Genomic DNA, 436,188 nt, shown 5'->3' with positions numbered 1-436,188 from the left:
TGCGGCGAGCGGCTGCGCAGCGCTTCCAGCTTGGCGCTGTCGTCCCAGTCGGGGCGACGCGGGCGCCCACCGGCCGGCGGCTGCGGAGCCCGGAAGTTGGGGCGACGTGGTGCGCTTGGAGGCGTTGCCACTGGACGGGCAGCGTCATCACCTCCGGCCGCTCCGGCACCGGCACCGGCTCCAGCAGGAGCACCAGGACGCCGCGGTGGTGGTGCGGCTGGCCGTGCACCTGGCTTCTGCAGTTGCATCAATTCGCCAGGAGCCACCGGCTTGCGCATGCCGGGCACGCCAGGCCTGGTTGGTGGCGCAGGGCGATTGCCGCCTGCGGCCGGGCTATTCAGATCGCGGCGGATCGGTTTGCCCACCAGTTCCACCTGGGGGCGTGCGGGGGGTGTGCCGGGCTTGGCACCACGCACCGGTGCCGGGGCACCCGGGCGGGTGGGCATGCCGGGGCGCTGGCTGAGGGATGGGCGACCCGACGGAGGGGCCGGGCGGCTGCCGCCCTGGCCGCTCTGGGGCCTGCCCACCAGTTGGGGCTTGTTGCCGCCGCCGGCACCAGGCCGAGTGGGTGCGGGGGCGCCGGGGCGTGCGGGCGCTGCAGCCGGTCGTTGCGGCGGGGCCACGGGGCGGGCCGGTGCGGCGGCGCTGGGGGGCGCGGGCTTGCGCGCTGGAGGAGCACAAGCAGGGGCCTTCGACACGATCGCCGGGGCAGGGCGGCCAGGGGCCGGTGCGCCGGGGCGTGGGGGAGCGCCGGCGGGCTTGGCCGCGGCAGGCCGTGCCGGCGGTGCCACGGGAGCTGCAGGGCGCGCGGGCGGGGCAACAGGCTTGGCGGCCTGCGGAGCCGGCGCTGCGGGTCGGGGCGCGGGAGCGGCGGGCTTGGCGGCGGCCGGAGCTGGCTTGGCTGGAGCCGGAGCAGGCTTGGCTGCAGCGGGAGCGGGCGCAGCGGGGCGTGCCGGCGCAGCCACCGGCGGCTTGGCGGCGGCAGGAGCGGCGGCCGGCTTCACCGGTGCGGCGGGAGCGCTGGCCGCTGGTTTAGGGGGCTGGGGAGCAGCAGGTGCCGGGGCCGACGGTGCTTTCTTCACCGAAAGAATGGCTTTCTGGGGCGGCGCAGCGGGAGCTGGCGCTGCAGCGGCTTTGGCTCCGTTGCCACCGCTCTTGATCAGGCTGCGGATGCGAGCTGCCTCGTCGTCGCTGATGGAGCTGCTGTGGCTCTTCGCGGCGATCGCGAGCTTCTCGGCGGCATCGAGCACGTCCTTGTTCTCAAGGCCCAAGTCCTTGGACAGCTCGTAAATCCTGACTTTGCCGCTGCTGGTCATTCAGTGCTCCAAAGGGTCGGTGCCACGGGTGCCACCGGGCCTCTACACACGGTGAGGCCAACATTCATCTTGCCTCAGAGCCTGCAGAAGAGGTGGCGTGCAGGCGCTGCTCCAGTGCCGCGTAGATGGAATCTGCAACCTGACAACGCAGGCCTTTCTGCAGCTTCTTGCGGCGTCTGGCTTCTTCCAGACAGTCGCGCTTAGGGCAGAGGTAGGCCGATCGGCCCATGCCCTGATCCAGCGCGAGTCCTCCATCCGCCAGGCGGATGACCCGCCAGAGCAGCCGGCGATCCAGCAGCTCTCGGCAGGTCACACAGCGCCTGAGGACGCTGCGTTCACTCACCGGGCTCCATCCTCGTCGTCGCTGGTTTCGGGCTCGCTCGCGGGCTCTTCTTCAGGAGCCGCTTCGCCGGCTTGCTCAGCGGCGGGCTCCTCGTAGGCCGCCTCGTCGTAGCTGGCCTCAGCGCCGTAGTCCTCTTCGTCTTCGGGCAGGGGATAGAGCTCCCGCAGGCGGGCGTCTTCCTCGGCACGCAGAGCCTGTTCGGCCTCCAGGCGGGCTTCAGCTTCGGCCTGCAGCGCTTCTTCCTCCTGGCGCATTGCGATCAGCTCCGACACCTTCTCGTCTTCAGCGGCTTGGTCGTACTCGGTGCTGTTCTTGATGTCGATCTTCCAGCCGGTGAGGCGGGCCGCCAGGCGCACGTTCTGACCTTCGCGGCCGATGGCCAGGCTGAGTTGATCGGGCGGCACGAGCACGTGGGCGTGCTGGCCCTCGGGATCCACGAGGCGCACGGCTTCCACGCGGGCCGGGCTGAGGGAGTTGGCGATGTATTGGCCAGGGTCCTGCGACCAGCGGATCACGTCGATTTTTTCGCCGCGCAGCTCGTTCACCACCTGCTGAATGCGGGAGCCGCGGGCGCCGATGCAAGCACCCACCGGATCCACTTCGCGTTCCACGGAATCCACCGCCACCTTGGTGCGGGGGCCCACCGAGCGGCTGGGGGGATTGGCCTCGCGGGCCACGGCCACGATCCGCACCGACCCTTCCTGGATTTCGGGCACCTCGTTTTCGAAGAGATACACCACCAGGCCGGCATTGGCGCGGCTCACGAACAGTTGCGGTCCGCGGCGGGGGATCTCGCTCACCTCCTTCAGGAACACCTTGAAGGTGGCGTTGGCGCGGTAGTTGTCGTTGGGGAGCTGGTCGCGGCGGGGCAGTTCGGCCTCTACCTCGGGACGGCCCAGGCCGCTGCTCACGGCCATGATCACGCTCTGGCGTTCGAAGCGGATCACACGCGCGGTGAGCACCGGATCTTCCAGATCCGCAAATTCCTCTTGGATCATGCGGCGCTGGTGATCGCGCAGCTTCTGAGCCAGCACCTGCTTGGTGGTGGCGGCGGCCATGCGGCCGAAATCCTCTTTCTCGGGGGTGACGTCGAGCACCACCGTGTCGCCGATCTGGGCGTCTTCCGCCACCTGCATCACCTCAGCCAGGGCGATCTGGTGGTCTTCGCTCTCCACCTCCTCCACGATGATCTTGGAGGCCAGAACCCGGTAGCCCTCTTCATCGAGGTCGAGCGCAACATCGAAGTTGGAGAAGTAGTCCTCCTCAAACGGGTCTTCGCTGATGCCGAGATACAGGGTGCGGCGATAGCGCTCGTAGCCCTTGAGCAGGGCCTCGCGCAGAGCCGACTCCACCACCTGAGCGGGCAGCTTTTTCTCTTCGCTGATGTCCTCGATCAGGTTCGACAGACCGGGGAGCAGTACCAGTGCCATGGGGGGAGGGAGAAACGGGTGGTCTTCGGGGTGAGGAAAGGGCGGCGGCGCTTCAGCCCTCAGTCGGCGTGGTGAGGCGCACCGCGATTACATCGGCGCGGGGCAGGCGGACCGTGCGGCCGCGCACATTGATCTGCACGCTGTCGTCGGTGCGCTCCAGCAGGAGGCCTTCCCGTTCAGCCTCGACGCCGGTTTTAGAGTCGCGATAGCGAACGCACACCGGAAATCCGCGGAAGCTGCGGAAGTCGCGATCGTCGTTCAGCGTCTCGGCGATGCCCGGGCTGCTGATCTCCAGAACGTAGGCGTCTTCGATCAGGGCGGCCGCCTCGAGGGCCTCGCCCAGAACGCCACTGAAGCTGGCGCAGTTGTCGAGGCTCACATCACCCCCATCGGCCAGACGCAGCTGAACCAGCAGCGTCATCGGGATGCGATGGGTGAGCAGCTGCACACCGCACACCTGAAATCCTGCGTCGGCTGCAACCTGGCTGGCCAGGCGCTCGAGATCGGGGATGAGGGGATGCGGCAAGCCGGATCGCTGGTCGGGGGACGGGCAACCCGTCCGGCACCTGCAGTGATCTGCATCCTGGCCATTCACGCGGGCCGAAACGAGGTCGTTTCGAACAGGCGCCAACAGCTAGGGGTGCCCGCCGGGCACATCCGAACCCTAAAGGATCAGGGTGAAAGCCTCTGGCGGTGCTTCAGCCGCCGAGGGGGCCGCCCAGAGCGTTGAGATCCACGGCGGGTGGCTCCATGTAGGCATCACCGGGCTTTTGTTCGCCCCGCAGGCTGGGGTCTTGATTGAGGCACTGGGCCTTCTGCTCATCCGTGCGCAGGTATTGGCACACCCGTGCCCACAGTTTGGAGCGCGTCGAAGGGCCGCCCTGGCTGAAGTGCACCAGGTCGCCGCCGCCGGCCATGCCCTGGATCTCCACCTGGCAGAGCGAGCAGCGTTGACGGGTGCCTGGAGGGATTGCAGCCATGCCAGCCATGCGCGGAACGGGCAACTTAGGTCCATTGCCGAGGGGCAGGGTGGTGCTGCGGGTGCTTCAGCTGAGTGATCCCCATTTGTTGGCGGACCCCCGCGGTCGCTGTCGCGGCCGGGTCGCCCTGGAAGCCCTGCAGCACGGATGGCAACAGGCGCTGCTGCAGCTGGGGCACCCGCCGGATCTGCTGCTGATCAGTGGCGATCTTTGTCAGGACGAGAGCCTGGGCGGCTACGTGCGCCTGCGGGAGCTGCTCGAGGCGTGGACGGTGCCGGCGGTGGCCCTGCTGCCTGGCAACCACGACCACCCCGGCCTGCTGCGGGCCGCCCTGGGGCGCCAGGCCTGGATCGCGCCGGCTGTGGTGTCGCTGCCCGGCTGGCAGCTGCTGCTCTTGAGCAGCCATCGGCCCGGCTCAGTGGCCGGTTGGCTCGATGCCCCCCAGCTCGCCTGGTTGCAGCGTCAGCTCCAGGCCGCCTCAGATCCTCTGCTGGTGGCGCTCCACCATCCACCGGTGCCGATTGGCAGCCCCGAGCTCGATCGCATTGCGCTGCAGCAGCCCGAGCTGCTGATGCAACCTCTGCTCGCGAGTTCGCCGGTGCGTGGGGTGGTGTTCGGCCATGTGCACCAGCACTGGCACCGGTTGGCTCCGCGCGAGGGCGGCCCGTCCTTGCCGCTCTGGGCTTGCCCCTCCACCCTGGCGGCCTTCACGGCCGTGCAGCCCTGCCCGCTTGGCCAGCCCGATTGGCCCGGTGGCCGTTTGCTGGAGCTCGGCCCTGATGGGGTGGTCACCACCCGGCTGCTGCGCTGGCCGCCCTCTCGGGCTGCCTAGCCTGCGCGGCAATCGTCTGAGCTGACGTGCGCCGCCTCCTTGCTCTACCGCTGCTGCTGCTGGTGAGCCTGTGGCTGGCGGCACCGGCCTGGGCCGATCGCTCGGGTGCCGGCCACAGTTTTGTGGCGAGCGCGGTGAAGCGGGTGGCTCCAGCGGTGGTGCGGATCGACACCGAGCGAAGCGTGCCTCGCATCGGCCTGGATCCCTCCTTTAACGACCCGCTGCTGCGGGAGTTGTTCGGCGACCAGATGCCCCACAGCCGGGAGCGGGGCCAGGGATCGGGGATCGTGATCGATGCCAAGGGCTTGGTGCTCACCAATGCCCACGTGGTGGATGGGGCTGATCGGGTGGAGGTGAGCCTCCCCGATGGTCGTGAGCTGGAGGGGCGGGTGCTCGGGGCCGATGCCATCACGGATCTGGCCGTGGTGAGCATTCCTGTGGGCGCGGGCGTGAAGGCCGCGCCCCTCGGTGATTCGGAGGCTCTGGAGGTGGGCGATTGGGCGATTGCCCTGGGCACCCCCTACGGCCTGGAGCGAACGGTGACCCTGGGCATCGTGAGCAGCCTGCACCGCAACATCACCAGCCTGGGCTTTTCGGATAAGCGCCTGGAGCTGATTCAGACCGATGCCGCCATCAACCCCGGTAACTCTGGCGGCCCCTTAATCAATGCCGATGGTGAGGTGGTGGGCATCAACACCCTGGTGCGCTCCGGCCCCGGCGCCGGTCTGGGTTTTGCCATCCCGATCAACCTGGCCAAAGGCGTCGCTGCCCAGCTGGGCAATGGTGGTTCGGTGGTGCACCCCTACCTGGGGCTGCAGCTGGTGCCCCTCAATGCCCGCCTCGCCCGTGACAACAACAGCGATCCCAATGCGCTGCTGCAGCTGCCGGAACGCGACGGCGCCCTGGTGCAGCGGGTGATTCCGGAGAGCCCCGCCGAGAAGGCCGGCCTGCGCCGCGGTGATCTGGTGGTGGCCGCTGCCGACCAATCCGTGCCTGATCCAGCCACCCTGCTGCGCTTGGTGGAGGGCTCCACGGTGGGTGAGGTGTTGCCGCTCACGGTGTTGCGGGGCGAGCAGGAGTTGCAGCTGTCGATTCGTCCGGAAGCGCTCCCCAGCGCCTGAGCTACGGTCACGCCTCAGAGAAAACGGCGTGATGGCGGATCTTCAAGATCAGATGAAACAGGCCGTGGCGGCAGCGGCCACTGAACAGATTCGCAGCGGCATGGTGGTGGGCCTCGGCTCCGGCTCCACGGCAGCCCTGATGATTCAGGCCCTGGGCGCCAAGCTCAAGAGCGGTGAACTCACCGACATCGTGGGGGTGACCACCTCCTTCCAGGGCGAAGTGCTGGCGGCTGAGCTGGGCATCCCCCTGCAGAGCCTCAACGCCGTGGATCGCATTGATCTGGCCATCGATGGCGCTGATGAGGTGGATCCCTCCTTTCAGCTGATCAAGGGCGGCGGTGCCTGCCACGTGCAGGAAAAGCTGGTGGCCGTCCGCGCTGAACGCTTTGTGGTGGTGGTTGATTCCACCAAGCTGGTCGACACCCTCAACCTGGGCTTCCTGCTGCCGGTGGAGGTGCTGCCCGGTGCCTGGCGTCAGGTGCAGGCCCAACTCAAGGGGATGGGCGGCGATGCCCAGCTGCGCATGGCGGTGAAGAAGGCCGGGCCGGTGGTGACCGATCAGGGCAATCTCGTGCTGGATGTGAAATTCGCCGGTGGCATCACCGATCCGGTGGGCCTCGAGCGCGACATCAACAACCTCCCAGGCGTGCTGGAGAACGGCCTGTTCGTGAACATCACCGACCAGGTGCTGGTAGGCGAAATCAACGACGGTGTCGCCGGTGTGCGCGACCTGGTGAAGCGCTAAGCCAGCCGGCGGCGCACCGACTCGCCATGGCTGTGCAGCCCCTCGCTGTCAGCGAGGGTGGACACGGCTGAGCCGGTGGCTTCCAGGGCCTGGCGGTTGAACTGAATCAAGCTGGTGTGGCGCAGGAAGGTTTCCACACAGAGGGCGCCGGCGAAGCGGGCGGTGCCTGAGGTGGGCAGGGTGTGGTTGGGGCCGGCCAGGTAGTCGCCCACCGCTTCCGGGGTCCAGGCCCCCATGAAGATGGCACCGGCGTGCTGGATCTGGTCGGCCAGGGGCTCGGGGCGCTCCACCTGCAATTCGAGGTGCTCGGGTGCGAAGCGATCGCTTAGGCGTGCTGCCTGATCCAGGCTGTCGCACACCACGATCAGGCCCCAGTCGTTGAGGGCCTGGCGCGTGATCGCGGCGCGTGGGTGGCCCGCTAGCTGCGCTTCGATTGCGGCGGGTACGGCGGCGGCCAGCTCAGCGCTGGTGGTGAGCAGGATGGCGGCGGCCAGGGGATCGTGCTCGGCCTGGGCCAGCAGATCGGCGGCCACGTGCTCGGCGTTGGCGGTGTGGTCGGCGATCACCAGCACTTCGCTGGGGCCCGCCAGCGAATCGATCGAGACGCGGCCGTATACCGCTTTTTTGGCCAGGGTCACGTAGAGGTTGCCCGGGCCGGTGATCACATCCACCCGGGGAATGGATTCGGTGCCGTAGGCGAGGGCTGCGATCGCTTGGGCGCCGCCCACGCGATAGATCTCCTCGATGCCGGCCAGATGGGCGGCGGCCAGCACGGTCTGATTCACACGACCATCCGGGCCCGGTGGGGTGACCATCACCAGCCGCTGCACGCCGGCCACCCGCGCCGGCACGGCATTCATCAACACCGTGCTCGGGTAGCTGGCACGGCCGCCGGGCACATAGAGGCCGGCCCGCTCCACCGGGCGCCAGCGGCGGCCCAGCCGCTCGCCATGCACCCCGGTCACGTTGAGGTCAGCGGGTTTCTGGCGCTGATGGAAATCCACGATGCGGCGGTGCGCCAACTGCAGGGCCTCCTGCAGCGCCGTGGGGGTGGCGGCCCAGGCCGCCGCCAGCTCCTCGGCCGGCACCCGCAACGGATCCGGCCGCACACCATCGAAGCGTTCGGTGAGCTCCATCAGGGCGGCGTCACCCTGCGTGCGCACCTGCTCAAGGATCGCGTCGACCCGTTCCGCGGCCTCTCGGCTTTGGCCGCCGCCGGTGCGCTCCGCGATGGCCTCGAGGCGGTCACCGGCGGCCTGGGCGTCATGCAGCAGCTCGATCTGCAGCGGTGCGAGGTCGCCAGGGGTGGTTGGGGCGGCGGCGCTGACAGCGGTGGCGCTCATGGCGTCGGGCGTTCTTGGATCAAGCTAGTGGCCCAGGCGGCGAGGGCTGGTCGGGCCTGGGGGTAGAGTCTTCGTTTGCCGTGCCAGTGCAGTTCAGCCTGTGGCCAATAACAAGTCGTCGAAGAAGCGCGTTCTGATCGCCGAGCGCAATCGCCTGCACAACCGCACCTACAAGTCTGCGGTGCGCACCCTGATGAAGCGCTGCTTCGCCGCCTGCGTGGCCTACAGCCAGGAGCCCGGTGATGCGGCCAAGCAGGCCGTGCAAACCACCATGAGCGCTGCGTTCAGCAAGATCGATAAGGCTGTAAAGGTGGGTGTGCTGCACCGCAACAACGGTGCCCACCAGAAGTCGCGTCTCAGCGCTGCCGTGAAGAAGGCCGTTGAGCCCGCTGCTCAGGCCTGAAGATCACCCCGGGGATTTGTCTAGGGTTCGGGTTCGCCTGATCCCTTCATCCCATGGCCGCGGCTGTCGCCCTTGAGAGCCTTGATGCTCCCCTAATCGACAGTCACTGCCACATTGTCTTCCGAAACTTCGATGAAGACCTGGAGGAGGTGGCCCAACGCTGGCGAGATGCCGGCGTGGGTCGCCTCCTTCACGCATGTGTGGAGCCTTCCGAGATCCCGGCGATCCGGGCCTTGGCGGATCGTTTTCCGGAGCTGCGCTACGCCGTGGGCGTGCATCCGCTCGATCCTGAGCACTGGCAGAGCGATACGCTGGCTGTCTTGAAAGCTGCTGCGCTCGATGACCCCCGAGTGGTGGCCATCGGTGAGCTGGGCCTGGATCTGTTCCGCGACAAAAACCTGGATCACCAGCTGACGATGCTGCGGCCCCAGCTCGATCTCGCCGTGGAGCTGGATCTGCCGGTGATCATTCATTGCCGTGATGCGGCAGAGCCAATGCTCACGGAGCTGCGGGAGCGCGCCGGCCGCGGTGCCTGCCCTCGCGGCGTGATGCATTGCTGGAGCGGCACGCCTGAGGAGATGGAGGGCTTCCTGGCGCTGGGGCTCTTCATCAGCTTCAGCGGCAACGTCACCTTTCCGAAGGCCACCGATACCCATGCCTGCGCTCAGCAAGTGCCGGCGGATCGCTATCTGGTGGAAACCGATTGCCCGTTCCTGGCGCCAGTACCGAGGCGCGGCAAGCGCAATGAGCCAGCCTTTGTGGCGGCGGTGGCTCAGCGGGTGGCTGAGCTGCGCGGTGAATCGCTGCAGGCGGTCGCGCGTCAGAGCACCAGCAATGCCTGCGCCCTCTTTGGGGCTGGCCTTCACAATGTATGATGTTTCATTGGCCTGGCAGCGGGTTGTGGTTTATCCGAGCCCTCTGCAGCCCGAAAGCGCTCACCAGAGTTCTGGTGGGCCTGCCCATTTCCGTGGTGCTGTCGTCTTTCCGGTGCGAGTTGTCGTTACCTCCTGGGTTGAAGCGAGCTGAATAGGTCTGCCGGCGGGCCAGCCACTCCCTCGCGGAGCGGCTGGCTCTGTCGTCTGCTGCGCCATTCATGGGTCGTCTGCTGCGCCTGCGCGCCGCACCGTCTCTCCCCCGCTTCAGCCCCTGAGGTCTTCTTGCCCCAGGCCCCGTCGTTCCGTCCAACCCGTTCCTGCAGGTTCCCCGCATGAGCAGCGCGATCCAGGTCGCCAAGACCGCCACTTACCTGCCCGATCTGGTGGAGGTACAGCGCGCGAGCTTCAAATGGTTTCTGGAGAAGGGCCTGATCGAGGAGCTGGAGAGCTTCTCGCCGATCACCGATTACACCGGCAAACTTGAGCTGCACTTCATCGGTAGCGAGTACCGCCTGAAGCGCCCCCGCCACGATGTGGAAGAGGCCAAGCGTCGTGACGCGACCTTCGCCTCCCAGATGTATGTGACTTGCCGCCTGGTCAACAAGGAGACCGGCGAGATCAAGGAGCAGGAAGTGTTCATCGGGGAACTGCCCCTGATGACCGAGCGCGGCACGTTCATCATCAACGGCGCTGAGCGCGTGATCGTGAACCAGATCGTGCGTTCACCCGGCGTTTATTTCAAAGACGAGCAGGACAAGAACGGCCGCAAGACCTTCAACGCCAGCCTGATCCCCAACCGCGGCGCCTGGCTGAAGTTCGAAACCGACAAGAACGATCTGCTGCACGTTCGCGTCGATAAGACCCGCAAGATCAACGCCCACGTGTTGATGCGGGCCATCGGCCTGTCGGACAACGACGTGCTCGACAAGCTGCGGCACCCCGAGTACTACCAGAAGTCGATCGAGGCCGCCAACGACGAAGGCATTGCCTCGGAAGACCAGGCCCTGCTGGAGCTCTACAAGAAGCTGCGTCCGGGTGAACCGCCCTCAGTGAGCGGTGGTCAGACCCTGCTGCACAGCCGTTTCTTCGATCCCAAGCGTTACGACCTGGGCCGCGTTGGTCGCTACAAGATCAACAAAAAGCTGCGTCTCACCATCCCCGACGCCACCCGCACCCTCACCCCTGAGGACGTGCTGAGCACGATCGATTACCTGATCAACCTCGAGCTCGATGTGGGCGGCGCCACCCTCGATGACATCGACCACCTCGGCAACCGCCGCGTTCGCTCCGTGGGCGAACTGCTGCAGAACCAGGTGCGCGTGGGCCTGAACCGCCTCGAGCGGATCATCAAGGAGCGCATGACCGTTGGTGAGACCGAGAGCCTCACCCCGGCCCAGCTGGTGAACCCCAAGCCCCTGGTGGCGGCGATCAAGGAGTTCTTCGGCTCCAGCCAGCTGAGCCAGTTCATGGATCAGACCAACCCCCTGGCTGAGCTCACCCACAAGCGCCGCATCAGCGCCCTGGGCCCAGGTGGTCTCACCCGTGAGCGCGCCGGCTTCGCCGTGCGCGACATCCACCCCTCTCACTACGGCCGCATCTGCCCGATCGAGACCCCGGAAGGTCCGAACGCCGGTCTGATCGGTTCGCTGGCGACCCACGCCCGCGTGAACGAGTACGGCTTCATCGAGACCCCCTTCTGGAAGGTGGAGAACGGCATCGTTCTTAAGCAAGGCGATCCCCTCTACCTCTCCGCCGATCTCGAAGACGAGTGCCGCGTCGCCCCCGGCGATGTGGCCACCGATGCCGATGGCCGCATCAAGGCCGATCTGGTGCCGGTGCGCTATCGCCAAGACTTCGAGACCGTGCCGCCTGAGCAGGTGGATTACGTGCAGCTCTCACCGGTGCAGGTGATCTCCGTGGCCACCTCGCTGATCCCCTTCCTCGAGCACGACGACGCCAACCGCGCCCTGATGGGCTCGAACATGCAGCGCCAGGCTGTGCCGCTGCTGCGCCCCGAGCGTCCGCTGGTGGGCACCGGCCTGGAAACCCAGGTGGCCCGCGACTCCGGCATGGTGCCGATCACCACCGTGAACGGCACGGTGGCTTACGTGGATGCCACCGCCATCGTGATCCGCGATGAAGAGGGCAACGACCACACCCACTACCTGCAGAAGTACCAGCGCTCCAACCAGGACACCTGCCTGAACCACCGCCCGATCGTGAAGCTCGGCGACCCGGTGATCGCTGGTCAGGTGCTGGCGAATGGTTCGGCCTGTGAGGGCGGCGAAATCGCCCTCGGTCAGAACGTGCTGATCGCCTACATGCCCTGGGAGGGCTACAACTACGAGGACGCGATCCTGGTGTCTGAGCGCCTGGTGCGCGACGACCTCTACACCTCGGTGCACATCGAGAAGTACGAGATCGAAGCCCGTCAGACCAAGCTCGGCCCTGAAGAGATCACCCGCGAGATTCCCAACGTTGCCGAGGAGAGCCTGGGCAACCTCGATGAGATGGGCATCATCCGCGTGGGCGCCTACGTGGAAAGCGGCGACATCCTGGTGGGCAAGGTGACTCCCAAGGGTGAATCCGACCAGCCCCCGGAGGAGAAGCTGCTGCGCGCGATCTTCGGTGAGAAGGCCCGCGATGTGCGCGACAACTCCCTGCGGGTGCCCAGCACCGAGCGCGGCCGCGTCGTTGACGTGCGCATCTACACCCGTGAACAGGGTGATGAGCTGCCGCCCGGCGCGAACATGGTGGTGCGGGTCTATGTGGCGCAGCGCCGCAAGATCCAGGTGGGCGACAAGATGGCCGGCCGCCACGGCAACAAGGGCATCATCAGCCGCATTCTTCCCCTGGAAGACATGCCCTACCTGCCCGACGGCAGCCCCATCGACATCGTGCTCAACCCCCTGGGTGTGCCGAGCCGCATGAACGTGGGTCAGGTGTTCGAGTGCCTGATGGGCTGGGCCGCTTCGCACCTGGATTGCCGGGTGAAGGTGGTGCCGTTCGATGAAATGCACGGCCCCGAAACCTCCAAGAACACCGTTCAGGCCTACCTGGAGGCGGCCAAGTCGCAGCCCGGGAAGGACTGGGTGTACGACCCGGAGAACCCCGGCAAGATCCAGCTGATCGATGGCCGCACCGGCGAAGCCTTCGACCAGCCGGTCACGGTGGGCTACGCCCACATCCTCAAGCTGGTGCACTTGGTGGACGACAAGATCCACGCCCGTTCCACCGGTCCTTACTCGCTGGTGACCCAGCAGCCCCTCGGTGGTAAGGCCCAGCAGGGCGGCCAGCGTTTGGGTGAGATGGAGGTGTGGGCTCTCGAGGCCTACGGCGCCGCTTACACCCTGCAGGAACTGCTCACCGTCAAGTCCGACGACATGCAGGGCCGCAACGAAGCGCTCAACGCGATCGTGAAGGGCAAGCCCATCCCCCGCCCCGGCACCCCCGAGTCGTTCAAGGTGCTGATGCGCGAGCTGCAGTCGCTGGGTCTCGACATCGCGGTCTACACCGACGCTGGCGAGGAAGTGGACCTGATGCAGGACATCAACCCCCGCCGCAGCACCCCCAACCGGCCCACCTACGAATCCCTCGGCGTCGCGGATTACGACGACGACTGATTGCTGATCGATCCGGACCACCCCAGCGGGTGACCGTCTGATCCCTTCCGTTTCCTCCGACCTCCGCGCGCTACACGGCCATGACCAACAGCAATCTCCGCACCGAGAACCACTTCGACTACGTCAAGATCACCCTTGCTTCGCCGGAGCGGGTGATGCAGTGGGGGCAGCGCACGCTGCCCAATGGTCAGGTGGTGGGCGAGGTGACCAAGCCCGAAACCATCAACTACCGCACGCTCAAGCCGGAAATGGACGGCTTGTTCTGCGAAAAGATCTTTGGCCCTTCCAAAGACTGGGAGTGCCATTGCGGTAAGTACAAGCGGGTGCGGCACCGCGGCATCGTGTGCGAGCGCTGCGGCGTGGAGGTCACGGAGAGCCGGGTGCGGCGTCACCGCATGGGCTTCATCAAGCTGGCGGCCCCCGTGTCGCACGTTTGGTACCTGAAGGGCATCCCCAGCTATGTGGCGATCCTGCTCGACATGCCCCTGCGGGATGTGGAGCAGATCGTTTACTTCAACTGCTATGTGGTGCTCGATGCGGGCGACCACAAAGACCTCACCTACAAGCAGCTGCTCACCGAAGACGAGTGGCTGGAGATTGAAGATGAGATCTACGCCGAAGACTCGGAGATCGAGAACGAGCCCACCGTGGGTATCGGTGCTGAAGCACTGAAGCAACTGCTGGAGGATCTCGATCTGCCCGTGGTGGCTGAGCAGCTGCGCGAGGAGATCGCCGGCTCCAAGGGCCAGAAGCGCGCCAAGTTGATCAAGCGCCTGCGCGTGATCGATAACTTCATCGCCACCAGCGCCCGTCCTGAGTGGATGGTGCTGGATGTGATCCCGGTGATCCCGCCCGATCTGCGCCCGATGGTGCAGCTCGATGGCGGCCGTTTCGCCACCTCCGACCTCAACGATCTCTATCGCCGTGTGATCAACCGGAACAACCGGTTGGCGCGTCTGCAGGAGATCCTGGCCCCCGAAATCATCGTCCGCAACGAGAAGCGGATGCTGCAGGAGGCCGTTGACGCCCTGATCGACAACGGTCGCCGCGGCCGCACCGTGGTGGGCGCCAACAACCGCCCGCTCAAGTCACTGAGCGACATCATTGAGGGCAAGCAGGGTCGCTTCCGTCAGAACCTGCTCGGTAAGCGCGTCGATTACTCCGGTCGTTCCGTGATCGTGGTGGGTCCGAAGCTGAAGATGCATCAGTGCGGTCTGCCCAAGGAGATGGCGATCGAGCTGTTCCAGCCGTTCGTGATCCATCGCCTGATCCGCCAGAACATCGTTAACAACATCAAGGCCGCCAAGAAGCTGATTCAGCGCGCCGATGATGAGGTGATGCAGGTGCTGCAGGAGGTGATCGAAGGTCACCCGATCCTGCTGAACCGTGCTCCGACGCTGCACCGCCTCGGCATTCAGGCGTTCGAGCCCAAGTTGGTGGATGGCCGCGCCATTCAGCTGCACCCGCTGGTCTGCCCCGCCTTCAACGCCGACTTCGACGGTGACCAGATGGCTGTGCACGTGCCCCTGGCGATTGAGGCCCAGACCGAGGCCCGCATGCTGATGCTCGCCAGCAACAACATCCTCTCGCCCGCCACGGGCGAACCGATCATCACCCCCTCCCAGGACATGGTGCTCGGTTCCTACTACCTCACCGCTGTCCAGCCCGACGGCGTGAAGCCTGAGTTCGGTGATCGCAGCCGCACCTTTGCTGGTCTGCGCGACGTGCTTGCGGCCTTCGATGAGAAGCACCTCACCATGCACGACTGGGTGTGGGTGCGCTTCAACGGTGAAGTGGATAGCGAAGACGAAGCCAAGGAGCCCATCAAGGAAGAAACCCTGAGCGATGGCACCCGCATCGAGCAGTGGAACTATCGCCGCGATCGTTTGGATGAAGACGGCGCTCTGATCAGCCGCTACCTACTCACCACCGTCGGCCGTGTGGTGATGAACAGCACGATCATCGACGCGGTGGCCGCCGCCTGAGATCCCGGACGTTTTCCCCCTTCCTTATTCCTCTTCGCGCGCAGCCATGACCGCCACTCCCTCCAAGAAAACCAAGAAGTCCAGCAAGAAGGCCGCAGCCGAAGCTCCGGCACCCGTGCTCGGAGCCTCCGCTCCCCTGAGCAAGGCCGTTCCGGTGTTCCGCAATCGCACCATCGATAAGAAGCAGCTGCGGAACCTGATGGCGTGGGCCTACAAGAACCACGGCACCGCTTCCACCGCCTCCCTGGCGGATGAACTGAAGGATCTGGGCTTCCATTACGCCACCCAGGCGGCCGTGTCGATCTCCGTGGATGACCTGCGGATCCCCGGTGAAAAGGCCCGTCTGCTCGAAGAGGCGGAGCAGCAGATCACCGACACCGAAGAGCGTTATCGCCTCGGTGAAATCACCGAGGTGGAACGTCACACCAAGGTGATCGACACCTGGACCGAGACCAACGAGCGTCTGGTTGAAGAAGTCAAGAAGAACTTCAACGAGAACGATCCGCTCAACTCGGTGTGGATGATGGCCAACTCCGGCGCCCGGGGCAACATGTCCCAGGTGCGTCAGCTGGTGGGCATGCGCGGCCTGATGGCCAACCCCCAGGGCGAAATCATCGACCTTCCGATCCGCACCAACTTCCGTGAGGGTCTGACGGTCACCGAATACGTGATCTCCTCCTACGGCGCCCGTAAGGGTCTGGTGGATACCGCCCTCCGCACCGCCGACTCGGGTTACCTCACCCGCCGTCTGGTGGACGTGGCCCAGGACGTGATCGTGCGCGAGGACGACTGCGGCACGACCCGCGGCATCCCCATCGACGCCGATGACAAGGGCCGTTACGCCGCCAAGCTCGTGGGCCGTCTGGCCGCTGAGCCCGTGCTCGATGGCGACGGCACCGTGATCGTGGATCGCGACGGCGAAATCGACGCCCCCACCACCGCCCGCATCGAAGCGGCTGGTGTGAAGACCGTGGTGGTGCGCTCGCCCCTCACCTGCGAAGCCGCCCGTTCGGTGTGCCGCAAGTGCTATGGCTGGGCCCTGGCCCACAACGAACTGGTCGACCTCGGCGAGGCCGTCGGCATCGTGGCCGCCCAGTCGATCGGTGAGCCCGGTACCCAGCTCACCATGCGGACGTTCCACACCGGTGGTGTGTCCACCGCCGAAACAGGTGTGGTGCGCTCCCTCGTGGCTGGCACGATCGAATTCGACAGCAAGGCCCGCGTGCGTCCTTACCGCACCCCCCACGGTGTGGAAGCCCAGATCGCCGAGACCGACTTCAACCTCACCGTGAAGCCCAGCGGCAGCGGCAAGGCCCAGAAGCTCGCCATCACCTCCGGCTCGATCCTGTTTGTGGAGGCCGGCGCCGAAACCCCTGCCGACGTGATGTTGGCCCAGATCTCTTCCGGCGCCGCCGTGAAGAAGAGCGTGGAGAAGGCCACCAAAGACGTGATCTGCGACCTGGCCGGTCAGGTGCGTTTCGAGGACGTGATTCAGCCCAAGGAGGTCACCGACCGCCAGGGCAACATCACCCTCAAGGCCCAGCGTTTGGGTCGGATGTGGGTGTACAGCGGCGACGTGTACAACCTGCCCCCCAACGCCCAGCCTGTGGTGAGCGGCAATAAAGCTGTCACCACCGGTGAAGTGCTGGCCGAGAGCCGCCTGGTGAGCGAGTACGGCGGTGCGGTGCGCCTGCGCGAAAGCGCCGGTGATTCCCGCGAGGTGCAGATCGTCACCACCAGCCTCACCCTCAAGGATTGCAAGCTCGTGGGTGAATCCACCCACTCCGGTGAGCTCTGGCACCTCGAGGGCAAGGACAGCATTCGCTACCGCCTCAACACCCACCCCGGCACCAAGATCGCCAACGGTGAGGTGATTGCTGAACTCGCCGACGATCGCTTCCGCACCCAGACCGGCGGTATCGTGAAGTTCGCGCCCGGCCTGGCCATCAAGAAGGCCCGCAGCGCCAAGAACGGCTACGAGGTGAGCAAGGGCGGCACCCTGCTCTGGATCCCGCAGGAAACCCACGAGATCAACAAGGACATCTCCCTGTTGATGATCGAGGACGGCCAGTGGATTGAGGCCGGCACCGAGGTGGTGAAGGACATCTTCAGCCAGACCGCCGGCATCGTCACGGTCACGCAGAAGAACGACATCCTGCGCGAGATCATCGTGCGCTCCGGTCAGCTGCACCACGTCTCCGACGCCAAGGCGATTAGCCGCTACAGCGACGGCAAGATGGTGAACCCCGGCGAAGAGATCGCCAAAGGTCTCAAGGCTGAGGCGATGGTGTTCGTCGAGGCTGTCGACACCGCTGAGGGTGGCGCGCTGTTGCTGCGCCCGGTGGAGGAATACCGCATTCCCGATGAGGCCCACCTGCCTGAGCAGGGCAGCGTTGTGCAGAAGAACGGCCCCAGCCTCGGCCTCAAGGCCACCCAGCGCCTCGCCTTCAAGGACGGCGAGCTGATCAAGAGCGTTGAAGGTGTTGAGCTGCTCAAGACGCAGCTGATCCTCGAGACCCACGACACCACCCCCCAGATGACGGTGGATGTGGAGTCGGTGCCCGACAAGCGCGCCAAGACGATCGATCGTCTGCAGCTGGTGATCCTTGAGAGCCTGCTGGTGCGCCGTGACACCCTCTCCGACGCCAGCCACGGTTCCACCCACACCGAGCTCTCCGTCAACGACGGCGACAGCGTGAAGGCTGGTGATGTGGTCGCCACCACTCAGATCCTCTGCAAGGAAGACGGTGTGCTGGCCCTGCCTGAGACCGTCGATGGCGAGCCCATCCGCCGCCTGATCGTCGAGCGCGCCAGCGACACCCGCAGCATCGACCTCGGCTCCGCCAAGCCTGAGGTGGAAGTGGGTCAGCGTCTGGTGGACGGCGATCTGCTGGCTAAGGGCGTGGAAGCTCCCTGCTGCGGTCAGGTGGAGTCGGTCTCCGGCAACAGCGTCACCATCCGCATGGGCCGCCCCTACATGGTGTCGCCCGATTCAGTGCTGCACGTGCGCGACGGCGAACTGGTGCAGCGCGGCGACTCCCTGGCTCTCCTGGTGTTTGAGCGCCAGAAGACCGGTGACATCGTGCAGGGTCTGCCCCGTATTGAGGAGCTGCTCGAAGCCCGTCGTCCGCGGGAATCCGCTGTGCTCTGCCGCAAGGCCGGCACCGTGGAAATCAAGCAGGGCGAAGACGACGATTCCGTGTCCGTCACCGTGATCGAAGGGGATGACGCCATCACCGAATACCCGATCCTGCTGGGCCGGAACGTGATGGTGAGCGATAGCCAGCAGGTGAGCGCCGGTGAACTGCTCACCGATGGTCCGATCAACCCCCACGAGCTGCTCGAGTGCTTCTTCGAAGACCTGCGCAGCCGCAAGCCCACCCTGGAGGCGGCGATGGAGGCCATCTCCAAGCTGCAATTCCGCTTGGTTCAGGAAGTGCAGAACGTCTACAAGTCGCAGGGCGTCACCATCGATGACAAGCACATCGAAGTGATCGTGCGCCAGATGACCAGCAAGGTGCGCATCGAGGACGCGGGTGACACCACCCTGCTGCCCGGTGAGCTGATTGAGCTGCGTCAGGTGGAGCAGGTGAACAGCGCCATGGCGATCACCGGCGGTGCTCCCGCTGAGTTCACCCCGGTGCTGCTGGGTATCACCAAGGCCTCGCTCAACACCGACAGCTTCATCTCCGCGGCCTCCTTCCAGGAGACCACCCGCGTGCTCACCGAAGCTGCCATCGAAGGCAAGAGCGACTGGCTGCGGGGTCTCAAGGAGAACGTGATCATCGGTCGCCTGATCCCGGCTGGTACGGGCTTCAGCGGCTTCGAGGAGGAACTGCGCGCCGAGGCAGGCCCCCACCCCGACATCCTCGATGAGGATGCGATGAACTACCGCCGCATGCAGAACCTGCGCCCGGATTACACCGTGGACATGCCGGCTGCCCCTGCACCCGGTAGTGCAGGTGCCCTGCTTGACGATCCCTCCGATGAGGATCTCGAAGCCACCCGCAGCCGCCATGGCATCGAGGCTTCGGCCAGCACCACCGCTGCCTTCACCCGCCCCACGGTGGAAGAAGGTCTCGAAGAGGAGCTGATCGCTGATCCTGAGGCGATGCAGGGTCTCCAGGAAGAGGGTCTGCTCACCGACGAGTGATCCCTCGATCACCCCACTGCCCATCCCACCTCCGGCCATGATTCAGCCCACGCTCGTGCCCCAGCGGCGCCTGCCCCGCTACGGCTTCCACACCCATACCGAGCGGCTGAATGGCCGGATGGCGATGCTGGGCTTCATCGCCCTGCTGGTGGTGGAAGCCCAGCTGGGCCATGGTTTGTTGATCTGGTGAGCCAGCCCCTGCTGGGCATGGGGCTTTCGGCCCTCGAGGACTGGGCGAAGCAGCACGGCCAGGCCGCCTTCCGCGGCCGCCAACTGCACGATTGGCTCTATGCCAAAGGAGCCCGTCAGCTGGCCGATGTGTCGGTGTTGCCGAAAGGTTTTCGTGAGCAGCTGGCGGCCCAGCCGCCGGACGGGGCCTTCGACTGGATGGGTCGCTCCCGCGAGTTGCATCGCAGCGTTGCCCGCGATGGCACCACCAAGCTGCTGCTCGGCACCCACGACGGGCTGAGCATTGAAACCGTGGGGATTCCCGCCGAAGGCCGGCTCACCGTCTGTGTGAGCAGCCAGGTGGGCTGCCCGATGGCCTGTCGGTTCTGTGCCACCGGCAAGGGGGGGCTGCAGCGCTCGCTGGCGGTGCACGAGATCGTGGATCAGGTGCTGAGCGTGCGCGAGGTGATGGAGCAGCGCCCCAGCCACGTGGTGTTCATGGGCATGGGGGAGCCGCTGCTCAACATCGAGGCGGTGCTCGATGCCATCCAGTGCCTCTGCACCGATCTGGGCATGGCGCAGCGCCAGATCACCGTGAGCACCGTGGGGGTGCCGCGCACCTTGCCGCGTTTGGCGGAGCTGGCCCTGGAGCGTCTCGGCAGGGCCCAGTTCACCCTGGCGGTGAGCCTGCATGCTCCCGATCAGCGACTGCGCGAAGAGCTCATCCCCACCGCCCATGCCTATCCGATTGAGGCCTTGCTGGAGGATTGCCGCCGCTATGTGGCGATCACCGGCCGGCGGGTGAGCTTCGAATACATCCTCCTCGGCGGGCTCAACGATCAACCCCGCCATGCAGCAGCCCTGGCGCAGCTGCTGCGGGGCTTCCAGAGCCACGTGAACCTGATTCCCTACAACCCGATTGAGGAAGAGGAATTTCAGCGCCCCACCCCGGCGGCCGTGGATGGATTCCGCCGGGCCCTGCAGGATCGGCACGTCGCCGTGAGTGTGCGCGCCAGTCGCGGGCTTGATGCCGATGCCGCCTGCGGTCAGCTGAGGCGCCGCCTTGAGGGAAGTCTAGAGCCCGCGTAGGCGTTGCCGGTGAACTGAGGGAGACTGCCCAGCAGTGAAGGGCGGCCATGACCAGCATCGATTGGGCGATCGTCATCGCCTATCTGGTGGCGAGTCTCTTCGTTGGACTCTGGCTGGCCCGCCGCAATCGCACCGAGGCCGACTACTTCGTTGCTGGTCGTCAGCTCAAGGGTTGGCTGGCCGGGGCATCGATGGCGGCCACCACCTTCTCGATCGACACCCCCCTCTATGTGGCTGGTCTGGTGGGTGTGCGCGGCCTCGCCGGTAACTGGGAGTGGTGGAGCTTCGGTGTGGCCCACGTCGCCATGGCTGTGGTGTTCGCTCCGCTCTGGAGACGTAGCGGCGTCCTCACGGATGCAGCCCTGACGGAATTGCGTTACGGAGGGCCTACCGCCGCATGGTTGCGGGGCGTTAAGGCCTTTTTGTTTGCCCTGCCGATCAACTGCATTGGCCTGGGTTATGCGTTTTTGGCCATGGCCAAGGTGAGTGAGGCCCTGGGTTTGGCGCCTACTCCTCAGGCCAAGGTCACTCTGCTGGCCATCGTTGCGCTGCTGGTTTTGATCTACACCGCAGCTGGGGGCCTTTGGGCCGTGGTCGTCACGGACATGCTTCAGCTGGTACTGGCTTTGCTGGGGGCGATCGCTGTCTCTGTGGCGGCGGTCCATGAGGCTGGCGGCATGGATTCCCTGCTGGAGAGCATCCGCAGCCTGTCCCGTCCGGAGCTTTTGTCTCTGGTGCCCTGGCATGTGGAGGGCGGGCGTCTGCAGTGGCTCGATGGCGCGGGGATTTCAATTGCCACTTTCAGCTCTTACTTGGCCTTGCAGTGGTGGAGCTTTCGCCGCAGCGATGGCGGTGGTGAATTCATTCAGCGTTTGCTTGCGACCCGCGATGAGCGCGAAGCTCGCACCGCCGGTTGGGTCTTCCTGGCCGTGAACTACCTCCTACGCAGCTGGCCCTGGATCATTGTGGCGCTGGCCGCAGTGGCCCTACTGCCGGATCAGACCGACTGGGAGCAGAGCTACCCCCTGTTGGCGGTCCAACTGCTTCCCCCCGTGGTCTTGGGGCTGGTCGTCGTCTCCCTCGTGGCGGCTTTCATGAGCACTGTCAGCACCTCGGTGAACTGGGGAGCCAGCTACCTAACCCATGACCTCTACCAGCGCTTTATTCGGCCTAAGGCCAGTGAGAAGGAGTTGCTCCTGGTCGGCCAGCTCGCTTCGGTGCTGCTGGTGGTCTTTGGGGTGATCACCGCCTTGATGAGCACCAGCATCGGCACGGTCTTCCGCTTGGTGATTGCCATGGGGACGGGGCCCGGGGTCGTTCTTGTCTTGCGCTGGTTCTGGTGGCGCGTCAATGCCGCCGCTGAGCTGGCGGCCCTACTGGGCGGCTTCTTGATTGGCTTCTCCACCTCTGTGGTGCCCCTCTTGAGGATCGACGACTACGGGGTACGTCTTTTGGTGACCACGCTGCTGACGGCGGCACTCTGGCTGCTCGCGATGTTTGCGACTCCGCCGGAGTCGCCGGAAGTGCTCGAGCGCTTTGTGCGCCAGGTCCGCCCCCCGGGGCCCGGCTGGACTCAATGGCGGCAGCGGACGGCAGTCCATGCAGACGAGACGCTCCCAGACCTCTTGCTGTTGTTAATCGCTGGCTGTGCCTTGCTCTTTGGCGCCCTGCTGGGAATCGGCGGCTTCCTGCTGAAGCTGCAGCTTTGGGGGTGGGGCGGTTTGGTGATGGCGGTGGTCGGAGCCTTGTTGTTGCGCCGCGGCACCGGTCGCGTGCCGGCGGAGGGATGATGGCTCGATCGCTTTTCTAATTCGTGCAGTTCCTGCGTTCCACCTTGTTGCCAGCCGCGATCGTGCTGCTGTTTGGCCTGGCTCTGTTTGCCGTGAGTGCACGCATCTGGTTGCCGGGTGACATGGTCGCTCCGGCCCCCATCAGCTGAGCAGACCACGACGGGCCCGGCCCTTACGATCCCCGGCATGACTGGTCCGTTCCCCGAGTTTTCGCAGAGTCCGGCCGATCTGGCGCTGGACCCGGAACTGCTCGCGCGTGAACTGGCTGAAGAGCTATTGGGCGATCCGCTCGATGAGCTCGACGACCCGGCTGTGGCCTTGGCGGATGTGGCGGCCGAGTGTGACCTGGGCCTGGAGCTGCTACGCGGCGGCCACGATGAACGGATGCAGGGGCTGCGCATCTTCTGCGAGCACCGCGATCCCCGGGCGCCGGCTTTGCTTGTGCCGTTGCTGGAGGCCAGCTGCCCGATCCTGCGGATGAGCGCGGTGTATGCCCTCGGCCGCAACCCGGATCTGCAGGCCGTGACCCCGCTGCTGGCGTTGCTGCAGAACGACAGCAATGGCTATGTGCGCAAGGCGGTGGCCTGGAGCTTGAGCAGTTATCCAGATGCGCCGGTGATGAACCCGCTGATCCGCGCGCTGCAGAGCGATATCGCGGCGGTGCGCCTCTGGGCTGCGAGTTCCCTGGCCGATGCCGGCTCCACGGGCCTGGCTAAGGCGGATCAGGCTGCGGGGCAGCTGCTTCAGGCGCTGCGCATTGATAGTGAAGCGGCGGTGCGCAGCAACAGCGCCTGGTCGCTCGGGCGCCTCTATGGCGATCTGGTGGAGCCGCGCCAGCTGGAGGTGGTGGAGTCGCTGCTGGGGGCGATGCTGCACGACGCCGATCTCGCGGTGCGGGATGAGGCCCGTCTGGCCCTCGAGCAACTGGAGGATCCCCTGGTGCTGGAGCGTTTGCAGACCCTGGTGAACGAAGGCCTGCTGAGCTGAGCTCCCGCCAGATTCTGAGCAACGCGGCTAGCATCCGCAGACCCACGCCCTTGCCCGGGAATGGCTCAGCAAACCATCCGCTTTCGGATCCGACCTGATGGTCGGGTTGAAGAGCTGGTGGAAGGCATTGCGGGCAGTGGCTGCGAGCAGCTCACTGAGGGCATTGAAGCCCGGCTTGGCAGCGTGCAACAGCGCCAAGCCACCTCGGAGGCCTTTCAGGCATCCCAGGCCGCGGTAACCCCCGAGCAGACCCAGACCCTTCCTTCATCGGTCTCCTGATGTCGCACTTCAGCACCGTTAAAACGGAACTGCGTGATCGCGCCGCCCTGATCGACGCGCTGCGCGATCTCGGTCACGACCCCCGTGAGGGCGATCGAGCCGTGCGTGGCTATCGCGGCCAGACTGTGCAGGCTGACCTGGCTCTTCTCGGTGAAGAGGGTGGTGATATCGGCTTCCGCTGGAACGAAGCCAACGGCAGCTATGAGCTCGTGACCGACCTCGACCTCTGGCGTCAGCCCATCCCCGTGGAGCGATTCCTCGCGAAGCTCACCCAGCGGTATGCCCTGCGCAGCATCCTGGCGGCCTCCAGCGCCGAAGGCTTCCAGGTGAGTGAACAGCATCAGACGGCTGATGGGTCGATCGAGCTGGTGGTGACCCGCTGGGTGTGAGCGTCGATCCTGCGGTTGCCTTTGCGGCCGCTTCGGCGCCAGCGGCTCTGGCCACGGGCCGTGAGCCTGTGCTCGGTGGGGCCTTGCGCCAGAAAGCCGTATGGGTGGATGAAGCGGTGTGCATCGGTTGCCGCTACTGCACCCATGTGGCGGCCAATACCTTTTTGGTGGAAGAAGACTGGGGCCGCTCCCGTGCCATTCGCCAGGACGGCGACAGCACGGAGCGCATCCAAGAGGCCATCGACACCTGTCCGGTGGATTGCATCCATTGGGTGAGCTACGAGGACTTGCCCGCCCTGGAAGAGCAAACCTTGAACCAAGAGCTCCAACCCCTGGGGCTGCCCACACCGGCCAGGCCCCGCCGGACCTTGCCCCGGGCCAACTCCTGATGCTGCCGGTTCGTCGCTTTGGCCGCACGGAGCTGCCGATGCCCGTGTTGTCGCTCGGGGGGATGCGCTTTCAGCAGAGCTGGAGCGATCTGCCGGCTGATCAGATCAGTCCAGAGAGCCAGGCCAACCTGCGCGCCACCCTCGAGGCGGCGGTAGCCGCCGGCTTCCGGCATGTGGAAACCGCGCGCCATTACGGCAGTTCCGAGCGGCAGTTGGGCTGGTTGTTGCCGCAGGTGCCGGATCCAGGCCGGATTCTGCAAACCAAGGTGCCGCCCCAGGCTGATCCGGAAGCCTTTGAAGCTGAGCTGCGTCTCAGTTTTGAGCGTCTGGCTGTGCAGCGCGTCGACCTGCTGGCCATTCATGGACTGAACCGTTCTGACCATTTGGAGCAAACCCTTCGGCCCGGGGGGTGCCTGGAGGTGGTGCGGCGCTGGCAGGCGGAGGGCCGCGTGGGGTCGGTGGGTTTTTCCACCCATGGCCCATTGCCGCTGATCCTGGAGGCGATCAACAGCGGCGCCTTCGATTACATCAATCTCCACTGGTATTTCATTCGCCAGGACAACCGGCCCGCGATTGAGGCCGCCATCGCCCAGGACATGGGCGTATTCGTGATCAGCCCGACCGATAAAGGCGGCCACCTGCACACCCCATCGCCGCAGCTGCTGGAGCTGTGTGCGCCCCTGCATCCGATCGTGTTCAACGATCTCTTCTGCCTGAGCGCGCCGGGGATTCACACCATCAGCGTGGGAGCAGCGCGCCCGGAAGACTTGGAGCTGCACCTGCAAGCCGTGGCGTTGCTGCCCCAGGCGGCCCAGCTGCTGCCCCCGATCGTGGCGCGGTTGGAGCAGGCCCGCCACGAAGCCCTGGGCGACGCGTGGCTGGAGAGTTGGCAGCAGGGCTTACCGGCTTGGCAGGACACACCTGGCGGGATCAACCTGCCCACCTTGCTCTGGTTGCACAACCTCGTGGAGGCCTGGGGCCTGGAGGGCTACGCCAGAGCCCGCTATGGGCTGCTGGGCGCCGGTAGCCATTGGTTTCCCGGTGCCAATGCCGATGCCCTCGATCACGGTGTGAGCGAGGCGGAGCTGCTGCAGGCCTTGGCGGCCAGCCCCTGGGCGGAGCAGATTCCGCCTGTGCTGCGGGCCTTGCGCCAACGGGTGGGCGGTCAGGCCACCCGCCGGCTGATGGACGATTAATCCCGGCTCAGTTGGCGCTGACGCTCTGGCCAAGGGGAAACTTGCTCGGCATCCCGACGGCGCGCGGGTAGCTCTTCGGGCAGGGGGCGCTGGCGGCTACGAACAGGGCGGTGCGTTGGCCCCGTTCAGCGGGGAGCTCCCGTTGCTCGCACTGCACGATCTCAGCCCGCAGCAACTGCAGGGCCTGCTCAAGCTCGCGTTGGTCGGCAGCGCCCCACTGGCCGCGATAGAGCAGGGCCTGGCCGGCCGGCTTCAGCAACGGCACCAGGTATTCCGCTACCACCGGTGCCGCTGCCACCGCCCGTGCCATGGCCAGGTCGAACTGGCCGCGGCATTGGCCGTGGCGCCCCGTGAGCTCCACCCGTTCGCAGCGCAGTTGCACCCGATCGCTCAAGCCCAGGGCTGCCGCCATGGCCTCAACGGCCTGGGTTTTGCGCCCTACCGAATCCACCAGGGTGAGCTGCGCCTGGGGGAAGGCAACGGCGATGGCCAGCCCCGGGAAACCGCCGCCGGTGCCCACATCGATGCAGCGCAGCGGGGCCTCGGCCTGCTCTTGAAGCCGTTGCTGCAGCGGCCAGAGGCTGTCGAACACCTGGGCAATCCAGAAATCGTCGCCCTCCACCAGGCGCGTGAGGTTCACACGACCGTTCCAGGTGCGCAGCTCCTCCTGAAGCTGCTGGAGCTGCTGCAGCTGCTCCGGGCTCGGCTGCCAGCCCAGCTCCTGCCAGAGGGCGGCATCGGGTGTGGCAGTTGGCATCCCCTGGGCGGCGTGGTCACTTGATCTCTAGGATCCCCCACACCCGGTGCCCCGCTGGTGGCAGCTGCCAATCACTACGAGCTGCTGCAGATTGCCCCCGATGCGTCGCAGCAGGAGCTGCGCCAGGCCTTCCGCCGGCTCAGCAAGCGCTACCACCCGGACACCACCGACTTGCCGGCGGAGCAGGCGGAAGAAGCCTTCCGCCACTTGCAGCAGGCTTACCTCACCCTGAGTGACCCGGAGCGGCGCCGGGTGTATGACGTGAGCCTGCGGCCTGTGGCTCAGCCGCTTCAGCCTCTGCGGGTGCCGGTGGTGAAGCCAGTCCCGGTGCGGCGAGCCCTCTCTGGCGGGGAGTGGTTTGCGTTGCTGCTGCTGGGGGTGGCCGTGGTGTTCAGCCTGGTGCTTGGGGTGGGGCTGGCCTGGGCCCGTGGCACCGAGTTGTTGCGGGAGCCAAGCTGGTGGCCCGGCAGCGAGCAGACTGCTCAGACCTTGCCCTCCACCGCTCCGGATGTCGTCTCTGCCGCCCCCCCAGGCGCCGCTGTACAACCATCCGCTGCCGGCGCTTGAGCAGTGGCTGCGGGATTTGGGTGCTGTGCAACACGGACCCCATTCCTGTGTCTGGGATCTGCAGCTGGGCGGCTGGAGCGCTCAGATCGAGCTGGAGGTGGAGGAGCTGAGCATCCGCTGGCAGTCGGGCGACACGCCGGTGGAGCGTCACTTCCCCTACGGCTTCAGCCGCGCTGATGTGGAAGCCGCCATCCTGGCCGGCCCCTGACAACGCCGGCAATCGCCGCCAGCATGGGTGCACGACTGAGGCGCCCCATGGACAGCACCTCCACCCGACAGCCGCAGGTCTCCAACCGCTTCCTGCAGCCGGAGCAGTTGGCGGCGCCCAAAGCTGGGCGCGCCTGGAGCCCCACGGAGGTGTTTGCCGAAGGGCAGTGGCAGAGCGTGCGCGTGCAGCTGGAAGCTCGCGGTTGGAACTCCCTACAGATCGAGCAGATTCACGATCAGCTGCGGCAGGGATGGCCCCTGGCGATGGCTGAAAACAATGTGGCGGTGATCAGCGGTCACTGTCCGATCAAGGCCCGCCGCATCCACTGATCCAGGGATCAGAGCTTGCGCTTGCACACTTCGCTTTGCTCTTCGCCCTGGGTGGAGAAGGGGCCACAGCTGAACCAGCGCACCATCGACACTTCAATGTCGGTGAACAGCACCAGGATCCCAGCGCAGAGGGCTGCAACGGCGGCACTGATCGCAACGTGGGAGCCTTTCATGCAGCGTGGTGTGTCATGCCTGGAGCTTATGGGAGAGCTCCAGCTCCTGCCATTGCTGGGCCAGGGTGGCGGCGTTGACAGCGGCCAGCGGCGGCAGGCAGCCGAGCATGGGCACACCGCCGAGCTGGGCCAGGGTGTTCAGATTGTTGGGGTGGGCTGGGCCATTCAGCAGCACACCCAGCACTGGAATCTGGCGATGTCGCAGCGCTTCGAGTGAGAGAAGCGTGTGGTTGAGGGTGCCCAGGCCGCTGCGGGCCACCAGCAGCACGGGCAGTTGCCAGCGCTGAAGTTGATCGATCTGCAACCAATCCAGGCGCAACGGCACCAACAGGCCGCCAGCGGTTTCCACCACCAGTGGGCCCGCCTGGTTGGGCAGCTCCAGGCGCTGCGGATCGAGCGGTGGGCCTGGCTGTGCGGGATCGCCGCTCTCCAGCTCCGTGGCCCAGTGGGGGGAGACGGGGGCCTGGAGCCGGTAGGCCTCCGGAATGATCCGTGCATCTGGGAGTGCCAGCCAGCGCTGCACCCGGTCGCGATCGCCTTCGCCGTCTTCCAGGCCGCATTGCACCGGCTTCCAGTAGTGGGCCCCCAGGCCCTGCACCAGCAGGGCGCTCACCACGGTTTTGCCCACCTCCGTGTCGGTGCCGCACACCACCAGGCGGTTGCTCATCGCTTTTGGCCCACCAGCACCAGCACGTGCCACACGATGGCGTGCTCGGGCCCCGGCCAGTGGCGGATCAGTTGGCGCAGTTGGCCCGGTTGCAGCCTTGCGGCCGGGCTTGCCTGGGCGCCGATGGTTTTGATCTGATGCAGGAACGCCCGGGCACCGCGGTTGGGCCGGCTGAAGCGCAGCAGCTGGTAGTGATGCAGAGCGAGGGGGGCGGCTGCGGTCTCGAGCAGCGTTGTTGGATCCGGTAGGGGAAGGGCGCTGCAGGGCACCCCTGCCCGCTCGGCGGTGTGATGCCAGATCTGAAAACTGCCGCTGCAGGGCACCGCCAGCACGAGGGCTCCACCTGGGCGGAGTGCCTTGCACCAGCCGCTCAGCTGCAGTGCGGGCTGCTCCAGCCATTGCAGCGCAAAGCTCGAGGCCAGCAGCGCGGCCCCCTCCAGCTCCTGCGGCAACCCCTGGTTCAGATCCCACAGACGCTGCAGGGCTCGCTGCGGCGGCTGCTCCTGTTCCAGCAGCGCCGCGCAGGCATCGAGCCGCAGCAGGGGCGCGTCGGTGAGCTGGGTTTCGAGGGCGCGGCTCAACAGGCCACTGCCGGCGCCCAGATCGGCTCGGGGGCCCGATGGCAGTGCTGTGTCCAGGGGCCGGGCCAGCCGGGCTAGTCGCATGGCCACGGCGGCCTGCAGGGTGGCGCTGCGCGGATAAGCGCTGGCGCCACGGCTGAAGCAGCGCTCCACCTGAGCGCTGAAGCGGCTCTCAGGGCTGCCCATCGGCAATCCACTCCAGCACCCGCTTCGGGAGATCTGGATCCAGGAGACAATGGCCGGCAGGCTCCAGGCTCCACACCTGCGCTTGGGGCAACAGCGCCCGCAGGGCGGCGCGGCTGCTGGGGTGCACGATGCGATCGTCCGCGGCTTCCACGATCAACACCCTTGCTGCAGCGGGGTATCCCATCGGCAGACCAGCGGTTTGCTGCAGCACGTGCAGATCCTCCAGCAGCCGTTGTTGGCCGAGCGGGTTGATCCCCTGTTCCAAGGGGCCCATCGGCAGGGCCGAGGGGGGGTGGGGTGCGGCCGCTTCCCGGAAGAAGTCGCGCAGGAGCGCGGTGGAGTCGCCGGCGGCGATGCGCTGGCCCATGGCCTGCAGGGCAGCCCGCGTGCTGCGTCCCGCCCGCCCCTCGGGCACAAAGGCCGCGAAGCTCGCCAGCCACACGGCGCAGGTGGCATGCTCCCACAGCTCGGGCGGCAGCAGATGGGGCCCCAGCGAATGGCCGATCACCACCCGTTGCTGGGCCTCCAGCTGCCAGCTGGGTTCATGGGGAGGGAGCTCGCCGTAGCCCCGCCCAGCGGCACTGAAGGCCCAGCCGCGCTCGGCTGCGAGCTCAGCCCAGGGCTGCCAGGCGCGGCTGTCGCCCGCCCAGCCGTGGGCGGCGATCAGCTGGGTGGTGGGGGTTGGCGTGCTCATGGCGTTCCCAGGGCCCTGAGCAGCAGCTCCAGGCTTCCGGCGGGCAGGTCATGCCGCAGCACTAGCCGCAGCCGCGCCTTGCCCGCCGGCACCGTGGGCGGGCGGATCGCCACGCTGAGCAGTCCCGCCTGCTCGAGTTGCTGTTGCAGGGCAAGGGCGCGGCTGTTGTCGCCCACCAGAAGCGGAAGGATCGGGCCGCAGCCAGGAGGCCTGGGCCAGCCGGCAGCCTCGAGGCGATCGCGCCAGCGCCCAGCGCGCTCCAGCAATTGGCTGGCCCGCTCAGGGTGCTGCTGGATCTGCGTGAGGGCTGCCAGTGCTGCCGCCGCCAGGGGCGGTGCCAGGGCTGTTGTGTAGCGGTAGGGCCCGGAGTGCTGCAGCAGCCACTCCCCCACCAACGCATCGCCCGCCAGAAAGGCACCGCCGCTGCCGAAGGCCTTGCCGAAGGTGCCGCTGATCAGGCTGATGCTGTTCAGCCCATGGCCCAGGCCGCTGCCACGAGGGCCCAGTACCCCGAGGGCGTGCGCTTCATCGAGGAGCAGGGCGGCGCCATAGCGCTCGCACAGTGCACTGAGCTCCACCAGCTCCGGCGAGGTGCCCTCCATCGAGAAGAGGCTTTCACTGATCACCAGCAGGCGCCGCTGGGGCTGTTCCGCCCGCGCCCGCTGCAGGCGGCGCTCCAGATCGGAGAGCTGGTTATGGGCAAAGCGCTGCAGCCGCGCGCCACTGGCGCGGATTCCCACCAGCAGCGAGTGATGGATGAGCCGATCGGCCAGCACCAGGGTGTGGCGATCGGCCAGGGCCTGCACCGCCGCCAGGTTGGCCTGAAAGCCGCTGGGAAACAGCAGCACCTGGTCGCGCCCCAACCAGTTCGCCAGGGCCTCCTCCAAACGTTCATGCACGCCGCGGCCGCCGCTCACCAGCCTTGAGGCGCCTGCGCCCACGCCTTCGTGTTGCAGTGCCTGGCCGGCGGCCTCCAGCAGGGCGGGGTGTGATGCCAGCCCGAGGTAATCGTTGCTGGCCAGATCCAGCAGCGGCCCGCTCCCAGGGGCTGTGCACTGCAGGCCAGCGGTTCCGGCGGGCTGCCAGCTGCGCGGTTGGCGGCGCCGGTCGGCGGGCAGCTGCTCGAGGGCTGCCTCCAGGGGCGCCCGCCAGGAAAGCTCTGAGCCAGTGGCGTGCGCCTGGACCAAGCCCGCTGCTGCGCTGTGGTGTGCGTTCAGTCTGCCCGCTGAGCGGGTGCCCATAGGATCTGCTAATGGCAAGCAGCACCCAGGCCTCCGACGCCGCGTCGACTTCCGGCGCCGCATCCGGTGTGGTGCCGCCGCTGGGCGAGCTCTTCCCCTTCCCGCTCGATGGCTTCCAGATGGAAGCCATCGATGCGCTGAATCAGGGGCATTCGGTGGTGGTGAGTGCCCCCACCGGCTCCGGCAAAACGTTGGTGGGTGAATACGCCATCCACCGCGCCCTGGCCCATGGGCGCAAGGTGTTTTACACAACGCCGCTCAAGGCTCTCTCCAACCAGAAACTGCGCGATTTCCGCGAGCAGTTCGGCGCCGAGCGGGTGGGCTTGATGACGGGCGATCTCACGGTGAACCGTGAGGCCTCGATCGTGGTGATGACCACCGAGATCTTCCGCAACATGCTCTATGCGGAAGCCGATCAGGGCGACGACCCCCTCGAAGACGTGGAAGCCGTGGTGCTCGATGAGTGCCACTACATGAACGATTCCCAGCGCGGCACCGTCTGGGAGGAATCGATCATTCACTGTCCGCCCGTGGTGCAGTTGGTGGCCCTCTCGGCCACGGTGGCCAATGCCGGACAGCTCACCGATTGGATTGAGCGGGTGCACGGCCCCACCACGCTGGTGATGAGCGATTACCGGCCGGTGCCGCTGCAGTTCAGCTTCTGCAGCGCGAAGGGTCTGCATCCGCTGCTGAACGACGAAGGCACCGGCCTGCATCCCAACTGCAAGGTGTGGCGCGCGCCAAAAGGCAATAAGCGCAAAGGCCCGAAAACCCCCAAGCCCCCCCAGCCGGAGGCGCCGCCCCTGGGGTTTGTGGTGGCTCAGATGGCCGAGCGGGAGATGTTGCCGGCCATCTATTTCATCTTCAGCCGCCGCGGCTGCGACAAGGCGGTGCGCGATCTGGGCAAGGTGTGCCTGGTGTCGCCTGAGGAGCAAGCCCGGATCCGGGCGCGGCTGGAGGCGTTTGTGGAGGCCACCCCCGAGGCCGTGCGCGATGGCGGCCACGACGACGCCCTGCTGCGGGGCATTGCGGCCCACCACGCTGGCGTGCTGCCGGCCTGGAAGGAGCTGATTGAGGAGCTGTTCCAGCAGGGGCTGGTGAAGGTGGTGTTTGCCACCGAAACCCTGGCGGCCGGCATCAACATGCCCGCCCGCAGCACGGTGATCTCAGCACTGTCGAAGCGCACCGAGCGGGGACACCGGCCCCTGATGGGCAGTGAATTTCTGCAGATGGCCGGTCGGGCCGGCCGCCGCGGCCTGGATAACCAGGGTTATGTGGTCACGGTGCAGAGCCGCTTCGAGGGGGTGCGCGAGGCCGGCCAGCTGGCCACCGCGCCTGCCGATCCGTTGGTGAGCCAATTCACCCCCAGCTACGGGATGGTGCTCAACCTGCTGCAGCGCTACGACCTCAATAAGGCCCGCGAGCTGGTGGAGCGGAGCTTCGGCCGCTACCTGGCCACCTTGGATCTCACCGAAGATGAGGCCCGCATCGCCGAGCTGCGCGAGCAACTCAGCCACCTGAGCGATCAGGCGGTGGAGGTGGCTTGGGACGATTTCGAGGACTACGAAAAGCAGCGCGGCCGCCTGCGCGAAGAGCGGCGCCTGCTGCGGATCCTGCAGCAACAAGCCGAGGAAACCCTGGCCCATGAGCTCACCCTGGCGCTGCGTTTTGCCAGCGAGGGTGCTCTGGTGAGCCTGAAGGCGCCGGTGCTGCGCGGCCGGGTGACGCCGGCCGTGATTGTCGAGAAGGTGGATGGCCCCGGTCAGTTCCCGCTGCTCTGCTGCCTCACCGATGAGAACGTGTGGCTGCTCGTGCCCTGCACCGCGGTGGTGAGCCTGCATGCCGAGCTGAGCTGCCTGCAGGTGAAAGAGATCGAGCCGCCGGAGCTGCATCGCGCCGGTGAACTGCGCCACGGCGATCAGGCCAGCGGTGGTCTGGCCCTGGCTGTGGCCCACATGGCCCGCCGCCACGACATGACCACCCCTCAGTATGACCTGGCGGGAGAAGTGCAGGCTCAGGCCCACCTGGTGCGGGAGCTGGAGTTGGCGCTCGAGCTCCATCCAGCTCATCGGGCGGGCGATCGCAAGAAGCTGCGCAAGCAGCGCTTCCGTATCGAGGAGCTGGAGGCGGAAATCGAAGAGCGGCAGCGGATTCTGCACTTCCGCGCCAACCGCCATTGGGAAACCTTCCTGGCACTGATCGAGATCCTGCGCCACTTCGGCTGCCTGGCCGGCGAGGAGGGGCTCGAACCCACGGAGATCGGCCGCACCGTGGCGGCACTGCGGGGTGACAACGAGCTTTGGCTGGGGCTTTCGCTGATGAGCGGCCACCTGGATGAGCTGGAGCCGGCTGATTTGGCGGCGGTGTTTGAAGCGATCTCCACAGAGGTGAACCGGCCGGATCTGTGGAGTGGGTTCCCGCCGCCGCCTGCCGCTGAGGAGGCCCTGCATGATCTGCGCGGCATCCGCCGCGAGTTGCAGCGTCAGCAGGAGCGCGCCTCGGTGGTGATGCCGCTCTGGTTTGAGCCGGAGCTGATGGGCCTGGTGCAGGCCTGGGCCAAGGGGGTGAGCTGGAACGATCTGATCGCCAACACCTCCCTCGATGAAGGCGATGTGGTGCGGATCATGCGCCGCACCGTGGATCTGCTCGCCCAGGTGCCCTACTGCGAGGCGATCAGCGAGCAGCTGCGCAGCAACGCCCGCGCCGCCCTCAAGGCGATCAATCGCTTCCCGGTGTGTGAGCCGATCGATCTGCTGGCGGGCGGCTCAGGCCCTAATCCGGCGACGGAGCGGGCGGCCTAACGGGGGCGCAGCACCAGCCACACCATCAAGAGCAGGCCGGCGGTGCTCACGGCCGTGTAGATCCAGTCGGCGTAGGGCGTCCAGAACAGAGCCAGCGGCTGGATCATGCGGCAAAGAAGGCTGTGCTTAGCGTGCCAGTAGGGGCGCTGCTGCTGTGATCAATCCCTCCCGCATTCGCATCCTGGCGGTGGGCAAGGTGCGCAAGGGCTGGGTGCTGGAGGGGATCGCCACCTACCTCAAGCGGCTGCCAGGCCTGCAGGTGGTGGAGCTGCGCGATGCCGGCAAAGAACGGGAGGCCGCGGCGATCCTGGAGGCCTTGCGGCCTGATGAGCAGCTAGTGGTGCTGGCGGAAGAGGGGCAGACCTTCGATTCGCCTGCCTTTGCCCAACGCCTGGAGGGTTCCGGCTCAGAGCGCCTAGCGCTCGTGATCGGCGGTGCCGAAGGCATCGATCCCGCCCTGAAGGCCAAGGCCCGTTGGAAGCTCAGCCTCTCTCCGATGACCTTCCCCCATGAGCTGGCGCGGCTGCTGCTGCTCGAGCAGCTTTACCGCGCCCTCACGATTCAGCAGGGCGGGCCGTATCACAAGTAAGCCTGTCGGCTCAGATGCTCAGGCGCTCCCAGATCACGCCCAGGTTGGCCTGGTGCAGATCAGTGGAGAAGCAGTCGGCCAGTTGCTCGGCGCTGAGGCGTGAGGTCACGTCGGCGTCGGCCTCGAGATTGGCGCGGAAGTCGCCACCGGCGGTGTTCCAGGCGGTGTGGGCGTTGCGCTGCACGATCCGGTAGGCGTCTTCGCGGCTGATGCCCGCTTCCACCAGGGCCAGCAGCACCCGCTGGCTGAACACCACGCCGCCGTAGACGTTCATGTTGCGGGCCATGTTGTCGGGGTAGACCCCCAGGCCCTGCACCACCGAGGTCATCTCCCGCAGCATGAAGTGCAGGGTGACGGAGCAGTCGGGCAGCATCATCCGCTCCACGGAGCTGTGGCTGATGTCGCGCTCATGCCAGAGGGCGCAGTTTTCTAGCGCCGCCACCACATAGCTGCGCAGCACGCGGGCCAGGCCGCTGATGCGTTCGCTGCGGATCGGGTTGCGCTTGTGGGGCATGGCCGAGCTGCCCTTCTGGCCCTTGGCGAAGTTCTCCTCCACCTCGAGCACATCGGTGCGCTGCATGTTGCGGATCTCGGTGGAGAAGCGCTCCAGCGCCGCACCCACCAGGGCCAGCGTTTGGATGTATTCCGCGTGGCGATCGCGGGAGATCACCTGGGTGCTGGCGGTGTCGGGCACCAGGCCGAGCTTGGCGCAGGCGATCTCCTCCACCCGGGGATCGGTGTTGGCATAGGTGCCCATGGCCCCCGAGATCTGCCCCACGCTCACGGCCGTTTCCAGGCGCTCGAGACGCTCCTGGTTGCGCACCACTTCCGCCAGCCAGCCGGCCACCTTGAAACCGAAGGTGATCGGTTCGCCGTGGATGGCGTGGGAGCGGCCGATCATCACGGTGCCCTTGTGCTCTCGGGCTAACACCCGCAGCGCCTCGGCCAGCTTGTCGAGCTCGGTGCGCAGCAGCTTCACCGAAGCCTTCATCTGCAGGGCGACACCCGTGTCCAGCACATCGGAGCTGGTCATGCCCACGTGGATGTAGCGGCCCGCATCGCCCACGTGCTCGTTCACGTTGGTGAGGAAGGCGATCACGTCGTGACGCACTTCGGCCTCGATTTCGAGGATGCGCTCCACGCTGAAGGCGGCCTTTTCTTTGATCGTGGCCACCGCTTCGGCAGGAACGCGGCCCAGCTCGCAGTTGGCTTCAGTAGCCGCGATTTCCACATCCAGCCAGCTCTGGAACTTCGCTTCCTCGCTCCAGATGGCGCCCATCTCGGGCAGGGTGTAACGCTCGATCAAGGCCGCCGCGGGCTCACATCAAGACCAATGTATGGGGCGCTGGGATCGGCCCCTGATCGGCGCAGCGGGAAGCCTCAGGCCACAGCTGTGAGCTTGCGGTGTTCCACTTCCCACTGCACGAGCTGGCCCCAGGCCTGCTGGCGCACCCAGCAGCGGCCGCCGCGGCACTGGATCAGCTGGAAGGGGGGAAGGTCGTCGGGCTGGTTGCGCAGTTTCACGAAGCTGCCCGGTTGGAGCAGTTCGACCACGTTGGATTGCTGGCGCGGCATGGGGGATCCCCTGTGCTGAGGGACATCCTCCGGAGTGTTCCCCGTTTTGCCGCTGCAGCCCCCGTTTTTGTTCGGTTTCCCCTGTGCTTTTGTGACAGCACACCAGCACGCTGCTGTTGATGGGCCGCAAGCAACGCCTGGATCTGCAGTTGGTGGAGCTGGGTCTGGCCACCAGCCGCCAGCAGGCGCAGCAGCTGATCCGGGCGGGCAAGGTGCGCAGCGGCGATCGGGTGCTCGATAAGCCTGGATTGGATGTGCTCCCGGATCTGCCCCTGCAGGTGGAGCAGCCGCCGCGGTTCGTGTCGCGTGGAGGAGAGAAGTTGCTGGGGGCGCTGGAGGTGTTCCCGATCGAGCTCAGCGAGCGGGTCTGCCTTGATGGCGGCATCTCCACCGGGGGCTTCACCGATTGCCTGCTGCAGCACGGTGCCAGCCGGGTGTATGGGGTGGATGTGGGCTATGGCCAGACGGCCTGGAGCCTGCGCACCGATCCGCGTTTGGTGCTGAAGGAGCGCACCAACCTGCGCCACCTCGAGCCGGCCGACCTCTATGCCGAGGCTGACCCTTGGCCGGATTTGGCGGTGGCGGATGTGTCGTTCATCCGCTTGGCCTTGGTGTTGCCGGCCATCGGCCGGCTGCTGCGGCCGGAACGGCGGGAAGCGCTGCTGCTGGTGAAACCGCAGTTTGAAGTGGGGAAAGAGCGCGTGGGCAAGGGCGGGGTGGTGCGTGATCCGGCGGCCCACGTGGATGCGATTGAAGGCGTGATCGCAGCCGCGGCGCTGGAGGGCTGGAGTGCCTGCGGGCTCACGGCTTCACCGATCACCGGGCCCGCGGGCAATCACGAATATCTGCTTTGGTTGCGCAGCGGCGCCTGGCCTGCAGCGGCGGATCCGATTGAGGCATCAATGCAGCAAAAAGCCGCCGGCGCCTCCCCCGATGGGGAGGCAATCCGGCGGCTGGTGGGGCAAACCCTGGGGGTGTGAAGGGGCCTGGTGGGCTTGAGGCGCCGATCAGATGGCGCTGCTGTCGCGATCGCCAGTGCGGATCCGGATGACGGAGTCCACGGGGCTGATGAAGATCTTGCCGTCGCCGATCTCGCCGGTGCGGGCGGCTTCCTGGATGGCTCCCACCACGGTGTCGACTTGGGCGTCGTCCACCACGATCTCGAGCTTCAGCTTCTGCAGGAATTCCACGGTGAACTCGGAACCGCGGTAGCGCTCCACCTGGCCCTTCTGGCGACCGAAGCCACGAACCTCGCTCACGGTCATGCCGACGATGCCGGCATTCACCAGGGCCAACTTCACATCTTCAAGCTTGAACGGGCGAATGATGGCCTCAACTTTTTTCATGGCTGCGGGAGTGGCTGGGGACGCACTGTCAACGACAGTCTCTCAGGAATTCTGGGAGGACAGGCGGGGGACTGGGCCCCGCGAAGCGCTTATTAGCCGCAGCTTTCGAAGCATGGGTGTGGCGGTTGCTACCACTGCGATGGCCCGGGGGCGGCTGCTTAGCATCCGGCCTTGAACCATCTCTGCCGATGAGCGCCGACCAGACCCGCACCCCTCTCTATGGCGAGCGGGCCATCGCCGAAGCGGAGCTGATCTGCTTCGACAATCCGCGCCCCGGTCGGGCCTACGAGGTGTCGATCACCCTGCCGGAATTCACCTGTAAGTGCCCCTTCTCGGGCTATCCGGATTTCGCCACCCTGCGTCTGCTGTATCAGCCCGGCCCTCGGGTGATGGAGCTCAAGGCGATCAAGCTGTACGTGAACAGCTACCGCGACCGCTCGATCTCCCACGAGGAGGTCACCAACCGCATCCTCGATGACTTCGTGGCGGCCTGCGAACCGGTGTGGATGCAGCTTGAGGCCGACTTCAACCCCCGCGGCAATGTGCACACGGTGATCCGTGCCAGCCACGGCACCCGTCAGGCCTGCTGAAGTTCGGTTAGCAGCGCTGGGAGTTCCCGCGAGAAGGCCGCCAGGTTGCGGTTGCATAGACCCGCCACATGCAGCTTTTGCTGCTCGGGTTCGGCGATGGCCCACAGCTGGCGGGTGGCGATCAGGCTCAAGGCCCCGCCCGCCAGCGCAATGGCGAAGCCGGCGTACACCAGTGGCACGCCTGGATCGCGCTTGAGCAACAGGCCGCTGGCCGGCACCACGCTGGCGATGCGCAGCGGGATCCCCGCGATCTCGGCGGGGCCGCCGCCCGGCACCAGGGTGCCCAGCACTTCGGCATCGGCGGAATACACCGTGACCGGGCCCTGTTCGCTGGAGAGGGCCAGCAGCACCGGGTTGCTGCCATCGGGCCGGGTGGGCAGCACGATGCCCCAAACCTGATCGCCCAGTTGCGGGAAGCTCTGCAGCGGCAGCTCCAGAATCGGGCTCTTGCCCAGTTGCACCTGGATCGCCGCCAGGGCCCAGTCGGCTTGATACACCGTCATCCCCTGGAAGCGCAGGGGGTGGTTCACGCTGATCTCCCGGTTGGTGGCCGGGAGCGGCGCGCTGGCGGCGGGATCGCCCGGCTGCAAGCGCAGTTGGGAGCGGAATTGTTCCGGCCGGCCGGCCGGATCGCGTTCGATGCCGAAGCCCTCAAGGGCCACGGTGAGTTGGGTTTCGCCGCGGCGGTTCAGCAGTTCCAGTTCATTGCCGGGGGCCAGATAGCGCTCCAACCGTTGGCCGGCCAGGGCGCCCCAGGCGGCCCCCACCATCAGCACCACCAGGCCGGCATGCACCAACAAGGGGCCCACCCTGCCGCTCACGCCCCGGCGTGCCGCCAGGCGATGGGGATGGGGCTGCACTTGCCAGCCGCGCTGCAGCAGCAACGCCTGCAGCTGCCCCAGTTGCGTGTCGGCCTGCGGGCTGCTCAGGGTTTCTGCGAGGGTGAGCTTGCTGAGCTGGCGCGGGCTGCTGTAGTCGATCCAGCGCAGGGCGGCTTGCAGGGCCGGCCATTGGCGCCGCCAGCTGCAGAGGATCAGTGAGAGCCCCAGCCAGGCCAGCAGGCCCAGAAACCAGTTGCTCGAATACACGTGATCGAGCTGCAGGCGCAGGATTGCATCGCCGTTGAGCAACCCCAGCCAGGGCTGGGCGTCGTAGACGCGGTGATAGAGCTCAGCGTTTTCCTGCTGCGGCACCAGCGTGCCCAGTCCACTGGCGATGGCGATCAGGATCAACAGCCCGATGGCCAGGCGAAGGTCGGAGATCCAGGCGATCAGGCGTTTCATCAACACGTGCGTGAAGGCTCAGCCCCAGCGGGCCAGAAGGGTGAGTGTGCCTGTGGCCAGCAGCACCACGCCGCTGATGGGGGGAACCCATTGGCCCAGGGCCCGGAGGGCCAGCAAGCGGGGCACCCAGGCGGCAGCTGTGCCCGCCAGCAGCAGCGGCATCACCTGCCCGCCGGCAAAGGCGGTGAGCAACACCACCCCGGCCAGGGGTTCACCGGCCTGGGCGATCCAGGCCAGCAACACCGCCAACACCGGCGTGGTGCAGGGTGATGCCGCCAGTCCGAAGGCCAGGCCGGCCGCCAGGGGAGCGAGGGCTTTGGGCACCCGTTGGCGCCATTGCTCCGGATCCGGCCCGTTCGGCAGTTGCAGGGGCAACAGGCCGAGCAGGTTGAGGCCCATCAGCACCGCCAGCACGGCCACCAGCGTGGGGATCAGGCCAGGCACTTGGCCATAGATGCGCCCCAGGGCGCCACTGGCCAGGCCGAGCAGCACCAGCGACGCCACGATGCCGCCGCAGAAGCTGAGGCTTCGCTGCCAGGGCTTCTCCTGCTGGTCGTCGAAGCCGGCCAGGTAGGCCAGGGTGACCGGCAGCAGCGAGAGCGAGCAGGGGCCCAGGCTGGTGATCAAGCCACCGGCAAACACCAACAGCACGGTGACAGCACTGGGATGGGCCAGGGAGCTGCTGAGCAGCTGCTCTCCGCTGCGGGCCCAGTCGGCCAGGGCCGGAGCCACCATCGCGGTTCTTGAGTCGGCAGTGGGGTCAGCCTATCGAGAGGCTTCCGCGGGCTGAGCCTTCCCGTTGGCGTTCTTCCCGCCGGCGCGGGCGCCCCGGCTCAAGGCCAGCACCCTCCAGGGCACAGCGCAGTAGCAGGCCCGCCGTGAGCAGGCTGGAGAGCAAGGAGTTGCCGCCATAGCTGATCATCGGCAAGGGCAGGCCGGTGGTGGGCATGGCACCGCTGGCCACGGCGATGTTGAGGATCGACTGGCCCACCAGCAAGGCGGTGCAACCGATCGCCACGAGGCGTTGCTGGTTGCTGCGGCAGCTCAGGGCCACCCGCAGCCCCACGAACCCAAACAGCAGCAAAAACAGCAGCAGCAACACCGAACCCACGTAGCCGAATTCTTCGGCAAACACGGCAAAGATGAAATCGGTGCTTTGGATCGGCAGGTATTGGAGCTTCTGGGTGGAGAGGCCGAAGCCCTCGCCCCAGAGGCCGCCGGAGCCGATGGCCAAGAGGCTCTGCACCAACTGATAGCCATCGCCTTGGGCGTCCTTCCAGGGGTTGAGGAAGGAGGTCACCCGGATGCGTTGGTATTCGTTGATCGAGATGCTGCCGACGGCCACGCTGAAGCCGAGGCCGGCGCTGCCGAGCATCGCCCAGAGCGGTAGTCCTGAAGCCAGGGCCATCAGCCACAGCAGGATTCCGCAGAGCGAGGCCGTGCTCAGGTTGGGCTGTTTGAGGATCAGGCCGAGGGTCACCGCAAAAACCCCCAGCCAGGTGAGTTTTTGATCGGGGGCGATGCGGCTCCAGTGGGAGAACAGCGCCGCACCCTGCAATACCAGGAAGGGTTTGATCAGCTCGGTGGGCTGGATCTGGATGGGGCCGATCACCAGCCAGCGGCTGGCGCCATTCACGGTGCTGCCGATCACCAGGGTGAGGGCTACGAGCACCATGCCCACCAGCAAAGCCGGGCCGGCCATGCGCAGCCAGCGGCGCAGGTTGATCTTGATGCCGAGGTAGAGCAAGCCCCAGCTGGCGACCATCCAGATCGCCTGGCGTTTCAGGTAGTAGGTGGGATCGCCCATTTCGCGAGCGGCCACCCACCAGCTGGCCGAGCCCAGCACCACCAGGCCCAACACGCTCCAGAGGGCCACCATCCCCAGCAGCAGGCGAGCTTCCGCTGGCCAATGGCTGAAGGGCACAGGCAAGAGGCCGGATGAGTTGGCGGAACGGGCCAATGCTGCGTGGAAATGAGGTTCCGACTATCCCGTATCTGCGGTGACCTTGCCAATCAAATGGCCATAAAAAAAGCCCGGCTTGGCCGGGCTTTTTCGAAGCGCGAGAGCGCTGAATTGGCTCTGAAGATCAGTTGCCCACGTTCACCTGACGGCGACCGGAGACCAGTTCAACCTTCAGGATCTTGCCGCCTTGCTTCATGATCCGCTGCTGTTCAGCGAACCAGCTTTCGTAAGGCACCCACTTGGTGAAAAAGGTGTTCTGCAGCTCGCGCTGGGAACGGGCCTTTTCAGGGCAGGGGATGCAGGCGGTGACTTTGAACAGGCGCATGGGTGGATCCTCGAGGTGTGCCGAAGGCAGGGATCAGTTACCCAGGCCGGAGCTGATGTAGTCGAAGTACACGCCCATTTCGCGGCCGGCATCGGGGCCCACCAGGGAGGCGGTCACTTCCTTCATGGCCTGGATCGACTGCACGGTGGCGCCGATGGGCACACCCAGGGAGTTGTAGGTCTCCTTGAGACCGTTCAGCACGCGCTCGTCGAGGATCGAGGTGTCACCAGCCAGCATGGCGTAGGTGGCGTAGCGCAGGTAGTAGTCGAGGTCGCGGATGCAGGCCGCGTAACGACGGCAGGTGTACATGTTGCCGCCGGGACGGGTGATGTCCGAGTACAGCAGCGACTTGGCCACAGCTTCCTTGATGATCGCGGAAGCATTAGCGCTGATGGTGGCAGCGGCACGCACGCGCAGCTCACCGCTGGCGAAGTACTGCTCCAGGCGACCCATGGAGGAGGTGTCCAGGTAGAGGCCCTGGACGTCGGCCTGGTTGATGACGTTGGTGATGGCGTCTTGCATGGAACCTGATGGAAGAGGCGGTGGTTAGAGAAGAAAGATCCTCAGGAGAGGGCGCCGACGACGTAGTCGAAGTAGAAGCCAGCCTCTTCGGCATCAGCGCCGGTGAGCAGGCTCATGGCGGCGTTCTTCATCTCGCGCACGGCTTCAGCCATGGCTTCGAGGGGGGTGCCCAGGGAGCGATACATCTCCTTGGCGCCGATGATGCCGATCTCTTCGATCGGGGTCACATCACCAGCGACGATGCCGTAGGTCACCAGGCGCAGGTAGTAGTCCATGTCGCGCAGGCAGGACGCGGTCATTTCCTCGCCGTAGGCGTTGCCGCCGGGGGAGATGACGTCGGGGCGCTTCTGGAACAGAGCACCGCCAGCGGTCTTAACGATGCGCTCGCGGCTCTCGGCCAGGACCTGGGCGACGCGAAGACGACGCTGACCGCCGCTCACGAAAGCCTTGATCTGGTCGAGTTCGCCAGGGCTGAGGTAGCGGGCTTCGGCGTCCGCGTTGATGATCGAGTTGGAGACGATGCTCATGCAGTTCTGCCTCGAAACAAGCGGTCGCCTGAACGGTGACCGATATCCGGTGGGTAAGGGGGGAGGTCTTCAGAGGTGTGCTCCTCCCGCAGCAGGCTGCGTCGGGGGCGGGCGACTGAAGGCGCGGCAGCAGTGCTGACCGCCGAGTCATTCTGTGGCAGAGCCCTGCGGCCTCCCGGCCCCCGGTAACAGTTCTTCACGGCGAGTCCTGTCCGTGAAAACGCTTGCAGCGACAGGGTTCTCTGGCTACTTGTTGGTGGCGATCCGTGCGCGAATTGTTCACAATTAATCGCGCTTCAAGATCGGTTTCGTTGCATTTCGTTGGCGTGAATTGCGCTTGGTTTTGTCACAAAAATCCGTTCCCATGAAAAACCCCCTGCCGTTGGGCAGGGGGTTGAAGCGTCATCGCCGGAGGTGGCGAATCAGGCGGTGGGGTTGAGGGCTGCGTTGCCGCCGTAGAGGGCGGCGGTCCGGTTCACCGTGCTCAGTGGAATGCCATCGCTCGTGGCCATCCCTTTGAGGTAGGGCACGGTGTCGCGACCGAAGCTGCTGGCGTACTCGCTGGAATTGAGCACGGCATCGATGGCGCTGCGCAGGCCGTCGTTGCAGCGGGTGGCGAGGAAGCGGCTGGTTTCTGCCGGTTGAGCGGCACGGCCCAGCAGCGCCAGGTGTGCAGCAGCGGCGGCTTTAAAGGGAGCCATGCGGTTGAGGCGGCTCACAAACAAATCGCTGCCGGCCACGCGAGCCACGAATTCAGCCACGCTGAGTTTCCCGTTGCGCAGCTGGGATTCAGCATCGCCCAGGGCCTCGGCGGCCAGGGGCTGGCGACCCAGCAGTTGGCGGTAGACCGCCTCGATCGCTTCGTTCACCTCAGCGCTGGTGGGACGCATCGAGAGCTTCACCGCTGTGCCGAGGCTGCGGCGCTTGCTGAAGCCCTGGAGCGCACTGGGCTTGAGCGCCTTGGCCATGGCGGCGCCAGGCTGTTCAGCCAGCGCACCCGCAGCTCCGCTGGAGACGGTGGAGCTCCAGCCGCCACCCACACCAATCGTGCGAGCTGGGGCTGCCGGAGCTGGAGCAAAGCTCGTGGTGCCGGAGCTCCAGGTGGGTGCTGCGCCACCGCCGGGTTGCCAGCGGGGGGCGCTCCAGCTGCGAGCCGGGGCAGGACGGGTTTGCACCGAACCAGGGCCGCTGCTGGCGCTGGGAGCGGGAGCCAGGGTTTCACCGCCGGTGAGCGTGGCGCTCCAACCGCCGCGGATCACACCGCTGCGGCCGGGCAGGTTGCGCTCGGTGAGGCTGCCGGTGCCGCGGAAATCGGCAGGAGGGGTGACCTCCGGGCGGATGCGCGGGGTGGTGTCGGCGTACGCCGCTGCATTGAAGGCCCGCTTGAGGGCCGGCACCCGGCGGGTGTTCAGGTCGGTGGGGGTGATGAAGCGCTCGTAGGGAACGGTGTCTTCACCAAACGCCTCGGAGTACTCGGGGCTGTTGAGCATGGCGTCGACCACGCCGTAGAAGCCCTTGCGAGCCGCCACGTCGAAGTAGGCGTCGATCTCCCAACGGCCGAAGGTGGGCCGACCCAGCAGGCGGCGGTGCATCACCTCGATCGCCTTACAGATGTAGAGGCCGCTCCAGTAACGACGCCGGAAGGCATCGCTGCGGGCCACCTGGCGCACGAATTCGCGCAGGCTGAGATCGCCGTTCTCGAGCTTGATCTCCTCCACCTTGTTCTGTTCACCGGCGTAACCGGTGTTGCCGAGCACCTGCACGTACACAGCCCGGATCACGGCCTGGGTGCTGGCTTCGGTGTTGCGGATGCTGGGCTGGCCGCCGCGGCGGGGAACGGAGTTGCCGCCGGTGGCGATCTGCTGCAGGCGCACCACCTTCGGCCCGAGCTTGCGGGGAGTGGAGGCGCGGAACTGCGGGCTGTTCATCTGGCCCGGCTGGCGCATGCCGTTGCCCACCAGGATCCGGCGGCTGTCGTAGCGGATCGGTGCCGGACGCGTGCCCACATTGGCGGTTCCCGAGGGGAAGATCGCGCCGTAGTTCAGGCCCAGAGGATCGTTGCCACCGCCATAGGGGTGCTGATCGGCGTAGGGCTGGCGATAGCTGGCGTAGAGGGTGACGTATTGAGGGGCACCCTCAAATGGAGCGCTGAAGCGGAACAGCTTGCGGTTGGAACCCCAGCCAGCGCTCTCCTGAGCTTCTTCGCCGATATCGCGCAGGTAGGGAACGGTTTCTTCCCCGAACACCTGGGCGTACTCCATGCTGTTGACCAGCGAATCCACCAGGCCCTTGAGGCCCTGGGCGGAGACGATGTCGAAGTAGCGCGTGAACTCTTCGCGGGAGCTGATGCCACGGCCAAGGAAGTGGCGGAAGGCCAGCTCCACCACACGGCTGTTTACAAACCGGCCGTAGAACTGCTGCTGGTATTCCTTGCTGTGGCCCAGGGAGCGGATGAACTCCCGCATCGAGATGTCGCCCTGGCGCACCTGGGTGGCTTCCACCGGGCAGGGCATCTGGCTGTAGGCCTTGGCGATGTCGCGCTCAAACACCTGGCGGTAGGCGGCGCGCACCACTTCGGCTTTTTGGGCGCCACTCATGCCCGGCTTCATGTTGAAGCGCTGAGCCTTGCCCTGGGCAGCCAGGGCATAGATCGCCGGCAGCTGCAGGCCCTGGTTTTCAGGGCTGCCCAGGCGCTGGCGTGGGGAGGGGGTGGGAACGGCCAGCTCCTCGATCAGCACGTTGAAGCTGTCGATCAAGAGCTGGCGCGCTTCAGGCAGATCCTTGAGCAGTTCGGCAGCGCCGGCGCGCATTTCCTGCAGGGCCACGTTGGTGGCCGCCAGGGAGCAGCCCTTCTCGAGCACATCGCGCAGGCCGCGGGTGTTCACCCGCAGGATGCTGGGATCACCCGCCACCACGGCGTAGCCCACGTAGCGCAGGAACCAGGCCAGGTCGCGGATCGACTTCTTCATCCGCTCGGTGCCGTAGCGGGCTACCGAGATCGGGCTGAAGCCAGTGGGCAGCACCACGCGCACATCGGCGTCGCCACCGGCACCTTCGAGCAGGCGGGTGAGCGCATTGCCGCGCTTGTTGGCGCCGCTGGCGCCGGCAAAGGTCTGAACGGAGCGCTGGAACGCAGCTTGGTCGGTGGCCAGGGGGTTGGCACCGGCATCAGCCGCTGGGCTCAGGGGTGCATCGAGATAGGAGAGCGGGGTGCCGCCGGCAAAGATCCGGCTGGCGGCACGGGCCACGATCGCCTCGGCGTTGGCCGAGAGGCGACGGGCGGCTTCCACACGCAGCTGACCGCTCTGGAAGAAGGTCACCAGGGTGTTCAGCTCACCGCCATCGAGGAAGCGGTCCTGCTGTTCCGCCTCGCGGACGCTGGAGAGCGGCAGGGTGTCGTAGCGCTGAGGAGCAACCCTGCTGCTGCCGCTGCTGGCGGTCACAGTCATGGAGGAGAGCGAACCAGGCCAAGGCACGTTACGGCTGGCCCTCTGGCCTCCCGGGGCCCCATGAACAAATGTTTGCAGCCGGGCCCAAACCCTGGTGCTTCAACCCCCTGAGCCATGAAAAGCTCGCTCGGTTGCGGAGCTGCCTCCTGCGCCATGACCCAGGCCCCGGCTGATGCCGCCACCCCAGTGGTGAGCGCCTTTTACGACACATTCCCCTACCCAGGTGATCCGCTCCAGGACGGCCCACCGCCTGGATACAACTGGCGCTGGTGCGTGGATGCGGCCTATGCCGCCTGCACCGGTGCGGTGGCACCCCGTTCGGCGGATGGAGCTCCCCTGCGCGTGCTGGATGCCGGCTGCGGCACCGGGGTGAGCACGGATTACCTGGCGCATCTCAACCCCGGCGCCGAGATCCTGGCGGTGGATATTTCGCCGGGCACTCTCGAGGTGGCCCGTGAGCGCGTGCGTCGTTCCGGCGGGCATCAGCAGGCCCAGGTGCGGATTGAAAACCGCAGCCTCCTGGAGCTGGAGGGTGAAGGACCGTTCGACTACATCAATTCGGTGGGGGTGCTGCATCACCTGCGCCAGCCCGAAGCCGGGCTGAAAGCCCTGGCAGCCCTACTGAAACCCGGCGCCTTGCTGCACTTGTTTTTGTACGCGGATGGCGGGCGCTGGGAGATTCACCGCACCCAGCGGGCCCTCACAGCGATGGGTGTGGGCACTGGAGAGCAGGGGCTGCGGCTCGGGCGCCAGCTGCTGGCCGAGCTGCCGGAGCACAACCGCCTGCGCCGGCATCACGAGCAGCGATGGGCGATCGACTGCGCCGCCGATGCCAACTTCGCCGACATGTATCTCCATCCCCAGGAGACCAGCTACAACCTCGAGCGCTTGATGGCCTTCGTGGCTGCTGCCGATCTGGAGTTCGCCGGCTTCTCCAATCCCCAGGTTTGGGATCCGGCTCGGCTCCTGCAAGGGGAGCTTTTGGATCGGGCCAGGGCTCTACCGCCACTGCAGCAGTGGCAGCTGGTGGAAGACCTCGATCCCGACATCAGCCATTTCGAATTTTTCTTGGCTAAACCGCCGCTGCAGCGCTGGAGCTGGGACGACGACGCAGCGCTCCTGGCGGCCGCTGGCCAGCGCAACCCCTGCCTGTGGGGTTGGCCCGGTGCGGCATTGCTCGATTCCGACATGGCGCCGCTCGATCTCAGTGCCGATGGCTTGGCGCTGATGCAGGCCCTGGAGCAGGCTCCGGCGGCCACACCGATCGGCCGCTTGCCGCTGGGCTGGCCTGAGGGCCAGATCGCTTCTGTGGCAAGGGAATTGCGGGATCAGCGCGTGTTGCTGCTTCAGCCCCTGGCCCGCAACGCTGCGTGATAGATTCCGCGCGCCTTTTCAGAGCGCAGGAGCCCTTGCTGGCAACCCCCCCGCTCCCTCACAACAACAGCGCTTCATCTGAGGTGTTGCACGGTGAGGGCGAGGATCTGCCGGCGGATCCGACGACGGCGGTTGAGGCGGCCTCCCAGGCTGCCGCTGCCCCCTCCGACGACTACCTGCGCCTCCAGCGGCGTCTGCTTCTGGCCACCTTGATCGTCTCCGCCATTGCGGTGCTGATCACGGCCCTGGCATTCGACCTTCACATCGCCGGCTCTCTGCTGGTGGGTGCGCTGGCCGGCCTGCTTTATCTGCGCCTTCTGGCACGCAGCGTGGGCAAGCTCGGCAATGGCGCCAAGAAGGTGGGCAAGACGCAGCTGCTTGTGCCCGTGGTGTTGGTGCTGGCCTCCGCCCGCCTACCCCAGTTGGAGCTGTTGCCGGCCCTGCTCGGCTTCCTGCTCTACAAACCGGCCCTGATTCTTCAGGTTCTGCTCGATTCCTGAGCTGGCCTCTCCCTGAACCGTCGCTCCCGCGACACCGAACGCACAACCCGATGGGTTTCTTGCCACTCGCTCTTCCCTTTGCCGAACTGGAGGTGGGTCAGCACCTCTATTGGCAGCTGGGCAATCTCAAGATCCACGGCCAGGTGTTTCTCAGCTCCTGGGTGGTGATCGGCGCTCTGCTGGCCTTTGTGCTGGTGGGCAGCCGCAAGATGGAGCGCGATCCGCGCGGCATGCAGAACCTGCTCGAGTTTCTGTGGGATTACATCCGTGATCTCGCCCGCGAGCAGATCGGCGAGAAGGCCTACCGCGATTGGCTGCCGTTCATCGGCACCCTGTTCCTGTTCATCTTTGTGTGCAACTGGGGTGGTGCCCTGGTGCCCTGGAAGCTGATCCATCTGCCCGAAGGTGAACTCGGCGCCCCGACCGCCGACATCAACACCACCGTGGCTTTGGCCCTGCTGGTGTCTCTGGCCTACTTCTATGCAGGCCTGAGCCGCAAAGGATTCCGGTACTTCGAGTACTACGTGGAGCCGACTCCGATCATGCTCCCGTTCAAGATCATCGAAGATTTCACCAAGCCCCTCTCCCTTTCGTTCCGTCTGTTCGGAAACATTCTGGCGGACGAATTGGTGGTGGCTGTGCTGGCCTTCCTGGTGCCTCTGCTGGTGCCCCTGCCGGCCATGTTCCTTGGCCTGTTCACCAGCGCCATCCAGGCTTTGATCTTCGCCACCCTCGCTGGTAATTACATCGGCGAAGCGGTGCACGAAGAGCATCACTAGAGGTTCAACCTCTCCCCGCCAGGGCGTGACACTCGCTCTGGCAAACTCCTTGCGCGCAGGTCCGGCACGATCCGGGCCCATCTCGAGTCAAACCGAGATGTCCCAGGCGCAGGGATAACGTCCCGGTTCCCGTCCGCGCTCTCCCAGCGCCCTACATCCTTCGTTCCACCATGGATTCCATCACCTCTGCAGCGTCCGTGATCGCCGCTGGTCTGGCTGTCGGCCTCGGCGCCATTGGCCCTGGTATCGGTCAGGGCACCGCAGCCGGTTCCGCTGTTGAAGGCATCGCTCGCCAGCCCGAGGCTGACGGCAAGATCCGCGGCACCCTGCTGCTGTCCCTGGCCTTCATGGAAGCTCTCACCATCTACGGCCTCGTGGTCGCACTGGTGCTGCTGTTCGCCAACCCCTTCGCCGGCTGATCGCGCCTGAGGTGAGAAGAGACCCGGCTTCGGCTGGGTTTCTTCACTCCATTCACCTCACTGCATCCGTACGCGACCGCTTTCAACCGCCCGCACCCCCGCCTCATGACCAGCTGGCTCCTGCTCGGTGCAACGGAGGGAGGTCTGTTCGACCTCGATGCCACCCTGCCGCTGATGGCGGTGCAGGTGGTTCTCCTCACCTTCATTCTCAATGCCCTGTTCTTCCGCCCCGTTGGCCGGGTTGTGGAAGAGCGCGAGGGGTACATCACCACCAGCCGTGCCGAGGCCAAGCAAAAGCTGGCTCAGGTGGAGCGCCTGGAGGCGGATCTGCGTGAGCAGCTGAAGGAGGCCCGCAAGGCCACCCAACAGCTCATTCAGGAAGCGGAGCAGGATTCCGACAAGCTCTACCGCGAAGCCCTGGCCACCGCCACGGCTGAAGCGAATGCCTCCCGTGAGCAGGCCCGTCGTGAGATCGACGCCCAGCGGGAGTCGGCCCTTGGCCAGCTCAAGGGTGACGCCGAGAAGCTCGGTGACCTGATCGTCGACCGTCTGCTGGCCGCCAAATGACTTTCCCTAGCCTCTTCGCCAATCACGGTGGCTTTGGTCTGAACCTCAATGTGTTCGAGACCAACATCATCAACCTGGCGATCGTCATCTTCGCCCTCTACAAGTTTCTGCCCAATTTCCTGGGCGGCATCCTGGAGCGGCGTCGGGCGATCATCCTGGCCGACCTGAAAGACGCTGAAGAGCGCCTGGCCAGTGCCACCACCCAGCTCGCTCAGGCTCAGAAGGATCTGGCCGAAGCCCAGCAGAAGGCCGAACAGATCCGTGCCGACGGCAAAGCCCGTGCCGAGGCCATTCGGTTCGAGAGCGAGAAGCGCACCATCGATGAGATGGCCCGCCTCAAGCAGGGCGCTGCTGCGGATATGGATGCCGAAGCCGCTCGCGTCAGCACCCAGCTGCGTCGCGAAGCTGCTCGCCTGGCCATCGAGAAAGCTCTGGCCACGCTCCCCGGCAAGCTCAGCCCTGAGGCCCAGGCCCAGCTGGTCAGCCAGTCCATCAAAACTCTGGGGAACGCCTGATGCCGCTGCTCAATTCGATCACCACCCCCTACGCCGAAGCTTTCCTTCAGGTGGCTGAGAGCCGCAAGGAAGTTGACCAGGTGGTGGATCAGGCCAAGGCCGTTCTCGCCCTGTGGCACGAATCACCCGAACTGCGCCAGGCCATGGCCTCGCCCGTTCTGGAAGTCGAGGCCAAGAAGGCCGCCCTGGAGAAGCTGTTCAACGATCAGCTCACTCCCTCGTTCCTCAATCTGCTGAAGCTGCTGGCCGATCGCCAGCGCATCGGCGTGCTCGACGCGGTGCTCGACCGCATGCTTGAGCTGTACCGCGAGCAGCGCAACATCGCTCTCGCCAACGTGACCTCTGCCACTGCCCTCAGCGATGAGCAGCAGGCAGAGCTCAGCAAGAAGGTTCAGGCCGTGGCCGGTACCGACAAGCTGGAGATCAAACTCTCTGTGGATCCTGATCTGATCGGCGGCTTCGTCGTGAAGGTTGGCTCCAAGGTGATTGACGCCAGCCTCGCGGGTCAGGTGCGTCGCCTCGGACTAGCGCTGGCCAAGGTGAGCTAGCCCCGCACCCGAATCCTTTCCTCACCCCTCGTCCTCATCTTTCTCGCCTCCCATGGTTTCCATCCGCCCCGACGAGATCAGCGCGATCCTCAAGCAACAGATCGCTGATTACGACAAGTCGGTTTCCGTCAGCAACGTCGGCACCGTTCTGCAGATCGGCGACGGTATCGCCCGCATCTATGGCCTCGATCAGGTCATGGCCGGTGAGCTGGTGCAGTTCGAAGACGGCACCGAGGGCATCGCTCTGAACCTCGAAGACGACAACGTCGGCGCGGTGCTGATGGGCGAGGGCCGGGGCATCCAGGAAGGCAGCACCGTGAAGGCCACCGGCAAGATCGCCTCGGTGCCCGTGGGCGACGCGATGCTCGGCCGTGTGGTGAACCCCCTGGGTCTGCCGATCGATGGCAAGGGCGACATCGCCACCAGCGAGACCCGTCTGATCGAGTCGATGGCGCCTGGCATCATCCAGCGCAAGTCGGTGCATGAGCCCATGCAGACCGGCATCACCGCCATCGACGCGATGATCCCCATCGGCCGCGGCCAGCGCGAGCTGATCATCGGCGACCGCCAGACCGGCAAGACCGCCATCGCGATCGACACGATCATCAACCAGAAGGGCGAAGACGTCGTCTGCGTCTATGTGGCCGTGGGCCAGAAGGCCGCTTCTGTGGCCAACGTGGTGGAAGTGCTGCGCGAAAAGGGAGCCCTCGACTACACCATCGTGGTCGCCGCCAACGCCTCTGAATCGGCTGCTCTGCAGTACCTGGCTCCCTACACCGGCGCGGCCATCGCTGAGTCCTTCATGTACAAGGGCAAGGCCACCCTCGTCATCTATGACGACCTCACCAAGCAGGCTCAGGCATACCGCCAGATGTCCCTCCTGCTCCGTCGTCCCCCCGGCCGTGAGGCTTACCCCGGCGACGTGTTCTATTGCCACAGCCGTCTGCTCGAGCGTGCCGCCAAGCTGAGCGATGCCATGGGCAAGGGCTCGATGACCGCCCTGCCGATCATCGAAACCCAGGCTGGTGACGTGTCTGCCTACATCCCCACCAACGTGATCTCGATCACCGATGGTCAGGTGTTCCTGAGCTCCGACCTGTTCAACTCCGGTCTGCGCCCCGCCATCAACGTGGGTATCTCGGTGAGCCGCGTGGGCGGTGCCGCCCAGACCAAGGCCATCAAGAAGATCGCTGGCACCCTGAAGCTGGAACTGGCGCAGTTCGACGAACTGGCCGCGTTCTCTCAGTTCGCCTCCGACCTCGACGCCGCTACCCAGCAGCAGCTGGCCCGCGGTAAGCGTCTGCGCGAGATCCTCAAGCAGCCCCAGTTCAGCCCCCTGATCCTGGCTGAGCAGGTTGCTGTGGTCTACGCCGGCGTAAAGGGCATGATCGACGAAGTGCCCGTGGAGTCGGTGGTTCAGTTCTGCCGAGAACTGCGCGAGTACCTCAAGACCAACAAGGCCGAGTTCATCAACAAGGTGCAGACCGAGAAGGTGCTCAGCGATGAGTCTGAGGCCATGCTCAAGGACGCCATCAATGAAGTGAAGTCGTCGATGCTGGCTGCGGCCTGATCCTGACGGTTAACCCGGAGAACCCCTTCCATGGCGAACCTTAAGGAGATCCGCGACAGGATCAGTTCCGTTAAGAACACCCGCAAGATCACCGAGGCCATGCGCCTGGTGGCCGCCGCCAAAGTGCGTCGGGCTCAGGAGCAGGTGCTGCGCAGCCGGCCGTTTGCCGATCGGCTGGCGCGGATCCTGGAGAACCTCCAGACCCGCATGCAGTTCGAATCGGTGGATGCTCCCCTGCTGGAGAGCCGTGAGGTGAGCACGATCACCCTGTTGGCTGTCACCGGTGATCGCGGTCTATGCGGTGGCTACAACGCCAACATCATCAAGCGCACGGAACAACGGCACGCTGAGCTCACCGCTCAGGGTTACACCGTGGATCTGGTGTTGATCGGCCGCAAGGTCGCCACCTACTTCCAGAACCGCGCTAGCCAGTACACCATCCGCGCCACCTTCATGGGGCTGGAGCAGGTGCCCAACGCTGCTGAAGCTGGCCAGATTGCTGAAGAAGTGCTCGCTGAGTTCCTCTCAGGCAGCACCGATCGCGTGGAGATCATCTTCACCAAGTTCATCAACCTGGTGAGCTCCAAGCCGGTGTCACAAACTCTGCTGCCCCTGGATCCCCAGGGCATTGCCAGCCCGGATGATGAGATCTTCCGTCTCACCACCCGTGATGGTCAGCTGGGTGTGGAAACAGGCAAGGTGGCGAACGATCAGCCTTCTCTGCCCTCCGATCTCGTGTTCGAGCAGACCCCGGAGCAGTTGCTGAATGCACTGCTGCCGCTCTATCTGCAGAACCAGCTGCTGCGTTCCCTCCAGGAAGCGGCTGCTTCCGAGCTCGCCAGCCGGATGACGGCCATGAACAACGCGAGCGATAACGCCAAGGCCCTCGCCAAGACGTTGACCCTCGACTACAACAAGGCCCGCCAGGCCGCCATTACCCAGGAGATCCTGGAAGTGGTGGGTGGCGCGGCTGCCATGGCCTGAGGCCCTTAGTCAACCGAAAACCCTCGCCCCGTTCGGCCGTTACCGCTTCGCGGATACGGCCTCTGCGGGGCGAGGGTTTTCCTTTGGCCGCCATCGGGGCGTCAGGTCCCTGCTGCCCCAGCCTCGCTCGGGGCGCAGGATGAACGGATGGCAGCACGGGTGAGTGGTTGATGGGGATGCAGTTGGAAGCGCTGTTTCCGTTGGCATTGGGGCGGGTGCAGTTGCGGCTGGACCCTTGGGATCTGGCGTTGTTGATGCAGGAGGTGTTGGCCTTGCGCGGCGATGCCGAGGGCAATCCCACGGCTGGTTGCGCCTGGACGGGTGACCTCAACGGCATCTGGCAGGTGCACCGGCTGGAGGCCTTTGCTGCGATCACGGCAGAGGTGGAGCGCCAGGCCTGGGGGTATCTGCAGGACCTCGGTTTTCGCGAGGGGAGTGTGGCGCTGCATGTGCAGCGGGCTTGGCCGGTGGTGAGTGAGCCGGGCCAGGTGGTGGGCCGCCATCACCATCCCAATGCGCACCTCAGTGCGGTGCTGTATCTCAACGGGGATGGCAGTGGCCGCAGCGGCTGCCTGCGCTTGTTCCCCAGACAGCAGAGCAATGAGTTGGTGCCGGGTTTGGCCGTCGGCCATGGCGGTCCTATTGATGCGGATACAGCGGGTGGCCAGCGTTGGAATGCTCCCTGGGTGGATGTGGCGCCGCAGGCTGGTCTGCTGGTGCTGTTCCCCGCCCACACCGATCACGCCGTGACGGCTAACGACGACGAGGAGGATGTGCGCCTCTCGCTGGCTTTTGATCTGGCGCTCACTGCTCCCTTGGCCGCTTCAGCTGATGCGGCCCCGCCGGAATACCTGGCTCCCCATCCGGCTCAATGGACTGAGCTGCAGCAGCGGGCCGGCGATCCGGGACAATGAACGGCCACGTGCCCCAGCTGCCGCTGCGCCCCATGAGCGACACCTACACCGTTGTTTGCGAGATCAACGGCACCAGCCACAGCTTCAGCTGCAGCGCTGAGCAGACCGTGTTGGCTGCAGCCGAGGCGGCCGGGGTTGAGCTGCCCAGCTCCTGCTGCTCTGGCGTGTGCACCACCTGTGCCGCCCGCATCCATGAGGGCAGCGTGCACCAACCCGATGCGATGGGCGTGAAGGCCGAGCTGCAGGAGCAGGGTTATGCCCTGCTGTGCGTGGCGTTCCCCCGCAGCGACCTCAAGCTCACCGCCGGCCAGGAAGACGCGCTCTACGAAGCCCAGTTCGGTCAGTACCAGAAGTGAGCAGGAGCCAGCTGCGGCCAGTGCTGTTGCAGCTGGAACGCCAGAGCGGCTCGCTGCGCAGCCAGATCGAAGCAGCGTTGGCTGCTCACGGCACCCCTCTGCGCTGGGCGATCACCGCTGTGCAGCAGCGCGCTGATCATCCAGCGCTGCTGCAGATCGAGGCGGTGGTGCTCAGCGCTGGCGATCGCCAGCAGGACGAAGCCTGATGAGCACGGCGCCACCGCTCCCCACCCTGCTGGTGATTCCCACCGGCATCGGTTGCGCCGTGGGCGGCTACGCCGGTGATGCCCTGCCGGCGGCTCGCTTGTTGGCGGCGGCCAGTGGCTGTCTGATCACCCATCCGAATGTGATGAATGGCGCGGCGCTCTATTGGAGTGATTCGCGGTTTCACTACGTGGAAGGCTCCAGCCTCGATCGCTTTGCGGCGGGTGAGCTCCTGTTGCAGCCGGTGCGGCAGCAACGGGTGGGGCTGCTCCTGGATGCAGGCATCGAGCCGGAGCTGCGTCACCGCCACCTGCAGGTGGCCGATGGCTGCCGCGCCACCCTCGGCTTGGATGTGGGGCCGGTGCTGACCACCGATCGCCCGCTGGAGGTGAGCCTCAGCCTGGGCGCCAGTGGGGTGAGCTGGGGGCAGCTCGGCCAACCGGAGGCGCTGCTGCGGGCCGGGCGTGAGCTCAAGGCCGCTGGTGCCACGGCGATTGCGGTGGTGGCCCGCTTTCCCGATGATCCTGAGAGCGAAGCCCTCGCCGCGTATCGCCAGGGCAGTGGTGTGGATGCCCTCGCCGGCGCGGAAGCGGTGATCAGCCATCTGCTCAGCCGTGAGCTGGGCTTGCCCTGCGCCCATGCTCCGGCCCTGAGTCCGCTGCCTTTGGATCCCGATCTCGATCCCCGAGCAGCGGGTGAGGAGCTGGGCTTCACGTTCCTGCCCTGCGTGCTGGTGGGCTTGGGCCGGGCTCCAAATCTGGTGCCGGCGGGAACGGGGTCTTCTGCGCTGGGGATTGACGCGGTGGGCGCGGTGATCGCACCAGCCGGTGCCCTGGGGGGGGCGGCCGTGTTGGCCTGCGCAGAACGCGGGATTCCGGTGATTGCCGTGGAGAACCCCTGCCTGCTGGAGGTGACAGCGGAGAGCTTGGGCTTGGAGGTGATCCCGGCTGCCAGCTACAGCGAGGCCGCCGGCCTGGTGCTGGCCCTGCGCGAGGGGATTGCCCCGGCGGCCCTGCGCCGGCCGCTGCCTGCTTTGCAGGATCAGCACTGATGGCTGGTTTCGGCGCCAAAACAGGCCTGGCACCTGATCAGCCGTGCCCCTGTGGCGGCGCCAGCTATGGCTGCTGCTGCCGTCCGCTGCACCGCCAGGAGCAGGCCGCCGCCACGGCTGAACAACTGATGCGGTCGCGTTACAGCGCCTTTGCGCTGGCTGAGATCGATCATCTGCTGCGCACCCAGCCCTCTGCGCAACCGACGCGGGAGCGCCGCCGCGCCCTGGAGGCCAGCTGCCGCCAGCTGCGCTGGCGCCGCCTCGAGATCCTGGCCATCGAAGCCGGTGGGCCGGATGATCTGCACGGCACCGTGACCTTCGCTGCGCACTACAGCGCCGGTGGTGAGGCCGGAGTGTTGCGGGAGTGCTCCCGCTTTGGCCGCGAGGCTGGCCGGCCCGATGGGGCCTGGCTGTATCTCGAGGCGCTGGAGCTCAGCGATTGAGGCTGGTGCAGATGCGATCGAGCACCGAGGCGCAGCGGGTGCTCGATCGGGCCATGCATTCCCCGCTCAGGGTTTCCAGCCAGAGCTCCCCGGTGCTGGCGATGTCGCTCCAGTCGGCCCACACGCGCACGTAGTCGTTCACGCGGCGGCCGGAGCAGGGCCGCTCAAACGCCATCAAGGTGCGGTGGTCGGGTTGCTCCACCTCCAAACCCAGCTGCTCAAGCAGGGGGCGAAGGAGCTCACCGGGTGAGTGGGAGCTGTGGAAGGGAACAAGGGCGCGGCAGTAGGCCATGGCGTGGGATGGGCCGTGCCTTCAACGTATGGACGGCGGGCCGCGGGGATCCCCGCCTGCTCACAATCTTTTCCACTCCGTGTGTCAGCTCAGGCAGGCCATCGGATGGCGTGTGGGCAGGCCAAGGGCTTTGGCGACGCCTGGATGACACACCGACCCGGCCACGGTGTTGAGCCCCGACACCAGCTCCGGCCGGTCGGTGACGGCCTCCACCAGCCCCCGCCCGGCCACCGCGGCGATGTAGGGAAGGGTGACGCTCACCAGTGCTTCGGTGGAGGTGAACGGCACGGCTCCGGGCATGTTTCCCACGGCGTAGTGCTGCACGCCGTGGATGGTCACGACGGGATCGGTGTGGGTGGTTTCGCGGCTGGTGGCGATGCAGCCCCCCTGATCGATCGCCACATCCACGATCACCGAGCCCGGTTGCATCTGCGCCACCAGGCCTTCCTCCACCAGCGTGGGAGCCCGATCGCCGGGCAGCAACACCGCTCCGATCAACAGATCGGCCGAGGGCACCAGCCGCTCCAGTAGCCCGCGGCTACTCACCAGGCTCACCAGGCGGCCCTGCCGTTGGCTCTCCAGTCGCCGCAGCCGTTCCGGGGAGAGATCCAGGAGGAATACCTCCGCATCCATGGCGGCGGCGAGGCGCGCGGCATTCCAGCCCACGCTGCCGGCGCCGAGCACCACCACCCGCGCTGGGCGCACGCCGGTGCAGCCCCCCATCAGCACCCCGCGCCCGCCGTGGGGTTGCTCCAGCAGGTGAGCCCCCACCTGGGCCGCCAGGCGGCCGGCGATCTCACTCATCGGCGCCAGCAGCGGCAGGCTGCCATCGGCTAGTTGCACCGTTTCGTAGGCGATGGCGGTGGTGCCGGCCTGCAGCAGGGCTCTTCCCACAGCTGGATAGGCCGCCAGGTGCAGGTAGGTGAACAGCACTAGATCCGGCCGCAGAAAGCTGAACTCCTCGGGCTGCGGCTCCTTCACCTTCACCACCAGATGGGCGGCCCAGGCTTCCGCCTGATCCACCACGGCCGCCCCGGCGGCTTCAAACGCCGCATCGCTAATGCCGGCGCCTTCGCCGGCGCCCTGCTCAATGCGCACCTGCAAGCCATGGCTCACCAGCTCCCGCACGGCATCGGGGGTGAGCGCCACCCGCCGTTCATCGGGCTTGATCTCCCGCGGCACGCCGATGCTGGCGATCGGGGCGATGGTGCCGGCCATGGGGCGGGTGCGGGAGCTGGTCAGTCCTCAGCTTGGCGCTGCTGATCCGGCTTGGCCACGATCAGGCCGCCGCGATCGGCATCCGCCAGCCGCTGCCGAAGGAGCGTTGGCCGAGCTTGAGCACCGGCGGTGCTTGGCGACGTTTGAATTCGGCGCGGCGCAGCAGCTGCATCACGCGATCGGCCAGGGCCCGATCCACGCCGGTAGCCACGAGCTCTTCCGGGCTTTGATGCTGCTCCAGAAGGGCCTGGAGCAGCGGGTCGAGCACGGCGTAATCGGGTAGCGAATCGCTGTCTTGTTGATCGGGCCGCAATTCAGCACTCGGTGGTTTGTCGCGGATTGCCCGACCCACCAGCTCTCCATGGGTGGGGAGGCCCATCTCCTGGCGGCAGGTCGCTGCTGCCTCTGAATCCAGCCAGGCGCAGAGGCGGAACACGCCGGTTTTGTAGAGGTCGCCGATCACGGCCAGGCCGCCGTTCATGTCGCCGTAGAGGGTGCAGTAGCCAACGGCCAGCTCTGATTTATTCCCCGTGGTGAGCAGCAACTGGCCCTGTTGGTTGGCAACGGCCATCAGCAGCGTTCCGCGAATGCGCGACTGCAGGTTTTCAGCGGTGAGGCCGGCGGGTGCGCCGCCCAGGGGGGGCGTCAGTGCGGCGTCGAAGCTCGTCATCAGGGCTTCAATCGCCACGGTGTGGGTCGCCATCCCGAGCCGATCGGCGAGCGCCAGGGAGTCGTTGATGGATCCCGCCGAGCTCCAGGGGGAAGGCATCAGCAGGGCCTGCACGTTGTCGGGGCCCAAGGCGGCGGCGGCGATCACCGCCACCAGGGCTGAATCGATGCCACCGCTGAGCCCCAGCAGTGCTTTCCGGAAGCCGCATTTGCGCGCGTAATCGCGCACTCCCAGCACCAGGGTGCGCAGCAGCAGCTCGTCGGGTTTCGGCAGGACGGCACCTGCTGCTCGGCCGGCGCTCGGGGAACCGCAGGTGCTGTCCCACACGCCCAGGTCGGTCTTGGCGAAGGCCAGCTGACAGGCCACTTCGCCATGGGCGGTTGTCACGAAGCTGCCGCCGTCGAACACCAGTTCGTCGTTACCGCCCACCTGGTTCACGTACACCACCGGGCAGTGCAGGCGCCGCGCCGCCGCCGCCGCCAGCTCGCGCCGCAGCTGCGCTTTGCCGTCACCAAAGGGTGAGGCCGAGAGGTTGATCAGCAGATCGGGCCCCAGTGCCTGCAACTCCGCCACGGGGTCGGCGCCCAGCAGCCGCTGCGGGTGCAGCTCCTCCTCCACCCAGAGGTCTTCGCAGATGGAGAGGCCAAGGCGCCAGTGACGGCCGCCGCGCTCGAGCTCCAGCAGGCAGGGCTCATCGGCGGGGCGGAAATAGCGCCGCTCGTCGAATACGTCGTAGCTGGGCAGTAGCCGTTTGCGCGCCACGATCCGCCAGCCACCGCGCACCACCAGCGCAGCGCTGTTGAACAGATCGGGCTGCTGGCCGTCGCCGGCGGGTTCGCTCACCCCCAGGAGCAGCGCCAGCCCTTCAGGAAGATCGGCAGCGAGGTGATCGAGCGTGTGCTGCTGCTGTTGGTGCAGGGCCGGTCGCAGCAGCAGGTCGCGGGGCGGATAGCCCCAGAGGGCCAGCTCCGGCGCCACCACCAGATCGGCGCCCTGGGCGGCTGCGGCTTGGCAGGCTTTCAGCAGCTGGGCGCCATTGCCGGCCAGATCGCCCACCAGCGGATTGATCTGGGCAAGGGCAAGGCGCATCGGTTAGCGGGGCGTGCGGGAGGGCTGCTGCCCCAGGCCATAGAGATTGTGACGAACCAGTTCCGCCCAAAGCGCAGCCGGCACCTGCTCCGGGCTGGGATGGCGGCGGATCACTGAGCTGGCCGTGGCGGGAACCGGCAGGTTCAGCAGCTCCGGCTGGCCGCCCAGGCTGCGGATCGCCTCCAGCGCCGCTGGATCCAGGGCAAACCCCTGCCGCGGCACCACCGCCAGCCTGCAGTGCTGCAGCAGCTCAGCGGCCTTCCACCAGCTCGGTACCTGCCCCGCCAGATCACCCCCCACCACAAACACCAGCTCCTGCTCCGGCCAGCGCTCGGATGCCCGCTCGAGGGTGATCAACGCCCGCGGGTTGCTGAGCTCTTGAACGTGCTGGATGCGGGGATCTCCGATGGCCTCCACCAAGGCGCCGAGCAGCTGCGCCCGTAGCTCCAGCGGTGCACCGTGTTGCTTGAACGGGTTGTCGCTGGCCCAGGTTGCAACCTGGCCGTAGTGCTCCGCTAAACCCTCCAGCAACGCCCGGTGGCCTTCGGTGGGGGGATCGGCGCTGGTGCCGAGCAGGGCCAGGGCGGGCTTTGCACTCATGGCAGCAGCGGCTTCAGGGCTGCCGGCCGGCTGCTTTGCTGCTGCCATTGCTGCAGCCAGGCCCGGGCCTGGGGGTCTTGGTGGGCCAGTCGCCGCAGCAGCGAGGCGGGGCGCAGCCGTCCCCGTTCGGCGCTGCGCAGCAGTTCGGCGGCGGCCAGGCGGCCGGTGAGCCGGGTGGTGTGCACCGCCAGTGCCGCTTGGGCTAAGGCCACCGGAGCCGCTGGCGCCAGGCTGAGGCCACCGCTGAGGGGAGCTGCCAGCAGCAGCACCTGCCGCAGGCCCCCCAGCAGGAGCTGGATGCCGAGCTGTGTGCCGCCCAGCAGCGCGTTCTGGGCTGACAGCCGCGTGAGCAGGGCGCGGGCGCCGCCGCCCCCCAGCTCCAGCCCGTAGAGCTCACAGAGTTGCACCACCAGGGCGGTGTCGAGGGCGATGCCGCCGGCGAGATCCAGCAGCAGCAGTGGATTGGCCGCCACACCGGTGGCTTTGAGGGCGGCGTAGCGGCCGATCAGCGCCTGGGCGCTTTCCTTGCCGCGGCGCAGCCGCCAGTGGTGCAAGCGCTGGGCGAAGCGATCCGCCGCCCTCAGGCCGTTGAGGCCCAGCAGCAGCGCACCGTGCTGGCTGAGCAGCTCGAGCAGAGCCCATCGCAGGGGTGCCACCTGGGGCGGCATCGGTTCGCTGCGCACACGGCCATCGGCCAACACCACCGCTTGCCGCGGCGCCGAGGCCACCGCCAACAACTCCAGATCACGGTGGCCCGGAGGCAAGCGGCGGCGGATGCTGCTGATCAAGGCCTCGCGCTCGCTCTCCGGCCAGCAATCGATGCGGTTGAGCACCAGCAGCACCGGTTTGCCGGCGCTGAGCAGCTGTTCCAGGGCTTGGGCTTCCGGGGTGGTGAGGTCGCTGTCGAGCACCAGCAGCACCAGGTCGGCCCCCACGGCCACCCGTGCCGCCAGCCGCTGCCGCGCTTTGGCGGCAATCTCATCGATGCCGGGGGTATCCACCAAGTCCACGCCGGTGAGCCCGGGGATGCGCACGCTCCAGGGGCGCCGCTGTTGGCTGCGGGTGCAGCCATGGGCCACATCGGTGGCGAAGGCCTCCTCCTCCAGCAGCGCATTGAGCAGGCTGGATTTACCCACCCCCACCCGGCCGAACACGGCGACCCGCAGGCGCCGCTGTTTCAAAGCCAGCAGTTGTTGATCCAGCGCCTGCAGTTCCGGTCCCAGGGCGCTGCGCTCCCGGTCGCTCAGCCGCAGCCCGCTGCGCCACTCGCCCAGGAGCAGCTCGCAGCGCTCGGCGGTGGAGGGAGAACGCAAGGGCGGCGGTGGTAACGCCATGCATTGAAGCGGTTGTGCCATCGTCGCGCTCAGCCCCGCTCGCTTCCATGCTGATCAGCCCAGCCGTGTACGCCGAGCGCCGCGCCCGTTTCTTCCAGGCCCTGGGCGGAGCCGCTGCAGTGATCCCTGCGGCCCCGTTGGTGACGCATCACGCGGATTGCGAGTGGCCGTTCCGCCAGAACAGCGATTTTTGGTATCTCACTGGCTTCGATGAGCCCGATGCGGTGGCGTTGTTCCTGCCGCACAGGCCGGAGGGGGAGCGCTATGTGCTGTTCGTGAACCCCAAAGAACCCAGCGCCGAGGTGTGGAACGGCTTCCGCTGGGGCTGTGAGGGAGCGGTGCAGCAGTTCGGTGCCGACCTGGCTCATCCCCGCAGCGAGCTGGCCCAGCGCCTACCGGAGTATTTGAGCGGAGCCGAGGGCATTGCGTTCCGCGTGGGCAAGCATGCGGCGGTGGAGCCGCTGGTGCTGCAGGCCTGGGCCGGGCAGCTGGATCGTGCCCCCCGCAGCGGTGCTGCCGCCCTCGGGCTCGTGGCCCCCTGCCCGCTGCTGCATGGGCTGCGGCTGCGCAAGAGCCCCGAGGAGCTAGCTCGCATGCGCGAGGCGGCTCGGATCTCGGCGGAGGCCCATGAGCTGGCCCGCCAGGTGGTGCGGCCGGGGCTGAACGAGCGCCAGGTGCAGGCGGTGATCGAGCAGCACTTCCTGGAGCAGGGCGCCCGCGGCGCGGCCTACAACTCGATCGTCGCCGGCGGCGATAACGCCTGCGTGCTGCACTACACCGCCAACAACGCCGAGCTGCGTGACGGCGATCTGCTCCTGATCGATGCCGGTTGCTCCCTGAACGACTACTACAACGGAGACATCACCCGCACCTTCCCGATCAACGGCCGGTTCAGTGGTGAACAGCGCGCCCTCTATGAGCTGGTGCTCGCGGCCCAGGAGGCGGCTGTGGTCGCTGTTGCACCTGGGCAAACCGCTGAAGCTGTGCACGACACGGCTGTGCGGGTGCTGGTTGAGGGCCTTGTCGATCTGGGCCTTCTGGCCGGTGAGATCGACGGAATCATTGAGCGGGGAGCCTTCCGCCACCTCTATATGCACCGCACCGGTCACTGGCTCGGTCTCGACGTGCACGACGTGGGCGCCTACCGCCTCGGCGAGCACCACGTGGCACTTGAGCCGGGGATGGTGCTCACCGTGGAGCCTGGCCTCTATGTGAGTGATCGCCTGCCGGTGCCGGAGGGGCAACCCGCGATCGAGGAGCGCTGGAAGGGCATCGGTATCCGCATCGAAGACGACGTGGCCGTGACCGATCACGGCCACGAGAACCTCACGGCTTCGGCGCTGAAGGCACCGGCAGCGATGGAGCGCTAGCTGAGCGCTTGCTCCAGGGCCGCCAGCACTGCTGTGGTGTTGGGAATCACGGCATCGGCGCCAGCCTCCCGCAGCTGGGCCTCGTAGCGGCCGCGGCGCTCGCCGGCTTCGGGGCTGTGCAGGTGGGGCGGTGCCACCGCCAGGCTCAAGAAGCGCTGCTCGGGTTGCACCTGGCGGGCGCGCTGCACGGTGAGGACGTCGGCCACGGTGTCGCCCAGATACGCCACGGGCGCCGCCGAGGCACCCAGGCTGCCGACCAGGTTGCTTGCCAGGTGCAGGAAGCCGGTGGGATCCGGTTTATCGGGCGCATCGCCCATGGCGATCAGCGGCGGGCGGCTTAAGCCCAGGCGCTGCTCCAGCACGAACCGGGCGGAGGGCGGTTCGGCGCCGCTCACAAAGCCCCAGGCCACGCCGGCTGCGCTTAGGTCGTCAAAGAAGTTGCGCTCCACCAGCAGGGGCTCACTGCCGATGAAGCCCTGCCAGGCGCCCGGATCCCCCTCGGGGTCGCCGCCGAAATAGAAGCCGTTGAACACCTCCACCAGCGCCTCAAACGCCGGTAGCTGCGCCAGACCACCCCGGCGCAGTAGCTCGAGGGAGGCTTCCCAGTCGTTGTTCCAACAGCCTTCGGCCTTCAGCGCATCGATGGCGGAAGGCTCGGGCCGCACACCGCTGTAGTGCTGCACCGTTTCCACAATCGCTCGCCGGTAACTGCCGCCCACATCCCGGATCACACCGTCGATGTCGAACAGCAGAACGGCGCGTGGACTCAGAGGTCTGGCAACAGCGGCTGGTAGGTTAGTTGTTTGTGATTAAGCCTTGAGCGCTGACACCATGAGCACAGAGAGCGCTGAAAGCGCCGTGGCGACAGCCGCCGCTGAGGTTCCCGCGAAGGACACCACCGAAGGCCGTCCCGTGCTGAGTGGTGCCAGTGCTGTTCTGGCCTCCGCCACCATTGATGAGAACGGCGTTCCCTCCGGCCGCACCCCGAAGGCGGATGAGGGTCGTTTCCTGGTGAAGATCCTGTGGCTGCCCGACAACGTGGCCCTGGCTGTTGACCAGATCGTGGGTGGCGGCCCCAGCCCCCTCACCTCTTACTTCTTCTGGCCCCGTGAGGACGCCTGGGAAACCCTCAAGACCGAGCTCGAGGGCAAGAGCTGGATCACCGATAACGAGCGCGTTGAAATCCTCAACAAGGCCACCGAGGTGATCAACTACTGGCAGGAAGAAGGCAAGGGCAAGAGCCTCGAGGAAGCCAAGCTCAAGTTCCCCGATGTCACCTTCTGCGGTACCGCCTGATCATCGCGGCATCGTTGCTGTTCACTTGCCCCCGCAAGGGGGCTTTTTTGTTGCTTGGCGATTGGGCACGGGGCCTTGGCGTTACTGCCGGCCGCGGGTCACCTGGCCGAAGCTGCTGCCGGTGATCAGGGCTGGCTCGGTGGCGGTTTCCACCGTGAACTGGCGCGATTCGCTCTGGCTGGTGCCGTCGGGGTACACGAAGGTCACCAGTCCTTCCAGGGTGATCAAGCTGCCGTCGCGTCTGAGCTCCCGCAGGTTGTCCACGCTCACCCGCTGAAACTGGCGGAAGAAGGCCGGGTCAAATTGATCGGCGGCTTCACCACTGAAGCGCTGGCGGGCGGCCTGGATGTTCCCCAGCGAGAGGTCGTTGTAGAGCTGCTCCACGCTGGCGATCGCCTGGGCGGTGGCGGCATCGCTCGTGTTGGCGCTCAGATCAGGGGCTGGCGGGGCCTCCGTGGGGGTGGCGTCCGGAGTGGGGCTCACCAGTTCGCCGGGCAGGCGCGGCCGCTCTGTGCTGAGTGGCCCACCGCTGGGCAGGCTGGTCTGGAGCAACAGCCAGGCCAAGCCACCGCCGACACCCACCACCAGCACGCCGGCCATGAAGCTCAACACGGCCACCAGTCCGCGGCTCCCGCTGCTGGTGGGGGCCGGCGCTAGCTCTTCTTCCTCCTCCTCATCGACATCGATCGCTTCGGGCGTGGATCGGAACTCGGGTTCGGGCGAGGCGCTGGTCGGCGCCGGAGTGGTGTTGGGCAGGCCCAATAGCCCGCGTAGCACTGCATCCATGCGGGCGCTGATCGCCGCGGCGAAGACCTCGTTTAGTTCCTGCTGGAGCCGCAGTTGCAGACGGGTATCAGCGGGCAGGGGTGGTTGCTGGCCGGCGGCGTTGCTGAAGCCGGGCGAGAGCACCAAATACTTAAGGGCCGGCAGCAGGGCTAGTTGGCTCTGGCCGCAGAAATCCCCCACCAGGGCCTGCAGCCGGCGTCCATCCAGGGGCAGGCCCCGCTCCAGATCGCTGAGGATCTGGCGGCGCAGCGTGGTTCCGAGCGCGTAATCGTTCACGGTTTCCCAGGCGCCGCGCCGGGCGCTGCAGCTGGGGGCATCTTGCCGTTTGCCGGTGCGGTTGGCGTGCGGGCCCGCTGCCACTGCCGGCTCAGTTCTGCGTTGAGGGCGGCGCAGCCGGCGATCGTTCCCTCTTGGCTGCTGGCGATCAACGCGCCCAGGGGATCGGTGCTGGCCTGCTGCTGCAGTTGCGTAGACAGCTGGGGGTTGTGCAGCAGTGCCTGGAATTGGCCACGGCGCTGGTTGAGGTTGGCGGGAATCTGCTCTGGGTTGTCGCAGAGCTCGCGGGCCTGCGCCTGCAGTGGCGTCTCTCGGTGCACCATCAGCCAGGCGCCCAGCCCCAGGCCAGCGGCCAGCAGCAGCACTCCCAAGCCGGCGCGTGGCTTGAGCCATGCCCGCCGCTTCGCGGGCCCATCAGCCTGCAGCGCCATGGCGATCGACACGTCATCCCCGCTGCCGCACTCGGTGATGTGGTTGAGCCCCTGTTCCAGTTCCTGGGGATCGCGCAGGTTCACCAGTTCGGCGCAGAGCTGCAGATAGTCGGCGTCGGTGGCGCAGGATTTGCGCACCCCATCGGTGCTGAGCAGCAGGGCCCGTAGCTCAGTGGGCTGCTCCAGACGCTGCAGCTGGGCGCGCATAGGCCAGCCCTGTTGTTCGGGCGGTTGGCACAGGCTGCCGGTGGCTTCGCTGCCGCTGTGCTCGCGTTCTTCGCTGAGCAGCACCGCCTGGCCCTCCACATCCACGCCGGCCAGATCCCAATCGCCCACGCCGGCGCAGCCCCACCACTGCGGCGCCAGCAGCACCAGCCCGAGGGTGGTGCCATAAGTGAGCGGAGAGAAGGCCTCCTGGCTGGCCTCCGGTTGGGTCTGCCAGTCGGCTGCGATGGCCTCGAGCCAGCGTTGCTGGATGCTGGCCGGCAGTTCCTGCGTCAGCAGGTCTCGCCAGCGCTCCGGCTGTGAAAGGGGGGTGCAGGCCAGCCAGGTTTGCACCGCTTCCTGCGTCACCTGGCAGGCCAGGGCGCTGCCCCGGTGGCTGAGGCGATAGCGCGCGCTCCCGTGGCCATCGGCCACCACCAGCAGCTGCAGGTTGCCGCCGGCGGCCGGCAGCGTTGCACTCAGGCTGGTGTCCTGGCAGGGCTTGTCTTGGCGCCGGTGGGCCGCACCGATCACGCTGCAGGCCCGCAGCTGCTGCCAGCGCGGGCTCACCACACCAGGGGCCCCACGTCGTCGCTGGGGTCGAGCAGGGTGGGGGGCAGATCCGGCAGGGGGATGTTGCCGGCATCCTGTGGTGCGGCGTCCACGCGGCTGGCTGGCATCGAGGCCGCGCCCACCACGGCGGTGGAGGCCCACTGGATGTATTGGGCCAGGGTGGTGGCATTGCTGGCTTGCAGCGGCCGCCGTGGTGATTTGCCCCGCCCTGTGGGTTCGGGGCCGATGAATTGCTGCAGCACCTCCAGGTCGGCGTCGTGCCCCATGGCGATGGCCAGGCGCACCGCTTTCTGGGCCCAGGGCCTGCGCATCAGGTTGTCAAGGCCGGCTTCGAAATCATCGGTGGGCTGGCCATCGGAGATCAGCACCAGCACCGGCGGGAGGGCCCGCTCCTCCATCGGCGGCGACTGCAGTGCCTCCGCCACCAGATGAAGGGCCTCGCCCATGGCCGTGATGCCGCCGGCCTCCAGGTCACGCCATTGCAGTTGCTGCACGGGCGTGGGTTCCGCCAGGTGCCACGCTGCCTGATCGGCAAAGCGCACGGCGCGCACGAGCACCCGTGCTTCAGGGTTCTCGCGCGCCACCTCCGCCATGCCGGGCAGTGATTGGCGGATGGCCTGGTTGAGGGCCTGCATCTTCCCCTGGGCCGCCATGGAGCCGGAGCAATCGCAGAGGTAGATGAAGTGCAGCGGCCGGTTGCTGAGCCGAACGTTGGGGAAGGGCATGGCTTAAGGGCGCAGCACCAGGATGGGTCCGGCGCTGCTGTCGAGCTGCTGCAGGGCCGCGAGATTACAGGTTTTGCCAGGGTCGAGCTCAAGGCTTTGACCGCCGGTGGTGCGGCCCTGCCAGCGGCTGCTGCTCAGGTTCTGCAGGCCGAGCAGGTTGGGGTCGCTTGGGTGGGCCACCAGCCGCGCTAGCGGGGCGTCGATCGCTTCTCCCACCAGGGGATCGAAGTGATGGGGCTGCAGTTCGTTGCCGGCGGTGGCGCTCACCACACCATGGGGCAGCTGCAGCCGCAGCGGCGCTGACAGGGGAGTGCCGCAGCTCCAGCAGGCACCCGTGGTTTCAGGAGCAGGGAAGGTTTCCTGGCCGCAATGGCTGCAGAGCTGGCGCTGATCGAGGCATTGGCTGATCGCCTGCTTCCACTGGCCCGTGAGGGTGCGTTGATCGCTCTGGCGCAGGCCCGCTCCGAAGCTCTGCACAAACAGGCGTTGCAGGCTGGCCGGATAAATCGGCCAGGTGATCAGGGCGGCGCTGTGCTCGATCGAGTCTGGCCGGTTGCTGCTGTCGTTGGGGTCAAAGATGAACAAGGCCTCCTCGCCGTAGAGGCGCCGTCGGGCGGGTTCATCCAGGCAGCGGATCGCCAGTTCCAGCTGGCCGCGGAAGGGGTCGTGGCGGGTGAGCAGGCGAAACAGCAGCACCGCCAGCGAAAACAGATCGCTGCGGGCGCTTGGTTTGGCCTGCCCGAGCAGCACCTCGGGTGCCATGAAGCCGGGGGTGCCGAGCACGCTGCTGCTGCTCTGGCCATCCACATCCACGTTGTCGTTGTCGCAGATCAGGATTCGGCCGCTGCTCGGCTCCAGGAACAGATTTCCCAGCGACACGTCCTTGTAACAGAGGCCTTTGAGATGCAGCTGGTGGAAGGCTTCCGCCAGGTGGAAGCAGGCCTTGAGCACGGTGTGGAGGCTGATCTCGAGGTCGCCCCCGGCGTGGCGATGGGCCCCCACAAAGTCCTCGGGCCGCAGACCCATCAGATACCCGAAGCCCCCGGCCGCGGCGGGAAAGGCGGCCAGGCTGCCGGCGCTGGGCTCCAGCAGCGCCAGGGGCCAGAGGAAATCGCCGTTGGGTGCCCCCAGCCGGATGCTCTGCTGCAGCCGCTGCCGCAGCTGTGGATCCCTGGCGATGCAGGCGGGGAAATACCACTTGAGCGCGAGCCGTTCACCCCCCAGCTGCACGGCAAACACCTGGCCTTGGCTGCCTCCTCCGAGCCCCCGCTCAATCAGCAGTGGCTGCTCCAAACCGGCAAAGGGCAGGCTGGTGCCCTCAGGCAATAACCAGCTCATGCGGGCGCCAGGTCCTGCCCGATCGCCTGGCGGATGCCATTGCGGTGGGCCAGCGCCGTGCGGCGATTGGCAAAGCCATGGCGCACCGCGCGGCCATCGCGGAGCACCAGCACCAGCTGATGCTGTTTGCGCGACCCCAGCAGGATCCACGCTGCTATGGCACTGATCTGGAGCGGCCAGAACAACAGCGGAAAGGGCAACAGCAGCAGCCCGCCCAAGCAGACCAGCAGCCACCAGCTGAAGATGTGCGGATGCAGCGGCAGGCTCTGCACCGCTGCGGAGCGGATCTCGGCTACGGCCAGCTGTTGCTCACCCACGCTGATGCTGCGTGGTGGTGTTGGAGCCGCTGCCCGCGCCTGGCTGCTCGGTGCGCTCGGAGCTGGTGTGGCCGGCTCCGCCTCAAACACCAGCACCGGCCCGCTGCGCCCCAGCCGGATTTCATCGCCGTTCTCGAGCCGCCGGCATTGATGCACCTGGCGCCCTTCTAGGAAGGTGCCGTCGCTGCTCTGCCAGTTGCACACCAGCCAGCCCTGGCTACGCGAGAAGCGCACCACCGCATGGTGATCGGATACGCCCTCTTGGTTGGCCAGGCAGAGGCGGTTGCTGGCCGCGCGGCCGATGGTGAGGGGCTCCGCAGGATCCAGTGGGGCCACCTTGCGGCGATCGGCCGCCAGCACCAGGCGCGGGGATGCGCTGCTCATGGCTCCCCCCGCCGGCGGCGCCACCACAGCTGCCAGTCATCGCGAAGGTCGTTCCACCAGCCGCCATCGCCAGCGCGATAGGGCACCACGCGCCCGGGGAACAGCAGCGCTTTGCTGGCCAGGGCCAAGGCGATCAGCACCAGCACCAACAGCACCCAGCCCGGGATGGCCCCCACCCAGGTGGCGGCGAAGAAGGCCCGGATCGCGTACAGCCCGATCGTGAACGCCAGCCACAGCCGGAAGGGTTCCCAGGGGTCCCGTTGACGCTGCAACGATCGGCTCGAAGGCTGGCCGTAGCCTATGGCCGGGCTGCAACACCCGCCTGGCCACCCCATCGCAACTGGCTTCGTTGAAGGAGCGTTTGGCGCCCACGCCGGTGCGTCGCGCCTGGGTGGCGTTGGCGCGGGCTGCCGTCCAAGGCCCCTGGCGTGAGCGTCCGGCGGCCATCGCCCAGGTGTGGCCGTTGTTGCGGGCCCATCAAGCCAGCGTGGAGCTCTGGGCCGGTGGCCGCAAGCTGAGCGAGCTGGTGCTCGAGAACCAGCGCTATCGCCTGGGGCGCGATCCCGCCTGCGAACTCCCATTGGCGGAGCCTGGCCTGAGCCGGGTGCACGCCATCCTCGAGAAGCAGAGCCCGAGCGATCGCGAGTTTGCTCTCGAGGATTTCAATTCCGCCAACGGCCTGTTCCACCGCGACCGCCGCATCCGTTGGATCCAGCTGCGCGATGGCGATGCTGTGCGGCTGGGTTCACCACTGAAGGGCGAAGCGCCCGAGCTGCGTTATCGCCATCCCCGCAGCCCACTGGAGCAGGCGGTGCTGCTGGTGGGGTTGGCGGCCTTGGCCGGTTCCAGCCTGCTGGTGAGCGGCATGCTCGTGGCCGCCAGCATCGGCGGCGGCTCGAAGATCCGCTCCATCTCCGGGCCGGTGAAGATCTTCTCGGCCGATGGCCGCCAGATCGATGCCAAGGAGGGCTCTTCCACTGCCTTGCCCTCGCTGCAGGCCTACCCCCTGCATCTGCGCCAGGCCTTGATGGCCTCTGAGGAAGCGCGCTTCGGGTGGAACAGCGGCATCGACCTGTTCGGCACCCTGCGCTCTGCCCTGCTGGGCACCGGGGGTGGCAGTGGTCTCACCCAGCAGGTGGCCCGGATGGTCTATCCGGAGGTGGGCCGCGATCTGAGCCTTACCCGCAAGCTGCGGGAGCTGTGGGTGGCGCTGCAGCTGGAGGTGGGTTTCAGCAAAAACCGCATCCTCAAGCTCTACCTCGATCGCGCCTATCTGGGCTTGGGCACGGAGGGATTTGAGCAGGCCTCACAGCTCTATTTCCGCAAGTCGGCCAGTGATCTCGACGTGGGCCAGGCGGCGTTTCTGGTGGGACTGTTGCCCAGCCCGAATGGCTACAGCCCCTGCAACACCGACGATCCCGGGGCGGGCCTGGAGCGGCGCAATCTGGTGCTCAAGCTGATGCACGAGCAGGGCTGGCTCACGGATCAGGCCCTGATCGATGCCCAGCGGCGACCGCTCAACATCGACCCCTCCGCCTGCCGCGAATCCACCTTCAGCAGCTACCCCTTTTTCAGCGATTACGTGCTGGGTGAGCTGGAGGGCACCCGCTTCGGCCTCGATCTCAGCAGTGAAAACGCCGCTGGCAATTACGCGGTGGTGAGCACGATTAATCCCAAGCTGCAGCAGCTCGCGCAGGATCAGCTCAAGCGCTTCCTGGAGGGGCCGGCGGCTGCCGTTGGGCTCAGCCAGGGGGCCTTGATCACGGTGAACACCGAAACCGGCGACATCCTGGCCTACGTGGGTGGCGGCGATTACAGCCGCTCCAGCTTTGATCGGGTGCAGGCCCTCCGCCAGCCCGGCTCCACCTTCAAACTCTTTCCCGTTCTTGCGGCCCTGGCGGCTGGGGTGAATCCCGCGGATTCCATCTCCTGTGCCCCCTTGGCCTATGTGGCCGGCTGCCGCAGTGGCGGTGGCCGCACCAGCGTGGCGGAAGGGTTTGCGCGCTCTGAAAACGTGGTGGCCCTGCGCCTGGCGGAGCGCGCCGGCCTGGGCAATGTGCTGAAGCTGGCCCGCCGCCTGGGCCTCTCCACCCCGCTGGATGCCGACTACAACACCATTCTCGGCGGCCGCGAAACCTACCTCTATGAGCTGGCCCGCGCCTATGCGGTGGTGGCCAATGGGGGGCGTTCCGTGCCGATGCACGGCGTGAGCCGCATCTACGACCTGGGCATCTGCGGTTCGATCAAGAGCCTTGAGCAATGTCCGGAGCGGGGTGTCACCGTGCCCATCGGGGAGCAGAGCCGCCAGCTGCTCTCGCCGGAGCTCGCCGCCGCCATGGATCAACTCCTGGCGGGAGTGGTGCAGGGCGGTACCGGGCGGGCCGCTGGCCTTGTGCCCGATGCCCGTGGCAAGACCGGCACCACCAACAACGGCGTGGATGTGCTGTTTGTGGGCTATTCACCGTCGAGCCAGTTGCTCACCGCCATCTGGATGGGCAACGACGACAACACCCCGGCCCAGGCGGCCAGTGGTGGTTTGGTGGCGGAGTTGTGGGGGCGCTACATGCAGCAGGCCGCTACAGCAGTTCGCGGATCCGGGTGACCACCGCCCAGCCCAGCCCCAGCAGCAAGCCCCAGCCCCAGGAGCTGCTCAAGATCCGCTCCAGCGCCGTGCTGCGCTCATCGGGGTTCTGACGGGGCAGCTGCCAGCCCAGTTGCAGTGCTCCGTAGACCAACAGCAGCACCCAGGCGGGGATCTCCAACCCTCCGCTGCTGAAGCGAAACACCCGCCAGTGTAACAGGCTCAGCCCCGCCGCCAGGGCGATCAAGGCGCTGATGGCACCGGAGGCACCGCTCCACAGGCGGGTGATGCGCCAGCGCGTCGCGCATAGCGCCGCCAGGGCCAGGCAGGCCAGGGTCGTGAGGCAGTAGCGCAAAACCACATCGCCTAAGGGCAGCGGCGAATCGCCCAACAGGATCAACAGCAGGATCAGGTTGAGGCCGGCCTCCAGACCATTGGCGTGAATCCAGGCCTGGCTCAGCCATTGCCAGGCCTGCCGCGGCTGTGAGGCCTCCTGGCTGGCCAGCGGCCAGTACCGTTTCAGCCTTTTCAGCGGGCCCAGGCTGAGGGCCTGCAGCAGGCCTAGCACCAGCACCAGCACCACCCCGCCGCTCCAGCCCCAGCCATCGAACAGGGCGCGATCCAGTTCAGCTGCGGCCCAGGCGAACACCAGGGCTCCGGCCGCCCCGAGGGCTAAGCCAGGCCCAAACCGTTCAAGCTCCAGCTTCAGGTTGAGCATGCGTTCACGCGAGGCCCGTGGCGCGGCCTCTTGAGGCGGCGGCTCAGGGGCAGGCGCAGCCGCTTCGTCAGTCGGCGGATTGTGGTCGGCGGGTGAAACCTGGCCGATCGCGGCGTGCAGCAGATCGAGCAGTTCCTCCAGCACCGCCGGCGCATAGGTGACCCGTAGCTGGGCGGTGAGACTGGCCAGCGCTGATTGCTGCTGGGCGCCCTGGCTATGGAGCAGCTGCAGCAGTAGGGGCTGGCTGGCGAGATCGCGTACGGGGCCCCGCAGGCCTTCATTGGCCCCCAGGGCATCCATTAGGCGGTTGCTGAGGGCCCGCGATTGGCGCAGGCCGTTGGGGTCGGCTGCCAGCCATTGGCGCAGCTGCTCTCCCAGGTCGTGGCCGACACCCATTGGCGTGAATCCGCAGGCAACAAACAAAAAAGCGCCCCGTTGGGGGCGCCGTCGATCATCGGATCGGACAGGAGATCAAGCCTTGGTGGCCTGCACGCGGGCGCGGGCACGGGCCAATTCCTGTTGGGCCTTGATCTTGTCTGTGCTGGTGGGCTGGCCTTCGAACTTGGCCACCGCAGCGGTCGCGGCATCCAGCTCTTTGCTGGCGGCCTCAGCGTTGATGGTGCTGCCGAGCTCGGCAGCGTTCACCAACACGGTGACTTCATCGGCATCCACTTCAGCGAAGCCGCCTTGGAGGGCAATGGCCTTCCAGCCATTGCCCTCTCGCACCCGCAGCACACCGAAATCAAGGGCGGTGAGCAGGGAGACGTGACCCGGAAGAATGCCGAGCTGACCAGTGGTACTGGGCAGGATCACTTCGTCGGCGTTGCCGTCGAAGACGCTCTGATCAGGTGCCAGAACGCGAAGGGTGAGAGACATGGTTTAGGTCTCCGGATCAGCCTTTGGCTTCGGCTTGGATCTTGGCGGCCTTGGCCTTCACTTCGTCGATGTTGCCCACCAGGTAGAAGGCAGCTTCGGGGAGTTGGTCGAGCTCACCAGCCAGGATCATGTTGAAGCCGGCAATGGTGTCTTCGAGCTTCACATACTTACCGGGCATGCCGGTGAAGATCTCAGCCACGAAGAAGGGCTGGGAGAGGAACTTCTCGATCTTGCGGGCGCGGTCTACGGTCCGGCGGTCGTCTTCAGACAGTTCGTCGAGACCCAGAATCGCGATGATGTCCTGGAGCTCTTTGTAGCGCTGCAGGGTGGACTGCACAGCACGGGCGGTGCGGTAGTGCTCGTCGCCCACAACGGCGGGCTGGAGCATGGTGCTGGTGGAATCCAGGGGATCCACAGCGGGGTAGATGCCCTTGGAAGCCAGGCCGCGGCTGAGCACGGTGGTGGCGTCCAGGTGGGCGAAGGTGGTGGCTGGTGCGGGGTCGGTCAGGTCGTCCGCAGGCACGTAGACGGCCTGGATCGAGGTGATCGAACCCTCGAGGGTGGAGGTGATGCGCTCCTGCAGAGCACCCACGTCGGTACCCAGGGTGGGCTGGTAGCCCACAGCCGAAGGCATGCGGCCCAGCAGAGCCGAAACCTCAGAACCGGCCTGCACGAAGCGGAAGATGTTGTCCACGAACAGCAGCACGTCCTGCTTGTTCACGTCGCGGAAGTGCTCAGCCATGGTGAGAGCCGAGAGACCCACGCGCATCCGGGCGCCGGGGGGCTCGTTCATCTGGCCGTAGCAGAGGGCCACCTTCGACTTGGAGAGGTCGTCGGGGTTGATCACGCCCGATTCCTTGAATTCCTCGTAGAGGTCGTTGCCTTCACGGGTGCGCTCACCCACGCCAGCGAACACAGACACACCGCCGTGCTCTTTGGCGATGTTGTTGATCAGTTCCTGGATCAGCACGGTCTTGCCCACGCCGGCACCACCGAACAGGCCCACCTTGCCGCCCTGGCGGTAGGGAGCCAGCAGGTCGATCACCTTGATGCCGGTCTCGAACACCTTGGGCTTGGTTTCGAGGTCGGTCAGCTTGGGAGCTTCGCGGTGGATAGGAGCGGTGGTAGTGGTGCTCACCGGACCCTGCTCATCCACGGGCTCGCCGAGCACGTTGAAGATGCGGCCGAGGGTGGCTTCGCCGACGGGCACGGAGATGGAAGCACCGGTGTCCATGGCTTCCATGCCGCGCACAAGGCCGTCGGTGCTGCTCATGGCCACGGCGCGCACGCGGTGGTCGCCCAGGAGCTGTTGCACCTCAGCGGTCAGGGCTACGTCCTGACCGGCTGAGTTTTTGCCCGTCACGCGGAGGGCGTTATAGATCTTGGGCAGCTTGCCGGCCGGGAATTCAACGTCGATCACCGGGCCGATCACCTGCCGGATGATGCCTTTGGTGCCGGTGGCAGTAGCAGCAGCCATTTATGGGAGAAGTCGCTGGGGACGCGCAGCGGGCTCAGACCCGCTCCGAAGCGGCGCAACCTTACCACTGCGGGCCATCCCCACCGCTTGGTTCGGTAGAGCGACAGGCGCTGTTCGGTCAACCGCCCCGGTGAGTGCTTGAACCGCGGCCTGCTGCCCCCATAGCTTGGCACTCACGGATGGCGAGTGCTAACTCGTCTCCAGAGGCGCTTCGGCGCCGCGACCCTGGCAGCGTCTTTGGCGCCATGCCAATGGTTTCGCCATTTTCATTGCATTCCATCCATGGCTGCTGTTTCTCTCAGCGTTTCCACCGTCAAGCCCCTCGGCGATCGCATTTTCATCAAGGTCTCCGAGTCCGAGGAAAAGACCGCCGGCGGCATCCTTCTGCCTGACACCGCCAAGGAAAAGCCCCAGGTGGGCGAAGTGGTGCAGGTCGGCCCCGGCAAGCGCAACGACGACGGCTCCCGTCAGACCCCTGAGGTGAGCGTTGGCGACAAGGTGCTTTACAGCAAGTACGCCGGTACCGACATCAAGCTCGGCAGCGACGAGTACGTGCTGCTCTCCGAGAAGGACATCCTGGCTGTCGTCAACTGAGATCTGTCTCAGTCGCTTCGTTTTTCCCCTAACCGTTTTCTCAGCGAGAACCGCCTTCCATGGCTAAGCGCATCATTTACAACGAGCAGGCCCGCCGCGCCCTCGAAAAAGGCATCGACATCCTGGCCGAATCCGTTGCGGTGACCCTGGGTCCCAAGGGCCGCAACGTGGTGCTGGAGAAGAAGTTCGGCGCTCCTCAGATCATCAATGACGGCGTCACCATCGCCAAAGAGATCGAACTCGAAGACCACATCGAGAACACCGGTGTTGCCCTGATCCGTCAGGCCGCCTCCAAGACCAATGACGCCGCCGGCGACGGCACCACCACCGCCACCGTGCTGGCTCACGCCATGGTGAAGGCCGGTCTGCGCAACGTGGCCGCTGGCGCCAACGCCATCACCCTGAAGAAGGGCATCGACAAGGCTGCTGAGTTCCTGGTCGAGAAGATCAAGGAGCACGCCAAGCCGATCAGCGACTCCAACGCCATCGCCCAGGTGGGCACCATCTCCGCCGGTAACGACGAAGAGGTGGGCCGCATGATCGCCGACGCCATGGACAAGGTCGGCAAAGAGGGTGTGATCTCCCTCGAGGAAGGCAAGTCGATGACCACCGAGCTGGAGGTCACCGAGGGCATGCGCTTCGACAAGGGCTACATCTCGCCCTACTTCGCCACCGACACCGAGCGCATGGAAGCGGTGCTCGAGGATCCCTACATCCTCCTCACCGACAAGAAGATCGGCCTGGTGCAGGATCTGGTGCCCGTGCTCGAGCAGATCGCTCGCACCGGCAAGCCTCTGCTGATCATTGCCGAGGACATCGAGAAGGAAGCCCTCGCCACCCTGGTGGTGAACCGCCTGCGCGGTGTGCTGAATGTGGCCGCTGTGAAGGCCCCTGGCTTCGGCGATCGCCGTAAGGCCATGCTCGAGGACATCGCCGTTCTCACCAACGGACAGCTGATCACCGAGGACGCCGGCCTCAAGCTCGAGAACGCCAAGCTGGAGATGCTGGGCACCGCCCGTCGCATCACCATCAACAAGGACACCACCACCATCGTGGCCGAAGGCAACGAGGTGGCTGTGAAGGCCCGCTGCGAGCAGATCCGCAAGCAGATGGACGAAACCGACTCCTCCTATGACAAGGAGAAGCTGCAGGAGCGTCTGGCCAAGCTGAGCGGCGGTGTGGCCGTGGTCAAGGTGGGTGCCGCCACCGAGACCGAGATGAAGGACAAGAAGCTGCGCCTGGAAGACGCCATCAACGCCACCAAGGCGGCCGTTGAAGAAGGCATCGTTCCTGGTGGTGGCACCACCCTGGCCCACCTGGCTCCTGCCCTCGAGCAGTGGGCGGCCTCCAACCTCTCCGGCGAAGAGCTGATCGGCGCCACCATCGTGGCGTCCGCCCTCACCGCTCCCCTCAAGCGCATCGCTGAGAACGCTGGTGTGAACGGCTCCGTGGTGGCCGAGCACGTGAAGAACAAGCCCTTCAGCGAGGGCTACAACGCCGCCACCGGCGAGTACGTCGACATGCTGGCTGCCGGCATCGTGGACCCCGCCAAGGTGACCCGCTCCGGTCTGCAAAATGCCGCCTCCATCGCCGGCATGGTGCTGACCACCGAGTGCATCGTGGCTGACATGCCCGAGAAGAAGGAAGCAGCTCCTGCCGGCGGCGGCATGGGCGGCGACTTCGACTACTGATCGCTTTTCGTCGATCGATCTTTAGCCCCCGCTCCGGCGGGGGCTTTTTTCATGCCTCGGTTCGAGCGCTGTTGGAGTCGGTACCCAGTTCCAGCGCATCGTCGACGCCTTCATCAAAGACTGGACGAGGTGGAGGCCTAAGGACGATGAACGTCTAGCCGCGGTTCGCTAGAAAATGTTCAGAGCGAACAGTCCGTCGTCTGGGTTGTCTGGAACGGTATCTGTCATCACCGAATGAGTTCGCGTGCCGTTTCTTTCGCGACAGCGCAGATTGCTGATTGCTGCTGTGACTGTGCCGGCGGTCCAGTTGCTGGCGGGTGCTTTCCTCCCCGCCCAAGCCGCTGAAGCAGCGCTCTCCAGCTCCGACAACACCTTGCTGCTGATCTCAGCGGCGATGGTTCTGTTGATGACCCCTGGCCTGGCCTTCTTCTACGGCGGCTTTGTTCAGGGGCGCAACGTGCTCAACACGATGGTGATGAGCTTCGTGATGATGGGCATCGCCACCTTGGTCTGGGCCAGCTTTGGCTTCAGCCTGGCCTTCGCCGATGGCGGTGCGGCCCAGGCGGTGGTGGGTAACCCCTTCACCTTTGCCTTGCTCGAGCGTCTGCCTGAGGTTTGGGATGGTCTGGCGGTTCCCGGCCTGACCTTTGCTCTGTTCCAGGGCATGTTCGCGATCATCACGCCGGCCCTCATTTCCGGCGCCCTGGTCGAGCGAATCAGCTTCCGCTTCTGGTGCCTGTTCACGCCGATCTGGCTGCTGCTGGTCTATTCCCCGCTGGCCCACATGGTCTGGGGTGGTGGTGTCCTGGGCAAAGACCTCGATTTTGCGGGTGGCACGGTGGTGCACATCAGCTCAGGCGTGACCGCATTGGTCTTGGCGGGCCTGATCGGTGCGCGTCGCCAGTGGCCCAAAGCGGTCCGTCCTCCCCATGACGTGACCCAGATCCTGCTGGGTACCGGGTTGCTCTGGTTTGGTTGGTTCGGCTTCAACGGCGGCAGCCAGCTGGCTGTTGGTGGCGCGGAGATTCCCTTCACCACAACCCACGTGGCTGCCGCGGCTGGTCTGGTGGCCTGGTCGTTGATGGAAACCTGGCGTGACGGCAAGCCCACCGCCGTGGGCATGGCCACGGGTGCGGTGGCCGGTTTAGTGGGTGTGACCCCTGCCGCTGGTTTTGTGACCATTGGCTCGGCCATGGCGATTGGCGCCATCACCGCAGTGCTCTGCTACGGGTCAGTGCAGCTCAAGGTGAAGCTGCGCTTCGATGATTCCCTCGATACCTACGCGGTGCATGGTGTGGGCGGCACCGCCGGGGCTCTGCTTACGGGTTTGTTCGCCAACGCTGAATTGATCTCCTCCCACCCTGCGGGTCAGGTCTTAGCCGAACAGGGCCGCGGCGCCCTGGTGCTGGGTCAGCTGCAGGCGGTGCTGGTGGCTTACGGCCTGGCGGCGATCGGAACCTTCTTGATTGCGGGAGTTCTGCGTGCTCTCGGCGTTCAGTTCCGGGTCAGCGAAGATGCCGAAAACCTGGGTGTTGATGTGGCAGAACACGGCGAAGAGGCCTACGCCGAGCGCGTTGGCTCCCCGCAGCTGTTCTGATCCACCCACCAACAACGAATCCTCAGGTGTTGGGTTTAAAGGTCAACGCCACGCCGTTGTTGCAGTAGCGCTTGCCAGTGGGTTTGGGGCCGTCGCCGAACACGTGTCCTTGGTGCCCTCCGCAGCGGCTGCAGTGGTATTCAGTGCGCGGCACGATCAGCTTGAAATCCACCTTGGTGCCGATCGCCTTGGGCAGGGGCTGCCAGAAGCTGGGCCAGCCGGTGCCGCTGTCGTATTTGGCTTTGGAGCTGAACAGAGCAAGATCGCAGCCGGCGCAATGAAAGGTGCCGGCGCGTTTTTCGCTGTTGAGCGGGCTGCTGAAGGGGCGTTCGGTGCCTTCTTGGCGTAGCACCTGGTAGGCCGCGGGGCTGAGGCGGCTCTTCCATTCGGCGTCGCTGAGGTTCCACTGCGGGTCTGCCGCAGCAGAGGCCGCGTCAGCGGTTTTGCCGCCAAGCAGCGGACTGAGCAGAGCTGTGAGGCTCGCCAGGAAAGTGCGGCGGGGCATCGTCAAGGTGGAGATCGGAAAAGCCGGGCTGCGATCAGAGCTTGAACCAACCGGCGCTCAGGGCGGTGGCCAGACCCAGGAACACGGCCAGCAGGGTCCAGGTGATGCGGTTGAGGGTGGCTTCAGCACTACGGGCGCTGCTGAACATGGAGCTGCCGCTGGAGGCAAGCCCGCCCATACCATCGCCCTTGGGGCTGTGCAGCAACACGCTGATCATCAGCAGCACGCCGCTGGCCAGCCAGATCCAGGTGAAAACGGTTTGGAGCATGGCGGAAGCCTAGTGGGCCGGATCAGACCCCCAGGGTCTGAGGGATGCGGCTGGGCACGGCGGTGCTACCGACTGGCACAACCAGGGAGCTGCCCGTCATGCGCGAGGGCTGCGGCAGGCCGAGGATCTCCAGCAGGGTGGGAGCGATATCGGCCAGGCCGCCGCCGCTGCGCAGTTCCACCGCGTTGCCGTGGCCTGGCAGCTTGCGCTGCTCTCCTTCCACCAGGATGACGGGCACGGGATTGGTGGTGTGCGCGGTCCAGGGCCGGCCATCAGGCCCTTCCATCAGTTCGGCATTGCCGTGATCGGCGGTCACCAGCAAGGTGCCGCCCATGCGGTTGGTGGCTTCCAGCAGGCGCCCCACGCTCTGATCCACCGTGCGAATCGCATCGATCGTGGCGTTCATTTCGCCGGTGTGCCCCACCATGTCGGGGTTGGCGTAGTTGATCACCACGAGGGCATAGATGCCCTTGTTGATGGCGGCGATGCAGTGGTCGGTGAGTTGCTCAGCCGACATGGCCGGGGCCTGGTCGTAGGTGGCGACCCGGGGAGAGGGCACGAGATGGCGGTCTTCACCGGGGTAGGGCTGCTCGATGCCACCGTTCATGAAATAGGTGACGTGGGGATATTTCTCGGTTTCGGCCGTGCGGAACTGGCGGAGGCCGGACTCTGAAACCACTTGGCCCAATAGGCCATCGAGAGATTCCGGCGGGAAGGCCACCGCCACAGGCAAGCCCGCTTCGTATTGGGTGAACGTGACGACTTCGAGATCGTTGATTTGCTCGCGCTCAAAGTCGTTGAACTCCGGCAGCACCAGGGCGCGGATGATCTGTCGCACCCGATCCGGGCGGAAGTTGAAACACACCACACCATCGCCCGGGGCGATGCAGCCAGGGCCGAGTCGGGTGGGTTCGATGAATTCGTCGGTGGTGCCGCTGGCGTAGGCGCTCTCGAGGGCTTCCTGGGCGGAGGCAGCATCGGCCGGGCTGTCGTTGCAGAGCAGGCGGTAGGCCTTTTCGGTGCGATCCCAACGGTTGTCGCGGTCCATGGCCCAGTAGCGACCACAGATCGTGCTGATGCTGCCCACGCCTGCCTTCTCGATCTGTGCCTCGATCGTGCGCAGGTAGCCGGGTGCACTTTGTGTGGGTGTATCGCGGCCGTCGGTGATCACGTGCACGCACACCTTTTGGAGCCCGCGGCCCGCAGCCCACAGCAACAAACCGCCGAGATGGTCGATGTGGCTGTGAACGCCGCCATCGGAGCAGAGCCCGATCAAGTGAAGCGTGTTGCCGTTGGCCACCAGCCGGTCGGCCAGGGCATTGAGTTCAGGGTTGTCGTTGATGCTGCCGTCGCGCACGGCTTGGCTGATCCGCACCAGCTCCTGGCGGATCACACGGCCGGCGCCGATGGTGAGGTGCCCCACTTCGGAGTTGCCCATCTGATCGTCAGGCAGGCCCACATCAGCGCCGCTGGCCTCGATCAGGGTGTGGGGATAGGCATGCCAGAGGGCATCCATCACCGGTGTTTCTGCGGCACGGATGGCGTTATGGGCGTCGTCGTGGCGGTAGCCCCAGCCATCGAGGATGCACAACACCACAGGGGAGACCCCTCCGCGTTTGGATTCGGCTCCGGGCCCGGATCCGTAACCGTTCGCCGGTGGTTCCTGTTCCTGCCCTGGCTCGGTCGACGCAGAAGCTGTCACCCGTTCGATCCTGCCTCGCCGCAACGCCTTCTCATGCCAACCTACCCCGCGCCTTGATCGGGTCCCACTGTGATCCCGGCTGCGTCAGCTTTTGGCCACACCTGCTGATCCCGGTACCATCGGCGCCCTGCAGCGCACGCATGTCAGCCGATCGCATGGAGATCCTCTCGGCCGACGAGCTGGGGCGGACCCTCAATCGCCTTGCTTCTCAGGTGCTGGAGAGCGCTGCTGACAGCCATCAGTTGGTGCTGCTGGGGATTCCCACCCGCGGTGTGGCCCTGGCCGAGGTGCTGGCCCAACGTTTGGAGGCGCTTTGCGGGCATCCAATCGCCTGCGGCAGCCTCGATCCCACGTTTCACCGGGATGATCTCGATCGCATCGGCACCCGTCTGGCTACCCCAACCCAGTTGCCCGCCGATCTGGAGGGGCGCGATCTGGTGTTGGTCGACGATGTGATCTTCACCGGGCGCACCGTGCGCGCCGCCCTTGAGGCTCTGCAGGCGTGGGGTCGGCCCCGGCGGGTGCGGTTGTTGGTGATGGTGGACCGCGGCCATCGGGAGCTGCCGATCCAACCGGATTTCTGCGGCCGGGTGGTTCCCACCAGCAGGCAGGAGTTGATTGCGCTCTGCCTCCAATCGATCGATCAGGAGGAAGGGGTGTTTCTGATCAAAGAGGCTGGCTAAGCAGGGCCTCAGGCCACTGGCTCCAGCTCATCGCTGCGGAAATGAGCGCGGAAGCGCCCGAAGGCCACGATCACCGGCATGGTGGGGCTGATGGTGCGGCCCTTGTAATCGGTGAGCACCTGGAACACCTCTCCTTGTTGGCCCTTGAGATCGAAGGCCTGGCCGCGATGCTCGGGATGGTGGAAGACCACCACGCTCTGGCTGACCTTGACCTGATCTCCTGCCTGCATCGGGTGGTGGGGATGGGGGGATCCATCCTGTCACGCGTGATCAGCGGCGACAGGCGGTTTCGGGGCCGGCTTCCACCACCCGGCCGCCGAGCTCGCGGCAGGCTGCGCTGAAGGCCTGCCAGTCATCCATGCCCTGAGCCAGCTTTTGGGTGATCAGGTCGTTGAGCCGTTCGGCAGGCACGTTGGAGTCGAGCTGGCCGCCGTGGGCGTCGTGCTCCTCCTCGTGGCCGTTGCGCAGGCCTTCGATTCCTTTCTCCACTTGGCCGCGTAGGGCCAGTGATTGTTGCTTCCACCAGGGATGTTCGATCCGGTTGAGGGCATCGAGGGCTTCCCACCAGCGCTGCTGCGGAATCAGCTGCTCCGCCCGCTGCTTGAGGAATTTCTGCCGGTTCCACTCTTCGCTGAGCTGATCGCCGAGGGCGGTGCCACTGGCGTTGTGGGCGGCGTTGAGGGTGTTGAGCAGCTTGAGGGCTTCCTCCAGGCGGCCTTCGCGGTAGAGGTTCAAAGCCCTGCTTTCAAGCTGTTGCTGCCACCGGAGCAGCTGCTGCTGATCAGCGGGGGTGCTGGTGCCGGAATTCACCAGTTGCAGCTGCAGCTTCAAGGCCTCAGCCCAGGCCCCTTGGCGCCATAGCTCCTCGGCCTTCAGGCGGCGGCAGCGGCCCTGCTCCAGGGGCGCCTTGCCTCCCAGCCAGCGCAGGGCCGCCAGCTGCTCGCCATAGCGCAAGCAATCGTCGAGCCGGCCTTGCTCCGCAGCCCGCTCCAGGCGCCCCGGCAGTTGCTTTTCCCACCAGTAGGCCGTGCCCACGCCGGCCGCCACCAATCCCAGGGTGAGCACCAGCCAGAAGCGCGGGAGCCGGTGGCGGCGGATGGCCAAGGGGGTGCCCGATCAATCCATCCGTTCTATGGATCGATGCCCCCTGGATCACCCATTCGGGTGCAGCCCTGCAGCCGTCACCTCAGCGCACGCGGCCCAAGCAGCGCTGCGGCAGGGGCTGATCGGTGGCTAGATCCCGACCATCCACCACCAATTCCCCGCGGGCGTTGATGGCAAACCGCAGCTCCAGCCGGTCGCTGCCGGGCTCTCCGGCTGGTGTGAGCGGAATCGCCGCGGGCTGTTGGCTCCAGTCCTGCACTGCCGCCGCACCGGCGCTCTGGCGCCGCAGCACGGGCAGCCCGTTCACGAACACCACTTCGCTGCGTTCTTCGGCCAGGGGTTCCCCGAGCACCAGTTCCAGATTGGTCTGGCCGCTGCGGCTGCAGGCCAGACGCAGCGTTAGCGGTTGTTCGCTCGGCCAGGGCTGCCCCGGCAGAAAGAGCGGGTGCCAGCGGTGCTCGCTGCTGCGCTGGTCCCAGCAGCGCAGCGACACCCCGCGGTCCAGCACGTCTCTTACGACGACCCCCGGCGTGAGCCGTAGCGCTCCGAGGGCGACGGCCTCCACCGGGCGCTCCCCCCGCAGCGGCACCTGGGGCAGCCGCTCCTGCAGCCAGCTGCGGATCAGCGGCAGGCTGCTGCTGCCTCCCACCGGCAGCACGGCATCAATGTCGTCAGCTTGCACCCCGCAGCCCCGCGCCGCAGCCAGCACCTGCTCCAGCAGCTCATCGAGCAGGGTGAGTAGCTGCCGCTGCCGCAGCAGCAGATCGAGCTCGCGGCGGCTCAGGCGCAGTTCGATCGGTGCCGCGCCCGGGCCAGGGCTCCAGAGGGTCAGGGCCTCCTCGGCATCAGTGAGCTGGCACTTCAAACGCTCGCACCCCTCTAGCAGCGAGGGGCTGGAGGGATCCAGTGAGGCCAGCTCGGGGCGCCGCTTGACCTGGTCGGCGGCAATCCAACGATCGAGATCACGCCCCCCCAGGGCCAGGCCGGCTTTGCCGAGCACGCGAGCGGTGCGCAGGCTCTGGCGGCTGGCGGTGAGGTCGCGGCCGCCGAAGCGCAGCAGCTGGGCGATCGGGGCCGCTTTGCCCTCGCCTCCCTCCAGCGCCACCAGCGAGAGATCGGTGGTGCCGCCGCCCATATCCACCACCAACACCCGACTGCCTGGCGGCAGCCCCGCACCGATTGCCGCCGCTGTGGGTTCATCCACCAGGGCGATTTCCGGCACCGCCAGCTGGCTGGTGGCTTCAAGCAGCCATTGGCGATAACCCCGGTAGCTGTCGATCGGTGCCGTGAGCACGAGGCGTTCGGGCTGCACGGTCTGCGGTAGCCGCTGCCAGATCTGCTCGAGCAGCAGTTGGCCGCTCTGCTCCGGGCTGAGCCAGCCGCTGCGAGGCTCTGGGTTGCCGCCGCCGATGCGGCGTTTGAAGTCGCGATGCAGCTCGGTGCCCCCCTGCTCGAGCAGGCCGGCTTCGATCACCTGGCGGCCGATCAACGCCTGGCTGGATGACGCCTCCTTGAGCCAGATCAAGCTGGGCACAACGGCCGGATCGCGGGTGCTGATCGGTGTGAGCTCCAGCAGCTCGGGAGGCGCCTCTCCACTGCCTTGGAAGGCCACCACGGTGGTGGTGCTGCCCAGGTCGATGGCGAGGGTGCCGGCCACGGTTGAAAGCTGAAGGGAAGACAACGCCCCTGAGCGTGGCGCAACCATCGCCTGCATGGTGAGACCAGTGGGTCTCTGAGAGGCGGTGCTGGCGATGGAGCGGGTGTTGCAGGCCGTGTTGTCGTTTTACCGGGAGGATCCGGAGTTGTTGCGCCGTCTCGACCCGCTCTGGGCCTGCCGGGTCACGCGCGGCTGGAATGGGTTGCGCATCGAATGCCGGGACGGCGCCCATCGGGCGGTGGTGTGCCGCGTGATCGATCTGCTGCGGCCGCCCCTGGAAGCCCTGGCCCTGGTTCGGGAGATTCGGCTGCTGGCCCCAGGCAGCGAGCCGCTGGTGTTTCCGGTGCGGGTGCCCTTGCCCAGCAGCTTGCTGACCTACGATGAATCGATTGGTGATTAGTTCATGTATCTCGGCGTCAACGTCAGCCCCAAAGAGCTCGCGCAGCGCGCCGAGAGCCTGGTTCGCTTCTCCAGCAACCGCTACCTCACCACCGTTCGCATCGCTTTCCGCGCCAAGCAGCGCCGCTTCGATGACTTCGACGGCCTGCTGGAAGATTCGATGGTGAAGCCTGTGCAGCGCGCCATCATCGAGCTCAGCGACGAACAGGACCAGCCCGACCTGCTGCCTGGCTGAGGCTCGCAGCGGTGATCCAGCGCGAAGGAGAGGGTTGGCGGTTGGCCTGGGATGGCAGCCGTCAGCCCTTTTCTGTGTTGATGGCTGGTGAAGGCTGGGCCGCAGAACTCACCGAGCTCGAGGCATCGGCCCTGCGGGATGCGGTGTCGGATCTTGTGGCCCAGCATCAGGGGCTGGTGGATCAGCTGATGGAGGAGGAATCGATCGAGCTGGAACTCGAGCGCGATCCGTGGTGGTTGGCCATTGAGGGCGATCGCAGCAGTTGGTTGCTGCGGGTGGTGCTCACGCCCGAGGCAGGGCAGCGGGCAGTGGAGGGGAGTTGGTCGGTCGCTGCGGCCCGGCCGTTCAGTCAGGCGTTGCAGCAGCTGTTTGGCCAGCCGTGAGCTGGTGCAGTGCGCAGTAGTCGAGCTCGTCGAGGCCGGCGGCGCTGGATCGCTGCAGCAGAGCCGCAAGCCCGCTTAGCCCTTCGCTGTTGAGCCCGGCTTGCTGCGCGGCGGCCATGAACAGATCGAGGTCTTTGCGCAGGTGGGCCGTGGGGAAATTGGGGTTGCTGTAGTCGCCGCTGAGTTCGCGCTGCAGCTTTTTGTCGAAGGTGGGGGCGTAGAGGGCACTGCTGCGCAGCAGGTCCATGAAGGGCTCCACCGCCACGCCGCCTTGCTGCACCAGGTGCAGCGAAAGGCTGAAGGCGTGGGTGAGGCTGGCGATCAGCTGGTTGAGGGCCAGCTTGGTGGTCATCGCCGCGCCCACCGGGCCGAGATGCACGGGCTTCTGGCTGAGCTGGCGGAGCAGCGGCAGAGCTTCCTCCATGAGCTCATCCGGGCCACCGGCCATGAGCTGCAGGTTGCCCTCCAGGGCTTCAGGTCGGCTTCCCAGCACTGGTGCCTCCAGATAGGAGCCGCCGAGTGCATGCACCGCATCAGCTAGTTGCTGGCTTTCAGCCGGCCCGATGGTGCCGATCTGCAGCACACGGCGGCCTCGCAGCGCATCTCCCACCTGATCGATCAACACGCTCTGGGTGGTGGGTCCGTCGCTGAGCACGGTGATCAGCCAGTCGGCCTGGGCAGCGGCCAGCGCCGGACTGTTGGCCTGTTGGGCCCCGAGGTCCACTAGGGGCTGGCAGCGTTCGGGTTTGCGGTTCCACACCGTGAGCGTGTGGCCGCAGCCGAGCAGCCGCGTGGCGATGGCACTGCCGAGCAGGCCTGTTCCGAGCAGGGCAATGGTCATGGGGATCAGCTTGCCTGAGCTGTCGCGATGAGATTGGCCACGAGATTCAGCCGCTGATCAGCACTGCTGATCAGCGGCGTTCTCCCAGCGTTCCACCCACACTCCCCAAGGTTTTGCACGGTTTTTCCACAGGCGCTTGCGGCGCGTGACCCGGCTGCACTGGCGGCTGGGGAGAACGGTGCGGTTCTGCGCTTTCCCGTTGACAGCGCCCGCTGGGCCAGGCAGCGGGCTGAGCTGCCCCTGCACGCATGGCCCCAGAGGCCTGCTGCGAGCGCCGATCTTGCCCTGAGAGCGGTTGGGAATCGTCCGGTTGGGAGCCTGTTGACCGGCGCCCGGCGCTGTGGAGAACTGGTGGGCGTTACGGGGAGATCTGGATGGACAGTGCCGCCACGGTGAGCATGCGCGCTGAGGTGCCTGAGCCCCTGCTGCAGTCGATGCAGGGCTTCATTGAGGCCCATCCCAACTGGGATCAGTACCGCCTGTTCCAAGCGGCCCTGGCCGGTTTCCTGGTGCAGAACGGCGTTCAGACCCGCGAGATCACCCGCTGCTATCTCGCCAACCTCTTCCCCCAGCAGCGCCGCTTCAGCGATCCGATTGCTTGAGGCTGGCCGTAACCTCGCCGGGGTTGTTTTGAAGTTCCGGCCGCAGCTGCACGTAGGCCCCCGTCACCGTTGTGGTGAGCAGGGGCAGCACCCCCACCAACGCCACCAGCGTGGCCAGAAGCCCCAACCCTGAGACCAGCGCTTCCGCCACTAGCCCGATCAGCAGTGGAATCAACAGCAGCCCCACCAGGCCGCTGCACAGGAGTAACAGTCCCGGGCCGTGATGCTCTAGCAGCCACACGCCCTGGCGAAACAGCGCGGTGCCCCTCAGGCGGGTGTCGAGCACCAGGCACGGCCCAAATAATTGGCTGATCACCACGGCCAAGGCGGCGATCAGGCCCAGCAGCGCCGGCGCCGCACTCAGGCCGGGCAGCAGCAACAGCACCAGCGACCAGATCAGGCCGGTGATCAGCGCCACCGCCAGCAGGGCGCCGGCCAGGTAGGCCAGGTAGAGGCTCAGTCGTCCGCTGTGGCGGCACTCGCTGGGGCTGAGCTCCTGCCAGTGGATGGTCTGCTCCCGCGCGATCGCCAGGCCTGCGAGGGTGAAGCCCTCGATCATCCAGATCAGGCTGCCGCCATAAAGGGCAATGCCGCCGAGGCGCAGGAGCGCGGCCAACACGCCGCTATCGACCCTCTCGCCGCCCGCAAACAGGGCCCAGCCGGACAGGTGTGTGCCCAGAGCCACCAGGCTGAAAGCCAGTAGCAAGGGCTGGTGAGCGATGCCTCTCCAGCTCTGCTGGAAGGCGACCCAGCTGTTCAGCCGGATCGGCTTCACAGAGGCCCCAGCAGCTCAAACAAGCGTTCGGCGCTGGCCTCCGGCACCGGCAGGATCGAGAGGCGATTGCCATTGCGCACCACCGGCAGTTCCTCCACGCTGAACTGCTCACGCAGGGCATCGAGGCTCAGCAGCTCGCCGAAGCTGCCCACGTAGCGCAGCCGCACGCAATCCCAACGGGGCTTCTCTGGGCTGGATTTGGGATCGAAGTATTTGTTGGTGGGATCAAACTGACTGGGGTCGACCAATCCGGTCTCAATCACCTCCATCAGCCCAACAATGCCGGGCGGTTTGGCATTGGAGTGATAGAAGAAAGCGCGGTCGCCGATCTGCATCGCACGCATGAAATTGCGCGCCTGATAGTTGCGAATGCCATCCCAGAGCGTTGTGCCTTCCTGCTTTAGATGCTCAATCCCGTACACATCGGGCTCGCTTTTCATCAGCCAGAAGGCCATTGCTGCTGGGTGCGTTGCGGCGAGGCTAGCGGTGCTCCATCACGGAGACCGATCTGGGTCAGAGGCTCTGCACCAGTTGGCGGAAATGGTCGCCGCGGGCTTCGAAATCCCGGTACTGATCAAAGCTGGCGCAAGCCGGTGAGAGCAGCACCGCTCGGCAGTTCTGCTCAGCCGCCAGTCGCTGGGCGAGGGGAACCGCCTCGCTCAGTCCAGCCACCCGATGCACCGCCCCGCTGTAATGGCTGGCCTCCAGCAGCTGTTGAAAGGTGTCCCGCGCGGCGCCGAACAGCACCACAGCCCGGGCCTCTCGCTCCAGCCCGGCAAGCCATCCAGCCGCTTCGCCTTGTTTGGCTTCACCGCCGGCCAGCACCACCAAGGGCCCTTGCAGTGCGCGCAGCGCCACCTCAGCGGCGTCGTAGTTGGTGGCCTTGCTGTCGTTGAACCAGCGCACGCCATCGCGCTCTCGGATCAGCTCGAGGCGATGGGGCACGCCGGGAAAGCAGCGCAAGGCTGCAGCCATCTGTTCGGCGCTCAGGCCCACCTCCAGACCAACCGCCACCGCCATCAGCATGTTCTGGCGATTGTGGGCACCGGGCATCGCCAGGGCATCGGCTGGCAGCAGTGGTCCACTCGCCTGGCAGACCTGATTCGCCTCGATCCAAAGATGGGGTTCGATGCCGGCGGCACGGGCTTGCTCCCGGCTCTCGGCCGTCACCCAACGGGCCTGATCCCAGCTGGCGGCGCGGCTGCGCAGGTCGGGATCATCGGCGTTGAGCACGCGCACCGTTGAGTGCTCCAGCAGGCTGCGTTTGATGGCCCGGTAGTTGTCGAGGGTGCCGTGGCGCTCCAGGTGATCGGGGGTGAGGGTGGTCCACACGCCGATGCGCGGGGCCAGGGCCGGTGCCGATTCGATCTGGTAGCTGCTCAGCTCCACCACCAGCCACGTAGGAGCATTGGCCCCGCTGCGCGCCAGGGCCAGCTCTGCTGCAGAGAAGCCCACGTTGCCGCACATCGGGGCGTCAAGCCCGGCTTGCTCCAGCAGGTGGGCGATCAGATGGGTGACGGTGGTTTTGCCGTTGGTGCCGGTGATGCCAATCCAGGGGACTCCGGCACTGGCTTCCCAGGCGGTGGTGATTTCGCCATCGGTACGAATGCCCTGCTGACGCAGGGCTTTGAGAGTGGGGTGATCCCAGCGGATGCCTGGGCTCACAATCACCCGCGCTGGCTGAACCTCGAGCGCCGTGAAGCTGGCCGGCTCCAGGGGGACGCCTAAATGAACGGCAATGCCTTCGCGGCGTAAGGCATCAGCGCGTTCCTGGAGGGCCGGGCCGTCGCCGCTTTCCAGTACCAGCACCGATGCGCCTCGCTGATGAAGCAACCGGGCCGCGCCCACGCCTGAACGCCCGAGCCCCAGCACCACCTGCAGCGACATCACCTGCGTGGGCAAGAAAACAAGTGGGCGATACTGGAATCGAACCAGTGACTCCTACCGTGTCAAGGTAGTGCTCTACCTCTGAGCTAATCGCCCTCAGAGCCTTGCGGCCCCAGGAACCTAGCAGCCGGGTTCCTCAGCGCCGCTGCATCACCAGGCGCCAGCGATCCCGCTTGGTGGGCTGAATCTCCAGGATTTCGAGCTCGCCGCGTCCATCGAGTCGCACCCGATCACCGCAGCGCAGCTCCTTGCTGGGGCTGGTGATCACCTGCCAGTTCACCCGCACCGATCCCTGGCGGATCAAGTCGGCCATGCGGCTACGGGAGAGACCGAGTCCGGCTGATGCCACAGCATCGAGCCGCAGGGAGGCCTCCACGCTGCTCAGCTGCTTGGGTGCGCGGCTGGCCGGCCACTGCAGCTGCTCCAACGGCACCACCTGCAGCTGCACCGGCACGCTGCGCACCTGCGCCTCACGCTGGTCGGCCAGTACTTCTGCTTCCTTGCGGATCAGGGCCTGGGCGCCCCGATCGCCTCGCATCCACACATCCCCCAGATCGCTGTCTTGGAGCCCGGCTTGCCGTAGCCCTTCGCGCACATCGGCTGGCTCGGCGGGGTCAAACAGAAAGTTGCCGCTCACCACCAGTCCGCAGATTTCGGCCAGGGGGGCCGGTGCATCCACCAGATCGGCCTGATCCGCTCGGCGCACCAGCAGCCGGCAGCGCTCCGCCTGGGGCCAGCCTCCATCGGCCCATAGGTCCACTTCGCTCAAGGCGCCGAGACGGGCCTCCGCTTCTTCCTTGAGTTCCGCATCCACGAAGTCGCTCCAGCAGGGCTCCCAGGTGCGCAGCGCCTGCTCCGCCAGATCGATCAGGCCCGCCAGCTCCTGCGGGCGGCGGCTCCCCTTGAGCAAGGTGTCGCGCGGCAGCATCGCGGGTCCTCAGTTGTCGTTGAGGCGCACCACCGCTTTGGGCCGCCCTTCCTGCAGACGGGTCCAGGGGATCTCAACACCGCTCGGCATTTCCACCAGCAGCAGCCAGTTGCCCTCCTCAAGCCGGTTGCGCAGGGCCCGCACCCGGTCGTCCACATCGGAGCTAACGCTGGCGGCGGCGGCGAAGCTGCCCATCCAGCCCGATCCCAGTCCCAGCAGGCCACCGATTAGGTGGGAGCCGATCGAGCCAGCGAAGGCGAAGGTGTCGAGGTCGGTGATGAAGGTGAAGGTGAGGCCCGCGAAGAATCCAAAGGGGATCAACCACGTGGCCATGCGCCGCTGACGCAGCCGGCGCGCGAGGGCGGGATTGAGATCAGCGATCTCGGCGATGTCGGTTTCCCCTTGGCCGATGGCCACCAGCCGCTGCGGGGGCGGGGTGAGCTGGCTCAATTCCGTGTTGAGCTGCCGCAGCCGTTTGCGCTCCGCTACCACCACCACCACGCTGCTGCCCACGAACCCGGCCCTGAGAAGGGTTGATTCTCTCCTGCGAGATGGGGGTGAGACCCCCCTCTCTACACTTCACCTCCGGCCGCCCCCACCCCGCCGGGTCATGACGAAGGTTCTGGTTTCCGATCCCATTGATCAGACAGGGATCGACATCCTGTCGCAGGTGGCTCAGGTGGATGTGCGCACGGGCTTACCGCCCGAGCAGCTCAAGGAGATCATCGGCGACTACGACGCGCTGATGATTCGCTCCGGCACCACCGTGACGGCCGACATCATCGAAGCCGCCGGCAAGCTGCGGATCATTGGCCGCGCTGGTGTGGGCGTGGACAACGTGGATGTACCCGCCGCCACCAAGCGTGGCGTGATCGTGGTGAATTCACCCGAAGGCAACACCATCGCCGCCGCAGAGCATGCGCTGGCGCTGATGCTGTCGCTGTCGCGCCATGTGCCCCATGCGCACGTGAGCACCATGGCCGGCGGCTGGGACCGCAAAAAATATGTGGGCAACGAGCTTTACAAGAAGAAGCTCGGTGTGGTGGGTCTGGGAAAGATCGGCTCCCATGTAGCTCGGGTGGCCAAGGCCATGGGCATGGAGTTGCTGGCCTATGACCCGTTCGTGTCGCCCGAGCGCGCCCAGCAGATGCAGGTGAAGCTGCTGCCGTTGGCGGAGCTGTTCGCCGAGGCCGATTACGTGAGCCTGCACCTTCCTCGCACCCCCGACACCGAAAACCTGGTGAATGCGGAGCTGCTGCGCACGATGAAGCCCACGGCGCGCATCGTGAACTGTGCCCGCGGCGGCATCATCGATGAGTCGGCCATCGCCGAAGCGGTGGAGAAGGGTGTGATCGCCGGCGCTGCCCTCGATGTGTACGCCAAAGAGCCCTTGGAGGCTGATTCAGCGCTGCGCAGCGTGAGCGAGCGGCTGATCCTCACCCCGCACCTCGGCGCTTCCACCGAGGAGGCCCAGGAAAACGTGGCCATCGATGTGGCCGAGCAGATTCGCGACGTGCTGCTGGGCCTGCCGGCCCGCAGCGCCGTGAACATTCCCGGCCTCAACGCCGAGGTGATGGAGCAGCTCAAGCCCCATCTGCAGCTGGCGGAAACCCTGGGTCAGCTGCTCAGCCAGCTCGCCGGCGGTCAGATCAGCGAGCTGGAAGTGCGGCTGCAGGGCGAATTCGCCAGCCATCCGGCCCAGCCCCTGGTGATTGCGGCCCTGAAGGGCCTGCTGTCCACCGCCCTCGGCGATTCGATCAACTACGTGAACGCCGGCCTAGAGGCCAAAGACCGCGGCATCCACGTGCTCGAGGTGAAGGACGATGCCGCCCGCGACTTCGCCGGCGGTTCGCTGCAGCTGAGCTCCAAGGGCGCCAATGGCAATCACACCGTGACCGGAGCGGTGTTCGCCGATGGCGAGCTGCGCATCACCACCATCGATGAGTTCCCGGTGAACGTGGCCCCCAGCCGCCACATGCTGTTCACCCGTCACCGCGACATGCCCGGCATCATCGGCAACCTGGGCTCGGTGCTGGGCGAGCACAACGTGAATATCGCCTCGATGCAGGTGGGGCGCCGCATCGTGCGTGGCGACGCCGTGATGGTGCTCAGCCTCGACGATCCCTTGCCCGCCAGCCTGCTGGCCACCATCCACGGCATCGAGGGGATCCAGGAAGCCCATCCGGTCACCCTCTGACGGCGGAGGCACCCGCTGATGACGCTCTCCTGGTGGCGGCTTGAGCTTCCCGCGCTTCCCGAGCTCGAAGAATCGCTGATCTGGAAGCTCAACGCCCTCGGAATCCCGAGGGTGGCGGTGCGCCATCGCCCAGAGGCTCCGGATCAGCGGCAGCTGGTGGCGTGGCTTCCCGAAGCCGATTGGCCGGAGCCGGAACGGCAGCAGCTGGAGCAGGCCCTGGCGCCCCTTGCCGACACCTTCGGCCTCAGCCTGCCGCCGATCGCCTGGGAGCAGCAGGACGACGAGGATTGGAGCCTTAGCTGGAAGCAGCACTGGCAGGCCGATCCCGTCGGGGAGCGGCTGTTGATCCTGCCGGCTTGGCTCGACTTGCCGCCGGAACACGCCGATCGCCTGGTGATCCGCATGGATCCCGGTAGCGCCTTCGGCACCGGCAGCCATCCCACCACCCGCCTCTGCCTCGAGGCGATCGAGCAGTTGGCTCAGCAACGCGGTACGGAGCAGCGTCCCGACCTGGGGCCGATCCGTGTGGCGGATCTGGGTTGCGGCAGCGGCATCCTCGGCATTGCAGCCCTGCTTCAGGGCGCCAGCAGCGTGGCTGCGGCCGATACCGACTCCCTCGCCGTGCGAGCCACCCGCGACAACGGGGTGGTGAGTGGCTTTGCCGATCGCCTCACCGTGGAGCTGGGCTCGGTGGAGCGCCTGGCGGAGCTGCTGGGCGGCCAGCCGGCCGATCTCCTGCTCTGCAACATCCTGGCCCCGGTGATTGAGGCGCTGTGTCCGGAGTTCCACACGGTGCTTGCGGCCGATGGTCTCGGCTTGCTTAGCGGCCTGTTGGTGGACCAGGCGCCCCGGCTGGAGCAGGCTCTGGCGGAGCAGGGCTGGCAGGCGGAACTCACCGCTCAGCAGAGCCAGTGGGGCTTGATGACGATCCGGCGCGCCTGAAGAGCAGCGCCCCGGATCTGCTGATGTTGCATAAGGCACGCTGATCTGTGCCCTGTGTTCTGATTGGGCTTCGCGGCCAGACGCCCTCAGAACCCCAGAACGACACCTTGGCGGATGTAGGAAGGGTCCGTCCTACGGGCCCGGGAACTTTCCCAGGAGCCTGTGAGCCCCAATCCCTTCCATGGCTTCCTACAAGGTCACCCTCATCAGCGAGGCAGAGGGCCTCAACAAGACCATCGAGGTTCCCGACGACCAGTACATCCTCGACGCCGCTGAAGAGCAGGGCATCGACCTCCCCTACTCCTGCCGTGCTGGTGCCTGCAGCACCTGCGCCGGCAAGATCACCGCTGGCACCGTGGACCAGTCGGACCAGAGCTTCCTCGACGACGACCAGATCGAAGCTGGTTTCGTGCTCACCTGCGTGGCCTACCCCACCAGCGACTGCACCATCAAGACCCACGCCGAAGAAGAGCTGTACTGAGCTCCAGCTGGGCGTGACCCTTCACGCCCTGTCTGTTTCGCTTCACGCCACCACCCTTCGGGGTGGTTTTTTTGTCTTTAAGCGCTTTGCTCGCCGTGACCGCTGCTTCCACCTCGGCATCCACGCCACCTCAGGTGCAGGCGCTCTATGCCCACGGCACGGAGCACACCAGCCCCGGCGGGCAGTACAGCTTTCGGGTGCTCGGGCCCTGCTGTCGTCTGTTTGATCGCGAGGAGCTCCCCTGGCCCTGCTGCCGCATCGCCTGGCGTAGCAAGGAGCCCAGTTGGCGGCGGGTGGGGCGCCGCTTCGTGGCCGATCTGGCCGCCCGCCGCTGCCCCTCCTATGCGGTGGAGCTGCTGCAGCCGGGTTCCAGGCCCACCGTCACCGTGCTCACGTTGTTTTCGCTGCGGCTCAGCGGGCCCCTGCAGGAGTGGTGGTACAGCAAGCAACCCACCTCCTTCGAGCCTGAGAACGTCAGCCCGCCGCCGCTCGATCCGTGAGGATCAAAAAAAAGACCCCTCCGGCTGGAGGGGTCTGAAGAGAGTCAACGAGCAACTAGATCAGAAATAGATCTTGCCGCCGCCCCACTGGGCGCCCTGCACTTTGGGGGCGACCAGGATGAAGCCGGCCATCAGGCGCAGGTCTTCGTCGCTGAGATCGCGCATCTTCACGAAAACATCGCTACTGCGGATGCTGGGGTGCACGTCGGCAATGCTGTACTCGCCGTCGTAGCTGGTGGGGTCTTTCATGTAGTCCACCAGGGCGTCCACGTTGTCGCGGGCGGGTGTGGCAAGGGCCAGGGTCTCGGGATCGAGGCCCACGTTTTGGTTGGTCTTGGTGATGCCACCGGCGTGGCACTCACCGCAGCTGCTGTTGAAGATCTTGCGGCCCGCTTTGACTTCCTGTTCGCTGAAGGTCACCGAAGCACCGTCGGCGTTGACGGGAACGGTGAGCTGGTCAGCGGTCCACTGGGCAGCCTGCGCGGGGCCGGCCAGACCCACCAGCAGCGCCAGGGGCAGAACCAGCATCCGGGCCAGGGTCCGGAGGGCAGAAGAGAAGGAAGAGGCCATCGAAAAAGCCGGCAAGGTGGCGGTAGAGACCGCGCCAGAGCCCTTGTATCACGGCCGATGGGCCTGCTGGTTGGCGCAGCGCCAGGCACTCACGAACTGTTGCAGCCTCAGCTGTCTTCCGGGGCGATTTCAACGCTGAGGAAGTCTTTGGCCAGCTCGGTGTTGGGGAAGATCGCCCGGGCTTCGTTGAGCAGGTCGTCGGGGGTGACGGGATTACCCGGCACGTAGCGCGGGCTCAGGTGAGTGAGCATCAGCTGCTTCACCCCTGCAGCCAAGGCGGTTTGCGCGGCCATGGTGCTGGTGGAGTGCTGGCGGGCGAAGGCCATCTCCGCTTCGGCGTGGGCGAAGGTGCTCTCGTGGATCAGCAGGTCGGCCCCCTGGGCCAGCTCCACCGCCGCTTCGCTGAACACGGTGTCGGTGCAGTAGACAACGCTGCAGCCGGGGCGTTCCGGGCCGCAGAGGCTGGCGCCGTTGATGATCCGGCCGTCATCGAGCACGACCTCGCGGCCGGCCTTGAGCTCGGCGTAGACCGGTCCAGGCGCGATCCCAAGCGCACGGGCCTGCTCCACGTCAAAGCGGCCGGCGCGTGGTTTCTGGTCCACCCGATAGGCGTAGGCCGGAACCCGGTGGATCAGCTTCGTGCAACGCACGGTGATGTCATCGTCATCGAGCAGCAGGGCACCGCTGCTGGCGGCGTCTTTGACGCGATGGCTCCGCAGCGGGTAACCGATGCGGGTGGAGGAGGTGCGCAGAACACCCTCGAGGTAGTCCCGCAGAGGATCGGGGCCGTAGAGGTCGATCCCATTGCAGGTGCCCGCCAGCCCCAGGCTGGCTAGCAGCCCCGGCAGGCCGAACACGTGATCCCCATGCATGTGGGTCACGAAGATCCGCCGGAGCTGGCTCACCCGCAGCTCGCTGCGCAGGAACTGGTGCTGCGTGCCTTCCCCGCAGTCGAACAGCCAGAGCTCGGCCCGTTGCGGCAGGCGCAGGGCCACGGCCGATACGTTGCGGCCGCGGGTGGGGACGCCGGAACTGGTGCCGAGGAAGGTGACCTGCACGGCCGGCCGGAGGCTCCCCGGTGTGACTGATCCGATGGTGCCACGGCGTCGACGGCTGGCACTGGCGAGATGCCCATCCACTCGTAACAATGGCCTGCCTTGCCTGTTTGGCCCGCGATGGCTCGCTTGAGACGCCTGCCGCTGGGAGCGCTCCTCGTGCTGGCTCCGCTGTTGGCGCCCCAGGGGGTGATGGCCCGTTCGGCTCAGCCCCAGGCGAGCCGATCAGCTGCCGCCAGCCAGGCCGGCGAACCCGTGCTGCGGGTGTTGGTGGTGCAAGGGCAGGAGGCACGGCTTCGACCTGCGCTCTCGGCCGCAGGTTTGCGGTTGCGCGATGCCCAGGGACGGGTCCTGGAGGAGTTCAGCGGCCAGGTGGTGCTCCAGGCCTCCGTCGATGGCACTTGGCTGCGGCTGGTGCATGCAGATGGATCCGACAGCGAGCAATGGCAGCTGCGGCAGGTGTGGCTGGAGGCGCTGGCTGGTGCCGAAGAGCCTGACCCAGGTGTATGGGTTGGCCAGCGTCGCTACCGCGGCCGCCTGCAGCTCATTCCGCAGGGCGGGCAGCTCCAGGCGGTGAACCACGTGCCTTTGGAGACCTATCTGCCCAGCGTGGTGGGCAGCGAAATGCCAGCCAGTTGGCCCCAGGAAGCGCTTCAGGCCCAGGCTGTGGCTGCCCGCACCTATGCCCTCAAGGCCAGAAAGCGCTCGGCGGTCTTCGATGTGCAGGCCACTACCGCCAGCCAGGTGTACAAGGGCGTGGAAGCGGAGACCCCCTCGACCCACGCGGCGGTGCAGGCCACCCAGGGCTTGGTGCTCACTTACAACAACGCCCTGATCGACGCGGTCTTTCACAGCAGCAGCGGCGGCAGCACCGAGAGCAGCGGCGATCTGTGGCCGCGGCAGTTGCCGTACCTGGTGAGCGTGCCGGATTTTGATCAGGCTTCACCAGTGCGCGATTGGCGTTTGCCCCTCGATCGCTCCCGCTTGCAGCGAGCGTTTCCGGAGCTCGGTGGAGCCCTGGGTATCGATGTGGTGTCCACCACGCCCACCGGCCGTGTGCGGCAAGCCCGGGTGGTGGGGCCTAGCGGCCAGCTGTCGCTGACTGGTGCTCAGTTGCGCTCCCGCTTGGGTCTGAAAAGCACTTGGGTGCGTTTTGAGTTGGTGCCCACCGCTGACGCAACGGCGCCCGTTCCTGCCGCTGGCGCGGTGCCGCTCCTGACTGGCTCGCAGTCGGATGCCGCTACGGCTGTTGTGCCCGTTTTGCCGCCACCGCCTCTGCCGGCCTTCTCCCTGCCGGTGCCCTCCACCAAGACCCCGGAGGTGGTGCAGCTGGTGGCTGTGGGCCGTGGCTTCGGCCATGGCGTGGGGATGAGCCAGTGGGGGGCGCTGGCGATGGCCCAGCGCGGTGAGTCGTTCAGTTCGATCCTCAAGCACTACTACCGAGGCACGGCCCTGCAGCCCTACAGCGAGCTGGCGCGCACCACCGCTGCTGGGCGAGGCTGGACGAACGACAGCCCGCGCTCTCTGGCCGTTTCGCCTTGATCGCATCCCCCACATTCCTCGCCTCCCCCTCCTGGCAGCGTCAGTTGTGGGTGGAGGCTGATCCGGAAGCGGTGGCGGTTTGTGTGGCGGAGCGTCTGCATCAAGCCCTAGAGCAGGCGGTTGTGCTGGGTCTGGCCACGGGCCGCACGATGGAACCGGTGTATGCCGTTCTGCGGCAACGGTTGTTGGGCCTGGCGATGCCGCAACGGCAGGCGCTGTTGCGCCGTTGGTGCAGTTTCAACCTCGATGAATACGTGGGACTGGGGCCGGATCACCCCCAGTCGTTCGCGGCATTCATGCAGCGGCAGCTAGCCGGGCCGTTGCAGCTCGAGCCTGGATGCCTGGCGATTCCTGATGGTCTGGCGCTCGATCCAGATGCCGAGGCTCATCGCTACAGCGCCGCCGTGGCGGCGGCCGGCGGCATTGATTTGCAACTGCTGGGGCTCGGTAGCAACGGCCATGTGGGCTTCAACGAACCGCCGTGCTCGGAGGCTGAGCCCTGCCGCTGTCTCAGTCTCAGCCTCGCCACGCGCCAGCAGAACGCTGGGGCCTTTGGGGGCGATCCAGCTGCTGTGCCTGCCCGGGCGATCACCCTGGGCACGGCGGAGATCCTTGCGGCCCGCCGGCTGCTGCTGGTGGTGACCGGCGCCGCCAAGGCCGAGATCCTGCGGCGGACGCTGCTGGAGCCCCCCTGCCCGGAGGTGCCGGCCAGCTGGCTGCAGCGGCATCCATGCCTGGAGGTGGTGGTGGACCGGGCTGCCGCAGCGCAGCTGGAGCTCAGCTGAGGGCCGCCTCCATCAGAGCTTCATCGGCTTCGAGATTGCTCGTCACGCTGCGCACGTCATCGAGTTCTTCGAGGGCATCCAGCAGCTTCAGGCAGCCGGCCAAGGCCTGGGGATCTTCCAATTTGCAGGGGGTGCTGGCGATCCAGCGGTGCTCCCAGCTGCTCACTGGCAAACCTTGGTTGCGCAGGCCGTCCTGGAGGGCTTCCAGCTGCTCAAAAGCGCCCAGCACTTCGGCGCCATCGGGGTCGAGCTCGTAGCTGATCACGGCCGGGCCACCCTGCTCTTCCAGCTCCAGCAGCTGCTCCAGGAGTGTGTCCTCCGCCAGGCCAGGCTGCACCAGCCGCACCACGCTGCGGTGCTCAAACAGGTAGCCCACACAGCCGGTTTCCCCGAGGTTGCCCCCGTTTTTGCTGAAGGCCAGGCGCAGCTCGGCGGCGGTGCGGTTGCGGTTGTCGGTGAGGGCTTCGATCAGCACAGCAACACCACCGGGGCCGTAGCCCTCGTAGCGCACTTCTTCGAAGGCATCGGCGCCGCCGCCCCCCTGACCGGAGCCCTTGGCGATCGCCCGTTCGATGTTGGCGTTGGGCACCCGCGCGGCTTTGGCCTTTTCGATCGCCGTGCGCAGCTGAAAGTTGCCGTTGGGATCTGCGCCCGCCCGGGCCGCCACCATGATTTCGCGCCCCAGCCGGGTGAACACGGCGCCGCGCTTGGCATCCACCACCGCTTTGGTGCGCTTGATCTGGGCCCATCGGCTGTGGCCGGCCATGGTTGCTGCGGAAGAAAACGAAGGGTTGGGGCGACTCTGGCCGACTGCGGCGCTGGTGTTCAGCCGGCGGCATCGAGCACCAGTCGAGGCTGCAGCTGGCCGCCAGCCTGCACGCGGGCCATGCCCGCCAGGTTGCCATCCGGGCCCACCACCACCACTGGTGCGTCGATCGGCCAGGCGGGATCACAGCTCTGGAGCCGGCCGCAACGCCAGCCCGGCAGCTGATCAGCCTCCAGCCGGTGTTGAAGGAGGTGGCTGAGGGCAAGGAGCGGATCCACCAGAGCCGGTGGGGGATCGCTGTCGAGCTGATCCAGCGCCACGCTCTGCTCGAGCTGGAACCCCAGCGCTTCGGTGCGCCTGAGCCGCGCCAGGCTGCCGCCACAGCCCAGGGTCTCCCCCAGATCTCGAGCCAGCGAGCGGATGTAGGTGCCGGCGGAGCAGCTCACCTCCAGCTCCACTTGCCCGAGCTCCTGGTTCCAGCTCAGCAGTTCCAGGCGGTGGATGCTCACCGGCCGCGGCTGGAGCTCCACCGCCTGCCCGGCACGGGCCAGTTTGTAGGCCCGCTCCCCATTCACATGCACGGCGGACACCGCCGGCGGTCGCTGCTCGATCGCGCCGCGGAAGGGCGCCAGGGCCGCCTCGAGCTCGGCGGTGCTCAGGGGCGGGATCGCCTGCTGCTCCAGCACCTGCCCCTCGAGGTCGTCGCTGTCGGTGCGCAAACCCAGTTGCACCACGCCGCGGTAGGTCTTATCGCCGCTCAGATAGGGCAGTAGCCGCGTGGCGGGCCCCAGGGCGATCGGCAGCACGCCGGTCACGGCCGGATCCAAGGTGCCGCCATGGCCCACGCGCTTCAGGCCATAGGCCCGCCGCACCCGCGACACGCAGCCGTGGGAGCTCAGGCCGGCGGGCTTGTCGAGCACCAGGAAGCCGCAGATCAAAGCAGGGGGGTGTGCAGAACTTTGATGCTCCCATTGCGCCGCGCCTTGATCTCGCCAGGCTTGGGAGGCTGCCGGCGCCGTTGCGATGCCACGTGGGATCACGCCGAATGCCAATGCAGTGTTGCCAGCGGTGCCAGCAGGGGTGTTGCAGCGGCGGCGGGAGTTGGCCTTCCTGGTGTTGGCCGGGCTGTTTCTCGGCACGATGGGGATGCTCAACATCCTTGGGCTCACGCGCTTTCTGCAGCTGGGGAGCATCGGCTCCTGGCCGGTGGTGGTGGCTGTGGGAGCACTGCCTTATCCGGTCACCTTCCTCTGCACGGATCTGATCAGCGAGATCTGGGGGGAGGAGCGCGCCAGCCAGTTGGTGTGGGTGGGGTTGCTGCTCAATGGCTGGATCGTGTTGATCCTGTGGCTGGGGGGTGTGTTGCCCGGTTTGCCCGGCGCGCCGGAAGCCACCTTCTTTGCGGTGCAGGATCTGGCCTTCGGGGCGGTGGGTGCCTCGATGGTGGCCTACATGGCCGCCCAATTCACCGACGTGCGGCTGTTCCATTTTTGGAAGCGGGTGAGCGGCGGCCGGGCCCTGTGGTTGCGCAACAACGGTTCCACCCTGGTGAGCCAGTTGGTGGATACCAGTGCGGTGGTGTTGATCAGCCACTACGCCGCCCACGTGTTGCCGGTGAAGCCCGAGCTGCCGGTGCTGCCGCAGCTGGCCAGCTTCATTGCCAGCGGTTATCTGTTCAAGGTGCTGGCGGCCCTGGCGGACACCCTGCCCTTTTATTGGCTCACGGCCTGGTTGCGGCGTTGGCTGGTGGTGCCAGGTGCGGGCAGTGAATTAGGTCCTGCTCTGGGCTCAGCACTACGGTGAGCAGCCATGAGCCCTACCGCCACCCTCTCCCTCGATCACTTTCTCGAGGGAGGCTTTGATCTGCGCCGCCAGCTGGCCGATCACCTCTCGATGGAGCTGCAGGAGCTGGAGCGGCGCCTGCCCTTGGCCGTCGACGACCTGGCCGCTGCCCATCCCGGCGCTTTTGATCCGGAACGGGCGGAGGCCTTCTACGAAACCGCCGTGGGCACCGGGCACCTGCTGGAGCTGGCGGCCTGGCACCTGAGCAGCGCCGATTACATCGCCGACACGCTGCGGCTGCAGGCCCAGTTCGCCTGCGGCCATGTGCTCGACTTCGGCGGCGGCATCGGCACCCATGCCTTGGCGGCTGCCGCGTTGCCTCAGGTGGAGGCGGTGTGGTTTGTGGATCTCAATCCTGAGAACCGTCGCTTTGTGGAGGCCCGCGCTGAGCGCTTCGGGCTGCAGCAGAAGCTGCGTTGTTTCCGCGATCTCGAGGCGCCTGAGCTGCCGGCGCAGTTCGACACAATCGTGTGCCTCGATGTGCTGGAGCACCTCAATGATCCGAGCGCTCAGCTGGAGCAGTTCGCCTCACGGATGAGCGCGGAGGCCACGGCGTTGCTGAATTGGTACTTCTTCAAGGGCTTCGCCGGGGAGTACCCCTTCCACTTCGATGATCCTCAGCTGGTGGAGCGGTTCTTCCGCACGCTGCAGAGCCGTTTCCTCGAGGTGTTTCACCCCTTCTTGATCACCACCCGGGCTTACCGATTGCTCTGAGCCTTCGTGCCCGGGCGGCAGACACAACAAAGCCGGCGCCTGGGGGCGCCGGCTTGAAGGTTCAGGAGACCTGAGCAGCTGAGCTCAGCCGACAGCCACGTTGATGCGCTTGCGGGTGCGCAGGCCGCGCTTGATGGTGTCGAAGCTCACTACGCCATCCACCAGGGCGAACAGGGTGTCGTCGGCACCACGGCCCACGTTCACGCCGGGAAGCACGGAGGTGCCGCGCTGACGGATCAGGATCGAGCCGGCGTTGACGGCTTCGCCGCCGTAGCGCTTCACGCCCAGGCGCTTGGAGTTGGAATCGCGGCCGTTGCGGGTGGAGCCGGTGCCTTTCTTATGGGCCATGGTTCAGAGGAGTGTTGGGTTGAGGAACGCTGCGGCTGATCAGGCCAGGGCTTTGCCGCCCACGCTGATGGACTTGACCATCACGCGGGTCAGCTCCTGACGGTGACCATTCTTGCGGCGGGTCTTTTTCTTGGGACGCATTTTGTACACGATCACCTTGGGGCCGCGGCGATGCTCCATCACCTGCAGCTCAACGGTGGCGCCCTTCACATAAGGCTGGCCCACGTTGGCGGCCTTGCCGTCGTTCACCAAGAGCACGTTCTCCAGGGTGAGGGTGCTCTCCACCTCAGCGTTGATGCGGTTGAGGTCGTAGTAGCGGTTGGGCTGAACCCACACCTGGGTGCCGGAGGTCTCAACGATGGCGTAGGGACCGGTGCTGGGAGTCGTGCTCATGGCGGTAAGGGCGTGGACAGGCTGACGTGAGCGACCCGGGGGAGGCTCTGTCATTTCGGCCTGCCGCACGGCAATCGAAAGACAAACAATGATCTTCCCCTTTTGCCCTCCTAGACGTCAACACTGGGTGCGTTGCCAGGCCCCGATCGCGGCGGATGTCACAGCCGGCCCTCACGATTGCCTCGCTGTTGCCGGACCCGCGGGTGGAGCGCGCTTGTCGCAGCTGGCTCAAAGGTGGTCGTTATCAACTGGAGGATCTCGGCTCCCTGGCCGATCCGATCCTGGAGTTGCAGCAGCAGCGTGACCGGTTTGATGTGGTGCTGCTCCAGCAGGGGGTGCATCCGCCGGAGGTGTACGAGGAGCTACAGCAGCAGGGTTTGCTCTTGCCTGCGGTGGTGATCGGTGAGGTGAGCGGCCGGGTCGAGTACCACGAAGCGGAGGTTCACCTCCCTCAAGATCAGCTCGAGCAGATCGCCTACAGCGTCGACGCTGCGGTGTCGCGCTTTCTGCGGCGGGGCATGCAGGCCACTCCTACTGGGGTGGGTGAAGGAACCGGGGGCGACACGCCCGAGCGTTGGCGTCTGCCCAATCGCCTCAAGGGGCGGCTGGGCTATCTGGGGGTGTTCTACAAGCGGGATCCCTCGCTGTTCCTGCGCAACCTGCCCCAAGACGAGCGCGAGGAGCTGCTGCGCTCACTCAAGCGCAGCTACCGCGATGTGTTGATCGGGTACTTCCGCGATCCGGCTGCTGCGAACCAGGCCATCGAGAGCTTCGTGCACTCCGCCTTCTTCTCAGACCTTCCGATCAACAAGGTCGTGGAAATTCACGTCGATCTGATTGACGCGTTCTGGAAGCAACTCAAGCTGGAGGGGCACAAGAACGACTTTCTTCAGGACTATCGCCTCGCTTTGCTCGATGTCATGGCCCATCTCTGTGAGATGTACCGCCGCTCGGTGCCTCCCGACTTGCCCCTCGGAGCACCTCAAGACCCCGAAGAAGCCAGCCAGTCCCCATCTCAGGAGGTGATCTAGATGAGCCCGCGCAAGACCTACATCCTCAAGCTGTATGTGGCAGGTAATACGCCCAACTCGATGCGGGCGCTCAAGACCCTGCGCAACATTCTCGATACCGAGTTTCAGGGGGTGTATGCCCTGAAGGTGATCGACGTGCTGAAGAATCCCCAGCTGGCGGAGGAGGACAAGATCCTCGCGACGCCGACGCTGGCCAAGATTCTGCCGCCGCCGGTGCGCCGCATCATCGGTGATCTTTCGGATCGGGAGCGGGTGCTGATCGGCCTTGATCTCCTCTATGAGGAGCTCAGTGATGAAGCCTTGAGTGAACCCTATAGCGAGGAGGAGGACTCAGGCGGATTGCTTTAACAGCTGCACTCCAGTTCGTCATGCCACCTGTGCTTTCAGTCAGACCCCTCTAGATTTCCCCCAGGCCCACCCGTTCCATGCAGGACCCTTCCGCCACCAACCATGCTCTCTCCTCGGTGCAGAAGCTGCCCACGGGGATCGAGGGTTTCGATGACATCTGTCAGGGCGGTCTGCCGATCGGACGCTCCACCCTGATCAGCGGTACCTCAGGTACCGGTAAGACGGTCTTCTCCCTGAATTTTCTGTACAACGGGATCCGGCAGTTTGATGAGCCGGGGATCTTCGTCACCTTTGAAGAGTCGCCGCTCGATATTCTCCGGAACGCCGCCAGCTTTGGCTGGAACCTGCAGGAAATGGTGGAGCAAGACAAGCTCTTCCTGTTGGATGCATCGCCTGATCCAGAAGGTCAGGATGTGGCGGGCAGCTTCGATCTCTCCGGCCTGATCGAGCGGATCAACTACGCCATCCGCAAATACAAGGCGCGCCGTGTGGCGATCGATTCGATCACGGCCGTGTTTCAGCAATACGACGCCGTTTCGGTGGTGCGGCGTGAGATTTTCCGCCTGATCGCCCGGCTCAAGGAGATCGGTGTGACTACGGTGATGACCACCGAGCGCATCGACGAATACGGCCCGATCGCCCGCTACGGCGTGGAGGAGTTCGTGAGCGACAACGTGGTGATCCTGCGCAATGTGCTCGAGGGTGAGCGGCGCCGGCGCACGGTGGAGATTCTCAAGCTGCGGGGCACCACCCATATGAAGGGGGAGTTCCCCTTCACGATGGGCTCCCACGGCATCAGCATCTTCCCGCTGGGGGCGATGCGCCTCACCCAGCGCAGCTCGAATGTGCGCGTGAGCTCCGGTGTGCCGCGCCTCGATGAGATGTGCGGCGGCGGCTTCTTCAAGGATTCGATCATCCTGGCCACCGGCGCCACCGGTACTGGCAAGACGCTCCTCGTGAGCAAGTTTGTGGAGAACGCCTGCGCCAACAAGGAGCGGGCGATCCTGTTTGCCTACGAGGAATCACGGGCGCAACTGCTGCGCAATGCCACCAGCTGGGGCATTGATTTTGAGCAGATGGAGCGCGATGGCCTGCTCAAGATCATCTGCGCCTATCCCGAATCCACTGGACTTGAGGATCACCTTCAGATCATCAAAACCGAGATCGGCCAGTTCAAGCCCTCGCGCATGGCGATCGATTCGCTCTCGGCCCTGGCCCGTGGCGTCAGCCACAACGCCTTCCGCCAGTTTGTGATTGGCGTAACCGGTTATGCCAAGCAGGAGGAGATCGCTGGCTTCTTCACGAACACCTCCGAGGAGTTCATGGGCAGCCATTCGATCACCGACTCCCACATCTCCACGATCACCGACACGATTTTGTTGCTGCAATACGTGGAGATCCGCGGCGAGATGGCCCGCGCCCTCAACGTGTTCAAGATGCGCGGTTCCTGGCACGACAAGGGCATCCGCGAATTCATGATCACGAGCAACGGCCCCGAGATCAAGGATTCCTTCTCCAACTTCGAGCGGATCATTAGCGGTGTCCCCCACCGCATCAACACCGACGAACGCAGCGAGCTCTCGCGGATCGTGCAAGGGGTCACCAGCGACGACCGGCTGTAACGCCCAGGCGCTAGATCAGCTCCAGGCTGCGGCTGGCCCGCTCTGCCTCGATGCGCAGTTCGCCGTCGTCGGCTTGCTCCAGGGGTAGATCGAACCAGAAGGTGGTGCCGACCCCCAGCTCGCTCACCATGCGCACCTGGGTGCCGTGTTTCTCGAGGATGCCGCGCACGATCGAGAGGCCCAGCCCGGTACCCACTTCGGTGTGCACCGCGTTTTCCACCCGGTAGAAGCGCTCGAAGATCCGCTCCTGGTCTTCGCGGGAAATGCCGGAGCCGGTATCTGCAATTTCCACCCGCAGGCGCGGCAACGGTGCTGTGAGGGCGCAGGTGGGGCTGTCGCCTGTGGCTTCGGTGCTGGGGTCGATCAGGCAGGTGTCGGGCCAGGGGTAAGCCCGCAGCATCAATCTCCCGCCGCTGGCGGTGAACTTGAGTCCATTGCCCACCAGGTTGTCGAACACCTGCAGCAAAAGATCCCAGTTGCCCCGCACCCGCGGGAGCTGTTCATCCACTTCCAACGACAGCTCCACCCCTTTGTCCTGGGCATTGAGGCGGTAGTTGCGCAGGGTTTGCTCCATGGCGGGCCGCAGCTCCACCGGCTCCATGCTCCAGGTGCGATCGCTCTCCAGCCGAGAGAGATCCAGCACATCGTTCACCAGGCGGGTGAGGCGATCCGTTTCGTCATTGGCAATCGCCAGAAACTCCTTGCGGTCTTCCTCGCTCAGTTGATCGCCCAGGTCGTGGAGGGTTTCCACGTAGCTCTTGATGTTGAACAGCGGCGTGCGTAGTTCGTGGGAGACGTTGCTGATGAAACGGCTCTGGGCCGCATTCAGCTCCACCTCGCGGGTGAGGTCTTGCACCGTGACGGCGATGCCCTTGAGGCTTTCACCGCTGGCATCCCGCACCGACTGCAGAACAATGCGCAGGGTGCGGGGCGGCTCGCCAAAGTTGCAGCGCACATCGCTGCTGTCGCGTTCACCGCTGAGCAGGGTCTCCAGGGGTGTTTGCAGTTCGAGTGCCAGCACATCCGGCAGCTCCTCGCCCACCAGTGCTCCCTCGAGCTTGCGGCCTTCCCATCGGAACAGGCGGCGTGCCGTGGGGTTCACCAACACCACTCGGCCCTCGGCATCAAGCAACAGAGCGCCATCGGCCATGGTGGCGATTAGCGACTGCTGCTTCACCTGCGCGGCGGTGAGCTCTTCGATGTTGGCTTCGTTGTAGGCCTCGAGCTGGGAGGCCATGTCGTTGAACCCCTCCAGCAGTTCTCCGAGTTCGCCGCCCACCGGCAGAGCGATGCGGGCTTCGAAATCGCCGCTGGCGATCGAGCGCACGCCTCTCAGGAGCTCTTTCACCGGTTGGGTGATCGTGAGGGCGTTAAACACCGCCCCAAGGATCACCAGCACCCAAATCGAAATGAACACCGCCACCGTTACCTCACGGCTCAGGGCGGCGCTGGCCAGGGCGGCTTCGTTGGGGTTGATGCCCAGGGCCAGCACGCCTAGGTAGCGATCGCCTGACACCAGCGGCACGAACACATCGGTCACCTGCCCATCCGGACTGAGGTGCTGGCGGATCAGCGGGTTCTGGGGGCGGCGGGCCAGGTCGGCCGGGAGCTCCAGGCGGCGGCTGAGCAGCAGTTCACTGCCGCCGCTGCTGCCGCTGATCGGAATCCCGAGGTAGATCACCCCATCGGGATCGGCAAAAAAGATGTAACGCAGGCTGCGGCTGGATTTCCAGAAGCGTTCGGCAACGGCCGCCAGCTCGCGGTCGTTGCCTTCGGCCACCAGGGGCGTCACGTTGGCCGAGAGCAACAGGCCCAGATCGCGGGCGAAGCGGGTGTCGCTCATGCGCACATCCGCCTGAATGCCGTTCAGGGCAAAGAAGCAGATGCCCGCCATCACCAGGCTCACCACCAAGGTGGCCGCGGCGAGCAGCTTGGTTTGCAGGCTGAATTCAGCCCACCAGCGGGCTAGCCGCTGCTGCCAGTTCAAGGGGGCAGTGCCCGCGCTCATCGGCTGCGCACCTGGTGTCCGATGTCGCGGCGGAAGGTCATCCCTTCGAACTGCACCTGAGCCAGGCCGGTGTAAGCCCGCTCGAAGGCGTTGTCAAAGGAGTCGGCCTGAGCTACCACCGCCAGCACGCGTCCGCCGCTGGTGAGACAGCGGCCATCGGCTTGGCGCTGGGTGCCGGCATGGAAGAGCTGCAGATCGCTGCTGGGTTGGAGGCTGCTCTCAATCGCATCCCCTTTGCGGATCTCACCTGGGTAGCCCTGGGCCGCGGCAATCACGCAGGCACTGCAGAAGGGCGCGATGCTCAGGGCCGGAGCTTGATCCAGCGTGCCATTGGCGCAGGCCAGCAGCACGGCGGCCAATTCAGGTCCCAGCAGGGGCATCAGCGTTTCGCATTCCGGGTCGCCGAAGCGGCAGTTGAACTCGATCACGCTGGGCCCCTGCTCGGTGAGCATCAAGCCGGCGTAAATCACGCCGCGATAGCGGATGCCGCGGGCGTTCAACGCGGCGAGGGTTGGCTCCAGCACCAGTTGGCGCACCTGCTCCAGTCCAGCCGCATTCAGCAGCGGTGCCGGGGCATAGGCACCCATCCCACCGGTGTTGGGGCCGGTGTCGCCTTCGCCAATGCGTTTGTGGTCCTGGGCGGGAGGCAGCAGCACCATGCGCTCGCCGTCGGTGAGGGCAAACACCGACACCTCCGGCCCGTGGGTGCGCTCCTCCAGCACCAGTGAGGCCTCGCTGCCGAAACGGCCCGCAAAGATCTCTTCGATGGCGCTACGGGCTTCTTCGATCGTTTCGGCCACCGTGACCCCCTTGCCGGCGGCCAGGCCATCGGCCTTCACCACCAGTGGTTGGCCCTGGGTCTCCAGCGCTGCCAGGGCTTCCTCGCGGCTGTTGGCTTTCCAGTAGCCCGCCGTGGGAACGCCCGCCTCCACCATCAGCGCCTTGGCCCATTGCTTGCTGGCCTCGAGCTGAGCGCCATCGGCGCCGGGGCCAAACACCGGGATGCCGGCTGCGCGCAGCTTGTCGGCCAGCCCAGCAGCGAGGGGGGCCTCCGGACCCACCACCACCAGTTCGATGCCGTGCTCTCGGCACGCTGCCAGGAGGCCGTCGTGGTCGCTTTCGGCAATGGACAGCTGCCGGCAGCCCTCCAGGTCTTGGGTGCCGCCATTGCCGGGGCTCACCCACACTTGCCGCACGCCTGTGCTGCGGTTCAAGGCCCAGGCCAGGGCGTTTTCACGGCCACCGCCACCCACCACGAGCACGTGGGCAGGGCTCACTCCGGGGGCAGCGGTGCTCATGGGGCAGCTTGAAACGGTGTTGACTCCAGCTGACTCCCCTAGGTTGAGACCAAGAGGACTGCCACTGGTGCCATCCCTTCTTTACACGCCGGTGGTGATCCGCCCAGGGCTGCGTCGGGCCCTGCTCGCGCTCCTGGCTCTGATGGCCTGGTTCAGCGCCAACCCCGCCACGGCCCAAGAGCTGTTCATCTTGCGGGTGGTTGGCGGCTTTTTTGAGCCCAAAGCACCGGTGCCCGAGCCTGGGCCCTCGGCACCTCCTGTGCCCGGCAGCATGCCGGAGGCGCAGTTCCAGGAGCTGCTGGTGAAGGGCGATTTGACGGTCCTGAACCAGGCTTGCCTGGAAGCGGATGGCTTTGGTTTCACCAAACGGCAGCAGCTGCTGCAGGCCCGCCTGTTGGCGATGGCCCCAGCCCCCCAGCCCTTTCAAACGGTGCTGGTGAATGCCAATGCGCTCCTCAGTTGCCGTGCACCGGATGCGGCCCTGAGCGTGCTGAATCGCTACAGCCCCGAGCCTGGACTGGAACGGGATCAATGGCTGGTGCAGCGCTGGCGGGCGGCCCAGGCCGGGCTGCACCACGGCCTGGCGGTGGAAACCTTGGAGGAGTTGGCCAAGGGCAATCCAGCCACCCTGGAAACCCTCGCGCTGCCGCTCAAGCTTCGCGACGACGGTTCGATCGCCACCCGCCCGGGCCTGGATGCGTATGTGGACCATCTGCTGGTGCTGGGCCGTCGCAGCGATGCGGCCGCGGCGTTGCTGGCTGGTCAGATGCCCGGCAAGCCCATGGCGGAGCGGCTGAAACAGGCCGTGGCACTCCTGAACCAGATGCCCCTGCAGGAACGTGATCAGCTGCTGGAGCGGGCGCTGGATCAGGCGGCTGCCGTAGAAGCCTGGGGCTTGGCGATCGAACTTCTTGAGCAGCAGCGGGCCTTGCTGGTGGCGGAGGGCGTGGAGGCCAGCCGGCCGCGCGAACGGCTGGAGCGCCTCAGCCAACGGGTTGATGATGCCTACAGCGCCTGGCAGCTGGCACGGCAGGATCCTGAACAGAACGAGCGCGCCGCGGAGCTGAAGCAACAGCTGCGCAGCCCCCGTGCCCCCGGCGGGCATGCCGCCGTGCTGCTTGCCACTCCCTCCACCGCTTCACCCCTTCCGCCGCAGCCATGACCAGCTACAGCCTTGGATCGCTGCTCTATGAGGGCAAGGCCAAGCGGGTCTTCGCCACCGATCAGGCCGATCTGGTGGCGGTGGAATACAAAGACGATGCCACGGCCTTCAACGCCCTGAAAAAAGCCCAATTGGCGGGCAAGGGCGAGCTCAACTGTCAGATCTCGGCGCGGTTGTTTGAGCTTCTGGAGCGCGAGGGCATTCCCACCCATTACCTGTCGCTCCAGGAGCCCAACTGGATGTTGGTGCGTCCGGTGCAGATCGTGCCGGTGGAGGTGGTGGTGCGGAACACCGCTTTTGGCTCCCTGTGCAAGCAGATGCCGATTGAGCCCGGCACGCCGCTCGACCCGCCCTTGCTCGATCTCTATTACAAGGACGACGCCTTCGGGGATCCCCTGCTCACCGATGCCCGCCTGGAGCGTCTGGCCCTGCTCAGCGCAGCTCAGCGCCAGGAGCTGGAGCGTCTGGCCATGGCTGTGAACACCTGCTTGCGCCAGTTCTTCGCTGGGATTGCGCTGCAGCTGGTGGATTTCAAGATCGAGCTGGGCCTCACCGCCGATGGTGTTCTGGTGGTGGCCGATGAAATCAGCCCCGACACCTGCCGTCTCTGGGATCTGCAGGTGAGTGATGCCAGCGATCGCATCCTTGATAAAGACCGCTTCCGCCAGGACCTCGGCGGTGTGGTGGAGGCCTACGGGGAGGTTCTCAAACGGGTCCAAGGCGCCTGTCCTTCACCCCGTCTAGGCAAGTAAGTTCGGCGGAATTTGCGGCTCGTCCGCACTCTCGCTGGATTCATGGCCGCCACCCCTCACGGTTTGAGCCGCGCACTGCGCCTCCGCGGCTCCCTCGGGCTGGCCGCCCTCCTGCTGACGGGTGCACCGGCCCTGGCTCAGGACCAGGAATCCCCTCCAGCTGCGACGCCTGAGGCGAGCCCGCCGGCGGAGACCCTCGCTCCGCCGGCCAAGCCTGAGCCGAAGGTGCTGATCAGCGAGGTGGTGGTCAAGGGTATCGAGGGCCACCCTGAGCAGGAGCGCCTCGAGATCGCCGTCTACGACGCGATGGCGACGCGCCCTGGTACCCAGGTCACCCGCAGCGAGCTGCAGAACGATCTCTCGGCGATCTACGCCAGCGGTTGGTTCTCCGATGTGCGCATCCAGCCCGTGGATGGCCCGTTGGGGGTGCAGTTGGTGGTGACGGTGGTGCCCAACCCGGTGCTCACCGAGGTGGAGCTCGAGGGCATCGGGCCGAAAACCAAGATGCCCCCCTACCTGATCCCGGATATTTTTGCGGCCGATTACGGCAAAACCCTCAACCTCAACACCCTGCAGGCCCGCATCGGTGAGCTGCAGAAGTGGTATGCGGATCAGGGCTATTCCCTGGCGCGGGTGAGCGGCCCCACCCGGGTCAGCCCGGAAGGCGTGGTGCTGCTGCAGGTGCGTGAGGGCACCGTGGCCGGTGTGGAGGTGCAGTTCCTCAACAAGGAAGGGGAAGCCACCAGCGACAAGGGTCAGCCCATCCGCGGCAAAACCAAACCCTGGGTGGTGACCCGTGAGGTGTCGATCAAGCCGGGCGATACCTTCAACCGCCGCCAGCTGGAAGACGACATCAAGCGCCTCTATGGCACCGGCCTGTTCGGTGATGTGAAGGTGACCCTGCGGCCGGTGGCGGGGAATCCCGGCGAAGTAACCATCGTGCTCGGCATTGTCGAGCAGTCGAGCGGTTCGCTTTCGGGTGGTCTCGGTTACAGCCAGGCCCAGGGTGTGTTCGGTCAGGTGCAGCTGCAGGACAGCAACCTGTTGGGTCGGGCCTGGGATCTCGCCTTGAACTTCACCTATGGCCAGTTCGGCGGCCTGGGTGACATCTCCTTCACCGATCCCTGGATCAAGGGGGATAAGTTCCGCACCGCCTTCCGCGCTCGGGTGTTCTTCAGCCGGGAAGTGCCCCAGATCTTCCAGAGTCAGAACAACGGCACGATCAACACCGTGTCGGATGTGTCGAACGACTTCTTCAAGGCACCTTCCAGTGCCACGGCCTACAACATCCAGAGCAAGAACAACCCCACCGGCACCTCCTTCGGCTCGATCTCCAAGGCTGTCAAGGCCGATCCCAGCCTCAACTGGTTCAACCTCGACAACAACTCGATTGCGCTGCAGCGCATCGGCGGCAACGTTCAGTTTGTGCGTCCGCTGAACGGTGGCGACCCCTACAAGCGGGCCCCGTGGAACGTGGTGGTGGGCGTTAGCGGCCAGGAAGTGACACCGATGAACTTCGGTGGCACGGTGATGCCCTATGGCATGAACACCAATAATTACAGCAAAGGAAAAACGCAGGTCAAAGATGTGATCTGCATCGCCTACAACTGCGCTGAAAATAACCAGCTCGTTGGCGTGCGTGTTGCCGCCACGATGAACAATCTCAACGACCCGCGCAATCCGACATCCGGCAACTTCCTGAGCCTCGGCACGGAACAGTTCTTCTCGGTGGGGCCTGATTCACCCACGTTCAACCGTCTGCGCGCCAGCTACACCCACTACATCCCTGTGAATTGGCTGAAGATCTTCAAGGGATGCCGTCCGAAGCCTGGCCAGAAGGAGGATTGCAAGCAGGCCCTCGCCTTCCAGGTCGTTGCTGGTACCAACGTGGGCAACCTTCCGCCGTATGAGGCGTTCTGCTTGGGCGGCTCCAACTCCGTGCGCGGTTACTACGACTGCGATCTGGGTGTGGGTAAGAGTTTTGGTGAGGCCACGATCGAATACCGCTTCCCGATCTTCAGCATCATCAGCGGTGAGGTGTTTGTGGATGGCGGCACCAGCTTTGGCAGCCAGCCGAATGTTCCCGGTAATCCCGGTGGTCTACTGCTCAAGCCCGGTGATGGCTTCTCGGTGGGAACCGGTCTGATTGTCACCACGCCGGTAGGTCCGCTGCGTTTGGAAGTGGCCAGCCAAGACTTCACCGGTCAGTGGCGCTTCAACCTCGGTGTGGGTTGGAAGTTCTGAGCAGCAGCGTGAGCATCTGGCCCGAGGACTACAGCCAGGCGTGGACCCTGGCGGCAGCGGTGGAGCGTTCCGGTGTGGGTCTCCACAGCGGAGCAACGGCGCGGCTGCGGCTCGAGCCGTTTGACCAGCCGGGCTATTGGGTGGCCTGGCTCGATGCCCCCCGTGTTCCCCCCCAGCGCCTGCATCCCGACCAGGTGTGCGAAACCCAGCTCTGCACCGCGCTGCAGCTTGATCAGCGGCGCCTCGCCACCGTGGAGCACCTGCTGGCGGCGTTGGCCGGCGTTGGCATCAGCTCTGCGCTGTTGCTGGTGGATGGCCCTGAAATCCCGCTGATGGATGGATCCGCTCAGCCCTGGGTGGAGGCCATCGCTGAAGTGGGCCTCCAGCCTTTGGGTGCTCGACCCAACGCACCCGCGCTGCTGGCTCCCATCACCCTGCAACAGGGCCAGAGCTTCGCCACAGCTCTTCCATCGGATCGCCTGCGCGTAGCCGCGGCGATTGAGTTTCCCCAGGCCGCCATCGGACGCCAGCTCTACAGCCTGGAACTCACGCCCCAGGCCTTTGTGGAGCAGATCGCTCCAGCTCGCACGTTCGGCTTCAAGCACCAGGTGGAGCAGCTGCTGGCTGCCGGCCTGATCAAGGGCGGTGCCCTCGACAATGCCCTGGTGTGTGATGGCGATGGCTGGGTGAATCCGCCGCTGCGCTTTGCCGATGAGCCGGTGCGCCATAAGCTCCTGGACCTGTTGGGGGATCTCGCTTTGGCGGGGCTGCCCCAGGCCCAGGTGTTCGCCTTCCGCGGCTCCCACGGGTTGCATACGGCCCTGGCTGCCGCCTTGGTTTCTTCGAACTGACCCTCTTGACTGCCACCCCCTCAGCGACTGCACCGGTGCTCACCAGCGAGCAGATCCAGGGTTTGCTGCCCCACCGCTATCCCTTTGCGCTGGTGGATCGGGTGATTGAGCACGAGCCGGGGAAGCGGGCCGTGGCGATCAAAAACGTCACCTTCAATGAGCCGCAATTTCAGGGGCATTTCCCCGGGCGGCCGTTGATGCCCGGTGTGCTGATCGTGGAGGCCATGGCCCAGGTGGGTGGCCTGATCGTCACCCAGATGCCCGATCTCCCCAAGGGATTGTTTGTGTTTGCAGGGATCGATGGTGTGCGTTTTCGCCGGCCTGTGGTGCCCGGCGATCAGCTGGTGATCAGCTGTGAATTGCTCAGCCTCAAGCGCCAGCGCTTCGGCAAGGTGAAGGCTGAAGCGAAGGTGGATGGGGAGCTGGTCTGCGGCGGAGAGCTGATGTTCTCCTTGGTGGACTGAGCCGGGCCGTGATGTCGTCTCTCGCCATGGAAACCAACACCGGCGAAACCAGGATTCACCCCACGGCGGTGGTGGATTCCCGTGCTCAGATCGATCTGGGCGTGGAGATCGGCCCCTACGCCGTTGTGGGGCCTGAGGTGTGCATCGGTGCCGGCAGTCGCATCGGCCCCCATGTGGTGCTCGATGGCCGTGTGCGCATGGGCCGCGGCAATCGCATCTTCCCGGGGGCCTGCATCGGTGCTGAACCCCAAGACCTCAAATACAACGGGGCGTCTACCGAGGTGGTGATTGGCGATGACAACGCCATTCGCGAGTGCGTGACCATCAACCGGGCCACCCATGACGGGGAACAGACCCGGATCGGCAGCGGCAATCTGTTGATGGCCTACAGCCACCTCGGCCACAACTGCCTGTTGGGTGACCGCATCGTGATTGCCAATGGCGTGGCGGTGGCCGGCCATGTGGTGATTGGAGATCGCGCCATCATTGGTGGCGTGCTCGGCATCCACCAGTTCGTGCATATCGGCACGATGGCGATGGTGGGTGGCATGAGCCGCATCGATCGGGATGTGCCGCCTTACGCCATCGTGGAAGGCCACCCAGGCCGCTTGCGGGGGCTGAACCGCATTGGCATCAAGCGCAGCGGGCTCGCCGAGCTCGATGGCGGTGCGCAGGCCAAACAGCTGCAGCAGGTGTGGGCGGAGCTCTATCGCAGCGATGCGGTGCTGGCCGACGCCCTGCAGCAGGTGCGTCAGCAGACCCTCCTTCCCCCCGCTGAAATCTTGGTGAGCTTCCTGGAAGCCTCCATTGGTCCCGGTCGCCGTGGTCCGCTGCCAGCTGGCCGTTCATGAGGCGGCTGCTGATCAGCACCGGTGAAGTTTCCGGTGATCTGCAGGGGGGGCTGCTCGTGGCTGCCCTGCGCGAGGAGGCCCAGCGGCGCCAACTTCCCTTGGAGATTGCCGCTCTCGGGGGGGCGCGCATGGCCCAGGCCGGCGCCACCCTGCTGGCCGACACCACGCCGATGGGCTCGATTGGCCTGTGGGAAGCCTTGCCCTTGGTGTTGCCCACCCTGCGGGTGCAGCGGCGGGTGAGCCGTTGGCTGAAACGCCATCCACCCGATGCGCTGGTGCTGATCGATTACATGGGCGCCAATGTGCGCCTTGGCCTGAAGGTGAAGCAACGCTTCCCGCGTGTGCCGATCTTGTATTACATCGCTCCTCAGGAATGGGCCTTCCGTGTGGGCGAAGGGGGATCCACCCGGTTGATCGGCTTCACCGATCGCATCCTGGCGATCTTTCCCGAAGAAGCCCGCTTCTATGCCGCCCGCGGCGCCCAGGTCACCTGGGTGGGGCATCCCTTGCTCGATACCCTCAAGGATCTGCCCAGCCGCGAAGCTGCGCGTGCCCAGTTGGGGCTGCAGGCCCATGAGCGCCTGCTCTTGCTCCTGCCGGCCTCGCGCAAGCAGGAGCTGCGCTATCTGCTGCCGCCCCTGGCGGCTGCCGCCGCTGAGCTGCAACGCCGCTGCCCCGGGCTGCGGGTGATTGTCCCGGCTGGGCAAGCAGCCTTTGAGCCGGTGCTCAAGGCGATGCTGGCCGCGGCTGGGGTTCAGGCCGAGGTGGTGCCCGCCGCTCAGGCTGATCAGTTGCGCCCCACCCTCTGCGCTGCGGCGGATCTGGCCCTGAATAAATCGGGCACCGTGAACCTGGAACTGGCCCTCCGGGGAGTGCCCCAGGTGGTGGCTTATCGCGTCAGTCGCCCCACCGCCTGGGTGGCGAAGCATCTGCTCCACTTCCAGGTGGACCACATCTCGCCGGTGAACCTCGTGCTGCAGGAGCGCCTGGTGCCTGAGCTGCTGCAGGATCAATTCAGCGCGGAGGCTGTGGTGCGCGAAGCGCTGCCGCTCTTGGATGACCCGCAGGCCCGGCAGCGGGTGGCTGATGGCTACCAGCGTCTGCGCCAGGCCCTTGGGGAGCCGGGCGTCACCCGCCGTGCCGCCGCTGCCATCCTGGACGCGCTTCCCTCGGCTACTCCCGCTTGATCAAGCGCGTTTTCCCTGTTCTGGCGGCCTTGCTGCTGCTGCTCTGGCCGTTGGCGCCGGCACAAGCGGCTGTGGAGGAGGCGGTGTTGGCCGGCGGTTGTTTTTGGTGCCTGGAGCACGATCTTGAAAAGCTGCCCGGGGTGCTCAGCGTGGAGAGCGGCTACAGCGGCGGCAGCCTGCGCAACCCCACCTACCGCCAGGTGAGTGGTGGGGGCACAGGTCACCAGGAGGTGGTGCAGGTGCGCTTCGACAACGCCAAGATCAGCTACCCCACCCTGCTGCGGGCCTATTGGCGCAATGTGGATGCGCTGGATGGCGGCGGGCAGTTCTGCGATCGCGGCAGCTCCTATCGGCCGGTGATCTTCACCCAAGGGCCGACGCAGAAGCAGCAGGCCGAGGCGAGTCTCCAGGCCGCAGCGAAGGAGCTGGGTAAGCCGGTCTCGGCCATTCGGGTGCAGATCAAGCCCCTCAGCCGGTTCTGGCCCGCTGAGGGCTATCACCAGGATTATGCGGAGCGCAACAGCGTCAAATACGGCTACTACCGCTGGGCCTGCGGCCGCGATCGACGCCTCGATCAGCTCTGGGGATCCAAAGCGCGCAGCCGCTCTCCCTGGGTGTCAGCCCCCTGACATGCCGGCTTGTCGCGACGGCGGCTCAATTCGAAGGAAATGCTGAAGGCGCTTGTCGCCTGTTTTGCTGGTTTTTGAGTGGTGGAGCGGGTTTCCGCCCTTTTTTCTCTCGGTAGAGTCACTTAGCGTTGCGCTGATGCGAGCGGAGGTGTGTGTATGTATCTGCTGACGATTCGCGATGGTCTCGTCACCCGTCACATCGGTCCCTACGAGAGTCCCAAACAGGCCTCGGATGATCTGGATCGGCTGCTTGAGCAGTTCGGTGAGCGTGCCCGCTGGCAGATTCACGCCCTCGAATCGCCCCGTGAGGTGCTCCGCGGGTCCAATCCCAAACCCAATCGCTTCGCGACTGCGGCTTAAGGCTTCTGCTGCCCGGGGTAGCCGCGCAGCAGGCCGCTTTCCACCATCAGACCCACCCCCGCCACGATGGCCACCAGGCTGAGGGTGCCGTACCAGAACCAGGGGCCATGGGGTTGACCCATGGTTTGCAGTGTGCGGCGCTGGACGGCTTCGCCGAATAGGCACAAACCGGCGGGCAGCAGCAGCACGCCGATCTGTGCTTTGACGAACCAGCGGATCTTGCGAACGGCCATGGAGTCGTGCTTGGTCGATCGGTTAGCGCCAGCCTAGGCGGGGCCCCCGGCTTGCACCCAATTCACCAGGGTGCGCACGCCGTAGCCAGTGGCGCCGGCGGGATCAAGGCCCCGGCCTTTGTCGCTCCACACTGTGCCGGCGATATCGAGGTGAGCCCAGGCCACCTCCGGGGCGACAAAGTCTTGGAGGAACAGGGCGGCGGTGATCGAACCACCGGGCCGAGGGCCCGTGTTCTTCATGTCGGCCAGGCCGCTCTTGAGGCCGGCGCGATAAGAGGCGCGCAGGGGCATCCGCCAGAGGGTTTCGCCGCCTTGGGCTCCGGCGTCGATCAGCCCGTGGGCCAGGGGATCGCTTGGAGACCAGAGGCCTGCAATCTCCTCACCCAAGGCGATCACGCAGGCGCCGGTCAGGGTGGCCAGATCCACCACGGCATCGGGCTCCAGCCTGCAGGCGTATACCAGGGCATCGGCCAAGGTGAGACGCCCTTCGGCATCGGTGTTGTTGATCTCGATCGTTTTGCCGTTGGAGGCGGTCACGATCGCGCCGGGATGAATCGCCCCGCCACTGATCATGTTTTCGCAGGCGGCCACGATCATGTGCACCTCAACGCCGGCGGGTTTCAATTCGGCGATGGCACGCATGGCACCCAGCACCGCAGCGCTGCCGCCCATGTCGTACTTCATCATGTCGATCTGGGAGCCGGCGGTTTTGAGGTTGTAGCCGCCGGAATCGAAGGTGAGGCCCTTGCCCACCAGCACCAGGCGACGCTCAGCGGTGCCCTGGGGCTTGTAGGTGAGATGGATGAACTTGGGGGGAAGGTCTGAGCCCTGGGCCACGGCCAGGTAGGAACCCATCCCGAGCGCTTCGCAGTCGCTGCGCTCGAGCACCTTCAGTTCAAGCCCGAACTCGCGGGCGATGTCGGCAGCGGTGTCGGCCAGGGCGGCTGGGGTCACCACATTGGGGGGGGGCCGCCACCAGCTCACGGGCCAGTTCCACACCGCTGCAAACGGCGCCGCTGCTGCTCACGGCTCCCTGGGCTGATTCCGCCAGCCCCAGCAGCTCCACCTGGGTCAGGCTTGGCGAGGGATCGGCGTCGCTCTTGAAGCGTTGATCGGCGTAGAGGCTCAGCCGGACTGCTTCAGCCATGGCGGTGGCAGCGGCAGCCGGAGCCAGGCCTTCCACGGGCATCGCCAGAGCCAGATGGTTGGCCCCGGCGTTCGCCGCAGCTTTGCTGGCGGCAGCGCTGGCACTGCGCAACTGCTCGGGACCGAAGTCGGCAGGGGCTCCCAGGCCCACCAACACCAGCAGGCTCGGGGTCTGACCGAGCAGGTCAATGCTCAGGCATTCGCCGGGTTTGGCCTTGAACCGACGTTGTTCGAGGCGATCGGCCACGGCAGCACCAAAGCGCTCCAGCAGGGGGCCGCGGCTGCTCTCCCCGGCGTCGCCGCTGAACAGACCCACCGCCAGCGCCTCACCGCTCCAGCTGGCAAGGGTGGCGGTGCTGCAACGGATGTCGGCGACCATCTCGGCGATTCAGATGGCGGCGATGGTAGGGCGATCAGCCCGGGTCGGCGGTGAAGGGTGTGGCCCAGCGGCCCCGCGTTTCTTTGTTGAACGGAGGCAGCCAGTGGCGAATCAGGGCCTGCTCCAGGGCCCGCCGCGGACGTACGTCTGTCGGGGCATCGCTCCAGAAGCGAATGCTCAGCTGACCGCCCAGGCCCACCTGCTGCAGGGCATCGCCGTAGGCGGCGAGGTAGCTCTTGCAGTCGTGCTCGCCCTTCCAGCGGCGATCAGCCTGGGCTGTTTCCCCCACATAGAGCAGCAGGCTGCCGTTGAGATGGGGGGGGCGATCGATCACGAAATAGAGGGCAGCGCCGCTGTTCCTCGCCTCCGGCCACCGCCAGAACTGCAAATGCTGGGGTGCCAGCGCCAGCGGATCCAGCCGCTCCACCGTGGCGGCCGGGCCCACCACGCCACCATCGAGCAGGTTGATCTGGCCGGGCGCCACGCTGTGGCCTTCCGCTACCGCGGCGAAACGTGGCTGCTGGAAGGCCAGCAACCGTTGCTGCCATTCACGCAGCTGATGCTCTTGCAGGGGGAGGTCCTCGGCGGCACTGCCAGCGCCGCCGAGGGGTTGGGCAAAGAGATCGCCCTGTCTGGGTGATGACCCGCTCGCCATGGGCTCAGGCTGATCGCGGCAGTTGCGGCCCAGCGGGTCCCTGGCCGAAGCGCACCTTGCCGATCAGCTCCTCCACCAGAGCCGGAGGCCACTGCAGGCGCTGCTGCAGGTCGGCCAGATCACGGAAGGGGGTGCGTTGGCGTTCGCGCAGCAGCCGCGCGCGCCGCACGGCATCCAGTTGAGGCAGTTCCTGTTCCAGGGCTGCCGCAGTGGCGTGGTTGAGGTCTACGGCTCTCGGGTTGGCGCTGTGCGGGGCTCCGTCGCCGTACCACCGGAACAGCAGCAGGGGTTCCCAGGTCAGCACCTGGCTGCGAGGCAGCTCCAGCAACCGTTCCAGATCGTCGATACCGCTCAGCTGCACGCCGCCTCGCTGCAGGCGAACCAACAGGTCGACCTGGGTTGCGGTGATCCCCGGGAGCCGCAGCCAGTCGTCGGCGCTGGCACGGTTCACATCCAGGCGCCAGCCCAGGGCGGCGGCGCGCTGGGCCTCACTGGGATCCTGCAGGCGCCGCTGCGGATCCTGGCGGAGCTTCAGCTCCAGTAGGTCGCGCTCCACGACCTCTTCCGTTTGGATGGCTTCAATCGGCGTCTGTGCGGGTTCGGGCCTACGGGCCGGATTCGGCCTGCGCGGCAGTTGCCCAGTGGCCTCCAGCAGGCTGCGGGCAAACGGATCCAACCAGTGGCCACGGGCCATGGCGGCGGCGGCAGAAGCACAGTGGCCCGACCTTAACGATCTTCAGGCCACTCCACCAAGCCGAGGCGGATGCCTTTGATGGCGGCCTGAAGACGGCTGCGGGCATCGAGTTTGTGTAAGACCTGCGCCACATGGCTCTTCACCGTTTCGATGCTGAGGAAGAGGTCGGCCGCAATCTCTGGGTTGGTTGCATTGGCGGCGATCCTCTGCAGCACCTCCAGCTCGCGTTCAGTGAGTGGGGCTAGCGGTGCATCTCCGATGCCGCAGAAGCCTTGGAGGTACTGCTGTTGCAACCCTTTTTCGATGTAAGCCGCTCCGGCGCTGATGGTTTCGAGAGCCTGCGCCACCGTGCCTTGGCCGATTTGAGATTCCAGGCAGATGCCATCGCAGCCGGCATCCACCGCGCGGCGGATCGTGATGAGCCGTCGGGGTTGGGTCACAACAAGCAAGGTGGAGGGGGCTGGCTGAAGTTGCTTGGCTGCCTCCACCAACGATCCACCGTTGCCTTGCTCGAGGCGGTCTGTACAGAGCAAGAGATCGGCCTGGGTGGATCGCAGTCGATCCAGTGCGTCTGATTCAGAGGTTGTGGCGCCCGCTAGCTGTTGGGCTGGGCCAAGGGCACTAACAAATAGGGTCAAGGTCATCGGGCTCCCAAAGCACACCACCAAGCGATGGCGCTCCAGCAGCGTGTTGCCACTGGTCACATGGCCGCGCATCTGCTCGATCAGCGGGGTGAAGTCCACGGGAATTGGCCTGGGGCACACGTTCACTGTGTGTCGCCTCACTGGCAGCGTCAGCTAAGGGCTGAACCCCAGCCCCAGATACGTGGATCCGCACTCGTCAGCCCTGGCGGTGCTCAGCAGAATTCCCCAACCCGTTTGGGCCCGGACGCCATGGCTTTCTTCGACTCCGAGATCGTGCAGGAGGAAGCCAAGCGCCTGTTCGGCGACTACCAGCAGCTGATGCAGCTCGGGGGCGAATACGGGAAGTTCGATCGTGAGGGCAAGAAACTCTTTATCGAGCGGATGGAGGAGCTGATGGACCGCTACCGCGTGTTCATGAAGCGCTTCGAGCTCTCGGAAGATTTCCAGGCCAAGCTCACCGTGGAGCAGCTCCGCACCCAGCTCGGCCAGTTCGGCATGACACCGGAGCAAATGTTTGAGCAGATGCAGCGCACGCTCGAGCGCATGAAAGGTGAGCTCGACAAAGAAGCCTGAAAGCTCGCTCCTACGATCCGCCCCTGAACAGCAGCGGCAGTGATGGCCAAGGGTGCGTGGGGTTTGCCGCAGTGGCTAGAGCGTGGTGTCGCCGATCTGTTCCCGGCTGGTGAGGCCGCGAGCGACCCCGATCAACAGCTGGCGGCCCGCCTGGCCCAGGCCGAACGGGAAGGGCGGCCGTTACGCGTCAAGCTCGGCATTGACCCCACCGGCTCCGACATTCATCTCGGCCACTCGATCCTGTTCCGCAAGCTGCGGGCCTTTCAGGACGCCGGTCATACAGCGGTGTTGATCATTGGCGACTTCACCGCTCGGATCGGTGATCCCACCGGCAAGAGCGCCACGCGGGTGCAGCTCACCGCTGAGCAGGTGGAGGCCAATGCCGCCACCTATCTGGCCCAGCTCGGTCAGGGGCAGGACCCCGCCCGAGCCCTGCTGGACTTTGAGACCCCAGGTCGCCTGGAGGTGCGCCGCAACAGCGAGTGGTTGGCAAGCCTCGATCTGCCGAAGGTGATCGAGCTGCTGGGGATCTCCACCGTGGGCCAGATGCTGGCCAAAGAAGATTTCGCCAACCGCTACGGCTCCGGCACCCCCATTTCCCTGCACGAATTTCTCTATCCACTGCTGCAGGGCTACGACTCGGTGGCGATCCAGGCGGATCTCGAGCTGGGGGGCACCGATCAGAAGTTCAACGTGGCCATGGGCCGCGATCTGCAGCGCCATTTCGGCCAGCGCACCCAGTTCGGGATGCTCCTGCCGATCCTGCCGGGCCTTGATGGGGTGCAGAAGATGAGCAAGAGCCTGGGCAACACGGTGGGCCTCAGCGAAGACCCACTCTCGATGTATTCCAAGCTCGAGAAGGTGCCCGATGCGGCGGTGGAGGAGTACCTCACCCTGCTCACCGATCTGGATCTTGAGGCCCTGCCGGCCAACCCTCGTGAGCGGCAGAAGGCGATGGCCGTGGAGGTCACACGGCAGCGCCATGGCGAATCAGCGGCCCAGCAGGCCCAGGCCGATGCCGGCAAGCTGGTGGGCGGTGCCAGCGGCAGCGGTGCTGCCGACGCCGATGTGCCGGAGGCTTCTTTGGCGGCGGTGAATTTCCCCGCTAAGGCTTTCTATCTGCTCAGTGCTGTGGGGGTGTGTGCCAGCAGCAGCGAGGCGCGCCGCCAGATCCAGGGAGGTGGCGTGAAGCTCGATGGCGAGAAGCTCAGCGATCCCAACCAGGAATTTGCAGGGCCCGATCAGTTGGCCGGCAAGGTGCTGCAACTGGGCAAGAAAACCTTCCGGCGCCTGGTGGCGGGCTAGAGGCTGCGCAGCACCGCCAGATCCTCCGCATCCAGCGGTGTTGGCACACCGTGCTCGAGCAGCTCGGCAAAGCCACCGTCTTGGCTGAGCACGGTGAGCAGATACAGCCGCCCTGGGCCGGGATTCTCCAGATCGTGGATGGCCTCCTCCGGCACGATCACCACATCGCCGCCCGTAGCGGTGATTGAGCGATCTTCCACGTGGAAGATCACTGTCCCTCTGAGCACGAAGTACAACTCAGCAGCATGGTGATGGCGGTGGGGCGGCACGCGATTGCAGGGGTCGTGCACCTCCAGGAACACGGTGCAGCCGCTGCCTCCAGCCTCCGGTCGGTTCAGCAGTGCCAAGCGGCAGTGGTCATGGTTGCTGAGTCGGAAGCCCTGGAGCTCCTCGGGATGCAGGATCCTCGGCAGCATCGAACAGGGATCGCGTTCGGCCGCTCCATCGTGGAGGCGGGTCCGTTGTGGTGCATCCAGGCTTCGTAGCCTGAGATCTCTTGCAAGGGCCCCACGCCGCGTGACTAGCTCAGCCGCCGATCGGATCATCGTGGCCCTGGATGGCATGGCCCCGGAACAGGCCCTGGCCTTTGCCGCGTCAGTGCCCGAGCTGCGTTGGGTGAAGGTGGGGCTCGAGCTGTTTGTGGCCGGCGGCCCGGCTGTGGTGCGCCAGCTGCGCGATCAGGGCAAGCGGGTGTTTCTCGACCTGAAGTTCCACGACATCCCCGCCACCATGGCGGGTGCCTGCCGCAGCGCTGCACGCCTTGGGGCTGAACTGATCACCGTGCACGCCTGTGCCGGCAGTGAGGCCCTGCGCGTGGCTCAGGCCGCCGCTGCCGAGTCCGCCGCTGCTGCTGGATTGGCGCAGCCCACCCTGCTGGCGGTGACGGTGCTCACCAGCTGGGACCCCCAGCGCTTTGCCGCGGAGCTGGTGATCGACGAAACGGTGGCCGACTACGTGCCCCGTTTGGCGCAGCTGGCGGCCGCGGCGGGGATCGGTGGTTGCGTGTGCTCCCCTCTGGAAGTGGCGGCGCTACGGGCCGCCCACCGCGAGCCTTTCGCCTTGGTCACCCCAGGGATTCGCCCGGCCGGGGCTGCCCTGGGCGATCAGCAACGGGTGATGACTCCGGCCCAAGCCGTGACAGCCGGGGCCAGTCATCTGGTGATTGGCCGGCCGATCACGGCTGCGGCCGATCCGGCAGGTGCCTTTGCGGCCTGCTGCGCAGAGCTTGCTGCTTGATCGGCTGGGCTCAGGCCGCCACGCGCGTCTGCGGCACGAGGTCGGCGTAGAGCTGCTCGAGCTGATTGATGTTGCTCGCGAGCGTGTAGCGCTCCAGGGCGCGCTCGCGGGCGCGGCGGCCCAGCTCGGCGGTGAGCACGGGTTGATCGCGGAGCACTGGGAGCAAGGTGCGCAGCTGGGTGGTCACGCCCTGGGTGCTGATCACGATGCCAGCGCCACCCTCGAGCACTTCGCCATCAGCTCCCGCATCGGTGGCCACGCAGGCGGTGCCGCTGGCCATCGCCTCGAGCAGCGCCAGGCTCAGCCCCTCCACCAGCGACGGCAGCAGGAACACCTCCGCCAGCTGCAGCAGGGCCAGGCGTTTGGCCTGATCCGGTTCATGCCCCCACCAGTGAACGTTGGATTCAGGGCCGTAGGTCTGCATCAGCGACTGCCGCACGGGCCCATCGCCCACCACGACGAGGGTGCAGCCTTCGGGTTGTACGAGTCGCCAGGCCCGCAGCAGCGCCTCCACGTTTTTCTCGGTGGCGATGCGGCCCATGTAGAGGAACACCCGCCGGCCGGCAAAGCGCTGGAGCAGGTCTTGTAATTGCGGTGATGCAGCCGTCGCGCTGGGGGCCCACTGCTCGGGGTCGACGCCGTTGGGGATCACCGCCAGGCGGTTGGCTGGCACACCCAGCCGCATCAGCACATCGGCCTGCAGATCCGAGAACACGACCACCCGGTCGTAGCGAGCCAGGGAGGGGGCGTAGAGCTGATAGGTGAGTTGTTGGGTGCCGGAGCTGAGATTGCGCAGCGCCGCATCAAAGGGCGGATGGAAGGTGGCCACCAGCGGGAGCCCCAGCTGCTGGCAGAGATCCGGCAGCCGGAAATCCAGGGGCGACAGGGTGAGGCTGGCGTGGACCAGATCGGGGCGCAGCCGCTCGAGGGATTCGCGCAGCTCGCGCTGAGCTCCCGGTGAGGGGATCGTGTACACCTGCGATTTCACCAGGTAAGGAAGCGCTACCTCAGGGCTGGGTTCGCTGGCTTCGGGTGCTCGGCCCAGGCCTGCTGCCGGGGTGTCGAAGTGAATGAAGCTGATCTCGTGGCCGCGTTGCTTCAGGGCTGCCGTGGTGCTGAGCCCGTAGGTGACATTGCCGCAGAACGGTGATTTCTTGCCCAGCCAGGCAATGTGGGCCACACGCGGGCAGGGTTACCGACTCCTGACGCTAGCAGCGCTCCCAGGGGCGCTCGAGCAGTGCCGCCAGCAGCGCCAGCCCCGCCAGCGCCCAGAGCACAGGCAATAGGCCATAGCGGCTGACTACAGCGCCGGCCAGCACCAGTGGCAGGCTCAAGGCAATGTTGATCAGGTTGTTCTGCAGGCCAAACACCTTGCCGCGCATCGCTTCCGGGGTGTCTTCCTGGATGGTGGTTTGGGCGGGGATCGCCAGCAGTGCCGAGCCCACCCCCAACACAGCGCAGAGGGTGAGGGTGGCAGTGAGGTTGCCGCGCAACTGGCCGAGCAGCACCAGGCTCCAGGCGATGGTGCCCAGGCCGGCGGAGGCCAGCCGGCGTCGATTGAAGCGATGGCCCACCTGCGCCACCGCCACGGCACCCACCGCCAGACCGATGCCGCTCATCGCCAGCAAGGTGCCGAACTGAGTGGGGCCCAGCTGTTGAATCGCCGAAGCCAGGCTGATGGCCAGCACGTAGAGCGCCGCCAGCAGGCTGTAGAGGAGCACCAGCTGCAGCAGCGCGCTGCGCACGCTGGGGCGCTCTCGCAACACCTGAATACCGTCGCGCATTTCCTGCCAGACGGTTTGCTCGCGGTCTTGCTGGGGTGTTTCGTCCACCCGGATCCAGGCAATCGAGAGGGCTGCCAGGCCGTAACAGAGCGGCAACAGGGCGAACTCACCGTTGGCGATGCCGATCGTTCCCAGGCCGTACTTGAGCAGCCGCAGGATCGGATCGCCGAGGGCGAAGCCCACAATCGTGGCCCCCATGCTCGTGGCCTGATACAGCGAGTTGGCGGCCAGCAGCTGGCGGGTGGGCACCAGCATCGGGATCGCCGCCTGTTCGGCCGGAGCGAAGAACTGGGTGAGCACCGATTCCAGAAAGGTGATCACCAGCAGGGCCCAGTAGCCCCAGCTCAGCCCCAGCCACTCAGGACCCGGCAGCAGGCTCAGGGGAGCGAGCAGCGCCAGGCCGGCGCGGATGGCGTTGCTGGCCACCATCACCTCGCGCTTGCGCCAGCGATCGGCCCACACACCCGCCACCAGGCCCAACACCATCGCCGGGATGGTGTTGGCCACGTAAATGCCGGTGGCCAGCAGGGTGATCAGCTGGGCGCGGCTGTCGATGCTGAAACGGAAGGCGCCGGCGGCTTCGGCGATGGCGCCGTCGGCGGGGAGCGTTTCTGTCACCCAGTACTGGGCGATCAGGAACACCATCAACACGATGTAGAACTTGTCGGCCAGCTGGCTGAAGATCTGGCCAAGCCAGAGCTTGCGGAATTCAGGCAGCGCCAGAACCCCCTGCAGGCCGGTCGATCGTGGCGCTTCGCTCACGGGGTGATTCGGCTCACGGGAAGGGGGGACCGGCTCACGATGATGCCCCATCGGCAAAGCACTGGCGCAGCAATTTCCAGGAGCGTGGGCTGCGGCCCAGATGTTCACGACTCCACAGGTCCACCAGCTGGAGCAGCCGCAGCCATACCGGCAGGGGGCCCATCAGCTCCCCGTCGCGCCGGCGGGGCAGGGCCGGCCGCAGCAGCCGCTGCAGCAGAGCCAGCTCGGACGCATTCAGCACGAGCTGGGCGCCGGCGATCCCTCCGATCACAAACCCCTCGCCGGGCATGAAGCTGCAGCGCCATTCCCAGTTGCCCAAGGGCGGATCGAGAGGTGTACCGCTGCGGGCGCAGCAGGCCAAGGGCAGGGCATAGCCCCCCAGGGCCAGCAGGTGCACCACCCCCTGCACGGCGATCGCCAGTGCTTCCACGTTGGCTTGGCGTTCCTTCACCACCAGCTCCAGCCGCGCCAGCTGCAGCAGCAGGTCTTCAAGCACGCCCTCCACGGCATCGCCGCTTGGCACCAGCAGCAGGGTCTGCTCCGCCAGGCCCTGCGCCGCCGCCAGGCTCTCGAGCCGCTCCGCCAGGGCGGCGAAGTTGCGCTGCACGCTCAGCTGCCGCACCCGCTTGAGATCACCGCGCCCGCCCACCTGCAGGTTGAGCAGGGCTAGGGGCACGGCCGCGGCCATGGAGCTTTTCGGTTTGCGGGCTCCTGGGGCAGCCAGCCGCACCAGGCCCTGGCCGGCGCTGAGCACCGTGATCAAGCGATCGCTTTCGCCCAGGGGAGTGCTGCGCAGCACCAGCCCCTCCAGGCGTTGTTCAGCGCTCACCGGTGCTGGGTGCCCGTAGGGCCTGCATCAGCGCCACCCCGCGGCTGGTGCCAAGGCGGCTGGCGCCCGCTTCCACCAGGGCGATGGCCTGCTCGAGGCTCGTGATGCCACCAGATGCCTTCACAGCCGCGCGGCCTCGAGCCAGTTGCCGCAGCTGCTTCACCTGCTCTTCGGTGGCGGCGGGCCCGAAACCGCTGCCCGTTTTGAGCATGGTGGCGCCCACATCGATGCTGGCCTCTACAGCCAGCTCCAGGGCCTCCGGGCTGAGCCGGCCCACGTTCAGAATTACCTTCACGGGGATACCCAGCTCCACGATCGGGGCCAGGTCGTTGCAGAAGGCGCGGCTGTCGCCATCGGCCAGGGCTCCGAAATCCGGCACCACATCCAGCTCATCGGCGCCGGCACCGGCGGCCCATTCCGCCTCCGCCCGCTTGATCTCCGCCGGTACAGCGCCGAAGGGGAATCCCACCACGCTCACGAGCTTTGGCCCGCGGCCGCCTGTGGGCCCCAGTCGTTCCCGGGCCGCCGGCAGCCAGCGCGAGGCCAGGCACACCCCGGCGAAGCCGAAGTGGCGCGCTTCATCGCAGCAGCGCAGTACGGCTTCGGCGCCCTGGTGGGGATCCAGCAGGGCGTGATCGATCAGGGGAGCGAGATCGGGGAGGTCGCGCAAAGGGGTTGGGCTGGGGCCCCAGCAATCGGGCCCCAGTTTGGAGGGGCGTTCAGCCCTTGGCCTGAATCACACCGAAGCCGCCGTGGTTCCGGCGATACACCACCTGCAGCTCGCCGCTGGACGCGTCGCGGAATAGATAAAAGTCGTGGTCGATCAGCTCCAGCTGATGCAGGGCATCGTCGATGCTCATCGGCGGCATCGCGAAATATTTTCGGCGCACGCCGGGGCTGGGCAGGGTGGCTTCTTTGCCCTCCAGCAGCGATTCGCTCACGGCGTCCTGGCCGGGCAGCTCCGCCAGGCTGGGCGTGGTGGTGGCGTGATGGCCGGGGCTGTGGTGGTGATCGTCGTGGCGGTCCTTGTAGCGGCGCAGCTGGCGGGTGAGCTTGCCGGCCACCAGATCGATGCTGGCGTAAAGGTTTTCGCTGCGTTCCTGGGCGCGGATCACCGTGCCGTTGGCAAACACGGTCACCTCGGCGGTTTGCTGGGGCACGCGTGGATTACGGGCTACCGAGAGATGCACGTCCGCTTCTTTCACCATCCCGTCGAAATGACCGATGGCTCGCTTGAGCTTGTCTTCGGTGTAGTCGCGGATGGCTGGAGTGACCTCCAGATTGCGGCCGTGGATCAACAGCTTCATCCCTTGCCTCCCGGGCGATGGGCTCAGTTGAACGCTAGGAACGGTGCGTGATTTCCACCACAGCCGACGCAATCTGTTTCGAGCCGGCGGGGTTGATTGCCTTCCCGCGGGCTTGGAGCTGGCAGCAGCAGCTGCAGCAGCGGTTGCTGGCGGATCCAGATGGTCCGGATGCCCTGCTGCTCCTGGAGCACGAGCCCTGTTACACCCTTGGCCGCGGGGCGGATTCGGCTTTTCTGGGGTTCGATCCGGCTGATCCTCCGGCCCCGCTCTTTCGGATTGATCGTGGCGGGGAGGTGACCCACCACTGCCCTGGCCAGCTGGTGCTCTATCCGGTGCTCAACCTGCAGCGCCACGGCGCCGACCTTCACCTCTATCTCCGGGAGCTGGAGGGGGTGGTGATCGATCTGTTGGCGGAGCTGGGGCTTCAGGGTGAACGCGTGGAGGGGCTCACCGGCGTGTGGCTGGAGGGGCAGAAGGTGGCGGCGATTGGTGTGGGTGCCCGGCGCTGGATCAGCCAGCACGGCCTGGCCCTGAATGTGGAGGCGGATCTGGCAGGTTTTGCCCAGGTGGTGCCCTGTGGGATTGCTGATCGGCCCGTTGGGCGCCTGCTGGACTGGCGGCCTGAGCTCTCCGCCGCTGCGTTGCGGCCGCTGCTGCTCCAGTGCTTCGGCCGTCGCTTTGGCGTGAGGTTGCGGCCCCCCACCCCCCAGGAAGCCCTTCAGGGGTGGTAAGACCGGGGCCACTCATGTGCTCCCGATGTCCACCGCTGAGATCCGCTGGAGCGGCAGCCGCCGCGATCAGCAGGCCCTGGCTCAACGGCCCGACTGGCGCGATCTCACGGGCCTGGAGCAGCTCTGGCCGCGGCTGGCGGAACGCCATAGCGACGCCACGGCCCTGGACGCGCCCCATGCCAAGCCGCCCGAGCAGCTGAGCTTCAGCGATCTCAACGCCCGCATTGAGCAGGCCGCCGCCGGCTTTGCCGCTCTGGGTGTGAAGCCCGGTGATGTGGTGGCGCTGTTTTCCGAAAACAGCCCCCGCTGGCTGGTGGCCGATCAGGGCCTGATGCGGTTGGGGGCCGCCGATGCGGTGCGCGGTAGCGGGGCGCCGGTGGAGGAGCTGCGCTACATCGCCGCTGATTCAGGCGCTGTGGCGCTGGTGCTCGAATCGGCGGAGCTGCTCACTCGGCTCAAGCTCAGCAGTGAATTGCTGGGGCAGCTGCGCTTTGTGGTGCTGCTTCAGGGCGATCGCGGCTCGGTGGTGCCGGTGTTGCCCTGCTTCACCTGGGAGGAGCTCATGGCCCAGGGCGCCAAGGCGCCAGCCCCGGCCTGGCCCGAGGGCGGTGAGCAGCGGCTGGCCACGGTGCTTTACACCTCCGGCACCACCGGCCAACCCAAGGGCGTGCCCCTCAGTCACGCCAACCTGTTGCATCAGCTGCGCCATCTCGGGGTGGCGGTGGCGCCGCAGCCTGGGGATCGGGTGCTCAGCGTGTTGCCGATCTGGCATGCCTACGAGCGCAGCGCCGAATACTTCCTGCTGGCCTGCGGCTGCGCGCAGACCTACACCAACCTCAAGCAGCTCCGCCCTGATCTGCAGCGGGTGCGGCCCCACTATCTGATCAGCGTGCCGCGGCTTTGGGAGGCACTGCTGGGGGGCTTTGAAGATGCCTTGGCCGCCATGCCCAGCGCCCGGCAAAAGCTGCTGCGCTCGGCCCTTGGCCTGAGCCGCTACCACTGCCTGTCGCGGCGGGTGGCGGCGGATCGCACCCTGGCTCCTGAGCCTGCAGGCCGTCGCCTGCTGGCGGCCGGCGGGGCCCTGCTCAGCTGGCCGTTGCATGGCTTGGCCAGCCGGGTGCTCTGGCCCAAGGTGCGCCAACAGCTCATCGGCGGCCGCCTGCGCACCGCCATCAGCGGCGGTGGTGCCCTGGCGATTCATGTGGATGGTTTCTTTGAGGCGGTGGGGATTGAGCTGCTGGTGGGCTATGGCCTCACCGAAACCAGCCCGGTGCTCACCTGCCGCCGCCGCTGGAACAACCGCCGCGGCAGCTCCGGCCAGCCGCTGCCGGGCACGGCGATCCGGATCGTGGATCCCGAAAGCGGGGCGCTGCTCCAGATCGGCCAGCGGGGGCGGGTGCTGGCCCAGGGGCCCCAAGTGATGCAGGGCTATTTGGGCAAACCCGAGGCCACCGCCAAGGTGCTCGATCAGGAGGGTTGGTTCGATACCGGTGATCTGGGTCAGCTGCTGGCCGATGGAACCCTGGTGCTCACCGGCCGCGCCAAAGACACGATCGTGCTCAGCAGCGGCGAGAACATCGAGCCCGGCCCGCTGGAGGAGTGCTTGGTGGCCTGCACCCTGGTGGAGCAGGTGATGGTGGTGGGGCAAGACCGCAAGGCCCTCGGTGCCCTGGTGGTGCCGAAGCTGGAGGCACTGGCCGGCTGGGCCCGGGAGGAGGGGCTCCCTTCACCGCAGCCCGGCGCTGCTGCAGACCCTGCTCTGCTGAAAGCGTTCGCCAGCCGCCTCAACCGCCGCCTGCAGGCCCGCCCAGGCGCGCGGCCCGACGAACGGCTGGCTGGGGTGGCCCTGGTGGAGCCCTTCAGCCTCGACAACGGCCTGCTCACCCAGACCCTCAAACAGAAACGCGATCGCATCGCCGAGCGCGACGCCGCCGCGATTGAGGCGATCTACGGCCGCTGAGGTAGCGCGGAAGGGGGTGTGGGGCGGTTCCGGCCGGAAACCCGCCCTGCCGCTGCGTTGCCGCCGCCGCAGCTGGCTGACAACCTGAGCGCTGCATTTCCAAGTCCATGGCCGACGGCAGCCTTTCGATCAAGCGTTCGATCACCGTGCGTGCCGTGGTCACCCCCCGCTGGAAGGAAGACGCTGAGCGCGAGATCAGCAACGCCATCGCCGGCAGCGATGGCCAGCTCGCACAGCTGGAGCAGGAAGGGCAGCAGCTCGTGGATGCGATCCGCAGCCAGAGCATCAACCCCCTCGATCCCCGCGTGCAGGAGCAGGTGGCGTCGGTGCAGGAGCAGGTGGCTGCGAAGCGGGCCGAGCTCGAGGAGCAAAAGCGCCAGCTGATCGAGCAGCAGCGTCAGGTGCGTGATCTGGAGATGGAGCAGATCGTGGATCAGGGCCAGCTCGAGAGCTTCTGCGACGTGCGCGTGGGCGACAACCTTGTTGAGAAGTTGTCTGTGGCCGTGGTGGTGCGCGATGGCGTGATCGAAGCGATCGAAGGCAGCCTCTGAGCCAGAAGGGGGCCACGTAAAATCCGCCCCAATTGCGCGGCAGACCTCCGTTGGCCACCCACGAAATCTTTATGCCCGCCCTCTCCTCCACCATGACGGAGGGGAAGATCGTGGAGTGGCTCAAAAAGCCTGGCGACAAGGTGGAGCGGGGTGAGTCGGTGCTCGTGGTCGAGTCCGACAAGGCCGATATGGATGTGGAGTCGTTCAACGAGGGCTATCTCGCCGCCGTGTTGATGCCGGCCGGTGGCACGGCCCCGGTGGGCGAAACCATCGGCCTGATCGTGGAAACCCAGGCGGAGATCGCTGAGGTTCAGGCCAAGGCCCCCAGTGGTGGTGCGGCGGCGGCTCCCGCTGCGGCCGCGGCTCCTGCGCCTGCTCCGGCCGCTGCCCCCGCGCCAGTGGCCGCAGCTCCAGCACCCGTTGTCGCTGCCGCCCCTGTTCCCGTGGCCAGCGGCCGGGTGGTGGCCAGCCCCCGCGCCAAGAAGCTCGCCAGCCAGCACGGCGTGGCGCTCGAAACCATGCGTGGCAGCGGCCCCCACGGCCGCATTCAGGCTGAAGACGTGGAACGGGCCCTCGGTCTCACCGTGGCTGTGCCCCGCGTGGCGGAGGGATCAGCCCCTGCGGCTGCCGCCTCAGGCAATGGCGCCGCTGCGCCGGCTCCCGCACCCGCCGGTGACGCGTTTGGACGCCCCGGCGAGAGCGTGAGCTTCAACACGCTGCAGAACGCGGTCAACCGCAACATGATCGCCAGCCTGGAGGTGCCTTGCTTCCGGGTGGGCTACACGATCACCACCACCAAGCTCGACGCCTTATACAAGCAGGTGAAGAGCAAGGGCGTGACCATGACGGCCCTGTTGGCCAAGGCCGTGGGTGTGGTCCTGGCCCGTCACCCCCAGGTGAATGCCGCCACCAGCGCCGATGGCAGCGCCATGAGCTTCCCCGCTGCTGTGAATGTGGCTGTGGCTGTGGCTATGGAAGACGGCGGTCTGATCACCCCTGTGCTCGCCAACGCCGACAAGACCGATATCTATTCGTTGGCGCGCAACTGGGCTGATCTGGTGAGCCGCGCCCGCAGCAAGCAGCTTCAGCCCGAGGAATACAGCACCGGCACCTTCACCCTCTCCAACCTGGGGATGTTCGGTGTGGATCGCTTCGACGCGATCCTGCCCCCTGGCACCGGCGCCATCCTGGCTGTCGCCGCCTCCCGCCCCACCGTTGTGGCAGGTAAGGATGGCTCGATGCGCGTGGCCAACCAGATGCAGGTGAACCTCACCTGTGATCACCGCGTGATCTATGGCGCCCACGCGGCAGCCTTCCTCAAGGATCTGGCCCAGCTGATCGAAACCAACCCCGAAAGCCTGGCGATCTGACCACCACACCGCGCGCGCTCAAGTCCTCGATTGATGGCGATCGATCCGGCTGATCAACGGTTATCGAGCTACGTGTTCGATCTGCCGGAGACGTTCATCGCCCAGAGCCCGGTGGAGCCGCGCCATGCCGCTCGATTGTTGGTGGTGGACCCCGGGCAACCCAGCGGTTGCCGGCACCGCACGGCCTGGGATCTACAGGATGAGCTGAAGCCTGGAGATCTCCTCGTGGTGAACAACACCCGGGTGCTCAAGGCGCGGCTGCAGGCTCGACGGCCCAGTGGCGGCAGCGTGGAGCTGCTGGTGCTGGAGCCGGCCGGGGAGAGTGATTGGCTTTGCCTGGCTCGTCCAGCCAAACGGCTCAAACCCGGAGAGTTGCTGCAGCTGGAACATCACGGTCAGCCCGCCATCGGCCTTGAGATCGTGGCCATCGATGAAGAGACGGGGGGGCGTGTGGTGCGTTTCCCTGAGGAGTGCACCAGTCCGGAAGCGATCGAAACGCTGCTAGCCCGCTACGGCTCCATGCCGTTGCCTCCTTACATCCAGCAGCAAAACGACGACGACGACACCCGCTATCAGACCCGCTACGCCTCACGGCCCGGAGCCGTGGCGGCACCAACGGCGGGCCTACACCTCAGTGATGAGCTGATTGCCGCCATCCGGGCTCGCGGTGTGGAGATGGCCGAAGTCACGCTGCACGTGGGTCTGGGGACCTTCCGACCCGTGGAAACGGAAGATCTCAATCAGCTGGAACTGCACAGCGAGTGGGTGGAGGTGTCACCCGTCTTGGTGGAGGCCGTGGCAGCCTGCCGGGCTCGCGGAGGCCGTGTGATCGCTGTGGGAACCACCAGTGTGCGCAGCCTGGAGGCGGTGGCTCAGTTGCATGGTGGAACCCTCCAGTCCCATGCCGGACCGGTGAATTTGGTGATTCAACCGGGCTATCGCTTCGCGGTGGTGCAGGGGCTTCTCACGAACTTCCATTTGCCCAAGAGTTCTTTGCTGTTGTTGGTGAGCGCTCTGATCGGGCGCACGCGGTTGCTGGATCTCTACGAACAGGCCAAAGCGGAGGGTTATCGCTTCTTCTCCTACGGCGATGCGATGTGGATCGCACCGGAGGCTGTGCTCCAGCAGGCGCAGCCTCAGCTGGGGGTGTAGCGGGCAGAGGCGCGCCCCGCTTGGAATCAACGCCATAAAAAAGCCGCCAACGATTCCGTTGGCGGCTCAGTTCAGTCATGGCGTGGCATCACGCCGCTGGGAAGGCTCAGCTTTGGCCCCAGCAGAGCTTGGGGTTGCTGGTGGTGAGCAGCATGCCGGTCATCGGCACGTTGGTGGTTTGCAGCGTGTAGCTGAACTCGCTGGGACGCACACCGGTGGGCTTGGCGCACAGGAAGGTGGCACCGTTGGTGTTGGTGGTGGTCTTGGTGCTCACGCCGTAGAGCTGAAGCAGGTTCACCATGGAGGCGTCGTAATCCACCTCGGCGTCGCTGCTACCCAGGAACAGCTGGGAGCGGCTGCTGCCACAACGTGCCTTGGAGGTGGTGACGTTGGGATACAGAGCCTGGGAGGTGTAGGTCACATCACACAGCACGCCCTGAGGAGTGTTGGTTGTGCCCTGGATCGACAGGATGGCGACGGAGGTGGGGTTCGCCTGCTTGACGAATACCTGCTTGGGGATGAAGTTCTTGAGGTCAATCGCCTCGGCGCTGTTGGCGAGCAGGGCAGGAGCCGCAACAGAAGTGGCGATGGCTGCCGAGATGGCACCAGCGCGGGACAGGAGACGCATGACAATGGCGCATTAGCAGATAAATATTGCCACGCAAGGGGTGCATTTTGGCTGAATTAATTTATTTGCTTTTGGGGCCTATGTGTAAATCTGCTTGCTTTGCTGTTGTGGTCTTGCCGGCGCTGTGCAGGGGTTTCGCGTGGTGAGGAGCACGGCTGATTGTTTGGGTGTTGGCATGAAAAAGCCCCGCGTGCCAACGAAGGGCCCACGGGGCTAATTCTCAAGTTGATCGACAGCTGATCGATCGACGGCGGTGAATCAGGCAGCGGCCAGGTTGGCGGCCACGAAATCCCAGTTCACCAGCTTGTCGAGGTAGGTGGTGATGTAATCGGGGCGGCGGTTCTGGTAGTCGAGGTAGTAAGCGTGCTCCCACACATCCATGGTGAGCAGAGCTTTCTGACCGTGGGCCAGGGGCAGATCGGCGTTGCCGGTCTTGGTCACTTTCAGGGTGCCGTTGTCGAGCACCAGCCAGGCCCAGCCGCTGCCGAACTGAGTTGCACCGGCGGCCTTGAACTCCTCAACGAACTTCTCGAAGCTGCCGAAGTCAGCGTTGATTTTGTCGAGCAGAGCGCCGCTGGGGGTGCCGCCACCGCCCGGCTTGATGCACTGCCAGTAGAAGCTGTGGTTCCACACCTGGGCGGCGTTGTTGAACACGCCGGCCTTGCTGGCGTCGCCGGCTACGGCGGTGATGGTGTCTTCCAGGCTCTTGCCGTCCAGATCGGTACCGGCCACCAGGTTGTTGAGGTTGGTCACGTAAGCGTTGTGGTGCTTGCCGTGGTGGAACTCAAGGGTCTGGCGGGAGATGTGGGGCTCGAGCGCATCGAGGCCGTAGGGCAGCGCAGGCAGCGTGTGAGCCATGAGACGGGGAAGCGTGCTGGATGTGGCCCGGCCAAGTGCCGGACGGCCGCGGCATCCTAACGATCGCTTCAGGTTTCGAATCTGTGGGCTTGGGTGGTGAGAACCGTCCTGGCCGCGGCGAGCGGGGCATGCCCTTCAGCAGAAAGTCCCCCTCTGGGCATCCAGAGGGGGACCGTGATGAGGGTTTGAATTCAAGAGACAGCCAGGTGCTGTCAGGGCTGCGTTCAGCCCTTGATCTGCAGCAGCTCCACTTCAAAAATCAAGGTGGCGTTCGGGGGGATTACGCCACCGGCGCCGCGCTCGCCGTAGGCCAGATCCGGGGGAATCACGAGCTTGCGCTTGCCGCCCACCTGCATGCCGGCCACGCCCTCATCCCAACCCTTGATCACGCGGCCGGCGCCGAGGGGGAAGGAGAAGGGACCGCGGCCGTAGCTGCTATCGAACTCTTTGCCGTTCTCCAGGGTGCCGCGGTAGTTGACCACCACGGTTTGGCCTGAGCTGGCCTCCGGGCCATCGCCAATCACCAGGTCGGTGATGCGAAGACCGCTGGGGGTCACGCGCTCTTTGGCGACCACCATTTCCCCGCCGAGGGCGGAGGCGCCGGAATCGGCGATCAGGTCGTTGTTGCCGGCGTCGCTGGCCATGGTGAAAAGCGCAGGGTTGGGGTCTTCAGGGTCCAGTTCGAACTGGCCGCTCAGGCTGGCCGGGGCTGCAGCAGGTGCGGCAGCAGCAACAGCCACCTGCGCCACAGGTTGGGCTTGCACCGTTGAGGGCGCCACCAGTTGGCTCACAAAAGCCAGGAGCAGGCAGGCCACGCACACAGCCGAGCTGATCAGGATGTCGCGCATGGCTCGTTGATGGGCTGAGACGGCGAGATTCTGCCCCAGCTTCAGTCCGGCAGGTCGCTGAAGCCACTGCCGTCGGCTTGGCCGGCGTCGCTGCGCAGGCGCCGGAGCTGCTGCTCCAGGCGATCGATGCGGCCCCGCAGTTCATCCACTTCCCGTTGCCGCGCCAGGCCTAGGTCTTGCAGGAGGTGATCGAGGTTGCGCTCCACCTGGCGCTCGGTTTGCTTCTCCAGCTCTGGGTTCTCGCCGCGCAGGCTGGCCAGCACGTCGTCCACTAGCGCTGAGGCCTGGGAGGGGTCGAGGCGGCCGCTGCTCACCCAGGCCTGAGTGACGCTGCGCAGTCGTTCGGACACCAACGAGGTGGTGCCGAGTCCTCGCACCAGCAGCTGTTGAAGGGGATTGCTCGCGTCCATGGTGCTGCCCGGTCTTGCCTGACCCAAACCATGGCGCTTCCTAGGGTCGATCGCCATGGCAGGCAACCGGCCTTTGTGGAGATGGATCGCCGCAGCCTTCGGTGGCGTGTTGGCGGGCTTGGCCTTACCCCCCTGGGGTTGTCCTCCGTTGTTGTGGTGCGCGTTGCTGCCGCTCTGGGCCCTGGGTCCGCGGCATGCAGCTCTATGGGCCGCCTTGGCGGTGCTGCTGAGTCACCGCTGGTTGCTCTGGTTGCACCCATTGGATTGGGTGGGGGTGCCGCTGGGCCTCAGCCTGCCGCTGTGTGTGTTCTTGTGGCTCGCCCTGGGCGCTGTGGGGGCCGCGCTGGTGAGCGCTTGGCGCCTGGTGGTGCAGCAATGGGGGGCAGATCGATGGAGCACCGCTGTTTTGGCGGCTGCGATTTGGGGGGTGGCAGAGGTGTGGCTGGCTCAAGGGCCGTTGTTCTGGATTGGTCTGGGTAGTGCGGCCTTGCCGGGCGATCCGGCGCTGGCCGGCTTGGCGCAGTGGATTGGAGCGGGCGGCTTGGCGGCGTTGCAGCTGCTTTTGGCCTGGTGGCTGTGGCGTCTTTGCAGTGGGGGGTTGGCGGGCCGTGGCCGGTTTGCTCGTGCTGCTGCGGCCTGGCTGCTGGTGGTGCTGCTGCTGCACGCCTGGGGCTGGGCCCTGCTGCAGGCGGTGCCGCTCGCTGATCGCGCATCGCCCCCCACCCGGCTGCTGGTGCTCCAACCCGCCATCCCCACCCGCGAGAAATTCAGCTGGACCCAGCAGCAGGCCTTGTTGCGTCGCTTGGCGGGTGCTCAGCTGCAGGCGGAGCAACTCGGGGCGGATGCGCTGCTGTTGCCTGAGGGGGCCTTGGCTCTGGGGCAGCAGCTGCTCAGTCCGGCTCCGGTGGAGGTGCTGAGCGGTGGGTTCCGCGAGAGCGGCGCTGCGTTGCGCAGCGCGCTGCTGCGGTTTGCTCCGGGTGATGTGGACCCCGTTCAGGCCATCGATAAGCACCGTTTGGTGCCGCTTGGTGAGTGGATTCCTGGCAGTGCCTGGCTGAGCTGGTCGGGCTTATCGGCCGTGGGCGGGGTGAGTGCTGGCGAGGCCTCGCGCCTGTTGGATCGCCCCGGCGGGCCCATTGGTGTGGCCATTTGCTACGAGATTGCTGATGGGGCGGCATTGGCCGCATCCGTCCGCGATGGGGCTGGGTGGTTATTGGCCAGTGCCAATCTCGATCCCTATCCCGTTCAGCTGCAGCGGCAATTTGCGGCTCTGGCGCAGCTGCGGGCCATCGAAACGGGGAGGTGGTTGGTGAGTGCCGCCAACACAGGCCCGAGCTTGGTGGTGGATTCCCGGGGGCAGGTGCGCCAACGCCTGGAGCGCCAAGCCCCAGGAACCTTGCTGGTTGAGATCCAACCCCTTGCCGTTGTCACGGGCTACAGCCGCGTGGGCGAATGGCCCCTGCTGGCCCTGGCCGCGATTGCCGGCATCGCGCGAGTCAAGTCTCGAGTGCGACAATCTTGAGACTTTCTTGAGACTGCCTGTGCCCGGTTTGGCCTGGTGTTGGCGTGTGGTCCTCGGGCTGGCGGTGGCATGGGCCGGAGTTCAGGCGGGTGGGGCGAGCGCTGAGCCCCAGGCGTTGCAGGCAGAGGCAGACCTCCTGGAAGGTCTGCGGGATCTCGGAATAACGGTGCAGCTCGGCGGGGTGTGTGGTGCTCCCGGTCAGTTGGCCACATACAACATGGGCGCCAATCTTCTTTGCTTGGGTGATGCCCTGATGGCGCGGCCGCAAGAGCGCAACAAGGTGCTTCACCACGAGTTGGTGCACGTCGTGCAGGACTGCCTGGATGGTCTTGAAAGTCCAACGTCCGTTTCGCTCAAGCAGGGGTTGCGCCGGGTTGGCACCCTCAGTGAGCGGCAGCTGAATGGATTTTTTCTGCAGCACCTGCGCAATCAGGGCAATCTCGATCACGTGGTCGCCACCACGGCTTCCCTGCCTCAGGACAGCCGTCAGCGCGAGATCGAGGCCTATGCCTTGCAAGCCGATCCTGCTCTGGTTCAGCACTTGTTGCAGCAGTGCTCCAGATCACATTGAAGGTGTTGCTTCGGCTGCATCATGTGGCCCATTGATCTGAACGTGTTGCGTTCATGGCGGCACAGGAATCAGTGCTGGTGCGCCTGAGCGCAAGTGCCCGTTCACTTTTGCGTCTCCGCAACTTTCGGCGCTTCTGGATCGCCAATCTTGTGTCGAATCTCGGCACCAGCGCCTTCGTGATGGCGCTCTCCTGGCTCACGGTGAAGAGCTATGGCTCCGCGGGGATTGCTGCGCTTGCCTTGGGTTACGGAGTGCCTCAGTTCCTGCTGGAGGTGGTGGGTGGTGCTGCAGCGGATCGCATCAGCCGTCGCCGCCTGTTTCTGCTCACTGAATCTGGATTTCTGCTGGTAGCCCTGGCGTTGTGGGGCGCCTCCCTGCTTGGCATGGTGCCCTTGTGGATGCTGGTGGGTTTAACGGTCTGCAATGGTGCGATCTCAGCCTTTGATTCACCGGCTCGTACCGCTCTCATCAGCGAGATGGTGCCCGAAACTGAATTGGTGGAGGCTGAGCAGCTTTACAGCACCTCCTCCAATATCACCAATATTTTTGGTCCAGCCCTTGGTGGTGTGTTGATGAGTCTTGGCCACAGCGACCGGAGTCATGAAGAGGTTGCTTTCTTCTTTAATGTGCTCAGTTTCCTGCCGTTACTGGCGCTGATTCCGTTCATGCCTGCTGTGCGGGCATCGGCTCAGGTGAGCAAGGTGAAGGGCCTGTCTTTTCTGCGCAGCGTGGCGGAAGGTGTGCAGTTCGTGCGGGGGAAATGGGCTCTGCGTGCCTTGCTGCAGTTGTTGGCGGTGGTGATGTTGCTGGGGATGCCTTTCCAAACGCTGTTGCCGATCTTTGTGCATGGTCACCACACCATGGGTGGCAGCCACAGCCATGGCATTTATGCCGCGCTGCTCTCGGCGGTGGGCTTGGGGGGCTTCGTGGGCTCGCTGTTTGGGATGGCATCCGGGGAGGGCAGTCGGCCAGGGCTTCCGCTGCTCAGTGCTGCTGCAGGTTTGGGTGTGTCGATCCTGCTGTTGGTTTCAAGCGATGTGATCCACTGGGCCTCGCTGGCGGCGTTCTTTGCGGGGGGCTGCGCGGTATTGGCGGTCAATTTGGATATGGCTCTTGTCGAGGGCCTCACGCCGGTGGAGTTGCAGGGGCGTGTGTCCGCCATCGCCAGCCTCGGTAAAGGTCTGCAGTCCTTCAGTGCGGCCGCGGCAAGTGGTCTGATGCACGGGGTCAGCATTCGCAACAGCGCCATCTCCTCGGGCTATGCCCCGGTTCAGATTGCAATGGCCCTCGCTCTCATCGTGGCGGTGATCGTGCTGCGTAAACCGCTGATGCGGCTGTCTTTCAGTCCCGCCAATGGCGCCGATCTGGCCTAAGGCTGCGCGCAAAAAAAGGCGCCCATTGGGCGCCTGGTCGATGAACGTGAATCGCGTCGATCAGAAGATCTGAGCACGCGGGTTGCTCACGGTGGCGAGCTGAGCCTGGTGAAGGCGCTTGGCCTTCAGGATCTGCGCGCGAATCAGAGCGAGGGTGTTCATGGCGGTTGCCTCAAGCTGGCAGCCCCGTTCCCTGCTGCCAAGGCGTGCGTCCCACAAGGGGATGAACGTTTTAAAAGTGTAGCAACGGCTACCGGTGCAAAAGTGTTCGTGGTGTACCGAGGTTCTGTTTCCTGGGTCACGTTTTGATGTCTTGGCCTTCCGGCGGTGAGCTCGGCCCGCGCTCCGTGCTCGTGCTTCGCGCGCTCACCCTCTTGCGCTGGCCTTTCGCCCTGGTGGCCTGCACAGGGATCTTGGCCTGGGTGATTGCCACCGACGACGAGATGATCTTGAAGGGGCCAGTGCGCGTGCAGCTCACGCTTGATCAGCCTCTGCCCGTGTCGGCGGCCGTGAGCGGTATCGAAGCTCCCATCCGTACCCAGTCGCTGCAGGCCACCGTGAAACTTCCGGACGGCGTGCAGTTGGCTGCGCCTGTGGCGGTACAAGTTCCCCAGTTGAACAAGCCTTTGAAGGCTGAAGTGTCTGGAGATGTGGCCGTAACGGGCGGTGTGACAGCTCAGGTGAGCGGCAGTGTGGACGCCAGCGTGGATGGCGAAGTGGGCGCTGAGATCACCAAGCCGATCAAGCACGAACGGATTCGTCTAGGCCTTTGATGGCTGGTGCTGGTGAGATACAAAAAAACCCGGGTAAACCCGGGTTCTCACAATGGAGCCAAGGAGACTCGAACTCCTGACCCCCTGCATGCCATGCAGCAGGCTGCATGGCTCAGAGCCCCTGCGCTGCATGGCTTTGAGGATTTTGTTTCATCTTGTTGTGCACCAAATCGGGCACCAAGAGATTTGAGCTCACTCCTCCTTGTCTTCGTCCTCGTCTTGGTGGCAGACCGCAGCTAGCCGGCGCCCAGGGAACAGCTCGTGCCCGATGCGCCAGACCTCAGCGGGATCGTCGACAAACAGCTCCAGCGTGGTCATCGACCCCTCTGGCCCTTCGATGATCAGGGTGTGGCGGGTCATGACGCAGGAGCCTCTGCACTGCTGGTAGCCACCCCACCGAAATCCGGCATCTGCTGCACCACGGGTGGCCACGGCGGCAACCAAGCGGCAACACAGGGTCGACAGGGCAGTAGCAATAACGACCAACAACGCACCAGGAGTAAACACCCGAGAGAAGATTTGGTTCTATGCACTAACTGCATAGGCATTGACTTATAGCCTTTGTACTAGTTGCATAGCAGCAGCCGGCTATACCCATGCCAATCAGACCAACTGCAGCAGCAGGCTTTACGGTCTACCAGCTTCTGGTAAGCCTGGTCGTGATTGTGATCCTGACGAGCCTGGGGCTGGCGTATAGGCAAGGCCAGCAGGCGAAGCCAGCGACTTCCGCTCTAACCGTGATGAGACATGGATGATGCTTCCCGCAGGCATTGGGAGCAGCTAGCGGATCAGTGCTTTGATCGCGCCTACAGGGCAGCGCAGCGTGCTGTGACGATCAAGCCCGCTAACGGGCAGGTGCCTGGTCCAAGGGCTGACCGGTAGTCACAGCGTTGGTGCTGCAGAACTGCAACGCATGCTGCAAAGGCGCCGCAGCATGCGGTCTAAGTTTGGAGGTGAGGCCGCGCTGCGCAAACAGCCGACCTCGTGACCAGTCCAACTCGTGATCGAACTGATGTCTTCATTCTCACAGCCCTATGGGGCTGTCGCTCCTGTGCGACCTGTTGATCTGCTGCGCCGGCGCCCCCAGCGGATCACCTTCACCGCCTGCTGGCAGCTTCACCACACGCTGCAGCAACGTGCAGACCAAGAAGGCCGGAGCCTTTCAAATCTGATCGCGCACTTGTTGGAGGTGTCAACGTCTAGCTAGGTAGGAGTGAAGAGCATGGCGCTGCCCCTGGTGGCGCCTACCCCTATGGCTAATCCTCACGGGCTATCCCGCCGCACAAGGCTTTTGCTGTGGCTGCTCAGCAAGCGCCCAGAGGTGGCCGGCGTGAACCTGCTGCCCACCCACCAGTACCTAGAGCGCTGCCTAGAGCAAGACAGCAAAAAGCCCCGGCGATAACCGGGGCCTGTCTTCACAGCAGATCGGGATTCTCTGCTGCCCATCTCGCTTCTGCTGCCTGTTCTTCAGCGATGAGCTGATGGCAGCGGGCGATGGTGGCAGCAACCTTTTGATCAGTGATCTCAGATTGACGTTGAAGGGCGGCTAAGCGAGCCGCAAGCGCGTCAGCAACGGATCCCATAGGACGGTGGCGAAGAACACCAGCAGCGACCTGCGCGGCTCCTGTGGCTCAGTAGAAAGACTGTGGCGGCAGGAGCAACTCAGGCTCAACTGCTGACAGCAGCACTATAGCCCGCCGCGTGCAATTCTGCGAGAATCACCACTGCAACACCCCTAGACTGGATCACAGCAATCCTGAGGGGGTTTGCAATGACAAGACGAGGCCGATTGAGCCTGCTGGGAACGCTAGCTTTGCAGGAATTGCAGGAGCAAGCGAGGCTTGAACGTGCAATGGCGCGGTTCAGCGCTGACGACGACACTCCGCACGCGCCAGATGGTGATCCGATGGCATCTGCTCAGTCCCGCCGTGTACTGCCCGTGGAGGTGCACTGATGAACCTCCCAATCGACCAGCAGATTGATGCTGCCCATAGCGCTGCAGAGCGTATTGAGCAGGAAGCACGGCAGATTGAAGCCCGCATTGTGAAGGCTGGTGGTGTGCCCCCAACACGCCCCTATGGCCGTCCTGTATCTGGCGGGGCTATTGCACAGAATCTGACGCTCAAAAGCCTGTTGCAGCGCCGTGATCCGGCACTGGCGGCGTATCTGGGTTGTGGTTCTGATCTGCAACGCCGCGAGGCTGAAGAACGCGCAGCACGTGAAATGCAAGCGCAGGCCCTAGCGATGCAAACCGACCGCCTGCGGCAGGTGAACACTGCATCAGCGCGTTACCGCGAACAGATGAACCTGCAGGGCCGTAATGCAATCACTGGCCGGAGGTATGGGCAATGAGTATCGCCAGGAAGCATCCAATCGCTAATTGGTTGCTGTTGCCGCCGCACGAGCAACGCAAGGCACTGGACAAAGTGCTGGCATTCAGAGATCAATCCGATGACCCAATGGCAAGCGGGCTGCCACCTGCTGCTGTTGCTTGGTTTTGGCAGGAAGAACTACCCCGCTTGATTCAACGTCCTGATGTGCGCCGCCAAGCTGAAGAACATCTAACCGAGCTGCAGTATCAAGGGGACGAGCTCCACCAACAGATCAACACCCGCGCTGGTGACCTATTGGAACGTCTGGATGCCATCGAAGCTCAAGTGCATCAGCTCCAGGAGGCGATGGGATGACAATCATTGATGACGCATTGGCAGACCTTGACCGCCAGAAAAAGCGCGAGGTTGGCATCTTGCGTGCATTGCTGCAGGTAGATCTCCAGCCCGTACAACGCCAGCGCCTGTTGGAAGCATTGCGCAGTGAAGGGCTGCTGAGCTGATGGCTAGCCCAGTTGCCGCCAAGGAACGTATTAACTGGGCACTGCAGCAGTTGATGGCTGGACGTGGCAGTTCCGCTGTGGTGTCTGAAATGGCGGAGAAGTGGGGGATCAGTAGGCGCCAGGCCCAGCGCATCACATCAAAGGCGCATCAGACCTTGGTGCAGGACCTGGACCATGTAGAGCGCACCCATCTGACAGCGCAGTTGATCCACATGCTGATGGCATCAGCTGAACAGGCCATGAAGGCCAAGAACTCCGGCGCTGTCGTTGGTATCAGCCGCGAACTGCGAGCACTGGTGGGTTTGGGTGCTGACCACGCGCCATCACGACCAGGAACGCAGATGGGCCGATTCGGGAGGAGCGGAACGTGGAGCTGAGCTATCAGTTGGCGGAGCAGCTCATCGCGTTGGAGCAGCAGGCAGCGCAGTGTGCGGCGCTGTTGGATGACGCGCCGCCTGAGGTTGTGTTGGAAGTGATCGAGGCATTTGCGCCGATGCCAACGTCAAAAGGCGTCACCCGCCGGCAACGTGAACGATGGTCAAGCTTCTGGATTGATTGGGTGATCAGCTGCGGTGATCGCTGGGAGCAGCGCCCAACTGGACCAGCAGCGGGTGACCTGGAAGAGCTGATCATGCGGTGGGCCCAGCACTGAACTGGTGCCTGCTTTGGTGCCTGCTGGCCTGTTGAGTTGTATGGCAGCCCAAGCAGGGCAATGCTCCTGGGCTGCTTGACCTGCTGCTGAGTAGGCAGAGGTTCTAACGGTCTAACGGCTGGCCCGGCAGCTGGGTTAGGGGAGATCGCTTGCTGCTACTGGCTTTCTAACCTTCTAACCCTTCTAACTGTAAAAGTAGTAAGTAGTAGAGAGGGTGCCCCTTAATAGGGGTGTGTTGGTGATCCGGGGTTAGACCGTTAGATCGATAGAAAGCCCGGCAGCGCTAGGTTTTCGCCTAACGCTGCCTGTTTCAACCGTTAGAACCCAGCAGCGGCCCATGGCACGGTGGTGGCCTTGTGGGTGCCCATCGCTTTGAAGTGATGCGGCCCAGCAGCATCAGCACCGGGCAGATCCCGCAGGCGCTCAACGTGGCCACCGCTGCGCCATTTGGTGTTGTTGTAGATGGCTGCCAGTAGCTGAGCGTTGTTGGCGATCACCAGAGCGTGATCCGTGGCTTTGATGCCACGGCGGCCCAAAGCAGTGCGGGCCTGCTCAGCCTCGTCGGCGCCACTGGGGCTCCGGGCCAGCTGCAGTAGCTCGCGGATAGTGATCCTGCCGGTGCCGTATTCGGGGTCTGCAGTGCGCCATTGCTCCTCATGGCTGAGCAGCTTGGCGAGGCATTGCGCACCTTCTGCCGCCGCTGATTGCTCAGGGGCTGCATCCACACCCAGGGCCGCTGCGGCATCCCAGCCGACGCGATCCATCCAGTCCAGGGCCTGAGCCTCATCCACCTGGGCCGTGCTTAGCAGGAGGTGGGCACCTGCCAGCAGGGCGCCGTAGGTGTCGCCAGCTCGGGCTGCTGCTCCAGCTGGCAGCTGGGCCTCCACCACCCTGCGGAAGGTGGCCACGTTGGCCTGCAGTGTGGGTAGGTGAGTGACGCACCGCCGCACAAGCATGGCGCCGGTCTTGACCGTCACCAGCTCGCGGAGTTTGCGATCCACTGGCCCCCACTGCTCCTGCGGCAGCTGCTGGCGGCCCACCACCACCGTGCGGCTGCGGCCTGCAGGGTCGGCGATCACCGCATTGATGCCCACCAGCGCCATGCTGCTGCGCACCGCATAGGTGAGGGCTTTGCCGTAGGTGGTGCCCCTGCTGGTGGCCCTGCCGTCAAAGCTCAGCCGGGCCAGCTTGAGGTGCCCCTCGCGTTTGTGCTGATCCTCGCCCTCTGATTCGTCGATCAGCGCCGGCAGGGTGTCGGTGTTGAGGGTCTGGCGGATCGCCGCCTCTGAGCTGTTGCTTTCGCAGATCGCCAGCCCAGCCAGCAGCGGCTGGATCACAACGGTGAGGGTGTAGGTCTTGCCTTGCCCGAATCCGCAGGTGATCTGCAGCACGGGCCGCTTGTCGAGGGCGCCGCCAACGTTTGCCAGCATCACCCAGCCCAATAGGTGAAGGTGATCGACTGGGGTGCTCCAGCCCATGGCCTTGACGGCCTGGAGGATCAGAGCGCCCTCGGCATCACTGAGAGGAGCCGTTGCGGGGTCAATGTCGAGCCTGGGTAGGCGTTGGTAGTGGTAACTGCTCTGATGGTCGATCAGGCCAACCTGCTTGCCATCCACCTCCAGCCGATCACCCAGATGCCAAACCACCTGGGTGCCATCCATCCACACTCCACGGCCCCGGACGCGATCCAGGGCAAACACCCCCCGTTTGTTGGCGCTTTCGATCACCTTGGAAGCAGCAGTTACCCAGTCGGTGCCAAGTCGGCCCGGATACTGCGACTCCCAAAAGCCAGCAGGCGCCAGCTTTAGGAGAGGTGTGGCCTGCGCTGACGGTGTGATGTAAGCGATCTGCCCGGTCTGACGGTGCTGGTAGTAGATGACCTTGCGATCAGTGCACCAGCCCAGCACTTTGAAGGGAGCCTCAGCCATTGCTGCACCCCCTGGGCCGGTGCAGCTTGAAGGTGAGCACATCGCCTTCACCGATAGGGGTGCGCTTCACCAGCGCCCAGCCATCCACCACCTGCCCGATGCTCAGCGGCCCATGGCGCTGCTCAGCGCTGAAGGTGGAGCCGGGCATGCACAGGATCAGCCCCTCCTGGGTCTGCTCACACCAGAGCGACCCGTGCCGCCCGCAGATCGGGCAGAGGTCCAGCCGCTTGGTGCCATGGCGCCGTGAGCTGGGTTTGCTGCCGGTAGTGAGCCGCTGCTGGCAGTCTGCAGCGATCCTCAGCGCATGCTCCCACCAATGAGCCGGTGGGGCTGCCAGCGCCTCAGGGCCCATGCCATCGGGCCAGAAGTAGTGGCCGCCGCTGCTGGGGTGCTCACCCAGCACGATCACCTGGCGCCCGCCATCAAAGAACACCTCCAGGGCCTCGCCCTTGCTGGTGTCGGTTTTGGGTGCCGTGATGGTCTTGCCCTGAAACTCAGCGCCATCGGGCAGCTGCTGGAGCTGCTCCATCGTGGGCCGGAACAACACCTTCAGCCGGTTGGCGTCGGTGTCGCGGTGGACTTGCCAGGTGCAGGCCCAGCCCGGATCAATTAAGTGATCCAGACCCAGCTCCAGGGAGGTGGCGCCGTCAAAGTCAAAGCACAGCAGCGGGCCGGTGAGCAGCCCGGTGCGGGCACCCACTGAGCGCATGCTGCGGTAAGCCTGCAGCTGTGCCACGGTGTAGCCGAGGTGATGCTGCCAGCCCTCCAGCATCGGCCCCTTGCGATCGGGGCCCCAGCCAACCGGCAACAGGGCCAGATCCTGCTCCAGATGGGCAAGCCGTGGCAGCTGGTGGCGCCATGGTGTCGAATCTGGTGCATGCTTGCCAGTGGGCTGGAGCTGCTGCTCAGCTGGGGCAATGGTTTTGCTGGTTCTGACCTTCTGCAGATGCAGTAGGGGGTCAGATAGCCTTAGAACATCGCCATGCCCAAGGCTCCCGCGATTTGTGGGGGCCATTTTTATGCTCCCACCGCTTGCTTGAGAGCTGCTTCACCGCGTTGGCGGAGCATGCCGTGATACGTGAAAGCGGTCCGCACCGCATCCACGTTCCAGACGATCGGGGCGCTGTGACTAGTGCCGTTGATGTAGTGCTCACCATGCACCAGGAACCCGCCGTGGCTATCTCGGCAGCGCTTGAGATGGTTCTGGCTGCAGCCCAAGGCCATGGCAGCCATAGGGGTGCGTAGCCACTGCTGAGGAGTGCTCATCACGCCACCTCCGCCAGCCAGTCGGCCAGGTGAATGTGGGTGGCCACCACCGCGTTGATCGCGGGCTCGGTGACGTAGTAGCGACCCAGCGTCGCTATGTCGCGAGAGTCTTGGCGGCAGCGGTGCAGCTGCTGGCCTTGAGGATTGAGCTTGCGCTGTAGGCGCTTGAACAGGGCCGGCTCAGATGCGCCTGCCGTAGGGGCCTGGTTGCCCATGGGGAACGTATGCGAGGGAACCGGCTTCGCAGATCACCAGAGCCTGAGGGGGCAGCCAGCTCCCTCGCGTTCATTGCGGCTTTGGTGTGGTTCCCACGGACAGTTCAGATCCGCAGTTCTTATGTTTTGACAGTAGCGGTGCACGGTCGCGAATGAGAACTCATGCCCCAACTGGGTGCACCCCAGCGTTGTATCGCTCCACTGCAGCTTCCAGCGAAGCCTCATCAGTCCAGCTGCCGTAGTGCTTGAGGTGGGTGGCAACGTTGTGCCCCATCAGGGCCGCTGTAATGCGTGGGTGCATGGCATTGGTGCTGCAGCAATGGGCCCTCCACGCATACCCATGCCGCAATGAGTAGGGGGTGAGCCCTGGGCAGCGGGCCACCAGCGCCCGCCATGGGGCATAGCGCTCCAGCTTTTGGGCGAAGTCGGCGCCTACATCTTGGAAGCGGCCTTTCTCCTCCACCTTGGCGATCTGATTGCGCAGCGATTTGGGCAGCTTCACCCGTCCGCTGGCATAGAGCTGAATGAGGCGTTCTCCTTCGCCATCACGGCCTGCGATGTCGATTGCCTTCACCAGCCGGGGTGGCTTGGCCTTGGCGCCCATGGAGGTGCTGTTGCGCTTGACGTGGCCCACATACGCTTTGCCCTCCTTCACGGTGAGCACCGCCAGCTCAGCAGGCCGCAGGCCATAGAGACCCACCAGCCCTACCGCCAGCCGCAGCTCGTGCTCACTATCGGCATCTAGCTGATCCAGCAGGGCTGCCAGATCCTCTGGCTTGATCGGTGGGGTGAGCTTTTCGGCTGCGGTGGTTTCCGCTGAGCCGATCAGCTCATTGATCTTGGTTTTGCTTGGTGGGTAGAACCGCGTGGGTGCACCGCACTCATCCACCGCATAGGCGAGGAACCGGGCCACGTCCAGCAGGTTGCGTTTGCGGCCCGTGCCACCTGCTGGGCAGCCCTCGAAGAACTTCTCTGCATAGCGCCGCATCAAGGTGCCGCCATCGCGTGGGCATGGCCTGCTGCGTAGCGCCTCCAGCGTGCGCTCCACCCTGGTGGTGATGTCACGCAGGGTGCTGCTGCGCCGACCCTCCTGCGCCTTGAGGAACCGGGCTGCTACCTCAGGCCAGCCGGCAAATTCCTCGCCTGCTTGCTCTTGGTTGCCACTAAGCAGTTCGGTGTTGAGCCTGAGCGCGTCCTGCAGGCTGAGGTGGCGCTCCTCCATCAGGTTGCGGACCTGGCCCACGGTGGTGAGGATCGCGGTGGCGTTGGTGGCCTTCCACTCCATGGGCAGCATCACGCTGCTGCGGGTCCGGTCCTCCCAAATGCGTATCAGTTGGCAGCGCCCGATCGGTTTGCGGCTGGTGGCCCCTTTCTCCCGCACGATCCAGCCCTTGCCGTGCTCTTGGGCGATGCTCACGCGGAGGGTTTCAAACCACTGCTGACGGGCTGCCATGACTAAACGGGCACCAAGCGGGCAAGGAAGCACCACCCACCCCAGTCGTGGAGCGGGTTTGCGCTGGTGAAAGCATGGCACCAAATCGGGCACCAAACAGGCATATCTGGGTGCCCCAGGGTGCATCTGACCCTCTGCGTAGGGTGCGCCAGATACCAAAAAACCCAGTCAGTGACTGGGTAATCTCAATGGAGCCAAGCGGATTCGAACCGCTGACCCCCTGCATGCCATGCAGGTGCTCTACCAGCTGAGCTATGGCCCCTTTTGGATCGATGGGCAGGCCGGGAGCTGGAGACCCCGGGTGGCTTTTCAGCCGCGCCGTTTCGATGCAGAGAGCTTACACCGCAGGGGGTGCGGGCGGGTTGGTCGCCTACACCTGGCGCCAGACGGCTACGAGTTTTCCCTGCACGGCCACCTGCTCAGCGTCGAGCACAATCGGCTCGTAGGCGGGGTTGGCGGCTTCCAGGCGCACCTGGCTTCCCTCGCGGTGAAAGTGCTTGAGCGTGGTTCCGCTGCCGGGCACCAGGGCGCTCACGATCGTGCCGTTGCGCAGGCGGCTTGGTTCTGGAACGGGCTCCATCAGCACCACGTCGCCGTCGGCGATGTGGGCGTCCACCATGGAATCGCCGTTCACGGTGAGGGCGAATAGGCCTCGCGTTTCGAGCACGGGAGCGAGGTCGATCCGTTCGCTCACGTCGTCGAAGGTTTCCACCAGGCCGCCGGCCGCCACCGCGCCGAGCACGGGGATGCCGGGAGTGAGTTCTCCCAGAAGCTGAAGGGTGCGCGCTTGCCCCTCCTGCCAGGTGATCCAGCCTTTCTGCTGCAGGTGGCGAAGGCGGCTCTGCACCGGTGCCGGTGAGCGCAGGCCCATCGCCTGCATCATCTGCCGAATCGAAGGGCTATGGCGGTGCTCACCGATGAAGCTCGCGAGCCAGTCGTAGAGCTCCTGTTGAGCGGGAGTCAGCGGTTCAGGGGATCCGGCGGGCACCAGGCAATGCGATTGGCGTCAATACATTTGTACCGCTCGGCCTGCTCTCTGGCAAGTGGTGTGTGTCATGGGGTGATGGGTTCGAGCGGTGGCGGTGGCAGCGGTGGCAAGGCTGGGCGGGCCGCTGGTTGTAGGGCGGGCATCGGTGTGTTTTGTGGCGGAAGCAGTTGCTGAAGCCCTCGGATGCGTTCGCTTGGTTGTTCGGGGCCAAGGCTCCAGAGGCTCTCCAGGTAGAAGAAGCCGGTGCCGAGTCCTTGCTGACGGTTGGCATCCACCTTCTCTTGGATCAGAGGCAGTGGGGTGGGGCGGTTGCGTTGGCCACTCAGCACCGCAATGGCCGTAGGGATTCGATCGCGGGCTTCCAGCACCTCTGGCTTGCTCAGTTGGGGCAGATAACTGGCTAGATCGGGTCGGTAGATCTGAATGAGCAGTTCATCAGCGAAGCCGGTTTGCACCCAACGGCGCCAATCCTGCAGTTGGAGCTTGTAGGCAAAGTCGTAGTAGTTCGGTGAGATGGAGACGATCGCGCCGGGCCTGGCTGCTCGGATTGCCTGGCTGAGGCGTTGCATGAAGCTGGTGAGGCGTTGAGCCCGCCACTGCACCCAAGCGGGATCATCCGCATTGGCTGGTGGTGCCTTTCCTGTTTCCTTTCGGTACAGCTCCACGGTGTAGGCGTCATATCCGAAGTCACGCGGCAGGCTCATGTGGTCATCGAATTGGATGCCCTCAGCCCCGTATTGGTTCACCACCTCGAGTACGAGATCGGTGATCAGTTGCTGCACTTCAGGCCGGAAGGGGTTCAGCCACACCACCTCGCCAGCGGCGCTGATCGAAGTGAGGCTGCCATCGCGTCTCTGGGTGAGCCAGCTTCGGTGTTGTTTGGCCACCTCTGAATCAGGAGGCGCCATGAAGCCGAATTCAAACCAGGGCAGAACCGTGAGCCCACGGTTACGACCTGCACTGATGAGTTCACCGATCACATCCTGGCCCTGGAGGCCGCGGTAGGTGAAGCTCTGAAAGCCGCGGCTCTCACTCAGTTGGCTGGGGTAGTAGGCCATGCCGCCGTTCCACACCACCACGTAGAGCCGGTTGAAGTGCAAATCGGCCAACTGATTCACCGTGGCCTGCATGCGCTCTCGATCGCGGAGCACAGGCATGTCATTGGCTGTCAGCCAGACACCGCGCAGTTCTTCTTGTCCGAACGCTGGCGGGTTCCATGGCGCCAGCCAGGCACACAGCACGGTGGCAACCAGGGGCTTCAGCTTGGGCCTTCGGAACACAAGCGGATGAGCCGTCCCCCCAACGCTAGGGAGAGGGTGCGGCTCCTTTGGTTGCTTTGGGCACCTGCTCAGGTGCCGCCCAGCAGTGCTGCCAGCAGAGCCTGCTGGGCATGCAGGCGGTTTTCGGCTTGGTCGAAGATGCGGCTGTTGCTGCCTTCCATGGCACCGGCGCTGATCTCCAGGCCCCGGTAAGCGGGCAGGCAGTGCAGCACGATCGCGCGCGGGTCGGCTTCAGCCACCAGGTCTTCGTTGAGGCACCAGCCGGCGAAGGCCTGCTCGCGTTCTGTTTTCTCCTCTTCTTGCCCCATCGATGCCCACACATCGGTGTAGAGCGCGTGGGCGTGCCGCACCGCTGCCACGGGCTCATGCAGCACCTCGATGGCGCAGCGGTCGCCAGCCAGCTGCTGCGCCTGCTCCAACACCGCTGCGTCGGGCTCGTAGCCCTTGGGGCAGCCGACCCGAACGTTCACACCCAGCAGGGCGCCACAGAGCATCAGGGAGTGGGCAACGTTGTTGCCATCGCCCACATACGAGAGGGTCAGCCCCTGCAGGTCGCCGAAGGCTTCCTGCAGGGTGAGGAAATCGGCCAGTGCCTGACAGGGATGCTCCAGATCGGTGAGGGCATTGATCACCGGAATGGAGGCCCAATGGGCGTACTCCGCCAGCTCCTCCTGGGCGAAGGTGCGAATCGCGAGGGCATCCACGTAACGGCTCAGCACCCTTGCGGTGTCAGCCACGGGTTCACCCCGCCCCACCTGACTCACCTGGGGGTTGAGATCAATGGTTTGTCCGCCCAGGCGGGCCATCGCCACCGTGAAGCTCACCCGGGTGCGGGTGGATGCCTTGCTGAAGATCAGGCCCAGGCTGCGGCCCGAGAGGTCGATCTGGGTGCGGCCGGCTTTGAGGTCAGCGGCGAGCTGCAGCAGTGCGGCCGTCTGCTCGGCGCTGGCGTCGGTGGAGGAGAGAAAGTCGCGCCCTTTCAGCTCCGCTAAGGCGGGGTAGCCGCTGTTGGCAGCCATCGGCCCTTCTTCAAAGAACCCTTATCCGGGATGAGGGGCCCCTTCGTCAAGGGCCTGACCCTGTGATGGCACATCAAAAAGCGCCCAGAACGGGATATCCGTGGATATCCGGCTCTGGACGCTGATGGCGTGATGGTGTTCGACCAGCCGTGAGTTAGGGCTGATCAGGCAATCGCCACGGCCTCCTCGGGCATCACGCTGCTGGCGAGGAGGTTCTTGAGGTCGTCGCCTTCGATCACTTCCTTCTCGAGGATCTGCTGGGAGATGCTCTCGAGCAGATCGCGGTTGTGGTGAAGGATCGAGAGGGCCCGGTCGTGGGCGCGATCCACCAGGGTGCGCACCTCCTTGTCGATCGCCTGGGCGGTGGCATCGCTCACCACGCGGCGGGGGTTGTTGCCGCCGCCGAGGAAGCGGCTGCCGCCCTGCTTGTCGTAGGCGAGGGGGCCGAGCACGTCGCTCATGCCATAGGTGCCCACCATCTGCTCGGCAATGTCGGTGGCGCGCTGCAGGTCGTTAGCGGCGCCGGTGGTGACGGCGCCGAACACGATTTCTTCTGCGCTGCGGCCGCCCAGCAGGGTGGCGATCTGGCCTTCCAGGTCTTCCTTGGAATTGAGGAAGCGCTCTTCGGTGGGGAGCTGAAGGGTGTATCCCAGGGCCGCCATGCCGCGGGGCACGATCGAGATCTTGGCCACCTTGCTGCCGCCTGGCATCAGGTGACCCACGATCGCGTGGCCCACCTCGTGATAGGCCACCACCTTCTTCTCATCCGGCTGGAGCACGCGGCTCTTCTTCTCAAGGCCAGCCACCACTCGTTCGATCGCTTCGTTGAGATCGCCCTGCTCCACCGAGGTGCGCTTGGCGCGGGCGGCCAGCAGTGCGGCCTCATTCACCAGGTTGGCCAGGTCGGCGCCGGAAAAACCGCTGGTGGCCTGAGCCAGCTTGTCGAGATCAACTCCTGGGGCGAGCTTCACCTTGCGGGCATAGATGTCGAGGATCGTTTTGCGGCCTGAGAGGTCAGGGCGATCCACCAACACCTGGCGGTCGAAACGACCCGGGCGCAGCAGGGCGGCGTCGAGGGTTTCGGGTTGGTTGGTGGCGGCCAGCACAATCACCGGCTTGTCTTTGGCGGCAAAGCCGTCCATTTCGGTGAGCAGCTGGTTGAGGGTCTGCTCCCGTTCGTCGTTGCCACCGACCACGCCCATCGAGCCGGCACGGCTCTTGCCGATGGCATCAAGTTCGTCGATGAAGATGATGCAAGGCGCTTTCTTTTTGGCCTCTTCAAACAGATCGCGTACGCGGGCAGCACCGGCGCCTACGAACAGTTCCACAAATTCAGAGCCGCTGATGATGAAGAAGGGAACGCCAGCTTCACCAGCCACGGCTTTGGACAGGAGGGTTTTACCCGTTCCAGGAGGACCGACGAGCAGAACACCCTTGGGAATGCGGGCGCCGATCGCAGTGTAGCGCTCGGGTGTTTTGAGGAAGTCAACGATCTCAGTGAGCTCTTGCTTGGCCTCATCCACACCCGCCACATCAGCGAAGGTGACCCGAGATTCCTCATCGGGCACATACACCTTGGCTTTGCTCTTGGTGAAGCTCAGTGCACCCTGGGCGCCGCCCATCGAGCGGCGAGCGAAGAACTGAAGCACCAGGATGAAGATCAGCGGCGGCACGATCCAGCTCAGGGCCGTCGTGATGAAGCTGGGCTTCTGGGGCGGTGCCGCGGCAAATTCCACGCCATGCTCCTCGAGCCGCTTCGGCAGATCCATGTCGAAGATCGGCGTCGTGGCCAGCACCGAGGGGGCTCCATCTTCTGGCGCCTCCTTCAGCTCGTAGCGGATCTGCTCTTGGGTGATGTAGGCGCGGCGAACATTGCCGTCATCCACCTGACTCACAAACAGTGAGTAGGGAACTCGAGGCACCTGTTGCATGCCCTGGTTGGGCAGGAAGCTGCTCACCAGCAGCAGCACTCCGAATCCGATCAGCACCAGGTTGACGATGCCGAACCGCCGATTCGGGGGCGTGTCGTCCTTGCGGATAGGCATGCGCAGCTTGCCGTAATGGCCACCAAACTAGGGGCCACCCACGGGCTTGATGGTGGGTGAGAACCGAACGGGAGCTGTTCGCGCTGTGTGTGGTCGTTATTCCCTCACCGCTCGCCTGGATCAGCTGCTGCCGCGTTTGCAGGGTCAGCTGCCGCTTGGGCTGCAGGACTACTACGCCCCGAGGCCGCTGATCGCCCCTGGCGAGCCGGTGTTGGCGCTGCGGCAGGAACATGGGCAGCTGCAGCCCGCCCTGATGCTGTGGGGGTTGCTGCCGGAGTGGAGCAAGGACCCCCTGGCGGGCCCTCGCCCCTTCAACGCCAGGGCCGAAACGGTGGCGGAGAAGGCCAGCTTCCGCGGCGCCTGGCGCCATCGACGCTGTCTGCTGCCGGCCGATGCCTTTTTCGAGAAGGGCCATCGCATCCAGCGCCGCGATGGCGATCTCTTCTGGCTGGCCGGAATCTGGGATCGCTGGATCGGCCCTGATGGCAGCGAAGTGGAGAGCTGTTGTGTGCTCACCACTGCTCCCAATGCGTTGGTGGCACCGCTGCACAACCGGATGCCGGTGATTCTTCCCAACGGCTTGGAGCAGGCCTGGTTGGAGGCCAGAGATGGTCCGGGCCTGCGGGTGCTCGAGCCTTTGCTGGGTGGTTGGGATCCGTCTGGCTGGGTGGCGGAGCCGCCGCGGCGCGCTGATCGGGAAGAGGGGCCGCAGCAGTTGCCGCTCTTCTTTTGATCCCCACAATGACGGCAGTACGAAGACACGCTGCGCGTGAAATGGCCGTCCTTGCGTCACCGTCAGAACGGCTATGTGAGTTTGCTGGTCACGTGCCTGGGGGTGATGGCCTGTTTGGTGCTCCCTCACGGGTTGCGTCAGTTGGCGGCCGTGGGCTACCTCGCTCTCCCTTTGGTCTTGCTGCGCACCCTGGGCGGGCGGATTGACGAAGGGCGTTGGCCCACGTTCCGGATGCACACCTACCGGATGTTGGCGTTCGTTACCTGGGTGACCTCGCTGGTTTGGTACCTCACGACGCTGTCGCATCGCAGCACGGGCTTGCCGTTGCTGATGCTCTGGGCTCTGCTGGTGATCTGGAGCTGTGAGCGACTGGTTCTCATGTTGGCCCAAGAGCGCCGCATCAACCGCGAGGTGCTGTTTGGTGCTCTGGCGGGTTATCTGCTGATTGGTTTGGCTGCAGGCTTGTTGTTCAGCGCCCTGGAAACCGTGGCTCCCGGCAGCTTTGCCTCCTCCCGCTCGATGGATGCACCGGTGTTGCGTTGGCAAGGCACCAACGCCAATCCCTCCAGTCCGGTGTGGGCTGTGGATTTCGTTGAGCTCAATTACTTCGCCTTCGTCACCCTCACCACCACCGGCTATGGCGATATTCATCCCGTGACGCCGCAGACCCAGATGCTCTGCGTGATGGTGGCGATCACTGGCACGGTGTATCTGGCGATGGTGATGGGCGTGCTGATCAGCCGCTACACCGCCCGCGATGTGGAAGACGAGCTCGAGAATTAAGGGCTGAGCTCCAGCAGGCAGTCGTTGCCGAGTTGCTGTAGCCGTGACCTGCTCCATGCCACTGCCTGGTTGACGTCGACCAGGCCCAGATCCCCCAGGGGGGTGCGGGCAGCAGTGCCGCCCAGCAGCTTGGGCGCCAGGACAGCCGCCACCTGCTGCACGCAGCCCTGGCGGAGCGCGGCGGCGGCCAGCTCTGGGCCGCATTCCCACAGCACTTGATTGCAGCCCCGTTGCCCCAGGGCTTCCAGGAGTTCCAGCGGTTCGCAGCGCTCGAGCACCAATCGCTCCACCCCCAGGCCATCGAGGCGATCAAGTTGTTCAGCCGGTGCGCTGGAGCTGTGCACCACCAGCGTGGCTGCCTCGCTTTGATTCCAGAGCTGGGCCTGCTTGGGGAGATCCAGGCTGCGGCTGATCACCACGCGCAACGGTTCGGGTGTTCGTTGGCCGCGGGAGGTGAGCAGGGGGTTGTCAGCCCGCACGGTGCCGCCACCCACGATCACGGCATCGCACTGGGCTCGCAAGTGGTGCACCCAAGCCCGGGCCGGTGGGCCGGAGATCCATTGGCTGGAGCCATTGGGCAGGGCCGTGCGGCCATCGAGGCTCATCGCCCACTTGAGCAGGCCCAGGGGCCGCCCCTGCTCCACCCGGTGCAGAAAGCCCCGGTTGAGGATTCGGGCTTCGGCTTCACACACGCCCTCCAGCACGTCCACGCCGGCGTCTCGCAGCTGGGCGAGGCCTTTGCCGGCCACGCGTGGATCGGGGTCGCGCATCGCCACCACAACCCGTGCCACGCCCGCCGCCAGCAAGGCTTCGCTGCAGGGTGGGGTGCGGCCGTGGTGGCAGCACGGTTCAAGCGTGACCACCGCCGTGCCGCCCCTAGCCCGCTCCCCCGCCTGGCGCAGGGCGTGCACTTCCGCATGGGGTGTGCCGGCCCGTTGATGGAAGCCCTCGCCCACCAGCTGGCCGGCGCGATCCAGCACCACGCAGCCCACGAGGGGATTGGGGCTGGTGCGGCCGTTGCCAAGGGCGGCGAGCTGCAGCGCCCGCTGCATCCAGGGCCGCCAGGGGCTGCTCATGCGCCGATGCGGTTGGTCTGATCCTCGCGCCAACTGGGCAGGCTGCGCCATTCACCCACCACAAACGGTGGCACCGGCAGCTCGACAAACACTCCAGGTAGCTCCAAGCGCAGCGGTCGGTTTTGGTGGAGATCTGCCAGCAGCGGGTTCAGATCGAATTCGGCCGCGGCATCGCGGCCATCGCTCGCCAGCTTGGGGTTGGCTGTGGTGATATCAGCGAGCTCCCAGGTTCCGCGGCCGGAGTGCACGATCAAGGAGGTGGGGTGATCCAGGCGCACGCGGCCGGGGTATCCCACGATCCGCAGGGTGACTGGCCCGCCGGGAGGACCGGTGCGATAGGCCACGGCCTGCCAGCTTTGGTAGTCGAGGTCGCGCAGGCTTTCGAGGCTGCGCACCACCTCCTGGCCGTTTTCATCCGGATGGGCGTGCACCTGGGCCCACGCGGGCTGGAGGGGCGTGAGCAGCAGGAGCGCCCCAGCCACCAGGGCCAACAACCAGCGAGCGGGTGAACCGGATCCCATGGGCCTGTGGAGCTGCCGCACAGCGTATGGGCCAGCGGTGCTCAGTCGTAGTGGCTCCAGAGCCTGAGCACCTTCACCACAGCGGCCTCACGATCGACTGCGTAGACCAGCCGGTGCTGAATGTTGATGCGCCGGGAGTAAGCGCCCTGCAAGTCGCCCACTAGGGCCTCGAATGGTGGTGGTTGCTGGAACGGATCGACGGCCAGGAGCTCCAACAATTGCTGGGCTTTGTTCTTCAGAGCGGGTGAGGAGCTAGCGAGCTTGCGCGCGTCTTTCTGCGCCTGGCGGGTGAACAGAACGCGCCAGCTCACCAGCCGGCGTCCTCGCTCAGTTCCTCCACAGGGGTAGCAAGACCCTCGAGGATCGACTCCCGCATGCCGGGAATCGCGCACAGATACAGGGTCTCTTGAATCGCGCGCCAGTCCTGCTCGGCGAGCAAGACGGCGCTGCCGCGCTTGCCGTGAATCTCAACGGGCTGGTGCGATTCGCGCACCTCGTCGATCAACGCAAATAAGCGCCGACGGGCTTCGCTGGCACTGATCGAGCCCATGATTTCGTGAATCCGTACCAGTAATGGTACGAGCGTTGCGCTGGTTTGCGGCTCAGTTCCGTTCCGCCCCCGGGATGGGCTGCCAATCGGTGTGGGTGGCCCACACCCCCCAGATCGCCATCGCGCGGAGGTAGTGGCAGGCGCGGAAGGTGTTGACGGCGGTGATCGCTTCGGGCGTTCGGAATTGCAGACCGCCGGCATACACCTGGTTCACCACGGCGGCGGTGATCGCCAGGGCGGTGTCGGTGTCGCCCATCAGGCGGTAGTAGCTGGCGATGCCGAAGTTGATGCCGGTCCACACCTCCAGGGGGTGGGTGCCGTTGGGGTCGAGGGGGGTGCCGTCGCGGCGCAGGCCATTGGCCACGCCGAGCTTGCCGCCTTCGAACTGTTCGAAGCAGGCTTCCTTCACGGCCTTCAGGGTGCTGCGGCTGTTGGCCTCGCTCACCACGGCCGGCAGGCCGAGCAGGCGGGCGTAGAAATCACCGCAGAGTTGATCGGCCATCACCACAGGAGTGCCGCTTTCGGCATCGATGTCGTAGTACTCGCCGTTCCAGAGCAAATGGTCGAAGTTGGCTCGGGATTGCTCCAGCCAGCTGCTGAAGGTGTGTTGCTCTGAGGCGGTGTCGAGCCCGGTGCTGAGTTGCAGCTGCTGGGCGATCGCCAGGGCCGCCTCCAGGGCGGCGATCCAAAGGGCGCCGCAGTAGGCGCTCACGCCTTTGAGCGGCCAGTCGTCGAAGGTTTGATCCGGGGCGCCGCCGTTATCAGGCAGACCATCGTTGTTGGCATCAAACCCCTTGAGGTAGTGCAGGGCCTCCACCGCCGCGGGCCAGCACTCCGCCAGGAAGTTGATGTCTTCGCCGTTGGGGGCGAGCTTGAAGGTGCGCCACACCTGCAGCACGTAGTCGCTGGCCAGGTCTTTCCAGAGATTGCAGTCCTGGTAGGCGGTGTAGTTGGTGGCATCCCAGGGGCGTTCGTTGGGGGCGCCGAGATCGTGGGGTGTGGCGCCCTTCACCTTGCGGGCGGCCTCCACCCTGCCTTTGCCCTGGGTGAAATACCAACCGATCGGCCGTGGGCTGGGATCAGCGGCGGGGATGGCGCGGGCGAAGCTGCGCAGTACCGCCTTGTCGAGCTCCGGCCAGAGCTGCAGCAGGGCCAGAGAGCCGTAGAGGCGCACGTCGAGGCTTTCGTACCAGGCGTAGTCGAGGCACTCGAGCACGCCGAAACGGCCCACGGGATCTTCACGGCTGGCCGCACTCCAGAGGCTGCCGCCGCTGCAAAGGTCGTAGAGCTCGTTGAACAGGGCCATGCGCAGCGGCTCCGGCAGATCGCTCCGCTCCAGCACCGGCTGCTGCCAGGCCTCGATCTGCTCACGCCAGCGGCGCCAATCGCGCAGGCCCTCGGCGGCGATCGCGGTGGCATTGCCGCCGCTGCTGCCGAAGAAATCCGTGTAGCGGCGCAGGGCGCTGGTGCCAGTGGCGAAGGCCGTCACCGGCAGATCCCAGCTGATCACCACAGGGATCTCGATGCTCTGGCCAGGTTCGAGCCGGCACTGCACCGCCAGGGCGGCGCTGGCGGGATCGCTCTGGCTGCTGCGGCGATCGTTGTTGCTGTCGGGGATGGAGCCATTGGCGCTGAAGCTGCTCCAGAGTTCGCTGCCATCGCCGTGAGGATTCCAGCGGCTGCAGCGCTGAATGCGCACGCCCGGCTGCTCACCGGTGGCAATACACCATTGGCCCTCTCCCTCGGCCACGGGGTTGGAGACGTCTCTCTCCAACACCACTCCCTTCAGCGGGCCGTCATCGACCCAGCGGTTGCGTTGGCCCTCGGTGGTGCCGATCGCGGGCGCATAGTTGTGCTCCGGGCTGCCGTCGTCGCGGAAGTGCACCTCCGCGGAGGAATCGGTGTTGGTGAACCAACCGCTGGTGTTGCGCCAACTCAGCAGCAGCGAGAGATCGAGGGGTTTGCGGGTGGGGTTGTGGAGCGTCCACACGAACACCGCCAGCGGGTAGCTGGTCTGCTGATAGTTGCCGGGGAGGATCGGGCTGAAGGCTTGGCAGCTCACCTCAGCGTCGAACACACCCTGGTAGTGGCTCCAGCTCAGGGGATAGCGGGCGGCATAGGTGCCAGTGGTGCGCTCGGCGGTGCTGGCGGGATACCAGCTCCAGCTCGGCAGGGGCGCGCCGGCATCGGGGCGGGAGGCATCGCGCTCCGGTTGAACCGCCAGCGCATGGGCGCGGCTCTGCTGACCGTTGCTCTCAAACAGGGCGAACTGGCAGTCGGGCAGCACGCCGAACCAGTGTTCGCCGCCATCGAGATGCCAGAGGTTGAACGAGCCATCCGGCGCACGGCCGATGCATCCTGCCCCGAAGCCTCCCAGCGGCATGCCGTGGTTGGGACCGTCGTCGAGGTTGCTGGCGTACCGAACGGTGTAAGGCGTCTGCCAGCCCAGGCCCATGGGGCGGCTCCAGCTGGCCCGAGGAGGCTGCCAGCTGGTGGTGCTCGAGCGGCCCAGCCCCTTGCGGCGCAGCAGAGATTTCAGGGCAGACAGGCCGAGGCGCGCCATGGGGCACAAGAAGGTGCCGCCAGCTTGTCAGAGCTTGCCGGTGGGCGCTGGCTCGCCCACTTCCTGATCCACCAGGGCATCGAGGGTGACGGCCGAGCGCACCAGTGCCTGGTAGCGCTGCACCACACGCCGGTTGCGCTCGAGCCAACCGGCTGGGTTGCCCTGGGCGGCTGCGAGGCTGCCGGTGTGGTCGCCATCGAGGAGGTCGAGTTCGCTCTGCTGGCTGATTAAGGCCAGCACCAGTTCGTGGATGCGTTGACGACGATCGGCGTGGGACATCGACTTCAAGAAGCGGGTTGGCTGTCGGTGCCCACCCACAGGCGCACAAAGTGATAGCCCAGTGACAACAGCACTGGCCCTAAAAACAGCCCAGCCAGACCGCCTTTGAGGGTGCCTCCGAGCACCCCCGCCAGGATCACAAGCATCGGCACTGGCAAGCCACGGGCCATCAGCAGGGGTTTGAGCAGGTGCTCCAGCAGGGTGGCCGCCACAAGCCAGAGGCTGAGCAGTAGGGCCAGCAGCGGCGGCAGATGATTCCAGGCCATCGCCAGCGCCACGATCACCACCGGTAGGGGGCCGATCTGCAGGAGGCAGAGGATCAGGGCCACCACCGTGAGCAGGCCCGACCAGGGCACATCCGCGGCCACCAGCCCCAGGCCGATCAGCAGGGATTGCAGGAAGGCCACCCCCACCACCCCGCGCGACACGTTGCGCACGGTGGTGGCCGTGATCAGTTGCACCGTTTCGCTGTGCTCCGGTACCAGGCGATCCAGCAGCCTCCGCAGCCTCAGTAGCAGCGCTTCGGAGTGCACCAGCATCAAGGCGGCCACCAGCAGGCTCACCACGAATTTGAGGAAGCCAAGCCCTTTGGCCAGGGTGGTTTCCAGAAGGCGGGTGCCCAGGCTCGTGAGGGTCTCCGAGTGGGTGCGCAGCAGGTCGTGCAGGTCGCCGATCACGCCGTGCCAGAGCGGCCGGATGGCTGGGCCCACCAGGGGAATCTCCACCAGCAGCGTTGGTGGTTGCGGGAGAGACTGTTGGCCATGGCGCACCAGATGCACTAGCTCGCTCACATTGCTGAGGAGGGCGGCTGCCAGGGCCCCCACCGGGCCGAGCAGCACCAGCAGCCCCACCACCACGATCAGGCCTGCTGCCCACCAGCGCCCCAGCCGTAAGCGACGCTGCAACCACACATGCAGCGGCTTCAAAATCACCGCCAGCAGGCTGGCCCACACCAGGATCTCGGCAAATGGCTGCAGGATCAGCACGCATGCAGCGCCTAAAGCGGCCAGCAGCAGCAGCCGGATCAGGGCATCGAGGGGAAGGGCCATGTCAGTGGCTGCTGGGTGGGCCGGCTTCGAAGCGATCCAGCAACACCTGAACCGGGATCTGGGTTCGGAAGCGGCAGGCGCTGGTTTCGCTGCAATCGAGAGTGCCGTGTTCCCAGAACTTGTTGCTGCCCATGCCGCCGCCGCAGAGTCCGTAGTAGTCGCATCCGCTCTGGCAGCGCGCCATCCCGGAGCTCACGTCTCCCCACAGCTGCTGGAAACGGGGGCTGTGGGCTGCCTCTAGGAGGCTGGTGTCGCGGATGTTGCCCAGGTTGAAGCTACCGTAGCGCTCACTGCTCACCGAGAGCAGCTCGGGATCAAAGGTGGAGAAATTGCCCTGCCAATCCACGCTGAGGATGGAGTAGGGCCGATTGAGTTCGTTCTGATTGAGGCGGCGGTTGCGCTGGATCAGATCGATCACCTGCTGAAACTCCCGCAGCATCAAGGGATGCCCATCGGCTTCACTCAGCTCCCAGAAGCGGGTCAGGAACTGCCGGTAGCGCTCCTCCTGCTCTTGGCCCTGCATGGAAGAGCTGGTGTGCACACCCTCCTGCTCCTCCACGTTGAACCCCACCGCCTCGATGTTGTTGTCGCGGAAAAAGCGATACATCGCCTCCGGTTGCTCCATGGCAGCGGCGGTGACCACCGCGATGACATGGCAGGGAATGCCATGGCGCTGCAAGGCCTCGATGCCCCGCATCGTGAGGTGATGGGAGGGGTTGCCGTTGCGAAAGCGGCGATGGGCGTCATGAATGGCGGCTGGGCCATCCACACTCACCCCCACCACGATGCGGTTGCGCTGGAAGCAGTCGCACCAGGCATCGTTGATCAGCGTGCCGTTGGTCTGCACATGCTGTTCAACGACGACCTGGCCATCGGCGAACTCCTGCACACAGCGCTCAATGATCGCCGTGGCTTCGTCGTAGTAACTGCAGGGCAGGGTGAGCGGCTCGCCGGCATGCCACACCAACGAAACCTGAGGTCCGCAGAAAGGACTCTCGAGGATGCGCTGCAGCAGTAGCGGCAGAAGCTCTAGGTCAAAGACCCGGCGCTTTTGGCGGTCGGGCAGGTAGCAGTAGTCGCAGTCGAGGTTGCAGAGGGAGGTGGATTGCACCACCACCAGGCCGATGGGGCCGAAGCGGCTCAGATCTAGCTCTGCTCCAGCGGCCTGGGGAGCTGCCACCAACTGGCTCACCTCTGAACTGGCGATCACCAGTTGATAAAGCTGCTAGGCAGCACGTTGCCCCAGCCACCATTGCCCCAGCCGCCATTGGGCCAGCCCAGGTTCACGTTCACGCCGCCGCCGTAGTAGCGGCCACCATTGCCCCAACCGCCACCACCACGGCCGCCGTTGCCCCAGTTGTGGCCACCACCGTTACCCCAGTAGCGGGCGATCAGTTGGTCGCCGGCAGCTGCGTTCAGGTGGGGTTGCCAAGCGCCATCGCGCAGGGCCTGGATGCGGCTCTCGAGGGGATTGCTCAGGTCAGGGGCCTGATACACAGCGGCCTGAGCCGTGTCCGTGAACACGGCCGCCGCGGCGGTGAGGGTGAGCAGCTGCAGAAGGGAACGAGGTGCCATGGCGAGGATGGATGTGGTGATCGATCAGAAGTGCTGGAAACTCAGGACAGATTCAGCAACGCGGCGGAGAGCAGCACGTTGGTGAAGTACGCCTTGATCACGTCTTGGCTGAGATTCACGCTGCTGCCAGGACCGACCCACTGGTTGATGCGCTGCAGAGCGGAGGGGTCGTCGTTGATGTAGGCCTGCATCAGCTTGGCGATGGCCAGGTTGCTGAGGTTGAGCAGGCCGGAGTTGTTCTCGGGCACCACGCAGCCCACGGCTGAGCGGTTGTAGGGAACCGTGGGGGCGACGTTGCCTTTGGGATCGACTGCGCCACGGTTGGCCAGCAGCCAGAGGCTGTCGCCGGCGAGGAACTGCACCTCACCGTTCTTGAGCGCCTCAAGAGCTGCGGCGGGATTTTCAAACAGTGCCAGCTCACCGCCGGTGACGGTCTTCTCGATGGCATGGGCCGCCAGGCTGTGCTTGACCGCACCGATGGTTTTTCCCTGTAGGGCAGCCGGCGTGCCGTCGTTGCCGGCAGGGGTGATCAATCGAGTGCCACTCAGGGCGAAAGGCAGCGTGTAATCCACAAACATCGCCCGTCCCCAGCTGAAGCCGGCTCCGCAGGAGAGGTCGACTGCGCCGCTGGCAATCGCTGCCAGGCCTTCGTTGATCGAATTCACAGGCTGCGGCACCAGCTGGATGGGCTTGCCCGTGTAGTCGCTCAGCTCCTTCTGGATCTCCTTGGCAAACTCCATGCCGAGGCCCACGTAGGCGTTGCCTTGCTGGGTGGAGTACGGCAAGTCGCCGTTGAGCACCACGGTGTTCACCCGGCCGGTGCGGCTCACCCGCTCCAACACGGTTTCGGCATGGGCCGGTTGCAGAACCCCCAGCGTGAAGCTGAGCAGGGCTCCGGTGAGCGCAGTAAGACGAACGGCCATCGCGTGGGTGCGCAGACTCAGACGGATTTGGGGAGGGTAGGCCAGTTCCTGCTGGTTTGCAGGCCGCCTCGACACTCAGAATGGCTGGATGATTGAGGTGATCGGCACCGACGCCGGCGCTCCGGCCAGCCTGCCGCCAGCTCAGCAGCAGCTGTTGCGTCAGGCCGCCCTGGTGGCTGCACCGCGGCGACTGCATCAGGCGCTGCAGAGCTGGGCCGGTGCGGCATGCCCGCCCTTGATCGCCAGCGATCAGCCTGAGCTGCTCTTGGAGCAATTGCGCCAGCACCACCCCGGGGAGCTCGCGGTGGTGCTGGCCAGTGGTGATCCGCTCTGGTTCGGCATCGGTCGGCTGTTGCTCGAGGGCCTGCCTGCTGAGCAGCTGCGCTTTCACCCGGCCCCCAGTTCGTTGCAGCTGGCCTTCGCGCGCATCGGCCGCCCCTGGCAAGACGCCAGCTGGCTCAGCCTGCACGGCCGAGATCCCGAACCCTTGGCTGCGCGGCTCCAGCAGCGCCCGGCTGCCTTAGCGGTGCTCACCGATCCCACGCGGGGTGGCGCCGACGCGGTGCGCCGCTGCCTTCGGGCCGCGGGCCTGGAGCAGGCCTATGCCCTGTGGTTGTGCGAGCGGCTGGGCCACAGCGCCGAGCGGGTGCAGCGCCTGGGGCCGGGCGATGCCCTCCCTGCCGATCTTGATCCGCTCCATTTGGTGGTGCTGGTGGCGGAGCCGCCGCCCCGCCCGGAACGCTTGCCGTTGTTTGGGCTGCCCGATGGGGTGTTTCTGCAGCACCCTGATCGGCCGGGCTTGATGACCAAGCGCGAGGTGCGCATCCAATTGCTGGCGGATCTCGATCTGCCGGAGGCGGGGGTGCTCTGGGATATCGGTGCTGGCGTGGGGTCGGTGGGGCTGGAGGCTCTGCGGCTGCGGCCGGGCCTGCAGCTCTGGGCTCTGGAGCAGCGCGGCGGCTCGGCTGCGTTGATTCACGCCAATGCCGAACGGTTGGCTGTGCGGCCCGCGGGTGTGGTGGAGGGCCGTGCCCCGGAGGCGCTGGTGGGTTTGCCCGATCCACAGCGGGTGTTGCTGGGCGGCGGTGGACGCGAACGCCAGGCGGTGCTGCAGGCGGCGCTCGAGCGGCTTCAGCCCGGCGGGGTGGTGGTGATCCCGTTGGCCACGTTGGAAGCTCTGGCGGAGCTGCGGCCGCTGCTCGAGCAGGCGGGGCTCACGGTGGCGGTGCAGCAGCTTCAGGCCTGGCGCGGGGCACCACTGGCGGATGGCACCCGCCTGGCACCGCTCAATCCCGTGCTGGTGTTGCGGGGCGAGCGGGCTGTTTCGGGTTGAGCGGCCGAATCAGAGCAGCACTGCCCACCGTGATGCCCAGCCGTTGGGCTTCACCAGCCGCGAGTTCCACAACACCGTCGCCAGGTTCATCGGGGCCATAGCTCCGGCAGGGCAGACGAGGGCATGGGGTGGTGTTGGCCTCGATGGCAATCACCCGGTTGTCGTTGATGAAGACCATGTCGAGCGGTTCGGGAGTGCGGTGCATCCAGAAGCGAAGCAGTGCATCCTCGAAGGGAAACCACATCCCCCGCAGCGGCGGGAGTGGGCCTCTTAATTGCAGCCCGATGGCTTGCTCGTGTTGTTCATCCGCCACCTCCAGCTGGATGCAGGCACCGCTCGGTAGGCACCACTCGGCTTCGATGGGCAGGTGTTGGGGTGCCTCTTTTGCCTGCAAGGCAGCAGGAGCCAACACAAGACTCAAACTCAGGAGGCAGCGCCTGAGGGTGGGCATCCACATGGCTGGGCGCATTGGGTGGTGAACAGCTCAGCGGGGCGGCGGGCCATCGCTGAGGCAATAGCCCTGGCCGCGCACGGTGTGGATCAGGCGCCGTTCACCCTGTTCTTCGAGTTTCTGGCGCAGGTAGCGCACATACACCTCGATCACATTGCTGGCGGCGCCCTGCTGGTCGTGCCACACCTGGCGCAGGATCTGGTCGCGGCTGAGCACCTGGCCGCTGTGCTCCATCAACAGCAGCAGCAGGGCGTACTCGCGGGCGGTGAGCTGCACCTGCCGCTGGCCGCGGCGCACTTCATGGCGGCTGGGAATCAGACTCAGGTCGCCCAGGCTGAGTCGATCCTCCGGGGGCCGCCCCTTGTCGAGCAATTTGCGGTGCAAGCGCAGGCGCATCAACAGGTCGCTGGCCCCGGCGGAGGACAACCAAAAGTCCGTGGCACCCGAGCGCAGCATGCGCGAGCGGGCCGCCACGCTGTCGGTGCCGATGTCGAGCAGCATGGGCACGGGGCCAAGCCGCTCCTGCAGGGCCGGCAGTTGATCGGCGAGCTCGGCCCCAAGCACCACCAGATCGCAGCCAGCTTCCATGCCCGCGTCGCCCATCTGGCAGCGGTAGCCCGAGGCTTCCAGCCGCGGTGCCAGGGCCTCAGCCTCCTGGCCCAACAGCAGCAAGGTGGCGCCGCTCATGCCGGGGCGCCGGGTTTGGCCACATGGGGCAGGCCCCAGCCCAGCTTGTTGCGCAGCACCTGGAAAAACTCGTGATCCGCCAGGCGCACGAAGCGCACGGGGTGTTCACTGCGGCGGATCAGCACCCGGTCTTCCGGCCACACGTAGCAACCGGCGCTGCCATCCACCACCATCATCAGCCGCTCGGGCGTGGCGGGAAACACCGTGACGGGCTCCTGATCGCTGAACACCAGCGCCCGTGAGGCGAGCGAGTGGGGGGCGATCGGGGTGAGTTGCAGCACCGGGCAATCGGGGGTGATCACCGGGCCGCCGGCGCTGAGGGCGTAGGCGGTGGAGCCCGTGGGGGTGGAGAGGATCACTCCATCGGCAGCGATATCCACAGGGGCATGGCGGCCCACGGCGATCTCGAAATGGCACATCGAGGTGAGCGGCTCGCGGTGCAGGGCCATTTCGTTGAGGCAGAGCACTTCCCAGCGGCGCTGCTCACCCCGCATCACGCTCACCACCAGGGTGGTGCGCTCCTCCACGGTCCATTCACCAGCGATCACCTGCTCGAGGGCCTGCTCGAGTTCAGGCAGATAGGTTTCGGCCAGAAAACCCAGATGGCCGGTGTTGATCGTGAGGATCGGCACGTCGATCGGTGCCGTCATCCGGGCTGCAGAGAGCACGGTGCCATCGCCACCGAGCACCATGGCCATCGCCATGGAAGGTTCAAAGCCCGCGGGTACACAGGCGGCATGCCCCTTGGCCCGCAGGTGCTGGTCGGGGTTGGCAAAGCCCACCATCCCGGAGGCACTGCTGGCCCGCAGCACGTCGTAACCCGCCCCGCGCAGGCGCGCCTCGATGCTGTCGGCGGTGGCCAGGGCCAGGTCCTTGCCGTCGTTAACGATGAGTCCGACGCAGGGCACTGACAGGGAACACGCGGGGCTGACGATCAGCCGATTTTATGGGCGACCTCCGGTTCTGCTCAGAACTGCTCGAGGAAACGCAGGTCGGAGGTGAAGAGGCGGCGGATGTCATCGATGCCGTGGCGCACCATGCAGAACCGCTCCACCCCCAGGCCGGCGGCGAAGCCGCTGTAGCGCTCGGGATCGATGCCCAGCCCTTCCAGCACCGCTGGATCCACCATTCCGCAGCCCATCACCTCGAGCCAGCGGCCGCGCCATTGCACGTCCACCTCGGCGGAGGGTTCGGTGAAGGGGAAGTAGCTGGCGCGGAAGCGCACCGGCAGATCGCCGAAGAAGCGCTGCAGAAAGGTGGTCACGGTGCCGCGCAAATGGCTGAAATCCAGCCCTTCATCAATGGCCAGCACCTCCACCTGGTGGAACACCGGTGAGTGGGTGGCATCCACGGCATCGCGGCGATACACACGGCCCGGAGCCACGATCCGCACCGGCGGTGGGTTCTTCTCCAGGTGGCGGATCTGCACCGGCGAGGTGTGGGTGCGCAGCAGCTCGTGCTCGCTCAGATAAAAGGTGTCCTGCATGTCCCGCGCCGGGTGGTGCGGCGGGATGTTGAGGGCGCTGAAGTTGTAGTGGTCGGTTTCGATCTCCGGGCCTTCTTCCACCCGGTAGCCGAGGCCGGCAAAGATGTCGGTGATCTCTTCGATCGTGCTGATCAGGGGATGGCGGTGCCCAGCCGGGATGTAGGTGGCGGGCATGGTCACATCAAGGGTTTCCCCCGCGATGCGCTCGGCCATGGCCGCGGCTTTCACGGCGCTGAGCCGCTCGCTCAGCAAACCCTGCACCTGCTCCTTGAGCACGTTGGCCCGCTGGCCCACCAGCGGGCGTTCGTCGCCGGGCAGCTTGCCCATGGCGCCCAGCACGGCCGAGAGCTTGCCCTTCTTGCCCAGCAGCCCCACCCGCAGCTCTTCCAGCTCGCTGGCCGAGCCCGCTGCGCCGATGGCCTTGGCTGCATCGGCCTCCAGCTGTTCGAGCTGATCGGTGAGCTGCTGCAGGCTGATCGTGGCGCTCACGGCTGTGTTCCGGTAGCCCGTGACTTTAAGAAGACGGCCTCTAGCCTCCCCGCAGACGGCGAAAGGCCTTGCGGATCCTGATCAGCAACGACGACGGCGTGTTCGCCGCCGGTATCCGCACCCTCGCGGCCGAGGCGGCGCGGCGCGGCCATCAGGTGACGGTGGTCTGCCCCGATCAGGAGCGCTCGGCCACCGGCCATGGCCTCACCCTGCAGACCCCCCTGCGGGCCGAGCGGGCGGATGAGCTGTTCGCCTCGGGGATCACCGCCTGGGCCTGCAGCGGTACTCCGAGCGACTGCGTGAAGCTGGCGCTGTTTGCGCTGCTGGAGGAGTGGCCTGATCTGGTGCTCTCCGGCATCAACCACGGCCCCAACCTCGGCACCGACACCCTCTATTCGGGCACGGTGAGCGCCGCCATGGAGGGCACGATCGAGGGCCTGCCCGCCCTGGCGGTGAGCAGTGCCGATTTCCAATGGCGCCAGTTCGACCCCGCTGCTCGCATAGCCCTGGACGTGGCGGAGCAGGTGCACGCGGAGGGCTGGCCCCAGGGGGTGCTCCTCAATCTGAATGTGCCGCCTTTGGCTGAAGAGGCGATCGGCCCGCTGCGTTGGTGCCGCAAGGCCGTGCGCCGCTACACCGATCAATTCGACAAGCGCGTCGATCCCCGCGGCCGCACCTATTACTGGCTGGCCGGCGAGGTGGCCAACGACCTGGAGGCTGAGGTGGCCGGGCCGAGCGATTGGCCGATTGATGTGGCGCACGTGGCCTCCGGTGGCGTGTCGCTCACGCCGCTGCAGCCGGAGTTGTTCTGGCGGGGCAACGCTGCCGAGCTGCCGGCCCTGCCTCAGCTGCCCATGGGGCGGTAGATCCGCTGCAACAACCAGATGCTGATCCACAGCCCGATCACGTGGGCAAACAGCACCTGGGTGTTGCTCAACACCGAGAGCATCTCCAGCGACGTGATCGGGTAGTTGGTGATCCGGCCGCCGGGGGTGCTCATCGCTCCACCGAAGGCAAAACCCGCCTGCATGGAGGCCTGCACAAACAGGCTCCCGGCCAGTGATTGATACCCCACGGTGCCAAGGGTGAGGCCCACGAGGTCGGCCAACACGCTGCGTTTGATCAAGCGAGCGGTTTCACCCTTGCTCGGGTGCACGGCTCCATTGAGAGCACGGCCGCAGCGCACAATCAGGCCGCTCTGCCAGATCGACCAGAGCAGCACCAGGAAGGCCAGGCTTGTGAGCGAGAGGCCAGGGCCCAGGCCAAGGGCTTTGTCGGCCCGGGCGGCGATCTGGCCGCCGATGTTGTTGAACAGCAGCACTCCCATCACCACCACCCCCAGAACCACCTGAGACCAGAGCCGGATCCAGCCCAGGCGCCGCAGGGCCGCGGAGATCAGTTGCAGGTCGAGGCGATCGGCCATGGGGAGGAGCGAGGGCGCCGGAGATGGCCCAAACCTGCCATGGGAGGATGCCGGCGGCGAGGGCCTGGAAGCGCTTGTTGGTGAACCGGCCTTGATTCCTCTGCGCAGCCCCGAGCAAGCCGCACGACCCACGGCGATCGCCCTGGGCAGTTTTGATGGGCTGCATCAGGGCCACCGGCGGGTGATTGCTTCGGTGGTGGAGCGGGCCGCGGCAGCGCAGCTGGTGCCCACGGTGGTGAGTTTCTGGCCCCATCCCCGCGAGGTGCTCTACGGCGAGGCGCGCCTGCGGCTCGATCTGCCCGCCGAAAAAATCCACCTGTTGGAGCCTCTGGGCATCGAGCAGTTGGTGCTGGTGCCCTTCACGCCGGAGCTGGCGGCGCTGAGCCCCGAGCAGTTTGTGGAGCAGGTGCTGGTGCAGCAGCTGAAGGCGCAGCTGGTGGCGGTGGGGGAAAACTTCCGCTTCGGTGCCGGCCGCAGCGGCGACATCCATACCCTGCGCGCGTTGTGCGCCGAGCGGGGTATTGAGCTGCTCGTGCAGCCGATCCTCAGCGACAGCGCCGGTCGCCTCAGCAGCAGCCGGATCCGCCAGGCGCTCGAGGGCGGACAGCTGCAGGAGGCAGCCCACCTGCTGGATCGCCCCTATCGCTTCGGCGGCCGGGTGGTGCGGGGGCGAGGCCTGGGCCGTGAACTGGGTTGGCCCACCGCCAACCTCCAGGTGGATGGCCGCAAGTTTTTGCCGCAGCAGGGGGTGTACGCCGCCTGGGTGTGGCTGCAAGGGGAACGACTACCCGGTGAGCGCTTGGCGGCTGTGATGAACCTGGGGCCCCAGCCCACGGTGGATCCCACCGCACCATCGGCGGTGGAGGTGCACCTGTTGGGCCGACGCCTTGAGTTGGAAGGAGCGGAGCTGCTGGTGGAGCCGGTGGCTCTGCTCAGGCAGCAGCAACGCTTCGAGAGCCTCGAAGCCTTGGTGGCTCAGATCGCCCGAGATGCCGCAACGGCAGAGGATTTGCTGGGTTCAGCCGGCGGGGTAGGCGTTGGCCAGGCCCCAGCTGATGAAGGCGGCGATGGCCCCCAGCAGCAGAATCCCTGAAACCAGCACCAGCATTGGGCTGTCGGATTCGCTCTGCGCCATAGCCGCTGTTGTGGCGTGTGTGCGCACACCCTAAGCAGCCCTCCCCGCTTCAGTCCCGTTCATGACTGCTCCCGCACAACCTCAGCCGGTGTTGCGTCTGCTCGACGCCAACCTTGATCGCGCCCGCGAAGGCCTGCGGGTGGTGGAGGACTGGTGCCGCTTCGGCCTCGATCGCGCTGATCTGGTGGCCCGGCTCAAGGATCTGCGCCAGCGCCTGGGGCTGCTCCATGCCGATCGCTACAAGCAGGCGCGCCATACCGCAGGTGATGTGGCGGCCGGTATGGCCCATCCCGCCCAGGCCACCCGTGAGCAGCCTGCGGCCGTGGTGGCCGCCAATTGCGGCCGGGTGCAGGAAGCATTGCGGGTGCTGGAGGAATTCGGCCGCACCGAGGATCCGGCCCTGGCGGCCGAGGCCGCGGCGATCCGCTACGCCCTCTACGACCTGGAGGTGGAGTTGCTGCGGGCGAACTCGGCCGGCGATCAACGCCGTGAGCTGCTCCAGCGTTGCCGGTTGTATCTGGTGACCAGCCCCTCGGTGCAGTTGGAGGCCGTGGTGCAGGCGGCTCTTGAGGGTGGTGTGCGGCTGGTGCAGTACCGGGCCAAGGACGGGAGCCTCGGCCCTGATGGTGAGCCGCTCACTGATGGTCAGCGCCTGGTGCAGGCCCAGGCCCTGAGGGATCTCTGCAGTCGCTACGGAGCGCTGTTCCTGGTGAACGACCGCATCGACATCGCCCTGGCGGTGGATGCTGATGGTGTGCACCTGGGCCAGGGGGATCTGCCGCCTGCGCTGGCCCGCCGGCTGCTGGGCCCCGAGAAGCTGATCGGCCGCAGCACCCATGCCTTGAGTCAGTTGCGCCAGGCGGTGGCTGATGGTTGCGACTACGTGGGCGTTGGCCCGGTGAATGCCACGCCCACTAAGCCCGGCCGCGAGCCGGTGGGGCTGGCGTATGTGGGCCAGGCCGCTGCTGAGAGCCCGATTCCTTGTTTTGCGATCGGCGGCATCGAGGCCTGCAACCTGGCGGCGGTGCAGGCGGCTGGATGCAACCGCGTGGCGGTGGTGCGGGCGATTACCGCGGCGGCGGATCCGGCGGCCGCCAGCCGCGAACTGCTGGAGATGCTCAACTGAGCTGATGAGCGATATCTCCGGTCCCAGCATCGAAGTGCGCCTGAACGGCGATCCGATTCGCTGCCCCGAGGGCTTCTCCCTCCTGCAGTTGTTGGAGTGGCGCGGTTACAAACCGCAGCTGGTGGTGGTGGAGTTCAACGGCGAGATCCTGCCCCGGGCCCGCTGGGCGGATCTGCCCGTTCGGGAAGCCGATGGGGTGGAGGTGGTCACCATCGTGGGGGGCGGTTCTTAGATTTCATTGCAATTCCTGGGGTCGGTTTTGCCTCAACAGCACTCCACGCCGCTGCTGCGCCGCCTGTTCAGCCGCCTGATGCTCGCTGCGCTGCTCAGTGCTGCTCTGGCGATGGTGCTGCTGCCCCAGCCGGCACAGGCCGCCAGTGGCGGCCGCATCGGCGGCGGCAGCTTCCGTTCGGCGCCGATGCCCCGCAGCTATGGCGGTGGTGGATACAGCGGGGGCGGCTACCAGCGCGGCTTTGGCGGTGGCATCGGCTTCCCGTTCATCGTGCCCTTCTTCTTCGGTGGCGGTGGCCTGTTCGGCTTCCTGGTGCTGATGGCGGTGGTGGGCCTGGTGTTGAACGCCTTCCGCGGTGGTGGTGGAGGCGGCCAGGCGTTGCCCGCTGGCATGCGCGGCGGCAATCTCGACAGCTACCGGCCTGATGGTCCGGTGTCGATTGCGCAGCTGCAGGTGGGCTTGCTCGCTTCAGCCCGTGATCTTCAGCGCGATCTGCGCGGCCTGGCCGCTAGCTCCGATACGAGCAGCAGCAGTGGGCTGCAGCGGGTGCTGCAAGACAGCACCCTGGCGCTGCTGCGCCATCCCGATCTGTGGGTGTACGCCAACGCCGAAGTGGGTCAGGTGCCTTTTCAGGCTGCTGAGTCCACCTTCAACCGCCTTTCGATGACCGAGCGCAGCAAGCTCACGGGTGAAATCACCACCAATGTGGGTGGCTCCCGCGGGGCGGCTACCGCCACAACGGCTGGTGATGCCGATGCCACCAGCGATTACATCGCTGTAACGCTGCTGGTGGCCAGCCGCAATCGCGTCGCCCTCAAGCCGGTGAACGGCAGCGAAGACTTGCGCGAAGCCCTGCGGGTGGTGGGTTCTGTTCCCTCTGATCAGCTGCTCGCTCTCGAGGTGATTTGGCAGCCGGAAGGCGCTGGTGAGGTGCTGAGCGCCGATGAACTGATCACGGCCTATCCGGATCTGAAGCATCTTTGAGGCGCTGATCTTCGCTTTTTCTGAAGATTTGGCGAATTACAGAAACTCTTCCGCTGGATTGGTGTTGTAACGCCGGATGAGGGTGTTTCCGATGTTTAGGTTGGTAGCCCTTCATTCCTCCTACGTGTCCGCCTTGGGTCGCCATTCCGAAACCCGTGCCATGAAGTGGCAGGCCAATGGCGAATTGGCTGGCAGCGATCTTCATGCGTTGCTCAGCCGCCTGCATCAGGTGGAAACAGAAGAGCGTTCCCGCGAGTTGCAGCAATGCCTGGGCCGCCGCGCCCAGGAAGGCTGAGGTCGGCTTTCGGCGGCCTCACCAACCCTGAAGCCGATCTGCAGGTTGGCCTTGGCGGGTTGCCAGCGGCTGAGCCGCTCCCCACAGTGCGGCTCAGCTGATCGGTTCAGATGGCTCCACGCTCGCTGCAGTGGGTGAACAGCCCTGTGCTGCTTGAAGCCCTGGAGCGATACGAGCAGCGTCGTCTGCCCCGCTCCATGCAGCTCTGGGTGGAGGCGATGCTGGAGCTCAAGGCTCCTGCCCATCAGCCATTGCGCGGCCATTGTTGAGGCCGCAGTTGAGGATGCGCAGAGCCGCCATGGCGGCTCCGTAGCCGTTGTCGATGTTCACCACGCTCAGCCCTGGTGCACAACTGGCGAGCATGCCGTGCAAGGCGGCCTGTCCGCCGGCGCTCACGCCGTAGCCCACGCTCACCGGCACGCCAATCACCGGCTGCGGCACCAGCCCGGCGAGCACCGTGGGCAGAGCTCCCTCCATTCCGGCGCAAGCGATCAACACCTGCGCTGGCTCCAGCTGCTCCAGCTGGCTGAGCAGCCGGTGCAGCCCGGCCACGCCCACATCAAGGATGCAGCTGCAGCGCACGCCATGCCAGCGCAGGGCCAACTGCGCTTCGCTGGCCACCGGTAGATCGCTGGTGCCGCCGCTGAGCACCACCACTTCGCCCAGGTCGTCGCGCCAGGGGGCCGGCTCCCCAAGGCTGAGGCAGCGGGCCTCGGCGTGGAATTGCAGCTGATTGACCAGAGCAGCGACCGTTGGCTCTGCGTGCAGTAGGTCTGCCACCACCTGCGCTTTGGCGGCATCCACGCGGGTGGCGAGGGCCAGTTCACCGGCGCTGTGCAGACGCAGCAGGATCGCGGCGATCTGCTCGGCCGTTTTGTGCTCGCCCCAGATCGCCTCCACCATGCCGATGCGCTGACGGCGCTGCAGATCGAGCCGGGCGCTGTCGGTCATGCCGCCGGTTGGAGTTCGCCTTCGAACACCAGGGGGAAGGGATTGCCTTGGCGGCTGCCCGTGGCCTGGCGGGCCAGCTCCTCAAAGCGCTCTTGCACCGCTTCCACCTCAGCTAGGGGGATGGCCTTCCATTGCTCGCGGCTGGCCCAGCGAATCAGCAGCGTGCCCTCTTCGCGCTCGGGATCCCACAGCAGATCGCGGCCGAGATAGCCCGGTTGTTGCTGCAGCCAGGGTTCCCAGCTGCCCCGTTCGGCCTTGAGCCACGCCTCTCGCCCCTCGGCCGGCACCTTCACCCGCAGGTGCTCCACCACCGCCACCTCAAAGCCGCCGCCGGGTTGAACGCTCTCGGCGATCGCCACATCCGGATGACCCGCCAGCAGCATTAACAGCACCAAGGCAGTGGCGACGACCCTAGCCAGCAGGCCAGGGCGATTCACGGCTTTTGCAGCAGGGCAACGGCCTGGCAGGAGATGCCTTCTTCGCGGCCTTCCGGCCCGAGCTTCTCGTTGGTGGTGGCCTTCACGCCCACTTGCTCAGGATCCAGCCCCATGCGGCTGGCGATGGCGCTGCGCATCGCTTCGATGTGGGGTTTGAGCTTGGGACGTTCGGCGATCACCACCGAATCCACGTTCACCACGGTCCAGCCCCGCTCGGCCACCAGGGCCACCACCTGCTCCAGCAGCACCAGGCTGTCGGCCCCTTTCCATTGGGGATCGTCGGGCGGGAAATACTTGCCGATGTCGCCCAGCGACAGGGCGCCCAGCAGGGCATCCATGATCGCGTGCACGAGCACGTCGGCATCGCTGTGGCCATCGAGGCCGAGGCCGGCGGGATGCTCCAACAGCTGGCCCCCGAGGATCAACGGCCGGCCGGGCACCAAACGGTGGATGTCGTAGCCGTTGCCGATGCGAAGCTGCATGGAGCGAGAGCGCAGTGCAGGAGCCGACCCTATCGCTCCTGCTCGCTGGGGCTCAGCCCGCCTCGGAGCACCTGCAGCTGGTTGCCGTCGCGCCCCATCACCAGTACCGCTTCACCCGGCGCCAGGGTGCGCTCGGGTTCCAGGTTGGTCGCGGCCCAGCTCTGGCCCTGCCAGCGCACGCGCCCCTCGGCGCTCGCTGCTGCAAAACCACTGATCACCGTGGCGTGCCCTCGGCTGCCGCTGGCGGGGATCGCCCGCTCCCGCCGGCGCGACCAACGCTGCAGCACCAGCAGCAGCCCGCCGGTGGCCAGTGCGAACAGCAGCACTTGGCCACCAGCCATCAGCCCTGGCAGCAGCGCCGTGAACACCGACACCCCCAGGGCCGCCAGGGCTGCAGCCAGCAGGCCATCGAACTCGGCGCCGAGCCATTCCACGGCCAGCAGCGCCAGCCCCACCAGGAACCAAATCAGTGGAGGCGGAACCATCGGCTGCGGGCGACGCATGGATCACTGCGCCCATGCTGCCTAGCTTGAGCCCAGTGCGCCCGAGAGCCTGTGGAAACGCTGTTTGGCCTGCCGGCCCTGGCCGTGATCGCCCTGTTGGGGATCAACGGGGTGAAGGTCACCAGCGGCGGCCAGTCGCGCCTGGTGGAGCGGCTCGGCAAATACGACCGCCAGCTGCAGCCGGGGCTCTCGTTTGTGCTGCCGGTGGTGGAGCGGGTGGTGAGCCATGAATCGCTGAAGGAGCGGGTGCTCGATATCCCGCCGCAGCAGTGCATCACCCGCGACAACGTGGCGATCGAGGTGGATGCCGTTGTGTATTGGCAGCTGTTGGAGCACTCCCGCGCCTACTACGGCGTGGACAACCTGCAGGCGGCGATGGTGAACCTGGTGCTCACCCAGATCCGCGCCGAGATGGGCAAGCTCGATCTCGACCAAACCTTCACCACCCGCCAGGAGGTGAATGAAGCGCTGCTGCGCGAGCTCGACCAGGCCACCGATCCCTGGGGCGTGAAGGTGACGCGGGTGGAATTGCGCGACATCCAGCCCTCCCGCGGCGTGCAGCAGGCGATGGAGCAGCAGATGACCGCCGAGCGTGAAAAGCGGGCCGCGATTTTGCGCTCGGAAGGGGAGCGCGAGTCGCAGCTCAATGCCGCCCGCGGCCGGGCCGAAGCGCTGGTGCTGGATGCCAAGGCCAAACAGGAGGCCCTGCTGCTGGAGGCGGAAGCCCAGGCCAAACAGCAAGCCCTGCTGGCCCAGGCCCGCGCCGATGCCGCCCTGCGCCTGGCGGAGGTGATGCAGGCCAATTCCCAAGCTTCTGAAGCGATCCGCTTGCTGCTCGCCGGCGACTGGATGGCCATGGGTGAATCGATGGCCAATGCCCCCGCGGGCAGCGTGTTGATGGTGGATCCCCAGAGCCCTGCCGCCCTGCTCACGGCGCTGCGGGATCTGCAGAAGCCGCAGGGGTGAGGCCTACTGCTGCTGTTGTTGCTCCTGCCAGCGGGCGTAGAGGTCGGGGCGGCGCTGTTGGGTGCGCTCCTGTTGCTGTTGGGCGCGCCAGCGGGCGATGGCGCCGTGGTCGCCGCTGCGCAGCACATCCGGAACGGTGAGACCGCGGAAGTCGGCCGGCCGGGTGTAGTGGGGGTGCTCCAGCAGCAGGGCGCTGTGGCTCTCGTCTTCCAGGCAGGCCTCGGTGCCAACCGTGCCGGGCAGCAAGCGCACCACGCCGTTGATGATCGTCATCGCCGGCAGTTCGCCGCCGGTGAGCACGAAATCCCCGATCGACACCTCTTCATCGGCCAGGGCGCGGATGCGCTCGTCGAAGCCTTCGTAGTGGCCGCAGAGAAACACCAGCTGGTCGTAGTCCGCGGCCCAGCGGCGCAGGTCCGCCTGCTCGAGCGGTTTGCCCTGGGGGCTCATTAGCAGTACCCGCCGCCGCGGCAGCACCGGAATCGCCTCCACGGCTGCATACACCGGCTCGGGCTTGAGCACCATGCCGGCGCCGCCGCCGTAGGGCTCATCGTCCACCTTGCGGTAGCGATCGGTGGCGTAATCACGCGGGTTGTGCACGTGCAGTGCGGCGCGGCCGGCGGCGAAGGCACGGCCAATCACCCCAAGGCCCTGCAGCGGCGCGAACGCCTCCGGGGCCAGGCTCACCACATCAAGGCGCATGGCGGTGGCTTGCGACGCGCTCAAGCAGCGGGGGCCGCCGGCTTGCTCACCCGGCGGATCTCGGAGCTGAAGCTCGCCCGGCCTGGCGTGCCATCGGCGGGCTGCTCAATCACCGAACGCAGGCGCAGGTTGGGCTTGTTGAACCAGATGCGCTCGCGCAGCTCGCATCCGCTCTGCTCCACCACCAGCTCGAGGCTGCCGTCAGGCCAGAGGGTCCAGCTGCCCTGCTGATCGCCGCTCTGGAAGCTGCCATCGGCGGCAAACAGCAGCTGCCGCGGCGTCTGATCCTTCGGTCCCACACTGATGCCGCCCGGTTGGCTGTTGGCCGAGGGCTCCACGTAGCGCACCACCAGCTCGCCCCGCTCGCTGCTGTGCCATTCGTCGCCCTCGCCCGCATCGGCCTCGCTGCCGAGCTGGAAGCGGGAACGCAGGCTCATCCACTCGCCTTCGCAGAAGCGCAGGAAGGCCTCGATCGTGGCGGGGGGAAAGGTGGCGGGATCGCTCATCGGGCGATTCTCTCAGCTATCCCCCCGGTAGCCGAGTTCCGCCAGGCGGGAGGCGCTGCGGCGCCAGTTGGGCACCACCTTCACGAACAGCTCCAGGTACACCGGGCCATTGATCAGCTTCTGCATCTGCTGGCGGGCGCCGCTACCGATCTCGCGGAGCATGCGGCCGCCTTTGCCGATCAGGATTCCCTTCTGGCTGTTGCGCTCCACGAACACTGTGGCCAGCACGGCCGTGCGCGGGCCGTCATCCACGATCCGCTCGATCTGCACGGCCACGGAGTGGGGCACTTCTTCGCGGGTGTGTTGCAGCACCTGCTCGCGGATCAGTTCCGCCAGCAGTAGTTGCTCCGGCTGATCGCTCACCGCATCGGGTGGATAGAGGTGAGGCCCTTCCGGCAGTGCGGCGGAGAGGGCGCTGACCAGCGCTTCGGTGCCGTCGCCGTTGAGGGCGCTCACCGGATGCAGGGGCCAGTCGGGCACCAGCTCGCGGTAGCTGGCTTCCAGTTCGATCGCCTGGGCGGGGTCTACCAGGTCGTGCTTGTTGAGGGCCACGTGCACGGGGGCGCGCGCGTGGCTCAGCAGTTCCACGATGAAGCCGTCGCCCCGGCCGGCTGGTTGGCTGCCATCCACCAGCAGCAGCACCAGATCCACCTCGCCGATGGCACCGCGGGCGGTCTGCACCAAGCGCTCACCCAGCAGGTGGTGGGGTTTGTGGATGCCTGGCGTGTCCACCAGCACCAGCTGGGCCTCGGGGGTGGTGAGGATGGCGCGCAGGCGATTGCGGGTGGTTTGGGCGATGGGGGAGGTGATCGCCACCTTCTCGCCCACCAATTGATTCAGCAGCGTGGATTTGCCCACGTTGGGGCGCCCCACCAGGGCGACAAAGCCCGATCGATAGCCTTCGGGGCTCTGGCCCAGCTCAAAGCCACCGGCCATCGCCTCGGCGGGCAGATCACTCGGATCCGGGAACGGCGGAAATGAGTCGTTGGGGTGGCTTGGCTCCATAACCTCACCTTGGCAGCCCGCCGCACAGCTTCATGACCGAATCCCCAACGCTTCAGCCCACCTTCCAGCAGGCCATGGAGATCACGGCCCAGTGGCTGGCCCTCTGGGACAACGGGGAGCTGAGTGATGAGGTGCTGGGCGACCGGGTGGCCGAAATCGTGGCGAGCCGGGATGGAGCGCGGGGTTTCTTTGTGGTGTCGCTGGCGGGCGACTCCCCGCTGATGGATCGGCTGCCCGATCCGGTGGTGTTGGCGCTGCGGCAGGCGGGCGATGGCGTGGTGGATCTCACGGCCCGCAACCTGGCGATGAGCACGGCGATGGCGCTCCACCACGGGCGCAGCGGTGACACCAGCCAGCAGGGCGGATCGGAACGGGTGCAGCTGCGTTGTACAGAACTGCTGCGCCTGCTGGAGCCAGGTGCGGTGAAGCAGCGGCTGGAAACCCTGCTGGAGGGCACCGCCGGCCGCGGCGACGATGTGGCCTTCCTGGATCGCTGGGGCTACGACGCTGAGCAGAAAGCCGCGATTGGCGAGGCGGTGTTGGCTGTGGCCGAGGACTGAGGCCAATAAAAAAGCACCCCCGCAGGGGTGCCAGCACGATCCGGTTGGGACCTGAGGATCAGTCGCGGCGGCCGCCGCCGTTGAGGGCGATCACCAGGCGCAGGATGAAGATGAACAGGTTGATGTAGGTGAGATACATGCCCAGAGCGCCGGCCAGGTACTGGTCGTCGCTGTAGGTGCGGGGCATCGTGTAGAAGTCGACGAAGGCAGCGCCCACGAAGATCACGGTGCCGAAGCCGGCGATCAGCAGCTCCATGCCGCCCATGCCGAAGCCGGGCACAAAGATGCCGCCCACGATCTGCACGAGCATGGCGATCACCAGGCCGATGATGCCGAGGCCCACCACGCCGCTCAGGGCCTGACCGACGCTGTCGCTCATGCGACGGCCCATCACCGAGGCCGCTACGAAGGTGATGCCGGTGGCGAGGGCCGCCGTGCCGATGGCACCGATGCCCGCGTTGCCGATGGCCATGGCCACCAGACCGCTGAGGGTGTAGCCGGTGATCAGGCTGTAGGCGGCCAGCAGGGGCAGGGCCGTGCCGTTGTTGCCCTTCATGGCCACGTTCTGGGCCGCGAAGAAGAGGATGAAGTTGCCGATCAACGCCACCCAGAACAGGGGCATGAACAGCGCCGGGTTGCTGGCCATCAGGGCCAGACCGCCCATCACGCCACCGGCGGTAAGCACCATGCCGCCGCCCACGTAGGGCAGGGCTTTGTTGACCACATTGGGCCCCACCAGTGCGCTGGATTGCGCCTCGCGGATGGCCTCCTGGAAATTGCTGCTGGCCGGCATGGCACAGGTGGAAGACTGGTTACATCCTGCCAGCGCTTTTTCGCTTGTGGGATGAATGCAGCGCCCCTATGGGTGCGGATCTCCCTATGAGGCCCGGCGTGATTGTGATCAGCGCCGGTCGCTGGTGCGGGCTGCATCCCGGTTGGCGTAGGCCGTGACCAGCCGCTGCACCAATGGATGGCGCACCACATCGGCGGCAGTGAGCCGGCAGATGGCTACCCCCTCCACGCCTTCGAGTACCTGGGCGGCTTCAATCAGGCCGCTGAGCTGGCCGTGGGGCAGATCGATCTGGGTGGGGTCACCGGTCACCACCATGCGGGAGCCTTCGCCGAGGCGGGTGAGCACCATGCGCATCTGGGCGGTGGTGGTGTTCTGGGCCTCGTCGAGGATCACGAAGGCATCGGCCAGGGTGCGGCCGCGCATGTAGGCCAGCGGCGCCACCTCGATCACGTTCTTTTCGATCAGGGCGGCCGTGCGCTCCTGGCCCAGCAGGGTGTGGAGCGCGTCGTAAAGGGGGCGCAGATAGGGATCCACCTTCTGCTGAAGATCGCCCGGCAGAAAGCCGAGCCGCTCGCCGGCTTCCACGGCGGGGCGGGTGAGGATCAGCCGCTCCACACGACGCTCCTGCAGGGCGCGCACGGCCTGCACAGCCGCCAGGAAGGTTTTGCCTGTGCCGGCGGGGCCGAGGGCCAGGGTGAGGTCGTGGCGCTCGATCGCCTCCACGTAGGCCTTCTGCTTCAGCGTGCGCGGACGCAGCAATTTGCCGCTCTGGCTGCGGGCCAGCACCTGCTTGCCCAGTTGCTGGTGCTCCTCTCCGCGGCCGGTATCCAGCGCGGTGAGGGCGGTTTGCACATCCACCTGGGTGATCGCCTGCCCTTCCTGCCAGAGGGGGCGCAGCAGTTCCACCAGGCCAGCGGCCCGCTCCAGCTGGGTGGGGCGACCCCGCAGTTGCAATGACAAACCCCGCAGCACCAGCGAAGCACCAGTCAGGGCTTCGAGGCGATGCAGGGTGGTTTCAGCCTCCCCGGCCAACGCCAAAGCGGCGTCCTGGTCGGGAAGGTCGATCGTGAAGGTGGTGAGGGTGTCAGCCCCGGACATGGGGGCTCAGCCTCAGGCTTCGGCGGCGTCTTCGGCGGGGGCCTCAGCAGCAGCGGCAGCAGCCTCAGCGGCGGCGGCAGCTTCAGCAGCCTTGGCTTCAGCGGCTTCCTTGGCGGCCTGCTTGGCAGCAGCCTCGCGGGCAGCGGCTTGCTTCTTCTGGCCGATGATCACGGAAGGACGCACCTTCTTCTCCACCAGGCCACCGCGCTCGAGCAGGGTGAGCACGCTCTCGGTGGGTTGAGCACCCTGTGCCAGACGGGCACGGATGGCTTCGGTGTCGAGACGGGTCTCTTTGGTGCGGGGGTTGTAGAAGCCCAGCTCCTCGAGGGGGCGACCGTCGCGGCGAGAGGTGCTGTTGCAGGCCACGAGGCGGAAGCTCGCTTCCCGCTTCTTACCGAACCGCTTCAGGCGGAGCTTGATCATCGTGGCCTTGCCTTTCTGACTGGATAAGGGGTGCGTGATCCGTTGAATCCGGAATCGCGCGCCAAACGACCACAATACTCTTTCGGGTGAACCCCCTCTAGAGCTCCCCAAAGCCTTTGCGCTTCTTGGCTGGCTTGGGAGCCTTGGGCATGCCGCCGCCACGGCCCGGGCCCCCCATGCCAGGCATGCCTCCCATTCCGGGCATCCCGGGGAAGCCGCCGCCCATGCCGGGCATTCCTGGCATCCCAGGCATGCCGCCGCCGCGAGTCATCTGCTGCATGAAGCCGCGCATCTGCTGGAAGTTCTGCAGCACCTTGTCCACATCGGCCGAGGTGTGACCGCTGCCGCTGGCGATGCGGCGCCGGCGGGAGGGATTGGCGGCTAGCAGATCGGGGTCGCGCCGCTCGGCCTCGGTCATCGAGCTGATCATCGCCTCGATCTTCTTGAGCTGCTCTTCGCCCTGCTTGAGCATGCCGTCGTCGATCTTGTTCATGCCGGGGATCAGCTTCATCAGGCCCCCCAGCGAACCCATGCGCTTGATCAGGCGCATCTGCTGCACGAAGTCCGAGAAGTCGAAAGTGGCTTCCTGGAGCTTCTGCTGCATCTTGGCCACATCGGCCAGCTCCACCTCCTTCTGGGCCTTCTCCACCAGGGTGAGCACATCCCCCATGCCGAGGATGCGGCTGGCCATCCGCTCGGGGTGGAAGGGCTGCAGTGCCTCCACCTTCTCGCCGGTGCCGATGAACTTGATTGGCGCGCCGCTCACCTTGCGGATCGAGAGGGCGGCGCCACCGCGGGAGTCGCCGTCGAGCTTGGTGAGCACGGCACCGGTGATGCCCACCTGATCGTGGAAGGCGCGGGTGAGTTCGGCGGCCTCCTGGCCGATCATCGAATCCACCACCAGCAGCACCTCATCGGGGCTGCAGGCCTCCCGGATCCGCACCATCTCCTCCATCATCGATTCATCGATTTGGAGGCGGCCCGCGGTGTCCACCAGCACCGTGTCGAAGCCTTCGGCCTTGGCCTTTTCGATGCCGGCGGCGGCGATGGCTTCCGGCTTGGCGTCGGTGCCGAGGCTGAACACCTCCACCCCGATCTGCCCGCCCAGGGTTTTCAGCTGATCGATGGCCGCGGGGCGGTACACATCGGCACCCACCAGCAGTGCCTTTCGGCCCTGTTCCTTGAGGTGCAGGCCGAGCTTGGCGGTTGCGGTGGTCTTACCGGCGCCCTGCAGGCCGGCCATCAGCACCACCGAGGGCTCGCCTGGTTTGCCGCCCGCAGCAAGCGGCGCGTTTTCGCCGCCCATGGTGTCCACGAGCTGCTCGTGCACCACCTGGATGAATTTCTGATCCGGGCTGATGCCGCGCACCACTTCGGCACCCAGGGCCTTTTTGCGGACTTCGTCCACAAAGTCCTTCACCACCGGCAGGCTCACATCGGCCTCCAGCAGCGCCCGGCGCACCTCCTTCAGGGCGCCATCCACATTGCTTTCGCTGATCGAGCCCTGGCCGCGGAGGTTCTTAACCGCGTCTTCAAACCGCTGGGAAAGCTCGTCGAACATCAGATACTCAGGCGGCTGGGGGCTGGCGGCAATTGCCGCAGATGGCGCGATCGTAAAAAGTCGCGGCGATCAGCTCGGCTTGTAGGCGGCCAGCAGCCAGCGCTTGCCATCGCGGGCAAACACATAGGTATTGGTCAGCTGCGTGCTCGGGGTTTGGTTGAGCACGGCACCAGTGCTGCTGCGGCGCTCATCGCTGTATTGGAGTTGCACCTGGGCGGCGATGCGGTTGGGGCCGCGCTCGTTCACGGTGAAGCTCTCCACCTTGGCTTTCACCAGCTCGGTGGCTCCGGCGTTGCGCAGTGTTTGTTCCTGACGCTGAAGCAGCTGCACCTGGCTGCTGCGGGCGAGATCGGTGAGCGGTAGCGGGGCTGTTTGGCCCGCCAGTACGGCTGCTTTCGCCGCGAGCCAGGCTTCCAGTAGCTCCTGCAGTTGGGTTTCGCTGGGTTCGGCAGCCGTGAGCGGGAAGTTCGGGGTTGGGGCCGGAGCCGGCTCCGCTGGTTTGGCCTGCTCCACCGGTTGCACCGGTAGGGGCTGCACCGGTTGGCTGCGGGGGCGCAGCAGCAACCATCCACCCAGGGCGACCAGGGCCACAGCGCCGCCTGCTGCCGGAAGGGCCCAGCGGGGCAGGGCGCTCAGGTCGGGCCAGTGCAGTTCAGGCCAATGCAGCTCCGGAAGGCGCCAGTTGGGGCCATCCCAGAGGTCGTCATCGTCGTCACTGGTGTCGTCGGTGGCGGAGGCCTCGGTGTCGAGGCTGGTGCTCAGGCTCTCAAAGTTCAGCTCCGGCCAGGCGGGAAGCTCGCCCGCGGCATCGCTTGCTGTGGGGGCCGCTTCGGCAGTGGGGCTGGGGTGGAGACGGGCGCGGATGCGGTCTTGTTGCTCCACATAGGCCTGCACGTCGCGGTCGGCAAACCAGGCCTCCAGGTCGGCTTCGGCGTCGATGTCGCGGAAGCCGGGCAGCACTTCACGGCTCAGCCAGTCGCGGCAATAGGCGCACAGACGTGCCAGGGGGTCGTCGCTTTGCTCCTGGGCCCACTGGCGCAGGGCCTCGTCCGCGCCAGCATCGAACAGGGTTTGCGCCTGCTCCACCTGGCCGAGCAGCAGCTGCTGACAGGCCAGAAACACCTCCATGCCCGCTTGGCCGCTGGCCTGCAGGCGCTGGAAGCCGGCCTGAATCCGCTCGGGCTTGCGCTGCACGAAGCCCGCGGCGGTGAGGGCGAAGCTGGCGAGGAAATCAGCGGTGGCGGAGCCGGCATCGGCCCAACGGCTGAACAGATCCACCTGTTCCTGCACGGTGAGGAACTGGCGGATCTGCTTGAAGAAGGGTTGGAATTCGTCTTGGGGGAAGTCCGGGTCGAGCTCACCTTCCAGACCGCCACGCCGCAGCACCAGCTGCTCCAGCAGGCGGATGCCCTCCTGGCGGGCGGTGAGCGAGGAGAGGTCGCGGCTGATCAGATCGAGCACCCGGTAGGGCAGCAGCAGCTTGAGTTCGTGCTCGAGCTGGCGACGCCGGTCGGCCAGCTGGCCCATGCGCTGCAGCAGTTGCAGGCCCTGCTGCAGGGTGCGGGCTGCGGCTTCGTAGCGGCGCTGGTTGCGGAAATCGGCCGAGGCGGCCTGGCAGGCCAACCCGGCCACCAGGGTGAGATCGGCTTCGCGGCTGCTGCCCAGGGCAGGCGCCTGCGGGGGCTGCAGGCCCCGGCTGGCGGCTTCAAACGCTTCCTGAGCCTGGCCGGCTTCCATCAACAACAGCAGGCCGCCCACTTCCCTCGAGGGCGGGATTTCGAGGGCGGCAATCGATCCTTCGCTGGTGTCGGCGATGGCAGTGAGCTCGCGTTCGTAGCTGTGGCGGCGCTCCTCATCGCTGAGCAACTCAGCGCTGGCCTGCAGCAGTTCAGCCCGCGCCTGCAACGTGTCGACCGTGAATCCCTGATCCGGTGCACGATCCAGCCGTTGCTGCAGGGTGCGCAACACGGTTTCGCTGTCGGTGGTGGGGGAGACACCGAGAAGGCGGAAGTGATCGATCGGCAGTTCCAATCCGCCCGTTTCGCTTGGGCGTGACTGTAGTCAGGGTCTGAGGTTTTGGCCTCAATCCACACACCCATTGGTGATGGACCCCGTACAGTCGCCTCAGCATCAGTAGTGGCCGGACAGCCGGAAACCGCGCATGACACAGGCAGATCTCGGCCAGAGCGTCGCCAGCAACGGGGCTCCCGCCTGCTCCGCCGATGTGAACGCGGTCGGCCTGCATGCCGAGCGGCTGATGAATCTTTACCCCTCCACCCCGGCTGTGGTGAGCCGCGATGAGGGCTTGATGCTCTATCGCGACATGACCCTGGGTCGGCGCTTTGAAGACAAGTGCGCCGAGATGTATTACCGGGGCAAGATGTTCGGCTTCGTGCACCTCTACAACGGCCAGGAGGCCGTGAGCACGGGCGTGATCAAGGCGATGAAGATGCAGCACGACTGGTTCTGCAGCACTTATCGCGATCACGTGCATGCCCTCAGCTGCGGCGTGCCGGCCCGCGAGGTGATGAGCGAGCTGTTTGGCAAAGAAACTGGTTGCAGCAAGGGCCGCGGCGGCTCGATGCACCTGTTCTCCAAGGAGCATCACCTGCTGGGTGGCTATGCGTTCATCGGTGAGGGCATCCCCGTGGCGCTCGGCGCCGCCTTCACCAGCCGCTACAAGCGCGACGCCCTGGGCGATGCCAGCAGCGATGCCGTGACGGCCGCCTTCTTCGGGGATGGCACTTGCAACATCGGTCAGTTCTATGAGTGCCTGAACATGGCGGCGCTCTGGAAGCTGCCGATCCTGTTCGTGGTGGAGAACAACAAGTGGGCCATCGGCATGGACCACAACCGCGCCACCAGCGATCCGGAGATCTGGCGCAAAGCCGCTGCCTTCGGCATGGCCGGTGAAGAGGTGGATGGCATGGATGTGCTGGCGGTGCGTGGTGCTGCCCAGCGCGCCATCGAGCGCGCCCGCGCCGGCGAAGGCCCCACCCTGCTTGAGTGCCTCACCTATCGCTTCCGCGGCCACTCCCTCGCCGACCCCGACGAGCTGCGCGCTGAGGCGGAGAAGGAGTTCTGGGCGCAGCGCGATCCGATCAAGCGCCTCGCCGCTCACCTGATCGAGCACAACCTGGCGACTGCCGATGAGCTCAAGGGGATCGAGAAGGAGATCGATGCCGAGGTGGCCGATTGCGTGGAATTTGCGTTGGCAGCCCCCGAGCCCAAGCCGGAAGAGCTCACCCGCTACATCTGGGCGGAAGACTGAAGCCGGCCTTCCCCGCGCTGCTCACAAGCCGTGTAACCGGGCCTGCTCTGTCGCGGCCCGGAACACCAACCCGTGGCGCTCCACCAGCGGATTGAGATCGTCGTAGCCGCCGCCGATCACAGTGGCCACAGGGATCGAGCGCCGCAGGCAGGCATCCAGCACCAGCCGGTCGCGGTTGAGCAGCCCTGTGCTGGTGAGGCAGAGCTTGCCGAGCCGGTCGTCGCGATGGGGATCCACGCCGGCGTTGTAGAGCACCAGATCTGGCCGCACCTGATCCAGCAGGTTGGGGATGAGGTCGCCGATGGCGCTGAGGTAGGCGTCGTCTTCGAGGCCATCGTCGAGCGGGAGGTCGACATCGCTGCATTGTTTGCGCAGCGGAAAGTTGCTCTGGCAGTGGACCGACACGGTGAACACCCGCGGCTCATCCGCGAAGATCGCGGCGGTGGCATCGCCTTGATGCACATCGAGATCGATCACCATCAGCTGCTGCACCCGGCTTTCCGCCAGCAGCACCCGGGCGGCCACGGCGCAATCGTTGAAGATGCAGAAACCGCTGCCGTGATCGGGGTAGGCGTGATGGGTGCCGCCCGCCAGATGGCAGGCCAAGCCGTGCTCCAACGCCAGTCGGGCAGTGAGCACGGTGCCGCCCACCGCCAGCCAGGTGCGTTGCACCAGCGGCGTGGTGGCTGGCAAGCCGATGCGGCGCTGCTCCTGATGGCTGAGCTCCCCGCGGGCAAAGGCTCGGTGGTAACGCGGCTCATGCACCAGCTCCAGCCAACGGCGCGGCGCCGGTAGCGGTTCCACGAATTGATCAACGTTGGCTAGCCCTTGGTCTTGCAGCAGCTGATGCAGCAAGCGGAACTTCGCCATCGGAAAGCGATGGCTACTGGGCAGCGGCGCGGAATAGGCCGGGTGGTAGACGAACGGCGGCCTCACTGGAATCTTGACCAACACTTGGGTTTTGTTAGGACTTGCGGCGAGGGCGGTTGTTGCATGTGGTTTATCAAACGGTTTATCATCTGGTTTATCAAGGCTGCTCTGCTCCTGTGCCTAGGGGACGCTTCAACAAGGCCAAGCCTCAGTCCGGGCTGCCGGGGTTGCTCTGGCGGCAAAGGGGAAATGGGGGGAGCTGGGTGGTCAGCTTGGCGGTTCCACGTCACCTGCAGCCACGCGTTGTGAACCGCTCAGGAAAGCCTCTGACAAGGCTGGAGCGCACGACGGGTACTGACTCCCTCAAGCTGGCCAAGGAGCTGTACCCAGGGCTCCTGAGCGAGCTGAAGCAGGAGCTGGCTGAGCGAGCGGGATCCCTTCTGGAAACCAAAGAGATGGCTTCAAGACGGCTTGTGGGGGAGCTGTACCAAAAGCTTGCCGCGCCTACTGCTGCGACACCCCACCAAGCCGCAGAACAGAAAACGGCTCAGATGCTTGCCTTGGCAGAGGGCTCCTCCATTGGTCAGCTACATGGATTGATGCAGGAGCTTCAGGAACTACTTGTTGGCCTGACGACCCGTGGATTCGCTGAGGCAGGATTGCCACTTGATGCAGCTGAGCTTCCTCAGGCAGTTGCATCAATAAAAACAGCAGTCCTGGAAGCTCGGGAATTCCAGTACCGGCGCCAGCAGTATGGTTTCGTTGCTGATGAGACTGAGCTCGGGAAAAAGCTCGCATCTTCAGCCTATCAACCAAAACCAATCTCCATTTTCGACGTTGCCAAAAGTAAGAGGTCGCGAATAGGTGATCGTACCTATGAAAACCTAGAACGAGCTTGCAACCGCTGGAAGGCGATCATTGGTGAAGAGTCTCTTGAGTCAATAACGTCCTCGCACCTAAACTTCTTTGTCCGGAAGCTGCATTTACCAAAGCCGGAGGGCGGTTATGGCTATTGCGTGGACAACGCAAATAACGAAGGCGTAAGAATTCGTTCGCTGATCAAGTTCCACAATGAACATCAGAAAGAAGATGCCAACAGAATTCAGGAGCCGAGCTGGGAGCGAATTAAGGAATCAAAAGCTCAGCAGAAAGAGCGGGTCAGGAAAGACAGGGATAAGGCCACGGACAAGGATGACGTGAAGCGGCTGCTTGATTACGCGTACCTAGAGCATGATGACAAGTTTGCCTGGTTGTTTGTTCTTCTTATTGACAACACGACTCTGCGGAACACTGAAGCCCTCACCTTGAAGTGGAAGGATGTTGTCTGCCAGGATGGAATCTGGTTTATCGATCTTCAAGACTCCAAAACGGCAGCTGGTATCCGAAGGCTTCCCTTGAACTCAAGACTCATGAAATACATGCTGCCATTAAAGGGAGCTGACGATGAGTTCATTATTAATAGCAGCTGGCCGCATTGGAAGAATCCAAAGGATGCCAGTGGCAACTTCTTGAGGCAGGCACGAAAAGCACTCGGAATTGAGGGTCGTATCAACGCCCATGCTTTCCGCCATGGAGCCGGTGGTGACCTCGGTTACTCACAAACTGAGCACATCAAGATCACGCTTATGGGCCACGCTGGAAAGCAGACAGATCAATACAGTCGACGGGAGTGGCTTGAGCTTCGTAAGGCGGTCGAAGCTATTGGCACAGACTGGACTCCTCCCTCGGTATTCCCACCGCCACCATTGGAGACTCGCTTTGACCCCGGTCTCTAAATAATTTCTCTCTCTTTCTCTTGCATGCGCATTAGAGCTATGTCTGCTTCCGTGAAGTATGAACTTAGATGTCCAGTGCGATCTGTGCAGATACAAGTGCTGAAGTCTGGGTGACTTAGAGCTTTGCCTGGCAAAAGCCTTCTGAGACATGCCTAGACGGCTCTCTAAGGGGCTTTAGTCTTGTTGATGTGGGGTAGGGGGGGACTGCCAGGAATACGATGTGGAGCCTTCTGGATGTCTCTGGGCAATGGCGGACTAGCAGGGGGGATCTCTCCACCTGCTGACCCGGTACGTCCTGGCTTCTAAGCAAGGGTGGATTATTAACGGGAGCATCTCCTCGATCCAACAAGCCCATGCTGGGATTGCCCGGTTACCGAGGTTGCACTTAAAAAGGGGTAGGCGGTCTTATGCCAGGCTGCATCAGCCAGTGATGCCTCGAAATGGCTTCTGCTGGAAAGGGGCTGGGCTATCCGACAGGTCTAAAGAGGAATGGGAGCGAGCGATCCGACATCTATACAGAGGGATGACGGCTCCTTCCTCAGGCATGGGTTCGGAGATAGGACATCTATGAGGGGGGGATGGAAGGGGCGATCCCACATGTATACAGAGGAAAAGGGAGGGACAACTAAGGAACGCTGCGTACATGTCTCGTCAGAACCCTGTTATTGCAATGGGTTTGGAGGTAGGACATGTATACGAGGGGAGGCCTCCAAGGTTATGAGTCTCGCAAGAGGACATGTATCAGGGGGAAACGCTGAGAGGGCATTCCAGCGCAACGGGTTTGGCAGATCCGACACGTATAAAGGGGGATGGAAGGGGCGATCCCACTTGTGAACAGGGGAAACCATCACAGCAAGGATGCTGCTCGTTTGGTATTGACAAGGAAAAGTCACTAAAACCCAAGGTCTGGAAGCCTTGTAAAAGAAAGGTCTGGCTGCGAATGCTCAGTAATGGGAGTAGCTCGTCAGACGGTTTGGTTGTACCCAAGCACTGAAGGCTTCAGGCACCTTCAGCAGCGGCTGAAACAACCCTTGCTCGCGACACCTGGAGAGGTGGCGATGAGACCCTCTCCAAGTTGAAATCCGTTCGTACGTACACGCGTTACGACGGGCATGTTCAAACCGACTTAGATGGTTCAAAGAGGATCTACCCGCTGAAGCCAGTTCATTTGAGACAGTCATCAGTGATGGTGACAGCAGCTCCTCGACGCATCCGTTGTCATCCAGGCACGATTGAAGTTGGAGTTTTGCGTTTCAAATGAGCTGAGCTACAGGCGGAGCCACGCTCGCGTGGAAGTATCTCTTTGACCATCCAGTTGAAATACATATACAGCCTTAGCTGTGTAGTAATTGATCGTCATTGCACTCCAAGACTGGAGCTTGCAAAAGATCTCCAAGTGGCAGGACCAAGCAAGGCATGGTCTCTGTTGATTACCTACCTATCACCCTTCACGAACTTTTTAGTCGACTAAAATCTATGAGTATTGACGTACTGTCCATTGAGGCGCTCAGTAGCGGGCTATCTGAGAAAGCTCTTGATTATCTGCAGCAAACGATCCCAGAACATCATCCTCGAGGTGTTGGTTCTTTCGTTCAAGCTCAACGCAGGTTATTCAATGACCACGCTGCTGACTTGGCTGCTGTATTAACTGCGATTGCATCTGCTCCCAAAGAATTCAATCTTGATCTCTTTGAGAAGAACTTTATCGAATGGCTTCGTTCCAATGGTGTCTCTAGCTCACGTATTACTCAGCTCAAAGGTGCTATCAGAATCAAGACTCGGACCTTCGCCAGTGATTCCTTCTACAGTCAAAGTGAAAGAGAGATGATTCGTGCTCTTGAGGTTGAGAAAGCATACTTGTTTGGCCGGCTTACTTTTGTTGGCCTGACGTGACCCCCTTCATTGGTCCAGGCGCAATGAGAGTGGGTGGTTATGCAGCAGCTGGTTGAGCTGCCTCCAGGGGCGTACGCCCCTGGAGGGCTGAATGCGGCCTCAAGGTGTTGTACTCCCAGCGCCAGCGATCAGCCAAGGTTTGGGCCTCGCTCACGGTGGTGAACAGCTCGGTGTTCAGTAACTCATCCCTGAACCGGCTGTTGAACGACTCGGCAAACCCGTTCTGCCACGGTGATCCTGGTTCGATGTAGGCCGTGGTGGTGCCGCTGTTCTCGCTCCAGCGCTTGAGGGCGTGGGCGATGAATTCGGGCCCGTTGTCGCTGCGGATGAACGCTGGGGCTGGGTAGAGGCTGGTGAGCTCCTCCAGCACCGCCACGACGTCTCTGGACTTGCAGCGCCTGCCCACCCGGATGGCCAGGCAGAGACGGCTGTGCTCGTCGATCACGTTGAGGAACTTGAGCCGCCGGCCATCGGCCGTGGCGTCGAATTGGAAGTCCATCGCCCAGACCTGGTGCGGGTGCTCAGCCTGGTGACGTCGCACCGAGCCGTCAGCCGGGCGTGCCCTCTTCTGCTTGCGGGGGTGGGCCGCTGCAGGTTCTCCTCGCGCCAGAGCCGGTGCACCCGCTTGTGGTTCACCGTCCAGCCTTCCCGCCGCAACAGGCGGTGGGCCATGCGCCGGCCCCAGCGGATGTGCTCAGCTGCGATTTCGCGGAGACGATGCCTCAGCTTGGCCTCCTCAAGATCGGCGACCTTGCCGACATGGCGCTGGCTGCTGCGGTGCTGGCCCACCAATCGGCAGACCCTCCGCTGGGATGCCCGGTAACGCTCCTGCAGGACTGTGACGGCCCGCCGGCGACGCTCCGGGCTCAGAAGTTTCCCTCAGCGAGGTCCTTGAGCTGTCAAGCGACATCCGCTTTTGGTCCTCCGGCGACACGAAATCTGGTCCAGCTGATGGTCTGCTGATGGGGGCCTTCCGTTGGCTTTTCGATCGTTGCCTCATCGGTGTGTGTCGTGACGTGGTTGTTGTGGGCTGCGGAACCTGTGCTGCCTGATTCGAGTTTTCCTTCAGGCCTCCTCACTGGGCGGCGGTGGCTGTAGGCCAGCGCTGTCCTGTGAGGAGGAACCGCCCGCCTGCGGGCGGATGAGACCGCTGCGACGTTTCCCTTTGAGCCGGTAGCTGTCGCCCCGGATCGTCAGCACGTGGCTGTGGTGCAGCAGCCGATCGAGGATTGCCGTGGCAACCACCTGATCACCAAACACCTCGCCCCACTCCATGACGGGGCGGTTGGAGGTGATCAACACGCTGCCGCGCTGGTAGCAGCGGGAGATCAGCTGGAAGAACAGATAGGCCGCGTTCGGCTCAAGCGGCAGGTAGCCGAGCTCATCGATGATCAGCAGCCGGGTTTTGGCGTACTGCGTCAGCCTTGCTTCCAGGGCGTGCTGCGCCTGGGCTTTGGCCAGGGCTGTGATCAGCTCCATCGCACCGACGTACTGGACGCTGTGACCGAGCCGCACCGCCTCCCGGCCCAGTGCCACGGCCAAGTGGGTCTTACCCACACCCGGCGGTCCGAGCAGTAGCAAGGTGTCGCCGTTGGCCACCCAACGGCAGGTGGCCAGCTCGCGGATTTGGGCCGGATCGATCGACGGCTGAGCCTCGAAATCAAATGCCTCCAGCGTCCGCACATACGGAAAGCGCGCCAGCCGCAGCGCCATTTCCATCCGCAGCTGGTCCTTGCGAGCCACCTCAGCTGTGCAGAGCCAGGTCAGCGCCTCACGCAGGTTCATCTCCCGCCTTGCCGCCTCCTCCAGGAGCGCATCGAGGCGATCGCGGATGGCCGGTAGCCGCAGGCGGGTAAGCATCGCCTCCAGCTCCTCGGTCGGCACCGGTGGCGTGATGGGTGTGGATCGGTTGCGCGGGTTGGTGCTCATGCCGCTACCTCACCGATCAGCTCGGCATAGACGGCCAGAGGCCGGGCCAGTTCAGAGCTGCGAACCATGCGCCGCTCCTGCTCTTGCTCCTGTTCTTGATCACAACGCTCGCTGGTGTCCCGCAGCGAACGCACCGCCTCGCGCCGCTGCCGTTGCGGCACCAGGCCATCCCAATGGCCGTCGATCACCTGGCGGCTACGGCTACCAGGCCGCTGACGCCTGTGCTCAGCCACGATCCTGCCGCCATGGCGGATCAGAACCTGTTGATCGCGCACCAGCACGCTCACCCGCTGGCGGATCAGCGCCTGCGGCGCCGAATACCAGTTCGCTTCCACTTCCACGCAGCAGTCGCTGTGCACAACGCGCACCAGCTCCCGCTCTGCCAAGAAGGACGGCTTGGCCTCCAGCGGCTGCAAGGCCTGGGCTTCTGCGCGCATAAACCGCTCCAGCGGCGCCTCACCCGTGGTGCCATGCACCCTCAGGTCAGCGACCTCACGGGTCCAGCGCACCAGATGGGCCTCCAGCTCCGCCCAGCTGCTGAACTCCCGCCCGGCCATGGCGTTGCGTTTGACGTACGCCACCCCACGTTCGTCTTTGCCTTTCGTCCTGGCCCGGTACGGCCGGCAGGCGCGGGGCTTGAACCCCCAGTAGCTGGCGAACTGCTCAAGCCGCTGGGCAAACACCAGGATCTGTCGTTCCGGATCGTGCTGACTCACCAGGGCGCGAGCGTTATCCACGAGCACCTCCTGAGGCACACCGCCCCAGTGCCGGAACCCCTCCTCCAGGGTTGAGAGCCAGTGGTCCTGCTTCTCGCTGCGGAACGCCCGCACCAACAGTCGCCTGGAGTATCCCAAGGTGAGCACCGCCAGGTGCACCCGCACCCGCTCGCCGCCAATACGCACCACGCACTGGCCAAAGTCCGCCTGCAGCTGCCGGCCCGGTGGCGTCTCAAACCGCACCGTCGCCACAGCTGCGTTGCGCAGCTCACGCCGCCATGGCTCAACCGCACGCTCCACCGTGCGCAGGCTCACCTTGATTCCCTTCTCACTGGCCAACTCCTGCCGCAGCACGTCGGCATTGCCGCGGTGGGCCAGAAATCGCTGCCGCAGCCACTCCCGTTGACCATCGAGAACCGAGGTGCGGCAGGGCTTGCCATAGGGCTGCCAGCCACCCTGCCGTAGGTACTTGCGCACCGTCTCCGGCGAACAGCCCAGTTCCCGGGCAATCCGTCTACGGCCCCAGCCTGCTGCCGAAAGCCGCTGCATCGCCTCCACATCCTGAGGGGTCTGCACCGGCATCTCCGCAGCCATCGGCTCCAGAGATGACGCCCCTGCGCTCACCGTGTCGTCAGGCCTGGCTCGCTCCACAGGGTGGACCAGTTTTCGTGTCGCCGCCGGACCAGTTTTTGCTGTCGCCTGACATGAGCATCGCCTTGTCGAGCTCTGCTTCCGCCAGAAGCCTTTTGAGCCGGGCGTTCTCTTTCTCCAGCTGGCTGAGCCGTTTGGCCTCTTCTGCCTTCATTCCGCCGTAGAGCTGCCGCCAGCGGTGGTAGGTGGGCTGGGAGACCTCGAGAACTCGGCAGGCGTCCGCAACTGTCTGGCCCTGGGCAAGCAACTGGTCAGCCGTTTTGAGCTTGCGGATGATCTGCTCGGGTGTGTGGCGGGTTCGTTTCATGGTGGAGTCCCCGGCCCAGTCTGGCCGGATGAGGACTCTCATTCACCCTGGACCGATTTTTAGGGGCCACGCCAAGGAGAGTAAGTAGTACTGGCACCCATCAACTAAACTTGCTTGTAACGAGTACTGCTTGGAACAAGCTGCCGTGCGACTCGACCTGCATTGGCTATTCAAAGAAGAGGATTGTCCAGTTTCTCATCTTGTATTATCGCTACTCTAGCGATCTCATCAATATTTAAACTCCGGCAAGTAGTTATTGGCGTTTGTCTATCATAGATCCTCTGGTCAGCCTACTCTATCGTCGAAGCTGTTCCATGGACGAACTGTCACAGGAGAAAAAGAAACCCCTTATACCTGACGACGCATTGGACTAAGAATCGGCTATAATCACCTAAAGGAGATCTATTGCTTCTTTCTCGTGCGGCCGTACTTACGTATACCATTTGGCTCTCTGGAGATTGGCGGTGAAGTCTTTAGGGTCATTGACGGCACAACTAATATCCGTATTAAGACAACAAGCAAAAGCGTCCTTCTTAGGAATCAACCCAGCAATGGCTTCCTTGCTCTGTCCAGGAAGAGATTTAACAAGCTACTTGGTGGACTAGACGAGAGCAAGAGGAATTCCGTCAGCATTAGGTTAATAGATGCTAACGGTCAGTCTTCCAATCTTAGCAGCGATACAACAGAGGTGTCGTTTCTAGGATCATTCAAAGGCAAGGCTCCAATCACTAGCAATACTGTTTCGCGGCAAGCTCTATTTACGGCATTCAAGGGTGCTGTTCGGAAGCTGCGTCAACAATCCACTTCTAAAATAGATGAACTCGTTTATATTAAATCCAGTACTGAGCCTACGAGTACTACTACGACTACTGCTACGCCTAAATCGACATCTTCATCTACATCGACTGACGCCAGTGGAAGCAGCCGTACATTCCTGCTCAGCATAGATGCGGATAATCTTGAGATCACATTTGGTGGCAATAGTACTGGGCCAATAACCGTCACAGGAACCACTGGAATACCTGCGACCACCTCTTCCTTCACTAGAGCCGGTCTGACGCGTACGACAGATTTGCAGCTTTATAACTATCTTATACAGCTTGATAGTACATGCACGCAGCTAGATGCATCAACATATGATGATACTAATCGTGGCACAGGCATCAAGGTAAGCGGTTCGTCAGAGGCTGATGAAATAACTGGGTCAACTCTGGTTGATTCAATTAATGGTGGAGCTGGTAATGACACAATTGCCGGTGGCAGTGGAGGCGATAGGATCAATGCAGGAGAAGGTGCTAACAACATTACCGATGCTGGTGATGGGGAAGATCAAATCACACACAACAGCGTTGCTTCAACTGTTGATATACGTCTTGTTGGTAGCAGTAATGTAACTCTTGCTGCTACTCAAGCTGGGGCTACCGTTAGCGCCGTTGATAACGGTGATGTCACATTAGATGCCTCTGGCTCTACTGCCTCTGTGGTCTTAACGGCAGCAGCACTTAGTGGTACAAACAAGGCCACATTTACAGGTGGATCGGATGCTGATCAAATCACCGGTGGTGCTGGAGATGACACCATTACTGGCGGTGATGGGGTCGACACGGTTAACGCCAAGGAAGGAACCAACACAATCTATGCGGGTAGAGGTGCCGACATCATTAACGTTGACAGTATATCCCAAAATACCATCAACTTGTTATTAGGTGGCTCAACAAACCGAACCACTGTCAACATTTCATCCGGTGTAGCTGACCGCTCAACAACGATTTCTGCAGGCACTGCTAATGCAGGAATGGAGGCCATTGTGAACGGAACCGTAGGTGCCATCATGACCGGTTCTGCATCAGGTCCTGGTGCCACAGTGAGTTTTACAGGCGGAGGTGGCGCTGATTCTTTGGTTGGTACCACCGGCAACGATACGCTTGTTGGTGGTTCTGGAAACGACACCCTTAATGGCGCTGATGGGTCTGATCGTCTAGATGGTGGTGATAACGATGACTCATTCGTGTTTACTACCAATGTCCAGTTGCGAAGTGATGCCACCGTTGCCGGTGGAAACGGGACCGATAGGATAGTCTTTACATCGGCGATTGATACACTTACACCGGGATCAGCCCAAGGAAACAATTTTCATGCCGACTTTAATAAGGTCAATAGTGTTGAGCAGGTGGAGCTATATGGTTCAAACCGTGTAAACCTTGGCGACGTCTTTCCTGCGGCTGGCATAAACACTATAATTACTGGCGCAGGCAATACAGAGCTTCGTTACGATAATATTGCTTTGGGTGCACTGACTATTGATACAGTCAATCTTGAAGATAACAATACACTTACTCTCAGTCAGTTTGGCTCTCCAGGGTCAGGAGTCTGGTTTGACGTTGATAATCTTAAGGGCAACATTGCAGCTAATAACCTTCAGGGATCGCTAAGTATTTCTGCGGCATCTGGCACTGGGTTCGATGTTGATGTAGTAGCAGGAAACTCAGATGACACGATTGTTGGTGGTGCCGGCAATGACACTATTCTTGCTGGCGCAGCCAATGATCTGCTGACAGGTGGTTCAGGTTCTGATCGCTTTGTTCAGGGATCTTCCTCTTCTACATCTTCAACAAGTTCTACTTCAGCCCCTGAAACGGTTTCCGTTACTTTTGGGAACGGCGTAGATCGGATTACAGATTTTAATTCGCTCCAGCTAGACACTTTAAATGCGCCAGCCCTTACCGATTCCAATATTCGTACGAGCGGAGACCTTGGAGCTGGTGACGGTGGTCCTATCGCAAATAATGACAAATTGCTGTTCCAGGGAGACTTCAATGTCGCTACGGGGGTATTTACCTTCTCTGCCAGTGGCGCCGATCTTTTGTATGGAAAAGTAACTGTCGGTACATCTATTTCCGCGTTTGGCGATACTTCAGTCGTTCTGCAAGGAGCTGCGGCCAACTTCAATGCTGCCAATAATTTTGCCACTCTTGTATAGCGTTGATCCTCTGCTCGATCTTTAAAGAAAGCACTAAGCGGAGTCTATGGTCAGCGCGAGAGTCGTCAATATAATCTTGAGAACCTCCGTGAGCTGTCCAAAGCAAAGGCCGTCGAGACCACCTTTACCAGTCAACTCGATGACCAAACAAGGGACTTCTAAATCACATCAGCTCAAGACCTTTTGACGGGCACGTCGCGATTGCAAAAGGAAGTGAGAACCTGATCAAACTCTTCTGGTGAGTATCTTGTCGGCCTGAGAAATAATGGTTAAATCAACTGGCTGGTGGCAGGTAAGCACGCTTGCCAATGAGTCATGGATGGTTGATCGCTTATATAGCAAGCCGCCTTTGCTGCAGGCACAGACCTGCGTGCTTTTCTCAAAACTGACCACGAACAAAATCTCTCTGCAACTGCCTAGCTTGATTAGCCATGTTGTGCCCTCCGGCTACGCCTTCGAGCTCCTTATCTGAAAGCTCTTGCTGAAGTCTTTTTTTCATCGCCTCAGAATAGAAATCGTCAAGACGATTAAGCGGTCCCCCACCAGCCACAATAGCCAACTCTTGATCTGAAACCTCAGCCTGCGCTTTTTTCAGCTCCTCAGCAGAGATCAAAAAGCCTGCACCCTTGGCGATCGCCACCACGGCATCAGCATCACTTGCCCCCTTCAACTTCTCCTGAAGCCCTGCATCAGCCGTGACGGCTTCCAGGAAGGCTTTGAGTTGCTCTTCTGACATAGTTGCGAGGGGGCGAGGTGTACCAACCTCCAGTATCGCCCATCCTCAGCCTGGTGTCAGCAGGATGGTGTGAGCACGAGCCATTACCTGAGCCGCGTGGGTTGTCCAGAGCCCCTGCTCGTGAAGGGGCTCCAATTGCAATAGGGTGACGACATCAAACCGCCGATTCAGACTGGGCAGAAGTCAACTGACACCTTTGCCAGAATTTCACCGGCAACGGGTGTCATGCACCAAGCGCCACCGACATTGGAGCCTGATGCTCCCGCAACATGCTCAAGGTCCTCGTCAGAAGCCTCTGCCTTAGATTTCTTCAACTCATCAGCAGAAATCACAAAGCCCGCACCTTTCGCAATCTCCACAACGGCATCCACATCCGCAGCCACCTTCAACTTGTCTTGAAGCTCCGCATCAGCCTTGGCGGCTTCCAGGAAGGCTTTGAGTTGCTCTTCGGAAATCGCTTGGAGTGGGTGAGGTTGTTTAGGCACGAATACCAAACAAGCCCAGTATAGGCTCAATGAAACCACCAGTCACACCTTCCAGCTCCTTGTCCGCAAGCTCTACTGGTCGATGAGGGAGGTCGGTAGTCTGAAGGTTGACATCACGGGCTGCTTTGTTAGTCATGATTGAAATCCTGAAGTGTGAGGTGAAGTCGGAGCTGTGTCCCTCTCGATGTATTCACCATCGCAGGGCTGATCGCCACACACCAGATGAAGAGCTGGGGAGGTTTCAGGGAGTTTCTGGTGAGTGCAAGCCATTCCATGAAACGAGCTGCTTGCCCAGCGCCTGCATGGGCGTGCAGGGATTCGCCAACGCCCTCAATGCGGACCAACTTGTCGCCATCAGGGGAGCGCAGCCAGCCGTTGCCACCACTGCCCTGTTGGCGTTTCTGCTCCTGTTTGTCCTGCAAAGGAGCCACGCAGTGCCCGGTTGTGACCAAGAAAATACCCCAAGCCCTTTGCAGGACCTGGGGCTGAGTGCCAAGGGCTAGAGCTTATCCACTGCTGTGGGTGTCCTGGTCAAGCCGATCACAGGGCATAAGACGGTCGGTTGATGGACGGTGGACGGACGGGTTGGCACTGCACGGAGCCCTCACCACTGCGGCGGCACCCGTCGCCACCCCTGCCGGATCAGGTTCTGCCAAAGCTGTTCAGCGTTGAAGCGCAGCATTCCGCGGCAATTGCGCACCAGGGACCTGCCTTGGCTGGTGATGTTGGCAGCTGTGACCTCCACCCACTCAGGGAGCCGCTAGTCAACCAGAAAAGGAATGCCCTCCTCGATGCACTGGCGCCAGGTATTGACGGCTGTAGGGGGAGTCTTGGTGGGATATCGAAGAAACAAAGTGCCCCTGCAACGATAGGGGCTCTGGGGGAGAACTAAACCACTTGATCCAGGATTTCTTTGGGTAGTCGGCTACACACAACGTGCCAGCCGGTATACCCAGTCACGCATGTAGAAGGAGGAGGTAACTCTAAGCCACCAGAAACGCCTCTTAACTCCTCGTCTGAAAGGCTCTTCAGATCATTGGGTCGATGAGTGAGGTTGTGGTTGAACTCATTGGACATGATTGAAATCCTGAAGTGTGAGGTGAAGTCGGAGGTGTGTTCCTCTCGATGTATTCACCATCGCAGGGCCGAGTCCCCGATACCAGATGAGAAGCGAGGGATGTTTCAGGGATTTTCTGGTGAGCGAGGAGCTGAAGCAGCAGCTGCCGCGAGCAAAGCAAAAGCCTCGGTGCCAGCCGGGGCTCTTAGTGGTTTGTTGCCGTGAGATCAACCGAACGCTGTGGGGAAGGACAGATTGGACCGTTGCTACCAGCGAGTGACCCTGCTACGACTTCCCCAGTCGATGATTAACTAGCAAGGACTACCTAAGCGCTGTTAAATAATCTCACTGACACCTTCGAGCCTTATGGGTGCGCCTGCTCAACGGATTTCAAGAAGCTCAATATCATAAAGTAAGGTTGCGTTGGGAGGGATTACGCCGCCGGCGCCCTTCTCGCCGTAGGCCAGATGTGGGGGAACTACTAGTTGGCGCTTCTCGCCGACCTGCATACCAACTAAACCTTCTTCCCAGCCTTTGATCACACGGTTGTCTAGGGGGAAGGAGATGGGGTCACGGCCGTAGCTGCTGTTGAACTCTTGGCCATTCTCCAATGTACCGCGCCAATGAACGATAAGTGTCTGGCCACGTTGCGCTCCAGATCCGCTACCTCCGACTGCGGTGATGAGTTCTTGATCGCTAAGTGCGAGAATTAGGGTGTTCATGGGACAGGAGTATGTATAAGGTTGTTCGCTTTTGTGGCGTAACGATCGGAGGTGTTTGCCTCTCGATGTATTCACCATCGCAGGGCAGATTGCCCATTACCAGATGAGGAGCCAGGGAGGTTTCAGGGAGTTTCTGGTGAGGCCATTCCCACTCACTGGGCCGAGCTGGTTGTCCAGAGCCTCCCTAGATAGCCTCAGGCAAAAACAGTTGAACTGCCCGCCGATCCGCGAAAGCGATCAGAACCGACCATGGTGGCTTTTTCGCGCTCGATTTCATCAGATAACAGCCTAACAACCCCTTGCCAGTATGCATCCTTGTCAAAACCACCGGCCACAACAGCCAACTCTTCATCCGAAGGCTCTACTGGTTGATGACGGAGGTCAGTAGCTTGAAGGTTGAGATCACGGTCTGCTTTGTTAGTCATGATTGAAACTCCTTGATGTGTGAGGTGAAGTCGGAGGTGTGTTCCTCTCGATGTATTCACGATCGCAGGGTTGAACGCTCAATACCAGATGAGGAGCCAGGGAGGTTTCAGTGAGTTTCTGGTGAGCGAGAGCGCAGCAAAAAAGCCCCAGCCGAAGCCGGGGCTCAATGAATGCATAGTTTTTCTATATTGCTAGGCAATTCATTTCCGCATGGGCGGCCCTAAAAGCAGAGCCCCCACAACAGATCAGTGACCATTAAGGTCTCGCCCCCAACTGCGCATCAATTCTTCGTACTCTTGCCGCGTCGGCGGGGGATAATCAATAAATCCTCCGGCAACAGCTTCCAACTGCTGGTCGTCCAGCTCCTGGGCTTGCTGAGTGAGATCGCGGTTGGGTTGGTTAGTCATGATTGAAGTACCTTGGGGTGTGAGGTGAATGTCTGAGGTGTGTTCCTCTCGATGTATTCATCATCGCAGGGTTACTCGCGCTACTCCAGAGGAGAGCCAGGGGATATTTCAGGGAGTTTCTGGTGAGGTCAAACCGTCTCCTGTGTCGAGCTGGTTGTCCAGGGCCTCTCTAGTTGCTTTGTGCACAACAAAACCCCCAGGCCATAGGCGCCTGAGGGTCGTTGGACGCGGACCTTGGCTTTCCGCTACCTATCGGTCATGGCTCTGGGTGCCTGCCGCTGTCAAGGCTCAGGCGCAGCCACCTCCAGCAGATGGGCGATGAGGTTGCTCAGGCTCCTCCCTTCCTGATCCGCTCGTTGCTGCAGGCGCCGGTGAAGCTGCCAGTGAGCTGTGAAGGTGATCCTCTGCGGTCTGCGACGAAGCAGATCCATTCGGGCAGCAGGGGATGACGTGCCCGCAGGCACTGGGTAGAAAGCAGTCATCAGTTCAATTCAGGTTGGACTGGTCACGAGGTCGGCAGTTCGCGCTGCGCGGCCTCACCTCCGAACCTACGCCGCGTGTTGCCCCTCAGGTGATGCCGTGGCTACTCGTGGTGCAGTTGCTCTGCAGAAGATGCCGGATTTCGGAGGGGTTGCTACCAGCAGGGCAGACTCTGCTGCGGCATGACCCGCCACACGCTTATCATCGAAGGGCCTGGAGGTTCGATGGCAACGATGGAGATCTTTGCCAAGGACCGTGATGAAGTCGTTCGCATTGGCCACGAGCTGTTCCCCGGGCGCCGGCTAGCTGCGGTCAATCACGAGGATGAAGACGAGCTCGACCCTGGTTCCTAGAGATCGCCGTCAGACATCCACGTCCTCGCCCCACTGCGGGGTGCACTGCCTCCAGCCGTCCGCCTGGAGCTTCTTCCAGAGGGTGCGGGCGTCATCCCTGCGGAGGTGGCTGCCGTTTTTGTAAGGCGTGTCTCTGTCGAATCCGGCTTTACGCGTCTCTTGGGCGGTTCCATGCCACAAATTTCTGAAGCCGTATCGCCTTGGACGCATTGCGTGGATTCCCCCGTGGCGGGTGGCATTCATGGGCTGTCCAGTTTGGTCGGGGCGTTGGTGCTTGAGGCAGGCGCGCAGCCTGATGGGTTTATCTCACGGTTTATGTACGGTTGATAAACCTTGCCTCAAAACCCAGTCCACGACTCAAAGAGTGTTCCATGAGCCGTAGGAAAGCGATGGCTACTGGGCAGCGGCGCTGAATAGGCCGGGTGGTAGACGAACGGCGGCCTCAGGGCTGAGGAATCACAGGCTGCTGGGCATTCTGCGGGTGAGGTGGCGCAGCTTGCGCAGGGCCTTCAGCTCCACCTGGCGCACGCGCTCGCGTGACACGTCGAGCATGCGGCCGATCTCGGCGAGGGTGTGGCGCTCTTCGCCTTCAAGGCCAAAGCGCAGCTCCAGCACTTGGCGCTCCTGCTCGGTGAGGTGGCTGAGCCAGCGGCCCAGCTGCTCGTGGTGCATGCCGCGTTCCACCTGATCGAGCGGTTCAACGTGGCTGTTGTCGGCGATCAGATCACCCAGGAAGCTGCGGCCTTCTTCGCCGTTCACCGGTGCATCGAGGCTTGAGGTGGTGAGGGCCTGGCGCAGCAGCGAATCGAGTTCATCGATAGGCATGTCCATCGCTTCGGCGATTTCCTTGCGGCTGGGCATGGCGCCGAGCTTGTGGGCCAGATCCAGGCTCACCTTGCGGATGGCGGTGAGGCGCTCGGAGAGGTGCACCGGCAGGCGAATCGTGCGCGACTGGCAGGCGATCGCGCGGGTCATGCTCTGGCGAATCCACCAGAAGGCATAGGTGGAGAACTTGTAGCCGCGGGTTGGGTCGAACTTCTCCACGGCTCGCTCCAGGCCGAGGGAGCCCTCTTGGATCAGATCGAGCAGTTCCAGCCCTTTGCCCTGATATTTCTTGGCAACACTCACCACCAGGCGCAGGTTGGCTTTCATCATCCGTTCCTTGGAACGGCGGCCCACGCGAATGGTTTTCTTTTGCTGATCGGTATAACCGTTTTCAGGCTCCTCTTCGGTCAAGCGCATCATCGCCTGCACCTGATTGCCCAGTTCAATTTCTTCTGCTGGGGTTAACAGCGGAACGCGGCCAATGGTGGAGAGATACCAACTAATCGGGTCACTACCTCGGCGGCGACTGGCGCCCCCCGGGGAAAGTCCGGATGCCGTCATGAACCCAGTCCTGGAAGTGAGCGCAAATCTCCTATGGGTTTTGTGAAAACCAATGTGATTTCAGATGCCCTTCAGCTTTCAGCAGCAAAACCACACACTTGTGCTGAGACTCACGTGTTGATCTGCTGTTGTTAATCGCTTTGCAAGGTCTGGATTGTGTTGGGTTCCTGGCTTTGCAGTTGTTGCGCGATAGCAATTGGGTTGGCGCCGCCGGGTCCTCTCAGGCGTTCGGCCTGTTGTCCGGCCTGGGCATGGGCCAGGGCGCTGGTGGCCAGCAGGGCGGCATCGCTACCGCCGCGGGCCCCGAGGCCGGCGGCATAGCCGGCCAACACATCCCCCAGGCCCGCGCGGGCTGCAGCGCTGCAGGCCTGGGCCAGTTGCCAGCGCCGGCCATCGGCGGCGGCGATCACGGTGCGAGCCCCTTTGAGCAGCACGCTGCATGGCTGCTGATCGCTGCAGAGCTGGGCGGCGGCTGAGGCCGCCAGCAGCGGCTGTTGGTCGGCCAGCTCCGGGAAGAGGCGTGCAAATTCGCCGGCGTGGGGGGTGAGCCAGGTGGGTCCTTGCCGGCCCTGCAGCCACTGCGCGGCCCCCAGGTGCGCCAGGCGATTCAGCCCATCGGCATCGAGCAGCAACAGGCCGGGGAAGCGTTGCAGCAGATTCCAGCTCGAGGCTTCCGCCGCTGCCTCTGTGGCCGTCGTGCCCCCCAGGCCGGGCCCCAGTACCACGGCATCCAGCCGCTCCAGCACGCTCTCGCTCAGCCCCGCCAGCTGCAGGCTGCCGCTGGGGTGAGCCTCCAGTGCTGCGCTCACCACCACATGGGGCTGCACGCTCCACAGTTGCTCGGCCACGGGCTGCGGCAGGGCTGCGCGCAGGCTTCCCACCCCACTGGCGCTGGCGCCTTGCAGGCAGAGCTGGCTGGCGCCGCGATAGGCCTCACTGCCGGCGATCACCAACAGCCTGCCGCGCTGGTATTTCGAAGCGGCTTCCGGTTGCTGCGGCCAGGGGGCAGCCGCCAGATCACGGTCCAACAAGGCCAGGGGCTGGTCGTGGCCAAGACCCTGCAGCAGCGGGGCCGGCAGCCCCAGCTCAAGGCGCTCCAGTTGGCCCACCCAGGCGAGCGCTTGATCCTGCAGAAATCCCTGCTTGAGCAGACCAATGCTCAGGCTCAGAGCGGCGCAGGCGGCCACGCGGCCCAGAAGCTGGCCGCTGTCGGCGCAGACGCCGGTGGGGCCATCGATGGCGATCAGCCGGCCTGGCTGCATCCGCTGCCGCTGCTCCAGCAGCGCTTCCAGCGCTTCGCCGGGGGGGCGGCTTTGGCCGATGCCGAACAGCGCATCGATCCACACCGCTGGATCGGCGGGATCGGGCGGGGCTGCGAGCTCCGCGATGCCTAGCCAGCGGGCATGGAGCAGGTGGGCTGCGGTGAGGGGTTTGTGGCGCTCAAAGGGGCTCCAGATCCGCACGGCGATGCCCGCCAGGTGCAGCTCGCGGGCCACCACCAGCCCGTCGCCGCCGTTGTGGCCGGGCCCCACCAGCACCAGAGCGCCGCGCCGCTGCAGCTGGGGCCACCAATCGGGTTGTTGCAGGCGCCGGGCCACCGCCAGCGCCGCTTTTTCCATCAAGGCCTCCACCGGCAGGCCGCTGGCAAACAACTGCTGTTCCAGCTCCGCCATCTGGCTGCCGAGCACCAGCAGGTGCTCGGCATCGCGCAGGGGCCAGGCGGGCTGAGACAAAACAGGCCGGGTGGTGACCGTTCCATGATGGAGAGATCCCGCTGATCGGGCTGTAGGGCCCGGTCGTTTTGTTGGTTTGGCGCGTTTTTCTGCGATTCCCGCTGCCGCGGAGCCCTCGGTGGCGGCCACGCCGGCCGGTGCCTTAGCTCTCGAGCGCCTGCAGGCTTGGCCGGGTGAGCACCGCGTTGCGGTGGGGTTGTCGGGCGGGGTGGATAGTTCCCTCACCGCAGCCCTGCTGGTGGAGGCGGGCTGGCAGGTGGAAGGGCTCACGCTCTGGTTGATGAGCGGCAAGGGCGCCTGCTGCGCCGAGGGCTTGGTGGATGCGGCGGGGATCTGCGAACAGCTCGGTGTGGAGCACCACGTGGTGGATTTCCGCGAGCACTTCAAAGAGCAGATCGTGGATTTCCTGGTGCAGGGCTATGGCGATGGCATCACGCCCTTGCCGTGCTCGCGCTGCAACCGAGAGGTGAAATTTGGCCCGATGCTGCACTGGGCTCAAGAGGAGCGCGGCATTTCGCGCATCGCCACAGGTCACTACGCCCGGGTGTGCCACGGCGAGCAGAGTGATAACGGCCGCCATCAGCTCTTGCGCGGCCTCGACCGGCAGAAGGATCAGAGCTATTTCCTCTACGACCTGCCGCAGGAGGCTTTAGGCCGCCTGGTGTTTCCTCTGGGGGAGCTCACCAAGGCCGACACCCGTGTTGAAGCGGCCCGCCATGGGTTGCGCACGGCCGAAAAGCCGGAAAGCCAAGACCTCTGCCTGGCCGACCACCACGGCTCGATGCGCGCGTTTCTGGATACCTATCTGCCCCCGCGCCAGGGCGAGATCGTGCTGGAAGACGGCCAAGTGGTGGGCCAGCACGACGGTATCCAGCACTTCACGATCGGTCAGCGCAAGGGGCTCGGTGTGGCCTGGAGCGAGCCTCTGCATGTGGTGCGCCTGGATGGCGTCATGAACCGCGTGGTGGTGGCCCCGCGCCGCGATGCTGCCCGCAGTGATGCGGTGGTGGGAGCCGTGAACTGGGTATCGATCGCGCCGCCTCAGGAGCCGATCGAGGTGGAGGTGCAGGTGCGCTACCGCAGTGGAGCCGTTGCCGCCCGGTTGTCTCCTCTGGATGCCACCGATGCCGATGCGGCGGCGGGCCGGCCCCATCGCTGCCGGCTGGAGTTTGCGGAGGAGCAGTTTTCGATCACACCCGGACAGGCCGCGGTCTTTTATGCGGGTGATCGGGTGCTGGGGGGTGGGTTGATTCAGCGCTGAAGTAGTGGGTTCGTAGCCGGGTCGGGCGGTGATGGCGGACGGTGATCAGCCCCCCGCCCCTTCCAGTGGGCTCACGTTGGCTCCACAATTGCTGGGCTGCTCGGCATGTCGCTGCCCGTGGTTCTCGCTGAGGAGCTGCTGTGAACGCTGCAGCAAGTCGCCTGAACGCAGGCCTTCTGCGCCAAAGCCTGCGCATCTCGGTGGTGATGTTTGTCACCGCGTCGATCGCACTGTGGTGCGATCGAACGGCTTATCTGTGGTACCCCTGAATGCCGCGTTGATTGTTGTCGATGACAACGATGAGCTCACTCTCCCAGCGGCGAGTGGCCGGATTATGGGAACAATCCTGGGGGCTTTGCTCACTTTCTTGGTGCACACCATTGCCTCCGGCTGGATGGCGGTGTTGCTTACCTGTTTGCTGTGCTTCCCGTTGCTGCGCCTGTTCGGTTGGCAGGGAGGATTGTCCACGGCGGTGAACATCGTGGTGATGTTCCTGATGATCCCCAAGCCCACGCAGCTCAACTGGGACTTTGTGTTTAACCGCAGCCTTGACAGCCTGATCGGCATTGTGGTGGCTGTGGTGGTGGCCTATCTGTTCTGGCCCCGCAATCGCTTGGCGGAACTCGATCAATTGGATTGGGCGCTCGATCAGCAGATCCGTTCCGGTCAGGCGGGATCTGCTGCAGATCTCACGGCGGGTTATTTGAGGCTGGCTCGCTTGGTTGAGGTGGCATTACGCAGTCAGCAGGCAGCGTTAGTGAGGCGCAAGCGTTGGCCGCAGCGATTGCTGATCTGGGAAACCTTGTTGCATCACGCGCTCGAGCTGGAAAGGCATCGATCACTGGAGCAATCGGGTTTGCGATCGCCGTTGTTGGCTGCAGCAATGGCAGACGAGCAGAAACGGGTGTTTCAGGCGCTGCGAAGCATGCAGTTGTGTCGAGAGGCTTGTCGATGATGGACCGCCAAGACCTGCGATTGGCCGTTTGCGTGGGCCTTGCAGCTGGCTTCGGCAGCATCAGCACGGTGCCGGATGGCTACTACCTGCCGCTCACCCTGGCAGCTGTGATGGTGGGCAGCTATGGCGGCTCCTATGCCCTGGGATTGCAGCGGGTGATTTGCACATTGCTGGGCGGTTTGCTGTTGTTGATTGCTCAGCCGGCTTTCACCGGTTTGCCTTTCCCGATTGGGCTGGCCCTGATGTTGGGGTTGATTCGCTTTCTCGGCGGATGCCTGGGCTTGGAGGCTGGTTACAAGATCACCGGGATGGTGGTGGTGATGGGTTGGTTGATGCAGTCCACTGCCGTGGATAGCTGGTTGGGGCTCAAGCTGAGTTGGACGGCACTTGGCGTGGTGCTGGCGTTATTGGCGTTGCATCTGCTCTGGCCGAGCACCGCCATCCGCGAACATCAACAGGCTTATGTGGCGTTGCTCGAGCTCCAGCGTGAAGCTCTGTTGGAACAACAGCGGCTGCTGGATCAGACTGCTGGTGTACGCCTCTCACCAGCGCGCCGCAAGCAACGCCATCGCGAGCTGATGCGTGCGCTGATTCAGGCCCGAGCAACGCGTCCGGCTGCGCAGCTTGAGCTTGGTGCTAATCCCTACGCGCAGCCGCAGTTGCATGTGTGGACGGAACTGGAGCGTTGTTGTGCCGCCCTCGCTGGATGCATCACTGCCTTACGAGCGTTGCGTGAACCGTTTGTGGGTCTTCCGGCTTTGCGTGAGTTGCATCAGGCTGAAGCCCAGCTTTTGGCTGATGCCTTTGCGCTGCTTGGTCTCTGGCAGGACGCTTTGACACGTCATCGTCCTGTGTTGGTCTCTGACAGCACGTCTGAGAATCTGTCGGCCTCGATTGAGCAGCTTCGGAGTGTGGAGCGCGATCTTCTGGCGTTGGTGGAGCTGCCAGAGGCCCTCGATCCGCTGGACCAGAAGCAGGTGGCGCGGCGCTTGTTGCTTTCTTATCAGATTGGGGCCTTGGTGCAGCGGATGCAGCTTCGCTGGCAGGAGTTGATGGTCACCAATAAGGATCCGTCGCCAACTCCACGGTGAGCTCGCCGCTTTTGCTCGCCGGCACGGTGGCGATGCAAGCTCGAACTGTGGTTCCGTTCACATCGAGTTCGCAGGCGCCGCAGCTGCCGCCTAGGCAGCCTGTGGGGATCGAAAAGCTGGCATCGCGCGCGGCTTGAAGCCAATCGATGCCTGGCGTGCAGCGGGTTGTTTGCCCCGAGGGCCAGTGGATCAACACCTCTTTCATGGCTGCTGCAGGAATGGCTCCAAGTTCACGTGCTGCTCGAAGGCATCGGCGAGGCGATCGAGCAGGGCGTCGCGCTGACGGCTGTGGTGCGGTTGCTGTTCGCTCAACATCGGCAACCCTTTCCGCGCGCGTAACTGATTGAGCCATCGCCTACGCCAAGGGCCGCTTTCGAACACACCGTGCAAGTAGGTGCCGGCCACTGAGCCGTGCACCCAGCCCAGCTCTGCATCGCTGCAAAGGGGCTGGCATGGCTCCAGGGTGCTCGTGCTGCCGCGGTGCAGCTCGAAGCCTTCGATCGGCAACTTGCTGCTGTCGCCAATCAGCGGCCAGAGGGCTGTGCTGCCGCGCTGGCGCAGGGCTTTGCTGCCGCCAAACACGGTGCGTAGGGGCAGCAGGTTGAGCCCTGGTGCCCGAAGCCGGCCGTTGCTGCCACCCTCCAGCCCCTCGGGATCGCAGAGCTCTCGCCCGAGCAGTTGCATCCCGCCGCAGATTCCGAAGACCGCTCCACCTGCTGCGGCGAACTGCTGCAGCCCACTGCACAGCGTTGCGTTCATCCGCAGGGCGTCCAAGTCGCGCAGCGTTTGCTTGCTGCCAGGCACCACCACGGCATCAGGGTTGCCCAGCTCCTCCCCGGGGGCCACCCAACGCAGCTGCACGCTGGGTTCGGCCTCGAGCGGATCGAGATCGGAGAAATTGCTGAGCGAGGGCAGCTTGAGCACCGCGATCTCCAGCTCGGCGCCCCGTTTGCGGCCCCGGCGCTCCAACAGGTCGAGGGAGTCTTCCGGCGGGAACAGCTCATCGAGCCAGGGCATCACCCCCAGCACCGGAATTCCCGTGTTGGCCTCCAGCCAGCGGCGGCCTTCGTCAAAGAGTTCGCGGCGTCCGCGGAAGCGGTTGATCAGCAGGCCCCTGATCAACGGACGCTCTACCGGTCGCAGCAGCGCCAACGTGCCCACCAGCTGCGCGAACACACCCCCGCGCTCAATGTCGGCCACCAGGATGCAGCGGGCGCGCAGGTATTGGGCCAGGCGCAGGTTGGTGAGATCGCGCGGCTGCAGGTTCACCTCAACGGGGCTGCCGGCGCCCTCCAACACGAGCCGCCCTTCGGGGTAAGCCCCTTGCAGCTCGTTTAGGCCGCTGCGGATCGCGGCCCAGCCGGGGCGAAACCAGTCGCGGTAGTAGTGCTCGGCGCGGCAACTGCCCACTGATTGGCCCAGGTGGATCACTTCGCTGGTGCTGTCGCCCTGGGGTTTGAGCAGCACCGGGTTCATGGCGCACTGGGGTTCGAGCCCTGCGGCCCAGGCCTGCAGGGCCTGGGAGTAGGCCATCTCGCCGCCGGCCTGATCCACCCAGGCGTTGTTGCTCATGTTCTGCCCCTTGAAGGGCAGTGGCGTTTCACCGCGGCGCCGCAACACCCTGCAAAGCGCGGCTGTCATCAACGACTTGCCGGCACCGCTGCTGGTGCCCAGAACCATGAGGGGGGTGTGGTTCTCGCTCATCAAAACCTCGGCCTGTGCTGCCGAAGCCAGTGCTTGAGGCGCATCAGCACTCCACCGGGAGGGATGGCGTCGCTCCACGGGGCAATGGTGTTCCGCCCCATCGGGGTGAGGCGCACCCGTTCGGTGAGGCCCTGGCCGTCCACTTCGCGGCGCAGCACGCCGAGCTGGATCAGCCAGATCAGGAGGTCTTCGGTGCGGTTGGCGTTCAGGCTGAGGCGGCTGAGTTGCTGCCGGTTGGGGTGGGCAGCGATTTGGGTGCTGCTTAGGGCCTGTGCATCGAGCAGTTGATAAAACGACAGCCGAAAGGGAAGGCAGCGCACCGCCTGGCGGGCCCGCCGCAGGGCGCGTTGCTCTTGTTGGCTGGCGGTGCTCACGCAACCCGGGTGGCTGCTGCCATTCTCATGGCCAGCCCATCCCGTCCGCTGTGCTGCTGCTGGCTTCTGCGTCTCCGGCCCGTAAGCGCCTGCTGGAGCAGGCCTCCATTCCCCACCGCGTGCAAGTGAGTGGGGTGGATGAAGACGCGATCCACCACGCCGATCCGGCCCAGTTGGTGCAGCTGCTGGCGCAGGCCAAGGCTCAGGCGGTGCAAGAGGCTTGTACGGACAGCTCGATTACGGCGGTGTTGGGCTGTGATTCAGTGCTGGCCTTTGAAGGGGAGGTATTCGGCAAGCCGCTCGACGCCGCTGAGGCCATCGCCCGTTGGCAGCGGATGGCTGGTGGCTGGGGGGAGCTGCACACCGGGCACTGTTTGTTGGCGCTTGGTGCTGCGCGGGAGTGTTCAGCTCCGGATATCCATGGATATCTGCCGGCGGAACGCCGCGCCACCATCACCACCCGCGTGCAGTTCGCGCCACTGAGCCCCGCCGAGATCGAGGCCTATGTGGCCACTGGAGAACCGCTGCAATGCGCTGGCGGCTTTGCACTGGAGGGGCGCGGCGGTGCGCTGGTGGAGCGGATTGAGGGTTGTTTTTCGAATGTGATCGGGCTGAGCTTGCCGTTGCTGCGGCGCTGGCTCCTGACGATGGGCGTCAGTTAAGGAGTGTGTTGGCGTGCTTCTGTGGTCAACACCGTTTTCTCGTTGCAAGGCAGAGCAAGGCTCTTCCTAACCCGCGACCGCGAAGCTCGAGCAGAATGGACTGCATGGGGTATTCAATTGGCGATTCCCCACAGCGTGATCCGCAACTGTTCACCGCGACTCGAACCCTCTTTGGTCGCTCTAGCGCCATGACCAGCTCAACTCCCACAACCATTCGCCAGCGGCTTGTGGCCCATAGGCCCGAGGTGCTCGCCCTCGCCCAGCGCCATGGTGCAACCAACCTGAGGGTCTACGGCTCGATCGCTAAAGGGCAGGAACACCAAGGTAGCGACCTGGATCTTCTTGTCGATCTAGCGGAGGATCAGTCTCTTCTCGGGTTGATCAGTTTCCGGCAAGAGCTTGAAGATCTCCTGGGATGCCTGGTGGATGTCACAGAAGCAGAAACACTGCACCCGTTGATCCGTCGTGAAATCCTCGATCAGGCTCAGTTGCTGTGAGCAAAGATCGCCTCTATCTCGAAAGTATTCGTGATTGTTTGGAGCGGATCGCAGAGTACACAGCTTCTGGAGAGAGCAGCTTCATGGCCTCTCGTCTGATTCAAGATGGCGTGATTCGTAATCTCGAGGTGATCGGTGAAGCCACCAAGAATCTCAGCCCGGAGCTCCGAGCGGCCAGTCCTGAGATTCCTTGGCGGCAGATTGCCGGCATGAGAGATGTTCTGATTCATGACTATCTCAAGGTCAATCTGGCCCGAGTTTGGCGGACCGTTGTCATTGACCTTCCTCCACTTCAGGAGGCAGTCCTGAGGCATCTACAGGCATAACGCTTGGTGCCTCCTCTGGCGGAACCGTGCAGGTGGTCAGGCCCGTGAGCCGGCAACGACCAGGTGCCAACCCGTTCCCCGTTCATCCAAACCGCCAGGGAGCGCGCTCTCGAGGGTCTACCCATCACCATTCAGCTGGATTGATGGCGTGTTGTCGCGGCCTCACCACCACTTCGAGGTTGAGGGCGGCCAGGAGCAACAGCAGACGCTCCACGGTGAGACGACCCGGTTGCAGTTCGAGTTGGTAGAGCCTGGCCTGGCTCATGCCACCTGCCTTGAGGGCCAGTTCTTGCTGGTTCATCCCCTGTTCTCGCCGTGCACAGCGAAGCAGCATTCCCAACTGCGCAGGGGCGCGGATCACCTGCTTACCTGCAGCCATGGCTTATGCGGATTCTCAATAAACGCACAACAGCAAGAATCTTGATAAACGACTTTTATTGAGAATTCGAGTGAACGGGGTGGGGCTGACGCTGTCGGGCTTGTCTCTGCGGGGGAGTGTCCAGCTCCGGATATCCATGGATATCCGCCGGCGGAACGCCGCGCCACCATCACCAACCGCATGCAGTTCACACCACTCACCGTCGCCGAGATCGAGGCCAACGTGGCCACCGGAGAACCGCTGCAATGCGCTGGCGGCTTTGCTTTGGAGGGGCGCGGCGGAGCGCTGGTGGAGCGGATTGAAGGTTGTTTTTCGAATGTGATCGGGCTGAGTCTGCCCTTGCTGCGGCGCTGGCTGGCTGAGGCTTAATGCATCAGATCGGCGAAGCACTGTTGCCATCGCCGTTGAACCATGGCTATGGGCTGGATAGGTGCTGATTCCCCCTGATGAAATCGATTGCGCTGTTGATGGCTGGAAGCCTCCTGGTGGGTAGTGGTTGGGGCTTGAACGCCTCCGCGATGGAGCCGATCGTGCTGGCAACGTCGACCCCGGCGATGGAGCAGCCTGTTGCCCAGGAGCAGAAGCACCTGCAGGCGGCGTCATCCCAGATGCGCCAAGGCGTGAGCCGCGATGGCGATCTCCCGCTGGAATTCAAGAAACCCAACGGACCCAAGGCCCATCACCTGCTCAATCTGAGCTTTTAGGCGCTTCGTTGCTCCATCCAAGCAGCAGCTGCAGGCTCTCCAGGATCCTGCGGCTGCTGCTGGCCACCGCTTCCAAATCCTGCAGGGTGCTGATCAGAAGCGGTTGGCTCAGGCGAAGGAGCTGTTGCGCATCCTGGGCGGTTTGTTCGGCGCTGCGGCCTGTGCTGCTCAGCTGCTGAAGCGCCTGGCGCAGGCCTGGGGTGGTGGCGGCTGTTTCCCGTTCCAGGGTGGTGGCCAGCTTGTTCATGGTGTTCAAGGTGGCAGGCAGCTCGCGCTCGGTGAGCCGTGTGGTGTTGCGCAAGGTGGCCTGCAGCTCGGTTTGGGTGTCGATCAGCCGGTGCATCAGGTTGGTGATCGCCAATGGCTGCTCGTAGGGCAGGGAGCGCACCACGGGGCGGTTGGTATCGCTGCTCTGTTGTGGATCTGAGCTGATCACCACAAAGTGATCCCCCACCAATCCCTCTTGCCCGAGGCTCGCCACACTCTTGGGGCCGATCAGATCGGCATGGCGCTCCTGCACCCGCAAGCTCACTTTCACCTGGCCGTTGGCTTGGAGTTCCAGCGTTTGCACAGTTCCCACCGGAATACCGGAGATGCGCACCTCCTGGCCCGGGCGTAGCCCGATGGCGTTGCTGCTGATCAGGTGCAAGGGCAGCCAGCGCGTGCCCCACTGTTGCTCGCGCGCCATGCCCACCACCAGTGCGACAGCCAGCACCAGGCCTGATCCCAGGAACAGGTAGCGCTCGCGCGGGCTCGTGCTCACAGGCTCGGACTTCATGAGGGGCTGGTGCTGAGGTGGAGAGGGTCGATCAGCGTGATCCACAGCAACTTCAACGAGAGCAGCAACACCAACCCTTCCGCCAGTTGATCACTCACCAGCTGGCCAGGGTCGCGCCCGAGGCGCCTGTTGCGCTGGCTGCGCCATTGGCTCCAGCCGCACACCGCGGCCAGAAACACACCGGCTCGCAGGCAGGCGCGGGCTACATCGATCAGCAACACACCACCGAGCAGGTCGCGCAGTTCGCCTATCAAATCGCTGCGCGGGGTGCCCAACACGCCGCCGCAGATCGCAGCGGCCAGAAACAACAACTCCAACAGGGCTCCCACGACGGCTGCGGCGGCGATGCCCTCCATCTCCACCCCAGAGCTGGGTTGGTTGTAGCGCTCGAGCCAGCGTGGCAACAGCAGCGCGAGGGAGAGCAGAGCCACCAGCATCGGCCCCACCAGCTGCAGCACCAGCAGCACCAACAATTGCAGGCTGAAGCGGCTGGTGAGCCCGAGCGGACCACTGGCCAACTGCACCACGCCGAGCCCCACCACCAGTCCCGCCAGGATCACCGGCCCACCGCAGCGTTCGCCATAGCGTTCGGCCCGGGTGGCGATGGTTTGTATCGAGCGAAGGCCAGCCTTCATGGTTTGGCCCCTTGGGGCAGCTCGCTGATCCGAGGGCACCACTCGCGTGCCACCGCCAGGGCCACGGGGTCGTTGAGCACCGGTTGCCAACCGCGTTGGTAGTGGCCGGGCAGGCGTACATCGCCGATGCGATCGAAGGTTTGATCGCGGCAGTCGAGCTGGTAGTTGAAGAAGTGGCGGAGGGATCCCGCTGGGGTGCCGCCACGGAGCGTGGGGGCGATGTAACCCTCACGCCAGCAGCGATCGCCGTTGCAGCGGATCGTGCCGGGATTGCCGGCATTGAGCTGGGCCGGAACGGCCGGCCACTCGATCACGCTGTGACCGGTGAAGCCGATGTAGCGGCCCCAGCTGCCCCGCAGGTTGAGCTGGCGCAAGGTGGCGTTGTCGTAGCTGTAAGGGCTGGGTACCGGCACGATCACCTCAGCGGCCTTGATGAGAGCCGGCCAGCTGGCAGTGGCGGACACCAGTAGTGCGGCACCGATCAGCCCGCGTTTATTGGAACAGGGCATTGAGCAGGTTGCCGAGCGCATTGCCCACGGCGGCATCGCGGTTGCCGTTGGTGTTGCGGTTGGAGTTTTCCTGGGTGGCCACCAGCTTGTAATCGCCGAAGCGGAAGATGCCGGTGTTGCCGTGGTCGATGAAAGTCACCGGCCAGGTGCCGCCGAATCTATCACGGATCTGGAACTGCCCGCCGATCTGCTGGAAGGCGTAGTTGTTGCCGTTCTGCAGTTGCACCTCGTAGCGGTTTTGGCCGCCTTGGCGCACTTGCTTCAGCAGACATGGCCCGTCATACACACGTTGGCCGCTGCGGCTCAGGCTGCAGAGCCCCGTGTCTCGGGCCACCTGGGCCTGGCCTGGCCGCAGGTTTGAGCCGAAGAGCTGCTTGGTTAGGCCGGGGGCTACCACCCGTTCGGCCCAGCCATCGTTCCAGCAGGTGCGCTTGGCCACACTGCAGGCCTGGCCAGTGCTGAGCCGGAAGTCGCGGTTGTTCGACGGGCTGAGATTTTTCGAGAGATGATTGGCAGCCTTCTTGCCGTAGACGTCTGAGGTGATGCCGATCGAGGGGCCGTAGCTGTCGTAGCAAACCTTGCCGACCGAATCGCACACCACACCAGCGCGCGGGTAGCTGAGGCCGGCGGGTTGGGCGATGCTTGCCCCGCCGATCACCAGGGGCAGAGCAGCGGCAAGGGTCAGCGTCTGTCGGCGCATGGCGAGCGGATGGTTGTCGTTGTAGGGAGACCATAGAAAGCAAGCAGTGGCTTGTCTTGTCTCTTGCTGAGTCTTGCGCTGACAATCCCAGCTGCTGACAGCACAATGAGGCCACGCAAGTGCATGGGCGATGGCAGTAGGCGGTCGGCGTGGTCAATGGTTGCGAACTGGCCTCACTTGCGTCGTTCTGGCGATGGGTGTGCAGATCGGTGCGAAGGCTGAGCCGCCGCAGGCCTTGGCGATCCTGTTGCGTGAACTCCAGGCCAAGCCACTCGGGATCTACGACGGGGTTCGTCTGTTTCGCATCAACCGCCGCGGCGGCAACACCCTCACTCTCACGGTGAGTTGTGAGCGGGAGGAATGGCGCGTGCAGAGCCGCGAAAACGCGTTCTTTGATGCACCGTTTCTCTCTGCGGCAGGCATTGCGCGCACCTGGGTGTGCATGGAGCCAGTGAGGGTGCTCGAGTGAAGCCTCGATGACGGTGGCTGTTGCACAGCACATGTCATCTTGATAGTTCTTTTCTTGGGTTCATATCAGCACAGCGTCTGCTGATCGTGAGGATGGCCAATAAACATCAGGAATCTCTGGATGGCCTGCAGATATCTCATCATCGCTCAGCTTCGTTCACGGCATATCGACTACTGAAACATCGTTTCGCTAACTGGCTTGAGCTGTAAGTCTGATCCAACGCTCACTAGTCTGTAGCTGATTTGCTTGGTGCCGCCTGTCGGTTTTGCGTTGCTATCGCCTGGGCGATACACAGGGAAGCGACGCACCAGTGTGGTCTCCACCACGGCGAACTGATCGTGACCCATGTAGCCCTGTGCAAACTTCCCACTCAGCTCCGGCATCGTGATCGGTTGGAGTGTGTGGCCTTTGCTTGCACTCCAGGGCAACACTGAGCCGTAGCTGCCGCTGCCTGGGCTCGTCACATAGACGAAGAGGTCGGGGCGTCCATCGCTGTTGAGGTCTTCCACTTCGCTGCCAGTGATCGAGCCCATCACGTCGCGCTTCACCACTGGGAAGCTGTGGCCAGCCTCGCTGGCCTTCACGACCACTTGCTTTTCGGTGCCCTCGCCTTTGACCTGCACTTTGAAGGTGACGCCTTGGAGCGTCAGCGTGGTTACCTGTTGTGCGGCAATGGCAGCGCTGCTCAGCACTCCAAGCATCAGAACAGGAAGCAGATGCTTTGCTGTGACCATCAGTTGTTCAGGCGATTTTTGCAGTCTCCTGCCGTCGCTCACCTCCATCCATCAGTAGGTGAGAAGCTTGTCACCAGTGTTGACATCTTGCTGAATCAGACCAAGCCCAACCCCTATACCTCACCAGCGCAGCTTGAGCCCCCCGCCATAGCTGAGCTCATTGCCGTTACTCCAGAAGGCACCACCCACGCCGGCATAGAGGGAAAGGGTTTCAGAGGTTTCGTACTCGAGTGAGAGGCCAACATCGAGTGCATTGGCACCACGGTTCTGACCGAGCACATCAATGGAGCCAAGAGCCGGCACTTCGGCGAAGGAAGCGGTGAGCTGGTGCTCCTCGTTGGAATCTCCGTTGAAGTCATACTCGTAGCCGAGGGAGAGGCGCGGGATCAGGCGTGAGCTTTTGCCGGTGATGATCGGCGTTTCGATCTGGAAACCGATGCCGTAGATGAGGGAGTCGGCGGTGTGTGAGTTGAGGGCGAGATTAAGGGAGTCAGCGCCTGTTTCCGAGAATGCTCCTTGGTTGTGGAGGGCGTAGGAGAAGAAGGTGTTGGGCTTGATGCGCACAGCCGAGCGGCTGGTTTTGTCGGAGGAGATCACCCAGTCGTATTCGGCTGCCAGAGCTGCAGTGAAACCATTGCCGCTCCAGTTGGCACTGGCGGTGCGGTTGAGCCCACCGAGGTTGATGTTACGGTCGGACTCGTACTGGAGGTTCATGTAGCCGGCCAGCGCCGTGAACTTCCAGCTCTCGGATGGGCGGTAGATGCCCCAAGCCGCACCGGAGTAGGTGGAGGAGTCGATGCGAACGTCGGCGTATTCGTAGTTGTAGAGGTTGGCGCGGCCATAGCCAAAGGCTGCCCCAGCACTCCAGTTGCGATTGAAGTCGTACTGGAGGCCGTAGGAGCTGGAGAAGATGTTGTAGTCGAGGGAAGCGAGATCGTTGGTGCCGTTGAGCGTGGCTTGGGTGTTGGTGCCATCGATCAGCAGCGACCAGGGCGTGAGCTTTTTGACGGTGCGCGGCTTGCAATCGGGCTGGGGCTGCTGGGCGCCATCAGCTCCCGGCTCGACGTTTCCAGCAGTAGTGCAGACCATTTCTTCTGCGATTATGGAAATGGCCTTGGTGCCAGAGGTGAGGGCGAGTGTGTTGGCACGGAACTGCTCCATGGCCTCCAGTGCCACCGATTGCATGGAGGCATAGGGTTCAGCCGAGATGGAGTGGAGAGCTTGGTTGAGCTGCTGCCGGGTGGAGATCGGGAAGATTTCCGAGGAAACCTCTACAAAGTCGGGTGTTACTTTCGCTTGTTTTATTTGGCTAGTTGTGTAGCCGGTCTGGACACCGCTCTGGCTGATAATCGGCTTGCCACCTGATATGCCTTGCACAACTGCTGCTTGTACAGATGATGATCCGGCGTCAATCTGCTTGGCGATCATGACGCTGTTGTTGTTGCTAGATGTGAGTCCGCTTCCTTCCTTGTTGATCTGTTTGCAACCAGCGTTGGAGCCAGTATTGGCAGCGCACGTCCTGTTATTGAGCTTAGAATTACCTGCGCTGGCCGTTGTGATCGCGCCCCCTGTCTGCTTAACCTTCGAAATTGTTTGCTTTCCTGTTTTTAAACTCGTGGGCAGAGCTTCAGGGGTTTTGGCTCCTTTGCTGGCTCCTGTATCTTTCTTTGGTGGAGCTAGCTGAATCCAGCCAAAACGTAGTTCGGTGCAACTGGCCGGATCGCCAGGATCACAAGGTTGTGCTTGGCCGCCATCTAGCTTACTGAACTCAGGATCTGTCTCTCTAACGAAGTTATAGCCGGATGAACCAATGACGCCAAAGGTTGTGTTAAGACTCGCCTCGCCACCCTGTGTGCCTGCAGGAACTCTAATGGCGGTGTAGCTTTTTCCGGAAGTAATGGTCGTGCCTGGTACATTGCTGATGTTTAGCTCGCCCCCAAGTGCGATCGCACGACTGGCGCCTTTGAGAAGCAGTAAATCGCTGTTCGAACCGTCAACTTCAATGTTCAGTCTTCCTTGTGAGAGTTGCCCAAAGTTGCCGTCTATCGTTAGTGTACCTACTGCGACGCCTGGTGAGATGGATAGGGTCCCCAGATTGATGAGGTCTCCAGTAATGACAGAGGCTGAACCTGTCTCTAACTCAGCGCCGGGGGAAACCGTCACTGAGCCCGCTCCTAGCGATCCTGTGAGTGCTACTTTTCCGCTTTCGATTGAAAAGTTTCCATGGCTAGAGCCTCGTAGGCTGTTTTGATTGCTTGTCAGTGTCCACGTGCTACCTCCTGTTTTGCGAATGTTGGCAATACCCTGAATTCTTCCATCAAAAGTGGAATCTTGTGTGATCGCTACCTCGATTGGAGTGTTGGGCTGAAGGTCGCCAAGTCCGCTTACGTTTTGCAGCCTAGTTTCTTTGTCGGCAAATGCGCTGTTTGCTCGATAGTCGATGTTTAGCCTGCCCCCTCTCTTGATCTCGATCGCTGAGGACTCGGAAATCGAGCCACCGTCGCGAAGGGCGAGCACGACACGCTCGCCAATCGTCGTTGGTCCCGTGAATGAGTTGATATTCGTAAGTGTAATTGTGTTGTTGGTTCCCAACGCTGAGTTGATCAATCCAATTCCACCTTGTAAGGCATTGGCTGCATTGCTGATCACGCCGTTGAATGCGCCATTGTTGCCATTGGCATCAATGGCATTTGTCGTCGAGTTGTCGAGTGTGAAGTCTTGTTGGAATGTGGCCCCCTGTTGGTCAATCGTTAGGGTGCCACCTTCAAATTGTGGCAGAAGTGTGCCGCCAAGATTTGACGATAGGTTGTTTCCGTTCCCGCTCGTTGTATTGCCACTCGGCGTAATCGAAGAGGCTGTCGGGAATGAGTTGACCAGTATCGCAAATTCAATCGTGGCGCCATAGACAGATGCCGATGATCTTGTTCTGCCTGTGAATGGATTGACGCTGTGCCCCTCTTGGACGGCTTGGTTGTATAAAGTCGACCACTCCCACCCTTTGGCATCGGCGAGGCTTGCATTGCCACTAGGAACGATTTCATAAATGAATGATGGCCCGTTGTTTGTTCCGCTGCTTGGAAACGCTTTGCGTCTTCCTGAGCCGGTCCCTAGTTGCGTTGTGAATGCTTTCGCAAGCGCTTCAGCCATTGCTTGGTCACCTAGCCAAGGCGCTTCCTGATTGTTTTTGGGATAGCTATCTTCTCTTGATGTCACCTGATAGGTGACTCCGTTATAAGTTGCGCTCGCTGTTTGGGCTAATGATTGTGGTGCATTAGCTGCTATGCCTGCCAATGCCGCAATGGGTATCCATGCCGTGATGGGTATATGCGGTTTCATGGTCCATTTTTTCGCACCCTAACCAGCCTTTCATCCTTCATCGTGCTTTGTTGCTCTTCTTTGGATGGACGACGTACGGCTGCAGCCTCTCTCCTCGCCTTTGGTTCGAGGCGACTCCGATTTGTTCTTTGCTTACGGCGGTTCGCCACCCAGTTCACAACAAAAAGCCCCCGCCTTTCGGCGAGGGCTGAGAGACGGTCGCTGATCTGAGATCAGTCGAGATCGGGCATGGCCAGAGCGGGCTCGGCCTTGCGGTCTATGCCTTTTTCGAAGCCAGCAGCAGCAGCGCGGGCGCGGCCGGCGTGCCAGAGGTGACCCACCAGGAAGAAGAAGGCGAGCACGAACTGAGTCGCAGCCAGCCACTGGCGGATGTTCACGAAGTTCACCGAGTTGGGCTCGGTGATGATGCCGCCGACCGAGTTCAGAGACGCGTTGGGAGCGTGGGTCATGTACTCAGCCGCACGGCGCACTTGCCAGGGCTGAATGTCGTTCTGGAGCTTGTCGAGGCTCAGGCCGTTGGGGCCGCGCAGGGGCTCCAGCCAGGGACCACGGAAGTCCCAGAAGCGCATGGTTTCACCACCGAAGATGATCTCGCCGGTGGGGGAGCGCATCAGGTACTTACCCAGACCGGTGGGGCCCATGGCCGAACCGATGTTGGCGCCGAGGCGCTGGTCACGCACCAGGAAGGTGAAGCTCTGGGCCTGGGAGGCTTCGGCGTTGGTGGGGCCGTAGAACTCCGAGGGATAAGCGGTGTTGTTGAACCAGATGTAAGCCGAGGCGATGAAGCTCATGAAGCTCAGAGCGCCCAGGCTGTAGCTCAGGTAGGCCTCACCGTTCCAGATGAAGGCGCGGCGCACCCAGCCGAAGGGCTTGGTCACCACGTGCCAGATGCCACCAAAGATCAGGGTCAGACCCAGCCAGATGTGGCCACCGATGATGTCCTCCATGGAGTTCACACCGATGATCCAGCCCTCGCCGCCGAAGGGAGCGCGAGTGAGGTAGCCGAAGATCACACCCGGATCGAGGGTGGGATTGCTGATCAGACGCACATCGCCGCCACCGGGAGCCCAGGTGTCGTAAACGCCGCCGAAGAACATCGCTTTGAACACCAGCAGCAGTGCACCCACACCCAGAAGGATCAGGTGGTAGCCAATGATGTTGGTCATCTGGTTCTTATCGCGCCAATCCTGCGAGAAGAAGGCGGAATAGTTCTCCAGAATTTCGGGTCCACGCAGGGCGTGGTACAGGCCGCCGAGGCCAAGCACGGCGGAGCTAATCAGGTGCAGCACACCCACCACGAAGAAGGGGTAGAGGTCGACGACCTCACCACCGGGGCCCACGCCATAGCCAAGCGTGGCCACGTGGGGGAACAGGATCAGGCCCTGCTCGTACATGGGCTTGTCGAAGGTGAAGTGGCTCACCTCGAACAGCATCATCGCGCCAGCCCAGAACACCATCAGACCGGCGTGGGCGACGTGGGCGCCCAGCAGGCGACCCGACAGGTTGATCAGACGGGCGTTCCCCGACCACCAGGCATAACCGGTGGAGTCGAGGTCTTTCCCGCCGATCCCAGACAGGGAGGGATTAGAGAGCGTTACCACGGGGCAGAACCTCTTCAGGGAAGACGAAGTTTTCGTGCGGCTGGTCAGCCGGTGCCATCCAGGCACGCAGACCTTCGTTCAGAAGAATGTTCTTCGTGTAGAAGGTCTCGAATTCAGGATCCTCAGCCGCGCGGATTTCCTGCGACACGAAGTCGTAGGCACGCAGGTTGAGGGCCAGGCCGATGATGCCGATGCTGCTGGTCCACAGACCCATCACCGGCACGAACAGCATGAAGAAGTGCAGCCAACGCTTGTTGGAGAACGCGATCCCGAAGATCTGGCTCCAGAAGCGGTTGGCGGTCACCATCGAATAGGTCTCTTCTTCCTGGGTGGGCTCGAACGCCTTGAAGGTGTTCGCCTGATCGGAGTCTTCGAACAGGGTGTTCTCCACGGTGGCGCCGTGGATGGCACACAGCAGTGCGCCGCCGAGGATGCCGGCCACGCCCATCATGTGGAAGGGGTTCAGGGTCCAGTTGTGGAAGCCCTGCAGGAAGAGGAGGAAGCGGAAGATCGCTGCCACGCCAAAGCTGGGTGCAAAGAACCAGCTGCTTTGGCCGAGGGGGTACATCAGGAAGACGCTGACGAACACCGCAATCGGGCCGGAGAAGGCGATGGCGTTGTAGGGGCGGATGCCCACCAGACGGGCGATCTCGAACTGACGCAGCATGAAGCCGATCAGGGAGAAGGCACCGTGCAGGGCCACGAAGGTCCACAGACCGCCGAGCTGGCACCAGCGCACGAAGTCGCCCTGGGCTTCAGGGCCCAGAGCAGAAGAAGGGAATGGCCCATGGCATCAGCCGGGCTGCTCACCGCAGCGGTGAGGAAGTTGCAGCCCTCCAGATAGGAGCTGGCAATGCCGTGGGTGTACCAGGAGGTGACAAAGGTGGTGCCGGTCAGCCAGCCACCCAGCGCCAGGTAGGCGGTGGGGAACAGGAGCAGACCCGACCACCCGACAAAAACGAAGCGGTCGCGCTTGAGCCAGTCATCGAGGACGTCAAACCATCCCCGCTGCGGCGCGCGCCCTACAGCGATCGTCATGGGTGGGAAAAACCGCGGGCTGTGGGTTACCGGGGGATCGTAACAACGTTGATCCGCACTGCGAGGCGGGTTTTGGTGGGCTGACACGGCCCGTCACCATTGCGTTTTGGGTATTTGTGCTCACGGCTTGCTCAGCCCGGTCGGCGGGCGCGCCAAGATGGCAGGCCACCGGTTGAACCGCCCGTATGGCCTCGGCTTCTGCAGCGAAGGCTGCCCCTTCCTCCGAGCTGCTCGAGCAAGACGTGCTGGGCTCCCGTCGACTCTCCAACGTGTTCGTGGCGGCCGTGGTGACCACCGGTGGATTGGGCTTCCTGCTCACCAGCGCCTCCAGCTACCTCGGCACCGATCTGCTGCCCATCGGCCACCCCGCCGCCCTCAGCTGGGTGCCCCAAGGTTTGGTGATGGGCCTCTATGGCATCGCTGCGGCGCTGCTCTCCACCTATCTATGGGCCGTGATTGCGATCGACGTGGGCTCCGGCGCTAATCGCTTCGATAAAGCTGCCGGCACCCTCACCGTCACCCGTCGCGGCTTCCGTCAGCTGATCAGCGTCACCACCCCCCTCAAAGACATCCAGGCCGTGAAGGTGGATGTGCGTGATGGTCTCAACCCCCGGCGTCGTCTGGCTCTGCGGGTGCAGGGCCGCCGCGATCTGCCCCTGACCCGTGTGGGTGAACCGATGCCCTTGGCGGATCTGGAGCGTGGCGGTGCTGAGCTGGCCCGCTTCCTCGGTGTTCCCCTCGAGGGCGTTTGAGCATGACCCTGCTTCGATCCGGCTCCTTGCGCGGGCTGCTGCTCGCCTTTCTGCTCTTGCTGAGTCCGCTCGGGCCTGTGGCCTGTGCGGCACCTGGACCTTCCACCAGCTTCGGCTGCGGAACCTCCGGCGTGCCCTGCCTTAAGGGCACAGCCCTGGTTGAGCTCAACACCAGCAAGGGCAAGGTGGAGCTAAGCCTCGATGGCAGCGCCGCACCGCTCACTGCCGGCAACTTCGTGGATTTGGTGCGCCGCGGTGCCTACAACGGCACCTTGTTTCACCGCGTGGTGAAGGAACCCATTCCGTTTGTGGTGCAGGGCGGTGACCCTCAAAGCGCCAACCCCAGCACCCCGGTGGATCTGCTCGGCACCGGCAGCTTCATTGATCCCGGCACCGGCCAGCCCCGTCTGATTCCGCTCGAGCTGTTCCTCGATGGCGAAAGCCGCCCGCGCTACGGCGAAATCACCGTTGGGCCTGGTCAGGCCAGCAAGCTGAAGCTGCAGCACCAGCGCGGATCCCTGGCGATGGCGCGCTCCAACGACCCCAACTCCGCCAGCGCACAGTTCTATATCGCCCTTCGCGCTCTCCCTGAGCTCGATGGTCGTTATGCCGTGTTCGGCCGCGTCACCAAAGGCATGGAGGTGGTCGACCAGATCACCCAGGGCGACAAGCTGATCAGCGCCAAAGTGCTGCAGGGCGGCACCTTGGTGCAGGACGCCAAGTAAGCGGTTGCCGGCTCAGGCCGGCACGCGCTTGTCGAGGCTGGTGACTTTCAGATACGGCGTGCTCACGCCCGAGGCTCGCTCCAGGGAGATGCGGCCGGTGCGGGCAATCTCGAGGATGCCGTAGGGCTCGAGCACGTTTTCCAGGGCCACGAGCTTGCCGGGGTCGCCCACCACTTCAACGGTGAGGGCATCGCTACCCAGATCCACCACCCGGGCCCGGAACACCTGCACCAGATCCAGAATCGCGGCGCGCTGGCTCTCCGGTGCTGACACCTTCACCAGCATCAGCTCCCGTTCCACGGCAGGGATGCGGGTGAGGTCGTTCACCTCGAGCACATTGATCAGCTTGTTGAGCTGCTTGCTCATCTGAGAGAGGGTGCGCTCATCGCCCTCCACCACCATCGTGAGCCGCGAGACGCCGCTGCGCTCTGCTGGCCCCACGGCCAGGCTTTCGATGTTGAAACCGCGGCGGGCGAACAGGCCGGAGATGCGGCTCAGCACGCCCGATTCGTCTTCCACCAGCACCGACAGGGTGTGCTTCATGCCCAGGGCTGTTCGTGTGGCTGACTTGTGCCCAAATTACGCGCCAGCCATCCCAACACGTGGCGGTTGAACAGTTCGGGCTGTTCATCGTGGGGGCAATGGCCGAGCTGCGGCAGGAGTTGCAGCTCCAGATCGCCTTTGTGGCGGCGCAAGCGTTCGCTGATCATCGGTGGCACCAAGCGGTCTTGGCTGCCCCAGAGCACGAGCAAAGGCTGCTGCATCCGCTCCAGTAGCACCGCTGCCGTGGCACCCTGCGGCCGCAAGGCCATGCCGATGCTCATCGCCCGCAGCGCCCGCGCCGCACGCGGCCGCAGCGCCGGCCGGGCCACCAGCCGCCGCAGCTCAATGTCGATGGCGCTGGGGTCGCTGTAGGCGCTGCGCAACCCCAGATCCAGCAACGGTGTGCGGGCGATCACGGGCACGAGCAGCTCCAGGGGCAGCAGCCGGCAGAGCACCACCACCACCTGGCGTTTCACCTGCCGCCGCCAGGGGCGCCGCCGCCGCTTGAGCGGCATCAGCAGGGTGGGGTCGGGCAGTGGCGCCGCCACCACACCGCTCACCCACACCGGAAAAAACACCGCACACGTGAGCGCCACCAAGCTGCCCAGGGAATTGCCCACCAGCACCGCTGGCCCTGCACCACCTGCTCAAGAAAGCCCTTCAGCTGCCTGGCCCAAAGCCGGTTGTCGAGCGGGCGGTGGCGGCGATGACCCGGTTGGCTCGACGCGCCGAAGCCCACCAGATCGATCGCATACACGCACCAGCCCGCTGCCGCCAGCTCGGCGGCGTTGTGGCGCCAATGGCCGCTGGCGGCGCCAAAGCCATGGATCAACACCAGCGCCGGGTCGCTGCGGTTGCCCAGCACACGCCAATGGCAGCTGTGCTCCTGCCACTGCCAGTGGCCGTGCTCGCCCAGTGCGCCCCCGCGGGAGCAGGCTGGGGATCCAACACTGAGGCGTGGGAAGCGGTGGTGGCCGGCACGGCGGATCTCTCGTCTGATCACTATTGCGAAGGAGCGGCGGCTCTGCAGCTCGGGGCCGGGTTCTTTCGGCCGGAATCCCGACCCTCACGCGATCTGGGGGTGCTGCTGGCGGCGTTGCTCGCCCGCGGCGAGTTGGGGCTGAGCCAGCCGCTCTCCGTGCTCGATCTGATGGCGGGCTGCGGCATTCGCGCCCTCCGCTATGGCCTCGAAGCCGGTGCTGCCGCCGTGTGGGCCAACGATGCCGACACCGATCGGCTGCCGGTGCTGCAGAACAACCTTGCGCCCCTCTCAGCGGCTGGTTCGGCCCCGGAGATCACAGCCCACACCGCCCAGAAGCTCCTGGCCGGTTGCCTGCTCGATGAGCGCCGCTTTGGGCTGCTCGATCTCGATGCCTTCGGCTGCCCCACACCCCTGGTGCCTGCGTCCTTGGAGGCGCTGCAGTTTGAAGGCGTGCTCTACCTGGCCAGCACCGATGGCCGCTCCCCCACCGGCCACGACCGTGCCGCCGCCGTGCGCTCCTTAGGCGCCGCCGCCCGCGCCCATCCCGCCAGCTGGGAGTTGGCTCTGCGCCTGCAGATCGCCGTGGTGGCCCGCGCCGCCTGGGCGATGGGCCGGGGCATCCGGCCCTTGTTCAGCTTCAGCGAGGGGCGCACGTTCCGCACGGCGATTCAGCTGCAGCGCCGCGCTGATCCGCGCCAGGAGCGGCAGCTCGGGTTGCTGGCCCATTGCCATGCCTGCGGTGAGCAGCTGGAGCAGAGCCTGCTGCAGCTGCGTCAGTGGCCCGCTTGCGCCTGCACGGTTGATCCCCCGCCCCTGGCCATCTCCGGGCCCTTGTGGCTCGGGCCGCTGCAGCACGCCCCCACCCTGGCGGCGATGCAACAGGAGGCGCAGCGTTTGCCCAGCGGTTCGGTGGGCGCCCACCGAGCGCTTGTTGGCGCGCTTGCTCGCGGATCCCGGCGTGCCCGCCCGCTGCTGGCCCAGTGCGGAGCTGGGGCGGCGCCTCGGTGGCGGCCCGCCGGCAACCCAGGCGTTGCTGGCGGCCCTGGACGCTGAGGGCTACACGGCCCTGCGCTCCGGGGTGATGGATGGGTTGTTTCGCTGCAATGCCCCCTGGCCCCGCGTGTTGGAGCTGGCGGCTGCGCTAAACAGGTAGCCGTTACGCCACCTGGCTATGGCCTCGGAGATCTTCGGCACTGCAGCGCTGTTCTGGGTTCTGATTCCCATTGGCCTGGCGGGTGGTGCGCTGCTGCTCAAGCTCCAGGGCGATAGCTGATCCCCGAGCGGCGGTTTCAAGCGCGGCCTAGCAGGCACACCTCTAGGCTCGTGCCTCGCTGAACAAGCCTCATGCAGGTGCTGGTGATCGGTGCGACGGGCACGCTGGGCAGGCAGATTGCCCGCCAAGCCCTTGATGCCGGTCATCAGGTTCGCTGTATGGTGCGCTCCCCGCGCAAAGCGTCGTTCCTGCAGGAATGGGGCTGTGAGCTCACCCGCGGTGATCTGCTCGAGCCCGACAGCCTCGATTACGCCCTCGAGGGCCAGGAGGCGGTGATCGATGCAGCTACGGCCCGGGCCAGTGATCCCGGCAGCAGCTACGACATCGACTGGACCGGCAAGCTCAACCTGCTCAATGCCTGCGAGCGCGCAGGCGTGAAGCGCTTCGTGTTCGTGTCGCTGCTCGGTGCCGAGCAGCACCGCGATGTGCCCTTGATGGACATCAAGCACTGCACCGAGCAGGCGCTGATCAACTCTGATTTCGACTACACGATCCTGCGCTGCGTGGCCTTCATGCAGGGCCTGATCAGCCAGATCGCCATTCCGGTGCTGGAAAACCAAACGGTGTGGGTGAGCGGAACCCCCACGCCGATCGCTTACATGAACACCCAAGACGTGGCCCGTTTTGCGGTGGCGGCCCTCGGCCGCAGCGAAACGATCCGCCAAGCGCTGCCAGTGGTGGGTCCCCGCGCCTGGAGCACCGGTGAGATCACCCAGCTCTGCGAGAAGTTCTGCAGCAAGAGTGCCCGGGTGTTCCGCGTGCGGCCGTTCCTTCTGCGTCTGATGCAGGGCGTGGCTTCATTCTTCGAGCCGGCGGTGAACGTGGCCGAGCGCCTCTCCTTCGACAAGGTGATCGGTGGCGGTACGCCCCTCGATGCACCGATGGAGGAGAGCTACGCCGCCTTTGGCCTCGATCCCGCCGACACCACTGGCCTCGAGAGCTACCTGCGCGAGTACTACGACACCATCCTCAAGCGCCTGCGGGAGATGGAGGCCGACCTCGACAAGGACGCCAAGAAGAAACTGCCCTTCTGATTGAGGGTTTTCACGGTTGGCGCTCCCTGTGGTGCGCCTGTACTATCCAGTGAGTGACAGCGCTTGCGGCGCCGTAGAGATCGATGGGTATTGCGCAGACCAAGAACCTGCAGCGTCGCCTCGGGGTGCTTGAGCAGGAAGCGGTGGAAGAAATCACTCGTGCCTGCGGCAACGAGCTCTGGCAGAGCGTGGGCTTCGATGCGCTCGACAGCCTGGCCGATCCGGATCGTCGCGCCCGCGCCAACTACTACTACGGGCAGTTGCAGGTGGTGCGTGAGCTCAAGGACACGCTCGGCTGACGCCAAGCCGCCCTACCCGCCGCCGCCCCCCTGGCCGGATTTCCCTCCGCCAGCCCGGCCGCCCCGGCCCGGTGAGCGCCGGCCGCTGCGGCGGGGGTGACGCAGCAAGGCCTGCAGGCGGCGCTCTTCCTCCGGGGTGACCGCCCGCCACTGACCGGGCTCTAAGCCGTCGAGGCTGAGTGGTGCGCCGCCATCCATCAGATCGATGGCCACCCGCAGCAGGCGCAGCGTGGGCAGGCCCACGGCTGCCGTCATGCGCCGCACCTGGCGGTTGCGCCCTTCCCGCAGCTCCACGGCCAGCCAGCTGGTGGGGATCTGCTGGCGGCTGCGGATGGGTGGATCGCGGGGCGGCAGGTCCGGGTCGGCGATGGCGTTGGCCCGGGCGGGCAGGGTGCGTTGCCCCTGAATCACCAGGCCCTGTTCGAGTTGCTGCAGTTGGGCGGCGTCGGGGATGCCCTCCACCTGCACCCAGTAGCGGCGCCAGTGGCCCCAGGCGGGATCGGTGAGCCGTTGTTGCAGCCGGCCGTTGGCGGTGAGCAGCAGCAGGCCTTCGCTATCGGCATCCAGCCGGCCGGCGGTGTACACATCCGGAACGGGGATGTGATCCGCCAGGCACCCCCAGCGGCTGCCCGGCTCTGGGGTGAACTGGCTCAACACCCCGTAGGGCTTGTAAAACAGCAGCGTGCTCAGGAGGCCTGGCGAGCTCGCCACAGGTTCACCACTCCGATCGAGATCAGCAGCAGGCCCAGATCCATCGTCACAGGAGGCAGGATCATCGAAACCTTGGCTGGGGGGCTTGGAGAGCGCCGACCCTAGCGGTTTGAGGGCGGGAACTAGACTCCACCAAGCAGTACGACTTTTCAGCGGCAGCAGCGCATGATCGAGACCTCCGGCGTGATCGAGAAGGAGCAGGGCAACGGGTTCTACCTGGTCACCCTCGAGCAGCCCGCAGGCCACCAATGCCTCTGCCGGGCGGCCGGCAAGCTCACCAAGTTCCGCATCAAATTGCTGGCCGGTGACAAGGTTTTGGTGGAAATCAGCCCCTACGACCTGAGCCGCGGCCGCATCACCTATCGCGAGCGCAACGCCAATGCTGGCCCGCGTCCAGGCGGCAACCGTCCCGGTGGCCCCCGTCGCCGCTGATTGCGGTCCTCGTCTCGATGGTTCAGCCCCCTGGCCTTGCCGGGGGGCTTTTTGCTGGGCTGTGCGGGCCCCGCCTGAGAGGGTTGGCCCAGGCCTCTGTCCGTCCGCCCTGCGTCAGGCCACCGCGGCGCCCAGGAGTTGTTCGATGGCAGCTTTGAATTCGCTGCGCTGTTTCACGCCGCGGAACTGCTGCTTGAGCTCCTTCTGGAAGAACAGTTGAACGGTGGGAGTGCCGCTCACGCCAGCCTGCTGGGCGATCTCCTGGTCGGCATCGATATCGATCTCAACGCCCTGGCCCCGGCCGCCCAGCTCTTCCAGCACGCGCTTGAGCTGAGGCTTGAGCACGTGGCAAGGCCCGCAGGTGGGTGAGGTGTACACCACCAGCAGGGGCTTGTCGCTGTCGTGATACAGCTTGCGCAGGGCATAGCTGCCTTTCTGCCAGAGGGCGTTGGCATCGAAGTTGCTCTCATTGCTCTCGGCCGTGCGCTTCACCTCGCCCACCTCGGCGGGCTCCACCGGCTCCTGGCTCACGGTCACAGCCAGGTTGTGGTGGGTGAGCCAGCGCTCGGCCGCCAGGGCGGCCTGGCAGCCGCTGCCCGCGGCAGTGATGCCCTGGCGCCATTCGGCATCGGCCACGTCGCCGGCGGCATACACCCCATCCACGCTGGTTTCGGGGCGGCCTGGCTTGGTCACCAGATAACCGTGGTGATCCACCTCGAGTTGGCCGCGCACCAGGCGCGTGTTGGGGGTGTGGCCGATGGCATAGAAGAGACCGCGCACGGGCACCTGCTCGCTGGCACCGCTGTCGTCGGTGGCCACCAGCTCGATCGCTTCGAGCCATTCGCCGCCGCTGCAATCGCGGATCTGGCGGTTCCAGTGCACGGTGATGTTGGGGTTGGCCAGCACCCGATCGGCCATCGCCTTGCTGGCCCGCAGTTGGCCGGAGCGCACGATCAGGTGCACCTGGCTGCCGTATTTGGTGAGATACACCGCCTCTTCGCAGGCGGAATCACCGCCGCCCACCACGGCCAGCTCCTCATTGCGGAATTGAGGGGTGGCGCCATCGCAAATGGCGCAGGCGCTGATGCCGGCGTTCCAGAAGCGGCCCTCGCTGGGGAGGCCCAGGCGATTGGCGCTGGCGCCTGTGGCCAGGATCACCGATTGGGCGGTGATGGTTTGGCCGTCGGCCTGAATGCGGAAGGGGCGCTGCAACAGATCGATGCTCTCGGCATCGGCCTCCACCAGTCGGGTGCCCCAGCGCACGGCCTGGGCCTTGAGCCGGTCCATCAGATCCGGGCCGAGGATGCCGTCGGGGAAGCCGGGGAAGTTTTCCACGTGGGTGGTGGTCATCAACTGACCACCGGGGATGCCGCCGTCTTGGAAGCCAGTGATCACCACGGGCCTCAGATTGGCGCGGGCGGCATAAATGGCGGCGGTATAGCCAGCGGGGCCGGAGCCCACGATCACCACGTTTTCAACAGAAGCGCCCGTCGCGGCGCTGGCAGCGGCATCAGTCACGGCTTATGCGGATCGACTTCGCTTTAGAGCCTAGCGCTCGCGTCTCGATGCTGCCGAAACCGCCTCGCCGCCTGCTGTTTGACGCGACAGGAAAATGCCTTTAGGTTTTCTTCAGATTTCCAGGAGTCCGTCGGTCTCGCTGTTGTCGCCTGATTGCTTCAGCTCGTTGAAGTCGGGAACCATCAGTACTTGTTCCGCCATCAGCTCGGGATGCTGATCAATGCAGAGGATCCATTCTCGGAATTCCTCGGTGAGCGCATAGCTGTCTTCGTAGCGCTCACGGTCGTCCAGGCTTGCGATCCGAGCCGCTGACCAGTTGATGGCAACGGTGAGACGACGCTGGATGGAGCCTTTCATGGGTGTCCCGCGATCGCACCACGCTGGCGGGCGGTAGGCCTGCATTGGGTGCGCTTTCGCAGAAGTTCGCACTTTTTGCCGCAATCGAATGTATTTACCGCTGCAGTCGGAAGTTCGGTAGCTGGGGCCCGCGCAGACGGATCACGGCCCCGGCGCCATCCTCCAGTGCTTGCAGCGGCAGTGCGCTCGAGCGGCCCGCACCACTGGCCTCGGCTTCGGCTTCCACGGTTTTGGGCCGCAGCACATAGGGCTCGCTCAGCGACCAGGTGCGTGCGTATTGCATCAGCAGTGGATCCGCCGGTGCGAACACGTAGGAGGGATGCCGCGGCACGGTTTCCAGGGCGGCGCGCTCCGCGTCCATTCGTACGGCACGGGTGATGCCCTGCACGAAGCGGGTGCGGGTCACCACGGTGGTGAGGTAGGCCACCACCCGTAGCCGCGGCGCATCGAAGCCTTCGGCGCACATGTCGATGCTCACGAGCCAGTCGGCCTCACCCGCCTTGAAGGCTTCCATGCGCTGCGGGGCTTCGGGATCCTGGGAGTGCACCAGATGCACCCGATCCCCCTCCTCCTCCAGCAAGCCGCAGATGCGGCGGGCGTGGGCGATGTCGCGGGCGATCACCAGGCCGCCGGCGCCGCTGTGCTCGCGCCGCACAACCTCCAGGCGCCGGCGCGCATTGAGCAAGAGCCGCAGGGCAATGCTGCTGCTGTCGCCCAGGCGGATCGCCCGCCGCAGGTTGCGGGCCCGCCAGCTCTCGCGCTGCTCCTGCGAGAGGGGGGAGCGTTCGCTGTCGCCCAGCTCCCCCTGGCGGCCGTGGTCCACCCAGCCGTCTTGAAAGCGGAATTCCAGCGGCCGCACATCGCCCGCGCTGATCAGTTCGCGCGGCTCCACACTCAGATCGGGTGCGATCTGCTCCACCCACTCCTGGCCGTCATGCACCTGGATGCGGCGGGCGGCGCAGAAGCCCAGGTTGTCGGCGCGGAAGGGCGTGCCGGTGAGCCCCAGGCGCAAGCGGGCCCTGGCGCTGATCCGGCTGAAGGCATGGCCCCAAGCGGTGGCCTCCGGTTCCTCCGGATCGATGCCCAGGTGGTGCACCTCATCGGCGATGGCAAGCCAGGGGCCCCAGCCGGCTTCGCCCAGCTGTTGCTCCAATAGCTCCAGGTTGCGGCCGGCGGCCTGATAGGTGATCAGCAGGCCATGGGGCCGAGGCTGGCCGGGGGGCGGCGCCACATCGAGCCCCGGCTGCCATTCCTGCAGCTCGAGCCCAAGGCGGCTGGCGGCCGCCAGCCATTGGCTGGCGATGGAGCTGCGGTGGCAGAACACCAGCAGGTGCTGCAGGCGGCCCTCGCGCTCGAGCCGCTCAAAGCTCAGCAGGGCGCCGAGGGTTTTGCCGGCGCCGGGGCCGGCATTGATCAGCACATCGTTGGTTCCTTCGCGCTCGAGCCGCCGGCGCAGCAGCGCGATCAGCTGCGATTGCCACTGGCGCGGTTGCACCCCCGGCTGCGGGCGCAGGCTGCTCGCGGCCGGCAACGGCGCGTCGCCCACCGCCTGAAGCGGGCGCCGAGGCAGGCGCAGATCGAACGACGGTGAACCCATCCCGCCATTTTGTTGGCAGGCAGCGAAAAAAGTTGAGGGTTTCTACCTATTCGCTTTGGCGCTGGAGTCCTTAACTTCCGGCCATCACCCCCGCTCCCGGGCCTCAACCCGCCAGCCCATGAACGAGCGTTCCCCCTTCTCCCTCAGTTCCGACGAACTCCGCCAGCGTTTCGAGCGCGCCCTCCACCTTGAGTGCGACCTCGATCCGATGATCCTGCGGGCTCGCCAGCTGCGGCAGCAGGGCTCCACCCCCCAGGCCCGCTGCCTGGAGCAAGAGCTGCTGCCGCTGTTCTGAAGCCAGCCCTACCGGGCGTGTGCGGATGTGAGCACACGCCTGGCAAAAGCGTTGCCGCCTGCTGCAAACCCGGCAAACACTGGGCCGTTGTGACGTAAGGCGGCGAGTTCTTGATTCGTGTGTTGGTGCCGCGGGAGTGCCGCCCCGGTGAAACGCGCGTGGCGGCCACCCCCGAAACCGTGCGGCGTTTGAGTGCCCGCGGCTGCACGCTCCAGGTGGAGCAGGGGGCCGGAGCCGCCAGCGGATTTGATGATGCCGCCTACAGCGAGGCCGGCGCCCAGCTGGTGGATCCGGCCGCTGAGCATTGGGGCCTGGCGGATGTGGTGCTGGCGGTGCAGGCCGCGGCGATCGCGCAGCAGCGTCATGAGCTCGAAGCCCTGCGCCCGGGTGCGCTGCTGTTGGGCCTGCTCGAGCCCCACGGCAACGACAGCCTCAAGCAACAGCTCGAACAGCGCCGTGTGTCAGCGATGGCTCTGGAGCTGTTGCCGCGCATCAGCCGCGCCCAAACGATGGACGTGCTCTCCTCGCAGGCCAACATCGCCGGTTACAAGGCGGTGTTGCTGGCCTCGGCAGCCCTGGATCGCTACGTGCCGATGCTGATGACGGCCGCCGGCACGATTCAGCCCGCCCGCGCCCTGATTCTCGGGGCCGGCGTGGCCGGCCTGCAGGCGCTGGCCACGGCTCGCCGCCTCGGTGCTGTTGTGTACGTGAGTGATGTGCGCGCTGCCGCCAAGGAGCAGGTGGAATCCCTGGGCGGCCGTTTCATCGCACCGCCAGAGCAGGAGCAGAAGCCCGGTGAATCCGGCGGCTACGCCCAGCAGGCCACCGAGGCTTTCCTGGCGGAGCAGCGCCGCCAGCTCACCGAGCAGCTGGCCCTCGCCGACATGGTGATCTGCACCGCCCAGGTGCCGGGCCGGCCGGCGCCGCGCCTGATCGACGACGCCATGCTCCAGCACATGCGCCCCGGCAGCGTGGTGGTGGACCTGGCGGTGGCCCAGGGGGGCAACTGCGAGGGCACGGTGCCCGGCGAGAGCGTGATGCGCCACGGCGTGCAGCTGATCGGCGCCGATGCCCTGCCCTGCACCGTGGCCAACCACGCCAGCGCTCTCTATGCCCGCAATGTGGCGGCGCTGCTGGAGCACCTGCTCGAAGCCTCTGGCGGCGAGCCCTCAGCCCTGCAACTCGACCTGGAGGATCCGATCGTGAGTGGTTGCCTGTTCACCCATCACGCTGCGGCGGGAGCTGCGGCATGACCACCCTCTCGCAAGCGCTCTGGGTGCTGCTACTCGGCAGCCTGTTGGGCCTGGAGCTGATCGGCAAGGTGCCGCCCACGCTGCACACCCCGTTGATGAGCGGCGCCAACGCCATCAGCGGCATCACCGTGCTCGCCTCGATCACCCTGATCGCCAATGCCCAGGGCAACCCGGCGCTGTTGATCCTCGGGTCGGTGTCGCTGGGCTTCGCCCTGTTCAACGTGATCGGCGGCTTCCTGGTCACCGACCGGATGCTCGCCATGTTCAGCCGGAAGAAGAGCGGAGGCGGCCGATGAACGTGCTCGATCTCTTCGGTTATTTGATTGATCTGCTGGCGGTGTTGCTGCTGGCGCTAGGCCTCAAGGGCCTCTCCACCGTGCGCTCGGCCCGCTCCGCCAATGGCCTCGCCGCCCTGGCCATGGGGCTGGCGGTGCTGGGCCTGTTGCTGCAGGTGCAACCCGATCCGATCGCCTGGCTGTGGATCGCCATCGGCACCGCCATCGGTGGCCTGCTGGGGCTGCTCACCGCCCGGCGCGTGCCGATGACGGCCATGCCCGAAACCGTGGCCCTGTTCAACGGCTGCGGCGGCATGGCCTCGCTGCTGGTGGCTGTGGCCGTAGCCCTCTACGACAGCCAGGGCGCCGATCTGGTGGAGTTGATCTCCATCGTGATCTCCGTGTTCGTGGGGGCGATCACCTTCAGCGGTTCCATCGCCGCCATGGGCAAGCTCCAGGGCTGGCTCGGCACCCCGGGCTGGACCCAGAGCAGCGTGCGCCACGGCGTGAACATTGCCCTGGCGATTGCGGCCCTGGTGGGGGCGTTTGCCTTGCCAGGCGATCCCACCGGTGCCCCCCTCTGGCTGCTGCTGGTGGCCTCGAGCCTGCTGGGGATCGGCGTGACCCTGCCCATCGGCGGCGCTGACATGCCGGTGGTCATCTCCCTGCTCAACTCCTATTCAGGCGTTGCGGCAGCGGCGGCCGGTTTTGTGGTGGGCAGCCAGCTGTTGATCGTGGCCGGCGCCATGGTGGGTGCTGCGGGCCTGATCCTCACCCAGGTGATGTGCACCGGCATGAACCGCTCGCTTGTGAGCGTGCTGTTCGGTGGCGCCCTCGGCGGCAGCGCACCGGTGGGCGGAGGCGGCGAGCAGGCCGGCTACAGCCGCATCGTGAGTTGCAGCGCCGAGGAGTGCGCCATGGCTCTCGAGAACGCCGAACGGGTGGTGTTTGTGCCGGGTTACGGCCTGGCCGTGGCCCAGGCCCAGCACGCCCTGCGGGAGCTTTCCAAACTGCTGGAAAGCAATGGCTCCGAGGTGAGCTACGCCATCCACCCAGTGGCGGGCCGCATGCCTGGCCACATGAACGTGCTGCTGGCAGAGGCCGATGTGCCCTACGAGCAGCTGCTGGAGATGGACACGATCAACCCCGAGTTCCCCCGCACCGATGTGGTGATCGTGCTGGGCGCCAACGACGTGGTGAATCCCGACGCCAAAAACGACGCCCAGAGCCCCCTCTACGGCATGCCCGTGTTGGAGGTGGATCAGGCGCGCCAGGTGTTTGTGGTGAAGCGCAGCCTCGGCGCCGGTTATGCCGGCATCAAGAACGCGCTGTTTGAGCTGCCGCAAACGGCGATGGTGTTTGGCGACGCCAAGGCGGTGCTGCAGCAGCTCTGCACCGAGCTGCGCAGCCAGGGTGTGGGCAAAGCGGGCGCCGCCTGACTTGCTTCCGGCGCGGCGGGCTGCAAGTCTCTTGCGGCCCCAGCCCATGCCCTCACCTGCGTTGTCTGTTGATCTCCCCACTGCACTGGGCCTGCCGCCCTTCCGGCCGCGCCTGCCCTGGCTGAACGGTGACCTGCAGACCCTGCGCGACACCCTGCGCCCCGTGCGCCTGCCTGCGGATCAGGGCCAGCCCATCCAGGTGGAGGTGGGCGGCGGTGATCAGCTCCTGGCGCTGTTGGATCAGCCGCTCAGCGGGGGCGAGGCCCAAGGTCTGGTGCTGTTGATGCATGGTCTGGCGGGCTCCAGTCAGCGGGGGGGCTTGCGCCGCATGGGCGACACCCTGCAGCGGTCTGGCTTTGCGGTGCTGCGCCTCAACATGCGGGGTGCCGGCGCCGGCCGCAGCCTCGCCCGCGGCACCTACGCCGCCAACTGCAACCGCGACCTACTGCCGGTGCTGCGCCGGGCCCGGGAGCTGGCGGCTGGCAAGCCGCTGCTCGGCATGGGCATCTCGCTTGGGGGCACGAAGCTGTTCAATGCGCTGCTCGCTTCGGCAGAGGAGCGCCAGGCGGCGGGCCTCGATCCAGCGCCTCCATTGCTCGATGGTCTGGTCACGATCAGCTCTCCGCTGGATTTGCACGCCTGCTCGCTGCAGATCGAGCGTCCCCGCAACCGCGTGTACGAGCGCTGGTTGCTGAAGCGCCTGATTGCCCAGACCCTCGCCGATCCCTTCGGGGTGAGCGCCGCCGAGCGCGAGGCCCTCGAGGGCCGTGCCGCCAACGGACCGCTGCGCAGCATCCGTGATTTCGATGCCGCCATCACGGCGCCGCGCTGGGGTCATGCCTCGGTGGAGGCCTACTACGCGCAGGCCAGCCCGCTAGCGGGGCTACTGGATGGCGAACGTCGCTACCCCTTGCCGCCTGCATTGGTGGTGCATGCCGAGGACGATCCCTGGGTGCCGGTGGCGTCCACGCGGCAGCTGGCGGCGGCGCAGCTGCCCGGTATGGAGGTGCTGCTCACCGCCCAGGGCGGCCACAACGGCTTCCACGCCCGCTGCGATGGCCCGGGGGGGCTGGGCGGCTGCTGGACCGATCGGCTCACGGCCCGCTGGTTTCAGCGCTTGCTGGCCTGAAAGGGCATTCGCTTCACGATCCAGGGCTCAATCGGCGTTCCGCCCACCACGTGGTCCCGCAGGATCCGCTCGATCCGCTCGGGCGTGACGCTGCCGTAGACGATTCCCTCCGGCCATATCAGAAGCACCGGCCCCTCGACGCAGATGCGCAGGCAGTCGGCCTTGGTGCGCAAGACGATGCCTTCAGGCCGGGCGGGATCCTCGAGGCCCCATTCGCGCACCAGGCGCTTGAGGGTGTCCCAGCTGGCGGGCCCCACGCTTGGATCGGGGCAGCAGAGCGCCTTGGCCGGGGTGGCGCAGAGCAGTAGGTGATGCGCGATCACGCCGGCAGCGCAGCCGGGGCCTTGGCCTGCAGCCGGGCTGCAGCTTCACGCACCGCCTGACGGCTCCAGGCATCCACAGCCAGCACGTCGTCGAGAGAGGGATTGGCCGTGAGGTCGGCCTTGTGGCGATCACACACCACGTCGATCAAGCGCGGGATATCGAGGAAGTGGATCTGTTCCTCGAGGAAGAGCGCCACCGCTTGCTCGTTGGCGGCGTTCATCACCGCCGGCATCGTGCCGCCGGCGCGGCCGGCCGCGTAGGCCAGCTCCATGCAGGGGTATTTGGCCGGGTCGGGTTTGCGGAAGGTGAGTTGGCCCACCTCGGTGAGATCCAGACGGCGCCAGGGGGTCTCCAGACGCTCGGGCCAGCTCAGGCAGTAGAGGATCGGCAGCTTCATGTCGGGCCAGCCCAGTTGGCCCAGCACCGAGGAATCCGCCAGCTCCACCATCGAGTGGATGATCGATTGCGGGTGGATCACGATCTCGATGTGGTCGTAATCCAGGCCGAACAGGTAGTGGGCCTCGATCACCTCCAGGCCCTTGTTCATCAGCGAGGCTGAATCCACCGTGATCTTGCGCCCCATGCTCCAGTTGGGGTGGCTGGTGGCATCGGCCACGGTGGCCTTGTGCAGGTCGGCGGCATCCCAGTCGCGGAAGGCGCCGCCGCTGGCGGTGAGCTGAATGCGGCGCAGGCCCGGGGTGGGCACGCCGGTGCTGAGGCGGGCGGTGTCAGCCCAGGGGGTGCCCTGCAGGCACTGGAAGATGGCGGAGTGCTCGGAATCGGCCGGCAGCAGGCGCGAGCCGGATTTCGCCAGCTCCGGCAGCACCACCGGGCCGGCGGCGATCAGGGTTTCTTTGTTGGCGAGGGCCAGATCCTTGCCAGCACGGATCGCCGCCAGGGTGGGCAGCAGGCCGGCGCAGCCCACGATGCCCGTCACCACCAGATCCGCTGTGGGCCAGGCCGCGGCGGTGCAGAGGCCGTCGGACCCGCCCACCAGTTCGGGCAGCTTCGCGGGCCGGACGCTGGGTTCGAGTTGGTTCAGCCGCTCGCGCAGTTCAGGCAGCTTCGCCTCGTCGGCCAGGGCCACCACTTCCGGGGCGTGGCGCTGGATCTGGTTGATGAGGAGGTCGAGGTTGTTGCCGGCCGTGAGGGCCACCACCCGGAAGCGATCGGGAAACTCCTCCACGATCTCGAGGGTCTGCGTGCCGATCGAGCCGGTGGAGCCGAGCACGGAGAGGGCTTTCACGGCGGGATCGGCGAACGGCCGCGCCAGTCTCCCATCGCTTGCGGCGGCCTTTGCTGCGGCATCTGGATGCTGAAGCTGTGGATTCCCTCAGCTAGGGCGGCATCGCGCAGGTTGGCGTTGTTGGTGATCAGCAAGTGGCAGCGCCAGATGCGGGCGGCCGCCAGCTCCAGCCGGTCGACCGCGCTGAGCTGGGGCAGCGGCCGGTGTGGAGCTGCCTGGGCGAGCGCGGCTAGGGGAATCGGGCGGAACACGATTCCGTGACTTAGCAGCCGCAGAAGCGCGATGGGGTCTGCTGCGGGGCCACCGCCGATCGCTGGTTCGCATTCGAGCACCTGCAGGCAGCGCACCAGGGCGATGGTGCTGCTCATCCAGGCATCCGTGCAGTGGGTAAAGCAGCGGCGGACGGTATCTCCATCTGGCCCCGCGCTCACTAGGGCCCCGAGGATCGTGCCGTCCACGTAAGTGAGATCGGCGCGGCTCATTGCGGCTGCACCAGTTCTTGCAGGGCGGCACTCAGGAGGAGACGGCTGCGCCGAAGTGTGGGGGTGAGCTGCAACTCGCCGCTGGCGAGCAGGCGCACCTCGAGCTCATCGCCGGCCTGCAGGTTCAAAAGCTTGCTGAGCCCCTGGGGGAGCCGCACGGCGAGTCCATGGCCCCAGCGGCCGATGCGTAGGCGGCGTGGGGGGGCGGTCGCCGGCCGCGCCGACCCCAGGCCTGGCAACCCTCCGGGTCGGGTTTCTTCGCTCCATAGCGCTCAGCTTGCGGTCTTGATCTGAGCTTTCCCCGATTTGCCGCAGGAGGCCCGCAGCCGGGAAACTGGGCCCACCTAGCCGGCGGTTCATGCAGGAGCACAGCGGAGCGGAGCGTGGACGGCCGCCGGAGCAGTGGGGTTCATCCCTGGGGTTTGTGCTGGCCGCGGCGGGCAGTGCCGTGGGGTTGGGCAACCTCTGGGGCTTTGCCTACCGGGCATCCCAGGGCGGCGGTGCGGCCTTTGTGGTGCTCTATGTGCTGATCGTGGCGGTGGTGTGCCTGCCGGTGCTGGTGGCGGAGATGGTGTTGGGCCGCAGCACCGGTCACGCGCCGTTGGTGGCGCCGATCACCGCGGGTGGGCGCCGCTGGGCGCCCCTCGGCTGGCTGTACATCGCTGCCTCGGTGGGAATCCTCAGCTACTACGCCGTGTTGATGGGTTGGACCGGCCGCAGCCTGCTCCATGCGATCACCGCTCCACTGCCAGCGGATATGGCGGCGGCTGAGAGCTTCTTCGGTGCCATCAGCAGCGGCGGGGATGCGGTGCTCGGGCACCTGTTCAGCCTCGCGCTCACGGGTTTGGTGGTGGTGGCCGGCATCCGCTCCGGCATTGAGCGCCTGTCGCGCTGGGGTATGCCGCTGCTCCTGGTGGTGCTGCTGGCGCTGCTGCTTTGGGCTGCTGCCCTTCCCGGCGCTCAGGAGGGCTACGCCAGCTTCCTGCTGCGTTGGGATGCCAGCAAACTCACCGACCTCACCACCATCCGCAACGCCTTCACCCAGGCCTTCTTCTCAATCGGGGCGGGCATTGGTTGCATCCTGGCTTACGCGGCCTATCTGGATCGCCGCAGCGGCATCCCCGGTGAAGCGGTGGCTGTGGTGGGGATGGACACCGCTGTGGGGCTGATGGCGGGCTGCGTCACCTTCCCGATCGTGGCCAGCTTTGGCCTGGCGGATGTGGTGAGCGGCAGCACCGTGGGCACCCTGTTTATCGCCCTGCCAACGGGCCTGGGTTCACTGGGGGTGGCGGGCCGTGTGGTGGCCGCGGCCTTTTTTGCGTTGGCCTATGTGGCCGCGATCACGTCGTCGGTGTCGCTGTTGGAGGTGCCGGTGAGCTCGCTGATGGATCGCCTCGGCTGGAGCCGCCGCCGGGCGGTGTGGCTGATGGTGGCCGTGATCGCCGTGATCGGCTTGCCCGCGGCCCTGGATGTGGCCGTTCTCGAAAAGATGGATGCCGTGTTTGGCGGTGTGTGCCTGATCGCTGGCGGTCTGCTGATGGCCCTGTTGATGGGCTGGCGTGCGCCGGATCGCTTCAGCGCCGATCTGCAGGGTTCCGGCACTTCGCCTCGTTTGCTGAAGCTGCTGCGGTGGGGGCTGCGCTGGGTGTCGGTGCCGGTGATCAGCCTGGGGCTCGTGGTGTCGGTGGTGGATCTGGTGAAGAGCTGGTCGGCCGGCTGAGGGCCAGCAGCGCTTAACTGGCCCCAGCAGACAGGCCTCCCCCATGGCGCTCGGACCACAGTGGTTGCAGCGTTTCAACTTCATCGAGCGCGCCAGGCTTGAGCGCGAGCTCTGGGATGCCTTCGAGCGCGGTGAAGTGATCGAGCAGCTGGTGGAGCAGTGCCAGCCTGGTTTCCGCAAGGAGGTGTGGAGCACCACCGCCCAGCGCATCCGCAAGATCGAGCAGATGATGAAGGATCAGCAGGCGCCCAAGGGCTGACTTAGCCGCGCAGCCACTCGGTGACGCCGCCGGGTTTGTCGATCAGCTCGATGCCTTGAGCTTTGAGCGCCTCGCGGATGGAATCGGCTGCTGCGAAATCACGGGCCGCTTTGGCTGCTTTGCGCGCTTCGATCTGGGATTCGATGTCAGCGTCGCTGAGGCCAGTGGCAGCAGCGTTCGCTCCGCTTGGCTGGGCGGCATCAGGTGCTTCATGACGCAGCCCCAGCACCCCGGCCAGCTCCTGCAGCAAGGCGGCTTGAGCGGCCAGTTCCGGTGTGGAGGCTTCGCTGCGGGCGCTGGCATCGCCGCGCTCCAGCCGGTTGGCCAGGGAGCGCAGCGGCTTCGCCAGTTCGAACAGCACCGCAAGGGCTGCGGAGGTGTTGAGGTCGTCGTTCATGGCCGCGGCGAAGCGCTCGCGGGCCGCAGCGAGGGCACTCGGCAACTCGGTTGCGCGGTTCGACGCAGCGCCAATCTCGCCGGCCAGGCCCAGGGCGGCGTTGAGGCCCTTCCAGCCGGTGGCCGCGGCGTCGAGGGCTTCGGCGGTGAAGTCGAGCGGTTTGCGGTAGTGGGCCTGCAGGGTGAACAGGCGCAGCGTCATCGGCGAGACGCCAGAATCCAGCAGGGCGCGGATGGTGGTGAAGTTGCCGAGCGATTTGCTCATCTTCTGGCCGCCCACATTCACCATGCCGTTGTGCAGCCAGTAATGGGCCAGCTCCTTGCCGGTGGCCGCTTCCGATTGGGCGATCTCATTCTCGTGGTGGGGAAACACCAGATCAGCCCCACCCAGGTGAATGTCGATCGTGTCGCCCAGCTCCTCGCGCACCATCGCTGAGCATTCGATGTGCCAGCCCGGCCGGCCGGCGCCCCAAGGGGAGGGGAAGCTGGGCTCGCCTGGCTTGGTGCCCTTCCAGAGGGCGAAATCAAAGGGGTGCTGCTTGCGGGCTTCTTCCTCGGAGGCCACGCGGCCGGCGGCGTTGTCTTTCTGTTGCTCCAGATCGCGGCCGCTGAGCTTGCCGTAGCCGGCGTGTTTCATCACGGCGAAATACACATCGCCATCGGCGGAGTAGGCGGCGCCTTTGGCCTCCAGCTCGCTGATCAGCGCCCGGATCGCATCAAGGCTGCGGGTGGCCCGCGGCATGCGGTCGGCGGGAAGGATGTTGAGCCGGGCCATATCCGCCACGAAGGCCTCGATGTTGCGCTCGCTCACTGCCTCCATCGAGCTGCCTTCTTCGGCGGCGCGGTTGAGGATCTTGTCGTCGATGTCGGTGTAGTTCTGCACGAACGTCACCGCGTAGCCGCTCCAGATCAGGTAGCGGCGCAGCACGTCCCAAGCGATGTAGCTGCGGGCATGGCCCAGGTGGCAGAGGTCGTAGACCGTGACGCCGCAGCAGTAGATGCTCACCTTGCCGGGCTCGATCGGCCGGAACTCCTCAACGCGGCGGGTGAGGGTGTTGGTGAGCTTGAGGGTCATCGAGTTGTCGCTTACTTGGCTTCCATCCAGTTGGGGCCGACGCCCGTTTCCACCAGCAGGGGAACGGACAGCTCAACCGCGCGCTCCATGGTTTCACGCGTGAGGGTGCGCACGGCTTCGAGGGCCTCCGGAGCGGCCTCGAGCACCAGTTCGTCGTGCACCTGCAGCAGCAGCCGTGCGGGCAGGCCGCTGGCCGCGAGCTGGTGGTGGAGCTGCACCATCGCCAGCTTGATGATGTCGGCACTGGAGCCCTGGATCGGGGCGTTGGCGGCGGCGCGCAGCTGCTGCGCTTCCATGCCGCCGCGGCGGGCGATGTCTAGATCGATCTCGAGTGGGTCTTTGCCCAGATGCCGGCCCAGGCCGCTCGGGTCAAACGCAAACGGGCGGCGGCGCCCCAGGATCGTTTCCACGTAGCCACGGCTCAGGGCCAGGCGCTCCTGCAGCTCAAGGAAGGCGAACACCTTCGGGTAGCGCTGCTTGTACTTGCTGAGGAATTCCTTGGCCTGGGTCTGGCTGACGCCGGTTTCGCGGGCGAAGCGCTGGGCGCCCATGCCGTAGATCACCCCGAAGTTGATCGTTTTGCCCAGACGGCGCTCATCGGCGCTCACCTCGTCTTTCTCCAGCAGCAGCCGGGCGGTGAGGGCGTGCACGTCGTCGCCCTGTTGGTAAGCCTGCACCAGCACCTCTTCGCCGGAGAGGTGGGCCAGGATCCGCAGCTCGATCTGGGAGTAGTCGGCGCTGATCAGCTGCCAGCCGGCTTCGGGCAGGAAGGCCTTGCGGATCCGGCGCGAGAACTCGGTGCGGATGGGGATGTTCTGCAGGTTGGGGTTGCTGCTGGAGAGGCGCCCCGTGGCCGTCACGGCTTGGTTGAAATCGGTATGCACCCGGCCGGTCTCGGGCTCCATCAGCGCCGGCAGCGCGTCCACATAGGTGCTCTTGAGCTTGCTGAGGGTGCGGTGCTCGAGCACCAGCGACACCACCGGGTGGGCGTCTTCCAGTTTTTCGAGCACGGCGGCATCGGTGCTCCAGCCGGTTTTGGTTTTGCGGGACTTCTTGCGATCGAGGCCGAGGGTGTCGAACAGCAGCTCGCCCAGTTGCTTGGGGGAGGCGAGGTTGAAATCGGTTCCGGCGGCGGCCTTGGCGTCGGCCTCAAGGCGCTGCAGGGTTTGCCCCAGTTCGCTGCTCAGTTCCGCCAGGTAAGCGGTGTCGATGCGGATGCCGGTGGCTTCCATGAGCGCCAGCACCGGCTCGAGCGGCAGCTCCACCCGATCGAGCAGCTGGGGCAGTTGCGGCCCGAGCTCCTCCAGCTGCGCGCGCAACAGCGGTGCAAGCCGCCGGGTCACGTGCACATCCATGCCGCAGTAGAGGGCGGCCTGCTCGATCGGCACCGCTGAGAAATCGGCGCCCTTGGGCACCAGTTCGCTGTAGCTGGTGGGCAGGAAGCCGAAGTTGCGCTGGGCCAGCAGCTCCAGGCCGTGCTTGGCGTTGGCATCGCGCAGGTAATCGGCCAGAAGCGTGTCCATCACCACGCCCTCCAGGGGCAGGCCATGGCGCAGCAGGATCAGCCGGTCGTATTTGGCGTTCTGCAGCGCCTTGGGGTGCTGGGCGCTGCCGAGCCAGGGGGCCAGGGCGGTGAGCACCTGATCGAGGGGAAGCTGCGCGGGCGGCGGACTGAGCAGATCGGGCGTCTCGCCGCTGCTGCCCACGCGGTGACCGATGGGGATGTAGGCGAGGTCAGCTGGCCCTTCTCCCCAGGCCACGCCCACCCCCACCAGTTCGGCGCGGAAGGGGTTGAGGCTGGTGGTTTCCGTGTCGAGCGCCACTGGGGCGGCAACGTCGGTGCAGGCCATCAGGCGCTGCATCAAGGCGGCCAGCGCTTCTGGGCTGGTGATCAGCTCGGGTTGCAGCTCGGGTGGCGCAGCATCCAGCGACGACGGTTGGGCTGATGCGCGGGCTGGGGAGGAGCTTGCTGCGCTCGGAGCCGCTGTGCCCGCAGCACTGTCCGGGTCTGGATATCCAGGGATATCCGCCTTTGGAGAGCGTCCCGAGGTTCCCTGCCCCCCGCTCTCTGCCTCCGCCAGGGATTCGGGCGGTTCCGCCGAGAACACCTGCGCGAACTGGTTCACCAGGCGGCGCAGGCTGAACAGCTCCAGCTCTTCCAGGCTTTCAGCCAGGGCTTCAGCGTTCACGGCCCCTAGGGGCAGGCGCGGGTCCTGAGGGAGGGGGATGTCCACCAGGATTTTGGCGAGCATCCGCGAGCGATAAGCGCTGTCGCGGTCGGCTTCGAGCTTGCCCAGCAGGGCTCCTTTCAGCACGCCCTTGGGGTCTTTGGCTTTCGGGCCGGCGGCCTGCAGTTCGGCCAAAGCCGTGTAGACGCCATCGAGGTCGGTGTGGGCCTGCAGCAGGTTGATGGCGGTCTTGGGGCCAACGCCCTTCACGCCGGGGATGTTGTCGCTGCTGTCGCCCGTGAGGGCCTTCAGGTCCACCACTTCTTCAGGGGTGACGCCGAGCTTGCTGATCACGCCCTCGCGGCGGATCTCAACCGGCCCGCTGCTTTTGGCGTAGGGACCTCCACCCATGTAGAGCACGGCGATGTCGCGCTGATCGTCCACAAGCTGGAAGAGATCGCGGTCGCCGGAGAGGATGCGCACCCGCCAGCCGTCATTGGCGGCGCGGTTGGCCAGGGTGCCGAGCACGTCGTCGGCTTCGTAGCCGGGGGCCATGCAGAGCGGAATATCCAGCGCCTGCTGGAGGATCTGCTGCAGGTTTCCCAGATCCTGGAAGAAGTGCTCGGGGGCCTCATCGCGGTGGGCCTTGTAGGCCTCATCCGCTTCATGGCGGAAGGTGGGTTCAGCGGTGTCGAAGGCGATCACCACCCCCTGCGGGACCAGGCCTTTGCAGTTGTCGAGCAGAGCCTTGAGGAAGCCGTAGGTCACCGAGGTGGGTACCCCTTCCTTGGTGCTCAGGCCGCCTTCCCCTCCTTTGCTGAAGGCGTAGAAGCTGCGGAAGGCCAGTGAGTGGCCATCCACCAGCAGCAGCAGGGGTTTGGTGCTGGTGGAGTTGGCCGCCGCCACACTGAGTCGCCCGAATCGGCTCAGCCTGCCAGATGTGCCGCGGCGATTTGCACAACAGCTTCTGCTGTGGTCAGTGCTTCCTTGCTGTCGTTCGCGTCAAACAAATCAATGGGGGCCTCGTCTCCGTGGGGATAACGGGTCTCGCTGCTCATCCTGCTCAAGGGTTTGAGACGCAGAGAACGGATGGCGGCGGTATCGAGGTCGTGTTGCTCCAGAACCTCAACCAAGCGCTCCAAGGCATGGCTGTGAGGCGGTGTAATCCCGATGGCCACAACCAAAGCCTTCAAGGCCTTTTCGGCCGCTTGCCCTGCGAAATAGCAGGCCTGCGCATGAAAACCCTCCGACTCCATGCAACGGCCAGCCTTGAGATCGCTCGTGGCTTGACGGATCCAAGCCTCTGATCGCGGTGTCATGGCCGGCAGAGTTGCAGGGCTTCTTGGCCGATCGCGCGCCAGTACGGATCGTCTCCGTTCTTCAGCTGCTGCCAGCGATCGGTGCTGAGAGCGAGGACATCGTCACCAATGCAGGCACCTTGCAGGGCATCTGCCAGTGCAGCGGCGGCTGCCTTCGAGGGAGCAACCGCGAGCAAATCGATGTCTGAATAGGCATCCCAGTCGCCCCGAGCTAAGGAGCCAAACAGCCAGACCTCTGATCCAGGGTGATAGGGAACAATCGCGCCAACTTGTTGGCGCAGCTGGTCGAGCCTGCTGCTCCGTAGGCGCTCGCGGATGGCGGCAAGGCTGGCCATGGCATCAGGCTAGATGGAATCTTTTCAACGCAGGTGGCTGCGATCGCTCTGCCACACACCCGCTTTGGGGCGCAGTTCAGCCCCTGCGGCCTCTACCGCTGGACGCTTCATCGCGCCTGGGATCCGGCCCGGCCGCGGCTGCTGTTCATCGGCTTGAACCCCTCGCGGGCGGATGCGGAGCGCAACGATCCCACTCTCCGCCGGCTCACTGGTTTTGCCCAGACCTGGGGCTTTGGCTGCCTGGAGGTGGTGAATCTGTTTGGTCGCTGTTCGGCCAGCCCCGCGGTGCTGCGCCGCTGCAGCGATCCGATTGGCCCTGACAACGATCATTGGCTCAGGCAGGGCCTGGCGCGGCTCCAGCCCCAGGCTGGCGATGCTCTGTGGCTGGGTTGGGGCAATGGTGGCGTCTGGAGGCAGCGGGATCAGCAGGTGCTGGCCCTCCTGGCGGCGAAGCTTCCGGCCGATCTGCCGCTGTGGGCGATCGGGCTCACCGCCAGCGGGCAGCCCCGTCATCCGCTTTATGCCCCAGCTGCTGCACAACCCTTGCTGCTGCAGCATCCTGGGGCTGTGCTTCGGCTCGCTACTCGCTGATGGCCCGGACCCCCAGTCGCTACGCCATTCATCTGATGCTGGCCGGTGGGCACACCCAGGTGGTGCACTTCCCCAGCCTCGATGCCTTTCAGCAGTGGTACGGCACCGTGCTGAACGCTGGCCCTGCCGACGCCTTCATCAACGTGCCGATCACTGAGCTGCCCGGGGAGTATCTGGTGGTGCGACCCAGCGCCGTGCAGGGCATCAGGGTGGAACCCATCTACGGCGCCCTGGATGACGACGAATACTGAGTTGATCTGGGGCGCCTCCTTCTTCTCCGGCTCCCTCGCTCAGCTGATCGCCCGCTTCAGCGGCCTGCCCTCGGTGGTGCTGCTGCTAGCCCTGGGACTGCTGGTGGGGGAAGCCGGCTTCGATCTGGTGCAGCCGGAGGCGCTGGGGCAGGGGTTGGAACCCTTGGTGGGTCTGCTGGTGAGCCTGGTGCTGTTCGATGGCGGCCTGAAGCTTCGCTTGGCGGGGCGGGAACTGCAGCGCACCGTGATTCAGCTGGTGCTCGTGCGCGGTGGCCTTGGCCTGGTGGGCGGTGCGGCCCTTGCCCATGCGTTCGCCGGTTTGAGCTGGCCGCTGGCCTGGGTGTTCGGGGCCATCGCTCTCGCCACGGGCCCCACCGTGATTTCGCCGATGGTGCGCCAGATGCGGTTGATTCCCAGCCTGGCCCATGTGCTCGAGGCGGAGGGGCTGATCCTGGAGCCGGTGGCGGCGGTGTTGGCGCTGCTGCTCCTGCAGCTGGCCCTCGGTGATCTGCCCGGTTGGCAGGAAGTGGCGGGATTGCTGTTGCTGCGCCTCGGCGGTGGAGCCCTGTTGGGGGCCCTGGCCGGTGGCCTGCTGGTGCTGCTGCTGGAGCGCTTGCCGGAGGATGCCGATGCGCTGCGGCTGCAGCTCTCCCTGGGGGTGCTGTTTTTGCTGGTGGCTGGCAGCCAGTTCTTGCTGCCGGAGGCGGGTTTTCCCGCCGCAGTGATCGCCGGTGTGGTGGTGGGCTTGCGGCTGGATCAACAGGCCAGCCAGCTCGATGACCTGATTTTTCAGCTGGCGCAGCTGGCGATCACCGTGTTGTTTCCGCTGCTGGCATCCGACGTTGCGTGGAACGAGCTGAGCCCACTGGGATGGGGCGGCGTGGGGTGTGTGGCTGCGCTGATGCTGTTCCGCTTTGGGGTGCTTCAGGTGGCTGGGCTGGGCATTCCCTCGCTGATCTGGCGCGACAAGCTGCTGCTCAGCTGGGTGGCACCGCGCGGGATCGTCACCGCGGCGGTGGCCAGCCTGTTTGCGCTCAAGCTCGATGCCGCTGGCATCAGCGGAGGTGGTGCGTTGAAGGGCCTCGTGTTCCTCACGATCCTGATGACCGTGACCCTCCCGGGTTTCACATCCCCATGGTTAGCCGAGCGGCTGGGCCTTGTGGCCTCAGAGACTCCGCTCGATCCGGCCGCGTGCCTCGCCGCTGGGCTGGAGCAGCAACCAGGTGGTGATCAGGTCGGGGCCCTGCAGGCTTCCGAGTAGGGCGGCGCGCAGGGTTTTCATCAACACCCCTTTCTTCACGCCAGCGGCGGCCACCGCTTCGCCCAGCAACGCCTGCGCAGCATCTGCGGTGAGCGGGCCTTGGGGCAGGCGCTCCAGCAGCGCTGCCAGGGCAGGGCGCGCCCCATCGCTGGCCAGCTGTTGTTGAGCCGCTTCGTTCAGCTCGGGCCGCTCGAAGAAGGGGCGGGCCTGCTCAATGCCGTCCTGCAGGGTCACCAGGGAGGGTCCGATCAGGGCGGAGAGCTCCTGCAGCCAGGCGGGATCAGCGTTGGTGTTGTCCCATCCCTGGGCGCTCCACAGGGGCAGCAGGTCGGCGAGCAGTTGCTCGGGGCCGCGTTCGTGCAGCACCTGGCTGTTGAGCCAGTTGAGCTTGTCCCAGTCGAAGCGGGCGCCGGCTTTGTTCACCCGATCTAAAGAGAACACGCCTGCGGCGTCGGCGAGGCTGAAGCGTTCGCCCATGCCATCCGGCGGCGACCAGCCCAGCAGGGTCATGTAGTTGGCCAGGGCATCGGCTGTGTAGCCCTGGTTGCGGAAGTCGCTCACGGAGGTGACGCCATCGCGCTTGGAGAGCTTTTTGCCCTCCTTGTTGAGGATCAGCGGCGTGTGGGCAAACACCGGTGCCGGGGCACCGAGGGCTTCGTAGAGCAGCAGCTGCTTGGCGGTGTTGGCGATGTGGTCTTCGCCGCGGATCACGTGGGTGATCGCCATGGCGGCGTCGTCCACCACCACCACCAGGTTGTAGAGGGGATCACCGATCTGGTCGGCGGGCGCCCGGCGGGCGATCACCATGTCGCCACCGAGATCGGCGCCGCTCCAGCGCATCTCGCCCCGCACCAGATCGGTCCAGGTGATCACGGCGTTGTCGTCGATCTGGAAGCGGATCGTGGCTTCGCGCCCTTCGGCGATGAAGGCCTGCTCCTGCTCGGGACTGAGATCGCGGTGGCGGTTGTCGTAGCGGGGAGCGCGGTTCTCGGCGGCCTGCTGCTCACGCATTTCGGTGAGTTCGGCTTCGCTGGCGTAGCAGCGGTAGGCGCGGCCGCTGTCGAGCAACTGCTGAATGGCGGCGCGATGTTCGGCGATGCGCTCGCTCTGCACCACCGGCTCGCTATCCCAGTTCAGACCCAGCCAATGCAGGCCTTCGAGGATGTTGGCGGTGTACTCCGGCTTGCTCCGTTCCTTGTCGGTGTCTTCGATGCGGAGCAGGAACTGGCCGCCTTGATGGCGGGCGAACAGCCAGTTGAATACCGCCGTGCGGGCCGTGCCGATGTGGAGCGTGCCGGTGGGGCTGGGGGCGAGACGCACACGCACCGCCGCTCCAGTTGCCACCACTGGCTTTGTCCTCAGATGAAATGGAACGGGACTGACGGGGCTCGAACCCGCAACTTCCGCCGTGACAGGGCGGTGCTCTAACCGATTGAACTACAGTCCCATGAGTGCTCTAAGAGCTCTCCCAGACTGGGATTTTGGCCCGCGTCTGTGTCGCGTCGGCGACCTCAAAAGTATCCGTTGCCGACCTGCCCTCCGTCAACTGGCTGACGTGAGTTGGGTTGCTGGATGCTGAACCGATGGCTGGCTGATGCATCCAGCCATCAAAAAAGCCCGCCAACTGGCGGGCTGAAGAGTGCAGAGCGATGGCTGCACGTCAGGGGCGGAAGCCTGCGGGCTCGATCAAACGCACTTGATTGCCGCGTGCCGTGAATTCACGACCTTGATCGCTTTGCACGACCACACGACCACCCGATTTCACGCGGATCACCCGGGCACGAACCCAGCCCAAAGCGGCTGATTCGAGAACCTTGACGACATCACCGGGCTGTAGATCCAACTCCATGTCCGGAACGTAGAAACTGCAGGGAGGGAACACCGAACGCGCCGTGGAGGACTTGAACCCCCGACATCAGGTTTTGGAGACCTGCGTTCTACCAACTGAACTAACGGCGCAGGGCCGATGTTCCCTCAGCCGGATGATCCTGGTTTGCACCGAATCATCCGGCGGGCCGATCAACAAAGGATGGCCAGGAGCTGAGGGCTGAAGCCGATCAGCGATCGAAGCGCTGCTTGACGCGGGTGGCTTTGCCCACTCGGTCGCGCAGGTAAAAGAGCTTCGCTCGACGCACCTTACCGCGGCGCTCCACCTTGATGGAAGCCACTTGAGGGCTGTGAATCAGAAAGACACGCTCAACGCCAACACCTTGGAAGATGCGGCGCACAGTGATGGTCTCGTTGAGGCCACCGTGACGCTTGGCGATCACCACCCCCTCGTAGGGCTGGATGCGCTCTTTGTTGCCCTCGGTGATGCGCACACCCACGCGCACGGTGTCACCCACGTAGATGTCGGGGTGATCCTTGGCCTGGGCGGCGATCTGCTCTTCTTCGAAGGCGCGGATCAACGCGCTGGCGCTCAGCTTGCCCACGCTCACCTTGGCGGCGGGCTTTTCGGCTACTGCAACGTTGCTCTCAGCAGCGGCGTTGGCCTCGGTGCTGGTGGTTTCGCTGGTGGTGTCTTTGATGTCGTCAGTCATGTCCTTGGATTCCGCTGCCATCCAGCTCCGAAAAACGCCTGGCCAAACAACCAGTGTACTGGCTCAGGGTGCAGGGGGTCCTGCCGGCCTCTGAGGGGCCCAGCGTCGCACCAGCATCCAGCCACCGCTGCCCAGCATCCACAGCAGCCCAAGGCCATTGAGCAGCACATAGATCGGTTCCGCCCAATGCCCGAGCCATTCGCCTTCGTGCAGCACCATCAGCCAGTGCACCTGGTCTCGGCCGAGGCCTGCCCAGTCTTTGAGCAGCCGATAGGCCATGCCGCTGAGCACGGTGAGCAGTAAGGGGGCCAGCACCACAGGGGCCAGCGCGGCATGCCAGCGGCGCAGTTGAACCAACGGCGGGCTCATGGCGGGGATCGGCCGAGCTGAGGTTCCAGGTTCTAACTTGAATGGAAGGGCCCGTAACGCCGAGATGAACCTGTTCGCCGAACTGCTCGCCGCTACGCAGAAGTCCGCTGATGGGGGCGCGGCGCCGGCACCGTCGGTGGTGACGCAAACCGGGCCGCGCATTCAGAAGAGTCGTCGCGGCGTGGAGGTGAAGAGCGCCCGCGAGATCGAAACCATGCGCCAGGCCAGCCGCATCGTGGCCACGGTGTTGCGCGAAGTCATCGAGATGGCGGCTCCGGGTATGACCACCGGCGATCTCGATGCGCATGCCGAAAAGCGCATCCGTGAGATGGGCGCTGTGCCCAGCTTCAAGGGGTATCACGGTTTCCCCGCCAGCATCTGCGCCTCGATCAACAACGAAGTGGTGCATGGCATTCCCAGCAACAAACGCCTGATCAAGGCCGGCGATCTGGTGAAGATCGATACCGGTGCCTATTTCGACGGCTATCACGGCGATAGCTGCGTGACCCTGTGCGTGGGTGAAGGGGTGCCCGAGCAAGCCCGCACCCTCTCGCGCGTCGCCCAGGAATCGTTGATGAAGGGTCTGGCCACCGTGAAGGCGGGCAGCACCTTGTTTGAGCTGGCCGGCGCCGTGCAAGACCACGTGGAGGCCCATGGTTTTGCCGTGGTGGAGGACTACACGGGCCACGGCGTGGGCCGCAACCTGCACGAGGAGCCTTCGGTGTTCAACTACCGCACCCGCGAGCTGCCCAACATGAAGTTGCGGGCTGGGATGACCCTGGCTGTGGAGCCGATCCTCAATGCCGGCAGCAAGGCCTGCCGCACCCTGAAAGACCGCTGGACGGTGGTGACCGTGGACGGCAGCTTGTCGGCTCAGTGGGAGCACACCATCGCTGTCACCAGCGACGGCTGCGAGATCCTGACCGATCGCGATTTCTGAGGCGACCGCCGGCGCGGTTCAAGCCTCTGAGCCCTTGCTGGTGGCTCGGAAGTAGAGCCAGCGGCCCATGGTGGCTACAGGCATCAGCACGTAGGTGAGGGGATTGGGGGTGACGATCACCAGCCCCCAGTTCCAGCCCACCTGCCGCAAAATCTCCCGCGCCACAAAGGCGGGGCTCATCAGCCCGATCGGGTTCAGCGCTGAGCGGAATGGGCCCAGCACCAGCCGGCGCAGGCGCAGCCGGGGGCTGGCCAGATCGAGGCTGCGCAGGCTGAGCAGCTGCCCCTGCAGGCGCTTGCTGATCTCGTAGAGAGGGCTTACGGCTGCCTGGATCTCAGCCTCCGAGGTGTTCATCCAGAGCTCTCGAGCCCGGGCCTCAGGCGGATCGCTGTTGGCGATGGCGGCAAACAACTCCAGCAGCCGCCAACTGCTCAGGGCATTCACCTCCAGCGAACGCCAGACGGCGTCAGCGCTGCGGTTGCCATGGCTGTTGAAGCCATGGTTGATCACGAGCACATCACAACGCTCCAGCACAGGCTTGAGGGCCTGCTCGTCTCCGCAGCGCCAGGGCACCTGTTCGAGCGGTAGCGCCTGGCCATCGGCGCTGGTGAGTGTCAGCGGTTGATCGCTGCTGGTGAGGGCCACCAGTGCAGCCCCCTGCTGGTGCAGTGCCAGCAGCAGGGCGCTGCCGAGGCTGCCGCTGGCACCGGTCACGGCCACGGTGCGTCCGGCAAAAGGCTGGGCTGACATCGGCAATGGGCGTTGGCGTCAGCTTGCGGCATCCTCAAAGCAGTTGGAGTGGAGCGGATGTCGGCGGCGCTGGTGGCCCTGTTCGCCCCCTATTGCCAGGGGGCAACGGAACCCTCCGCTCTCGAAGCCGGTCTGCAGCTGCTGGCGCGCGGCCATCTCCACGGTCAGCGCCCGCTGCGGCCGGAAGGCCAGCGGCCGTTTGAGCTGCAGTGGCAGCCGGGCGTGGCACCGCTGGAGGCCGCTCAGGTGCAGCTTTCGGTGCAGGGCCAGGGCCTTGAGCAGCCGGCGACCTACAGCTTTGAGCTGCCCACCCATCGCTTGCTGCAGTGGTTGATGGCCTGGCAGGCAGCGGGCGGGGCGTCGGGCCAGCCTGCGGATTTCCCGGAGCCGTTCTGGCAGTGGTTGATTCTTGGGCTCGATTCCCAGGCTTTGCAGGCCTAGATTCGCCGCACCAGCTTTCGCCTCATGGGTCACGACAGCGCGTCCTCCCACGCCCGTTCGTCGGCCCTGCTGATCGGTTCCTGTGAGCCGTTCAGTGGCAAATCAGCGGTGGTGCTGGGTTTGGCACGCCAGTGGCTGCAGCGAGGTCTTTCGGTGCGGATCGGTAAGCCGCTCGCCGACAGTGCTGAGCTCGGGGCCGGTGGCGATGGCCCGCTGATCGACGACGACGTGCGCTTTGTGGGCCAGATCCTGGGCCTGAGCGAAGCCGAACTGGTGCCTTCGGTGCATCTGCAAAGCGCTGATGCCGCGCGCGAGCGCTTGCTGGCCGGGAACCTGGATGCGGGTGCCGGATTCACGGCCCTGCAGGAGCAAGTCGGCGCTGGTGGGGAGGGAGTGACCCTGCTGGAGGGCGCCGGCGGCCTCAACGATGGATGGCTCTACGGCCTGGATCTGGTGCAGGTGGCCCGGGGGCTTCAGGCGCCGGTGGTGCTGGTGCACAGCTGGAGCGGTTGCCATAGCGCTGAGCCTTTGCTGGAAGCTCGCGATCAGTTGGGTGATCTCCTCTGCGGGGTGGTGCTGAATGGTCTGCCGCCGGAGCAGGTGGCTTCCGTGCGCGCGGAGGTGGCTCCGGCCCTAGAGCGGCTCGGCATTCCAGTGTTGGGGGTGATGCCGAGATCGCCGCTGCTGCGCAGCGTGACGGTGGAAGAGCTCAGCCGCCGCCTGGATGCGGACGTGCTCTGCTGCCGCGATCGCTTGGATCTGCTGGTGGAAACCCTCTCCATCGGCGCCATGAACGTGAACTCCGCCATGGAGTTCTTCCGCCGCCGGCGCAACATGGCGGTGGTGACCGGTGCTGATCGCACCGATATTCAACTGGCCGCTCTGGAGGCTTCCACCCAGTGCCTGATCCTCACGGGTGCAGGCGAACCGTTGCCCCAGTTGATCTCCCGGGCTGAAGAGCTGGAAGTGCCGCTGCTGAAGGTGGAGCACGACACCCTCACCACCGTGGAGGTGATCGAAAGCGCCTTCGGTCATGTGCGCCTGCACGAATCGGTGAAGGCCACCTACGCCTTCCGGTTGGTGGAAGAGCACTGTGATTTTGAGCCGCTGCTGAAGCGTCTGCGACTGCCGATTCCCGCGTGAACACTGCTAGTTTCGAGGCGTCAGCAGGTGTTATGCGTTGACCCGGTCTCTTGATCTACCGGCCCTCGACCGGATCGACACCCTGGCCCAGGAGCTGGCCATGCTCCAGGACCGCAGCAAGCGGCGGATTGCGATCCTGGGAAGCCGCCATGTTCCCGTGGTGTCAGTCCACTTGGTGGAGCTGGTGTCGCGCTCCCTGGCCCAGGAGGGCCACAGCCTGATCACCTCTGGTGCCCAGGGGGTGAATTCGGCCGTGATCCGCAGCGTGCTCGAGATCGATGCCTCGCGGCTCACGGTGTTGCTCCCCCAGAGCCTGGATCGCCAGCCCCGCGAATCTCGCGAGCAGCTGGAGCAGGTGCTGCATCTGGTGGAAAAGCCTGAAAACGATGAGCTGCCCCTGCCGATGGCCAGCAGCCTCTGCAACCAGGAGATCATTCGCCGCTGCGATCAATTGATCTGCTTCGCCTTCCACGACAGCGAAACGCTGTTGGCGAGCTGCCGCACGGCGGAGGATATGGGGAAGGTGGTGAGTTTGATGTTTTTTGATTGATCTGTCTCCTGGACAGATGATCAGTTCAGCGGGGTTGTGATCTGATCTTGACCCTGCATGCAAAAGCCCCACCTTGAGGGGCGGGGCGACTTTGGATTTGAGGGATCATGCTCGGCGAGTGTGAGTCGCTGATGTTGATCACACGAAGTTGAAATTACCGGCGAGGAGTTGATCGGCGTTGTTGATGAAGGCGATCTCCTGGTACTGACCGTTGCGGAAGTCGCCGATGCTGCTGTAGCGGATCACGTTGTTGGTGGTGTCGATGGCGATGGCCGGTGCGGACTGGAATTGGAAGCCATCAAGGTTGGCAGCGGTGTCCTTGAGGATCACGTTGCGAGCGCCGCGGTTGGCGAACACATCGTTCACGGTCTGCAGATTCGCAGCCGCACCTGCGTCGTAGTTGGAGTAGGTGGCTGCGTCGAGTTGAAGGATGTCGTAGTTGGCAGCGTTGTTGGCTTGACCTGCAAAGCCAGTGATGGTGTCTTGATCAAGCTCATTGGTGATGCCGATCAGCTTGACGGTGTCGCTGGCATTGTTGTTGTTCAGGGTGATGAAATCCCTGCCACTGCCGCCGTTCAGGGTGCTGGAGGCACCGAGCTCAGATCCGATCAATTCGTCGGCACCGCCATTGCCATTGATCACCGCATTGAACAGACCGCCTTTGAAGTGATCACCTTCAATGGCCTGGCTACCTTCGATGCGGAGGGTTTCCTGGTTGCTGCCGGTGGCGAAGTCATTCATCACGACGCCGCGGCTCTGGGCGGTGATGCCGGAAAAGTCAAAGCTGCGTGCACCGGCCTCAACGGCGCCACGAATCGTGTGACTGACCACTGAGGTGAAGCTGCCCGAGATGTCCAGGCTCTTCAGTCCGGAGACCTTGTCAAAGACAGACGAGGGACCGTTGTCCTGGTCAGCGGTAATGCTGATGGTTTCGATCCCGGTGATCTCTTGGACACCGCCAATGGCATCTCCCAGCTTGTTGGCACTGTTCGTGCTGAGGAGCAGGCGGTCGTTGTCCGTGCTCGAGGCGTCGTTCATACGATCGTTTTGCCCCAGCCGACCCGCCGCGGCGGTGATTTCATCGTCTTGAGCGGTGAGTCGTTGCCCGTCGTCGACGAAGCCATTGATGTCCTGTCCGCCCTGGGTGCTGGTGTAGATGTCGCGGTCAGCGGTGAGAGCGATGCGGCTGCCGTTGAAGTTGATAGGAGGTAGTTCGCCGACCGTTGTGGTTTCGAGATCGAGATTGACGGAAGCGGAGCCGCGTTTGGCCTTGATGGTGAACGCTTTGGTTTGGGTGTCGGGATTCAGATCGCCGCTGGCATCTTGAAAGATGAGGTTGCCGGCATCACCATTGAGGTCTGTGGAGACAAGGTTGATGCTGCCCTTTTTGGCTTTTTGAAGTGCTTTTTTGGTCTTGAAGGAGAGCTCGAAGGAGTTGCTGCCGTTCAGAACTTCGCTGTCGAGGGTTCGCCCTTTGCTATTGATAGCCGAGATCGACATCCCTTCTGCAGTGATGCCGTTGTTGATGCTGCCTTGCAGGATGAAGGTTTTGGTTGCTATGGCCATGGTGTTGTAGGAAGTGAGATGAGCAGTGCTCGCGAGGTCGTGGTTGACCTCCGACTGCTTCAGCTTCATCTGCCCCGTTCTGGCCAGCGTTGATCTGGATCCCGCCAGGCTGTGATGCTGCTCACAGGCTCTTCAAGACACAAAAAAACCCCTCTGGTGCGAGGGGTGAGGGAATGCCTTGGTTGGCTCGGCTCAGGCGGAATGGCCTAGGAAGTCGTAGACCGAGATCTGGCTTTCTGTGAGGCGGTAGCGGTTCTCCAGCTGGGCGAAGTCGCCGCCCAGGCCCCAGCCCTTGGAATCTCCATTCTCGTTGTAATAGAGGTCGCCAGTCTTTTTGTAGTAAACGAAGTCGTAATCTTGTTTGGATGCCTTCTTGAATTTTTTCTTGTTGTTGAAGGATTTGAAGTTCCAGTCAGTGTAGTGGTCGAAGTTGGTGAGCTCGCGGGCGTTGATTCGCAGGCCGGCGTCGTAGTTAGACGGCGTGTAATCAGTGATGATTTCTTTGCTGGAGCCGTAGCCGATGGTGTTGATGTCGCGGTAGTTGGGGTCGTAGCCGAAGACTGTTTCGGTTACGTAGTAGGAGGGAGTATCTGTTTTGGGGTACCACTCTTTGCCGGTGACTGTGTCGTACTGGAGGCCCATGGCCATGTACTTCTGGGCGGGGTCGGCCGCTGCGGCCCACTCCGCGTAGCCCAGTTGGTTCCAGTTGTTGTAGTTCGCGCCACCATCGTCAACGGTTGCACCGTTGTAGTAGTACTTCCAGTTGGCGCCGTCGTAATTGCCGCCCATCCAGACGTAGTTGTTTGGGTAGGCGCCCGGAGTGATGTATTCAGTGGTTTTGTTGTAAACCGCGTCGTTTTCGCCGGATGTTGCGGTGCTCACTAGGTAGCTCTTGGTGGCATCGCCAGTGAGGCTCGTGGCGTAGGTCTTGGCCTGTTCGTAGCCAAGCTTATCCTTGTAGACGCGGTAGGTGTTTTTGTCGGTGCCGGTGCCGTGTGTGAATTCGGCGTAGTACTTCGCTTGACCCATCGGGAGCAGGGGTGTGTAAGCGCACTTACTACCTTGATTGGGGCTCTTGATGTTGTGCCGGTTTCACCGGATTTATTTGGAATTCCGTTGGGGTGGGTTTACATGAGTTTTGTGGCGCCATCCAGATACAGAATCCCCGTGCACACCATCGCCCCAGCCCAGCACAGCGACCGCACGGGCGGCAGGTTCGCCACGTAGGCGGCGATATAGGCCAGGCGTAAACCGGGATAGATCCAGGCAGCGGCGATGGCAGCGGTGCTGTCGACGTTGCCGATCAGGCAGAGCAGGGCGGCCGGCGCAAAGAGCACAAACGCTTCGAAGCTGTTGAGGTGAGCCCAGTTGGCGCGTTTGCCCCACTCCGGCAAGCGATCAAACATCGCCCTTGGCGCGGCCAGGTCGCTGATCTGGAAATCGGCTTGGGAGCGGGCTGCGCCGAGAGGGATCAGGCTGGCCACCACCACGCCGGCGGCCAGGCAGAGCGACCAGGCAAACGCAGATTGCATCGAGGCTGAACGGCGCGGGGCCGGCGGTTGGAATCAGCCTCCTTTTCTAGGCTGGGCTCAGTTCCCGCTGTTGCCGCTGCTCTGCCCATGGCCGACACCTATTCCTTTGACGTGGTTTCCGACTTCGACCGTCAGGAGTTGGTGAACACCCTTGATCAGGTGCGCCGCGATGTGTCGACCCGCTATGACCTCAAGGATTCGAACACCGAGATCGACCTGGAGGAGACCAGCTTCACCATCACCACCGCCAGCGACATGACGCTCCAGGCCGTGGAAGATGTGCTGCGTCAGAAGGCCACCAAGCGCGACCTCTCCCTCAAGATCTTCGACTTCCAGACCCCTGAACCCGTGGGCGGTAACCGGGTGAAGCAGCTGGTGAAGCTACGCAAGGGCCTGACCCAAGACCTGGCCAAGAAGCTCAGCAAAACCGTGCGCGATGAGCTCAAAAAGGTGACCGTGGCGATTCAGGGCGACGCGCTGCGGGTGACCGGCAAGAGCAAGGACGACCTCCAAGCCGCTATCAATCTGCTCAAGGCTCAGGACGTGGAAGTGCCTCTGCAGTTCCAGAACTACCGCTGAACGGCAGCGGTCGCATGGTGATCTCCGGCAGACGCGCGGCCAGCTGGCTCAGCCGAGCATGCAGTGTTCGGGCCAACTGCTGAAACTGTGGGGTGACGGCATAGTCGCGGCGCACCACAAGCGCCTCGCCGGATTGGATCGGCAGCTGCAGGGGCAGTCGCTGCATCGATGCACCCGACAGTTCAAGGCTCAAGGCGGTGCCATAGCCAATGGTGAGCTCTTGCTCGGTTTTGCCTTCCCACAGCTGCCGCTGGTAGCGCTTCATGCGCACCGGAGAGCTCCATAGTCCAAGTTTTCGCAGGGCCTGCTCCACCTTGGGGTAGGCACCGGCTGGCAGCGCCAGGCTCGGGAAGGCGGTGAGATCGTTCCAGCTCAGGCTGGAACGATCCAGCAGTGGGTGGCCTTGCCCCACCAGGCAATGCACCGGCATCTCGCACAGGGTGAGGCTGGTGAGATCAGGATCGTGGGGCGCCGGTAGATCGGGCAGACCCGACAACCATCCATCCACGATCCGCTCCCGCAGCAGCGCCCAGTTGCGCTGCACCCCCACGATGTTGCAGAGCCCCAGGGTCCAGCCAGCGGGCACGGGGTTGCAGATCAATGGGCCCGACCAGTAGGTGGCCTCCAGCCGCAGGGGGCGATGCCCGCGCCAGCGGGCGGCCTGGTGCACCTGCCGTTCCGCCGCCAGCAGGGGCTCATCACCGATGAGATCCCACTCCCCATCCAGCTTCTTGCCCTGGATGTCAAACAGGCGCAAACAGCGGTTGGCGAGGCGCGACACGCTGGACTGACTGATGCCCAGGCGCTCGGCCACCGCATCCCCGGTGCGCAGCCACAGCAGCCCGTCGAGGGCGGCCAGCACGTCTTGCTCAACCAAGGGGCGGATGGGAGGTCTTCGTAGAGTTTCGGCCCTTGCCGGCAGCTGCAGGTGGCTTTGGGCAGCTGGCGTTTCTGGATTGATCGCGGCGGCACCTTCACCGATGTGGTGGCCCGCGACCCCCAGGGCCAGCTGCGGGTGGAGAAGGTGCTCTCGGTGCAGCCCGAGCTTCCGGGAGATCCAGCTGTCCGCACGATTCGGCGTTGGCTAGGCCTGGGTGGTTCGTCGGCACCCATCCCCGCCGGCTGCGTGGAAGAGGTGCGGCTGGGCACCACCGTGGCCACCAACGCTTTTCTGGAGCGCAAGGGTGCACCCACTTTGTTGCTGGTGACGCAAGGGTTCGCCGATCTGCTGCGCATCGGCGACCAGCACCGTCCCGATCTGTTCGCCCTGGCGATTGAACGGCCTGATCCCCTTTTTGAGCGGGTGATCGAGGTGCAGGGCCGTCTTGCTGCGAACGGCGAAGAACTGGAGCCATTGCAGCTGGATGGCACGCTGCGCCAAGCGTTGCAGCAAGCCTGGGCTGACGGGGTGCGCAGCGTTGCCGTTGCCCTGCTGCACAGCGTTAGTAACCCGAGCCATGAGCAGGCGCTGGGCGCCTGGTTGGAGGGGTTGGGGTTTGAGCAGATCGCGCTCTCGCACCAGGTGAGCCCTCTGCCGAGGCTGGTGCCCCGAGGGCACACCACCGTGCTGGAGGCGGCGGTGGCGCCTGTGTTGCAGGGGTATCTCCAACAGGTGCGCGCTGATCTGGGCCCGAACGTGCCCCTGCAGGTGATGCAATCCAGCGGGATGCTGGCGGCCCCGGCGGTTCTCCACGCCAAGGACACGATCCTGTCGGGCCCGGCCGGTGGTTTGGTCGGGGCGGCGCGCACGGCTGCTGCCGCGGGCTTCGGGCGGATCGTTGGGTTCGATATGGGGGGCACGTCCACCGATGTCTGCTACGTGGAGGGCAGCTGGCCGCGCCAACAGCACGTGGAGCTCGGCGGGGTGCCGATTCAGGCCCCGATGCTGGAGATCCACACCGTGGCGGCCGGTGGCGGCTCGTGCCTGCGCTTCGATGGCCTGCGCTTGGCGGTGGGCCCCGAGTCGGCCGGGGCTGCTCCAGGGCCTGCCTGTTACCGGCGCGGCGGCCCGCTCACGATCACCGACGCCAACCTGCTGCTGGGCCGGCTGCAGCCGCACTATTTCCCGGCGGTGTTTGGCCCCGGCGCGGATCAACCCTTGGATCACGCTGTGGTGGCGGAGCAGTTTGAGGCGTTGGCAGCCGCGATGGGCTGCAGCCCCGAGCAGGCGGCTGAGGGTGCGTTGTCGGTGGCCCTCGAGCGCATGGCCGAAGCGATCCGCCGCATCTCGATTCAGCAGGGCCACGATCTGCGGGAGGCGGTGCTGTGCAGCTTCGGCGGGGCCGGCGGCCAGCACGCCTGTGCCCTGGCGGAACTGCTGGGCATGCGCCAAGTGCTGTTGCATCCCCTTGCTGGTGTGCTGTCGGCCTATGGCATCGGCCTGGCGGATCAAGGGCAGGTGCTGGAGCAGAGCGTGGGCGAGCGGCTCAGCGATGCCCTGCTGCAGGATCTGGAGCGTCGGGCCGAGCAGCTGCTTCAGCAGGAGAGCGTGAGGGGCGCTGAACGGCGGCTCGAGCGCTGGCTGCACCTGCGCTGGCCCGGTGCCGATCAGTCATTGCCCGTGGTCTGGGCCGAGGCTGCCAGTGTCGCCGAGCTGGTGGAGGCCTTTGAACAGGCCTACCGGGGCCGTTATGGCTACCTCCCCTCCAGACCGGATGGGGTTGCTGGTTGGCCCGAGCTGGAGCGTTTGTCGCTGGAGCTCACCTGGCCGGGCGCCCCCTTACAGCTGGGAGTGCAGGCCGACGCATCGCTGGATGAAGCGCCTGTTGCGCAGGTGCCGCTGTACGTCCACGGCGCTTGGCAACGTGCAGCCTTGTGGCGGCGTGAGCGTCTCCGCAGGGAGCAGAAGATCCAGGGGCCGGCGCTGATTGCCGAGGACACGGGCACGATCCTGCTGCTGCCGGGGTGGTGCGCTCAGGTGCTGCCGGCGGGGGAGCTGCTGCTGGAGCAGAGCGGAGTGGAGGCGGCCACGCAGCTCATCGATCAGTTGCGTGCATCGACGCTGGATCCGATTCAGCTGGAGTTGTTCAGCCATCGCTTCATGGCGATCGCCGAGCAGATGGGCACACGGCTCCAGCAGACCAGCGCTTCGGTGAACATCCGCGAGCGGCTCGATTTCTCCTGCGCGCTGTTTGATGCCAAGGGGCGCCTGGTGGCGAATGCGCCCCACATCCCCGTGCATCTCGGTTCGATGGGGGAGAGCGTGGTGGCCTTGCTGCGGGATGTGGAGCGCGGTGCCCTGAAGCCCTTGGCCCCCGGCGATGCGGTGGTGTCAAACAACCCGTTCAACGGCGGCACCCACCTGCCCGACCTCACGGTGATCAGCCCGGTGTTTGCCGGCGAGCAGCTGGCGGCGTTTGTGGCCAGTCGGGGCCATCACGCCGATGTGGGCGGCATTACACCGGGATCGATGCCGCCCCACAGCACCACGATTGAGCAGGAGGGTCTGCTGTTCGACAACGTGCCCTTGGTGCGGCATGGCCTGTTGCTGGAGGCGACCTGGAAGGAACGCCTCCGTGCGGGAGCCTTTCCGGTGCGCAATCCCGACCAGTTGATTGCCGATCTGCAGGCTCAGGTTGCGGCCAACCACCTGGGGGTGGAGCGGCTGCAGGCCCTGATGGCGGCGCAAGGCCTGGCCGCCGTGGGCGGCGCCATGGAGCAGGTGCAGGCCCATGCCGCCGAGGCCGTGCGGCGGGTGATCGATCGCCTCAGCGATGGCGAGGCGCGGGTTCAGATGGACTGCGGTGCCGAGATTGTGGTGGCGGTGCGGGTGGACCGGAGCCGCCGCTGCGCCCAGATCGATTTCAGCGGCACCTCTCCCCAGCAGCCCAGCAATCTCAATGCGCCCCTGGCGATCACCAAAGCGGTGGTGCTCTACGTGTTCCGCTGCCTGGTGCAGGAAGCGATCCCCCTGAATGCCGGTTGCTTCGAGCCGCTGGAGTTGCTGGTGCCGCAGGGCTCAATGCTGCATCCGCTGCCGCCCGCGGCGGTGGTGGCCGGCAATGTGGAAACCTCTCAGGCGGTGGCCAACGCCCTATTCGCCGCATTGGGGGTGATGGCGGCGGCCCAGGGCACGATGAACAACCTCAGCTTCGGCAACGAGCGCTGTCAGTACTACGAAACGATCTGCGGCGGAACCGGCGCGGGCGACGGGTTCCCGGGGGCTGCGGCGGTGCAGTCGCACATGACCAATTCCCGCCTCACCGATCCGGAGATCCTTGAGCAGCGCCTGCCGGTGCGGCTGGAGCGTTTTGCGATCCGGCGTGGCAGTGGCGGCGCCGGCCGCTGGCGCGGGGGAGATGGGGTGGTGCGGGAGATTCAGGCCCTCGAGCCGATCAGGTTGTCGCTGCTGACCGGTAGCCGTGTGGTGGCTCCGTTTGGATTGGCGGGAGGCGAGGCGGGTCGCTGCGGTCAAAACAGCCTGCGCCGCGCCGATGGTGCCTGCGAGCTGTTGCCCGGCAGCGTGGCGGTGGAGCTGGGGGTTGGTGATCGGGTGAGGGTGGAAACGCCTGGGGGTGGTGGGTATGGACGCGTGTAGTTGGCTCTCCGCCGGCGGATCTCCATGGATATCCACACTTGGAACGTGCTTCTTCCCCTAGCCCCAGTGCTGCACCCCCGCCTTCTCCTCGGCATCGCTGCAGCCATCGCCTGCACTCCCGCCCACGCCAACCTGCTGCAGGAGCGGGCCCAGCGGTTCCACCCGGTGGAATCCAGTGGCGGGATGGTGGCCGCCCAGGAGGCCCAGGCGGCGGCGGTGGGTGCGCAGATCCTGCGCCGGGGGGGCAATGCGGTGGATGCGGCCGTGGCCACGTCGTTTGCGTTGGCGGTCACGCTGCCCCAGGCGGGCAATCTCGGTGGTGGTGGTTTTCTGGTGCTCTGGCTGCCGCGCCGCGGGCCGATCAGCACCTGCAGCGCGGTGGCTCGGGAGGCCTCCCCGCCCCAAGCGCTGGCCGTGGGTCGCGGCGAGGCTGTGGCCCTGAATTTCCGTGAAACAGCGCCCCAGGCGGCGGGCCCGGATCTCTTTCTCAACCCCGACGGCAGCGTGAACCGGCAGCGGGCCTTGCGCAGCCTGCTCAGCACAGGGGTGCCTGGCACGGTGGCAGGGCTCACCCGGGTGCAGGCGCGCTACGGCTGTTTGCCGCTGGCGGCGGTGATGCAGCCCGCCATTGATCTGGCTGAACAGGGTTTCCCGGTGGGGGCTGAATTGAGCGCTTCATTAGCGGCCGCCGCACCACTCCTGAAGGAGCAGCCCGCCAGTGCTCGACAGTTTTTCAAGCCAAGCGGCCAGCCCTATCAGCCCGGTGAGCGGCTGCGGCAGCCTGAGCTGGCGGCCAGCCTGCGCTGCATCGCCCAGCAAGGTGCCAGCTGTTTCTATCGAGGTCGGTTGGCGCAGCAGCTCACCGCCTTGATGCAGAGCGGTGGCGGCTTGATCAACCGTGCGGATCTGGCGGCCTATCAAGCCCCCTGGGCCACGCCCTTGCAGGCCACTTTCCAGGGCCATCGGGTGCTCACCATGCCGCCCCCCAGCGGTGGTGGCGCCACGCTGCTGCAGCTGCTCAAGGTGCTGGAGCCGCTCAATCTGGCCGCCACGGGCCTCAACAGCGCTGCCACGATTCACCCGATGGTGGAGGCGATGAACCTCGCTTACCGCGACCGCAATCGGTTGCTGGGTGATCCTGATCAGGTGGCGATGCCGCTGGATCGTCTCCTCAGTGATCGCTATGCCGCCCAGCAACGGCGACGCATCCGCGCCGATCGCCATCGTCCGGCCGCGGAGCTGGAGGCAGAACCCAGCCCCCTGGGGGAGGGCACCAACACCACACACCTGTCGGTGGTGGATCGCGATGGCGGCCTGGTGGCGACCACCACCACCTTGAACACGGCCTACGGCAACGGCATCACGGTGCCGGGAGCGGGATTTCTGCTCAACAACGAGATGGATGATTTCACCGCCAAGCCCGGCGCTCCGAATGCCTACGGCCTGCGCCAGGGCAGCCAGAACGCCATCGCCCCCGGCCGCCGCCCCCTCAGTTCGATGACCCCCACCCTGCTGTTCCGCCCGGATGGCTCACCGCTGCTGGCCACCGGCAGCCCCGGCGGCAGCCGCATCATCACCACGGTGTTGCAGGTGTTGCTCAACCGCCTGGTGCACGGGCTCAATCTGGCCTCGGCGGTGGCTTCGCCGCGGCTGCACAGCCAGCTCTGGCCAGATCAGATCAGCATCGAGCAGGGCTTCAGCCCTGACACCCTGCGGTTGCTTGAGCAGAAAGGCCACACCGTGAAGCTGGTGCCGGCCATGGGCTCGGCCAATTCGGTGGAGGTGCGCTACGGCCCCGGTACCGGTGGCGCAGCGGTTGTGGGGAGTGCGGGCGTGGCTGATCCGCGCCGGCTCGATGCTGCTGCGGTGGCGGAGCGGCCCTGAGCGATTAGCCGCATCCGGCTGCCTTAACTCCCGAGCAGCAAACTGCCGCTGGCCATGACGGCATAGAGGGTGAGCAGAAGGGATCCCTCGTACCAACTGAGCTGGCGGTTTTCGGTGATCCAATGCACCCCCAGCACGGTTGCGGCCAGGCAAAACAGAGCCGTGCCGGGAACGGCCATGTGTAAGTAACGCCCCATGGGCATGCCGCAGATCACCAAGAGCGGTAGCACGAACAGCAAGAGCTGCACGCTGGATTCCACCGTGCTGGTCATCGCGAGATCCATCCGCTTGCTCAGGGCTGCTTTCACCGCAATCAGCCCTTCCGAGAATGACCCGAACAGCGGCAGCAGAAACAGCCCCACGAACAGTGGATTGAGATGGGCTCCATCCACCAACAGCTGCAGGGATTCCACCAGGTGCTCTGACACGCCCACCAGCACCACGCTCACCAGGAGCAACAGGCCGATCAGCACCGCGAGGGGGCGCTCTTCGCCGGTGGGGGGAGCACCTGCTCCGCTTGCTGCCGCACAAACAGATTCCGCCCCGTGCCCATTTGATACACAAACGACAGCACGTAGAAGAGCAGCACCAGGCTCGCGACCACCACTGAATAGATGGCAAAGCCGTCCAAGCGATTGCTGCCGTCAGGCATGGCCTCCCTCAGCCGCACAAAGAAGATCGATGGCACCGCTAGAAAGATGGTGCTGATCAACAGCTGCTGGCTTTGCAGGCCGGTGCTGTGGGGATGAATATTGATCGTGGCGTTGTTTCGAGCCCCGAGGCAGGTGCTCACGCCCAGAATCAGCAGACAGTTGGTGATCACCGAGCCCGCCACGGAGATCACCACCAGTTCATACAAACCGCTGGCAAGCGCTGTGAATGAGACCACCAGCTCCACGAGATTCCCCAGCGCCACACTCACCAGCCCACCGATGCGATCCCCCAGTCGATCGGCCAGGGCTTCCACCATCTCCGCAATCATCCGGGCCAGCGGGATCAGGCCCAGGCCGCACACCACAAACCAACCGATCAGCTGGCCGATTGGCATGGCTGCATCGAGTTGAGCAAACAGTGCTGCCGTTGTGAAGATCAGCAGCAGACTCCAGCGGCTGCTCAGCAGCTCGCGGCCGAGACCGATCCATGCGCTTCTCATCGCTGCTGCTCAGCCCCCCAGATACGCCGCCTTCAACTGGGGATTCTTGAGCAGTTCTTCGGCTTTGTCTTGCAATTGGATTCGGCCGGCTTCCAGCACATAACCGCGATCGGCAATCTCCAGCGCCGCTTGCGCGTTTTGCTCCACCAGCAGGATGGTGAGTCCGCCTTGGTGCAACTCCGCCAGGATCGCCATCACCTCAGCCACCAGCTTGGGGGCCAGGCCGAGGCTGGGCTCATCCAGCATCAATAGCTCCGGCTGGCCCATCAAGGCCCGTGCGATCGCCAGCATCTGTTGCTCACCGCCGGAGAGGGCACCGGCCTGCTGCTGGCGTCGCTCCGCCAGGCGCGGGAACAGGCCATAGCAGCGTTCGAGATCAGCGGCGATGCCGTCACGATCGCGGCGGAGATAGGCCCCGAGCTCGAGATTGAAGGCCACGCTCTGGCGGTTGAGCAGCCGGCGCCCTTCTGGGCAGTGGCCGATGCCCAGCTTGAGGGTGCGATGGGCCGGCACGGCGGCCAGATCGGCGCCATGCCAGAGAATTCGGCCGCCGCTGGCGCTCACCAGCCGCGAGATCGCGCGTAGGGAGGTGCTTTTGCCCGCTCCGTTCGAGCCCAGCAGGGTCACCAGCTCGCCGCGCTGCACCGATAGGGAGATGCCAGCGAGCGCTTGCACACTGCCGTAGTGCACTTGCAGCTGCTCGATCTGCAGCAGGGGCGCAGACAGCGGCGTGAGGGTGTGTGCGCTGGTCATGAGCCCCCCCCGAGGTAGGCCTCGATCACCCGTGGATCCCGCTGGATCTGCTCCGGTGTTCCCAGGGCGATGAGCCGGCCGAAATCCAGCACCGCCAGTCGCTGACAGAGCTGCATCAACAGCGGCACGTGGTGCTCGATCACGATCAAGGTGAGCTGGTGCCGCTGCCGCAGCGCGGAGAGCAGGGCGCACAACTGCTCTTTTTCGCTGGGGTTCATGCCGGCGGCGGGTTCATCCAGCAGCAGCAAGGTGGGGTTGGTGGCCAGGGCCCTAGCGATCTCAAGCCGGCGTCGATCGCCGTAGGCCAGCCCCGCCGCCTCGCGGTGCGCTTGATCCGCCAGCCCTAACTCCTCCAGCAGGCCAAAAGCTCGCTCCTGCAGTTCCCGTTGGCCGCGGCGAAAGCGAGGTGTATTGAGCAGGGCATCGAGCCCGCTGCCCTGGGGTTGGCGGTGCAGCGCGGCAACCACGTTGTCGAGCACGCTGAGCCCGCTGAACAAGCGCAGGTTCTGAAAGGTGCGGGCGATACCCAGGCGGTTGTGGCGGTCGGGGCTGAGGCCCTGCATCGCCCGGCCGCGCCAATGGATCGCGCCACTGGAGGCGGGGGTCACGCCCGAGAGGAGGTTGAACAGGGTGGTTTTGCCGGCTCCGTTGGGGCCGATCAGCCCGAAGATCTCGCCCTCTTCAACGCTGAAGCTCACGTCGCTGAGGGCCTGAAGGCCGCCGAAGCGGCGGCTGATCTGCTGCAGCTCCAGCAGGGGTGTGGTGGTGTTCATGGTTTCCACCTCCCGATCCGCTCCAGCAGGGCTGGGGTGATCAGACCCTGGGGGAAGAGCACAGGCCCCAGCAGGATCACTAGGCCGAACAGCACCAGCCGCAGATCACCCACCGGGCGCAGCAGCTCCGGCAGTGCCGTGAGCAGGAGGCCGCTGACTACGGGGCCCAGCCAGCTGCGAGAGCCCCCCAGGATCACAAAGGCGAGAGTGGTGATCGCCACATCAAAGCTGCCCTGGCGGGCGTTCCAGGTGTTGAGGTAGTGGGCGGCGATCACCCCCGTCACCCCCGCCAACATCGCGCTGGCCACGAAGGCGCTGAGCTTCACGCGGGTGGTGTTGATCCCCATGCAGCGGCTGGCGAGTTCGTCGTCGCGCACGGCGGCCATGGACCGCCCGAGCCGGCTGGCCTCGAGGCGCTGGAACAGCCAGCCGCATAGCGCCAAGAGTCCGCCGCTCAGCCACACGTAGCCGAAGGGGTGCCGGAAGGGCTGGGGTATCCCAAAGATGCCGGTGGCGCCGCCGGTGAAGGGCAGGTTGAGGATCGCGACGCGCACGATCTCCACCAGGGCAATGGTGGCGATCGCCAGATAGATCCCCCTGAGCCGCAGCACCGGCAGCCCCACCAGCACAGCCAGGGCCGCGGTTAGAGCTGCCGCCAGCAGCATTTCGCCGAGCACTGCCCCCAGGCTGATGCCCGCCTGGGGCCCGCCTTGGGTAGCGAGCAGCGCCGCCAGGGTTCCGCCAACTGCGTAAAAGGCCGGCGTGGCCAGCGACAGCTGCCCCGCCGCCATGGGCAGATACACCGACAAGCCCAGCAGGGCCCCAAGGATCATCTGCACCAGCAGGCCGTTATCGATCACAGCTCAGCTCCCATCGCCTTACACCTTCTCCAGCTGCTGCCGGCCCAGCAGACCGCTCGGACGCAGCACCAACACGGCGAAGAGGATGGCGAACGCCAGGGCATCCCGCCAGCCGGAGGCCGCCGCTGGAATCAGGGCCTCCGCCAGCCCCATCACCAGGCCCCCCACGATCGCGCCAGGCACGCTGCCCAGACCGCCCAGTACCAGCACCGCCAAACCCTTGAGGCCGTAGCTGATGCCGAAATAAGGCCCCGCCAGGCTGACGCTCATGCCGATCAGGCCGCCCCCCAGGCCCGCCAGCATGCCGCTGAGCAGGAAGGCCAGGCGCACAATCGCCTCGCTATTGATCCCCAGCAATGTGGCGGTGGTGGCGTCTTCCGCCACGGCGCGCATCGCCTTGCCACTGCGGCTGCGCTCGAGCCAGAGGCTTAGGGCCACCACGGCCAGCGCCGAGATCAGCAGCAGCAGCACCTGAATCGTGCGGATGCGTGCCCCCCCGATCAGCAATGATTCCGGCAGTTGGGCCAGGGCTGCAGCTCCCTGGGGGAAGGCGTAGCCCTCGGCTCCCATCAGGAGTTGCAACAGGTTCACCAGCACCACGCCGGCGCCGAGGCTGGTGATCAACGACAGCAACGGCTCAGCCCCCCGGCGGCGCAGCGGGGCGAAGGCGATGCGCTCCACCAGCAGGCCCACCAGCCCAGACCCCAGGGCTGCTAGCACCAGGGCCAGCCAGAAGGGCAGGCTGATCGGCAGGCTCCAGCCGGGCAGCGCGCCGTTCACGCCGATCTTGCCGCCCATCAAGAGATAGGTGAGGTAGCCCCCCAGGCTGAACAGGGCTCCCTGGGCGAAGTTGATCACCCCCAGCACCGAGAAGATCAAGGTGTAGCCGAGGGCCACCAGCGCATACACCCCGCCGCTGGCGGCGCCGTTGAGCAGGGTCTGCAGCAACGCCTCGATCACGGCTGGGCCTCCTGCAGCTCTTGTTCCCGTACCAAGGTGAAGCGGCCGCTGCGGCCGGTGTCATCCATGCGCACTTCAGCCACGTAAAAACGCCCCTGCACCACCTCGCCGTCGGGGCGGAAGTGAATCGGACCCAGGGGCGTGTCGTACTCGCCGGCCAGCAGTTCCGCCATCAGCCGCTGGCGGGCTTCGCCGAGGCTCACGCCCTCGAAGCCGCCGCGGGCCTGCAGCCGCTGAATCGCTTCGAACACCACCTGGTAAGCGCTCCAGGCCTGGGCGGCAATCTGGCCGGGGATGCGCCCCTGGTTGGCCTCGGCGAACAGACGCCGGAAGGTGCGGTTGATCGGTGTGTTGCGTTCCGGGCTGTAGGCCTGGGCAATCAGCACGCCATCACACCAGCGCTGACAGATCGGATAAATGTTGGGGGTGTTGAGGCCATTGCCCACCACGATCTGGCCGCGGTAGCCCAGTTCGCGCAGCTGGCGAATCAGGTTGCCGCCATCCACGGCTTGGGCTGAGATCACGATCAGCTGCGGCCTTTGTTGCAGTGCCGCGGTAATCGGGTTTTGAAAATCGTTATCGGCCAGTTGGGTGCGTTGCACGCTCACCGGCTTTAAGCCCCGCGCCGCCAGGGCTTTCTGAAAAATCGAGGTTTCGGCGGTGCTGTAGGCGTCGTCCTGGGCGAAAAACACGGCCACCCGTTGCGTGCCCGGCTCGCGCCGCAGGGCTTCATCGAGCGAGAGCGGTGCGATCACCGAGCTCTGGGCTGACACGCGGCTGATGAACGATCCGATCTGGGGGATGCCGCTGGCGGTGTTGGAGGGAGCCACCACCGGAACGCCTTGCCGTTGGGCGATCGGATCAGCGGCGAACGCCTGCTGGGAGAGGGTGGGGCCGATCAGAGCCACCACGCCGCGGCGGATCAGCAGGTTGAAGGCGGCGATGGCGCTGGGCTCATCGGAGGCGCCATCTTCGAGTTGAAAATCCACCCGCCGCGGATGGGGCTTGGCTTCAAACCACTGCCGTGCCAGGCCGATGCCCATGCGCTGGTCTTGGCCGTAGAGGTTGGCGTTGCCCGTGAGCGCCAGGGCTGCCCCCAGGCTGAGCGGCCCATCCGACGACACAGCTTTGGAGGCTGGATCGCTGCTGCGCCCCAGCAGGGCCAGCAGTATCAGACCCCCAGCCAGAGCCGCCGCCAGACGTGCACTGCCGCGGCGTCTGGCGCTGAGGGGATCGGTGGGGCTCAGGCCACCGCTGCGAAGCATTCGCGGAAGGCGGTGATGGTGGCGTCGATGTCCTCGTCGGAGTGGGCCAGGGAGGTGAAGCCTGCTTCGAAGGCGCTGGGGGCCAGGTAGATGCCGCGCTCGAGCATGGCGCGGTGCAGCTTGCCGAAGCGCACGGTGTCAGCCGCCTTGGCTTCTTCGAAGTTGCGCACCGGGCCTTCGCAGAGGAAGAAGCCGAACATGGCGCTGATCGAGCCGCCGGTGATCGGCAGGCCGGCACTGCGGGCGCCCTCGATGATTCCATCGATCAGGCGCTTGGTGATTGCCTCGAGACGCTCGTAGCTGCCGGGTTGCTTCAGCAGTTCCAGGGTCTTGATGCCGGCGGTCATCGCCAGGGGATTGCCGCTGAGGGTGCCGGCCTGATACATCGGGCCAGCGGGGGCCACCATGCTCATGATGTCGGCCCGGCCGCCGTAGGCACCCACGGGCAGACCACCGCCGATCACCTTGCCCATGGTGGTGAGATCGGGGGTGATGCCGAACTTGGCCTGGGCACCGCCATAGCTGATGCGGAAGCCGGTCATCACTTCGTCGAACACCAGCAGGGCGCCGTTCTCCTTGGTGAGTTCGCGGATGCCTTCGAGGAAGCCAGGCTCAGGGGTGATGAAGCCGGCGTTGCCCACGACGGGCTCGAGGATCACGCCGGCAATTTCACCCGGGTTCTCGGCGAAGAGCTTCTTCACCGCCTCGAGGTCGTTGTAGGGGGCGGTGAGGGTGCTGGCGGCGGTGGTGCGCGGCACGCCGGGGGAATCGGGCAGGCCGAGGGTGGCCACGCCGGAGCCGGCCTTCACCAGGAACATGTCCGCGTGGCCGTGGTAGCAACCCTCGAACTTGATGATTTTTTCGCGGCCGGTGAAGGCGCGCATCAGGCGCAGCACCGACATGCAGGCCTCGGTGCCGCTGTTCACGAAGCGCACCATCTCCACTGAGGGCACCGCGTCGATCACCATCTCGGCGAGCTGGTTCTCGAGGGCGCAGGGGGCGCCGAAGCTGGTGCCCTTCTCGAGGGCGTCATGCAGGGCGCCGATCACCTCGGGGTGGGCATGGCCGCAGATGGCGGGGCCCCAGCTGCCGATGTAATCGATGTAGCGGTTGCCATCCACATCCCAGGCGTAGGCGCCCTTGACGCGGTCAAACACGATCGGCTGGCCGCCCACGGAGCGAAAGGCACGCACCGGAGAGCTCACGCCACCGGGCATCAGCGTTTGAGCGGCACTGAACAGTTCCTGGGACCGGGTGGTGTTGTGCACGGGAGCCGAAACAGGTGCCGAGGTCAAAACGGATTCCGCAGACGGGAGCTTGAGCGCACCATCCTTACGCAATTGCAGGCCCGCGAGTCCAGTGCTGGAACTCTCGTTAAGGTCTTGCCACCGTGGCCCATCCCTGTGACGCCTGACTGGGGCTTGCTTGAACGCCGCCTGCGGCCCCTGCTGCCCGCCCGCACGGTGGTGTCGAAGCGTCAGGAGTTGCTGGCCTACGACTGCGATGGCCTCACCCTGCATCGCCATCAGCCGCCGTTGGTGGTGCTGCCGGAAACCACCGAGCAGGTGGCGGCGGTGGTGAAGCTGTGCGCCGAGTTGGAGGTGCCGTTCATCGCCCGAGGCAGCGGTACCGGTCTCTCCGGCGGAGCGCTGGCCGAAGAACCCGCCCTGGTGATCGCCACCAGCCGCATGCGACGGGTGCTGGAGGTGGATCTCGCGAATGAGCGGATCACCGTGCAGCCCGGGGTGATCAACAGCTGGGTCACCCGGGCGGTGGCGGGCGATGGCTTCTATTACGCCCCGGATCCCTCGAGCCAGGTGGCCTGCAGCATCGGCGGCAACGTGGCCGAGAACTCCGGTGGCGTGCACTGCCTCAAATACGGCGTCACCAGCAACCACGTGCTGGCGATGGAGGTGGTGCTGCCCGATGGCTCGATCACCACCCTGGGCGGGGCGTTGCCGGAGATGCCGGGCCTCGATCTACGTGGTGTGTTCATCGGTAGTGAGGGCACCCTCGGCATCGCCACCGCGATCACCCTGCGGTTGCTGCGCACGCCGCAAACGGTGGCGGTGCTGCTGGCGGATTTCGCCTCCATGGAAGCGGCCGGAGAAGCGGTGCGCTTGATCACCGGCGCTGGGGTGCTGCCGGCGGGCATGGAAATGATGGACAACCCCTGCATCCAGGCCGTGGATGACTACTTCGGGGTGGATGAATATCCGCGGGAGGCCGCGGCGGTGCTGTTGATCGAGCTCGACGGCCATGAGCTCGAAGTAAAGGAATCGGTGGACATCGCTAGCCGCCTCTGCCTGGAGGCCGGTGCCGGCGCCGTGCGCGAGGCCTGGAGTGAGGAGGCGCGAGCGCGCTTGTGGAAGGGCCGAAAGAGCGCCATTTCAGCCCTGGGCCGCCAGTTCCCGAGTTACTACCTGCAGGACGGTGTGGTGCCGCGCACCGCTTTGCCGGGGGTGCTGGCGGCGATCGATCGCCTCAGCGCCGAGCACGGCCTGGCGGTGGCCAATGTGTTTCATGCCGGTGACGGCAATCTCCACCCGCTGATCCTCTACCGGGCTGGTGAGGAGGGCGTGAATGAGCGGGTGAAAGCCCTGGGCGGTGAAATCCTGCGTCTATGTATCGATGCCGGCGGCAGCATCAGCGGTGAGCACGGCGTGGGTAGCGATAAACGCTGCTACATGGATTGGATGTTCACGCCCGACGATCAAGCCACGATGCAGTTGGTGCGGCAGGCCTTCGATCCGGATGGCCTCGCCAATCCCGGCAAGCTGTTCCCCACCCCGAAGACCTGCGGCGAATCCCTGCGCCGCCAGGTGCAGTTGCGTGAGTCGGGGGTGGAGTTGCCGGCCGAAGCTGTGGTCTTCTGAGGCCATCGCCATTAAGGCCAGTCGTCGTCGCTGGCATCGGTCTCCTCATCCCAGGCCAGATTCACCACCACCGGCGCGTGGTCACTGGGTTGGGTGTTGCCACGCGGGGTTTTGTCGATCACGCAGCCCGTGGCGCAATCGAGCAGCTCTTCGGAGAGATAAATGTGGTCAATCCGCCAGCCCTGGTCGCGGTCCCAGGCGCCACTGCGGTAGTCCCACCAGCTCCAATGACCGCTGCCCGGCTCGAACACGCGGAACACATCGGTCAGCCGTCCAGCTAAGGCGTCGCTCAGGGCCTGGCGTTCAGCATCAGTGGCCATGATGCCGCCGCTGAGCCGATCTGGATCGTGCAGGTCGCGGGCTTCCGGGCCGATGTTGAAGTCGCCCACCATGCAGAGCGGATCGCCCTGGTCATGCTGCACAGCCAGATAGCGCTTCAGGCAGGCCAGCCACGCCAATTTGTAGGTGTATTTGTCGCTGCTCAAGGAACTGCCATTGGGCACATACAGGTTGAGCACGCGCACGCCATCCACCAGGGCGCTGATCACCCGTTTCTGTTCGCTGAGCTCAGGCGCGTCCGGGTCATCGGGCAGCAGAGCGCTGAATCCAATCTGCACGTCGTCCAGCGGCAGACGGCTGATCAACGCAACGCCGTTGTAGGCCTTCTGCCCGCTGATGGCGCAGTGGTACCCCATCTGCTCAAAGGCGGCGCTGGGAAACAGCTGATCAGCTACCTTGGTTTCCTGAAGGCACAGCACATCCGGTTGCTCCGTCTCCAGCCAGGCCAGCACCTGATCCAGGCGGGTGCGCACGGAGTTCACGTTCCAGCTGGCAATGCGCATGGGGGGAGGCCGGGGTGTGACAGAGGGATGCGCTCCAGGTTGGGATATCCATGGAGATCCGGGCTTGGACACCGGCTGTCACCCCACTGCCGCCGCCGCCCCCAGCGCCGGATGGCCCTCCTACGATTCCTACATTGCGATTGCACAGGACGGTGATGGGACGCCCCTCCTCGCTTCGGCACAGCGCAGTGGCCTGCGCCGGACTCATCGCCCTCACGCTGCTCGGCGTTAGCGGTCAGGCCGCACGAGCTGACTACAGCTCCTGGGGGATGTCCACCCAGGAGAAGCAGATCTACGACTACGGCCCGGGTGGCAGCAACGGCACGTCGAAACAGGGTTCGATCCTCGACACCACCAACCCCATCGAACTGATGAACAAGATCCGTCGCGGCTCGGCGATGGATGACGCCACGCCCCCAGGGGATGCAGTGGATGCCGCCCTCAAGGAGTTGAACGCGGCTCAGGGGTCGGGGCCGTCGTCGCAGGTGAAGGCTCCTTAGCCGGCTTGCCCTGGCGCAGATTGCTGATGCCCCAGCTGGCGGCCACCTGATCGAGGCGGGTGTCTTTGCTGCCCGGTTGGCGGTTGCGCGCCTGGGCTAGGGCCTCCTGGGCGCCTTTGCTGTCGCCTTGCTCCTGGCGCAGCAGGGCCAGGGCCAGCAGCGGCCGGGGGTCGCGGGGGAATTCAGCGGCGAGCTTGGTGTAGGTCGCAGCGGCGGCGGCCTTCTGCCCCATGCGCTGCTGCAGATCACCCAGCAGCAGGCCCAAGGGCAGCACCTGGGGTTCGATGGCGGGCTTGCTGGCGCGTTCGATCTGGGCCTTGAGCTGGGCCTGGGCCTCGCTGCCCCGCCCTTGTTCGAACTGCAGCAGGGCCATCAGCTGCAGGGCTTCGATGCGGTTGGGGCTCAGGTTGAGCAACTGGCGCAGCTCCCGCTCAGCGGCGCTGCGGTTGTTGTTGTTGCGATGCAGTTCCGCCAGCAGCAACCGCAGCTGCCAGCGCTGCGGTTGCTGGTCGGCCAGTTGTTCCAGCAGGGCGGTGGCCTCCTCCTGTTGGTTCAGGGCCAGCAGCAGTTGCACCAGCCGTTGCTGCTCGGCCTCGCTGGCGCTGCCTTCCGCGAGGCGCTGGCGGAGCTGATCGGCTTGGCGCTCGACGGCCACCTGCGCCAGATCGCCAGCTGAACGCTGGTTGCGTTGCCCCAGCCACCAGCCGCCCGCCATTGATCCGCCCACCAAAGCGATGGCGCCGAGGCTGAGCAGCAGCCCTCGGGCATTGGTGCTGGCGCGTGGCGGCATGGTGCAGCGCGTGGATGCGCCTCAGTCTGGGGCCATGGCAAGGGCTGGTTACATTGGCGGCCGGGCCATGGACAACACGAGCGCCCAGAGGGTTTCAGCCACGATGCGTCAGCACCCCATTTCGCCGGTCACCGAACCGATGCAGTACCGGGCCATCGGTGTGGTGCGGGGGACCTATGTGCCCGAAGACCCTGAGCAGCTCACCCGCGGCAGCCTGAAGGCCGAAGACGGCACCGAGATCGAAGCCGTGGTGCTCGGCCGAGTGCTCACCCTGATGCGTCGCCACCTCGATCTCAGCAAGCCCCACCTCTGGGTGGCTTATCCCCGCTTCCGCGACCCCGAGAAGCTGCACCTGCAGTTGGTGGGTGTCTGGGAACCCAGCACCCTGGCCGCCACCGAGATCGCCACCCAAAGCGCTGTTGATGCCGAAGCGGTGGCCGCCCCAACCGACGATCTGCCGGAGGGCGATGGCTACTTCTCCGTGCGCGGCGAACTGATCTACACCCGTCCGGAGGATGGCGATCTGGTGGTGAAGATCCGCCAACAGCCCCGTGCGGATGGCTCTCGCCCGACACCCTTCAAGTTGCAGCTGCGCGGCGAGATCGCGCCCGAGCACCTGCGCCATTTCGTTTCGCTTGACCTGCGCCGCCAGGGTCAGCAGCTGCAGCTCGAACAGCATGAGGTGATCGCTCCGGTGCCGCAGCGTGCCGGCAAGGGGCGCGGCCCCGGCCGGGGTGGCCGTCCTGGCGGTCGACGCTGAGCATGGCTGCGCCGGAGCGCTTCCCAGGCTCCGATCAGGGCTCCACTGGGGCTCTGTCTGCCGGGGCTGCCGTTGCGGCGATCACGGTGCTGGCCGTGGCCGGGCCTCCCCTGGGGCTGTCGCCCTGGCTGATTGCGCTGGCGGCCGGTGGTGGCATGGTGGCGCTCACGCTCGATGCAGCTCGCTTTGGAGGGCTCGGCGGCCATCTGCTGGCCGAAGCCCTGCCTGCCGGGATCGGTCGCGCGCGGTTACGGCGCATCGCCATTCATGAGGCTGGCCATGTGTTGGTGGCGGCCGATAACAAGCTGCCGGTGAAGCAGGTGCTGGTGGGGAGCCGTGCCTGCCTGCGCGAGGGCCTCAGTGCCAATGGCAGCACCCAGTTGGAGCCCCCCGCCCACGCCAAGCTGGCCCTAGAGGATTTGCGCCGTTGGAGCCGGGTGCTCCAGGCCGGGATGATCGCTGAGCAATTGGTGTACGGCGGCTCCCGCGGTGGCGCGGATGATCGAGCTCTGCTCGGCCGGCTCTGGGGGCTCTCGGGCTACGACGTGGCGACGGCCCAGCAGGAGCAGCGCCGCGCCCGCCGGGAGGTGGAGCAGTGGTTGCGGCAACGCCGCGCCGAGCTCGATCAGCAGGCCGAGACCCTGCTGGCGCTGGTCTGATGCAGCGCCAGGGCCGGCTCGCAGTGGTGGACTGCCCCACGGGCCTCGCGGGCAACATGCTGCTGGCTGCTCTGCTGGATCTGGGGCTGCCGGAAGCGGTGGTGCATGAGCCCTTGGCAGCCCTCGGCCTGGCAGATGCCTATCGCCTTGAGTTCCAGGAGGCCCGCAGCGCTGGGTTGCGGGGGCTCCAGCTGCAGGTGGCGCTCACCGAGCCTTCACCGCCCCATCGCCATTGGGGCGGGCTACGCAGCCAGTTGGCGGAAGCTCCTCTGGAGCCGCAGCTCCAGCAGCGGGTGTTGGCGGTGTTCGGCCTCTTGGCTGATGCCGAGGCGGCCGTGCACGGCTATGGGGCCGAGCAGGTGCATTTCCATGAGGTGGGCGCGGTGGATGCGTTGGTGGATGTGGTGGGGGTATGCGCGGGTTTGCAGCATTTCGGGATCACCGAGCTGATCTGCACGCCGCCGCCGGCAGGCCATGGCCGCGTGTCCACCGCCCATGGCTGGCTGCCCCTGCCAGCACCGGCGGTGTTGGAGCTGGCGCGGGCGCGGCATCTGCCCTTGGCTAGCAGCGAGAGCTTCCCGCCGGCGGAGCTCACCACCCCCACGGGCATGGCATTGATGGCGGCCCTGGCGGATCGCTTCGGCCAGGCACCTGCGCTGGTGCCGGAGGCGGTGGGTGTGGGGCTGGGCACGCGCCAGCTGGATCGGGCCAATCTGCTGCGGCTGGTGTTGGCTCACCCGCCAGGGGCGACGGGGGAACTGCAGGAAACCCTGCTGCAGCAGCAGGCCCAGATCGACGACGCCAGCGGTGAAGATCTCGCCCTCTTGATGGAAGCCCTGCGCAACAGCGGCGCCCTGGAGGTGTTTGCCCAGGCGCTGCAGATGAAAAAGGGGCGGCCGGCCAGCATGATCACGGTGCTGGCGCGGCCGGAGCAGGCCGAGGCATTGCGTGCGGTGTGGTGGCGGTATGGCACCAGCCTGGGAGTGCGAGAGGAGCTGCTGCAGCGCTGGTCGTTACCCCGCGAGCAGGCGCTGGTGGACACCCCCTGGGGGCCTGTGCGCATCAAACGCTCACGCCGTCCGGATGGCAGTTGGTTGTGCAAGCCGGAAGCCGATGATCTGGCGGCGTTGGCCCTCCGCCATCAGCTGCCAGTGGCGCGCCTGCGACGGGCCGTGCTGGCGCTGGTCGACGATGACCTTGTTGATCCCTCGCCGCCGCCCCATCCATGATCAACAGCCTCCGTTGGCGTGAGCTGTGGCGGCCCCTGCCAGGGGGAGCACGCCTTTGGGTGACCTTGGCCAGCGCCGGCTTTTTGTTGGCGGCCTTGGTGAGCCATGGGCGTCAGCTGCTGCAGCTGAGCTTTGATGCCCAGGGCTGGTGCTGGTTGTTGCTGGGTGTGGGCTTGAGCCTGCTCAGCCTGTTGGCGAATGCAGCGGCTTGGGGGGTGGTGCTCCGCTGGTTGGGGCATCAGCCCCGGTGGAGCGCTGCTGTTGTGTTGTTCCTCACCTCGAATCTGCGCAAATACCTGCCGGGTGGTGTGTGGCATCTGGTGGCGCGGGTGCGAGCTCTTCAGGCGCAGCCCGCACCCGAATCGCCGCTGGAGGGGCCGCCGCTGCGTACGCCGCAGGCGCTCGTTTCGGTGCTGCTGGATCCGTTGCTGGCGGCCGTGGCGGCCTTGGCCCTGGTGCCCTTCGGCGGCTGGCAGGCCGGTCTTTGGCTGCTCTGCCTGTTGCCCCTGCTGGTGCTGCTGCCCCGCTGGCTCAATCCACTGATGCAGCGGCTCGAGCAGCTACGGGCCCGCCAACTGGTGGAGCGCGGTTTGCTCGACAACTCCGCAACCGACGTGGCGCTGGAGTTGCCCCCGGCTTTGCCGGGGTATCCCTGGCCGCCTCTGCTGGCGGAGCTCGGGTTTGTGCTGTTGCGCTTTGCCGGTTTCGCCTGCTGCGTGCAGGCGTTCGATCTGTCGTTTGCGATCGGCTGGGGCGGTTGGTTGGCGGGCTTTGCTTTGGCCTGGACGGCTGGTCTTGTGGTGCCCGGTGCCCCCGGCGGTTTGGGGGTGTTTGAGGCGGTGCTGCTGATGCGACTGGCTGCGGTGGTGCCTGAGGCCCCCCTACTGGCGGTGGTGATCAGCTACCGATTGGTGAGCACGGTGGCGGATCTGTTGGGCGCGCTCACAGCTCGGGCAGACCTGGCGGCTATTCGCAACAGGCGTTACTGTTGAGAACAGCGCCGTCGTTTCGCTGATGCCCGCCGTTCCGGCGCCTGAGTTGCCTGCTGAGGCGCTGCGCAGCAGCTTGCATGGGCGAGGCCAGCGGCTCACCCCGCAGCGGCAGCGGGTGTTGGCGCTGTTTGAGCGCCTCGGCGAAGGAACCCACCTCAGCGCTGAAGAGGTGCATCAGCGTTTGTTGCGCGCTGAGGAGCGGGTGTCGCTTGCCACGGTGTATCGCACCCTGCGTTTGTTGAGCTCGATGGAGCTGCTGCGGGAGCTGGAGCTTCCGGAGGGTGGGCGGCGCTTCGAGCTGGCCAGCGATGACGACCACCGCAATCACCATCACTTGGTGTGCGTGCGCTGCGGCCACACCGAAGAATTTGAGAGCGAAGCCGTGCTCTCAGCCGGTGAGCAAGCGGCCGGTCTGCACGGCTTTCGCCTGCTGGAGTGCGTGCTCAACGTGCGGGCCCTCTGCCCCAGTTGTGCAGCAGCTGAGTCAGCCCCGGTAACGGTTTGAGCGCACGGGCACCAACACCGGCTGCATCAGACCGCCGCCACCGTTGTCGTCGTCAGAGCCAGCCGCCAGCCAGGCAATCACACCAGCCAGGGTGATCACGGCGGACAGCAGGAGTAGATCGGCCAAAGCGCTGGACGCGATTCCCCGCACGCTAGCGGGATCGTCCAGCGCTGGTGTTGCAACGAATGCCGTTACAGCGGTGCGAGTGCCAGAACACCACCGAGCACCACAAGGGCGCCTGCGGCGAGCAGGTTCTGGCGCTGGTTCAGCCGACGGCCCGCCACAAAGCTCACCCCAATGGTGAGCGCTGAGGCCAGCAGAGCACCCAGCCACCAGCTGGAGGTGCCTGCTGCTTCCTGGCCATGCAGCAGGGCATGCACCGCCACGGCGCTGCCCAGCACGGCGCTCACGAGGGGCAGTGGCCGCTGCAGCTTGTCGCTCATCAGCAGCACGGCACCCACGGCGCTCACGGCCAGGGCTGCCAGCAGTTCGGCACCTGGCAGCTGGCCGCCGAAGCTGCCGAACACGCTGCCCAGCAGCGCGCCGCCCAGGGCAAAACCGAGGAGCAGAGGTCCAAAACGCGCTGCCGTCAGGCCCACGCCCACCAGAAGCAGCAGGTGGTCGATACCCATCAGGGGATGCAGGGCACCGGCCATCACGCCGGCATCGGCGCTGCCATGGGCTCCAGCGGGCAGGGCCGAGAGCAGGCTCAGGCCGAAGCCGGCGGCACTGCTGAGCAGAAGGGAACGGGAAAGATTGGTGGGCATGAGCAGGGCCGGTCCGCGCCGGTGCTGAAGGGGATGAACGGGGGAGCGGCGAGCGTTCTGACTGAGAAGCGAGCCGGAGCTGGCTTCATCACAGCTGCGGGACAGTGCCGGACTGGGGTCGTAACCCACCACCGGACTTTCCTCGTTGCCTTCCCGGTCTGAATCCGGGAAACCGCTCTTTGCAGTATCGCTTCAGGCGAAGCCTTTGCCTGCATCCTTGGCCACGCAGGCCTGGAGCTGCTTGCGCAGTTGGGGGTGGTCAAGGTTTTTGCCGATCAGCACCAATTGGTTTTTGCGATCGCCGGCTGAGCCCCACTCACTGTCATCGATGGAGAAGCGCTTGCCGGCGAGGTGAAACACGTGGCGTTTGTCGCTCTCGTTGAACCAGAGGATGCCTTTGGCCCGGAACACGCCAGCGGGGAGCTGGTTATCCAGGAAATTCTGGAACTTGCGTAGGGCGAAGGGGCCATCGCTGCTGAAGGAGAGCGAGGTGAACCCTTCGATGGCCAGGTGATCAGCGTGGCCGTGATCGTGCGTGTGGCCATGGTCATGGCCGTGCTCGTGCTCGCAGTGCCCATGGTCGTGATCGCAGTTGCTGTGATCGTGATGGTCGTGGGCCTGATCGTGATCGTGGGAATGCCCGTGATCGTGGTCGTGCACGCAGTGGCCGTGATCGTGATCGCAGTCGTCGTGGTTCTGCTCGGCGGCCACCTTGTCGCTTTCGAACAGCCCCACACTCAGCAGCAGCGGCAGGCTGACGTCGCCTTTCACCGAGCGCAGGATGCGGGCGTCGGTTTTGATCTCCCGCAGCCTGCCTTCCACCTCAGCCAGGCGCTCCTCGCTCACCAGGTCGCATTTGTTGAGCAGCAGGATGTCGCCGTAGACCACCTGGGCCCGTGCGACTTCGCCATCGAGAATCTCGTCGCTGAAGTTCTCCGCGTCGATCAGGGTGATGATCGAATCGAGGCGGGTGGCATCGCGCAGATCGCTGCCTAGAAATGTCATCGCGACGGGCAACGGATCCGCAAGGCCGGTGGTCTCCACTACCAGGTAATCCACCGGATCCGGGCGATCGAGGATGCGATACACCGCGTCGAGCAGTTCTCCGTTGATGGAGCAGCAGATGCAGCCGTTGCTCAGCTCCACCATGTCTTCACCGGTGGCAATGATCAGATCGTTGTCGATCCCGATCTCGCCAAACTCGTTCACCAGCACGGCTGTTTTCACGCCCTGCTGGTTGCTGAGGATGTGATTCAGCAGTGTGGTTTTTCCTGCCCCGAGAAAACCGGTGAGGATGGTGACCGGCAGGGGGCTGGCCGTGGTGAGGGGTTCGCGGGCAGGGCTCGTCGCGCTGGCGGTCACGTGGGTGCGTGGGGCAAGGCTGCAGGCAGTCTGATCCTCTGGGCCACCCTTTGGTGCGAGGCCGCTACTGCCGGGCGAGGAATGTGCGTAGTCGCTCGCTTCTGGGCCTCAATGTGGCGGCTTACCTCGCTGAAACGTTGCGCAGTGGCATCGAATCGATTGATCGCGGCCAGTGGGAGGCTGCCGATGCCCTCGGCCTCAGCCCGATCGAGCGGATGCGTTTCGTGATTGCCCCTTAGGCATTGCGCCGGGTGCTGCCGCCGCTGGCCAATGAATTCATTACCTTGATCAAAGACACCAGCCTTGCGGCGGTGATCGGGTTCGATGAACTGTTTCGCCAGGGGCAGCTGATGGTGGCCACCACCTACAGAGCCTTTGAGATCTATATCGCTGTGGCTCTGGTGTACCTGCTGATGACCACCACGGCTTCCCTGCTGTTCAAACGCCTCGAAGCCCGTTGGCAACTGCCGGCCTGAGCAGAGCTGACACCTGTTGCCATGGCCCCTAGAACGGAATCATTCCCGGTCGCAGCCCACCCATGACCAGCGCTCCCCCCATCGATATCGGCATTCCGGCTGAGCAGCGTGCGCAGATCGCTGAGGGCCTGGGCCGGGTGCTGGCGGATAGCACCGTGCTGTACGCCAAGACCCATGGGTTCCACTGGAACGTGACAGGGCCGATGTTCAACACGCTCCACCTGATGTTCATGGAGCAATACACCGAGCTTTGGACGGCGCTCGATGAGATTGCCGAACGGATCCGGGCTCTGGGCCATCAAGCTCCCTTTGGGGGGTCGATCTATCGAGAGCTGTCATCGATCCCGGAAACCCAGGGGGTTCCCGCTGCGCTGGAGATGGTGCGTGAGCTGGTGCAAGGCCATGAGGCCGTGGCCCGCACGATTCGCAGCGTGTTTTCGATGGCGGATGACGCCAATGATCAACCCACTGCTGATCTGCTCACCCAGCGCCTTCAGATTCACGAGAAAACAGCTTGGATGTTGCGCAGCTTGTTGGAAAGCTGACGCGAGCCGGAATCATTGATCACCTCCAGATGTGCCGGACATCTGGAGGGGCTCCGGCATCCGCTAGAACCCATCCATCCCGCCAGATCTTGAGGATGAAAGAGCTCACTCGAGCCATCAATGACCACCTGGCATCGGAGTTTCAGGCCAGCCATACCTATCTGGCCATGTCGATCTGGCTACGCGAGAAGGATCTTGTGGGTTTTTCCGCGTACATGCTCACCAAGAGCAATGAAGAGCGCGGCCATGCTTCGCGGATGATCGCTTATCTCGTGGATAGTGATCAAGATGTGGAGCTGCCCACCATCGAGGCTCCCCAGCGGGATTGGGGCTCTGTTCAGGCCTTATTCGATCACGTGTATGAGCTTGAAAAGGGTGTGACCGCCTCGATCCATCATCTTTACACCCTGGCGGAGGGATTGGGAGAGCGCAGCGCCACGGCCATGCTGGATTGGTTTGTTTCTGAGCAGCTGCAGGAAGAAGCCGAAGCCCGCTTTGTCTGCAAGCGGTTGCGTTTGGCTGGAGATAACAGTGCCGCTCTACTGCTGCTGGATCAGCAGTTTCTGGAAGGAACCGCCCTGGCCCATGTGAAGGGGGGCATGGGTGGTGGTGGCGAAGCAGGGGAAGCCGCTTAACCCCGGCTCAGTCGCGGCCGCAGCGACATTGGCCACCCTTCCAGTGGGAGCACTTCTTCTGTTTGCAGCCTTTTTTCTTGGCGTGGGCTGTGGTGGTGCGCTGGATGGGTGTCACGTCATCGGAGGAGCCACCGATCTGCTGAGCCATGGTGCCGCTCGAAGCTGCTGTTGAGAATCAATCGCATCGTATGCGCTCGCGGCGGGTTTGTTCCTGCCCTGCCAGCCGGAGCACGGGCTGATGTGCCATTCGTTACATTCGTTGGCGCCGAGGCTCAGCGGATGGCGCTCCAAGCCCGCACCAGCTCCGCCCCGCTGGCTTGATTGCAGCGGCCCCCCAGCGCATCCACGATCACGCAGGTGTTGGTGGTGAGGGTGGCCATCAGGTTGTCGCCGCCTGAGTCGGCCAGCAGCGGTTGCGCTGCCAGGGGTACATCGCTGAGGCTGCTGATCCGTTGCAGTGCCTTGCTGGCTGGTTGTTGCTCGGCAAACAGGCTGCGCACGCCCTTCTGCTTCAGCGTGCTCACTGCGTTGGCCAGGGCTTGGGGCCGCAGCGCTTCGCTGGTGCTGCCCCCATCCACCACGGCCAATTCCTGCAGCTGGTAGGCCCTGGCCAGGCTGGCGAAAGCCCGATGGCCGCTGGCCAGAATCCGCGGGCCGCTGATCGTGGCGAATTGCTGGCGATTCCAGCGATCGAGGTCGTTCAGGCTGCGCTTCATCGCTTCAGCCCGCCGCTGGATTTGCGGCGCGGCTTGCGGCCGAAGCTGTTGGAGTTGTTGGCTGACCAGGCCGAGCATCGCCTGGGTTTGGCGGGGGTCGTGCCACACGTGGGGATCGCGGTCGCCGTGGGCGTGGCCGTGATGCGTTTCGCTGTGGTCTGCTGAGTGATTGAGCTCCGGGCTGTCTGGAACGGCCATCTCTGCCACCTTCACGGCGTTGCTGATCTCTTCAAGGGCCGGGGTGAGTCCGTAGCCATTGATCAACAGCAGCTGGGCTTGATTGATCTGGCGGGTCTGGGCTGGTGTGAGCTGCAGTTGATGAGGGTCGTCATTCGGGCTGAGCAAGCACGCCACGTTCAGCTGGTTTGCGGCCAGTCGCCGGGTGATGTCGCACAAGGCGCCATCGGCCGCGATCACATCCACGCTGGGGACCGGGCTGCAGGCCTGGCTCAAGGCCAGGGTGAGGGCCGCTGTGGAGGCCGCTGCGACGCGCCGCATCCCGGAACAGGTTCAATCCTGTAACGATAACGGTTCTCAGAAATGCAGGGTTGTTTTCAGGAGGGCCCCCAGCTGCCCAAAGCTTTCGCCGGCGGGGGTCTTGGCTCCCAGCGGGCGGCTGAGCAGAAACAGGGCAGGCGTCACAGCCAGGTTGTCGCTCACCTGCACCTTGTACCACCACTCCCAGGCGAAATTGCTGTCGCGCGGTGTGTCGCCGCCGTAGAGCGAGGTGGCAAAGATTGGCTGGCCCACCGCCATGCCGAGCACGTTGCCCGGTATCAAGGCATTGCTCCATTGCAGGCCAACGCTCCATGACTGGCTGTTGGCCACCAGCCCCTCACGGTTCACCTCGGCGGCGTAATCGGTGCGATTGAAGCCCCATCCCGCGCTGATGGAGGGCATCCAGCCGGACTGCAACGGCTGCCAATAGCCACTGAGGCCGAAGGCGATGGTATGCCCCGGATTCTTGAGGCTATCGAGGGTGAAATTGGTGGCGTAGTCGATCACTCCGCCGGCGTTCTGCACCGAGCTCACCACGGCAGCGGCGGCCCACTGCGGCCGTTTGTAGGCGATCTGCACGCTGCCGGTGCTGGCGGCGTTGGCTGTTCCGATGCCGCCTTGGCTGGGATCACCCTGATTGGCGTTGCCCGCCACATAGTTGGTGCTCACACTGAAGCCGCTGCGCGACTGCCACCACAGCCCTGCTCCCGCCCCCAGCTGGAAGTTGTAGGCCGCAGGTGCACCCTTCAAGGTGAACAGATCGAGGACACTTTCGGCGGGATACAGGCTGGGCCGCAGGGCGAACAGATCGAGCTGGCCCACCCGCGGGCCCAGGGTGGCGGTGAATCCCTGGCCGAGGGGTACTTGGTAGTAGAGCCGGTTCACCGAAAAGACGTCGGGCCCGGATTGCTCCTGGAAGGCGGTTTCCAGAATCGAGAGCTTGCTGGGGCCCGCCCCGTAGAAGCTGTTGCTGCTGCGATCGAAATTGCCGCTGCGCAGCCGAATGCGCAGCAGGTCTTCGCCCGTGAAGCTGGTGTCGAGATAGATCTTGAGGTCGTAGTTGAACGTGGTGGCCCCGAATTGGTCGCGGGTCTTGATCACCTCGGGGCGATCGCTTCCCTCGAAGCGATTGCTGCCCACCACCAAACTCGCCAGACCCTTGAGCTTCGTGGTGGGAGCAAATTGCGTGGCTTCCAGTTCCTCCACGCGGTGCTTCAGTTGTTCAAGGGCGTCCTGAAGGTCGCGGGCGTCTTGGAGCTGTTGTTCTGCGTCCCCCTGCTGTTGCCGCAGCGCTGGGTCGTCGGTGGGCTCTTGCGCTGAAGCGATTCCGGCTGCCAGCAGAGCCACGCTTGCCACCCAAGCTGCGATGGGGCGCAACATGCACGGTGCTCCGGCGGCCCGCTGATTCAAGCGCGTTGGCTCCCTAACGTGTGGAGCAGCATGGACCGGTGCAGTGCTCAGCGTTCAGCAGCTGTGTGTGCGCCGGGGTGCGGAGCTGGTGCTGGATCACGTGTCGTTTGCGCTGCAACCCGGCAGCCTCACGGCTCTGGTGGGTCCCAACGGCGCCGGTAAAAGCACGTTGCTGCAGGCGTTGGAGGGGCAGCTCAACCTGTCGGGGGGCTCGATCACCTGGGAGGGAACGCCCCTCACTCCGGCGCTGGCGCGGCAGCAGTTGGCCCTGATGCCCCAGCGCGGTGAGATCGCATGGAGTTTTCCGATCACCGTGCGGGAGCTGGTCGCACTCGGCCGGCTCGCGGCTCAGCGGCCGGGTTGTTGTGATGTGGAAGCGGCCCTGCAACGGGTGGGGCTGGTGGGTTTGGCGCGTCGTCGATTGGATCAACTTTCGGGCGGCCAGCAGCAGCGCGCTCTGCTGGCGCGCACGTTGGTGCAACCCGCGCGGGTGCTGTTGCTGGATGAACCCTGCGCCGCCATTGATCCGCCCTCGCGCACGGAATTGCTGCGGGTGATGCGGCAACTGAGCGATGCCGGCCTCACCCTGTTGGTGAGCAGTCACGACTGGGGTCGCGATCTCGACGCTTACGACCGGGTGCTTGTGCTGGATCGGCAGCTGCTGGCCGATGGCACGCCGCAGCAGGTTCGACAGGCCCTCGGGGATCTGCGGGTGGGCAACCACTGCTGTGGTTAGCCGCTCTGACGGGCCTGGCAGTTGTGGCACAACCCGAAGAACTCCAGGGTGTGGAACAGCAGCTGGAAGCCCTCGGCCTGATCGCCGTGCAGCTGCACGTTGTGCATCGGGCATTGCTCCAGCACCAGGGTGGTGCCGCAATCCACGCAGGTGAGGTGGTGCTCGTCGCGCTCCACCGGTGCAAACAACGCCTCGCCGCTGGGGAGGTGCCGGCAGCGCACCAGGCCCTGCTGTTGCAGTTGCCGGAGGTGGCGATACACCGTGGCCAGTCCCATTGCTTGAGGTCCCTGGCGCAACAGGGCATGCAGGTCCTGGCCTGAGAGTTCCCGGTCGGCCAGCTTCAGTTGCTCCAGCAGCTGCTGCTGGCGATCACCTGAAGCGGCAACCTGGGAGGGCATGGTCGAACCAGCGGGGCAGGGGCCCTGATCTTATGGAGCGTGTGTGGTGGCTGCTGCCGTTTGCGGTGGCGTTGGTGGTGGGGGGGCTTTGCCCGCTCGCCGGAACGCTGTTGCTGGTGCAGCGGCGCTTGTTCCTGGTCAACCTCGTGTCGCACGCGGTGCTGCCTGGTTTGGCCTTGGCGGTGGCCCTGCGCATCGATCCGGGGCTGGGGGGTGTGATCAGCGGCCTGGCAGGTGCGCTGCTGGCGGAGCGCTTCAGCGGTACGGCACGCCCCGGTCAGCCCGGCGATGAGGCGGTGCTGAACACCGTGTTGGCGGGCTTTCTCGGCCTGGGGGTGCTGCTCATCCCCCTGCTGGGCATTCGCGTGGATCTCGAAGCTGTGCTCTTTGGCGATCTGTTGGCTGCAGGGCCCGCCGATCTGGTCCGCAGCCTGCTGGCGTTGCTGGCCATGCTGCTGCTCCTGGCCTGGCGCTACCACCACTATGTGTACCTAGGGGTGGACCCTCTGGGGGCCACCAGCGCTGGCTTGCCTGTGCGGCGCCTGCGCTTCCTGCTCACCCTGGTCACGGCCTTCACCGTGGTGAGCGCGATGACGGCCGTTGGGGTGGTGCTGGTGATCGGTTTGATGGGGGCTCCGGCCCTGGTGGCGCTGCCGGGTGCCAGCAGCCTGCGCCAGGCCCTGTGGCGATCGGCTGTGCTGGGAACGCTGCTCAGCGGCGGCGGCATGGTGCTGGCAATTCAGCCTTGGGTGAATCTGCCGCCGGGGCCCCTGATCGGGGTGTTGTGCCTGCTGCTGTTGCCGTTGCAATTAGCCAGGCGGTAGCCACAGGCTCTGCCGCACGGTTTTCTGCACCGGTTGCAGCACCAGATCCCGCACCGGGATCTGCACCGGTTGGGCCTCTGGGCGACCCTGCGGCCGCAGGGTGAGCAGCAACTGCTGGCGGGTGGGGTCGTAGGCCATCGGCACGCCCGGCTCCACCTCCCAGCCGCTCAAGTCGCGTTCACGCACGATCTGCCCCTGGCGATTGAGCTCCAACAGCCGGTTGTGCTGGGCGTTGCGCCAGTGGCTCAGCAGCAGCCATACCCGTTCCCCACCGCGGTCGCAGGCGCTGCTGAGCACCGCGTCCTGGCCGAGCCACAGCTGCCTTGGCGCGAGGCCAGGCTCCACCAGCTCGAGCGAACGCCGGAAATCAGGCCAGTGCCGCACCAGCAGGGCACGGCCGCTCACGGGGCAGAAGCTGCTCAGGTCGCGGCTGCCGGGCAGCAGCTGCCGCCGCTCTGGCTTGCCGGGCAGATTGCGCAAACTCAGCCCCTCCAGCTCCGGCATCACCAGGGCTGCACCCTCCGGGAGCAGTTGCATCGGGCCCGATGCCTCCAGGGCCAGCTCCTGCGGGCGACGGGCTGGTTGTCCACCGGCCCAGAAGCTGGTGATCGAGCGACCCAGGGCACGGGCGCTCCGTTGCACCAACAGATCACCGCGGCGGTTGCTGCTCAAGTGCGCAAAGATCAGCGGCTCCGGCAGCAGGGCCTGCAGACGACCGGCTTGCACGCCCTTGGGATCAGGCGTGTGCTGGCGGTGCAAGGCGCTTTGGCGTAGAGGCAGCAGCCAGAGCCGTTCGCCCTCGCCTTCGCGGCTGGTGAAGGCGATCCCCGTGCCATTCCCCAGGGGCTGCACGGTGGTGATGCGCTCCATCACCGGGGTGAGTGACTGCCAGCGGCCATCGCGCTGCTGCAGCTGCAGTTGTTCCCCCTGGTCCGTGGGCACCACCGCCAGCAGCCGGGGTCTGGGATCCCAGCGCCAGTGCTCTGGGGGCAGGGGCAGGCCGCGACGATCCTGACCGCGGATCACCAGGGCGATGGCGCTGCTGATCGGTTGCTGGGAGTTGAGTAGCAGCCGCAGGGCATCTCCCGATCCCAGCCACTGATGGGGAGCGGCCGGCATCAAGCTGCTCAGCGCCGCCAGGCTGGCTCGATCCATCGGGCGGCTGAACCGCAGCGATAGCGCTGCCGGGCCGGAGCTGGCTGTGCTGGAGATCAGCTCCAGCAGCCGAGGTGGGCGGCGCAGTAGCAGCTGTTGCTGCAGTGCTGCCAGCAGCACCCCACCGGCCAAAAGCAAGGGGAGGGCCTTCATGGTTCCAGCGGCCGGGCTGGCCGAGGAATTGGGCGGATTCGCTTGGGGAGCACCACGCTGCGGGGTTGTCCGGCGATGGTCTCCACGCCCATCGTTCCCTCCACCGCCAACCATTGGTCAGCCGGGGGGATGGCTCCAGAGGGCCAGCGCACAGGAAGACCAATCGGTGTGGCATCCGCCAGGCAGCAGCGCACCAGGAGCCGCCCCAGCTGGGGTGGCCCATCCGGTTGTGTCAGCACAAATCCGCTGATCCGCACAGGATCCCCCGCGTAAAGGGCGGGGTCGGGTTGGCTGCGCAGCAGCCGCACCCAGTCGGTGAGGCTGCGTTGGCTGGGCGGCAGCAGGAAATCCAGCTCCACGGCATCGCCCAGATCGCTGTTGCGGTTGGCGGCCAGATCGCTGAAGGATGGATTGGGAGGCAGAGCCAAAACGGCGATCGCCAGCAGTGCACTCAGGGCCCAGCCGCGGTTCCAATGCCGTTCCTGACGGCCCCTCAGCAGTTGGTGCAGCGCCAGGGCGAGCAGGGCAACGCCGCTCAGGCCCACCAGCGGGTGAAATACACCGCGCAGCAGCAGATCCAGGCGCCCGGAGAGGGTGCTCCACAGCAGCACGGCACCCCATAGCGCTAAGGCCAGCGGACGGATCAGAGCAGCCAGAGATTCACCCATTGCCCGATCAACAACACAACAACGCAGGCGCCGGCTGCGGTCAGCGCGATGGCGCGGGGGCGTAGCACCACTCCGAACAGGCCCAGCAGTTTCAGGTCCACCACGGGCCCCAGCACCAGAAAGGCGAGCAGTGCGCCGGGTGTGATCTGGGCGGCGAATCCGAGGGCGAGGAAGGCATCCACGCTGGAACACACCGACACCACCACCGCCATCAGCATCAGGCTGAGCACCGAGAGGGTGGGTGCACCCCCAACCGCCAGCAGCCAGGTGCGCGGCAGCAGGGTCTGCACCACAGCGGCGATGGCGCAGCCGAGCACCAACAGCCCTGCCAGATCCAGAAACTCGCGGCTGCTGTGATCCAGCACGCTGGCCAGGTGGGGACGCTCCGCTGCGGGAGGCGGCATCGGTGCCACGCTTCCCACCAGGCCACTGCGGCGTTCCAGCAGTCCCACCTGCTCGAGGGGCTGGCTCAAGCGCCGCTCTTCCAGCAGCGCTGGTTCAAGCAGGGCTCCTTCCGGCAGTTGCTGCAAGAGCGCCGAGAGGGCCAGGGCTACAACCAGCGCCGCCAGGGGACGAGCCGCCAGCAGCCAGGGTTGATCCGGAAAGGCCGCCCAAGTGCTGGCCAGCACGATCGGGTTGAGGACCGGTGCGGCGAAGAGAAAGCCCAGGGCTGAGCCCAGGGGGGCACCCCCGGCCAGCAGGCGCCGCGCCACGGGCACATTGCCGCATTCACAGGCGGGCAAGGCAAAGCCCAGGGCTGCGCCGCTGAGCGGGGCCAGCAGGGGCTGGCGGGGGAGGCGCTGCAGCCAGCGGCCGCCCGGGGCGAGCCAGCGAGCCAGCCCAGCGATCAGCACGCCGATCAGCAGAAAGGGCAGGGCCTCTAGCAGCAACCCCTGGAAGATGGCCCAGATCGTGGCCAGCCTGTTCAACGAGATGGGCCACGGTGGTGGCTTGATTCAGCGGCCCATCATGGCCGCGGTTTGAGGACATCTGGCGAACCACCAGTCGCCACGGGGATGGCCAGCTCCCCAAGGTTGTTGGGAACGGGGGCCTCCTCGGTGCTGAGGGACCCCAGCAGCTGGGGGCGGTTGGTTTCGAAGTGGAGATGGGGGCCACTGCTCCAGATCCCCGTGTTGCCGCAGGTGCCGATCTGGTCGCCACGCTTGTAGGACCCGGCGGGCATGGCCGTGTGCAGATGGCTGTAGCTGGTTTCCAGCCCATCGGATCCACGCAGCTCAAAGGTGGTGCCGTGGGTTCGGCTGCGGCGCACCCTGCCTTCGCCATCGTGGGCAGCCCGAACAGGCGTGCCGGTGATGCAGGCGATATCGATGGCGGGATGCCCTTCGCGCACTCCCTGGGTGATCACCCCGGGCATGGGGTGGAGCAACTGCAGGGCGGGCAACAGAAGGGCGATGGGCAACAGGCTTCCGCGGGATGAACGTCCGCGACGCGATTCGGAAGCAAATCTTAAGTTGCGACGCGTTGGATCCGTCTGTTGTTAATGCGACAGTGCTCTGGTGGCTAGGCGTTGGTTCGGTCGGCCTTGAACCAGTCGGGTACGGCTTCAAAGCAGGCGGCGTTCTTCTCGTTCTCGCGGGCTTCCACCTTCCAGCAGCAGCTGCGACCGCTGTCGCGGCTCTGCAGCAGCCCGTTGGCCCAGCTCCACACCAGCTGAGCGCTCGCCTCCATGCCCACGTTCTCCATCACCCGCAGGTCGAGGGCGCCCTGTTCGTGCAGGGCCTGCCACTGATCCAGGAGTGGGTCGTCGGCATTCACCAGAAAGGTGTGGTCGAACTGATGCGCCAGCTGGCTTTGCAGGGCTCCCAGGCTGGAGAAATCCACCACAAATCCGTTCGCATCGAGCTCAGTGGCCCGGAACCAACAGGTGAAGCTGCGGCTGTAGCCATGCACGAAGCGGCAATGGCCGCTGTGGCGCCATTGGCGGTGGCAGCACGGGAAGCCGCTGAAGGTTTTCGTGCAGCTGAAGGCGGCGCTCATTCCCGGGCCTGATGGTGGGTGAATCGGTGTTGCGGGAGGATCGGGTGAGATGGATCGCCAGCCCTTGCAGGCATCATTTCAGCTCCCGGATCCGGCCCTGATCGGCTCCCTTCGTTTTAACGAGGCCGGCCTGATCCCCGCCGTAGCGCAGGACTGGCTCGATGGCGCCGTGCTGATGGTGGCCTGGATGAACCGCGATGCGATCGAGCGCAGCCTCGCCAGCGGTGAGGTGCACTACTGGAGCCGCTCCCGTCAGGAGCTGTGGCACAAGGGCGCCACGAGCGGCCACTTTCAGCGGCTGCGGGGGCTTCGCTACGACTGCGATGCCGACGTACTCCTGCTCACGATTGAGCAGCTGGGCGATGTGGCCTGTCACACCGGTGCCCGCAGCTGCTTCTATGACGAGGCTCCGGTTCCCAGCGCCGGTGGCGCTGCTGCCGCGCCGCCGCCGGCGGATGTCTGCACGGAGCTGATGCGGGTGATCGAAGGGCGCCGCGATCAGCCTGAGCCCGGCAGTTACACCAACAAGCTGCTGGAGGGGGGCGACAACCGCATCCTCAAGAAGATCGGCGAGGAAAGCGCCGAATTCGTGATGGCTTGCAAAGACAACAACCCCACGGAGATTGCTGGCGAAGCGGCCGACATCGTGTTTCACCTCCAGGTGGCTCTGGCCCATCACGGGGTGAGCTGGCGCGAGGTGCAGCAGGTGCTGGCTCAGCGCCGCGGTGCCCCCCGGCGCGAGTGAGTTAGCGGTTGAGCTGAACGGGGCTTCCGTGCCGGAGGCCGAGGCTGCCGCCGAGGATCACCCGGTCGTTGGCACTCAGCCCGGAGAGCACCGGATAGTGGTCGCCCTGCAGAGGGCCGAGCTGGACTGGCTTCTGCAACGCCAGCAGCGTTCCCTTCGGGAGACGGCGCAGCGCGGACAGATCGGCTTTGCCAGGGTCTCGCTCCAGGTCCTGCAGCGTGCCCACCACGAACACGAAGCTCTGGCCGAAGCTGCGGGTCACCGCGCTGAAGGGCACCGCCAGTTGGCGCTCGGCCCCCAGGATCACGCGCGTGCGCAGGCGCTGGCCATTGCGCAGCAGCCCTTGGGGGTTGGCGATCGAAGCTTTAGCCAGCAGGGTTTGGGAGGTGTTGTTCACACCTGGATCGATCAGGTTGATCCTGCCCTCGGCGAGTGGACGGGGGTTGATGCCATCGAGCAGTTGCACGCGCTGCCCCTTGGCCACGGCATTGGCCTGGTTGGCAGGGATGTCGATGCGGGCCTGCAAGCGGTCGTTGCGAATGATGCGGCTGAAGGGAGTGCCGGCCTGCAACACATCGCCGGGTTTGATGCTCACATCCCCCATCACCCCGCTGATCGGGGCGCGCACATCTTTGTAGGCGAGGTCGGCTTGCTTGGCTCGCAGCGCTTGCTGGGATCCGATGGCTTTGGAGCGTTTCTCATCGCGTTCCAGGGCCGTGGCCGCTCCCTTGCTCACCAGGCTGCTGAAGCGCTGGTAGCTGATCGCATCGGTTTCGGCTGCGGCTTTCAAGGCCGCCACGTCAGCTCTGAGCTGTGTTTGGTCCAGCACCACCAGCAGTTGGCCGGCGCTCACGCTTTGGCCGCCCTGCACCAACACGCTCTGCACCCGGCCTCCAGCTTGGGAGGCCAGTTCGATTTCGTCGGTGGCTTCCAGGGTGCTGACCGTGTCGAGGCTGCGCACAAACGCTTCCTGATGGGGCCGTTCGGCTTGCACCCGCAGCGGCGGTCGGGCGCTGGGGCGACCACTGCAGCCCACCACGAGCTGGGCCATCGCCGCAGCGCTGATCACAAGCTTCAGGCGGCTCGGCATCACCGGGCTCAGGGGTTTAGCCATGCTGCCCCCCATGCACCAGCCGCCGTGGCCGTGCCAGCTCCCAGCCTTTGATCACCCGGTAAACACCCGGAACCACAAACAAGCTCAAGCCTGTGGCCACCAGCAGGCCGGAGAAGACCACCGTGCCGATGCTGATGCGGCTGCTGGCGCTCGCACCGCTTGCCAATAGCAAGGGCAGAAAGCCCGCCAGCGACGAGATGGCGGTGAGCAGGATCGGCCGCAGACGGCTGATGGAGGCGTCGCGGATGGCGGCATCCAGGGGCAGGCCTTCCCGTAGGCGTTGATTGGCAAATTCCACGATCAAAATGCCGTTTTTGGCGGCAAGGGCCACCAGCACCAGGAGCCCCATCTGGCCATACACATCGAGGGGCAGGCCCCGCAGCATCAGCCCTACCAGCGCCCCCAGCAGGGCCAGGGGCACGGTGATCAGGATGATCAGCGGATCGAGCAGGTTCTCGTAGAGGGCGCCGAGCAGCAGACCCATCACGAGCACCGCCAGGGCAAAGGCCCGGATGCTGCCGTCACCGGCCTGCCGCTCCTCGCGGGCCAGGCCAGCCCACTCGAGCTCCAGATTGCTGTTGCCCTGCTGGCGCTGGATCTGCTCGAGGCTGGCCATGGCTTGGCCGGTGCTCACACCCGGCGCCGGTAGGGCCTGAATCGTGATCGAGCGCACCAGGCGGCTGTGGTTGATCACGCTCGGCCCGGTGGAGGGCACCACCTGCACCAGCTGGCCGATCGGGATCAGCTGGCCGCCGCGGTTGCGCACCTGCAAGGCGAGCACATCATTCACATCGCGGCGCCCCTGCCCCTCGAGCTGCACGATCACGCGGCGCACCTGATCGCCTTCGAAGCTGTCATTCACGTAGGAGCTACCGAAGCTGGCTTGCAAGGTGGTCACCAGCTCATCGAGATCCACGCCCAAGGAGGCCAGCTGCAGACGATCGGGCTCGAGGCGCAACACCGGTGAATCGGCATTGAAGCGGGTGGATACCCGGGTGAATTGGCCGCTGGCATTGGCGGCTTGGATGAAGCGCTGGGCCTGCTGGGCGAACTGCTGGATGTTCAGCTGTCCGTTGCTGGTGTCGAGCAACTCCAGTTCGAGGCCGCCTTCGCTGCTGAAACCCCGCACGGTGGGGGCCTCGCTGAGCATCACCACCGCCCCCTGCACGCGCTGCATCAGCTGGCGGTTGAGCCGTTGCACCACATCAGCGGTGGAAGGACGCCCCTCGCCGCGTTCGCCAATGGGATACAAGCGCCCAAAAAAGATGCCCTTGTTGGGACTGCTGTCGCCAAAGGAGCGGCCCGCATAGAAATTGGCGCTGCGCAGGGCGGGCTCCTGGCTCAGGGTGCTGCGCACTTGCTCCATCACCCCCTGGGTGCGCTGCAGCGATGACCCCTCTGGCAAGACGACCACGCCCCGTAGCTGGCCGTTGTCTTCCTGAGGAATGAAGGCACTCGGCCGCAGGGTCAGGCCCACGGCAGTGAGCACCAGGCCCAGGGCCAGGGCCGTGAGCATCCGGCCGCGGTGCTGAAGGCTCCGATCCAGCCAGCGCCCATAGGGTTTCTCCAGCGATTCCAACCACCGGCGTGGTGGATCGATCCAGCGCAGCAGCCAGGCCGGTTCGCGCTGCTCGGCATGCAAGATGCGGCTCGCCGCCACCGGCGTGAAGCTGATGGCGTTGAACGTCGACACCACGATGGTGGCCCCGATCGTGACGGCAATCGGCGCGTACAGCCGACCAACGCTGCCCTGCATGCCCAGCACCGGCAGAAACACCACCAGCAGCACCAGCGAGGTCGCCACCACGGCGCCGCCCAGCTCCGCCATGGCGGCTCGAGCGGCCGCCAGCGGTGAGGCGCCTTGCTCGAGGCGGCGGCCGATGTCTTCACTCACCACGATGGCGTCGTCGACCACGAGCCCCGAGGCCAGCACCATGCCGAACAGGCTCAGGGTGTTGATCGAGGTGCCGCTCAGATTGATCAGCGTGATCGAACCCAGCAGCGACACCGGCACCGCCAGGGCGCTGATCAGGGCCAGGCGGCTGTTGCCCAGACCCAGCAGCAGGGCCAGGAACACCAGCAACACGGCATCCCGCAGGCTGCCGGCGGCTTCACCGATGCTCTGCCGCACCGTGTCGGCCTCATTCACGATCAGCTGCAGGTCCACCCCCGGTGGGAAGCGCGGCTCCAGTTCCGCCAACGCGCCCTCCACCGCTTCGCTCACCTGCAGGGCATTGCTGCCATCGCGCTGAAACACACCCAGCGCAACGGTGGGGTCCCCCTTGAGGTTGGTGGCCACGTTGCCGTAGCTCTCGCTGCCCAGGCTCACCCGGCCGATGTCGCGCAGCAGCACGACGCCACCATCGGGTCCGCGCCCCACCACCAATTGCTCCAGGGCCTCAGGGCTGCGCAGCCGGCCTTCCATCCGCAGCGGCAGTGAAGTGGCCTGCCCCGGTGGCACCGGTTCATCCCCCACCTGGCCCAGGGCGGCCAGCACGTTCTGGGCTTCCAGCGCCTGGCGCACATCGTTAATGGTGAGCTGGCGCTCCAGCAGTGCCGCTGGGTTCAGCCAGAGGCGGAAAGCCAGGGGGCTGCCGCCGAAGAGCGTCACATTGCCCACGCCTTCCACCCGCTGCAGCCGCTCCTTCACCACCTGGTTCACCCAGCCGCTGAGGAACAGATCGCTGTAGCGCCCGCTTTCGGCGCTGAAGCTGAGCACCATCAGCAGGTCATCCGAGCTGCGACGCACCTGCACGCCCAGCCTGGCCACCTGGGCCGGCAGCTGGCGCAGCACCTGGCTCACCTCGTTTTGGGCGTTCACCTGATTGAGCTCCGGGGCGCCACCGCGGAAACTGAGGCTGATGCTGCTGCTGCCTGAGGTGCTGGTGGAGCGGATGGTGTCGAGCCGCTCGAGGCCGTTGAGCTGCTGCTCCAGCAGGGCGGTGACCCCCTGCTCCACCACCTCTGGGCTGCCGCCCGGGTAGCTACTGCTCACGCTCACGCGCCCCGGAGCGATGGCGGGCAGGTTTTCCACCTGCAGCTGCAGCAAGCTCAGGGCACCCATCAGCAGCAACAGGGCGCTGAGCACCAGGCTCAGCACCGGCCTGCGCAGGAACAGATCCGAGATCGTGCGCTTGGGCTGGCTCATGGGGCGGTGGGGGACTGCAGTTCTGGTTGCTGTTGCAGCCAGCGCAGGGTGCGCTGGTCCCGGGGGCTCAGCTCGAGGATCGGCGTGGCGCCTGGTTTGACGGCCATGGCATCGCCGGCTTGATCGCTGTGGCCCCAGAGGCCAAAGGCATGGCCTAGCTCGTGCAGGGCGGTGGCCTGAATCGCCGTTTGGGCCTGTCCTGGACTGATCAACACGGTCACCTTGGGCTCCAGTTGCCAGCGTTCCGATCGCTGCACCTCCAGCAGCTCCAGCACGGCGCGGCCGTGGCTAGCCCGGTTGTTGAGCCTGGGAGGCCTGCGCCGCTCCACCAACACCTGCGCGCGCTCGGGTTGGTCCACAACGGTGATCGGCAGGTGCTGCTGCCAGGTGACCAGGGCCTGGCTCACGGCCTGAAACCAGCGCTGCTCCCAGATGCCGGTTGGACCGCCGTCGCGCACCGGTTCCACCCAGACGCACCAGTGATCGCGCCTCGGCCAGCCCGCCGGGGTGGGCTTGAGCCGATGCCGGTAGTCCAATGATGGCTGCGCAGCCGGTGGGGCTGGCTCTGCGGCGGAACCCTTGGGCGCCAGCCAAGGCCGGGTTTCCACCGCGACTGGACAGGTCGCCAAAGGTGGGGCTGGCAGGTCCACCGTGGATCAGCCGCCGATCGTGCCGGGCAGTCCTACGCCGCGGGCCATCAGGGTGGCCAGTAAGGGAATCAAGGCAAAGCCCACCAGCTCGATGTTGAGAATCCAGGCCAGGCGATTGGCGAGGGCTTCACTCACCTGGGGCAATTCACCTTTGCGCAGCGGAATCGCCCAGAGGATGTAGGTGATGGTGGGGTAAAGCGACAGCCCACCCACGCTCAGATAAAGACCAACTTTCCACCAGAAGAGGGGATTTTCGGTGTAGAAGCTGCCGCCCTGGCCGAAGTACATCACCCGCAAGATGCCGCTCACCAACAGGGCTAGAGCAGCCATGCCGTACACCACATCGGTGATCACCATCAAGGTGGCGTCTTGCTTGCTGGGGTTGGGGCGGATCAGTCGCCGCTCAAGCACCAGGGCGCCGAAGCAGAGCATGAAGCTCAGGTAGTGGACATAGGCCACACCAGCTCTGGGCAGCACATCGCTGGGGAGCTCGGCAAGCAGGGCCGCAACGGCGGTCATGGGGCTGGGCTGACACGAAGGCACGACCGTAGCGGGCTTCTTCGCCGCCAGGGGGTGTTGCTGCCCTGTTCTCGTTGGCGCCCATGGTGATGGCTGTTGGTTGGCCTGGGGCTGTTTGCACCGGAAAGCTTCCACTTCTGATGTGGATCTGTGTCGCTCGTGGTGTGCAACTTGGGAAGCAAAGTTGAAACCTGGAAGCCTTTTGGTTGCTTTCCTCGTTGAGCGAAAAAGCTTCTAGGTTCAATTCAGTGGATCGAACCCTGCATGGCCAGCTCTCTGAGTGCTTTCCTCGGCGAAATCGGCCGCCATCAGTTATTGACTCCTGAGCAGGAGTTGATGCTGGGGCGCAAGGTGCAGGCCATGGTGGCGTTGCATGAGCGTTGCCACAGTGCTGGTGGTGTGGGGGAAGCCTGCTCCTACAACGACATCGAAAAGCGCACGATGCGGGTCGGTGAGCGTGCCAAAGATCAGATGATCGCATTGCATCAAGTACTTGTTACCGTCTTTAGTTGACGCTTGGTAACACTCCCTCTTCTGTCCAGGGTTTGGGTTCTGGTCTGTCTGCTGCACGCTCCAGGGCCTGCTGCACCCTGGCCACGCGCCAATCCCTGATTCGCCGCTGCAGCGTGCGTTTGTGTTGGGGGCCATAGCGCTCAGGGGCCAAGGCGATCAGCCTCTCCAGTAGCTCCTGGCTGCCCACATCCGGCTCTGCCTCCAACCACTGGGGGATGAGGGCTGCATGAACCTCAAAGGGATCCACACGGCTGCGGCGGCCTTGCCGCGGTTTGGGCTTTTTCTGCATTGGTCTGCTCTGGCGCCACAGCGCCTGTAAGCCCTGCAGAAAGCGCTCCAGCTCTCGTTTTTCTTCTTCTGGGGATTTCCAGGCAAGCGGATCACCCGCCATGGCGTTGGCGTGCTGGCCGCTGATCAACAGCGCTAACCGGCTCTGGCAGCTGCGCATCGTGGCTAGTAGCGCCACAGGGTCACACCGTTGTCTCAACTCCCTGAGGTCAGCGGCTTCCTGCTCGCCCAGCACACCGGTACGCAGTAGCTGCTGCAGCGGTGTCCGCGGCGGGTGGTGCAGCCGCTTGATCCGGCCTCCCTCCCGCACGCTGCTCTTGAGCTTGAACGACGGCTGAAACAGGTTCGTGAACAGCCGCAGTGCCGCGTACAGCTCAGCTAGCACCTGAGCGGCCTCCAGGCCCACCAAGCGCTCGTAGCCCACCACACGGCGGATCAGCACCCCGTTCTTCTGCTCCACCCAGGCCTGATCGTTGCTCTGGTAGGCGCGTGAGCGGGTGAGCTCGATCCCTTGCTCCGGTGCATCACACCACTGCTCCATCAGCGCATTCATGAACGCTGGATCGTTGTCGGCATCGATTCCACGCAACGGGAAGGGAAGTTGCTGCCGCAGTCGCTGGATAGCGGCCAACACCGAGGCCCCATCGCGCGTGATCACCGGCAGGCTCTCGCTCCAGCCCGTGGCGATATCGGTGGCTACCAGAGTCCAAATGAAGCGACCTTCCAGGCGCCCCCCGCAGTGGGCCACCAGATCGATCTCCAGCCAGCCGGGCTGCTTGTGGTCATCCCATCCCTTGAACGTGCGCACCTGCACGCGGCGGCGAACACCGCTGTGGGCCCGGGGAGGGCGTCTCCATCCATTGCCTCCACTGCTCTGGCGCACTGGGCCAGCAGACGGTCAATCGTGGCGCTGCTCATCATCAACACCCGTGCCCTCACCGACTGCTCCAGCTGCAGGTGACCGTGGTGCTCGAGTGATTCCACCAGCTGCGGAAGCAGCGCATGCAGGCGCTTGCCGCACAGCCGATCGCTGGCTTCCCACAGCGGTACCAGCGCCTCAACAACCTCCGGGCCGTACCGGCGGCGGTGTTGGCCGCGCCGGCTGCTCTGCTGCTGATCGGTTCGCTGGTTCAACCGGCGCAGCAGCGATTTGCGGTGATAGCCGCTCAGCGCCTCCAACTCATCCAACAGGCGCTGCTTCCAAGCGCGGCTCAGGCTCCGGTAACGCTCTGAGGCCGCACTGATCGCCAATGCAATCCGCTCACGTTCCCGCAAAGTCCCGGGCCGGCTTGGCTGATCGCCTTGCGTGTCAACCCGTGGAGGGTCCATGGGCAGTTGCTACGCGTGATGCAACAACCTTAATGGAGTAGCAGCTTTAAAGATGCAATGCGCCCGTCTGGTCATTCAGGCTTATCCGGTTCTAGTCCTCAGCAATGAATGGCTAGAAGAGATGTTTTGTGCAGAATGCGGCCAGAACCGGTGGTGCCATCTGACTCGAGATCATCAGGGCTCACTCGCGACTCGCTGGGCTCATCGTGACCTCTGGCAGCAGGTTGCCCATGTTGATCCATTGGTGCCGAATCCCAGCGTCGGGGAGTTCACACGACGTCAAGCGCGACGGCTGACGGATCGCCGCGCCGATGGGAAAAGGCTTTACGATTAAGGATGTACGCACAAACGCACTCTCTGCGCCTTGGGGCTCCCGGCGAGAATTGAGCGTGAGTCTCTTTGTTGATGGTCTCGTCGCAGTGGCTTTTGCTCGCATCGTCTTTATTTGAGCATCTGTTTTGATGGCCTTCCCAGGACTGCACCCCACAGGCTTGGCCTTTCCGTCTGATACGCAGAGGCTGACATGCGGATGCATTTCCCGGATACGAAAACGCAAGTCGACGCCCCCTCTTGCATTCTTGTATCCGCCATGATAGTATCGATCTCTATTGATACGCCATGGGCCCTGCCCACGCGCTCTTGTGCAGGCGGAACCATCTTTCGACCTTGAGATCCTTGATTATTTAGAGCTGTTTAACAGTACCGTGATCTCTGCTGAGTCTCTTGGCTTGTCCCAGAGCAGTTGTTCAAGGCGCTATCGCGCCTTCAGTGAAGCTTGGGAATTTGGATTTGACCGTATCGGTGACCGCTATCAGGCCAGTCGTAATCTCGATGTGCTACAGATCTTGAGGCAGGCGTCTCAGCGCAGTCGCGTTAGGCAGGGTCGAATTCGCTTCACGCGAGGCTGGCAGCTTGGACGTCAGCCTGTTCCATTGGTGAAAGGTTTAGGAGTGGAGCTCCAAATCAGGCCATGAACAGTATGCGGCTGCTCTCGCTTCTGGAGCGGCGACTACTGGATGTGGCCGTGATGGGGATCATGGAATTCCAGCATCTGCTGAATCATTCATTGTCCCGGCTCCGCTTGTCTAGGACGCCCATGGGGACGTCCATGATGTTCATCCCCATCTGTATGTGGGATTTGCAGTTAATTGCTCATAGAGACCATCCGCTTCAGGGGAGTCTTGAGCTTGATCTTGATGTGTTTGCTAATTACTCCTCTCCTGGTCTATCCCTTGGGACGGCTCCTGCGCTGATGTCTGCATTGCAAAGCCATGGCCTTGGATCAACCGCGTATCCGTCACCTCAGTATGAGGAGTCAGCTTGGGAAGGTTCTGCGTCTGACGGTCATTCATTGAGTTATGCAGCTCCTCATCTGTTGCCGAAACTTGAGCGTTACTATCAAGTGACGAGATTAAACTATGACCTTGATATTAGTGAATGCTTGGCCATTGTTGCCCATCGTGATGTCATTGCAGATCCTTCATTTAATGAAACCTTCAGGCATCTACACCAAAAGCTCGCCGAGGCTTTTTCGCCTTTCAAGAGCCAGATCGCTTGGCTGTCATGAGCGGCGTCAAATCCCGCAGGCTTCGCTGCCTGCATTTCCCTATGCCTGCCGCGACTCGACTCGGCTCAGTTTCTGTTTCGCCCCTAAAATTGGAATTAATATCCATGACCCGCCCAGTCCATGGCCGGTGAACGCTCCGTTCCTAGATCTTCCGTAGTGTTTCGGCGGGCCTTAATCGGTTGCGGTGCAATTGTGTGGGCTAGTTTCTCTAGTGGATCTGCTTTGGGTCTGCAAGTTGTGGCTCAGGGGGGCAAGCCAGGAGCATCTGAGAACTTTATTGTCACCCAAGATGCTTACATCCTGGGACCTGGTGATCAACTGCAGCTCACGATCCTTGATCCGGGGCGAAAGATTTAGGTGGAGTGTTTGAAATCCTTAATGACGGCAGCGCTAGTCTTGCACTGGTTGGAAATGTTGTGCTGGAAGGACTAACTGTTAATCAAGCTAATTTATGGCTCCAGACCCTCTATGGGCGCTATCTACTGCGGCCTGACCTGAACCTGAGGGTTGTACGTGCCAGGCCGATTCAGATTTCTGTCGTTGGAGAGGTCGAGAGCCCTGGTCTCTATTCACTTACAACAAGCGAAATTTCGCAGACCGAGGGTGGTCCAGCCAGTACCATCAGTGGCTTACCCACCGTGGTGACAGCCATTCAGAAGGCCGGAGGGCTGACCTTAAACGCCGACCTGACCAATGTGACCTTGGAACGTCGACTTCCTGGGGATAGACAGCAGCTGCGGCAGGCTCAGCTTGATCTCGCGGCGTTGTTGCAACGTGGAGACAAGCGCCAGAACCCCTTTGTCTTTGATGGTGACACGATTGTCATCGGCACTGCTTTGACGCCCAGTTCCGAGGTCATGGAACTGGCTGCAGCCAATCTCTCGCCTCAAAGCATTGAGGTGAATGTGGTGGGAGAAGTGGTCGAGCCTGGGCGGATTGAGGTGAAGGCTAATACCCCGGTTGTCCAGGCGATTCTGGCTGCTGGTGGTCCCAAAACATGGCGAGCCAAGCGCAGCGATGTTGAGTTGGTGCGCATCAATCGCAATGGCACAGCGACACGTGAGTTGTTTTCCATTGACTACTCACAAGGCGTCAGCAGTTCCCGAAATCCCCCTTTGCGTGATGGGGACACGGTCATTGTGAATCGCAGCAATTACGCACGCTTATCCGATGCGATCGGTGCGATCGCTACACCGGTGACCGGCCTCGTCAATATCTGGGCTTTGGTCAGGCTGATTCAGGACAACAACAACAACAACTGACCCATGAAACACTTCAGGCATCCCATTCTTTTGATTGCTCTTGCTAATGCAGGTCTTTGGAGCCTTCCTTGGCTTCTCGATCAATCACAATTGATCCTGGCTCGTTGGCGTGAGGTTCCCCAGTTTGTTGGCGGCACTGCAGAGCAGGATGTCGCGATGCGTCTGATGCAGCTGGGGGCACTTTCTGAGCGCTCCATCAATCCAGGTTCTGAACCCCTTTCCACACTGCCCCAATCTTCCCTGTCTAATCTTAATCCTATACGGCAAGATGAAGGCTCCCTTGGGATGCTGACTCTTGAGCTTGAACCTGTCAACAATCCACCGACTCCATCTGCTTCTCATCGATCTTCTCAAGCCCAGCCGGAACGTCCCGCATCTCATGAACTGCCCCGAACTTCCTTGACTGAGCCTGCATCGCTGATGCATCGCCTCAGGAATGCTGACGGGCTCGGAGGAGAAATCACCCTGGCTTCTCTCAAAGAGCCAGCGATGCCTGTCGCTGCACGTGCTGAACGGATGCAACAGCAGCGATCGGGCGACCCTCTTGCAGCGCTGCCGTTGCACTGGCGTACAGCGATGCGCGATCAATTGAAACCATCAAGGCCTGTCAGCCGTGTTGCGGTGGTTCGTGTTCCAGCTCCCGGTCTGCGCGAGCGGCAAGAGATTCCGATTGTCGTTGATGACCAAGGTCAAGGCGAGGCCTATGCCGCGCCCCGCAATCCCAAGGTCCAAGCTGTGTTGGAACAGTGGGCTGCCAAGCAGACACCTGCTGAGCCAGGAACAGTCCAAATTCTCCTCGTCGCTGCAGAGCCTCTGCCCTCCGAGGGTGAATGACAATTGCTGCATGCTCCTTTCGTTGACTCCCTTCGTGCATTGGTTCTGACGGCCCTGGCGATGGCGACCTATGAGGTCGATCTCATTGCTTGAGAAGGTTGTCCAGCAGCACCAGGTGTTGGGTCAACGGTTTGGTTCTTGGGTGCAGCCGTTTCACTTGAGCCAGTGCTTCAAACAGATCTAGGTTCTCCTTGCGGCATAAGGCGCCAATCGCCACCAGCGGTGAGCGCTCTTGGCCTGCATAGCAATGGAGATAGAGGGGTGGGGCCATGGTCCAAAGCTCAATGGCCATGTCGATCGCCTGTGCCAGATGATCAGGTTGAAGGGCGTCTGGATCGCGGTGGTCGCTCAGGCTGATGCGCCGCTGCTCCCATAGCGTGGGAGGTGACCAATCTGCTTCGTTGGCGGCACAACAGCTAAGAACGCTGCGGATGCCGTGGTTGCTGAGCGATTCCCACTGGTGACTGTTGATCGGTATCGGGCCAATTGCGAGTCTTCCTGATCGAATCCAAGTGATGCTTAGCGGCGCTCGTGTGCTCATGCTGCTCGCTCTGAGTGACTACTGATCTGGATCCGATCGGACAGCGTTCTTGTGACGGCCTTGGGACGCATAGCCCAACTAAACCTGTACCAGTTCAGAGAGGCGCTCACTCCTAAATGTTGCAGCTGCATAGTGTTATTCGCTCGGTGAACCCCTCTATCTATTTTCAGTCCGTCTCGTCCGTGCAGCGCATCTGAGGCGGCCATGATTGCTCTGTGAGAACGACAGCTTGAGCGACCGCTCGCGTCTTCTTGCCCTCCACGCCATAGCTGTATCTATCTGCGTTGTTCAGCCTTGATCCCTTGGGATGAATGGAGCTGACGTCCCGATTCTTTGAGCGCTTCTAGGCCTTCAGTCTTTTGATCTTGTCTTCTGATTGCTTCCTTTTTTCTTTCCTAATATCGATGTCTGCTTGTTTACTTTTGCTCACGGGTCCCCTGCTCCTGCTGCTCTGATGCCTGACCGGTTGTGTTGATGTCGTCCCCGCTCGTGCTGGTCACCGGGGGCGCTGGCTACTTGGGTAGCCACGTCGTCTCCGCCCTCACCTCAGCCGGCTACAACGCACTTGTCCTGGACAACCTCAGCGGCGGTAACGCGGACCTTGTTCTCCCCCATGCCTGGGCGCTGGTGGAAGGTGCTTACGGTGATCTCCCCCTTGTTCGCGCCTTGCTCGAGGGGAGCCATCCAGCGAACCCTGGACGCCCGGTGGCCGCTGTCGTGCATTGCGCCAGAGAGCGCTTTGCCGGTGCGGGAATGGCTGCAGCTGCCGTGCTTTGTCAGAGCAGCTTGGACGATATGGAGCAGCTGCTCGGTGCGTGCGTCCGTGCCGGTGAAACCCGAGCTGGGGCAGCCATTCCGGTCGTCTATGCCAGTGACGCTTCGGTGTATGGGGCGATGCGGGAGGGGCTGGCTCCTTTAGATGAGCAGGTCGAACTGCGCCCGTGCACCGCAGCCGGCTATTGCCACTGGATGAATGAGCAGCTGCTGCTCGACTACCGCGCGCACCATGACCTGCCCTGTTTCATCCTCCGGCGGTTTTGCCTTGCTGGAGCTGACCCGGCGGCTTCGCTTGGTGAGGATCACGTACCAGAGCAGCACCTGCTTCCCTCATTGTTTGAAGCGATGACGGGCCGGCGGGCGGTCTTCGAGCTCTACGGCAGCGACTACCCAACGCCTGATGGCACGTGTGTGCGTGACTTGGTTCATGTCCGTGATGTCGCCCGGGCCCACGTGCTTGCGGTCACCGGCCTGCTCCAGCCCAAAGGCGCCCCCTCCCTTCAGGAGGCTTACAACCTTGGCACTGGCCGAGCGGTCTCGGTGCTGGAGGTGATTGAACGGGCCAAGCAGCGCACGGGTCGCGGATTGCTGCTCCAGATGGGCGGGCGTCGCCATGGCGATGCGGCGTGCCTGGTGGCTAACGCTTCAGCGGCTCGTCGAGATCTGGGCTGGCGGCCGCGCTGGTCTGACCTCAACTCCATCGTGGATACGGCTTGGGAGTGGTATCAGCGCCGCTTTGCCGATGATCCAGAACTGTATGCATTAGCGCAGTCATCGGGTGGGCTCAAGCTGAAGCCCTCATCCCGTTGATCGGATTGCGTTCTGTCAATAGCCATCCCAACTCCAACACTCAGGCTAGCCGCTTGTTTGTGATGCATCCTTCATCCACCGAAGCGCAAATCTGGCGAGAACGCCATCAGATTCTCTACCAGTTGGTTCTCGATCTCGTGGAGGAGATGGAGCAGCTCAAGTTGCGCCTTGAGCAGCTCGAGCAGGCACGCCAGGAGCCCTGAGCGAGCCTCCTAGCTGCCTTGGCAACTTCTAGTCAATCAATTCATCCCTTCAGCATTCAGTCAGACCCGTCCGGCTTTTCATTCCCGATCGCTTGTTACCCATGACCAATCGGTCACGCCCCGTTGCGCTTATTACTGGTATCACCGGCCAGGATGGTTCCTATCTGGCTGAACTGCTCCTCGAGAAGGGGTATCAGGTGCATGGGATCAAGCGCCGAGCCAGCAGCTTCAACACCAGCCGGATTGACCATCTCTACCAAGACCCCCACGAGCAAGGCCGTGACGGGCAGCACCCGGAGCTGGTGTTGCATTACGGCGATCTCACCGATAGCACCAACCTGATTCGGATCATTCAACAGGTGCAGCCCGACGAGATCTACAACCTCGGGGCTCAGAGCCATGTGGCGGTGAGCTTTGAAGCACCGGAATACACCGCCAATTCCGACGCGCTTGGCACCTTGCGCATCCTGGAAGCGGTGCGGATGTTGGGGTTAACCCAGAGCACCAGGATCTACCAAGCCAGCACCAGCGAGCTCTACGGGCTGGTGCAGGAGGTGCCGCAGAAGGAGTCCACGCCGTTCTATCCGCGTAGCCCCTATGGCGTGGCCAAGCTCTACGCCTACTGGATCACGGTGAATTACCGGGAAGCCTACGGCATGTATGCCTGCAACGGCATCCTGTTCAATCACGAATCCCCGCGTCGCGGGGAGACCTTCGTCACCCGCAAGATCACGCGTGGGCTGGCGCGGATCGATGCCGGGCTCGAGGATTGTCTCTACATGGGCAATCTCGATTCGCTGCGCGACTGGGGCCATGCCCGCGATTACGTGGAGATGCAGTGGCGCATGCTCCAACAGGATCAGCCTCAGGACTACGTGATCGCCACGGGCAGGCAGGAAACGGTGCGCCGTTTCATTGAGCTCACGGCCGAGGCCTTGGGCTGGGGCGCGATCGAGTGGGAGGGTGAGGGCTTGGCTGAGGTGGGCAAGCGCCACACCGGTGAGGTGGTGGTGCGGATTGATCCGCGTTATTTCCGCCCGGCCGAGGTGGAAACCCTGCTCGGCGATCCCAGCAAGGCGCGAGAGCAGTTGGGGTGGACGCCCACCACCACGCTGGAGGAGCTTGTGGCGGAGATGGTGGCTGCCGATCAACAGGAAGCGCGCAAGGAAGCCTTGTTGCGCCTCAAGGGATTCCCAGTGGTGGGCTCGATGGAGAACCCACCCACCAATCCCGAGTCGGTGGCGGCGGCTCAGGCGGCGGCCCAACTGTCTGGGCCGGGGGTGCAGCGCTGATGGCGGTCCCAGCGGTATCGAGTACAAGCCCTGGCGGCTTGCTCACGCCCCGTGATCGCATCGTTGTGGCGGGCCATCGCGGCATGGCCGGCTCGGCCATCTGCCGTGCCCTGCGCCGCGCGGGGTATGGCGATGCAGCGGTTGGCGGTGCTCTGCTCACCGCTGCGCGCAGCGAGCTGGATCTATTGGATTCCCAGGCAGTGGAGCGCTGGTTTGAGCGGGAGCGGCCCTCAGTGGTGGTGTTGGCTGCCGCCAAGGTGGGTGGCATTCAGGCCAACAACACCTACCCGGCCGATTTTCTGCTCGAGAACCTCAAGATCGAAACCCATGTGATCGAAACCGCTTGGCGCTGTGGTGTGCGCCGGCTGTTGTTTCTGGGTAGTAGCTGCATCTATCCCAAATTGGCGCCCCAGCCCATCCGCGAAGAGGCTCTGCTCACGGGTGCCCTGGAGCCCACCAATGCCTGGTATGCGATCGCCAAGATCGCCGGGATCAAGTTGTGTGATGCCCTGAGGCGGCAGCACGGCTTTGATGCGATCAGCCTGATGCCCACCAATCTCTACGGACCTGGTGATAACTATCACCCCACCAACAGCCATGTGTTGCCGGCTCTGATCCGGCGCTTTCAAGAGGCTGCCGATAGCGGCGCGAGCGAGGTGCGTTGCTGGGGTAGTGGTTCCCCCTTGCGTGAATTTCTGCATGTGGATGATCTAGGCGAGGCCTGTGTGTTTGCACTCGAGCATTGGGATCCAACGGCCAGCGATGCACCTTGCGGCGACGATGGTGAGCCGCTCACCGTGTTGAACGTGGGCAGTGGCGCTGAAATCAGCATTCGCGATCTCGCCAACGCTGTGGCGCGTGAATGCGACTTTCGCGGCACGATCACCTGGGATCCCAGCAAGCCGGATGGCACGCCGCGCAAGTTGTTGGATAGCAGCCGGCTGGCCGGGCTGGGCTGGCGTGCGCGGATCTCGCTCGAACAGGGCCTAGCGAGCACGGTGACGGCTTACCGCCAGGAGTGTGAGGGCCAGTTGGCCCGTTTGGGATGACGATTCTGGTGCTCGGTGGGGCCGGTTACATCGGCTCCCACACGGTGATGGCTCTGAAGCAGCAGGGCTACCGCGTGGTGGTGCTCGACAACTTGGTGTATGGCCACGGCGATGTTCTCGAGCCCTTAGATGTGGCCTTGGTGCAAGGCCAGGTGGGTGATCGTGCCTTGCTGGAGCAACTGATCGGTGGCCACCACCCCGCCACTGAACAGGCCCCCGTGCAAGCGGTGTTGCATTTTGCGGCCTATGCCTATGTGGGCGAGAGCGTGGAGAGGCCGGCGCTCTATTACCGCAACAACCTGGCGGAATCGCTCACCTTGGTGGAGGTGTTGCTTGCGGAGGGAGAGCGGCGCGGCGAGATGATTCCGCTGGTGTTCTCGAGCACCTGCGCCACCTACGGCGTACCCGATCCGGATCAGATCCCGATTCAGGAGAGTTGCCCGCAGCGGCCGATCAATCCCTATGGCCGCAGCAAAGCCATGGTGGAGCAGCTGTTGGCGGATGTGGCCAAGGCCCACGGCCAACCATCGGTGGCTTTTCGCTATTTCAATGCAGCCGGCGCCCATCCTTCCGCTCTGGTGGGTGAGCACCACGAACCAGAAACCCATTTGATCCCGCTGGTACTGGATGTGATTAGCGGCCGGCGGCCGTACCTGCAGATCTATGGCGACGATTACCCCACCCCCGATGGCACCTGCATTCGCGATTACATCCACGTGTGTGATCTCGCGGATGCCCACGTGCTCGGCCTGAAGCAGATGCTCGAGCGGCTGGCACCCTCACCCACCTATCAGGTCTTCAACCTCGGCAATGGCACCGGGTATTCCGTGCAGGAGGTGATCGAAACCGCCAAGGAGGTGACGAAGCGCGGCTTGCTGGCCCATGTGGCGCCGCGGCGAGAGGGTGATCCACCGGTGCTGGTGGCTTCGGCTGCTTTGGCGATGCGTGAACTGGGTTGGATTCCCCGCTATCCAGAGCTGCGCACGATGATCGAGCACGCCTGGCAATGGCATCAACGGCGCTTTCGGGTTTGATGAGCCGTACTTCCCAGCCGGATCCCGAGCCCCGCTCCGCCCTGCGCGACTTTGAGCGCCGGCGGCAGAAGGTACAGGCGTTTGTGGATTGGGTGAGTGCCCATCTGCATCTGCAATTTCACCTGCGTCAGATCACCACGATGCAGGAGCTGGTGGCCTTCTCCAAGCGCCACCGCGTACCGCTTGATCATCTGGATGTGACGCTGTTTTATCGCGACTTCAACGAACCGTTTTGGCCGTGGTATGGCCGGCCCAAGCAAGTGCGGCGGCATTTTGCGCATTTAGGTCGGATGCCTTGATGGCCGCTGCCATGACGGGATTGCATCGCTTTATGCGTGATTTGCTCGACCGCCACGGCACCGCGCGGATCGATCAATGATGTGATCGCTGCTTTCTGCAGATCTCCCGCCTGGACCCTTGCCTTGATGGGTGATGCGCTTTGCATCGCCCCTTTTCTTTGACGTCACACCCTTTGGCTTTGTCCTCCCCCAGCTCCAACGGCAGTCGCCTGCAGCCGCCAGCGGGAGTTGCTCCGCCTGAAGGGCTGATGATGATGCCCGCCGTACCGGATGGCGAGATCAACCTCAAAGAGATCTGGATGGCGCTGCGGCGACGGCGGCGCTGGTTTTTGGCGGGCTTTGGCGTCACCCTGGCGATCACCGGGGTGCTCACGCTGGGGCAGCGCTTGTTTCGCCCCACCTATGAGGGCAGCTTCACCTTGCTGGTGAGTGATCCCCTCAGTGAAGATCGCCAATTGGGTGGCCCCAGCAATCAGCTCTCTGACCTGGCGTTGGTGAATCCAGGCACAGTGGACTTACCCAACCTGATTGAGGTGCTCACCAGCCCGATGCTGCTGCAGCCCTTAGCTAACGCCCAAGGGCTTGAGCCTGATGCATTGGTTGGCCGTGTCACGGCCCGCAGCGTGCAACGCGATGCGGATGGCGTGCTTAAAGTGAGCCTGCAATGGCGCAATCCTCAGCAGGGTGAGCAGCTCCTCAAGGCGCTGTCCCAGTCGTATCTCGCCTATTCGCTGCGCCAACGGCAGGAAAAGCTCTCGCAAGGATTGAAGTTCCTCGACGAGCAAGCACCCGGCCTGCAGGAGCGTGTGAGCCAGATCCAGCAAGAGCTGGCCAACTTCCGCCGCGCGAATGCTCTTCTGATTCCAGAGGATCGCGCCAAGCAAATCGAACTGGAACGGGCGGATCTCGAGGCGCGCGAGCGCCAATTGCAGCAGGGCCAAGCCCAGCTGGTGGGGTTGCAGGCTTCTGTAAGGCGCGGGCAACTGTTTTCGCCGCAATTCCAAGGAGCATCGGGTGTCAGCGGCGGCGGTGGGCTCAAACCCGCAACCGGAGCTGACCTCAGTGGTGCCCTAGCCAGTGGTGCCTTCAGCCAGCTGTTGGCTGATCTCACCGATGTGGAGAAGCAACTGGCGGAAGCCAGTGGCACCTTCCGCAGCAGCTCTCCTTTGGTGCGAAGCCTTACGGCTCAACGCAACAAGCTGCGGCCGCTGTTGCAGCGCCGGCAGCTCGACGCCGTGGCGTCTGCATTGCAGGAAAACGCGGCCCAACAGGCCGAGGTGCAACGTCAGCTGGCTCAGCTGGAGAAGGCGTTTCGGGTGGTGGGCCCTGAGCTGGTGAAGCAATACGACGCCTTGAATCAACGGCTGGAGATTGCCAGCGAAAACCTCAGCAGCTACCTCAAGGCACGTGAGAGCTTCCGCTTGGAGGTGGCGCAGAAAACACTGCCCTGGCAGGTGATCAGTCCACCGGAAGTTGATGAGACCCCTGTTAAACCCAACCTGTCGCGCAATTTGATGCTCGGCTTGCTGTTGGGTGCGATGGCGGGTGCCGGTGCAGCGTTGCTACGCGACCGTTTGGATCATGTGTTCCATAGTCCGCGGGATGTGGAGCAGGGGATTGATCAACCGCTCTTGGGCAGTATCCCCTTCCTGCCGCTGGAGCGTTTTCAGAGCGTTAATGGCTTGTGGGAGCAGCTCGATGATCAACAGCGCTTTGGCCTGAGGGAATCATTGCGCAACCTCTATCGCTCCCTGCAATTGGTGCGCGCCGGCGGCAACCTGCGCATGCTCGCGGTGACCTCAACCGCAAGCGGAGAAGGCAAAACCACCAGCGTGGCCTTGCTGGGCCAAGCCCTGGCCGATCTTGGCTTGAAGGTGTTGTTGGTGGATGGTGATTTGCGCCAGATGCAGCTGCATCAGCGTTTTGCCGCTGATGGGGCACGCGGCTGGAGTGAGCTGTTCACGGAGCATCCGCCAGAACTAGAGGCTTTGCTCCAGTGGCCTGAAGCCAATCTGGCGCTGTTGCCGGTGGGCCGGCGGCCTCCGGATGCAGCCAAATTGCTCAGCTCAGCGCGCTGCGGCGAGGTGATCCAGCAGTTGCGTGCGCTGCCTCAGTTTGATCTGGTGTTGTTCGACACCCCACCGGCTCTGGATCTGGTGGAGCCGCTGTTGCTCGGTGATCACCTGGATGGTTTGTTGTTTGTGGTGAGCCTGGGGCGGATTGATCGCAATCTGCCATCTCAATCGCTGAAACGGATTCAGGCCTCCAACGCTGATCTGTTGGGTGTGATCACCAACCAAACCCAACCCGCCGCCAAACTTTATGGCTATGGCTATGGCTATGGCTATGGCTATGGCTATGGCTATGGCTACGCACCTCAATCGTCGAAGCCCAATCCACTGAAGCAGTTTGAAGCGCAGTATCCCAAGCTCAAGCAGCTGCGCGAACGTGCTGAAGCGGGATTGCGCTGGTTGGATGAGCGCCGCTGACCCCTTTTCATCTCTGTTCATATTTATAGGGTCGATTGTTAAGTCGGCCCTCGATTCTTATCTTTGACTGCGAGTTTACGGCTCCTGCACCTTTGCCCGCCGAATTCAGTAGCCGGCTCTGCGTCTTGTCTGTCCACTGAATGTCAGTCCGCGTGATTGCAAGTATCACTGACGTCCAGCCAACTTCCACTTTAGACGTCTTTGACCCATCCCATGTGCGGAATCGTCGCCCTCGTGGGTTCCCAGGAAGCGGCCCCCCTGCTGCTGGAGGGTTTGCGGCAGCTGGAGTACCGCGGCTACGACTCGGCCGGTATCGCCACGGTCAATGGAGAGCGGCAGCTGAGCTGCCTGCGGGCCGAGGGGAAGTTGGTGAACCTCACCCAGCGGTTTGAGGCCCAGGGAGCGTTTGGCCAATGCGGCATCGGCCACACCCGCTGGGCGACGCACGGCAAACCAGAAGAGCGCAACGCCCACCCCCACCTCGATGGCCCAGGCCGTGTGGCGGTGGTGCAGAACGGAATCATTGAGAACCACCGCACGCTCCGGGAGGAGCTGCAGGGAGAAGGGGTGGTGTTCCGCTCCGAGACGGATACGGAGGTGATCCCCCACCTGCTGAGCCGTGAGCTGGGCCGGCTGGTGGCGGCCGGTGGCAAGCCGAGCGGAGCTTTGCTGCTGCAGGCCGTGCAGGCCGTGTTGCCGCGGTTGCATGGGGCCTATGTGCTGGCGGTGGTGTGGGCGGAGTTGCCTGGCACCCTGGTGGTGGCTCGTAAGTCAGCACCGCTGCTGATCGGCCTGGGAGAAGGCGAATTCCTCTGCGCCAGCGACACCCCAGCCCTGGCGGGATTCACGCGCACGATCCTGCCGCTGGAAGACGGCGAAGTGGCACTGCTCACCCCCCTGGGGATCGAGCTCTACGACGCAGCTGGTGATCGGGTGCAGCGCACACCGAGCCTGCTGAGCGGCACTGAGCACGTGGCGGACAAGCGCAGCTTCCGCCACTTCATGCTGAAGGAGATCCACGAGCAACCGGAAACGGCTGCGCTGTGGGTGGCGCGGCATTTGCCTGAGAGCGGTGGCCTGGTGGCGCTGCCCCTCGACGAGCGGGTTTACGAGGGTGTGGAGCGGATCCAGATCCTGGCCTGCGGCACCAGCCGCCACGCGGCTCAGGTGGGGGCCTATTTGCTGGAGCAGCTGGCGGGGATCCCAACGAGCGTGTTTTACGCCAGTGAATTCCGCTATGCGCCGCCACCGCTCGGCCCGAACACCCTCACGATCGGTGTGACCCAATCGGGCGAAACGGCCGACACGCTGGCGGCGCTGGCGATGGAGCAGGAGCGGCGCCGTGCGGTGGCTGATCCGGCCTATGCGCCGCGGCTGCTGGGGATCACGAACCGCCCGGAGAGCTCCCTGGGCCGACTGGTGGATCAGATCCTCGACATCGGCGCCGGGATCGAGGTGGGTGTGGCCGCCACCAAAACGTTCCTGGGGCAGCTGCTGGCGTTTTACGGATTGGCGCTGGCCTTTGCTGAACGCCGCGGCGGCGGTGCCACGGGCCACGGGCCCGAGCAGCTCCGCCAGCTGGCGGCTGGCCTGCGGGCCTTACCGGCGCAACTGCGGGCACTGGTGGATGACCACGACCGCCGCTGCGAGCAGATGGCGCATCTGTTCGCCGACACGCAGGATGTGATCTTCCTGGGGCGCGGCATCAACTACCCGATCGCGCTTGAGGGTGCCTTGAAGCTCAAGGAGATCAGCTACATCCACGCCGAGGGCTACCCGGCTGGTGAGATGAAGCACGGCCCGATTGCGCTGCTGGATGCGCGGGTTCCGGTGGTGTCGATCGCGGTACCGGGCACGGTGTTCGACAAGGTGCTCAGCAACGCCCAGGAGGCCAAGGCCCGCGACGCGCAATTGATTGGGGTGGCGCCTGATTGCGCCGATGCGGAGCTGTTCGACACGCTGCTGCCGGTGCCGACGGTGGATGAGCTGCTCAGCCCACTGCTAACGGTGATCCCGATGCAGCTGCTGAGCTATCACATCGCTGCCCACCGGGGGCTGGATGTGGATCAGCCGCGCAACCTGGCGAAGAGCGTCACCGTCGAGTGAGTGGAACCATGAGCAAAATTCTGATTACCGGCGGCGCAGGCTTCATCGGCATTCACACCTGCATGGTGCTGCTCGGGGCCCCCGCCAAAACTGCACTCATCACTGGAATCACCGGCCAGGACGGCAGTTACCTGGCGGAGCTGCTTCTGGAGAAGGGCTATGAAGTGCACGACATTAAACGCCGGTCCAGCAGTTTCAACACCGATCGGATCGACCACCTTTACCAGGATCCCCATGAGGTAAATCCCCGCCTGGTGCTGCATTACGGCGACCTCACCGACAGCACCAATCTGATTCGGATCATTCAGCCGCGTTATCAAGTATTAAGGAAACTCTGGACAAGCGGTGTTTGAGCGGCGGCAGCGAGCAGAAAGAGTGGTTTTGGCTGCAAATTGCCTCTGAGGCCATTTTTTGATGACCTTGGCTCACATATCCAGCCACTTTCGGCTGGTTTTGAGGCTAAATAGAGGTGTGCAGGCACACCAAGTCCCTGTTCACACTGTCGCGAGTAATTGTCGTCGGGCCTGGTACAGATTCGACAGTGCCGCAAGCACGTTGATTTTGCAGCGGTTCTTGGCCAAGCCTCGCAGCCGGGTCTTTTGAAAGCCGAACTGCTGCTTGATCACACGGAAGGGATGCTCAACCTTGGAGCGGATGTGAGCTTTGGCCGTCTCGATCAGATCCTGCACCCTCCCATCCGGGGTGTCAGGAAGAGCCCTGCGCGTGCCGGGCCGCATCGCCACTCTGAACTCCGCTGTCTTGCCAGCCATTTCTGGTCTCTTGGCGATGCCCTGGTAGCCAGCATCGCCGTACACCACCTCCTCATCTCCATGCAGTAGCTCAGCTGCCGGGGTGAGGTCGTGCACGTTGGCGGCGGTGACGACAACCGAATGGATCAGGCCTGAGTCCTTGTCAACGCCGGCGTGGACCTTCATGCCGAAGTACCACTGGTTGCCCTTTTTGGTCTGGTGCATCTCCGGATCCCGCTTCCCATCTTTGTTCTTGGTGGAGCTGGGCGCTGCGATCAAGGTGGCATCGACGATCGTGCCCTGACGCATGGTTACGCCCCGAGCGGCCAGGAGCGCTTTGACGGTGTCAAAAATCTGCTCACCCAGCCCATGCTTCTCAAGCAGATGGCGGAACGTGAGGATCGTGGTCTCGTCCGGGATCCGATCGCTGATCAGCTCGATGCCGGCAAAGCGGCGCATGGTGGGCACCTCGATCAAGGCCTCTTCCATGGCCGGATCGCTGAGGGAGTACCACTGCTGCAGCAGATGAATGCGCAGCATCGTTGCCAGCGGATAGGGAGGCCTGCCGCCTTTCTTGCTCGCCTTGGGGTAGTGCGGCTCGATCAGATCGATGAGTGCCTGCCAAGGCACCACAGCCTCCATCTCGGAGAGAAATTTCTCGCGCTTGGTGCGCTTCTTGGCCGTGGTCAGCTCATAGTCCGTGAAACCGAGCTGCTTGCCGCCCATCAACCCAGTCCTGGTCTGCGATTACAGGTTCATTTTCGCGCAGACGGGCTGGGTTTTCCAGAATTTCCTTAAAGGACCTAGTCCGTAGCTTTCCATTTTTATGTAATATTAGCATTCGACTGGATCATTAATTTTTAAATTACTCTTTACCTGAAAATGACTAAAAGCTTGCTGTTTTGGCTTCATATTAAAAAATCCGCAGGTATAACTATAAGAGATTTGTTGAAGCCCCACTATGCCGAAACCGATAGAGAAAATTTTCCGATAAGTTTTATTCAAGCCGATACAATTCATTATAATGATATAGTCAATAATTACAGGACTCCTTTTGGGAAATACTATAATAAAAGGGCACTTTTTGCCAAGAAATTTCTGTACAAAGATCATTGGGATCGTTTATATAAATTAGTATTTGCACGAGAGCCAATATCGAGAACAAAAAGTATGTTTTATTATCTATTTTGGAAATCATCAAGGTCGAGACACGATTTAAGTACCATTGGGACTATAAGTAACTATCTTAAAATTACTCTGAAAACGAAAAAGTTCTTATTCGATCAGCATTATGCCTTTGATGCATTCTTAGATCTCGTAGAAATGTCTCATGCTACCTCAACAGTGTACTCACCTTTAAATTTAGAGTTTGTAACTCATGTTACTCCAATGTACGATGATATTACTGATTCAAATGGCAATTTTTTAATCGACAATATCTATAAGCTAGAAAACTTACGTGATGGCATCTTAGACATGCACCAAAAGCTTTCTACAAACTATGATCCTAGACTTCTTGATGATTCTAAACGGTTAAATAGTCGAAAATTAAAATTAGATATAAACCTATATAAATCACAGATTCTCAAAATAAAAAATTATTTAATCAAGATTTTCAAATATATGAAAATGCAAAATAAATTAAATTAAATGTTTCTTTTTTAAAAATGTCTTCTCTTGCTTTTCAAAAATTAAAAAAAACGCTACGTCCAGCAATTCATGTTAACTATCCAAAGACAAATGTGCTTTTTATTCATATACCAAAGGCAGCTGGGTCAAACATAAGCACAAACATTCTTGGTTATCGAGTGGGTCACATACCACTTTGCGATTATTTTCTAACTGACAAAAATAAGTTTAATGAGGCATTTAAATTTTCATTTGCAAGACATCCTTTTCGGAGGTTCATATCAGCGTACAATTTTCTTCTTTCAGGAGGAATTAATTTAAAAGATAAATCTCAAGGAGATTTTATCAAGAAAAACTTTCAGTCATTGATAGATTTTGTTGATGCATGTGAAGATATAAAATTTAGAAATAAATTCATACATTTGAAATCTCAGTATAATTTTGTTTCTATACCATCTGATATACCCTATTGCGTTAAATGCGATTTTGTGGGCAAAACAGAGTTCTTCAATGAAGACATAAAATATATAGCTAATCAAATAAATGATATAACTATTCGAGAGAGATTGCTTGGTCTTAAAACTTCTACTAGATCAATTAATGCTCGAAAAAATCATGATCTAAATGTTTACGATGAATGCTTATATCAAAAAATAATTAATATATATCGTGATGATATGGAAATATTTGGATATGATGAATGGAACACTTTAGATAAATTAAAACTTATCTAGACTTTTCTTCACCCAACTTTCTAGAGAATAAAGTAGTCAAATACTCAAAGCCATGTTTATGTAAATCTTGTTGATTGTAAGAGTGGCACTTGTCAAGACCCCCCTCTGCCAGCAAAGTTGACGCCTCTCCATGTCGACCACTTTTTCCACCAGGGGGCTTGATGGAGCAGAGCAATGCGTCGCTACAGCGAGGCCGTCAAAGCTGATGTGAGGAGGCGGATGAGTCCGCCTCACCGGCAGAGCGTGGCCCAGATATCAGCAGAGCTGGGTATTCACGTGGTCACCCTCTACAGCTGGAGGAAGGCCTGGCGGTTGCAGGGGGAGGTAGTTCCTGCTTCTCAGAAGGATCCAGAGGGTTGGGGGCCTGCCGACAAGTTCACGGTGGTCCTGGAAACCGCCGGTCTGAACGCGACAGAACTGGGTGGCTATTGCCGTGAGCGGGGGCTGTTTCCTGAACAGGTGGACCGCTGGCGCCAAGCAGCCCAGGATGCCAATGCCCAGCCGCTGCTGACGATGGCCGATCAGAAGGACCTCCAAAAGCGGCACCAGGAGGACCAGCGGGAGATCAAGCGGCTGCAACAGGAGCTGCGCCGTAAGGACAAGGCCCTCGCGGAGGCGGCAGCGCTGCTGATCGCCTCAAAAAAGATTCAGGCCTTCTGGGGAGAGGACGGGGACGATTGACCTCGCCTGACGATCGCCGGAAGGCCCTGGAGATCTTTGAGGAGGGCATGGCCAATGGTGCCCGGGCTCGTGAACTGGCCCTGCTGCTTGGCGTGGGGCTCACCACGCTGCAGCGCTGGCGCCGTCAGTTTGCTGGTGACGGTGATGGTGTCGACCATCGCAAGGGCAGCTTCCGGCACGTGGCTCACCGCCTGAGCGAGGAGGAACGCCAACGGATCCTGCTGACTTGCAACGAACCTGAATTCGCGGCGCTTCCGCCAGGCCAGATCGTGCCGGTCCTGGCCGATCGCGGGCTTTATATCGGTTCGGAACGCAGCTTTTACCGGGTGCTGCACGCTCACGGTCAGGTTCACCGGCGGGGTCGTGCACGGCCACCACAGGATCCAAGACCCGTGCCACGGCTGAAGGCCGCTGGTCCAAATGAGGTGTGGAGTTGGGACATCTCCTATTTGCCCACCACCGTGCGCGGGATCTGGCTCTACCTCTACCTGGTGATCGATGTCTGGAGCCGCAAGGTCGTTGCCTGGGATGTCGCCGAGCGCGAGGATCCAGCCATTGCAGCGGATCTGGTCAGCAGAGCTTGCTTGAGAGAGAAGATCAGCAAGAGGCGCCGCCAACCGCTGATCCTCCACGCTGACAACGGCAACGCGATGCGCGCGGCCACGCTGGAAAGCCGGCTGGAAGAACTGGGTGTGCTCAGGTCGTTCTCACGGCCGCGCGTCAGCAATGACAACCCCTACTCCGAATCGCTGTTCCGCACAGTGAAGTACCGGCCTGATTACCCGAGACGGCCATTTGCCAGCAAGGACGAGGCCTGCCAGTGGGTGGCGTCATTTGCGGACTGGTACAACCACCGGCACCGCCATAGCGGCATCAAATTCGTGACGCCCCATCAACGCCACAGCGGTCAGGCCGTCGAGATCTGTCGTCACCGCGCTGTCGTCTACGAGCAGGCGCGCAAGCGAAACCCACGCCGGTGGTCACGATCAACACGCTGCTGGCGTCAACCAGAGGTGGTCTGGATCAATCCACCACTAACAGAACTTGACCCCAGTCCAGCTACGTTGTGGATGGCTGTTTGAACAGCAGCAGGGGCGTCATCTTTGCTGGCAGGCACCGGACCCACAGTTAATATCTAAAGCTTGAGATAATGATCTTGGGGTTCATAAATTACATATTTTTAAACCAGTCTCACTACTTATCAATTTAATTTTCTGCAAAGACATACTTTATTTATATTGTAAAAAATGCATCAAATTTTTCGATCTGATACGCCGACTACATAACATTTCTAATTAAATTTGCCTGAATTTGAATGTGTAAAGCAAACAGTTCTCTATACTATTTTAGTTACAAGCTTAATTAATATTAAAAACAAGTTAGCATGGCTATGTGATTTAATAATAATTTGAACAACCATTTGAATGCCATTAAATACTCATTAAAATATTATAAAAACTCTTTATGCAGCTTAACTGTATCGTTATTCAAAATTTCTATCCATGCGCATATTTAAATATGTGATTTTTATGATGTATTTATTAAGAAACTTATATAGAGTCTTTCTCGATTCAACTTCTTATTTATAACCACGTTTAATCCAATGACACTTAAAATCGCTTTTGTTCTTCCAACTATTCATGTGAAAGCTGGAGGTCCACCTAAAGTAGTATTTAACATATGCGAAGGACTCTCCAAGATCGGTTATGAGATTGATGTATATTGCCTATCTATGATAGGCAAATATGGACCTATCGACATTACTAATAATAATAAATCTATAAATTTTAAAATTTTCGACGCAAGTTCACTTTTTTGCGAAAAAATTGGATATTGTAAAAAATTAGTTAATAGTTTTCACGAAAACATCCACAATTATGATATTGTACATATACATTGCGTGTGGGAACATTTTCTACTTAAAATTGCCAGACTTTGTTTTAAGAATAATATCCCGTACGTGATATCGCCTCATGGTATGCTCGATAATTTTGAGTTGAGAAAATCAGCTTTTCAAAAAAAACTATGGTCCAATGTTTTTCAGTTGCAAAAAAATTCTTATTAAAGCAAGTTGTTTGATATACGGCACTCAAGAGGAAATCGATAATTCAATAAAAACTGGCCTTACTTTGCCAGAAACTAAAATTATTGCTAATCCAGTCTCCTATTCAGATTTTGAATTGCTATGTTCCGCTGAAAAATATGCAGATAGGCAAAATCTTGCAAAGTTATTTAATGAAGAATCACTTGAAGAGAATCTCGTGTTGACATTTTTTTCACGAATAAATTACAAAAAGGGACTTTGGGACCTTTGTCTTTCGTTTCTAGAATGCTTGAAAAAGCATAACAATATTAAATTGCTAATAATCGGTCTTCGCGATGATAATGATCTGGAATTAAAAATCAAAGACGAAATAATACCCATTTCTTCAAATAATGTGGTTATGCGTTCTGATATATCCGGCATTCAGGCTAAATATTTATTAGCAAGCAGCGATTTGTTCGTGTTGCCTTCATATCAAGAAGGTTTCAGTACAGCAGTTGTTGAAGCAATGTCATTGCAAGTACCAGTTCTATTATCTAGGAATTGCAATATGTCCTTTCTTGAAACTCTAAATGCTGGAATTATAACCGACGTTGATGCTAAAGCTATTTCCAATGGTATAGATAAGTTTGTTGGCTTATCTGCTGTCCAACGTAAAGGCCTTGCTGATGAGGCTTTTGATTGGATTACTAAGAACGCATCACCATCTACTGTTGCTTTTAAGCTCGATGAGTTATATAATCAGAAAGTAAAAAATTACAAGTTAACATGACAAAAGTACTGGTCACTGGTGCATCTGGTTTTATTGGATTAAACTTTTTGAAGCTTTTAAGATCTAACCAAATAAACTTTTTTGCACCGAGGTCCTCAGAAGTAAATCTTTGCGATTTTTCTCAAACTCATCGCTTAATTAGAGAATGTAATCCAGAAGTTATTATTCATCTAGCATCTCAGGGAGTTAAGCATTCAGATGCCCATAATAAAGAATGTAATACCAAAAATGTGGGGATGTTTGAAAATCTCCTAAAATCTATTACTCCTGATCACACTTTGTGTGTAACTGGATCAATGGCAGAGTATGGGTTTTCGGGTACGCACAAAGAGGTCGATAAATGTTTCCCTACAACACAATATGGTCTATCTAAGCTTCAAATAACGGATTTAGCACGCTCCTATCGGCATAGTTTAAACTTTGATATTCGTATTTTTAGACTGTATGGTGTATATGGTTATGGTGAGAGACCAGAGCGTTTATTTCCATCTGTAATTCAAGCTCTTCAGAATAATGTGCCTGTTAAATTAAGTGATTGCGAGCAAGAGAGAGATTTTGTGCATGTGGATGATGTATGTAGACTTTTGCTTGAATTATCGAAAAAAAATATAAGAATAGATTTGATATTGTAAATATTGGAACTGGTAAAGCCGTAAAGGTTAAGAATGTTTGCCTTGCTTTGGCTTCTGCAATGAATGCACCTCAAGATTTATTGAAATTTGGACAGACATGTAGATCCCCAGGTGATGCAGACTATCTATGTGCTGACACAAGCCTTCTACAATCACTTGTTTCAAATCTACCTGTTCAGTATCTCGCTAATCCCGACTCATCTGTTCTGAGATTATTCAATAAATAGACTTATGGAAAAGCAGGACACTTCATTATTTCAAGCCGGTTCTTTTGATAGAGGAGCAGGAAAACTAAAAGAAATTTCTTGGTATCTAGTCAAATCACTTTTCTTTCTTACATCAATACCATATCCTTCCTCCTTTAAGAAATTTCTTTTAATCTTATACGGTGCAAAAGTTGGGAAGTCTTTATATATTCGCCCTAGAGTAAATATTCACTTTCCATGGAAGCTTCGTATTGGCAATTATTGTTGGATTGGAGATCGCTGTGAGATATTAAATCTCGAACATGTTATATTTGAAGACTATGTGGCTTTGGCTCACGATGTATATCTCGCAGCTGCATCTCACGATATTAGTAGCAAATCCATGCAATATGCGAATAAACCCATTTATATTGAATCGAGCGTTTGGATTGCTACAAGAGCATTCATAGGTCCCGGGGTTAGGATTAAAAACAATGCTGTCATAGGAGCTTGTTGTGCGATCTTTAAGGACGTTCCAGAGAATACAGTTGTTACAGTAAATTCCAATTATAATTCATTTTTACGTAAAATTACTAAACCTTAAAAAGATTTATGTCTTCTCGTTTTTTAGTGACTGGTGGCTCAGGCTTTATTGGAACTAATATTGTTCAGAAACTCATAGAGCTTGATCATGAGGTTTTGAATTTATCTATTGATGATCCTAAAAACTTTGATCATAATCACCTCTTCAAACGTGTGGATATACTTGACAAGTCTAACTTAGAGAAGTCTTTTTATGAATTTCAGCCTGAATATGTTATCCATCTTGCAGCCAAAACCGATTTAGACGGCAAGACTCTTTCAGATTATTCCGCTAATATTGATGGTGTTCAAAATATTATCAACTGTGTCAATAATTGCGATTCTGTTGAAAAAGTTATTTATACATCGTCTAGATTAGTTTTTGATATTAGTCACAAGCCCGTTCATAATTTAGATTACAATGCCTCTACTATTTACGGACAAAGCAAAGTAAAGGGTGAATTAGCAGTTTTATCTCAAGACTCTTTTAATGCTAAACCATGGATGATTCTACGACCTACATCTATATGGGGTGAATGGTTTGGCATTCCTTATAAAAACTTTTTTGATTCCGTAATCTCCGGCAGATACGTGCACCCCAGCGGAACATCCATTCAAAAAAGTTTTGGATATGTAGGTAATATTGTTCACCAATATCTACATTACTTGTCTTTGGACGACCATCTCTTTAACAGAATGATATTATTTGCTACTGACTTTGAACCACTTGATTTGCTTGATTTCGCTAATGCTATTCGTAAACAATCTAATTCCTCGGATGTAAAGCAAATCAAGTCTTCTGCACTTAAAATGGGTGGATATTTAGGGGATCTTTTGAAAAAATTTGGATATAAAAATCCCCCACTTACAACTTTTCGCTATAATAATTTAATTACCAACATGATATACCCTACAGATCGTGAGAGGGCTTTATGTGGCAATCTTCCTTACGATCAAGAAGCCGGCATTGAAAACACATTGAATTGGATGAGAGAAAATAGTTAGAGGTCTTCTCCAGATACATTGGTAGTAATTCTTTTTTGCGATTGAGCGTTATCCATGCCATTAATTTCTGTTCTTTTTCCCGCATACAAAGAAGATTTAGCGGTTTTTGCTAAGGCTCTTTCGTCAATCATTGATCAAGACTTGATTGACTTTGAGGTTCTTGTAGGTTTCAACTATAGATCGCATGAATTAGTAGATTATGCCAATTCTTTGAATGATGAGAGGATAAAAGTTTATGTTAATTCTACAAACCTAGGTCTTTTTGGTAATTTAAATAATTTGTTCGACAAATCTAGAGGCTCTTATATTGCCAGAATGGATGCTGATGATATTGCTCATAGCAATAGACTATCTAGTCAATTACGATTCTGTGTATCTCATGGCTGTGATCTTGTCTCTTCCAATGTAAATTTTATAAATATCAATAATATTGACTTGGGCATATATAGGCCTCAAAAATCTTCTTCAAAGTCTATCATATGGCCGTTGTTGTTTTCTAGACCATTAATTCATCCCACGTGGTTTATGAAGAGAGAATTATTTTCTAGTCTCCAAGGTTACAATGATGTTTATGGAGCTGAAGATTATGATTTTTTGACTAGAGCGTTTCTAAGTGGAGCTCGCTTGAAGAATCAACAAGAAATTCTGTTAGACTATAGGATAAGTTCCTCTTCAATGTCTAGAACACGTCTCTTTGAGGGATTAAGTAATTATTACACGTTGAATACCGAGTTGTTTATCCGAACCATTGGCATTTCAAGTCCTTCTTTCGTCGCTGCTGTTGGTACATTCCGTGCACTATTGAACTTTCCAAGTACTTTTATCAGCATTAAAGTATCAAAAATAAATTCTCTTTTGGGTAAATCTCTCAAATTTTTACTGTATCCACCCAGTCTGATTCCTAAGATTATGTATCTTATTGGATTTTGATCATTTACATCTTCTTGCTACTCCTGTGACTGCCAGGAAAGATGACGCCCCTGCTGCTGTTCAAACAGCCATCCACAACGTAGCTGGACTGGGGTCAAGTTCTGTTAGTGGTGGATTGATCCAGACCACCTCTGGTTGACGCCAGCAGCGTGTTGATCGTGACCACCGGCGTGGGTTTCGCTTGCGCGCCTGCTCGTAGACGACAGCGCGGTGACGACAGATCTCGACGGCCTGACCGCTGTGGCGTTGATGGGGCGTCACGAATTTGATGCCGCTATGGCGGTGCCGGTGGTTGTACCAGTCCGCAAATGACGCCACCCACTGGCAGGCCTCGTCCTTGCTGGCAAATGGCCGTCTCGGGTAATCAGGCCGGTACTTCACTGTGCGGAACAGCGATTCGGAGTAGGGGTTGTCATTGCTGACGCGCGGCCGTGAGAACGACCTGAGCACACCCAGTTCTTCCAGCCGGCTTTCCAGCGTGGCCGCGCGCATCGCGTTGCCGTTGTCAGCGTGGAGGATCAGCGGTTGGCGGCGCCTCTTGCTGATCTTCTCTCTCAAGCAAGCTCTGCTGACCAGATCCGCTGCAATGGCTGGATCCTCGCGCTCGGCGACATCCCAGGCAACGACCTTGCGGCTCCAGACATCGATCACCAGGTAGAGGTAGAGCCAGATCCCGCGCACGGTGGTGGGCAAATAGGAGATGTCCCAACTCCACACCTCATTTGGACCAGCGGCCTTCAGCCGTGGCACGGGTCTTGGATCCTGTGGTGGCCGTGCACGACCCCGCCGGTGAACCTGACCGTGAGCGTGCAGCACCCGGTAAAAGCTGCGTTCCGAACCGATATAAAGCCCGCGATCGGCCAGGACCGGCACGATCTGGCCTGGCGGAAGCGCCGCGAATTCAGGTTCGTTGCAAGTCAGCAGGATCCGTTGGCGTTCCTCCTCGCTCAGGCGGTGAGCCACGTGCCGGAAGCTGCCCTTGCGATGGTCGACACCATCACCGTCACCAGCAAACTGACGGCGCCAGCGCTGCAGCGTGGTGAGCCCCACGCCAAGCAGCAGGGCCAGTTCACGAGCCCGGGCAGGGCTGACTGAAATTCATTTCATCCCGTTCCTGACAGGCTGGCGCCAACCCAGCCGAGCATCCTGTTGATGTCATGGGCCACGGCGATCAGGCCTGCGCGGATTGATCGGAAACCGTTGCAGCGCAGCAGGTTGAGGGCCAAGGTCCGCAGCAGGGCCAAGACCTGCACGCCATTGCGCTGGCTGTAGCGATGGGCATCCTCACCGAGCTGCGTGTCGCGTGGCCAGTGCCACTGGTTTTCGATCGCCCAGCGCTGACGCACCAGCCGGAGCAGTGCTTTGGGGCTGGTGCGCAGGCTGGTGATGAACAGGTGGATGTGGTGAAACGGCTTGCCGTCACGCCAGCCATCGCCGATCAGCTCGATGATCCAACTGGCGCCTGCCCAGCGTTGGCGGATGGCCTCGGTGGCATTGCGTGCCCTGAGCTGCCAGCGGACCCTGCGGCCATGGCCGGCCTCAAAATCGCTGATCTCAACTGGGAAGTGGCGGTGGCCGCGGAACTGGGAGACGATCTGCTGATACAGCCGGCGCTGGTTGTTTTTGACCGTCAGGAGCAGGTCGGCGCCCTGCTCGGCGGCGAGCTGAAAAACGCGGGGGAGGTGTGGAGGGCATCTGCCTGGATCAGCACACCGTCGAGCTCCAGGGTGCTGAGCAAGGTTTTGAGGGCAGCGCGCTCGTGGGATTCGCCGGTATCAAACGAAGTCTGGGCGATCGCAACGCCCAGCTCGCGTGCGTACAACGTGACCTGCGTGACAAACCGCGTGGCGCCGTCGGCACCATCGGGCTGGGAAGCTGAACCTCGCAAGGTTTTGCCGTCGCAGATCAGCTGATCGAAATCCTTATTCTGATCAGCGATCTGGGCCAGCATCCACTCTCTCAGCAGCCCAAAGAGCTGCTCCAGTTCAACCCGCTCAAACAGGTAGAGGAAGGTGGAGTCGCAGGGCGCATTGGGCAGCTCCAGGCCCAGCGCTGCCCCAAATGCCTGGTGGTGACGTTTGGCAAATCGTTTGAGATCCCTGGCGCTGCGGCAGCCACTCAGGATCCCCAGAATCGCCATCAACAGCAGCAACCACTGGGGATAGCGCACTCCTCGGCGCTTGCGGCTTTCCGGCAGGTCCTGCAAGAAGGCGATCAGATCAGCAGTGGCGGCGAGGTCGGCCAACGGACGGGAGCAGTCCCGACAAAACCGGCACCAGCATGGCTGCACCAGCTGCCTTGTGCCTGACTTTCAGTCGGCCCTGCGAGCCCGGGCACCATTGGCCATGCCCTCCTCAAAGATCTCCAGGGCCTTCCGGCGATCGTCAGGCGAGGTCAATCGTCCCCGTCCTCTCCCCAGAAGGCCTGAATCTTTTTTGAGGCGATCAGCAGCGCTGCCGCCTCCGCGAGGGCCTTGTCCTTACGGCGCAGCTCCTGTTGCAGCCGCTTGATCTCCCGCTGGTCCTCCTGGTGCCGCTTTTGGAGGTCCTTCTGATCGGCCATCGTCAGCAGCGGCTGGGCATTGGCATCCTGGGCTGCTTGGCGCCAGCGGTCCACCTGTTCAGGAAACAGCCCCCGCTCACGGCAATAGCCACCCAGTTCTGTCGCGTTCAGACCGGCGGTTTCCAGGACCACCGTGAACTTGTCGGCAGGCCCCCAACCCTCTGGATCCTTCTGAGAAGCAGGAACTACCTCCCCCTGCAACCGCCAGGCCTTCCTCCAGCTGTAGAGGGTGACCACGTGAATACCCAGCTCTGCTGATATCTGGGCCACGCTCTGCCGGTGAGGCGGACTCATCCGCCTCCTCACATCAGCTTTGACGGCCTCGCTGTAACGACGCATTGGTCGTGTCCTCAAGCCGCCGGGTTTTCAGATCAGAGGGGTGACAACTTTCCTGAAACCGGGGGCACTTTGATGGTGTAGAATTTGTAGGATTGGGAGGGTCGCAAGTCGTCTTTTCCAACATCTTCAATATCCGACAGAATAGCAGTCGTCATGAAAGTTGTTTTATTGGCTGGTGGTCTTGGAACTAGGATCAGCGAGGAATCAAATGTCAAGCCTAAGCCGATGGTTGAAATAGGAGGCAAACCCATACTTTGGCATATAATTAAATATTATAGTACTTTTGGTTTAAATGAATTCGTCATATGTCTTGGATATAAGGGTTATGTGATAAAAGAGTATTTTCAAAATTATTTTTTACATCAATCAGATATAACTTTTGATTTATCTTCTAATACTACAGAAGTACATTGTCAAAATTCGGAACCATGGAAGATTAGCTTGATTGATACAGGTGAGTATTCTATGACTGGCGGAAGAATTAAGCGGATTAAAGAATACGTTGGTGATGACACATTTATGATGACTTACGGCGATGGTGTATCAAGTGTTGATATTGCCGCTTTGTTAGAGCATCACAAATCTTCTCGCAAGTTTGCAACTGTAACAGCTGTTCAGCCTCCAGGAAGATTTGGCTCATTGGATCTGTCTCCCAACTCAGATGTAAAAGGCTTCGTTGAGAAGCCAAAAGGCGATGGTTCCTGGATTAATGGAGGTTATTTCGTTCTAGAGCCTTCGATCTTTGATTACATTGATGGTGATTCTTGTGTCTGGGAGCAAGGACCATTGGAGCAGCTAGCAAAAGATGGGCAGCTTTCTTCGTTCAAGCACTATGGGTTTTGGCAGCCTATCGATACACTAAGAGATAAAAATACTCTTGAAAGTCTTATTTCTCAAAATCAAGCTCCATGGATGGTTTGGAAATGAATTCTGTATCTCCTGATTTTTGGTACAAAAAGAAAGTCTTAGTTACTGGCCATACTGGTTTTAAAGGTTCGTGGCTTTCAATTTGGCTTGATTTATTGGGAGCCGATGTTTATGGCTTGTCATTGGATCCACTTACAAAACCTAATTTGTTTGATGAACTCTCTACACAGCCACTTTTCATTGATTCTTTTATCTGCGACATTTTAAATTATGATTCCATTCAGTCCATTGTTGAAAAAGTTAAGCCTGATATTGTATTTCATCTAGCAGCTCAGCCTTTAGTTCGTGAGAGCTTTATTGATCCAGTCGGTACCTGGAATGTTAATGTTATTGGAACTATGAATATAATTAAAGCTTGTTTGACTAATGATATCGGGAAGTGTTCCCTAGTGTTGATTACTACTGACAAAGTGTATAAAAATAACGAATGGTCTTTTGGTTATAGAGAAAACGACGCATTAGGTGGAATCGACCCATATAGTTCTAGCAAAGCAGCTGCCGAAATATGTATTGCAAGTATGCGAAAAAGTTTCTGCGGTAATTTGGATTATCAGTTTTCTAATAAGTTCCTGACTTCTGTTAGGTCAGGTAATGTAATAGGAGGTGGAGATTGGTCAACTGATAGAATTATACCAGATATTGTCAGAGCTCTACATGAGCAGAAAGAAGTAATAGTAAGAAACCCATTATCCACCAGACCTTGGTTACATGTTTTAGAGCCTTTAAGAGGTTATTTATTATTGGCTCAAAAGCAGCATTCTGAATCTGTCTCTTTAAATGCCATGAATTTTGGACCTAACGTTACTAGCAATAGATCAGTTAATGACCTTGTTATGGAAGCCTTGAAGAATTGGAACGGTTCGTATAAGTCTGTACATAACTCTGGCGCTTACCATGAGGCTTCTAATTTACATCTTCAGTCCGATTATGCTTTTCATTGCCTAGGCTGGACATCACTATTAACCTTTGAGGATACCATAAGATTGACTATTGATTGGTACAAAAAGTATTATTCTGGGCAAAGTGCGGCCGAATGTTGCATCTCGGACCTGGAATATTATACTTCGCTTTTTAACTAATGTTTTTTGCATTAATTTTATTAATTTTTCTTCTAGCCTTATCATATAAGGTAAACTATTTAGTCATTTTTCCTGTTTTGTATATTTTCTTATGCCTTATTTTCTCATTGTCTCTATGTAATACAGCTTATTTTTCTGACAAGATAATTCTCTTGATGAAAAATTTAACCTTTCATTCCTGCTTTGATAATGCTACTTTTTTCTTAGAGTTTTACAGACAAGGTCTTATTTTCTTTATTCTGCTTATTATATTGTGGTTTTTAGGATTCCTTTTTCCTCTACCCGCATCTCAAAAAAATACTTTTCAATTTAGCAACTTTGCCTATGATAGGATATTTACGAATTCAAAGGTTAATTCTTTTGTAATTAATAGATTTTCATTTTTTACTCAATTATTTATCACTTCTGCTAGTCTTTTCCATTTTATATCTGTCTCCGGTGCTCAAAATTGGTGGAGAAATAGTACCTATCTTCTTTTACAAAAACCCGAAAGTTTTTCATTGCTTCCTTCTCTAGCAGTTTTTTTGTCAAGACTTCTCCAGCATTACTCATAATTCTAGCTACTATAATTACTGCATCTGATTTTCGTAAAACCTCTAAATTCCTTTTATTTTGGTATTTTGTAAATTTTCTTTATATCTTATCCGTTAATATTGCAGGCAACTCTAGATATTCATCCCTTGGCATATTTGTTTTAGGCGTTGGTCTTCTTTTTAAAAGATATCCTACAAAAATTTTTGGTTTTTATTCTTAATTTTTGCTCCTATATCTTTTATTCGAACTTATTTTGGTAGGTTTAGAACGCAAGGTTTTTCTCAAATTTTCGAATACTTTTCTGTCATTCCTGCGGCTGCTGATTTTACTGAATTTCTAAATATTATTTTGTTTTCCCTCTTTAACTCAAACTATTTAGCTGCGGTGGCTACTAATCAAACCTATTCATTTTCTTTTTTCCAAAATATGCTTTCAATTTCGCCTCTTCCCGGGTTTTTAATTCCTTCCGATGTAATGAATTCTGCTTTACTAGATAACTTGATATCACCTGTCGTCCCTTATCCTGGTTTTAGCCAGATTGCTGGATCATCTTTCTTTACTTTAATGCTTACTCTTTTCATATATGCACTGTCCCTTTTTTATCCCTACAGGCGTTTAAAGTACTATAAATTTGATCTTATTTCACTAATTTCTGCATCACTTTCCGTTATTAGTATTCTTGTCTTGTTTCAATATCCTCTTAGATTAAGTACTCGTCTTACTTGGTTATCGCTGTTTATACTTGTCATTCCCCCTTTATTTAGGAACTTTAAAAAAATCTTTTCCTCAGTGTAACCTATGTCAAAAAGTCTATATGTAGTTCTGTTCCGAACGTTAGGTGTATCTTTTTTCCTTTTTATCTCTGCATTTTGGGTTAATATTTCCACTGCAAGGGCTCTTACCATAGAGAATAGAGGTATATATTCTTCGTTTGTTTTCTTTGTTTTATTATCTTCTCAGTTGAACCTATTTGGTTTGCCTAAATCCTTAAACCTTAAGTTTGCTGAAATTGATGATGATTTGAAAAGTGCCTTTTCTGTTGTAATTTCTATTGTTACCTTCTCATCAGCAATATCTTCGATTTTCATAGCTTTTTTCTCTCCATTCAGTTCCGAAATCTATTTAAAGCTTCTTTTTGTAATAACCGCGATTGCGGCGTCTATATACTCTTTAATATTGGCCTTTACTCAAAGATTTCCTAACCTATTGGCTTTTAATTTTCTGAGAGTTAGTTACTCTTCTTTTTTGCTGATTTTCGTTTGTTTGGTTCCTTTATTTTTCAATGTTTCCTTGGTCGGATACTTTATATTTTCAACTTCCCTTGCATATTTTTTGTCAATTATTTTTTTAGTATATAGATATTATTTGCCATCTTCAAATTTTTCTTTTTTTTCTCGAGCTGGAAAGAGTCATGGCTTAAGGGATTAGGCCTGATAAGCAATAAATCTTTTGCGTTCCTAAGTCTTTCTTTTTTTCGCTCTGAAATTATTGGAGTCATAATAAATAACTATGACAAGATTGTTGTTTTGCTTTTAGGCTCTCTAGATGGTTTCGCATTATATTCCGTATCGTACGTGGCGACTAGAAGCTTTCAAGTTTTTGCCTCCAGTCTCGCTTCCATCGTTTATGCTAGATCTCAGTCTAAGACTGTAAGAATTGTGAGACGTAATGTTTTGCTAACTATATTATTTTCAGGCTGTCTCATGCTCCCTATTGCGTTATTAGTTTCTATTGTTAGCAATCAGTTGGTTGTCTTATTGTTCGGACGTGATTATTTGCCTGCTGCACCTTTGATTTCCATTTTATCCTTCGAAGCTGCTTTTAACGGGTTGAGTTTCATCGCTTCTCAATTCTTTATAGTACTTTCTCTGCCAAAAATTTTATTTTACAGGCAGCTTTTTTCGCTTATCCCTTTGATTTCATCAATCTTTCTTATCTCATATTTTGAGCCAACTATTTTGATGGCTTTTGCGATGATGGTCGCAGCCATTATTCGCTTGCTTTGCGCGTTCTTCTATATAGTTATTAGGCTTGATCCGCCGAATCCCCCGGTTTCAGGAAAGTTGTCACCCCTCTGATCTGAACACCCGGGGGCTTGAGGACATGACCAATGCGTCGTTACAGCCAGGCCGTTAAAGCTGATGTGAGGAGGAGGATGAGCCCGCCTCACAGGCAGAGCGTGGCTCAGATTTCTGATGAGCTGGGCATTCACATCGCCCCCGCCATGGTCAAAAATCCAGGCGACAACTTTCCTGACGGCGGGGGCCTTCACGTAGCCCAGGCACATGGGCAGCAGCGGCTGAGTGCGGACCAGCGCCTGGATCTGCGTCTTCTCATCGACGCAGAGCACCATCCCCTTGTCGGGAGGATTCAGGTACAGCCCGGCGATGTCGCGGACCTTCTCCACAAAGAAAGGGATCTGTGGAGAGCTTGTAGCCGAAGGCTTACGCGAAGCGGTGATGCTTCTGCCGGTGGGGTTGGGCCGAGAAGGTCTGCAGCCAACGGTGCACCGTGGTTTTGGAGATCCCAGTCGCTGCCGCCAAGGTCCGGGCGCTAACGCTTGCGCCACTTACCGACGGTCATGCCCGTCAGCACTATTCGTGTGGCGATGGCAGGGTTGGTTTCGCCAGCACCGCAGGCCAACACGATCTGGGCGCGCTGAACGATGGAGTGAGGCAGTGAACGGGAGCTGGCAAGAGCCTGGAGCTGCTGATCCTCGTCGTTGCTGAGAACCAGCGGAAGCATCGGTCGACCAAGCGCCACTGGGCACCTCGGGTACACCCCTGAGTCTAGCTACTATTAACGGGTGGCCCCGAAGCTCCTCGCCGGTGAAGGCCTTACCAAGGAAGAGTTCATCCATGCCACCGCCGTTCACGCCGGGCGCGCCTGCCGAGCTGGGCGCCCGATGCGGCCATTTGGCCCGAAAGCTCGCGGAGGAGCACTTCGCCAGGATTCCGTGCTCTAGCGCTTTGAGCAGCAGCGATTGGCTTTGCACAGTTGAATGGTCTTGCCTCAATAAAGCTCCCAACCCTTGAAGCGCTCACCTTGGGGCGGTTTGTTTCGCCTGCATGGCCAGGACATTTCCCGCCTGCAACGTCTGCTCGATCCCCTCGTGCTCACCCTGCTGTTCCTGGGTTTCGACTCTGGCAGTCGTGGGCTGGGCAGTGAAGCCTGGTTGCCTTTCTGGATCCTCCTGCCTCTGACGGCGATCCTGATTCTTCCCCGTGCCGGGCTCTATTCCAGCTATCGGCACCGCAGTCTGCGAGTGCTGATCCGCCGGATCACAACCTCCTGGTTGTTTGTGCTGGGTCTTCTGCTAACGGCAGCTTTTATCAGCAAAAGTTCAGCATCGTTTTCGCGTCTCGACAGCAGCCTTTGGGCCTTCAGTGGTTGGTTGTGGTTGTTGTCCACCCATGTGTTGCTGCGCAAGTGGTTGCGATGGCATCGAAGTCAGGGAGGCAACAGCCGCACCATTGTCTATTGGGGTCTTCCTGATGCGGCTGAGGCTTTTGCTGAGCAGATCGCCAGCAACACATGGATGGGGTATCAGATCATTGCCTGGTTTTCGCCGGCACCAACACGGCCGGATCAACATTCGCAGAATTTGCCCAGCTGCTCCGGTGGCTTGCGAGAGCTGCGTGATTGGTTGAACAGTCATGATGTCGACCGCTTGGTGTTCAGTCACGTCACCCGTGATGGCCTGGGGATGGATCAGATGGTTCAATTATTTGGAGATTGCTCCATCCCGATTGTCTATGCACCGCACTGGGCGCATCCCACGATGCGCTTCACGGTCGACAGCATCGGCACACAGCCCTGTATCGATCTCTGGGGAAGTGAGGGAAGTCTGCTTGATCGCCAACTGAAACGTAGTTTTGATCTCGTTCTCACTGGCATCGGCGTGGTGTTGATTGCACCGTTGCTGCTGGTGATTGCGATTGCCGTGAAGCTTTCAAGTCCAGGCCCTGTCTTTTACATGCAGGATCGTTACGGCTTGGATGGAAAGCGGTTCAAATGTTTCAAGTTTCGCAGCATGCGTGTGCTCGATTCTGCTGATCAAGCAGTGGTGAAGCAGGCCACGGCTGATGATCCGCGCATCACGCCTGTAGGAGGTTTCCTACGCCGTTGGAGCCTGGACGAGCTGCCGCAGCTGTTCAATGTGCTCCGTGGTGACATGAGCCTGGTGGGGCCTCGCCCCCATGCGGTGCAGCACAACGAGCTCTACCGCAGAGTGATCCCCGGTTACATGCAGCGCCATGCCTGTAAACCTGGGATCACGGGTCTTGCCCAGGTGTCTGGTTGGCGCGGTGAAACGCGTGAGTTGTCAGACATGGAAAATCGCATTTATGCCGATCTCACCTATCAACGTGAATGGAGTCTGAAGCTTGACATCAAGATCCTGATCAAAACCTTCCTGCGGCTTCGCTCCGGAAATGCCTATTGAATGGCAGACCTGTCCGCCGGATCCTTTGCTGTGGATCCAATGGCGTGAGCCTCTGCTCCAGCTGCTGTTCACCCCCTGGCTGTTGCTGCCCTTGGTGGCGATCGGTTTTGGCCTAGTGCTGTGCTTGTTGCCATGGTCACTGCCTTGGCCATGGCGTGCGCTGCTGCTTACGACTCTTGTCTTGCTCAGCAGTGGGATCTATTCCCCAGCCGCCACCGATCTGATGAGCCGCTGGCTGACTGCTCGGCAGCCAGATTCCGCCGTGACGGCTTCTCACCGTCCTCTCCCCCTGGCTGTTTTGCTGGGGCGTGGTCCCCAGATCGCCCAGGCCACCACCGCTGAAGCTGCGCGTCAACTGAACAGCAATGCGGTGGCGGTTGTGTATGTGTCGGGTCATCAGCCCAGCACGGCCCAGCGCTTGCTGAGGCTCGGGGTGCCGCCAGAGCGGGTCGCCGGTGATTCCTGCGCCCGCACCACCTGGGAGAACGCCACCCACACTTCGCTGTGGTTACAGCGTCACTATCCAGGAGCAGCGGTGCTGTTGATCACCGACCCCTGGCAGCTGCCGAGGGCAGCGCGAGCCTTTGCCCATCAGGGTCTCACCGTGTGGCCCCTCGCGGTGGAGCCTCGTCTCAGTGCCCGTGAACGCAACCGGCTGGCGTTGCGCGAAACCGCAGGTACCTTGCTTTATGCCCTGCAAGGTCGGATGTAGGCAGGGACGGCCCTGAATACCTCCTACTCGTCTGCTTGCTCGCCTTCCGCAGCTAAAATAGATTAAGCCTGTCTACACACGTCGCCGCCGTGGCTCTCAACATCCGAAACCCGGAGGCAGATCGCCTGGCCGCACAGGTGGCCTGCCTCGCTGGCGAAACCAAATCGGATGCTGTGATCCTGGCCCTCAAGGAACGCCTCCAGCGTTCGCTGATCTATCGCCTCGATCAGATTGCCCTGCGCTGTGCGGCTCGACCGATCCTGGATCTCCGCAGCGCTGACGAGATCTGCGGCTACGACGCCAGCGGCCTTCCCTCCTGATGGTGATCGATCCCTCAGCCGTTCTGGCCATCCTTCAGAACGAACCGGAGCGTCAAGCCTTCAATGCAGCCATTGCCAGTGCCGATCACTGCGCCTTGTCGGCCGCATTACTTGTAGAACTCTCGATCGTGATCGAGGCCCGGTACGGGTCTGATGGCCAGGGAGATCTGGATCTGTTTCTCAACACGGCACAGATCAGCATCGTGAGCCTGGATCGCGGACAGGCCGAAATCGCACGCGCAGCCTTCGCTCGGTACGGCAAGGGTCGTCATCGCGCCAGCCTCAATCTTGGCGATTGCTTCTCTTATGCCCGTGCCCAGTGGCTCGAACAACCCCTGCTGTTCAAAGGTCATGATTTTTGCCACACCGATCTCCAGCCAGCCTGCCATGTGACATGAGGCGTCATTCAGCTTTTACAGAAGCAACAGCACCTAATGCACTTCGCCTGCCGGTACCAGCCTCCAGCTCCTGCAACAATCAGGGGCTAGTTCAATGCCATCATCCAAAATCCCTCAAATGCGCATCTCCCGCTTCCTCATAGCTCTCTCTGCTTTAGGAGGATTCGCGCTTGTCGGAGAACTTGCAGCTCGCTATGTCTTCGGTCTTGGCACTCCACCACTCTACGTGGCCGATCCGCTCACTGAATATCGCCTTAAGCCCTCCCAGCAGTTGCGACGCTTCGGTAATCACATCGAGGTGAATCGCTTCTCGATGCGTTCTAAGCCGCTTGCCAGCAATGCACGGGGCCAACGTCGTGTCCTTGTTTTTGGGGACAGTGTGGTGTGGGGCGGCAGCCAACTCGATCAGAGTTTAATCGCTACCGAGCTTCTGTCTGAGCCAGGCATAATTGAAGTGGGTAATGTCAGTGCAAGCAGCTGGGGCCCTGGCAATATGCTCGGCTACGCCAAACGTTTCGGCTTCCTGGATGCCACCGACGTGGTGCTGGTGATCAGCTCCCACGATGCGGCCGACAACCCCAGCCCTGCTCCGTTCCGGGGCGATCTCAATCGCCCGCTCGAGAGCCCACCCTCTGCATTTGTTGAGGGCGTCCAGCGCTTCTTGCTGCCCCGCCTCGGAGTCCGCCTTGCCCCATCCCCGGCACCCAGCAGCAGCGCAGGAGCGGAACCACCTCCAGCCAAACCGACCACTGCCACCGATCCGCGTGTGCAGCAGGCCCTAAGCGATCTGCGCGCGTTCCTCACCCTTGCCCGCGCCAGTGGCGCCCGACTGGTGGCCGTGCAGTTCGCCAACCGCGAAGAAGCTCGCAGCGGCCAGCTGCAGTTGGGTAATCAGTGGATTGCCAAAGTGCTGAGACAGGAGCGCATCCCCAGTCTTCAGACCGGCCCAGTTTTTCGTTCTTGCGGGCCTATTGACAGCCTCTACACCGATGGCATTCATCCTTACACCGCTGCTGGTCAAGCGTGTTTAGCCAAGGCCATCGAGCAGGCGTTACAGTAACAACGGAGCAATTAACTAACTCGGGACATTCTTTAACTACCTGCACGTTCTCGAACTAAATAAGAACATCACTTTGCATTCAAATTTTCTGTGAGAATTCTGTTTTACGGTCTTAATTATTATCCCGAACCGGTAGGAATTGGTAAATACACAGGTGAATGGTCTTGCTGGCTTGCATCGCGCGGCCATCAGGTGCGTGTGATCACGGCACCGCCCTACTTTCCGCAATGGCGGGTGCAGCCCGGCCATCGCAATGCCTATGCCACTGAACAGCACGATGGCCTGTTCGTGCAGCGCTGCCCCCTCTGGGTGCCCCGTCAGCCCAGTGGCCTCACCAGACTCCTGCATCTTGCCAGCTTTGCCCTCTCCAGCCTTGTGCCCCTGCTCGCGCAGCGGTCTTGGCGGCCGGATGTGGTGATCACCGTGGCTCCGGCGTTTTTTTGTGCACCCGGAGCCCTGTTGTTGCGCCGCGTGGTGGGCCGGCCATGCATCAGCTGGATGCATATCCAGGATTTTGAACTGGATGCTGCCTTCGAGCTTGGCTTGCTCAAGGGGCGTTGGTTGCGCTCGATTGCCGAGGGTTGGGAGCGGCGCACCCTGCAGGGCTTCTCGGTGGTGAGCAGCATCAGCACCGCCATGGTGCAAAAGCTGGATACCAAAGGTGTGCCCGACAGCCGAACCCAGCTCCTCCCCAACTGGGTGGATCTCAAAGCTATTCAGCCCCAACGCGGTGCCGCCCGTAGTGCCAACAGCTACCGCCAGGAGTTCGGTATCAGCCCTGATCAGATCGTGCTCCTCTACTCGGGCTCGATGAACAAAAAGCAGGGCCTGGAGATGCTCGCTGAAGTGATCCAACGCCTCAGCGATCAGCCCAACCTGGTGTGGCTCCTCGCCGGTGAAGGCCCCACAAAGGCGGAGCTCATCCAAGCCACTGCCGGTCTGCCCCAGGTGCGCCACCTGCCGCTGCAGCCAGCAGAACGGATGGACGACTGGCTGAATGCCGCAGACATCCATCTGCTTCCTCAGAAAGCCGGCGCCGCTGATCTTGTGCTCCCCTCCAAACTTCTGGGTATTCTCGCCAGCGGCCGCCCTCTTGTAGCCAGTTCGCCGGAGGGCAGTGAATTGGCGTTGCTGGCCGGCCAGGCCGGGCGCTGTGTACCACCAGGTGATGCCGCAGCCTTTGCAGATGCGCTTCAGGAGTTGATTGAAAGTGCTGTGCTGCGCGCCCAATGCGGGCGTTTGGCCCGTCAGCTGGCGGAGGAGCACTTCGGCCAGGATTCCGTGCTCCAGCGCTTTGAGCAGCAGCTGCTTGATGAACATCGTTCAGGTACTCGCGCAGATGGCCGGTGAGCTCTCGCGCTAACGCCTGCTTCGGCGTCAGCCATTCCACTTCAATAATCTCCAGCCCGTCCACCTGGATCACCGGCCGCTCGCTGCACCCCAGCCCATAAATCCACACCGTGTTTTCACCCCGCGCTGAGCGCTCGCACAGCACCCACGGCTCCACAAACCGCGCCAGCGGCAGCTCCACCCCCAATTACTCGAACAGCTCCCGCCGCGCCGCCTGCTCTGGTGCTTCACCGCGATCGATCCAGCCGCCAGGCAGCGAGAGCTCACGCCGATAGCTCGCTTGCACCAGCAACACCCGCCCCTGGCACCACAACGCCACCAGCGCACCACGGGTGCGAGGTTTCACCACCAGCCGGTCAACGTCATAGAGCCAAGCCGCCAGTGTCAGCAGACGTAATCGCAGGATCCAGCGCTTCATCCCACCAGCCTCCTGCAGTGATGCCACAGCGTGCCTGATTCAACGGCGATCGCCTGGAGCCATTGCCCGTCTGCTCCCTGGCTTTGGCTGCAGCTGCGAGAACCGCTCCTGGCTGTGGGCTACCAGCCCTGGTTGCTGGGGCCACTGTTGGGCCTGCTCGTGTGGTGGATTGCGCGTCGTCCGCTGCCGGTGGTGGTGGCGATGGTGCTCATCGCGGTGCTCTACAGCCCGATCGGCACCACGGCCCTATCCGCCTGGTTGCAGGGGCAGTTGCCCCCAAGCGTTCCTGCTGCCTCGCAGCCCGTGGCGGTGCTGCTGGGCCGCGGACCGCAGATTGCTGCCGCCACCACTGCTGAAGCCTCTCGGCTGGTGCGCGATCACGCCGCCGTAGCGGTCTACGTGTCGGGCGATGCCTTCGCCGCGGCCCAGGCGCTGCAACGCCAAGGGGTGCCCGCGCCCCTGATCGCGGGCGATTCCTGCGCCCGCACCACCTGGGAGAACGCCACCCGCACCGCTACTTGGCTGCGCCGGCACCACCCCGGAGCTCCGGTGGCCTTGATCACCGATCCCTGGCAGCTGCCGCGTGCCACCGCAGCCTTTAGGCGTCAGGATCTGGTGGTGATGCCCATTGCCGTGGATCCGCTCCTCAGCGCCGGCCAGCGCAACCGGCTGGCGTTGCGGGAAACTGCCGCCACGCTGCTCTATGGGTTGCAAGGGCGGCTACACTAAATGAAGCTTGTCTACACACGCTAACGCCGTGGCTCTCAACATCCGAAACCCGGAGGCTGATCGCCTGGCCGCACAGGTGGCCTGCCTTTCTGGAGAAACCAAAACGGATGCTGTGATCCTGGCCCTCAAGGAACGCCTCCAGCGTTTGCAGTCCCAGCCCGAGGCGGGCAAGGTCCGGCAGCGTTCGCTGATCCATCGCCTCGATCAGATTGCCCTGCGCTGTGCGGCTCGACCGATCCTGGATAGCAGCAGCGCTGATGAGATCTGCGGCTACGACGCCAGCGGCCTTCCCTCCTGATGGTGATCGATCCCTCAGCCGTTCTGGCCATCCTCCAGAACGAACCGGAGCGCCCTGCCTTCAATGCAGCCATCGCCAGTGCCGATCATTGCGCCTTGTCGGCCGCATCCCTCGTGGAACTCTCGATCGTGATCGAGGCCCGGTACGGGTCTGATGGCCAAGGAGATCTGGATCTGTTTCTCAGCACGGCACAGATCAGCATCGTGAGCCTGGATCGCGAACAGGCCGAAATCGCACGCGCAGCCTTCGCGCGGTACGGCAAGGGTCGTCATCGCGCAAGCCTCAATCTCGGCGATTGCTTCTCCTATGCTCTGGCCCAGTGGCTCGAACAACCCCTGCTGTTCAAAGGTGATGATTTCTGCCACACCGATCTCCAAGCTGCTTACCCTGTGAAATGGGCGTCGTAACGCTTTCAGTAGCGGGCCCCATCGCGCAGGTCTCGCATCACCTGCCGCGTCGTGTGATTTCCACGTCTTCCCCATGCTCCACGGCATCCAGCAGAGCTGAAAGCTGCGCTTTTGCCTGCGCCACGGTCAGGCGCCTCATTTGCGGTTCCCAAATGGTCACATGACCATCTTGTCGCGTGGTGTCTCGTGGCTTGTTGCTGTCCTGATGGTTTTGTTTCGCGGTGGTTGTGTTGGCTGAATCATTCCGCCGTGTCTTGAATCCCTTCGCAGGCCGCCTGCGCCTGCACGGCAGCGATATCAGCCGTTTGCAGCGTCTCCTTGATCCCTTAGGCGTCACGCTGCTGTTCCTGCTGCTGCAGCGCCCTGAGGTCTGGGATGGCTCCCAGCTGACGCTCCAGCCCTGGCTGTGGGTGTTGGTGAGCTGTCTGCTGCTCCTCCCCACCAGCGGCATCTACGCCAGCTATCGCCAGCGCTCCCTGTTCACGCTGGTGCGTCGCGTCACCAGCGGTTGGGTGCTGGTGCTCACGGCCCTGCTGCTGCTCTCCTACGCCACCAAATCCACCGCCAACTTCTCCCGCGTCGACACCAGCCTCTGGGCTCTTTCCAGTTGGCTGTTGTTGCTGCTCAACCACGTGGGCCTGCGCAAACTGCTGCGCTGGCACCGCAGCCAGGGTGGAAACCAGCGCACCGTTTTATATTGGGGCGCCGTGGACGCCGCCGCCGCCTTTGCCCGTGAGTTGCAGCAGGTCCCCTGGACGGGGATGCAGCTCGCCGCCTGGTTCAGCCCTGAACTGATCAGCCCCGATCACCAGCCGGCCCATCTCCCGCCCTGTGGCGGCAGCCTCAACGAGATGCGCCTCTGGCTGGAGCGCAACAGCGTGGATCGCATCGTGTTCAGCCATGTCACCCGCGATGGCGTCGGCATGGAGCAGGTGCTGCGCCTGTTCGGCGACACGGCTCTGCCGGTGATCTATGCCCCCCACTGGGCCAGTGCTGTCTGAAAGTCATTTCAGCCCGTTCCTGTCAGGCTGACGCCAACCCGGGCGAGCATTCGGCTGATGTCGTGTGCCACGGCCATTAGGGACGTGACGCGTCAGCGTTCGCCGAGGCCCTGCGCGACTTGATCAACGCGCCAGAGCAACGCGCCGCTGCAGGCCGCCGGGCCCGTGCCATCGCCGAGCAGCGATTTGGTGTGGATACGGTGCTCAAGCGCTTTGAACATCAACTCAGCAACGAACTCTGTTGGCGTCGTCTTCGTCTGCGTTCAACTTGAACTGGTGCAGCAGATACTCCCGTAGATGCCCCGTGATAGGCATCTGCAGCGCTTCAGTAGGTGTAACCCAGATCACCGACAGGATTTCCAGCAGGTCTACCCGCACGGCGGGTTCTGCAGCGAAGCTCAGCCCGTAGAACCACACGGTGTTGGTTCCTCGCGCCGAGCGCTCGGTGCACACCCACGGCTGCTGAAACAGCTCCAACGGCGCCACCACACCGAGCTCTTCTTCCAGTTCCCGTTGGGCTGCGTGTTCCGGCGCTTCGCCGCGGTTGATCCAGCCGCCGGGTAGCGACAGCTCGCGCCGGTAACTCGCCACCACTAACAACACACGCCCCTGACACCACAACGCCACCAAAGCGCCCCGCGTGCGGGGCTTGGCGATCAGCCGGTAGAGGTCAAACAGGCAGGCCGCCAGCCAATAGAGGCGACAGCGCAGGATCCAGCGCTTCATCAATGCAATGTGCCCCATCACCTCGTGTTGTGCATGTGATCCCTGATTCCTTTGCCTGATCCATCGGCGATCGCTTGGAGCCATTGCCCGCCGGAGCCACTGCTCTGGTTGCAGCTGCGTGAGCCATTGCTCCAGGTTCTCTATCGCCCCTGGCTGGCCTTGCCACTGCTGGGTGGCCTGGTTTGGTGGCTGCCCTGCTTGCGCTGTCAGCCTTGCTGTACAGCCCCATCGGCACTACTGCTTTAACCACCTGGATGGAGGAACAGATCCCCACCTCCACCAGCTCGCCAGGTCCGTTGCATCCACCAGCTGTGGCCGTTGTGCTCGGCCGCGGACCGCAGATCGCCGCTGCATCCACTCGCCTGGCAGCGGCGTTGCTGCGAGATCAAGACGCGGCAGCTGTGTACGTGTCGGGCGATGCCACCAGCACGGCTGAGGCACTGGAGCGCCAGGGCGTGGCCAGCGATCAGATCGCCGGTGATTCCTGCGCCCGCACCACCTGGGAGAACGCCACCCACACGGCCGCCTGGTTGCGCATCCATCACCCCCTGGCGCCCGTGCTGTTGATCACCGATCCCTGGCAGTTGCCCCGCGCCACCGCCGCCTTTCGGCGCCAGGGCCTGGAGGTGCAGCCCATGGCCATCAATCCCCACCTCACGGCTCGCCAGCGCAATCGATTGGCCCTGCGCGAAACCGCCGCCACCTGGCTCTACCGGCTGCAAGGACGCCTGTAGGGCCTCGCTCTCTGTTGGTATGACCTCACCACAGTCACCGTCCCGGCGTCGCTGGGGTGGTTGGTTGCGCCTGTATGGCGACGACCTCAACCGCCTGCAGCGGCTCGTGGATCCCCTCTACGTCACCCTGCTCTTCGATGGCTTGGTGCTCACGCAGCTGCGGCCCCGCTCCACCGCGGAGGAGTGGTTGATCGCGGCGGTTGTCGCCACGTTGGCCGCGCTGATCTTGCCGCAGGGCAAGTTGTATCAGAGCTACCGCCAGCAATCGCTGCTCACCTTGATGCGGCGGTTGAGCCTGAGCTGGTTGCTGTTGCTCGCCGTGCTGCTGGCCCTGGCTTTTGGCACCAAGGTCTCAGCCCAGTTCTCGCGCCTAGCGGTCATGAATTGGGCGCTGCTCGGCTGGTGCGGCCTGTTTCTGTTGCATGTGGGCGGCCGCAAACTGCTGCGCTGGTGGCGCATCCGCGGCGGCAACACCCGTTCGCTGGTGTATTGGGGCACCGCAGCATCAGCGGTGGACTTTGTTCGGCGCCTGGAGCAATCCCCCTATCTCGGCCTCAAAGTGGTGGCCTGGTTCAGCCCCGCTCCCCCGCCTATTGAGCAGCGGCTCCCGGCCGGGATGCCCGCCTGGGGTGGTGGTCTGCCACAGCTGCGCCATTGGCTCGACGATCACAGCGCTGATCAGATCGTGTTCAGCCATGTCACCACCGATCAGTGTTCGATGGTGGATCTGCTGCGCTTCTTTGGCGACACCTGTATCCCGGTGACCTATGCGCCGGGTTGGGTGATGCCCGGGATGCGTTTCGCGGTGGAGCACGTGGCCGATCAGCCTTGCATTGATCTGTGGCGGCCCCACCATTCCGGCTTGGATGCCGGCTTCAAACGCCTGTTTGATCTGGCGGTGGCGGGCTTTGCCCTCACACTGCTCAGTCCGCTGTTGATCGGCTTGGCCTTGGCCATTCGCTGCACCAGCCCTGGGCCCGTGCTGTTCAAGCAAGACCGCTATGGCCTCGATGGCCGCCGCTTCTTGATCTACAAGTTCCGCAGCATGCGCGTGGTGGAAGCCGGTGATCAAAAGGGCCTCCGCCAGGCCACCCGCAACGATCCCCGCATCACGCCGCTGGGTGCGGTGATGCGCCGCTGGAGCCTCGATGAACTGCCCCAGTTGCTGAATGTGCTCAAGGGTGACATGAGCGTTGTGGGCCCCCGGCCCCATGCGGTGGATCACAACGAGCAATACCGCCAACTCATCCCCGGCTACATGCAGCGCCACCTCGCCAAACCCGGCATGACCGGCCTCGCCCAGATCCGCGGCTTCCGCGGCGAAACCGCCACCCTCGAAGCGATGGCCAACCGCATCGCCGCCGACCTCGAATACCAACGCGATTGGAGCCTGAGCACCGACCTACGCATCCTCATTCAAACGGTGCTGCATTTGAAGTCGAGCAATGCCTACTGAGGCTGGCCTGGATCGCGCCATGCATCAGCTGACTAGCGCAGTGCATCGCCGCAATGTTGCCAACAAGATGAGCCATCTTTCTGCCTGGGGCGTGTTGAGCTGCCGTTCGTCGATCCGCCGGCTCAGCCCCTCAGCCGCTCTTGCGGCTTCACTCGCTGTTGCGGCGGTTGCTCCTGCTCAGGCATCGGGTTTGCAGTGGAGGCTCACCAACCCTGGCGCTGCACCACCATCGAGCCGCCCTGCGGCTGCCGCCAGCGGTGGTTTGCCATGGCGGGTTGTGCCCCGTGATCCGGTGCCCCAAGCCACACCCAGTGCTCCAGATGTGGCCACAGCCAGTGGCTTGTCATGGCGCACACGCACCCCGGATCAGATCCAAGAACAGCGCCAAGAATCCAAGCAACAACTGCTGGAGGCTCAGGACGAGCAGCGCCAGCTCAAGGCAGTCATCCCATCCAGCGGCCCGACCTACGCCAATTTCCGTGCCCTATGGCGCGATGGGGATTGGCTGCCGCAGATCAGCAGCTTGGTGCCCGTGGGCTACGGCCCCAAAGGGGTGATGCTCACGCTCTACGGCCGAGGGCTCGATTGCGTGGCCGGTAAGGGTGAATGCCCGGGCTTCACCACCTATTCGGCCTGGCAAAGCTCGCTTAATCAATTGGGAAGTGGGCAAATCGAGCAGGTGATTGGCTTTGGGGATCCCATCAAGGCCTTTTCGGTGGTGCTCAACAACAGCTCAGAAGGCCTGGCTGCCAGTGTGCCCTCAGGAACTCTGGATTCCACCAGTGTGTTCACCGGTAATCAAACCGGTGTTCATCTGGCTAAAGCCTTTGGACCGGATACCTCGATTCGTACCGGAATCGACAACTTGATCCGCTGGGATGGCAACAGCGCCTTCTACGATCCGCTCAGCTTTTATGCCGTCGCCACCCAGCGCATCCGCATCAACGATGAACGCTCCCCTTTGTTCTCCAGCCTCTACTTAACAGCGGGCATCGGCAACGGTGATTACCGGCCGATTGAGCAGATTGTGCAGGCGCAAACGGCTGCCTTGCGGGCAGCGGGTTGTGCCACCTATGGCTTCACACCCAAGAAACCTTGCAGCCAAGACACCTTTAACCGCGCCATCCAGTCGGGTAGTAATTACGGCACGATCAATCCGATCGGCTCGCTGGGTCTTGAGGTGTACAAGGGCGTCAACCTGATCAGCGAGTGGACCGGCCGCAACCTCAACCTCGGCGTGAGCTGGCGGCCTGTTCCCCAGTGGGGCTTTGTGATCACGCCCATGGTGCAGAGCCTTGTTCAAAACTGTGAATATGCAGGCTGCAAGGTGAAGATGCCTGGTGCCAGTGGCACCTTCCCACTCCCCTCGTCGGTGCTCACCCAGCGCGCGCGCTTGAGCGTGCAGGCTTCCGTTGAAGTGAAATTTTGAAGCCCAGGATTGGCCTGGTCAGCTTCGCGTGGACAGCCGATCACCCGGGTGGTCTCCGCAGCCATGTGGTGGATTTGGCCCATGCCCTGTGTGATCAGGGCTATGCGGTGTTTGTGCACTGCGTGAACACCGATCCCCAGGCACCGCTGTTTGAAACCCGCAGCTGGATTGAGAACGGCATCCATGTACAAGAGCTGAACTACGCCTATCAGGATCTCCAGGCCCTGCCTGGCTTCCAATGCGTGGATCAGGCCGAGGTGATTCTGTGCGAGTGGGTGCGCTATCACCAGCTCCAGCTCGTGGATGTGCACCACACCCTCTATGTGGGCGTCCGCGTTTTGCCGGTGCTATCCGCGCTGGTGCCTGTTGTGGCGACGCTCCACGATTACTGGTTGCTCGATCCCCGCGGCCAGTTGTATGGCTTCGCCTCAAGGCCCGACGGCCTGCTCACCGATGAGGCCTGGGAAGCCGGTGTACGGCAGACGTGGCCTCAGGCCTATGAGAAGAGTCGCTTCCTGGCGCGTTACTTTCAAGCGAACCAACAGCTAGATCCACCCAGCTTGATGGCGCGCTGGCAGGCTTTCTCACGCCAATGCCTGGCCTCATGCCAGCGGCTGGTGGCTCCTTCTCAGGCCGCAGCAAGCGTGTTTGCTGCCCATGGCATTGAGTCGGATCTTCAGGTGATTGAAAATGGCATCGACACCGACGGCATCAGTGCCGGATTAAGCCGAGAACCTCCTCATCCCACTCCCCTCCCCTCTCGCATCCGGCTGGGTCTGTTAGGTCATCTGGTTCCATCAAAAGGGCAACTCGCGTTTTGCGAAGCGTGTTTGCATCCAGATCTCAAAGGCCTCATTCAGCTCAGCCTCTACGGAAGCATTCCTGACACCTACCAGGGCGACCCTGCACCACAGCAGCGTTTGCAGGCGATCATCCGCTCTCATCCCGATTGGGTCGCCTGGCATGGACCCTATCGCCGCGATCAACTCGCCTCCATCTTCGCTGCGATTGACTGTCTGGTGATGCCCTCCTTATGGCAGGAGGTCTACGGCTTGATTGCACGCGAAGCACTTTGTTATGGCTTGCCGCTGATCGTGACGAATGCTGGTGCCCTCGCCGACCTAGCCGGCCGAAGCCGTGTGTTCATGCTTGATGCTGATCAGCCCGATCGTTGGGCGCAGGCCTTGATGGCAGCCTTGGATGAGGGGCCATTGTTCCGCTGGGTGTATGAACGCCGTCAGCGCCGCATGCCCAGTGATGCCCAGGTCCGCACCTCGGCGGCCTGTGCAGCCGAGGTGGCTGATCTCTATCAGCAGGTGTTAGTGGGGCACCCCAGTTCTTTGCTCTCGGCGGCGGCTGTTTCATCCAGCTAAAGCCCACTCGCGGGCGCGGCCATCCGCCTGGGTTGGATCACTCGCTTCAGGCCACCAGGGCCTACAGGTGGAAAGCCGTGTTCCCCAGCGCGCTCGCATCAGCCGCAGTGCGCTCTGTTCTGTTGGGCTGTTGCGGCAATCGCGGCTTTGGCTTTCCTTGTGGATCAGCACCGCTTCCGGTGGAATCACATGCCGATAGCCCGCCTGCCCGAGCCGCAGGCAGAAATCCACGTCATTGAATTCAACCGGTAGCGCCGGATCAAATCCCCCCGCCTGCTCGTAAAGACTGCGGCGCACCATCAGGCAAGCCCCGGTCACGGCCCCCCAGTTGCTCAACAACTGACTGCGACCGCGGTGCACGCGATGCCTGTGCGGTAAGCCGCGATAGGCGTGATCAGCGCCCCCGTGCAGTCCCACCACCACGCCACCGTGTTGCAGGCTGCCATCGGGATAGAGCAGATTGGCGCCCACGCAGCCGATGCTCTCGCGGCAGGCTTGGGAGGCCATGGCCTCCAGCCAGCCAGCCTCGATCGCCTCGATGTCGTTGTTGAGAAAGAGCAACAGCTCCGGTTGTTGATCAGTTGCGCTGTTGTGCACCACGCCGCGGTGGTTCAGAAGGCTCCAGTTGAACGCACGCGCATCACGCACCACGCTGAAGCGCTCCCCCAGCTTCCCCTGCCATTGCTTCAACAAAGCCTCGAGATCAGCCTCGGTGGATCCGTTGTCGATCACCACGATCTCCCAGCCCACAGCCCCGCCTTTGAGAGTGGTCTCCAGGCTTTGGAGGCAAGCTGCGAGCAGCGGCGCTTGGTTGCGCGTGGGGATCACGATGCGGCAGCGCTGTTCGGTGGGTGTCGGCCACTGCAAGCTCAGGCCACCTTTCACTTGATCGGAGGCGCCAACGCGAACGTCTCCCTCCCCCATCCGCTGCAGATGAGCCTTTAGGGCGTTCACCTGTTCAGCCGTTGCCTCGCAGGCTTGATCCAAGCGATGCACCAGCACCTGGGGCACCATGCCTGGGCAGGGGCGCTGCTCCAAGGCCCGCCAGATCCACTGCTGTTGTTCCTCTGGCTCCAGCGGTGGCAGCGGCAGTTGCTTCAACCGCAGCCAGCTCACGCGCCAGGCTGACAACGACTCAAGCCAGGGCATCGCCCAGTAGCTCTCCCAGCACCACCCCGGCTTGAACCAGGGATCGCGTCGCTCGTGTTCGATCAGCCGATCTTCATCGCAATAGATCAGATCGGGTTGGGCATCGGCAGGGCACTGCTCCAACCATTGCTCGATGGCCTGCAGGCCACCAGCGCGCAGCTTCGCTGCCCGATGCATCAGCACAATCCAGCCTTGTTGCGGCATCGAATCAGGCGGCTCCAACCACCACGGCTGTGCCAGCCGCCGGCTGCTCAACGGCAAGCGCGGCTCCAATGCGGCACACCACAGCTTGTAGCTGCCAGCTGAGCCCCCGCGTTCCAGCGGCTCTCCGCCCAACAGGTGTGTCAGCTGCAGTGCAGCGTCATGGTCTGCAATCCAGTGCTCTTCCGGTAGAGCTTCCCGGGCACGCCTGAAACAGGCCCAGGCTTTTTCATAGCGCTTGAGCTCAAGCAAGAGCTCCGCTAAGGCGAACCAGTTCCAGCCGAGCTGGGGATCGAATTGGCAACTAAGGGTTTGATGCTGCTCAGCCCGATCCAGTTGACCGCATGCTGCAAAGTATTTACCCAACAGGTGATGCGCGCTGGCATGGTCGTGTTTGATGGAACAAACCTGCTCCAAGAGAGGCAGGGCTTGATCCCATTGCCCCACCTGAACGAGTGCATCAGCTGTGCTGTAAAGCTGTGCCCATGAAGCGTTTTGCACACAGCTTCTCCAGTCCTAATGATCTAACAAAAACTGCACCCAAAGGGCCTCGGCCATGCATAAACTGAATACGGCTATGCAGGGATTGGGTTGCTTGTCTCCAGCTCCGGTCTGAGCAGTTCTCGATACAACAAGGCCGCTTCGCGGTGCTCTCCTCGTTCATCCAGCAGCTCCGCCAGTCGCGGCAGAACGGAGCGGCGTTGTTCGGCGTCGACCCCATCCGCCAGCGTCTTCAGCAGTTGTTGCGCCGCTTCCAGCTGTTGATCAGCTCGCAACAGCTCTGCCTGCTGAATCCAGACCTGCAGATTCACGCTTCCAGGTTGATCACCCAGCCATTGTGCCAGTGCTTCGCTGGCGGCTTCAATGTTCTGGTCTGCCAGCTGAGCCAGGATCCAGTTATTGCGGAAACTGCCCAACACACCCAGCTCGTTCATCACGGCCTGTTGCCCCACGAGCGGCTCCAGCAGGGTCAAACACACTTGATGGCAGCCACTGGCCAGATGGGCTGAGGCGGCATTGAGCCGGTGGTGCACGCTGTGGGGATTGAGCTCGAGGGCTTGCTCGAAGTGCTCCAGGGCAACCTCGAGCTCGCCTTGCAGCAGCGCCGCCTTGGCCTGAGCGGCGAGCAGAGCATCGTTCGGCTGGCCCCAGCGTTCGCTCAGCTCAGCCAGGGCTGCCGCCGCTTCGGCACTGGTGTTGGGCTGCAACTGCGCCACGATGGCTTCCAACTGGCGGTTCAGCTCCGCCGGCGCCTCATCGCTAGTGCTCGCCTGGGTTGCTTCCAGCTCCCCGCTCAACCCCGTCTCGCGCACAACCGCTTCCGCGATGACCGAGGGCTGGTCTTCGGCCTGCACAACAGCGGCTGGGAGGCTGACGTTCTCGGGCCCCATCAGCAACGCAATCACCTGGCGGTAGAACGGAACCGCCATCTCCATGGCACCGCGTTGATTCAAATCTTCCGCCATCTCTAGATAACGGTGAATCAAGGTGTTGCGTGCTTCAGCGTTTGACCCGCATTGGGCATCAGGCTTGGAAACAGCTGCTGAACACGCCGGCTCTGCTGGGGTTGCATCCTTGCTTTTCTTGCTGCGCTGTTTGGCTTGGCGCTTGCCCATCGCTTCTGCTCACCATCCACCCATCCATTGTTACCTGAATCCTGTGATCTTGCGGTTGTTCTTCCCTTTCGCAATGCGCAGCGCTGGTTAGCGGAGAGCCTGCTCGCGCTGGTGAACGCGTCTCAGGATCTTCGTTGGCAATTGATCGCCGTAGATGACGGATCCACGGATCAGGGTGGGCATCTTCTTCGCCGCCTCACCGCACACTGGCCCGCGCAGCAATGCATCCTTCTGCGCACCCCAGGAATCGGAGTTGCAGCGGCGCGCAACCTTGCCATCCGCACCACCAAGGCGCCCATCATTGCCCTGCTCGATGCCGACGATGCGGCCCTTCCCCGCCGTTTGCAGGCACCACTGCACCACCTGCGGGCCAATCCGCAACTGAGTCATGTGCACGGAGGGTGGCTTCGGGTGTGCCCCAGTGGGCAATCCCTAAGCACCGTTGAACCTTGGCGCGATGGAGCAGCGTTTGATCTGCGCTCCGCCCTCACCCACAAGGCTGTGCTGCCCAGCGCCTGGACTCTGCGTCGAGACGCCCTGCTTGCTGTGGGCGGCTTCGATGAGAGCCTCAGCCACGCCGAGGATGTGGATTTAATGCTCCGCTTGGCGGCTGCAGGGCATCTCGGCCAGTGGCTGAAGGAGCCCTTGGTGCGTTATCGCGTGCATCCATCGGCCGCCAGTGCCCACACCAGCGCCGTGATCGATGGCCTTGCCGCTGTGGTGGATCGCCACTTGATCGATCAGCCCCAGCCCTGGGCTGATCAGATCCGCTACGGCACCCTCACCTGGGGGGCTTGGCGGGCTTGGTGCAGTGGTGATCAGCTCCTTGCTTTGCAAACGCTGAGGCGCGCCCGCCTCAGCTGCCCCTTACCCCTGGTGCAGCGACCTGTGCATTTCCTCGAACACATCAGCCGCAGTTGCCTGCGCGATGGCATCGGCTTCGATCGCACCAGCTTCTGTGAAAGCTCCTTTTGGCGCCAGGCCCGGGAGTTGTTGCTCCAACCGCTGTGAGTGCAATATCCGAGGCATGGCCACTGCTCGACCGCGGCAAGCCCCACCATGCCCTTGGCATCTGGCGCGAGCAGTTGCTGCAGAGCCACCGTTGCCTCGCCTACATCGAGGCAGCTCATCAGGCCTTACCCCAAGACCCCCTCGCTGAGCAGCGCAGCCTGGTGCTGCGCCTGCTTGCGCAGCTGCAGGCTGGTGTCCCCGGCGAGGCAGAGATCAGCTTGTTGGGCCAGGTGTTGCGCGGTTGGGCTGCGCTCTGCCTCGACCATGCACCGGGGCGGTCGTTGCAGCTCCTCGAGCGGGCCTGGGCCTGCGGCTCTGATCCACAACTCGATCAGCAGTTGGCGGATCTCTATGCGCGCCAGGGCCTTGCGGCGGGGGCCCATGCCCTAGCGGTGCCCCAGCCACATCAGCCCCCTTGGCCGCAGCGTCACTGCGCTGGCTTGCATTGCCAGCCCTGCTCCTCTGCCTTAGCGGCGAATCCGCTACCGGAGGAGCCCGATCTGCAGATTCATGCCCTCGAGCACGGCCGCATCTGGATTGAACGCCATGTGCAGCTGGGCCAGACCCATGGTGTGGCGGTTGCCCAGGCCGATGGTCGCCTCATCCCGGCCCTCGTGCGCCGCTACCCGTGGCATTGGCCCGATTGCCGCGTTGAGGCGCAACATCAGTTGCAGGTTTTGGCCTTGATGGCCCACCCCCATCACCGGCCCGCTTCAGCGCTTCAGTTCGAGGGCCCGGTGTTGGCGGTGGCGGACCTCTCCGCAGAGTTGTACTACCACGCACAGCTTGAGTTGATGCCGCGGCTGGGGCGCGCCTGGCAGCAATTGAGTGCCCACTACCCAGGCTTGCGGCTCTGGCATAACGGCGGTTCAACGCCTTGGATCCGCGAGGCCCTTCACCATTTAGGCATTCCCGCCGATCGACAACTGTGTGCCCACCGACATCCCCACCTGCAGGCGTGTGAGCTGTTGGTGCCCACCTACACCTCCTCGTTTGGCCGTCCGGGTGTGCGCAGCCTTCATTGGTTGCGAAGGTTTTGGGGCGCCATCAGCGAGCGGCTTCCTCAGGCAGACACCCGTGGCATGGGTGTGTTTCTTTCGCGATCACCGGAACAGCGCCGCCCCCTACTGCAACACCAGCGCTGGTTACTCGCCTTACCCAAGCTTGGCCTCCAAAGCCCGAGCCTCGGCCGCAGCGTGGCTCAGCAGCTCCGTGCCTTGGAGTGCACCGAGCGGGTGGTGATGGCGCACGGCGGCGCGATGGCGAACTTGTTGCTGATGCCGAGGGGTTCGGAGTTGATCGAACTGATGAATCCCGGTTACCAGCCGCCCTACAGCGCCAGCCTGCTCGCCAGCGCCAACCAGCGCCAGCGCCGTTGCCTGGGTGCAGCCACCCCGCCAATCCTTCAAGACCTGCTCTATGCGGGTCCTCTGGAGTGGCCGATTGATCTGGAACCCTCGGCCTTGTCAGCCCTGTGATCGCTCAACTGCTGCAGGTGCTCAGACGACGGGGTAACGAGCGCTTTGGTTGGATGTAGCGCGGAACCTCGCAGCGAATGCCTTCACTGTTGGCCTGAGTGTCGGCTGGCCTGTTGTGGAATGAACACTTTAATACTCAATCAGTGCATAGGCGTATGCAAGCAGCGATTGGCAATGGTTGGGATAAGTGCATCTCGTTAAAGTGCGGAAACTTGGATTTGTCAGATGTCCTTCGCGCCTCCCGATTTTGTCGATACAACTGTGCGTCAAATCACAGTTGAAGATTCGTTACCTCAGCCGCCTGGCGGTACGACTATTGTCTTTACTGGCCTTTCCTCAGGCACCGCTGCAATTACTGATCCGAATACGGGCACGGCGCCTGTGAATGTTCTTCTGGATCCTCAATTTGATGGATTGCCGCAAAATCTTTTTATTGCCATTGCAACGGCCAAGGTTGAGCTCGCTTTTGTAGCTACAAAAGCGAGCTCAACATTGGCAACAACCGGTGTTCAGATCCGTGTTGGTGTTGATGAGCAGGGTAACTCTCTTCAGGTTGGTGGCTTGGTGATCCGCGGGAAATCAGCGAATGGTCTCTCCATCTCCCTTGAGGGTGGTCTGGCTACTGAGCTGGTGCTACCGGAGAAGCTGCCCCCAGTCTTCCCGCGCATCTTTGCTGCAGGCCTCTCCGCGGCAAGCCTGGCTTCGAACGCGCTCGCATCAGCGTCGCTTCAGGCTGACGTGCCGGCGCTTAATACATTTATAGAGCTGTCTCGGGGCAATGACTACCTGCTCGGCACGGAATTCAATGATGGTGTTGTTCTCTCCAAGGGCAAGGACGTCATCATCGGAGGCGGTGGAGATGACGTATTTGTTGCGGATTCGGTCATTTCAAAAGCCAAAGTCAAGCTGACGATGGATGGTTCTGGCGGGAACGCTGGCGCCAATGGTGAGGATGATCTAATTATCGCCAGGCGCGCGATTCGACGCTCTAAGAAGCGTACCAAGATTATCATTGACGATTTTGATACGGCTCGCGATGACATCATCCTTGAAACCAGTCCACAGCGGGTTACCGGTATTGGTACTGATGAGCTGACGATCGCCACCAAGAAAGGGGGTGTCATTGAGATTATCTCTGGAGGCACACCCTTCAATCAGGGTGGCATTGAATTCGTCTGAAGCGGCTGAGGGCATGACACAGTTTTGATCAACCTGCGCGTTTGGGGGCACCACCGTGCCTCCTTTGGTCTGGCAGGTGGGGCTGCGGCCACAGTCAGGCTCCTGCGTGAGGTTGGCTGCAACGTCGCATGTCACGATTTGCCTTTGGCTAGCCATCCAGCCATTCAGTCGGCGCCGTGCAGCCAACACCAATCACTGCCCGTGCAGATTGATCTGGTTCATACCAATCCCAATCTGCTGCAGGCCGACCCGTGTTTGCTGCACGCCGCAGACCTCACGGCTCCGCTCCGGATCGGTTACTGGGCGTGGGAGCTTGAAGCGTTTCCTGAAGGCTGGGAATCGTTCTTGTCCTCCTACGATGAAATCTGGTGCCCGAGTCCATTCACGGCGCAAGCGCTGGCACAACGCAGCCCAATTCCTGTGGTCAGTGTGCCCCACTACCCTGATTGGCCTCGCTTGCAGGTGTTACAAGACCGACGTCGTGATCGTCGTCCCCAGGCTGGCCGGGCATTTCGATTTCTCTGTTTGTTTGATTTCTGGAGCACCACGGAACGCAAGAATCCAGATGGTGTGATTGAAGCCTTCTGGAAGGCCTTCCCTCCGGGCTCATCTCACCTTCCGCCGGTAGAACTCTTGATTAAAACCAGTAGCGCCGAGCAGTTCCCCGCCGCCTGCAACCAGTTAATGGCCAAGACGGCAGATGATCCCCGGATTCATTGGCAACATCAGTTGCTTAGTTCCGATGATTTGGATGAGCTATTGCTCAGTGCCGATGTCCTGGTTAGTTTGCATCGTAGTGAAGGCTTCGGATTGGTGTTGGCAGATGCGATGGCCATCGGCCTGCCGGTGATGGCCACGGCTTATTCAGGCAATCTCGAATTCATGCCACAAGGAAGTGCTGCCTTGATTCCATGGCAGCTGATTCCGATAGAGCACACTTCTGGTGATTACCGTCGAGGTTGGTTGTGGGCAGACCCTGATCTCAACGCGGCAGCAGCTTGGATGCGTGATCTGGCGTCTGATCCACAGGTTGGCGCCCGCCTTGCTGCCCGTGGGGCCGTTGCTGTTCGTGAACGGTTGAGCTTTGAGCGTCTCGCGCCGGTCGTGCGTCAACGCTTAGGTACTCTATTGCTCAAGCCGACGCGTCGTGAGCTATTGAATACGAGCTCTCCAGTGCTTCAATCACTCGGTTGATCAACCAACACGGCCAATCGTTTCAGACGATGGTGTATAGCATCAAGCCAGCGTTGTTGCTCGCCATCTTGATGTTCATCATGGTGTTCGATTTCTGACATTGCATGAGCTTTTGCAGATGCTGATATCTCTTCGAGGCCTCTCATGTTAAGGGTCAGAACATCTGCTTCGATGAGCCTGCGCTGGATGGCACTGTTGGCTAAGCCGCGCTCTTGTAACCATCGGGCGATGTCGAGTCCAGGCACGGCCATGGCAGCGCTCGTGACGCCTTGAATGTGTTCATCTTGGAGCGGTTCCTGCCATCTCCCCAGCTCTTCGATCGCTTCTCGGGGATCTAAGGCGAATAACACTTCTAGAAGATTGCGAATGGTCAGGTGGCTTGTTGATCCATCCAAGACGGCCTGCTGGTAATGCTTGACGGCATCCCTGAGTTGATGCAGTCCCCGTTTTGCATCTGCATATTTGTGATGGATCCAGAAGCTCCGCTTGGGGCTATAGAGAACAGGAGTTAGTACTGCTATGCATTGTTCGTATGCACCCTGCATGAGTAGCGCATAGGCCAGAGCATCAGCAATGTCTTGGTCTGTTGGACCCAGCTGATGTCGGAGCCAGAGTAAGCGCCCTTCTGCCGCTTCCCACTGCTTCAGCTCGAGTTGCCTAAGGCACCACCTGTAGTAATCTATAAGCTCCATCTTGGTGGGCAGACTGAGCAGTCTCGTCTTTATGACTTGTCTAACCTAGCTTATTGATCTTCATGCTTTGCGGCATCGCTGACGGGTTCTTGCTTTGGGCGTCTGTCGCCGGATTTCTGGTTTAAGCCCTGCAGGCAACTTGAATCCCACTTGCCAGCAATTTTTGCACCGGCTCTGGATTCTGAGTCATCCAAAGCAGCTCCAGCTCTCACCTGGACTGGCTTTGTGCTCCTCTGCGCTCGTTGGCCTTGCACTTGCACCTTTCACACTCACGCACAACCTTGCTCGTTCTGTCGTGACTTTGAGCTGTCTGACTCCCGATTGTCGTTCTATCGCTGTGGGCATAGCTATTTCTAAGCGTGCCGTCTGTTGCATTTAATGCTGATCCAACCTCCCATGACTCCTCTTGTTCCCGTCATTCTCTGCGGCGGCACTGGCACGCGGCTCTGGCCCCTGTCCAGAGCCAGCTACCCCAAGCAGTATTGGGCTCTCGCCGGCGATGGTGATGACACCCTTCTTCAGCAAACCCAGCAGCGGCTGAATGGCATTCAGGGGCTCCAGCCTCCGCTCTTGATTTGCCATGAAGACCACCGCTTCATTGTGGCTGAGCAGATGCGCCAAATCGGTGTGGATCCGGGTGTGATCCTGTTGGAGCCGATGGGCCGCAACACAGCGCCAGCCGTCGCGGTAGCCGCTTTGCATGCCACCGCCCACGGCGACGACCCTTTGCTCTTCGTTTTAGCGGCTGATCATGTGATTCGCGATGCGGCCGGATTCCGGCAGAGCGTTGAAGCGGGCAGAGCCGCCGCGGAAGCCGGCCAGCTGGTGACCTTCGGGATCGTGCCGACAGCACCGGAAACGGGATACGGCTACATCGAGGCTGCCGAAGGTGTTAGCGGCACTCAGTCGCCGGTGCCGATCGCACGATTTGTGGAGAAGCCCGATCGCGCCACCGCCGAACAATTCCTAGCCAGCGGCCGCTTCACCTGGAACAGCGGCATGTTCCTGTTCAAGGCCAGCGCGATCTTGGCGGAGCTTGAACGCCTGGCCCCGGATGTGGTGAGTGCCTGCCGGGCCGCCCTGGAGCACGACAGCGAAGATCTGGATTTCCTGCGGCTCGAACGCGAAGCCTTCGCCGGTTGCCCCAACGTGGCGATCGATGTGGCCGTCATGGTGCGCACCGACCGGGGCGCCGTTGTGCCGCTCGATGCGGGCTGGAGCGATGTGGGCAGCTGGAGCACCCTCTGGGAAACGGCCACTCAAGACAGCTCGGGCAACGTGTTGCGGGGCCGCGTGATCAGTGAAGACAGCAGGAACTGTTATCTGCGCAGTGAGCACCGCCTGGTGGTGGGACTGGGCGTCGAGAACTTGGTGGTGGTGGAAACCGACGATGTGGTGCTGGTAGCTCACCGCGATCGCGCTCAAGATGTGAAATCGATCGTGGGATTGCTCGAGGTTGAGGGAGCGCCAGAAAGCAAGGCCCATCGCCGCATTTACCGCCCGTGGGGCAGCTACGACGGCATTACCGAAGGCGAGCGCTGGCAGGTGAAGAAAATCGTGGTGAATCCAGGTGCCAGCCTGTCGCTACAGATGCACCACCACCGCGCCGAGCACTGGATCGTGGTGCGCGGCACCGCCGTGGTGGAACGCGATGGCCAAGAGCAGCTGGTCGGTGAAAATCAGAGCACCTACATCCCCCTGGGCTGCAAGCACCGCCTGTCTAACCCTGGCAAGATCCCCGTCGAGATGATCGAGGTGCAGAGCGGACCTTACCTAGGCGAAGACGATATCGTTCGCTTTGAAGACCGCTACGGCCGCACAAGTACGTCACTGCATCACCAGTCCTCAACAGCAATCACATGACGGTGCATCGCCAACCTTCATAGTCTTATGCATGGCAAGCATATTCCCTGGCCGTCCATCGAGACTCTCGATATCAAGGGTCGATCTGTGTCTCTTCGATATCAGTGACGTCACGTCGTGATGGCTTCACGTTCTATCAACTGCTTGTCAGCCTGGTTAAGTAGCCTTGGCCTCGCCTATCAGCAGAGTCAATCATCCCAGCGACCGACATCGCGTTTGACTTCGCTCTGTTATCGATAACCGTGCTCGTCAGTATTGGGAGCAGGTCGCTGATCGCTGCTTTGAGCGGGCGTACCAGAAGGCTCTCCTGTCCGTTAAATTGCATCTCAGTTCAGAATCCCTCAGCCAATCATTCGCTGCAGCGCGACGCCTGAACCCATCGCTGTGATTCTCTCTGTCGATTATCTCTCCTCTCGTGAGGGCTGAACGTGCATCAGCTTGTGTTGGTCTCTTGCCTTTGAGTTTGCCTGTCATTGCTCTTGCGTTTCTGGGTTTGCGCGCGCGACGTTCGTTTCCATACCCTCAATGCGAAACACTAGCTAGTGCCTCCGCCAGGCCAGGAACTTTCTCCTGCCGCGCATTGCAGGAATGAGATCCTGTCGCTAGCACCGTCGCGAGGTGTCAACAGTTCTCCATCGCTGTCATAGGCCTGTTGTTGCATGATCAGATCTGCGATCCACACATCATGCCCAGACCTACACGTCGAGCTGCTTCAAGACCGGGTATCGCTCATGATCTCCACCGACGTTGAAGTCGACACTTTCTTCTTCTTGTTAGGCAGCGCACCGCTCTGCAGAAGCAGATAGCCGGCGAGGGACAGGGCCAGGCTGAAGACGGCCAAAGCATTCCTGCGTTTGGGTCTCTGTTTGGGCATTGCCTCCTGCGTGTTGCCCCTTCCACGATGCCACGGTCAGCCTGTTGGTTGACGTCGTCTGCATCAAAAGACCCCTGGCGAAACGCCAGGGGTCGTGGGAATCAACGGATTGTTCAGGACATCACTCGTCTTCGTCGACCCCACCCACGGGGATCAGGCGAACTTGCTTGCGGCCGAGTTTGATTTCAAATTCATCGCCGGGCTTGAGGTCGAGCATGGCGGTGTAGGCCTTGCCGATCAACAGGTTGCCGTTGCCCTGCACGGTGGCGGTGTAGCTGAGCTTGCGGCCACCCTTGCCCCGGCCTGACGTGACCCCCTTCATTGGTCCAGGCGCAATGAGAGTGGGTGGTTATGCAGCAGCTGGTTGAGCTGCCTCCAGGGGCGTACGCCCCTGGAGGGCTGAATGCGGCCTCAAGGTGTTGTACTCCCAGCGCCAGCGATCAGCCAAGGTTTGGGCCTCGCTCACGGTGGCGAACAGCTCGGTGTTCAGTAACTCATCCCTGAACCGGCTGTTGAACGACTCGGCAAACCCGTTCTGCCACGGTGATCCTGGTTCGATGTAGGCCGTGGTGGTGCCGCTGTTCTCGCTCCAGCGCTTGAGGGCGTGGGCGATGAATTCGGGCCTGTTGTCGCTGCGGATGAACGCTGGGGCTGGGTAGAGGCTGGTGAGCTCCTCCAGCACCGCCACGACGTCTCTGGACTTGCAGCGCCTGCCCACCCGGATGGCCAGGCAGAGACGGCTGTGCTCGTCGATCACGTTGAGGAACTTGAGCCGCCGGCCATCGGCCGTGGCGTCGAATTGGAAGTCCATCGCCCAGACCTGGTGCGGGTGCTCAGCCTGGTGACGTCGCACCGAGCCGTCAGCCGGGCGTGCCCTCTTCTGCTTGCGGGGGTGGGCCGCTGGAGGCCCTCCTCGCGCCAGAGCCGGTGCACCCGCTTGTGGTTTACCGTCCAGCCTTCCCGCCGCAACAGGCGGTGGGCCATGCGCCGGCCCCAGCGGATGTGCTCAGCTGCGATTTCGCGGAGACGATGCCTCAGCTTGGCCTCCTCAAGATCGGCGACCTTGCCGACATGGCGCTGGCTGCTGCGGTGCTGGCCCACCAATCGGCAGACCCTCCGCTGGGATGCCCGGTAACGCTCCTGCAGGACTGTGACGGCCCGCCGGCGACGCTCCGGGCTCAGAAGTTTCCCTCGGCGAGGTCCTTGAGCATCGCCTTGTCGAGCTCTGCTTCCGCCAGAAGCCTTTTGAGCCGGGCGTTCTCTTTCTCCAGCTGGCTGAGCCGTTTGGCCTCTTCTGCCTTCATTCCGCCGTAGAGCTGCCGCCAGCGGTGGTAGGTGGGCTGGGAGACCTCGAGAAATCGGCAGGCGTCCGCAACTGTCTGGCCCTGGGCAAGCAACTGGTCAGCCGTTTTGAGCTTGCGGATGATCTGCTCGGGTGTGTGGCGGGTTCGTTTCATGGTGGAGTCCCCGGCCCAGTCTGGCCGGATGAGGGCTCTCATTCACCCTGGACCGATTTTTAGGGGCCACGTCAGGGTGCTTGGCTTTCGGAAATACGACTGTCTTTTGACGCTTCTTGTCCTCGGCTGTTTCGTTCGCTTCACGCTCGGGTGTGTTAGAGGGCTGCCTCCCTCATCCGTTGCCTCATGGTGTCCAAGTGCTCTTTCACGGTCAAGCATTGCAAGGCGTTCAAGCAGTCAGGACTCGGGCACCGCTCCCTCGAGTCGAGCGATCAACGCTGCGGAGCTGCCTGTCGCTTGGCTGGTCAGTCCTGTTCGTTTCTCTCTTTCCCCGCCGCTTGCACGCGGCTTGATGCTTGCTGAGTTTTAGCCCTGTCTGTAGCTTCTCGCCCTCTTACCCCGCTGATCAATTGGATTTATCGCACCTTCCCGAACCTGGGTGGCAGCTCTGGTGAAGGGCTTGCCTGCTCTGAGCTTGCTTTAGGCCCCTGGGTCTCTGCCATTGGGCAGAAGCAGAGCATTTTTGAGCAGACGTGCGACCTCGGAACTCTTTAATCAGTTCGATCGTGCTTCATGGATTCCCGCAGACTTGTGGTTTGGATTTCCACAGGGATCCTCGGGTTCCAGGGCGCCACTCTCGCCTTCGACTTACTCAACTGCACGGCGCTGAGCTGGCTGTATGTGCGAATTCATGGCGTGCCGGCACTTGAGCGGCGTGTTGACGTATCTGTCGGCTCCAGAGCCGTTGTTGAGCCTGATGCAACGCAGCAAGCCTTGGGCACTCCCACTCCCGAGCACCCAGTCGTCTTGTTCTGCGCCCGCCCTCAGGGGCGCATTGATGACGCGGTGAATCAGGGGCTCAGCATCCTGGCTGGACTCGCCTTGGGAAGCTCGGTGAGCGGTCGGGGGCAGGGCCAGCCCTGAGGGTTGTCTTCAACGGCGCTTGAGTTTCTCGCGGGAGCACTGGGGTGCACGCTCGAGCTGCTGCCAGGGACGTGCGCAGGCATGGTTCATGGCTTCCTCGCAGCGCTCCAGGTGATAGAGGAGCGGGCTGTTGGGCGAGGGGAACTTCCGGCGGAAGTGCTCACCCGGCTTGAGCAGGCCGGCGGAGCGCCAGCGATGCAGCGTCCGCTCGCTCACGCCCAGGCAATCGGTGGCCTGACGTTGCACGGACCAGTGGGGGGTATGGGTCATTGGCTCGGATGCGAAGGACAGGAACTCCTGGGACCGGAGATCTGCGATCGATCCATCAGCGGATTCGGCGAAAGGGGATGGATGCGTTCAGGGATGACGCAGCTCGGTATCGCCCCCGTTGAGGCTTGCTCGCACTGGAGGCTACGGGGGACGGCCCTGACAACCCCGGACGCTTCCAGACACTGCCAGCCATAGCGGGACGGATTTTTGAGCGGGATTTGAGCGGAAAGTTTCGGCTCAATCCCTGAGAAATCAATCGGGGCGACAGGATTCGAACCTGCGACCTAGTGCTCCCAAAGGGACTGGGCAAAGCTGGCAGGACGGCAAAACCCCAGTAAAAAATAGGGATCCACACTGGGTTGACTCCGCACGCAGTCGCACGCTGCCGCACCGTATCGCTTGCTTTTACACGGAGACCCGTGTAGAAATGACCTAGTGCTCCCCAGCGCAAGTGAATACCTCAACCGACTGGGCAATCCAGCTCCGTAAAGCCATCAAGTCCCAGGTGGGCAGCGGCTGGCTTGTCATGCCCGACTACGGGCGTATGCGCCTTCAAGTGCGTCGCCCTGGCATCAAGACCCAATCCATGAACCTCCCCTTTGCCTGGGAGGAAGCGGCATGGGTTGATGCCCTGCAGCACATCAAGGTCATTGCCAAAGCCTTCAACGAAGGTGGCGTTGACCTCAAAGGTGCCGCCAAGGTCGCCACCGTCGTGCGCTCTGCCCACGACACCGACTGGACTGCTGCCGCTGCTGCCTACCGCCAGCACAAGCAACGCGTCTCTGACCGCACATGGCGTCAGAAGTACACGCCTGTCTTTGAGGCAGCGCTGAAGGCACTCGGCAGCAAGAACGCCCCCACCAACGGTGTTGACCTCTGTGATGCCGCTCTCAAGCGTTGGGAGCCAGGCACCCGTCAGCGCCAAATCATGCGCCAATCACTCAGCGGCTTCCTCCGCTTTTGCGTTCAGCGCCGCAGCTTCAAATCCTGCTGGCTGCCACCTGCTGCCGTTGATGGTGAATACGTCAACGAGAAGCGCATCGGCTATCCCCTCACCGATGCTCAGGTGCTGCGTCTGGTGGATGCGGTGCCTGATACCGCCGCAGGGCACCGCTGGCGCTTTGCCCTGCAGCTGCTCGCCGTCTACGGCTTGCGCCCTGAAGACCTGCGCCATCTCGTCACCCGCAACAACGGCACCGAGCTGTGGTCCACCTATCAGAAGTCCAAGGGCGGGCGTAAAGGTGCTCGCACGGCTGAACGTCGCCTCTACCCCCTGCTCGTGCATGACGTGGATGGGGCAGTGGATTGGAACCTGCAGCAGCGCGTCCACCTCAAAGAGGAACTGCCGCCGCTGGGGCAGCCAGGCAAAGCAGGCGAGGCGCTTGGCACCTTCCTCAAGCGTCAGCCCACTTGGCAGTCCATCGCTGCTGAAGCTGCTGCTGAAGGGCAGGAACTCGTGCCCTACTCATTCCGTCATCGCTACAGCGCTACTGGTCACGCCCGTGGTCTGCAGCCCAAGCAAATGGCTGATGCCATGGGGCACAGCCTTGAGGTGCATATGGGCAACTACGCCCGCTTCATGACGCGCGACCTTGCCAGTGCCTTTGAGGCTGTGAACGGGCAGGCGTGTCTCACCCATTCAGGGGATGCAGGGCAGGCTGTGGCGGTAGGAGGCTGAAGCCATGCTCGCTACGTGCAAGGAGGGTTAGCCATGCTTGCTCGACTTTCTCCTGAGGAGTTTGTGAGGCGCCTTGCGCAAAGGTTTCCTCGGATCGAAGCCCTGAGTGATTACGTCACGGCAAAAGAAAAGATTAGTCTGCGCTGTAAAGCATGCTCCCATGAATGGCAAGCCACCCCTGATAACCTTCTGCGTGGTGTCAAGTATGGATGCCCAAAGTGTGCGTTAGCTGCGCGGAACGAAGAATGGAAAGCAGAAATACGGAAATGGCTCAGAAAGCATCGCCCCGATGTCAAGCTGATTGGTGAGCTGACAACCCATCGGGGCAAGACGCTTTTTCAGTGCACTGATGAACAGTGCCTGCATAAGTGGGAAACGACATTCAGGTCACTCAAAACGGCTGCGACGGGCTGCCCGCAGTGCGCTATCAGGCGCAATGCAGAGAGTAAGCGCCTGCCCGAGGATGAGTTTCGTAAATGGCTAAAGGAAAATCGCCCTTTCGTGCATCTACTGGAATACACGTCGCAATCGGAGCCTGCCACCTTTCGTTGCCTTAATCCAAATCATGAGTCTTCGTTTCGAGAATGGACCACCATTCCCGAGGTAATTCGCTTGCAGGGCAGGGGGCTTCAGGGTTGCCCGGATTGTGGGTGGACTGCAAATGGCAAGCAGTTCTTGGTGTCAGAGCAGGAGAAGAGGCAATGGATGGAGGAGAAAAAGCCGAGCATCCGAATGGGGGATGATTACATTGATACCAAGACGCCCTGCACGTTTAGCTGTCTCGTGTGCGAGTACGAGTGGAAGACTAGTATTGCCGTTTTTACTAATAACGATGCGGGGTGCCCACGATGCTCGGGAGTGGCTCGCGTCACGGAGGAAGACTTCCTTGAGCGTTTAGAAAAGGTCTCCAAGGGGGGCATCAAAATGATGGGTGCTTATCATGGGTATGGGCATAAAACCCAGTTTCAGTGTCAGCTTCCTTCGTGCCTGCACATCTGGAGTATTCAACCTGTTCGCCTTACGTGTTCTAGTCCAACAGGTTGCCCCTCCTGTACTCCCGTTGGATTTAACCAGGGAAAGGATGCCTGGCTCTATTTGATGGCGCGTCCTGGAGAGCAGCAAATTGGAATAACCAATGTCCCTGTCAGTCGTCTCTCGACTCATCGTAGGGACGGCTGGACGTTACTCGAATTGCGTGGACCAGCGCCAGGTTCAATGGTTTTGGAAGTTGAGAGTTCTTTGAAAAGATGGCTTTCATCTAACTTTGACTTGGTTGAGGGAAGGCGGGAAAACTGGTCGACAGTTGATCTAAGAGTAGACAGTCTTAATGAGCTAGCTTCTATGGCTTCTATTTCATTGTCAACATTGGGTGGCAGGCAGAAGATTGACTTTTAGTTTCCTGCTGTCCGCTGCTATTCCACGCCTCCCCATCCACTGCTGAAGCGTTAAGCCGTGTCCCTGCCGCCATCGCCAGGGGAACACTCAGGGGATCCACGCATGGAGACCCCATGAGCACCACATTCACCGCCGACTACCTGGCCCGCGCCGCTGAGCAGCTTGGCTGGGATGCCACGCCAGCAGGCCAGCAGAAGCGCCAGAAGGATCTAGCCCTGCTGCAGGAGCTGATGGCGGCAACCAGGGGGTTGCACCCTGGCAGGCATCTGAGGCAGAACTGATGCAGTGGTGAGCGGCCAGCCAAGGGGCCTCATCTACTGCTCACCCGCAACGACCCTCAGGCACCCACGGCCTGGGGTTTCGTTGTCTAATCCAAATGGATCCCGACGCATGCGACTCAATTCATTGGACGAAAGAGACCAGGCCGGCTTTGCGCTTGAGCTAATCAGAAGAACAATCTTGAGCACCCGGCCTGATGAAACCAATAAAAAATGGAAAGAAGCATACAAGAAACTCGGAGAAGCCCAGCAGATACTCATGGATAGTGGCTTCTACTCGCCAGAATTCGACCCAGGACTAGCCAGTTATTGACGAATAGGTGGACTTGTTAATTAAGATTCAGGCCGTGCACCCTAGAGCCAAGCTTTATCTTCCAGTATGTTTCTAGCTCGGTGATCAGGCTTCCTTCATTTGCATTCCCAGGAGCAATCGCCTGCAGGATGGCGACGTAATAGCTTGCTGCTGACTTGGCTCTATGCTTGAGGCTTTCGTTACCACCGTGACCATTGTGGTAGTCACGCCACCGCCCAAAGAAACCATTGTCCCCAGTGGCAGAGCCAACATATTGCGACCCATCCTCCTCATCGACTATTAGATAAACACCCTTGTATTCCTTCAATACTTCTTGCCATGTGATTGGCATGGACTCGATTTCGCTAAGTCTCCGGCGGAACTCAAGCCACCCTGGGAATGGAGGCTCTGAGATGCTCTGCCTTAGCTCGATAACGGGTTTATTCCCATTTTCAGCGCGCTGAACCCATGCGCGCGCTCCATCGCCCCATTCCACTAGAAGCTTCCCCACTAAGCCATCTAAGTGAGCAGTGCGCGCTAGATCGAAGGTGGATTCAGTTTCTGACGGCGGATTTTTCCCATCCTTGTACGGGTCAGCGGTAAAAATCTCCTTGCAGCCATTGACCTTCCAAATGCCCGCAAATACCGTTTCGCCGGAGGGGCTGACCACGAACGAGGCTATGTAATCAGCGGTCTTAATTGACTTAATTACTCTCGTGTCACCCTGGCTTGACTGGTATTTCTCGAATTTCTCGCGCTTGTTTAGCGCGTCGCTGAATACTTGCTCTTGATAGCGTCTCTCATGCTTGTGTCTGATAAGACGGACCCTTGCAGGGTCGAGCCCCTCTGATTCAAGCAATGCATTGAAAGTGAGCGGTTTCACGGCCTTCGCTAGTGATCAGGTCTGGCGAGAAGTACGAGCCTCATTTGCAGATTAGTCCGAGTCGGTGAATGTGGGCTAGATCCTGGCTACTCATGCCATAGCTCAGCGCAGGCGTTGAAGCAGTTGCCGCCCTAGCAGCGCCACGTCCTGCAGGAGCAATGGCACCGGGGTTTCGACCGAAGCGGTCTCCTCAATCAGCAGCAGGGCATCGCGCAGCCGATCCATTGCTCGAAAGGTGGCCGCAGCTCTGAGTGCAGGGTTCTCCTCGGTGGTTTCGAGGAAGTCACGCAGATCGCCCAAGGCATCGGCATGGAAGCGGCTGGGACTGATCATTGCCACCCACATCTGACCCGGGCTAAGCCGAGATCAGTAAGCCTTTTTGCTATGAAGCCTTCAGCCATCGCTGCTCTCGCCGGCCTTGGGGTTCTGGTTCTCAGCTCAGGGACTGCTTGGGCCCAGAGCTGCTCCTCCTTCCAAACCTGCGCTCAGGCTGTTGCCTCATACAAGGCCGGCAACACCAAGCTGGATCGGGATAAGGACGGGATCCCTTGCGAAAGCCTCTGCGGCAAGAACGGCGAGAACATGCCTCGGTGATCTCAAGGACCAGCATCGCGGGAGGAGGTATTGCCCTCTCCCTACTTGTCAGCACTTGGTGGACCCCTGCATGGGCTGGGCCAGCCACGGTGCTCTCAGTTGGTGACGGGGACACACTCACCGTCAATGCCTCTGGCCGGAGAACCACGATCCGCCTGGCTTGTGTCGACGCACCCGAATCAGCCCAGCGGCCCTATGGCGGCCAATCCCGTGCCGCGTTGCAATCGCTTGCTCCTGTTGGGGCAACGGTCACGGTGCAGGGCAACAAGAAGGACCGCTACGGCAGGACAGTGGCTGAGATCCTGCGTGGAAGCACCAACGTGAATGTGGAGCTGGTCCGCCGAGGGGATGCCTTTGTCTACCGCCAGTACTTAAGTGGCTGCGACCGGAACGCTTACCTGTCTGCCGAGAAGCAGGCTGAGTCAGCCCGTCGTGGGGTGTGGTCAGTATCAGGTGGCATCACCAGGCCCTGGAACTGGCGGCGTGGTGGGTCGTCCCGCTCAAGCTCCACCACTCTTCCAGCCAGCAGCCGCAAGCCTTCAGGGCGATACCGGTGTGCGGATGTGGGCAGTTGGGCCAGGGCTCAGGAATTGCTCAAGCAGGGGCACACCTATCTGGACGGCGACCGTGATGGGGAGGCGTGCGAAAGCCTGAGGTAACCCCTTGCACCCAGCCACCCACCTGAGCCAGAACAGCTGCAGACGGTGGGGCCGATAAGCCAAGGATCCACTCCCACCGACCAACGACCCTCAGGCGCCCATGGCCTGGGGGTTTTGTTGTGTCAGGTGCTAGCAGAACTCAGTTGCTGCAGTGGTTCTGATGGTCTGTGAGCAAGATCACTGCAGGGCTTGAGCCAGGTCAATTTGTCCTCCAGTCAACCGGGCGATGGTGTGTGCATCGGAGGGAGAGATCCCAAAGACACAAACCCCACCGAAACAAGAGCAATGGCACCTGGATTAACTAAGTCAGCATCCAAGAAACAAGGCACGAAGACTACTTCTTCTGCCAAGCATGAAACCACTTTTCAGCGCGACACCCTGGCAAACATAGCCATTGGTTCAGGCAGTGCTACTACCACCAATATCCTTGGCGATCTTATTGGGGCTGTTGCCAATAAGTGGCTCCCGGGTTCTCGACCTGCATTTGAATACCTAGTTGACACAGGTGCAGCAATAGTCCTCAACGAAGGGCTTGAAACGGCGAGAGATGGCGAATCGCTCTTCAATGAGGACTGGGCAGAAGATGCGGCTGTTACGGCAGTTAGCAATGTCGTCGCGATTTCTGTTGTTGGGATTCTGGGGGTTGCAGGTGCGCCGGCATTCGCGATTGGCCTGCTTACATCAGCAGCCCTCGGTGCCGCTTACAATCTAGCAACATCGAATCCTGATCGCTTTGCTCTGCCAGAGGCCTCCGGGCAAGGAGAGTTGTCAGGAGCAAACTCTACACAAATAGAGCATGGCACTACAGAGAATAACCAGCGGATAGATTCTACTGGCCACGCCAACGCGGGTTCTTTCTCGCAATTTGAAATGCATCAGATAGCGCAAGAAGGCTATCTGGATGCTGCGGAGTCTAATGGCGCTAGTAACGCAAGGAGCCAGGCTGGGCAGGGTGGTCATTCAGATAGAGAACAGTCGCAGGCAATTGTCCAGCAAGACACCGCTGCTGCACAGAGCTCAGCAAGAGGCACCAATGGGTCTGGGCAATCAGCAGACCCAATTACTGGGATCTCATCCAATGATCAAGCCACTGACCATGGCAGAACCAGAACAGGTGGCTCCGGGCATGCAAGCAGCGAGGACCAGGCCCAGCAGGAGCAGAACGTAGAGTCAGATGATGATTGGGGTTCAACTTACAACGCACAGACTGGTGAGTGGACAGATGGCACTAGCGATTCAAATGATGATGACACCGACACTGACAACAATGCAGGAGACTCGCAAGATAGGCCTAATCCCGAAGACCGTCCGAATCCGTTCGAAGGCAACTCTAGGGGCGGCGGCTCTCGGCCTAATCCGTTTGAATCTCAAACAAATCCCTGGGATGATGATTTTCGCCCTAATCCAGTAGATGACTGGGGTGTCGGCGGACCAGTTGCGCGAACTGGGCTGGCCAATGGCTCCGCAGAGGATCCGATTATTGAAGGTGGATTGAATCCTTCTTCTCGTGGCTCGCTAGGCTCTGGCCTTGGCAGTGTGTCTTTTCACGATCTCCATCGGGCAGCGAAGACCAGTCTTGGGACTCCAGGTCTGAGCCTCATATTGACGGATGAAGCGGGCCAATCTCAATCCGAGGGCAAGGGCTCGGAGGGGTCTGGCGACAAGGACAATTCATGGAAAGAACACTCTCCGTCGATCTGGCAGGGAATCAGCATTGTTAGCACCCAAGACGAGTCAGAGGCCTATGCCAGTATTTTCGTGGTTGCAAATACATCCGGGCTCTAATATGGATGCCGGGGCGCCTTATGCTCACACATTAAGCTGAAAGCCATACAACACCATGAGGGAAAAGCAGGGCAGGTTTTGGGTTTGTCCTGATCAACACCCCGGCAGAACTTTCCCGAGCCCCGTATGCAATGGCGGGGTTTTCATTTGAACCTCACCACTGCGGCGGCACCCGTTTCCACCCCTGCCGGATCAGGTTCTGCCAAAGCTGCTCGGCGTTGAAGCGCAGCATCCGGCGGCAGTGCTTCACCAGGGGCCTGCCTGAGCTGGTGATGTCGGCGTCAGTCACCTCCACACACTTGCGATCCTCTCGACAACCCGCCAACAAGGCTCATTTCGATGCAATGGTGCCAGGCACTGGAGGCTGACTTATGGTCTTGAGTGCGCTATTGAAGAAACAAAAAGCCCTTGTGTTTGCAGGGGTTTTAGGAGATCAAAGTGGGTAACTCTTAGTTCAGGCAGGTTTCCACCAATCCTCTGACGCCTTCCCTCCGTTCCCAGGCCACTCATTTACGTCCTTCGTCTGCCAACACACCTCGCCGACGCCCCCAGCCACGCCTTCCAACTCCTCGTCAGACAAGTCCGACTGAGACTTCTGAAGCTCCTCAGCAGAGATCAAAAAGCCTGCACCCTTGGCAATCGCCACCACGGCATCAGCATCACTTGCTCCCTTCAGCTTCTACTGAAGCCCCGTATCAGCCTTGACCGCTTCCAGAAACGTTTTGAGTTGCTCTTCTGGCATCGCTTTGAGTGGGTGAGGTGTGTCTGACTTCAGCATCGCCCATCTTCAGTCTGGTGTCAGCAGGATGGGGTGAGACCCAGGGAGCATCTGCTCGCGTGTGCGGGGTTATCAAGAGGATTCCCTAACTAATTTTTGTCCCTAGGGAGGATGCCATTCATTCCCCCAGCTACGCCTTCGAGCTCCTTATCTGAAAGCTCTTGCTGAAGTCTTTTTTTCATCGCCTCAGAATAGAAATCGTTAAGACGATTAAGCTGTCCCCCACCAGCCACAATAGCCAACTCTTGATCTGAAACCTCAGCCTGCGCTTTTTTCAGCTCCTCAGCAGAGATCAAAAAGCCTGCACCCTTGGCGATCGCCACCACGGCATCGGCATCGCCTGCTGCCTTTAGCTTCTCTTGAAGACCTGCATCAGCCTTGACGGCTTCCAGGAATGCTTTGAGTTGCTCTTCTGACATCGCTTGGAGTGGGCGAGGTGTGATGAACTCCATTATGGCTGACCTCCAACCTGGTGGCAGCAGGATAGTATGAAAGACCTCTGGAAAATCCGACCAGCAATGGCCTCCAGAATTGAAATGGTGCCAAGTACTGGATGCTGAATGATGGATCTCTGCGGGCTATTGAAGATAAAAAAACCTGCGACTACAGAGGCTCTGGGGGAATAGCGTCAGGATGTACATTCCCTTAGTAGCCAGCCGCTCGATCCAGGAAATCACGCCTGTAGTGCCTCAGGGTGTTGGAAGCCGCAGACACACCTTCTAGCTGCTTGTCCGCAAGCTCTACTGGTTGATGACGGAGGTCGGTAGCTTGAAGGTTGAGATCACGGTCTGCTTTGTTAGTCATGATTAAAACTCCTTGATGTTTGAGGTGAAGTAGGAGGTATTTTCTCTCGGTTTATTCACTGTCGCAGGGCTGATTGCCTCCTACCAGATGAGGAGCCATGGGGGATTCAGTGAATTTCAGGTGAGACGGAATAGTGATTTGCACTTAACCAAAAGCCTGTTCAATGAAAGACCGGCCAAGCTACAGCTGCACGCCCAACCGCTTTTAGAGGGCGGAGGCCAGAGGAAGTGGTAGGGGAGGAACAACAAGAGACCTGACTTGGCCGTGCCTACTGAATGCCCGTTGCCCCCTTGATCCGAATCACCAGTCGGAATACACAGGATCGTCCGGGCAGAAAAATGGACCGACAGGGCACAATTGGCCACCAGCCACGCCTTCCAGATCCTTGTCCGAAAGCTCTAAAGGCTGATGAACAATGTCGAAAGCTTGCAGCGTGAGGTCGCGATTGAATTGATTGGTCATGGTTGAAACCCCTTGGAGTGTGAGGTGTGAATGTCGGAGGTGTGTTCCTCTCGATGTATTCACGATCGCAGGGTTGAACGCTCAATACCAGATGAGGAGCCAGGGAGGTTTCAGTGAGTTTCTGGTGAGCGAGAGCGCAGCAAAAAGCCCCAGCCGAAGCCGGGGCTCAATGAATTCATAGTTTTTCTATATTGCTAGGCAATTCATTTCCGCATGGGCGGCCATAAAAGCAGAGCCCCCACAACAGATCAGTGACCATTAGGGTTTCGCTCATGACGGCGCTTCAATTCTTCCCAATCTTCCCGCGTCGGCACGGGATAACTAATAAAACCTCCGGCAACGGCTTCCAACTGCTGGTCGTCCAGCTCCTGGGCTTGCTGAGTGAGATCGCGGTTGGGTTGGTTAGTCATGATTAAAACTCCTTGATGTGTGAGGTTGAGTCGGAGGTGTGTTCCTCTCGATGTATTCACCATCGCAGGGCCGAGTCCCCGATACCAGATGAGAAGCGAGGGATGTTTCAGGGATTTTCTGGTGAGCGAGGAGCTGAAGCAGCAGCTGCCGTGAGCAAAGCAAAAGCCTCGGCGCAACCCGGGGCTCTTAGTGGTTTGTTGCCTTGAGATTAACCGAGCGCTTTGGGGAAGGAGAGATCGGAACCGCTGCCACCGGCGAGCGACCCTGCTAAGACTTCCCTAGTCAATGATTAACTAGCAAAGGATACCTAAGTACTGTCAAATATTTACCATTAACACTTTCGAGCCCTATGCTTGAGCCTGCTCAGCGGATCTTAAGAAGCTCAATATCAAAAATCAAGGTGGTGTTGGGGGGGATCTTGTCGCCTACACCGCGCTCACCGTGGGCCAGGGCTGGGGGAACCACTAGGGTGCGCTTCTCGCCCACCTTCATTCCGACCACACCTTCATCCAAGCCTTTGATAACACGGCCGAGGCCGAGGGGGAAGGAGAAGGGGTCACGGCCGTAGCTGCTGTCGAACTCTTGGCCATTCTCGAAGGTACCGCGATAATGAACGACAACAGTCTGGCCAGGTTTGGCTCCAGATCCGCTACCTCCGACTGCGGTGATGAGTTCTTGATCGCTAAGTGCGAGAATTGGGGTGTTCATGGGACAGGAGTATGTATAAGGTTGTTCGCTTTTGTGGCGTAACGATCGGAGGTGTGTTCCTCTCGATGTATTCACGATCGCAGGGTTGGGCGCGCAATACCAGATGAGGAGCCAGGGAGGTTTCAGGGAGTTTCTGGTGAGGTCAAACCGTCTCCTGAGTCGAGCTGGTTGTCCAGAGCCTCACTTGGCATGGAGCGATTCGTTTGCCCCTTCGATGCGAATCACCTTGTCGCCATCAGGGGAGCGCAGCCAGCCGATGCCACCACTGCCCTGCTGGCGTTTCTGCTCGGGCTTGTCTATGCCCCCGAGGCCCATTGCCAGCTTGGCTCCCAGGGTGGACGGCCACAACTCTGCCGGTTTGGAGCTGACAGTGGTGAGCTTGACGTGGACCCTGGTGATCGGTCCAGGGTGAATGAGAGTCCTCATCCGGCCAGACTGGGCCGGGGACTCGACCATGAAACGCACCAGGCATACAGCCGAGCAGATCATCCGCAAGCTCAAAACCGCGGAGCAGCTGATCGCCCAAGGCAAGACCGTCGCCGACGTCTGCCGCGTGATCGAGGTGACGCAGCCGACGTATCACCGTTGGCGGCAGCAATACGGCGGGATGCAAGCGGAGGAGGCCAAGCGGCTAACCCAGCTGGAGAAGGAGAACGCCCGGCTCAAGAAGCTTCTGGCAGAAGCCGAGCTGGAGAAGGCGATGCACAAGGATCTCGCCGAGGGAAACTTCTGAGCCCGGAGCGTCGCCGGCGGGCCGTTGTTGTCCTGCAGGAGCGTTACCGGGCATCTGAGCGGAAGGTCTGCCGTGTGGTGGGTCAAAACCGCAGCACCCAGCGCCATCCAGCCAAGGTCGTCTCGATCGAGGAGGGAAAGCTGCGGCATCGTCTCCGCGAGATCGCAGCCGAGCACATCCGCTGGGGCCGGCGGATGGCTTACCGCCTGCTGCGGCGAGAGGGCTGGAGCGTGAACCACAAACGGGTGCAACGGCTGTGGCGAGAGGAGGGCCTGCAGCGGCCCATCTCCAGGAAACGCAAGCGGGCCAGGCCAGCCGATGGCTCCGTGCGGCGTCACCGGGCTGAGCATCCCCACCAGGTGTGGGCTATGGATTTCCAGTTCGATGCCACGGCCGACGGTCGCAGACTCAAATTCCTGAACGTGATCGATGAGCACAGCCGTCTCTGCCTGGCCATCCGAGTCGGCAGGCGCTGCAAGGCCAAGGACGTCGTGGCCGTGCTGGAAGAGCTGACCAGCGTCTATCCAGCGCCGACGTTTATCCGGTCTGACAACGGGCCGGAATTCATCGCCCAAGCTCTACGGGACTGGTGCGAGGCCAGCGAGACCACCAGCACGGCGTACATCGAGCCGGGCTCCCCATGGGAGAACGGCTTTGCAGAATCGTTCAACGGACGCTTCCGGGATGAGTTCCTCAACACCGAGCTGTTCACCACGGCTCCCGAGGCTCAACTCCTGGCTGATCGCTGGCGCTGGGAGTACAACACGTTCAGGCCACATTCGGCCCTCCAGGGGCGTACGCCCCTGGAGGCAGCTCAACCAGGAGCTGCAGCATGACCACGACCACCCACTCTCATAAGGCCTGGACCGATAAAGGGGGTCACGTCAAATGCTTTGAGTTGCTCTTCTGACAAAGCTATGAGTGGGCGAGGTGGATGACTTCATTATCGCCCAAGGTCACTCCTGCGTCAGCAAGATTACTTGAGAGACCTCTGGAAAACCCGTCCAGCAATAGTTACCGTAATTGAAATGGTACCAGGTATTGGTGACTGAATAATGGGTCTTTGTGGGCTATTGAAGAAAAAGCCCCTGCGGTTACAGGGGCTCTGGGTATATACAATCAGCGGTTAAGTAGCTGCCGCTAGCCTTGATCATCTTTGGGCTTATACCAATCATATCTTTGTTGTTTTTCCTTTTCTAGAGTTTCAGCTCTAAGTTTTTTTTCGTAAGCTTCATTGCATTGTCGCACTAAGCTATCAGTATGCTCCTTTATCTCTGCGTAAGATGGTCGGATGCCCCCAGTCACGCCTCCCAGTTCCTCATCGCAAATCTCTACCTGACCCTGCTCCTCAGCAGAAATCGCAAACGCCGCTGCATTGGCAATCTCCACCACGGCATCCACATCTGCAGCTGCCGTCAGCTTTTCCTGTAGATCCGCATCAGCCTTGACGGCTTCCAGGAAGGCTTTTAGTTGTTCTTCTGGCATTGGGTTTTGGGTGGGTGAGGTTGTTTAGGTGCGAATACCAAACAAGCCCAGTATAGGCTCAATGAAACCACCAGTCACACCTTCTAGCTCCTTGCCCGCAAGCTCTACTGGTTGATGAGGGAGGTCGGTAGTTTGAAGGTTCAGATCACGGTCTGCTTTGTTAGTCATGATTGAAACTCCTTGAAGTGTGAGGTGCAGTCGGAGGGCTTTTCTCTCGATGTATTTGCCGTCACAGGTTTGCTCGCGCCACCCCAGAGGAGGAGCGGGTGAGGCGCGGTGTGTTTCTAGTGAGGCCAAGTCATTCCTCGGCCGAGCTTGTTGTCCAGAGTCTCCCTAGATGTTGCGAATGCCCCTTTTTGGCAAGACATCGTGCAGCTGTTGGAGCTGCGGATCAGCGGGTGCTGTGTTGCCGAGAATTGTGGAGCCACCGCCCTGGATGGTTTCCAGTTCTTCGTTTTTGAGTTCAGTGATGTTGGTGTTCATAGTGTTGACCTTGTTGAGCGTTTGGCGTGAGGTCGGAGGTGTGTTCCTCTCGATGTATTCACTATCACTGGGATGATTGCCCATTGCCAGATGAGGAGCCAGGGAGGTTTCAGGGAGTTTCTGGTGAGGTCAAACCGTCTCCTGAGTCGAGCTGGTTGTCCAAAGCCTCGCTTGGCATGGAGAGATTCGCCGGCACCCTCGATGCGAACCACCTTGTCGCCGTCAGGGGAACGCAGCCAGCCGATGCCACCACTGCCCTGCTGGCGTTTCTGCTCGGGCTTGTCTACGCCCCAGAGGCTCATGGGTTGAGCGGGTGACGGCTGACAGCAAAGCAGGCCTTTGCCACGGTTGGCGTGTCCGCCTGGTCTGCGATGCCTGAACCCACTTCCCGTGAGTTGTCGCTGATGTACTTCGACCGCTTCAGGCCAGAAATCCTGGGGATGCTTGAGGTGATCGAGGACCCGGCTGGCTTCGATGAGGAGAAGCGGCTCCAGCTGGTCGATGCCTACATGGACATCGTGACTGACGGTTGAGCCATTGCTTTCTTGACCTGTTTCACCTGGTCCGGTGTGAAGCAGAAGATCTCAGTCTCCGGCTTGCGCCACTGATCGAACTGCTGGTGGAGCTGTGCTTAAAACGCCAGGCTGTCCTTCTCGCTGGGTAGCTGGGTTTCAGCGATCAGCTCAATCAAACCAGTCGGATCACGACCTCAGTAAAGCCTTATCTGACAACCACCAACCGGAACTCTCCATCCATGCTGCTTCTGATTGGCAGCGGTGAGGACATAGCGCACTGCATCCGCGCTGTGATCAGGTGCAGTCTTTTCCATGTCCTCGGGGTTCTTTTCATCGCTAACGCAGTAGGGCAATGTTTGCCAAAGCGATTCGCAGGATTCGGAGATGTAGAGCCCGGGTGAGCCGTCGCGGTCCGCTGCATAGAGCAGCTGTTTCATGAACTGCCAGCCAACAGCTCTCGAGCTTTTGGGGCTACCGGTGACCTGAAAGCCGTAGCGCGCAAAGTCATTAGCCAACGTCACAGGCGCATCCCAGCCTTCCTGCGTGTAACCCAGCTGTGCGGTGACGGCCGAATCCATGATCGTGCGGCGCTTGCCGACATCTGCAAGGCTCATCCCGTAGTGACTGAGCAGACCGCCAACTCTCGAGGCGAAGCGTTGCGTGGTGAGCGAGCGGTCGCCGCGATTCCATTCCTTGGAGCCATCGGGCTGGATCGAGCAGATGTAAGCCTCATCCAGGCAGATCCACGAACCGCGGGGGATCACCTTCCCGCCGAGCTCAATCCAGTCATCGACCACCTCGACCATCAGCACCGCGCAGGCCGGTGATGCAGTGCCCCAGTCACAGCCAAGCCAGCACCACCGCGACTGGTGTTCGCGTCTGATCACAGACCCATCAACGCCTTGATACGGGAGGGTCAACCCGCCGGGCAACATGCTTCGCTCAATACTCAGGCAACTACCAAAGAAGCCAGCTGTTACCTGCCCCCAATCCCCGTAAACCTCAGCCGCAATCTTTGACTCATCACCAAAGCAACTCGCCTTCAGCTCAGCCTCATACTGATCTGGATTGCTCAGATACGGGTTGTCCCGCAGCGTTGACTTAACCCAACAACACTCACCACCACCAAAGAACTCACACTTAAATATCCGATTCGGTAACGCCTTCGTCACCACATAATCCCTGATCCACCAACTACCAGGACCAAGCGGGTTAGCCGTCGCCACAAACTTCGGCACCACGCTCGGGTCAGTCGTACGCATTGAGCTGCGCACCCTCAACACAACCTGCGGGTCTGCTTCCTGCCCCAGCTCATCCCAGAACACATGACTTAAATCCTCACCCTGAATCTTGTTAAATCCATCATTTCCGTCCATATGTATTAACTTAAGATTGCCACCATTGCTCAGGTTCCACTGCCGCTTCGCCCGCAAATACTTACTCCCTGGTAACAGCAGCGGTATCTGCTCCATCAGCATCCCCTCCAGCTTCTGCAAACCACTCAGATCCGCCCTAATCAACACACCCCTGAAACTCCCACCGCTCGTGATGGCGAAGTAGCAAATCAGCCACACCAGCAACACCGACTTGCCGCCACCACGACCGCCTGCCAGCAGCAACGTGTTCAGCGAATCCACGCTCTGCACCAAGCCAGCAACCTTGCGCTGCCAAGGGCTTAGCTGCAGCGGGCGTACAGACATCAATCAGCTAATAGCTCCCCTCAGTCTGCCGTAATTGCACTTCGCGGATACTTAGCCCAGCCTCGTGCTGCTCAGCTTGGGTCGCGACGGTATGTAATCGGACCGATCACGATGACCTTTTTAACCTCTGTCTCGCGAAACCGCTTGTCAGTTCCCTTTTCGAGCCACTCCAGATAGCCGACTGCCATGCCCACGTACTTGGACTTCTTGCTCGGCTGTGTCTCGCACCAACTCTGAGTTAATTCCACTTCCCAATACTCGGTGTTCGCGAGAAATGCGCCCATGGCTTTCGGGTCCGTGCGCTGCCTGATGTATCCAGGCAGCTTCGCGTCCAATTCCTTCCTGCACCTGGCTAGTGCGCTTTCTCTCGATGGCTCCTGAACAGAGGGCTTGCTACACCCTCCTGTCATTGCCACGGTGACGACTACTGAGGCGAACGCTGTCGCCACACGGATTTTCAAGGGTGACTCCGCTCTCCTGATACCAGCCTGGCAAGGAGTAGACCCTTTTGCATCCCCCATTCAGGCGTTGTCTTGTCCCTGCGTAGGCGTACGCATCTCCCTATCGCTGGTCAAGTCCGCATCTCTCATGCCATAAGGGTTCGCCCCTGATCAACACCTCATGTCTGAAGACATCTGTGGACTGCTGTTTGAACTGCAACAGCTAGCCCTTCAGGTCGCCCAATCAGGTGATGACCTGCCCCTGGCAATCGCCTGCGAGCAGCTGCGTGAAGCATTGGCTGAGCTGTAGGTCTAGTCCTACAAGCTCAACCCTCCACTGCCTCGCGGGTGGCTGCGCTCTGCTTCAGACACAGCCGCCCCAGTTCAATCAACCCGAGCATCCCAAGCAGCACAACCGACGCATACAACGTCGCGTCATGCGTCGGGTCCAGCTCCCAGCCCTCTGCCCTGGTTGCTTGCCCTACCTCCCACGCATCCTGCAGCTCTGCCATATCGCTTCGCAGAAGACCGATGGCAGGGTTGCGCATGTGCTGGATGGTGACTCCCAAGGCAGGGTAGGCAGCCCATTTGCACGGATTTTGCACGGAACGTTCAAGCGGTCAACGCAAAGCGCATTGCTGATGCGGGCTTTGCTGCACTAACCGAGTGCTGCCGTAGCGCTAGACGTCAATCGCAGCCTGCTCGTTCCACTGCTCAGCGCTGAGCCTGGCGGCTGGCGCATCGCTCTGCCCGAGGAAGTCGCGCACCACCGAGACGTTCACGACGTTGCCGCCTTCGCTGATTGGCGTCTGGTCAAGCAGCTGCCGCGCCTTGCGGTCCAGGTGTGCGCCCCATGCTCGGTAGAGCTGCGGGTCAACCCCAGCCAGCATTGATTGCTCCACCGTCTCGCTGCCATCGGGATGGCGATTGCGGACGACCTTGACGCGACCGCGATGGCGTTGTTCCTCAATGTCCATGCGCAGCTTCTGCGCAATCTCTTGCCACTCCTGCCAGACCGCCGCCTCGCGTTCCTCGCGGGTCATCTTTGCGATGGGCTGTGCCGCCAGGAACTGCCTCACATATTTGGTGACGGTGGTGGTGCTCACCTCCGCTAAGCGGGCGATGTCTGTATGGGACTTGCCTTCAACCCATAGCTGATAACAACGCTCCTGAATCTTGAGCTGCTCGGGTTTGCTTGGGCGAGCCAATTTTCAAAATCTCAAAGTTATTCCCAGTTTGGCAGCCTCCCGAGTGTTTGGGGCTTCAGGCGTTAGGGGGGACTGGTTGCTGGTCCCCCCTTTGGTCCCCCATTCAGTCCTCACCCAAACCGCAGTGGTGGCAGGCGATTTGGGCGATAGAGGTAAGGGGGGACCATACCCCCCCCCTCTATATCTGCGAAAAGAGAGGAATACAGAAAGAGATAGGGGTATTAGTCCCCCCTTCCTTTATCTCTGAAAACCCTTTCTGTAGCAGGGAGGTTTGTGGGGACTTAAAGGGGGGACGGGGGGACGTCCCCTATTGAGGGAAGGGACCGAGAGCGCGGTAGGAGATGCCGCCGCGTGTGCCTTCTTTGGTGGTGCCGATGCCCATATTGCAGAGCTGTTGGAGCACGACGTGCGCCATGGCGTTGGTGATGCCTTTCTTTTCAGCGCCTTTAAGGGAGCGACGGATGGTTGTCCAGGGGACGTAGCCCTTGTGCTTGGCAGCAATCTCATGGATGCGTTGCGCGATGCGATTGCGATCAGCGAGGGCGTTTGCCTCTTGAGCGTTGAGCGCAGCGGTGGCGTGGAACGAGGCAGCCCAGGCGTCTAGGGCATCCACGAGGGTGATGGCTAGTGCCAGGCGGTCTGATGGGACGGATGCGTCGTAGTGATCAGCGGCTTGGCACTGCGTGAGGTGGAGGAGGCAGGCGAGGCGCATGGCTTTTGCGGCTGCCTTGTTCTTGAGTGCCTTGATGGCTGGGACGCGGGACTCGTTGCGTTGGAGTTGGCAGAGGTGGTCGTAGTCGGCAAGCATCTGCACGCCTGCTGCATCGAGGAAGTAAGTCTTGGGTGATGCGGTGAAGAGAGCAGTGCTGATGGTTTGGAGGGTGCGCTCTGATTGCCTGCGTTGCTCTGCGGCTTCCTCGCTGAAGACGGGCAGGCGATAGGTCATTTCAGGGAGTGGGGCGAAGGTGCAACGCGCCCACTTGCCGTTGTCATCACCTGCAGCGATGAGGCGACGCAGTACAGCGTCCTGGATGCCGCCATGAAGGCTGACGTGGCAGCGGTCGTAGGCGCGACCACGCCCAACACGGATGGAGTGATGTCCATCGCCATCGAACAGCTCCAGGAGCTGCTGCTCATCACCACCTGTGCCTTTGCCGCCTTGCTTGTACTTGCCCCAGGAATCAAAGAGCCCTGCGATCTCATCGCGTTGGATGAGGAGTGGCTGCTTGTGGTGTTCGTGGGCTTCTAGGCGTTCAGTGAGTGCTTCGCCCGTGTAGCTGTTGGTGGAGTGAACGATGGCGAGAGGAGCGGGCGGCTTGTTTTGCTTCTTGCCAGCGCACTCCGCCTCCCAGGCGTCGTAGCGCTGGGCGTTGAGGCGACTGAGCTGTTGGCGGATGTCGGTAGAGGGCTTGGTGAAGACAGCCTTGATAAGTGGCGACTTGCGAGCGCCTGATGGACCGACATCAATGTGAAAGAGGTTGGCGGGCACTTCCCAATCGGTGAAGGGGTTGCCGTTGATGCGTGTGCCGAGCTTGATGCAGCTGCTGATGTGCGTCAGCTGCGCCATGAGCAAGGTGATGTCTGGATAGGGGATGCCTTGCTGAATGGTCTGCAGTGCTGTGCAGAGGGTTGCGGGGAGGAAGTCGTGCAGGCGTATGGCGTAGACGGCTGCCTCTGCCTCTTCGATTTGCTGGATGACCTCAGAGACATCCGCGATGGTTTCAGCGGCGGCGTCATCAGCACGCAAACCAGCGAGGAGCTTTTCAACCCTGCTGGTGTGGACGTCGGCTTTAACGGCGAGGCGATCAACCTCGACTGCCATCTCGCCATCACTGAGCCCTTCCTCAAGGCACTCACGCAGCTGCTGCTTCAGCCACTCGGTGTCGTAGAGCTGGACATCGCCCTGCGCTACGCCTGATGGCTCCGCTGCGGGCTCAGGCGTGCGTTGGATGTGTTCAGCGAAGGTGGCGAAGCTGCCGATGGATGGATTGAAGCCGTGCCCACAGAACGCCCATGTGGTGCCGTTGATGGTGACGGTGTGCCCTTCTTTGAGCCCGTGCCCTGTGGGCGGGCTGAAGGTTTGCCCTTGAAAGCAGTTAATGCGTACGCGTTCACCGTCGCTGTATTCAGTGCAGGCGCCGCTGGTGTTGCGACCGCATATGCGGCAGGCGTGGTGTGGTCCTGATTGAGTGACGGCGCCAGAGCCGTGAGAGGTCTTGCGAGCAGCTTTGGCTTCAGCAGCACCTGCTTCGAGTACTTCAGTGATGAGCGCCCACCATTCAGGCGTGGGGGTGCCCATCTGAATGGGGCTACCCGTCCAGGTGTAGTGCCCTTTGGATTCAACGTGCTCGCCTAGGACGATGCACTGCCCTGAGCCGTAGAACAGCTCAATCTGCTGAGCGGGTTCAAGGGTGATGGGACGCCCGTTGTTATCACGCTTGGGCTTGCCGTCTGCGTCGAGGTCATAGACGGCGGGCTTGATGGTGAGCACCACCTTGCCGATGGGATTGCCGTTGCTGTCCTGGAGGTAGTGACGGAGTTCCTCGGGGATGTGGAACGGGACTTTGAGACGGTCTTTGGCAGTTGTGCGGCGAACGGTCCAGCCGAGTTCTTTGGTGGTGCAGCCGTGGTGCTTGCAGCGTTCAATGCAGAGCGCCCCATCAATGTCGATGAAGGCGGTGTGGTCTGCCTGCGGACCAGTGAGGGTGCCAACGGATTTCACGACGCCATTCATGGCGGCGATCTGGTCAGGCGTGAATCGTTTGGTTTGCCAACCTGCGAGCCCTTTGCCAGTAGCGGGGTCAATCGGTGACTTGCCCTTAACGCCTGCACCAACGGGGAGGAGAGGGAAGCCGTCGAGTTGCGGGAGGTAGTGGCGCCAATCGGTGAAGTCCTGAGGCATCAGCAATCCACCTCCAGGGCACCGCGAGCGATGCGCTCCAGCAGGGCACGGGCACGACGACCGCGAGGGCGGTCGGCGGTGTAGTCCTTGCGCAGGCGGTTTTCGGCTTCGGAGTTCTGTCCGTAGGCGCCGATGAGCACATCAAGGGCATTGATGAGGTCAATGCGGTCGTTGCTGGAGAGAGCCATCAGCGCTGCCCTCCCTCTTGCTCCTGCAGAGCGCTTAAGCGGTCAACGCAATCCGCCATCCAACGGGAGAGGGTTTCACCACCACGAATCAGCTCTTCCAACCAGTCGAAGTCAGATTGGAAGCGAGCAGGGTGTGGCGCACCGCTGAAGTAGAGGGCAGTGCTGTCTTCTAACGCCTGCTCCATTCGCAGGAGCTGTTCCCAACGCTCAACCTGTTGGTTGTAGGCAATGCGCCTAGCTGCAGCTCTGGCTCGTGCAGCAATGTGTGCCCTGGTGGAGGGCAGGGGATTGGCAGTGCGGGTATGGTTGTGCATGACAAGAGCTGGTCATTCGGGCTGGCTGAGTCACAAGGGCGAGGTCTGCGGTGGCTGGGGAGCCTTTAGCCGCAGGCTTCGTGCTGCCTAGAGGAAGGCTTCAAGGTCAACGCCATCTGCCATGGCGCCTTTGAGCATCCAGTGGCGGGCGAGTGTGGTATGACCGACGTTGCTGATTTCTGCCTGCGTCACCAAGTTGGTCCAGTGGACCTTTGAAATCTTGATGTGCAGTGACTCGTTGAGTGGCAGACCTTCATGGTCCTGCCTGACCCTGAGTGGCATTGATTCCTGGCTGGGGTGCCACCAAGGTATGCGTGCCACCTGATAAGGCAACGGGTCAATCTGGCGGGATTCAACTGGCACAACCCTGATAAATCCTTGCTTGCGAATGTATGCGGCTACCTGCGCCTATGTGCGCCGAGTTTGGCTTTCAGGCGTGTGCCACTTTCTTGGCGGCAGGCATTAAAAAGGGAGCCCGCAGGCTCCCTGTAATCACCCCGCCCGCAGCTTGGCTGCCATCGCCTGGAGCGTTTGCCTCTCCATGCGGTCAGTCTCTTCAGCTGCCGCTAATTCGTAAGCATCAACATGCTGCGAAAGGTGCATCCGTACGAGTTCGCGGAGGTCGTCAGGTGGGATGGCATCAAGCTCAACGGAGCGGCTGCCGAACTTGGCTGCTCGGCTGTCGCTGGTCTTCGTCGGGCGTGTGGGGAGGTTCCAATCGTCGATTTGCCATTCGTTGACGGCAACACGGTGGAAGTTCAGAGACGGGGCAAAGACCCGCTCACCTTCATTGCTGAGGGTCCACTCCCTCGCCACCTCCCGCATGAACTCCTGCAGGCGTTCCTCGACGTTGCGGCTGATGTCCGCCCCGCTGGGGTCGTAGTCCCCGAAGTAGTAGATGGTCACGGGCTTGCCCGTCGCCACCATCGCCTCCGCCGCGCTGCGTAGGTAACTCAGGGATGGATAGCCCCGAGTCACCATCAGCGGCACGTCGTAGTCCTGCGTGACGTCGTAGAGCACGCCTGATAGCGCGTCTTTCTCCAGCCAGACCTCGACGTACTCCTGGCGGTTCTGCCAGAGGCTGCGGCGGTAGGTCCGAGCTGACTGCTCAACGCAGTCCGCCAGGCTGCCGTAGCTGATTGGCTTGCGCATCCAGCGGGTGTTGTCCACCAGCCAGTGCCAGGGCAATTCACCCTGCAGGCGCATGTCCTTTGCCAGGCGGCAGACGGTCTGCTTGTACTCACCCTCTGTTTTGTTGATGAGGTGAAGCACGGTCAGGGCATAGAACAGCTGGCGCACGGTCAGCGGGTAGTGCCGCTGGCAGTAGTCGTAGATGGCTGCCCTGATGGCTTCTATTTCGGCTTTGCTTCTTCGCATGTGCTTGACCCATGTGTGGTTTTCGCTTGCGACTTCCCCTTATGGGGCTAGTCCTATAAACCCGTTCAGCAGCGGTCAGCGCTTCCCTCGCTTGAGGATGAGGTAGGCGGTCTGCAGTGCTTTGAAAGCAACCTCAGAGCCGCCCTCAACATCGGGGTGCAGCACCTGGCAGCGATGGCGATAGACCGCTTTGAGCGCTGCATCCATCGCCTCCCAGTCCTGCTCCTCAATCGCTGCGGTCAGCGGTGGCAGCAGTTCAGGCTTCCGCTCCTTGACCCCGAACGTCATCACCAACAGCGCATCAACTTTGTCCTTGGGCGGGTAGTCGAGCCCTGTATGCAGGCGCAGCTCACGCCCTAGCTCGTCGGTGTAGACGGGCAGCGCTGGTACGCCCGAAGGCTCGGCGTAGTGCTCACGCTTGGCAGTGGCACGTCCTGGCTTCCCTTTACCGCCGCCGCCGTGCGGGCGGTATTCGGGCAGCATCGCCACCAGCTCCTGCGGGGTGGAGCAAAACCCGCAGTGCAGCTCACCTGCTGCCTTTGCCCAAGCATTGAACCCGCATTGCGGGCACTGGAACTTCACGCGGTCAACACCACGCCCGCGATTGGCAGTGCCAATGCACTCCTGCCACGGCAACGCCTGAAGCGCTGCCTGATGTTTGGCAAAGGTGCGGGCATAGAGCCCGTCAGGGTCGATGCGATGCGTCGCCTGTCGCCATGTGCTGCCCACCTGAACAGGAGGCAAGCCGAGGCGTTCCATTTCACGGCGCCATTCAGCGCTGTGCGTGGGGCGTGCCTTGCGTTCGTTGACGATGTGGAAGTCGTACGCGTGCGCCATCTCATGCACGAGGGTGCTGAGCAGCTCAATCAGCGGGCGTTCGGCTGCCGTCTTGCTGTCGAGGCTGATGACATCAAGCAGGTTGCCGTTGGCGTCTTTCCACTTGTTGGCTTGGAAGTAGCCGTAGCTGCCTGGCTTGTTGCGTAGGTCAAGCCAAACGGGCGGGAGCTGATTGCTGAACAGCTCTTTGTTGAAGAGGTCGTAGGAGGCAACCAGGCGCTGCATTTGCTCCAGCGCTGGTGAACGACGCTTGCCGAGGTCAGTCGCCATCGCGCACCTCCCTGATCAGCTCCTCCAGGTGCTCCTCGTCGTAGGTAACGGCGTCTTCCACCGTTGCCTTGCGCTCTGCCTCCAACTCGGCAGTGCGCTTCAGCAGGGCAGCCCTGCAGCTCTCCAGGCAGTAGACGAACTTCGGGCGTTTCTTGCCTGAGCCGACTGCGTAGTAGTGCTCGCCTGCTTTGAAGATGCCTTCAGAGCGCAGCGTGTCCACGGTGCGTTCACCGCAGACCAGCTGCTCCGCGAGCTGTTCAATCGGCAGCCAGGTGCCTGTTGCCAAGGTCTTGGGGTTAGGCATCACCGCCCTCCTGGTCAATGACCTTCAGGGCTTCCTTGATCAAGCCGCCTTCGGTGTATCGGTTCAGCAGCGCGTACTGATGAACCCGTGGCTTCGGTTCAATGAAGCCGCAGCCAATGCCTGCATCAGCGAGGGTCACCATTGCCTCCTCTACCTCCGCAGCGGTGGCTTCCTCGTCGGTAAATAGAACGCCAACTTTGCAGCTGGTGGCTTCGATGACAATGGCAGCATCACGGAATGCCTTTGGCAGGTCTTTCAACGTGCCAGGCACCTCATAGAAGTGCTCGCCATCGTGGTTGACGAAGCAGCAGGCGAGGGCGTGCTGCGTGATGTAGGCGGCGATGATTTCGTCACCCCAGGCAACGGAAGCGCGGTAAGCATCAAGCCAATCAGCCATTGCTGCCGCCCTCCTGCTTGATCACCCCATCGGCGAATTTCGAGTAGTCGGTCCAGTCGCCCAACCTGCCGTAGTCGAGGGCCTGCAATGCCGAGGCGACCAGGACGTGGTGATTGGCGCTTTCGACCTTGACGCCACCAAAGTCGCCATAGTCAACGGTTTGATCTGGGTTGAGCTGCTTGCTGACATGCAGCAGCTCACGGGCAGCTTCTTTCAGCTGCGCCTCACGCACGGTGAGTTCTTGGGTTGTGGTCACTCGGGGAACTACAGAAGTCCCTTCAGGCGCATGGCTCCCCAGACACCGCCACGCATGTCACGCAGGTGGTCCAGAGCTTGCGGATCCTCCGCAAGCTGTTCCTCTGCGCGACGCACCATCTTCCGCAGATGCGCAGGGTCATTGGTGCGCAGCTTGCGACCAGCAACCTCGACAACCTCAGCGGTCTGATTGGCAAAGCGATTCTGTTTAGCCATTCCACAAAGGGGGTGAACAGAACCGAGCCATCAATCTCTCAGCCCCATGACTGGGGGCTGGGTACGGACCGCCAGAGGCGGCAGCAGACGGGTCAGTCGGTCGTTGGACCCCGAGGGGAACGCGTCGTCGCTGAGCGGTCGTGCTGTATCGGTGCCGAAACCCTACCCAAAGCGCACGCAGCCGCAACGTGTCGCACGGAAGGTTCCGTGTAAATCTCGGCGGCTCTCGGAGCCGTTACACGGGATTCTGCACGGATGGAACCGTGCAATCCCTGAAAAGTCAGTCGGGGCGACAGGATTCGAACCTGCGACCTAGTGCTCCCAAAGCACCCGCGCTACCAAGCTGCGCCACGCCCCGTCATCAGGGAGCTTACCCGTCGCCCTCGAGGGGGGTGGGACTCCACCACACGGTGCAGCTGTAGCGGGCTGAGAGCGCGCGCACCATGGTCGTGCAGCGCGAGCGGGTCACGCTGTTGCCCGCTGGCATCGAACTGGTGGCGGTGGCGATCGCTGCCTGCTTGCTCATGATTGAGCCGGCCGTGGCGGATCCGGCCTGCGCTGGTGCCATGGGCAGCAGGGCCAAGGCTGCAAGAGCCGAAAGCACGATCGGACGCATGGCCAGGAGGCATCTGGCGTTTTTCTACAGGCCCGTTAAAACCCTTGCACCTCGTTCGTCATTGTTTTGCGCATACGGCGATGGCTGTTGGTGGTGCTGGGCTTCATCGCGGCGTTCAGCCTCGCTGCGCGAGCCGAGCCTGGCCTGGAGGGGGCCATGGACGCGGGCCTGCCTCCTCGACCAGACCTGATTCCTGCTGAAACGCCGGTGGCGGATGTGGTGCTGGCGGCGGCGGTCCCCTCAGGGCTGTCGCGGGAGGCGGCTTGGCCCCTGCGCCCCGGTGAACCTCTGCGCCTGGTGTACCCGCTGGCGATCCAGGCGGAGGAGGTGGACCCCTACGGCTGGCGTTACTCCCAGAGCCGTCAGGCCTGGCGCATGCATGCGGGGCAGGATCTTGTCGCTCCTGAAGGCACCTCAGTGCTGGCCATGCTCCCCGGCCATGTGGTTCTGGTGGAAGAGCTCGACGGCTATGGCCTCACGGTGGTGCTCGACCACGGCCGTGGCTGGCAAACCCTCTATGCCCACCTGGCAGCTGCCAACGTGCAACCCGGCGACTTCCTGCCCGCCGCCAGCCCCCTGGGCCAAGTGGGCCAGAGCGGTCGCGCCAGTGGACCACACCTGCATGTGGAGCTGCGACGCCGCGATGGCGACCGGATGCTGGCTCTCGATCCCACCCCCTTGATCGATCAGGCCACACGCCTCTTGCCGCAGGCGCCGCCTCCGCTGCAGCAGGCTCAGGGTCTGCTGTTGCCCTCTCCTTGATCCGGATTGAGCGTTCTGGCCTGCAGTTGCGCCATGGCGAGGCCTGGTTGCAGCAGCAGGGGCTCGACACGCAGCAGCTCAGGCGATCCCTGATCACCGGTCTGGCCTGGGAGCAGCCGTTGGTCACGGTGTATGGCAAGCAGCACCGCACCCCGCGGCTCACCTGCTGGGTGGCCGATCGCGGCTGCAATTACCGCTATAGCGGCCTGCAGCAAGCGATCCACCCGTGGACCCCAGAACTCCTGCGGCTGCGCGGTTTGCTCCACGAGCACCTGGGGGCGGATTTCAACAGCCTGTTGCTGAACCGCTACCGCGACGGTGCTGACCGCATGGGCTGGCATGCCGACGACGAACCCGAGCTCGACGATCAGGCCCCGATTGCCTCCCTCAGCCTCGGCGTTGCCAGGGATCTGCGCTTTCGGCCGCGGCATGGTGATGAGGCGGCCTTTGCGGTGCGCCTCGGCGATGGTGATCTCTTGGTGATGGATCCGCCCAGCCAGCGCCATTGGCAGCACGCGCTGCCGCCACGGGCGCGGGTGGTGGCGGAGCGGATCAACCTCACCTTTCGTGTGATTCGGCCTGCCTGAGGCGGCCGGCGCGCTCAGCCGAGCACGGCGATGCAATCGATCTCCACCCGCGCGCCCTTGGGCAGTGCCGCCACCTCCACGCAGGCCCGAGCCGGCGATACACCGGCGCCGAACACCTCGGCGTACAGCGCATTCACCTTGGCGAAGTCACCCAGATCGGCCAGGAACACCGTGGTGCGCACCACCTGCTGGGGCGTGCAGCCTGCTTCTGCGAGCACCGCCTTGAGGTTGCTCAGCACCTGGATGGTTTCCGCTTCCACATCGCCATTGCCCACCATCGCGCCGGTGGCCGGATCCAGGGCGATCTGACCGCTGCAATAGAGCACCCCGCCTGCTTTCACGGCCTGGTTGTAGGGGCCCACCGGCGCCGGAGCAGCGCTCGTGGTCACGGCTTCGATCGTGGGGCTGGTCATGCTGGAGGGAAGATGGGCGCTGAGCCTATGGCCAGAGCGCCTGATGCGAATCGAGCTGTCCAACCCTGAGTTGCCGCTGCGGCCCCAGGTGGAGCTCGATGGGCTGTGGCATCGCTACCACGGCGGGGCCTCCAGCGGCGACTGGACTTTGCGCGACATCCAGTTCCAATTGCGCCCCGGTGAACTCGTGGGTCTGTTGGGTCCCTCAGGCTGCGGCAAAACCACCCTTCTGCGTCTGATCGCCGGCTTTGAGAAGCCCGATCGTGGCGTGGTGCGGATCGGCGGTCAGGAGGTGGCGGGTCCCCACCGCTGGTTGCCGCCGGAGCGCCGTGGGGTGGGCATGGTGTTTCAGGACTACGCCCTGTTCCCGCATCTCGATGCCTGGCGCAACGCCTGCTTCGGTTTGCGCCGCGGCCAGGACAGCAGCCGCGCTGCCTGGTTGTTGGAGTTGCTGGGCTTAAAGGGCCTTGAGCACCGCTATCCCCATGAGCTCTCGGGCGGGCAGCGCCAGCGCCTAGCCCTGGCGCGCGCCTTGGCACCCGGCTGCTCGTTGGTGCTGCTGGATGAACCCTTCTCCAACCTCGATGTGGAGGTGCGCCTGCGCCTGAGGGCCGAGCTGCCTGGGGTGCTGGCCCGCTGCGGTGCCAGCGGCGTGATCGTGACCCACGATCCCGAAGAGGCTCTCGCCATCTGTGATCGGGTGGCGGTGCTCGAATCGGGCCATCTGCATCAGTGCGCCAGCCCTCAGCAGTTGGTGGCGGCGCCGGCTACCTCCTTTGTGGGGCGCTTTGTGTTGCAGAGCAACTTGCTCCAGGCCCACTGGCAAGGCAGCACACTCACCACGGCGTTCGGTGCGCTTGAAGCCCCGGCCGGAGCCCAGCTGCCGCCGCCTTCTGCCGCCGACGATCTCGAGGTGCTGGTAAGCCCCCAGGGCCTTCTGCTCACCCCCGACGACAACGCGGAGGCCTGGGTGCTGGGCCGTGAATTTCTCGGCCGCGAATGGCTCTATCAAGTGCAATGCGGCCAAGGCCGCCTGCGCCTACGCCTCCCTCTGGAGCACGACTACAGCCGCGGGCAGCGCTGCCGGCTGCGCTTGCGGGCCGGTGAGCCTGTGCGGCTGTTCCCGGCCGGTGTCGACCTGGTGGCCGCAGCCGACGTGCCTCCGCTGTAACTCAGCCCTTCCAGAGATCCTTGCTGCCCCGTAGTTGGCGCAGGGCATCGGCATCGCTGGCCCGCACAAACAGGTTGGTGGCTTTCTCCAGGGCGATGCTGCTGGGGATGGTGGGTTTGCCCTGGGCCCGGAGTGCTTCCACCTCCGCCAGCCGAGCCTCAATCGCGGCATCGCCGGGCTGCTGCGCCGCTGCCCAGCGCAGGTTTCCAGCGGTGTATTCGTGGGCGCACCACACCTGGGTGCGCTCGGGCAGCGCCGCCAGCGCCTGCAACGACTGCTGCATCTGCTGCGGTGTTCCTTCAAACAACCGCCCGCAGCCGCCGGCGAACAGGGTGTCGCCGCAGAACAGATGACCGCCATCGGCGGCCGCCGGCGGCAGATAAAAGGCGATGTGATGGGCCGTATGGCCCGGTACGGCCATCACCTGCACCGCTCGTCCCAGCAGCTCCAGCCGATCGCCCCCCTGCACCGCCTGGGTTTGCAGAGGGATGCGGGCTTGATCGGCGCCGCTCGCGATCACGGCCGCCTGCGGCCAGCGCTGCAGCAGCCCTGGCGTTCCGCCGATGTGGTCGTGGTGGTGATGGGTGTGCAGGATCGCGCTGAGCTCCAGCCCGCGCTGCTCCAGCCAGGCGATCACCGGTTCGGCCACGGCCGGATCAACCACCACGGCCGGACCGGGACCATCGCCGTGCAGCACAAACACATAGTTGTCGTTCAGCACCGGGATCAGCGAGACGCGCTGGGCGATCGAGGCCGTGGTGAGGGCCGGCTGCATCGTTAAAGTCCCGGTTCAGGCTGACTCCCATGATCACCGTCGCGCTGGCCAAGGGAGCCCTCCTCAAGGATTCAGTGACGCGCTTCGCCGCTGCCGGGCTCGATTTCGCCGCCGTGCTGGAGCCCGGCAACCGGCAATTGATGGTGCCCAGTGCCTGCGGACGCGCCCGGGCGCTGTTGGTGCGCAATGCCGATGTGCCCGTGTATGTGGCCTACGGCCAGGCCCAGCTCGGTGTGGTGGGCTACGACGTGCTGCGCGAGCACCAGCTGCCCGTGGCTCACCTGGTGGATCTCGGCTTCGGCGGCTGCCGCATGAGCGTGGCGGTGAAGGCCACCAGCCCCTACCGCCGAGCGGCCGATCTACCCGCCCACTGCCGCATCGCCAGCAAATTCACCCGCTGCGCTGAGGAGTATTTCGAGGCGCTTGATCTGCCGGTGGAGTTGATCCATCTGGCGGGCTCGGTGGAGCTGGGGCCGATCACCGGCATGAGTGAGGCGATTGTGGATCTGGTGGCCACCGGCAAAACCCTCGTGGAAAACGGCTTGATCGCCATCGAAGACCTCTTCCACTCCACCGCTCGTCTGGTGGGCCATCCCCTGTCGCTGCGCCTTGATGGCGGCGAGCTGCAGGGGATCGTGGATCAGATTGCGGCTGTGTCGAGCCGGCCGGCGGCCTGATGGCACCTCGCGACCGGCAACGTCTGCTGCGCCTTCTGCCCTACTTGGGCCGCGATCGCAAACGCCTTCTGCTCACTCTTGTGCTGTTGATCCCGGTGGCGGGAGCGGCGGCGGTGCAGCCCCTGTTGGTGGGTCAGGCGATCTCGGCGCTGCGGCAGGAGCCCGTGCTGGCCTGGTTGGAGCCCATGCCCTTGGCTCAGCAGTTGCGCACGCTGGTGCTGCTTCTGCTGGCGGCCGTGATGGTGCGCTTGGGCCTGCAGGGGTTGCAGAGCTTCAACGTGCAGGCCGTGGGCCAGCGCCTCACCGCCCGCATCCGCAACGACCTCTTCGCCCACGCCCTCGATCTCTCGCTGCGCTTTCACGACCGCACGCCGGTGGGCAAGTTGCTCACCCGCCTCACCAGTGATGTGGATGCCCTGGCCGAGGTGTTCGGTAGCGGTGCAGTGGGCCTGCTCGCGGATCTGGTCACCCTCCTGGTGATTGCCGGCACGATGGTGGCGATCGAGCCGCGTCTTGGCCTGCTGCTGCTGGGCTCCCAGGTGCCGGTCACGCTCACGATGCTGTGGCTGCAGAAGCGCTACCGCAAGGCCAACTACCGGGTGCGTGAGGAGCTGAGCCAACTCAATGCCGATCTGCAGGAAAACCTGCAGGGGCTTGAGGTGGTGCAGATGTTCCGCCGCGAGAGCTACAACGCGGCCCGCTTCGCCAAAACCACCGACGCCTACCGCCAGGCGGTGAACGGCACGATCTTCTACGACTCGGCCATCTCGGCGCTGATCGAGTGGGTGTCGCTCGGGGCGATCGCGCTCGTGCTCGCCCTGGGGGGCTGGATGGTCACCGCCGGCGCGATGGGCCTGGGCACCCTCACCACGTTCATCTTGTATTCCCAGCGCCTGTTTGATCCCCTGCGGCAGCTGGCGGAGCGCTTCACCCAAATCCAGGGCGGTTTGACCGCCGTGGAGCGCATCGGCGAACTGATGGAGGAGCCGATCGAAATTCAGGAGCTGCCGCAGGAGCAGCGTTCGGCCGCGGCCGTGGTCAGCGGCCGTGAGCGCAGCAGTGCCGGTGAGGTGGTGTTCGACAACGTGTCGTTCGCCTACCGGCCCGACGACCCGATCCTCTCCAACCTCTCCTTCCGGATTGCTCCGGGTGAGCACGTGGCGCTGGTGGGACCCACCGGCTCCGGCAAGAGCACGGTGATCCGCCTGCTCTGCCGCCTCTATGAGCCCCAGCAGGGCCGGATCCTGCTGGATGGCATCGACATCCGTGAGCTGCCGATCCCCACCCTGCGCCAACGGCTCGGCGTGGTGCTGCAGGACACCTTCCTGTTCAGCGGCAACGTGGCCGACAACCTCCGGCTGGATGCCGCCATCAGCGATGGGGATTTGCAACGCCTCTGCAGTGATCTGGGATTGGAGCCGCTGCTGCAGCGCCTACCCCAAGGCCTCGACACCGAACTGCGTGAGCGCGGAGGCAACCTCTCCTCCGGCGAGCGTCAGCTCCTGGCCGTGGCGCGGGTGGCGATCCGCGATCCATCGGTGTTGGTGATGGATGAGGCCACCGCCTTCCTCGATCCCTCCACTGAGGCCACCCTCCAGCGCGACCTCGACAGATTGCTGCGCGATCGCACCGCCATCGTGATCGCCCACCGCCTCGCCACGGTGGAAGCGGCCGATCGCATCCTGGTGCTGCAGCGCGGCCGATTGATTGAGCAGGGCAGCCACATCAGCCTGCGTGCGGCCGGGGGCCTCTACGCGCAGTTGGCTGAACTCCAGGAGCGCGGGCTGGCCAGGCTCTGAGCTGAGCGGTTGGGCCAGCCCTGTTCCCTCAGCCATGTGCTGATCAACGCCGCCAACGCGTCGTGTGCCGTGCGCATGGGCAGGTGCCCTTCTCCTTCAAGCACCTCCACCTGATGCTCCGGGCTGTAGCCCGCCAGATGCCGCACATAACGCGGTTCCATCACGGTGTCGCGGCTGCCCACCACCCACAGGCTGGGCACCTCCAGCTGAGCCACTAACCCGGGCAGCTGCCGCACAGCGCCCCGCTGCATGCTCGAGGCCAGCAGGCCGCGGGCTGCCCGCAGTTCCGCCACCAGGGGGCTGCGGATCGCCTCAGTGCCGGGCAGCTGGGCCAGCCAACCGGGCCGCCAGCGCAGGAACGCCGCTCCGCCGCGGCGCACCATCCGGAACGGCCGCGGCTGAAACACCCCGCCGCCGGACGCCACCTGTACGATCCCGGCCAACTGCTCCCCCAGATGGGGCGCTGCATGCACCACCAGGCTGCCGCCCAGGGAATGACCCATGAGCACCAGCGGCCGCTCCCCGGTCCGCTCGCGGGCCGCCTCGGCCAACCAGCGGCCGTAGCTGGCCAGGCTGGGTTGCAACCCTCTCGGCCTGGGCTCGTTGCCAAACCCCGGGAGATCGGGGCTCCAGCACTCCCAATCGGGGCTGAGGGCATCGGTGAGGGGCTGCCACAGCCGGCCTGAGAGCAGCCAGCCGTGCACACACACCAACAGGGGGGAGCGCTCCAGAGGGCTTCCGGTGGTTGAAGGGTCTCCAGCCTGCATCAGCTTTGGCCAGAGTGGGAGAGGATCATGGCAATGCTTAGCTCTCCCCCCACCGAGCTGGATGGTCTGTACGGCCAGGGGTATCGCGTGTGTCCGACCCCCAATCCTCAGCTCAGCCTCGTGTTGAGCACCGAGCGGGAGATCGATCTCTATGAGCTTGAGCAGCTTTGTGATGCGGTGGGCTGGAGCCGCCGGCCGCTGCGCCGGGTGCGCAAGGCCCTGGAGAACAGCCTCCTGGTGGTGGGGCTGTGGCGGCATGATCCCCGTCTGCCTCGCCTGGTGGGGTTTGCCCGCTGCACCGGTGACGGGGTGATCGAAGCCACGGTGTGGGATGTGGCGGTGCACCCCCTGTATCAGGGCGTGGGCCTGGGTAAACAGTTGATGACCTATGTGATCGATCTGCTGCGCGATCAGCAGGTGGAGCGGGTCACGCTGTTTGCCGATCCAGGCGTGGTGGACTTCTACGGTGCGCAGGGCTGGCAGCTTGAGCCCCAGCAGCGCCGCTGTGCCTTCTGGTACGCCCCCTGAACCTTCTGGGGCTCAGCCCTTGGGAAGGTTGCGGAACAGATACCCCTGGAACAGGCGCACCCCGCGGGCCTGCCAGTAGCGCAGCTGTTCTTCGGTTTCGATCCCCTCCAGGATCAGGCCGCAGTGGTTGAGCTTTCCGTAACCCACCAGGAAATTCACCAGCGCATCCACATTTGCGTCTTCGAGGCGTTGGCTGTAGCTGAGGTCGAGCTTGAGGAAGTCGGGTTTGAACTGAAATAAGTAGGCGATCGATGCATACCCCACGCCGAAGTCGTCGATCGCGATGCGAACGCCGAAGTCTCGGAGTTGTTGCAGTCTTTGCGCCCAAAGTTCAGGCCGATTCACCAGGGCTGTTTCGGTCACCTCCAGTACCAGGCGGTGGCGCACTGCCGCCGGCAGAGAACGCAACTGGGCGAACAGGGCTTTGATGTGTTTGTCCGATCCGAAGCTCACCGCTGAGATGTTCACCCCCAACTGCTGGGTGGCGTCTTCGGATTCGCGCAGCAGGGCGATGGCCCGCCGCAGCATCAGCTGATCGAGCAGGTGGATGTTGTTGTTGCGCTCGAGGGCCAGCACCAGCTCCTGCACGCTGATCGAGCCCTCCAGCTCCTGCGGCAACCGGAACAACAGTTCGCTGTAGGCCGCTTCCCAGCCGTCGCCCTGCTGCTGCAACACCGGCTCCAACGCATAGCGGTGGTCCTGCAGGGTTGCAAAGGAGCGGGTGAGGTCAAAGTCGCGGCTCTGCTGCTGCCTCAGCTCGCGGGCCCAATCGGCAACACCCTCGGGCATGTGCCGGATCCCGCCGGAGCTCTCAGCGAGGGAGAGCACCAGAGCGAGATCGGCGAGTTGCTGCGTGACATCGCTGCTGTCAAGGCGGGTGAGGATGCCATCGACCGACAGCTGCATCGCTTCTGCCATCGCTTGCTGCAGCTCCTGCAGGTGGTGTTCGATCTGGCTCAGCTCCTCGCGGGCTTCGCTGCTGAGGGGATGGATCACCTGCAGCAGCGTGTTGTTCTCACCAAGTGCCAGGTGCCGGGTGTGTTCCAGCTGTTGGAGCCGTTCGCCGAGCCAGGCCAGGGCCTGGTTCTGAGCTTCGCCCCGCTGCCGGATCGCCTCGCGGAAGAGCATCACCTTCACCTGCAGGGCCGCAATCCAGAGCTCGCTCAGCCCGTCCTCCCCGGCGCCATCGGGTTGGTGGATGACCTGCAGCAGCTCGCTGCGACTGAGCAGCGGCCCGGGCAGCTCCTGGCGCAGCAGGCGCAGTTGGTTGCGCTTGGCCCTCTCCATCTGCAGATCACGCCGTCGCCATTGGCGCAGGCTCAGCAGCGTTCCTGCCGCCGCCCCCGCCACCAATCCATTCACACCAAGCCAGCCCGGGGCCACGTCTTCGATGGCTATCCAGCGCTGCCGCCAGGCCGGAATCGCCGGCTTCAAGGTGAGCACTTGCGCGGCCGGTCGCAATTCGCTGACCGCTGGAGCCGGGGTTCCCCCCACGCCTGGGGTGCTGCTCAAGCTGGCATTGATGCGGCTGAACGCCTGATTCACCGCGCTGTTGTAGCTAGGCCGCTGGATGCGGCTGAAGTGGAGCAGCCAGCCCCGCTCGGGGCCTGTGCCGCTGCTGCGGCGAATGGAGGTGCCAGCGCCGATCACCGACTGGTCATCGGCGGCGCAGTAAAAACCATGAGCCTGATCGCCCTGGCCAGCCCGGCTGCGCGCTGCCAACTGCTGCAGGTACCCGTTGAGGCAACGGCTCAGTTCCGGCGACAACCCCGATGCCACGGCGCTTCCACGCGTGAGCAGCGGGCGCTGCTGGCTATCCACCAGCATCAGGCCCTGGCCGTCTTCAACGATGGAGGAGTTTTCGAGCTCACGGGCCGGAAAGCTGGGATCGGCTCCTCCTGCGTAGGCATACACGGGATCCCAGTGGCCCCAGTCGAGCGCAGTGATCTTGTGGCTGTTCACCCGCAGCTCCAGCAGCCCCTGATCGGTTTGTCCCTGCCGGCTCTGGCGCTGTTGCAGCAGTTGCCAGCGCTGCTCCACCAGCACCCCGGCCAGCGCAGCACTGAGCACGGCCCAGATCAGCAGGGCGGTGTTCAGCCGCCGTGGATGGTCGCGGCGCTGGCATTGCCACTCGCGGCGCACACTGCGCAGCAGCGCGAGCTTGTCCATGGCTCAGCCCGGCAGTTGCTGCGCTTCATTCTGGCGAGGGCGGAACTGTTGAGCCATCACGGGCGTAATAGCGATCGGCCAGCTCTTCGGCGCTGACGCCGCACCGCCAGGCCTGCCGCAGTTGGGCATTGCGCCAAGCCGTGCCCAAGACTCCGTGGCGCCTCCAGCGCCGGCCGTTCACCTGCAGCGGGACACCCAGCCGCCGGATCGGGGCCAGCTGCTGGAGCTGTTGGATCAGCGCCAGATCTTCCATCAGCGGCCAAGCCGGTATGCCGCCCGCCTTCTCCAGCAGCCTGCGCTGCAGCAGCAACCCCTGATCGCCGTAGGGCAGTTGCCGCAGCTGCGTGCGCAGCTGAACAGCTCGCTCCAGCAGCCGTAACGAAAGGCCTGGTCCCTCCACAGCCAGATCAAAGGCCCAGGCCGCCTCGGGACTGGCCATGGCGCGCCGCAGTGCAGCCGCCCATCCCGGTTGCAGGCGGCAATCCGCGTGCAACAGCAACAGCCAGGGAGCCGTGGTGGCGGCGACGCCGCGCTGCAGTTGCAGACCCCGGCCAGCGGCGGAGTGCAGCAGTTGGGCTCCGCCAAGACGGGCCTGCAGCGGGGTGCCATCGCCGCTGCCGCCATCCACCACCACCAGCTCCGCGATCAGATCAACGGGGCCCGCTGCCAGATCAGCCAGCAGCGCCGGCAGCCGCTCCGCCTCGTTGAAGCTGGGGATCACCACCGCCAGCGGCGCCGCCCTCATGACCAGCGGCTGGGGTCATGGCTGATGGGCAGTTCGGCGAGGGGGTGATGGGCACCCAGCAGGTCAGCGCTGATCGTGCGGCACACCACATCCATCGGCACACAGAAGCTGCTGCCGTCTTGATCAAAGGGACCTTCCACATAGGCCCCGATGCGCTCAGCGCTCACAAAACCCAGGAACAGCAGCACGCCGGTGAAAATCGACCCTTGGTTTGCGAAGGTGCCGAACAGGGCGTAGCCGTACAGCCAGCAGATCAGGCGGATAAACACGTCGTAGGTGGGGGGCAGGGGTGTGTTGCGAATGCGTTGCAACCCTCCCATCGCATTGGTGAACTGCTCCATGCCGCGCAGCAGGGCATCCCGCCCCCAGTCATTCACCGCCCCCTCCCGGTGCAGCTGGCTGATCAGATTCGCCCGCAGCGCCATGCTCTGTTGCACCGTGATCGCTTCGGGCAGGCCTAGAGCCCGGCAGAGATCCTGCACGCGCGCGTGGGCATCAAGGCGCCAGAAGCCCCGCAGCTCAAAGTTGAGCAGCCAGCACTGCAGCACCTGCAATCCCACCAACTGCTGCTGCTCGGGCCGCAGTCGACTGTCGGCCCCAAGCAGGGTCTGCAGGCAGTCACGCCAATGGCGACTGCAATTGGTGATGCTTCCCCAGAGGACCCGCGCTTCCCACCAACGGTTGATGGCCTGGGTGTTGCGGAAGGCCACAAAGATCGACACCGCAATGCCGAGCATCGAGAGCCCTGAGCCGTCGATGAGCCGTACCGCCCGGGCTTGCCCCAGCTGCGCAGACAGCACAGACACGCCGCAGAGCAGCGCCATCAAGAGCAGATCCCAGCGCATTCGCAGCGCCAGTTGACCCACCACCCGCAGCACATTGCGATGGGCCAGCTTGGGCGGTGGGGAGATCATCAGCGATGGGATGCCTGTCTTTGCATCATCAATCGCGCGGCAGCCTGAGCCAGGGGGCTAACGCTGAGCGGCTGTCGAGGTCGCTCTGGTGCCGTAACAGCGCCACGTTGAGCCCATGCGCAGCGGCCCGCTGCAGGCTTAAGGGCAGCACCTGACCGGTGCTCCAGGGGATTCCCGTGAACAGGGCGGAGCCACTGCGATGCCAGCCCTGGCGTGTCATGCCGATCAACCAGTAGCCGCCATCGTTGGCGGGCCCCAGCACCAGATCGTGCCGCTCGAGCTGGCTGAAGGCTTGCTCGAGATCGCTGCTCTGCAGATCCGGCAGATCACTACCGATCAGCACCAGCTGCTGCAGCCCTCGGGAAAAGCCTGCCTGCAGCTGGCGATGCATGCGGCAGCCCAGGTTGCCGCCCCGTTGCAAGTCCAGTTGCAGCGGCCTCAGCTGCAACTGCTGCCCCCAGCGGCGCAGAGCCCGCGGCCCCAGACCGGACGCCGAGAGCCGCAGCTCGCTGCCGCAGTGGCGGGCGGCCGCGGCTGCGGTTTGCACGGTGTGCCAGCTGAGCCGCCGCTGCATCGCAGCGGCCAAGGCGCTGGAGCCACAGCTGGCGGTCAGGCGTTGCTTGCAGCGCCCCGGCGCCGGCCAGCGGGCCAGCACCACCAGCTGACGCCGGGCAATGGGCATGGCGTTAGTTCTGGCGGGGTAATTCGGCGGGCCGCACCTGCAGGTTGAGCTGCTGATCGCCCCGCTGCACCTGCACGGTGAGCGGGTCACCCACCCGGCCCTGATCCACCGCCACCTGCACTTCTGAAGGGTTATCCACCTCGGTGCTGCCCACCCGTTCGATCAGGTCGCAGGAGCGCAGGCCCCCTCGGGCTGCAGGGCTGCCTGGCATCACTTCCACCACCACCACACCATTGGTTTCAGGCAGCTTGCACTCGGCGTTGGTGGCGTTCACTTCACGGGCCAGTTGCGGGGTGAGCGATTGCAGGCGCACGCCGATGTAGGGGTGCGAGGCGCGGCCGCTCTCCAGGATCTGGGCGGCGATCTGCCTCCCCAGGTTGATGGGGATGGCGAAGCTCAGGCCGGCGCCTGGGGCCTGGCGAATGGCGGTGTTGATGCCGATCACCTGGCCCCTCTCGTTGATCAGCGGGCCACCGCTGTTGCCGGGGTTCACGGCGGCATCGGTCTGTAGGTAGGGCACCCGCTGCCCTTCGCCCACCGCATTGGTGCGCTGCACCGCGCTGATGATTCCCGCGGTCACGGTGTTGTCGAGGCCGAGCGGGTTGCCGATGGCGATCGCCCATTCACCCGGGCGCACCTTGGCGGAGTCACCGAGGGGGGCCACGGGTAAGCCGGCCGCTGCCACCTTCACCACGGCCACATCGGTGATCGGATCGCTGCCCAGCACCTTGCCGCGGAAGCTACGGCCATCCGGCAGGGTTACCCCCACTTCGCTGGCCCCTTCCACCACGTGGGCATTGGTGAGGATCACCCCGTCGGAGCGGGTGATGAACCCGGATCCCTGGCCCTGCTGCTGCTGAATCGAGGGGCCGCCGCCGAACAGGCCGCCGAGGGGGTTGACCACCCGCCGCACCGTGTCGATGCGCACCACCGACGGCCCCACCTTGTCGACGGCGCTCACGATGAAGTTGTTGCCGGGTTGTAACGCCGCACTGGGCGGGGCGTCGCTGACGCGGGTGGGGTCGCCGCCACGCCGCCCAGGCAGCCCCCCGCTGCAAGCACTGAGCAGGCCCGCCAGCAGCAGGGCACTGAGCAGAGATGGGCGTCTTGAGATGCGCATCATGGGAGACGGTCCCGTCCGGGCACTGCCCCTATATTCGTGGGCCGGCGGGGGTCAGTGGCGGTGCAGCAAGGGGAAACGCTGTGGCGTCAGGTGCAGGAAGCGCTCCAGGGCAATCTCTCCAAACCCACCTTTGAAACCTGGATCCGGCCCGCGTGCTGCGCTGGATTCAATGGCACCGAACTCCAGCTGCTGGCGCCCAATGCCTTTGCCTGCGGTTGGCTGCGCAAGAACTATCTGGTCACGATCGCCTCGGTGGCGAGCGAAATCGCTGGCCGCCCGATCAGCGTGCAGGTGGAGGCCGGCCGGGATCCGGATCTCGCCCAGGGCCTAAACGGCAACGGCTTTCAGGCCCCGCTGGCCCCCGGCGAAGCCAGCCCGGTGGGGGAGTCGTCGCTCCCGGGTGGGGCGGCTTCAGCCAGCCAGAGGCTGCCCACGGGCGAGACGCCCCGCAAGCTGGCGCCGGGCCTCAACCCCCGCTACGTGTTCAACCGTTTTGTGGTGGGGCCCAACAGCCGCATGGCCCACGCGGCGGCCCTGGCGGTGGCCGAAGCCCCCGGCCGTGAATTCAATCCCCTATTCATTTGCGGCGGAGTGGGTCTGGGTAAGACCCACCTGATGCAGGCGATCGGTCACTACCGCTTGGAGATCGATCCCGAGGCCCGTGTGGCCTATGTGAGCACTGAAACGTTCACGAATGATCTGATCCAGGCCATCCGCAAGGACGGCATGCAGAAATTCCGCGATCGCTACCGCGCTGCCGATCTGATCTTGGTGGACGACATTCAGTTCATCGAGGGCAAGGAATACACCCAGGAGGAGTTCTTCCACACCTTCAATGCCCTGCATGAAGCTGGCCGCCAGATCGTGATCGCCAGCGACCGGCCGCCGTCGCAGATTCCGCGCCTGCAGGAGCGCTTGATCTCGCGCTTCTCGATGGGGCTGATCGCCGATATCCAGGCGCCCGACCTGGAAACGCGCATGGCGATCCTGCACAAAAAGGCCGAGCACGAGCGGGTGAACCTGCCCCGCGATCTGATCCAATACCTCGCTGGTCGTTTCACCTCCAACATCCGCGAGTTGGAAGGAGCGCTGACGCGGGCCGTGGCCTTTGCTTCGATCACCGGCCTGCCGATGACGGTGGAATCGGTGGCCCCGATGCTCGATCCCGCCGGTGTGGAGGTGGAGGTGACCCCCGCTCAGGTGCTGAACAAGGTGGCCGAAGTGTTCGGGGTCAGCGTGGAGGAGATGAAGAGCCCCAGCCGCAAACGGGCTGTGAGCCAGGCCCGGCAAGTGGGCATGTATCTGATGCGCCAGGGCACCAATCTGTCGCTGCCGCGCATCGGCGATGAGTTTGGCGGCAAGGATCACTCCACCGTGATGTATGCCGTGGAGCAGATCGACAAGAAGCTCAATGCCGACCCTCAGCTGGGACGGCAGGTGCAGCAGGTGCGCGATCTGCTGCAGATCGATTCACGCCGCCGCACCAAATAGGCCTGAGCTCAGCCGGTGATCGGTTCGCTGGGGTCGAGCCCTTCCACTTGGCCGGAGAAGACGCGGCTGGCGGTGATGTCATCGGCTTCGATGGTCATCAGATCGAGCTTGGTGAGCCCTCCGCCGCCCATCTGATTGAACAGCCGGTTCGCTTGACGCATCCGGGCGCGATCGATGGCGTTGCGGATCGAGCGGGCGTTGGCGAAAAAGGGCAGCTGCATCCGCCGTTGGATGTAGTCGGCGAAGGCGGCCAGCGCTTCGTCGCTGAAGCGGTAGTTCTCCTCCGCCAGGATCAGCCGCGCGATCGCCAGTAGCTCTTCGGCGGTGTAGTCGGGGAAATCGATGTGGTTGGCCACCCGGGAGGAGAGGCCGGGATTGCTCTGATAGAACACATCCATCCGCTCTTTGTAACCGGCGAAGATCACCACCAGATCATCGCGGTTGTTCTCCATCACCTGCAGCAGGATCTCGATCGCCTCGGCGCCGTAATCCCGTTCGTTTTCAGGGCGGTAGAGGTAATAAGCCTCATCGATGAACAGCACGCCGCCCATCGCCTTTTTGAGCATCTCGCGGGTTTTTGGGGCGGTGTGGCCGATGTATTGCCCCACCAGGTCATCGCGGGTGGCGGTCACCACATGGCCTTTGCGTACATAGCCCAGGCGGTGGAGGATCTGCGACATCCTCGCCGCCACCGTTGTTTTGCCCGTGCCAGGCCGTCCGGTGAACGACATGTGCAGGCTGGGGGCGGTGGTGGAGAGCCCCACCTGCTTGCGGGCGCGGTCAACCACCAGCAGTGCGGCGATCTCGCGGATCCGGGTTTTCACTGGCCGCAAACCGATCAGCTCTTGATCGAGTTGCGCGAGCACATCTTGAACCTGGGCCCCTTCATAGGCGGCCTGCAGGTTCACGGGTGTGTCGTCGGGAGCGATGCCTGCGGGCTGTTGCTCAGACGAGGCCATCGATCGCGGCGGCGAAGGCGTGGTCAGCCTCGCCGATCGCCGCCTCCTCACCCTCGGCTCGCAGGGTGATGTTCACGTATGTACGTCCGAAGCTGATGTCGGGATAGCGGCCTTCGCCCTCACAAAAATCGTTGAGGCGATCCAGAAAGGCGCGGTTGCTGGCGTAGTCGGGGAATTCGATGCGCCGCTCCAGCCACTCCACGCGATCGGGCTTGGGGCGGGGGTTCCACTGGTGCTCCATGGGATCGACCTTACGCCGCCAGGCATCTAAGCCCCCAAGCAATCTGTGCGGGCGATGCCGAGGCGTGCGGCCCAGGCTTCGGCGTAGGCGGCGTTGGCGGCCTGGGCTTCGGGATCGGTGCTGGAGAGCGGATGGGGCATGGTGCCGTTGATGGCTGCATTGGTGACGCAGAACATCGACTTCTGGAAGCTCATGCAGATTTTCACGCGCACATCCCCCTCGCCACGCGTGCGCTCGAGATACCACTGGTGCAGCTTCTCCGGCAGGTGGCGGTACATGTCCTGCATCAGCAGGCTGGGGGGGATGCCGGCTCCCATGCTCGGCAGGGCATCGGCGTAGAGGGCCCCGTAGGTGAACTTGGCCTGGTCTGGCGAGATCTGCTGGGCCTGGGCGTTGAAGCTCACCGTACCCAGGAAGGGCATTCCCCTTAGAAACACCGCTTCCACGTAGGGCACGGCCACATCCACTAGGAAGGTGAGGCCGGCCTCCGGTGGCAACACCCAGAAGTGTTGGCCGTGGATCTCCACGCCGTAGCTGATCGGATTGGCCGCGGCGGCCACCAGGCCGTCTTTGATGAAATCCACCACCTGGGGGATGTTGCGCACCCGGCCATCGCGCTCGGCGGCTGCCAGATCCAGGAACAGATCGCTCATCACCCGCCAGAACTGACCCAGGGCATGGGTGGTGGCCGCGGAGCGGATCAGTTCCGGCAGGAAGCCGGGGAAGAGCGGGTTGAGCAGAGCCAGCAGCGGATCACGGCTGCGCTTGGCCGTAATGATGCGGCGGCAGTTCTCGGCAAAGTCAGGAGAGTCGAGGTAGGCATCCATTCCGCCGGTGGCATGCCAGAACATCGCCTTCTGGCAGTACTCGGCGTATTCGAAATTGATGCGGTCGTGGTTGAGATGGCGCCAGATCTTGGCCGGGTTCAGATCGCCATCCAGGTATTTGAAGATCGGGAATGGATTGAGAAACTGCTGCTCCGCCTGATAAATGAGGTTGATGCTGTAGGCATCCAGAACCTCGCCGTAGCTCTCGAGCACACCCACCACTTCCAGGAGGTGATCGGGGGTGTCGGTGAGCAAGGTTTGCCCCGCCAGTAGGCGCCGCTTCACCTCCGCCTGATCGATGGAGAGATTGGCCTGAACCAGATCTTGGGAAACAACAGGCATCTCAGCTCACTCCTGCGGTGAGGTTGGCCAGGGCTGTGCTGGCCACTTCGCTCAGGTTGCCCAGGCTGCTGGGCACCAAGCCGATGAACACGATGCTGGCAGCCAGGGCCAGGGCCGGAATCGTTTCGCGAGGAGCAACAGAGCTCAGCTGCACATCGAGGCGGGCGTCAGCTGTGGTGTCCCCACTGGGCGGGGTAATCGCCAGCCGCCCGAAGAAGGCGCGGTTCACCAGCAGCAGGAAATACACCGCCGTGAGGCCCGATCCCACCATCGACAGCAACGTTGCCAGGGGGAAGGCGCTGATGCTGCCCCGGAACACCAGGAATTCCGAGATGAAACCAGCCATGCCGGGCAGGCCTGCACTGGCCATCACGGCCACGATCATCAGCGAGCCGGTGAGCGGAAGGCCCCGCTCCGGATTGAGCAGACCCCGCAGCACTTCGAGATCGCGGGTGCCGGTTTTGCGGTAGACGATGCCCACCAGAAGGAACAGCAGCGCTGAGATCAGGCCGTGGCTCACCATCTGGAACACCGCCCCCAGCAGGCTCACGGGGGTATCGGCGGCCGCCGCCAGCAACACGTAGCCCATGTGGCCCACGGAGCTGTAGGCCACCATCCGTTTCATGTCGGTCTGGGCGATGGCGGCGAGCGATCCATAAAGCACCGACACCGCTGCCCAGATCGCCAGGCCAGGAGCCAAGGCCGCCCAGGCCTCCGGGAACAGCTGCAGGCCAAAGCGCAGCAGGCCGTAGGTGCCCAGCTTCAGCAACACGCCGGCCAGCAACACCGACACCGGCGTGGAGGCCTGGGTATGGGCATCGGGCAGCCAGTTGTGCAGCGGCACTAGCGGAATCTTGATGCCGAAGCCGATCAGGATCGCTCCCAGCAGCCACAGCTGCCCGCCCATCGAAAGCCGCTCGCTGAGCACCGGTGTGAGGCTGAAATCCACGCTGCCGGTGAGCAAGGCGAGGCCGAGGAAGGCACCCAGGATCAACATCCCAGACACCGCTGTGAAGATCAGGAACTTGGTGGCGGCGTAGGCGCGATTCACCCCACCCCACACCGAGATCAGCAGCCAGAGCGGAATCAGCTCCAGCTCATAGAAGAGGAAGAACAGCAGCAGGTTGTCGGCCAGGAAGGCCCCATTCACCGCGCCGCTGATCAGCAGCAGCATCGCGAAGTAGAGGCGCGGACGCTTGCTGATGTCGCGGGTGATCACCGCCGAAACCAGGGTGAGGGCCCCATTGATCAGCACCAGCGGCAGCGACAGGCCGTCCACCCCAACGGCGTAATCCAGCCCGATGCTCGGCACCCAGCTGTGGTGTTCTGTGAGCTGTAACCCAGCGGTGGCGGTGTCGAATTGCAGGGCGGTGAGCAAGCTCAACACCAGCTGCGCCACCAGGATCACAATCGTGATCTGCCGCAATTGCCCGGGCGTGGGGCTTCCGGGCCAGACCAGCAGCGCCAGGGTGCCGAGGAAGGGAACCAGCAACAGGGACGACAACAACATGCTGATCAGACCCCACCCCGCGCCACTTGCAGGGCGCCGATGAACAGCACCACGGCCACGATCACCGTGAGTACATAGCTCTGCAGCTGGCCGCTCACCGTGAGTTTCAGGCCGTTGGCGGTTGCCATCGACAACCGCCCGATGCCATCCACGCCGCCTTTGATCACCTGGATGTCAAACCAACGGGTGAATTGCGCCACGGAGGCCACCAGTTTCACCACCGTGCGGCGGTAAATCTCAGGCGTATAGAAGTCGTAAGCCAGCAGGTCTTGAACCACCCGAACCACAGGCTGGCGCGAGCGTGACCAGAAGCTGTCGAGTGGGGTAAGGGATCCCAGCAGAACTCCCAGCAAGCCACTCGCCACCACGGCAGCCGCCACGGGCATCGAGAAGGCCGCGATCCCTGGCACCGGATCAATGCGCTGCATGATCGCTGGGAGCAGCAGCACGATCACCGTGAGGCTCACCATCGGCAGAGCCATCAGCCAGTTGGCCTCTGGGGTGCGCTTCGTTTTCGGCAGTGCAGGGCCCAGGAATACGGAGCGATACACCCGCGCCACATTGGCGGCGGCCAGCACGTTGGTGATCAGGAAGATCACAGCGAAGGCCGGCGCTAGCTGGCGGAAATCCTCCACCAACAGGCCGTAGCACCAAAAGCCCCCCAGGGGCAGCAGGCCTACCACGCCGGCACTGCCCACAAGAAAGGCCGTGGCGGTGGCTGGCATGCGGGTGCCGATCCCACCGAGTTCGGTGAGGTCTTGGCAGTTGGTGGTGGCGATGATGCTGCCCACGCTCATGAATTGCAGGGCGCGGGCCAGGCCATGGGCGAACAGCAGCAGCAGTGCCAGGCCTGGTTGTTGCAGGGCGATGGCAATGAACACCAGCCCCAGATACGAGGTGGTGGAGTAGCTGAAGGCGCGCTTGAGATCCACCTGGGCGATCGCCACCAGGCCGCCACCGATGGCGCTGATGCTGCCCACCACCAGCAACACATCGGTGGCGATCGGCGACACAGCCACCACGGGCATCAGCTTCATCAGCACGATGGCGCCGCAGGTCACCACCACGGAGTTCCGCAGGATCGAGGCGGGGTTGGGGCCCTCCATGGCTTCATCCAGCCAGAGGTGCATCGGGAACTGGGCGCATTTGCCCATGGGGCCGGCAATCAGGCCAAGGCCCAGAAGCGTTCCTGCCAGAGGCGTGATCAGGTTCTGTTCGCGGGCCTGGGCAGCCCAGACGTAGAGGTCGTCGAATTCCATCGAGCCCGCCCAGGCCGAAACGGCCACCACGCCCATCAGCAGCAGCACATCCCCCACGCGTTTGGTGAGGAAGGCATCGCGGGCCGCTGTGACCACCAGGGGCTGGGCGTACCAGAAGCCCACCAGGAGATAGGTGGAGAGGGTGAGCATCTCCAGCAGGAAATAGCTCATGAACAGATTGCTGCTCAGCACCACCCCACTCATGGCGCCCTCAAAGAAGCCCACCAGGGCATAAAAGCGAGCCAGCGACCACTCCTTATCGAGGTAGCCGAGGGCAAACACCTGGCACACCAGGCTCATCGTCGTGACGAGCTCCAGGGCGGCCAGGTTGGTGAGAGATAGGTCGAAGCCGATCCGCAGATTCAGGTCAGCGGCTTGGAACCAGGGAAAGTCGAGATGCTGCGGGCCCAGGGCCACCACCTCAGAGATGGCCAGGCTGCCGTGCAACACAGCGAGCAGCGTGACCAGCAGATTGAGATACGCCGCCGGCCGGGGTCCGTTGCGCTTGATCCAGCCGGTGGCCCACGGCAGCGACAGCAGCATGCCGCTGAAGCCGTAAAGCGGCACCAGCCAGATCAGTTGCAGCGGAAGCGGGAGAGCGTCGCTCAAAAAGCGGTGACCTTTGGGGTGCGGACTCTAAGCAGCGTTCAGAAGCTGGCTCGGGCGCGGGGATCGCGGCGAGCGTTGCTGCTGGCGCCGTAACGGGCATAGCCCCGGCGACGGCGACCACCCAGCTGTTGAAGCCAGGCTTCCAGGTCGCGGCTGTGGTGCTGCTCGTCCTCCAGGAGGGCCTGGAAGAAGGCGCCATTGGCCTCGTCGTTGATCACGCGGCAGAAGCGTGAGGCTTCGTCGTAGTGATCCACGAGTTGCTGTTCGAGATCAGCGTTCTGCTCGAGCAGACCCACCAGATCAGGTGCATGGGTCACAGGCTGCAGCTGAGAGGCCGCCGGTGCGACCCCCAGTTGCAACATGTGCTGCACAATCCGCTCCGCGTGCTGCATTTCCTCCACCGTTTCCTCGCGGAAGCGCTCGGCGGAGGCCTCATCACCCCAGAGCCCCACGAGGGAGGCCTGGGTCATGTACTGCTGCACAGCAGTGAGCTCAAGGCTCAGAGCGCGGCCCAGATAGGCCAGGACGCGCGGATGTACGGCGTCCATGCTCATCAGGCGCGGCGGTTGTTGGTGCCGGAGAGGACGGGCTCCACTTCGCTGTGGGGGCGGGCAATGATGTGGGCAGCCACCAGGCCGTCGCCCACGCGCTCACAGGCATCAGCGCCGGCGCGCACAGCAGCGTTCACGGCTCCGGTTTCGCCGCGCACGAGCACGGTCACATAGCCACCACCCACGAATTCGCGGGCGATCAGGCTCACTTCAGCAGCCTTGGTCATGGCGTCAGCAGCCTCGATGGCCGGCACCAGACCGCGGGTTTCGATCATGCCGAGGGCGATGCCCTGTACGGAAGAGGCCATGGGGGAGATGCTGCTGGAAGAGGAAGAACGGTTGTTGCCACCACCGCTGGCGCTGCTGCCACCACCCCGGCGGGCGGTTGCGGCCGGCTTGGCAGCCGATGACCGGCTGGTGCTGGCGGGTTTGCTGGCAACGGCAGTGGTGGCCACGGTTTGAGCCGTCACGGTCACCGCTTTGGTGGCGGGGGCCGAGGCTTGGCTGGCGGCAGCCGGTGTGGAGGCCGGTGCTGGGATCGCCGTCACCGGCGTGGTCGTGGTGGCAGCTGGTTTGGCAGCTGCCGCCTTACCGGAGGCCGAGGTGTTGGTGGCTCGGGATCTGGGAGTGGCCATGGCGGTGATGGGCGGTGCCCGTGAGCGGTCGCGGATGAACGGAGTGGACCCGGCTCAAGGCCGGGAGGAACAAAGCTGTTCCTTAACCGTCGGGCGACCAGTGGTCGATGATTCCGCCGATCGTGAGATCGGTGAAAAGGTTGGCGTTGCCCGTGGCATGTCGGGCAGCGGACCCACTGGCGGTGAACACCCAGTTGCCTGGGGAAGCACCGACAGGGTCGCAGGCCACGTTGAGCTTGCCCTTGGAGGTGCGCAGGATCCGCAGGTTCTGGTGGGCAAAGCCCTCCACCCGATTGGTGCAGACCAGCGAGCCCATCACCTGCATGATTTCCATTAATTCGCCCCCCCGCTGCCGCTCGGAGCGGCAGGGTTGGCGGGCTTGCCGGCAGCCATCTCTTTGGCTGCATCGGGATCCCAGTGGTCGATGATCCCCACGATCGTGAGATCGCTGGGATACGACTTGCTGCCGGCGGCCTCTCGGGCTGCGGAACTGCCCACGCAGATCACCCAGTCGCCCGGGATAGCTCCTACGGCATCCACAGCCACCTTTTGGGTGCTGCCATCCAGCACCACCTGCAGGTGTTTGTGCTGGAAATCGGCGATGCGGTTGGTGGAAACCAGTGGCTTCACCACTTTGCAGATCAACATCTCAGTGCCCCCCTCCGGTGTTGAACGTGATTGAGGAACTTACGGTTTCGGCCGGTACGTGCCGGTCGCGGTCACGCACGGTGAGCAGGGTGTGCAGCAAGCCCTGCGCACAGAGATCGCTGTAACGCGCTTCGATCGCACGCTTCACCCGCTCGCAATGGGCGATGGCCCGTTCCCGCGCACCGGGCACGGCGCCGTGATAGTCGAAGCGCAGCACCACCGGAATCGGCAACCCGCGCGACACATTCAGACCCTTGAAGATCTTCACGCCCACATCGAGGTCCGGGGCGCCCTCTTCCACCGTGTCCATGTAGGCGAAGTAGGTGAGGTTGCGCAGATGCACCTCTTTGAAGCCGATGCCAACGCCGATGAAGCGCTCGGCATGGCCGAAATCGCTGTAGCTGCCGCCGTGGTACTGGCGCACGTAGTCGATCTGGGACAGGTTGTGCTCGATCAGGCGTGCGATCAGCTGCACCATGCCGGCGTCGGGCGTGGCGGCCGCTGCGCCATGCACGAGTTCTTGAATGGTGGTGCGGGCCTGATCAGCGGTCAGGTTGCGGGTGGCGTCGTACACCGCCTGGGCATCAAGCCAGGTCTCGAGGTCGGTGCTGCCATCGCGGCCGGGCACGTGCACGCGGATCGCATCGGTGTCGGTGTCCATGCCCACCAGCAGCAGATCCACTGAGGCCCCGCAGCAGAAGCTGTTTTCCACGGCCTGCTGGAAATCCTTGAGGCGTTGCAGGCCCTGGGCTGCTGCGGCTTTGTCATCGCTGCCGTGGGCGGCGCAGCCTTCGTGGCAGGGATCTTTGGAGCTGAAGTGATACACCACCACCTTGAGGTAGCGGGTGTCGCTGTGGGCTGGATTGGGCAGGCCTTCGCGGTAGCGGCGGTGCTCGGTTTTCACCCAGCGATCCACCGTGTTCTCCACGTCGAACATGGCGCCGGCATGGGAGCGGCGGCGCACGGAGCTAAAGGGCAGACGCAGGGCGTAGGCGATGGCATGGGCGAGCCGTCCATCCGCACAGGGCGTGATGTCGAGCAGATGGAAGCCGCACTCCAGCAGAAAAGCGTTGAACGCCTCCGCATCGTTGCTGCCGTCTTGGGCCGCCAGGGGATCGTCGTTGAAGAAGGTGAGGCTGGTTTGCTCGTAGGCCTCAAACACGCACCAGGCAAACAGGGTGCGCATGTCCAGCTGACTGGTCCAGGCGGTCTCGAGCACCGGCTGGGGTAGCTCGTGGCCCAGTTCAGCCAGGGCCAGACGCTGCGCCTGGGCAATGAAATCGGGTTCGTGCTGCAGCGCGGAAAGGCGCTTCAACACCGGCACGATGTGGTCGAAGGAACCGAGGGTGCGCTCTTCGTAGGCACGCAGCGCTGCGTTGGCTTGCCCGTTGGTGAGTGGGTGCAGACCGCCGGTGGCGGCGGGTTTGATCACCACTTGGGTGGCCACAGGCCGAACCCGGCGAGCGGAGCTGGTGCTGGCTGGAGCCACCACCGGTGCAGCTGCCTTCATGCGGCTGCTGCGCGATTGGCCGGTGCGAGCCGCGTTGGCCAGTTCGCGCTGGCGCAGCACTTTGCTGAGAGAGGAGGTGGGATTCAGCTCAGCAGGGTTCGGGCTTAATGGTTCGGCGGCCCCATTGCTGCCGAAGCGGCGTCGGGGAGCCGTGGGGCTCAGGGCCCGCTCGTTGGTAGCGGTTCTCCGACGCATCGCGTGTCTCTCCTCAGCCCCGGGCGCCGCCAGACACCGTGATCAGGGAACCCTGGTCGGTGCTGCCGCTGGAGCCGGTGACTTTGCTGTTGGGAGGGGGAACGTCCTGGTTGCGCTTGTTCTGTTGGCCAGGCATGGCGCTCATCGGACCCACACGGGTGGGATTGCGGCGGCGGGCAGAGCTGCCCTCGGTGCCGGTCACGCGCTCACCACGATCCCAGTCGTCACCGGTCACCTTGGTTCCGGAACCCTCGCCGGTGACCCGGGAGGCGGGGCGCAGGTCTTCGTCCATGCTCACCGGAGCCACGTCGGTGGCGGCGGCAAGGCGCTGAGCGGCGCGGCGGTCGAAGCGGAACTGCTCGGTGCCGGTGACTTTGCCGCCGGCCATGTCAAAAGGGCCGGTGATTCTCCCGCCTTGCTCGTAGGTGCTGCCGGTCACGGCGCCGGTGCGCTCACGCTCCACCTGGGCGGCGCGGGCAGGGGATTGCACGCTGAACTGCTGCCATGCGGCCTGGTTCAGGGCCTGAGGGAAGTCGGCATCGCGGCTGGGGGCGGTGCCACAGGCCTGGTTGAGTTGGTCGGCGCCCACGTAAGGGGTGCCGGTCACGTCTTCACAGGCGCCACGCTCAGCGCCAGTCATCACACCGCCGATGCCGGGCTGAATGCCGGTCATGCGGCTGGCGTTGCGAACAGCGGTGCGCTCGCGGGTGGCGCGCACGGCATTGGCGTTGCAGAAGTCGCCGGCCTGCTCGAGGCCTGCGTAGGGGGTGCCGGTCACCACCTTGCAGGTGCCGGGTTCGTCGCCGGTCACTTTGGAGGAACGGCCGGTGCGGGTGCCGCTCACCACCTGGTTGCGGTTGGTGATGCTGAAGCCCACCTTGGCGGCTTCGGGAGCGGGACGATCGCCGCAGAAACCTTCGAACTGCTCGGAGCCGATGTACTCGTCGCCGGTCACATTGCGGCAGCTACCGGGCTCATCGCCGGTGACGTGCTGGCTCCGGCCAACGGCGGTGCCGGTCACGCCCGTGCCGCGCAGGGTGTTGAAGCTGTTCACCTTGGCCGGAGCGCGGCCTGCAGCGGGTGCTTCGGCGCCCAGATATTGATCACCGGTGAGCTGACGGCCGGAACCGGGCTCATCGCCCGTGACCTTCTCGCTCCGGCCCACCATCACACCGCTCACGGCTTGACCGCCGAGGGTCTGGCTGCGTCCCACCTTGCGCACCGCCGGGGTGGCGCCACCGCAGTAAGCGGCGGATTGGTTGGCTGAGACGTATTCAGTGCCGGTGATGCTCTTGCAGGTGCCGGGCTCATCGCCGGTCACTTTCTCGCTGCGACCCACCTCATTGCCGGTGACCCGGTTGCCGTGGGTGGTCGCGGTGACACGCACCTTGGCGGGCTGGATCGGAGCTGCCGGTTGGGTGCCGCAGAAGGTCTGGAAGACCTCAGCGCCCAGATATTCCGTACCGGTGATCGTGCGGCAGGTGGCCGCCTCGTTGCCGGTGGTTTTCACCGAGCGGTTGGCCTGCGTACCGGTAACGGTCTGGCCGGCGAGGGTCTCACTCACACCCACCTTGAGGGAGGCTTCGGCGGCCTGCTTGGCGCCGTGGCGGTTCGGGCCGGAGGGGCGGGTTCCCGCATTGCGAGCAGTGCCAGCGGCGCCGGTTTTGCTCTTCAGCTCGCGCACCTTCTGGGAGAGTTCGCGGGCGCTCAGATCAGGGTTGATTTGACGGGCCACTGCGGCAGGGCCGGTCTTGCTGGTGCCGCTGGCGGATTTGCCACGCTTGGACAGCGCTTCGCGACGGGCGAGAACGAGAGCTCGGCTGGGGTTGTGCTGCGCGGTGGCTTTGCGGGTGGCCGGGCGATTGCTGCTGGGTGAGGCCGAGCTGCCACGGCTGCTCAGCGAAAGGGTTGCGGCCGTCTCGCGCTGACGGCTGCTGGTGGTGTCGGGTTGGCTCTCTTGGCACTTGCACTTGTGCTCAGCGGCGGGAGCAGCGGGCTTGCTGGTCTCGCGAGCGACGTCAGTGCGGGTGCGGTCTTTCGACTGATTGGCGCGCTTGCCACCGCGGGACAGGGCTTCGCGGCGGGCCAGCACCAGATCACGGCTGGGGTTGCTGACGCGCTTGGGGGTGCCCGTACGGGCCGGAGCGGAGGCGCTCAGGCTACGGGTGGGAGCCGGAGCGGCGGCCGGTGCTGATGCAGCCGGGGTCGAGGCTTGAACAGGCGCGGCATTGGTGCGGGTTGGACGTGCGTCCGCTGCTGTGCGCACCCGGCCACCACCGGAGCTGTGGCGCTTGGCAGCTTGTTTGCCACCTTCCGTGAGGGCCTTACGGCGCTCCAGGGCTGCTTCGCGACTCGATTTAGTGGCCATGTCCGCCCGGCGTATGGAATGACTGGGGTTCTCGCAACCCTGCAGTGCGCGCTCACGCTGCAGGGTTGCAGGAAAGCTGAACCAGCTCACATGCTGTGAACTGCTTCAGGAATGAAGTGAAGAAAGCGTGGTCCCGGTTCAATCCGGGACCACAGATTCCGAAGGCGCTGAATCAGCGGCCTTCGAACACCACGAAGCAAGAGCCTTGGCTCTGAGTGTAGGCGTCGTAGCCCACGAGACGCACGTGGTGGTCGGGGTATGCGCGGTGGCAAGCCTCGAGTTCGTTCACGATCACGCTCAGATCCTTCTCACCGAAGAAGGGCAGCTTCCAGTAAGACCAGTAGGTGGCCATGGAGCGGCTGGGGTGGACGTGCTCAACGAGCGGGCTCCAACCCTGGGCAATGATGTACGCGATCTGGTCGTAGATCTCGTCCTGGGTCATCGGCGGGAGGAAGCCGAAGGTCTCCAGGGTGGCGACTGTTTGGTAGTCACCCACGGTGCTCTTGAAAGGCATGGGGTTCCTTGAGATGGATGGAATGAAAGCTCGGGTGGGAAACAACGTGATGCTGTTTCCCGAATCCCGTTAGCGATTGGCTCAGTTGACGTCGAGCTTGTCGACGGTGTCGAACTCGAACTTGATTTCCTTCCAGGTCTCGAGAGCGATGGCCAGCTCAGGGCTGTGCTTCGCGGCTTCCAGAAGGATGTCGCGACCTTCGCGCTCGATTTCGCGACCGGCGTTGCGTGCCTTGACGCAGGCCTCGAGGGCCACACGGTTGGCAGCTGCACCAGCAGCAGAACCCCAGGGGTGACCGTGGGTACCACCACCGAACTGGAGCACGGAATCGTCGCCGAAGATGCTCACCAGCGCGGGCATGTGCCACACGTGGATACCGCCGGAGGCCACGGCGAACACGCCGCCCATGGAACCCCAATCTTGGTCGAAGAAGTTACCGCGGCTGCGATCTTCGGGAACGAAGGATTCACGCAGCTGGTCGATGTAGCCGAGGGTGGACTGACGGTCGCCCTCGAGCTTGCCCACAACGGTACCGGTGTGGAGCTGGTCACCACCGGAGAGGCGGAGGCACTTAGCCAGCACACGGAAGTGGATGCCGTGCTTGGGGTGACGGTCGATCACCGCGTGCATGGCGCGGTGAATGTGCAGCAGCATGCCGTTCTTCCGGCACCACTTCGCAAGACCGGTGTTGGCCGTGAAGCCACCGGTGATGTAGTCGTGCATGATGATCGGCTGGCCGAGTTCCTTAGCGAACTCAGCGCGCTCGTACATCTCCTCGGGGGTCGCTGCCGTGCAGTTGAGGTAGTGACCCTTCTTCTCGCCGGTTTCTTGCTCGGCCAGCTTCACAGCTTCGGCAACGAACTCGAAACGGTTCTGCCAACGCTGGAAAGGCTGCGAGTTGATGTTCTCGTCGTCCTTGGTGAAGTCGAGACCACCGCGGAGGCACTCATACACCACACGGCCGTAGTTCTTGCCGCTCAGGCCGAGCTTCGGCTTGATGGTGCAACCCAGCAGGGGACGGCCGTACTTGTTCATACGGTCGCGCTCGACCTGGATGCCGTTCGGTGGACCCATGCAGGTCTTGATGAACGCCAGGGGGAAGCGGATGTCTTCCAGACGCAGGTGACGCAGCGCCTTGAAGCCGAACACGTTGCCGACCAGTGAGGTCAGAACGTTGGTGATGGAGCCTTCCTCGAACAGGTCGAGGGGATAGGCGATGAACGCATAGAAGGATTCCTTGTCGCCTGGAACGTCTTCGATGCGGTAGCAACGGCCCTTGTAGAAGTCGAGGTCGGTGAGGAGCTCGGACCACACAGTGGACCAGGTGCCGGTGGAGGATTCAGCGGCCACAGCGGCAGCCACTTCCTCGCGGGGAACGCCTTCCTGGCCGGTGCACTTAAAGCAAGCCAGCAGGTCGGAATCGAGGGGAACGTAATCAGGAGTCCAATACGTGTCGCGGTACTCCTTAACCCCAGCGTCGTACTTCTTAGCCATGGAGAATCTCCGGGTGGGTCGAGGGAAATAAGTCAGGGGATTGAGCGGCCCTCAGGGGCGCGGCTCAGTCCTCAGTCCTTCGAACCAACGAAGCCGGCGCTGCTGTTCAGAGCAGGCTCCACTTCACGGTGGGGACGAGCAATGATGTGAGCGGCAACCAGGCCATCACCCACGCGCTCGCAGGCATCAGCGCCGGCGCGAACGGCAGCGTTCACAGCGCCGGTTTCGCCACGGACGAGCACGGTCACGTAACCGCCGCCCACGAATTCACGGCCGACCAGGCGCACTTCGGCGGCCTTGGTCATGGCGTCAGCGGCCTCGATCGCGGGGACCAGACCCCGGGTCTCGATCATGCCGAGGGCGATGCCCATGGTTTCGTTAGCCATTACCTGCTCCTGGAGGAGGGGTGGAATGTTCGCCTGCAACCATGCTCGGCAGCCGAACCTCCCGTCAAGCGATTTGGGCTGTTGTCACGATCACCGTCTTCGCTGCTACTGATAAGGGCGCCTGATCAGTGCATCACAAAACTTTGGAGATGCTTCTCGGCTTTGGCGCCATCGAGCTCTGAATCGTTGTGATCGCAACGGTTTTCCGCCCTTGTCTGCCGTTATGGCGGCGTGCCCGTCGCTGACCCCTTCAGAGCGGCTCCGCCTCGGACACGAACCCCACGCCTCCGTAGTAATTGAGCAACGGTTGCAGGGAGCTCCTGAGTGGACCCAGCAGTTCCGGTGGGCAGAACACGATCACATGCGCGTTGGCCCCCAACCCGCTGAACTCCATGTTGTCGGACACCGCCCCCCGTGGCCCACGGCCGGTGACATGGCGCATCACGGTGTAGCCACTGCAGCCGGCCTGATCGATGGCCTGGAGCACGGGTTCCAATTCCCGCTCGCTCACGATCAGATCCAGCCGTTTCATGGCAGCAAACGATGCACCAGGGCCATGTACAGAGGTATACCCACCACGATGTTGAACGGAAAGGTGAGGCCTAGGGCCGTTGAGATGTAGAAGCTGGGGTTGGCCTCCGGCACGGTCATGCGCATCGCCGCCGGTACCGCGATGTAAGAGGCGCTAGCGCACAGCACAACAAACAACAGGGCGTTACCCGTTTCCAGGCCGATGCCGCGGGCGATCAGCGCACCAATCAGCGCATTGAACAGAGGCATGGCCAGGGAGAAGCCGATCAGGAAGGTTCCGGCTTCGCGCAGATCGCGCAGCCGCTGCGCCGCCACGATCCCCATGTCCAGCAAAAAGAAGCTCAGCGCTCCGTAGAAGAGTTTGTCGGTGAAAGGCAGCATTTTTTCCGCCCCTGCTGGGTTGTTGGCAGCCGTGAGCACGCCCACCACCAGGCTTCCCACCAACAAGAACACCGAGCCGTTGAGCAGGGCTTCCTTCAGGACCGCTCCCCACTGCATGGTCTGGCCGGGCTGATCCGTTGCCGGCGCCGCCAGTTTCACCAGCAGCAGCCCCACGATGATGGCCGGCGACTCCATCAGGGCCAGGGCCGCCACCATGAAGCCGTCGTGGTGCAGGCCCAGCGTGTCGAGAAAACTTTCCGCCGTAATAAAGGTCACGGCACTGATCGAGCCATAGGTGGCCGCGATGGCGGCTGCATTGAACCCATCCAGCTTCAGCCGCAACAGCGCAAAGCTGTAAAGGGGCACCAGCAACGACATCGCCACCGCGGCAGCGATCGTGAGCAACACCGGCCCGCTGATGCCGGAGTGCTGGAGTTCCAGACCTCCTTTGAAGCCAATCGCCAGCAGCAAATAGAGGGAGAAGAGCTTGGGAAGCGGCGCCGGTATCTCGAGGTCGGAGCCCAGCAGCACCGCCAGCACTCCCAGAAAGAAGAACAGAACCGGTGGCGTCAGCAGGTTCTGCAGGATCAGGCTCGTGTCCACCGCCGCCGCTCTGCTGCAGAACCCCACGCTAGGTGGCCCATTCACCACTGTTCGCGCACGCACACATGGCTTGGCGCCCCGGTTGTGGAGGGCTGAAACCCTTCCTACGGTTCAACCGAGGCAGGAACCCCTGGAGCTTTCTGGGGGGTGGAATGTTCAACCCGTCCCTGCCTCCACCAATCTGCTGGTGGCCTGCCGGGTCACAATGGGCGCCCACACCCGGCTCAGGCCCTGATGCGCCCACCCTCCACCCGGCCGCTGCTGGTGATCGCCAGCGGCAATGCCTACAAGGTGGCGGAGATCAGCGCCATGCTCGACGCCGTGGATCTCGAGGTGCGCCAGCAGCCGGAGGTCCTGGAGATCGAAGAAACAGGCAGCACTTACCTCGAAAATGCCCGGCTGAAGGCCACAGAGGTGGCCAGGCTCACGGGGCAGTGGGCCCTGGCCGACGACTCGGGCCTGGAGGTGGATGCCTTGGGCGGCGCCCCTGGCTTGTATTCAGCCCGCTACGCACCCACTGACCACGAGCGCATCCACCGCCTGCTCCAGGAACTTGGCGCCACCCCGTACCGCAGCGCCAGCTTCAACAGCGCCATGGTGCTGGCGGCCCCCGATGGGGAGCCGGTGCTGGAGGCCCAGGGCATCTGCCGCGGTGAGATCCTCACGGCACCGGTGGGCCGCGGCGGTGGCTACGACCCGATCTTCTGGGTGCGCGAGGCCGGTATGACCTACGCCCAGATGGGCCAGCACCTCAAAGACAAGCTCGGTTCCCGCGGCAAGGCCGCACGCCAGTTGGCCGGGGATCTCAAGCGGCTGCTGGGCGTCGGCTGACGGATCAGCGGGCGCGGCGGTTGATCTGCTCCACCGATCGCATGGCGGCGGAGGCGGCTTCGTTCACGTCGCCTTCCCATCCGGCCAGGGTGAGGCGGCCGAAGGCACCCACGGCCTTCACATCCACCACGGTGATGTTGCTGGCTTTCTCGGCCTCATTGGCTGCCAGCAGCACATAACCCGCCGGCTCGGTTTCGAGGATGTACATGCTCATCCCCGCTTGAATCATTGAACCGCGGCGGTTCTGACGGTTGATCAGCACAGCGTGGTCAGGCGTAATGGCGCGGATCACTTCGGTCCAGGTCACGCTGCAGCGGGTGCGCTGGTCAACGCTGCTGCCGATCGCCTCCAGCACCACATCACCGGAGTGGAGCACATTGCTCTGATCGCGGTGATACAGCGCCAGGGAGCCAAAGGCCCGCTCCACCACCATCTGGCCCAGGCGCACGGTGCTGGCCTTGAGGGCAATGTCGGTGACCCGGTGCACGGCCATACCGGGCGACACCTCAAGCCACAGGCAGGCATCACCTGGGATGGGCAGGAAGCCCTGGCTCACCGTGCCCATGTAGGCCGCGAGTTGGGGCTGCAGTGAATCGAGAAACACATAGGTGCGCAGCTCGATCGATTCCACGGCGCTGGCCTGGCTTACCAGGCGCGCTTCGCTGTCGGTGGTGATCACGCAGCTCGCCGCTGACGGATGCAACTCGTCGAGGGGCGTGCCGCTGCCGCTGAAACCCAGGTCTGTGCCGGTGATCTGCACTGCAGAGGAGCGTCGCCTTGGGATCCGCTGCGGCAAGGCGAAGGCTGCTCTCAAATGCGGCGCGATCTTACCGCCCGGAACTCACGTTCTCGCTTGCTGACGCGGCGCGGCAACGGTGCGCAATCACACAACCGTTCGATCCAGCGCACCTAACACAGGGCATCCGAGCCTCGCTCGCCATGCTCAGTGCTTCAACGCGTCTCAAACTTCAGGCCATCGTTGCGCGGATCGGCAGCGGTGATGCCGTCACGCTGGATGAACGCATTTATCTGCAGAAGTTTGCGGATCGCGACCGCACCGTGGCGGATTGGTTGCGTCAGGCGCGCCGGCGTCAGCTGGCCACCACGGGCGATGGTTTGGATCGTTTGATGGCCGAGCTCGATCTCGGTGATCCAGAGCCCGGCCCTCCCTTCCGCCCAGACCCTGATGATCCAGGTGATCTTGGCGATTGGTTTGGGCAGGCCCCGGACTGGTTGCGGCGCAGTTGATCAGAGCGGTGTCTGAGCCCCCTTGCGCCGCGCGTTGCAGCCGGTACCGTCCGGCCATCCCCTGCAGCACTGACCGTGGCCGCCAAGCGCTCTGCCTCCGCCCCCGCTGCTTCCGCCCCTGAAGCCGCCGATCTCAACGCTGAACAGGCCCTGGCCCTGGTGGGCATGGGCCTGATGCAAAAGATGGCGGCCAGTGGTGAGCTGCCGTGGATGTGGAACGAAACCGAAGATGGCGGCAGCTGTGATGTGGCGGCGCTGCGCCAGCGTTTGGAGCTCACCCAGCTGGCCCTGCAAACCGGCGCTCCGCTCAGCACGGCCGAAGTGACTTATCTGATGGGCGCTCGCCCCGGTAGTGCCGAGGTGGAGCGCGGCGGCCTGCGGGCCCGCCGCGTCAGCCGCAATGTGTGGAAGCTGAGCGAGGCCCGAGGCGGCGAGCGCCGCGGCGAGGTGGCCCAGTTCGGCGCCTTCAACGACGGTCGCCGTCGCTTCGCCTGAGGCTGCTTAGGGCAGATCGCCGCCTGTGCTGATCTCACGATCCCAGGCGGCGATCAGTTGGTCTTTCAGTTGCGCGGCCTGGGCAAGAGCGATGTCGAGGCTGCCCCACCAGTTCACAAGCGCCACGGGGATTGGCATCGCATTGCAGTCGAGTTCAAACGACTGAATCGTGTCGTCGCCGTCCACCAGCACGGTGATCGAAAATTCCAGCAGCCCGTGCTGCCATGGGTGCAGCGTCACGGTGGTGACATTGCCCAGGGCGATGCAGCCCACATCAATCGTCCACCACGGGGCCCGGCCGCCGGCCCGGCGGTGTTCCTCGGGCTGATCAATCTTTGGCCAGCCCCGCTGCACCAACTGCTGCAAGAGCTCATGAAGGGTGGCGCGCATCGGCCCTCCCTCCGCGGCGTTGTTTCCGTCATGGCACCGGCAGCGTGATCGCGGCAAGGGGCCAAGGACGGCATTGCGATGCATCCTGGGTGCAGATTTCCTGTAGCCAGTGCTGATCAATTGGGCCAGGCGGCTGCTCGGTAACCCCCTGCCGCGCAGCCAGTCGGATTCGGAGAAGCTGCCCAGTTTCGAGGCGCTGCCGATCCTCAGCTCCGATGCCCTGTCGTCGGTGGCTTACGCCACCGAGGCGGCGCTCGGGGTGTTGATCCTGGCCGGCAGCCAGGCCCTGGAGCTCTCGCTGCCGATCACCGGCGCGATCGTGCTGCTGATCGGCATCGTGGTGCTCTCCTATCGGCAGACGATCGAGGCCTATCCCCAGGGGGGCGGCTCCTATGTGGTGGCGCGCGAAAACCTCGGCACCTGGCCCAGCCTGATTGCGGCGGCTTCGTTGCTGGTGGATTACACCCTCACCGCCGCCGTGAGCCTGATGGCCGGCACTCAAGCCTTGTCGTCGTTGCTGCCGGGGTTGCTGCCCTACGAAACGCCCCTGGCTCTGCTGCTGTTGGTGTTGGTGGGCTGGGCGAACCTGCGGGGCGTGAAGGAAGCCGGCCGCGCCTTTGCCATCCCCACCTATGCCTTTGTGGTGATGGTGGTGTTGCTGGCGCTCTTTGGCCTGCAAAACCTGGTGTTTGCCCATGGCTTCACGCCGGACGCACCACCGCTGGTGCGGGCGGTGGAACCGCTCGGCCTGTTTCTGATCCTGCGGGCCTTCAGCTCCGGCTGCTCGGCCATGACCGGCATCGAAGCGATTGCTAACGGTGTGAAGGTGTTTCGCGAGCCGGCCGCCAAGCGTGCCCAGCGCACGATGCTCGTGATGGGGGTGATGCTCGCCCTGATGTTCCTGGCCGTGAGTGGCCTGGGCTGGCTCTATGGGGTTGCCCCCAACCCGGATCGCACCGTGTTGGCGCAGATCGGCATCCGGGTGTTTGGGGAAGGAAGTCCCCTCTTCTGGGCTCTGCAGATCAGCACCCTGCTGATCCTGGCGCTGGCGGCTAATACGGCCTTTGCGGGCTTCCCCCGCCTGGCAGCGATGCTGGCGCAGGATCGCTTCCTGCCTCGGCAGATGGCCTGGATCGGCGATCGGTTGGTGTTCCAGAACGGCATTTTCGTGCTGCTGGCGGCTGCCGCGCTGGTGATCGTGGTGTGCGAGGGCGACACCACCGTGGCGGTGAATTTGTATGCCCTCGGCGTGTTCAGTGCCTTCACCCTCTCGCAGGCGGGGATGGTGGTGCGCTGGTGGCGGCTGCGCGGCCCCGGCTGGCTGGGGCGCCTCCTGATGAATGCGCTCGGATCACTCACCACCTTTGTGGTGCTGATCGTGATCGTGGTGAGCAAATTCGATGAGGGCGCCTGGACCGTGGTGATCGCCATCCCCCTCTTGGTGTGGATGCTCGCCCGCGTCCGTCATCGCTACGACACGGTGTATCGGGCCATCGGCCTCGGGCCCAACGATGACCGCAGCCTGCGTCTTCCGCAGCGCCGTGATCCCGTGGGCAACACCAGCGTGGTGTGGGTGCCGTCGCTCTCGCGGCCCAGCCTGGCGGCCCTGCGTTACGCCGCCACCGTGTCGGATCGGGTGGTGGCGGTGTGGGTGCTGGCCGATGACGACGACCCGGCGATGATTCGCCGTAACTGGCAGCAGTGCGTGGGAGATCCCGCGCCCGCAGGGCTGGAGTTGGTGTTGCTGGATAGCCCCTTCGCCTCGCTGGTGGATCCGTTTGCGGAGTTTGTGGCGGATGAGGAACAACGCCACCCAGAGAGCACCTTCACGATCGTGATGCCGATGGCGATTCCGCGCTACCGCTTCGATGGGCTGTTGCTCAATCAGCGTGGGGTGAACATGCGCCGCGCCCTTGATGCACGCCGCAGCCGTGTGTTCACGCTGGTGCGGTACTACCTGCCCGCCTGACCCAAACCTCAGCTCCAGCGACTACCTTTTCGCGACTCTGAAGCGCGAAACGTGTGTCCTGGCTAGGTACAGCCTGGTTGGTTCCCCTTTACCCCCTTTTGGGGTCCATCTTCAGCCTGCTCTGGTCGCCGGGATTGATCGCCCGCACCGGTCCCCGTCCGTCGGGCTATGTGAACCTGCTGATGGTGTCGATCGCCTTCGGCCACAGCCTGATGGCCTTGCTGGGGCTCACGGGCAATTCGGCGGCTGGCCAGGCCGCGATCTATGCCCCGCCCAGCTTTCAGTGGACCTGGATCCACACCGCAGGCCTGAGCATCGGATTCGACGGTCTGGTGACCGAACCCGCCCTGATCGCGATGACGGTGATCACCGGGTTGCATGTGCTGGTGCAGATCTACGCGATCGGTTATTTGGAGATGGATTGGGGCTGGCCGCGCTTCTTTGGCAGCCTCAGCTTTTTTGAGGCTGGCCTCTGCGGCCTCGTGCTCACCGATTCGATCTTCTTCAGCTACGTACTGCTGGAGCTGCTCACCGTGGGCACCTACGTGATCGTGGGCACCTGGTTCAACCAGTCGCTGGTGGTGAAGGGGGCCCGTGATGCCTTCCTCACCAAGCGCATCGGCGACTTGATCCTCTTGGCCGGTGTGATCGCCCTGCTGCCGATCACCGGCACCTGGAATTTCCATGGCCTGCAGGCCTGGGCCGCGGATCTCACCAACAACGGTCAGCCACTGCCGGCTGGTTTTCAGCTGATCCTCCTGGCCCTGATCGCTGGTCCGATGGGCAAATGCGCCCAGATCCCGCTGCACCTTTGGCTGGATGAAGCCATGGAGAGCCCCTTGCCCTCCACGGTGCTGCGCAACTCGGTGGTGGTGATCGGTGGCGCCTGGGTGTTGCTGCGATTGGAGCCATTGATCGAACTCAGCCCTCTAGTGCAGGGCGTGCTGGTGGTGGTGGGCGGCACCACTGCGGTGGTAGCCGCCCTGATCGCTTTGGGGCAGGTCGATCTCAAGCGCGCGATGAGTTTTCTGGTGAGCAGCTGGCTGGGACTGTTGTTTGTGGCGGTGGGGCTGGGTGGCATCGGTGTAGCCGATCACCTGCTGCTGGTGTATCCGCTGCCGATGGCGCTGATGTTGATGGCGCTGGGCACGATCGTGATCGGCAACATCACCCAAGACCTCACCCAGCTCGGCGGCCTCTGGAGCCGGCGCCCCCTTGTTGGCATCGCCTTTTTGGTGGGCGCAGCCGGATTGGTGGCCCTGCCACCTTTTGGGGGCTTTGCCGCCCAGCGTGAGCTGCTGGAGTTGGCGGTCGCCAGTCGCTTGCCCTGGGTGTTGGGTGGGCTTGTGCTGGTGGTGAATGCTCTGCTCTGCGCCTGTTTGATGCGGGTGTTCGGGTTGGTGTGGGGCGGCTCCCCGAAGCCATTCACCGTGCGTTCGCCAGAGGTGCTCTGGCTGATGGTGCTGCCCACCCTGCTGCTGATGGGCCTGGTGCTGCACATCCCTCAGCTGCTCGTCCAGCTCGGGATTGTGGGGCTCACGCCCCTGCCTGGTTGGGGTCCCCTGGGTTGGCCGCTGCTGGCTTCAAGCCTGGTGGGCGCTGGGATATCCGCCTGGTTCTACCTGCGGCCCCATCCGCTTGCGCAGCTGCCTTCCGGCTTGGGCGGCCTGCAGCACTGGCTAGCCGATGACATGCACACCGAGGCCTTCTATCACCGCACCGTGGTGGCGCTGGTGGTGGGGTTGGCGCGCCTCAGCGCCTGGATTGATGTGCAGTTGGTGGATGGCTTCAGCGCCGGTACCGGTGCTGCGGCGCTGCAGGGATCTCGCCGGCTGAGTTTCAGCACCAGTGGCCGCGCCCAGACCTATGCCCTCTCGCTGCTGCTCGGTGTGCTGCTGATGGCCGCCTGGCTGCTCTCCCGCTGAGCTGATCGCCATGACCCTGTTGCTTCTGTTGCTGCTTCCGCTGCTGGTGGCCGTGCTCCTGCCCCTGTTGCCGGCCGGTTCAGCCTGGCTGCGGCGCGCGGCCTTGGCGGCACCGCTGCTGCAGCTGTTGGTGGCGCTTCTGTGGTGGCGCGATCCCAGTTCTGATCTGTCGTGGAGCTGGCTACCGCGGCTGGGCCTGCGGCTCGAGCTTGGCCTCGACGGCCTCACCCTGCCGCTGGTGTTGCTGGCGGCCCTGATCACGGCGATGGCCGTGCTTGCCGCGCCGGCCGATCAAACCAGGCCGCGCTTGTTTTTCCCCTTGCTCCTGGCCACCAACCTCGGCCTGATGGGCTCCTTCCTCGCCCGCAATGCGCTGCTGTTTGTGCTCGCTTACGAGCTGATCCTGATCCCCACCACCCTGTTGGTGGCCACCTGGGGCGGTGAGCGCCGGGCTGGTGCGGCGATTCGCTTCCTCACTTACGGAGCGGTCTCGGGTGTGGCGCTGCTGGCGGCGGTGCTCGCCTTCGGCTGGCTTCAGCCAGGCGGTTTGGATTTCAGCTACACCGCACTGGCGAATCACCAGCTCAGCCCTGGCCAACAGCGCTGGATCCTGGCGCTGGTGTTGTTGGCGTTCGGCTTGAAATTGCCGGTGGTGCCTTTGCATGGCTGGCAGCCGCTCACCTACAGCCAGGCCCCCACTCCGGTGGCCATGGTGCTGAGCGGGGCTGTGTCGAAGCTGGGTGCTTACGGCCTGCTGCGCTTTGGCGTGGGCTTCCTTCCGGATGCCTGGGCGGCCTGGGCTCCTTGGTTGGCGGCCCTCGGTGCGATCAGTGCCCTCTACGGAGCGCTGAATGCCGTGTCTCAGCTCGAGATGCGGCGTCTGGTGGCCTACAGCTCGCTGGGGCATATGGGCATCCTGCTGCTCGCCTTGGCGGCGGCCACACCCTTGAGCCTGCAAGGCGTAATCGCCCAGATGCTGGCCCATGGCCTGATCATTGCCTTGCTGTTCTGCTTGGTGGGCCTGGTGGAACGCAAAACCGGCACCAGTGCCATCCCCGAGCTCTCGGGCCTGCTCAATCCGCAGCGCGGTTTGCCTTTCACCATGGGGTTGATGCTTGTGGCCCTCTTGGCCGCTGCGGGTGTGCCAGGGCTGGCTGGGTTTGTGGCTGAGTTGCTGGTGTTTGAGGGCAGTTGGGTGGCCTTCCCCTGGCCCACCTTGCTGTGCCTCATGGCATCGGGCCTCACCGCCGTGTATGCCATTCGCCTGTTCAACCGGGTGGGCTTCGGCCGGCTGGATAACGCCCGTGCCGACTGGGTGAGCACCACCTGGGGCGAGCGCACACCCGCCCTGGTGCTCACAGCTCTTGTGCTGCTGGCAGGCCTATGGCCCACCGCTTTAACCGGTTTCAGCGAGAGCGCTACGGCGCCGCTGGCCCTGCGTTCGAGCGATGCCGTCACGGTGCTCGCTCTGGCCCCTGTTTCTTCTGCTGAGCTCTCTGCATGACCGCCACAGTCACCCCGGAGCGCACGAAGGCTCCGCTGATTCCGCCCTCCACCCATCGCTATGCCGAGGTGATCCATCGGTTGGAGGCCGGTGGATCGATGCTGCCGGATACGCCGGAGAACTTGCAGCAGATCATCGGCATCTACAAGGCCTACGCCGTGCCAATGGATTTCTATTGGCGCGACCTGCTCTACATCGCCGAGCGGGTGTTTCTGAATCCACTGCCGGCCTTCAAATACTTCATCTCCCAGGAGTATCTGGATCGGCCCAACAGCTATGCCGGGGAGCAATCGCAGCTGCGCATCTGGCGCGGTACGGAGAAAGCGCATCCCGAGCTGCTCGCCTTCATGGAGCGTGGGGAAACCACCCGCATGCCGAAGCTCCTGCATCACCTCTGGCATGACCGGGTGAACATGGAGTTTGCTGAGGCCTGCATGCGGGCGATGCTCTGGCACCAGGGCATGGGCGGTCGTTTTAACGACTACCTCGAAAGCGACGCCTACCGGGCCAACGCCGATCGGGCGATCAAGGCTTATTTCAAGGGCAACCCGCTGATGCTGGGCTTGTATCGCTTGTTCCCTGAGATGTTCCTGGAGCAGGTGCGCCAGCTCAGTTACACCGCCAACCTCGGCCTGTTTTGGGAGGTGATGGCGCCGGTGTTTTTCGAGATGAGCGACCTCTACGACGAGGGCAAGCTCACCTCCGTGCCGGAAGCGATGGACTTCCTGGTGAACGGCATTTTTGCGGTGGCTGGCCGGCCGATCTATCACCACCTCTACATCGGCGATCAGTGCTACGAGATCATTCCGAAAAGTGCGGGCTTCACCTGGCTCTATGAGGCGGCTCTTCCCTATGTGGAGGCAGTGTTTTATCGCACCTCACCGTTCCGCGGCACCAAGAGCTACAACGCCCAGGCCCAGCAGGTGCCTGCTGATCAGGCGGAGTTTCACTACGGAATCCTCTATGCCGATGTGTTTCCAGTGGGCTCAGCTGGGATTCCCCCCACCCTGTTGATGCAGGACATGCTGCATTTCCTGCCCCCCTATCTGAACGATCTCTACAAACAGCACAAGCGTGGTGAAGAGGATGAGCTGATCCAGTTGGGGATCACCTTCCAGCGCTCGATGTACAACGTGACCTCCGCCGTGATCCAGGCCCTGCGGGGTGCGTTGTTGTACCCGCTGGATGACACCGATCCCGAGCACCTGATGGCGAACCGGCGCTTTTTTGAAGCGCAGATGGATCGCTTCCTGCGGCCTGAGGCCCGCTTGCCTGATATCCAATCCCAGGACTACCGCTGATGGCTTCGATTCTCGAAACCGCCGCCTCCGTGGGCGTGTTCAACACGCTGCTGGCCGCTGTGGAGGCAGCTGGACTCCGCAGTGCTCTGGAGGGCCCAGGGCCCTTCACCGTGTTTGCCCCTGTGGATGAGGCGTTTGCGGCGCTGCCGCCCGGCACGGTGCAAACCCTGGTGGACAATCCGCCGCAGCTCGCGCGGATCCTCAAATACCACGTGGTGCCTGGCGCGTTCACCCGCACCGATCTGGTGGCTCAGGAGTGCTGGGACAGCCTCGAAGGTGCGCCGATTCCGATTCGCCGCGCAGAGCCGTTTGAGGTGAAGAACGCCACCGTGGTGCAGGCCGATGTCGCCTGCGACAACGGCGTGGTGCATGTGATCAATCGGGTGATCCTGCCGGGCTGAGCTCAGGCAGCCCGCTGATTTTTGCCGTCGAGGTAGTGATCCCAGCTGCCGCGACCACTGCCGGGCTTGCGCACTTGGTTGTGCAAGCGCCGCACCCGCAGGATGCGTTCGCGCTCCAATTTGCGGTAGTGCTCGATGGTGCGTCGGCGTCCCCGGGCCTCATCGAACAGGATGGCGCTGGCCAGGGCCACCGAAGTGCCAATGATGCCGGCGGCCAGCAACAGGGCAAAGGTGTCAGGCATGGCCAGATTGCAGGCGTCCGTGGGGCTTTTGTATCGGATTGCGCGGCGTCGTCAAGGCTTTGTGTCAGCCCTGAAGGGCTTTCAGGCCGGATTGGATCGCTGCATAGCACTGCTGCAATTGCGCCTCGCTGATCGAGAGCGGCGGCAGCAGATACACAACATTGCCAAGCGGCCGGATGTACACCCCTTGATCGAGGCAATGGCGCTGCAATTGTTTGCCAATGGGGTTGAGATAACCCGTGCTGCCGGAATCGAGTTCAAAGGCGGCCATCGTGCCCTGGCAGCGGATCCGTTTCACCAGCGGATGGTCGGCTAGCTCCTCCAGTAAGGGTGTGTGGCGCGCATCGAATTGTTGATAGCGCTCGGGATTGTGCTGCAGCAGATCAAGGCTGGCCAAGGCAGCGGCGCATCCCAAGGGGTTGGCAGTGAAGCTGTGGCCGTGGAAAAAGGTTTGTGCCGGGGTTTCACTGATGAACCCCCGATAGAGCCGCTCGCTGGCCATGGTCACCCCCATGGGCAGGAAGCCGCCCGTGAGCCCTTTTGAGAGCGCCATCAGATCGGGCTTGAGGCCAGCGCGCTGGCAGGCAAACAGGGAACCGGTGCGCCCGAAGCCGGTCATCACCTCATCAGCGATCAGCAAAGCCCCCTGGGCCTGCACCCGCTCCTGCACTGCCCGCAGGAATGCCGGCCGCACCACGTGCATTCCCGCGGCGCCCTGGATCAGGGGCTCCAGGATCACGGCCGCGGTGGGTATGGCCAGGGCTTGCTCCAGCTGTTCGAGGGCCTGGGCTTCCCTCACCTCCACGCTCTCGTCACCCCAGTGGGTGTGCGGCCAGCTGATGCGGGCCACATCAAACAGCAGGTCGTCGTAGGGGGCGGTGAATACTGAGCGATCCCCCAGGGCCATGGCGCCAAAGGTGTCGCCGTGATAGGCCCCTTCAAAGGCGATCAACCGGCGACGATCGCTGCCCTGGTTGCGCCACCACTGCCAGGCGATCTTGAGGGCGACCTCCACCGCCGTGGAGCCGTTATCGGAGAAGAACAAGCGCTCCAGGCCCGTCAGGGCGGCCAGGCGCGTGGCGAGTTGCTCGGCCGGCTGGTGGCTGAAGTTGGCAAAGATCACCTGCTCGAGCTGCAGGGCCTGCCGGCCGATGGCTGCAGCGATCGAGGGTTCGGCGTGGCCGTGAAGGGTGACCCACCAGCTGCTGATGGCATCAATGAGCTGGCGTCCGTCCTGCAGTTCGAGCACGCAACAGCGCGCGCTCCGCACTTGCAGGGGAACCGGGCTGGTGGCCACCTGGGTGGTGGGATGCCAGAGGTGGGGGTGCCAGCTCATCGCGGGTGCTTCAGGCCTCCAGGTAGTCGATCACCCGATCGGAGAGGCGCCGGATCGCCGCATTGGCGCGCCGCTCCATGCCACGAGCCTGGTCGCGGCTGAGGCCCATCTGGCGAGCCACCGCACTGAGGTTCATCGGTGCGGGTTGATCGATGCCGTAGCGCAATCGCAGCAGCTCGGCCTCCTTCTCAGGAAGCTCATCGAGCAGCGCCACCAGGTCGGTTTGCAGGTGGGCGGCGGTGAGCTGGTCGCTGGGGAGTTGGGCGCCGCAGCGCAGGGTGTCGAGTAGCCGCAGGTCGTCCTCGGGGCCATGGCCGCTGTCGAGGCTGAGGGGCTCCTGGGCGCGGAACAGGGCCTCGCGGATGTCGAGCGGTTTGAGCTCGGTGGCCTCGGCCAGCTCCTCGAGGTTGGGCTCTCGGCCGAGCATCTGGCGCAGCTCCATTTGGCAGCGGCGCAGCCGTTGCAGCCGGTCTTGCATGTGAGCGGGCAAACGGATCGTGCGGCTTTGTTGCTGCAGAGCACGGCCCATGCCTTCGCGGATCCACCAGGTGGCGTAGGTGGAGAACTTGTATCCACGGCTGGGGTCGAAGCGCTGCACGGCGCGGATCAGGCCGAGGGTGCCTTCTTGAATCAGGTCGTCCAGATCGAGGCGACGGTGGCTGATGCGGCGGGCCAGGCTCACCACCAGCCGCAGGTTGGCCGTCACCATCTGTTCACTGGCCCGTTCGGCCAACCGCAGCTGGCGCTGCAGTTGGCGCGGCGACAGGTTCACGCTGCTGGCCCAGGCTTCCAGGCTGGGGGCCTCGCCGCCGGCGCGGAGTTTGAGTTCTTCGGCCGCTTCGAGCAGGAGGCGGCCGTTTTGCACGGCGCGGCCCAGGCTGATTTCCTCATCAGCGGTGAGGAGCGGAACACGGCCAATGGCACGCAAGTGCCGGCTGATTGCGTCGCAGTCTCCTTTGCGGAGCTTCTGTGGCGCAGGCATCGGGAATGATGTCTGTGGGGTCGCGAAACGTTAAAGGCCCCACTGGTGGGATGGGTGGGTTTCGGTGTGGATGCAGCAACGGCAATCCCCTCGATCAGTTCAGCTGATCAATTCTTGAGACCAATTGCCAGCAGAGCGATCTGGAGTTGCGCTAAGCGATGCCTGGTTCCCGCGCTCAAACGCTTAACGCAACCCTAATCCGTTTGGCGTTGTTGTTCATTAACCCCATGGATTGCAGGGTTAGGAGGCCTGGGCAGGCTTGTCATCACGGCGCGCCCAGCGCACCAGCCAATAGGCCGCGGCTAATCCCACCACGATCACGCCGAAGCCGGCCATCAGGGCCGGTTTGTTTTCCGTGCCTGGGGGCAGCACGATCACCTTTCGTGCCACCGCCGTGAGCGCTGTCAGCAGCACCAGCTCAATTTGCACCACCTGATCGCGCAGGTAGGCGGTCACGTTCTGGAGCACTTCAAGCGCGATGAAGATCAGCAGCAGACGATCCAGCAACTTGATCAAGCTGCCGTCAAACCAATTGGTTTCTCGTTGCACCAGCCCCACGCCGGTTTCCACCAGGAGCTCCAGCGCGGCAAACCCCACCACCGCCGCCAAGAGCAGCGCCAGCAGCTTGGCCAGCTGGCGCTCGTAGCTGTGAATGGCGGAGAGAAACTGCTTGTCGTCGAAGAGCTTCATCGGCTGGGGAATACAAACAACGCATGAAAAAAGGGCATCCATGCTCTGGATGCCCTGGGGGAGATGGCCGGACCTCAGGCCAAGCCCGCCACGGCCTTCTGCAGGGCCTCGCTGCGGCCGATGCTGGTGCGCTCGCTCGGCAGCTTTTTGTAGAGGCCGAGTTTTTCGAGTCGTCGTTGGGTGGTGCCCGTGGCGCCCACCACAAACACCTCGCGGCCTTTTTCGATCGCTTCTTCCACGGCGTTTTCCACCGCCAAAGCTGCGGTCACGCCCAGGTGCGAAACCTCGGTGAGATCAAACACCACGGCTTTGCACTCGCCAATGGCGTTGTGCTCGCGGCCGATCGCTTTGGCCACTCCGAAGATCATCGCGCCGTTGAGCTGGAACAGCAGCACCTGGCCGCGGCCCTGATCGAGCAGGCGGCGCTCGTCATCACTGATGTCGAGATCGCCATCGCCGGTGCTCACCGACTTCACGCTCTTGCTTTGCAGCTCACTCATCTTGTCGATGGTGAGGATGTTGGCGATGAACACGCCGATGCCCACGGCGGCGATCAGATCCACCAGCACGGTGAGGGCGATCACCAGATACATGATCAGCGCGCCGCTGATCGAGATGCGGTGGGCGCGCTTGATGAAGCCCCAATCCACGATGTCGACACCCACCTTCAAGGCGATGCCGGCCAGCACGGCTTGGGGAATTTGAGCAGCCACGCCGGTGAGGGCGAGGATCACCACCATCAAGATCACGGCGCGGCTGATGCCCGAGAGGGCACTGCGTCCGCCCGATTGGATGTTCACCACCGTGCCCATGGTGGCGCCGGCGCCAGGCAAGCCACCAAACAGGCCCGACACCAAGTTGCCCAGGCCCTGGCCGATCAGTTCTTTGTTGGAGTTGTGCTCAGTGCGGGTGATGCTGTCGGCGATCACCGCGGTGAGCAGGGCGTCGATGCAGCCGAGCATGCCCAGCACCGCTGCGTCGATGAGCATCTTGCTCAGATGCGGTAGGTCGAAATAGGGGGTGCGCAGCTGGGGGAAGCCCGAGGCGATCTCACCAATGCGGCGGATCTCTTCGCCGCCACCGCTCAGCAGTGTGAGCGAGAGGATCGTGCCGATCACCAGCGCGATCAGCTGGGGGGGGGCGATCTTCTTCAGCTTGGACGGAGTGAGCCAGAGGATTGCCAGGGTGATCACCGCCAGCACCACCTCAGCGGGACGGGCGTTGGCGATCAGCTGAGGGAGGGCCTGCAGGGTGCCCATCACACCCCCTTTGGGGATGGCCTGACCCAGGAAGGGGCCGAGCTGAAGAATGATCAGGATGAAGCCAATCCCGCTCATGAAGCCCGAGATCACCGTGTAGGGCATCTGGGTGATGTAGCGGCCCAGCTTCAAGAAGCCGAAGGCGATCTGGAACACACCCGCCAGCATCACCACGGTGAAGGCCATGGCCAGGCCGTTCTCAGGATCGCCGGCTGTGAGGCTGGCGATCACCGCCGTCATCACCACGGTCATCGGACCGGTGGGCTCCGAAATCAGCGTGGGCGTGCCGCCGAACAGGGCAGCGAATAGGCCCACCAGCACAGCGCCCCATAGACCCGAGGCAGCGCCAGCACCGGAGGCCACACCGAAGGCCAGGGCCATCGGCAGGGCAATCACAGCGGCGGTGACGCCGCCGAACAGATCGCCCTTGATGTTGTTGGTGCTGATGTGATTCAGCAGCCGTAGCGGTGAGCGCCCGGGGGGGGCCGAGGCGGAGGTCATCGCAACAGAACAGGGTTGGCGCGGAACCTTAGGGGGTGTGCGCGGGATGTGGGTGAGGTTCTGCCGTTACGGCGCTGGTTGGTTAGAGCAGGCCGCGATGGCGCACCAGGCGCTGCACCATCGCCCAGGAGCCGAGGGTCACCTTGAGGGCCACCAGCAGGTTGAGCACTGGAATCCAGCCCCCGCTCAGCAGGCTGCCGTAGGTGCCAGATGGGGGTTCCAGGCCCAGCAGGGCGATCAGCGCCATCACCAGGAAGCCCACCACGGCCGCCTTCTCCCAGAGATCGGCGCGGTACTGCTTGTAGAGCCGCTCGCTCCGATCAGCGCCGCCACTGATCAACAGCAGGCCGATGCCTGATCCGCCGGCTACTCCTGCCGCAAAGCCACCACCGGGCGTGAGATGGCCCCGCAGGGCCAGTTCCACGGCCACCAGCGCGGCAATGGTGGAGCCCAGTTCACAGAGCACCTGAGATGGTGGGTCTTCGAGGGCTCTGATCTGTTTGCGCTCTGGATCGGCGGCCAGCACCAGGCGCACGCCGATGGCCGCCAGGGTGAACACCACCACCTCGGCCACCGTGTCAAACAGGCGGGTGTGCAGGATCACGCCCGACACCAGGTTGGGAACCTGGGTTTGTTCGGTCAGTGCGGTGATCAGCGGGCTCAGCTCGCTGCTGTTGGGTAGGGCGCTGGCCAGCGGCGCCAGAAACAGGGCGATGGCCGACAGTAGATAGAGCCAGGTCATGGCTGGGCCTCCGCTGCGAGTTGCAGGACCCCACCGCTGGCACACCACTGGCCGTAGCCCTGGCTCGCCTGCAGCTTCCGGTAGAGGGGGGCTTGCAGCAACACCAGTTCGCCGTTGTCGTTCAGCCAGCCATGGTTCTCGCCCGACTGCCAGCGCAGGCGCAGATGCAAGGGGGCAATCCAGGCACTGAGCTGAAGATCTTGGTTGGGGTTGGGGGCTGATCGACGGTCCTCCAGCCGCAGGGCCATCGAGGAGCGCAGGGCAACGGCGTAGAGCGTGGTGGAGAGCAGCGTGCCCACCAGGGCCTCGGTGAGGGCCACGTCCGGAGCGCCCAACAGGGCGTAGAGCAGGGTGGCGACCGAGCCCAGAATCCCGCGTAGCACCAGGGTTTGGTAGGGGTTGCTCTGGCTGACCAGCAGCAGTGCGGTGATCGGCAGCAGTGCGGTGATCGGCACCAGTAGATCGAGTTCGCCGCTCAGGCTGAGGGGAGGATTCATCGCTTGAGCTCCCCTGGCTGAGAGCAGCGGGCCAGCACGTAGCCAAAGATCGTGTTCCACACCACCAGGCCCAGCAGCGCCAGCGCCAGTAGGGGCCATTGGGCGGGAATGCGCAGCAGCAGCCCCAGCAGCATCAGGCCCGAGCCCAGGGTGTCGGACACCGAGAGCTTGTGCAGCTTGCTCAGATAGCTGCGCTGCTCCAGCAGCGGCCAGGTGCCCCAGAACCACAACATCAGGCCTGCGCCCAGCAACAGCAGGCTCACGACTCCACCTCCCGCAGCAGGTTGGCCAACAGCAACATGCCGGCATTGCCGGCGCTGAGGCTGATCGCACCCACCAGGCCGAGCATCCAATCGCCGCGCAGCACGGCCACCACCATCGTGATCAGCGCCACCTTGGAGGCGATGCTGCCGAAAGCGGCCATCCGGTCCCACACGCTGCAGGGGCGGCAGACCACGGCGATCGGAATCAACAGGGCCAGCACCATGCCCCAGAGCAACAAGGTCATGGCTGCACCTCCCGGGATGGGCGGCGTTGAGGGCGCAGTTGGTGAATCCTGTACGACGGGCCGCTTTCGCCTGTGCTGAGGCCGAGCACGATCGTGAACGGTGTGAGTGTGATGGCGAACACCTCGAGAAAAATGAGCAGCCGATGGCGGGGATCGCCGGCGGGCCGCTCGATCCAGCGCTCCTCCTCTCGATCGCCGCAGCTGATCAGCGCAAGCGCTTCGCCATAGGCCAGCGGCACGGCGATCAAGCTGCGAAGCAGGGCCTTCAGGGTGGGTTTCAGCGGATGTTGGGGACCCCGCGCGTGGGGCAGCACCAAAGCGATCGCCAGGCCGATCGCCAGGTTCATGGCACTCAGATCGGCGGTGAGCAAGGCCCAGAGCAGCAGCCGAAATGCACAGCTCAACAAAAACGCCATCAGCTCAG

480 protein-coding genes, 6 tRNA genes and 11 pseudogenes (2 of these 497 only partly in view) are annotated in these 436,188 nt (G+C 63.4%); 220 read left to right on the top strand and 277 right to left on the bottom strand.

Translation table 11 applies throughout. From position 1 onward, the window contains the following. The 5 genes from infB to CB0101_RS07085 all read right to left on the bottom strand — a co-directional run. A protein-coding gene (infB, locus tag CB0101_RS07105; RefSeq protein WP_136644026.1) for a translation initiation factor IF-2 crosses the window boundary here: on the bottom strand, positions 1-1,316 show its 5' portion. 2,041 nt of this gene lie to the left of the window's left edge; 1,316 of the gene's 3,357 nt are visible here — the first part of the coding sequence; it begins with the start codon at positions 1,314-1,316; its stop codon lies beyond the left edge, outside the window. A gap of 64 nt (positions 1,317-1,380) precedes the next feature. Further along, positions 1,381-1,659, bottom strand: coding sequence for a YlxR family protein (locus tag CB0101_RS07100; protein ID WP_029553103.1), 279 nt, complete (start codon positions 1,657-1,659; stop codon positions 1,381-1,383). Continuing rightward, positions 1,656-3,089 (bottom strand): transcription termination factor NusA, encoded by a 1,434-nt coding sequence (gene nusA / locus CB0101_RS07095; protein ID WP_010311073.1) that lies wholly within the window; start codon positions 3,087-3,089, stop codon positions 1,656-1,658. Before nusA ends, CB0101_RS07100 begins: the two co-directional genes overlap by 4 nt. 52 nt (positions 3,090-3,141) lie before the next feature. After that, the gene (gene rimP / locus CB0101_RS07090; RefSeq protein WP_010311071.1) at positions 3,142-3,615 is read right to left on the bottom strand and encodes a ribosome maturation factor RimP; all 474 of its coding nucleotides are present in this window, start codon (positions 3,613-3,615) and stop codon (positions 3,142-3,144) included. A gap of 172 nt (positions 3,616-3,787) precedes the next feature. Beyond that, positions 3,788-4,069: a hypothetical protein gene (locus CB0101_RS07085; RefSeq protein ID WP_043718037.1), complete on the bottom strand. Its 282-nt coding sequence runs from the start codon at positions 4,067-4,069 to the stop codon at positions 3,788-3,790. Between the two features lie 7 nt (positions 4,070-4,076). Here CB0101_RS07085 and CB0101_RS07080 point away from each other — a divergent pair, with 7 nt between their 5' ends. Genes CB0101_RS07080 through rpiA form a run of 3 tightly spaced genes read left to right on the top strand, consistent with a single transcriptional unit; the run spans position 4,077 to position 6,767 of the window. Continuing rightward, the gene (locus CB0101_RS07080; protein ID WP_246833866.1) at positions 4,077-4,901 is read left to right on the top strand and encodes a metallophosphoesterase; all 825 of its coding nucleotides are present in this window, start codon (positions 4,077-4,079) and stop codon (positions 4,899-4,901) included. Positions 4,902-4,927: 26 nt separating this feature from the next. Further along, positions 4,928-6,022, top strand: coding sequence for a trypsin-like peptidase domain-containing protein (locus CB0101_RS07075; RefSeq protein ID WP_010311065.1), 1,095 nt, complete (start codon positions 4,928-4,930; stop codon positions 6,020-6,022). A gap of 31 nt (positions 6,023-6,053) precedes the next feature. Continuing rightward, the gene (gene rpiA / locus CB0101_RS07070) at positions 6,054-6,767 is read left to right on the top strand and encodes a ribose-5-phosphate isomerase RpiA (RefSeq protein WP_010311062.1); all 714 of its coding nucleotides are present in this window, start codon (positions 6,054-6,056) and stop codon (positions 6,765-6,767) included. Here the strand turns inward: rpiA and hisD are convergent. After that, positions 6,764-8,110: a histidinol dehydrogenase gene (hisD, locus tag CB0101_RS07065; protein WP_010311058.1), complete on the bottom strand. Its 1,347-nt coding sequence runs from the start codon at positions 8,108-8,110 to the stop codon at positions 6,764-6,766. The genes rpiA and hisD overlap by 4 nt on opposite strands. Before the next feature lie 100 nt (positions 8,111-8,210). Between hisD and rpsT the strand changes: the two genes are divergently transcribed. The 14 genes from rpsT (at position 8,211) to CB0101_RS07000 (ending at position 25,436) form a co-directional block, all read left to right on the top strand. Beyond that, positions 8,211-8,513 carry a 30S ribosomal protein S20 gene (rpsT, locus tag CB0101_RS07060; protein WP_010311056.1) on the top strand — a complete coding sequence of 101 codons (303 nt, stop codon included), beginning with the start codon at positions 8,211-8,213 and terminating at the stop codon, positions 8,511-8,513. A gap of 53 nt (positions 8,514-8,566) precedes the next feature. Continuing rightward, the gene (locus CB0101_RS07055; RefSeq protein WP_010311054.1) at positions 8,567-9,388 is read left to right on the top strand and encodes a TatD family hydrolase; all 822 of its coding nucleotides are present in this window, start codon (positions 8,567-8,569) and stop codon (positions 9,386-9,388) included. A gap of 332 nt (positions 9,389-9,720) precedes the next feature. After that, complete coding sequence (rpoB, locus tag CB0101_RS07050; RefSeq protein WP_010311052.1) at positions 9,721-13,011, top strand: DNA-directed RNA polymerase subunit beta; 3,291 nt, start codon at positions 9,721-9,723, stop codon at positions 13,009-13,011. 80 nt (positions 13,012-13,091) lie between these two features. Further along, positions 13,092-14,996 (top strand): DNA-directed RNA polymerase subunit gamma, encoded by a 1,905-nt coding sequence (locus CB0101_RS07045; RefSeq protein WP_136644025.1) that lies wholly within the window; start codon positions 13,092-13,094, stop codon positions 14,994-14,996. Positions 14,997-15,042: 46 nt separating this feature from the next. Next, positions 15,043-19,149, top strand: a complete 4,107-nt coding sequence (locus CB0101_RS07040; protein WP_010311041.1) for a DNA-directed RNA polymerase subunit beta' — start codon at positions 15,043-15,045, stop codon at positions 19,147-19,149. A 37-nt stretch (positions 19,150-19,186) separates the two neighbouring features. Next, positions 19,187-19,339, top strand: coding sequence for a chlorophyll a/b-binding protein (locus CB0101_RS07035; RefSeq protein WP_010311038.1), 153 nt, complete (start codon positions 19,187-19,189; stop codon positions 19,337-19,339). Continuing rightward, positions 19,336-20,406: a 23S rRNA (adenine(2503)-C(2))-methyltransferase RlmN gene (gene rlmN / locus CB0101_RS07030; RefSeq protein ID WP_010311036.1), complete on the top strand. Its 1,071-nt coding sequence runs from the start codon at positions 19,336-19,338 to the stop codon at positions 20,404-20,406. Before CB0101_RS07035 ends, rlmN begins: the two co-directional genes overlap by 4 nt. 47 nt (positions 20,407-20,453) lie before the next feature. Next, positions 20,454-22,196 (top strand): sodium:solute symporter family protein, encoded by a 1,743-nt coding sequence (locus tag CB0101_RS07025; RefSeq protein WP_010311030.1) that lies wholly within the window; start codon positions 20,454-20,456, stop codon positions 22,194-22,196. 23 nt (positions 22,197-22,219) lie between these two features. Next, the gene (locus tag CB0101_RS15755) at positions 22,220-22,345 is read left to right on the top strand and encodes a hypothetical protein (RefSeq protein WP_010311027.1); all 126 of its coding nucleotides are present in this window, start codon (positions 22,220-22,222) and stop codon (positions 22,343-22,345) included. 37 nt (positions 22,346-22,382) lie between these two features. After that, on the top strand, positions 22,383-23,183 hold the full coding sequence (locus tag CB0101_RS07020; protein WP_010311022.1) for a HEAT repeat domain-containing protein: 801 nt from the start codon (positions 22,383-22,385) through the stop codon (positions 23,181-23,183). Positions 23,184-23,243: 60 nt separating this feature from the next. Continuing rightward, positions 23,244-23,462 (top strand): DUF2997 domain-containing protein, encoded by a 219-nt coding sequence (locus CB0101_RS07015; RefSeq protein ID WP_010311020.1) that lies wholly within the window; start codon positions 23,244-23,246, stop codon positions 23,460-23,462. Next, positions 23,462-23,851, top strand: coding sequence for a DUF1257 domain-containing protein (locus CB0101_RS07010; protein ID WP_010311017.1), 390 nt, complete (start codon positions 23,462-23,464; stop codon positions 23,849-23,851). Before CB0101_RS07015 ends, CB0101_RS07010 begins: the two co-directional genes overlap by 1 nt. After that, complete coding sequence (locus CB0101_RS07005; protein ID WP_010311015.1) at positions 23,848-24,240, top strand: ferredoxin; 393 nt, start codon at positions 23,848-23,850, stop codon at positions 24,238-24,240. Before CB0101_RS07010 ends, CB0101_RS07005 begins: the two co-directional genes overlap by 4 nt. Then, positions 24,240-25,436 (top strand): aldo/keto reductase, encoded by a 1,197-nt coding sequence (locus CB0101_RS07000; protein ID WP_010311013.1) that lies wholly within the window; start codon positions 24,240-24,242, stop codon positions 25,434-25,436. Before CB0101_RS07005 ends, CB0101_RS07000 begins: the two co-directional genes overlap by 1 nt. Before the next feature lie 7 nt (positions 25,437-25,443). On the opposite strand, the gene rsmG is transcribed toward CB0101_RS07000, so the two are convergent. After that, positions 25,444-26,193: a 16S rRNA (guanine(527)-N(7))-methyltransferase RsmG gene (gene rsmG / locus CB0101_RS06995; RefSeq protein WP_010311011.1), complete on the bottom strand. Its 750-nt coding sequence runs from the start codon at positions 26,191-26,193 to the stop codon at positions 25,444-25,446. A gap of 57 nt (positions 26,194-26,250) precedes the next feature. Here rsmG and CB0101_RS06990 point away from each other — a divergent pair, with 57 nt between their 5' ends. Genes CB0101_RS06990 through CB0101_RS06980 form a run of 3 tightly spaced genes read left to right on the top strand, consistent with a single transcriptional unit; the run spans position 26,251 to position 27,297 of the window. Further along, on the top strand, positions 26,251-26,760 hold the full coding sequence (locus tag CB0101_RS06990; RefSeq protein WP_010311009.1) for a J domain-containing protein: 510 nt from the start codon (positions 26,251-26,253) through the stop codon (positions 26,758-26,760). Continuing rightward, positions 26,702-26,968, top strand: coding sequence for a DUF3143 domain-containing protein (locus CB0101_RS06985; RefSeq protein WP_029553101.1), 267 nt, complete (start codon positions 26,702-26,704; stop codon positions 26,966-26,968). Before CB0101_RS06990 ends, CB0101_RS06985 begins: the two co-directional genes overlap by 59 nt. A gap of 47 nt (positions 26,969-27,015) precedes the next feature. Beyond that, positions 27,016-27,297, top strand: coding sequence for a hypothetical protein (locus tag CB0101_RS06980; RefSeq protein WP_010311004.1), 282 nt, complete (start codon positions 27,016-27,018; stop codon positions 27,295-27,297). Between the two features lie 8 nt (positions 27,298-27,305). Here CB0101_RS06980 and CB0101_RS15365 read toward each other — a convergent pair whose 3' ends face one another. From CB0101_RS15365 to CB0101_RS06960, 5 genes are read right to left on the bottom strand one after another with little or no spacing between them, the layout of a single operon-like run. Then, positions 27,306-27,470, bottom strand: coding sequence for a hypothetical protein (locus CB0101_RS15365; RefSeq protein WP_010311001.1), 165 nt, complete (start codon positions 27,468-27,470; stop codon positions 27,306-27,308). A 13-nt stretch (positions 27,471-27,483) separates the two neighbouring features. Then, positions 27,484-28,137 (bottom strand): dethiobiotin synthase, encoded by a 654-nt coding sequence (gene bioD / locus CB0101_RS06975; RefSeq protein WP_010310998.1) that lies wholly within the window; start codon positions 28,135-28,137, stop codon positions 27,484-27,486. Continuing rightward, positions 28,134-28,904, bottom strand: a complete 771-nt coding sequence (locus CB0101_RS06970) for a methyltransferase domain-containing protein (RefSeq protein WP_010310996.1) — start codon at positions 28,902-28,904, stop codon at positions 28,134-28,136. The genes bioD and CB0101_RS06970 overlap by 4 nt, the downstream gene beginning before the upstream one ends. Continuing rightward, on the bottom strand, positions 28,891-29,598 hold the full coding sequence (locus tag CB0101_RS06965; protein WP_010310995.1) for an alpha/beta fold hydrolase: 708 nt from the start codon (positions 29,596-29,598) through the stop codon (positions 28,891-28,893). Before CB0101_RS06965 ends, CB0101_RS06970 begins: the two co-directional genes overlap by 14 nt. Further along, on the bottom strand, positions 29,595-30,839 hold the full coding sequence (locus CB0101_RS06960) for an 8-amino-7-oxononanoate synthase (RefSeq protein ID WP_010310992.1): 1,245 nt from the start codon (positions 30,837-30,839) through the stop codon (positions 29,595-29,597). Before CB0101_RS06960 ends, CB0101_RS06965 begins: the two co-directional genes overlap by 4 nt. A gap of 11 nt (positions 30,840-30,850) precedes the next feature. Here CB0101_RS06960 and CB0101_RS06955 point away from each other — a divergent pair, with 11 nt between their 5' ends. Continuing rightward, complete coding sequence (locus CB0101_RS06955) at positions 30,851-33,640, top strand: DEAD/DEAH box helicase (protein ID WP_371413623.1); 2,790 nt, start codon at positions 30,851-30,853, stop codon at positions 33,638-33,640. Between the two features lie 157 nt (positions 33,641-33,797). Next, complete coding sequence (locus CB0101_RS06950; protein ID WP_029553098.1) at positions 33,798-34,229, top strand: 23S rRNA (pseudouridine(1915)-N(3))-methyltransferase RlmH; 432 nt, start codon at positions 33,798-33,800, stop codon at positions 34,227-34,229. Between the two features lie 10 nt (positions 34,230-34,239). Here CB0101_RS06950 and purB read toward each other — a convergent pair whose 3' ends face one another. After that, the gene (purB, locus tag CB0101_RS06945) at positions 34,240-35,535 is read right to left on the bottom strand and encodes an adenylosuccinate lyase (RefSeq protein WP_010310974.1); all 1,296 of its coding nucleotides are present in this window, start codon (positions 35,533-35,535) and stop codon (positions 34,240-34,242) included. A 74-nt stretch (positions 35,536-35,609) separates the two neighbouring features. Next, entirely contained in the window at positions 35,610-35,804 is a 195-nt protein-coding gene (locus tag CB0101_RS06940) for a hypothetical protein (protein ID WP_010310971.1), read from the bottom strand. Positions 35,805-35,923: 119 nt separating this feature from the next. Between CB0101_RS06940 and CB0101_RS06935 the strand changes: the two genes are divergently transcribed. Then, the gene (locus CB0101_RS06935) at positions 35,924-36,784 is read left to right on the top strand and encodes a TlyA family RNA methyltransferase (protein ID WP_010310969.1); all 861 of its coding nucleotides are present in this window, start codon (positions 35,924-35,926) and stop codon (positions 36,782-36,784) included. Positions 36,785-36,811: 27 nt separating this feature from the next. Here the strand turns inward: CB0101_RS06935 and CB0101_RS06930 are convergent, their stop codons facing one another. Beyond that, complete coding sequence (locus tag CB0101_RS06930; RefSeq protein ID WP_010310966.1) at positions 36,812-37,150, bottom strand: P-II family nitrogen regulator; 339 nt, start codon at positions 37,148-37,150, stop codon at positions 36,812-36,814. 188 nt (positions 37,151-37,338) lie between these two features. Between CB0101_RS06930 and queF the strand changes: the two genes are divergently transcribed. Beyond that, entirely contained in the window at positions 37,339-37,740 is a 402-nt protein-coding gene (gene queF / locus CB0101_RS06925) for a preQ(1) synthase (protein ID WP_010310964.1), read from the top strand. Here queF and CB0101_RS06920 read toward each other — a convergent pair. The 7 genes from CB0101_RS06920 to CB0101_RS06890 form a co-directional block, all read right to left on the bottom strand. After that, entirely contained in the window at positions 37,728-39,023 is a 1,296-nt protein-coding gene (locus CB0101_RS06920) for a cytochrome c biogenesis protein ResB (protein ID WP_010310961.1), read from the bottom strand. The genes queF and CB0101_RS06920 overlap by 13 nt on opposite strands. 18 nt (positions 39,024-39,041) lie before the next feature. Further along, positions 39,042-39,758, bottom strand: coding sequence for a cytochrome c biogenesis CcdA family protein (locus CB0101_RS06915; protein WP_010310959.1), 717 nt, complete (start codon positions 39,756-39,758; stop codon positions 39,042-39,044). A 25-nt stretch (positions 39,759-39,783) separates the two neighbouring features. Beyond that, entirely contained in the window at positions 39,784-40,983 is a 1,200-nt protein-coding gene (locus CB0101_RS06910; RefSeq protein ID WP_010310956.1) for an FtsW/RodA/SpoVE family cell cycle protein, read from the bottom strand. A gap of 127 nt (positions 40,984-41,110) precedes the next feature. Next, positions 41,111-41,311 (bottom strand): phycobilisome linker polypeptide, encoded by a 201-nt coding sequence (locus CB0101_RS06905; protein WP_010310954.1) that lies wholly within the window; start codon positions 41,309-41,311, stop codon positions 41,111-41,113. Between the two features lie 33 nt (positions 41,312-41,344). Beyond that, complete coding sequence (gene apcB, locus CB0101_RS06900; RefSeq protein WP_010310952.1) at positions 41,345-41,833, bottom strand: allophycocyanin subunit beta; 489 nt, start codon at positions 41,831-41,833, stop codon at positions 41,345-41,347. Between the two features lie 41 nt (positions 41,834-41,874). Beyond that, positions 41,875-42,360 carry an allophycocyanin subunit alpha gene (locus tag CB0101_RS06895; protein ID WP_010310950.1) on the bottom strand — a complete coding sequence of 162 codons (486 nt, stop codon included), beginning with the start codon at positions 42,358-42,360 and terminating at the stop codon, positions 41,875-41,877. A 422-nt stretch (positions 42,361-42,782) separates the two neighbouring features. After that, entirely contained in the window at positions 42,783-45,809 is a 3,027-nt protein-coding gene (locus CB0101_RS06890; protein WP_029553097.1) for a phycobilisome rod-core linker polypeptide, read from the bottom strand. Between the two features lie 114 nt (positions 45,810-45,923). Here CB0101_RS06890 and CB0101_RS06885 point away from each other — a divergent pair, with 114 nt between their 5' ends. From CB0101_RS06885 to CB0101_RS06820, 14 genes are all read left to right on the top strand, one after another. Next, a complete protein-coding gene (locus tag CB0101_RS06885; RefSeq protein ID WP_010310946.1) occupies positions 45,924-47,183 on the top strand; it encodes a methyltransferase in 1,260 nt (419 codons plus the stop codon). Between the two features lie 35 nt (positions 47,184-47,218). Further along, positions 47,219-47,683 carry a hypothetical protein gene (locus CB0101_RS06880; protein WP_010310944.1) on the top strand — a complete coding sequence of 155 codons (465 nt, stop codon included), beginning with the start codon at positions 47,219-47,221 and terminating at the stop codon, positions 47,681-47,683. Between the two features lie 50 nt (positions 47,684-47,733). Then, a complete protein-coding gene (gene atpB / locus CB0101_RS06875; protein ID WP_010310941.1) occupies positions 47,734-48,462 on the top strand; it encodes a F0F1 ATP synthase subunit A in 729 nt (242 codons plus the stop codon). A 170-nt stretch (positions 48,463-48,632) separates the two neighbouring features. Continuing rightward, positions 48,633-48,881, top strand: a complete 249-nt coding sequence (atpE, locus tag CB0101_RS06870; protein WP_010310940.1) for an ATP synthase F0 subunit C — start codon at positions 48,633-48,635, stop codon at positions 48,879-48,881. A 105-nt stretch (positions 48,882-48,986) separates the two neighbouring features. Beyond that, positions 48,987-49,448, top strand: coding sequence for a F0F1 ATP synthase subunit B' (locus CB0101_RS06865; protein WP_010310938.1), 462 nt, complete (start codon positions 48,987-48,989; stop codon positions 49,446-49,448). After that, positions 49,445-49,963: a F0F1 ATP synthase subunit B gene (locus tag CB0101_RS06860; protein WP_010310936.1), complete on the top strand. Its 519-nt coding sequence runs from the start codon at positions 49,445-49,447 to the stop codon at positions 49,961-49,963. Before CB0101_RS06865 ends, CB0101_RS06860 begins: the two co-directional genes overlap by 4 nt. Further along, entirely contained in the window at positions 49,963-50,511 is a 549-nt protein-coding gene (atpH, locus tag CB0101_RS06855) for an ATP synthase F1 subunit delta (RefSeq protein ID WP_010310935.1), read from the top strand. Before CB0101_RS06860 ends, atpH begins: the two co-directional genes overlap by 1 nt. Before the next feature lie 52 nt (positions 50,512-50,563). Continuing rightward, complete coding sequence (gene atpA / locus CB0101_RS06850) at positions 50,564-52,081, top strand: F0F1 ATP synthase subunit alpha (RefSeq protein ID WP_010310933.1); 1,518 nt, start codon at positions 50,564-50,566, stop codon at positions 52,079-52,081. 30 nt (positions 52,082-52,111) lie between these two features. Further along, positions 52,112-53,065 carry a F0F1 ATP synthase subunit gamma gene (locus CB0101_RS06845; protein ID WP_010310931.1) on the top strand — a complete coding sequence of 318 codons (954 nt, stop codon included), beginning with the start codon at positions 52,112-52,114 and terminating at the stop codon, positions 53,063-53,065. 176 nt (positions 53,066-53,241) lie between these two features. Continuing rightward, complete coding sequence (locus tag CB0101_RS06840; protein ID WP_010310928.1) at positions 53,242-53,979, top strand: putative 2OG-Fe(II) oxygenase; 738 nt, start codon at positions 53,242-53,244, stop codon at positions 53,977-53,979. A gap of 32 nt (positions 53,980-54,011) precedes the next feature. Further along, the gene (locus tag CB0101_RS06835; RefSeq protein ID WP_029553094.1) at positions 54,012-54,335 is read left to right on the top strand and encodes a 2Fe-2S iron-sulfur cluster-binding protein; all 324 of its coding nucleotides are present in this window, start codon (positions 54,012-54,014) and stop codon (positions 54,333-54,335) included. Further along, entirely contained in the window at positions 54,332-54,541 is a 210-nt protein-coding gene (locus CB0101_RS06830) for a hypothetical protein (protein WP_010310925.1), read from the top strand. Before CB0101_RS06835 ends, CB0101_RS06830 begins: the two co-directional genes overlap by 4 nt. After that, on the top strand, positions 54,541-55,590 hold the full coding sequence (locus CB0101_RS06825; RefSeq protein WP_010310923.1) for a DUF3326 domain-containing protein: 1,050 nt from the start codon (positions 54,541-54,543) through the stop codon (positions 55,588-55,590). Before CB0101_RS06830 ends, CB0101_RS06825 begins: the two co-directional genes overlap by 1 nt. Next, positions 55,590-56,033: a YchJ family protein gene (locus tag CB0101_RS06820; RefSeq protein ID WP_010310921.1), complete on the top strand. Its 444-nt coding sequence runs from the start codon at positions 55,590-55,592 to the stop codon at positions 56,031-56,033. The genes CB0101_RS06825 and CB0101_RS06820 overlap by 1 nt, the downstream gene beginning before the upstream one ends. Here the strand turns inward: CB0101_RS06820 and CB0101_RS06815 are convergent. From CB0101_RS06815 to CB0101_RS06795, 5 genes are all read right to left on the bottom strand, one after another. Next, positions 56,023-56,325, bottom strand: coding sequence for a hypothetical protein (locus CB0101_RS06815; protein WP_010310918.1), 303 nt, complete (start codon positions 56,323-56,325; stop codon positions 56,023-56,025). The two genes, CB0101_RS06820 and CB0101_RS06815, sit on opposite strands and share 11 nt — an antisense overlap. An 84-nt stretch (positions 56,326-56,409) precedes the next feature. Continuing rightward, positions 56,410-57,543 carry an alanine dehydrogenase gene (ald, locus tag CB0101_RS06810; RefSeq protein WP_010310916.1) on the bottom strand — a complete coding sequence of 378 codons (1,134 nt, stop codon included), beginning with the start codon at positions 57,541-57,543 and terminating at the stop codon, positions 56,410-56,412. A gap of 61 nt (positions 57,544-57,604) precedes the next feature. Then, positions 57,605-59,302, bottom strand: a complete 1,698-nt coding sequence (locus CB0101_RS06805) for an NAD+ synthase (protein ID WP_010310914.1) — start codon at positions 59,300-59,302, stop codon at positions 57,605-57,607. A 3-nt stretch (positions 59,303-59,305) separates the two neighbouring features. Beyond that, positions 59,306-59,902: a nicotinate-nucleotide adenylyltransferase gene (locus CB0101_RS06800; protein WP_029553093.1), complete on the bottom strand. Its 597-nt coding sequence runs from the start codon at positions 59,900-59,902 to the stop codon at positions 59,306-59,308. Beyond that, positions 59,899-61,257 carry a DUF697 domain-containing protein gene (locus CB0101_RS06795; RefSeq protein ID WP_246833843.1) on the bottom strand — a complete coding sequence of 453 codons (1,359 nt, stop codon included), beginning with the start codon at positions 61,255-61,257 and terminating at the stop codon, positions 59,899-59,901. The genes CB0101_RS06800 and CB0101_RS06795 overlap by 4 nt, the downstream gene beginning before the upstream one ends. 26 nt (positions 61,258-61,283) lie before the next feature. On the opposite strand from CB0101_RS06795, the gene CB0101_RS06790 reads away from it, so the two are divergent. After that, complete coding sequence (locus tag CB0101_RS06790; RefSeq protein WP_010310908.1) at positions 61,284-62,606, top strand: aminopeptidase P N-terminal domain-containing protein; 1,323 nt, start codon at positions 61,284-61,286, stop codon at positions 62,604-62,606. Here CB0101_RS06790 and CB0101_RS06785 read toward each other — a convergent pair. Continuing rightward, the gene (locus CB0101_RS06785; RefSeq protein ID WP_071778153.1) at positions 62,603-63,376 is read right to left on the bottom strand and encodes a TIGR01548 family HAD-type hydrolase; all 774 of its coding nucleotides are present in this window, start codon (positions 63,374-63,376) and stop codon (positions 62,603-62,605) included. The genes CB0101_RS06790 and CB0101_RS06785 overlap by 4 nt on opposite strands. 61 nt (positions 63,377-63,437) lie before the next feature. Between CB0101_RS06785 and CB0101_RS06780 the strand changes: the two genes are divergently transcribed. Then, the gene (locus CB0101_RS06780; RefSeq protein WP_371413622.1) at positions 63,438-63,902 is read left to right on the top strand and encodes a 30S ribosomal protein PSRP-3; all 465 of its coding nucleotides are present in this window, start codon (positions 63,438-63,440) and stop codon (positions 63,900-63,902) included. An 81-nt stretch (positions 63,903-63,983) separates the two neighbouring features. Here the strand turns inward: CB0101_RS06780 and CB0101_RS06775 are convergent, their stop codons facing one another. Genes CB0101_RS06775 through CB0101_RS06750 form a run of 6 tightly spaced genes read right to left on the bottom strand, consistent with a single transcriptional unit; the run spans position 63,984 to position 69,208 of the window. After that, positions 63,984-65,048: a hypothetical protein gene (locus tag CB0101_RS06775; RefSeq protein WP_010310900.1), complete on the bottom strand. Its 1,065-nt coding sequence runs from the start codon at positions 65,046-65,048 to the stop codon at positions 63,984-63,986. Continuing rightward, a complete protein-coding gene (locus tag CB0101_RS06770; protein WP_168187959.1) occupies positions 64,961-66,169 on the bottom strand; it encodes a protein phosphatase 2C domain-containing protein in 1,209 nt (402 codons plus the stop codon). Before CB0101_RS06770 ends, CB0101_RS06775 begins: the two co-directional genes overlap by 88 nt. Further along, positions 66,166-66,897 (bottom strand): VWA domain-containing protein, encoded by a 732-nt coding sequence (locus CB0101_RS06765; RefSeq protein WP_010310897.1) that lies wholly within the window; start codon positions 66,895-66,897, stop codon positions 66,166-66,168. Before CB0101_RS06765 ends, CB0101_RS06770 begins: the two co-directional genes overlap by 4 nt. Positions 66,898-66,900: 3 nt before the next feature. Further along, positions 66,901-68,235, bottom strand: a complete 1,335-nt coding sequence (locus CB0101_RS06760) for a protein kinase (protein ID WP_010310895.1) — start codon at positions 68,233-68,235, stop codon at positions 66,901-66,903. After that, positions 68,232-68,936, bottom strand: coding sequence for an FHA domain-containing protein (locus tag CB0101_RS06755; protein ID WP_010310893.1), 705 nt, complete (start codon positions 68,934-68,936; stop codon positions 68,232-68,234). Before CB0101_RS06755 ends, CB0101_RS06760 begins: the two co-directional genes overlap by 4 nt. Beyond that, positions 68,933-69,208 (bottom strand): hypothetical protein, encoded by a 276-nt coding sequence (locus CB0101_RS06750; RefSeq protein WP_010310891.1) that lies wholly within the window; start codon positions 69,206-69,208, stop codon positions 68,933-68,935. Before CB0101_RS06750 ends, CB0101_RS06755 begins: the two co-directional genes overlap by 4 nt. 77 nt (positions 69,209-69,285) lie before the next feature. Here CB0101_RS06750 and CB0101_RS06745 point away from each other — a divergent pair, with 77 nt between their 5' ends. Then, entirely contained in the window at positions 69,286-71,538 is a 2,253-nt protein-coding gene (locus tag CB0101_RS06745) for a transglycosylase domain-containing protein (RefSeq protein ID WP_136644022.1), read from the top strand. On the opposite strand, the gene CB0101_RS06740 is transcribed toward CB0101_RS06745, so the two are convergent. The 3 genes from CB0101_RS06740 to atpD form a co-directional block, all read right to left on the bottom strand. Then, positions 71,513-72,631, bottom strand: a complete 1,119-nt coding sequence (locus tag CB0101_RS06740; protein WP_010310885.1) for a rhomboid family intramembrane serine protease — start codon at positions 72,629-72,631, stop codon at positions 71,513-71,515. The genes CB0101_RS06745 and CB0101_RS06740 overlap by 26 nt on opposite strands. Before the next feature lie 75 nt (positions 72,632-72,706). After that, positions 72,707-73,111 carry an ATP synthase F1 subunit epsilon gene (gene atpC, locus CB0101_RS06735; protein ID WP_010310883.1) on the bottom strand — a complete coding sequence of 135 codons (405 nt, stop codon included), beginning with the start codon at positions 73,109-73,111 and terminating at the stop codon, positions 72,707-72,709. 16 nt (positions 73,112-73,127) lie between these two features. Continuing rightward, positions 73,128-74,588: a F0F1 ATP synthase subunit beta gene (atpD, locus tag CB0101_RS06730; RefSeq protein WP_010310881.1), complete on the bottom strand. Its 1,461-nt coding sequence runs from the start codon at positions 74,586-74,588 to the stop codon at positions 73,128-73,130. A gap of 282 nt (positions 74,589-74,870) precedes the next feature. Here atpD and groES point away from each other — a divergent pair, with 282 nt between their 5' ends. The 3 genes from groES (at position 74,871) to CB0101_RS06715 (ending at position 78,470) form a co-directional block, all read left to right on the top strand. After that, a complete protein-coding gene (groES, locus tag CB0101_RS06725) occupies positions 74,871-75,182 on the top strand; it encodes a co-chaperone GroES (RefSeq protein WP_010310879.1) in 312 nt (103 codons plus the stop codon). A gap of 59 nt (positions 75,183-75,241) precedes the next feature. Next, positions 75,242-76,873: a chaperonin GroEL gene (gene groL / locus CB0101_RS06720; RefSeq protein WP_010310877.1), complete on the top strand. Its 1,632-nt coding sequence runs from the start codon at positions 75,242-75,244 to the stop codon at positions 76,871-76,873. 292 nt (positions 76,874-77,165) lie between these two features. Then, complete coding sequence (locus CB0101_RS06715; RefSeq protein WP_010310876.1) at positions 77,166-78,470, top strand: ammonium transporter; 1,305 nt, start codon at positions 77,166-77,168, stop codon at positions 78,468-78,470. A gap of 22 nt (positions 78,471-78,492) precedes the next feature. Here CB0101_RS06715 and msrB read toward each other — a convergent pair whose 3' ends face one another. Genes msrB through gpmI form a run of 3 tightly spaced genes read right to left on the bottom strand, consistent with a single transcriptional unit; the run spans position 78,493 to position 80,840 of the window. Then, complete coding sequence (gene msrB, locus CB0101_RS06710; protein WP_010310874.1) at positions 78,493-78,975, bottom strand: peptide-methionine (R)-S-oxide reductase MsrB; 483 nt, start codon at positions 78,973-78,975, stop codon at positions 78,493-78,495. Positions 78,976-79,009: 34 nt separating this feature from the next. Continuing rightward, positions 79,010-79,243 (bottom strand): preprotein translocase subunit SecG, encoded by a 234-nt coding sequence (gene secG / locus CB0101_RS06705; protein WP_010310871.1) that lies wholly within the window; start codon positions 79,241-79,243, stop codon positions 79,010-79,012. A 22-nt stretch (positions 79,244-79,265) separates the two neighbouring features. Continuing rightward, the gene (gene gpmI / locus CB0101_RS06700; RefSeq protein WP_010310868.1) at positions 79,266-80,840 is read right to left on the bottom strand and encodes a 2,3-bisphosphoglycerate-independent phosphoglycerate mutase; all 1,575 of its coding nucleotides are present in this window, start codon (positions 80,838-80,840) and stop codon (positions 79,266-79,268) included. A gap of 245 nt (positions 80,841-81,085) precedes the next feature. Between gpmI and pyrR the strand changes: the two genes are divergently transcribed. Next, positions 81,086-81,628 (top strand): bifunctional pyr operon transcriptional regulator/uracil phosphoribosyltransferase PyrR, encoded by a 543-nt coding sequence (gene pyrR / locus CB0101_RS06695; protein ID WP_010310866.1) that lies wholly within the window; start codon positions 81,086-81,088, stop codon positions 81,626-81,628. Positions 81,629-81,636: 8 nt separating this feature from the next. On the opposite strand, the gene CB0101_RS06690 is transcribed toward pyrR, so the two are convergent. The 3 genes from CB0101_RS06690 to CB0101_RS06680 form a co-directional block, all read right to left on the bottom strand. Next, complete coding sequence (locus CB0101_RS06690) at positions 81,637-81,858, bottom strand: ferredoxin-thioredoxin reductase variable chain (protein ID WP_010310864.1); 222 nt, start codon at positions 81,856-81,858, stop codon at positions 81,637-81,639. A gap of 40 nt (positions 81,859-81,898) precedes the next feature. After that, on the bottom strand, positions 81,899-82,732 hold the full coding sequence (locus CB0101_RS06685; RefSeq protein WP_010310862.1) for a hypothetical protein: 834 nt from the start codon (positions 82,730-82,732) through the stop codon (positions 81,899-81,901). Between the two features lie 82 nt (positions 82,733-82,814). Further along, positions 82,815-84,389 (bottom strand): Hsp70 family protein, encoded by a 1,575-nt coding sequence (locus CB0101_RS06680; RefSeq protein WP_010310860.1) that lies wholly within the window; start codon positions 84,387-84,389, stop codon positions 82,815-82,817. Positions 84,390-84,483: 94 nt separating this feature from the next. Between CB0101_RS06680 and CB0101_RS06675 the strand changes: the two genes are divergently transcribed. The 3 genes from CB0101_RS06675 to CB0101_RS06665 are packed head-to-tail and all read left to right on the top strand — an operon-like array spanning position 84,484 to position 85,406. Then, positions 84,484-84,789 carry a hypothetical protein gene (locus tag CB0101_RS06675; RefSeq protein WP_010310858.1) on the top strand — a complete coding sequence of 102 codons (306 nt, stop codon included), beginning with the start codon at positions 84,484-84,486 and terminating at the stop codon, positions 84,787-84,789. Between the two features lie 3 nt (positions 84,790-84,792). Then, positions 84,793-85,023 (top strand): DNA-directed RNA polymerase subunit omega, encoded by a 231-nt coding sequence (locus tag CB0101_RS06670; protein ID WP_010310854.1) that lies wholly within the window; start codon positions 84,793-84,795, stop codon positions 85,021-85,023. 11 nt (positions 85,024-85,034) lie between these two features. Continuing rightward, positions 85,035-85,406: a DUF1818 family protein gene (locus tag CB0101_RS06665; RefSeq protein ID WP_010310852.1), complete on the top strand. Its 372-nt coding sequence runs from the start codon at positions 85,035-85,037 to the stop codon at positions 85,404-85,406. Here CB0101_RS06665 and CB0101_RS06660 read toward each other — a convergent pair. Continuing rightward, on the bottom strand, positions 85,369-86,247 hold the full coding sequence (locus CB0101_RS06660; protein ID WP_010310850.1) for an NAD(P)-dependent oxidoreductase: 879 nt from the start codon (positions 86,245-86,247) through the stop codon (positions 85,369-85,371). The two genes, CB0101_RS06665 and CB0101_RS06660, sit on opposite strands and share 38 nt — an antisense overlap. Positions 86,248-86,621: 374 nt before the next feature. Here CB0101_RS06660 and CB0101_RS06655 point away from each other — a divergent pair, with 374 nt between their 5' ends. After that, on the top strand, positions 86,622-86,849 hold the full coding sequence (locus CB0101_RS06655; RefSeq protein WP_010310848.1) for a DUF2811 domain-containing protein: 228 nt from the start codon (positions 86,622-86,624) through the stop codon (positions 86,847-86,849). Here the strand turns inward: CB0101_RS06655 and CB0101_RS06650 are convergent. The 6 genes from CB0101_RS06650 to CB0101_RS06625 all read right to left on the bottom strand — a co-directional run bounded on the left by CB0101_RS06650 (position 86,830) and on the right by CB0101_RS06625 (position 90,952). Further along, a complete protein-coding gene (locus CB0101_RS06650; RefSeq protein ID WP_010310846.1) occupies positions 86,830-87,624 on the bottom strand; it encodes a hypothetical protein in 795 nt (264 codons plus the stop codon). The two genes, CB0101_RS06655 and CB0101_RS06650, sit on opposite strands and share 20 nt — an antisense overlap. Beyond that, positions 87,621-88,079, bottom strand: coding sequence for an EVE domain-containing protein (locus CB0101_RS06645; RefSeq protein WP_010310843.1), 459 nt, complete (start codon positions 88,077-88,079; stop codon positions 87,621-87,623). The genes CB0101_RS06650 and CB0101_RS06645 overlap by 4 nt, the downstream gene beginning before the upstream one ends. A gap of 58 nt (positions 88,080-88,137) precedes the next feature. Continuing rightward, on the bottom strand, positions 88,138-89,511 hold the full coding sequence (murD, locus tag CB0101_RS06640) for a UDP-N-acetylmuramoyl-L-alanine--D-glutamate ligase (protein WP_029553088.1): 1,374 nt from the start codon (positions 89,509-89,511) through the stop codon (positions 88,138-88,140). Between the two features lie 24 nt (positions 89,512-89,535). Next, positions 89,536-89,607: transfer RNA gene (locus tag CB0101_RS06635), tRNA-Val, on the bottom strand. A gap of 40 nt (positions 89,608-89,647) precedes the next feature. Continuing rightward, positions 89,648-90,439: a photosystem II S4 domain protein gene (locus CB0101_RS06630; RefSeq protein ID WP_010310838.1), complete on the bottom strand. Its 792-nt coding sequence runs from the start codon at positions 90,437-90,439 to the stop codon at positions 89,648-89,650. A 9-nt stretch (positions 90,440-90,448) separates the two neighbouring features. Further along, the gene (locus CB0101_RS06625; RefSeq protein ID WP_010310836.1) at positions 90,449-90,952 is read right to left on the bottom strand and encodes a hypothetical protein; all 504 of its coding nucleotides are present in this window, start codon (positions 90,950-90,952) and stop codon (positions 90,449-90,451) included. Between the two features lie 97 nt (positions 90,953-91,049). Here CB0101_RS06625 and serA point away from each other — a divergent pair, with 97 nt between their 5' ends. The 4 genes from serA to CB0101_RS06605 all read left to right on the top strand — a co-directional run bounded on the left by serA (position 91,050) and on the right by CB0101_RS06605 (position 94,559). Then, positions 91,050-92,636 carry a phosphoglycerate dehydrogenase gene (serA, locus tag CB0101_RS06620; RefSeq protein ID WP_010310835.1) on the top strand — a complete coding sequence of 529 codons (1,587 nt, stop codon included), beginning with the start codon at positions 91,050-91,052 and terminating at the stop codon, positions 92,634-92,636. An 18-nt stretch (positions 92,637-92,654) separates the two neighbouring features. Then, positions 92,655-93,578, top strand: a complete 924-nt coding sequence (gene prmA, locus CB0101_RS06615) for a 50S ribosomal protein L11 methyltransferase (protein ID WP_010310833.1) — start codon at positions 92,655-92,657, stop codon at positions 93,576-93,578. A gap of 181 nt (positions 93,579-93,759) precedes the next feature. Next, a complete protein-coding gene (locus CB0101_RS06610) occupies positions 93,760-94,059 on the top strand; it encodes a ferredoxin (RefSeq protein ID WP_010310832.1) in 300 nt (99 codons plus the stop codon). A 95-nt stretch (positions 94,060-94,154) separates the two neighbouring features. Beyond that, the gene (locus CB0101_RS06605; RefSeq protein ID WP_050778807.1) at positions 94,155-94,559 is read left to right on the top strand and encodes a hypothetical protein; all 405 of its coding nucleotides are present in this window, start codon (positions 94,155-94,157) and stop codon (positions 94,557-94,559) included. 60 nt (positions 94,560-94,619) lie between these two features. On the opposite strand, the gene psbV is transcribed toward CB0101_RS06605, so the two are convergent. Both psbV and CB0101_RS06595 read right to left on the bottom strand, forming a co-directional pair. Further along, entirely contained in the window at positions 94,620-95,129 is a 510-nt protein-coding gene (psbV, locus tag CB0101_RS06600) for a photosystem II cytochrome c-550 (RefSeq protein WP_029553087.1), read from the bottom strand. 107 nt (positions 95,130-95,236) lie between these two features. Next, a complete protein-coding gene (locus CB0101_RS06595; RefSeq protein WP_010310822.1) occupies positions 95,237-96,187 on the bottom strand; it encodes a ribonuclease Z in 951 nt (316 codons plus the stop codon). A 117-nt stretch (positions 96,188-96,304) separates the two neighbouring features. On the opposite strand from CB0101_RS06595, the gene CB0101_RS06590 reads away from it, so the two are divergent. Both CB0101_RS06590 and CB0101_RS06585 read left to right on the top strand, forming a co-directional pair. Then, on the top strand, positions 96,305-97,726 hold the full coding sequence (locus CB0101_RS06590) for a SpoIID/LytB domain-containing protein (RefSeq protein WP_010310820.1): 1,422 nt from the start codon (positions 96,305-96,307) through the stop codon (positions 97,724-97,726). Then, entirely contained in the window at positions 97,726-98,511 is a 786-nt protein-coding gene (locus tag CB0101_RS06585; protein WP_210409975.1) for a glucosamine-6-phosphate deaminase, read from the top strand. Before CB0101_RS06590 ends, CB0101_RS06585 begins: the two co-directional genes overlap by 1 nt. On the opposite strand, the gene CB0101_RS06580 is transcribed toward CB0101_RS06585, so the two are convergent. Together CB0101_RS06580 and truB are read right to left on the bottom strand one after the other, a co-directional pair. Further along, positions 98,504-99,277, bottom strand: a complete 774-nt coding sequence (locus tag CB0101_RS06580) for a YebC/PmpR family DNA-binding transcriptional regulator (RefSeq protein ID WP_010310816.1) — start codon at positions 99,275-99,277, stop codon at positions 98,504-98,506. The genes CB0101_RS06585 and CB0101_RS06580 overlap by 8 nt on opposite strands. 59 nt (positions 99,278-99,336) lie before the next feature. Continuing rightward, entirely contained in the window at positions 99,337-100,197 is an 861-nt protein-coding gene (truB, locus tag CB0101_RS06575) for a tRNA pseudouridine(55) synthase TruB (RefSeq protein WP_168187917.1), read from the bottom strand. Positions 100,198-100,300: 103 nt separating this feature from the next. Between truB and CB0101_RS06570 the strand changes: the two genes are divergently transcribed. Next, a complete protein-coding gene (locus CB0101_RS06570) occupies positions 100,301-101,080 on the top strand; it encodes a queuosine precursor transporter (RefSeq protein WP_010310812.1) in 780 nt (259 codons plus the stop codon). Positions 101,081-101,086: 6 nt separating this feature from the next. Continuing rightward, a complete protein-coding gene (locus CB0101_RS06565) occupies positions 101,087-101,833 on the top strand; it encodes a bifunctional 2-polyprenyl-6-hydroxyphenol methylase/3-demethylubiquinol 3-O-methyltransferase UbiG (RefSeq protein WP_010310809.1) in 747 nt (248 codons plus the stop codon). 84 nt (positions 101,834-101,917) lie between these two features. Here CB0101_RS06565 and rpmA read toward each other — a convergent pair whose 3' ends face one another. Both rpmA and rplU read right to left on the bottom strand, forming a co-directional pair. After that, complete coding sequence (gene rpmA, locus CB0101_RS06560; RefSeq protein WP_010310807.1) at positions 101,918-102,181, bottom strand: 50S ribosomal protein L27; 264 nt, start codon at positions 102,179-102,181, stop codon at positions 101,918-101,920. Positions 102,182-102,220: 39 nt separating this feature from the next. Then, positions 102,221-102,574, bottom strand: a complete 354-nt coding sequence (gene rplU / locus CB0101_RS06555; protein ID WP_010310805.1) for a 50S ribosomal protein L21 — start codon at positions 102,572-102,574, stop codon at positions 102,221-102,223. A 155-nt stretch (positions 102,575-102,729) separates the two neighbouring features. Between rplU and CB0101_RS06550 the strand changes: the two genes are divergently transcribed. From CB0101_RS06550 to kaiC, 3 genes are all read left to right on the top strand, one after another. After that, entirely contained in the window at positions 102,730-103,605 is an 876-nt protein-coding gene (locus CB0101_RS06550) for a circadian clock protein KaiA (protein ID WP_010310803.1), read from the top strand. Next, a complete protein-coding gene (kaiB, locus tag CB0101_RS06545; RefSeq protein ID WP_010310802.1) occupies positions 103,606-103,953 on the top strand; it encodes a circadian clock protein KaiB in 348 nt (115 codons plus the stop codon). It begins immediately after the preceding gene. A gap of 77 nt (positions 103,954-104,030) precedes the next feature. Then, entirely contained in the window at positions 104,031-105,575 is a 1,545-nt protein-coding gene (kaiC, locus tag CB0101_RS06540; RefSeq protein WP_010310800.1) for a circadian clock protein KaiC, read from the top strand. A 10-nt stretch (positions 105,576-105,585) separates the two neighbouring features. On the opposite strand, the gene nblS is transcribed toward kaiC, so the two are convergent. Both nblS and purD read right to left on the bottom strand, forming a co-directional pair. Further along, positions 105,586-107,583 carry a two-component system sensor histidine kinase NblS gene (gene nblS / locus CB0101_RS06535; RefSeq protein ID WP_010310798.1) on the bottom strand — a complete coding sequence of 666 codons (1,998 nt, stop codon included), beginning with the start codon at positions 107,581-107,583 and terminating at the stop codon, positions 105,586-105,588. Continuing rightward, positions 107,580-108,881, bottom strand: a complete 1,302-nt coding sequence (purD, locus tag CB0101_RS06530) for a phosphoribosylamine--glycine ligase (RefSeq protein WP_010310796.1) — start codon at positions 108,879-108,881, stop codon at positions 107,580-107,582. The genes nblS and purD overlap by 4 nt, the downstream gene beginning before the upstream one ends. Positions 108,882-108,948: 67 nt before the next feature. Between purD and CB0101_RS06525 the strand changes: the two genes are divergently transcribed. From CB0101_RS06525 to CB0101_RS06485, 9 genes are all read left to right on the top strand, one after another. Beyond that, positions 108,949-110,043, top strand: coding sequence for a hypothetical protein (locus CB0101_RS06525; protein ID WP_246833842.1), 1,095 nt, complete (start codon positions 108,949-108,951; stop codon positions 110,041-110,043). Next, entirely contained in the window at positions 110,040-110,795 is a 756-nt protein-coding gene (purC, locus tag CB0101_RS06520) for a phosphoribosylaminoimidazolesuccinocarboxamide synthase (RefSeq protein WP_010310792.1), read from the top strand. Before CB0101_RS06525 ends, purC begins: the two co-directional genes overlap by 4 nt. A gap of 42 nt (positions 110,796-110,837) precedes the next feature. Next, positions 110,838-113,039 (top strand): BamA/TamA family outer membrane protein, encoded by a 2,202-nt coding sequence (locus CB0101_RS06515; protein ID WP_010310790.1) that lies wholly within the window; start codon positions 110,838-110,840, stop codon positions 113,037-113,039. An 8-nt stretch (positions 113,040-113,047) separates the two neighbouring features. Beyond that, the gene (lpxC, locus tag CB0101_RS06510; RefSeq protein WP_043717999.1) at positions 113,048-113,890 is read left to right on the top strand and encodes a UDP-3-O-acyl-N-acetylglucosamine deacetylase; all 843 of its coding nucleotides are present in this window, start codon (positions 113,048-113,050) and stop codon (positions 113,888-113,890) included. 35 nt (positions 113,891-113,925) lie between these two features. After that, positions 113,926-114,354, top strand: coding sequence for a 3-hydroxyacyl-ACP dehydratase FabZ (gene fabZ, locus CB0101_RS06505; RefSeq protein WP_010310785.1), 429 nt, complete (start codon positions 113,926-113,928; stop codon positions 114,352-114,354). A gap of 11 nt (positions 114,355-114,365) precedes the next feature. Beyond that, positions 114,366-115,205 (top strand): acyl-ACP--UDP-N-acetylglucosamine O-acyltransferase, encoded by an 840-nt coding sequence (gene lpxA / locus CB0101_RS06500; protein WP_210409967.1) that lies wholly within the window; start codon positions 114,366-114,368, stop codon positions 115,203-115,205. Then, positions 115,202-116,392 (top strand): lipid-A-disaccharide synthase, encoded by a 1,191-nt coding sequence (gene lpxB, locus CB0101_RS06495; RefSeq protein ID WP_010310781.1) that lies wholly within the window; start codon positions 115,202-115,204, stop codon positions 116,390-116,392. The genes lpxA and lpxB overlap by 4 nt, the downstream gene beginning before the upstream one ends. Next, positions 116,392-117,021, top strand: a complete 630-nt coding sequence (gene msrA / locus CB0101_RS06490) for a peptide-methionine (S)-S-oxide reductase MsrA (RefSeq protein ID WP_029553085.1) — start codon at positions 116,392-116,394, stop codon at positions 117,019-117,021. The genes lpxB and msrA overlap by 1 nt, the downstream gene beginning before the upstream one ends. Positions 117,022-117,177: 156 nt before the next feature. Next, complete coding sequence (locus CB0101_RS06485) at positions 117,178-117,381, top strand: hypothetical protein (RefSeq protein ID WP_010310775.1); 204 nt, start codon at positions 117,178-117,180, stop codon at positions 117,379-117,381. Here the strand turns inward: CB0101_RS06485 and CB0101_RS06480 are convergent. The 5 genes and pseudogenes from CB0101_RS06480 to CB0101_RS06460 form a co-directional block, all read right to left on the bottom strand. After that, the gene (locus CB0101_RS06480; protein WP_010310773.1) at positions 117,378-117,614 is read right to left on the bottom strand and encodes a hypothetical protein; all 237 of its coding nucleotides are present in this window, start codon (positions 117,612-117,614) and stop codon (positions 117,378-117,380) included. The two genes, CB0101_RS06485 and CB0101_RS06480, sit on opposite strands and share 4 nt — an antisense overlap. Before the next feature lie 33 nt (positions 117,615-117,647). Continuing rightward, positions 117,648-119,139, bottom strand: a pseudogene (locus tag CB0101_RS06475) (leucyl aminopeptidase). A gap of 34 nt (positions 119,140-119,173) precedes the next feature. Continuing rightward, on the bottom strand, positions 119,174-119,794 hold the full coding sequence (locus CB0101_RS06470; protein ID WP_010310771.1) for a hypothetical protein: 621 nt from the start codon (positions 119,792-119,794) through the stop codon (positions 119,174-119,176). A 4-nt stretch (positions 119,795-119,798) separates the two neighbouring features. Continuing rightward, complete coding sequence (locus tag CB0101_RS06465) at positions 119,799-120,488, bottom strand: hypothetical protein (protein ID WP_010310769.1); 690 nt, start codon at positions 120,486-120,488, stop codon at positions 119,799-119,801. Between the two features lie 32 nt (positions 120,489-120,520). Continuing rightward, on the bottom strand, positions 120,521-121,231 hold the full coding sequence (locus tag CB0101_RS06460; protein WP_010310766.1) for a response regulator transcription factor: 711 nt from the start codon (positions 121,229-121,231) through the stop codon (positions 120,521-120,523). 150 nt (positions 121,232-121,381) lie between these two features. Here CB0101_RS06460 and CB0101_RS06455 point away from each other — a divergent pair, with 150 nt between their 5' ends. Then, the gene (locus tag CB0101_RS06455) at positions 121,382-121,705 is read left to right on the top strand and encodes a DUF1825 family protein (protein ID WP_010310764.1); all 324 of its coding nucleotides are present in this window, start codon (positions 121,382-121,384) and stop codon (positions 121,703-121,705) included. A 42-nt stretch (positions 121,706-121,747) separates the two neighbouring features. Continuing rightward, entirely contained in the window at positions 121,748-123,010 is a 1,263-nt protein-coding gene (tyrS, locus tag CB0101_RS06450) for a tyrosine--tRNA ligase (RefSeq protein ID WP_010310762.1), read from the top strand. On the opposite strand, the gene CB0101_RS06445 is transcribed toward tyrS, so the two are convergent. Further along, entirely contained in the window at positions 123,007-123,426 is a 420-nt protein-coding gene (locus CB0101_RS06445) for a cupin domain-containing protein (protein ID WP_010310760.1), read from the bottom strand. The genes tyrS and CB0101_RS06445 overlap by 4 nt on opposite strands. Positions 123,427-123,526: 100 nt before the next feature. Between CB0101_RS06445 and pyrF the strand changes: the two genes are divergently transcribed. Continuing rightward, positions 123,527-124,246 (top strand): orotidine-5'-phosphate decarboxylase, encoded by a 720-nt coding sequence (pyrF, locus tag CB0101_RS06440; protein WP_010310758.1) that lies wholly within the window; start codon positions 123,527-123,529, stop codon positions 124,244-124,246. A 10-nt stretch (positions 124,247-124,256) separates the two neighbouring features. Here pyrF and CB0101_RS06435 read toward each other — a convergent pair whose 3' ends face one another. From CB0101_RS06435 to hpf, 5 genes are read right to left on the bottom strand one after another with little or no spacing between them, the layout of a single operon-like run. Beyond that, positions 124,257-125,426: a glycosyltransferase family 4 protein gene (locus tag CB0101_RS06435; protein WP_010310756.1), complete on the bottom strand. Its 1,170-nt coding sequence runs from the start codon at positions 125,424-125,426 to the stop codon at positions 124,257-124,259. 28 nt (positions 125,427-125,454) lie between these two features. Then, a complete protein-coding gene (locus CB0101_RS06430; RefSeq protein WP_083798676.1) occupies positions 125,455-126,843 on the bottom strand; it encodes an MFS transporter in 1,389 nt (462 codons plus the stop codon). Then, a complete protein-coding gene (gene recO / locus CB0101_RS06425; protein ID WP_010310751.1) occupies positions 126,827-127,621 on the bottom strand; it encodes a DNA repair protein RecO in 795 nt (264 codons plus the stop codon). The genes CB0101_RS06430 and recO overlap by 17 nt, the downstream gene beginning before the upstream one ends. After that, complete coding sequence (gene deoC, locus CB0101_RS06420) at positions 127,611-128,291, bottom strand: deoxyribose-phosphate aldolase (protein WP_010310748.1); 681 nt, start codon at positions 128,289-128,291, stop codon at positions 127,611-127,613. The genes recO and deoC overlap by 11 nt, the downstream gene beginning before the upstream one ends. 49 nt (positions 128,292-128,340) lie before the next feature. Next, positions 128,341-128,928, bottom strand: coding sequence for a ribosome hibernation-promoting factor, HPF/YfiA family (gene hpf, locus CB0101_RS06415; protein ID WP_010310746.1), 588 nt, complete (start codon positions 128,926-128,928; stop codon positions 128,341-128,343). A gap of 47 nt (positions 128,929-128,975) precedes the next feature. Here hpf and lipB point away from each other — a divergent pair, with 47 nt between their 5' ends. The 5 genes from lipB to queA all read left to right on the top strand — a co-directional run bounded on the left by lipB (position 128,976) and on the right by queA (position 134,692). After that, positions 128,976-129,659, top strand: a complete 684-nt coding sequence (gene lipB / locus CB0101_RS06410) for a lipoyl(octanoyl) transferase LipB (protein ID WP_010310744.1) — start codon at positions 128,976-128,978, stop codon at positions 129,657-129,659. A 25-nt stretch (positions 129,660-129,684) separates the two neighbouring features. Then, positions 129,685-131,619 (top strand): AMP-binding protein, encoded by a 1,935-nt coding sequence (locus CB0101_RS06405; protein WP_010310742.1) that lies wholly within the window; start codon positions 129,685-129,687, stop codon positions 131,617-131,619. Positions 131,620-131,726: 107 nt separating this feature from the next. Beyond that, positions 131,727-132,170 carry a YlqD family protein gene (locus CB0101_RS06400; RefSeq protein ID WP_010310740.1) on the top strand — a complete coding sequence of 148 codons (444 nt, stop codon included), beginning with the start codon at positions 131,727-131,729 and terminating at the stop codon, positions 132,168-132,170. A 50-nt stretch (positions 132,171-132,220) separates the two neighbouring features. Beyond that, entirely contained in the window at positions 132,221-133,540 is a 1,320-nt protein-coding gene (locus tag CB0101_RS06395; RefSeq protein WP_136644019.1) for a dihydrolipoamide acetyltransferase family protein, read from the top strand. Between the two features lie 33 nt (positions 133,541-133,573). Continuing rightward, positions 133,574-134,692: a tRNA preQ1(34) S-adenosylmethionine ribosyltransferase-isomerase QueA gene (queA, locus tag CB0101_RS06390; RefSeq protein WP_010310725.1), complete on the top strand. Its 1,119-nt coding sequence runs from the start codon at positions 133,574-133,576 to the stop codon at positions 134,690-134,692. Positions 134,693-134,798: 106 nt separating this feature from the next. Here the strand turns inward: queA and CB0101_RS06385 are convergent, their stop codons facing one another. From CB0101_RS06385 to CB0101_RS06370, 4 genes are all read right to left on the bottom strand, one after another. Further along, on the bottom strand, positions 134,799-135,320 hold the full coding sequence (locus CB0101_RS06385; protein WP_010310723.1) for a hypothetical protein: 522 nt from the start codon (positions 135,318-135,320) through the stop codon (positions 134,799-134,801). A 258-nt stretch (positions 135,321-135,578) separates the two neighbouring features. Next, entirely contained in the window at positions 135,579-136,178 is a 600-nt protein-coding gene (locus CB0101_RS06380; protein ID WP_010310721.1) for a superoxide dismutase, read from the bottom strand. 224 nt (positions 136,179-136,402) lie between these two features. Beyond that, positions 136,403-137,026 (bottom strand): FKBP-type peptidyl-prolyl cis-trans isomerase, encoded by a 624-nt coding sequence (locus CB0101_RS06375; RefSeq protein ID WP_010310719.1) that lies wholly within the window; start codon positions 137,024-137,026, stop codon positions 136,403-136,405. A gap of 41 nt (positions 137,027-137,067) precedes the next feature. Next, complete coding sequence (locus CB0101_RS06370) at positions 137,068-137,436, bottom strand: phasin family protein (protein ID WP_010310716.1); 369 nt, start codon at positions 137,434-137,436, stop codon at positions 137,068-137,070. A 55-nt stretch (positions 137,437-137,491) separates the two neighbouring features. Between CB0101_RS06370 and CB0101_RS06365 the strand changes: the two genes are divergently transcribed. From CB0101_RS06365 to CB0101_RS06350, 4 genes are all read left to right on the top strand, one after another. Then, positions 137,492-138,958, top strand: coding sequence for an apolipoprotein N-acyltransferase (locus CB0101_RS06365; protein WP_050778801.1), 1,467 nt, complete (start codon positions 137,492-137,494; stop codon positions 138,956-138,958). A gap of 115 nt (positions 138,959-139,073) precedes the next feature. Then, entirely contained in the window at positions 139,074-139,529 is a 456-nt protein-coding gene (locus CB0101_RS06360; RefSeq protein ID WP_136644017.1) for a hypothetical protein, read from the top strand. A gap of 53 nt (positions 139,530-139,582) precedes the next feature. Then, complete coding sequence (locus CB0101_RS06355; RefSeq protein ID WP_010310709.1) at positions 139,583-140,902, top strand: MFS transporter; 1,320 nt, start codon at positions 139,583-139,585, stop codon at positions 140,900-140,902. Positions 140,903-141,210: 308 nt separating this feature from the next. After that, a complete protein-coding gene (locus tag CB0101_RS06350; RefSeq protein WP_010310704.1) occupies positions 141,211-141,675 on the top strand; it encodes a hypothetical protein in 465 nt (154 codons plus the stop codon). 53 nt (positions 141,676-141,728) lie between these two features. Here CB0101_RS06350 and CB0101_RS15360 read toward each other — a convergent pair. Next, positions 141,729-141,797 (bottom strand) — tRNA-Ala (locus tag CB0101_RS15360). Positions 141,798-141,867: 70 nt separating this feature from the next. Next, entirely contained in the window at positions 141,868-142,035 is a 168-nt protein-coding gene (locus CB0101_RS15355) for a hypothetical protein (RefSeq protein ID WP_010310702.1), read from the bottom strand. Positions 142,036-142,687: 652 nt separating this feature from the next. Here CB0101_RS15355 and CB0101_RS15865 point away from each other — a divergent pair. Beyond that, the gene (locus tag CB0101_RS15865; protein ID WP_136644016.1) at positions 142,688-142,882 is read left to right on the top strand and encodes a hypothetical protein; all 195 of its coding nucleotides are present in this window, start codon (positions 142,688-142,690) and stop codon (positions 142,880-142,882) included. A 45-nt stretch (positions 142,883-142,927) separates the two neighbouring features. Next, on the top strand, positions 142,928-143,077 hold the full coding sequence (locus tag CB0101_RS15350) for a hypothetical protein (RefSeq protein ID WP_168187958.1): 150 nt from the start codon (positions 142,928-142,930) through the stop codon (positions 143,075-143,077). Between the two features lie 13 nt (positions 143,078-143,090). Here the strand turns inward: CB0101_RS15350 and CB0101_RS15345 are convergent, their stop codons facing one another. Beyond that, complete coding sequence (locus CB0101_RS15345) at positions 143,091-143,258, bottom strand: hypothetical protein (protein WP_010310693.1); 168 nt, start codon at positions 143,256-143,258, stop codon at positions 143,091-143,093. Between the two features lie 370 nt (positions 143,259-143,628). On the opposite strand from CB0101_RS15345, the gene CB0101_RS06340 reads away from it, so the two are divergent. The 5 genes from CB0101_RS06340 to CB0101_RS06325 are packed head-to-tail and all read left to right on the top strand — an operon-like array spanning position 143,629 to position 145,160. Then, positions 143,629-144,027 carry a hypothetical protein gene (locus tag CB0101_RS06340; RefSeq protein ID WP_010310691.1) on the top strand — a complete coding sequence of 133 codons (399 nt, stop codon included), beginning with the start codon at positions 143,629-143,631 and terminating at the stop codon, positions 144,025-144,027. Continuing rightward, a complete protein-coding gene (locus tag CB0101_RS06335) occupies positions 144,024-144,362 on the top strand; it encodes a hypothetical protein (protein WP_136644015.1) in 339 nt (112 codons plus the stop codon). The genes CB0101_RS06340 and CB0101_RS06335 overlap by 4 nt, the downstream gene beginning before the upstream one ends. Continuing rightward, positions 144,359-144,508, top strand: a complete 150-nt coding sequence (locus CB0101_RS15340; protein ID WP_010310687.1) for a hypothetical protein — start codon at positions 144,359-144,361, stop codon at positions 144,506-144,508. Before CB0101_RS06335 ends, CB0101_RS15340 begins: the two co-directional genes overlap by 4 nt. After that, complete coding sequence (locus CB0101_RS06330; protein ID WP_010310685.1) at positions 144,508-144,885, top strand: hypothetical protein; 378 nt, start codon at positions 144,508-144,510, stop codon at positions 144,883-144,885. The genes CB0101_RS15340 and CB0101_RS06330 overlap by 1 nt, the downstream gene beginning before the upstream one ends. Continuing rightward, positions 144,876-145,160 carry a hypothetical protein gene (locus CB0101_RS06325; RefSeq protein WP_010310683.1) on the top strand — a complete coding sequence of 95 codons (285 nt, stop codon included), beginning with the start codon at positions 144,876-144,878 and terminating at the stop codon, positions 145,158-145,160. The genes CB0101_RS06330 and CB0101_RS06325 overlap by 10 nt, the downstream gene beginning before the upstream one ends. Positions 145,161-145,477: 317 nt before the next feature. Here the strand turns inward: CB0101_RS06325 and CB0101_RS06320 are convergent, their stop codons facing one another. The 10 genes from CB0101_RS06320 to ftsH form a co-directional block, all read right to left on the bottom strand. Continuing rightward, complete coding sequence (locus CB0101_RS06320; protein ID WP_010310679.1) at positions 145,478-147,088, bottom strand: hypothetical protein; 1,611 nt, start codon at positions 147,086-147,088, stop codon at positions 145,478-145,480. After that, positions 147,081-147,896, bottom strand: a complete 816-nt coding sequence (locus CB0101_RS06315; protein WP_010310677.1) for a hypothetical protein — start codon at positions 147,894-147,896, stop codon at positions 147,081-147,083. The genes CB0101_RS06320 and CB0101_RS06315 overlap by 8 nt, the downstream gene beginning before the upstream one ends. Before the next feature lie 209 nt (positions 147,897-148,105). Further along, entirely contained in the window at positions 148,106-148,354 is a 249-nt protein-coding gene (locus CB0101_RS06310; protein WP_029553082.1) for a hypothetical protein, read from the bottom strand. Next, on the bottom strand, positions 148,354-148,569 hold the full coding sequence (locus CB0101_RS06305) for a hypothetical protein (RefSeq protein ID WP_010310671.1): 216 nt from the start codon (positions 148,567-148,569) through the stop codon (positions 148,354-148,356). Before CB0101_RS06305 ends, CB0101_RS06310 begins: the two co-directional genes overlap by 1 nt. Before the next feature lie 160 nt (positions 148,570-148,729). Beyond that, on the bottom strand, positions 148,730-150,022 hold the full coding sequence (locus CB0101_RS06300; RefSeq protein WP_010310669.1) for an integrase: 1,293 nt from the start codon (positions 150,020-150,022) through the stop codon (positions 148,730-148,732). A gap of 189 nt (positions 150,023-150,211) precedes the next feature. Beyond that, positions 150,212-150,284 (bottom strand) — tRNA-Ala (locus CB0101_RS06295). A gap of 108 nt (positions 150,285-150,392) precedes the next feature. After that, positions 150,393-151,010 carry a transcriptional repressor LexA gene (gene lexA, locus CB0101_RS06290; protein WP_010310668.1) on the bottom strand — a complete coding sequence of 206 codons (618 nt, stop codon included), beginning with the start codon at positions 151,008-151,010 and terminating at the stop codon, positions 150,393-150,395. A 65-nt stretch (positions 151,011-151,075) separates the two neighbouring features. After that, a complete protein-coding gene (locus CB0101_RS06285) occupies positions 151,076-152,251 on the bottom strand; it encodes a family 10 glycosylhydrolase (protein WP_256360108.1) in 1,176 nt (391 codons plus the stop codon). Positions 152,252-152,358: 107 nt separating this feature from the next. Next, positions 152,359-153,309 carry an ornithine carbamoyltransferase gene (argF, locus tag CB0101_RS06280; protein ID WP_010310664.1) on the bottom strand — a complete coding sequence of 317 codons (951 nt, stop codon included), beginning with the start codon at positions 153,307-153,309 and terminating at the stop codon, positions 152,359-152,361. A 164-nt stretch (positions 153,310-153,473) separates the two neighbouring features. Beyond that, the gene (ftsH, locus tag CB0101_RS06275) at positions 153,474-155,354 is read right to left on the bottom strand and encodes an ATP-dependent zinc metalloprotease FtsH (RefSeq protein WP_010310661.1); all 1,881 of its coding nucleotides are present in this window, start codon (positions 155,352-155,354) and stop codon (positions 153,474-153,476) included. Positions 155,355-155,439: 85 nt separating this feature from the next. Here ftsH and CB0101_RS06270 point away from each other — a divergent pair, with 85 nt between their 5' ends. Together CB0101_RS06270 and CB0101_RS06265 are read left to right on the top strand one after the other, a co-directional pair. After that, positions 155,440-156,087 carry an SOS response-associated peptidase gene (locus CB0101_RS06270; protein WP_010310658.1) on the top strand — a complete coding sequence of 216 codons (648 nt, stop codon included), beginning with the start codon at positions 155,440-155,442 and terminating at the stop codon, positions 156,085-156,087. Between the two features lie 36 nt (positions 156,088-156,123). Beyond that, on the top strand, positions 156,124-156,870 hold the full coding sequence (locus CB0101_RS06265) for a potassium channel family protein (protein WP_246833841.1): 747 nt from the start codon (positions 156,124-156,126) through the stop codon (positions 156,868-156,870). On the opposite strand, the gene ribD is transcribed toward CB0101_RS06265, so the two are convergent. The 10 genes from ribD to grrP are packed head-to-tail and all read right to left on the bottom strand — an operon-like array spanning position 156,867 to position 165,406. Next, positions 156,867-157,946 (bottom strand): bifunctional diaminohydroxyphosphoribosylaminopyrimidine deaminase/5-amino-6-(5-phosphoribosylamino)uracil reductase RibD, encoded by a 1,080-nt coding sequence (gene ribD / locus CB0101_RS06260; RefSeq protein ID WP_010310654.1) that lies wholly within the window; start codon positions 157,944-157,946, stop codon positions 156,867-156,869. The two genes, CB0101_RS06265 and ribD, sit on opposite strands and share 4 nt — an antisense overlap. Beyond that, positions 157,943-158,467 (bottom strand): DUF3122 domain-containing protein, encoded by a 525-nt coding sequence (locus tag CB0101_RS06255; RefSeq protein ID WP_010310652.1) that lies wholly within the window; start codon positions 158,465-158,467, stop codon positions 157,943-157,945. The genes ribD and CB0101_RS06255 overlap by 4 nt, the downstream gene beginning before the upstream one ends. 41 nt (positions 158,468-158,508) lie before the next feature. After that, on the bottom strand, positions 158,509-158,778 hold the full coding sequence (locus CB0101_RS06250; RefSeq protein ID WP_010310651.1) for a Txe/YoeB family addiction module toxin: 270 nt from the start codon (positions 158,776-158,778) through the stop codon (positions 158,509-158,511). Then, positions 158,775-159,017, bottom strand: a complete 243-nt coding sequence (locus CB0101_RS06245) for a type II toxin-antitoxin system Phd/YefM family antitoxin (RefSeq protein WP_010310649.1) — start codon at positions 159,015-159,017, stop codon at positions 158,775-158,777. The genes CB0101_RS06250 and CB0101_RS06245 overlap by 4 nt, the downstream gene beginning before the upstream one ends. A 52-nt stretch (positions 159,018-159,069) precedes the next feature. Further along, positions 159,070-161,580 (bottom strand): GH116 family glycosyl hydrolase, encoded by a 2,511-nt coding sequence (locus CB0101_RS06240; protein ID WP_010310648.1) that lies wholly within the window; start codon positions 161,578-161,580, stop codon positions 159,070-159,072. A 27-nt stretch (positions 161,581-161,607) separates the two neighbouring features. Next, the gene (locus CB0101_RS06235) at positions 161,608-161,859 is read right to left on the bottom strand and encodes a hypothetical protein (RefSeq protein WP_010310641.1); all 252 of its coding nucleotides are present in this window, start codon (positions 161,857-161,859) and stop codon (positions 161,608-161,610) included. A gap of 5 nt (positions 161,860-161,864) precedes the next feature. Beyond that, a complete protein-coding gene (locus CB0101_RS06230) occupies positions 161,865-162,908 on the bottom strand; it encodes an AI-2E family transporter (protein WP_010310639.1) in 1,044 nt (347 codons plus the stop codon). A 1-nt stretch (position 162,909) separates the two neighbouring features. Then, positions 162,910-164,118, bottom strand: a complete 1,209-nt coding sequence (gene grrM, locus CB0101_RS06225; RefSeq protein WP_010310637.1) for a cyclophane-forming radical SAM/SPASM peptide maturase GrrM/OscB — start codon at positions 164,116-164,118, stop codon at positions 162,910-162,912. Then, positions 164,115-164,483, bottom strand: a complete 369-nt coding sequence (gene grrA, locus CB0101_RS06220; RefSeq protein WP_010310634.1) for a GrrA/OscA1 family cyclophane-containing rSAM-modified RiPP — start codon at positions 164,481-164,483, stop codon at positions 164,115-164,117. Before grrA ends, grrM begins: the two co-directional genes overlap by 4 nt. Positions 164,484-164,524: 41 nt before the next feature. Further along, entirely contained in the window at positions 164,525-165,406 is an 882-nt protein-coding gene (gene grrP, locus CB0101_RS06215) for an extracellular substrate binding-like orphan protein GrrP (RefSeq protein ID WP_010310628.1), read from the bottom strand. Positions 165,407-165,494: 88 nt separating this feature from the next. Here grrP and CB0101_RS06210 point away from each other — a divergent pair, with 88 nt between their 5' ends. Continuing rightward, on the top strand, positions 165,495-166,739 hold the full coding sequence (locus tag CB0101_RS06210) for a bifunctional cobalt-precorrin-7 (C(5))-methyltransferase/cobalt-precorrin-6B (C(15))-methyltransferase (protein WP_010310626.1): 1,245 nt from the start codon (positions 165,495-165,497) through the stop codon (positions 166,737-166,739). On the opposite strand, the gene CB0101_RS06205 is transcribed toward CB0101_RS06210, so the two are convergent. The 4 genes from CB0101_RS06205 to pheS are packed head-to-tail and all read right to left on the bottom strand — an operon-like array spanning position 166,693 to position 169,852. Beyond that, positions 166,693-167,196 (bottom strand): DUF192 domain-containing protein, encoded by a 504-nt coding sequence (locus CB0101_RS06205; RefSeq protein WP_010310623.1) that lies wholly within the window; start codon positions 167,194-167,196, stop codon positions 166,693-166,695. The genes CB0101_RS06210 and CB0101_RS06205 overlap by 47 nt on opposite strands. Positions 167,197-167,223: 27 nt before the next feature. Beyond that, a complete protein-coding gene (locus CB0101_RS06200) occupies positions 167,224-167,877 on the bottom strand; it encodes a response regulator transcription factor (RefSeq protein WP_010310622.1) in 654 nt (217 codons plus the stop codon). Further along, on the bottom strand, positions 167,874-168,785 hold the full coding sequence (locus tag CB0101_RS06195) for an NAD(+) kinase (RefSeq protein WP_010310621.1): 912 nt from the start codon (positions 168,783-168,785) through the stop codon (positions 167,874-167,876). Before CB0101_RS06195 ends, CB0101_RS06200 begins: the two co-directional genes overlap by 4 nt. Before the next feature lie 59 nt (positions 168,786-168,844). Continuing rightward, positions 168,845-169,852: a phenylalanine--tRNA ligase subunit alpha gene (gene pheS, locus CB0101_RS06190; protein ID WP_010310619.1), complete on the bottom strand. Its 1,008-nt coding sequence runs from the start codon at positions 169,850-169,852 to the stop codon at positions 168,845-168,847. A gap of 68 nt (positions 169,853-169,920) precedes the next feature. Between pheS and surE the strand changes: the two genes are divergently transcribed. After that, positions 169,921-170,718, top strand: coding sequence for a 5'/3'-nucleotidase SurE (surE, locus tag CB0101_RS06185; RefSeq protein WP_010310617.1), 798 nt, complete (start codon positions 169,921-169,923; stop codon positions 170,716-170,718). Here surE and CB0101_RS06180 read toward each other — a convergent pair. Next, positions 170,697-171,275: a DUF3611 family protein gene (locus CB0101_RS06180; protein WP_010310615.1), complete on the bottom strand. Its 579-nt coding sequence runs from the start codon at positions 171,273-171,275 to the stop codon at positions 170,697-170,699. The two genes, surE and CB0101_RS06180, sit on opposite strands and share 22 nt — an antisense overlap. Before the next feature lie 91 nt (positions 171,276-171,366). Between CB0101_RS06180 and CB0101_RS06175 the strand changes: the two genes are divergently transcribed. The 6 genes from CB0101_RS06175 to CB0101_RS15335 all read left to right on the top strand — a co-directional run bounded on the left by CB0101_RS06175 (position 171,367) and on the right by CB0101_RS15335 (position 175,316). Continuing rightward, positions 171,367-172,368: a bifunctional riboflavin kinase/FAD synthetase gene (locus CB0101_RS06175; protein WP_043717958.1), complete on the top strand. Its 1,002-nt coding sequence runs from the start codon at positions 171,367-171,369 to the stop codon at positions 172,366-172,368. A 103-nt stretch (positions 172,369-172,471) separates the two neighbouring features. After that, positions 172,472-173,536, top strand: a complete 1,065-nt coding sequence (locus CB0101_RS06170; RefSeq protein WP_029553078.1) for a thiamine phosphate synthase — start codon at positions 172,472-172,474, stop codon at positions 173,534-173,536. 4 nt (positions 173,537-173,540) lie between these two features. Continuing rightward, positions 173,541-173,768: a sulfur carrier protein ThiS gene (gene thiS / locus CB0101_RS06165; protein ID WP_010310609.1), complete on the top strand. Its 228-nt coding sequence runs from the start codon at positions 173,541-173,543 to the stop codon at positions 173,766-173,768. Positions 173,769-173,846: 78 nt separating this feature from the next. Beyond that, a complete protein-coding gene (locus CB0101_RS06160; RefSeq protein ID WP_050778802.1) occupies positions 173,847-174,752 on the top strand; it encodes a DUF1517 domain-containing protein in 906 nt (301 codons plus the stop codon). Between the two features lie 133 nt (positions 174,753-174,885). Further along, positions 174,886-175,047, top strand: coding sequence for a hypothetical protein (locus tag CB0101_RS06155; protein WP_246833840.1), 162 nt, complete (start codon positions 174,886-174,888; stop codon positions 175,045-175,047). Positions 175,048-175,157: 110 nt separating this feature from the next. Then, positions 175,158-175,316 carry a hypothetical protein gene (locus CB0101_RS15335; RefSeq protein ID WP_168187957.1) on the top strand — a complete coding sequence of 53 codons (159 nt, stop codon included), beginning with the start codon at positions 175,158-175,160 and terminating at the stop codon, positions 175,314-175,316. Here the strand turns inward: CB0101_RS15335 and larB are convergent. The 4 genes from larB to CB0101_RS06135 are packed head-to-tail and all read right to left on the bottom strand — an operon-like array spanning position 175,276 to position 177,402. Continuing rightward, positions 175,276-175,998: a nickel pincer cofactor biosynthesis protein LarB gene (larB, locus tag CB0101_RS06150; RefSeq protein ID WP_010310600.1), complete on the bottom strand. Its 723-nt coding sequence runs from the start codon at positions 175,996-175,998 to the stop codon at positions 175,276-175,278. The genes CB0101_RS15335 and larB overlap by 41 nt on opposite strands. Further along, positions 175,995-176,381 carry a TIGR03792 family protein gene (locus CB0101_RS06145; RefSeq protein ID WP_010310598.1) on the bottom strand — a complete coding sequence of 129 codons (387 nt, stop codon included), beginning with the start codon at positions 176,379-176,381 and terminating at the stop codon, positions 175,995-175,997. Before CB0101_RS06145 ends, larB begins: the two co-directional genes overlap by 4 nt. Before the next feature lie 50 nt (positions 176,382-176,431). Next, a complete protein-coding gene (ispF, locus tag CB0101_RS06140) occupies positions 176,432-176,917 on the bottom strand; it encodes a 2-C-methyl-D-erythritol 2,4-cyclodiphosphate synthase (RefSeq protein ID WP_010310597.1) in 486 nt (161 codons plus the stop codon). 29 nt (positions 176,918-176,946) lie between these two features. Further along, complete coding sequence (locus tag CB0101_RS06135) at positions 176,947-177,402, bottom strand: NfeD family protein (RefSeq protein WP_010310596.1); 456 nt, start codon at positions 177,400-177,402, stop codon at positions 176,947-176,949. 69 nt (positions 177,403-177,471) lie between these two features. Here CB0101_RS06135 and CB0101_RS06130 point away from each other — a divergent pair, with 69 nt between their 5' ends. Further along, entirely contained in the window at positions 177,472-178,386 is a 915-nt protein-coding gene (locus tag CB0101_RS06130; protein WP_010310595.1) for an SPFH domain-containing protein, read from the top strand. 3 nt (positions 178,387-178,389) lie between these two features. Here CB0101_RS06130 and trmD read toward each other — a convergent pair whose 3' ends face one another. From trmD to era, 3 genes are read right to left on the bottom strand one after another with little or no spacing between them, the layout of a single operon-like run. After that, the gene (gene trmD / locus CB0101_RS06125) at positions 178,390-179,088 is read right to left on the bottom strand and encodes a tRNA (guanosine(37)-N1)-methyltransferase TrmD (protein ID WP_010310594.1); all 699 of its coding nucleotides are present in this window, start codon (positions 179,086-179,088) and stop codon (positions 178,390-178,392) included. Between the two features lie 20 nt (positions 179,089-179,108). Next, positions 179,109-179,594, bottom strand: coding sequence for a phycobiliprotein lyase (locus CB0101_RS06120; protein ID WP_010310593.1), 486 nt, complete (start codon positions 179,592-179,594; stop codon positions 179,109-179,111). Between the two features lie 12 nt (positions 179,595-179,606). Beyond that, complete coding sequence (gene era, locus CB0101_RS06115) at positions 179,607-180,530, bottom strand: GTPase Era (protein ID WP_029553076.1); 924 nt, start codon at positions 180,528-180,530, stop codon at positions 179,607-179,609. A 101-nt stretch (positions 180,531-180,631) separates the two neighbouring features. Between era and CB0101_RS06110 the strand changes: the two genes are divergently transcribed. After that, positions 180,632-181,159 (top strand): hypothetical protein, encoded by a 528-nt coding sequence (locus CB0101_RS06110; RefSeq protein ID WP_010310588.1) that lies wholly within the window; start codon positions 180,632-180,634, stop codon positions 181,157-181,159. A gap of 58 nt (positions 181,160-181,217) precedes the next feature. Here CB0101_RS06110 and CB0101_RS06105 read toward each other — a convergent pair whose 3' ends face one another. The 5 genes from CB0101_RS06105 to CB0101_RS06085 all read right to left on the bottom strand — a co-directional run bounded on the left by CB0101_RS06105 (position 181,218) and on the right by CB0101_RS06085 (position 187,065). Then, positions 181,218-181,952, bottom strand: coding sequence for a Bax inhibitor-1 family protein (locus CB0101_RS06105; protein ID WP_010310584.1), 735 nt, complete (start codon positions 181,950-181,952; stop codon positions 181,218-181,220). Between the two features lie 108 nt (positions 181,953-182,060). Further along, entirely contained in the window at positions 182,061-183,050 is a 990-nt protein-coding gene (locus CB0101_RS06100; RefSeq protein WP_010310582.1) for a PhoH family protein, read from the bottom strand. A gap of 12 nt (positions 183,051-183,062) precedes the next feature. Continuing rightward, positions 183,063-183,473 (bottom strand): 30S ribosomal protein S16, encoded by a 411-nt coding sequence (gene rpsP, locus CB0101_RS06095; RefSeq protein ID WP_010310580.1) that lies wholly within the window; start codon positions 183,471-183,473, stop codon positions 183,063-183,065. Positions 183,474-183,570: 97 nt separating this feature from the next. After that, positions 183,571-185,034, bottom strand: coding sequence for a signal recognition particle protein (gene ffh, locus CB0101_RS06090; protein WP_010310578.1), 1,464 nt, complete (start codon positions 185,032-185,034; stop codon positions 183,571-183,573). Between the two features lie 69 nt (positions 185,035-185,103). Further along, positions 185,104-187,065: an IMS domain-containing protein gene (locus tag CB0101_RS06085; RefSeq protein WP_010310576.1), complete on the bottom strand. Its 1,962-nt coding sequence runs from the start codon at positions 187,063-187,065 to the stop codon at positions 185,104-185,106. A 130-nt stretch (positions 187,066-187,195) separates the two neighbouring features. Here CB0101_RS06085 and pdhA point away from each other — a divergent pair, with 130 nt between their 5' ends. Continuing rightward, complete coding sequence (gene pdhA, locus CB0101_RS06080; RefSeq protein WP_010310573.1) at positions 187,196-188,305, top strand: pyruvate dehydrogenase (acetyl-transferring) E1 component subunit alpha; 1,110 nt, start codon at positions 187,196-187,198, stop codon at positions 188,303-188,305. Between the two features lie 21 nt (positions 188,306-188,326). Here pdhA and CB0101_RS06075 read toward each other — a convergent pair whose 3' ends face one another. Then, positions 188,327-189,241 (bottom strand): histone deacetylase, encoded by a 915-nt coding sequence (locus CB0101_RS06075; protein WP_010310571.1) that lies wholly within the window; start codon positions 189,239-189,241, stop codon positions 188,327-188,329. Between the two features lie 59 nt (positions 189,242-189,300). Here CB0101_RS06075 and CB0101_RS06070 point away from each other — a divergent pair, with 59 nt between their 5' ends. Both CB0101_RS06070 and CB0101_RS15330 read left to right on the top strand, forming a co-directional pair. Continuing rightward, positions 189,301-190,950 (top strand): tyrosine-type recombinase/integrase, encoded by a 1,650-nt coding sequence (locus CB0101_RS06070; RefSeq protein ID WP_246833859.1) that lies wholly within the window; start codon positions 189,301-189,303, stop codon positions 190,948-190,950. Between the two features lie 1,416 nt (positions 190,951-192,366). Further along, positions 192,367-192,843 carry a hypothetical protein gene (locus CB0101_RS15330; RefSeq protein ID WP_168187955.1) on the top strand — a complete coding sequence of 159 codons (477 nt, stop codon included), beginning with the start codon at positions 192,367-192,369 and terminating at the stop codon, positions 192,841-192,843. Between the two features lie 37 nt (positions 192,844-192,880). Here the strand turns inward: CB0101_RS15330 and CB0101_RS06060 are convergent, their stop codons facing one another. The 5 genes and pseudogenes from CB0101_RS06060 to CB0101_RS06040 all read right to left on the bottom strand — a co-directional run. Continuing rightward, complete coding sequence (locus tag CB0101_RS06060) at positions 192,881-193,453, bottom strand: IS3 family transposase (RefSeq protein WP_256360109.1); 573 nt, start codon at positions 193,451-193,453, stop codon at positions 192,881-192,883. After that, positions 193,435-193,632 (bottom strand): annotated as a pseudogene (locus CB0101_RS15860) (IS3 family transposase); the annotation flags it as partial. The pseudogene CB0101_RS15860 and the gene CB0101_RS06060, both read right to left, overlap by 19 nt. Before the next feature lie 276 nt (positions 193,633-193,908). Beyond that, the gene (gene istB / locus CB0101_RS06050; RefSeq protein WP_136643950.1) at positions 193,909-194,772 is read right to left on the bottom strand and encodes an IS21-like element helper ATPase IstB; all 864 of its coding nucleotides are present in this window, start codon (positions 194,770-194,772) and stop codon (positions 193,909-193,911) included. Further along, positions 194,769-196,082 carry an IS21 family transposase gene (gene istA, locus CB0101_RS06045; protein ID WP_136644007.1) on the bottom strand — a complete coding sequence of 438 codons (1,314 nt, stop codon included), beginning with the start codon at positions 196,080-196,082 and terminating at the stop codon, positions 194,769-194,771. The genes istB and istA overlap by 4 nt, the downstream gene beginning before the upstream one ends. A 112-nt stretch (positions 196,083-196,194) precedes the next feature. Continuing rightward, positions 196,195-196,446: pseudogene (locus CB0101_RS06040) on the bottom strand (transposase); the annotation flags it as partial. 418 nt (positions 196,447-196,864) lie between these two features. Between CB0101_RS06040 and CB0101_RS06035 the strand changes: the two are divergent. After that, complete coding sequence (locus tag CB0101_RS06035; RefSeq protein WP_136644005.1) at positions 196,865-199,426, top strand: calcium-binding protein; 2,562 nt, start codon at positions 196,865-196,867, stop codon at positions 199,424-199,426. A 379-nt stretch (positions 199,427-199,805) separates the two neighbouring features. Here the strand turns inward: CB0101_RS06035 and CB0101_RS06030 are convergent, their stop codons facing one another. The 7 genes from CB0101_RS06030 to CB0101_RS15855 form a co-directional block, all read right to left on the bottom strand. Then, on the bottom strand, positions 199,806-200,162 hold the full coding sequence (locus CB0101_RS06030; RefSeq protein ID WP_010310556.1) for a Nif11-like leader peptide family natural product precursor: 357 nt from the start codon (positions 200,160-200,162) through the stop codon (positions 199,806-199,808). A gap of 167 nt (positions 200,163-200,329) precedes the next feature. Further along, complete coding sequence (locus CB0101_RS06025) at positions 200,330-200,647, bottom strand: Nif11-like leader peptide family natural product precursor (RefSeq protein WP_010310551.1); 318 nt, start codon at positions 200,645-200,647, stop codon at positions 200,330-200,332. 604 nt (positions 200,648-201,251) lie between these two features. Next, positions 201,252-201,392: a DUF1651 domain-containing protein gene (locus CB0101_RS06020; protein ID WP_010310546.1), complete on the bottom strand. Its 141-nt coding sequence runs from the start codon at positions 201,390-201,392 to the stop codon at positions 201,252-201,254. A gap of 692 nt (positions 201,393-202,084) precedes the next feature. After that, positions 202,085-202,426 carry an FKBP-type peptidyl-prolyl cis-trans isomerase gene (locus CB0101_RS06015; protein ID WP_010310544.1) on the bottom strand — a complete coding sequence of 114 codons (342 nt, stop codon included), beginning with the start codon at positions 202,424-202,426 and terminating at the stop codon, positions 202,085-202,087. Positions 202,427-202,620: 194 nt separating this feature from the next. Then, entirely contained in the window at positions 202,621-202,851 is a 231-nt protein-coding gene (locus tag CB0101_RS06010; RefSeq protein ID WP_136644004.1) for a hypothetical protein, read from the bottom strand. Between the two features lie 246 nt (positions 202,852-203,097). Next, the gene (locus CB0101_RS15320; RefSeq protein WP_168187951.1) at positions 203,098-203,259 is read right to left on the bottom strand and encodes a hypothetical protein; all 162 of its coding nucleotides are present in this window, start codon (positions 203,257-203,259) and stop codon (positions 203,098-203,100) included. Positions 203,260-203,540: 281 nt separating this feature from the next. Next, the gene (locus CB0101_RS15855; RefSeq protein WP_010310541.1) at positions 203,541-203,690 is read right to left on the bottom strand and encodes a hypothetical protein; all 150 of its coding nucleotides are present in this window, start codon (positions 203,688-203,690) and stop codon (positions 203,541-203,543) included. 231 nt (positions 203,691-203,921) lie between these two features. On the opposite strand from CB0101_RS15855, the gene CB0101_RS15315 reads away from it, so the two are divergent. Then, on the top strand, positions 203,922-204,092 hold the full coding sequence (locus tag CB0101_RS15315; RefSeq protein WP_010310532.1) for a hypothetical protein: 171 nt from the start codon (positions 203,922-203,924) through the stop codon (positions 204,090-204,092). Between the two features lie 9 nt (positions 204,093-204,101). Here the strand turns inward: CB0101_RS15315 and CB0101_RS06000 are convergent, their stop codons facing one another. The 3 genes from CB0101_RS06000 to CB0101_RS05990 form a co-directional block, all read right to left on the bottom strand. Beyond that, positions 204,102-204,302, bottom strand: coding sequence for a DUF1651 domain-containing protein (locus CB0101_RS06000; RefSeq protein WP_010310530.1), 201 nt, complete (start codon positions 204,300-204,302; stop codon positions 204,102-204,104). A gap of 246 nt (positions 204,303-204,548) precedes the next feature. Beyond that, positions 204,549-205,478 carry an RpoD/SigA family RNA polymerase sigma factor gene (locus CB0101_RS05995; protein ID WP_010310528.1) on the bottom strand — a complete coding sequence of 310 codons (930 nt, stop codon included), beginning with the start codon at positions 205,476-205,478 and terminating at the stop codon, positions 204,549-204,551. 131 nt (positions 205,479-205,609) lie between these two features. Then, a complete protein-coding gene (locus tag CB0101_RS05990; protein WP_010310526.1) occupies positions 205,610-207,211 on the bottom strand; it encodes a bifunctional ADP-dependent NAD(P)H-hydrate dehydratase/NAD(P)H-hydrate epimerase in 1,602 nt (533 codons plus the stop codon). A gap of 118 nt (positions 207,212-207,329) precedes the next feature. On the opposite strand from CB0101_RS05990, the gene mnmA reads away from it, so the two are divergent. The 3 genes from mnmA to CB0101_RS05975 are packed head-to-tail and all read left to right on the top strand — an operon-like array spanning position 207,330 to position 210,518. Next, positions 207,330-208,472, top strand: coding sequence for a tRNA 2-thiouridine(34) synthase MnmA (mnmA, locus tag CB0101_RS05985; protein WP_043717936.1), 1,143 nt, complete (start codon positions 207,330-207,332; stop codon positions 208,470-208,472). A gap of 31 nt (positions 208,473-208,503) precedes the next feature. Next, positions 208,504-209,427, top strand: coding sequence for an aromatic acid exporter family protein (locus CB0101_RS05980; protein ID WP_136644003.1), 924 nt, complete (start codon positions 208,504-208,506; stop codon positions 209,425-209,427). Beyond that, positions 209,427-210,518: an FUSC family protein gene (locus CB0101_RS05975; protein ID WP_050778799.1), complete on the top strand. Its 1,092-nt coding sequence runs from the start codon at positions 209,427-209,429 to the stop codon at positions 210,516-210,518. The genes CB0101_RS05980 and CB0101_RS05975 overlap by 1 nt, the downstream gene beginning before the upstream one ends. On the opposite strand, the gene CB0101_RS05970 is transcribed toward CB0101_RS05975, so the two are convergent. The 3 genes from CB0101_RS05970 to CB0101_RS05960 are packed head-to-tail and all read right to left on the bottom strand — an operon-like array spanning position 210,484 to position 212,596. Further along, complete coding sequence (locus CB0101_RS05970) at positions 210,484-210,723, bottom strand: 2Fe-2S iron-sulfur cluster binding domain-containing protein (RefSeq protein WP_029553073.1); 240 nt, start codon at positions 210,721-210,723, stop codon at positions 210,484-210,486. The genes CB0101_RS05975 and CB0101_RS05970 overlap by 35 nt on opposite strands. Next, the gene (locus tag CB0101_RS05965) at positions 210,720-212,198 is read right to left on the bottom strand and encodes a cobyric acid synthase (protein ID WP_029553072.1); all 1,479 of its coding nucleotides are present in this window, start codon (positions 212,196-212,198) and stop codon (positions 210,720-210,722) included. Before CB0101_RS05965 ends, CB0101_RS05970 begins: the two co-directional genes overlap by 4 nt. Before the next feature lie 23 nt (positions 212,199-212,221). Then, entirely contained in the window at positions 212,222-212,596 is a 375-nt protein-coding gene (locus CB0101_RS05960; RefSeq protein ID WP_010310510.1) for an Npun_F0494 family protein, read from the bottom strand. 50 nt (positions 212,597-212,646) lie between these two features. Between CB0101_RS05960 and CB0101_RS05955 the strand changes: the two genes are divergently transcribed. The 3 genes from CB0101_RS05955 (at position 212,647) to CB0101_RS05945 (ending at position 214,081) form a co-directional block, all read left to right on the top strand. Then, positions 212,647-213,258, top strand: coding sequence for a nucleoside triphosphate pyrophosphatase (locus CB0101_RS05955; protein WP_010310508.1), 612 nt, complete (start codon positions 212,647-212,649; stop codon positions 213,256-213,258). A 188-nt stretch (positions 213,259-213,446) separates the two neighbouring features. After that, on the top strand, positions 213,447-213,755 hold the full coding sequence (locus CB0101_RS05950) for a nucleotidyltransferase family protein (protein WP_010310500.1): 309 nt from the start codon (positions 213,447-213,449) through the stop codon (positions 213,753-213,755). Further along, positions 213,752-214,081 carry a DUF86 domain-containing protein gene (locus tag CB0101_RS05945; protein ID WP_010310497.1) on the top strand — a complete coding sequence of 110 codons (330 nt, stop codon included), beginning with the start codon at positions 213,752-213,754 and terminating at the stop codon, positions 214,079-214,081. The genes CB0101_RS05950 and CB0101_RS05945 overlap by 4 nt, the downstream gene beginning before the upstream one ends. Positions 214,082-214,205: 124 nt before the next feature. On the opposite strand, the gene CB0101_RS05940 is transcribed toward CB0101_RS05945, so the two are convergent. Continuing rightward, positions 214,206-214,460, bottom strand: coding sequence for a helix-turn-helix transcriptional regulator (locus tag CB0101_RS05940; protein ID WP_010310494.1), 255 nt, complete (start codon positions 214,458-214,460; stop codon positions 214,206-214,208). A 138-nt stretch (positions 214,461-214,598) separates the two neighbouring features. Here CB0101_RS05940 and CB0101_RS05935 point away from each other — a divergent pair. Continuing rightward, positions 214,599-214,829: pseudogene (locus CB0101_RS05935) on the top strand (Maf family protein); the annotation flags it as partial. A 77-nt stretch (positions 214,830-214,906) separates the two neighbouring features. Beyond that, the gene (locus tag CB0101_RS05930) at positions 214,907-215,164 is read left to right on the top strand and encodes a hypothetical protein (RefSeq protein WP_010310485.1); all 258 of its coding nucleotides are present in this window, start codon (positions 214,907-214,909) and stop codon (positions 215,162-215,164) included. Here CB0101_RS05930 and CB0101_RS05925 read toward each other — a convergent pair. Genes CB0101_RS05925 through CB0101_RS05910 form a run of 4 tightly spaced genes read right to left on the bottom strand, consistent with a single transcriptional unit; the run spans position 215,148 to position 217,786 of the window. Next, positions 215,148-215,942 (bottom strand): MlaD family protein, encoded by a 795-nt coding sequence (locus tag CB0101_RS05925; protein ID WP_010310483.1) that lies wholly within the window; start codon positions 215,940-215,942, stop codon positions 215,148-215,150. The two genes, CB0101_RS05930 and CB0101_RS05925, sit on opposite strands and share 17 nt — an antisense overlap. Beyond that, a complete protein-coding gene (locus tag CB0101_RS05920) occupies positions 215,939-216,577 on the bottom strand; it encodes a hypothetical protein (protein ID WP_010310481.1) in 639 nt (212 codons plus the stop codon). The genes CB0101_RS05925 and CB0101_RS05920 overlap by 4 nt, the downstream gene beginning before the upstream one ends. Beyond that, positions 216,574-217,086, bottom strand: a complete 513-nt coding sequence (locus tag CB0101_RS05915) for a hypothetical protein (protein WP_010310479.1) — start codon at positions 217,084-217,086, stop codon at positions 216,574-216,576. The genes CB0101_RS05920 and CB0101_RS05915 overlap by 4 nt, the downstream gene beginning before the upstream one ends. Next, positions 217,070-217,786: a YcgJ family protein gene (locus CB0101_RS05910; protein WP_010310477.1), complete on the bottom strand. Its 717-nt coding sequence runs from the start codon at positions 217,784-217,786 to the stop codon at positions 217,070-217,072. Before CB0101_RS05910 ends, CB0101_RS05915 begins: the two co-directional genes overlap by 17 nt. A gap of 193 nt (positions 217,787-217,979) precedes the next feature. Between CB0101_RS05910 and CB0101_RS05905 the strand changes: the two genes are divergently transcribed. Beyond that, entirely contained in the window at positions 217,980-218,255 is a 276-nt protein-coding gene (locus CB0101_RS05905) for a hypothetical protein (protein ID WP_010310474.1), read from the top strand. A gap of 170 nt (positions 218,256-218,425) precedes the next feature. Here the strand turns inward: CB0101_RS05905 and CB0101_RS05900 are convergent, their stop codons facing one another. The 4 genes and pseudogenes from CB0101_RS05900 to psbD all read right to left on the bottom strand — a co-directional run bounded on the left by CB0101_RS05900 (position 218,426) and on the right by psbD (position 224,964). Then, on the bottom strand, positions 218,426-218,989 hold the full coding sequence (locus CB0101_RS05900) for a PliI family lysozyme inhibitor of I-type lysozyme (RefSeq protein WP_168187949.1): 564 nt from the start codon (positions 218,987-218,989) through the stop codon (positions 218,426-218,428). Between the two features lie 120 nt (positions 218,990-219,109). Next, complete coding sequence (locus CB0101_RS05895) at positions 219,110-222,325, bottom strand: autotransporter domain-containing protein (protein WP_083798655.1); 3,216 nt, start codon at positions 222,323-222,325, stop codon at positions 219,110-219,112. A gap of 212 nt (positions 222,326-222,537) precedes the next feature. After that, positions 222,538-223,926 (bottom strand): photosystem II reaction center protein CP43, encoded by a 1,389-nt coding sequence (psbC, locus tag CB0101_RS05890; RefSeq protein WP_010310463.1) that lies wholly within the window; start codon positions 223,924-223,926, stop codon positions 222,538-222,540. After that, positions 223,910-224,964: pseudogene (gene psbD, locus CB0101_RS05885) on the bottom strand (photosystem II D2 protein (photosystem q(a) protein)). Before psbD ends, psbC begins: the two are co-directional and overlap by 17 nt. A 185-nt stretch (positions 224,965-225,149) precedes the next feature. On the opposite strand from psbD, the gene CB0101_RS05880 reads away from it, so the two are divergent. Together CB0101_RS05880 and CB0101_RS05875 are read left to right on the top strand one after the other, a co-directional pair. After that, positions 225,150-225,716: a photosystem I assembly protein Ycf4 gene (locus CB0101_RS05880; RefSeq protein WP_010302748.1), complete on the top strand. Its 567-nt coding sequence runs from the start codon at positions 225,150-225,152 to the stop codon at positions 225,714-225,716. Positions 225,717-225,718: 2 nt separating this feature from the next. After that, positions 225,719-226,441: a peptidylprolyl isomerase gene (locus CB0101_RS05875; protein WP_010302746.1), complete on the top strand. Its 723-nt coding sequence runs from the start codon at positions 225,719-225,721 to the stop codon at positions 226,439-226,441. A 12-nt stretch (positions 226,442-226,453) separates the two neighbouring features. Here CB0101_RS05875 and ilvN read toward each other — a convergent pair whose 3' ends face one another. From ilvN to CB0101_RS15850, 3 genes are read right to left on the bottom strand one after another with little or no spacing between them, the layout of a single operon-like run. Further along, entirely contained in the window at positions 226,454-226,984 is a 531-nt protein-coding gene (ilvN, locus tag CB0101_RS05870; protein WP_010302742.1) for an acetolactate synthase small subunit, read from the bottom strand. Then, positions 226,981-227,604, bottom strand: a complete 624-nt coding sequence (locus CB0101_RS05865; RefSeq protein WP_371413621.1) for an alpha/beta fold hydrolase — start codon at positions 227,602-227,604, stop codon at positions 226,981-226,983. The genes ilvN and CB0101_RS05865 overlap by 4 nt, the downstream gene beginning before the upstream one ends. After that, a complete protein-coding gene (locus CB0101_RS15850) occupies positions 227,541-227,849 on the bottom strand; it encodes an alpha/beta fold hydrolase (protein WP_371413620.1) in 309 nt (102 codons plus the stop codon). Before CB0101_RS15850 ends, CB0101_RS05865 begins: the two co-directional genes overlap by 64 nt. 6 nt (positions 227,850-227,855) lie before the next feature. Between CB0101_RS15850 and CB0101_RS05860 the strand changes: the two genes are divergently transcribed. The 4 genes from CB0101_RS05860 to CB0101_RS05845 all read left to right on the top strand — a co-directional run bounded on the left by CB0101_RS05860 (position 227,856) and on the right by CB0101_RS05845 (position 230,572). After that, positions 227,856-229,019 (top strand): N2,N2-dimethylguanosine tRNA methyltransferase, encoded by a 1,164-nt coding sequence (locus CB0101_RS05860; protein WP_371413619.1) that lies wholly within the window; start codon positions 227,856-227,858, stop codon positions 229,017-229,019. Positions 229,020-229,137: 118 nt separating this feature from the next. After that, entirely contained in the window at positions 229,138-229,239 is a 102-nt protein-coding gene (petM, locus tag CB0101_RS05855; RefSeq protein WP_010310452.1) for a cytochrome b6-f complex subunit PetM, read from the top strand. A 71-nt stretch (positions 229,240-229,310) separates the two neighbouring features. Beyond that, positions 229,311-230,273, top strand: coding sequence for an NAD(P)H-binding protein (locus CB0101_RS05850; protein ID WP_010310450.1), 963 nt, complete (start codon positions 229,311-229,313; stop codon positions 230,271-230,273). 83 nt (positions 230,274-230,356) lie between these two features. Further along, a complete protein-coding gene (locus CB0101_RS05845) occupies positions 230,357-230,572 on the top strand; it encodes a hypothetical protein (RefSeq protein WP_010310448.1) in 216 nt (71 codons plus the stop codon). A gap of 12 nt (positions 230,573-230,584) precedes the next feature. On the opposite strand, the gene CB0101_RS05840 is transcribed toward CB0101_RS05845, so the two are convergent. After that, positions 230,585-231,283 (bottom strand): pseudouridine synthase, encoded by a 699-nt coding sequence (locus CB0101_RS05840; protein WP_010310446.1) that lies wholly within the window; start codon positions 231,281-231,283, stop codon positions 230,585-230,587. Positions 231,284-231,448: 165 nt separating this feature from the next. Here CB0101_RS05840 and infA point away from each other — a divergent pair, with 165 nt between their 5' ends. Then, positions 231,449-231,715: a translation initiation factor IF-1 gene (gene infA / locus CB0101_RS05835; RefSeq protein WP_010310444.1), complete on the top strand. Its 267-nt coding sequence runs from the start codon at positions 231,449-231,451 to the stop codon at positions 231,713-231,715. Positions 231,716-231,829: 114 nt separating this feature from the next. On the opposite strand, the gene trxB is transcribed toward infA, so the two are convergent. From trxB to CB0101_RS05820, 3 genes are all read right to left on the bottom strand, one after another. After that, the gene (gene trxB, locus CB0101_RS05830) at positions 231,830-233,233 is read right to left on the bottom strand and encodes a thioredoxin-disulfide reductase (RefSeq protein WP_010310441.1); all 1,404 of its coding nucleotides are present in this window, start codon (positions 233,231-233,233) and stop codon (positions 231,830-231,832) included. Positions 233,234-233,344: 111 nt separating this feature from the next. After that, positions 233,345-233,590, bottom strand: coding sequence for a hypothetical protein (locus tag CB0101_RS05825; RefSeq protein WP_010310439.1), 246 nt, complete (start codon positions 233,588-233,590; stop codon positions 233,345-233,347). A 94-nt stretch (positions 233,591-233,684) separates the two neighbouring features. Continuing rightward, the gene (locus CB0101_RS05820) at positions 233,685-235,187 is read right to left on the bottom strand and encodes a DEAD/DEAH box helicase (RefSeq protein ID WP_136644000.1); all 1,503 of its coding nucleotides are present in this window, start codon (positions 235,185-235,187) and stop codon (positions 233,685-233,687) included. A gap of 118 nt (positions 235,188-235,305) precedes the next feature. On the opposite strand from CB0101_RS05820, the gene CB0101_RS15310 reads away from it, so the two are divergent. The 5 genes from CB0101_RS15310 (at position 235,306) to CB0101_RS05800 (ending at position 239,578) form a co-directional block, all read left to right on the top strand. After that, positions 235,306-235,482: a hypothetical protein gene (locus tag CB0101_RS15310; RefSeq protein ID WP_010310424.1), complete on the top strand. Its 177-nt coding sequence runs from the start codon at positions 235,306-235,308 to the stop codon at positions 235,480-235,482. A gap of 110 nt (positions 235,483-235,592) precedes the next feature. Continuing rightward, positions 235,593-236,735: an NAD(P) transhydrogenase subunit alpha gene (locus tag CB0101_RS05815; RefSeq protein WP_043717904.1), complete on the top strand. Its 1,143-nt coding sequence runs from the start codon at positions 235,593-235,595 to the stop codon at positions 236,733-236,735. Further along, a complete protein-coding gene (locus tag CB0101_RS05810; RefSeq protein WP_010310421.1) occupies positions 236,732-237,031 on the top strand; it encodes an NAD(P) transhydrogenase subunit alpha in 300 nt (99 codons plus the stop codon). The genes CB0101_RS05815 and CB0101_RS05810 overlap by 4 nt, the downstream gene beginning before the upstream one ends. Further along, positions 237,028-238,449, top strand: a complete 1,422-nt coding sequence (locus CB0101_RS05805) for an NAD(P)(+) transhydrogenase (Re/Si-specific) subunit beta (RefSeq protein ID WP_010310420.1) — start codon at positions 237,028-237,030, stop codon at positions 238,447-238,449. Before CB0101_RS05810 ends, CB0101_RS05805 begins: the two co-directional genes overlap by 4 nt. Before the next feature lie 46 nt (positions 238,450-238,495). Continuing rightward, positions 238,496-239,578, top strand: a complete 1,083-nt coding sequence (locus CB0101_RS05800) for a YheT family hydrolase (protein ID WP_010310417.1) — start codon at positions 238,496-238,498, stop codon at positions 239,576-239,578. On the opposite strand, the gene CB0101_RS05795 is transcribed toward CB0101_RS05800, so the two are convergent. The 4 genes from CB0101_RS05795 to CB0101_RS05780 are packed head-to-tail and all read right to left on the bottom strand — an operon-like array spanning position 239,560 to position 241,869. Continuing rightward, the gene (locus tag CB0101_RS05795; protein ID WP_010310415.1) at positions 239,560-239,901 is read right to left on the bottom strand and encodes a ferredoxin; all 342 of its coding nucleotides are present in this window, start codon (positions 239,899-239,901) and stop codon (positions 239,560-239,562) included. The two genes, CB0101_RS05800 and CB0101_RS05795, sit on opposite strands and share 19 nt — an antisense overlap. Beyond that, the gene (locus tag CB0101_RS05790; RefSeq protein ID WP_010310413.1) at positions 239,898-241,148 is read right to left on the bottom strand and encodes a 1-deoxy-D-xylulose-5-phosphate reductoisomerase; all 1,251 of its coding nucleotides are present in this window, start codon (positions 241,146-241,148) and stop codon (positions 239,898-239,900) included. The genes CB0101_RS05795 and CB0101_RS05790 overlap by 4 nt, the downstream gene beginning before the upstream one ends. Continuing rightward, the gene (locus tag CB0101_RS05785) at positions 241,145-241,630 is read right to left on the bottom strand and encodes a hypothetical protein (protein ID WP_010310410.1); all 486 of its coding nucleotides are present in this window, start codon (positions 241,628-241,630) and stop codon (positions 241,145-241,147) included. The genes CB0101_RS05790 and CB0101_RS05785 overlap by 4 nt, the downstream gene beginning before the upstream one ends. After that, positions 241,627-241,869: a hypothetical protein gene (locus CB0101_RS05780; RefSeq protein ID WP_010310407.1), complete on the bottom strand. Its 243-nt coding sequence runs from the start codon at positions 241,867-241,869 to the stop codon at positions 241,627-241,629. The genes CB0101_RS05785 and CB0101_RS05780 overlap by 4 nt, the downstream gene beginning before the upstream one ends. Positions 241,870-241,988: 119 nt before the next feature. Here CB0101_RS05780 and CB0101_RS05775 point away from each other — a divergent pair, with 119 nt between their 5' ends. Further along, positions 241,989-243,350, top strand: a complete 1,362-nt coding sequence (locus tag CB0101_RS05775) for a sodium-dependent transporter (protein ID WP_010310400.1) — start codon at positions 241,989-241,991, stop codon at positions 243,348-243,350. Between the two features lie 43 nt (positions 243,351-243,393). Next, positions 243,394-243,609 (top strand): hypothetical protein, encoded by a 216-nt coding sequence (locus tag CB0101_RS05770; protein WP_010310398.1) that lies wholly within the window; start codon positions 243,394-243,396, stop codon positions 243,607-243,609. A 1-nt stretch (position 243,610) separates the two neighbouring features. Here CB0101_RS05770 and cysS read toward each other — a convergent pair whose 3' ends face one another. Genes cysS through CB0101_RS05750 form a run of 4 tightly spaced genes read right to left on the bottom strand, consistent with a single transcriptional unit; the run spans position 243,611 to position 248,902 of the window. After that, positions 243,611-245,080, bottom strand: a complete 1,470-nt coding sequence (gene cysS / locus CB0101_RS05765; protein WP_010310397.1) for a cysteine--tRNA ligase — start codon at positions 245,078-245,080, stop codon at positions 243,611-243,613. An 11-nt stretch (positions 245,081-245,091) separates the two neighbouring features. Further along, positions 245,092-248,154 carry a DNA polymerase I gene (gene polA, locus CB0101_RS05760; RefSeq protein WP_010310395.1) on the bottom strand — a complete coding sequence of 1,021 codons (3,063 nt, stop codon included), beginning with the start codon at positions 248,152-248,154 and terminating at the stop codon, positions 245,092-245,094. Between the two features lie 20 nt (positions 248,155-248,174). After that, the gene (locus CB0101_RS05755) at positions 248,175-248,567 is read right to left on the bottom strand and encodes a HEPN domain-containing protein (RefSeq protein ID WP_010310393.1); all 393 of its coding nucleotides are present in this window, start codon (positions 248,565-248,567) and stop codon (positions 248,175-248,177) included. Continuing rightward, positions 248,564-248,902: a nucleotidyltransferase family protein gene (locus CB0101_RS05750; RefSeq protein ID WP_010310392.1), complete on the bottom strand. Its 339-nt coding sequence runs from the start codon at positions 248,900-248,902 to the stop codon at positions 248,564-248,566. The genes CB0101_RS05755 and CB0101_RS05750 overlap by 4 nt, the downstream gene beginning before the upstream one ends. Positions 248,903-248,935: 33 nt before the next feature. On the opposite strand from CB0101_RS05750, the gene CB0101_RS05745 reads away from it, so the two are divergent. From CB0101_RS05745 to CB0101_RS05735, 3 genes are read left to right on the top strand one after another with little or no spacing between them, the layout of a single operon-like run. Then, positions 248,936-249,493: a DUF1643 domain-containing protein gene (locus CB0101_RS05745; protein ID WP_010310384.1), complete on the top strand. Its 558-nt coding sequence runs from the start codon at positions 248,936-248,938 to the stop codon at positions 249,491-249,493. After that, positions 249,493-249,744 (top strand): hypothetical protein, encoded by a 252-nt coding sequence (locus tag CB0101_RS05740; RefSeq protein ID WP_010310382.1) that lies wholly within the window; start codon positions 249,493-249,495, stop codon positions 249,742-249,744. The genes CB0101_RS05745 and CB0101_RS05740 overlap by 1 nt, the downstream gene beginning before the upstream one ends. After that, a complete protein-coding gene (locus CB0101_RS05735) occupies positions 249,728-251,005 on the top strand; it encodes a cation:proton antiporter (protein WP_043717901.1) in 1,278 nt (425 codons plus the stop codon). The genes CB0101_RS05740 and CB0101_RS05735 overlap by 17 nt, the downstream gene beginning before the upstream one ends. Here CB0101_RS05735 and gltX read toward each other — a convergent pair. The 6 genes from gltX to CB0101_RS05705 all read right to left on the bottom strand — a co-directional run bounded on the left by gltX (position 250,910) and on the right by CB0101_RS05705 (position 253,914). Further along, positions 250,910-252,352, bottom strand: coding sequence for a glutamate--tRNA ligase (gene gltX / locus CB0101_RS05730; RefSeq protein WP_136643999.1), 1,443 nt, complete (start codon positions 252,350-252,352; stop codon positions 250,910-250,912). The genes CB0101_RS05735 and gltX overlap by 96 nt on opposite strands. A gap of 26 nt (positions 252,353-252,378) precedes the next feature. After that, positions 252,379-252,452, bottom strand: a tRNA-Asp gene (locus tag CB0101_RS05725). A gap of 213 nt (positions 252,453-252,665) precedes the next feature. Continuing rightward, positions 252,666-252,854 carry a hyperconserved protein Hcp gene (locus CB0101_RS05720; RefSeq protein ID WP_006043540.1) on the bottom strand — a complete coding sequence of 63 codons (189 nt, stop codon included), beginning with the start codon at positions 252,852-252,854 and terminating at the stop codon, positions 252,666-252,668. 37 nt (positions 252,855-252,891) lie between these two features. Beyond that, a tRNA-Trp gene (locus CB0101_RS05715) sits at positions 252,892-252,964 on the bottom strand. A gap of 98 nt (positions 252,965-253,062) precedes the next feature. Next, entirely contained in the window at positions 253,063-253,566 is a 504-nt protein-coding gene (gene rplS, locus CB0101_RS05710; protein ID WP_136643998.1) for a 50S ribosomal protein L19, read from the bottom strand. A 42-nt stretch (positions 253,567-253,608) separates the two neighbouring features. After that, positions 253,609-253,914: a hypothetical protein gene (locus tag CB0101_RS05705; protein ID WP_010310335.1), complete on the bottom strand. Its 306-nt coding sequence runs from the start codon at positions 253,912-253,914 to the stop codon at positions 253,609-253,611. 64 nt (positions 253,915-253,978) lie between these two features. On the opposite strand from CB0101_RS05705, the gene map reads away from it, so the two are divergent. After that, the gene (gene map, locus CB0101_RS05700; RefSeq protein WP_010310334.1) at positions 253,979-254,854 is read left to right on the top strand and encodes a type I methionyl aminopeptidase; all 876 of its coding nucleotides are present in this window, start codon (positions 253,979-253,981) and stop codon (positions 254,852-254,854) included. An 18-nt stretch (positions 254,855-254,872) separates the two neighbouring features. Here the strand turns inward: map and CB0101_RS05695 are convergent, their stop codons facing one another. Next, positions 254,873-255,604, bottom strand: coding sequence for an NAD-dependent epimerase/dehydratase family protein (locus tag CB0101_RS05695; protein ID WP_010310332.1), 732 nt, complete (start codon positions 255,602-255,604; stop codon positions 254,873-254,875). A gap of 57 nt (positions 255,605-255,661) precedes the next feature. Here CB0101_RS05695 and ebsA point away from each other — a divergent pair, with 57 nt between their 5' ends. The 3 genes from ebsA to CB0101_RS05680 are packed head-to-tail and all read left to right on the top strand — an operon-like array spanning position 255,662 to position 257,738. Next, on the top strand, positions 255,662-256,045 hold the full coding sequence (gene ebsA, locus CB0101_RS05690; RefSeq protein ID WP_010310324.1) for a type IV pilus biogenesis protein EbsA: 384 nt from the start codon (positions 255,662-255,664) through the stop codon (positions 256,043-256,045). Between the two features lie 24 nt (positions 256,046-256,069). Further along, complete coding sequence (locus CB0101_RS05685; protein ID WP_010310322.1) at positions 256,070-257,188, top strand: phosphotransacetylase family protein; 1,119 nt, start codon at positions 256,070-256,072, stop codon at positions 257,186-257,188. A gap of 37 nt (positions 257,189-257,225) precedes the next feature. Beyond that, a complete protein-coding gene (locus tag CB0101_RS05680) occupies positions 257,226-257,738 on the top strand; it encodes a hypothetical protein (protein WP_010310320.1) in 513 nt (170 codons plus the stop codon). Positions 257,739-257,876: 138 nt separating this feature from the next. Here CB0101_RS05680 and CB0101_RS05675 read toward each other — a convergent pair whose 3' ends face one another. The 3 genes from CB0101_RS05675 to CB0101_RS05665 all read right to left on the bottom strand — a co-directional run bounded on the left by CB0101_RS05675 (position 257,877) and on the right by CB0101_RS05665 (position 260,836). After that, the gene (locus tag CB0101_RS05675) at positions 257,877-259,373 is read right to left on the bottom strand and encodes a hypothetical protein (protein WP_010310318.1); all 1,497 of its coding nucleotides are present in this window, start codon (positions 259,371-259,373) and stop codon (positions 257,877-257,879) included. A 123-nt stretch (positions 259,374-259,496) separates the two neighbouring features. Further along, positions 259,497-260,333, bottom strand: a complete 837-nt coding sequence (locus CB0101_RS05670; RefSeq protein ID WP_010310317.1) for a C-type lectin domain-containing protein — start codon at positions 260,331-260,333, stop codon at positions 259,497-259,499. Between the two features lie 98 nt (positions 260,334-260,431). Next, positions 260,432-260,836 carry an MAPEG family protein gene (locus tag CB0101_RS05665; RefSeq protein WP_010310311.1) on the bottom strand — a complete coding sequence of 135 codons (405 nt, stop codon included), beginning with the start codon at positions 260,834-260,836 and terminating at the stop codon, positions 260,432-260,434. 87 nt (positions 260,837-260,923) lie between these two features. Between CB0101_RS05665 and CB0101_RS05660 the strand changes: the two genes are divergently transcribed. Next, positions 260,924-261,415, top strand: coding sequence for a YajQ family cyclic di-GMP-binding protein (locus CB0101_RS05660; protein ID WP_010310308.1), 492 nt, complete (start codon positions 260,924-260,926; stop codon positions 261,413-261,415). On the opposite strand, the gene CB0101_RS05655 is transcribed toward CB0101_RS05660, so the two are convergent. Further along, positions 261,366-262,292: a LysR substrate-binding domain-containing protein gene (locus CB0101_RS05655; protein ID WP_010310306.1), complete on the bottom strand. Its 927-nt coding sequence runs from the start codon at positions 262,290-262,292 to the stop codon at positions 261,366-261,368. The two genes, CB0101_RS05660 and CB0101_RS05655, sit on opposite strands and share 50 nt — an antisense overlap. Positions 262,293-262,343: 51 nt before the next feature. Here CB0101_RS05655 and CB0101_RS05650 point away from each other — a divergent pair, with 51 nt between their 5' ends. Both CB0101_RS05650 and ggt read left to right on the top strand, forming a co-directional pair. After that, complete coding sequence (locus CB0101_RS05650) at positions 262,344-265,952, top strand: hydantoinase B/oxoprolinase family protein (RefSeq protein ID WP_010310305.1); 3,609 nt, start codon at positions 262,344-262,346, stop codon at positions 265,950-265,952. Positions 265,953-265,976: 24 nt separating this feature from the next. Beyond that, positions 265,977-267,836, top strand: coding sequence for a gamma-glutamyltransferase (gene ggt / locus CB0101_RS05645; RefSeq protein ID WP_071778146.1), 1,860 nt, complete (start codon positions 265,977-265,979; stop codon positions 267,834-267,836). Between the two features lie 23 nt (positions 267,837-267,859). On the opposite strand, the gene CB0101_RS05640 is transcribed toward ggt, so the two are convergent. From CB0101_RS05640 to hemL, 8 genes are read right to left on the bottom strand one after another with little or no spacing between them, the layout of a single operon-like run. Beyond that, entirely contained in the window at positions 267,860-268,309 is a 450-nt protein-coding gene (locus CB0101_RS05640) for a hypothetical protein (RefSeq protein WP_010310301.1), read from the bottom strand. Further along, positions 268,303-268,989: a hypothetical protein gene (locus tag CB0101_RS05635; protein ID WP_010310299.1), complete on the bottom strand. Its 687-nt coding sequence runs from the start codon at positions 268,987-268,989 to the stop codon at positions 268,303-268,305. The genes CB0101_RS05640 and CB0101_RS05635 overlap by 7 nt, the downstream gene beginning before the upstream one ends. Before the next feature lie 9 nt (positions 268,990-268,998). After that, positions 268,999-269,742: an ABC transporter ATP-binding protein gene (locus CB0101_RS05630; RefSeq protein WP_010310297.1), complete on the bottom strand. Its 744-nt coding sequence runs from the start codon at positions 269,740-269,742 to the stop codon at positions 268,999-269,001. Continuing rightward, on the bottom strand, positions 269,739-270,515 hold the full coding sequence (locus CB0101_RS05625) for an ABC transporter ATP-binding protein (protein ID WP_010310296.1): 777 nt from the start codon (positions 270,513-270,515) through the stop codon (positions 269,739-269,741). Before CB0101_RS05625 ends, CB0101_RS05630 begins: the two co-directional genes overlap by 4 nt. Beyond that, positions 270,512-271,375: a branched-chain amino acid ABC transporter permease gene (locus CB0101_RS05620; RefSeq protein WP_010310294.1), complete on the bottom strand. Its 864-nt coding sequence runs from the start codon at positions 271,373-271,375 to the stop codon at positions 270,512-270,514. The genes CB0101_RS05625 and CB0101_RS05620 overlap by 4 nt, the downstream gene beginning before the upstream one ends. 18 nt (positions 271,376-271,393) lie before the next feature. Then, positions 271,394-272,335 (bottom strand): branched-chain amino acid ABC transporter permease, encoded by a 942-nt coding sequence (locus CB0101_RS05615; RefSeq protein ID WP_010310293.1) that lies wholly within the window; start codon positions 272,333-272,335, stop codon positions 271,394-271,396. Beyond that, on the bottom strand, positions 272,332-273,600 hold the full coding sequence (locus CB0101_RS05610) for an ABC transporter substrate-binding protein (RefSeq protein WP_010310291.1): 1,269 nt from the start codon (positions 273,598-273,600) through the stop codon (positions 272,332-272,334). Before CB0101_RS05610 ends, CB0101_RS05615 begins: the two co-directional genes overlap by 4 nt. Then, complete coding sequence (hemL, locus tag CB0101_RS05605) at positions 273,579-274,817, bottom strand: glutamate-1-semialdehyde 2,1-aminomutase (protein ID WP_246833856.1); 1,239 nt, start codon at positions 274,815-274,817, stop codon at positions 273,579-273,581. The genes CB0101_RS05610 and hemL overlap by 22 nt, the downstream gene beginning before the upstream one ends. Before the next feature lie 186 nt (positions 274,818-275,003). Here hemL and CB0101_RS05600 point away from each other — a divergent pair, with 186 nt between their 5' ends. Next, the gene (locus tag CB0101_RS05600; protein ID WP_043717899.1) at positions 275,004-276,476 is read left to right on the top strand and encodes an FAD-linked oxidase C-terminal domain-containing protein; all 1,473 of its coding nucleotides are present in this window, start codon (positions 275,004-275,006) and stop codon (positions 276,474-276,476) included. Between the two features lie 11 nt (positions 276,477-276,487). Here the strand turns inward: CB0101_RS05600 and xth are convergent, their stop codons facing one another. Beyond that, positions 276,488-277,318: an exodeoxyribonuclease III gene (gene xth / locus CB0101_RS05595; protein ID WP_010310279.1), complete on the bottom strand. Its 831-nt coding sequence runs from the start codon at positions 277,316-277,318 to the stop codon at positions 276,488-276,490. Between the two features lie 155 nt (positions 277,319-277,473). Here xth and CB0101_RS05590 point away from each other — a divergent pair, with 155 nt between their 5' ends. Continuing rightward, entirely contained in the window at positions 277,474-277,818 is a 345-nt protein-coding gene (locus CB0101_RS05590) for a hypothetical protein (protein WP_246833839.1), read from the top strand. Here the strand turns inward: CB0101_RS05590 and CB0101_RS05585 are convergent. After that, positions 277,760-278,608 carry a tetratricopeptide repeat protein gene (locus CB0101_RS05585; protein ID WP_010310270.1) on the bottom strand — a complete coding sequence of 283 codons (849 nt, stop codon included), beginning with the start codon at positions 278,606-278,608 and terminating at the stop codon, positions 277,760-277,762. The two genes, CB0101_RS05590 and CB0101_RS05585, sit on opposite strands and share 59 nt — an antisense overlap. Before the next feature lie 103 nt (positions 278,609-278,711). Between CB0101_RS05585 and CB0101_RS05580 the strand changes: the two genes are divergently transcribed. The 5 genes from CB0101_RS05580 to CB0101_RS05560 are packed head-to-tail and all read left to right on the top strand — an operon-like array spanning position 278,712 to position 282,753. Then, positions 278,712-279,368 carry a hypothetical protein gene (locus CB0101_RS05580; RefSeq protein ID WP_029553062.1) on the top strand — a complete coding sequence of 219 codons (657 nt, stop codon included), beginning with the start codon at positions 278,712-278,714 and terminating at the stop codon, positions 279,366-279,368. Positions 279,369-279,370: 2 nt separating this feature from the next. Further along, positions 279,371-280,027, top strand: coding sequence for a hypothetical protein (locus CB0101_RS05575; RefSeq protein ID WP_010310266.1), 657 nt, complete (start codon positions 279,371-279,373; stop codon positions 280,025-280,027). Further along, positions 280,027-281,256: a nickel pincer cofactor biosynthesis protein LarC gene (gene larC, locus CB0101_RS05570; RefSeq protein WP_010310264.1), complete on the top strand. Its 1,230-nt coding sequence runs from the start codon at positions 280,027-280,029 to the stop codon at positions 281,254-281,256. The genes CB0101_RS05575 and larC overlap by 1 nt, the downstream gene beginning before the upstream one ends. Further along, a complete protein-coding gene (locus tag CB0101_RS05565; protein WP_010310261.1) occupies positions 281,253-282,248 on the top strand; it encodes a lysylphosphatidylglycerol synthase domain-containing protein in 996 nt (331 codons plus the stop codon). The genes larC and CB0101_RS05565 overlap by 4 nt, the downstream gene beginning before the upstream one ends. A gap of 22 nt (positions 282,249-282,270) precedes the next feature. Further along, positions 282,271-282,753: a Fur family transcriptional regulator gene (locus CB0101_RS05560; protein ID WP_043717884.1), complete on the top strand. Its 483-nt coding sequence runs from the start codon at positions 282,271-282,273 to the stop codon at positions 282,751-282,753. Here CB0101_RS05560 and CB0101_RS15305 read toward each other — a convergent pair. The 3 genes from CB0101_RS15305 to CB0101_RS05550 form a co-directional block, all read right to left on the bottom strand. Beyond that, positions 282,733-282,879 carry a hypothetical protein gene (locus tag CB0101_RS15305; RefSeq protein ID WP_010310255.1) on the bottom strand — a complete coding sequence of 49 codons (147 nt, stop codon included), beginning with the start codon at positions 282,877-282,879 and terminating at the stop codon, positions 282,733-282,735. The two genes, CB0101_RS05560 and CB0101_RS15305, sit on opposite strands and share 21 nt — an antisense overlap. A gap of 65 nt (positions 282,880-282,944) precedes the next feature. Next, on the bottom strand, positions 282,945-283,520 hold the full coding sequence (locus CB0101_RS05555; protein WP_029553061.1) for a HupE/UreJ family protein: 576 nt from the start codon (positions 283,518-283,520) through the stop codon (positions 282,945-282,947). Positions 283,521-283,712: 192 nt separating this feature from the next. Then, positions 283,713-284,882, bottom strand: coding sequence for a GTP-binding protein (locus CB0101_RS05550; protein ID WP_010310250.1), 1,170 nt, complete (start codon positions 284,880-284,882; stop codon positions 283,713-283,715). 8 nt (positions 284,883-284,890) lie between these two features. On the opposite strand from CB0101_RS05550, the pseudogene CB0101_RS15845 reads away from it, so the two are divergent. From CB0101_RS15845 to CB0101_RS05535, 3 genes and pseudogenes are all read left to right on the top strand, one after another. Further along, positions 284,891-285,358 (top strand): annotated as a pseudogene (locus tag CB0101_RS15845) (amino acid ABC transporter permease). 62 nt (positions 285,359-285,420) lie between these two features. Continuing rightward, positions 285,421-285,903, top strand: a complete 483-nt coding sequence (locus tag CB0101_RS05540; RefSeq protein ID WP_010310247.1) for a Dps family protein — start codon at positions 285,421-285,423, stop codon at positions 285,901-285,903. Between the two features lie 95 nt (positions 285,904-285,998). Beyond that, a complete protein-coding gene (locus tag CB0101_RS05535; RefSeq protein ID WP_010310245.1) occupies positions 285,999-286,538 on the top strand; it encodes a ferritin in 540 nt (179 codons plus the stop codon). A gap of 7 nt (positions 286,539-286,545) precedes the next feature. On the opposite strand, the gene CB0101_RS15300 is transcribed toward CB0101_RS05535, so the two are convergent. From CB0101_RS15300 to CB0101_RS05525, 3 genes are all read right to left on the bottom strand, one after another. Beyond that, positions 286,546-286,686, bottom strand: coding sequence for a hypothetical protein (locus tag CB0101_RS15300; RefSeq protein WP_010310243.1), 141 nt, complete (start codon positions 286,684-286,686; stop codon positions 286,546-286,548). A gap of 124 nt (positions 286,687-286,810) precedes the next feature. Beyond that, positions 286,811-287,752 carry a metal ABC transporter substrate-binding protein gene (locus CB0101_RS05530; RefSeq protein ID WP_010310242.1) on the bottom strand — a complete coding sequence of 314 codons (942 nt, stop codon included), beginning with the start codon at positions 287,750-287,752 and terminating at the stop codon, positions 286,811-286,813. A 36-nt stretch (positions 287,753-287,788) separates the two neighbouring features. After that, positions 287,789-289,132 carry an iron uptake porin gene (locus CB0101_RS05525; protein ID WP_010310240.1) on the bottom strand — a complete coding sequence of 448 codons (1,344 nt, stop codon included), beginning with the start codon at positions 289,130-289,132 and terminating at the stop codon, positions 287,789-287,791. Between the two features lie 73 nt (positions 289,133-289,205). Here CB0101_RS05525 and CB0101_RS05520 point away from each other — a divergent pair, with 73 nt between their 5' ends. Next, positions 289,206-289,898 carry a metal ABC transporter ATP-binding protein gene (locus tag CB0101_RS05520; protein ID WP_010310237.1) on the top strand — a complete coding sequence of 231 codons (693 nt, stop codon included), beginning with the start codon at positions 289,206-289,208 and terminating at the stop codon, positions 289,896-289,898. On the opposite strand, the gene CB0101_RS05515 is transcribed toward CB0101_RS05520, so the two are convergent. Continuing rightward, positions 289,895-290,296 carry a Fur family transcriptional regulator gene (locus CB0101_RS05515; RefSeq protein WP_010310234.1) on the bottom strand — a complete coding sequence of 134 codons (402 nt, stop codon included), beginning with the start codon at positions 290,294-290,296 and terminating at the stop codon, positions 289,895-289,897. The genes CB0101_RS05520 and CB0101_RS05515 overlap by 4 nt on opposite strands. Before the next feature lie 32 nt (positions 290,297-290,328). On the opposite strand from CB0101_RS05515, the gene CB0101_RS05510 reads away from it, so the two are divergent. Then, the gene (locus CB0101_RS05510; RefSeq protein WP_010310232.1) at positions 290,329-291,120 is read left to right on the top strand and encodes a metal ABC transporter permease; all 792 of its coding nucleotides are present in this window, start codon (positions 290,329-290,331) and stop codon (positions 291,118-291,120) included. Here CB0101_RS05510 and CB0101_RS05505 read toward each other — a convergent pair. From CB0101_RS05505 to CB0101_RS05485, 5 genes are all read right to left on the bottom strand, one after another. Continuing rightward, positions 291,106-292,428 carry a hypothetical protein gene (locus tag CB0101_RS05505; RefSeq protein WP_010310228.1) on the bottom strand — a complete coding sequence of 441 codons (1,323 nt, stop codon included), beginning with the start codon at positions 292,426-292,428 and terminating at the stop codon, positions 291,106-291,108. The genes CB0101_RS05510 and CB0101_RS05505 overlap by 15 nt on opposite strands. Further along, positions 292,425-293,096 (bottom strand): TIGR03943 family protein, encoded by a 672-nt coding sequence (locus CB0101_RS05500; protein ID WP_010310227.1) that lies wholly within the window; start codon positions 293,094-293,096, stop codon positions 292,425-292,427. The genes CB0101_RS05505 and CB0101_RS05500 overlap by 4 nt, the downstream gene beginning before the upstream one ends. Next, positions 293,072-294,025, bottom strand: coding sequence for a permease (locus CB0101_RS05495; RefSeq protein ID WP_010310225.1), 954 nt, complete (start codon positions 294,023-294,025; stop codon positions 293,072-293,074). Before CB0101_RS05495 ends, CB0101_RS05500 begins: the two co-directional genes overlap by 25 nt. A 38-nt stretch (positions 294,026-294,063) precedes the next feature. Then, positions 294,064-294,516 (bottom strand): M23 family metallopeptidase, encoded by a 453-nt coding sequence (locus tag CB0101_RS05490; RefSeq protein WP_010310222.1) that lies wholly within the window; start codon positions 294,514-294,516, stop codon positions 294,064-294,066. 101 nt (positions 294,517-294,617) lie between these two features. Beyond that, positions 294,618-295,094, bottom strand: coding sequence for a 6-carboxytetrahydropterin synthase (locus tag CB0101_RS05485; RefSeq protein ID WP_010310219.1), 477 nt, complete (start codon positions 295,092-295,094; stop codon positions 294,618-294,620). Between the two features lie 49 nt (positions 295,095-295,143). Here CB0101_RS05485 and hisIE point away from each other — a divergent pair, with 49 nt between their 5' ends. Next, entirely contained in the window at positions 295,144-295,839 is a 696-nt protein-coding gene (gene hisIE / locus CB0101_RS05480) for a bifunctional phosphoribosyl-AMP cyclohydrolase/phosphoribosyl-ATP diphosphatase HisIE (protein ID WP_010310216.1), read from the top strand. Between the two features lies 1 nt (position 295,840). Here the strand turns inward: hisIE and CB0101_RS05475 are convergent, their stop codons facing one another. The 4 genes from CB0101_RS05475 to CB0101_RS05460 form a co-directional block, all read right to left on the bottom strand. Continuing rightward, positions 295,841-296,929: an efflux RND transporter periplasmic adaptor subunit gene (locus CB0101_RS05475; RefSeq protein WP_043717888.1), complete on the bottom strand. Its 1,089-nt coding sequence runs from the start codon at positions 296,927-296,929 to the stop codon at positions 295,841-295,843. A 16-nt stretch (positions 296,930-296,945) separates the two neighbouring features. Continuing rightward, positions 296,946-300,101, bottom strand: a complete 3,156-nt coding sequence (locus CB0101_RS05470; protein WP_010310212.1) for an efflux RND transporter permease subunit — start codon at positions 300,099-300,101, stop codon at positions 296,946-296,948. After that, positions 300,098-300,637: a peptidase gene (locus CB0101_RS05465; protein ID WP_136643997.1), complete on the bottom strand. Its 540-nt coding sequence runs from the start codon at positions 300,635-300,637 to the stop codon at positions 300,098-300,100. The genes CB0101_RS05470 and CB0101_RS05465 overlap by 4 nt, the downstream gene beginning before the upstream one ends. A 120-nt stretch (positions 300,638-300,757) precedes the next feature. Continuing rightward, the gene (locus tag CB0101_RS05460; RefSeq protein WP_010310207.1) at positions 300,758-301,270 is read right to left on the bottom strand and encodes a DUF2214 family protein; all 513 of its coding nucleotides are present in this window, start codon (positions 301,268-301,270) and stop codon (positions 300,758-300,760) included. A gap of 264 nt (positions 301,271-301,534) precedes the next feature. Between CB0101_RS05460 and CB0101_RS05455 the strand changes: the two are divergent. Then, positions 301,535-301,768 (top strand): annotated as a pseudogene (locus tag CB0101_RS05455) (sigma-70 factor domain-containing protein); the annotation flags it as partial. Positions 301,769-301,775: 7 nt separating this feature from the next. Here the strand turns inward: CB0101_RS05455 and CB0101_RS05450 are convergent. Together CB0101_RS05450 and CB0101_RS15615 are read right to left on the bottom strand one after the other, a co-directional pair. Further along, positions 301,776-302,885 carry a transposase gene (locus CB0101_RS05450; RefSeq protein WP_246833836.1) on the bottom strand — a complete coding sequence of 370 codons (1,110 nt, stop codon included), beginning with the start codon at positions 302,883-302,885 and terminating at the stop codon, positions 301,776-301,778. Then, positions 302,768-303,322 carry a hypothetical protein gene (locus tag CB0101_RS15615; protein ID WP_246833835.1) on the bottom strand — a complete coding sequence of 185 codons (555 nt, stop codon included), beginning with the start codon at positions 303,320-303,322 and terminating at the stop codon, positions 302,768-302,770. The genes CB0101_RS05450 and CB0101_RS15615 overlap by 118 nt, the downstream gene beginning before the upstream one ends. Positions 303,323-304,379: 1,057 nt before the next feature. Here CB0101_RS15615 and CB0101_RS05440 point away from each other — a divergent pair. The 3 genes from CB0101_RS05440 (at position 304,380) to CB0101_RS05430 (ending at position 307,063) form a co-directional block, all read left to right on the top strand. Then, positions 304,380-304,967 carry a hypothetical protein gene (locus CB0101_RS05440; RefSeq protein ID WP_136643996.1) on the top strand — a complete coding sequence of 196 codons (588 nt, stop codon included), beginning with the start codon at positions 304,380-304,382 and terminating at the stop codon, positions 304,965-304,967. Positions 304,968-305,329: 362 nt separating this feature from the next. Continuing rightward, the gene (locus CB0101_RS05435) at positions 305,330-306,229 is read left to right on the top strand and encodes an SLBB domain-containing protein (protein WP_246833834.1); all 900 of its coding nucleotides are present in this window, start codon (positions 305,330-305,332) and stop codon (positions 306,227-306,229) included. A gap of 3 nt (positions 306,230-306,232) precedes the next feature. Continuing rightward, positions 306,233-307,063: a hypothetical protein gene (locus CB0101_RS05430; RefSeq protein ID WP_136643995.1), complete on the top strand. Its 831-nt coding sequence runs from the start codon at positions 306,233-306,235 to the stop codon at positions 307,061-307,063. A gap of 82 nt (positions 307,064-307,145) precedes the next feature. Here CB0101_RS05430 and CB0101_RS05425 read toward each other — a convergent pair whose 3' ends face one another. Continuing rightward, positions 307,146-307,604 carry a dual specificity protein phosphatase gene (locus CB0101_RS05425; protein WP_246833833.1) on the bottom strand — a complete coding sequence of 153 codons (459 nt, stop codon included), beginning with the start codon at positions 307,602-307,604 and terminating at the stop codon, positions 307,146-307,148. A gap of 474 nt (positions 307,605-308,078) precedes the next feature. On the opposite strand from CB0101_RS05425, the gene CB0101_RS05420 reads away from it, so the two are divergent. The 9 genes and pseudogenes from CB0101_RS05420 to CB0101_RS05385 all read left to right on the top strand — a co-directional run. Continuing rightward, positions 308,079-309,191 carry an NAD-dependent epimerase/dehydratase family protein gene (locus CB0101_RS05420; RefSeq protein WP_010306216.1) on the top strand — a complete coding sequence of 371 codons (1,113 nt, stop codon included), beginning with the start codon at positions 308,079-308,081 and terminating at the stop codon, positions 309,189-309,191. Between the two features lie 62 nt (positions 309,192-309,253). Then, positions 309,254-309,394: a hypothetical protein gene (locus CB0101_RS15295; protein WP_168187948.1), complete on the top strand. Its 141-nt coding sequence runs from the start codon at positions 309,254-309,256 to the stop codon at positions 309,392-309,394. A 101-nt stretch (positions 309,395-309,495) separates the two neighbouring features. Continuing rightward, positions 309,496-310,686: a GDP-mannose 4,6-dehydratase gene (gene gmd / locus CB0101_RS05415; RefSeq protein WP_010306227.1), complete on the top strand. Its 1,191-nt coding sequence runs from the start codon at positions 309,496-309,498 to the stop codon at positions 310,684-310,686. Then, complete coding sequence (locus CB0101_RS05410) at positions 310,686-311,735, top strand: GDP-L-fucose synthase (RefSeq protein WP_029552844.1); 1,050 nt, start codon at positions 310,686-310,688, stop codon at positions 311,733-311,735. Before gmd ends, CB0101_RS05410 begins: the two co-directional genes overlap by 1 nt. After that, positions 311,732-312,769: a UDP-glucose 4-epimerase GalE gene (gene galE, locus CB0101_RS05405; protein WP_010306233.1), complete on the top strand. Its 1,038-nt coding sequence runs from the start codon at positions 311,732-311,734 to the stop codon at positions 312,767-312,769. Before CB0101_RS05410 ends, galE begins: the two co-directional genes overlap by 4 nt. Beyond that, positions 312,769-313,068 (top strand): hypothetical protein, encoded by a 300-nt coding sequence (locus CB0101_RS05400; protein WP_010306236.1) that lies wholly within the window; start codon positions 312,769-312,771, stop codon positions 313,066-313,068. Before galE ends, CB0101_RS05400 begins: the two co-directional genes overlap by 1 nt. Positions 313,069-313,322: 254 nt before the next feature. Next, a complete protein-coding gene (locus CB0101_RS05395) occupies positions 313,323-315,557 on the top strand; it encodes a polysaccharide biosynthesis tyrosine autokinase (RefSeq protein ID WP_136644245.1) in 2,235 nt (744 codons plus the stop codon). Between the two features lie 213 nt (positions 315,558-315,770). Next, positions 315,771-317,663, top strand: a complete 1,893-nt coding sequence (glmS, locus tag CB0101_RS05390; protein WP_136643994.1) for a glutamine--fructose-6-phosphate transaminase (isomerizing) — start codon at positions 315,771-315,773, stop codon at positions 317,661-317,663. Positions 317,664-317,725: 62 nt separating this feature from the next. Beyond that, positions 317,726-317,971, top strand: a pseudogene (locus tag CB0101_RS05385) (GDP-mannose 4,6-dehydratase); the annotation flags it as partial. A gap of 186 nt (positions 317,972-318,157) precedes the next feature. Here CB0101_RS05385 and CB0101_RS05380 read toward each other — a convergent pair. Next, a complete protein-coding gene (locus CB0101_RS05380; protein WP_136643901.1) occupies positions 318,158-319,138 on the bottom strand; it encodes an IS5 family transposase in 981 nt (326 codons plus the stop codon). Between the two features lie 156 nt (positions 319,139-319,294). Here CB0101_RS05380 and CB0101_RS05375 point away from each other — a divergent pair, with 156 nt between their 5' ends. The 9 genes and pseudogenes from CB0101_RS05375 (at position 319,295) to CB0101_RS05330 (ending at position 327,606) form a co-directional block, all read left to right on the top strand. After that, a complete protein-coding gene (locus CB0101_RS05375) occupies positions 319,295-320,062 on the top strand; it encodes a sulfotransferase family 2 domain-containing protein (protein WP_136643993.1) in 768 nt (255 codons plus the stop codon). A 17-nt stretch (positions 320,063-320,079) separates the two neighbouring features. Then, the gene (locus CB0101_RS05370) at positions 320,080-320,775 is read left to right on the top strand and encodes a sulfotransferase family 2 domain-containing protein (protein ID WP_083798532.1); all 696 of its coding nucleotides are present in this window, start codon (positions 320,080-320,082) and stop codon (positions 320,773-320,775) included. 174 nt (positions 320,776-320,949) lie between these two features. Beyond that, positions 320,950-322,538, top strand: a pseudogene (locus CB0101_RS05360) (IS3 family transposase). Between the two features lie 521 nt (positions 322,539-323,059). Then, complete coding sequence (locus CB0101_RS15840) at positions 323,060-323,521, top strand: glycosyltransferase (protein WP_071778110.1); 462 nt, start codon at positions 323,060-323,062, stop codon at positions 323,519-323,521. Further along, positions 323,490-324,272 carry a glycosyltransferase gene (locus CB0101_RS05350; RefSeq protein WP_083798533.1) on the top strand — a complete coding sequence of 261 codons (783 nt, stop codon included), beginning with the start codon at positions 323,490-323,492 and terminating at the stop codon, positions 324,270-324,272. The genes CB0101_RS15840 and CB0101_RS05350 overlap by 32 nt, the downstream gene beginning before the upstream one ends. After that, positions 324,269-324,904 carry an NAD-dependent epimerase/dehydratase family protein gene (locus tag CB0101_RS05345; RefSeq protein ID WP_071778112.1) on the top strand — a complete coding sequence of 212 codons (636 nt, stop codon included), beginning with the start codon at positions 324,269-324,271 and terminating at the stop codon, positions 324,902-324,904. Before CB0101_RS05350 ends, CB0101_RS05345 begins: the two co-directional genes overlap by 4 nt. 231 nt (positions 324,905-325,135) lie before the next feature. Further along, positions 325,136-325,693 carry a putative colanic acid biosynthesis acetyltransferase WcaF gene (locus tag CB0101_RS05340; RefSeq protein ID WP_010306307.1) on the top strand — a complete coding sequence of 186 codons (558 nt, stop codon included), beginning with the start codon at positions 325,136-325,138 and terminating at the stop codon, positions 325,691-325,693. An 8-nt stretch (positions 325,694-325,701) separates the two neighbouring features. Next, a complete protein-coding gene (locus tag CB0101_RS05335; protein WP_010306310.1) occupies positions 325,702-326,676 on the top strand; it encodes an NAD(P)-dependent oxidoreductase in 975 nt (324 codons plus the stop codon). Between the two features lie 54 nt (positions 326,677-326,730). Continuing rightward, a complete protein-coding gene (locus tag CB0101_RS05330) occupies positions 326,731-327,606 on the top strand; it encodes a glycosyltransferase (protein ID WP_071778113.1) in 876 nt (291 codons plus the stop codon). A 60-nt stretch (positions 327,607-327,666) separates the two neighbouring features. Here the strand turns inward: CB0101_RS05330 and CB0101_RS05325 are convergent, their stop codons facing one another. The 4 genes from CB0101_RS05325 to CB0101_RS05310 all read right to left on the bottom strand — a co-directional run bounded on the left by CB0101_RS05325 (position 327,667) and on the right by CB0101_RS05310 (position 330,462). After that, positions 327,667-328,656: an IS3 family transposase gene (locus CB0101_RS05325; protein ID WP_246833832.1), complete on the bottom strand. Its 990-nt coding sequence runs from the start codon at positions 328,654-328,656 to the stop codon at positions 327,667-327,669. A gap of 53 nt (positions 328,657-328,709) precedes the next feature. Continuing rightward, entirely contained in the window at positions 328,710-329,213 is a 504-nt protein-coding gene (locus CB0101_RS05320) for an ISAs1 family transposase (protein ID WP_246833855.1), read from the bottom strand. A gap of 23 nt (positions 329,214-329,236) precedes the next feature. Next, positions 329,237-329,851: an ISAs1 family transposase gene (locus tag CB0101_RS05315; RefSeq protein WP_168187947.1), complete on the bottom strand. Its 615-nt coding sequence runs from the start codon at positions 329,849-329,851 to the stop codon at positions 329,237-329,239. 149 nt (positions 329,852-330,000) lie between these two features. Next, entirely contained in the window at positions 330,001-330,462 is a 462-nt protein-coding gene (locus CB0101_RS05310; RefSeq protein WP_246833831.1) for a hypothetical protein, read from the bottom strand. 198 nt (positions 330,463-330,660) lie between these two features. On the opposite strand from CB0101_RS05310, the gene rfbF reads away from it, so the two are divergent. The 3 genes from rfbF (at position 330,661) to CB0101_RS15290 (ending at position 335,125) form a co-directional block, all read left to right on the top strand. Next, on the top strand, positions 330,661-331,434 hold the full coding sequence (gene rfbF, locus CB0101_RS05305) for a glucose-1-phosphate cytidylyltransferase (protein WP_010306332.1): 774 nt from the start codon (positions 330,661-330,663) through the stop codon (positions 331,432-331,434). Then, the gene (gene rfbG / locus CB0101_RS05300; protein WP_071778114.1) at positions 331,431-332,513 is read left to right on the top strand and encodes a CDP-glucose 4,6-dehydratase; all 1,083 of its coding nucleotides are present in this window, start codon (positions 331,431-331,433) and stop codon (positions 332,511-332,513) included. Before rfbF ends, rfbG begins: the two co-directional genes overlap by 4 nt. Before the next feature lie 2,237 nt (positions 332,514-334,750). Next, positions 334,751-335,125 (top strand): hypothetical protein, encoded by a 375-nt coding sequence (locus CB0101_RS15290; RefSeq protein WP_168187916.1) that lies wholly within the window; start codon positions 334,751-334,753, stop codon positions 335,123-335,125. Positions 335,126-335,491: 366 nt separating this feature from the next. Here CB0101_RS15290 and CB0101_RS15835 read toward each other — a convergent pair whose 3' ends face one another. Further along, a complete protein-coding gene (locus CB0101_RS15835) occupies positions 335,492-335,590 on the bottom strand; it encodes a helix-turn-helix domain-containing protein (RefSeq protein WP_210409966.1) in 99 nt (32 codons plus the stop codon). A 10-nt stretch (positions 335,591-335,600) separates the two neighbouring features. Next, the gene (locus CB0101_RS15530; RefSeq protein ID WP_010306342.1) at positions 335,601-335,792 is read right to left on the bottom strand and encodes a hypothetical protein; all 192 of its coding nucleotides are present in this window, start codon (positions 335,790-335,792) and stop codon (positions 335,601-335,603) included. A 310-nt stretch (positions 335,793-336,102) separates the two neighbouring features. Here CB0101_RS15530 and CB0101_RS05290 point away from each other — a divergent pair, with 310 nt between their 5' ends. The 6 genes from CB0101_RS05290 to CB0101_RS05265 all read left to right on the top strand — a co-directional run bounded on the left by CB0101_RS05290 (position 336,103) and on the right by CB0101_RS05265 (position 341,331). Then, entirely contained in the window at positions 336,103-337,491 is a 1,389-nt protein-coding gene (locus tag CB0101_RS05290) for an undecaprenyl-phosphate glucose phosphotransferase (RefSeq protein ID WP_010306345.1), read from the top strand. Continuing rightward, positions 337,481-338,203, top strand: coding sequence for a YdcF family protein (locus CB0101_RS05285; RefSeq protein WP_083798534.1), 723 nt, complete (start codon positions 337,481-337,483; stop codon positions 338,201-338,203). The genes CB0101_RS05290 and CB0101_RS05285 overlap by 11 nt, the downstream gene beginning before the upstream one ends. Positions 338,204-338,292: 89 nt before the next feature. Beyond that, entirely contained in the window at positions 338,293-338,523 is a 231-nt protein-coding gene (locus CB0101_RS05280; RefSeq protein ID WP_010306351.1) for a type II toxin-antitoxin system VapB family antitoxin, read from the top strand. Further along, on the top strand, positions 338,523-338,921 hold the full coding sequence (locus tag CB0101_RS05275; protein WP_010306355.1) for a type II toxin-antitoxin system VapC family toxin: 399 nt from the start codon (positions 338,523-338,525) through the stop codon (positions 338,919-338,921). The genes CB0101_RS05280 and CB0101_RS05275 overlap by 1 nt, the downstream gene beginning before the upstream one ends. A 118-nt stretch (positions 338,922-339,039) precedes the next feature. Further along, the gene (locus CB0101_RS05270) at positions 339,040-339,981 is read left to right on the top strand and encodes a hypothetical protein (RefSeq protein ID WP_136643988.1); all 942 of its coding nucleotides are present in this window, start codon (positions 339,040-339,042) and stop codon (positions 339,979-339,981) included. 90 nt (positions 339,982-340,071) lie between these two features. After that, positions 340,072-341,331, top strand: coding sequence for a glycosyltransferase WbuB (locus tag CB0101_RS05265; protein WP_043717254.1), 1,260 nt, complete (start codon positions 340,072-340,074; stop codon positions 341,329-341,331). Between the two features lie 187 nt (positions 341,332-341,518). On the opposite strand, the gene CB0101_RS05260 is transcribed toward CB0101_RS05265, so the two are convergent. Next, positions 341,519-341,749, bottom strand: coding sequence for an NUDIX hydrolase (locus CB0101_RS05260; protein ID WP_010306369.1), 231 nt, complete (start codon positions 341,747-341,749; stop codon positions 341,519-341,521). A 30-nt stretch (positions 341,750-341,779) separates the two neighbouring features. Here CB0101_RS05260 and CB0101_RS05255 point away from each other — a divergent pair, with 30 nt between their 5' ends. The 3 genes from CB0101_RS05255 (at position 341,780) to CB0101_RS05245 (ending at position 343,183) form a co-directional block, all read left to right on the top strand. Next, a complete protein-coding gene (locus tag CB0101_RS05255; protein ID WP_010306373.1) occupies positions 341,780-342,478 on the top strand; it encodes a YdcF family protein in 699 nt (232 codons plus the stop codon). A gap of 76 nt (positions 342,479-342,554) precedes the next feature. Beyond that, a complete protein-coding gene (locus CB0101_RS05250) occupies positions 342,555-342,776 on the top strand; it encodes a type II toxin-antitoxin system VapB family antitoxin (RefSeq protein ID WP_246833829.1) in 222 nt (73 codons plus the stop codon). Beyond that, positions 342,776-343,183 (top strand): type II toxin-antitoxin system VapC family toxin, encoded by a 408-nt coding sequence (locus CB0101_RS05245; protein ID WP_010306380.1) that lies wholly within the window; start codon positions 342,776-342,778, stop codon positions 343,181-343,183. The genes CB0101_RS05250 and CB0101_RS05245 overlap by 1 nt, the downstream gene beginning before the upstream one ends. 37 nt (positions 343,184-343,220) lie before the next feature. Here the strand turns inward: CB0101_RS05245 and CB0101_RS05240 are convergent, their stop codons facing one another. Continuing rightward, the gene (locus CB0101_RS05240; protein WP_071778115.1) at positions 343,221-343,322 is read right to left on the bottom strand and encodes a type II toxin-antitoxin system Phd/YefM family antitoxin; all 102 of its coding nucleotides are present in this window, start codon (positions 343,320-343,322) and stop codon (positions 343,221-343,223) included. Between the two features lie 115 nt (positions 343,323-343,437). Between CB0101_RS05240 and CB0101_RS05235 the strand changes: the two genes are divergently transcribed. Next, on the top strand, positions 343,438-344,184 hold the full coding sequence (locus tag CB0101_RS05235) for a hypothetical protein (RefSeq protein ID WP_010306384.1): 747 nt from the start codon (positions 343,438-343,440) through the stop codon (positions 344,182-344,184). A gap of 92 nt (positions 344,185-344,276) precedes the next feature. Here the strand turns inward: CB0101_RS05235 and CB0101_RS15750 are convergent, their stop codons facing one another. Both CB0101_RS15750 and CB0101_RS05230 read right to left on the bottom strand, forming a co-directional pair. Beyond that, positions 344,277-344,405 (bottom strand): hypothetical protein, encoded by a 129-nt coding sequence (locus CB0101_RS15750; RefSeq protein WP_010306388.1) that lies wholly within the window; start codon positions 344,403-344,405, stop codon positions 344,277-344,279. A 4-nt stretch (positions 344,406-344,409) separates the two neighbouring features. Further along, positions 344,410-344,910, bottom strand: a complete 501-nt coding sequence (locus tag CB0101_RS05230; protein ID WP_010306392.1) for an NUDIX hydrolase — start codon at positions 344,908-344,910, stop codon at positions 344,410-344,412. 185 nt (positions 344,911-345,095) lie between these two features. Here CB0101_RS05230 and CB0101_RS05225 point away from each other — a divergent pair, with 185 nt between their 5' ends. The 4 genes from CB0101_RS05225 (at position 345,096) to CB0101_RS05210 (ending at position 349,902) form a co-directional block, all read left to right on the top strand. Next, positions 345,096-345,644, top strand: coding sequence for a YdcF family protein (locus CB0101_RS05225; RefSeq protein ID WP_136643987.1), 549 nt, complete (start codon positions 345,096-345,098; stop codon positions 345,642-345,644). A 19-nt stretch (positions 345,645-345,663) separates the two neighbouring features. Continuing rightward, positions 345,664-347,100, top strand: a complete 1,437-nt coding sequence (locus CB0101_RS05220) for an undecaprenyl-phosphate glucose phosphotransferase (protein WP_050778755.1) — start codon at positions 345,664-345,666, stop codon at positions 347,098-347,100. A gap of 67 nt (positions 347,101-347,167) precedes the next feature. Then, entirely contained in the window at positions 347,168-348,529 is a 1,362-nt protein-coding gene (locus CB0101_RS05215) for a hypothetical protein (RefSeq protein ID WP_136643986.1), read from the top strand. Next, entirely contained in the window at positions 348,526-349,902 is a 1,377-nt protein-coding gene (locus CB0101_RS05210) for a glycosyltransferase (RefSeq protein ID WP_010306404.1), read from the top strand. The genes CB0101_RS05215 and CB0101_RS05210 overlap by 4 nt, the downstream gene beginning before the upstream one ends. On the opposite strand, the gene CB0101_RS05205 is transcribed toward CB0101_RS05210, so the two are convergent. Continuing rightward, entirely contained in the window at positions 349,891-351,618 is a 1,728-nt protein-coding gene (locus CB0101_RS05205) for a glycosyltransferase (protein WP_136643985.1), read from the bottom strand. The two genes, CB0101_RS05210 and CB0101_RS05205, sit on opposite strands and share 12 nt — an antisense overlap. Positions 351,619-351,827: 209 nt before the next feature. After that, the gene (locus CB0101_RS05200) at positions 351,828-352,682 is read right to left on the bottom strand and encodes a tetratricopeptide repeat protein (protein WP_136643984.1); all 855 of its coding nucleotides are present in this window, start codon (positions 352,680-352,682) and stop codon (positions 351,828-351,830) included. Positions 352,683-352,853: 171 nt separating this feature from the next. Between CB0101_RS05200 and CB0101_RS05195 the strand changes: the two genes are divergently transcribed. From CB0101_RS05195 to CB0101_RS05180, 4 genes are all read left to right on the top strand, one after another. Further along, positions 352,854-353,879: a glycosyltransferase gene (locus tag CB0101_RS05195; protein ID WP_168187946.1), complete on the top strand. Its 1,026-nt coding sequence runs from the start codon at positions 352,854-352,856 to the stop codon at positions 353,877-353,879. After that, positions 353,876-355,357 carry a DUF563 domain-containing protein gene (locus CB0101_RS05190; RefSeq protein WP_010306422.1) on the top strand — a complete coding sequence of 494 codons (1,482 nt, stop codon included), beginning with the start codon at positions 353,876-353,878 and terminating at the stop codon, positions 355,355-355,357. Before CB0101_RS05195 ends, CB0101_RS05190 begins: the two co-directional genes overlap by 4 nt. Positions 355,358-355,582: 225 nt before the next feature. After that, entirely contained in the window at positions 355,583-356,536 is a 954-nt protein-coding gene (locus tag CB0101_RS05185) for a hypothetical protein (protein WP_136643983.1), read from the top strand. A gap of 201 nt (positions 356,537-356,737) precedes the next feature. Further along, on the top strand, positions 356,738-357,730 hold the full coding sequence (locus tag CB0101_RS05180) for a glycosyltransferase family 4 protein (RefSeq protein ID WP_010306429.1): 993 nt from the start codon (positions 356,738-356,740) through the stop codon (positions 357,728-357,730). Here CB0101_RS05180 and CB0101_RS05175 read toward each other — a convergent pair. After that, positions 357,715-358,422 carry a hypothetical protein gene (locus CB0101_RS05175; protein WP_168187945.1) on the bottom strand — a complete coding sequence of 236 codons (708 nt, stop codon included), beginning with the start codon at positions 358,420-358,422 and terminating at the stop codon, positions 357,715-357,717. The genes CB0101_RS05180 and CB0101_RS05175 overlap by 16 nt on opposite strands. A gap of 396 nt (positions 358,423-358,818) precedes the next feature. Here CB0101_RS05175 and CB0101_RS05170 point away from each other — a divergent pair, with 396 nt between their 5' ends. Further along, positions 358,819-360,285, top strand: coding sequence for a mannose-1-phosphate guanylyltransferase/mannose-6-phosphate isomerase (locus tag CB0101_RS05170; RefSeq protein ID WP_010306435.1), 1,467 nt, complete (start codon positions 358,819-358,821; stop codon positions 360,283-360,285). A 995-nt stretch (positions 360,286-361,280) separates the two neighbouring features. On the opposite strand, the pseudogene CB0101_RS05165 reads toward CB0101_RS05170, so the two are convergent. After that, positions 361,281-361,466, bottom strand: a pseudogene (locus CB0101_RS05165) (AbrB family transcriptional regulator); the annotation flags it as partial. Positions 361,467-361,508: 42 nt separating this feature from the next. Then, positions 361,509-362,658, bottom strand: a pseudogene (locus CB0101_RS05160) (IS3 family transposase). A gap of 732 nt (positions 362,659-363,390) precedes the next feature. Here CB0101_RS05160 and CB0101_RS15605 point away from each other — a divergent pair. Beyond that, positions 363,391-363,540 (top strand): hypothetical protein, encoded by a 150-nt coding sequence (locus CB0101_RS15605; RefSeq protein WP_246833828.1) that lies wholly within the window; start codon positions 363,391-363,393, stop codon positions 363,538-363,540. Positions 363,541-363,549: 9 nt separating this feature from the next. On the opposite strand, the gene CB0101_RS05150 is transcribed toward CB0101_RS15605, so the two are convergent. Continuing rightward, the gene (locus CB0101_RS05150) at positions 363,550-363,810 is read right to left on the bottom strand and encodes a hypothetical protein (protein ID WP_043717283.1); all 261 of its coding nucleotides are present in this window, start codon (positions 363,808-363,810) and stop codon (positions 363,550-363,552) included. A gap of 586 nt (positions 363,811-364,396) precedes the next feature. Here CB0101_RS05150 and CB0101_RS05145 point away from each other — a divergent pair. The 3 genes from CB0101_RS05145 to CB0101_RS15285 all read left to right on the top strand — a co-directional run bounded on the left by CB0101_RS05145 (position 364,397) and on the right by CB0101_RS15285 (position 367,164). Next, complete coding sequence (locus tag CB0101_RS05145; protein WP_210409965.1) at positions 364,397-365,488, top strand: integrase; 1,092 nt, start codon at positions 364,397-364,399, stop codon at positions 365,486-365,488. Between the two features lie 33 nt (positions 365,489-365,521). Beyond that, a complete protein-coding gene (locus tag CB0101_RS05140) occupies positions 365,522-366,883 on the top strand; it encodes a zinc-ribbon domain-containing protein (RefSeq protein WP_071778116.1) in 1,362 nt (453 codons plus the stop codon). Positions 366,884-366,996: 113 nt separating this feature from the next. Then, on the top strand, positions 366,997-367,164 hold the full coding sequence (locus tag CB0101_RS15285) for a hypothetical protein (RefSeq protein ID WP_010306492.1): 168 nt from the start codon (positions 366,997-366,999) through the stop codon (positions 367,162-367,164). Positions 367,165-367,490: 326 nt separating this feature from the next. On the opposite strand, the gene CB0101_RS05130 is transcribed toward CB0101_RS15285, so the two are convergent. Both CB0101_RS05130 and CB0101_RS05125 read right to left on the bottom strand, forming a co-directional pair. Further along, positions 367,491-368,336, bottom strand: coding sequence for a GIY-YIG nuclease family protein (locus CB0101_RS05130; protein ID WP_029552850.1), 846 nt, complete (start codon positions 368,334-368,336; stop codon positions 367,491-367,493). Positions 368,337-368,438: 102 nt separating this feature from the next. Next, positions 368,439-368,669: a hypothetical protein gene (locus CB0101_RS05125; protein WP_168187944.1), complete on the bottom strand. Its 231-nt coding sequence runs from the start codon at positions 368,667-368,669 to the stop codon at positions 368,439-368,441. Here CB0101_RS05125 and CB0101_RS15830 point away from each other — a divergent pair. The 3 genes from CB0101_RS15830 (at position 368,646) to CB0101_RS05110 (ending at position 371,374) form a co-directional block, all read left to right on the top strand. Continuing rightward, a complete protein-coding gene (locus CB0101_RS15830; protein WP_083798548.1) occupies positions 368,646-368,930 on the top strand; it encodes an excalibur calcium-binding domain-containing protein in 285 nt (94 codons plus the stop codon). The genes CB0101_RS05125 and CB0101_RS15830 overlap by 24 nt on opposite strands. Further along, positions 368,927-369,589, top strand: a complete 663-nt coding sequence (locus CB0101_RS05115) for a thermonuclease family protein (RefSeq protein WP_010306503.1) — start codon at positions 368,927-368,929, stop codon at positions 369,587-369,589. The genes CB0101_RS15830 and CB0101_RS05115 overlap by 4 nt, the downstream gene beginning before the upstream one ends. Before the next feature lie 189 nt (positions 369,590-369,778). Continuing rightward, positions 369,779-371,374 carry a hypothetical protein gene (locus CB0101_RS05110; RefSeq protein WP_136643979.1) on the top strand — a complete coding sequence of 532 codons (1,596 nt, stop codon included), beginning with the start codon at positions 369,779-369,781 and terminating at the stop codon, positions 371,372-371,374. A gap of 154 nt (positions 371,375-371,528) precedes the next feature. Here CB0101_RS05110 and CB0101_RS05105 read toward each other — a convergent pair whose 3' ends face one another. The 7 genes from CB0101_RS05105 to CB0101_RS15270 form a co-directional block, all read right to left on the bottom strand. After that, complete coding sequence (locus CB0101_RS05105) at positions 371,529-371,663, bottom strand: DUF1651 domain-containing protein (RefSeq protein ID WP_168187943.1); 135 nt, start codon at positions 371,661-371,663, stop codon at positions 371,529-371,531. A 165-nt stretch (positions 371,664-371,828) separates the two neighbouring features. After that, the gene (locus CB0101_RS05100) at positions 371,829-372,050 is read right to left on the bottom strand and encodes a Nif11-like leader peptide family RiPP precursor (RefSeq protein WP_371413626.1); all 222 of its coding nucleotides are present in this window, start codon (positions 372,048-372,050) and stop codon (positions 371,829-371,831) included. A gap of 191 nt (positions 372,051-372,241) precedes the next feature. Then, complete coding sequence (locus CB0101_RS05095; protein WP_083798556.1) at positions 372,242-372,571, bottom strand: Nif11-like leader peptide family natural product precursor; 330 nt, start codon at positions 372,569-372,571, stop codon at positions 372,242-372,244. Positions 372,572-373,256: 685 nt separating this feature from the next. Then, complete coding sequence (locus CB0101_RS15280; RefSeq protein WP_010306512.1) at positions 373,257-373,418, bottom strand: hypothetical protein; 162 nt, start codon at positions 373,416-373,418, stop codon at positions 373,257-373,259. Positions 373,419-373,666: 248 nt separating this feature from the next. After that, complete coding sequence (locus CB0101_RS15275; RefSeq protein WP_168187942.1) at positions 373,667-373,828, bottom strand: hypothetical protein; 162 nt, start codon at positions 373,826-373,828, stop codon at positions 373,667-373,669. A 364-nt stretch (positions 373,829-374,192) separates the two neighbouring features. Next, a complete protein-coding gene (locus tag CB0101_RS05090; protein ID WP_010306519.1) occupies positions 374,193-374,537 on the bottom strand; it encodes an FKBP-type peptidyl-prolyl cis-trans isomerase in 345 nt (114 codons plus the stop codon). 180 nt (positions 374,538-374,717) lie between these two features. Then, positions 374,718-374,885 (bottom strand): hypothetical protein, encoded by a 168-nt coding sequence (locus tag CB0101_RS15270; protein WP_168187941.1) that lies wholly within the window; start codon positions 374,883-374,885, stop codon positions 374,718-374,720. Positions 374,886-374,991: 106 nt separating this feature from the next. Between CB0101_RS15270 and CB0101_RS05085 the strand changes: the two genes are divergently transcribed. Then, a protein-coding gene (locus tag CB0101_RS05085) for an IS3 family transposase (protein ID WP_371413618.1) occupies positions 374,992-376,106 on the top strand; the annotation gives its coding sequence in 2 pieces (ribosomal slippage) (positions 374,992-375,256 and positions 375,256-376,106; 1,116 coding nt in all). Positions 376,107-376,410: 304 nt separating this feature from the next. Here the strand turns inward: CB0101_RS05085 and CB0101_RS15825 are convergent. Both CB0101_RS15825 and CB0101_RS05075 read right to left on the bottom strand, forming a co-directional pair. Continuing rightward, positions 376,411-376,755: a Nif11-like leader peptide family RiPP precursor gene (locus tag CB0101_RS15825; RefSeq protein WP_010306535.1), complete on the bottom strand. Its 345-nt coding sequence runs from the start codon at positions 376,753-376,755 to the stop codon at positions 376,411-376,413. A gap of 333 nt (positions 376,756-377,088) precedes the next feature. Next, complete coding sequence (locus tag CB0101_RS05075; RefSeq protein WP_136643977.1) at positions 377,089-377,322, bottom strand: hypothetical protein; 234 nt, start codon at positions 377,320-377,322, stop codon at positions 377,089-377,091. Positions 377,323-377,609: 287 nt separating this feature from the next. Between CB0101_RS05075 and CB0101_RS15265 the strand changes: the two genes are divergently transcribed. Continuing rightward, positions 377,610-377,771: a hypothetical protein gene (locus CB0101_RS15265; protein WP_168187940.1), complete on the top strand. Its 162-nt coding sequence runs from the start codon at positions 377,610-377,612 to the stop codon at positions 377,769-377,771. 176 nt (positions 377,772-377,947) lie between these two features. On the opposite strand, the gene CB0101_RS05070 is transcribed toward CB0101_RS15265, so the two are convergent. Both CB0101_RS05070 and CB0101_RS05065 read right to left on the bottom strand, forming a co-directional pair. Continuing rightward, on the bottom strand, positions 377,948-379,453 hold the full coding sequence (locus CB0101_RS05070) for a hypothetical protein (RefSeq protein WP_010306551.1): 1,506 nt from the start codon (positions 379,451-379,453) through the stop codon (positions 377,948-377,950). Positions 379,454-379,524: 71 nt separating this feature from the next. After that, entirely contained in the window at positions 379,525-379,914 is a 390-nt protein-coding gene (locus CB0101_RS05065) for a hypothetical protein (RefSeq protein WP_136643976.1), read from the bottom strand. A 160-nt stretch (positions 379,915-380,074) separates the two neighbouring features. Between CB0101_RS05065 and CB0101_RS15745 the strand changes: the two genes are divergently transcribed. Continuing rightward, positions 380,075-380,203, top strand: coding sequence for a hypothetical protein (locus CB0101_RS15745; protein ID WP_010306558.1), 129 nt, complete (start codon positions 380,075-380,077; stop codon positions 380,201-380,203). A 16-nt stretch (positions 380,204-380,219) separates the two neighbouring features. On the opposite strand, the gene CB0101_RS05060 is transcribed toward CB0101_RS15745, so the two are convergent. The 14 genes from CB0101_RS05060 to CB0101_RS04995 all read right to left on the bottom strand — a co-directional run bounded on the left by CB0101_RS05060 (position 380,220) and on the right by CB0101_RS04995 (position 388,777). Further along, positions 380,220-380,462: a hypothetical protein gene (locus tag CB0101_RS05060; RefSeq protein ID WP_136643975.1), complete on the bottom strand. Its 243-nt coding sequence runs from the start codon at positions 380,460-380,462 to the stop codon at positions 380,220-380,222. Between the two features lie 111 nt (positions 380,463-380,573). Continuing rightward, positions 380,574-381,101, bottom strand: coding sequence for a hypothetical protein (locus tag CB0101_RS05055; RefSeq protein ID WP_010306565.1), 528 nt, complete (start codon positions 381,099-381,101; stop codon positions 380,574-380,576). 307 nt (positions 381,102-381,408) lie between these two features. Next, the gene (locus CB0101_RS05050) at positions 381,409-384,003 is read right to left on the bottom strand and encodes a DUF3987 domain-containing protein (protein ID WP_029552857.1); all 2,595 of its coding nucleotides are present in this window, start codon (positions 384,001-384,003) and stop codon (positions 381,409-381,411) included. Further along, entirely contained in the window at positions 384,003-384,191 is a 189-nt protein-coding gene (locus CB0101_RS05045) for a hypothetical protein (RefSeq protein ID WP_010306576.1), read from the bottom strand. The genes CB0101_RS05050 and CB0101_RS05045 overlap by 1 nt, the downstream gene beginning before the upstream one ends. Next, entirely contained in the window at positions 384,191-384,376 is a 186-nt protein-coding gene (locus tag CB0101_RS05040) for a hypothetical protein (protein WP_010306581.1), read from the bottom strand. The genes CB0101_RS05045 and CB0101_RS05040 overlap by 1 nt, the downstream gene beginning before the upstream one ends. Positions 384,377-384,592: 216 nt before the next feature. Beyond that, positions 384,593-384,838 (bottom strand): hypothetical protein, encoded by a 246-nt coding sequence (locus CB0101_RS05035; protein WP_136643974.1) that lies wholly within the window; start codon positions 384,836-384,838, stop codon positions 384,593-384,595. 159 nt (positions 384,839-384,997) lie between these two features. Beyond that, the gene (locus tag CB0101_RS05030; protein ID WP_246833826.1) at positions 384,998-385,804 is read right to left on the bottom strand and encodes a hypothetical protein; all 807 of its coding nucleotides are present in this window, start codon (positions 385,802-385,804) and stop codon (positions 384,998-385,000) included. Between the two features lie 153 nt (positions 385,805-385,957). After that, positions 385,958-386,989, bottom strand: coding sequence for a SprT-like domain-containing protein (locus CB0101_RS05025; RefSeq protein ID WP_029552858.1), 1,032 nt, complete (start codon positions 386,987-386,989; stop codon positions 385,958-385,960). Further along, the gene (locus tag CB0101_RS05020; protein WP_136643973.1) at positions 386,979-387,293 is read right to left on the bottom strand and encodes a hypothetical protein; all 315 of its coding nucleotides are present in this window, start codon (positions 387,291-387,293) and stop codon (positions 386,979-386,981) included. The genes CB0101_RS05025 and CB0101_RS05020 overlap by 11 nt, the downstream gene beginning before the upstream one ends. Continuing rightward, entirely contained in the window at positions 387,286-387,690 is a 405-nt protein-coding gene (locus CB0101_RS05015; protein ID WP_010306606.1) for a hypothetical protein, read from the bottom strand. The genes CB0101_RS05020 and CB0101_RS05015 overlap by 8 nt, the downstream gene beginning before the upstream one ends. Next, on the bottom strand, positions 387,683-387,946 hold the full coding sequence (locus tag CB0101_RS05010) for a hypothetical protein (RefSeq protein WP_010306611.1): 264 nt from the start codon (positions 387,944-387,946) through the stop codon (positions 387,683-387,685). Before CB0101_RS05010 ends, CB0101_RS05015 begins: the two co-directional genes overlap by 8 nt. Before the next feature lie 8 nt (positions 387,947-387,954). Further along, complete coding sequence (locus CB0101_RS05005; protein WP_010306614.1) at positions 387,955-388,161, bottom strand: hypothetical protein; 207 nt, start codon at positions 388,159-388,161, stop codon at positions 387,955-387,957. Positions 388,162-388,445: 284 nt separating this feature from the next. After that, positions 388,446-388,519, bottom strand: a tRNA-Pro gene (locus tag CB0101_RS05000). Positions 388,520-388,531: 12 nt separating this feature from the next. After that, positions 388,532-388,777, bottom strand: coding sequence for a hypothetical protein (locus CB0101_RS04995; RefSeq protein WP_010306616.1), 246 nt, complete (start codon positions 388,775-388,777; stop codon positions 388,532-388,534). Between the two features lie 66 nt (positions 388,778-388,843). Between CB0101_RS04995 and CB0101_RS04990 the strand changes: the two genes are divergently transcribed. Together CB0101_RS04990 and CB0101_RS04985 are read left to right on the top strand one after the other, a co-directional pair. Next, on the top strand, positions 388,844-389,539 hold the full coding sequence (locus CB0101_RS04990) for a M23 family metallopeptidase (protein ID WP_010306620.1): 696 nt from the start codon (positions 388,844-388,846) through the stop codon (positions 389,537-389,539). Beyond that, positions 389,536-390,126, top strand: coding sequence for an alpha-ketoglutarate-dependent dioxygenase AlkB (locus CB0101_RS04985; RefSeq protein ID WP_010306624.1), 591 nt, complete (start codon positions 389,536-389,538; stop codon positions 390,124-390,126). Before CB0101_RS04990 ends, CB0101_RS04985 begins: the two co-directional genes overlap by 4 nt. A gap of 14 nt (positions 390,127-390,140) precedes the next feature. Here CB0101_RS04985 and CB0101_RS04980 read toward each other — a convergent pair whose 3' ends face one another. Further along, complete coding sequence (locus tag CB0101_RS04980) at positions 390,141-390,539, bottom strand: Rid family detoxifying hydrolase (protein ID WP_010306628.1); 399 nt, start codon at positions 390,537-390,539, stop codon at positions 390,141-390,143. A gap of 43 nt (positions 390,540-390,582) precedes the next feature. Here CB0101_RS04980 and CB0101_RS04975 point away from each other — a divergent pair, with 43 nt between their 5' ends. After that, complete coding sequence (locus tag CB0101_RS04975; protein WP_010306632.1) at positions 390,583-391,710, top strand: ABC transporter ATP-binding protein; 1,128 nt, start codon at positions 390,583-390,585, stop codon at positions 391,708-391,710. A 1-nt stretch (position 391,711) separates the two neighbouring features. Here the strand turns inward: CB0101_RS04975 and gloB are convergent, their stop codons facing one another. Further along, the gene (gene gloB / locus CB0101_RS04970) at positions 391,712-392,485 is read right to left on the bottom strand and encodes a hydroxyacylglutathione hydrolase (RefSeq protein ID WP_010306636.1); all 774 of its coding nucleotides are present in this window, start codon (positions 392,483-392,485) and stop codon (positions 391,712-391,714) included. A 29-nt stretch (positions 392,486-392,514) separates the two neighbouring features. Here gloB and hisG point away from each other — a divergent pair, with 29 nt between their 5' ends. Together hisG and CB0101_RS04960 are read left to right on the top strand one after the other, a co-directional pair. Then, complete coding sequence (gene hisG, locus CB0101_RS04965) at positions 392,515-393,162, top strand: ATP phosphoribosyltransferase (RefSeq protein WP_010306640.1); 648 nt, start codon at positions 392,515-392,517, stop codon at positions 393,160-393,162. Continuing rightward, entirely contained in the window at positions 393,162-394,961 is a 1,800-nt protein-coding gene (locus tag CB0101_RS04960) for an ABC transporter ATP-binding protein (RefSeq protein ID WP_010306644.1), read from the top strand. The genes hisG and CB0101_RS04960 overlap by 1 nt, the downstream gene beginning before the upstream one ends. On the opposite strand, the gene CB0101_RS04955 is transcribed toward CB0101_RS04960, so the two are convergent. Beyond that, the gene (locus tag CB0101_RS04955) at positions 394,913-395,728 is read right to left on the bottom strand and encodes an alpha/beta fold hydrolase (protein ID WP_010306646.1); all 816 of its coding nucleotides are present in this window, start codon (positions 395,726-395,728) and stop codon (positions 394,913-394,915) included. The two genes, CB0101_RS04960 and CB0101_RS04955, sit on opposite strands and share 49 nt — an antisense overlap. Positions 395,729-395,761: 33 nt before the next feature. On the opposite strand from CB0101_RS04955, the gene CB0101_RS04950 reads away from it, so the two are divergent. Further along, positions 395,762-396,256, top strand: coding sequence for a GNAT family N-acetyltransferase (locus tag CB0101_RS04950; protein ID WP_010306651.1), 495 nt, complete (start codon positions 395,762-395,764; stop codon positions 396,254-396,256). A 12-nt stretch (positions 396,257-396,268) separates the two neighbouring features. On the opposite strand, the gene CB0101_RS04945 is transcribed toward CB0101_RS04950, so the two are convergent. The 5 genes from CB0101_RS04945 to CB0101_RS04925 are packed head-to-tail and all read right to left on the bottom strand — an operon-like array spanning position 396,269 to position 401,889. Further along, entirely contained in the window at positions 396,269-398,425 is a 2,157-nt protein-coding gene (locus CB0101_RS04945) for an EAL domain-containing protein (protein WP_010306655.1), read from the bottom strand. A 25-nt stretch (positions 398,426-398,450) separates the two neighbouring features. After that, on the bottom strand, positions 398,451-399,170 hold the full coding sequence (locus tag CB0101_RS04940; RefSeq protein WP_010306658.1) for a TIGR04283 family arsenosugar biosynthesis glycosyltransferase: 720 nt from the start codon (positions 399,168-399,170) through the stop codon (positions 398,451-398,453). Next, positions 399,167-400,084 (bottom strand): bestrophin family ion channel, encoded by a 918-nt coding sequence (locus tag CB0101_RS04935; RefSeq protein ID WP_010306662.1) that lies wholly within the window; start codon positions 400,082-400,084, stop codon positions 399,167-399,169. The genes CB0101_RS04940 and CB0101_RS04935 overlap by 4 nt, the downstream gene beginning before the upstream one ends. Positions 400,085-400,112: 28 nt before the next feature. After that, complete coding sequence (locus CB0101_RS04930) at positions 400,113-400,766, bottom strand: TIGR04282 family arsenosugar biosynthesis glycosyltransferase (protein WP_010306666.1); 654 nt, start codon at positions 400,764-400,766, stop codon at positions 400,113-400,115. Positions 400,767-400,770: 4 nt separating this feature from the next. Continuing rightward, entirely contained in the window at positions 400,771-401,889 is a 1,119-nt protein-coding gene (locus tag CB0101_RS04925) for a trypsin-like peptidase domain-containing protein (protein ID WP_010306669.1), read from the bottom strand. A 54-nt stretch (positions 401,890-401,943) separates the two neighbouring features. Between CB0101_RS04925 and dnaA the strand changes: the two genes are divergently transcribed. Next, positions 401,944-403,380 (top strand): chromosomal replication initiator protein DnaA, encoded by a 1,437-nt coding sequence (gene dnaA / locus CB0101_RS04920; protein ID WP_010306670.1) that lies wholly within the window; start codon positions 401,944-401,946, stop codon positions 403,378-403,380. Positions 403,381-403,388: 8 nt separating this feature from the next. Here dnaA and cbbX read toward each other — a convergent pair whose 3' ends face one another. The 16 genes from cbbX to CB0101_RS04840 form a co-directional block, all read right to left on the bottom strand. Next, positions 403,389-404,339 carry a CbbX protein gene (gene cbbX / locus CB0101_RS04915; protein ID WP_010306673.1) on the bottom strand — a complete coding sequence of 317 codons (951 nt, stop codon included), beginning with the start codon at positions 404,337-404,339 and terminating at the stop codon, positions 403,389-403,391. After that, positions 404,326-404,580, bottom strand: coding sequence for a 4a-hydroxytetrahydrobiopterin dehydratase (locus CB0101_RS04910; RefSeq protein WP_010306676.1), 255 nt, complete (start codon positions 404,578-404,580; stop codon positions 404,326-404,328). The genes cbbX and CB0101_RS04910 overlap by 14 nt, the downstream gene beginning before the upstream one ends. A 26-nt stretch (positions 404,581-404,606) precedes the next feature. Further along, positions 404,607-405,749, bottom strand: a complete 1,143-nt coding sequence (locus tag CB0101_RS04905) for a CO2 hydration protein (protein ID WP_010306679.1) — start codon at positions 405,747-405,749, stop codon at positions 404,607-404,609. Position 405,750: 1 nt separating this feature from the next. Further along, the gene (locus CB0101_RS04900; protein ID WP_010306682.1) at positions 405,751-407,259 is read right to left on the bottom strand and encodes an NADH-quinone oxidoreductase subunit M; all 1,509 of its coding nucleotides are present in this window, start codon (positions 407,257-407,259) and stop codon (positions 405,751-405,753) included. Positions 407,260-407,264: 5 nt separating this feature from the next. Further along, positions 407,265-409,127 (bottom strand): NAD(P)H-quinone oxidoreductase subunit F, encoded by a 1,863-nt coding sequence (locus CB0101_RS04895; protein ID WP_010306685.1) that lies wholly within the window; start codon positions 409,125-409,127, stop codon positions 407,265-407,267. 38 nt (positions 409,128-409,165) lie between these two features. Continuing rightward, positions 409,166-409,675 carry a ferritin-like domain-containing protein gene (locus CB0101_RS04890; protein ID WP_071778118.1) on the bottom strand — a complete coding sequence of 170 codons (510 nt, stop codon included), beginning with the start codon at positions 409,673-409,675 and terminating at the stop codon, positions 409,166-409,168. 5 nt (positions 409,676-409,680) lie between these two features. Next, the gene (locus CB0101_RS15790; RefSeq protein ID WP_010306694.1) at positions 409,681-410,313 is read right to left on the bottom strand and encodes a BMC domain-containing protein; all 633 of its coding nucleotides are present in this window, start codon (positions 410,311-410,313) and stop codon (positions 409,681-409,683) included. An 82-nt stretch (positions 410,314-410,395) separates the two neighbouring features. Further along, positions 410,396-410,647: a carboxysome peptide B gene (locus CB0101_RS04880; RefSeq protein ID WP_010306697.1), complete on the bottom strand. Its 252-nt coding sequence runs from the start codon at positions 410,645-410,647 to the stop codon at positions 410,396-410,398. Then, entirely contained in the window at positions 410,647-410,961 is a 315-nt protein-coding gene (locus CB0101_RS04875; RefSeq protein WP_010306703.1) for a carboxysome peptide A, read from the bottom strand. The genes CB0101_RS04880 and CB0101_RS04875 overlap by 1 nt, the downstream gene beginning before the upstream one ends. 1 nt (position 410,962) lies before the next feature. Next, positions 410,963-412,666: a carboxysome shell carbonic anhydrase gene (locus CB0101_RS04870; protein ID WP_029552863.1), complete on the bottom strand. Its 1,704-nt coding sequence runs from the start codon at positions 412,664-412,666 to the stop codon at positions 410,963-410,965. A gap of 13 nt (positions 412,667-412,679) precedes the next feature. Beyond that, positions 412,680-415,034: a CsoS2 family carboxysome shell protein gene (locus tag CB0101_RS04865; RefSeq protein ID WP_029552864.1), complete on the bottom strand. Its 2,355-nt coding sequence runs from the start codon at positions 415,032-415,034 to the stop codon at positions 412,680-412,682. A 172-nt stretch (positions 415,035-415,206) separates the two neighbouring features. Next, positions 415,207-415,548, bottom strand: a complete 342-nt coding sequence (locus CB0101_RS04860) for a ribulose bisphosphate carboxylase small subunit (protein ID WP_010306717.1) — start codon at positions 415,546-415,548, stop codon at positions 415,207-415,209. 81 nt (positions 415,549-415,629) lie between these two features. Continuing rightward, positions 415,630-417,042, bottom strand: a complete 1,413-nt coding sequence (locus CB0101_RS04855; protein ID WP_029552865.1) for a form I ribulose bisphosphate carboxylase large subunit — start codon at positions 417,040-417,042, stop codon at positions 415,630-415,632. Between the two features lie 71 nt (positions 417,043-417,113). After that, positions 417,114-417,428, bottom strand: a complete 315-nt coding sequence (locus CB0101_RS04850; RefSeq protein ID WP_010306728.1) for a BMC domain-containing protein — start codon at positions 417,426-417,428, stop codon at positions 417,114-417,116. 250 nt (positions 417,429-417,678) lie between these two features. After that, a complete protein-coding gene (locus tag CB0101_RS04845; protein WP_010306732.1) occupies positions 417,679-417,960 on the bottom strand; it encodes a P-II family nitrogen regulator in 282 nt (93 codons plus the stop codon). Then, positions 417,957-418,943: a sodium-dependent bicarbonate transport family permease gene (locus CB0101_RS04840; RefSeq protein ID WP_010306737.1), complete on the bottom strand. Its 987-nt coding sequence runs from the start codon at positions 418,941-418,943 to the stop codon at positions 417,957-417,959. Before CB0101_RS04840 ends, CB0101_RS04845 begins: the two co-directional genes overlap by 4 nt. Before the next feature lie 234 nt (positions 418,944-419,177). Between CB0101_RS04840 and rdgB the strand changes: the two genes are divergently transcribed. After that, positions 419,178-419,774, top strand: a complete 597-nt coding sequence (gene rdgB, locus CB0101_RS04835) for an RdgB/HAM1 family non-canonical purine NTP pyrophosphatase (RefSeq protein WP_010306739.1) — start codon at positions 419,178-419,180, stop codon at positions 419,772-419,774. A gap of 4 nt (positions 419,775-419,778) precedes the next feature. Here rdgB and CB0101_RS04830 read toward each other — a convergent pair whose 3' ends face one another. Next, positions 419,779-420,570 (bottom strand): microcompartment protein, encoded by a 792-nt coding sequence (locus tag CB0101_RS04830; protein WP_043717295.1) that lies wholly within the window; start codon positions 420,568-420,570, stop codon positions 419,779-419,781. A gap of 143 nt (positions 420,571-420,713) precedes the next feature. Here CB0101_RS04830 and CB0101_RS04825 point away from each other — a divergent pair, with 143 nt between their 5' ends. Beyond that, positions 420,714-421,022: a hypothetical protein gene (locus CB0101_RS04825; protein ID WP_010306746.1), complete on the top strand. Its 309-nt coding sequence runs from the start codon at positions 420,714-420,716 to the stop codon at positions 421,020-421,022. 75 nt (positions 421,023-421,097) lie between these two features. Then, a complete protein-coding gene (locus tag CB0101_RS04820; protein ID WP_010306748.1) occupies positions 421,098-421,517 on the top strand; it encodes a hypothetical protein in 420 nt (139 codons plus the stop codon). Positions 421,518-421,523: 6 nt separating this feature from the next. On the opposite strand, the gene CB0101_RS04815 is transcribed toward CB0101_RS04820, so the two are convergent. Continuing rightward, positions 421,524-421,907 carry a hypothetical protein gene (locus CB0101_RS04815; protein WP_010306751.1) on the bottom strand — a complete coding sequence of 128 codons (384 nt, stop codon included), beginning with the start codon at positions 421,905-421,907 and terminating at the stop codon, positions 421,524-421,526. 115 nt (positions 421,908-422,022) lie between these two features. On the opposite strand from CB0101_RS04815, the gene CB0101_RS04810 reads away from it, so the two are divergent. The 5 genes from CB0101_RS04810 to CB0101_RS04790 are packed head-to-tail and all read left to right on the top strand — an operon-like array spanning position 422,023 to position 429,007. Further along, a complete protein-coding gene (locus tag CB0101_RS04810; protein WP_029552867.1) occupies positions 422,023-423,876 on the top strand; it encodes an APC family permease in 1,854 nt (617 codons plus the stop codon). A gap of 53 nt (positions 423,877-423,929) precedes the next feature. After that, positions 423,930-425,801, top strand: a complete 1,872-nt coding sequence (locus CB0101_RS04805; RefSeq protein WP_010306758.1) for an NAD(P)H-quinone oxidoreductase subunit F — start codon at positions 423,930-423,932, stop codon at positions 425,799-425,801. Positions 425,802-425,811: 10 nt separating this feature from the next. Further along, positions 425,812-427,305 carry an NADH-quinone oxidoreductase subunit M gene (locus CB0101_RS04800; protein ID WP_010306760.1) on the top strand — a complete coding sequence of 498 codons (1,494 nt, stop codon included), beginning with the start codon at positions 425,812-425,814 and terminating at the stop codon, positions 427,303-427,305. After that, positions 427,302-428,606, top strand: a complete 1,305-nt coding sequence (locus CB0101_RS04795) for a CO2 hydration protein (RefSeq protein ID WP_010306763.1) — start codon at positions 427,302-427,304, stop codon at positions 428,604-428,606. The genes CB0101_RS04800 and CB0101_RS04795 overlap by 4 nt, the downstream gene beginning before the upstream one ends. Beyond that, positions 428,606-429,007: a fasciclin domain-containing protein gene (locus tag CB0101_RS04790; RefSeq protein WP_010306767.1), complete on the top strand. Its 402-nt coding sequence runs from the start codon at positions 428,606-428,608 to the stop codon at positions 429,005-429,007. The genes CB0101_RS04795 and CB0101_RS04790 overlap by 1 nt, the downstream gene beginning before the upstream one ends. Before the next feature lie 2 nt (positions 429,008-429,009). On the opposite strand, the gene CB0101_RS04785 is transcribed toward CB0101_RS04790, so the two are convergent. From CB0101_RS04785 to CB0101_RS04735, 11 genes are all read right to left on the bottom strand, one after another. Further along, positions 429,010-429,249 (bottom strand): hypothetical protein, encoded by a 240-nt coding sequence (locus CB0101_RS04785; RefSeq protein ID WP_010306772.1) that lies wholly within the window; start codon positions 429,247-429,249, stop codon positions 429,010-429,012. Positions 429,250-429,313: 64 nt separating this feature from the next. After that, the gene (bioA, locus tag CB0101_RS04780; protein ID WP_010306777.1) at positions 429,314-430,585 is read right to left on the bottom strand and encodes an adenosylmethionine--8-amino-7-oxononanoate transaminase; all 1,272 of its coding nucleotides are present in this window, start codon (positions 430,583-430,585) and stop codon (positions 429,314-429,316) included. 10 nt (positions 430,586-430,595) lie between these two features. Then, complete coding sequence (locus CB0101_RS04775; RefSeq protein WP_010306779.1) at positions 430,596-431,567, bottom strand: sigma-70 family RNA polymerase sigma factor; 972 nt, start codon at positions 431,565-431,567, stop codon at positions 430,596-430,598. A gap of 240 nt (positions 431,568-431,807) precedes the next feature. Beyond that, positions 431,808-432,257, bottom strand: a complete 450-nt coding sequence (locus CB0101_RS04770) for a phosphate-starvation-inducible PsiE family protein (protein ID WP_010306787.1) — start codon at positions 432,255-432,257, stop codon at positions 431,808-431,810. Positions 432,258-432,331: 74 nt separating this feature from the next. Beyond that, a complete protein-coding gene (locus CB0101_RS04765; RefSeq protein ID WP_010306790.1) occupies positions 432,332-434,017 on the bottom strand; it encodes a SulP family inorganic anion transporter in 1,686 nt (561 codons plus the stop codon). Between the two features lie 82 nt (positions 434,018-434,099). Next, positions 434,100-434,759, bottom strand: coding sequence for a Na(+)/H(+) antiporter subunit B (locus CB0101_RS04760; RefSeq protein ID WP_010306793.1), 660 nt, complete (start codon positions 434,757-434,759; stop codon positions 434,100-434,102). Further along, the gene (locus CB0101_RS04755) at positions 434,756-435,256 is read right to left on the bottom strand and encodes a hydrogenase subunit MbhD domain-containing protein (RefSeq protein ID WP_010306797.1); all 501 of its coding nucleotides are present in this window, start codon (positions 435,254-435,256) and stop codon (positions 434,756-434,758) included. The genes CB0101_RS04760 and CB0101_RS04755 overlap by 4 nt, the downstream gene beginning before the upstream one ends. After that, entirely contained in the window at positions 435,253-435,519 is a 267-nt protein-coding gene (locus tag CB0101_RS04750; protein ID WP_010306800.1) for a monovalent cation/H(+) antiporter subunit G, read from the bottom strand. Before CB0101_RS04750 ends, CB0101_RS04755 begins: the two co-directional genes overlap by 4 nt. Next, positions 435,516-435,764 carry a hypothetical protein gene (locus CB0101_RS04745; protein ID WP_010306804.1) on the bottom strand — a complete coding sequence of 83 codons (249 nt, stop codon included), beginning with the start codon at positions 435,762-435,764 and terminating at the stop codon, positions 435,516-435,518. Before CB0101_RS04745 ends, CB0101_RS04750 begins: the two co-directional genes overlap by 4 nt. Continuing rightward, positions 435,761-436,168, bottom strand: coding sequence for a sodium:proton antiporter (locus CB0101_RS04740; RefSeq protein WP_246833823.1), 408 nt, complete (start codon positions 436,166-436,168; stop codon positions 435,761-435,763). The genes CB0101_RS04745 and CB0101_RS04740 overlap by 4 nt, the downstream gene beginning before the upstream one ends. Positions 436,169-436,179: 11 nt before the next feature. Beyond that, on the bottom strand, positions 436,180-436,188 hold the end of the coding sequence (locus CB0101_RS04735; RefSeq protein ID WP_010306816.1) for a proton-conducting transporter membrane subunit. 1,452 nt of this gene lie beyond the right edge of the window; 9 of the gene's 1,461 nt are visible here — the last part of the coding sequence; its start codon lies off the right edge, out of view — the gene reads right to left on this strand; it ends in the stop codon at positions 436,180-436,182.

It is taken from the genome of Synechococcus sp. CB0101, from assembly GCF_000179235.2.
Classification (GTDB): Bacteria; Cyanobacteriota; Cyanobacteriia; order PCC-6307; family Cyanobiaceae; genus Vulcanococcus.
Note: the sequence above shows the minus strand (reverse complement) of the source record. Positions and strands in the feature narration are given on the sequence as shown.

Bases quoted from the DNA above. Each gene is read 5' to 3' on its own strand.
- CB0101_RS06755 (WP_010310893.1), bottom strand. From the start codon at position 68,936: ATGAGCAGCGCATCCCCGCGCCTGGTGCTGGCGGCCGATCGCCGCAAG.
- CB0101_RS05685 (WP_010310322.1), top strand. From the start codon at position 256,070: ATGGGTCACGACAGCGCGTCCTCCCACGCCCGTTCGTCGGCCCTGCTG.
- CB0101_RS04925 (WP_010306669.1), bottom strand. From the start codon at position 401,889: ATGATGCGCATCTCAAGACGCCCATCTCTGCTCAGTGCCCTGCTGCTG.
- CB0101_RS04995 (WP_010306616.1), bottom strand. From the start codon at position 388,777: ATGCGTCCGATCGTGCTTTCGGCTCTTGCAGCCTTGGCCCTGCTGCCC.
- atpH (WP_010310935.1), top strand. From the start codon at position 49,963: ATGCCGCTGCTCAATTCGATCACCACCCCCTACGCCGAAGCTTTCCTT.
- CB0101_RS05505 (WP_010310228.1), bottom strand. From the start codon at position 292,428: ATGAAGGCCCTCCCCTTGCTTTTGGCCGGTGGGGTGCTGCTGGCAGCA.
- galE (WP_010306233.1), top strand. From the start codon at position 311,732: ATGACGATTCTGGTGCTCGGTGGGGCCGGTTACATCGGCTCCCACACG.
- CB0101_RS06895 (WP_010310950.1), bottom strand. From the start codon at position 42,360: ATGAGCATCGTCTCCAACTCGATCATCAACGCGGACGCCGAAGCCCGC.
- rfbG (WP_071778114.1), top strand. From the start codon at position 331,431: ATGAATTCTGTATCTCCTGATTTTTGGTACAAAAAGAAAGTCTTAGTT.
- CB0101_RS04860 (WP_010306717.1), bottom strand. From the start codon at position 415,548: ATGCCTTTCAAGAGCACCGTGGGTGACTACCAAACAGTCGCCACCCTG.
- CB0101_RS05770 (WP_010310398.1), top strand. From the start codon at position 243,394: ATGGCGCTCGGACCACAGTGGTTGCAGCGTTTCAACTTCATCGAGCGC.
- CB0101_RS15345 (WP_010310693.1), bottom strand. From the start codon at position 143,258: ATGGGATCCGTTGCTGACGCGCTTGCGGCTCGCTTAGCCGCCCTTCAA.
- CB0101_RS05625 (WP_010310296.1), bottom strand. From the start codon at position 270,515: ATGAACACCACCACACCCCTGCTGGAGCTGCAGCAGATCAGCCGCCGC.
- CB0101_RS06845 (WP_010310931.1), top strand. From the start codon at position 52,112: ATGGCGAACCTTAAGGAGATCCGCGACAGGATCAGTTCCGTTAAGAAC.
- CB0101_RS05330 (WP_071778113.1), top strand. From the start codon at position 326,731: ATGCCATTAATTTCTGTTCTTTTTCCCGCATACAAAGAAGATTTAGCG.
- CB0101_RS15290 (WP_168187916.1), top strand. From the start codon at position 334,751: ATGCTCCCTATTGCGTTATTAGTTTCTATTGTTAGCAATCAGTTGGTT.
- CB0101_RS05220 (WP_050778755.1), top strand. From the start codon at position 345,664: ATGACCTCACCACAGTCACCGTCCCGGCGTCGCTGGGGTGGTTGGTTG.
- CB0101_RS05015 (WP_010306606.1), bottom strand. From the start codon at position 387,690: ATGGCTGATTGGCTTGATGCTTACCGCGCTTCCGTTGCCTGGGGTGAC.
- CB0101_RS15825 (WP_010306535.1), bottom strand. From the start codon at position 376,755: ATGCCAGAAGAACAACTAAAAGCCTTCCTGGAAGCCGTCAAGGCTGAT.
- CB0101_RS05345 (WP_071778112.1), top strand. From the start codon at position 324,269: ATGACAAAAGTACTGGTCACTGGTGCATCTGGTTTTATTGGATTAAAC.
- CB0101_RS05915 (WP_010310479.1), bottom strand. From the start codon at position 217,086: ATGCCCTGTTCCAATAAACGCGGGCTGATCGGTGCCGCACTACTGGTG.
- CB0101_RS06550 (WP_010310803.1), top strand. From the start codon at position 102,730: ATGTCACAGCCGGCCCTCACGATTGCCTCGCTGTTGCCGGACCCGCGG.
- CB0101_RS04935 (WP_010306662.1), bottom strand. From the start codon at position 400,084: ATGATCTCCCCACCGCCCAAGCTGGCCCATCGCAATGTGCTGCGGGTG.
- CB0101_RS05880 (WP_010302748.1), top strand. From the start codon at position 225,150: ATGGCCTCGGCTTCTGCAGCGAAGGCTGCCCCTTCCTCCGAGCTGCTC.
- cysS (WP_010310397.1), bottom strand. From the start codon at position 245,080: ATGACCCTCAAGCTCACCAACACCCTCACCCGCCGCGTTGAGGAGTTC.
- ftsH (WP_010310661.1), bottom strand. From the start codon at position 155,354: ATGCCTATCCGCAAGGACGACACGCCCCCGAATCGGCGGTTCGGCATC.
- CB0101_RS06465 (WP_010310769.1), bottom strand. From the start codon at position 120,488: ATGGCCCGTGGCCACTGGTTGGATCCGTTTGCCCGCAGCCTGCTGGAG.
- CB0101_RS06660 (WP_010310850.1), bottom strand. From the start codon at position 86,247: ATGACCATTGCCCTGCTCGGAACAGGCCTGCTCGGCAGTGCCATCGCC.
- CB0101_RS06835 (WP_029553094.1), top strand. From the start codon at position 54,012: ATGAGCGACACCTACACCGTTGTTTGCGAGATCAACGGCACCAGCCAC.
- CB0101_RS06300 (WP_010310669.1), bottom strand. From the start codon at position 150,022: ATGGCAGCCCGTCAGCAGTGGTTTGAAACCCTCCGCGTGAGCATCGCC.
- CB0101_RS04855 (WP_029552865.1), bottom strand. From the start codon at position 417,042: ATGGCTAAGAAGTACGACGCTGGGGTTAAGGAGTACCGCGACACGTAT.
- CB0101_RS04765 (WP_010306790.1), bottom strand. From the start codon at position 434,017: ATGACCTCCGCCTCGGCCCCCCCCGGGCGCTCACCGCTACGGCTGCTG.
- CB0101_RS05525 (WP_010310240.1), bottom strand. From the start codon at position 289,132: ATGTTGCGCCCCATCGCAGCTTGGGTGGCAAGCGTGGCTCTGCTGGCA.
- CB0101_RS05470 (WP_010310212.1), bottom strand. From the start codon at position 300,101: ATGAGCCAGCCCAAGCGCACGATCTCGGATCTGTTCCTGCGCAGGCCG.
- CB0101_RS06885 (WP_010310946.1), top strand. From the start codon at position 45,924: ATGAAAAGCTCGCTCGGTTGCGGAGCTGCCTCCTGCGCCATGACCCAG.
- CB0101_RS07025 (WP_010311030.1), top strand. From the start codon at position 20,454: ATGACCAGCATCGATTGGGCGATCGTCATCGCCTATCTGGTGGCGAGT.
- CB0101_RS05850 (WP_010310450.1), top strand. From the start codon at position 229,311: ATGCAGGTGCTGGTGATCGGTGCGACGGGCACGCTGGGCAGGCAGATT.
- CB0101_RS04900 (WP_010306682.1), bottom strand. From the start codon at position 407,259: ATGTTGTTGTCGTCCCTGTTGCTGGTTCCCTTCCTCGGCACCCTGGCG.
- CB0101_RS06790 (WP_010310908.1), top strand. From the start codon at position 61,284: ATGCTGATCAGCCCAGCCGTGTACGCCGAGCGCCGCGCCCGTTTCTTC.
- hisIE (WP_010310216.1), top strand. From the start codon at position 295,144: ATGGATCGCCAGCCCTTGCAGGCATCATTTCAGCTCCCGGATCCGGCC.
- pdhA (WP_010310573.1), top strand. From the start codon at position 187,196: ATGACACAGGCAGATCTCGGCCAGAGCGTCGCCAGCAACGGGGCTCCC.
- CB0101_RS05930 (WP_010310485.1), top strand. From the start codon at position 214,907: ATGAAATCGATTGCGCTGTTGATGGCTGGAAGCCTCCTGGTGGGTAGT.
- CB0101_RS05755 (WP_010310393.1), bottom strand. From the start codon at position 248,567: ATGACACCGCGATCAGAGGCTTGGATCCGTCAAGCCACGAGCGATCTC.
- CB0101_RS05800 (WP_010310417.1), top strand. From the start codon at position 238,496: ATGCCCTCACCTGCGTTGTCTGTTGATCTCCCCACTGCACTGGGCCTG.
- CB0101_RS04790 (WP_010306767.1), top strand. From the start codon at position 428,606: ATGGCTTCGATTCTCGAAACCGCCGCCTCCGTGGGCGTGTTCAACACG.
- CB0101_RS06780 (WP_371413622.1), top strand. From the start codon at position 63,438: ATGAGCACAGAGAGCGCTGAAAGCGCCGTGGCGACAGCCGCCGCTGAG.
- CB0101_RS05740 (WP_010310382.1), top strand. From the start codon at position 249,493: ATGGCCCGGACCCCCAGTCGCTACGCCATTCATCTGATGCTGGCCGGT.
- CB0101_RS05430 (WP_136643995.1), top strand. From the start codon at position 306,233: ATGAAACACTTCAGGCATCCCATTCTTTTGATTGCTCTTGCTAATGCA.
- CB0101_RS04865 (WP_029552864.1), bottom strand. From the start codon at position 415,034: ATGGCCACTAAATCGAGTCGCGAAGCAGCCCTGGAGCGCCGTAAGGCC.
- CB0101_RS05510 (WP_010310232.1), top strand. From the start codon at position 290,329: ATGGAGCGTGTGTGGTGGCTGCTGCCGTTTGCGGTGGCGTTGGTGGTG.
- CB0101_RS05705 (WP_010310335.1), bottom strand. From the start codon at position 253,914: ATGAGCCCGCCGTTGGTTCAACTGCGCCGCTGGCATGCCGCGCTGGCC.
- CB0101_RS04870 (WP_029552863.1), bottom strand. From the start codon at position 412,666: ATGCGTCGGAGAACCGCTACCAACGAGCGGGCCCTGAGCCCCACGGCT.
- groL (WP_010310877.1), top strand. From the start codon at position 75,242: ATGGCTAAGCGCATCATTTACAACGAGCAGGCCCGCCGCGCCCTCGAA.
- CB0101_RS07085 (WP_043718037.1), bottom strand. From the start codon at position 4,069: ATGGCTGCAATCCCTCCAGGCACCCGTCAACGCTGCTCGCTCTGCCAG.
- CB0101_RS06570 (WP_010310812.1), top strand. From the start codon at position 100,301: ATGCCACGTGGGATCACGCCGAATGCCAATGCAGTGTTGCCAGCGGTG.
- CB0101_RS06245 (WP_010310649.1), bottom strand. From the start codon at position 159,017: ATGGGCTCGATCAGTGCCAGCGAAGCCCGTCGGCGCTTATTTGCGTTG.
- apcB (WP_010310952.1), bottom strand. From the start codon at position 41,833: ATGCAAGACGCCATCACCAACGTCATCAACCAGGCCGACGTCCAGGGC.
- CB0101_RS05905 (WP_010310474.1), top strand. From the start codon at position 217,980: ATGGGTGTGCAGATCGGTGCGAAGGCTGAGCCGCCGCAGGCCTTGGCG.
- CB0101_RS05895 (WP_083798655.1), bottom strand. From the start codon at position 222,325: ATGAAACCGCATATACCCATCACGGCATGGATACCCATTGCGGCATTG.
- CB0101_RS05020 (WP_136643973.1), bottom strand. From the start codon at position 387,293: ATGCCTAACCCCAAGACCTTGGCAACAGGCACCTGGCTGCCGATTGAA.
- CB0101_RS05515 (WP_010310234.1), bottom strand. From the start codon at position 290,296: ATGCCCTCCCAGGTTGCCGCTTCAGGTGATCGCCAGCAGCAGCTGCTG.
- CB0101_RS05025 (WP_029552858.1), bottom strand. From the start codon at position 386,989: ATGGCGACTGACCTCGGCAAGCGTCGTTCACCAGCGCTGGAGCAAATG.
- CB0101_RS07000 (WP_010311013.1), top strand. From the start codon at position 24,240: ATGCTGCCGGTTCGTCGCTTTGGCCGCACGGAGCTGCCGATGCCCGTG.
- CB0101_RS06675 (WP_010310858.1), top strand. From the start codon at position 84,484: ATGGAGCGGGTGTTGCAGGCCGTGTTGTCGTTTTACCGGGAGGATCCG.
- CB0101_RS06255 (WP_010310652.1), bottom strand. From the start codon at position 158,467: ATGGGATCCGGTTCACCCGCTCGCTGGTTGTTGGCCCTGGTGGCTGGG.
- CB0101_RS06480 (WP_010310773.1), bottom strand. From the start codon at position 117,614: ATGGCCGTTCGCAAGATCCGCTGGTTCGTCAAAGCACAGATCGGCGTG.
- CB0101_RS05585 (WP_010310270.1), bottom strand. From the start codon at position 278,608: ATGCCGCCACGCGCCAGCACCAATGCCCGAGGGCTGCTGCTCAGCCTC.
- CB0101_RS05230 (WP_010306392.1), bottom strand. From the start codon at position 344,910: ATGAAGCGCTGGATCCTGCGCTGTCGCCTCTATTGGCTGGCGGCCTGC.
- CB0101_RS06455 (WP_010310764.1), top strand. From the start codon at position 121,382: ATGGCTTTCTTCGACTCCGAGATCGTGCAGGAGGAAGCCAAGCGCCTG.
- CB0101_RS06230 (WP_010310639.1), bottom strand. From the start codon at position 162,908: ATGGCCCTTCCCCTCGATGCCCTGATCCGGCTGCTGCTGCTGGCCGCT.
- CB0101_RS06930 (WP_010310966.1), bottom strand. From the start codon at position 37,150: ATGAAAAAAGTTGAGGCCATCATTCGCCCGTTCAAGCTTGAAGATGTG.
- gmd (WP_010306227.1), top strand. From the start codon at position 309,496: ATGACCAATCGGTCACGCCCCGTTGCGCTTATTACTGGTATCACCGGC.
- CB0101_RS05340 (WP_010306307.1), top strand. From the start codon at position 325,136: ATGGAAAAGCAGGACACTTCATTATTTCAAGCCGGTTCTTTTGATAGA.
- serA (WP_010310835.1), top strand. From the start codon at position 91,050: ATGACGAAGGTTCTGGTTTCCGATCCCATTGATCAGACAGGGATCGAC.
- CB0101_RS05460 (WP_010310207.1), bottom strand. From the start codon at position 301,270: ATGACCGCCGTTGCGGCCCTGCTTGCCGAGCTCCCCAGCGATGTGCTG.
- CB0101_RS05825 (WP_010310439.1), bottom strand. From the start codon at position 233,590: ATGAAAGGCTCCATCCAGCGTCGTCTCACCGTTGCCATCAACTGGTCA.
- CB0101_RS05090 (WP_010306519.1), bottom strand. From the start codon at position 374,537: ATGAACACCCCAATTCTCGCACTTAGCGATCAAGAACTCATCACCGCA.
- CB0101_RS05275 (WP_010306355.1), top strand. From the start codon at position 338,523: ATGGTGATCGATCCCTCAGCCGTTCTGGCCATCCTTCAGAACGAACCG.
- CB0101_RS07040 (WP_010311041.1), top strand. From the start codon at position 15,043: ATGACCGCCACTCCCTCCAAGAAAACCAAGAAGTCCAGCAAGAAGGCC.
- ffh (WP_010310578.1), bottom strand. From the start codon at position 185,034: ATGTTCGACGAGCTTTCCCAGCGGTTTGAAGACGCGGTTAAGAACCTC.
- CB0101_RS06610 (WP_010310832.1), top strand. From the start codon at position 93,760: ATGGCTTCCTACAAGGTCACCCTCATCAGCGAGGCAGAGGGCCTCAAC.
- CB0101_RS04755 (WP_010306797.1), bottom strand. From the start codon at position 435,256: ATGAATCCTCCCCTCAGCCTGAGCGGCGAACTCGATCTACTGGTGCCG.
- CB0101_RS04975 (WP_010306632.1), top strand. From the start codon at position 390,583: ATGCGAATCGAGCTGTCCAACCCTGAGTTGCCGCTGCGGCCCCAGGTG.
- CB0101_RS05970 (WP_029553073.1), bottom strand. From the start codon at position 210,723: ATGAAAGAGGTGTTGATCCACTGGCCCTCGGGGCAAACAACCCGCTGC.
- CB0101_RS06380 (WP_010310721.1), bottom strand. From the start codon at position 136,178: ATGGCTCACACGCTGCCTGCGCTGCCCTACGGCCTCGATGCGCTCGAG.
- atpA (WP_010310933.1), top strand. From the start codon at position 50,564: ATGGTTTCCATCCGCCCCGACGAGATCAGCGCGATCCTCAAGCAACAG.
- CB0101_RS04890 (WP_071778118.1), bottom strand. From the start codon at position 409,675: ATGGACGCCGTACATCCGCGCGTCCTGGCCTATCTGGGCCGCGCTCTG.
- CB0101_RS05400 (WP_010306236.1), top strand. From the start codon at position 312,769: ATGAGCCGTACTTCCCAGCCGGATCCCGAGCCCCGCTCCGCCCTGCGC.
- CB0101_RS06320 (WP_010310679.1), bottom strand. From the start codon at position 147,088: ATGGCTGAGGCTCCCTTCAAAGTGCTGGGCTGGTGCACTGATCGCAAG.
- CB0101_RS06670 (WP_010310854.1), top strand. From the start codon at position 84,793: ATGTATCTCGGCGTCAACGTCAGCCCCAAAGAGCTCGCGCAGCGCGCC.
- CB0101_RS07010 (WP_010311017.1), top strand. From the start codon at position 23,462: ATGTCGCACTTCAGCACCGTTAAAACGGAACTGCGTGATCGCGCCGCC.
- CB0101_RS07080 (WP_246833866.1), top strand. From the start codon at position 4,077: ATGCGCGGAACGGGCAACTTAGGTCCATTGCCGAGGGGCAGGGTGGTG.
- CB0101_RS06840 (WP_010310928.1), top strand. From the start codon at position 53,242: ATGCAGTTGGAAGCGCTGTTTCCGTTGGCATTGGGGCGGGTGCAGTTG.
- CB0101_RS05170 (WP_010306435.1), top strand. From the start codon at position 358,819: ATGACTCCTCTTGTTCCCGTCATTCTCTGCGGCGGCACTGGCACGCGG.
- era (WP_029553076.1), bottom strand. From the start codon at position 180,530: ATGGCCGGTGGCTTTGAGCTGGGCCAGAGCCCCGAAGGCTATCGATCG.
- rpoB (WP_010311052.1), top strand. From the start codon at position 9,721: ATGAGCAGCGCGATCCAGGTCGCCAAGACCGCCACTTACCTGCCCGAT.
- CB0101_RS15285 (WP_010306492.1), top strand. From the start codon at position 366,997: ATGAGCACCACATTCACCGCCGACTACCTGGCCCGCGCCGCTGAGCAG.
- CB0101_RS04770 (WP_010306787.1), bottom strand. From the start codon at position 432,257: ATGAAGCTCTTCGACGACAAGCAGTTTCTCTCCGCCATTCACAGCTAC.
- CB0101_RS05560 (WP_043717884.1), top strand. From the start codon at position 282,271: ATGCCCGCCGTTCCGGCGCCTGAGTTGCCTGCTGAGGCGCTGCGCAGC.
- CB0101_RS06565 (WP_010310809.1), top strand. From the start codon at position 101,087: ATGAGCCCTACCGCCACCCTCTCCCTCGATCACTTTCTCGAGGGAGGC.
- CB0101_RS05475 (WP_043717888.1), bottom strand. From the start codon at position 296,929: ATGCCGAGCCGCCTGAAGCTTGTGATCAGCGCTGCGGCGATGGCCCAG.
- infA (WP_010310444.1), top strand. From the start codon at position 231,449: ATGATCGAGACCTCCGGCGTGATCGAGAAGGAGCAGGGCAACGGGTTC.
- CB0101_RS05410 (WP_029552844.1), top strand. From the start codon at position 310,686: ATGGCGGTCCCAGCGGTATCGAGTACAAGCCCTGGCGGCTTGCTCACG.
- CB0101_RS05630 (WP_010310297.1), bottom strand. From the start codon at position 269,742: ATGACCAGCGCACACACCCTCACGCCGCTGTCTGCGCCCCTGCTGCAG.
- CB0101_RS05425 (WP_246833833.1), bottom strand. From the start codon at position 307,604: ATGAGCACACGAGCGCCGCTAAGCATCACTTGGATTCGATCAGGAAGA.
- CB0101_RS06445 (WP_010310760.1), bottom strand. From the start codon at position 123,426: ATGCTGCCGAGGATCCTGCATCCCGAGGAGCTCCAGGGCTTCCGACTC.
- CB0101_RS05140 (WP_071778116.1), top strand. From the start codon at position 365,522: ATGCTTGCTCGACTTTCTCCTGAGGAGTTTGTGAGGCGCCTTGCGCAA.
- CB0101_RS04800 (WP_010306760.1), top strand. From the start codon at position 425,812: ATGACCCTGTTGCTTCTGTTGCTGCTTCCGCTGCTGGTGGCCGTGCTC.
- queF (WP_010310964.1), top strand. From the start codon at position 37,339: ATGAGCGCCGACCAGACCCGCACCCCTCTCTATGGCGAGCGGGCCATC.
- CB0101_RS06905 (WP_010310954.1), bottom strand. From the start codon at position 41,311: ATGCGCCTGTTCAAAGTCACCGCCTGCATCCCCTGCCCTGAAAAGGCC.
- CB0101_RS05535 (WP_010310245.1), top strand. From the start codon at position 285,999: ATGAAAGAGCTCACTCGAGCCATCAATGACCACCTGGCATCGGAGTTT.
- CB0101_RS05820 (WP_136644000.1), bottom strand. From the start codon at position 235,187: ATGGGTTCACCGTCGTTCGATCTGCGCCTGCCTCGGCGCCCGCTTCAG.
- CB0101_RS07015 (WP_010311020.1), top strand. From the start codon at position 23,244: ATGGCTCAGCAAACCATCCGCTTTCGGATCCGACCTGATGGTCGGGTT.
- CB0101_RS04945 (WP_010306655.1), bottom strand. From the start codon at position 398,425: ATGGACAAGCTCGCGCTGCTGCGCAGTGTGCGCCGCGAGTGGCAATGC.
- CB0101_RS04795 (WP_010306763.1), top strand. From the start codon at position 427,302: ATGACCGCCACAGTCACCCCGGAGCGCACGAAGGCTCCGCTGATTCCG.
- CB0101_RS05070 (WP_010306551.1), bottom strand. From the start codon at position 379,453: ATGTCTGTACGCCCGCTGCAGCTAAGCCCTTGGCAGCGCAAGGTTGCT.
- CB0101_RS06100 (WP_010310582.1), bottom strand. From the start codon at position 183,050: ATGTCCGGGGCTGACACCCTCACCACCTTCACGATCGACCTTCCCGAC.
- CB0101_RS06985 (WP_029553101.1), top strand. From the start codon at position 26,702: ATGTCGTCTCTGCCGCCCCCCCAGGCGCCGCTGTACAACCATCCGCTG.
- CB0101_RS06590 (WP_010310820.1), top strand. From the start codon at position 96,305: ATGGCTCGCTTGAGACGCCTGCCGCTGGGAGCGCTCCTCGTGCTGGCT.
- CB0101_RS06330 (WP_010310685.1), top strand. From the start codon at position 144,508: ATGGCTAGCCCAGTTGCCGCCAAGGAACGTATTAACTGGGCACTGCAG.
- CB0101_RS06310 (WP_029553082.1), bottom strand. From the start codon at position 148,354: ATGAGCACTCCTCAGCAGTGGCTACGCACCCCTATGGCTGCCATGGCC.
- CB0101_RS06980 (WP_010311004.1), top strand. From the start codon at position 27,016: ATGGACAGCACCTCCACCCGACAGCCGCAGGTCTCCAACCGCTTCCTG.
- CB0101_RS05200 (WP_136643984.1), bottom strand. From the start codon at position 352,682: ATGGCGGTTCCGTTCTACCGCCAGGTGATTGCGTTGCTGATGGGGCCC.
- CB0101_RS05245 (WP_010306380.1), top strand. From the start codon at position 342,776: ATGGTGATCGATCCCTCAGCCGTTCTGGCCATCCTCCAGAACGAACCG.
- CB0101_RS06305 (WP_010310671.1), bottom strand. From the start codon at position 148,569: ATGGGCAACCAGGCCCCTACGGCAGGCGCATCTGAGCCGGCCCTGTTC.
- CB0101_RS15790 (WP_010306694.1), bottom strand. From the start codon at position 410,313: ATGGCCACTCCCAGATCCCGAGCCACCAACACCTCGGCCTCCGGTAAG.
- CB0101_RS06580 (WP_010310816.1), bottom strand. From the start codon at position 99,277: ATGGCCGGCCACAGCCGATGGGCCCAGATCAAGCGCACCAAAGCGGTG.
- hpf (WP_010310746.1), bottom strand. From the start codon at position 128,928: ATGAAGCTGTTGATCCACGGCCGCAATCTGGAGGTCACTCCAGCCATC.
- lpxA (WP_210409967.1), top strand. From the start codon at position 114,366: ATGTCGTCTCTCGCCATGGAAACCAACACCGGCGAAACCAGGATTCAC.
- larB (WP_010310600.1), bottom strand. From the start codon at position 175,998: ATGACCGACAGCGCCCGGCTCGATCTGCAGCGCCGTCAGCGCATCGGC.
- CB0101_RS06630 (WP_010310838.1), bottom strand. From the start codon at position 90,439: ATGCTGCCGCGCGACACCTTGCTCAAGGGGAGCCGCCGCCCGCAGGAG.
- CB0101_RS06935 (WP_010310969.1), top strand. From the start codon at position 35,924: ATGGGCCGCAAGCAACGCCTGGATCTGCAGTTGGTGGAGCTGGGTCTG.
- lpxB (WP_010310781.1), top strand. From the start codon at position 115,202: ATGAGGCGGCTGCTGATCAGCACCGGTGAAGTTTCCGGTGATCTGCAG.
- CB0101_RS05995 (WP_010310528.1), bottom strand. From the start codon at position 205,478: ATGACGGCATCCGGACTTTCCCCGGGGGGCGCCAGTCGCCGCCGAGGT.
- petM (WP_010310452.1), top strand. From the start codon at position 229,138: ATGGCCTCGGAGATCTTCGGCACTGCAGCGCTGTTCTGGGTTCTGATT.
- CB0101_RS06915 (WP_010310959.1), bottom strand. From the start codon at position 39,758: ATGGTGGCTCCGGCCCTGGCCGACTGGGCCCGCAGCGGAGAGCAGCTG.
- CB0101_RS15335 (WP_168187957.1), top strand. From the start codon at position 175,158: ATGGCTCCACGCTCGCTGCAGTGGGTGAACAGCCCTGTGCTGCTTGAA.
- gloB (WP_010306636.1), bottom strand. From the start codon at position 392,485: ATGCAGCCGGCCCTCACCACGGCCTCGATCGCCCAGCGCGTCTCGCTG.
- CB0101_RS15365 (WP_010311001.1), bottom strand. From the start codon at position 27,470: ATGAAAGGCTCCCACGTTGCGATCAGTGCCGCCGTTGCAGCCCTCTGC.
- CB0101_RS04760 (WP_010306793.1), bottom strand. From the start codon at position 434,759: ATGACCTGGCTCTATCTACTGTCGGCCATCGCCCTGTTTCTGGCGCCG.
- CB0101_RS04775 (WP_010306779.1), bottom strand. From the start codon at position 431,567: ATGCCTGCGCCACAGAAGCTCCGCAAAGGAGACTGCGACGCAATCAGC.
- CB0101_RS06920 (WP_010310961.1), bottom strand. From the start codon at position 39,023: ATGAAACGCCTGATCGCCTGGATCTCCGACCTTCGCCTGGCCATCGGG.
- CB0101_RS04875 (WP_010306703.1), bottom strand. From the start codon at position 410,961: ATGTTGATCTGCAAAGTGGTGAAGCCACTGGTTTCCACCAACCGCATC.
- CB0101_RS15865 (WP_136644016.1), top strand. From the start codon at position 142,688: ATGTCTTCATTCTCACAGCCCTATGGGGCTGTCGCTCCTGTGCGACCT.
- CB0101_RS15315 (WP_010310532.1), top strand. From the start codon at position 203,922: ATGACCCGCCACACGCTTATCATCGAAGGGCCTGGAGGTTCGATGGCA.
- CB0101_RS06430 (WP_083798676.1), bottom strand. From the start codon at position 126,843: ATGGGGCATCATCGTGAGCCGGTCCCCCCTTCCCGTGAGCCGAATCAC.
- hisG (WP_010306640.1), top strand. From the start codon at position 392,515: ATGATCACCGTCGCGCTGGCCAAGGGAGCCCTCCTCAAGGATTCAGTG.
- nusA (WP_010311073.1), bottom strand. From the start codon at position 3,089: ATGGCACTGGTACTGCTCCCCGGTCTGTCGAACCTGATCGAGGACATC.
- CB0101_RS05775 (WP_010310400.1), top strand. From the start codon at position 241,989: ATGCAGGAGCACAGCGGAGCGGAGCGTGGACGGCCGCCGGAGCAGTGG.
- CB0101_RS15280 (WP_010306512.1), bottom strand. From the start codon at position 373,418: ATGACCAATCAATTCAATCGCGACCTCACGCTGCAAGCTTTCGACATT.
- CB0101_RS04905 (WP_010306679.1), bottom strand. From the start codon at position 405,749: ATGCCTGTTGTTTCCCAAGATCTGGTTCAGGCCAATCTCTCCATCGAT.
- CB0101_RS04940 (WP_010306658.1), bottom strand. From the start codon at position 399,170: ATGAGGGCGGCGCCGCTGGCGGTGGTGATCCCCAGCTTCAACGAGGCG.
- CB0101_RS04955 (WP_010306646.1), bottom strand. From the start codon at position 395,728: ATGCAGGCTGGAGACCCTTCAACCACCGGAAGCCCTCTGGAGCGCTCC.
- CB0101_RS06160 (WP_050778802.1), top strand. From the start codon at position 173,847: ATGCTCGCTGCGCTGCTCAGTGCTGCTCTGGCGATGGTGCTGCTGCCC.
- CB0101_RS06795 (WP_246833843.1), bottom strand. From the start codon at position 61,257: ATGGCACAACCGCTTCAATGCATGGCGTTACCACCGCCGCCCTTGCGT.
- CB0101_RS05860 (WP_371413619.1), top strand. From the start codon at position 227,856: ATGGCAGCTGTGCTCCTGCCACTGCCAGTGGCCGTGCTCGCCCAGTGC.
- groES (WP_010310879.1), top strand. From the start codon at position 74,871: ATGGCTGCTGTTTCTCTCAGCGTTTCCACCGTCAAGCCCCTCGGCGAT.
- CB0101_RS05920 (WP_010310481.1), bottom strand. From the start codon at position 216,577: ATGAAGGCTGGCCTTCGCTCGATACAAACCATCGCCACCCGGGCCGAA.
- CB0101_RS05925 (WP_010310483.1), bottom strand. From the start codon at position 215,942: ATGAAGTCCGAGCCTGTGAGCACGAGCCCGCGCGAGCGCTACCTGTTC.
- CB0101_RS06820 (WP_010310921.1), top strand. From the start codon at position 55,590: ATGGCTGGTTTCGGCGCCAAAACAGGCCTGGCACCTGATCAGCCGTGC.
- CB0101_RS04950 (WP_010306651.1), top strand. From the start codon at position 395,762: ATGCTTAGCTCTCCCCCCACCGAGCTGGATGGTCTGTACGGCCAGGGG.
- CB0101_RS04910 (WP_010306676.1), bottom strand. From the start codon at position 404,580: ATGGAGCACCAGTGGAACCCCCGCCCCAAGCCCGATCGCGTGGAGTGG.
- rsmG (WP_010311011.1), bottom strand. From the start codon at position 26,193: ATGCCAACTGCCACACCCGATGCCGCCCTCTGGCAGGAGCTGGGCTGG.
- CB0101_RS06485 (WP_010310775.1), top strand. From the start codon at position 117,178: ATGTATCTGCTGACGATTCGCGATGGTCTCGTCACCCGTCACATCGGT.
- CB0101_RS06105 (WP_010310584.1), bottom strand. From the start codon at position 181,952: ATGCCGGCCAGCAGCAATTTCCAGGAGGCCATCCGCGAGGCGCAATCC.
- CB0101_RS04930 (WP_010306666.1), bottom strand. From the start codon at position 400,766: ATGCCCATTGCCCGGCGTCAGCTGGTGGTGCTGGCCCGCTGGCCGGCG.
- CB0101_RS06145 (WP_010310598.1), bottom strand. From the start codon at position 176,381: ATGCTGCTGGCGGGTCATCCGGATGTGGCGATCGCCGAGAGCGTTCAA.
- queA (WP_010310725.1), top strand. From the start codon at position 133,574: ATGGCGATCGATCCGGCTGATCAACGGTTATCGAGCTACGTGTTCGAT.
- CB0101_RS05040 (WP_010306581.1), bottom strand. From the start codon at position 384,376: ATGGAGCAGGCGTTAGAAGACAGCACTGCCCTCTACTTCAGCGGTGCG.
- CB0101_RS05665 (WP_010310311.1), bottom strand. From the start codon at position 260,836: ATGCAATCTGCGTTTGCCTGGTCGCTCTGCCTGGCCGCCGGCGTGGTG.
- CB0101_RS05375 (WP_136643993.1), top strand. From the start codon at position 319,295: ATGACTAAAAGCTTGCTGTTTTGGCTTCATATTAAAAAATCCGCAGGT.
- kaiB (WP_010310802.1), top strand. From the start codon at position 103,606: ATGAGCCCGCGCAAGACCTACATCCTCAAGCTGTATGTGGCAGGTAAT.
- grrP (WP_010310628.1), bottom strand. From the start codon at position 165,406: ATGGCCGTTCGTCTTACTGCGCTCACCGGAGCCCTGCTCAGCTTCACG.
- CB0101_RS15530 (WP_010306342.1), bottom strand. From the start codon at position 335,792: ATGCTTCCGCTGGTTCTCAGCAACGACGAGGATCAGCAGCTCCAGGCT.
- CB0101_RS15265 (WP_168187940.1), top strand. From the start codon at position 377,610: ATGCCTGAACCCACTTCCCGTGAGTTGTCGCTGATGTACTTCGACCGC.
- CB0101_RS05260 (WP_010306369.1), bottom strand. From the start codon at position 341,749: ATGAAGCGCTGGATCCTGCGATTACGTCTGCTGACACTGGCGGCTTGG.
- CB0101_RS15320 (WP_168187951.1), bottom strand. From the start codon at position 203,259: ATGACTAACCAACCCAACCGCGATCTCACTCAGCAAGCCCAGGAGCTG.
- grrA (WP_010310634.1), bottom strand. From the start codon at position 164,483: ATGGCACCTCGTTCCCTTCTGCAGCTGCTCACCCTCACCGCCGCGGCG.
- CB0101_RS06000 (WP_010310530.1), bottom strand. From the start codon at position 204,302: ATGCGTCCAAGGCGATACGGCTTCAGAAATTTGTGGCATGGAACCGCC.
- CB0101_RS06120 (WP_010310593.1), bottom strand. From the start codon at position 179,594: ATGAGCGATCCCGCCACCTTTCCCCCCGCCACGATCGAGGCCTTCCTG.
- psbV (WP_029553087.1), bottom strand. From the start codon at position 95,129: ATGGCCTCTTCCTTCTCTTCTGCCCTCCGGACCCTGGCCCGGATGCTG.
- CB0101_RS05500 (WP_010310227.1), bottom strand. From the start codon at position 293,096: ATGGGTGAATCTCTGGCTGCTCTGATCCGTCCGCTGGCCTTAGCGCTA.
- ispF (WP_010310597.1), bottom strand. From the start codon at position 176,917: ATGCAGCTTCGCATCGGCAACGGCTACGACATCCACCGTTTGGTGCCC.
- CB0101_RS15750 (WP_010306388.1), bottom strand. From the start codon at position 344,405: ATGTTCAAAGCGCTTGAGCACCGTATCCACACCAAATCGCTGCTCGGC.
- atpC (WP_010310883.1), bottom strand. From the start codon at position 73,111: ATGTCTCTCACCCTTCGCGTTCTGGCACCTGATCAGAGCGTCTTCGAC.
- ggt (WP_071778146.1), top strand. From the start codon at position 265,977: ATGGATATCCACACTTGGAACGTGCTTCTTCCCCTAGCCCCAGTGCTG.
- CB0101_RS06340 (WP_010310691.1), top strand. From the start codon at position 143,629: ATGAACCTCCCAATCGACCAGCAGATTGATGCTGCCCATAGCGCTGCA.
- CB0101_RS05270 (WP_136643988.1), top strand. From the start codon at position 339,040: ATGCGCATCTCCCGCTTCCTCATAGCTCTCTCTGCTTTAGGAGGATTC.
- CB0101_RS05350 (WP_083798533.1), top strand. From the start codon at position 323,490: ATGTTTTTCAGTTGCAAAAAAATTCTTATTAAAGCAAGTTGTTTGATA.
- CB0101_RS04850 (WP_010306728.1), bottom strand. From the start codon at position 417,428: ATGGCTAACGAAACCATGGGCATCGCCCTCGGCATGATCGAGACCCGG.
- atpB (WP_010310941.1), top strand. From the start codon at position 47,734: ATGGGTTTCTTGCCACTCGCTCTTCCCTTTGCCGAACTGGAGGTGGGT.
- rfbF (WP_010306332.1), top strand. From the start codon at position 330,661: ATGAAAGTTGTTTTATTGGCTGGTGGTCTTGGAACTAGGATCAGCGAG.
- CB0101_RS05540 (WP_010310247.1), top strand. From the start codon at position 285,421: ATGACCAGCGCTCCCCCCATCGATATCGGCATTCCGGCTGAGCAGCGT.
- thiS (WP_010310609.1), top strand. From the start codon at position 173,541: ATGAGCGATATCTCCGGTCCCAGCATCGAAGTGCGCCTGAACGGCGAT.
- CB0101_RS05175 (WP_168187945.1), bottom strand. From the start codon at position 358,422: ATGGAGCTTATAGATTACTACAGGTGGTGCCTTAGGCAACTCGAGCTG.
- CB0101_RS05785 (WP_010310410.1), bottom strand. From the start codon at position 241,630: ATGAGCCGCGCCGATCTCACTTACGTGGACGGCACGATCCTCGGGGCC.
- larC (WP_010310264.1), top strand. From the start codon at position 280,027: ATGCAGCGCCAGGGCCGGCTCGCAGTGGTGGACTGCCCCACGGGCCTC.
- CB0101_RS05575 (WP_010310266.1), top strand. From the start codon at position 279,371: ATGGCTGCGCCGGAGCGCTTCCCAGGCTCCGATCAGGGCTCCACTGGG.
- secG (WP_010310871.1), bottom strand. From the start codon at position 79,243: ATGCTCCAAACCGTTTTCACCTGGATCTGGCTGGCCAGCGGCGTGCTG.
- CB0101_RS05150 (WP_043717283.1), bottom strand. From the start codon at position 363,810: ATGACCCATACCCCCCACTGGTCCGTGCAACGTCAGGCCACCGATTGC.
- CB0101_RS05660 (WP_010310308.1), top strand. From the start codon at position 260,924: ATGGCCGACACCTATTCCTTTGACGTGGTTTCCGACTTCGACCGTCAG.
- CB0101_RS06815 (WP_010310918.1), bottom strand. From the start codon at position 56,325: ATGGCCTACTGCCGCGCCCTTGTTCCCTTCCACAGCTCCCACTCACCC.
- CB0101_RS05635 (WP_010310299.1), bottom strand. From the start codon at position 268,989: ATGAGAAGCGCATGGATCGGTCTCGGCCGCGAGCTGCTGAGCAGCCGC.
- nblS (WP_010310798.1), bottom strand. From the start codon at position 107,583: ATGAGCGCGGGCACTGCCCCCTTGAACTGGCAGCAGCGGCTAGCCCGC.
- CB0101_RS05045 (WP_010306576.1), bottom strand. From the start codon at position 384,191: ATGGCTCTCTCCAGCAACGACCGCATTGACCTCATCAATGCCCTTGAT.
- CB0101_RS05420 (WP_010306216.1), top strand. From the start codon at position 308,079: ATGTCGTCCCCGCTCGTGCTGGTCACCGGGGGCGCTGGCTACTTGGGT.
- CB0101_RS15830 (WP_083798548.1), top strand. From the start codon at position 368,646: ATGGAAGCGGCTGGGACTGATCATTGCCACCCACATCTGACCCGGGCT.
- CB0101_RS05980 (WP_136644003.1), top strand. From the start codon at position 208,504: ATGGCGGACGGTGATCAGCCCCCCGCCCCTTCCAGTGGGCTCACGTTG.
- CB0101_RS04825 (WP_010306746.1), top strand. From the start codon at position 420,714: ATGCTCAGTGCTTCAACGCGTCTCAAACTTCAGGCCATCGTTGCGCGG.
- CB0101_RS06400 (WP_010310740.1), top strand. From the start codon at position 131,727: ATGGCCGACGGCAGCCTTTCGATCAAGCGTTCGATCACCGTGCGTGCC.
- CB0101_RS05975 (WP_050778799.1), top strand. From the start codon at position 209,427: ATGGACCGCCAAGACCTGCGATTGGCCGTTTGCGTGGGCCTTGCAGCT.
- rplS (WP_136643998.1), bottom strand. From the start codon at position 253,566: ATGGCAGCGGAATCCAAGGACATGACTGACGACATCAAAGACACCACC.
- CB0101_RS06825 (WP_010310923.1), top strand. From the start codon at position 54,541: ATGAGCACGGCGCCACCGCTCCCCACCCTGCTGGTGATTCCCACCGGC.
- CB0101_RS04815 (WP_010306751.1), bottom strand. From the start codon at position 421,907: ATGCGCGCCACCCTTCATGAGCTCTTGCAGCAGTTGGTGCAGCGGGGC.
- atpE (WP_010310940.1), top strand. From the start codon at position 48,633: ATGGATTCCATCACCTCTGCAGCGTCCGTGATCGCCGCTGGTCTGGCT.
- CB0101_RS06110 (WP_010310588.1), top strand. From the start codon at position 180,632: ATGACCGAATCCCCAACGCTTCAGCCCACCTTCCAGCAGGCCATGGAG.
- CB0101_RS04980 (WP_010306628.1), bottom strand. From the start codon at position 390,539: ATGACCAGCCCCACGATCGAAGCCGTGACCACGAGCGCTGCTCCGGCG.
- tyrS (WP_010310762.1), top strand. From the start codon at position 121,748: ATGGCCAAGGGTGCGTGGGGTTTGCCGCAGTGGCTAGAGCGTGGTGTC.
- CB0101_RS15275 (WP_168187942.1), bottom strand. From the start codon at position 373,828: ATGACTAACCAACCCAACCGCGATCTCACTCAGCAAGCCCAGGAGCTG.
- CB0101_RS06760 (WP_010310895.1), bottom strand. From the start codon at position 68,235: ATGAGCTGGTTATTGCCTGAGGGCACCAGCCTGCCCTTTGCCGGTTTG.
- CB0101_RS05145 (WP_210409965.1), top strand. From the start codon at position 364,397: ATGAACCTCCCCTTTGCCTGGGAGGAAGCGGCATGGGTTGATGCCCTG.
- CB0101_RS05950 (WP_010310500.1), top strand. From the start codon at position 213,447: ATGACCAGCTCAACTCCCACAACCATTCGCCAGCGGCTTGTGGCCCAT.
- istA (WP_136644007.1), bottom strand. From the start codon at position 196,082: ATGGCTGCGGAGATGCCGGTGCAGACCCCTCAGGATGTGGAGGCGATG.
- CB0101_RS06800 (WP_029553093.1), bottom strand. From the start codon at position 59,902: ATGAGTGCAAAGCCCGCCCTGGCCCTGCTCGGCACCAGCGCCGATCCC.
- purC (WP_010310792.1), top strand. From the start codon at position 110,040: ATGACCAGCTACAGCCTTGGATCGCTGCTCTATGAGGGCAAGGCCAAG.
- CB0101_RS06355 (WP_010310709.1), top strand. From the start codon at position 139,583: ATGGCGGCACAGGAATCAGTGCTGGTGCGCCTGAGCGCAAGTGCCCGT.
- hemL (WP_246833856.1), bottom strand. From the start codon at position 274,817: ATGCCCGGTGGCGTGAGCTCTCCGGTGCGTGCCTTTCGCTCCGTGGGC.
- CB0101_RS07055 (WP_010311054.1), top strand. From the start codon at position 8,567: ATGGCCGCGGCTGTCGCCCTTGAGAGCCTTGATGCTCCCCTAATCGAC.
- rpsP (WP_010310580.1), bottom strand. From the start codon at position 183,473: ATGATCAAGCTCCGCCTGAAGCGGTTCGGTAAGAAGCGGGAAGCGAGC.
- CB0101_RS07045 (WP_136644025.1), top strand. From the start codon at position 13,092: ATGACCAACAGCAATCTCCGCACCGAGAACCACTTCGACTACGTCAAG.
- CB0101_RS05805 (WP_010310420.1), top strand. From the start codon at position 237,028: ATGAACGTGCTCGATCTCTTCGGTTATTTGATTGATCTGCTGGCGGTG.
- CB0101_RS05675 (WP_010310318.1), bottom strand. From the start codon at position 259,373: ATGAAGCTGAAGCAGTCGGAGGTCAACCACGACCTCGCGAGCACTGCT.
- CB0101_RS07035 (WP_010311038.1), top strand. From the start codon at position 19,187: ATGATTCAGCCCACGCTCGTGCCCCAGCGGCGCCTGCCCCGCTACGGC.
- CB0101_RS05735 (WP_043717901.1), top strand. From the start codon at position 249,728: ATGACGACGAATACTGAGTTGATCTGGGGCGCCTCCTTCTTCTCCGGC.
- CB0101_RS06740 (WP_010310885.1), bottom strand. From the start codon at position 72,631: ATGGGTGTCGGCCACGACCTGGGAGAGCAGCTGCGCCAATGGCTGGCA.
- CB0101_RS05875 (WP_010302746.1), top strand. From the start codon at position 225,719: ATGACCCTGCTTCGATCCGGCTCCTTGCGCGGGCTGCTGCTCGCCTTT.
- CB0101_RS05075 (WP_136643977.1), bottom strand. From the start codon at position 377,322: ATGGGCAATCATCCCAGTGATAGTGAATACATCGAGAGGAACACACCT.
- CB0101_RS15300 (WP_010310243.1), bottom strand. From the start codon at position 286,686: ATGGCTCAGCAGATCGGTGGCTCCTCCGATGACGTGACACCCATCCAG.
- CB0101_RS06860 (WP_010310936.1), top strand. From the start codon at position 49,445: ATGACTTTCCCTAGCCTCTTCGCCAATCACGGTGGCTTTGGTCTGAAC.
- CB0101_RS05395 (WP_136644245.1), top strand. From the start codon at position 313,323: ATGCCCGCCGTACCGGATGGCGAGATCAACCTCAAAGAGATCTGGATG.
- CB0101_RS05670 (WP_010310317.1), bottom strand. From the start codon at position 260,333: ATGGGTCAAGCGAAGTACTACGCCGAATTCACACACGGCACCGGCACC.
- CB0101_RS04785 (WP_010306772.1), bottom strand. From the start codon at position 429,249: ATGCCTGACACCTTTGCCCTGTTGCTGGCCGCCGGCATCATTGGCACT.
- CB0101_RS06030 (WP_010310556.1), bottom strand. From the start codon at position 200,162: ATGTCAGAAGAGCAACTCAAAGCCTTCCTGGAAGCCGTCACGGCTGAT.
- CB0101_RS05555 (WP_029553061.1), bottom strand. From the start codon at position 283,520: ATGCCCACCAATCTTTCCCGTTCCCTTCTGCTCAGCAGTGCCGCCGGC.
- map (WP_010310334.1), top strand. From the start codon at position 253,979: ATGAACCTGTTCGCCGAACTGCTCGCCGCTACGCAGAAGTCCGCTGAT.
- CB0101_RS06405 (WP_010310742.1), top strand. From the start codon at position 129,685: ATGTCCACCGCTGAGATCCGCTGGAGCGGCAGCCGCCGCGATCAGCAG.
- CB0101_RS05565 (WP_010310261.1), top strand. From the start codon at position 281,253: ATGATCAACAGCCTCCGTTGGCGTGAGCTGTGGCGGCCCCTGCCAGGG.
- CB0101_RS04880 (WP_010306697.1), bottom strand. From the start codon at position 410,647: ATGGAAATCATGCAGGTGATGGGCTCGCTGGTCTGCACCAATCGGGTG.
- CB0101_RS05050 (WP_029552857.1), bottom strand. From the start codon at position 384,003: ATGCCTCAGGACTTCACCGATTGGCGCCACTACCTCCCGCAACTCGAC.
- CB0101_RS06690 (WP_010310864.1), bottom strand. From the start codon at position 81,858: ATGCAGGCAGGAGATCAGGTCAAGGTCAGCCAGAGCGTGGTGGTCTTC.
- CB0101_RS15745 (WP_010306558.1), top strand. From the start codon at position 380,075: ATGTCTGAAGACATCTGTGGACTGCTGTTTGAACTGCAACAGCTAGCC.
- bioD (WP_010310998.1), bottom strand. From the start codon at position 28,137: ATGAGCAACCGCCTGGTGGTGTGCGGCACCGACACGGAGGTGGGCAAA.
- atpD (WP_010310881.1), bottom strand. From the start codon at position 74,588: ATGGCTGCTGCTACTGCCACCGGCACCAAAGGCATCATCCGGCAGGTG.
- CB0101_RS05750 (WP_010310392.1), bottom strand. From the start codon at position 248,902: ATGGCCAGCCTTGCCGCCATCCGCGAGCGCCTACGGAGCAGCAGGCTC.
- xth (WP_010310279.1), bottom strand. From the start codon at position 277,318: ATGCGCATTGCCAGCTGGAACGTGAACTCCGTGCGCACCCGCCTGGAT.
- CB0101_RS04960 (WP_010306644.1), top strand. From the start codon at position 393,162: ATGGCACCTCGCGACCGGCAACGTCTGCTGCGCCTTCTGCCCTACTTG.
- CB0101_RS15330 (WP_168187955.1), top strand. From the start codon at position 192,367: ATGGTCTCTGTTGATTACCTACCTATCACCCTTCACGAACTTTTTAGT.
- CB0101_RS06170 (WP_029553078.1), top strand. From the start codon at position 172,472: ATGACTGCTCCCGCACAACCTCAGCCGGTGTTGCGTCTGCTCGACGCC.
- CB0101_RS05610 (WP_010310291.1), bottom strand. From the start codon at position 273,600: ATGCTTCGCAGCGGTGGCCTGAGCCCCACCGATCCCCTCAGCGCCAGA.
- CB0101_RS05910 (WP_010310477.1), bottom strand. From the start codon at position 217,786: ATGCGCCGACAGACGCTGACCCTTGCCGCTGCTCTGCCCCTGGTGATC.
- CB0101_RS06010 (WP_136644004.1), bottom strand. From the start codon at position 202,851: ATGACTAACAAAGCAGACCGTGATCTCAACCTTCAAGCTACTGACCTC.
- rdgB (WP_010306739.1), top strand. From the start codon at position 419,178: ATGCGCCCACCCTCCACCCGGCCGCTGCTGGTGATCGCCAGCGGCAAT.
- CB0101_RS05940 (WP_010310494.1), bottom strand. From the start codon at position 214,460: ATGGCTGCAGGTAAGCAGGTGATCCGCGCCCCTGCGCAGTTGGGAATG.
- CB0101_RS06765 (WP_010310897.1), bottom strand. From the start codon at position 66,897: ATGCCCTTCCCCAACGTTCGGCTCAGCAACCGGCCGCTGCACTTCATC.
- CB0101_RS06940 (WP_010310971.1), bottom strand. From the start codon at position 35,804: ATGCCGCGCCAGCAATCCAACGTGGTCGAACTGCTCCAACCGGGCAGC.
- CB0101_RS06385 (WP_010310723.1), bottom strand. From the start codon at position 135,320: ATGCGTCTCCTGTCCCGCGCTGGTGCCATCTCGGCAGCCATCGCCACT.
- CB0101_RS06205 (WP_010310623.1), bottom strand. From the start codon at position 167,196: ATGTGGATGCCCACCCTCAGGCGCTGCCTCCTGAGTTTGAGTCTTGTG.
- CB0101_RS05900 (WP_168187949.1), bottom strand. From the start codon at position 218,989: ATGGTCACAGCAAAGCATCTGCTTCCTGTTCTGATGCTTGGAGTGCTG.
- msrB (WP_010310874.1), bottom strand. From the start codon at position 78,975: ATGCCCCGCCGCACTTTCCTGGCGAGCCTCACAGCTCTGCTCAGTCCG.
- CB0101_RS05125 (WP_168187944.1), bottom strand. From the start codon at position 368,669: ATGATCAGTCCCAGCCGCTTCCATGCCGATGCCTTGGGCGATCTGCGT.
- prmA (WP_010310833.1), top strand. From the start codon at position 92,655: ATGACGCTCTCCTGGTGGCGGCTTGAGCTTCCCGCGCTTCCCGAGCTC.
- istB (WP_136643950.1), bottom strand. From the start codon at position 194,772: ATGAGCACCAACCCGCGCAACCGATCCACACCCATCACGCCACCGGTG.
- CB0101_RS06655 (WP_010310848.1), top strand. From the start codon at position 86,622: ATGGACAGTGCCGCCACGGTGAGCATGCGCGCTGAGGTGCCTGAGCCC.
- CB0101_RS15355 (WP_010310702.1), bottom strand. From the start codon at position 142,035: ATGACCCGCCACACCCTGATCATCGAAGGGCCAGAGGGGTCGATGACC.
- CB0101_RS15840 (WP_071778110.1), top strand. From the start codon at position 323,060: ATGACACTTAAAATCGCTTTTGTTCTTCCAACTATTCATGTGAAAGCT.
- CB0101_RS07020 (WP_010311022.1), top strand. From the start codon at position 22,383: ATGACTGGTCCGTTCCCCGAGTTTTCGCAGAGTCCGGCCGATCTGGCG.
- CB0101_RS05095 (WP_083798556.1), bottom strand. From the start codon at position 372,571: ATGTCAGAAGAGCAACTCAAAGCATTCCTGGAAGCCGTCAAGGCTGAT.
- trmD (WP_010310594.1), bottom strand. From the start codon at position 179,088: ATGCGCCTTGATGTGGTGAGCCTGGCCCCGGAGGCGTTCGCGCCGCTG.
- CB0101_RS06960 (WP_010310992.1), bottom strand. From the start codon at position 30,839: ATGGGCACCCGCTCAGCGGGCAGACTGAACGCACACCACAGCGCAGCA.
- CB0101_RS15350 (WP_168187958.1), top strand. From the start codon at position 142,928: ATGGCTAATCCTCACGGGCTATCCCGCCGCACAAGGCTTTTGCTGTGG.
- kaiC (WP_010310800.1), top strand. From the start codon at position 104,031: ATGCAGGACCCTTCCGCCACCAACCATGCTCTCTCCTCGGTGCAGAAG.
- CB0101_RS06645 (WP_010310843.1), bottom strand. From the start codon at position 88,079: ATGGCCTTCTGGCTGATGAAAAGCGAGCCCGATGTGTACGGGATTGAG.
- cbbX (WP_010306673.1), bottom strand. From the start codon at position 404,339: ATGGCCTCGTCTGAGCAACAGCCCGCAGGCATCGCTCCCGACGACACA.
- CB0101_RS05695 (WP_010310332.1), bottom strand. From the start codon at position 255,604: ATGTCAGCCCAGCCTTTTGCCGGACGCACCGTGGCCGTGACCGGTGCC.
- CB0101_RS06890 (WP_029553097.1), bottom strand. From the start codon at position 45,809: ATGACTGTGACCGCCAGCAGCGGCAGCAGCAGGGTTGCTCCTCAGCGC.
- CB0101_RS06375 (WP_010310719.1), bottom strand. From the start codon at position 137,026: ATGCGCGACATCCTGATCAGCTCGGCTGTGTGCGTGGCCTGCCTGCTC.
- murD (WP_029553088.1), bottom strand. From the start codon at position 89,511: ATGTCGCTGCAGGTGGTGCTGGGGCTCGGGCGTTCAGGCGTGGGCGCG.
- CB0101_RS05215 (WP_136643986.1), top strand. From the start codon at position 347,168: ATGAGCCATCTTTCTGCCTGGGGCGTGTTGAGCTGCCGTTCGTCGATC.
- CB0101_RS15310 (WP_010310424.1), top strand. From the start codon at position 235,306: ATGAACGAGCGTTCCCCCTTCTCCCTCAGTTCCGACGAACTCCGCCAG.
- CB0101_RS05720 (WP_006043540.1), bottom strand. From the start codon at position 252,854: ATGGAGTTGGATCTACAGCCCGGTGATGTCGTCAAGGTTCTCGAATCA.
- bioA (WP_010306777.1), bottom strand. From the start codon at position 430,585: ATGAGCTGGCACCCCCACCTCTGGCATCCCACCACCCAGGTGGCCACC.
- CB0101_RS06965 (WP_010310995.1), bottom strand. From the start codon at position 29,598: ATGAGCACGCCAACCCCCACCACCCAGCTGATCGCCGCCCACGGCTGG.
- CB0101_RS05485 (WP_010310219.1), bottom strand. From the start codon at position 295,094: ATGAGCGCCGCCTTCAGCTGCACGAAAACCTTCAGCGGCTTCCCGTGC.
- rplU (WP_010310805.1), bottom strand. From the start codon at position 102,574: ATGAGCACGACTCCCAGCACCGGTCCCTACGCCATCGTTGAGACCTCC.
- CB0101_RS06865 (WP_010310938.1), top strand. From the start codon at position 48,987: ATGACCAGCTGGCTCCTGCTCGGTGCAACGGAGGGAGGTCTGTTCGAC.
- CB0101_RS05005 (WP_010306614.1), bottom strand. From the start codon at position 388,161: ATGGCTAAACAGAATCGCTTTGCCAATCAGACCGCTGAGGTTGTCGAG.
- CB0101_RS06200 (WP_010310622.1), bottom strand. From the start codon at position 167,877: ATGAGCGGCGCCACCTTGCTGCTGTTGGGCCAGGAGGCTGAGGCCCTG.
- CB0101_RS06210 (WP_010310626.1), top strand. From the start codon at position 165,495: ATGATTGAGGTGATCGGCACCGACGCCGGCGCTCCGGCCAGCCTGCCG.
- CB0101_RS15340 (WP_010310687.1), top strand. From the start codon at position 144,359: ATGACAATCATTGATGACGCATTGGCAGACCTTGACCGCCAGAAAAAG.
- CB0101_RS05335 (WP_010306310.1), top strand. From the start codon at position 325,702: ATGTCTTCTCGTTTTTTAGTGACTGGTGGCTCAGGCTTTATTGGAACT.
- pyrR (WP_010310866.1), top strand. From the start codon at position 81,086: ATGTCAGCCGATCGCATGGAGATCCTCTCGGCCGACGAGCTGGGGCGG.
- argF (WP_010310664.1), bottom strand. From the start codon at position 153,309: ATGGCTGCCAACAGCGGCTACCCCGCCTTAGCGGAGCTGAAAGGGCGC.
- CB0101_RS06970 (WP_010310996.1), bottom strand. From the start codon at position 28,904: ATGGGCAGCCCTGAGAGCCGCTTCAGCGCTCAGGTGGAGCGCTGCTTC.
- CB0101_RS06015 (WP_010310544.1), bottom strand. From the start codon at position 202,426: ATGAACACCCTAATTCTCGCACTTAGCGATCAAGAACTCATCACCGCA.
- CB0101_RS15855 (WP_010310541.1), bottom strand. From the start codon at position 203,690: ATGGATCTGCTTCGTCGCAGACCGCAGAGGATCACCTTCACAGCTCAC.
- CB0101_RS05310 (WP_246833831.1), bottom strand. From the start codon at position 330,462: ATGAGTCCGCCTCACCGGCAGAGCGTGGCCCAGATATCAGCAGAGCTG.
- CB0101_RS06180 (WP_010310615.1), bottom strand. From the start codon at position 171,275: ATGGCCGATCGCCTCGACCTGCAACTGATCTCCGCGGCCCTGCGGCGC.
- purD (WP_010310796.1), bottom strand. From the start codon at position 108,881: ATGAGCACCGCTGCCCCCGGAGTGAGCCCTGCCCACGTGCTCGTGGTG.
- CB0101_RS06370 (WP_010310716.1), bottom strand. From the start codon at position 137,436: ATGGACGCGAGCAATCCCCTTCAACAGCTGCTGGTGCGAGGACTCGGC.
- CB0101_RS05285 (WP_083798534.1), top strand. From the start codon at position 337,481: ATGCCTATTGAATGGCAGACCTGTCCGCCGGATCCTTTGCTGTGGATC.
- CB0101_RS06805 (WP_010310914.1), bottom strand. From the start codon at position 59,302: ATGCGCCTTGCCCTTGCCCAGATCAATCCGCTGGTGGGCGATCTGGCC.
- CB0101_RS05440 (WP_136643996.1), top strand. From the start codon at position 304,380: ATGCGGCTGCTCTCGCTTCTGGAGCGGCGACTACTGGATGTGGCCGTG.
- ald (WP_010310916.1), bottom strand. From the start codon at position 57,543: ATGGCCGGCACCATCGCCCCGATCGCCAGCATCGGCGTGCCGCGGGAG.
- CB0101_RS05580 (WP_029553062.1), top strand. From the start codon at position 278,712: ATGCGTCAGCACCCCATTTCGCCGGTCACCGAACCGATGCAGTACCGG.
- CB0101_RS05185 (WP_136643983.1), top strand. From the start codon at position 355,583: ATGTCCTTCGCGCCTCCCGATTTTGTCGATACAACTGTGCGTCAAATC.
- CB0101_RS06470 (WP_010310771.1), bottom strand. From the start codon at position 119,794: ATGGCGAGCGGGTCATCACCCAGACAGGGCGATCTCTTTGCCCAACCC.
- CB0101_RS06365 (WP_050778801.1), top strand. From the start codon at position 137,492: ATGGCAGGCAACCGGCCTTTGTGGAGATGGATCGCCGCAGCCTTCGGT.
- CB0101_RS05530 (WP_010310242.1), bottom strand. From the start codon at position 287,752: ATGCGGCGCGTCGCAGCGGCCTCCACAGCGGCCCTCACCCTGGCCTTG.
- CB0101_RS05810 (WP_010310421.1), top strand. From the start codon at position 236,732: ATGACCACCCTCTCGCAAGCGCTCTGGGTGCTGCTACTCGGCAGCCTG.
- CB0101_RS06235 (WP_010310641.1), bottom strand. From the start codon at position 161,859: ATGTCCCACGCCGATCGTCGTCAACGCATCCACGAACTGGTGCTGGCC.
- glmS (WP_136643994.1), top strand. From the start codon at position 315,771: ATGTGCGGAATCGTCGCCCTCGTGGGTTCCCAGGAAGCGGCCCCCCTG.
- CB0101_RS06135 (WP_010310596.1), bottom strand. From the start codon at position 177,402: ATGGTTCCGCCTCCACTGATTTGGTTCCTGGTGGGGCTGGCGCTGCTG.
- CB0101_RS06955 (WP_371413623.1), top strand. From the start codon at position 30,851: ATGGCAAGCAGCACCCAGGCCTCCGACGCCGCGTCGACTTCCGGCGCC.
- ilvN (WP_010302742.1), bottom strand. From the start codon at position 226,984: ATGAAGCACACCCTGTCGGTGCTGGTGGAAGACGAATCGGGCGTGCTG.
- CB0101_RS05845 (WP_010310448.1), top strand. From the start codon at position 230,357: ATGGGTATTGCGCAGACCAAGAACCTGCAGCGTCGCCTCGGGGTGCTT.
- CB0101_RS05380 (WP_136643901.1), bottom strand. From the start codon at position 319,138: ATGGGCGGCAAGCAGCTCGGTTTCACGGACTATGAGCTGACCACGGCC.
- rpmA (WP_010310807.1), bottom strand. From the start codon at position 102,181: ATGGCCCATAAGAAAGGCACCGGCTCCACCCGCAACGGCCGCGATTCC.
- ebsA (WP_010310324.1), top strand. From the start codon at position 255,662: ATGTCGGCGGCGCTGGTGGCCCTGTTCGCCCCCTATTGCCAGGGGGCA.
- CB0101_RS05965 (WP_029553072.1), bottom strand. From the start codon at position 212,198: ATGGTTCTGGGCACCAGCAGCGGTGCCGGCAAGTCGTTGATGACAGCC.
- CB0101_RS06335 (WP_136644015.1), top strand. From the start codon at position 144,024: ATGAGTATCGCCAGGAAGCATCCAATCGCTAATTGGTTGCTGTTGCCG.
- CB0101_RS15295 (WP_168187948.1), top strand. From the start codon at position 309,254: ATGCATCCTTCATCCACCGAAGCGCAAATCTGGCGAGAACGCCATCAG.
- rpiA (WP_010311062.1), top strand. From the start codon at position 6,054: ATGGCGGATCTTCAAGATCAGATGAAACAGGCCGTGGCGGCAGCGGCC.
- hisD (WP_010311058.1), bottom strand. From the start codon at position 8,110: ATGAGCGCCACCGCTGTCAGCGCCGCCGCCCCAACCACCCCTGGCGAC.
- CB0101_RS05370 (WP_083798532.1), top strand. From the start codon at position 320,080: ATGTCTTCTCTTGCTTTTCAAAAATTAAAAAAAACGCTACGTCCAGCA.
- CB0101_RS04845 (WP_010306732.1), bottom strand. From the start codon at position 417,960: ATGAAACGGCTGGATCTGATCGTGAGCGAGCGGGAATTGGAACCCGTG.
- CB0101_RS06240 (WP_010310648.1), bottom strand. From the start codon at position 161,580: ATGGCGCGCCTCGGCCTGTCTGCCCTGAAATCTCTGCTGCGCCGCAAG.
- CB0101_RS04745 (WP_010306804.1), bottom strand. From the start codon at position 435,764: ATGACCTTGTTGCTCTGGGGCATGGTGCTGGCCCTGTTGATTCCGATC.
- ribD (WP_010310654.1), bottom strand. From the start codon at position 157,946: ATGAGCAGCCCCTGGCGGCCCTGGATGCAGCGGGCGCTGCAGCTCGCC.
- CB0101_RS06350 (WP_010310704.1), top strand. From the start codon at position 141,211: ATGTCTTGGCCTTCCGGCGGTGAGCTCGGCCCGCGCTCCGTGCTCGTG.
- CB0101_RS06515 (WP_010310790.1), top strand. From the start codon at position 110,838: ATGGCCGCCACCCCTCACGGTTTGAGCCGCGCACTGCGCCTCCGCGGC.
- CB0101_RS05240 (WP_071778115.1), bottom strand. From the start codon at position 343,322: ATGAGGCGCCTGACCGTGGCGCAGGCAAAAGCGCAGCTTTCAGCTCTG.
- CB0101_RS05590 (WP_246833839.1), top strand. From the start codon at position 277,474: ATGGGACGCCCCTCCTCGCTTCGGCACAGCGCAGTGGCCTGCGCCGGA.